This is a genomic window from Bifidobacterium sp. ESL0825 (assembly GCF_052606465.1).
In genome coordinates this window covers 1,093,260-1,554,632 of sequence record NZ_CP199589.1, presented here as the reverse complement: position 1 = coordinate 1,554,632, position 461,373 = coordinate 1,093,260, and the positions used below count along the sequence as shown (strand labels likewise).

Below are 461,373 nucleotides of genomic sequence, written 5' to 3'. Positions count from 1 at the left end.
TCCGTCGACAGGGGTCGGCATCAGCCATGGATGGAGATGAGCAGAAGTGAAACGATGTGGAAGAATGATCGCCTGGATGATGGCGATTCCGACCGCCTTGGCCGGGTTGGCTTTCATCCCTGCAGCAGCAAGCGCTGTTGAGAGCCTGCCCACCGACGATTTGCTGGCCGAGTACTCCTTCGCCAGCAAGCCATCGGACGGGCACACGGTCGCCAATACCGCCCCTGGCAGCGCCTTTGGCGAGGCCCAGGTGCAGAATCCGGAAGACGATCTGTGGAAGGATCAATCCCTGGTTCTTTCCGGTGGGGACTGGAGCGGAGGGGGCAGCTGGGTTCGGCTGCCTGCGGATCTGCTTTCAGACAAGTCCTCCGCTACCGTCCAGATGGAGGTCAAGGCGGATCCCGACATGCTCAAGAGCTTCCACTTCATGTGGAACATCGGCAACGCCTCCAACCAGGAATACCTGTTCAGTTCCCTCAACTGCGCCTTCGGACGCCAGCCCCTGGTGGGCATCAAGGCGAAGGGGATCGAGCATCTGGTCCAGTCGGGCTCCTGCGCGGTCCGGGCCGACCAGTGGATGTCGGTGACAGCCACCTTGGACGGGTCGGACGGCATGGCCAGACTCTACGTCGATGGCGAGGAGGTCGCCTCTGGCAAGGTTCCCGTCACCACTGCCGACATTGGCGACCAGAGCCTCAACACCATCGGTCATTCGCCTTGGAAGGATGTGAATTTCAAGGGCCAGGTGGCCAACTTCCGCGTCTACGGCAGGGCCTTGGACGCTGGACAGGTCAGGAGCATCAGCACTGTCGACGCCAACATCCACAGGAACGAACTGGTGGACGGACGCATCGATGCCCTGGGCTTCCATGACCAGAGTGTGGACGGCGACTACCTGGCTCTGCCCACAGCAGGCGGCACGGTAACCTGGTCCTCATCGGATCCTTCGGTCATCACCGATAAGGGTATGGTCAACCAGCCGCCCTCCGGCGCTCAGGATCAAACGGTGACCATGACGGCTACCACCACAGTGCGTGGATTGACTGGCAGCAAGAGCTACCGCATCACCGTAAAACCGAGCACGAAGACCAAGGCCCAAAGGTTGCAGGAGGCGGCTGACGGTTACGTCATCCCGCCCCTGATCGCCTCGGGGACCAAGCTTCCTGTGGCTCCGGATCATACGACCCTGCAGCTTCAGGCCGCTTCCGGCATCTCCATCCAAGATGGGGGACTGGTTTCCATAGCTGGTGATAAGCCTGTCTCTGGACGGATCACTGCCAGAATCGCCGCTGCAGGGGTTGCCGACCCCATTGTCAAAGACTTCGAGGTGAAAATCCTTCCCAAGTCGAAGGCCAGCACCCTCCTTGCCTACGACCGCAATGCGACCTCGGCGGATACAGCCAACAACGGCGATATCGCGCACAGCATGCATCTGGCCCTCAAGGACGAAGCCTCGGGGCGGTACCAGCCCTACAACGGCAACTATGGCATCTTCTTCCCGCTGGGTTACGCCTCGCAGCCCGTCAACCAGAACACCAGGGACTACGCGCGCAGCCTCAAGGATCCCTCGATTTTCATGATGGGGGACGGGTCCTACGGAATCCTCTCCGTGCGCACCAACCGGGGGACGGATGTGCCGGACAGTCCTGGCCGCCTGCTCTTTGCCCGGTCCGCTGACTTGCTTGCCTATGAGGAGAGCCCGAACTCCGCAGGCCTGATTGACCTGGGCGAAACCAACGGGGTCAACAGCCCCTATGGGGTCTACGATACGGCATCCAAGACCACCATGATCGGGTGGTATGACGACAACGGAGTGCCCAAGTACACCAGCTTTGCTGAGCTCAAGGACAAGGATTCCGTGCATGGGCCTGTCCATGTCGGGCGGTTCGCCACGGTCGGCGGCAGTCAACCGGCGTCAGAGGTTCAAGGTATTGATGACTATCGCCACGGTTCGTCCATCGTTATTGACCAGGACCGTGTCAAGGCCCTGCAAACCCGATTCGGCCGTCTGACCAACACCGGCGTGGATGGTTTCAAGGACATCACCGTGACCAAAGGGAGTTCGGCTGACGGATTGAAGCTGCCGAAAGCCGCTCGACTGACCTATTCCGACGGTTCCACGGGTTCGCTGCCCATCAGAGACTGGGATACCTCGCATCTTGACTTGGACAAAGTCGGGGAATATGAGGTCGCCGGCACCATCGGCCAGACCTCCTACAAGGTTCCTTTCGCCGAGGAGCGCGCTGATCCCTCCATCTACAAGTGGCAGTGGAAGCGGCAGGTGGACGGCCATGATCGGGTGGATACCAAGTACCTCATGATCGCCACCAATGACATTGAAGGAGACTGCACCTGGCAGCATGGCAGTCCCCATATGCCTCTGCGGATGGCCGATGCCATTGCCGATCTGGCTGACACCCCTGGCCAGGATTCCGGGTTGATTGATGCCAACGGGTACAACGCCAAGGAGCATATCATCCTTAAGGCGGGGGATCCCGATGCAGAGGGGCAGCCGATCATGCACAGCTTCTGGGCGCCTGAGATTCACGAGATCAATGGCAGGCTGACAGTCCTGTTCATGGCTGGATACGGAAACCAGTGGACCAATGGCAAGGCGGTTTATATGCAGCTCAAGCAGGATGCCGGAGGTCATGATCTCGACCCGACCGTCGCTTCCAACTGGGAGCGGCCGCGAGACGTGACTCGTTCCGACGGGCGCCCTCTGGCCCTTGCCGCTGATGGAAGTGTCGGCATGTCCTTGGATATGAGCTACTTCCAGGATCAGAAGGGACAATCCTATTACGTCTGGCAGCAGCTGGGGGCCACCTATTTGGCCAGGATGAATCCTGCCGACCCTGCTCATGTCACCACCGACCCGGTGAGGATTGTCGCTCCGGATTACGCTTGGAACGCCACAATCGCCGAGGGGCCCAATGTAACCCTGCACCAGGGCAAGCTCTATCTCATGTATTCCGGTTCTTCGGTCGGCAAGACCTACACCACCGGCATGGCTGTGGCCGACGGATCAGGCAATACCGACCTGACCGATCCAGCCAGTTGGAGCAATCTGAACTACCCCATCCAGAACTCGGGCATTTTCAACGGAAAGTGGCAGCTGGGCACGGGCCATGGCATGTGGAGCGAGGACGAGGACGGCAATCAGATCTACGTCTTCCACGCATACGCCAACAGGACGGATGGCTACCGCAACTATTCCGGGCGGGATACTTTCGTGCGCCGGGTCCATTGGGCAGCAGATGGTCTGCCCGTGCTGGACATGGATGCGAATGAAGAGCTCGCCCACCCTGATGTGAAAGTCCGGGTCAAGGTGGTTGATTCCTCGGTCAAAGTCGACAAATCTGGCCTTTCTGCTGCCTTGAAGAAGGCCGATGGTCTGGACCAGGGCAAATACGAGTCCGGTTCCTGGCTGGCTTTCACTGCGGCTCGAATGCAGGCACAGGCTGTCTATGACGATCCCAATGCCGACCAGGCGGCAGTTGATCAGGCGCTGAAAGGTCTTCAGGAGGCTATCAAGGCCCTGGTTCCCCTCAGCGGACCGGGCGGAAATGGAACGCAAGGCGGCAGTCTGGGACAAGGTACCAGTCTGATCTCTGCCGGTGTCAGCGGAAATGGTCGTCACGACCCTGGCCGTGATGCATCAGTCGGGGGCGGTGGTTTGTCCTCCACCGGAGCGGATGTCGCTGCAGTGAGCCTGGCGGCCTTGCTTATGGTCTCGCTGGCCTTGATGGTGGCCATTCCGGTCAGAAGGTCGAAGCCATCGTCGTTGGCCTAGGCTTGTGCTTGGCCTGATGGCGCCCCGCGGATGGAACAGATCATCTGCGGGGCGCCTTCTGCTTCAGCGGGCGGATTCGGCGCCGGACACGTCCATGTCCTTGAGACGCACGATCTTGGTGTGGTTGACGAACTTGAAGCCCAGGTAGAGGACCAGGACCAGGACCACGCTGAAGTAGGTCATGGCCATGTGCGACCAGTTCAGGCTGAGCAGGGAGGGGATGTCCTGTCCGGCGATGACGATGACGCAGAGCACCATGGCCAGGACCGGGCCCAGCGGATAGAGCTTGGAGTGGTACTTGAGCTCGCTCAGGTCGTGCCCCTGGAGCTTGAAGGCCCTCCGGAAGCGGAAGTGGCTCAGGGCGATGCCGATCCAGGCGATGAAGCCGGTCAGTCCAGTGGCGGTCACCAGCCACATGTAGAAGGACTGGCCGAAGATGCTGGAGGCGAAGGTGGCCAGGGACATGCAGACCGTGGCTACCAGAGCTGCCAGGGGGATGCCCCTCTTGGTGGTCCTGGCGAAGATGGCCGGGGCATAGTGGTCCTTGGCCAGTCCGTAGAGCATGCGGCTGGAGGCGTAGGCCCCGGTGTTGACGGCCGAGAGGATGGATGTCAGCACCACCGCGTTCATGACGCTGGCCGCCGAGGCCAGGCCGGCCCGCTGGAAGACCAGGGTGAATGGCGACATGGCGATGTTCCCGTCAGAGGCTCCCAGGAGGTTGGGGCTGGTGTAGGGGATCAGGGCAGCGATAACGAAGATGGACAGCACATAGAAGAGCAGGATCCGCCAGAAGACGTCGTTGATGGCCTTGGGGACCGCCTTGCCTGGATTTTCGGACTCGCCAGCGGTCACGCCTACCACCTCGGTGCCCTGGAAGGAATAGCCGGCGATCAGGAAGACGCTCATGATGGCCGGGAAGCCTCCCACGAAGGGGGCGTCCTTGTAGGTGAAGTTCTTGAGGCCGACCGCCGGCTGGAACATGATGCCGCAGATCATGGCCATGCCGATGACCAGGAAGACAATGATGGTGGCCACCTTGATCAGGGAGAGCCAGAATTCGGTCTCCCCGAAAGCGGAGACCGTCAGGGCGTTGATCAGGAAGACGATGACCAGGACCAGCAGGCTCCAGATCCATCCCGGGGTGTGGGGCAGCCAGTACTGGATCAGCAGGGCGGCGGTGGAGATGTCCACGGCACCCGAGATGGTCCAGTTCAGCCAGTAGTCCCAGCCCATGGCGAAGCCCAGGGCCGGATCCACGTAGCGGGCGCTGTAGGCGGCGAAGGATCCTGACACCGGCAGGTGGGTGGCCAGCTCGCCCAGGCTGGTCATCAGGAAGTAGACCATGACGCCCATGGCTATGTAGGCCAGAAGTCCGCCGCCGGGGCCGGCTGTGGAAATGGTGGAGCCGGAGGTCATGAACAGGCCGGTGCCGATGCAGCCGCCCAGGGCGATCATGGAGATGTGGCGGGTCTTGAGGTTGCGCTTGACGCTGCCGTAGCCATGATGCTCTTGCCCGGCCCGGTCGGATTGATTGGTGTTCGACGCTGCATTGCTGGTGTTCCGCGTCATGATCCTCCTCCTTTTGGCTGGGCGACGCACCGGGGAGTCCGGGGTCGTACTGAAATTGCGATTCCTGATATGCCGGCTGGATGCCGGAACAGATTCATATGGCCGGGTCCTTGAGCCGGTCCTCGAACGCTTAGGGAGTCTATGCCATTGGTGTGGCTTTCCAGCTCCCATGGTCATAATGTGTCATGCTAGTTGACAAATCTTTCATAGCGATTCCGGATCCCCGCTCAAATCCATCTCCTTCAGGGGAACGATGCGGGTATGGTATCGGATCTTGTAGCCCAGGTAGAGCGCAAGCACCAGGGGCACGCTGATGTAGGTGACGCCGATCTCCTGCCAGTTCCAGTTGACGAAGGCCTCGATGTTCTGCCCGCCGATGACGATGATGCACAGAATCAGGGCCAGGATGGGCCCCAGGGGGAAGAGCTTGGCATGGTAGCGCAGCTCCTCAACCCGGTGGCCCTGGACCACCCAGGCGCGGCGGAAGCGATAGTGGCTGAGTGCGATGCCGATCCAGACGATGAATCCGGTGAGCCCAGAGGCGGCCACCAGCCACATGTAGATCCGCTGGCCGAAGATGCTGGCGGCAAAGGTGGCCAGGGAGACCACGAGAGTGGCGACCAGCGAGGCCATGGGGATGCCATGACGGGTGGTGTGCCCGAAGAAGGCCGGGGCGTAATGGTCCTTGGCAAGGGCGTAGAGCATCCGGGTGGAGGCGTAGACCCCCGAGTTGGCGGACGAGAGGACCGAGGTCAGGATGATGGCGTTCATGACGCTGGCTGCCGAGGCCAGGCCGGCCCGCTGGAAGACCAGGGTGAAGGGCGACATGGCGATGTCCCCCTCGGCGGAGCTCAGCAGATTAGGGCTGGTGTAGGGGATCAGCGCAGCGATGACGAAGATGGACAAAATATAAAAGAGCAGGATCCTCCAGAAGACATCATTGATGGCCTTGGGAACCGCCTTGCCGGGGTTTTCGGACTCGCCAGCCGTGACGCCGATCAGCTCGGTGCCCTGGAAGGAGAAGCCTGCAATCAAAAAGACGCTGAGAATGGCGGGGAATCCGCCCACGAAGGGGGCGTCCTTGTAGGTGAAGTTGCCTAGGCCCACGGCCGGGCGAAACATGATGCCGCAGATCATGGCCAGACCGATGGCCAGGAAGACGATCACTGTCACTACCTTGATCAGGGAGAGCCAGAACTCGGTCTCGCCAAAGGTGGACACGGTCAGGGCGTTGATCAGGAAAATGACCACCAGGACCAGCAGGCTCCAGACCCATCCCGGGGTGTGGGGCAGCCAGTACTGGATCAGCAGGGCGGCGGTGGAGATGTCCACAGCCACGGTGATGGCCCAGTTCAGCCAGTAGTTCCAGCCCATGGCGAAGCCCAGTGCCGGATCCACATAGCGGGCATTATAGGCGGCGAAGGAGCCGGAAGTGGGCAGGTGGGTGGCCAGTTCGCCCAGGCTGGTCATCAGGAAGTAGACCATGAGGCCCATGGCCGCGTAGGCCACCAGCGCGCCTCCCGGTCCGGCCTTGGCAATAGTGGAGCCGGAAGTCATGAACAGGCCGGTGCCGATGCAGCCGCCCAGGGCGATCATGGTGACGTGTCGGGTCTTGAGGTTGCGTTGGACCCGGTCGTCGGATGTAGAGGGGCTGACCTTTCCGCCCTGCCTGGTCGCCATGGCTGCTCTTCTCCTCGAACTGACCTGAGAGCCCTATGACGACGGTTCCGGCCAGTTCCGCTCAGGCGGAATCCAGGCGGGTTGCCTGTCTGTGACACTGCACATAGCGCTCCGCAACATCGGGTTGCGACAGTCCCGGACCTGTTCGACCCGGGCCCAACGGGTCGGATGGGCGGATCCGAACCGTTTCGGCCGGACTTCCTTTCGCCGGGAATAGGCGACACCGCACTGTCTGATCCCGGTTACTGATAGGTTCGGCGACCTCTTCAGTGGCTTGCAATCATAGACTAGCCTAGAGTATTTCTCCGACAAGGACCGCCCGTGTTCCGCATTCAGGCCCGAAGCTTGTGGATGCCTCCGGTGGTGGTTGGATCGCAGGCGATAATAAACCGGCCATGGCGGAACATGTACGGTGATGGCCGGTCGGGTATCGGTTTTATCGGTGGGTGCCAAATCCGGCAATTGCGAATTTGGCACCCACCGATTTGCTTATTTTTCGGTTTTCTGGCCCCGTTCTATAGTCCTGGTGATGATGCGAACGAAGTCGTCCCAGAGCGCTTCCGGCAGTTCGTGAGCCATGCCCGGGTATATATGCAATTCGGAGTTCTTCAGGAGCCAGGCGATATGGATGCCGGCTTTCGGGCTGAAGAAGGGGTCTCGTCTCCCATGGAGGACGGCGACCGGCAGATCGAGCGCAGCCAGTTTGTCCTCATCGGCCATGAAGTCCGCGATGGCCGCCTGCTGTCTTCTCCAGCCGTCCGGACGGTAGCAGCGGTCATAGGTGAGGATCCCCTGTTCCCGCACTTTCTCTTCATTGAAGGGATAAGCCGAGGTCGTATGGCAGGCTCGCTCGCGGGTGACGAATAGATTGACGGCTTCTTCCCGTGATGAGGCCACATCCAATCCAACGTTGCCACCCTCGTCGGCCGCGGATTCCTTGGAAGTCAACCATTCGAGATGTTGGGAGGGGGCGGTGAACCCGATGATGGCCGAGGATATCCGTTGGGAATACTCGGCCAGAATCTGCTGGGTAATCATGCCTCCCATGGAAACACCCATGATGTTGAACCGTTCAAGGCCTTCGGCGTCGGCGATGGCCAGAACATCCTTGGCCATGTCGGTCACATCGTAGAGTTTGCCGGTCTGGTCCGGTGACCCGGTCTGGCTGGACAGTCCGACGTCGCGGTTGTCGAAGACTATGGTCCGGATTCCTTGCTGATTGAGAAGTCTGGTCAGGTCCTTATCCCAGCTGACTAGTTGGGAGGTATACCCGGCGACCAGGATAAGGGGTGCCCCGTCCTTGGGGCCTGCAGATTCGTAGTAAATGGTTATATTGCCGTTCTTTGCGTAGGGCATGACGGTATTTCCTTTCTCTGATTATGGTTAGTCGCGACTTGTGCGGTGGTTACCTGACCGAGCGAATCAGCATGGTGAATACGCCTCCCAGGAATGACGTGAGAATCCCGAAGACGAAGACTGCTGCGTAGGTGCCGGTGGCGCTGATCAGCATGGATCCGACCAGGGGTGAGAGGGCGGCCGGTACGGAAGTCGCAACGGCCAGAATGCCCAGGTCCCTGCCCTCGTCGGCCTTGGAGGGAAGGACGAGGGACATGACGGCTATATCGACGGAGAAGTAGACCCCGCCGGCTGCACCATTGATGATGGCGTAGATGACCATGCCGATCCAGTTCGGCATGACCAGGGGGACTATAAAGGAGACCATGTAGACGATTGACGACATGGCCACGACCAACTTACGGCGGTCCAGCATGTCAGCGAGTTTTCCGAAGATTATGATGGCGATGATCTGGGCCACGGTCTGTATGGATGAAATGGTTGCCACCGCGGTCGTCGGGTTTTGCCCCGGGATGTTCTTTGTGCCGATGTAGTCGGTCAGCACGTAGAAGGTGAAGCTTGAAATGGCAAAGGCGGCAAAGTAGAAGGTGAATCGGGAGATGAAGGCCATGGTGAAGTCCCAATGCAGGAAGGCTGAGAAGAAATGGCCTATTTCTTTGAAGTTGAAGGTCTTCCGCTTCTTCTCCTTCGGTTCCTGGGGCAGGTTCTCCAATGATGAAGGTTCGGGGGCAAATATGCAGAACACCACTGCTGCTACAAGGAGGAAGAGTCCGACCAGGAGGTATCCCCAGTGCTGACCTGTTCGGGAGGCGAGATTGACAAAGACGAGGATTCCCACGGGAACCCCCAGTCCGGTCACCGATGATGCCACCCCGCGCTTGTCTTCAGGGATCCTGTCCGGAATGACTGCATAGATAACACCTTGGAACCAGTTGGCGAACAACCAGACCAGGCCGGCCATGACGACCAGACCTGCGATGCCGGTCATGAAGCCCATGCCTATGCAGGCCAGGGCTGTTCCAAGTGCGGAGATAATGAGCCAGGGAGTCCTTCTGCCGAACCTGCTCCGTGTCCGGTCCGAAATAGCGGCACCCACAGGGAGGATGATGGTTCCGACCAGTGAATTCACAAAGGAGATCATGGCTGTATCATGCACCTTATTTGTGGGGTCAATGCTGACGATCTGGGCCGGCAGCAGTACTTGTCCTATGGCCTGATAGACTCCATATACACCGATGATGGTTGGGAAAAGCAGTATTAGTATTCGATTGACGCTGACCTTGTCTCTGGCCGGTTTCTGGGTAGTTTCATTCACGACGAGCTCCTTTGGCCGTACATGGTATGAAGTGTGGTAACGCGTGCTACTAACACGTGTTACCACGTAATAATATACTAATTGACAGATATGTCAAATAGACCTCCGGGAAGGAGCGAACCAGTGGCGAAGAAGAGGGTGGTTCGTAGCCAGGATGTGGCTGATCAAGCCGGTGTCTCGCGTACCACGGTCAGCCTCGTTCTCAATCATCGTGATGCATCGATCCCTGAGAAGACCAGGCAGAAAGTCATCAAGGCAGCTGATGACTTGGGGTTTGTTCCTTCCGCGGCCGGGAGGGTACTGCAACGTGGCAGGGGCACCGTTGTCTTATGCCTTACCGTGGATTCCGAGCCCTCGCTCAAGGCCGATGAAGCAACGAATGTACTGAGCCGGAGTCTCCATGACCGAGGGCTGACCTGCCTCTTTTCGAAGACCGCAGGATCGACCACTCCGTTGAAGCAGCTCCTGGAAGAAATCACACCCAGCGTTGTGGTTCCCTTCTTCCAGCTATCTAATGAAGACAAGGACCTTCTGAAGAGGCTTCATATTCCTCTGGTCGAGTTCTTCCGGCCTTCCAGGAAAAAGCACAACGGCCTGCCTCCCGTAGAGATGTTTGGTGATTTTCAGGAATCCGTTGGCGCTCAACAGGCCGGATACCTCATGGACAAGGGCTGCGAGCGCATCGCCTATGTCGGTACCACAACCTCGAGCAACAGCGCCATTTGTGGGTCGAGGCTGGCAGGTGTACGACGAGGACTCGCTGCAGGGGGGCGGAATCTGGTACTGAATGCCAATATCTCATGGCATGACCACGGCCAGTCGGCAGACGCTCTGGTGAATTGCTTGGTCGAGAACAAATGCGATGGGGTCTGCGTCTACAATGATCAGCTGGCCGCGCTTCTGATCTCCAGGGTCAAGGACAAGGGCATCGAAATTCCCCGAGGCCTGCGCATCATCGGAGTCGATAATGACCCCATTGCTGCCTATCTGCAGCCATCATTGACAAGTGTCGATTACGACAATGTTGTCTTTGCCTATATCGATGCCATTGTTGAAGCCAGCGAATGTGGGGACAATCTCGGCAAGACATTGAATCATACGCCACGCATATGGGTCGTTGAGAGACAGTCGGCCTGATTTGGGCCGGGCCCCTTAGTCGCGCCTGTGCCGATGGGTCAGCTGGTAGGCCACCAGGAGGATGGACAGCCAGATGGGCCCGGCGATGACCGCCACCCGGTAGCTGGGGGAGAAATACATGAGCACCACCACGAAGGCCAGGAAAGCCAGGACCGCCCAAGGGGTCACCCGGGCAAAGGGCAGCTTGAAGTGCAGGGCGTTCAAAGCGCTTTCACCGGTCTTGCTAGCCAGGTCGCCCGGCCCCTCGCCTCGTGCTACGGCACGCCGGAAGAGCATCTCGGTCACCATGATCATGGACCAGTTGATGATGGCCGAGATCGTAGCGATACTCATCAGGTAGTTGAAGGCGAATTGCGGCCAGAGGAAGACCACGACCACGGCCAGGGCGATGATGCAGGCTGAGGTCAGCACTCCTGCGTAGGGCACGCCTCCCTTGGACAGGCGGCTCAGGTACTTGGGGGCATTGCCCTGCCGGGCCAGGGAGAAGAGCATGCGGGAGTTGGAGTAGAGGGCCGAGTTGTAAACGCTCATGACTGCAGTCAGGCAGACGAAGTTGAGGATGCCTGCGGCCGCGTGGACTCCCACCGAGTCGAATATCTGGACGAAGGGGCTGACGACCATGCCCTGTGCGTTGGGCTTGCCGATGGCATTCCAGGGGACTACGGCCATGATCACCCCAAGCGTCAGGATGTAGAAGACCAGAATCCTCCAGATGATGGCGTTGGTGGCCTTGGGGATGGTCCGACGGGGATCGGAGGCCTCCCCGGCGGTGATGCCGATCAGCTCGGTGCCGCCGAAGCTGAACATGACCACCGCCAGCGACATGAGCAGACCGGTCCACTGGCCATTGGCCCCGTGACGCATGAGTCCGTTGGGCAGGAACCCGCCGCCCACGGTGAACCAATTGGCGAAGGAGGCCCGCAGTCCGTTGGCCGTGGGCAGGGCCATGACCACGACAGCCAGGCCGCCGATGATCATGGCGACGATGGCCGCGATCTTGATGATGGCGAACCAGAACTCGAACTCGCCGAACTTGCTGACTCCCATCAGATTGGCCGCCGTGATGACCACCAGGAAGAAGGCCGCAGAGACCCAGGCGGGGATTGCCGGGAACCAGAAGTTGACGAAGGTGCCCACCACGGAGAGTTCGACCATGGATACCAGGACGTAGTTCATCCAGTAGTTCCATCCCGACACGAAGCCCGCACGCTTGGACCAGTAGCGGGTGGCGTAGTAGCTGAAAGCGCCGGACTTGGGGTCTTCCACGCTCATTTCGCTCATGGCCCTGACGATCATGAAGATGGCCAGACCGCCTATCAGATAGGCGATGATGATGGCCGGCCCTGCCAATGAGATGGATTCCCCGGACCCGTAGAAGAGTCCCGTCCCTATGGCGCCGCCCAGCGAGATGAGCTGGATGTGCCTGTTCTTCAGGGTTTTGCGCAGGTTCTTGCCCTGCGACTCCTTGGGTTGATCCATGGGGATGTCATTCCTTAGATGGTAGTTGTCAGCTGAATGTGACCGGCTGACAGGGCCAACCCTATAGGAGCCGGTCCGAGCGGAATGAGCATGCCTTTGCATTGTGGAACAGAGACGTCCGCCATATGAGATGGTCAATTCACCGAATGGTGACCGTCAGGCCCTACCATGGGCGTCGGTGTCTGCCGTCTGCTCCCGGTTATCGACACCTCTGTGGTATTGCTGTCCTACCGGCCTTGATGGGATGTCCCTTCCTGGACGGCGATGATTAATGGGTTGTGAAGACAAGGAGGTGCAGTCGCATGAACCGTACGGGCAATGGCCCTTTGGCGCAGCAGAATCAAGGTGACAGCGCCTCGGCAGGCGACGGCATGGAACGCGGTCTGAGCAACCGTCATGTGCAGTTCATCGCCATCGGCGGCACCATCGGCACCGGGCTCTTCCTGGGGTCGGGCAAGTCCATAGCCCTGACCGGTCCCTCCATCATCCTGGTCTACATCGGCGTAGGGCTGATCATGTACCTGCTCATGCGGGCCATTGGCGAGCTCATGTATCGCAGCCCCGTCCAGCACACCTTCATCGCCTTCATCAGCCGCTACCTGGGCCAGGGGTGGGGGTCTTTCGCCGGCTGGTCCTACTGGATCGTGCTCATCCTGATCGGCATGTCCGAGCTGACTGCCGTGGGCACCTACTTCGTCACTTTCTTCGGCACTTTCGGCATTGATCTGAGCGCTTGGCGGGGCCTGATCGAGCTCTGCTTCCTGGCGGCCATGGTGTGCATCAACCTGATTGCCGTGCGGGTCTTCGGGGAGACCGAGTTCTGGTTCTCCATGATCAAGATCACCCTGATCCTGGCCATGATCGCCACGGCCGTGGTCATGGTCATCACGGGCTTCCACTATCCGGCGGTTCACATGCCGGGGCAGGATCGGATCAGCCCGGCCGGCCATGCGGGCCTGGACAACATCACCAATGGCCTGAGCATGGCGCCCAACGGGTGGATGGCCTTCTTCATGAGCTTCCAGATGGTCTTCTTCGCCTACGAAATGATCGAGTTCGTGGGGGTCACCGTCTCCGAGACCCAGAATCCCCGCAAGGTCCTGCCCAAGGCCATCAATCAGATCATCCTGAGGGTGCTGATCTTCTACGTGGGCGCCCTGGTCGCCATCATGCTGATCGTGCCCTGGCGCTCCTTCCGTCCCAACGCTGACGGCAGCTTCACCTCGCCATTCGTCATGGTCTTTCGCTACGCCGGGGTCGACTGGGCGGCCGCTCTGGTCTTCTTCGTGGTCATCACGGCAGCCAGTTCCTCGCTGAATTCCCTGCTCTATTCCGCCGGCCGCAATCTCTTCCAGCTGGCCGCCGCCGGCCGCTCCCCCCTGATGCGCAGCCTGCATACGATCTCGCGCCGCGGCAAGGTGCCCGCCCGGGCCATCGTCCTGTCCGGGGTGCTGATCCTCCTGTCTCCGGTGCTGCATCTGCTGCCCGGCTTCGAGGACACTTTCGTCCTGTTCACCTCCTGCTCGAGCGCGGTCATCATCTTCATCTACATCCTGACCCTGCTTGCTCACCGTCGCTACCGGACCAGCCCGGACTTCATGCCTGACGGGTTCATCATGCCGGCCTACCGGGTGACTGGAGCCGTTGCCATCGCCTTCTTCGTCCTGATCTATCTCTCGCTCTTCCTGGCTCCCGACACCCGGTATCCAGCCATACTGGGATTGGTCTGGCTGCTGGTCTTCGGCGGCGTCTGCCTGTGGAAGCACAGGGGCGAGCCGTTGTCGGTCGACTGACCGTCTGCGAGCGTGGGCGCATTATATGGCCTCAAAAGGCTATAAACAAGTCTGTTTTTCCACTTGTGCTTGAGCTAGATTGATTTCCGGTAGTTGTCAAATCGGCCTTCGTTTCTTGCAGGTTCGATTACGAGGGACTGACGAAGGAGATCATCGCCCATGGTTGCACAGGTCTGCAGGACGCGAGTGGCCAGGACCGTTGGCTCCCTGCTCTCATGCCTGCTGCTGGCCCTGATATTCCTGTTCCTGCAGACCCCGCAGTCGGCCATGGCGGCGAGCGGAGCCACGGATTATGACAACTGGGCCCAAGTAGCTGGCTCTGTATCTCGCCAGCTGGATAGAGGGTGTGAGGACTACGCCCGGGGGGATCATGCCGGGGCGGCCTCGCAGTTCATGGGGGCCTACAACGTGGGTTACGTGGGCTCCGGGTTTGTCTCTGTCGTGGAGTCGACCCTGGGGCAGGACAGACGCAACGCCCTGGACGGGCAGTTTCAGGCCCTGCAGAGCCAGGCCTACGCCCCTGATGCCGGGCAGGCCCTGACCCAGGGCAGTGAAAAGCTCAAAGCCGATCTGGCCGCAGCGGCCACCCAGCTGGATGCCACCCAGGGGCTGGCCAATCCCCGCGCCTATGCCAAGGCTCAGCAGGAGCAGATCAAGGCGGACCGTCGAAGGCTGGACGCAGCCAAGAAGCATCGGAACAACGGCAAGGGCGACCGGACCTGGACCCAGGTGGCCCACGAGATGACGCCCATTCTGGATCAGGCGCTCGCCCAGGCGTCCAAGGGGCAGGGCCAGGCGGGATCCGACCTGGTCAACAAGGCCTATTACCAGTATTACGAAAAGCTGGGCTTCGAGAAGAACGTCATGAACGCCATCAGCGGCAACAGGGTCTCCCAGGTCGAGTACCAGTTCAAGGAGACCCGGATGACCATGGTGGCGGGCAAGCCGGCCAAGACCCTGGTGAACGACCTGAAAAGCATGCTGATCGAGGATGCAGCCATTTTGGATGGAGGCGCCGCGGACCAGGTCAATGGGTGGACGTCCTTCCTGACTTCCGCCTTCGGCCAGGCTTTCGTAGTTCTGCTGAGGGAGGGTCTGGAGGCCATCCTGGTGGTAGCGGCCATCATCGCCTACCTGGTCAAGGCCGGCCATAAAGACAAGATTCGGCACATCTACTGGGGCATTGCGGCAGGTCTGGTGGCCAGCGGGCTGGTGGCCCTGCTTTTCACCCTGCTCTTCAACGGGAATGGCCCCCAGCAGGAGATCCTGGAGGGCGTGGTGGCCCTGGTGGCCATGCTCATGCTGCTCTACACCAGCAACTGGATGCTGTCCAAGTCCTCTGTGGAATCCTGGAACCACTACATTCAAAGCCGGACGGTGGCGGCCATCTCGAAGGGCAGTGTGATCTCCCTGGCCCTGCTTTCCTTCCTGGCGGTCTTCCGCGAGGGGGCTGAGACGGTCATGTTCTACCAGGCCATCTTCGCCATGGCCCCTGGCGGCTCACGGGAGATCTGGACCGGTTTTGCGGCCGCCGCCGTGGTCCTGGTCATCGTTTTCGTGCTCATCCGCTTCACCTCGGTCAAGATTCCCATCCGGCCCTTCTTCATCATCACCAGCCTGCTCATGGCGGTTATGGTGGTCATCTTTGCCGGGGGCGGCGTCCATGCCCTGATCGAGGGCGACCTGGTGCCGGCCACCTATCTGCCCGGGGTGCCCACCAGCGACTGGATCGGGCTGTATCCATACACGCAGACCATCGGCGCCCAGATCCTGGCGGCCCTGGTCGTGGTCGTGCTGGCAATTGTGTCGACCCACCGCCTGCACAGGCAGGAGCGTTCGCGGTCGAATCAGGACTCCGGCAGGTCAACGTCGGCAACCGCCCGCCAGACGGAAACCGAGCAGGCTGCCGAAGGGGCTGTGCCCTCTGAGGTCACGGCATCCATGCAAACACCAAAGAGCGAAGGACAATCATGAAGAAGAGACAATTGACCGCCCTGGTCGCGCTGGTGCTCTCAGGCACCCTGGCCCTGGCGGGGTGCGGCTCCGGCGGGTCAGGCACCCGTGAGGCCCCCGCGCCTGAGGCTTCCGGTGCCTCCCAGTCCTCGGCGGGCAAGGGGGCCGGATTCGAAGAGATCCCCATCCCGCCCGACGATCAGCAGAAGGGTCCCCTGAACATCGGCACGGTCTTCTTCCAGCCCATCGACATGGAGCCCGCCTCCATGGGGCTGAAGGCAGCGGATGCCAGCCTGCACCTGGAGGCTGACATCCATGCTCTGCCCAACAACAACCTGGGCTATGCCAAGGGCGAGTTCGTTCCGGATCTGACCGTCAACTACACCATTCAGAACAAGGATGACCCCAACGACAAGCAGTCCGGCACCTTCATGCAGATGAACGCCTCGGATGGCCCGCATTACGGGGCCAACATCAAGATGGAGAAGGCCGGATCCTACAAGCTGACCTATTCCATCGACTCTCCTGAGAAGAAGGGCTGGATGCTGCACGTCGACCCGGAGACCGGCGTGAAGGGACACTTCTGGACCGAGCCCATCGTGGTCAGCTGGGACTGGGACTACACGCCCCACCAGTGGTAAGCTGCTATGCACCATGCTTGAGCAATTTGTCACGGTCTTGCCGGGGACGCTGGCCCCGGCCCTCCTGGTCATGGTTTTCAGTGTGCTTTTGGGGGTTGGCGAGGGTCGCGATCGGCCCCGCTCCTCCTCCTGGCGACTGATTGGCCTGGGGGTCGGCGTGCTGGGGGCGTTGGTCTTCGCCCTCCTGCGCGCCACCGTGATCATCAACCGCCGGACCATGGTCAACTATCCGACCCTGGTGGCTTGCGTTCTGGCCGATCTGGCGGCCATCGCGGTAGTGCTGGTCGCTGACCGGCTGGTTTCAGACTGGCATCGCCGCCCCTGGGCCATGGATCTGGCCAACGGTTTCGCGGCACTGGCCATAGCACTGACCACCTTCCGTGCCCTGCCTGATGTCATCCTGCAGCTTACGGCCTTTGTTGAGCCGGGGGAGCCGGTGCTGACCTCGGCGATGCTCCTGCGGGCCCTGGGCTTCCTACTGGGTCTGGCTGCCGCTGTGACGGTGGCTGCCATTCTGAGGACCATGCATACCTCCTGCCCCCGGGTAGCCTTCCGTCTGGCCGCCCTGCTCATGGTGGTCCTGCTGCTGGTCCGGCACGGCGTAGCCCTGGTGGCCCTGATGCAGACCACCGGCCTGGTTCTTCTGCACGGCTGGGCCTTCCGGGTCATGGCCCTGGGTTACAACGCCGACCTCATCCTGGTGCTTGCCCAGGTTCTGGTCTTCATCATTCCAGTCCTGGCCTGCCTGGTCGCAGGCTGGCGCATGCCGGTGACCGGAGCCTCCACGGCCGACGACCGCAGCCATCGGGCCTTCCGCCGAAGGGCCCTGGCATCAGCGGTCTGGAGCCTGGTGGCCATGATCGGCGTCACCCTGGCCCTGACGGTGGGTACCGCCAAGGCCCACCAGGTGCCTGTGCTCTCGCCTCCGGAGAAGTATTCCTTGACCTCCGATACGGCTACCATCCGTTTCTCCCAGGTGGAGGATGGCCACCTGCATCGATTCAGCTACCGGGCCAAGGACGGCACCGAGATGCGCTTCATCATCATCCGCAAGAATGGCGCGGCCTACGGGGTAGGGCTGGATGCCTGCGATAACTGCGGGGATGCAGGCTACTACGAAAAAGACGGCAAGATCATCTGCAAGAAGTGCGACGTAGCCATCAACCTGGCCACCATCGGGTTCAAGGGCGGCTGTAATCCCGTCCCCCTGCCCTACAAAACCGGCCGGGGCGCCATACTGATCAGCACCGCCGACCTGGATGCCCTGTCCTCGCACTTCAAGAGCTGAAAAAAGGGAAGGAGCGGTTGGTATGTTCTTCATGCGAATGATGCTGCGGTCGTTCAGCCGCCAGTTCGGGCGAAGAATGCTCATCGCCGTCACGGTCTGCCTGTCTGCCTGCGTAGCTACGGCCATGCTGGGGGTGGTCTTCGACGTAGGTGACAAGCTCAACGCGGAACTGTCCACCTACGGATCCAACATCACGGTCCAGGCCAAGGCGGATGCCGTGGTCTCCGACCTCTACGGCGACCAGGAGGGCGGCCCCTCAGGCGATGAGTCAACGCCGACCGCCTTCCTCAAGGAGTCCCAGGTGCCCAGGATCAAGACCATCTTCTGGGCCTACAACATCACCGACTTTGCCCCCCGCCTGGACCTTCGCGGCACTGTGGACCAGGCCGCCGCCCCCCTGGTGGGCACCTGGTTCGGCCGGACCGTCAAGGTCGACAGCGGTGAAAGCAGCACCGCGGGCCTGAAAGGTCTTCGGCCCTGGTGGAAGGTTCAAGGCCGCTGGCCCAAGGATGAGGCCGTATCCGGCGGCAAGTCTGAGGCCATGATGGGCAAGGAGCTGGCTGCACGACTGGGTGGCCGTCAGGTTGGCGACCAGGTCAAGGTCGGCCTGGGTAATCAGCAGCGGACCGTCACCATTGTGGGCATCTTCGATTCCGGTGATGCTGATGCCTCCTCCCTCTACCTGCCCACCAGGGCGTTGCAGGAGATGTCCGGCCTGACCGATCAGATCGACCAGGTGGAGGTCAAGGCCCTGACCACGCCCGAGAACGACCTGGCCCGCAAGGCCGCACGAAATCCTGCTGCCCTCTCCCAGGACGAGTGGGAGACCTGGTACTGCACGGCTTACCCGTCCTCCATCGCCTACCAGATCGAGGAGGCCATCCCCGGGTCCATGGCCAAGCAGGTCAGACAGGTGGCAGCCCTGCAGGGCGATGTTCTGCAGAAGACCCAGGCGGTCATGATCCTGATGACTGTGCTCAGCCTGCTGGCGGCAGCCATCGCCGTGGCCAATCTGATGGCATCCTCCATATCCGAGAGGTCCTCGGAGTTTGCCCTGCTCAAGGCCTTGGGCGCCACTGACGGGGCCGTGTCCCGACTGGTGCTGGCCGAGACGGCGCTGATCGCCTTGGCTGGGGCTCTGGTCGGCGCCCTGCTGGGCTCCGGAGTGGCACAGATTGTGGGCAGAGTGGTCTTCGGCTCGGGCATCACCATGAGGCCCATGGTCTTCGTGCTGGTCTTCGTGCTGCTGGCCCTGACCGTGCTGCTGGCGTCCATTTCGTCCATCAGATCGATTCTGCGGCTTCGGCCGGCGGAGGTGCTTCATGGCCGCTGATCGCCATACAAGCCATATGACCAACACCCGTATGTTCCTGACCATGCTCTTCGGGGCCGTCTTCCGCCGTAGGGGCCGGGCCCTGATGGCCGTGGTGGCCTCCTTGGTGGGTGCGGCCACCCTTTTCTGCCTGGCGGCGGTCTGCATCGAAGCCCCCAGGCAGATCAACCAGGAGATGCGCTCCTACGGGGCCAACCTGGTTGTCTCGCCCATTCAGGGAGGCAATCGGTCCGGGTCTGGCATCGAGCAGGGCATGGTGGACCACACCACCCACATGGTGACTGCCAAGGCCCCGGCGCGGTACGCCACCTATCGATATGAGACGGTGCAGGTCAATGCCGGGGCTCGCGTGATGGCCGGCATCCAACCCGACCAGGTGCGTCAGCTCAACCGTCACTGGAGTGTGGAGGGATCCTGGCCGCAGGCTGGTTCAGTCATGGTAGGGCGGGATCTGGCAGATTCGCTGGGGCTGACCACTGGCAAGCAGATAACTATTGGCTATCCGGCCGGGCAATCCACCGTCACGGGCAAGACCGGAGGGCAGGGGCGAGACTTCCGTGTGGGGGGCATCGTCGATACCGGCGGTCCCGAGGATCGCATCATCTACGCCGACCTGACCGATCTGGAGCTCCTGACCGGGGCCAAGCGGGGTACCGATGTCATCGAATACTCGGTCAACACCATGACCTCGGGGCTGAAGACCATCGCTGCCAGCATCAACGACATGACCTCCATGGGGGTCAAGGCCCGGCCGGTCACCAGGATCACAGCGGGCGACAGCCACACCATCGCCATGCTCCAGTCGCTCTTCTGGCTGGTTTCGGTGGTGGTGCTGGTCCTGACCTTCGTGGGCGTGGGGACCACCATGGCCTCCATCGTCTCCCAGCGGCGCAGCGAGATCGGCCTGCGCAAGGCTCTGGGCGCCTCCTCGCGGGGGATAGCCATGGAGTTTCTGGCTGAGTCGGCCTGCTACGGATTGGCAGGAGGCCTGATCGGCACCGCTCTGGGCTATGGCTTCGCCCGGCTGCTCTGCCTGTCCGTCTTCCAGCGGCCGCTGGGCTTCAACTGGTGGCTGGCCCTGGGCACGGTCCTGCTGAGCGTGGCCATATCCATGATCGCATCCATCCGGCCGGTCCTCCGGGCTTCGCGTATCGACCCGGCCCTGGTTTTGAGGGAGGAATGACAATGACGCAGGCAAAGGCGAACGAGTCCCCGTCGGGCGGCGGCATGCTGCTGGATCTGGACCATGTATCCAAGATCTACGGCGATCTGCATGCCCTGGACGATTTGAATTTGAGCGTCCCGCAAGGTCAGTGGCTGGCCGTGGTGGGGTCATCCGGCTCAGGCAAGACAACCCTGATGAACATTCTGGGTTGCATGGACACGCCCAGCCGTGGTTCGGTCCGCCTGCAGGGGCGGCCGTTGGAGGATCTGAGCCAGTCCCAGCTGGCCGATGTGCGCAAGAACGTGATCGGCCTGGTCTTCCAGAAGTTCTACCTGGTCCCGCATCTGACCGCCCTGGAGAACGTCATGGTGGCCCAGTACTACCACTCAGTGGTGGACGAGGACCAGGCCATGAAGGCCTTGGACCGGGTGGGCCTGGCGGATCGGGCCCGACATCTGCCCAGCCAGCTTTCGGGCGGCGAGCAGCAGCGGGTCTGCGTGGCCCGGGCGCTGATCAACGAGCCCAAACTGATCCTGGCTGACGAGCCCACTGGCAACCTGGACGAGGCCAATGAGCGGATCGTGCTGGACCTCTTCCGGCAATTGCATGACCAGGGGACCTCCCTGATCGTGGTCACCCACGATGCCCTGGTGGCCTCCTGCGCCCAACGGGAGATCATGCTCAACCACGGTGTGCTGGCCGGCGAACAGTGGAATGATGAGGAGGCCAAGCGGGCCTACCTGGCAGCCGGAGGTCGGCCGGCCTTCAGTGGAGCTCCTGGCGATTCCGGGGACCAGGATATTCCGGTGGGCTTCCACGACCCCACCAAGACGGCCAAGACCGGCGGTACCCTGCCGGGATCGGCTGCTGATGCAGAAGGAGGGCGTTGAAATGGCCACAAGCAGGTCTCGGGGACTGGCCACGGCCTCGGCAACATTGGCGACCCTGGTGGCGGTGGGCTCTCTTTTGGGCGGCTGCGGAAGCCAGCAGGCCAAGCCCATGGATGACGAGTTCGCCGGGTCAGGCGCAGAGTCCAGCTCTGCTCCAGGGTCAGCGGAAGGATCCGGCGCGGCGGGCGAGGGCAAGCCTACGGCCGTCTCGCGTGATGGGTTGCCGGCCGCTCCGGCCGACACGGGCAACTATCACGACGGCACCTACGCTCTGACGGGCAAGTACGGACATGACGGGGCCGACACCATCGATGTGGATCTGGATCTGTCGGGAGGGCAGGTGAGCCGGGTCCAGGTCCAGGGGCATTCGGACTCGCCCATTTCACGCGGTCACATGGAACGCTTCGCCCGGGCTGTGCCCGGTGTGGTCCAAGGGCGTCCGCTCAAGGACCTCAAGGTGGAGAAGGTGGCCGGGGCCAGCTGGACCTCGGACGCCTTCAACAAGGCCCTGGACCTGGCCCGGCTGGAGGCTTCGGCGGACAGGTCTTCCTGAGAACCGGGCTGCACGGGTGGCAGAGACAAAAAGGGGCGAGGAATCGAATCCTCGCCCCTTTTCTTCAGATCAACTAGCGATCCCACCAAGGACGCAGCGGGTAGGTGTCCGTGCCGGTCTCGGGATCAGGCTTGATGCACTGGAACTGGTGTATTTGAATGTTGTCGAGCTCGAAGTTGAGCCGCGCGCCGGCCATGTACAGGCCCCAGAGACGCGCCTTGGGCTCGCCCACCATGGGCTTGGCCTGGCCCCAGTGCTCCTGGAGGTTCTCAGTCCAGTGCTTGAGGGTCAGCGCATAGTGCTGGCGCAGGTTCTCCTGGGTGATGACCTCGAAGCCGGTGTCCTGGATGGCCAGTTCGATCTCGGCCGGGCTGGCCAGCTCGCCGTCGGGGAAGATGTAGCGGTCGATGAAGCCGCCGGCCCGCTTGTGGTCATGGGAGTTGGTGCGGGTGATCTGGTGGTTGAGCAGGACGCCGCCCGGACGCAGCTTGTCCATCATCTCCTTGAAGTAGGAGGGATACTGCTTGTAGCCCACATGCTCCATCATGCCGATGGAGCAGATTCCATCGAATCCGGACTCGGGCACGTCGCGGTAGTCCATCAGCCTGACCTCGGCCAGATCCTGCAGGCCCTCCTGACGAATCCAGTTCTGAGCCCACTCGACCTGCTCCTCAGCCAGAGTCACGCCGATGACGTGAATGCCGCGGCGGGCGGCCGCGATCTCCATGGAGCCCCAGCCGCAGCCCACGTCCAGCAGACGGTCGCCCTTGTTCAGGTGCATCTTGTCCAGGACCATGTTGAGCTTGTGCCACTGAGCGTCCTCCAGGCTGTCGTCCTCCTTCTCGAAGACGGCGCAGGTGTAGGTCATGGAAGAGCCTAGGAAGAGCCGGTAGAAGTCGTTGGACTGGTCGTAGTGGTAGCTGACAGTGGCTGCGTCGCCCCGGCGGGTGTGGGGACGGATGCCCTCAGTCAGTCGCTTGGCCAGGGAGGGCCCTTCGATGGCCGGCGGCTCGGGTACGCGCACCCCGTGTGAGAAGACGGCCGCAGCTGCCCGGGCCAGCTCCATCTTGCTGGGATGCTTGACGAAGTGCTTGAGGCCCATCAGTTCCTTGAGAACCTGGTAGGGGTTGCCTGGCAGCAGCTCGGGAGAATCCAGATCGCCCTGCAGGTAGGCCCGGGCCAGACCCAGGTCGTTGGGATTTTCCGTGATGTAGTACATGGCACGGGAATTCTTGACTTCCAGATGCAGCGGCGCTTGGTCCTGCCCGAAGACCGACCCATCGAAGGCGGTCACCTGCACAGGCGCGTCAGGGGTGAGGAAGAGCCCGATCATCTCGGCTACAGTCATCTTGCTTTTGGCCATGAAGCCCCCTTGTGTGACCCGGACATGACCGAACATGGCGGGTCTGGTAGTTAGTGGATACAAGTACTGTCTTCACCCTACCCCTGACACTGGTCCCTATCAGTGTCATGTTCAGTGAATTATTCCGCATGGGAAACCTTGCCTGGGTACAGACTCTTTGGTAAGGCTGAACAGGGAGGCGAGCAGGAAATGACCAGCAGCGGATCAGCGTCGGCCGGGGCAGATGAGGCCTGGATTCAGCAAGTGCTTGCCAGATTGGGGCATTCGCGCTTTCGGTCCGGTTTCTCCCTTTCGGCCAAGGATCGCGCCTACGCCCGCGCCAAGGGCAGGGATACCATCGACCGCCACGCCCATGAAATGCTGTCCAAGCGTGTGGGGCCTGCCCACCCTTTGAAGGACGGCAAGCAGACCCCCTACCGCGGGCATCCGGTCTTCACGGCCCAGCATGCCACGGCCACCTGCTGCCGGGGGTGCATCGAGCGCTGGCACCACATCCCGCGCGGCCGGGCTCTGACCGATGCAGAGGTTGATGCTCTGGCCAGGCTGGTCATGGCCTGGATCGAGCGCGACTTGGTGAATCATCCGGTCCGTCAGGACAGGCGGACCGGATGATTCGTTCAGGAAGCTTGCTTTTGGACTTGTATGCTTGCCTGAGTCTCCAAATCAGCTCTTTCGCGCCAAGATTGAGCATAGTTGCCGTAGATGGTGCGGATTCGAGTGCCGACAGGCAGGGCTGGGGACTCGTTTTCTGTGTTGGTTCCCCAATTCACCCATCCGGATTGTGGCCGCTGTACGATCTGGAAACCGCCTGATGGTTGTGATGTCAGCCATATCATGCATCGCCCGTTACTGCTGTTGAATTCTGCAGTGCAATCAGCGGCCCCTGGGAAGATGGTTTGGTCTTTCAGGGATGAGACATCAATTGCCTGACTTGGCATATGCCATGGACGCTCATTCGCATCAGCGGTCACGTGTGCCTGGGCGGTCACCTGAGCCAAATGTTCTCGGATCTGCGCATCGGTGAGAGCGTGCTCCCAGTATGAGAACAGCCGCCAGTACAAGTCCCAGTGTGCATTGGTCAAATCTCTGTCCAGAAGATTGCGGAAGTATGCGAATCTTGCTGGTTCTTCCTGGGGGTTTTCCTGGTTCTTGGACTCGTTGATGATGGAAGCCACCTCTTGCTTCAACAGGGCTGCATAGGGATCGCCTTCTCTGTAAGGGGTGCGGTTATAGGAATCAAAGCGGTCAAAGACCAGTCCTCCTTCGCCGCTTTCAAATTCATCCCCAACTGTGATGCGATCTAGGGCACAGCGGCCGTTGACTTCAGTTTCGAAGTGATCCACATGGTATCGGCGGTCGAAAAAGTCGACATCACGGTAGAAAGTAAATTCGACCGAGAAGGTTTTGCCGCGCAGCTCTGGACGGAGACCATCGGGAATGCGTCCGCTCAGCAAATAGCGGTGCATGACCGGTCCGCATTCCTCAACCGTTACGTGTGCCACCACATGCTCGGGCGGGTTGATAAGCCCATTCTCAGGGGTGAAGAATGGACCATAGAAACCGCCCAGGGCGTTGTTGCCGCTCCTAAGCAAGTCGACCTGCTCCTGCTTGCTCATGAAGTGTCGGATTCCCCACTTGGATGCGCCTTCTCCCGATCCTGTGCCTCTGCATAGTTCAAGATCGAAGTATCCGGTATCCAGTCTGCATATGGCATCACGCTCGTGGAATGGTTGTATTGGCTTGATGCCTCCCGTAGCTTCAGACGGTTCAGATGTGGAACTAGCTGCACTTTCTGGTTCATATGATGAATCGTCAAAGACTACAATTTGGCCATCATGCGGTTCTACTATTCCCAGATAGACCGAGTTTTCGGGCGTGCTCTCCCCAGCCAGGCGTTGAAAGGGGACGGCACCTTCTTGCTCGACTTGGGCAGTCAGAATCGGCTGGTTGATTGAGCTAGGCAGACGTATGCGAATCGGTCTGGGGCCCGAGTGTGCTGGTCCGGAATAATGAATCCGATAGCGTGCGGATATATTCATGGCTGTTGCCTCCTTATGCGTCTATGCTGGCTGCTCTTCTCCTCAAGAAGGAGAATGAGAAGGAATTCTGCTTCATGCCATCAATCAGGACTGCAATGATGATGACTACGCCTTTGATCAGCTGCTGGGTGAAGAATGGCACATTCATCAGCACCAGACCGGTTGTTAAGACTCCGAAGATGACCGAACCGATGACAGTGCCTGATATGCGTCCTTTGCCTCCGGCAAGTGAGGTGCCGCCGAGTACCGTTGCAGCGATGGCATCCATTTCATAGCCATTGCCAGCCGTCGGCTGTGCCGATACGACCCTGGCGGCGAAAATGCAGCCTGCCAGACCGGCGCATAGCCCGGCGATCAGGTAGACGGACATAAGGACTGACTTGACATTGATGCCTGCCAGACGGGCGGCTTCTGGATTGCCTCCTACTGCGTAGACATGAGCTCCATACCGGGTTTTGTCCAGGACCACCCACATGACCAGATATACGACGACCATGATGATGAAGGGGATCGGTATGTGCCAGATGTACCCATTGCCGATCGCTCTAAAAGACAGATTATTGTCAACGATCGGCAGTCCGCCAGTGATCGTGTATGCCAGTCCTCTCAGGAATGTCATAGTCCCGAGAGTGACGATGAAAGCGGCCAGGTTGCAATAGGCAATAAGCAATCCATTGACGAGTCCAGCTATTGCCCCAACGATGATGCCAAGGGATACGGCAATCAAAGGATTCATGCCTGAGCGGGCTGCCAGTACAGCCACACATCCGCTGACAGCGATTGTCGAGCCCACAGACAGGTCGATGCCGGCCGTAATGATCACCAGCGTCATGCCTGCCGCCAGAATGGCGTTGATGGATATGGCCCTGGCTACGTTGAACAAATTGCTCAGCGTGCCAAAATTCGGTGCCTTTACCAGCATGAAGAGTATGAGCAGCAAGAGGACGAAGGGCATGCCAACCTTCTCCCAGATTGCCGCAATATTGACGTTTTTGCCTTTCATGATGCTTCTTTCATGTTTCAAATTACGGTTGCCGGCTTCCCAGATGATGCATACGGACGGTGGAGCGGAACCATGTGTTTGCTGTCTTATGAGTCAGTCGAGCAACTGCGGTTTGCTCACCCCGGTGGCATATGACATTACGTTTTCCTCAGTCGCTTCTGTGGCCGGAATGTTGGCTACCACCTCGTTCTGCCGGACTACTAGAATCCGATCACTGACTCCCAACACCTCAGGCAGATCAGAGGAAATCATCAGGATCGCCTTCCCTGCTTTTGCGAGGGAATTGATCAAGCCATATATCTCTTGTTTGGCGCCCACATCTACTCCACGGGTCGGTTCGTCAAGGATGAGCAAGTCCGATTGCTTGAGCAGCCATCGGGCTAGAACGGCCTTCTGCTGATTGCCTCCGGACAAATTGTTGATCTCGGTATGCTCCATGGTCTGGTCGATGTTGACCTCCTGCATGATGTTCCGAACGGATGCCCGCATCTTGCCCTTGCGTAGAAGATGCAAATATTGGAACTGATCCAGTGATGAGATGGCGATATTTTCTTCGACGCTCATGACGGGGAAGATGCTCTGGGTCTTTCGGCTTTCCGGCAGGTAGGCCACTCCATGATTGATTGCTGATTTTGGAGAGTGGAAAAGAACCTTGTTCCCCTGAAGCTGGACGCTGATGGAGGCGCAGCGGTCGGCTCCTATTATGGCACGCGCCATTTCTGTCCTTCCGGCGCCGACCAGCCCGGACATGCCCACAACTTCGCCGGCGTGGACGCTGAATGATACAGGCTGGTCGTCTTCCTTGATTCTGAGATTTTCGACCCTCAGAACCTCGGCGCCTTTCTGTCGGGCATCGTGCTCATAGAGTTTTTCAACCTTTCTGCCGACCATTTTGGATACGACCTGAGATTGGTCGACCTGGGAGAGCTTGTCGGTCAACACAGTCTGGCCATCGCGGAGCACGGTAATCCGATCAGCCAGACGCCAGACCTCCTCCATGCGGTGCGAGATGTAGATCAGTCCAGTGCCCTCGTCGCGAAGAGTGCTGATCAGGGTGAACAGCTGCTCCGATTCGGCTTTCGATAGGGAAGCGGTGGGCTCGTCCAGAATGAGTATTCGGGCCTTCTGGGCGAGGGCCTTGGCTATTTCGACCATTTGCTGTTCGCCGACGCCTAGTTTGCCCAACTCCGTATTTGGATCGATGTCCGCCTTGATGACCTCAAGCTTGCTTCTGGCTTCATCCTTGAGGCGCTTTTTGTCTATCAGACCGTACCGCGTCTTTGGCTCCTGACCCAAGGCCAGGTTTTCGGCGACAGTCATGGTTGGGACGACGTTGAGCTCCTGATGGATGATGGCAATGCCTTGATCCGTTGCCTGCTTGGGGGTTCGGATCTCAACAGGCTTGCTTTCGATGGCAATGGAGCCGGAATCGAGGCTGAGGTTGCCTGACAGGATGTTCATCAGCGTCGATTTTCCTGCCCCGTTTTCACCCATCAGAGCCAGAACCTCATGGTCATAAAGGTTTAGGCTAACGTTGTCGAGGACTGTTACACCTGAAAAGCTCTTGCAGATGTTCCGTAGCTCCAATAAGGCAGCTTTATTCTCTGACATGCTCACCACCCTTTGTACTTGTTGACGTTGTCGCGAGTGATCATTTCGCTGGGAATCAGGATGGTCGTTTTCTTGGGTGTCTTTCCTTTGACCTTGTCCTGGGCGAACTTCACGGCCTGATCAACCATGGCCCTTGGATTCTGGGTGGCTGCACCGATGAAAGGCGAACCTGCTCGCTTGAGCTCGTCCACTCCTTGTGGGCTGGCATCGATGCCTGTGACGATGATCTGGTCCTGCCGCCCGGCTTGTTCCACAGCCAGGGCTGCCCCAAGGGCAGAGGGGTCGTTCATGCCGAAGATGCCCTGCACGTCCTTGTTGGCGGTGAGCATATCGGTGGTCACTGTCAACCCTGTGGCTCTGTCGTTCTTTGAGGCCTGCTGGGCTACCACTTTGATTCCAGGGTATTTCTTGAGCGCTTGCTTGCAGCCTTTGATCCTATCGGTGATGGTTTGAATGGGTGTTCCATCAACGATTAGGATGTTACCTTTGCTTCCCAGCTTCTCTGAGAGGTAAGAGCAGGCAAGCTGCCCAGCCTGCACGCCATCGGTGGTTACGATAGCATCAGCTCCTTTGGCTGGGGTGTCTACAGCCACAACGATTATGCCTGCGTCTCTAGCCCTCTTGATTGCCGGTTGCAGGCCGCTTTCATCGACGGCGGATACGATGATCAGATCCACGTTCTGCTCGATGAAAGCAGAAATTTGGTTATCTTGGGTAGCCAAATCGAGTTGGGCGTCCTGAACGTTCAGACGTGCTCCGATTCGTTTCGCCTCCTTTTTTGCCTCCTTGTCCATGGAAGAGAAGAAGGGATTCGACATATCTTGAACCATCAGACCAATGCTTTTGATTTCAGTTCGCTTTGGTGCAGACTGCCTGTCTTCGTCGCCATTGCTGCAGCCGGTTAGAGCGAGCGATGCGGCCAGAATTGCCACCATCGCAGTGATGATTTTCTTGGATCTCATAATTTAATTTACCTTTCGCAAAACGGTCAGGCAGCCCCCGTTGGATACCTGCAACCGCACGATTCTCTGATCTTCAGTGATGCTTCAATCGTTTGATGGATGGGCCCCATCGTCATTTGCGGTTTCCCATCCGGTTTCGAATCGTCGTCACCTCCTTTTCTGTCTTGTTTCTGATCAATCAGTGCAAGAATGTGTTCAGCGGCCTTGGCGCCGATTCCATAGCTGTCTTCCGCAACCAAGGTGATGCGCGGTTTTAGCAGATCGGACCATATGAAGTCGTCGAACGCCACTAGCGCCAAATCGTCGGGAACTTTAATTGCCCTTGCCTGCAAGGCAGTCATGATCCCCAGCAGTATCGGGTTGTTGCCGGCGATAATGACATCGGGCTGGAATTTGTCATGATCCAAAAACCCGTCGAGTGCTTTCCGTGTGGAGAACTGATCGTTGCCGCATTCCAGAACACGGATGGCGGCTCCGCATCGCGCAGCTGCTTGGCGGAGCCCTGATTCTCTGATATATCGGCTGTTCCAGACTGATGGGTAGATGACCAACAACCATCGTTTGAAGTGATGCCCCGCCAAATGGTTCCCCAGTTTGTTCGAGGCATCCTTGTTATCTGTTGTGACATAGGAGAAGTCCTCGTGAGTTGATCCAGGAGTCGAATCGACGAAGACTACAGGCATCTTCCACTCCCGCAGCCGCTGCCGGGATGAGTCGCTCAGTCCCAGGGTTGATATTATCCCTCCGGGTCGCGTTTCCAAGACATGCTGGAGCAGCAGGCTCTCGGCGGACTCTGAGTAGTGGCCGTCAATGGCGATGTCTGATATGAGCAGGTTTTCGCCCCTTATTTGGAATATGCTTTCGATTCCGCTAATCAGATCCAGGTAGTAGGGATTTGACATTCCTGCTGTAAGGAGACTGACTGAGTGGTGAAGTCCCTTGCGCAGATCCCTCGCATTGACGTTGGGAATGTAGCCCTTTTCTTTAGCGACTTTCAATACGGCGGCACGTGTGGTTTTGGAGACCCCGCTTAGGTCGTTGATGGCCCTTGACACGGCATACACGGAAAGGTTCAGCTCGTCCGCAATGTCCTTCAAGGTAACGCCAGTGTGTTTCATCATCGAATCCTAAACGTTTATTATTAGCAATATAAGAATACTATCAGGTTAATTTTGTCGGGTCAAGTTATATCTGGAGGCGGTGGGCGATGATGGCATCTTTCTAATGGTGCCGGTCCCCGTAATCTTTTGCTGTTAACACAGTGCTTTACTGGCTCGGTGGTATCTCTCCAGAACCTCTGGCGATCAATTCAGTAGGAAGCAGGATGTGGCGAGGTTCGGCAGTTAAGCCATCGATGCGTTCGAACGCCATGTTTGCGGCTATTCGGCCGATGTTCTCTGGATTCTGCTTGATGACGGTGATTCCAGGATCAAGCATGTCAAACATATCGGCGTCATCAAAGCTGATGATTGCTATGCTCTTTTCCAATCCCCTTGTTCTCAGGGCGCGAATTACGCCTCGGGTGATGAGGTTCTGTCCCGCGAAGATCGCGGTCGGCCGTTTGGCTCGCGTTCTGTCTATCAGTTCGCATGTGACGGTGTAAGCTTTTCGCTCATCCATGTCGTCGACGAGATCAATATTGTCCATTGGCAGGGAGCTCTCCTTGATGGCGGTGAGGAAACCTTTTCTCCGCTGGCTTACGGTAAACACGTTTTTCTGGGCTCCCAGGTAGGCCATGTTTCTGTGCCCAATGGATAAAAGCGCTTGGGTTCCCTTGATTGCACCCGCATAGTTGTCAGACATGACGGTGTCTGCAGGCAATCCCATAGAAGTACTGTCGGCAAAGACGACGGCCAGTCCGCGACGTATTTCGGGAATAAGGTAGTCCTGTGAGCTGGCGGCTGTGACCAGGATCAGTCCATCTATCCGCCGGCTCAGCATTTCGTCTACGGTCTTGGAGTCCCTGTCTTGATTACCGGTAAGCGCCGAGGCCAGAACCAGACTGGAGTGCTGCACGGCGACGCTGTCGATGGACCAATGCACCGATGAGGAGAAGGGATTGGGTCTGGCTCCCAGCAGAACCCCGAGGGTTCTGCTGTTGCTTTTGCCGCGTCTCAGGTCGGCTGCATGCACGTCGGGCCGATAGTGCAGCTCCTTGATGGCCGAAAGGACGCGCTCCTTGGTCGTTGAAGAGACATAGGGCTCTTCATTGATCACACGGGATACCGTCTTTGGCGCGACTTGTGCAAGGGCCGCCACGTCCTTGATGGTGGGGTGGCTGTTCGCGTTGCCGCTGTTCTGTGTCATATCTAGCATTGTCCCCCGTGAATTGACAACGGTCTGTAATTAGTATAGCTTTACATATGTCAACGTTGTCAGACAACGTTGACATATAGTCACTATGAGGTGGCGTTGGTTACGTCCAACGAAGGAGAGACCATGAAACTATCATTCGCCAAGAGGGCATGCACCTGTGCGGTGGCTGCCCTATCCTTATTTGGTTTCGGGGGGTGCGGTTCTTCGCAGCAGTCGGGCACTATCACTTGGCTCAGTGCGAGGCCTGCCAGTGAAGGAAGCATAAAAGCAATCAAGCAGATCGCTAACGAGTACGCGAAGTCGCATCAGGGTTTCAAGCTGGAGTTCCAGAATATCTCTGATCGACCTTCATATAACCAAAAGTTGAAAGTGCTGGCATCCAGTAACCGTTTGCCTGAGTTATGGGATGCGGATCCTGACCCGTACTTCGCCAAGCTTGTCAAGGACGGCCGTGCTGAAGATATTGGAAAACTCTACAAGGACATTGGCGTAACCAACCGCTTTTATCACATATCCACCAAGTACCCGACAATGGCTGATGGCAGTCTGCACCTAATGACTTTCAATGCTAATGCGGAGTACTTTTGGTACAACAAAGACGCCTTCCGCAAAGCAGGCATTGCAGAGGAGCCTAAGACCTTCGACGAGTTGCTGACAGACCTTCAGAAGCTCAAGGACACGGGCGTTATACCGATCGCTCTTGATGGCAAGGACCAGTGGCCTTTTTATAGGTTCCTGGGGATGATTCCATACAGGGAAACCGGCAATGAGTTCCTTGCCAAGCTCAAGGTTGGAAAGGAATCTATGGCCAGTCCGACTGGTCAAGCCGGAATCGCTTTCCTCCAAAAGATGTCAGCTTATTTCCAGCCTGGCTTCACGAATTCGGATGCCACCGCCACTTTGAATCTGTTCAAGAGCAAGCGTGCTGCGATAACGTATGACGGTACTTGGAACCTCCCGTCCTACGTTGACGATTCTGGCAATCTGAAATCGGACATCGGTTATTTCCGCCTTCCCATGCTTGGTAAAGGAGACAAAACTGCGCCCACGGACTTCTTTGCCAATTCGGGTATCGGCACTGCCGTCAGCAAGGGCAAGCTAACTCCTCAGCTGAAGGATTTTCTCAAATATCTATTCGGCAAATACGGTGATGTGGCTTTGAACGATTATCGGGTCATTCCTTCAGTCAAGCCCAAAGGCAGCGTTAAGACCCCCCGCATATATCAGGATGTCCTGTCCGACATAGCCAAGGTCAACGATTATGCACAAGTCTGGGATGTACAACTTGATGCGAATACTGTCAGTGTGCTTGGGCGACAGTGCCAAAGCCTGCTGGTGGACAATACCTCTACCCATGAGTTTGCGGCCAATGTCGACAAAGCCATCGCTCAATACAACAAGGCCGAGTGAAGGCAGATATGGAAAAATCTAATCCAGCGGATTCCATTCCGCCACAGATGGTGCGTCGGAGGTGGTCCTGGCCAGGTCATTCGTCCAGGGGCAACAGGGCCATCAGTTCGGGAGCCGCGTGGCCCTATTACCTGCCTGCGGTCATCATCTTTACGCTCATAGTGGTTGTCCCTATCATTTGGTCATTCGGTGCGAGTCTGTTTGACTGGAATGGAATAGGAGCCATGCGATTTTCTGGCCTAGCGAATTTCAAACTGATGCTGACCGATAAGGTATTCCGCGCGGCTTTCCTCAACACCATTTTCTTCACCCTTCTGGGTACCTGCGTTCAGATGCTCATGGGTTTGGTGATGGCCCTGTTGGTCTTGTGCATCGACCGATTTAGGACCATCATCAGAACGGTTTATTTCATTCCGTGCGTCATTTCCTCGGTCGCTATCAGCCAGATCTTCGCCCAGATGCTGGCTGTCAATCCGCCGGGGGTTGTGCCGGCAGTAGGCAGTCTGTTCGGGCTAGCTCCTCACGCTTTGCTCTCTGATCCTCATTGGGCCTTGGTGCTGGTGACGCTCATCGATGCCTATAAGTTCGCCGGCATATACATGGTCATCTATTATGCGGCTCTGCAGTCAGTTGATGCCGAAGTGCTGGAAGCGGCATTGATCGACGGCTGCAATTGGTGGCAACAGCTCATCTATATAAGGGTGCCTCTGATCAGGGCTGTCTTGGAGGTGACGTTGGTGATGCTGGTTTCTGGATGCTTGAAGGGGTTCGATGTCTCCTACGTGCTTACTGGAGGCGGCCCTGGTTCGTCCAGCGAGCTGGTGTCCACGTATCTATACAAGACGATCTTTATATCAGGGAACTTTGGCTACGGCAGCGCCATCAGCATCTTCCTGGCAGTGGAGTGCCTGGTAACGCTGCTTATCCTGCGTCACCTGTTCGGGAGAGGGGATAAGGAATGACCACGAAGCCAAGTAGGAAAACCAGAGGATTGGTCTATGCGATCATCGCAGTTTTCGTTCTGGTGCAGATATACCCGATTCTTTGGGTCACACTCTCTTCATTGAAAAGCCCCGATGAGCTTGCCGACACCTTGGCTTATCAACTGCCTAAGGGTCTGTATTTGGGTAATTATGTGAGAGCCTTTGCCACATCAGGTCTGCTGCGATATTTGATCAACAGCACGATCGTTGCCGTGCTGACCATTCTGGTCACCGTCATGGTCGGAGCGCCTGCGGCGTTTGCCATTGAAAAGCTGCGGTTCCGGGGGTCGGATAAGGTGCTTTCCTATTTGCTGGTAGGACTTCTGGTGCCTTCATTCGCAGCTTTGCTTCCGCTGTTCGAAGTATTTAACAAAATCGGCATTACGGACACCTATCTGGCCCTCATCATTCCGCAATTGGCTTTCAACCTGCCGATGTGCGTTTACTTGTATGCTGGATTCATGAAGGAGATACCGGATTCGTTGCTGGAGGCCGCTCGTATCGATGGAGCCGGAACCTGGCAGATCTTTTCGAAGATCGTCATGCCTCTTTCCCGCAACACCACTGTGACTGTGGCGACCTACAACTTTGTCTTCATCTGGAATGAATTCGTGTTCGCCAACACTTTTATGGTTCGCAGCGATATGAAGACCCTCCCAATAGGTCTGAACGACTTTGTCGGCATGTATGGGCAGACCGACTTGGGAGCTACGTATTCGGCCATAGTCGTGTCCATGATCCCGACCCTCATACTCTACTTCTTCCTGAACAGACAGGTTATTTCCGGCATGGTGGCCGGGGCAGTCCGCGGGTAGAGGCGCCAGCAACAGAATTAAGGAAAATAATGAATAAGCAATTGGATATCAGTAGCGATTGGAGTGTCCTGCAAGATGTCAATGATGTTGGTGAAAGACTGAAGCTATATGAGGATCGCGACTGTACACAGGTCGGACCGCAGATATCAGAGTGGGAGCCGTTGCCGGCTCTGGAGCATCTCCAGTGTCTGTTAGATGAGCAGCCTTATTGGGGACGCCGGCTGCGGTATTTCAATCAGGCGCCTTGGTGGTATCGTCGGCTCATTGATCTTGATAATTCTGAGACGGACTGCAAGATTCTCCTGCGGTTCAGCAATGTCGATTACTTTTGCAAGGTGTGGATGAACGGGCAGCTCCTTGGCTCCCATGAAGGCTACAGTGAGTCGTTCGTCTTTGATGTCAGCAATGTCGTACACTCCGGCACGAATATCCTGATGGTCAAGGTTTGGTCACCTTGGGATAGGCAGATAAGGAATGATGACGTTGAGAACCGTACCTATATGGTTGAAAGGAGACTGGTCAAAGGAACCTACGAGCATGATGACGGCCTTATAGCCCGTGACGTGAATCCCGTGGGCATTTACGGCAAGGTTACCCTATCGATTCATGAGTCTGCTTGTCTGGCTGAAGATCCGCGCCTGAGCGTGTGGATGGATGATCAGGGTCGTGGAAGAATAATCGTTAGAGGGAAAGCACTCGGTTGCGGTAATGATCATCCATCTCTGCTGAGAACCTTGGTGCGGGATCCAGTTGATGGCCGTGTGCTGCTTGACGCGGATAAGCAGGTCCAGGGACCTTTCGAGTTCAAAGCTGCCGTTGATGGCGTGACGCCTTGGTTCACTTGGGATCTGGGAGAGCCGAAGCTCTATGACATGACATTGAGCTTGGACGGCGAACAGGTGGATAGCCGGAAGATCGGATTCCGGAATGTCAAACTTGATCGTGATGAATCGACAACCCGGTTCGTGCTTAATGGAAAGCCGCTGTATGTGCGTGGGACATCCTATTTCCCTGATGTCTATATATCTCGAATGCATAGAATGCGGTACCTGCGTGATTTGCAGGCTATCAAAATGGCTGGATTCAACTTGATCCGGGTGCATGTGCATGTCGAGAAGCCGGAATTGTACGATTTATGCGACCGCATGGGCATTGCCGTGATCCAGGATTCAGAATACAACTGGAACCAGCCCAGGACTTCTGAGTGGGCGGAAACGTTTGTACGGTTGTTTGTCAGTACTGTCAAAACCCTCGATAGACATGCCAGTGTTTTCAGCTGGATATGCCTTAATGAACCAGGCGTAGTGGATGTGCCGAAGGGCACACAGGGCACGGCTATGCAAGTGAGTCCAGGCCCTGCCATCTATCGGGAGGTCACTCGAACAGACCCGACTCGTCCCGTTATCAAAGGCTCGTATTGCGCTGATGATTTGACCAGCGGAGACAGCCACAACTATACGGGATCGTTGGATACTCCTCCCACGTCGTATACGTTGATTGACGGCACGAAAGAGAAGTTCAATACAGAATTTGGTTTCGACGCCCCCGGCTACTTTGGAAATTTGAGGAATCTCGGGACGTTGACAGAGCGTATAGCGGCCTTGGAGCCTTTGACCGGAACATTGCAACGTTATCAGACTGAGCTGCTCAAGTATTACATCGAGCACTATCGGTGTCAAAGAGCTGCACCCAATTGGGGATATGTACAGTTCATGTTCATAGACCTGTGCCCGCAAAGCTTCTATGGGCTGTTGGATTGGTGGGGGCAGCCGAAACCTGCATACGAGGTGGTTGCCAGGATCAATCAACCCATAGGTGTTTTCCTGAATAGGTGTAGCAAAAAGATCTCTGGATTGGTTGTTGCCAATGACTCCCCCAAGGATCTAGGTCAGGTTTCCGTTACCTGGCGATTCGTGAATTCGCAAGGGTACGAGGTGCTGAAAGGAAATGCATCTATTTCACTTGCGCCTTTTTCAAGCGTTCAGATACAGGAGGTCTCACTCGCTTCACAGCAAAATGACGGCGACGATTTATCGGCTTACCTGACCCTGTGTGACGGAGAAAAAAGAGTTCTGGCATCAAACAGCTATGACAGTGTCTTCAGCCATCCTGAGCATCCGTCGGGCCATCCTGTAAGGCTCAGCCATGAGTTTGGAGTCCGCCTATATTCTGCCTGAACGGCAGTAAGAAAGTGGTGATGGAATCGAGAATCGGCCGGTGGCTTGAAATGATTTTCTTTTCAAGCCACCGGCCAAATACTTTGCGTGTTGTATTTTCGACACATCGACAGTGAAGCAGCTAAACTGTCGCCTTATTCTCCAAGGAGAAAGAGATCTCCCGTATGCTGCTTAGACATAGTCGCCTAAGCAGAGCCTGGATGTTTACGCGCTTGACGGTGGTAGCTACTTCTTGTTTTTGGCTCCGGAGCGGGGAATGCCCAGAAGTTTGCGAGTCTCGGCAACCAGCTTTTTCGGCGTCTTGCGCACTCCGCTCTCTTCGGCATCCTTGATGATGGTCTTCACATCCAGGTCGGGGTTGTGGTCTTGTGTGGCCACCAGGTCGCGTGCTTCCTGCCGGTTGAGCACGGTGGGCAGGGTGCCAGGCATGGGGCGCCGCGCGGTCTCCGCCAGGAAGAGCACGGTGATCAGACCGCAGGTCGAAGTGAACATGATCCAGTAGGCGGGTGCCAGGGACTTGCCAGTCGCGGTCACCAGTCCTTCCATGATGACAGGTGCGGTTCCGCCAAAGACGGCTACGGCCAGGTTGTAAGACAGTCCCATGCCGCCGTAACGGGAGGCAGTGGGGAAGAGGGCCGGCAGGGTGGAGGCCAGGTTGGCCACGAAGAAGATGACCGGGATGGCCAGCAGGACCAATCCGCCGAAGACGGCACCTGTGGTCTCATGCTCCAACAGTCGGAAGGCCGGCAGGGCCAGGCACAGTCCGGTGAAGGCCCCCATGAACAGCACCTTCTTGCGGCCGAAGCGGTCGGAAAGGGCTCCGGTAATGGGGATGCAGCAGGCCACCATGAGCAGGACCGGCAGGGAGAGCAGGTTGGCCTGGGCCGTGTTGTAGTGCAGGGTGCCCGACAGGTAGGTGGGCATGTAGGCGGTCAGCGTGTAGCTCAGGGTGTTGGCCGCGGCCACCAGGATGAAGGCCATGAGCAGCTCCCGCCAATAGCCCCGGATCAGGTCCAACAGGCTCTTGTGTTGGCTCTTGGTCTTCTCGTCGCTAGCATCCTGGGCCTGACGGAAGGCAGGTGTGTCCTGGACCTTGGCCCGGAAGTAGACCGCGATGGCAGCCAGCGGCAGGGCGATGATGAAGGGGATGCGCCAGCCCCAGGCCAGCATGGCCTGCGGGGAGATGGAGAACTCCAGCAAGGACACCAAGGCTGCTCCGAAGGCGTAGCCGAAGTAGGATCCCACGTCCAACAGGGATGCGAAGAAGCCGCGATGCCGGTCCGGCGAGTACTCGGTGACCATGGTCGAGGCGCCTGCGTACTCGCCGCCCGTGGAGAAGCCCTGAATCAGCTTGAGCAGGATGAGCAGGATGGGCGCCAGGGGACCGACGGCCGCATAGCTGGGTAGAAGGCCGATCAGCAGGGTGGCTGCGGACATGCTCAGCAGGGTGAAGGCCAGAATGCGCTGTCGGCCGACCTTGTCGCCCAGCTGGCCCAGAACCACGCCGCCCAAAGGCCGTGCGATGAAGGTGACAGCGAAAACACCCAGGGAGAAGAGCCGCTGCACGGCATCGGACGCGTTGGACAGGAAGACGCGGCCGATGGTGACTGCCAGGTAGCCGTAGACCCCCACGTCGTACCATTCCATGAAGTTGCCGACCACGGTGCCGGCGATGGCCCGCTTGAGGGTGGACCTGTCCACCACGTTGATGTCGGTCAGATGCAGGCGCTCGCTCCAGCCCCGATGGGGTCTGGGATTCTGTTTGCGGGCCTTGCGCTTGGCTGTGGCCTGCTGCTTCTTGATCTGCTTGGCTGTCTGCCTGCCGCGTCGTTCCTGCTCATGTTGGCCGCTATCTGCAGCCACGATTTTATCGTCCTCTGCCATTGTTCCTTCTCCGGCCCCTAGGCCGTTGTTCGTCTTTTCCGCCTTTGTGATTTCCCTGTCTGCCTCTTCCTTTAGCGGTTTTCACAAAAATGCCATAAATATACAGCTTACCACGCAGTTTTCTTCACGGTGGAAGGATGCAACTGCGCTACCGAACCCGGTAGTTAGTATTGCTGATCAACTAAATGGGGACAGATATGAAGACGAGGCCATCGTATCTTGTTTCTGGTGGTCGCAATTCAGAACTTTTTTGGCTGTTGTCGTGTACGTAGTGGTATATTCAGCTTGTCAAGAACATCGCAGGGGAACGAAAGGGGTAATGATGTCTGCGTCTGCTTTCGCTAAAGGTTGGTTTAATGCCCTGCCCCGTATCGCGGGGGGGGGTAGGCCATAAGCTAATCCATAATTCATGCATTCTCCTCCCTGATGTTTACCCAAATCAAGGAGACTGAAGAATGGGTTACAAAGAAAATATTGCCGCTCTCGCTTTTGACCACAGTGATGATGTCAATGTTGCTTACGGCAATGCCAAAAATCAGCTCAATATGATTCGTACGGCTAATCTGGAAGGGCCGGACAGAATTTTACCTGATGACTTTTCGCAGCAACTGACTAAGCTCAATACCTCCTTCAACCAGCAACTTCCCGATAAGCGTTCTGCAATTGAAGCAGAAGAGAAGAAACTGAAAACACAACATCTTATCTTCCTGCTTGTCAAGATTGCATTGATTGTGCTGGGCCTTTTGTTCCTTGTGAATGACAAACTTCGTGTTCTTGGTCTCATAATGGTCATCGCCGGCATAATTTGCCACTTCGTTTTCAAATCAATTGATGCAAACAAATCTGCCGATCTCCTTGCTGAGTGGAATGGATTCTTCGACGGTTTTGTCGACTCCATTGGGCACGGTGAAACACTGCATTCGCCTTCTACCGGTCTTTTCAAGAAGATTGATGATCTGTTTCTCAAGAGCCTTGATGATAACGCCCGTGGCTTTGAACAGCAGCAGCGACAGATGCAGAAGAACATGGAGGCTCAGGCTGAACAGTCTCGGCGTGCTTTGGCCGCACAGGCCGAGCAGACGCAGGCTATTCAGAAAGGCATGGCTGACATGAGCAGATCGATGCGGCGTCGTTGATGCATCATGCCTTCTGTTGATTCGGATATCGTGTGCCCCGGCTGCGGGGCACCACTTTCGGCTTCGAGTAAGCAATGTCCTTATTGCGGAAGACCTGTTGTTCTAACCTCCTTGAACTTTAAACAGGTTCGTCGAGTCACTTACAAGGACTCGGCACGATTCCTCGATAAGTACCAGGAGGTGCTGAAGGATTCGCCCAACGATCCGAAGGTGCTGGCTTCATTGGGGTACGTCCTTTTTGATAGGGGCCAGTACCAAGAAGCTGCTGAGAACTTGGAAAAGGCTGTAGAAAATGGTTCTAACGATTCCGATGTTCTTTTCCATATTGCATTAAGCAGGTTCAAGTCTCAAAAACCGTTCAAGATAAAGCTCAAAGAGGCGGAGTCAATAATGGCGACTCTGGATTCTGCGATTGAGATGAATCCACATCCCCAGTATCTGTGTGCAAAAGCAATATTGATCAAACGACTTTTTGAGCAGCGCTACATCAGGTATTCACAATCATCCAAGGAGGTGATGGAAGCGGCCAAGCAAGGAGGACTGACTGATTCCGACAGCCAAGAGATGAATGAACTGTTGATGAAGTGACGATCGATGCTGAAGTTTGTGATTCGGGAAAGGTGTGAATAGGAGTGAGTTTCGAAGACTACAGCGTTGCCATAGATAGGCGTAAGGATACGGCTATGGAGATCTGCGGCATTTTCGACGAGGATGAAGTGGGCAGGGTGGAACCTGTTTCCTACATCCAGCAAATGAACGGTCATATGATGATCACGGTCTGGATGTTCGGAAATAAAAAAATATACTCCGCCATGTTCGAACTTCAGCCTGATAGGGCTGGAGACGCAACGCCTCCTGGTCGCACTTTCTTTGACGTGTATCGGTTCAAGAACATAGTCGATATTCGAGTGGATGACTTTGGGTGCGTCATCAGCATGCGAACCGGGAAAAAGCTGGAACTGAAGTCAAACAGTTATGAAGGCTCAGAGTCCTTCTTGAATTCTGCCCATGGTCTTGTGAGTCTATGGGACGAGTATGACGACTGATTGCTGCTTGACCAGGTAATGGATACGGGTCGAACAGTGCATAAGAAAAAGGGGTGTACAGATGGCTGTATTCAAGCGCAACTCCAATGAAGCCGCTTTTGCAGGCGGTGAGAAGCACTTTGTCGACGTCATCAAGAACCGTTCAGATAACGACACACTCATATTCAAAAACCCCGAAGAAGACTTCAACAACGGGACCACCTTGGTGGTAGGTCCTGGAGAAAAGGCCATCTTCGTCTATCAGGGTACGATCGAGCAAATTTTCGATCCAGGTAGTTATACCCTGACTAGTGCCAATTATCCTTTTATATCCCGTTTGAGGAACAGTCTGTCCGGCGGAGTCTCTTCGTTCCACTCGCTGGTCTATTTTGTTCGTACAGCGACCAGCAGGGAAATCAAGTGGGGCACACAGACACCTATCAAGGTCTACGACAAGGCTCTTGGCGATCAGTTCCAAGGAATCGGCGTTGAAACTGAGGTGAGGGCAAGAGGCGCTTATCGCATCAAAGTTGACGACTGTGGCATTTTTCTTACTCAATTGATCGGCAATAACTATGATCTGACCGATCAGGAGTCGATTACCGACTACTTCCGCAACCAGTTCCTTGGCCACATCGTTTCTATCTTGACCACTGAGCTGACCAAATGGGAGGGGCCCCTAATCTCGGTGCCTGCCAATGCTGTAACCTATGCCAAGACAATAGAGGATGAAATCGCGCCTATTGCTGCTGAATACGGCATGAAAGTACTGAACTTCAGCATTTCCGCAATTGACATTGTCGACAATGAAGCCAGACAGGAAGCCCAGGAGCTGGTATCCAAGAATCGCGAGCAGTTCTATGGGCGTATGGCCCAGGGGCAAGGCGAAGCGGCATATGCGCAGGGCCAGCAGTCTGCGTATGAGACTTATGGCACCAACTATCAGCAGGCTCAGGTTTTGAATGCCATGAATGGTGCCGCGTCCAATCCTGGCTCTGACGGTGGAGCTCTCCTAGGGGCGGGTATGGGATTGACCATGGGAGCCGGCATGGGTCAGGTCATTCCCAACATGGTCAATCAGGCGATGGGACAGGCACAAGCAGCTCCTCAACCGGCCTCCGTCGACCCTGTAGAGCGGTTGAGCAGACTGAAGGAAATGCTGTCGAAAGAGCTTATTTCCCAAGAGGAGTATGAGGCTAAAAAGGCCGACATACTCAAGGAAATGTAGGTGACTTGAATGAAGTATCTAGTTTCGATTTTTGCAACGGTCCTGACGCTCATAGGTTGTGCGGCTTTCATGGCCGAAATTGGTACCTATGGCTTTGCCCCTCCCGCTCAGTGGATAGTGATGCTCTTCCTATTGTTGTTCACTGTTTTGTGCTGGGTGGCTCAGTCGCGTAGCGATGACGATGCTGCATCAAGGAATGAAAATCTTTATTACCGTCTGATAGCTGAGAATGTGGTATTTCCGGCTGTTGGTTATCTGATTCAGGGTATTATTGCGATTTTCTACTTTTCAGCTTGGAATGCCCCCTGGTGGTCCGGGAATCTCACCTTGAGGCACATATTGCCTAGTGGATTTTTCATCCCCCTCCTGGTCGAAGTTTTGCTCACCATCGTGGTCATTTCCTTGTGGGTCGGCAACATTACAGCCAACGTGCATACGGTTCGCCAGCAGGTCGTGAGGGACGAAAAGGTCGCCAATCGTGCACAGCTGAAATCTCAGGTGCTCTTCCTTGATTCGTGTTTGGATCCGAATGACAAGGAGGTGACTGATATCAGCAGTCAAATTCAGCGTAAGGTCGAATCCCTGCCTCTGGTGCCCGACGCGGCGACTGGCCTCTTCTATTCCCGGGCCATCAATGAAATTCAAGAAGCTACAGCTAAGGGCAGTGTAGATCTTCCTACTCTTCAACATATTCGGGATACGCTCAACAGAGTGCGCTGATAACTCTCGTCACACGAAGCGTCTCATACAATTTTGTGAGGCCCCGAGATGCCTGTTAGCGGAATCGGGTCCGTATTATGCAGTGTGCATAATTGTGCATAGCGGGAACTGTTGTCATGGCTTAAAAAGCGAAGAGAACCCGGCCGTCTTACAGGTCCACCCATTATGGCGTGTCCCTGAAGACGGTCGGGTTCTTTGTTCTTAGGAAGAGCCTAGCTCCTGTCAGGCCTTCAGGAAGTTTGGATCAGCAAAGGCGGGGTTGGGATAGGTGTAGAAGCCTTGTCCGGAGTCCTTGCCGGTCTTGCCCTCGTCCATCATCTTCTGGATCTTATCCATGAAGGGCTTGAAGTCAGGGTTGTCGCCCTGCTGCTCCTTGGTGATGTTGAAGGCCGTCCGCAGCCCCACAACGTCAAAGATGGCAAAGGGCCCCATGGGGGCGCCCGTGCCGATCATCCAGGTCTTGTCCACGGTCTCCGGGTCTGCAATGTCGTGGCCCCAGAGGTGGGCGGCGGCGTTGAGCAGGGGGATGAGAAGGGTGTTCAGGACGTATCCGGGCTGCTCTTTCTTCAGGACGATGGGGACCATGCCGATTTCCTTGGCATAGTCCACGATCTCGTTGAAGACCTTGGGGTCGGTCTGCTCGGAGCCCATGATCTCTGCGGTGTTGTTCAGCCAGACCTGGTTGGCAAAGTGCATGTTCAGGAACTTGTCCGGCCTGCCCGTGTCGGGTGCGAAGGTGCTGGGCACGTAGGTGGAGGAGTTGCTGGTGAAGATGGTGTCCTTGGGCGCCAGTTTGGCCAGGCTCTGGTAGAAGTTGTGCTTGATGGAAGGCTTCTCGGGGACAGCCTCGATGACCAAGTCAGCGTTCTTGACAGCCTCGGCCATGTCGGCGGTAAAGGACATGTTGTTCAGTCCGGCATCGAACTGCTCATCAGTGGCGTTGATGTCGCGCTTGTAGGAATCGCGCAGGTTCTTGACACGCTCCTCTGCGGCTGCCACAGCCTGATCGTTGATGTCGTAGATCGTCACTTTCTTGCCCTTGAAGGCTGATTGATAGGCGATCTGGCTGCCAAGCACCCCACCGCCGGCAACCGTGACATTATGAATGTTCGTCATAGAAACCTCTTTCATTTGTGGTATCCATCCTTGGATACGTTCTTCCATAGTAGAGCCAGGTCTTGGACGGGACCTGGCTCACAGATTCGGCAGACAGGCGATCAGGCCTTGAGGAAGTCCTCATCCTTGTAACGCGGGTTCGGATAGTCATAGAATCCGTGGCCTGCGTCACTGCCGGTCTTCCCCTCGTCGAGCATCTTCCTGACCTTCTCCAGGAAGGGCCTGAAGTCGGGGTCGTCGCCTTTCTGTTCTTCGATGATGTTGTAAATGGTCCGCAGGCCGACCGCGTCATAGGCGCCGAAGGGGCCAACGGGCGAGCCAGTGCCGATCATCCAGGTCTTATCGATGGTTTCAGGGTCTGCTATGTCGTTGCCCCAGAGATAGCCGGCATCCTCCAGGAAGGGGACCAGCAGGCTGTTGAGGATGTACCCGGGCTGCTCCTTGTGGAGCGGGATGGGGACCATGCCGATTTCCTTGGCGTAGTCCACGATCTCGTTGAAGATGTCGGGGTCGGTCTGGTCGGAGCCCATAATCTCGGCGGTGTTCATGCGCCACACGTGATTGGCGAAGTGAAGGCAGAGGAACTTAGCTGGACGACCGGTGTCTGCGGCATAGGTGCTGGGCACGTAGGTGGAGGAGTTGCTGGCGAAGATGGTCTTCTCAGGGGCTACCTTGGCCAGGCTCTGATAGAAGTTGTGCTTGATGGAGGGTTTCTCGGGGACGGCTTCGATGACCAGGTCGGCGTTCTTGACGGCTTCAGCCAGGTCTGCGCTGTAGCTCAGGTTGTTCAAGCCTGCATCGAACTGCTCGTCGGTGGCGTTGATGTCCCGCTTGTAGAGGTCACGACGGTTCTTGATCCGCTGCTCCGCCGCTGCAATGGCCTCATCATTGATGTCGTAGACTGTGACTTTCTTGCCCTTGAAGGCTGATTGGAAGGCGATCTGGCTGCCCAGCACTCCACCGCCGGCCACCGTGACATTCTCAATGTTCGTCATGAGAAACTTCTTTCATTATCAGGCGCCCCGCATTGGACGCAATGCTCATTTTAGTGGAGGAATACGGGTCGCATTGAAAGGGGTTTTGTGTCGAAAGTGGCTGGTTTCTAGGGAAATTCAGGTGAATTCAGTTCCTTGCAAGCTGCAGATAAATGTGTCTCATTACTCACATGGGATTGCCCGTATGGAGCTCTACGCTCGCTGTATACAGGATTCGCACGTCAGGCTATGTCTTCTTGCAGCCTGATCGAATGGCGTTCAGAGAATCTGGCAGAACTCGATGGTCTCCCGGTTGGGGCCGATGACGTTGAAGTAGCGGATTCCGTGCTGCCAGAAGGTGGGAATGGACTGGATGGAGTCCTCTCTGATGGTCAATCCCATCTCCAGGGCATGCTTGTAGGCGGCATCGATGTCTGGCGTATCCAGCGCCCAATGGTTGATGGCTCCGGTGCGCATGGGCGCAGGCTCGCCCTCCCAGGTTTCGATGGTCAGATGGCCCAGTCGCAGAAAGGCGCAGCGGTTCTCTCCGTTGGGGTAGATGCCGACCAGCTCGAACCCGAGTTTGTTCGTGTAGAAGTCGATGGTCTCGTCCAGATCGCGGGCGATCATGCCCGAGTGCTGGAAGTCAGTGGTGAAAGCCGACATGTTTTGCATAGTGATGACTCCTCCTTGAGGGTTAAGGTACTTGATAGCATGTTAGGGCTGTTTCAGCAGTTCTTGTCAATTCGGGAATGTGACCAATGCCTTGGTCGTTTCACCAATCTTGCCTTCCATGAGTTCAGGAACTTGTTCCAGTTTCAGTTCGTGACTAATCAGGTCACTTATATTCAACCGCCCGGATTCTAGGAGACTGATGGCATCCATGCAGGAGAGGGGATTGATGAAGGATCCTTTGATGGTCAGTTCTTTCTGGTAAATATCATAGGTATTCATGGTGAAGTGGGCATCGGGGGCGCCCACCCCGAACATGAGGACCTGGGCACCACGTCTGCACGCTTGGATGGCCTGCGCCTGTGTGGCTGGAAGGCCAACGGCCTCCACGACCAGATCATAGGCCTCGACAGGCAGAGTCTCGCAGTCAGTCTTGTACGTGGCGTGGATGTTGCTCAAACGTCTGCCTAAGGCCAGTTTCTCAGCACTGATGCCGGCTAGATCCACCTGGACCAGACCATAGCATTGAAGAATCTGGGCGAAGAGCTGTCCCATGAAGCCGTCCCCGATGACCAGTGCCTTCTGATTGGGTCGCAATGCCATGAGATTTACGCCGTGGACCGCACAGGAGATTGGTTCCATCATGGATGCTTCTCGCAGCGCGACTCCATTGGGTACTTTGTAGACTACTTCAGCAGGGGCCGAGAAGTATTCCGCCATCCCCCCGTTCCGGGTTACACCGATAGCTGACAAGTGACTGCAAAGCCCGGGTTTCCCGCTTCGGCAGTAGTTGCACTGGTGGCAGTAGATGTTGGGATCCACGGCCACATTATCCCCAACCGCTAGACCGGTCACCTGGCTTCCGACGTATGCGATCCGGCCTGAATTCTCGTGGCCTAGTATGATGGGCGGATCAGCTTTAGCTGAACCAGGAAGACCCAGATACAGATCACGGTCGGTGCCGCAAATACCCGCATAAGCAGTGCGGATTAGGACTTCGCGGCTGCCAATGTGGGGCGTGGGCACATCCTCCAGGTCCAGTTCTTGTGGGTTTTTTAGAACAAGTGCCTTCATGACTCATCCCCAGGTTCCTGTGCTCCGGGTTGTGCGTTGTCGGCAGCTTCCTTGAAATCGGGTAGCTCTATCTGGATTTTGACATCCTCCTGGTGCCCCTGGGCTGCCCTGTCGAAGGCCTCCTGGGCCTGATCCATTCTGTAGGTTCGGGAGATGAAGGGCGTCAGGTTAATTTTTCCTGCTGAAACTAGATCAATGGACTTCTGATAAACATTGGCATACCTAAAGACGTTCTCTATACGGGTCTCCCTGGCCTGGACCTCGGTAATATCCATAGGGACGATTCCTTCGGCTGGGATGCCGACGATAACGGTAGTGTTGCCCGGCGCTCCCAGTTTCCAGAGCTCCTGATAGGCATTGAGGTTTCCAGATGCTTCGAAGACACGGTCTGCTCCCCATCCGTCTGTCTCATCCATGACTCGGTCCAGAAGGCTGTCTTGGTTGATGTCCACAGGAATGACTCCAGGGATTTGGGCAGCTAGGTTCAATTTAACGCGGGATGAGTCGGACACTAGGACGCGCGCGCATCCCCCGGCCATAGCCGAAGCCGCCGTCATCAGCCCAATGGTTCCTGCTCCACTCACTGCTCCGGTGTCGCCTGGTTTTATCCTGGCCTTGGTAGCAGACCACATTCCTACTGAAAGGGGCTCTAAGAGGGCTCCTTCTGCGTAGGACATATTCTCTGGCAACTTGTAGGTGAAGGCTGCGGGGTGAACAATTTTTTCGCAGAGGCAGCCATCAACGGGCGGAGTTGCAAAGAAACGGACAGAGGGGTCAATATTGTATAGTCCCAGCTTGGAGGCTTTGGAATTCATATCAGGGATTCCGGGTTCCATCGCCACCTTATCGCCGACCCTGAACCCTTTGACCCCGGGTCCGACTTCAAGAACAGTCCCTGAGGCCTCATGTCCGATGATCATCGGTTTTTGCACGACGTACTTGCCCACTCTACCGTGTAAGTAGTAGTGCAAGTCTGAGCCGCATATGCCAACGGTATGAGGAGCTATGAGCAATTCGCCAGATCCGGGTGCGGGTGGATCGGGGACATCCCGCACCTTGATGATGCCTTGTTTCTCTAAAACGACCGCTTTCATTTGCTGCTCCTTTAACCGGGCTAAAAAGGGGGTTGGATTTACATCGTCATTGACAACTTGCTTCCATACTATGCGTCACTGATGGGATGAATATATTGCCCTATAACCAATAGTGGTATTATTTTGACTTCTAATTTGATCTGCGGGGGAAGGACAGCACGAATAGGCTTTCGATAGCTTTGTTGCACTTGATAGTGTCAGATTGCAGCGGAGGTTTACATATACATGAGAGACAGCGCAGTTGATCGCGGGGCACTTGAGGTTGTGGTGCCACGAGGAGATGAATCAATCCGTTGGCTGGAGCACGGCTACCCGTCCGCTCTGGCCCGGTGGCATTATCACCCGGAGATAGAGATCCATTTGATCAGAGAAAGTAGAGGCTACATGATGGCCGGTGACGGCATGGTCTCTTTTTCTCCAGGACAGGTCTCGCTTTTGGGAAGCAATGTGCCACACAATTGGATTTCTGATCTGACTGCAGGCACAGTCATCTCGCACAGGGATGTGGCTTGTCAGGTTCATCCCAACCGTATCCAGGCCCTTGCGCGGATCTTTCCTGAGGCTGGCCAGATTTCGGCTCTCCTGCAGAGGGGACATCAGGCGATCGTACTTTCCGGTCAATCCGCCGTCCGGGTCGCCACGATACTGATGGATATGGGGAATCACCGTGAACTTGACCGGCTGATTGACCTCTTGGAGATATTCAGAGTCTTCGTGCAAGCTCCGAGCAATGAATGGTCCACCATGGTCACTCCGGGCTATGAGCCTGATGCTTCAGTAGATGCGGCTAACCGGATCAATCAGGTCCTGGCCTATGTCAATTCACATATTGCGGGCCAGATAAGCCTGAACGGGGCCGCAGAGGTTGTTTCGATGAGTCCATCGGCCTTCTCCAGGTTCTTTAAGAAGGCTGCAGGAATCAACTTTTCCGACATGGTCCGTAGGCTGCGCATCTCCCGAGCATCCCGCCTCCTGGTCACGACCGACTTGCCCATTGCCAGTATTCGAGCTCGAAGCGGATTTGGCAATGTTGCCAATTTCAACCGTCGATTTAAACAGGAGATGGGAACGACGCCAAGAGCCTACCGGCAATCCCATCGGTACTGAGCTAACCAACCAATGATACTTATTTGTCAAATATTAATGCTGTTTTGCCCTTTTAGGCGTTTGGAGGAACAGAGAATTGCAGGCAGCTGTGATTAGCGCTATCTTATTTTGTGCAACGGATTGATTAAATAAGATCCGTCCTGTATTCATCCTTAAACACTCGCGATGAAGCGTGTTTTGGTGTCGCAGAAAAGAGAAACAAATGGTAACAAAACAAACGAAGGCATTGGCAACACTGGTGTCACTGGTTCTAGCTTGCGGAGGCCTGTCCGCTTGTGGCGGGGGGGGGGGGGGGGGCTCCGATGCTCATGACAAGGAACTTGTGTTTCTAGATGGATATCCAGAACGGAAGGATGACTCCCCATGGGGCAAGGCCGTTCAGGGATGCGCACCCAAGGGATACACGATAAAGCGCCAGCTTCAGGACGAGACAATGAATCCTCTGACCATCGCAGTCAAAGAGAACAATGCGCCTGATATCGCTATGATCGACAATCCATCCATGCCAACCGCCGTTGATTCAGGAATGGTGGTCGACATGAAAGAAGCAGGCGTTGATACCAGCGGATTCGATAAGAACATAGCGGCACCAGGAATCATCGACGGCAAGACTTACGGAGTCAGTTACGGTGTCAATACCTTGGGCTTGTACTACAAACCAGATATTTTACAGAAGGCCGGGGTCGATCCGGCTGGCATCAAGGATTGGGATTCGCTTAATGCGGCCATCCAGAAGGTAGTCCAAGCAGGTTTTAAAGGTATTTCATTCTCAGGGATAGCCACTGAGGAAGGAGTTTTTCAGTACCTTCCTTGGTTCTGGGGCGCAGGCGGGGATCTGGAAAATCCTGACTCTCAAGCTGCCCAGGATGCTCGCGACCTCCTTTCAGGGTGGGTTAAGAACGGGTGGGCTCCAAAATCATCCACCACGAATAACCAGTCAGCTGCTTGGGATGTCTTCATGAGCGGTGAGTATGGTTTCGCTGAGAATGGCTCTTGGCAGGCGGAGAGTGCCTCCAAGAAAGGTTACGGAGTGCTTTCCATCCCTGCTAAGAATGGTGGGCCGGCTAAGGTGCCGGCGGGTGGCGAGTTCCTGGTCCTTCCCTTCCATAAGAAGGGTGATGAGACCAAGCAAAAGGCTGCTGCTCAATTCCTGAATTGCTTGACGGGTCGTGACCTTCTCAAGGCCAGTGAATCTACTGGGTATCTTGCTTCTAAAAAAGCAGTAAGAGAACAACAGTTAAAGGACCAGGCCTACTTGCAGAGCTGGGACCAACCTGCGGCTAACGCCCAAGGACGCACCACCCGACTGGGGCTTAAATACGAGAACGTTTCTTCCGACCTCTCCAAGAAACTTCAAGCCGCCCTCAACAAGTAAGTCCATGATTATTCGGTAGAGCGACTCTCAGCCAGTAAAGCAACTTGTGACTGGTGAATTCCGAATATGGTGGATAGCCCTCAAGCACTTGAGGCTATCCACTTGATGCCGGCAAGGGGTCGAAAGCCGATTCCTGTGTCGGATTGGAACAGTCGCCTACCGTATTTGTTCACTTCGTCCAGATTCAGATTCTGGGTCTGCTGATTGCCTCTTCTGCCCAGCAAGAGAGGCTTTGCTTCAACTGGTATATTCCTGATTTCCATTTTTGAAAGAAAAACATGATTTCCTTCCAATCCTCAACTACGAGGAGACCATGGCGGTTCACCCGCCTTGCGGCTTGGGGGTTCGCGCTCCCACTCTGCATTTATTTGATCCTCTTCTACGTCGCCCCCCTCCTGCAAAACATCTCCATGAGCCTGCATAGGTATACCCGCCGAACCTTTGTGACCGGAGGTGCCCCCTTTGCTGGGCTGGATATATATAAAGAGGTGCTCTCTTCAAACGAATTTTGGACCACTCTTCTGCACACTCTTATCTTTGTGGTCGCCTCCATTGCCGTTCAGTACACTCTCGGACTGGCCCTGGCTGTTTTTTTCAACCAATCGTTCCATCTATCCTCCTTCTTAAGAGGCATTTTCCTGGTCCCTTGGCTTCTGCCCCCAATGGTTTCAGGAACGGTCTGGCAGTGGATGATGGATGCTGACAACGGAATTGTTAACAAGTTCTTGGGTCTATTTGGAGTCGACCCGATTTGGTGGCTGCAGGCAGATCATTCACTGTGGTCTGTGATCATCGCCAACATCTGGCTTGGAATACCTTTCAACCTAGTAATCCTCTATGCGGGTCTGCAGAACATTAACGGAGACCTCTACGAGGCTGCCGCGATTGACGGAGCAAATGCCTGGCAACGCTTCTGGAAAATTACCTTCCCCCTCTTGCGGCCAGTGACTCTCATTACCCTTATGCTGGGCTTCGTCTATACCCTAAAGACCGTCGACATTATTTGGATCATGACCCAGGGTACTGGTACCTCCCAGACCCTTGCTACCTGGGCCTATGCATTGGCTTTCGCCAAAGGCAGCAACATGACAATCAAGTACTCGGAGGCATCCGTTATAGGGACGGTGTTGATCCTGGTGGCCCTCATCTTTGCATTCATCTACCTCTGGGCACAGAAAAAGGAGGATGAACTGTCATGAAACCACGTCCTACATGGTGGAAAACGTTGATTGCGATCCTGATAACAATGGTTATGCTCTTCCCGCTCTACTGGATGATCAACATATCCTTCACCCAGCGCAGATCGATTCGAGCGGCGGATCTGTACCCCAAGGATTTCACACTCTCCAACTATTCGGCCATGATTCATACCCAGTTGCCCTACCTAGGCACTTCGCTCTTGATAGCTTTCAGTGTGGTCATTGTGACGCTTATCATAGCTCTCCCGGCTTCCTATGCTCTGAGCTTCCTGAACTTCGCCGGCAGTCGCAGTATGAACTTCATCCTGATCCTGGCCCAGATGATACCGGCTGTGGTTATGTCATTGGGCTTCTATCAGATCTTCAATGACTTGGGGTTGCTTGACTCCATTCCAGGGCTAATTCTGGCTGACAGTACCTTATCAGTTCCCTTCGCGGTCATCCTGCAGACTGCTTTTATGCAAACTATGCCTAAGTCTTTGATCGAGGCGGCTAAAATCGATGGGGCTTCAAATTGGCGGATATTCATGGAGATCGTCATACCGTTGTCCCGGAACACTATAGTGACGACATCCCTTTTCGCCTTCCTTTGGTCTTGGTCGGACTTCATGTTCGCTTCGACGCTCAATGCAGGAGGCGGCAAAATGAGGCCCATAACCATGGGCATCTATGATTTCATTTCCGCCAATAACGAGGAGTGGGGCCCGTTGATGGCAACTGCCGTTATGGCTTCCGTTCCTACGGCTGTTCTTCTCTTGGTAGCACAGAAATATGTGGCAGCCGGCGTTACTGCCGGAGCCATTAAGGACTGATGAAATTTGAGCCGTACAATCCGACCGACTTGGCGTTCCGTAGAACTCGGATTCAATAAGCAAATTTCATTTAATATACAAAGTTTGGAGAGATCATGACGCAATTCAAGACAACAGAAGACGGTAAGGCCCTTCTCTGGACAGGGGATGGGGAATATCTGAGGATCGAACCATGGGGTCAGGGGCTGCGCGTCCGTGCTTCTATGATGAGCCCGATCTCGTTGGATCAGGATTGGGCCCTCCTACCCTGCAAGGGCCCAGCTAATTCCAGTATCGAGATCTTTCCAGATGAGGATCGGGCTACGGTGACCGTCGGTGATATCCGACTAATTGCGGAAGGAGGGTATGAGTGGAACGGCTCTCGTGGATATGGAGTTGCCACTTGTAGACTCCGGTTCTTCAACAAGGAGGGAAAATTCCTTTTTGAAGAGAGTGATAACGGGGGTTCGTTGAACCTGAAAGCCAGAGACTACCAGTCCATATCGGGTGGTGATTATCGGGCTACTGTTACTTTTCATGCTCCTGATGATGAGTGTTTGTATGGGATGGGCGAGTATCAGCAGGATCGGTTGGATTTGAAGGGGTGTTCGTTTGAGTTGGCGCATCGGAATTCGCAGGCGTCGGTGCCGTTTGTGGTGTCGAGTGCGGGGTATGGGTTTTTGTGGAATAATCCGGCGGTTGGCCGGGTGTCGTTTGCATCGAATGGGACCAGGTGGTGCGCGGCTTCGACGCGGCAGATTGATTATTGGGTGACGGCGGGTTCGTCGCCGCGGGCTGTGGTGCGTCGGTATGCGGATGTGACGGGGCATGCGCCGGTGATGCCTGAGTGGGGGTTGGGTTTTTGGCAGTGCAAGCTGCGCTATTGGAATCAGCGTCAGGTGGAGGATGTGGTGGAGGGGTTCCGTCGTCGTGGGATCCCGTTGGACGTTGTGGTGGTGGACTTCTTCCATTGGCCGCATATGGGCGATTACCGGTTTGAGGATGAGTTCTGGCCTGACCCTGAGGGCATGTGCGAGCGGCTGCATGCCCAGGGCGTCAAGGTCATGGTCTCCGTCTGGCCACAAGTAGCACTATCCAGCGAAAACTATGATCTAATGAGGCAGAACAACCTGCTGATCCATGCTGAAAAAGGCGAAGATATAGCTATGATGTGCTGGGAGCCCTGTACTTTCGTCGATGTGACTAATCCTGATGCTCGTAGGTTTGTTTGGGATCTTTGCAAGCGCAATTATGCGGACAAGGGGGTGGATGCGTTCTGGCTGGATGAGGCTGAGCCTGAGTACGGGACGTATGATTTCGACAATTACCGGTATTATGCCGGGCCCAATGTGGAGGTGGGGAACATTTATCCCCTGGAGTACAACAAGGGCTTTTATGAGGGTCAGCTGGAGGCGGGCCGGGAGGGCCGGATCGTGAATCTGACCCGGTGCGCCTGGGCTGGTTCGCAGCGGTACGGGGCGCTGGTCTGGTCGGGGGATGTGGGGTCCTCCTTCCAGGATCTGAAGGCGCAGATCACCTGTGCCATCCACATGGGCATGGCTGGCATCCCCTGGTTCACCACCGACATGGGCGGCTTCCACGACGGGGACATCGAAGACCCCCAATTCAAAGAACTATTCATCCGCTGGTCTCAATTTTCCTGCTTCCTCCCTGTTATGCGGAACCACGGCAACCGCAGTCTTTCCCACCCACATGCCGATGACCCATCACTTGCCGCCTTGGATGCTCCGCATGAACGGCTTTTGAAAGAGGAGGGGGAGTTCAAGGAGGTCGTCAGGGCCCAGGATGGTTCACCACGGTTCTATTCTGGCGCTGATAACGAGCCATGGTCCATGGGTAAGGAGGTTGAGGCCATTCTCGTAAAGTACATCACCATTCGAAATAAGATGCGCCCCTACCTCCGTGAGCTATTTGACCAGGCCCACAAAGATGGCGACCCTATCGTACGGGGTCTCTTCTACGAGTTCCCTCAAGATCACAGGGCTGCCAGGTTGAGCGATGAGTACATGTTCGGACCGGATATATTGGTGGCTCCTGTGGTTCAGGCGGGGGCGCGTTCGAGGGAAGTCTACCTGCCAGGCGGGGAAGAGACCATATGGGAGAATCTCTCTGACGGCCAGATTTACCATGGTGGTGCATGGCAGACGGTTGAAGCCCCCTTGGACGTCATACCCCTCTTCGCGCGTCAGGGCAAAGATCAGGGATTAAGAAAAGCTATACAGGAGGCTTCCGCCTGAGCCTTTCTTGCCTTATAAGGCACCGTCGGGCCTAAGAACTCGACGGTGCCTCCTCTGCTTGCATGGTGAAGATGTGTTCTGTGAATATGAGACAGAACTTTTCTTTATCGTTGTTTTATAAGAATGATCCCCAGCCTAAGTGAGCAGTTGATTGCGTCTTTCTTCAGGATGGACCTCAATAGGCCAACCGATATCAAGTTCTTCCGTTTGTTGTCATCATTCTGCATCAGGTCGGGGCACGTGCCTTGGCTTTCCAGATTTCATAACGCACCCATTCGTGGATTAATTTTCATAGTTGGGTGATGGCTATTTTCGTGAGTACCACGATTCTTCTGACGCACCTGAATCACAGCATTCAGAGCCCTAATAGAGGGTTGACCGAGGTATACGCAGATCCGAGGATGACAGCTATGGTTAATTGTCATGGCCGAAGTGCCATTCTGTCTGAGAACGTCAAGATGGAATGGCACTTCGACAGGTGCTTGGTTGAAAGGTGCAGTCTACAAATCTGCATGCAGCCAGACGCTCATCGCTCCTTCGGCGCGATTAGCCCAGGCATAATAGGGGATCAGTGTCATTGTCGATTTTTGGCTGACTATCGATTCTTGGGCTGAATCATACGATTCGTATAAATTCGACGAGGTATTCTCCTGTAGTTCACATGGCACTTTTAGGGTCATAACACCGCCTAGTAGATCTTTCTGATACTTGGTTTTCACTTCGTTGCCCGGCCAGCTCAGGGCTTCATGGGTGACGCGATACCTATGGAGCGGTTGGTCGTTGTCAACGCTTTCGGCGCAGAAAACCTGGGGGCCACGCATGAATGCCACCTTGTAGGAGTCCGCTCGAACGGTTGATGAGGCGACCATAGCCTTGGGTTCCATATCCAGTGTGAGTGACACTGATACATGATCATCATCAGGTCCGATTTCTATAAATACGAAGCCTTGATATGGCTTTGTTGTGATAGGCTGACTGTCCCTTACAACGGTATAGCGCTTCTGCGACCAGGACGGTATGCGTATGGCAAAGGAGAATTGGGCCTTCTCTGGGTTGTCAATTTCGAATCTGATCTCTCCTGTTCGAGGGAAGTCGCTTTGCTGTTTGATGACGATTCCGTGGTCAAACTTTGTCCGGTTGGCTATAAATTGATGGGAATAAATGATATCCATGCCATTATGACGATCGACAACATAGATGTATTTATCAATAGAGGCAACTAACCGGGCAATGTTCGATGGGCAGCAGGCACAGCCGAACCATTCAGCACGATGTGTGAGCACATGAGCATAGTCGGGGTTATATCTTGATGCTTCGGGATCTGCGTCAAGAGGGTTGACATAGAAGAAATGCGAGCCGTCCAGGGACATCCCACTGATAGCTCCGTTAAACAGCTCCTTTTCTAGGATATCGGCGTATTCACTGCGCTGATCAATCTGAAGCATCCTGCGGGCGAACATCGCCATAGCCACCGAGGCGCAAGATTCTCCATACATCGTCCCATTGGGCAGGTCGTAATCGTAAGTGAAGGCTTCCCCCTGGTGTGTGGAACCCACTTGGCCAGTGATATACATCCGGCGATGGACGATATCTGTCCAGAGTTTTTGAGCCTCTTGAATCAGTGATGTATCATTCGTCAGTCGGCCTATCATGGCTGCCCCGATGCATAGATAAATTAGCCTTACGGCATGACCGTTGGCGGATTCCTGCTGAGTGAAGGGCTTGTCTATCTGGTAATAGGTATGATCGAATCGGTTGTCATCAAGCACTGGGATTCCACTGGGGCCTTGACGGAATTGCTCGTCTAAGAAGTCCGGATTTTGCCCACGTTCATGAATGAAGAATGAGGCCAGTCGCAAGTACCGCCTCTCGCCGGTCACTTCATAAAGGCGAGGAAGGGCTATTTCAATCTCAGGATGCCCATCTACTCCATGTATCTTGCCATCTTCTGGGCCGAAATGTGCATCAATGCAATCTGCCATGCCACGTGCAATGAGCAAGGCTTTTTCGTTGCCCGTGCTTCTGTAATAGGCTGTAGCAGCTTCGATGTAGTGCCCCATTGTATAAAGCTCATGTGATTGGCGGAGTCTGTGGAATCGCTCCTTTGGCGCGTTAATTTGGAAAAGAGTGACTAGGTATCCATCTTTGTCCTGGGCCATGCCGATCAAATCAATGAGTCGGTCTGCCAGGGTGCGCAGCTCGTTATCGTGCCGGTATTGAAGAGTATAGGCTACAGCTTCCAGCCATTTGTAGAGATCCGAGTCCTGGAATTGGTATCCCGTGTGGTGTCCCGATTTGAGTCCTGCCGCAATTTCAAGGTTACGTAGTGTATGGCCTCTCGTGGGTTCTGACATTTGCCCCGACGAAGGGTCCTTGGGAGTGCTGTATTGCCTTTCGTCGGCCATGACCGACCACTGATAGGGCAGAACTTTCTCCGCGACCAGTTGTCGATAATTGTTCCAGAATTCCGAGGTGATTTCGACTGAAATATTGTTGGAGATTGACATGATTTTCCTTGTGTGTTGAGCGACGGATGCTTTGCTTCCTAAGGACTTTTATCCCTTGACAGCTCCGGACATGAACCCTCGCACATAGTATTTCTGAAGGGCGAGGAAGAGAAATGCGCAAGGAATCATCAGGACTACAACACCTGCCTCGGTTATGCCATAGTCTATGGCGCCCAAGGCTTGGGAACGCATGTTGACCATGGCAAGAGGCAACGGTGCGTTCTCTGAACCGACCAGGTAGAGGGGAATCATGAAGTTGTTCCAAGCTTCGAGGAAGGCTAGGAGCCCAACTGTGATCATGGACGGGAGGACGGACGGGACAAGTATGCGAACCAGGGCCGTGAAAGAATTGCAACCATCGCATAGGGCCGCTTCCTCCAGAGATTTCGGAACCGTATTGAAGGCGATGCGCATGATGAATGTACCCATGGGCAATTGGAAAAGCGTCAGAACAAGCCCTACTCCGACCAGGGAATCATTCAGGCCGATGTTCTTGAACCAAACCATCATGGGAATCAGCAAGGAAGCATAAGGCACCATCAGTATGCTGAGTGTCACCATGAACCCCAGATTTCTTCCAGGATAACGGAAGCGGCTGAACGAATACCCAGCCAAGGTACAAACGACAACGGAGAAAACTACGGCAATGACAGTAACGATCACCGAATTCAAAACATAGTGCAGTAGACCTTCCTGGTAATGGGCCAGTTTAAGGTAGTTGGCGAATCCCCATCCTGAGGATTGCGATGATCCGGGTTGTGGAGACACGGAACAGACCACCACCCATACAAGAGGCGCTAAGAAGATCAGAGCGAGTACGGCCTGAAGCATCCGTGCCGTGTATGTTTTCCAACGAGGTGTAGACATAACCTGCTTCTTTCAGTCGTTATCATCGCGCATGCCGCGCAACTGAATGGAATTCAATACAATCAGGGCCATCAACACACATAGCGACAGGGCAGCGGCCATGCCTAGGTCCTTCTTAGATTCAAAGGCGAAGCTGTAAATGAGCTGTACAACGGTCAAGGTGGAGTTGTTGGGTCCTCCGCGTGTGATGATGAAAAATTGGTCGAATGCAAGGATCGATCCTGTTACGCAGTAGACCAAACACATGATGATGGTCGGTCGCATCAAAGGCAGGGTTATCGACGTGAAGATACGCAGAGGGCTTGCCCCATCCATCCTGGCCGCTTCATACAAGTCACCGGGTATCGCCTGTAGACCGATCATCATGAGGAGCATGTAGTATCCGGAGAAACGCCACACGATTACGACAATTGTCGCCCACATTGCGCTGCGCCCTGTGGCAAGGACCGAGTCGCCCGGATTCATGAGTCCCAGGAAACTGAGGATGCCGCTTACTGGGCCGACCTGGGGAGAGTACATTGCGTAGAAAAGAAGTGACGCGGAGGCCAGACCTGTGGCGCTAGGCAAAAGGAAGCAGGTTCGGAGGATGCTGTTCCACCGGCTTGATTCCTGCACGATCAAAGCCAATCCCAATCCCAAGGCCAGGAGGATCACAGTCACGATGACCGTGTACTCGAGAGTGAAAACAATGGATTGGTCGAGTAATGGGTGCTGGAATACCTTTATGAAGTTGTCAGGGAAGTTGAATCCCCGGCTTCCGCTCATTAGGCCCCAGCGTGAACATGCCATGACGACCAGGAGAAGGCATGGGATAAAGAGCAGGGTGACTATGAACACCCAATCAGGGAGTGCGTAGAGCCATCCTCGTCTAGTCTCGGCCTTTTCGACATCAGTCAAGCCATGATTTTTGGATCTTTTGCCGCGTGCCGGATTCCGCGTATTTTGACCGGCCATTGTGTTTCCTTTCATGGATGCAGATAGAATGCGCATATACGAGTGGGGTATTGCAGACGCTTTTAGCTGTGGATTAAGCGATTTCAATGAGCTTCAAGGTATGAGCAATGGCAAGGTACCCTACTGTTTTCAACTTCGTAGGGCACCTTACCAAAGAGTCGACGGATGAGTATGCCAATCACTGACTGAGGACAGCCGTTATCGCCTTATTGTCGGCTTCGAGCTTTGAGGCATCTCCCCATATTTGATTCTGCAGAAGAATCTGCCATGGTGATCCGGAAGCGTTGAATGCTTCATTGAAATGTGGAGAGACTGGTGTGCGGCCATTTGCTAGAGTGCTGTTCTCGATCTGTATCCGCGGATCCGATTGGCTGTACCCATTTTTGAGCACTTTCAGATTTGCGGCCGTGTCACCTTTGTCAGCGAAGGCACCTTGCTGCGCCTTTTCTCCTGTCAGCCACTTGAGGAAGTTCCATGCCTGGTCGGTCTTCTTTGAATCCTTGCTGATGCCTATGGCATCTCCGCCTAAGAAAGTCGATCCTTTGCCTTCCTTGGTGCCTGGGATAGGAGCGACGCCAAAGTGGAATCCGCCATTCTGCTCGTTCTTTATCAGGGAAGCAATGGCAGTACCGGAGTATGGCATGACACCAATCTTGCCGTTGAGGAAGGGGGTCGTCCACGTTGAACAGTTCTCTTCCTTGGCGCCTGCGCCGATTCCATTTTTAGTCTCTGCCAGGTCTCTGTATGCTTCATACACCTTCTTAGCGGAGGGGCCATCTAGCAAGGATTTGGTACCTTCCTTATTCATGACTTGGTCTCCGCTGGCCCAAACCATGGGGAAGAGCATAAAGATATCGGCTCCTCCGCATTGGCCGCCGACATAGGTTCCGGCAACCCCCTCATGGTCAAGCGCGGCAACCGCCTTGGCTTGTTGCTGGAATTCCTGAATTGTTGCAGGTCCCTTCTCGGGATCCAAGCCTGCCTGTTTATAGAGATCTTTGTTCCAAACCATGACTGAAACATCGGTGAAGAAAGGCAATGTATAGTTTCGGTTTTCCACCGTACCTGCGTCGATATGCCCCTGTTGCAGGTCTTTAAGATTGCTTAGGCCCTTGATCTGCTTGGTTATGTCAGAGAAAATTCCCTCAGAAGCCCAGTATGGTATCCTCACCACGTCTCCTGACAGAAGATCTGGCAGAGAATCCGTCTGGGAAGAGCTACCTACTTTTCCCTCCATATCTTCACTGGGCACAAGCTTGAGTTTGACGGAGTTCTTATGGGACTTGTTGTACAGGTTGACCACGTTCTTAGCCTGTGATTCCTTATCAGAGCGAACCCAAAGGACCAGTTCGGTTCCATCGTCGGTTCCGTCGGCCGTGATGTTTTTTGTGTTGGCTTCGCTGCTGCTGCCGCAGGCGGCGAGTTGGCCGATGCAGAGCACAGAAGCCATCAGGCCAAGACATAAGCGTTTTGTGATTGATATTGGTGTACGAGGATTTACCATATTGGCCTCCAATGCCCGGAACTCTTCTTCGAGCGGTTTCCTGTATGTACATTCCGGTTTGAATAGACGCTTTTTTAGTAGACTAAAAGCTCAATCTGTTCAAACCTTTTCACAATATATAACATCAGTAAAAACATGTCAATTTGGAGTTTCTATTTCTCGTTGTGAAATAAATGAACTAACTGTTTTCACTAGTAGTAAACTTGTTTGAGATTAGCGGCTTCGGCATGTATCCAGGGGGCAATATGGAAAAGGGCTCAAGAAAAAAATCTGCAAGACTAGTGGATGTAGCGGAGCGGGCTGGGGTTTCTGTGGCCACCGCTTCAAAAGCCCTTCATGATAATCCACGTGTGAGTGCACGAACCAGGAATCATGTCCAGAGGATCGCCAGTGAGTTGGCCTATACCCCTAATAAACTTGCCCAGTCGCTGGTCAGCGGGCTTACGGGAACTGTCGGACTGGTTACCTCGGATATGCAAGGCCGGTTCTCGACTCAGATTCTGATCGGTGCCGAGAACACCCTTGAGGCCGAGTCCTTCTCGGTTCTCCTGACCAATGCTCGGGGCGATCCGTCCTTGGAGGCTTTGCATGTCAGGAAATTGCTTTCCTTGAAAGTCGACGGTTTCATTCTGATGGGAAGGGAGACCGACCCCCGTGCATCCTGGGGTTCTGATTTGAATGTACCCTTAGTGTACGCTTATGCTCCCTCTACAGATCCGAGCGATGCTTCAATCACGTGCGATAACGTTGATGCCGGGAAAATGGCCGTCAACCATCTCATTTCCTGCGGTCGTCACAAAATTGCCATAATTGGTGGGGATGGAACCTTCGCAGCATCACAGGACCGGACCAAGGGCTCCATGACTGCACTCAAAGAAGCTGGCCTGAGGCCAGCGGGTCCTGTTCGATTCGGTCAGTGGGACGGCTCTTGGGGAAGGGGGGCCACTCGGTTGTTGCTCGATCAGGATGTCGATTTTGATGCGGTTGTGTGTCAGAATGACCAGATAGCGCGGGGTTGCATTGACGTGTTGAAGGAGCGCGGGATTCGGGTTCCCGAAGATGTCGCGGTTATCGGACATGACAATTGGAGCGAGCTGGTTGACATTTCCCGTCCAGAACTTACCAGCATTGACAATAACGCCATTGAAATCGGCAGTCAGGCTGCACAGATGCTTCTGGATGCCATAGGGGGTAAGCCCCACCATGGCATCCGCTATCTGCCTTGTCGTCTTATACAGCGGGGATCGACGGTGCTGCTTGATTAGCATTTATGGTCAGCAATACCGGTGGGGATACCTGTGTCAGGCGTCTTCAATGGCGGCGTAGTAAGTCACATAGATAGTGCAATACACTTTCTTGCTTTTCAGGTGTTACTCCAGCAACCTTGTTTGGCAAGTGTCAATCTAGCCTTTCTTCCGACATTGTGATGCACAAGGCTGTTGCAATCGTTCTGTGTAATGTCTGAATATCTTGTGGATAGTCGAATTATGGGTTTAGGGATCAAATTTTATAAGGCATAAGAGGGTGGATTGTTGGATGTTCTAGCCGAATCCAGTAGGTAGGCACTGCGAATGAGCCATATTATGAAAGTCCTTTCAACGCCATATCGGAATCCGAGCCGCTCTGCTTACGCCAACGAAGTGCATCTGCCTTCATTCGCCATGTTGAGCATAGGGCATCAGCGATCAGGAAGGTTCATGTCATTACCGGATAAGCAGGCTTAATTGTTGAGTTTGCGGTAAGCGTCACGCATGCCACCGTCCATGGCATCGTCAAAGACGGCTGATTTCGTCGCTGACATCGGCATCTATTGAAATGAACAGATTGCGTCCGAATGATGGATATCGGTTGGGCGTTCGCATCCTGGTGCTCTAGCATCGTGGCCATGGAGAAAACGACATCACTGAAGCCTTGGTTGCCCAAGGGTGCCTTCTTCTATGTTGATGCCCGATGGCGTTGATGTTTTAGCCGGTTCTTCTTCTGATTCCTATATCTGCCTCAGTGTTTGAGGTTGCTCTTTTATTATCTGCGGACATGTTGCCATAGGAAATCCGTATCTATGGCGTACAGAATCGGCATCGGGCGGGGTTTCGATGCCGTTTTCAAGCCGCAGTATCTGACCTAGGACGTGCTCTAATGACTATCAACGTAACTATGGAATCCCGCCGGTTCTCCAACGACCTCAATGCTCTGGCCATCTACAGGCGGCTGCGCACCAGATATCGGGAGGATCAGCTCTTCCTTCTGGAGTCTTTGAGCGGCCCCGATAAGGACCGGAATCGCTCAGTTATTGGATTCGAGCCCATGCTGACCGTGAGCGTGACAGACCACGTCATGACCATCGACCCTTTGGGCAATCCTCAGCTGACAGGAATTCTGAGGCCCTTTGACCGGATTGAGCAGGGAGTGGTCCATCTTCCGGTCTCCGGCATCCAGGAAGTCTTTGCAGTGCTGAGGCGGCTGGAATCCTCCTTCGCCATCAGCGGCGACCACGAAGGCCCCTTCGGAATGGGCTGGTTCGGCTACTTCGGGTATGACACCATCTTCATGATCGAGGATCTGGAGGAGCGCATACCAAGGGACGCGGCCTTGCCGGTCATTTCCTTGACCCTGTATCGGGGAATCATCACTTTGGATCTGAAGGCCGGAGACCACTGCGCCACTTTGATTCATGCCGAAGAGGATACTGCCGAGTGCGGCATTCCAAAGGGCGGGGACAATTTGCGAGAGCGCGGATCTTCTGCACAATCTGATGGGCAGGTACAGACTGCAGCAATCGAGGGCGGCAAGACTGGGCATGGATCCACGTCCTTAGAAAATGTGCTGGGGTTACTCCAATCCGACGTATCGCCGGGGCAATCTCCTGAATCGGATGCTGCCAAGAACGGCATCCAGGACGGCATTGGGCCGGACTATCCATATGAGGCCCATGACACGATTGACCGGGACCTCTTCTATCGGTGGTTTGCCAAGGGCAAGGAGCACATAGCCCAGGGAGATGTGTACCAGCTCCAGCTCGGGCATGAGATTCAGGTGGACTCCAGGATTCCGCCCTTCCAGGTCTACCAACGGCTGCGTCGGCAGGACCCGTCCCCCTATATGTACTATTTTGTGACTCCCCAAGGGGTACATGTCATCGGCGCCAGCCCCGAGCTCTTCATCGGGCTGACCCCTGATGGTGACATAACCCTGAGGCCCATCGCCGGAACTGTCGGCAATCCCGGAGATGATGAGGCCCGCCAGGCGGCCATCAGGCAGCTGACCGGCGACCCCAAGGAACGGGCCGAGCACCTGATGCTGGTGGATTTGGGGCGCAACGACGTAGCCAGGTGCTGCACACCCGAATCCTTGGAGGTGGACCGGCTGATGACCACCGAGGTTTACTCCCACGTCATTCATATGGTCTCGGATGTGGTCGGTCGAATCCGGCCTGGCCTGGACAAGTACGACGTCTTCTCGGCCGCCTTCCCCGCCGGCACCATGACAGGAACCCCCAAGGTGCGCGCCGTGGAGATCATCGAGGAGACCGAGGTCAGTTCGCGCGGGGTATATGCCGGGGCGGTGGGCTTCCTCGGATTTGACGGCCAGGTCCTGACGGCGCTGTGCATAAGGACGGCCTCCTACCATTCCGGCAGGTATCACCTGCGCGCCTCGGCCGGGATCGTCGAGGATTCTCAGCCGGAAAGCGAGTGGCAGGAGACCATGAAGAAGATGAGCTCGGCCTATCTGGCCATCACCGGAAAGGAGCTGGCCCATGAGAGTCTTGCTGGTTGATGCCTTCGACAGTTTCGTCTATGTGGTCAAGAACTACGTGGACCTGTTGGGCGCCGATACGACCATTGTCCGGGTGAACCACCTTGCCGAGGTGGATCCACTCACCTTCGATGCGGTCATCCTGGGCCCTGGACCGGGCCATCCGGAGGACTGCGGATACCTGGAGCTCCTTGACCGGGTTGCGGGACGGAAGCCGGTATTCGGCATCTGCCTGGGCATGCAGGCCATCGCAGTACATGCCGGAGCCCAGGTGGTCAGGGCCTCCAGCCGCCAGCACGGTAAGGTGAGCCGGATAAGAAACGACGGGAGGGGCTGCTTCACAGGGTTACCCGACACCTTTGAGGTGACCAGGTACCATTCCCTGGTTGCCGATGAGGCCTCGGTCGGGCAGGTCGCCGATCTGGAGATCAGTGCGCGCTCGCTTCTGGACGGGTATGTGATGGGCCTGAGACGTGGTCGATCGCTCATGGAAGGGGTCCAATTCCACCCCGAAAGTATCGGCAGTCAGTATGGTCACCAATTGATCGCCAACTTCTTCCGGGAGTACTGTGGCTCATCTGACAGGGACTGACTCATCAGAACCGGATCGGGTTGTTTTACTTGCAATCCGCTATGCAGCAAGCAGGGCCTGTGATTTGCTCAGAAAAGCCCGCAAGATGCTGTGGCGGATTTTATTCGTAAGCCCATGACCTGACACTCACACGTTCAAAGTGGCTTGTGCGGTCGCTCTCTCTGGGCTCAAAGGCTAGCAAGGGCGAGGTTAGCCACATACATGAGGCCGGGAGGTCAGGACATCTCGCTGCGGCCCTGACGCCAGTATCCCATGAACGATACGCTGCGTCGGTCCATCCCCCGGTCTCTGACCAGCATCCGTCTCAGTTCGCGGACGGTGGCTGCCTCCCCGGCGATCCAGGCGTACAGGTCGTCGGCATGAATGGAGGCATCCGCCTGGGCGGCATCGGCAGTCTCCCAGAGCAGCTCCTTATCGATATCGACCTCTGTGAATTCCTTGGGGGCTTCAGCAGCTGCGGCCGTAGGTGAATGGATCGGCAGGTCCTCCATGAGGCTGCGCATGGCTTCGATAAGGGCATGTCCATGCCCGGATTCGTCGCAGGTCGTCCAAATGACGCGGATTCCTGCGTGCTCGGGCAGCGGAAGACGATCCTCTTCGGTCGGGACCTCGATCAATGCCACCCCGTCACCCTGCCAGTGGTCGCGGATCAGGCTGTCCATTATGGCGGCGATGGCTGGTACCGCCGTCTCGTCGCCTACTAGGAGAAGATGTCTGGATTGACCTGGGTGAAAGTCCATCCCCGCGACCGGTCCTTCGGCCTGTGCATTAGGGCCGATGATGATGGCCTGGTCGCCAGGTCTGGCAGCCTCTGCGAAGGCTCCGGCCGGGCCAGGATGATCGTGGATGACGAAGTCCACATCTATTTGCTCGCTTTCGGGCCTGACCTTGCGAACCGTATAGGTGCGCAGGGGGTTGCGGCTCTCTGCGGGCAGGGCTCTCCACTGTTGGTACCATGCGAGCGGATCTTCAGGGGATGCTTTGAAGAAGGAAGGAGCCGGAAGGGATCCGTCAGGGAGGGGCAGGAGGATTTTGATTCGTTCATCGTACCCGGCATCTGCAAAATCCCGCAGATCCGGCCCTTGGAAGACGATCCGCTTGAAGTGGGGCGAGAGCGTTTCCGCTCTGGATACGCAGACACGGAAAGGGATCAATGGTACAGGACGACTGGCTTGGTGTTCCATGGCTGGCTCTCTTTCGGTTGGGGCTTATGGATTGATCCGGAGGTCAAGTTGCCTGAGGATGGGGCTCCGCTCGGGTTGTCACGGTTCGTGGATCGGTGGTTTTAAGGCTTTGTGGTCTGGGACATTGGTGTGAGCGGTGCGGAGAACAGGACGAGGGGTTTACTTCAGAGGCTTTGCATCATTGGACCATCTGGTGTCGTCCTGTCGAGTCATTCCAGTGTACGTGTACATTACAAGCCCCGCCAGAGTGAGCTACAAGACTATGTAGGGGCGCCGGGGTCATCAACGGAGCGCCGGTGGACTTATCAGTCACCACGGTGGACGCGATATCGAACACCTCCGCGACCAGGTTCTCGGACATGACCTCGTCGGGAGCGCCCAAGGCGACTCTCCTGCCATCCTTGATCGCTAGGATCCAGTCCGAGTATCTGGCGGCCATGTTCAGGTCGTGGAGAACCATGACTACCGTGACGCCCTCCTGCCTGTTCAGGGTGCTCAGCAGGTCAAGCACCTCAAGCTGGTAGGCGATGTCCAGGTAAGTGGTCGGCTCGTCAAGAAGGAGTATGTCGGTCTGCTGGGCGAGGGTCAGGGCAATCCAGGCGCGCTGGCGCTGGCCTCCGGACAGGCGGTCGATTGGACACCCTGCCATATTGGTCAGTCCGGTCAGGGCAAGGGCCCGTTCCACCGCCTTTTCGTCCATGGCCGTCCACCGCTCGACGAAGTGGTGGTGGGGGTATCGGCCGCGAGCGACCAGGTCGGCGATGGTGATGCCGGCGGGTGCTAACGGGTTCTGTGGCAGCAGCCCCAGAATCGTTGCAACCTTGCGGGTGGGGATGCTGGTGATGGGCTCTCCATCCAGCATGACGGCCCCCGAGGCTGGGTTCAGTATCCTGGCCATGGCCTTGAGGAAGGTTGATTTCCCGCACCCGTTGGGTCCGATGATGGACCCCATCGTGTGTGGGGGTATATCCAGACTCAGGTCCTCGATGACCGTACGCCCGCCATAGGTGAGGCGAAGGTGCGAGGCGGTCAGCTTATGCGCGCTGCTCCAGGAGTCGTGTGCCGGGGGTGACGTCATGATGTTCAGAGCTCCTGTCTGCGGGTCATGAGGACCATGATCAGGATGAGGACGGGGCCGCCCACAATGCTGGTGATGATGCCGACCGGCACCTGGGTTGTGGGCAGATGCTGGGCGACGATGTCGGACCCCAGAACCAGGCAACCTCCCACCAGGCCCGACTGGATAAGGGCTGATGCTCCCCGACCGACCAGGACCGCGGCGATGGGGCCGGAGAGGAACGAAACAAAGGAGATGGGACCGGTGGTCGCCGTTGCGACGGCCAGGAGCAGCACACCCACGATGATCACCTCGAACTGGACACGGCTTACCCTGACTCCCAGTCCGGCGGCCATCTCCGGTCCCAGCTGCAGTGTGCTGACATTCCTGTCGAGTGCCAGCAGGAGCATGGCGCCGACGAGGGTTGTTGTTGCCAGTATGGGCAGATCGGACCACTGGGCATCGGCCAGGCTGCCCGTCAGCCACCGGGTTGCTGCCTGGATGTCCCATTGGCTGCTGCGAATCATCAGCCAGGAACCCAGAGCATTGAACCCTGCGGCCACTCCGATTCCGATCAGTATCAGCCGGGTCGGGTCGAACGAACCGCGCCAGGCCAGGGCCATGACCAGGAGGGCTGTCAGGAGACCGCCCATGACCGCCAGGCAGGCCAAGGGCATGCCCGACAGGCCCAATACGACAATGCCGAAGATGGCGGCCGTGTTGGCTCCTGCCGTGATGCCGATGATATCCGGGCTGGCCATCATGTTGCGCAGGAGGTGTTGGAAACCAATTCCGGCCATGCCGAATGCGATGCCGGCGGCGCAGCCGATCAGTGCCCTGGGCATGCGGAGTTGGAGCATCACGAATCTGGTCCCTTCGTCTCCCTGCCCCAGAAGCGCTCCAATCAGGTCGCTCATGGAGTATGTGCGGTGTCCCAGAACCAGGTCGGACAGCGCGAGAGCAACCAGGAGCACCACAAGCAGGATGGTGACTGCCAGTGAACGAACGGTATGGGTCCGTCGTATCCGTTGCAGGTCGGTCATCGCATCGGGTCTATGCGAATCATGAAGGAGGCAAGCATCCATGCCTATACCTCCGCGGTTCTTCTGCGCCCGGCCAGAATCACGAATACGGGAGCCCCAATCAGTGCCGTGACGATGCCGACCTCTACATCGGATGGACGGGTGATTATCCTGCCCACCACGTCGGCGCCAACCACCAGGAGGGGGCCGATGAGGATGCTCAGGGCCATGATTCGCCTGTAGTCGGGTCCTATAAGCAGTCGTGCCACATGGGGGACCACCAATCCGACGAAGCCAATCGGACCCGCCAGTGCCGTACAGGAGGCGCAGAGGAGTATCGCCGCAAGCCAGGCCAGGCTGCGGACACGTCCGACGTGCATGCCCAGTCCTTCAGCCATCTGGTCACCCAGGGTCAAGGCGTTGATTCCGGGTGTCAGACAGAAGGCGAGTATCAGGCCAAGAGCGAGAAGAGGTAGGACCGGCATCATGAGATCGAACCGGGCGCCGGAGATTCCGCCCACCTGCCAGAAGCGATATGAGCTGATGACATTGATGCGCGGCAGAAGGATGGCGGAGGTAAGAGATCCCAGTACCGAACTGATCACGACACCGGCTAGGGTCAGCCGTAGCGGAGATGGACCGGATGGCCCCAGGGAGCCTATGGCCCAGACGACCAGTGCGGTCGTCGCACTGCCCAGCAGACCCACCCAGACATACTGGGCCGGGGTCGATAGGGAGAAGAAGGCTATGGAGCAGACGATCGCCAGGGCCGCCCCCGTATTGAACCCCAGAATCGACGGATCCGCCAGTGGATTGCGTGATATGCCCTGCATCAGGGTCCCGGCCACCCCGAGCCCGGCACCGACCAGGAGGCCGAGGACGGTGCGGGGGATTCTCAGGCGGATGGCCGAGACCGCGATGTCATCCGAGGAGGCGGACAGGGCGTGGAGGATGTCGGAAGGGCTGACGGAACGGGATCCGAAAACCAGGGACAGGGCGCAGACCATGACCAGGCAGACCGCCAGAATCAGCCCGGACAGGACCATGGGTCCGTTTCCATTGCGATGCATGGTTGCTCGCCGACCGCATATATGCGCCACCTCTCCCTCTTTCATCCCCTCACCTGCGGCCTGATCAGACCTTGGCGGCAGCCTCGCCCAGAAGCCCTGCGTATGCGTCGGTCGTCTTCTGGATGGACAGGGCCGAGGGGTCAAGGGCATTGGCCATCTCGCTGTCATTGTCGATGACCACTACGGATCCGCGCTCAACTGCGGGAATCTTGGAGAGGAGGGGGTCCTTGCGCATCGCTTCAAGCAGGTCCGGGGTGCCGTAGGTAACGATGATGTCGACATCCTTGTATCTGTCGGCATGCTCGGAGGAGATCTCCTTGTAGAAGTTCTTGGTGCTCTTGGAGTCCTCCTTGATGGACTCCGGAGTCTCCATGCCGAGGTCGTTCAGGAACTGAGGCCGGGCGTCGGAGGTGGTGTAGACGCTGAACTTAGAGAGCTTGGAAGCATCGAAATACATAACTGCCGCGGTCTTGCCCTTGATGGCCGGTTGGGTCTCTCCGGCCTTTGAGATGCGCTCCTCCAGGTCGGATATCAGCTGCTTGCCCTTTTCGGGTTCTCCGATGGCTTTGGCTGTGGACGTGATGACCTTGCGCCAGGGGTCGCCCCAGGCAACCTCTTGATAGGCGATTGTCGGCGCAATCTTGCTCAAGGTGTCATACTGCTTCTTGGTCATGCCGGAGAGCAGGCCGATGATTAGATCGGGCTTGGACGCGGCGATGGCCTCGACATCGATGCCGTCCGATTCGTCATGCAGCTTGGGCATATCCGCCTTGGCCACATGCATTTCATCCAGGGCATCCTTGGTCCAGGGCAGATACCCTCCATCCACGGTCTTGCCGAAGGAGTTCTTCTGGATGCTGACCGGCACGACCCCCAAGGCGATGAGGTTGTCGGGAGTGGCCCATCCGACGGTGGCGATGCGCTTGGGCTTGGAAGGGATCGAGGTGGTGCCGTAAACATGATCGATCTTGACAGGGAAAGTGCCTTGCCCTTCCGAGGCCTTTGACTGGCCGGACTGGCCTGCCTGCGGGGCCGATCCGCAGGCGCCCAGGAAGAACAGGGCGCTTGCCAGCACCAGGATGGCTGCGATAGCGCGCTTGAGTCGGGTGAGGGAAAGGAGTGGTCGAATGTGCATGTGGTTCCTTTGATCGTGCTGTCGAATTGGCATGGTGCACCAGAGCCAGGTACCAGATGTAGCATCGGCGCGACGGGAAGAAAAGAGTTGATTTCCCTGGTTGCATGTGTTAAATGGCACACTGCGAAAACGATGAGAAAGCGAGGGTTGGGTCCAATCGGCCTCTCATGGCCTTCGGCGGAACCATCTAGCAAAGCCCTTGCTCTACGGATCCTATCGGATATTAAGGTTCGGCAGACGCAGAATTTTGACTGTTCCAGGTCTCTCAGGCCTTCGCCTTTCACGATGTCTTCCTTGGCAGCAGAAGGGCTCTGCTCGTTCCTTTATCTTTCTTTATTTTCCTTCTTTAGTCTGGCTCCTGCCACAAGGAAACGAATAGGAGCTGACCATGCGTTACATATTGAGGACCGAGGGGCTGACCAAGGTCTTCGGCCACAGACAGCGGGCCGTCGACCAGGTGTCCCTGCATGTTCCTGAGGGCGGAGTCTACGGGCTCCTGGGCCCAAACGGGGCCGGCAAGTCCACTACTTTGAAGATGGTCACAGGCATGTTGCACCCCACTGGCGGATCCATGATTCTGGATGGGCACCCCTGGTCGCGCCGGGACCTCTATGACATCGGCGCCCTGATCGAGCAGCCGCCCGTCTATCCCAACTTGACGGCCCGTCAGAACCTCAAGGTGCGCACAACCCTGTTTGGCCTGCCTGATGAGCGGATCGACCAGGCGCTCTCCATTGCCGGGCTGAGCGATACGGGCTCCAAGAAGGCTGGGCAGTTCTCCCTGGGTATGAAGCAGCGCCTGGGGATAGCCAACGCCATTCTGACCAAACCCCGTCTGCTGATTCTGGACGAGCCCACCAACGGGCTGGATCCGTTGGGCATCGAGGAGCTGAGGGGGATGATACGCAGCTTCCCGCAGCAGGGGATGAGCGTGATCGTCTCCAGCCATATCCTCTCCGAGGTGTCTATCCTGGCGGATCACATCGGCATCATCGCTGACGGTCGCCTGGCTTATGAGAATGAACTGCACGCCGGGGAGGACCTGGAGGGGCTGTTCATGGACGTGCTCAGGAGGTCACGATGAACGAGAGGAATGCCAGCGAACTCATCCAGCAGAATACGACTGCTTCAGACAACCGGGCCGAGGCAAGGCTCGGGACTAGGGGCAACGGCATCCCCTTCGGCAGAATCCTGGCAGCGGAGATCATGAAGGGCCGGTCGGCCGCACCCAGGAGGATGGCCTTGGCCTTCCCCCTGGTGCTCATTGTCATCGTGGCTTGCTTCGCATTCGGTTTGCATGTCTGGATGCCCTCCTGGATCAACTACTGGTATGTTCTGCTCCTCCCAGCCATGACTGCTCTGATAAGCGTCGCCGTGGCCAACATCGAAGGAAAGCAGCGTTGGAGAACAACCCTGTCCCTGCCCGCCGCGCCCGTTATGGTCTGGTGGGCCAAGATCGTCTACTGTCTGCTTCTGGTTGGCCTCGCCACCCTGCTGGCTCTGGGCCTTTCGGCACTCATAGTCGCCGTTTCCGGGGTTCAGGGCCCCTCCCTGGTCGATTTTGTAGTCAGCGCCCTGATGCTGGTCCTGGCCTGCTCCTGGATGATACCGACTGGACTGGCACTGACCGCCCGATTCGGCGTTCTGATCGGGTTCGGCCTGCCTTACATGGTGGACCTGCTGGTCTCAATCATCTTCTGGGGAAGCCAACGGCTATGGCCCTTCCTGCCGCCCGCCGCCATGATCAACCTGCCGGTGCCCTTCATGAAGGTCATGCCTGATGGTGTGCCCCTGGAGACTGAAGACAACAGTCCCATCAAGGCTGCGCTGTCTGTCTTCGGCGGGCAAAGCCTGACGGCCTTGGTGGCCGGTCTGGTCTGGTTCCTGCTTCTGTCCGTCCTGACGGGCATCTGGTTCTCGCGGAAGGAGACCAACTGACATGGCTGGGATGACAGTCGGCCGGGTCGTGGCCTCGGAAGTCGTGAGATTGCACGGATCTGTGCTTATCGCCATCCATGTCGTCTGCGGGTTGGCGGCCGGACTCGTCTGCGGTGCCTACTTCGCCGCAGCCCCCTATGATCCCGGGTTGGAGACCGATGCCTTCTTTCAGGTCCTAGGCGCTTTCATGCCCCTAATGGCTGCCATCGTAGTTGCCATAAACATCGAGACTGAGCGTGAGGCCGGCGACATGGCCAACCTTCTGGGGATTCCCAGCCGCCGTCTGGGTCTGGCAGCCAAGGTCCTGGTGCTCTGGCTTCTGGGTCTGCTGGCCCTGGCCTTGGCGGCTCTGGCATTCTGCCTGCCCATGGCTCTGGCTGGCGGACTGGGCGCACCAATCTCGGCCGTCGCGCTCGCCACCCTGGGCATGGCAGGCGGTTCCCTCTGCCTCTACCTTTTCTCCATCGCCCTGGCCCTGAGCTTCGGCCGGAATGCGACCATCGCCATTGGTGTCCTTGGCACCGGGGTATCCATCAGTTCCCTTGGTGGCCTCTTCAACGGCCTGTACAGCCGTACTTTATCCGGTGTCGCGAGCACGCCCGGGATCAGCCGGTGGATACCCTTTACCTGGCCTACCAGGTTCGGCTCCCTGGGGATCGAGCAGGCCCTGGCCTTGACCATGCCGGGAGGGGAGGGCCTGCGTGCCTCAATCGGCGTGACGGCTGTGGATAATCTGGTTCCCTGTCTGGTCCTCACCCTGACCTTGGGCCTGGCCCTCTTGCTCTGGATCGGCAGGTTCGAGGATCGGCGAAAGGCCAGCGATTAGACTGGATTGCAGGGCATCCGGTCCGTAAGGAATCTGTCCTGCAAGAAAATCGTCCTGCAAGAAATCAGGCTTACAAGAATCCTGGCCTGCAAAAGGTCCATTCTCAAACGTTGCTGGGCCGGGTCGCTAAGCGCAGAAAAGGAGCCAATCGTGGCTGACGTGCACGCCGGAGGTTCCCCCGGGGACGATCGGTATCGGGCCTCCATCCTGGTGGTGGATGACGATCCAAGGATCACCACCCTGCTGATGGCGGCCCTGTCCAAGGACGGCTATGCCGTGACCGTGGTCAACGAGTCGCGGAAAGTTGTAAGCATGGACCTGTCCTCGGTCGACCTGATTCTCTGCGATGTCATGATGCCTCACATGGACGGCTTTGCCCTCCTGGCTGCCATCAGGGAACGGGTGTCCTGCCCGATCATCTTTCTGACGGCCAAGACCGATGAGGACAGTGCGGTCCTGGCCTATGGTCTGGGTGCCGACGACTATATACGCAAGCCCTTCGGCATTGCCGAGCTCCGAGCCAAGGTCAGGGCGAGGCTTTCCCAGGGCAGTCGGCGCGGGCGCCCGCTCTTGCATTTCGGATCCTTGGACATGGACCTTCAGGCGCGGCAGATCAGGGTGGACGGGCACAACGCCAATCTGACGGATGCGGAATACCGCATATGCGCCCTGCTGGCAGAACATCCCGGTCGGGCCTACGCGCCCATGCAGATATGGGAGGCCTGCCTGGCCGCAGAGGATGATCCGGCCGCCGACGATGCGGACAGCGATGCCACGGCTTCGGTAAGAGTGCATCTGAGCAATGCCCGGCGCAAGCTCAAAGCCCTGGGGGTGGACCCCATCAGGACCATCTGGTCAGTGGGGTACCAATGGGTGGCCTGACTGACGGCGCGCCCGAGTCGCCGATGGAGCAGAGCCTCGACGGCAGGGGCCGGCCAAGCCGCAGGGGAATGCCCATCGTTCTGCTGATCATCAGATACTTTCTCTACGTGCTGCTGATTCTGGCTCTGCTGTTCGCCGGCATATATATGGTCTGGATAAACCTGGGGGCCAGGGGCGACTTCTTCTGGGCCAACTATGGCGAGCAGCATCTGGAGAAGGTGGGGCGCTCCATTGGCCGTACGACCACTGTTGACGAATCCCTGATTCCCGCCGCCTACTGGTACCGAACCTATGACAGTCAAGGGCATCCCGTGGGGGGCGATATGAAGGGCGGCATGGCCAGCGAGGCCGACCAGCTGGCAGCCGACCATCGGGAGCATAGGGCGTCTAAGTCATCGGAAGAGCGGGAAAAGAAGACGGGACGGCCCCTTGCAACTCGCGCAAAGCCGGATGCGACCTACGTCGTCTATGCCGCAGCCGATGGGCGGCCATGCGTCCTGGCCTATCGGATTCAGCCGCAGTGGGCGTCAAGGCAGACCCGGGATCGCTATCCCAATCCCCAGAACCTGCTGCTCGCGTCTTACGGGGTCGCCTTGCTGCTCACCCTCCTGTCGGTCGGGTTGCGGGCGGCCCATGTCATATCGTCCAAGCTCAAGGTCTTCAACCAGGTGGCTGACGATATAGGGCGGCAGGATCTGGATGCCTCCCTGCCCCGCAGCAACGTGCTGGAAATCAACCGGGTGCTGGAGTCCTTCGACAGGATGCGCGCCACGTTGAGGGAATCCCTGGAGAAGACCTGGACGGCCCAGGAGTCCCAGCGTCGGCAGGTGGCGGCCCTGGCTCACGACTTGAAGACGCCGCTGACCATCATGCGAGGCAACGCCGACCTGCTGGGGGAGACCGGGCTCAGCCAGGAGCAGCAGTCCTACCTGGACTCCATCGAGGACGCCATCCGCGAGATGGCCGACTATGCCCAGGCCATCAGCCAGGGTTCCGTGGGCACCGCTTCAGAGCGATCCGGGGTTACGACAGTTGCCTTGAGAGATATGGTCGACAACCAGGCCCAGGGGTACCTCAATGCTCGGGGTCTGCGACTCGAGAGGGATGACCGCCTGGGTTCCGATGTCGGACAGGTTTCCGGTAATGATGCTGACCTTGTCAGGGCGATCATGAATATCGTCGCCAACGCGGCTGACTATTCTCCGGACCAAGGCCTGGTGACGCTGACCTGGAGGCTGGAGGATGGCCAGGCGGGCGGGCGCGATTTGGTGGTGACCGTGTGTGACCAGGGTCCAGGATTCAGCAGCCAAGCTCTGGTACATGCCACGGAATGGCTCTATCAGGCCGATAGCAGTCGGCACGGCTCCGGCGGCCACCATGGCATCGGCCTGGCTGCAGCGCGGTCGACCGTCGAGAGCGCAGGAGGCCGCCTGACCCTGGGGAATGCAACCGATGGCGGTGGCGCAGTGGTCACTGTATCTTTGCCATTGCAGTGACTGGGGCAAGGTGAATATCGGTCACTACAAACTCGGTGTCCGGTCAGGAATTGCACAGTGATAAAGATCTGGAAATAGTGTTAATCATGGGTTGATAATTATAAAAACATCAATTTTTTTAGTAATCATTTTAGTAATTGATTACTAAAGTTTGCCATTCTTTAGTAAATCTGTATGATAAAGATAACAGAGATTATCAATTTGTAGGGGTCTGCATGCAAAAGTCAGATGACGCTGAACAGAGCGATCTGTCTCTGGAGGAGGTTGTGCGTTCGATTCAGCGCAAGGGTTGTGAAGGCCAATCGATAGAAGTCAAAGCCGCCAGCCAGGGGACTCCGAAGGTGTATGACTCGCTGTCGTCGTTTTCCAACCAAAACGAGGGCGGCATCATCGTATTCGGGCTGGATGAAAGCCTTGGATTCGAGGTTGTCGGCGTCCATGACGCGCAGGAGTTGGAAAAGGCGGTAACGGCACAGGGCAAAGAGATGTATCCCGAGGTCAGACCGGTCTATAGCGAAAGCCTGATTGACGGCAAGACTGTGGTGTCGGCTTACATCAACGGCAAACCCATGGGCGAGAGGCCTGTCTACCGTAAGACAGCAGGCATCAGCGCAGGCAGCTACACCCGGATCGGGGATGCCGATGCCCGCATGACGCCTACGCAGCTGTATGAGATCGAGACTTTCAAGGACGGTCGGCGCGACGATGTATCGGTAGACCCTCAGGCCGATTCCGATATGTTGAACCCAGGAAAACGTCATGATTTCATTAATCGCGCACAGCGGGAACACCCGCTCCTGGCCAGAAGGAATGAGGACGAGATCCTGGAGCTATCAGGTGTCTGCCGTCGTGGATCTCCCACTCTTGCAGGTCTGATGACCCTTGGCGAATACCCGCAGCAGGTGTATCCGAACCTCTGCATTACCGCTGTGGTTGTGCCGGGAGCCAAGGCCGGAACTGGTCTTGGGGGAGAGCGGTTCCTTGACAATCAGCGCTTTGAAGGGACCATCGATCGCATGCTTGAGGATGCCATGGCCTTCGTGCGGCGTAACAGCAGAACCAGAACGGTGATCAGGGATGGGGTGCGCACTGATATTCCCGAGTATCCCGAAACCGCAGTCAGGGAAATCCTGACCAACGCACTGATGCATCGTGACTATGGCCCATACTGCAACGGAACGCCGATCAGATTGACGCTCTTTGCCGATCGTCTTGAATGCTGGAATCCTGGTGGTGTATATGGCGGTCAGAGCATCAACGACTTAGGCTTTGCCAACAGTCAGACCAGGAACCCTACCCTGGTCAGTCTGCTGGAGATTGAGGGGATTGCGGAGAATCGGCACTCAGGGATTCCGGCTATCCGTGAGGAGGCCAAACAGTATGGATATAAGCCTGTAGAGTTTCAGGATCGGCAGGCTTCCTTCACTGTGCGCTTCTACTCTGTGCCGGAACGTGCTGGTGCGGCGGAAGCAACCGTTCATTGGACTGGGGCCGCAGTATCTGATTCGGCGAAACGCGTCCAGGTCCATGCACTTGGTGGTTCCGATGCCTCGGGAGCAGCAAAGACGGGCAAGGGAATACGCGACAGGATTCTCGGTTTTTGTAAGGAACCCCGTTCGCTCGAGGATATCGCGCATGCGCTTGGGCTGGGCAAGTACTATGTTCGCAGGCGGTACATCGAGCCACTGCTCGAAGAAGACGCGCTCTCCATGACGCTTCCCGATAAGCCCCGGAGCAAGTACCAGCGATATGTGGCCAGCGATGCCTCAGCCGAGATGTCTTTGTAAAAGAAGCCGTGAATGGCATTACCGTAAGAGCAGGTATTGCCGGTTGGTCATGATGAAGCATGGTTATAGCATGCTGATTGTTTTCTCAGTGCGAGTACGCTGACCTGCTTGAATCCCGCTCTACCAGGGTCGGCTCAATCAACACGGAGCCGTGCACATGCCGTGAGTTGCTGAACTCGCCCATCAAAAGAGTGGCAGCATCGCGCTCCATATCGACATCGGGCGCAGTGATGACTGATAAGGGGATCTGGGGATAGACGTCCGCGCGTGCGTCTTCGGTGCTGTCGGCTTTGATGTCGTCGGGTACGCGACTCCTGAATGGGATTGACAATTCCCGCACGGAGAGCGTCGTTGCTGGTGGAAGTTGGCTGATCTCACGCTGTCTGCAGAATACTATGCAGCGGTCACATATGGACTGGTTTCCGAAGGAGTGGGAGAGAAGCGAAGGCAGTGTGTTGGCAGCCGGCTCCCCGCAAATATCTGGTCGACATTTGCCCTACAACGAGGTGTCCTCCAGGACGCGGCAGTTTCGGTTGTGCTGCTGAGCTCGACATGATCCACCAGCACTATGGGTAACTTGACCGAGGCCGCACACTCCAGGTCGGAGGAGCAGTCTATTACGATATAGACACCAAGAGAGCGAAGGAACTTGAGCAGACTGGTCTGTCGCTCTGAATCAGAATAGGCATTGGTGCCGATCAGCTGGATATCTTTTGTGGATTTCCTGAGCCCCCTCGAATACGGATGTGCACAAGGAATGCTCAATATTGGTCATGATGATGGGGATGGCTGATTGTTTGGTAAGAGTTATGGCTCGACTCGCTGGGCAAGGATCGGCATTCGGGATGAATCCTGGGATCTGGTGAGAAGATGGACAGAAGAAGTGCGGCTGGAGGTGTCCCGCATGATTCTGTGCAGGCTAGTGGAATCGGTTTGTGGCAGGCGATGGCCTAGCTTAGAAGGATCATATATTAGATCTTTCCAATTTCAATATATTCATGATTCTAAAACTGCGTTAATGATCTGCTGAACTTTTCGGCTGTTCGAACTTGATTGATGACTTCAGGCTCTGGTTAGAACCTAATCAATTAATCCTGCTTCTTGTCTGTCTAGCCAGAGTCGTTAGCTCGATGCTCTGTCGTAGCCTTGTTAGATACTTGTAAAATCGATTTTACAATGATGATCAAGCGTGGTTGCTGACTGTACTCGGAGGAATAATGGAAAACACGGTTCAACTTATTGCCTATGCGGATCGCTTTGGCGATGGAACTTTGGCATCACTGACCGAAATGTTGCGGACTAGGTTTGCTGGAGTTTATTGTGGCGTTCATATTCTGCCATTTTTTACTCCTTATGACGGGGCAGATGCTGGCTTTGATCCGATTGACCATACAAAGGTAGACCCACGTCTTGGCTCTTGGGATGATGTCAGGGAGCTTAGCCGTACTCATGGAATCATGGTGGATACCATTGTCAACCACATGTCATGGAAATCAGAGCAATTCCAGGATGTTATGCGCCGCGGTGAAGACAGCCCTTTCCATGATATGTTCCTGACTATGTCATCAGTCTTCCCTGATGGTGCATCTGAAGAAGATCTATCAGGGATATATCGTCCTCGTCCTGGCCTGCCCTTTTCCCAATACTCTTGGGCAGAGAAGACGAGACTGGTTTGGACGACCTTTACACCTCAGCAGGTAGACATTGACACTGACAGCAAGCAGGGATGGAGCTACATCCTGTCGATTCTTGACAGACTTGCAGAAGGTCGAGTGCGATATATCCGACTGGATGCTGTTGGTTATGGCGCCAAACAAGCCGGAACTAGCTGTTTCATGATCCCCAAAACATTTCGTCTGATTGAATCTATCAAGCAAGAGGCAGAAAAGCGCGGTCTTGAAACTCTGATAGAGGTCCATTCCTATTACAAAAAACAGATAGAGATAGCTTCCAAAGTCGACCGAGTCTACGATTTTGCATTGCCTGCCCTTCTTCTCCATTCGCTCTATAGCGGAGATTTGCAGGCACTGGCGCATTGGATAAGTGTGCGGCCCAGCAACTCCATCAATGTTCTGGATACGCACGACGGCATTGGGGTTATAGATATCGGTTCCGATCAGACGGACAGAAATTTAAAGGGTCTAGTTAACGATGCGGCAGTGGATGCTTTAGTGCGCACTATTCATCAGAAAACTGCGGGTCAGTCTCAGGCGGCTACTGGCGCGGCTGCCAGCAATCTGGATCTTTATCAGATCAATTCAACTTACTACTCAGCTTTAGGTTGTGATGATCATCTTTATCTAGCGGCTCGGGCTGTCCAATTCTTCCTGCCAGGGGTTCCTCAGGTTTACTACGTCGGTGCTCTGGCAGGGGAGAATGATATGGAGCTTCTCAAGCGGACTGGCAATGGGAGAGATATTAATCGGCATGCATATTCAGTAGTTGAAATCGACCAGGCTCTTCGGCGCCCCGTGGTCAGGGCTCTCAATGCCCTGTGTAAGTTGCGCAATCGATTAGATGCCTTTGATGGAGAATTTTCCTACCAATTGATTGATAAAGGCCCTCTTTTTCTGAGGTGGAAAGGTGAAACGAGCAGAATTCAGCTCATTTTTAATCCTATAAAAGCAGCCATACCCGAAGATGCCAGTGGTGTCGCCGAGCTGGATTGGGAGAGCGGAACAGGGCATCATCACAGCTCTGACCTCCTAGAGGATCCGCCTACGATCATATGACGAGCCTGGAGGTCCTACCTGTTAATTAATGTGACGTGCTGGGCCGATGGTGTCTCGTAGAATGAGAGAAGCAGGCGCAACTATTCTTGGCTGGTCTAATGTCTCCCCGCGGGCCAGTCGTACTGCCATCAGTCCGGCCGTTTTGCCATATTCGTCGGGACGGTGCCTGATCGTCGAAATGCCGAGCGGAGCCGCCATTTCACGGTCGTCAAAGCCTACGACAGAAATATCATCCGGAACACGTACTCCGTAACGCCGTAATTCATGTACCAGGCTAATTGCTACTTCGTCGCTGATGCAGCATATGGCTGTTGGCTGAGGATCTAAGGCAAGTATGGCGCTGACTGCAATGCTGCCTGCTTCAGAACTATGGGGAACGGGAATCTCGTAATCTTTTCGATGGGTAATGCCAGCAGCTCGTATTCCCTGACGGTATCCTTCAATCCGCTGGTCGGCATCCCAAACGAAATCCTTGTTTATCGGAGTCGTCTGGATGAAAGCGATACGCGTGTGCCCCATGACGCAGAGGCGATGAATCAGGTTCTTCAATGCGGAGATTTCATCTACGCCTATGGATGCCATGCTATAACGGTCGTTGAGGTGCATAGTGTTGACGCCTACGATGGGTACTCCCACATCACGTAGAGACTGTCCTTCATTCTCAGTTAGAGCGAAGGAAGAAATGATGACAGCATCCGTATTGCGTTTGATCGGCATCGAAGAGAAGAAATCAGCGCGTTGCTTTCGGTCCGCAACTCGATAGAAGAGCAAATCATAGCCTTCGCTGCTCAGGGCTGAATAAACCCCTTCAGCTAATTCTGAGCTGTACCATCCTGACATTCGGTTGCCGACAATCAGGGCAATTCGCCCGGTTTTCCCGCTTCTCAGTCTCGAGGCTTCCTTGGATGCCGTGAAGCCAAGCTGCTCACTGGCTTGGAAAACCTTACTCCTTGTGTCGGCTGAAACTCTATCTTTACCGTGTAGTGCGCGAGAGACTGTTGACGGGGAGACGCCCGCCTTTTTTGCGACGTCGTAAATGGTCGGTTCTCGCATGTATATGCCTCTGTTGTGGTTACTTTAGAACACAACCGATTTTACAGCATGAATTAAGGCGTTGTCATTGCCGAACTTTGATTCGGCAAAGAAGGTGAAGAGGCTTGTTCGGCATAGGAAAAGGTGGGAACAATTTGACAGGAGCGGGATTACGTTTATATACTGTGTGCAACCGATATTACAAATGGAGAGTAATTTAGAAAAAATAATGTCATAAATATAGCAATATCAAATATAATATCGGTTGTGCAAGTTCATCGACGAAGTGAACATCTGTACGGCAGGAGGAAAGATGCAGTCGTTCTTTAAACATGGGGCAGCGATGCTGCTGTCCGTCGGATTAGCGGTTTCGCTCGTAGCCTGTGGACCTGGGGGTTCAGACAAGCAGGCGGGAAGCAACGAACCGGATTCTGTCAGCACCGATCTGGGTGATAAGAGCTACAGTCTGACACTCTGGGATGGTGCAGGTCTAAAGACTGTAGACGATGCGCTGATTAAAGGGTTTACAAAGAAATATCCGAAGATCAAAATTAAAGCGCATTACGATCCGGACAATGTAACATCCCAAAACGGTCCTCGTCTTATTGCGTCTAAGGATGCTCCAGATATTGCTCGTGTCACTGATGTCAACTCTGCTGTCAAGGGAAAGCACGTCATCTCTCTTGAACCTTACGTTCAGGCATACGGATGGAAGGTTCCGCAGTCGCAGACCCAGCTGTACCGCGCTGACGGAGCAGGCAAGGTAGGTAAGGGCAATCTCTATGCGCTTCCCAACTCCTATTCGGTCGCTGGCATGTATGTAAATACCAAGTTGTTGAAAAAAGCTGGTATCGAGAAGGTGCCAACGACTATGGATGATTTGGAATCAGACATGGCCAAAGTTAAAGATGCCGGTGAGATTCCCGTGATGATTAATGGAAAAGATGGGGGTCTTTCTTTCATCTTCCAGGCTATGATGGTCAACAATGACTCTTTGAAAACAGTAACCGACTGGATTTTGCAGCGGGACGGATCCACTTTCGATACCAAGGGAGCAAAAAAGGCTGCCGAGCGGATTCAGAGCTGGAGCAAGAACGGGTATCTGCCTTCTGATGTCAATGCCGTTGACGGTTCTTCAGCGCTGAATAGATTTGCCAATGGCCAGGGTGTGTTCTTCCCCAGCGGGAATTGGAACCTGGATCAGATGAACGACTCCTTGGGAGCTGATGTCCAATTCGTTCCATTCCCTTCCAATTCGGCGGATCAAAAGCCTAATATTGCAGCCAATGGAGGAAGTTTCTTTGGTATCCCGACAAACTCGGCCCAGAAAGATGCAGCGGCTTGCTTCCTTAATTACACACAGAGCGATGAGGCCCGTCAGATAATTGCTGATGTCAGCGGTTACTTCCCCAAGACGGTCAAGGGACAGACCGTGCCCAAGGCCAAAAATGATCTGCAGAAGAGCATGTTCGATTCTTACTTGAATGTGTTTGAATCTGGGAACTCTACTGATTTCATTAATAATGCCACTGCCGGCCTTCAGGCCAGTGCTCTGGTGCCTAATTTCCAGCTTCTGGTGGACGGCAGTATTTCACCCAGCCAGTTTACGCAAAACGTTCAAAATGAGTATAAGCAAGAGGTCATGCAGTGAGTACCTCTTTCAAAGCTGAGGCGGGTGCGGAGCGACATTGCTCGAATGCCGTTCGCACCGCCAAGCGAGATGGGCATAGGCGCCATAAAGCTGGTCTTACACTCATCGGTTGGCTTTTCCTGTTGCCTGGGCTCGCTTTCTATATAGTTTTCGTCTTTTGGCCCATCATTCAGACTGCTTGGTACTCCTTTTACAGTTGGAATGGGGTTGATGCCAGTACATGGGTTGGATTCGATAATTTCATCCGTGTTTTTACCGATCCGGTCCTGAGAGGCAGTATTGCTCATTCGTTTTACTTGATCATTCCCTTTGCGCTGATTCCGGTTGCCCTAGGTATCATTTTGGCATCGCTCATTCGAGATGTTCGCAGCAAAACCTTCAGCTCTGTGGCACAGGTCTGCATGTTCCTTCCCAGGGTAATACCTGGAGCCGCGGCAGGTGTGGCTTGGACTTGGATGCTGGCTCAGGATGGCATCGTTAATCAGATGCTTAAAGCGATGGGTCTTGGCTCTCATGCCACGGCATGGCTAGGAAATCAGCGTACAGCACTGAACGCCGTTGGAGTTATTGGGTTTTGGTTGCAGCTGGGATTCTGTATCGTTCTGCTCTCAGCGGGTATCGGCAGTATCAGCAAATCTCTTTATGAGGCAGCAAGCATTGACGGTGCCGGCTGGTGGAGTCAGTTATGGCATATTACCCTGCCTGGCCTGCGTGGTCAGATAGCTGTCTGCTTGACCATGACCATGGTCGCGGCGCTGGCAAGTTTCGATGTCGTCTTTATGGCTACTCAAGGCGGTCCGGGCTATTCGACGATGGTTCCCGGCGTTATGGTCTACCGACTGGCCTTTACACAGAACAAAGTCGGTTTGGCTTCCGCTCTGGCTGTGGTGCTCATGATTTTGGTCCTGCTTGTAGTTGGACCCTTGCAGCGGCTGGTTCAGGGCAAGTCGGAGGAGGCAGCATGAAGCAGTCCTTATCTGTCCGTGTTCTAGGAAATCTGACGCTGGCGCTCACTGTTATTTTTTGTGTCTTGCCTTTTATCAGCATGCTTTCAGCTGCACTACAGCCTCAAGGTTCCATGCCATATGGGATTCAATTCACCGCCCATCCGCATTGGGAGAATTTTGCTGCTGCTTGGAAAGTAGCCAACATCACTCCTCTGCTGATTTCCAGTGTGATCCTGGTCGTGGCTGTGGTTCCGGTAACTCTCATCTGCAGTGCTATGGGCGGGTATGCACTAGGTTCTTTGCATGTTGCAGGTGGTTGGATTGCATACGCCCTTCTCTTTGTAGGGCTGACGCTGCCGTTCGAGGTTCTGGTAACTCCTCTGTATTATGAAATCCAATCAATGGGATTGCTCAATACGCGGCTGGCTATGATCCTGCCGATGATCGGATTGAATATGCCGTTTGGAGTCATCTGGATGCGAACCTACTTCGCCCAGATGCCCCGTGATCTAATCGAAGCTGCCAGCCTAGACGGGGCCGGACAGTTACGTATATTCCGTAGCATCCAACTGCCGCTGGTGATTCCTGCCATATCTTCGCTGGGAATACTAACTTTTCTGTCAACATGGAATCAGTTCCTGCTGGCTGTAGTACTTATCGATGATCCGACCAAGCGGACAATGGCTGGGGCTCTGCAAAGTTTCGTTGGACAGTATTCGACAGATGTCGTTCTGCTCAACGCAGGCTCTCTGCTCATCATGGCGCCAACCATGATCCTCTTCATATTTCTACAAAAATATTTTATACGGGCGATGCTCGAAGGCTCAGTAAAGGAGTGATGGATGATCAACGATATGCTGGACCCAGACTGGTGGAAGAATGCTACTGTCTACCAGATTTACCCCCGGTCTTTCCGCGATGCTAGCGGAGATGGAATAGGGGATTTGCGAGGAGTGAGGTCCGGACTGCCCTATCTAACCAAGTTAGGTGTTGATGCTATATGGCTGACTCCTTTCTATCCTTCACCTCTAGTGGACGGAGGCTATGATGTGGCAGATTATCGTAACGTTGATCCGCGTCTAGGGACCATGGAGGATTTTGATGCTTTGGTGCACGATGCCCATGATTCGGGAATAAAGGTGATTGTGGATATCGTTCCCAACCATTGCTCCAATCAGCATCCCTGGTTTCAGCAAGCTTTGAAGGATGGACCTGATTCGCCTATGCGTCAGAGGTTTGTCTTTAGGAAGGGGAAAGGCCCCAATGGAAGTCAGCCCCCCTCTAACTGGCTTTCAGGAGTTGGCGGCAGTGCTTGGGAGCCGTGCGGCGATGGCTGGTACTATCTGCATCTTTTCACCAAAGAACAGCCTGATTTCAACTGGGACAACGAAGAAGTCAGGAAGGACTTTCTGAAGACGCTGGCTTTCTGGAGCGATCATGGGGTTGACGGATTCCGTATTGATGTGTCGCATGGCCTGGCCAAGGATTTAGCTGAACCCTTGCGTGATAGGCCTGATCCTGCTGATCAGGAGCCCTTGTCGGACAAGGGAGATGATCCTTTGTTTGATCGTGACGAGGTGCATGATATCTACCGAGAATGGCGTAAGGTCTTCAACGAATATAACCCACCCCGTATGGCTGTGGGGGAATCTTGGACTCCGATCACGGATCGGGTATATGACTATGCAAGATCTGACGAGCTCGGATCAGTGTTCGATTTCTCTCTTTCTAAGTGTGACTGGGATAGACAGGAGTACCAGGATGCTATTGAACGAACATGGAATGGTTTCCGTAGGGTCGGCGGCTCTCCAAGCTGGGTATTGGGCAATCACGATGTACCTCGCGTGGCATCGCGTCTCGCTTTGCCCAAGGGCGCCGATGTGGTCGAATGGGTAACTTCTGCCGGTACTCGACCGGTCATCAATCAATCAGTGGGTCAGGCTCGCGCCCGTGCAGCTGGAATGCTCATTCTTGCATTGCCGGGAACTGCTTACATCTATCAAGGTGACGAATTAGGCCTGCCAGAGGATTTGGACATCAAGGAAGAAGACATTCAGGATCCAAGCTGGGAGCGTTCAAATCATAAGGTCAGGGGCCGCGATGGGTGCAGGGTTCCACTCCCTTGGACAGTTTCGGAGACAAACGCTTACGGATTCAGCTCAGCCAAGTATGCCCGACCCTGGCTTCCCCAACCAAGTTGGTTCTCGACCTATGCGGTTCAGAGAGAAGATGGTAGGCAGGATTCAGCGCTGGAATTGTATCGAAAGGCTTTAGCTCTCCGACGTCAATGGGTGGTTGCAGAAGGTACTACCACTATGGAAATCCTCAAAGACGGTGATCCAAGAATCCTGCATATTAGACTTTCGACAGGGTTGCATTGTCTTCTGAACTTCGGCCCAGGCAAAGTTGGTCTCAATATAGATGGGACGATCGTTCTATGTAGTGACGATATCGATGAGAAGCTTCAAAAAGAGGAATTACGAGAAAATTCCTGCGTGTGGTTTGTGGAGTAAGCATAAATAAAAGAGCTGTAGGTGTGAGCGCTTATGGGCTCTTGGTCTTCTGAGTCGGGTGTTTCTAATCATCCGCGAGATATGGGCGGCTAACTAGAGCACCGATAAGGTTGAAAGGGCACGGGAAGAATATAAGCCGAGACTGTAGGCCAGTCTTGGCTTATATTCATCAGCAGCGTCAGAAGGTATGACATCATGGTGGCGCTGGACCGGGAATTTAGTGCGGGAGTTGGGAGCATGGACGCGAAGATCGAATTAGCCGCTTATTGAGGGGTATAACCAGCTCTTTTCCTGTTGCTGTATCTGTAAGATCGCGATTACTCCCGTCAATTGATAGTCAGAGGGAAACGAACTATGTTTACGCGAGTTGGCTACAGAGAGATCAAACCTTATTGTGTATTGGGTTCTTTGGCTGACTATGTGTTCTTATTCGGAAGAGATTAGGCTTTGTCATTCGACAAAATAGATACCGGGGAACGACATCGTTAATATTGCCAGCAACCGAGAGCCGCCCTTGTCCATCAGGATATGCTTGCTCTAGGTTTGGTCAAAGATCAGGACGAGGGACTGAATGCACGCAAACTGAAAGAGGAGTGGCTACGATCGAGGCCGGATCGTCTATCCGTTTACCGCCGGCAGGGCGGAGCCAAGAATTGAGCTAATAGTGACGGACTGTGCTGTTGTTTAGGATGAAGAACCTACTGGATTCTTTGTATGAAAAACTGACTTTACTGTTTTATTGCAGGTCAGTTATTTTGCGTAGTTAGCTAGTTTTCACGAAGCTGCCTTGGTTTTTCAATCTGCTGCACATGCAACTAATAGACTTGACAGTGAACGAGAACAGATGACGCGAATAAGGGATTGAGGTATTTAAAGCCGAGTTCAGTTCGGTTCATGTGTATCGGTAAAGGAATTGCTGTTGCTTTGTCTTTGAGCAAAGACCTTGACGACTTCGGTTGTATTTATGTATATTGTGAATTCAACTTGGTAAACATCCACGCAGCGTTTTGGCTTGGCCGACTCTGATTTCTTTCAACAGGCCCTCGAAGCGTTGACTACTCCGTCTCGTTTAGGCTATTAACCAGCGGTCTGATGCCCGGTCCGGCTCCTTAAGCCCGTAGGCGATCAACATCGTCGTGATCATATAGTCATCAAAAAACAGATAGCTGATTGACTGTGCGGAACAGCGAGGGTCATGTCTTGACAATGAGCAATTCCAAGATTTATTCCTGCGTGCCCTGTGTAAGGTTCACGTGCTGTACTCCCAGCTAAACTTTACTGCTAGATATCCCGTGGTCAGTCTAGTAATGACTGCATATCATGCTGGAAACCAAGCAGCCAATAAATGTCATTAAAGATATCTTTAGAGGGCAAGACGATAGTTTGAATCGTCTGTTCCTTTGTTGAGGTGAGAACCTTGCTGCCGGTGGATCGTATTTTCCGCGCATATTTATATATAGCCAAATTATTCACATTGGTATCAAGTTTATTAACAGCAATACATATAGGAGAGTAGAATTGGCAGACAATATTTGCCAAAGGAAACCATTGATAGTTCTATTGGCCAAAACCATGATTCTATTTGACGAAGCGATTGATTGTATTCTCTGTGCCGCCATGACTATTGTCTGCTCCGGGGAATTGGCATGAATGACTTGTGCGACGAGCTCCTCGTTTTTAGCGTCTAAATGGTATGTTGTTTCGTCAAGCAGCATGATCGGCCGCCTTATGGACAACAGCCTTGCCAGGGCCAAGCGATAGCGTTCACCGCTACTCAGCAATACACCGCGTTGCCTGCTGGGGTATCCAATCCATCGAAGGTGTCTCTCACTTTGGCGTGAGGTTCACCTTATTTAAGGCATTCCAGCAGCCTTCATCGGATACGCCGTTCTTGTTCATCGCCAGATTCGTTCTGGAAGAACCGGAATATATGGGGGCATCGTGTTCTATATAGCCGATCAGAGAACGTACATAAGAGGAGCTGAGAGTTGAAAGATCAATACCATTAAAGAGAACATGGCCATGATTTGGCTTATAGAATACCCTTATAAGGGCCAGCATGGTTGATTTGCCCGCTTCGGATGGTCCGACTATCGCGTAGACGACACCGCCTTTCATATGCACGCCCGCTTCATTCAATTGGAGCCCGCCACGATTGTTCCGTGCGTCATCATACGGAATATCAGCATGGTCAAGATCGATGTCAATCTGATCGGAGTTGGTGACCTTCCTTTGGACCCTACTGGATACTGCTCATGTTGATGTCGCATCTTCGGTCGGCATTCTCATTATCGCTTGAATGCTGGAGTTCGCGCCCAACGCTCTGAACAGTCTGCTATATGTCGAAGAAAGTGTCGCCATAGGCGTGGGCATCATTTCTAGGTACATAGAGAAGTTACCAGTTGCTGAACAGTCATCACTCCTTTGGCCACTTGGAAAGCGCCGATTCCCGATACAACCATCAGGCACAACTGCATTAAGGCCATTCCTGATGGCCATATCAGTGACTGCTTCTTTGAAATTAGACGACCGGATGTGCACGCTTGCCTGGCTTCTCGCCGATTTTATTGGTCTCACGCTCCGTGGCGTTGAAGGCCCTGATCCTTTTCAAACTCATCAAAGCATCAGTGGCTGCAGACGTCATATCTCCTATGGCCGTTTGAGCCCCTCTGGAGCAGTCTCGTAATTTTCCGGATAAGACTACCAGTAAACCGACAGTAACAAGACAGGTCGAAAGAGAGATAACGAACATGACGGGACTGATTATGACCATTCCCACACACGCGCCTATGAACACCAGTAAAGTGCCAAACACTTCTGGCAATTATCGGTCAGCAATCGCTTCAGTTCATTTGTATCAGATGAAATAATAGAAATTACGTTGCCTGTATGCGACTGGTCCAGATCTTTGAACGGCAAATGCAGAATATGCATTACTAGAGACCGTCTCATATCGTTCAACAGCAGGTAAGCGTCAAAAGAAGTGATTGCTGCGCCGGACAGAAACACTCCTGCCAACGCTATTAGAGGGGCACTGCGGATCGCATGTTATGCTGCACGCGTCCAAGAATGACATTGACAAGCTGTGGCTGAGCCAGATTTAAGAGGGCGCTCGCTATACTTAGCAGACTAACCGTGAATAAAACACCCTTATGGATTTCAAAAGGCGGGGCACGTCTATCAAAGATGCGGTTTTCTCATTACTATTCCGCTTGTGTGGCGACATTTTCGTCCTTTGTTGGGGGTGGTTACTCACCGACTGCACGTGATATGACCCTCACAGAATCCTCGGAACGCGCGCACAGCGCCTGCACGCCTGTGACGAGGGCGCCTACGACAATAGCGAGGAGTGCGATGACCGCCCAATATCCCCATTGAACGCTTATCTTTGCGCTTCCCAGATATCGTTGCAGCATGAAGGCGGTGCCGCAGGTGCTGAGCAGTGTGATGACGAAGGCGAGCAGCACCGAGGTGACCATCGAAATGAGACCATCGAGGGCTCCCAAAATGCGCAACTGTCCGGTACTGGCACCGGATACGTATGTCAGCGCCAGATCCAGGCGTCGCCCTCGTGCGGTGATCATCAGTCCGGAGATTGCGCCCACCAAAGCGATGATGAGCGCAGGGCCGAGCATGGCCATCAGGTTCGTCAGCATGTGTGGGTTCACGTTCATGGAATGGCCGTTACTGGCGAAATTCTTGAGGCTGTCGGTCAGCGTATGCAACACACCAGAGAAAGTCATGAGCAACGACAAGCCGGCCGTCATGGGAATGATGGTCGCGTTCTGTCGTTGGATCCTCCCAACGGCCTGCTGCCTAGCGAGTTTCCAGGTGCTGAATGGCAGGGGGAGAAGATGCGTCCATCCTTTGGTGAACCAGTGCATGACATAGGGAGCCAGAACAGCCAATGCGAAGATCAGGAGGAACATGCCTCCCATGGAGAACCCAATGAATCCTGTCACTCTGGACTCTATGGGATTCCTGCCGGAAATGTGCGTGGCGAGCTCGCCAGAGTCTATCTTGCGTGTAGCTGTCCCCGGGATGATGAGCGCGCATATCGCTCCCACGAGCAACGATGCGCCTAGCAGAACACGGAATGCGTTCACTTGTCTCGGCGGGTTTTGTGACTGCCGAAGCGCCTCTATCGGCCTGATCTTGGATAGTGTGCGCACGGTCAGCACTGTGCCTGCAAGGACGGCGACTCCGGCAATGGCCAACCCAGTGCCGATGGATGCCAGCAGCTGGGTTGCTTGATACGTCAGTTTCAGCTCGAATGCTCTGGCCAGGAGGTCGAACAGATATGGTGCTGCCAGCGGCGTCAGGAGGGATGACGCTACTGCTGCCAAGATGAATAGGACGATGATGATAGCCAGATTCCCGAAGAGCAGCTGCCAGGGCGTGGCGCCTTGAAGGACCAGCAATGCTAGTTGGTGCCTGCGCTGGTTCAGAGCGGCGGTCACGACCCACAGCATCACGAACACGGCTATGACCACGCTGAACAGCATTGCTGGGCCGGAAAGGTTGGCGCCTAACCCGGCATCCGGTCCGTGGTAAGCGGCATCAATAGCCCTGCGCGCGGCGACGATAGTGCACACAGCGGTCTGGGAAACGATTAGTGACAGCCATACGCCGGCCCATACGGCCGGGGCTGCTTTCAGATCAGAGAGTGCGCCCCTCATATGCGGGCCCCGCTCTCCGTATCAGCGTTCAGCACGTGGCCATCACGGACCTCAACGATCTGGTCGCACTGTCCGGCTACCTCTCCACTGTGGGTCACTATTACTACGGTCCTGCCCGCATCCATAGCCAGGCTTTTGAACACCTGCATGACCTTGGCGCCAGATTCCTGATCCAAGGCTCCAGTCGGCTCGTCGGCGAAAATGATATCTGCATCGGAGAGCAGCACTCGTGCAAGCGCGACACGTTGCTGCTCTCCGCCTGAGAGCATCGTCACGCTCCTTTTTTCTCGTTTGCCAATCCGAAGTACCGCAACATCTCATCCGCTTTTTGCTTGGGGAGTCGACGGCCGCGCAGGGTGAATGGCAGCGCGAGGTTCTCCTCCACCGTCATGCTCGTGATCAGGTTGTAGGATTGAAACACGAATCCCAGATGTCGACGCCGAAACCGAGTGAGCGCGGACGCTCGCATATGTGTGATGTCATGCCCTAGAAGGGAGATGCTTCCGGATGTCGCACGTTCCAACCCCGAAAGGCAGTACAGCAAGGTGGACTTTCCGCTGCCTGAGGGGCCGACAATCCCCGTGATTCTTCCGGGCTCAGCATGGAAGTCGACATGGTCGAGGATGGTGATCGAATCATCCTTCCTCGGAGTCACCGTCATTGTCAATCCATTTGAACTCACTGAAGCACCACTCATCACCGTTCTCCCATCATCGCCGTTCTCGCGACTTATAAATCTTCATCAGAATATTGCTATGGATGCCATACAAGGATGGCGCCCATAGACTTACATGACTGTTGTCCCTGCCGTCATCAGGGCAAAAATGACAGCCCATGCCATTTTGATGAATGCGTCATCGCAGTGGCATATTTTTGTGGATTAGCTGCAGGTCCATCAACTCCAGATATTATCATGCCCACCGCCGTGGCATGCAAATATGCTGACGCCGCTATGATGAGCGGCTTCATCATTCATGGCGATATTACTATTCTGCAGATCGATAATGTTGTGCATTTTGTCCGTCTCTCTCCTCTCTTTCTCGTGTTTAGTGCTATTTCCAATGGTGTCTCCACTGAAAGGATCGTTAGGGCAGACGGCTGGCAAGAACTACCATGGTTGGCCTATAAGACTATTTACTGCTCAGATAACGCCAGCTGAGCCTGTCGAATAATCACAAGAGGGTCTTAAATAGGATTCTCAGGGCAGATAAGGGTTTTTATGCCAGATGAGCCCAAATTGATTAAAGCTTTTCTAATGAAGATCTAGTATTTTTTTTGGGGGGGGGGATTCGGCAACTAGGGCGCTGCCAAGTTAAGTGCAGCAAAGATACCGTCTCTGTCATGAGACAGGCCTGAGAATGCATACTGAAGCAAAGGCCTTGACGACTTCGGCCGTGTTTATGTATATTATTGGTTCAACTTGGCAAGCATCCACGCAGCGTTTTGGTCTGGCCGCCTCTGATTTCTTCCAACGGGCCTCTGAAGCGTTGACTACTCCGTGGCATAAGCAGGAGAGTGGCATGACTGGGTTGACCAGCGATCCCAAGCATGAGAAATCGACAGATACCGGCGTGATCCCGACTGCAGGGCAGGGCCATGAGCAGAGGCGCAGAGTGAATGGCCCCGTCCTCAAGGACCCTTCTATAGTAGGTGTCGATCAGGTTGCCCTTGCTCTGAATGTGGACCCCGACCGGGGCCTGGATGAGGCCGAGGCGGCGCGTCGGCTGGACAGGTTCGGTCCTAATGAGCTGGCTGGAGCGCCTCCCGTTCCTGCATGGAGGGAATTCCTTCAACAGTTCAAGGACCCCTTGGTCTATCTGCTTCTGGCAGCCACGGCCATTTCGTTGGTGCCCTGGGTGGTGGAACGCTCACATCCGGCATCAGGAGGCGGGGAGCCCCTGCCCTTTGATGCCATCGTCATCATGATCATCCTCATCCTTAATGCCGCCCTGGGGTACGCTCAGGAGGCTAAGGCCGAGCGGGCTGTGGATGCTCTGGCGAGCATGACGGCCCCGCACGCCTCGGTGCTGCGATGCGGCCGGGTGGTCAGCCTGGAGACCAGCAGGATCGTGCCTGGTGATGTAGTAGTCCTGGCTGAAGGCGATTCGGTCGGCGCCGACGGAAGACTGTTCCAGGCCGCGGGTCTGCGCGTGGCCGAGGCATCGCTGACCGGCGAGTCGCTGCCGGTGGGCAAGCGGCCCGGTCGGCTTGACCAGCCCAAGGCTCTGGGTGACAGAACCAACATGGTCTTCAACGGCACCGCAGTGACCCAGGGGAACGGGCGCATGATCGTCACCTCTACTGGTATGGACACCCAGGTCGGGAAGATCGCCGACATGCTGGCTGATACCCAGGAGGAACCCACGCCCCTACAGAAGGAGATGGCCCGCGTCTCCAAGCTCCTCGGACTGGCCGTCTGCTTGATTGCCGCCCTGGTTTTGGCTGCTTTGGCCCTGATGGAAGGCTTTCAGACAACCCAGGATCTGATTGATTCCCTGCTCATGGCCGTATCTCTGGCCGTAGCTGCTGTGCCGGAGGGGCTGACGGCCATCCTGACTGTGGTTCTCGCCCTGGGCGTGCAGCGCATGGCCAAGCATCATGCCATCGTCAAGAAGCTCAGCTCGGTGGAGACCCTGGGATCGGCATCAGTCATCTGCTCCGACAAGACAGGAACTCTTACACGCAATGAAATGACCGTTGAACGGGTGGTCGTCCCCTCGGGGCAGGTCAGGCTCACTGGCACCGGGTACGCTCCGGAGGGAACCATGCAGCCGTTCGAGGCCAGTGGGTCAGATGATCAACAACTGACAGATACCATTGGTTCATCTCTGGCTGAGGCAGTGGAAGAGACCCTGATGGTCGGGGCCATCGCCAACGACGGAGACCTGCATTGGCAGCCGGTCGAGGCCGAACCTGATTCCCAGGCCCAGTCTGGATCCGGGCAGGGTCACTGGCAGAGCGTCGGCGATCCCACGGAGGTTTCGCTGATTGTTGCCGCCCGTAAAGTCGGCGCTGATGCCAAGGCTGATAGCTACCGTCGTCTGGCCGAGATTCCTTTCACGTCCGAGCGCAAGCTCATGTCGGTTCTGGCTGCCCCGAATGATGACAACGAAAGGGAATCACGTCTCTTCTGCAAGGGCGCTCCCGACGTGCTGCTTGGCCGATGCGACCGGATTCTCGATGGCGGCCAGGTCAGACCTATGACCAGTGCCGATCGGGAAAGGATACTTGCTCAGGTCAGCAGTCTCTCGGCGGATGCCTACAGGACCTTGGGACAGGCTTTCCGGCCTGTATCCGACCAGGAGCTGTCGGCGCTGGCCGAAGCTGACGCGGGGGAGTGGCCGTCAAGCACGGTCGGGACGGATCAGACGGACCGGTTGCCTGAAAAGTCTCAGCATGCTCCTGCAATTCGCTTGTCTGCCGACAAGGTGATCCAGGAAAGCACCCGACTGGAGAGCAATCTGATCTGGACGGGCATGGTCGGCATCATTGACCCGCCCCGCACTGAGGTCCGCCATGCGGTGGATCAGGCTCACAAGGCCGGCATCAGAACGATCATGATCACCGGCGACCATCCGCTTACTGCAGCCAGAATCGCAGGGGACCTGGGCATCATCAAGCCCGGACAGCCGGCCTGCACTGGCGAGCAGCTGGATGCCATGGACTCGGACCAGCTTCGGGAGACCACCTCCAAGGTCTCCGTCTACGCCCGCGTGGCCCCCGAGCACAAGCTGAAGATCGTCGAATCGCTCCAGGACCAGGGCAAGGTCGTGGCCATGACCGGCGACGGCGTCAATGATGCCCCTGCTGTCAAGACCGCAGACATCGGCGTGGCCATGGGCATCACCGGGACCGAGGTCACCAAGGAATCGGCCAAGATGATCCTGGCGGACGACAATTTCGCCACCATCGTCCAGGCCGTGCGAGAGGGCCGGGGCATCTTCGACAACATTCGCAAGTTCCTGCGCTACCTGCTCAGCTCCAACATGGGCGAGGTCTTCACGGTCTTCGGCGGCGTGGTCTTCGCTGGTCTTCTGGGCATATCGCAGCCCGGCATGGCGGGCGTGACCGTGCCGCTGCTGGCCACCCAGCTGCTCTGGATCAACCTCCTGACCGACGCGGCGCCCGCGCTGGCCATGGGCGTGGATCCGCAGACCGACGATCTGATGGACCGCCCGCCCCGATCCGTCAGCGACCGGGTCATCGACCGGGACATGTGGGTTGACATCATCTACATAGGCCTGGTCATGGCCCTGGTCACCCTGATCGGCATGGACATGCACCTGAGCGGCGGCCTCTTCACCGACAGGTCCGTCCAGGCGATCGGCCACGAGGCGCAGATCAGGGAGGCGCGGACCATGGGCTTCACCATCCTGGTCTTCGCCCAGCTCTTCAACGCGCTGGCCTCCCGCTCCTCCCGCAAGTCGGCCTTCCAGGGGCTCTTCAGCAATCCCTGGCTCTGGGGTGCAATTGGCGTCTCCATACTGCTCCAGCTTCTGGTGATCTATGTGCCCTTCCTGGGCGAGGCCTTCGGTACCGTCCCTCTCCAGCCTCAGGCCTGGTTGGAGTGCATTGCTCTGGCATCCCTGGTCTTAGTGGCCTCGGAGCTGCGCAAGCTGTTCAACTGGGCGGTCAGGCAACTGACGGTTTGACCTCTCCTAGCCCCACCACTCCCCCTCCCCTTAAGAAGGCAGATGATACGTTGGTATATCAAAAAACTGGAAAGTTGGTTGATTACCGTAAGTCATTTATTTCGTCACCCTATGAGCATGAATGATTCCGCGATCAGGCAGGCTGCTCCGGCAATGGCCTGCATGCATTGCTGGTTTTGTCCATCCTGATCTGGGAACTGGTTCCGGTATCGAGAATCATGTTATGAGAAGAAGGAGGATCAACCTGCACCGCGAGGAAATTGATCGATCTGGCAGCTTCTCCAGAAAGCATCGCTGTGACCTGCGTTGAGAAACAAGAATCACTGTTGTCTTTTTCTTCCTCTTCTAAGAAATCTTCTGTTTCTGTAGTCGCTACAATATGGTTACTGGCAATGTAATTGCCGGAACCATTGATGAGATGAATGATGACTGGCGTAGTACCAATGGGATTAATGCTGGTGCTATCCAAAATATCTGAAAAATGATTGGCAATCAGTGAATTGTTATTGCCATCAATACGCACGATGCCGTACAAATCGTTCAGTCCGTTGTCGTGGTCCTGCATTGGAGGCCACGGTTCATGTGCTCGATAGATATGATTTGCGGCTACCAGATTGTCTGAGGAATCGTCTTGCAGATCTATCATTCCGGGGTAGAAGGAATGCAATCTATTGCTGGTGATAGTTGAGCGTACAACGTTTTTGAAGTAGATGCTGCTGGCACCTCGTGGGAATATATTATTGCTGGAAATTAGCAGTCCACCGAAGTGCTCAGCGAAGATCGAATATCCTTTATAGCCTGCGCCGATAAGGTTGTCGGTTATTTTCGACGCTTGTCCCCAATCTCTTAGTTCAATGCAGTTTCCACATTCAGCGATGAAATTATCATGGATGCTTAAGGCATCGGCTTGCTTGATGATTATGCCATGTTCTAGGTAGACCAGCCCCATGCCATTTATCCGGAAAGAATCTTGAGCACATGCTACATAAATACCTGTTTTCCCATTGATATAGGTATTTTCAGGATTCTTCTCACTCGACCCGTCGTCTACAAAATGCAGACCATCGATGCAGAAATGGGAAAATTCGACCGAGCTAATTCGCGGACTTCCATCCCTTTTGATGAGAAAGGCTGCGGATGAGGTTTCATCATCCTTCCTTGGTTTGAGGTTCACCAGTATTCGGCTTCCTCCGGGCCATAGCTCATGTAATGACTGCTCGTTTGCCTGTGAAAGATTGAAACGAATACTCGACGATGTGAAACCGTGACCGGAGCCGACGATAGAGAGATAACTAATGTCAATAAGTACTTGTGTTTCCAGATGGTAATCCCCCGGGGGAATGAATATGGTGGCCCCAGGTTTCCCTCCTTCATCCAAGTCGATTTGGCTCTGATTCCGTTTGATGTCTTTGATCATGCTGTTGATCACTAGGCCTATATCCTTGTAGGGATCTCCGACTGGCCATTGCGTCACATCATAATAGGTATGACTGGTCATCTATGTCCTCCTTGAACGGTGGCTGTCTTGTAGCTACTGTGCTGCTGAACATTGCTGGGTACTGGGTCTATTCGCGGTGCGCTCTGGGATTCCATGCATCTGTGAATAGATACAACAGGATAATCATAAATGAATAATTGTCATATTTCAACCGATAAATATAGTATTTCATGGTTAAAAATGGCTTATTTACAGTAATTTGCAGAATGCTTGCTGTTTATATATTAATCGGTTGACATATACTCTAAAAAAACATATATTGTTCTTGTCGGTGATGGCGCAGTGGTATCGCAAAGATGTCAGAACCCTGCGTAAATTCCTGATGACAAACAAAGGAGGTTTGGTCTTAACGGTTTCATTGAGCATTGGATGTTTTGCGAATATTTGTCTGTAATCGTTCATGTTGTCAGTTCCTGACACAATGTGCGTTTGCGGAATTGCATAGGCGTGAGAGCAAAGTGATGTTGCCTTGTTTTCTCAGATTTTTCATACAGAACAATGCGAATAAACATGCGGTAATGCAGTGAAGTCAATATGCCGAGCATGCGAAGCTTCAAGGATAGCAAGCGTGGAGATGATGTTATCGGTGTATTTGAACTCTCATCGGCCATGGATCGCGATTGATTGCTTTCGCCTGCGTTTACAAGCGGTGAGGCGGAAGAAAGGTTAAACAATGAAAAAGGCTATAAAAGAGGTATTAGCGGCTGTAACTACAGGTGTCATGCTTATATCGGTGACTGCTTGCGGGGGGTCTGGGGGATCCACAGGTAGTTCTAATGACAAGACTTTGAATCTATTGGTTGAGGGCGGAGGCCCGGCGGAAAAGGTAGCTCGTAGCAGTGCGGCTGAATTTGCGAAACAGACGGGTTACAAACTTAAGATAGATACTTCGCCTTATTCGGGTCTATATGACAAATTGAAGGCTGAAACTGATTCTGGCAAGGCCACTCATGATTTAGCTGTCATTGATGTTCTATGGTTTTCCGCTTTATCCAAAGGGTTGTCCTCTCTTGATGGGGTGCTTTCTCCAGCTGAAAAGAACGATCTGATGCCTCAACTTGCGCAAGGCGGTACGTTAAACGGGAAACTGCTCGGTATTCCTACTTGGACCAACTCGAAGATTCTGTTATATAGAAAGGATCTGTTCGAGAATGAGAGCAACCGGCAAGCGTTCAAGGCTCAGTATGGCTATGAATTACAAGTTCCCACCTCTTGGAAAGAGTATCGGGATGCGGCAAAATTCTTTACTAAGGATGGAAACTACGGGACTGCTGTTGTGGGGCAGACTGGCGCTGATTCGGTAACTGGTTGGCTGGAATTCGCCACTCAGGCAGGTGCCAAAAATCTTGTGCTAGGCAAAAATAATAAGCCTGATCTACAAAGTAAACCTTACTCGGATGCCCTGCAATATATGCAGAATCTGGTAAAGGATGGCTCTGTTCCCTCCGATTATCTATCGCTGGGAACCAGCGAAATATCGAATATGTTCAATCAAGGCAAACTTGCGATGCAACTTACATGGGGTCATTTCTATCTAGCTTCGGCCAAGGAATTGGGTGACAAGGTCGGCGCTGCGCCAATGATAGGCGGTTCGGCAGGTATCGGAGCCATACCCGGGCCTTGGTATGAAGTGTTATTAAAAAATTCTAAGAAACAGGATATTGCCAAGAAATATTTGAAGTTCATGTATGGAAAGAATGAGGGTTACATGAAGGAATTGGGCGTAGCTGCCCGTAGGAGTGTTTTCAAAAAGTACGAGAATAATCCTCAATATGCTCATATCAAGGCGTTGGAGGCTACTCTAACGGCCAAGCAAACGCAGAATCGCCCCGCTACCAGACTTTGGGCACAAATAGAAAGCGAGACTTTGTCGCCAATGGTTCAGAAAGTGTTTAAAGGCGCTAATGCCAAGGAGGAGCTAAAGGCGGCGCAGCAATCGATTGAAAGCCTATTGATGGATTAGGTCGGCAGTAGTGCGGGTGGGAAATGCGGCAGCGTTCCAGGTTAGCAGCTGTAATGAGGAAAATTGAGTCTGCATTCCCACCCTGTTCTCTCTGAAAGTAGGAGAAAAAGATGAATCGTAAAACGGAGAGGTATCGCGAAAGTTCGGGGAAAATCTGGCTAAATCAGAGATTACAAGGGCATGAGGGTGAGAAAGATACGGTATCTGTAGGGATAATGAAAAGAGAGAATGCAATGCTTCTCAAAGGGCGGCGCTTTAGATTCGGCCCTCATAGCACCAGGAAGATGATCAGTTCAACATTTGATAATCGAACCCTGTTCAAGTTCTTTTTGCCTGCTGGGATTTTTATGTCGGTGTTCCTTCTTTTCCCTCTGCTCAAGCTACTATATGACAGTTTTTTTGACGTTGGTGACAACTATGAGGGTAGGGCATTCGTCGGTCTGAAGAATTATGCTAAGGCCTTGGCTTCTCGGCAGTTTCAAGCAGATTCTTTGCACACAGCAGTCTACGTAGTCGTTGCCGTTTCCTTCGAGACAATACTTGGCTTACTTTTGGCTGTAGTTTTGACAAATAAGTATAGGGGATTTAAAGCTATTCGTACTTTTATTCTGTCCCCGCTGATGATTGCACCTTTGGTAGCAGGCCTGGTATGGAAATTCATGCTGAGTGGGCAGTTCGGTATTGTCAATGTTCTGTTAGTTAAGGTAGGACTGTTGCATTCCACTGATGGCATACTCTGGCTCTCGGATTCACGGTTTGCTCTTATCTCTTGCATCATCGCAGATGTATGGCTCACGACCCCTTTCATGATGTTGATGTTTCTGGCCGGAATTCAATCAATACCGGATAGTCTTTATGAATCCGCCGAGGTCGAGGGCGCCAGTAAGTGGCAGATCATAACGAAAATCATCATTCCAAATATCCGAGGTGTGTTGTTCAGTGCCCTTGTGATTCGTGTGATTGATGCAGCGAGAACATTCGACATCATCTGGGCCATGACTCAGGGAGGCCCTCAGGGCTCATCCGAAGTTTTGAGCGTGCATATATATAAGATGCTTCAACGTTATGGGGATGTTGGGTATGCCAGTGCTATGGCGGTCATATTTATTCTCGTGCTGGTCGGTATTACCTTGGCCACGCAGTTCAAGCAGAAGAGGAGCTCATGATGTTCCATGAGAAATTCGGTCGCAATAAGGACGACAGCATCTGGATCATACTCATGTATGTCTTGGCGATTATATTTTTGCTGGCTTTTATATTTCCCTATCTCTACATGCTGTTCTCTTCTTTCAAGCCCTCCCATGATGTCATCTCTGTTAATCCGACCTTCCTCCCTAAGGCTTGGTCCTTGGAAAACTATCGTAAGGTATTCGAGACCTCCGATATGGGGCTATATTTCGGTAATAGCTTTATAGCGGCTGCAGTCAGCACGCTGATCTGCTTATTGTTGGGTTCTTTGGCATCCTATGCAATATCTCGAACAGCTATGTCGCGGTTTAGCGGGATTCTACTAATTGTGGTGCTTTGTCTCAAAATGATTCCCATGTCCAGCATCGTGGTTCCGATCTATAGTCTGGTTCAGCAATTTGGCATGTATGATTACCTGCCGGTTCTCTGCGTTGTCTACGCCGGGGTTAATATGCCGTTTGTTCTATGGATGATGATCAGTTTCTTCAAAGATGTGCCGGTGGATCTTGACGAGGCAGCAGCGGTGGATGGAGCAGGGCCTTTTACGGCTTTTGTTAAGGTAATCCTTCCTGTAGTGACGCCGAGCCTTATCTCTACTGGAATATTTACTTTCCTCTTGGCTTGGAATGATTTTCTGGTTGCGCTGCTGTTGACTAGCAGTCAGGCCAAGACTGTGCCGGTCGCCCTTTCAGAATTTTTGACTTCCTACAATCTGGACTTAGGGCCCATGACTGGCGCCGCTGTACTCTTTTCTCTGCCTGTTATTGTAATCTCATTTTTCCTGCAACGGTACCTGGTTTCCGGCATGTTGGCGGGTTCTGTCAAAGGATGATGAGCAATATATTCCCGACTGGTGCCGCTTCTTGGCATCAGTCGGGGTCTCTATTTCAGAGATTTGATAGTTTGCACATACACTAAAAGATGAGTGAGGGAGAGTAAGTCAACGAATGAGTATCTACTCCCTGAATATAGCAATTATGAAGGGGGATAGGTATGGTCACTATAACAGATGTTGCTCGGGTAGCGGGAGTTTCCAAGAATACGGTATCCCGGTATCTCAACAGCCGAGGCTATATATCTCAGGGAACTCGAAATAAGATTCAAGAAGCAATAGACATGCTTCATTACCAGCCGAACCAAATCGCACGTAGCCTGTACACGAACAGAACAAATATTGTTGGCTTGGTGATACCTGATGTAGTGCAGCCATTTTTCGCTACTATGACATCGAGGATTGAGGATGAGCTTAATCAGAGGGGCTACAAAATGATTCTGTGTAATACTATGCATTCTTCTGATAAAGAGAGAAAATATCTTGACATGCTCACGGCTAATAAGGTCGACGGCATTATCATTGGCAGTCATTCCATCGATATCAATTATGCCGATATCAAAGCTCCGATAGTGGCTTTGGACCGGTTTCTTGCTGATGCCATACCGGTGGTGAGCGCGGATCATGTTCAAGGCGGCATGTTGGCTGCTAAAGCTTTTATTGACCGTGGATGTAGAAATGTGGCTCAGTTCATTGGATCTTCTAAAGTCCGAACTCCCTCGATTGAGCGGCATAAGGTTTTCGCAGAGCGGATGCATCAGGAGGGCATTTCCTGCGCTACCTATGAACTAGATTTGAACCAATTTGAGTTCTCTACATATTTGACGACCGCAAACGATTTTCTGGTGGACAATCCTACTGTCGATGGAGTCTTCGCCTCTGATCTGGTGGCCCTTGCCGTTCAGCGCAAAGCCCTAGAATCAGGTCGGCGCATTCCCGAAGACCTATTTGTTTTCGGTTACGACGGTTCTTTCGTCTACCAGATTGCGTATCCAATACTTCCTACGGTCATTCAACCTTTTCGTCGGCTGGCTTCTACACTCGTAGATGTATTGCTCAAGGAAATCAACGGGGAAAAGTTAGACGAGCATCTTTATGTGCTTCCTGTGACCATCTCGGGGGCGAACGAAGAGAGCGCAGAGCCAAGCTCCGCTCACTCTTCCAAGGTGCGTCCTAGAATCTCCCTTCCTTTTTAGACCCGACGGCTTATCCTTTTTTCTTCTGGCGTGGTGAGTTCATGCAGGATTCGGAGTTGTTTGTATCCTCTCCTAACCAGTTTGTAGCTGTTCTCATATGACTTGAAATTTATGAAGTAAGTCCACTATGTCAGGAAGTGACCGATATCTTCCCTATTCTAAATGTTAAATGTGACCCTGCGGCTTTCCGGACTGTGTAGCTCTTCTTCAGCGATGACTAGTTTGTTTTTTGACATAGGTACTCCTAACAAGGTAAAAGTGACTTTGCCTTATGACCTGGCTGCTTATTTCTTCTTGTTTGAAGGCATCCAGGAAAGGACCGGAATGGTGATAGGCCCAGAAGACCTCTGGCGCGGTGTATCCATGATCAATCAGCTGTGTGGGGGCCAAGGCTGTTATTGCTAAGGGGCGAGTGCAGCCGTGTTCGGCGTTATTCTCGTTCGGGCGACTTTGGTTGTAGCGGAAGACCGCTGGGTATCGCCTCCGTAGAGGTCCACTTCATCGAAGATGGCTTGGAAGTATGAGTAATTGGAGTCGCCCAGCGCATCATGAAGCAATAGACATGTGTTATTGCTGTCAGCTATGCGCATTGATGCCTTACAATGCACTGCAATTTTGCATTAAAGTAAGAAATCAGCTGTAATTTTGCACTTTAATGCAAAATTACAGACAACAAGGAAGGCGGGCTCCGATGGAGAAGATGTCTCAGGTTACGGTGCGTATATCCGATACAGACAAGCAACAGGTGGATCGTATCGTGAAGGAGCTTGGTCTGGATATGACTACGGTCACTAGAGCCTTTTACAAGCAGATCATTCGGGAGCAGCGGATCCCCTTGGACTTCAGCTTGGATCTACCTGCCGAAACCGAGGAGGCCTTGGAGGAATCGCGCCGTCTGGCCATGAGGGGAAAGACTAAGGGGTACGCCACAGGAAAGGACTTGGTGGATGGCGTGCTAGCAGCTGCTGGCGTGGACCGATGAGGCTTGCGCTGGTTCCCACTGGTGCTTTTACAAGAGACCTGAAGCGCCTGGCCCGCAGGCATGTCCCATTAGAGTCGGTCGAGGAGGTGCTAGATCTGATAGCGGAGAATTCTGAAGCGTCGCTCCAGGTATTGGAGGCGCATCATCGGATGCATATGCTGCAAGGTTATCCAGCTGTGTATGAGTGCCATGTGGGCAATGCTGGAGATCTGCTGCTGGTGTGGCATAGGGAGGGCGACGCTGCCTATATTTTGCGACTAGGTTCCCACGATCAGGTGTTGGGTAGGCGCGGTAGATACTGAGATTCGGTAAATAGATCAAAGTTGTATCAGGGACCTGGTCCACTGTTGCGCAGGCAGATGATCTGTGCGGAGCATAGTGGTTGGTATTAAATAATTGGTAATCCAAAGTGCCCCCCGTGGGACTCGAACCCACAACCCACGACTTAAAAGGACGCTGCTCTAACCATTGAGCCAGAGGGGCAACAGCTCAACACTACATGTTTGTTCTCGATTTTTCCAGTTCGCGGCAAGCCGGTTCTCGGGCGAAGCAAGACCGAGAACCCGTACAGATCAACGAAGAATATCAACTTGAAACGCTACTTTTCCGCCCACTTAAGAAGGCTGTTGGGATGCGTGGGGGAGGGGTGGGGCAAACTCTGAACCTGCCGATGGGAGCCGTGCCGGACAGTAAACCAATCTGCCAGTCAAAAGCTTCTGCCAGAGCGTAGTGCGGCTTCCTATCAGTTACGCAGTGAGTGTGACTCTGTTTTGCCATCTGTAGATGGCGAAGTGGCGGCCGACGTTGATTCCCCGTACTCGGATTGAAAGAATCATCCCTGCGAGGCGGTCCGATTGACCTCGCAACTGCGCTAGGGGAGGGAGCTCCGATGAAACATCCGGCTCAATACGCATCGCCGCATGTACAGAGCGGCACAGGCTCATACTGGCTTTCACCCGTTTGCAGGCACTGGATACTGCCATGAAACATACTGTCAATCCTTCCGGCCAGGGCGAGCCCTTCGCCATACATACATCTGGTCTATGCAAGCATGTTTCGCCCAGGAAGGGGGAGACCATCACTCTCCTGGAGAATGTGGAATTCACCGCCTCCTGGAGAGCCATGACCGGGATTATAGGGCCATCGGGTAGCGGCAAGTCAACCCTGCTCTACTGCCTGGCTGGTCTCGAACCCGTCAGCTCGGGCCAGGTGGAAGTTCTGGGTCGGCGCATCTCTGCCATGGGGCCTACATCGTCAGCGCGATTCCGCCGTGCGCACCTGGGCTTCGTTTTCCAGTCCTATAATCTGGTGCCTTCGATGAGTGTGGAGGACAACCTCAAGCTGCCCCTCATTCTGCGCAAGACCCGCTGGCAGGAGGATCGGGCCGCTAAGCTGCTGGACAGACTGGGCATCAGGGGGCTGCTCAAGGCCAATGTGACCCTCCTGTCAGGGGGCGAGCAGCAGCGTGTGGCTCTGGCCCGCGCGCTGATTTCGGAACCCGACATTATCTTCGCCGATGAGCCTACCGGCGCCCTTGACCAGGAGACCGGCAACGCGGTCGTCAATGAACTCGCCGCCTTCGCCGGTCGACCGGGCCACGCAGTGATTATGGTCACCCATAGTCCGGAAGTCGCCTCACGCTGCAACACTCTGGTGCATCTGTGCGACGGTCGCATAGCCACAGCCGACAAGGTTCCTGTGCCGAAAGCGGGCATCTGATGCGACTTCTTCTGCGAGATTTCAAGGATGCCCCCTTGGCTTGGTCTGGCGTCACCCTCGTGCTGATCGCCTCGCAGACCATGGTCGGCCTGCTTGCCATGATGCTCTCTTCAGCCAAGGCCCTGGGCGATCTCACCGGCATGGCCGAGCAAGGCCGCACAGCCTACCAAAATTTGATGATTCCCTTCGTGGCTCTTCTCATTGCCGCAGTATTGATCGTTCTACAAGTCGTTTCGTCGGTGATCAACCAGCGCAGACGCAACCTTGCCCTCTTAGCCTTGCAAGGCGCATCTCCCTGGCAACTGACCTCTCTGACCTGTCTGCGCGTGCTCATTTTGGCGTTCGCGGCCAGCGTGGTCTCTCTGGCGGCTTCTTTTCTGCTGGTCCGCCCCCTCTATGCCTGGGAGACTTCCCAGTTCCTGATTGGCAGGCAGCCTTTTATCGCCAGCCGCCAGCTGACTTCCTGGACAGCAGGAACCTCATGCGGAGTAGTGGTGGCCTTGATCGGCACGCTGCTGACCATCCGAACCATCAGCCAGATCAGTCCGGTGGAATCCCTGCGGGCCGCAATCATCCCTCCAAAAGCAGCGGGCTTGGCCCGTCGTATCGCCGCTGCCTTGTGTTTGCTGGCAGCCTTGGCAATCATGCTGATGCCGATTATGCAAGCGCGGACCATTCCTGGTGAGCAACTGGTCCGTTTGCGCACCGCGGCACCCATCCTGCCTATCGCCATGGGAAGCACTTTCGGTTTCATGCTCCTGCTGGCAGCAATCTGCTTGGCGGGTCCCTCCCTGCTGGGCGCGGTCACCGGCGGCTGGACCAGGCTCGTCGCTCTTCGCCAGCCCTCATGGCTGGTCGCTTGCCGACAAGCCAGTGCCCGCATGCGCAGCCTCAGCTCCACAGTCATACCTCTGATTGTGGGGGTTTCATTGCTGATGATGACCGATTCCTTCTACCAGACCAGCACCGATTCCAGTCGCTTGCTGCCTCCCAACCTGGATGTCAGCAGCTCTGATTTCTCCATGCTCATTACGCTCCTGGGCCCCGCGCTGGTCGTCACGCTGGCTGGAGTATGCGCCGGATACCTGATCTCAGCACACGGTCGAAGCCTGGATCTGTCCCTCATCTCGATTGCTGGCGCAGACCCGAATCAACTTGAAATCATGTCTGCTCTCGAAGGGTTCATCATGGCAACTACCGCCGTATTGATATCCTTCATCTCCAGCATCCTGCCCGTCATGGCCTACGCTGCCGGATTCCGCAAGGTCTTTGGCGCTGCCAGCATCGGCATACCTTGGGCCCACTGGGCGCTGGTCTTCCTGCTTCTGACTTCGGCGGCATCACTGGCTTCTTGGGCCACGGTGCGCAAATCAGCAGGTCGTTCCCCTGCCGGTGTGATAGCACAGTACACTGGCGAATGAACCTGGGATCCTCGTCATGGCAGCGTGAGGGGGGGCGCGATGAAGGGCATGGCAACCAACCTATTTGAGCTGTTGAGCAATCAACGCTTGACCAGGTTCGTCATGCCTCTGCTGAGCCTGATTTATACGCTTCTCTATGTCAGCGCCCCCACGTTTCCTCCAGTCTGGGCTGGGAACATTCCTTTGCCCGTTTGGAAGACGGCCATAGGCCTGATTGGACTTCTGTCTTCCTGCCTGCTGTACTGGAGCAGACAGCTTTCCCTGCTCATCACGACCATGGAGACCCTGCTATACCTCGGCTTGTCATTTGCCGCCTCGGACGATAGCTTCCTGATACCCCTGGTAGGCGCTCTCTATTTCTGCGTCTGTTTATCGTCAGCACCCAGGATTGCGGCAGGCGTGGGTGAGGCAGTCGCGGCCGTCAGCCTGGTCACCGTCAGCATGCATGCCGGGCACATGCTCTTTCTGGAATGGTCGGCCAGGATGGCTGTCGTCATGGCGGTCGCGGCGGCTGCCATAGCTGTCAGGTCCTACCGAATCCGACGCGAGACGCAGCAGCGTGAAGAGCAGGAGCGCATCCGCTCTGAGATGCTTGTCAGGCAAAGGGATCAGGCTGTATCACGTGCCCAGGTAGCGGGGGAGTTGCACGACAGCGTGGGCCATGATCTCACCACGATCATTGCCCTGACCCAGGGATTCGCTGATTCGGCTGAGGTCGAAGAGCTGCAAGAAGTGCTTAAGGACATCAATCAGGTAGCCAGGGATGGATTGGCCGACACTCGACGAGCCGTCCGTACTCTTGTCCAAGAGCATGATGCGCTACCTGAAGAGTCCGATGATGATGGGCGCAGGTTTGGTTCCAGGCTGCACACGCTCGACGAACTCGACACCGTAATCGCGCATGCCCGCGCGGCTGGTCTGGCTGTCGTGTCTACCGAAACAGGGCATCGGCGGCAGGATCGCAGACAGGACAACCTCTGCTTCATCATCAGTAGGGAGGCAATCACCAACACGCTCCGGCACGCCTCAGACCCGAGCACCATCGTCATCTCCCGCGACTATGAGCAGGACGGCACCCTCCGTATCAGCATCCACGACGATGGGCATGGGCATGGGCCAGCCTTGGCCGATCGAAAACCGGTAATTCATGATCATCAAGGAGTGGGTCTCAAACAGATTGGCGAGCAATGCCGACTGATGGGAGGGAGTCTGAGTTGCGGACCAGGCAAGAACGGGGGATGGACAGTAGAAGCCGTTCTGCCTGGCACTAGTGAGAAAGAGGGCAACGCTCATGATTGACCTGATGCTGGTCGATGACCTTGCGCTCCTCCGCAAGGGGTTGGTACGCATGATTGAGGCCGACCACGATTTACAGGTTGTCAGACAAGCCTCTAACGGTCAGGAGGCGGTGACCATGCTTCGGGAGATGAAAGCAGCCGCCCAGCCGTTGCCTCGGGTGATCCTTATGGACGTTCGCATGCCGGTAATGGACGGCATCAGTGCCACTGCGGTCATTGCTAAGGAATTCCCCGACATTCGCACGCTGATCCTGACCACCTATGACGAAGACGATTACGCCTTCACCGGTCTGCACGCAGGCGCCTACGGCTTTCTGCTCAAGGACGTATCCACCAGAGACCTGCATCGAGCCATTCACGCAGTGGCCGATGGTGACGCAGTGCTCACCCCCCGCATTACAGCAGAGCTCATCAACCGCGACAGAGCCTATGCCCGGCATAAGGTCAGTGATCCGCAGGCCAGACAGCAGCTGGATAAGTTGACCCCCAGGGAGTACGAGATAGCCGGGCTCATCGCTCAAGGTCTCTCTAACCAGGAAATAGCCCAGCGCCTCACTCTCGAAACTACCTCCGTCCGGCGCTACGTAAGCCGCATACTCGACAAGACCGGTCTGCGAGATCGTACGCAAATTGTCATCACATGGTTTCAGGCCGGAATGTCTGACTGACGATCCATGACCAGCCATTCGGGGCATTGGGAGGAGAAAAGCAGAAAGAACGCCAGACGCCAGTTCTATGTTTTCGTTGACCAGATGAAGGCGAAGCCAGGTACTAAAACCCAGAACTTAAGTTTGGGAGAACTTTTGTTGAACTATTAGTGCACATTGTGATTCTTGCTGTATTGAGTTCCAACTATTGAGTTATGCACGCCATGTCCTGGCGGCACTTGTTTGTTTTGGAACCCCAGTTCCGTTGAAATGCTGCTCTTGTAAGCTGAAACACAAAGTGGTGGCCAAGCACTCGACAGAGGAGGTGGACCATGAGAATCCGTCTGGTGAGGTTGGACCGGCCGGGGGCGGTGGATGCCGAAATGATCTGGGAATACCTGCAGGCCTGCCGTTCTCAGCCTCAGGATGAAGCGGCTGGTCTCGGCCCCTTGGAGGACTGCCACAGCCTGGATGAAGTTCGTCGGTCGGGTCTGCCCGAGGTGGCTCGTCAGGCGCGTGGCGATGATCTGCCGCCGGGATTTGTGCCCGCCCTGCAGTTCGCCGCCCTGGACCCCAGCAGCAAACTGGTGGGGATGATTCAGCTGAGGTTGCAGCTTACACAGGCACTTCTGCGAGTGGGCGGCAACATCGGCTATTCAGTTCGTCCGGATTGTCGCCGGCAGGGCTATGCCGGGCTGATGCTGGATGAATGTCTTCGACAAGCTGCCACTCTGGGCATGAGTAGGGTCCTGATTACTTGTTCCCCGTCGAATCTGGCCAGCCGCCGGACCATCCTTTCGCGTGGCGGGCAACTGGAGAATGTGCTCCCCAGCAGATCTGGTCAGCCAGTAGAACGGTATTGGATTGATTTGTCTACGAAACGAACAGATCGGTAAACGCAATCTTGGATGCAAAAGCAGCTTTCATGTAATTGCTTCCTGGCTAGGCTCTCTGCAATGATTTTCTCCGGCTATGACGTATATGCGCATCCAGAACGCGAACTTATTTTAAGCTTATTTTGAGCGAATGCCGGTTAGTGTATATTTTGTTTTTATGCACATTCCGTGCATTATGTACGACGGCAAAGGAACCGCCATGAGACAAACAGCTTCGACACAGAAACCATCCGATAAGCCGCAAGTCGTTGCTGTCAGGTTTTTTGCCCTGGCATTAATTCTCGCCCATGTTATATCGTTTGCCACCGGTTCACAGTTCTGGGGTTTATGCACATACCCAGTAGCTTGGCTAATGATGATTGTCTTCATGATGGTAAGAGACTGGCGGCGAAACGGTGAAGGCCAGCATCATTCGAGATAGCCAATACGCGAAAAGTGCGAAATAGTGGGTTCCGTCGATAACTTGCAGAGTTTCGCATCATCGCCGTCGCTGTTCGTTCGCGCGGTCTACTGTTGTCGGCGGTCAACCTCCCCACTGGTGAGCATGAGCCGGGGGAACAAGCATCGCACTTTTCTCAATATCCGCTTTTGCTGATACTGGTATGGCTTCTCTTACCAAAGTGCCGATTGGGAACAAAGTAGATGTACCCGTCCGCCCCTTGGCGGCCCGCTTGATAAATGGGAATATGCTGTTCCAGCTGCAGGTAAACCAGTAGTGGAATCAGTGTTTGCCAGTACGTGCTCTTGGATGCCATAATTTGTGGGACGGTGGCGGTTTTATGTCTGATCCAGCTTGTATTTTATTAGAAAATGCCTGAAATTCTGGGCTCATGGGTGAGGAAAGAATATGGATTAATAAGCTATCGTAGTTGAAGCAGATGGTCTCATGGAAAAGACCATCGGAGCCAAAATCACCATACTATGCTGGGCCGGAATTTGGACTGATTCTTTCCTCCACCTGCGCAGACTCAGCAAATTGAAATAGTCATGAATAGACAAGCAGCAATAGACGACACAACCCGCGCTTTACCACATCAGTATTGACGCTGAAAGGCTCTGGAATGGGCAATATCGAAGTAAGCGTATCGAACCTTACTGTTCGAATAAAGAACAAAACGATTCTCTCTCATCTTTCATTGGAGGTTGAAGAAGGGGCCTTCCATGGGGTCATCGGGCCAAATGGCGCTGGAAAGACAACCTTGTTCACCGTCTTGGAAGGACTGCAAAAACCGGTTGAGGGAACGGTCTCTGTTCTGGGCAAGACGCCCTATCCACGCAACTTGGCCCTGCTCCGCCAAATAGGCATCCAGCCTCAAAAGTCGTCCTTCTTCCCCAAAACGACGCTCCTTGAGCACCTTACTGCAGTGGCCGATATCTACCAGGTGCCCCGGTCGCGTGTGGACGATCTTATTGATGCATTGAAACTGGATCATGTGGCATCCAACAAGGTTGAATTATTGTCCGGCGGCGAACAGCAGAGACTGGCCATCGCCACGGCTGTCGTCCACCATCCTCGGCTGCTCTTTTTGGACGAACCCACTGCTGCCCTCGATCCTGAGTCACGCCATGACCTTGTGAGCCTGCTCAAATCCAGTCAGCAATTGGCCGCCACGGTTCTTTATACAACGCACCATCTGGACGAGGCGGAGCGGTTGTGCAACGTGGTCTCGATCTTGGCGGATAAGCATATTCTCGTGACGGCCAGTCCTAGCAAGCTTATTGCGCAAGCAGAGATGGAATCGACCATTCTTCTTCCGAATGCCTTGGATCAGGCCGATCATGTAGCCCGTCTCATGGGAGCTGACTATGTAAAAACCACACCCGACGGTCTGACAGTACGCACCCGGGATACCGGAGTTACTTTCGCAAAATTGGTTGATTCAGGGATCAATACAAGCCAGGCGCAAGTCAAGGATGGGCGTCTGGAGGATGTCTACCTTCGCCTTCTCGAAAAGGAGAACGTCAAATGAGCAGCTTCAAAACTCTATTCAAATTGATGTTCCACTACGATATTCGTGACTGGTCCACCCTGGTTTTTACCTTTCTCTTTCCGATAGCTCTGTTATTGGCGCTGGTCCTGTCTTTTAAGAGCTACGTTCCTGGAGTTGATATTGCCAGTCAAATCAGCGCCAATGTCATTGCGTTTGGTGCGGCCTACGTGGGTATTTTTGCGGGTGCTTCGCACCTTGCCCTCTGGCGTGAGAATGGCATGCTGCAGACGGTTCGCAATTTTCCTCTATCCTGGAATGTGATTATCCTCTCCCAGGCTGTTGTGGGTATCGTCGTCCTTCTGGCGCAGGCTGTAGTGCTTGTCGTCTTGGGGATGGTCATGGGAATGAGGCTGAAACCGACGTTTTTGTCGGGATTGCTTCCCCTGGTCCTTGGCTATCTTTTGTTCTTTTTCCTGGGTGTCATTATCGCCATGATAATTTACTCCATCGCAGGGGTATCCATCCTCGCGAACATCATTATTCTGCCCCTGGGCTTCATTGGCGGAGCTATGATGCCTGTCAATATGCTGCCGTCCTGGGTGCAGACCATCGCCCCGTATACGCCCCTATATCACATGCGGGAGGCCTTATCGATGATGCTGATCGGATCGGGCACCTGGCCTCATGCCTGGCTCGGGATCCTCTACCTGGCCGTGGGCTGCATTGCCTCAGGGCTTGTTTCCATCTACGGATTTCGCTGGAAATGATACTTTTGATGGCTATGCATCTTTTGTCGCCATTGCAGGAGATTTCTCGAATGGTAGTTGCGGACCTTGCTGAGCGTAATTCCTGCGATAGTCTTCCTACTTGCCTGCGACTGCCTTGGGTGTAAGAGGGGTCCTGAGCATCTGCTGACCTGCCAGTGTGAAAGAGACCGATAGATTCCTCGTGTCTTAGCGCGTCTGAGGGGTTCTTCTGAGAGAATGGCAGGTATGGTCTGGCTGATTGTCCTGGTATGGGTGCTGGTGGTTGCGGCATTCATCGTATTTGTCATGCGCTTGGCGCTTGGTGAGTCCCAGGACCGTGCCTTCTCCCAGTCTCTGGATGAGCGTGTACGTCGGGCCGCCCGCCGTCAGCAGGAACGAGAGAATAAACTGCCGCGTGTAGCAGGGGGGCGTCTGTCTTTCGCCCCTGGATCGGGCGAGGATGCATCAACCGCTGAAGATTCCGAACATCCCTATCCGGTCTATGTCAATTCCTCCTCCGTGGTGGAAGTTCGAGGCATGCTGGCCTCCGATTCCACGGACGAAATAAATCTGCCCCCGCCACCGAGCAGCGATTCCGCATCGTCGGTCAGCCCGAGACAACAGAAGAATGCCGCGCAGTTGGCTTCTACGGCCTCTGGGCCTCCAGCTCCCAGGAACTCCACCCTGCGATCACCCAGCCCTGAGCCTTCGCGTTCGCAGCGACGGGAGCCTCAGTCCACCACCTCCGACGTCATGCCAGCAGTCAAGAGCGGTTCGCAGGCGGGAACGAGCTATCCAAGCGGAAAGTGATCGTTGGTGGTGACCGTCTGTGTCCCTTTTCGCCTTTAGGCTGGTACCTATGACAACACAGCAGCTCCTTATTCTTATCGCGGTGCTGATCGTCCTGGTGCTGGCCGTGGTCGGCATTCTGGTGGCGGTCCGTAAACGCCGGTCCCAGGGGGATTCCACTCGCTCCGGCAGGGCGGAAGAGTCTGATGCCTCCCCGGCAGCTTCGTCGGGTGACCAGGCAGCCCAATCTACCCCGTATGTATCTGATGCTTCCCCCAATCCGGACGCTTCTGCGGGTTCCGGCTCAGTCGATTCAAGGGAGTCCAGTCAGTCGTCCTCGGTCGAGCAAGCGGCATCGTCGGCACAGGAGGAGCTGGCTCACCCGGAGGCATCTGCATCCCGTATGACCAGGCTCAAGGCCAGGCTGGCCAAGAGCCCCAATCCCTTCGGCAAGGCCCTCTTTGCCATTCTGACCAAGGACCATCTGAGCGAATCCGACTGGGAGGATGTGGAAGACACCCTGCTCATGGCGGATGTGGGCGCCGAGGCCAGCGAACAGCTGGTGAAGCAGCTGCGCGATGATGCCCGGATCACAGGGCAGAAGGACCCCGCAGCCGTGCGTCGTGGCCTTCGTCAGCGCCTGATCGATCTGGTCGACCCCGATATGGATCGGACTCTGGCGGCCGCCCGTCCTCAGGCCAACAGGCCGTCGGTCATCATCATGGTGGGCGTCAACGGCACAGGCAAGACCACCACGGCGGGCAAGCTGGCCAGGCTCTTCGTGGCCGATGGCAAATCGGTGGTCATGGGTGCTGCCGACACCTTCCGTGCCGCCGCCGCTGACCAGCTGGAGACTTGGGGTGGCAAGGTGGGTGTGCCCGTGGTTCGCAGCGACCGCGACGGCGCCGACCCGGCCTCTGTGGCCTTCGAAGCGGCTGAACGGGCCAAAAATGATCAGGCAGATGTCCTCATTGTGGACACCGCCGGTCGCCTGCAGAACAAGGCCAATCTGATGGACCAACTGGGTAAGATCCGGCGGGTGATCGAGAAGAACCTGCCTGTGGACGAGGTTCTGCTGGTTCTGGATGCCACTACCGGGCAGAACGGGATGATCCAGGCCCAGGTCTTCGCCCAGGCCATCGGGGTCACAGGCATTGTCCTGACCAAGCTGGATGGCTCGGCCAAGGGCGGCATCGTCGTTTCTGTCCAGCGGGAGCTGGGCGTGCCCGTCAAGCTGGTTGGGCTGGGCGAGGGGCCCGACGATCTGGCCGTTTTCGATCCCGAGTCCTTTGTCGACGGCATCCTGGGAGACGAGTAGTCCAGCCGGCCGGTTGGTCATACGGTGGTCATCCAATAGTCACCCGCAGGTAATGCGGCGGTGACCTGACCGTCATCCTCTTCCTGTTTGATGAATCGGGAAGTGGAAGAGAATCTGACGTAGGCTGTCCGGAGGAAAGTCCTCTTTATTGGGGACTGCCCGCCCGGATGGGGAAAAGAGAGGTGTAGGCATGGATTCTGGAAATGCTGCCTGGATGCTGGTAGCGGCATCCATGGTTTTCCTGATGACTCCGGCGGTGGCTTTCTTCTATGGGGGTATGGTCCGAGCCAAGGCCGTGCTCAACATGATGATGATGTCCACGCTGGCCATTGCCGTGACCGGGGTTATCTGGGCCTTCTGGGGATGGTCGATTTCCTTTGCAGGCAAGGACATCGGAGGCGTCTTCGGCGACCCCATCACCGGCTTCCTGCTCAAGGACACGGTCACGGCCAAGGACGGGGTCTTCACCTCGCTTGATTCCGCGAACGCCGCTTACCCGCATACGGTGGACATCGCCTTCCAGGCCGCCTTCGCCATGATTTGCGTGGCCCTGATCTCGGGAGCCCTGGCAGAGCGAGTCAGAATCAGCACCTGGATGATTTTCGTGGCCCTCTGGGTCACCTTGGATTACGCGCCCATGGCCCATATGGTCTGGAATCACGGACTGCTGGCTGCCGATGGACCCATCTCCAACGCCATCGGAGCTCAGGCGCACGACTTCGCAGGCGGTACGGTCATCCACATCAACGCGGCAGTGGCAGCCCTGGTCATTGTGCTCATCATCGGCAGGCGCATCGGCTTCCCCAAGGAGTCCATACGCCCCCACAATGTGCCCATGGTCATGCTGGGCGCCTTCCTGCTCTGGTTCGGCTGGTTCGGCTTCAATGCCGGGTCTGCCTTCGCCGCCAACGGCACTGCCGGATATGCCTGGGTTTCCACGACCATGGCCGCCAGCGCCGCCACCCTGGGCTGGCTCTTTACTGAACGGATCCGCACCGGGCACTACACCGCCATGGGTGCTGCATCCGGCATGGTCGCCGGCCTGGTGGCCATCACGCCGGCGGCCGACGTGGTCTCCCCGCTCTGGGCCATGGTCATCGGCCTCTTGGCTGGTTTCGTCTGCTGCCTGGCCTGCGGGCTCAAGTTCCGTTTCGCCTATGACGACTCCTTGGATGTGGTGGGCATCCACGGTGTGGGTGGTTTATTGGGCACGCTGCTGATAGGCTTCTTTGGTACCGGCACGGGCTTCCTGGCCGGCGGCAATTTCCGGCAGCTGCTGGTTCAGTTCCTGGTGGCGCTGATTGCGATCATCTACGCAGCTGCAGTAACCGGTGTGATCGCCTTTGCGCTGGAAAAGACCATTGGTTGGCGAGTCAGCAAGGATCAGGAGGTCATCGGCGTCGATCAGAGCGATCAGGGTGAAAGCGCCTACGACCTCGGGTCCATTCTGAACTGATCAGAAAGGAAGGCAGCATGAAACTCATTACCGCCATCATTCAGCCCGGGCGGCTGGATCAGATTAAACAGGCCCTGACCGAGGTCGGCGTGCACGGCATGACCGTCTCGACAGCCCAGGGCTATGGTCGGCAAGGCGGCCATAAGGAGGTCTACCGGGGCAGCACTGTCAAGGTGGATCTGGTTCCCAAGGTGCGCCTGGAGGTGCTGACCGAGGATCGCCGGGTCGACGAGCTGGTCGACGCCATCGTCCAAGCTGCCGCCACCAACACCGTGGGCGACGGCAAGGTCTGGGTGCAGACCCTGGACTCGGTGGTCAGGGTCCGTACCGGGGAGACCGGCGTCGACGCCATCTGAGGCAGCCGCCTGCTGACCAGTTTCGGCAGGATCCCGTCGCTGTGGCCAATTTCATGGTCAAGCGGTCGGGGTCCTGCTTTTTCTATGGCTCTTCAGGCTTGGCTGGCCTGGCCAATGGTCCCCATCCAGACATCGGTGCGCGTTCTCAAGCCGTTGCAGATGGCCCTGACGCCAATGAAGAGGACATTGAGGACGGCCCAGAGCATGGCTATCCGCCAGGTGGGCGTCCAGTTCATGGCCAGAGCCGTCATGCCCAGCAGCCCGATCAGGTAGATCACAGCCGTCAGGGAGCAGGTGGCCGCCAGGTAGCGATAGTCCCCGGCACCTATCAGGATTCCGTCCAGGGCCCACATCCATCCGGCGACGGGCATGAAGACTCCCTGGACGATCATGCCCACGGTGATCAGCGCCCTGATGGCCGGCGTGGGGCTGAACAGGGGGGCGGCGAAGAGGCCCAAGGCGATCATGACCAGTCCGACCAGCACTCCCATGGCCATGCCTGCCCTGGCTGACAGGTCGGTCATGACCCGTGCCCGCGACCGCTGTCCGGCGCCCAGTTCGGTGGCTACCAGCGACTGACCGGCGATGCCCACGGCATCCAGCATGTTCAGTCCGAAGTTCCAGGCCGAGTTGACCCCCTGGTAGGCCGCCAGCACCTGCTCGCCGAGGTGGGCCGCAGCCACCACGGTCATAAAGAGGCAGACCCGCAGGGCCAGGGTCCGCAGGAAGAGCGGGAAGCCGTCGCCCATGCTGGCCGCCATGCCTGAGAGCCGGGGCCGCAGCTGGGCGCCTTCCCGACGGGCCCAGACCAGGGCGGGGATGGTCAGGAAGAGCCCCATGGCCCACTCGGCGATCAGGGTGGCCAAGCCCGAACCCAGAATGTCCATGTGCAGGCCGAAGACCAGAAGGACCTCCAGGGCGGTGTTGAGGATAGCGCCTGACACGGCGGCCACCAGGGTGATCTTTACCTTTTGCAATCCGCGGAAGATGCCGTTGGCCGCGTAGACCAGGAGCATGGCCGGAAGGCCGAAGACCAGGGCATTCAGATAGGTCTGCGCCGCCTGCAGGACCGGTCCGCGGGCTCCCATCAGGCTGCAGATGGGCCGGCTCAAAGCCAGGAGCAGGGCGCAGACGACCAGGCCGATGACGAAGGCCAGCCACATGCCGTCCACACCGGCCTGCATGCCCTCCCGTCGGCGGCCGGCGCCCATGAGCCGGGCCACCTGTGAGGTGGTTCCGTAGGCCAGAAAGATGCACAGGCCCACGGTGGTCAGCACCACCGTGGATCCGATGGAGAGCCCGGCCAGGGCCGAGTCGCTGATGTGGCCCACGATGGCGGTGTCGATCATGACGAAGAGCGGGGAGGCGATCAGCTGGCCGAAGGTGGGTATGGCCAGTCCGGCAATGGTCCGGTAGGTCGCCCGCCGTTCTTCCGGCGTGATTGATCCGGTCTTGGTTTCGGGGATGTTCCTGTGGCTGCGCATGGACGCCATGCTAATGCTCTGGACTGAAGACACAACCCCTGAAAGCCAGTCCGTGGACGCCCTGCCGGCAGATGACGTATCACCAAACAGCCCTGAGTGCAAGCTGGATTGATGATGTGGAAGACTGTCCCCAAGTTTTGCACAGAGTTATACCCATGAGGTGGATAAGTTGCGCACATGTCCTCTAGGACACGCCTTGAATGTGGATAACTTATTTTTCTGTACACATGCAGGAGCGACTCTATGCTGCATCCAGAGGGCTTGGCGCTTCCTGGTGAATGCCTTGGGTGAAATCCATCTCTCAGAGCTGTCAAGGACGGCCCTCTTCGTAGAATCGTGGCTATGGCTTCCGACGATTACACCGACTACACCCACCCCGAACAGCGCCCCACCGAACATGCCCAGACCGGCCGCGACATGCTCTTCGACCGGGTGCCCCCGCATGACGACGATGCGGAGATGGCAGTGCTTGGCGGCATGCTCATGAGCAAGGATGCCATCGGCGAGGTCAGCCAGATGATAGACATATCCGACTTCTATCAGCCCAAGCATCAGACCATCTACGAGGCCATCGTCACCCTCTTCTCGGCCTCCCAGCCGGTGGATGCGGTTCTGGTGGCCAATGAGCTGCTCAAGTCCGGGGACCTGGAGAAGGTGGGGGGCACCGACTATCTGCACTCCCTGGTGGCCTCGGTCCCTACAGCCGCCAACGCCACCTACTATGCGGAAATCGTCCACCAGCGGGCCATCCTGCGCAATGTGATCGCGGCCGGCACCAAGATCGCCCAGCTGGGCTACTCGGCCGAGGGCTCCCAGGCGGAGGACATCGTCAACCTGGCCCAGGCCGAGGTCTACGAGATGAGCGTGGGCAGGGTCCGCCAGGATTACGAGGCCATCGGGCCGGTCGTCCATGACACCCTGGACCAGCTGGACAAGCTGCAGAACGGCGACATGGAGCGGGGCGTGCCCACCGGTTTCAAGAGCATCGACGACGTGACCCAAGGCCTGCAGCCCGGGCAGATGATCGTGGTGGCCGGCCGCCCCGCCATGGGCAAGTCCACCCTGGGCATCGACTTCGCCCGTGCTGCGGCCCTCCACAACAACATGACCACAGTGGTCTTCTCCCTGGAGATGAGCAAGAACGAGCTGGCCCAGCGCATCATCTCGGCTGAGACCGACATCCCCCTGGTGGCCCTGCGCCGGGCGGACGACATCACCCCTGAGCGTTGGAACACCCTGAACACCTTCTGGAGCAGACTCCAGGACGCCCCGCTCTTCCTGGACGATTCGCCCAACATGAGCCTGATGGAGATCCGGGCCAAGTGCCGTCGCCTCAAGCAGACCAACGACCTGAAGCTGGTGGTCATCGACTACCTGCAGCTGATGACCTCGGGCAAGCGGGTCGAATCCCGCCAGCAGGAGGTCTCCGACTTCTCGCGCGCCCTGAAGCTGCTGGCCAAGGAGCTGGAGGTCCCGGTGGTGGCGCTGAGCCAGCTCAACCGTGGTCCCGAGATGCGCAACGACAAGAAGCCCATGCTCTCCGACCTGCGTGAATCGGGATCCATTGAGCAGGATGCCGACGTGGTCTTCCTGGTCCACCGGCCGGACTTCTACAACAAGGAGGACCGCCCGGGGGAGGCCGACATCATTCTGGCCAAGCACCGCAACGGCCCCACCGACACCTTCAAGCTGGCCTTCCTGGGCGAGAAGTCCAAGTTCAAGGACATGCCCCAGGACTACCAGCAGGGAGGGGTCTGATCATGCGGTCCAAGACTTCCAAGGCGCAGCCTGCCGATCAGCCCGGTCGTCCTCGTCGGCCTTGGCGCTCGCTCCTGGCCCTTCTGGTCGGCAAGGCGGTGCGCCACGTTTCGCGTCTGTCCCATCACGGCGGTTCGGCCCTGCCTGGCAAGGTGGTGGAGCGGATCGACCCGGGCTTCCTGGCCAGGACCCTGTCGGGGCTGCCTCGCGGGGTGGTTCTGGTCTCGGGGACCAACGGCAAGACCACCACTACCCGAATGGTCGCCTCCATGCTGGAATCCCTGGGCCTCAAGGTCTTCACCAATCCGACGGGGTCCAACTTCACCCGTGGCGTGGTCTCGGCCTTGGTTTCCACTCTGGGGCTCTCCGGCCGTCTGCACGCTGACATTGCCGTCCTGGAGCTGGACGAGGCCTATGCGGTCCACTTTGTGCGGCAGGTCAAGCCCCGCTACGCCCTCCTGCTCAATGTCATGCGTGACCAGCTGGACCGGTTCGGGGAAATCGATACTACTGCCCGGCTGCTGGGTCAGGTGGCCCAGGCCACCACGGGCACGGTGGTCCTCAACCGGGAGGATCCGCGCATCGTCAGCCTGGCTGCTCAGACGCCGGCCCAGACCGGTGTGGCCTACTTCGGCCTGTCGGACGATCTGCTGAGCTATTTCCCCACCGATGACGACATGCATGCCTCGGATCAGGATGCTGATGGTGCCGGTGCGGCCAGCGCTTCCCGCCCGGTCCGCCCCGGTCACCGGCTGCCAGCCGAGGTTACCCTGGAAAGGGTCATGGACCACAGGGCCGCCTTCCGCCTGGACGGTCGGCTCCTGGAGACCGATCTGCGTCTGGAGGGCGTCTACAACCTCTACAATGCGGCCGCTGCCCTGGCGCTGGTGAGGGTCGTTCTGGAGGACAGGGAGCCTGATGATGCGGCGCTCATGGACGCCCTGTCCAAGGTGACGCCCGCCTTCGGCCGCGGGGAGGTCATCACCTGCCAGGGCGCTCCGGTTGAGCTGGTCCTGGTCAAGAACCCTATGGGCTTCCGCCTGGCCCTGTCCTCCTTCAACCCTGCCGGCCAGGACACCATGATCGCCATCCGCGACGAGTACGCGGACGGGCGTGACATGAGCTGGCTCTGGGATGTGGACTTCACCTCGCTCAGGGATACCGGCGTGGCCATGGTCTCCGGCACCCGGGCCTATGACATGGCCCTGCGCCTGGCCTATGACCAGGTGCCCACGGAGGCGATCGAGACCGACCTGGATCGGGCGCTGACAGCATTCCTTGAGGTGCATCCCGGCCGACCCAAGCGAATCTACTGCACTTACACGTCTATGCTCCGGCTCCGGTCCGCCCTCGGCAGGATCACGAGCGTTGACGATGCCGGGGTGGGCGCATGAGCGAGCCAACCAAAAGGAGCGCAGGAATGCGGCAGACACAGGATAAGGCCAAGGCTGTGGGAGACCATCCGCCGCTGCAGATCCTTTCCCTCTACCACCGTGACATGAACATCTACGGGGATTCTGGGAACATACTCAGCGTGACCCGCAGGGCTGAGCTGTACGGGTTCCGCCCCATGGTCCGCTATTACGATCCCGGTGATGCCTGGCCCGAGCGGATCGATATGATTCTGGGCGGCGGCGGCCAGGACCATGGCCAGGAACGGATCATCGACGACCTGAGGAATCGGGGCGGGGATCTGCGTGATCTGGCTGACCAGGATGTGCCCATGCTGATGATCTGCGGGCTCTATCAGCTCTTCGGCCATTATTTCGAGACCTCCGACCATGAGCGCCTGGAGGGGGTCGGCATCCTTGACGTGCACACCATCGCCCAGCCCGAGCGGATGATCGGCAACCTGGTGGAGCAGGCAGAGGACTTCGGCAGAGTGGTTGGCTACGAGAACCACTCGGGCCTGACCTATCTGGGGGAGGGGGCCCATCCCCTGGGCAAGGTGACCGAGGATGGCCGCGGCAACAACGGCAAGGACCACACGGAGGGAGCCCGATGGAAGAAGGTCATCGGCACCTACATGCATGGGTCGCTGCTGCCGAAGAACCCGGCCATCACGGACTTCCTTATCAAGGGTGCGGCCGAAAGGCGGTACGGCCAGGGCACGTTCGCCCAGATGCAGGAAGCCATGGATCAGAAGAGCCGGAGTGAACTGGATCGTCTGGACTCCCTGGCCGATCAGGCCAGCCGAATTGCCGCATCAAGGCCCAGATGAAGAGGAGCCTGCGGTTCCTCTTGCCATGGTGTTGAATCGGATCGGTCAATGATAACCAGCTAGACTGTAAAGAGAGACGGCCGCTCGTCTCTTGGCGGTCAAAAGGGCCCGGTACTTCAAGGGCGTATGAATGCTGGGAGGCATATCATGTCGGATTTGCATATCGGTGACGGATTGCACAAGGTGCTTCTGGCTGGCATTGGAGCGCTGGCCACAGGCGTGGAGAAGGGCCAGGAGGTCATCGACAGCCTGGTGAAGAAGGGCGAGCTGACGGTCGAGCAGGGGAAGATTCTCAACACTGAGCTCAAACGGAACAGGAAGACCCCTCCCGCTCCTGCACCTGCTGAAAGCGCTCCTGCACAGGCTGCTGGCGCGCCCAGGCCAGCGACCCATGTTGCTCCTGACGCCCGTCGTCCCGACCATGATCCCTTGGCGCCAATGCCGAATCGTCGGTCCGGGTCCATCCCCATCACCTCCAATGATCCCATTGCAGGTCAGCAGGGCTGAAAGGCAGTCAATTACTGTCAGCGTCGGTCGTCTGCGCCGGAATGTCTGCCGCTGGTCGGCCATGCGGATAAAGGACGCAGGTGAGTGGTGAGTATGGATGCCATGAACGGACATGATGCCCCGGTGCAGACCATTGGCCTCTTCGGGGTCGGCACGGGAGAGCGGCAGGGGGCGGCAGGAAGGATCCGGCACAGGAGTGGCAGGGCCCGTCGATTGGCTGAGATGATCCGCATCGCCAACCGGTTCGACATCATCCACGGGCTGACTCCGGTCACCATGCGTCGACTGTTCGAAGCGCTTGGGCCCACTTTCGTCAAGGTGGGCCAGATTCTCTCCATGCGTTCGGAGATCCTGCCGGAGGCCTTTTGCCGTGAGCTCTCCAAGCTGCGCGCCGACGCGGATCCCATCCCGTATTCCGTGGTGACCAGCACCCTGGCCGCCGAGTATGGCCGTCCGCTCGACCGGATCTTCTCCTCCATAGACCCTGTTCCCTTGGGGTCGGCTTCCCTGGCGCAGGTGCACCGGGCCCGCCTGGTCAGCGGTGAGGACGTGGCCGTCAAGGTCCAGCGCCCAGGGATTCAAGAGACCATGGCCCAGGACATCGACATCCTGCGCAGCATGGTCAAGTGGGCCTCCCGGTTCGTCCGCAGCACCCAGGTGATCGACATCCGCGGGGTGGTCGAGGAGCTCTGGGAGACCTTCCAGTCCGAGGTCGACTTCCAGCAGGAGGCCGCCAATCTGGCGGAGTTCAAGGATTTTTGCGACTCATACGCCTACATCGACTGCCCGAAGCCCTATCCTGAGCTTTGCACCAGGCATGTGGTGGTGATGGAGTACATCGACGGGATATCGCTCTCACGGCCCGCCCAGCTGGTGGCCCAGGGCTATGACCTGAAGGAGATCGGCACCAAGCTGGTCGACAACTATGCTACCCAGATCATGGGCCGGGGCTTCTTCCACGCCGATCCGCACCCCGGCAACATCATCATCCGCGATGGTTCCATAGTGCTGATCGACCTGGGAATGGTCGGCCGCCTGGACGAGGTGACCAAATCGGCTTTGAAGGACATGATTTTTGCAGTAGGCCGCGAGGATTCACCAGCCCTGGCCCAGGGGCTGCTCCGTTTCGCCGGTACGGGAGAGGCCAGAGCCGAGGACTACCCTTATCTCCTTGCCGACCTGGATGCGGTCGTCCAGCGGTTCGGCAAGCTGGATCTGGCCGATCTGGACATCGCCGAATACGTCAATGCCGTGATGAAGCTGGCCGCCCGGCATGGCATCAAGGTGCCGGGGTCGGTCACCATGGTGGCGCGGTGCCTGGTCACCCTTGAAGGACTCTTGGACGAGTTCCTGCCTGAGGCCAACATCGTGCAGATCATCACTGATCATGTCGCCTATAGCCAGAGCACGGGGTCCATCCTCAAGGAGGAGGCCCGGAAGCTGGGCATCCAGGGCGACCTGGCCCTGCATGGCCTTTTGGGCGCCCTCGCTGAGTCCCAGACCGCGACCAAGATGCTGACCCGGGGCCAGCTGCGCGCCAATGTGCAGCTGGTAGGCTCCGAGGAACCTCTGCAGCAGCTGTCCGACATGGTCAACAGACTGACCATGGCCCTCATTGTCGTCGGACTCTATGTGGGCTCTTCAATCGTCTACTTCGCCCGCGTCAAGCCAGTGGTCTTCGGCATCCCGGTGGTCAGCATGCTGGGGTACGTGGTGGCCTTCATTCTTTCGGTCTGGATAGTCCTGGACATCCTGATCAAGCACCGGGCCCTCAAGCGTCGGCGACGCAACGGCGAAGCCTAGGCCGAGAGCCCGTCCATCCTGCACAGATGCTGTCAAATACTGTCAGATGCTGAATCAGTTGGCGAAATCCTCCACTGTCTCAGGATCCTCATGGTTCATGAAGGCGGATTTGCCGGTGTCCATGGCCCGCAGCCGGCCCATCTCCTGGTCGCTGAGCTGGAAGTCCCAGATGTCGAGGTTCTCGCGCATGCGCTCGCGGTGGGTGGTCTTGGGGATGACGATGACCCCGTCCTGGACCAGGAAGCGCAGGGCCACCTGGGCTGCGGTCCGGCCGTGCGCCTGCCCGATCTCGGTCAGGGTCGGGTTGGTGAACATCCCCTGGCGTCCCTCGGCGAAAGGTCCCCAGGATTCGATCCGGGTGCCGTACTTGTCCATGTAGGTGCGTTCCTGGGGGCGCTGGTGGAAGACGTGGGTCTCCAGCTGGTTGACGGCAGGGACGATTCTGTTGAACTTGACCAGGTCCACATAGCGGTCGGCATAGAAGTTCGAGACGCCGATGGCCCGCAGGACCCCCTGGTCATAGAGGTCCTCAAGGGCGTGCCAGGCTGCGTAGTAGTCGTTGAAGGGCTGGTGGAGGAGGACCAGGTCCATGTGGTCGGTGCCCAGCTTCTTCATGGACTCCTCGACCGAGGCCTTGGTCTTGTCGTATCCGTAGTTGGTAATCCAGACCTTGGTGGTCAGGAAGACCTGGTCGCGGTCGAGGCCGCTCTGGGCCAGGGCATCTCCGACGGCTTGCTCGTTTCCATAGGCCTGGGCCGTGTCGATGGCCCGGTACCCGGTCTCCAGGGCATCCAGGACTGAGCGGCGACACTCGTCCAGGTCGGCGATCTGGTAGACGCCGAAGCCTTCCATAGGCATGAGGACGCCGTTGTTGAGCTTAACGGACGGGACGGAGGCGGATAAATCATTCTGCATGGTATTGCGCTTCTTTCTTGGCAGATTGCTCGACGGAGTTGGCTAAAGGCGGGAGCGTGCCTCTCTGATCTGCTCGTTCAAGGATAGGGTCTTCAAGCAGCTTGAAGTCAAGCTCAGCAAAGCGCGTCCAGCCTCCTGCGATGCTAGCGTGGGTAGTGAAGTAGCTGATGGCTGGAGGCGATGATGGGGTCCAAAGCACGATTGGCCGGCAAGGTCGCACTGGGTCTGGGATTGGGGGTTTTGGGGGCCTGGAGTTGGGCTCTGGCCCCCGGCCTTTCGGTGGTTGCGGGCCGAAGAAAGCCTGTAGGCCTGTCCTTGCACCCCTATGCGCACAGGGGTCTGCACGACGCTGGCTCGGGGATGGAGACGACCAATCCCAACCCTGGTCAGACCGCCTACTTGCAGCGTATTCATGACCGTCTGAAGGTTGCATCCGGCAGACCCTCGGGCAAGCACGCTTCGGTTCCGGCCAAATCCCACCGGGTGGTGGCGCCCGAAAATTCGCTGGCTGCCTTCGAGGCGGCCTGCAGGGCCGGTTACGGGATCGAGCTGGATGTCCATCTCAGCCGGGACGGCCAGGTGGTGGTCATCCACGATGGAGACCTGCAGCGGGTGGCGGGCGTCAATCGAGCGGTGGCTGATTTGACCTACGATCAGCTGCAGAGGATCCCCCTGTGCCCAAGCCCTGCCCAGGCTTTTGAGTCGGGCAAAGAGATTCCGGACTCTGCCGACCACGACGGTGATCCCGAAACGGAGGGCGAGGACGGGGACGTTAACGATCCAGAAGTGCAGCATGTGCCTCTGTTGTCCGAGGTGCTCGCTCTGGTGGATGGCCGGGTGCCCTTGGTCGTCGAGATCAAGATGGACAGGGGCTTGGATCGGGAGCTCGTACGTCGGACCGATGCCCTCCTGTCCAGGTATCAGGGCCCCTATGTAATTGAGTCCTTCAACGTCCTGGCCCTTGCCTGGTATCGGGTTCACCACCCAGGCGTCACCAGGGGGCAACTGGTCGCCCCCTATCATGGCCGGGTGGATTCGCGCTCCTCAGCCCTGCGCTGGATGGCCGGGTCCCTCCTCTTCAACTGGCTGGGGCGGCCGGACTTCGTAGCCTGCGAGTGGCACAGCGGGCACTCACTGCCCATGCGTCTCTATCGGTTCCTAGGTGGAACGCCCATCGCCTGGACCGTCCGCTCCGAGCATGCGCAGGAGGAGGCCAGTCCGGACTTTGATGGGATTATCTTCGAGTCGTATCTGCCCGAGAGCTGAACCAGCTATGCAGCCCGGAGGCTGCAGCGGCCAGGCCTATCGCCCAGAGTGCCATGGTCAGGAAGTAGCCGTAGGGGAGAGGCACGACGCTCATGTCCACTTGGCCGGACAACTGATGGAAGATGACGGCCAGCACCCCCGCCATGGCCAGGGCTGAAAGCAGGGTGGCCGAAAGAGCATCGATTACTGACTCCCAAATCGAGGAGCAGACCAATGTTCCACGTGAAACACCGGCAGCCTGCATCCTTCGGTTCTCCTGGCGGCGCTCATTGACTGCGATGGCGCATGCCTGGATCAGGAAGATGGCCGTCAGGACGATGGCCCCGCTCGCTATCTGGGGCATGGCCCGCTGCACCTCCTGTGACCTTTGGATGTCGGAACGAATGTACTCTTTCTTGGTGCAGGCTTTGATGCCCTTCCTGTCCCATGAAGCGTTGAGTTGACTGATCAGATCGTCTGTCCGCACTCCTGGGGTGGTCCTGGCTAGGGTGGTCAACCCTCTGTTGTCGGGAGCCAGTTGTGACAGGCTGTCATCCATGATCAGGTATTCGCCTGTCTGCCCTGTCGGTGTCATGTCAACAATGGCGGTGATGGTCAGCGTGTGACGCTTTTCGTTTTTGTCGATTAAGGTCAGCGTGCGTCCGAGGGGATTCTTTTCCTGACTGTGGCCTTTCGATGTGACGGCGACCTTACCTGGTCCCAGGTCTGCAGCCGAGCCTGTGATGAAAGCAGGACTGATCGTGTCAAGCGCCTTGCCGCTTTTGTTGATGTGCATGGCGCTTATGAAAGGTGCATCGCTTTTGCTGTCTGTGTTACCTGCTCTTCTCCAAGATTCTTTGCTGTAGGTGACGGCGGATCCCACATCTGCGGACGAGCGAAGTTGCCGGTCCAAATCCCTGGTGTCTTTGGTATCTGTTGTGACCATGACTTCGGCAGCGACCGGCTTATACCGGCTTATGGCTTCTTGCGCCCAGCTGGACCGTCCTAGGGCTATTATTCCGGTCACGATGACCAGCATCAGTATGATCGGCACTGCGACGGCGGTGGAGCTCCGATTTTCTTTCCGCGCCCTTTGCCGCGCCAGGAGACCTGCACCTCGGAAAGCCAGTTGGAAGGGAATGCCGATCAGGTTGGCGCACGCCGGAACCAGGACAGGAGCCAGGGCACCGATGATGACCAGCAGACAGCCGGTCGTGGCCAGGATCTGGATTTCAATGTCCATGCCGTTGAAGCGGTGATAGACCATGGCCAGTCCTCCAGCCAGGCCGGCCAGGGCGATTATCAGGCGAAGAGGGCCGATTGACTTGGTCCCTGATCTGTTCTCGGAGTCCTGCAGGGCCTCGATGGGAGAGATGGCGGTAATCCTCCTGGCGGCGAACCAGGTTCCGAAGAGGCCTGCCAGGAGTATCCCCGCGAAAGCGAAGATAATTCCCATGGGGTGGGGATGCGCGGTCATTTCCAGTGCTTCAAGACCTGAGTTGATCAGGGACTTGGCGAATGCGGGCACCAGCAGGCATCCCGCCGAACTGCCCAGGAGGGCGGCCAAACCTACCGGAATCATGAATTCCAGCAGAGAGATGAATCTCACGGTCCTGGGAGAGGCGCCGGAAAGCCGCATCATGGCATACTCGCGACGACGGCGCTCGATCAGGAACCCCACGGAGGTGATGACCAGGAAGATGGAGACGAACCCGCATATGCAGGCGTACGTTATGGATATCAGTGCAGCGCCGTCTTGTAAGGACAGGGTCATAGCGCGGTCGTAGGAATTCATTGCGCGTGTATCCGGCATCCCGTCGCCCTTGCGAGCGGCAATGGCTACCTGGGCCCAGGCGCTGGTAAGGACTGAAGCGGCCATGACTGCCAGGACCATGACCGTGTAGGAGGACCGATGCTCATGCAGAAAGGATCGCACCAGGGAGGCCAGGCCAGGAGTGCGTGCCTTGGTTCGACCTGCGGTGTGCGAGCGACCCCCACCCATCGGTCCTGAGGCCCCGGTTCCTGCCAGTGATCCACCTAGGGAAAGGGACTTGCCCTCCATGGTATGCTCCTTTCTCGCCCTTGAATGCCGCTGTTCTTATTGCAACACCGGGCAAAGGCCCACTCAGGGTGTTTTCAGGGTCAGACCAGGGGAGAACCAGGGTGGCAATGAGTGATTGTGTGCTTGGCATAGGGTACGAGATGGCAGGAAGAGCACGGACAAAATGACCACTTTGCCGAGTGTCATCAGCAAAGTCTGCCACAGAAAGTGATTGAAAAAAGGATCCGAACTATGCAAAGTTCGGATCCTCGGAAGATTTAGGGTCTGTGCCCCTGTCAATTTATTGGCTCAGTCGATGACGCCGTAAAGGCGGTCGCCGGCATCGCCCAGGCCTGGCACGATGTAGGCGTGCTCGTTCAGTTTCTGATCGACTGCGCAGACCACCACCTTGAGGTTGATGGAGGGGTCCATCTCCTCCTTGAGGCGGTTCAGGCCCTCGGGAGCGGCCAGGATGTTGATGGAGGTCACGTCCTTGGCGCCGCGCTCGGCCAGGTATTTGGTGGCGGCGATCAGGGTGCCGCCGGTGGCCAGCATGGGATCCAGCAGGAAGCACTGACGGCCGGAGAGGTCCTCCGGCAGGCGGTTGGCGTAGGTGATGATGTCCAGGGTGTTCTCGTCACGCTTGAGGCCAAGGAATCCGACCTCGGCGGTGGGCAGCAGACGGGTCATGCCGTCAAGCATGCCCAGTCCGGCGCGCAGAATGGGAACCACCATGGGGCGCGGGGAGCAGAGCTTCTTGCCCACCATGGGAGCGACCGGGGTCTCGATGGGGTGATCCTCGATGTCCAGATTGCGGGTGGCCTCGTAAGCCTCAAGCATGACCAGTTCGCTGATCAGCTCGCGGAAGGTGTTGGAAGGGGTGTTTTTGTCCCGCAGTACGGTCAGCTTGTGCTCGATCAGCGGGTGTTCCAGTACGTGAAGTTCCATACCTCTCAGCGTAGCTCAGCGGGTCGGCTTCTGGTAGCGACCGGCAAGCCATGCTGTCTTTGATTTGGGAATGGAAATGAAAACGCCGAACCATGCAAGCGCCTGTCGGCGCAAACGCCGCTCGCAGCGGCAACAAACGGAGCCCGGGGCTTAGCCATGGTCCGGCGCAGTCCCCATTGTAGGGCATGCCGGGCCTGATCTGCGCTCACGGCGCGCTTACGCTTCCGGCTTGAAAGGACGGCGGGCTCTACTCCAGCCGTCCCCGCCGCCAGAGCGAGGCGCCCCGCATAAAGTCACGGGCCGTCTGATTGAGGGAGTTGACAGTGCGCTGTGCCGCGTCCACCTCCTTGGCCTTCTGACCGTCCAGCTGCCGGCTCTGGGCATCCCGGATGGTGGTCTTGATGCCGCGGGCGATCACGTCGCAGAAGGCTCCGGCCCGTTCCAGGGCTATGGCGAAGTCGCCGGTGAAGGCTCCGGAGAGGATGGAGTCGGCGGTTCGGATGATGTCGTCGGCCTCCGGGGCCTGGTCTACGCCGGCGATGGCTGATGCAGCGGTGTCGGTGGGTTCGCCCAGCCGCCACAGACGACTGATTCCGTCAGCGTCCTTACGCATCCAGCTGCGAAGCATGTAGAGCCGCCATAGGATGCCGGGCAGGGAGTCGGGGTCGCTGTCGCTCCAGAGCTCGGCCACGACATCCACGCCTTCGCGGTCCACCAGGGTCAGAACCCGTTTTACGATGACGGGGTCGGCGCTGTGGTGGACCCGGTCCAGCAGGGAGGCTGCAGACACGTGGCTCATCTCGCTGATCTGCTGCGGATCCATGCCTCCGGAGAGCTGGTCGGCGATGGCCGGGTCCAGCTGGCCTGGGCGTGAGGGCCTGGATGCTCCAGTGCCGGATGCCACGAATCCCGTGCGGGAGGAGCGGATTGAGGATGAGCCGATTCTGGAGTTGCTGTCAGTAGACAATGGGAGTCACCTTCTGTATGTCGATGATGGTCGGATGATTGGGGTCGCCGGCCAGACTGAGGACGACGGCGTTGCCGGTGGGCATGAAAGGGGAGTCGTCGGGCAGCCGTTTGGACAGTGATCTACTGGAGCACAGCCCGCGAAGCTTTTCGAATATGCCGCCCAGGACCGGGCGATGCATGCAGATCATAGTGGTTCTGTTGCCTGTCAGCAGGTCGGCCATCTGCCTGTCCAACCAGCTGTGGGCCTGTTCGGGGCGGCGGTGGTAGGAGGACTCCGTCAGGCAGGCCACCATCTCCATGGGCAGGCCTACCTCGTCGGCGTAGGGTCGCAATGTCTGCACACAACGGATCCAGGGTGAGGACAGGAGGCGGTCGGGCGCGAAGCAGGCCAGCTCCCTAGCCAGGGCGTAGGAGGTGCCGGCGCCTCTGGGGGTCAGAGGACGATTCGCATCCTTGCCTGTCCACTCCTTCCGTGCCACTGCCTTGCCGTGGCGGACGATGATCAACTGACGAGCCCGGATGCCACCCTGCTCCACCCGATCCACGAAGGCGTCCAATATGGTTCTGTCGCTGGGGTGGGTCAATAGTTTGCGGGCTTCGGAGGCTCCGACCCATCGTACCTGATCGACTTCCCTGGAATCCGGCCGGTGGATGGGCCCCAGCAGTGCGCTCTGACCGGCTGCGTGTTCCGAGTCGGTCGATGTGGCCATCCAGTAGCAGATATGTTTGAGTCTGCCGCCCTTGCCGCCCCGGCGTCGGCCCTCGTTGTTCAGGGGATATTCGGCATCCCCTAGGTATGGCCCCAGCCGGACAAGACAGCCTGTCTCCTCGCCGACCTCGCGCACGGCCGCCCGCATGTGGGTCTCACGATTCTCCAGCTTGCCCTTGGGCCAGCTCCAATCGTCGTACTTGGGACGATGAACCAGGCAGAGCTCCAGCTCATCAAGGTCGGAGCGTGGGCTGGCTCCTGGGGCTGCTCGGCCGTCGTCGCTGAATTTCATCCAGCCCTGGAAGCTTGTGCGCCACCGGTAGAGGATGGCTCCGGCTGCCTCGACCGTCCTGCTCATGGCCGGATGCCATCCCGATCGTCCACCTCGGCGGCGGACCTGCCGGCCTGGAGGCGCATCATCATCGCCTGGCCCTGGGGGTTCGGGCGTGACGGTCGATCAGGTACTCCTGCGAGTCGACCAAAGGCCGGCCCTGGTCATCCCGGCTGTGGCGCACGTAGGTGCCGTCGGGCTGCATGTGCCAGGAACTGGTGGTGTCAGCCATCTGCAGATCCACATAGTCGATCAGCCCCTGCACCTGCTCGGGGGCAGTGATCCGGACCAGCGCCTCCACACGGCGGTCCAGGTTGCGGTGCATCAGGTCGGCAGAACCTATCCAGACCTCAGGCCCGGCCAGGGGACCCTCGCCGATCTGAGGGCCTTGGGAGTTGGCGAAGGCGAAGATGCGGCTGTGCTCCAGGAAGCGTCCCAGGATGGAGTGGACTCGGATATTCTCGCTCAGCCCGGGCACGCCTGGCTTCAGGGCGCATATGCCGCGCTCCACGATGTCGATGCGGACCCCTGCCTGGCTGGCCCGGTAGAGGGCGTCGATGATCTTTTCGTCCACCAAGGAGTTGACCTTGATTCGTATCCATGCAGGCTTGCCGTTCAGGGCAGTCTCTTCCTCGCGGGCGATCCGCTGCAGCAGCCCGGAGCGAACCGTGCGCGGGGCTACCAATAAGCGGTGGAAGGATGACTTGGGCGCATAGCCTGACAGCTGGTTGAAAAGCCGTGTCAGGTCCTGTCCAACCACCGGATCGCAGGTCAGCAGACCCAGGTCGGTGTACTGGCGGGCGGTCTTGGGGTTGTAGTTGCCGGTGCCTACGTGGCAGTAACGACGCAGGCCGTCCTGCTCCTGACGGACCACCAGGGAAAGTTTGCAGTGGGTCTTGAGCCCCACGATTCCATAGACTACATGGACGCCGGCTCGTTCCAGCTGACGAGCCCAGGCGATGTTGGCCTCCTCATCAAACCGGGCCTTGATCTCTACCAGAGCCAGGACCTGCTTGCCGGCGTGAGCGGCATCCACCAGGGCGTTGATGATGGGCGAGTTGCCCGAGGTTCGGTAGAGGGTCTGCTTGATGGCCAGCACTCGCGGATCGGCCGCCGCCTGCTCCAGGAAGGCCTGGACCGAGGTGGAGAAGGAGTCATAGGGGTGGTGGAGGAGGATGTCATGCTCGCGGATGGCGGCGAAGATGTCCTGGGCCTGGCTGGATTCCACCTCGGCTATCTGCCGGTTGGTGGTGGGAATGAAGGGGCGAAACTTGAGGTCGGCCCGGTCGATGGACTGCAGCTCGAACAGGACCGTGCAGTCCAAGGGTGCGGGCAGTCGATAGACCTCCTCCTGGTTGACCCGGAGCTTGCTGGCCAGCAGCTGTGAGAGGAAGGGAGAAGCGGAGTCGGAAATCTCCAGGCGGATGGGCGGTCCGAACCGACGCTGCAGCAGCTCCTTCTCCATGGCGTTGAGCAGATTTTCGGCGTCGTCCTCTTCTACGTCAATGTCTTCGTTGCGGGTGACGCGGAAGGAGCGGGCCTCCTTGATGATCATGCCTGGGAAGAGGTATTCCAGGTGGGCGATGATCAGGTTCTCCATGGTGATGAACCCGTAGCGCTCCTCCCGGCCCTCCTCGTCGGTCAGATCGTCCACAGGAACCAGACGGGAGAGGTTGTCGGGAATCTTGACGCGGGCGAAGTGGGTCTTGCCTGAGGTCGGGTTCTCCACCAGGACCGCCAGATTCAAGGAGTTGCCTGAGATATAGGGGAAGGGGTGGGCCGGGTCGACGGCCAGCGGGGTCAGGACCGGAAAGACCTGGTTACGGAAGAAGTTGGTGAGCCGTTCCTGCTCCTGGCTGCTCAGCTGTGTCCAGCTCAGCAGGATGATGCTTTCGGCGGCCAGATCCGGCAGAATGTGGTTGATGACATAGTGGGCATGCTCGTCCTGCAGCTTGTGCGCCTGCTCGGAGATGGCCCTCAGTTGTTGACGGGGGCTCATTCCGCTGGCGGCCGTCACAGCGATGCCGGTGTCCACGCGACGCTTCAGACCCGCCACGCGGACCATGAAGAACTCATCGAGATTGCTGGCGAAGATGGCGGCGAAGTTGGCGCGCTCCAGCAGGGGCACGCTCTCGTCTTCGGCCAGTTCAAGCACGCGTTTGTTGAACTTGAGCCAGCTCAGCTCCCGGTCGAAATAGCGGTCCTCAGGCAAGGGCGAGACCGGGTGATCCGAGTGCCTGGATACATGCCGTGCCTGGCCGTCGGTCTCGGCAATATGCTCCGCGATCTGGCTGCGTAGCAAGGCCTTGGAGGGTGCGTCAAATTTCTGAACCATACCATAGCACTCTATTCGCAGGTGCCGTCCTCTGCAATCGTTGATAACGCTTGTGGATAAATAGGAACGGCCCCCCGCAGGAGGCCGTTCCCACAAGGTCGGTCCGGATGGAATCTCTGCACAACATCATCGTTGCAACGGTCAAGTCTTATACACCCGTTCAACGTATCGGTCCTAGTGGCCATACACTTTGTGGGCTTCCTCGTTCTCGAACCGTCCTTGTATATGCCATTATGCCAGTTTTCAGGCCGCTGGCAAGCCTGTCCATCGGCTGGGGCGGGGAAGGCTGCCGGCTTGGTCTTTTGTGCGATTGCGTGCATTGCGGCAGGCTGAATACGCCAAGTTTGGAGGAATCTGTTGCTTCTGTGTGATCATCTGTGGCCTTTCATGGGCATGGGCTCAAAAATGCTGTAGTTTCAGGCGTGTCGTGGTCTTGATGCGTTTTTACACAGAGAGGGCGAAGCGATGTGGAGGCATAGGGTCATTCGACCACATCCGTTCCGGGGACTGGTGCTGATGCCAGTGGGCGGGTGTACTGGTAGCCATGACTGGAATGAGCATATGTAGACCGCCGAGGATAAACGGCGGCATGGAAGGAAGGGAGCCCGGACGGACTCCGCACTCTTTTAATTCAGTCGGGTTGTCTCCGGAACGCCGACCAGGGAGAGTGGCGGGCGCGGTCCGACGGTTTGATTCTTCAGGATCCTCAGGATCAGGTCGTCTGCAAGACGAGGATGCCGTTGGGTTCGAGCAACCCATCCTGTCCGATCGGAGGATTGTGGGTGAAGATGCTGGATATGAGTCTGCCGTGACCGGTCTGGTCTTTCTCTCGGCCTCGGGAGGAATTGGGCTGACAACCATGACGGCTCTGATGGCCAAACAGCTTCGGGACATGGCCCTGTCATGCGCTCTCGTGGATCTGGACCTGGATGGCGGAGGGATGGATGTCCTGGTCGGCATCGAGGGGGCGCCTGGCATGCGGCTTGGGCGAATCCACGCGCCCCTGGGCCGGGTGGATCCTCAGGCGCTCCGTGAAGAACTGCCGATCTGGGATGGCGTCCCGCTGCTCAGCAACGATCCATGGAGTGCCCCGCCACAGGGCTGGTGGGACCTGGATGCAGCAGTCAGCGCAATGGCTGGATTTGCTGATCTCTTGCTGATTGATGCCGGTCGGGGCCAGGGTCTGGGTAATCTGCGCTCGCTTAAAGGGCTGCCTTCGCTGTTGATGGTGGACATGACCGTGCTGGGCCTTGCACGGGCGAAGGCACTTCTCCATGCCCTGAACGGCAGCAGAGGTGCTGGTGATCGAGCCCGAGACAGTCCATTGATTTCATGTAGGCCGCCCATGGCTCTGATTGGAATGATGCCTACACAGCACCGGGTCAGTCATGGCGTCGACCCAGAGCAGGCGGAAGAGTTTCTGGGCCGATCGCTGGACGTGGTTCTTAAGCCGCACCAGAAGCTGTCGGCATCCGTTCTGGATGGGCGTGGCCTGGAACGGGTGCCGCGTGCTTATGCCCGGGCCCTTCATCCCCTGGTTGAGCGGATCGCAGGAATGATCGTCGTCGGGGAAAGAAGAGAAGAACGGATCTCTTCTCGCGAATCGGCTCGGTCCGGGGCTGTCAAATGATCATAGGAAGCGGGGAAAGCAATGAAGGTCGATTCTCTGACGACGATTCCGATCAGCCGCCCACTTTCGGATACTTGGATGGGCTGACGAACGATCCTGCGGTGACTGACATCGCAGTGACCGGGCAGGGCCATGTCTGGATCGACCGAGGCGCGGGCATGGAGGAGGTCCTGCTTCGGCCTGGATTCGCAGGACCTCGAGCTGTGAGGGACTTTGCCGTGCAGTTATGCGCTCAGCTGGGACGTCGCCTGGACGATGCCCGGCCCATGGCTGACGCTTCCAGCAGGGAGGGGATCAGAGTCCACGCCGTGCTGGCCCCGCTTGTTCCCGAGGGTGCCGCCATTTCCATCAGACTGCCCAACAGACACCCGCCAAGCCTGGAGGAGCTGGCTGCTGCCGGGCTGTGTCCCGCCAGCTGGCTGTTCATCCTTCGGGCGCTGGTGGTCAATCGGGCCAGCATTCTCGTGACTGGTGGCACGGGTGCAGGTAAGACCACGCTCCTACGGGCTCTGCTGGGCATGTGTCCACGGGAGCAGCGGCTGGTCGTCGTGGAGGAGGTGCGTGAACTGGGTCGTATCGCCGGCCATGGGAATATGGTTTCCTTGGCTGTCAGAGAATCCAACGTTGAAGGGGCGGGGGGTGTTGGGCTGGTCGATCTGGTGAAAGCCACATTGCGCATGCGGCCCGATCGGATCATCCTGGGCGAGTGTCGTGGCGAGGAGATAGCTGATCTGCTGCGGGCTTTCAATTCCGGTCATCGGGGCGGCATGGCAACGCTGCATGCCGACAATGTGGAACGCGTTCCCGCCAGGCTGGCGACTCTGGGGTTGCTGGCGGGGTTGCAGCCGAGGGCCCTGGCTGCTCTGGCGCAGGGGGCGTTCGATGCTGTTATCCATCTGGAACGTTCCGGCGGCCATAGACATATCGCTCAAATTGGCCGACTGACAACTGCAGCTGATGGCCGGCTTCTTGGGGAGGCCGTCTGTACATGGACAGGCCGAGGGGCCGCTACGTATGGAACGGCCTGGTCAAAGTTCGCCAGGCGGTGGGGCATTGTGACCAGCGCCCCGGCGAGCGTTCCGTAGTTGAGGTGGATTATGCATGACGAGACTGCAGCCTGGCTGGCTGCAATGATGATTGCTATTGCCTGTCTGGTCTTGCTCGCGCCTAGCGGCAGCGCATCCGCGAGACTGAAGGCCATGTCAGTCAGGCCCTCTGCACAGTCGGATAGGCCCGGCCTGGCGGTGCTGGTCACTTCCCTGCTTGCCTATGTCGACAATGGAGGCGGTCTGGTAGAGGCTTTCGAGGAGGCATCCGGGCGGCGGTTCGCCACCCAGGAGGTCACGCGGGAACGTGTGATGGCCATGCTGGAGAACCGGTGCCTGCCTCAGGAACGGGGGCCGACTCTGACGATTATGGCCCAGGCTCTGATGGCCTGTTATGGTCTCAGCGCCATCCTGGGCTGCCGGGCTTCTGATGGGCTGCGGACTGTGGCAGCTATGCAGAGGCGGCGGGCGGCACTGGATGAGGCGCGAGAAAAAGCCTTTGCTGTACCTAGGGCCACGATCCGCCTCCTGTCAGCCTTGCCGGTGCTGACCATCATCATGGGAGAGTTCATGGGTGCGCGACCGTTGTCCTTCCTATGCCGCCCAGGCCTGGGAACCATATGTCTGATCCTTGGGGCGGCCTTCTATGTTTTTGGTCTGGTTTGGATACATCTGCTGATGAACGATCTGGGCAGGGAGGATCTATGGATCTGAAACCACTGATTGCCGCCCTGTCGAGCATACTGGCCTTTCTGCTTATGGAATCCGACGGCCCGGGTGGGCGATTAGCCGATGAGCAGGTCTCCACGCCATCCTTGAGCCTGGTATTGGCCTTGTTGGGAGTCGCTGTTCGTCAGGGGGCCTCCCTGCCCAGGGCCCTGGGTGTGGTTGGTGGGCTGCTGCCAGGCCCTTATGGGCTTCGGATGGTTCGCGTGGCTCACCTGCTCGGACGTGGCAACGGATGGGATCTGTCCTGGTCGGGAGCGATCGGGGATCCTGATTATGGGCAGTCCATGCAGGTCCTGGCTGACTGTCTGGAGCCTTCCTGGCGTTTGGGATCATCGCCTCTGACGCGTATCGAGACGACCCTGCGCCAGCTGGATCACCATGCCCGCAGCGTGCTGGCCCGGGCCGCAGCGGCGATCACCGTCAGGCTGCTGGTGCCGACCGGACTGTGTATTCTGCCGGCCTTCGTGCTGATCGGAGTCATCCCCTGCATTGCGGCCTTCGTAGGCGGGATTTCCTGAGGATAGAGCCCTTATGGGCAGTTGTCCACAGGCTGTCGACTCAGCTCCGCTCGTCCACATGCATCCGATAAGGCGACCGAGACGGACCGGAACGGGCACAGTGAAAGGTACCGGATGCCGATTCCCTGAGGAACGGCCATTCGCCGGGGCGGGGAAGACAAGGAAAGGCAAAGGTGAGAACGATGACATATTCACAGGAGGTTGCGACGGTCTTCCATCTGCAGGCCAGACATGCAGGAGGGCAATTGGTGCCAGCTGAGACATGGCCTGCTATAGGTGCCGGATCCCGGTGGCTGCAAAGAATGAGGCAGCGTTTCAACCGGTTCATAACGGCTTTGTACGTTCGCATCAGCCAAGCCATGGACTCTGCAGCGAGTGCCCTGCGTGCGCGGATGAGTGTGGTGCTGGCCAGGCCTGAATCGGGGGCCATCACTGCTGAATACGCTGTGATCATGGTGGCAGCTGCCACGCTGGCTGGTGTATTGCTGGCCATTGTCAAGTCCTCTTCCACGCGCACTTTGCTGATGGGTCTGGTCAAGAAGGCGCTTAGTGTCGTCGGCTGAGAGACGGTCCGTGTGGAGCCGACGGTGGCGATCCGATACCGGTACGGTAACGGCCGAGTTCGCCATCGTGCTTCCCGCCGTCATGGTTCTGGCTCTCTTACTGCTGACGCTGACCCAGACGATCAGGATCGGCATGGTCTGTCAGGATGCAGCCAACGCGGCTGCCAGGGATCTGATCGTCACCCGGGGCAAGGGTGATCCCCAAGGGCTGGTGCACCGGATGGCCGGTCCGCATGCTCAAGTGCAGTTGAGCCCATCGGCCGGGCAGACGGCAGTCAGGGTGTCATGCCCAGTGGTTTCCGGCCCGATGGGCGTGCTGCCTGCACAGGTCCATGGCGATGCCGTGGCCATATTGGAGGAATGAGTCATGCTTGGACATGTCAGGAGGAAGCGCGCGGAGCCTACCGGTTCATGGCTGGGGGGTTCGGATCCTGGCTCCGGCACGGTTCTGGGCATCATGCTGATGGCTCTGGTTGGCCTGGGTCTGGTTCTGGCGGCCTTGTTGGGCAATCTCATGATCTGCCGGACGCGTGCACGCACCGGTGCCGATGTCTCGGCTCTGGCTGCAGCTTCTGCCCTGGACGAAGGACAGGCGCAGCCCTGTACTCTGGCCTCCCGGGTCGCCCGTCTCAACCGCGGGGTTCTGACAGACTGCCAGGTGGATGGCAGCGACGTGAAAGTCTCGGTGGGGGTAGACACCGGAGTCTCGATGCTGCCGCGTCTGATCCAGTCGGCCCGGGCAGGGCCCGAGCCCTGTGAATGAGAAAAGGAAGCGTGGCCAGAAGCCTTAGGAAGGAAAGCGAACGTGTCTAAAGAAATGGATAGCCTTGAACCATGGCACTAGCACTCTATCGGCGGTATCGGCCTGACACTTTTGACGGCATCATCGGTCAGAAGCAGGTCACGGTGCCCCTTACCCGAGCTCTGGATGAGAACCGGCTGACCCATGCCTACCTGTTCTCCGGTCCCAGGGGATGTGGAAAGACCAGCAGTGCCCGGATTTTCGCCCGCTGTGTCAACTGCGCCAAGGGGCCGACCAGCCATCCCTGCGGCGAATGTGACAGCTGCAGGGATCTGGCCACGGGAGGCCCCGGTTCCATCGACGTGGTGGAGATTGACGCCGCCAGCCATAATGGCGTCGACGATGCAAGGGAGCTCAGGGAGCGGGCAGGCTTTGCCCCTGTGCGTGACCGCTACAAGATCTTCATTTTGGACGAAGCTCATATGGTCACCCAGCAAGGATTCAATGCCCTGCTAAAGATCGTCGAGGAGCCGCCGGAACACGTCATGTTCATCTTCGCCACCACAGAGCCGGAGAAGGTGATCGGCACTATCCGCTCCCGCACCCACCATTACCCCTTCCGTCTCGTGCCCCAGGAGGTCATGGGGCCTTATCTAGAGGGCATCTGCGAAAAGGAGGGCATCAAGGCCGAGCCCGGTGTCCTCAAACTGGCCATGCGGGCTGGAGGCGGATCGGTGCGTGACACCCTTTCTGTGTTGGATCAGCTCATGGTAGGCGCTGACGAGCACACCATCGCCTATGATGCGGCTGTAGCTCTGCTGGGGTTCACTCCTGCCGCACTGATCGGCGAAGCTGTGGATACGCTGATCGACCACGATGGTGCTGGCCTCTACGGGGTCATCCAAAAGGTGGTCGTCGGCGGGTTCGAGCCCCAGCGCTTCGTCGAGGATCTGCTGGCCCATGTCCGCGACCTGCTGGTTCTCAAGCTGGCGGGGGACCGGGCTGAAAGCGTGCTTAGCGAAGATGCCGACGACGACCAGGTGGCCGATCTGCGTCGGCAGGCGGATGCTTTGGATCTGCAGGTCCTGACCAGAATGGCCGACATCATCAACGATGCGCTGGCGAGAATGAACGGGGCCACTTCGCCCAGGATGCGCTTGGAGCTGCTGGCCGCCAGGCTGCTGGCAATTGGCTGCGAACCTATGGAGCAGGCATCGGCCGCAGGGGCAGCTTCCCCCTCCGGGTCGGCCACGGCGCCCGCCCGCGGCGGGTTCATTGGCGCTGACAGGTCGCAGCGGAGCGGTCGGCCGTCCACAGCATCGCAGTCTGGCAGTGCTGATGGCGCTGATCACCCCGAACAATCCGGCATGGCAGGCTCGCCATCTGTTGCAGCGCCCGCCTCCTCTGCCGGGCCACAGACCATGGCCGGCTCTCATTCCGATTCCTCCGCTTATGGACAGCGAGTGGGCGAAGAGCAGTCGCCCCATTCCGGCTCTGATCCTATCCAACCCGAGCGCAAGGAAGCTCCCTCCTGGCCGACTGGACAGGCGGAGGGACAAGCTAGGCCATCCAGTCCCTCCAGACCCGCCCGGTCTGCGGAAACACCTCGGCCTGCACAACAGGAGACTGCGCAAGGGCAGGCAAACGAGGTGCCGACTGGTACAGAGCTGGATAAGCGCTGGGATGCCCTGGTTGCTGCCCTGCCTGATGAGGTCCGCCAGTATGTCGTGCGAGACCGGGTGCCCACCGTAGCCATGACAGCAGGCCCCTCCGGCCGCAAGCGGCTGTCTATGACCTTCGACCGTCCACTCAGTCAGCATGCCTTCGCCATGGCCGTGGCTGCACAGTCGGTTGACGGGGAGACCAAGGTGCCGCGTATCGTCATGGTCCGCGCTCGCCAGGAGTTCGGACAGTCCACCATGATCGCCCCATCGGGGACGGCTGCCAACGGTGAGACTGTGGAGTCCGTCAACAGGATGTCTCCCCAGCGCCGGGCAGAGGTCAAGAAGGAGGTGGCTCTAGCGCGAGCCGGTTTAGCCACCATGAACCTTGGGGCGGCGGTCATGCCTCATGCGGCCACAGAGCAGGGGCATGCTCCTAGAGGGATGACGGCCTCGGCCGGTCATGATGGTGGGGCCGGAGCGTCGGCATCGGACGGGAAGTCCACTCCTGGAGAAGCTTCAGGCGACGGGAGCTCCGACGACGCTCACCACCCGGTCGGTGGCCCTGCCCAGTCGTCTTCGAAACCGCTTCCAGCGGCGGGTTTCGGCTCGACCGCTTCAACGGTGTTGCCGGACGATGATCCCTGGGCTCACCCCATGCCAGCGACTCATGCGCCGCAAAAGACCTGGCAGCCTGATCAAGGCGGCGATGGATCCACTGGCCAGAAAGACCATGAGTCCAAAAAGGTGGCCCTGCCGGACATGAGCGATGACACGGATCCTTGGGCCGTGCCCGATTCCGGGACCAGCACCGCAGCCTTTGCGGAGTCTTCCAACAGTCAAGGCCATGAAGCTTCGGATCAGGGGCTTGAAGCTTCGAAGTCGGTTGATTCGTCGGGTCAGGGAAGCGCCTCGGTTGCAACCTCGAATTCGACATTGCAGACCGGGTCGGCTCCCGGAGATGTGGCTGCGGCAACTGGCACCCCAACCTCCTCGGACAGACGGGGTGACGGTCATGGTTCCGGTACCGCCGGTGGCTCGGATGGCCCCCAGGCAATGACAAAGGCTTCTGGAGCTGAGGGCAGGGCGATGCCAGCAGGCTTCGCTAGTCCGGCCTCCGGTGGTTCCGATCAGGATGGGGCCTCGTCTGCTGCAGTCTCCTCCCAGGCTTCAGGGCCTTCAGTGGATCCCGAGGACGATGTCTATTCCATGGACGATGCCAGGCTCGGGGCGGACAATGCCATGAACCAGGATGAACTGACCAAATTATTCGACGTGACCAAGGTGGAGGACTTTGCTGCTGACGACCCCCAGAATCCGATCAACGTCCAAAGGCGCCGGCAGGAACAGGCACAACGACAGGGAGGTGAATGATGGCTGCTACCTATGATGGAGCCATTCAAGAGCTGATCGACGCCTTTGCCCAACTGCCGGGCATTGGTCCCAAGGGTGCGCAGCGCATTGCCTTCTACATTCTGGGAGCCGATCGGCGCAGTGCTCAGGATCTGGCCGATGCTATTGTTGCAGCCAAGGAGAAGGTCCGGTTTTGCGAGATCTGCGGCAATGTCTGCGAGACCAGTCCCTGTCCCATCTGCCAGGATCCGAGACGTGACCGCAGCATCATCTGCGTAGTCGAGGAGCCCAAGGATGTCATGAGCATCGAACGTACCGGAGAATACCGGGGTCTTTATCATGTGCTGGGCGGGGCCATCGACCCTATGTCCAACGTCGGGCCCGGCGATCTGCGCATTCCCGAGCTTTTGAAGCGGTTGGGCACGGATCAGGTCAAGGAGGTCATGCTGGCCCTGGATCCCAACATTGAAGGCGAAGCCACCACCACCTACCTGGGACGGCTGCTGGGCCCTCTGGATCTGCGGGTCACCAGGCTGGCCAGCGGCCTGCCCGTCGGCAGCGATCTGGAATATGCCGACGAGATCACCCTTGGCCGGGCAATATCCGGCCGTCGCGATCTGTAAGGCCTGCGGTCACTGATTCACAGCCTCCCTGGCTGCCGTCAATGTTTCGCATATTGGTGGAGGGGGTCTGATAGAACGGTGTCGTTCGTATAATCCATGTAATCAACATGTTGCAGATGATGGTCTAGTGGCTTAACCGTCGCGGGATGGAACAGCAGTGGCACTTATCGTTCAGAAGTATGGCGGGTCCTCGGTGGCGGACTCGGACTCCATCAAGCGTGTGGCCAAGCGCATTATTGACACCAAGCGCGCCGGCAATGACATTGCTGTGGTGGTTTCCGCTATGGGGGACACCACTGACGATCTGATTGACCAGGCCATGGATGTGGATTCCAATCCTCCTGCCCGAGAGATGGACATGCTCATGACGGCCGGGGAGCGCATCTCCATGAGCCTGCTGGCCATGAGCATCCATGCACAAGGCGAGCACGCCCATTCTTTCACCGGTTCGCAGGCGGGATTCATGACTGATGCACGCTACGGCGCAGCCCACATCCGCCATGTCCGACCCCAGCGAGTCATGAAGGCCCTGGACCGAGGCGAGGTGGGGATTGTGGCAGGCTTCCAGGGGGTCAACCCCGACGGCGATGCCACCACACTGGGTCGTGGCGGCTCGGATACCTCGGCTGTGGCCCTAGCCGTGGCACTCAAGGCGGATGTCTGCGAGATCTATACCGATGTGGACGGGGTTTTCACCGCCGACCCGCGCATTGTTCCCACCGCCCGTAGAATCGCCCGCATTTCATATGAGGAGATGCTGGAGATGGCGGCCGGCGGATCCAAGGTGCTGGCCCTGCGCTGCGTGGAGTATGCCCAGCGCTTCCGCATGCCCATCCATGTGCGCAGTTCCTTTTCCCATCGCCCAGGCACGCTGATCATGCCCGACGATGTCGATGCTGACAAGATTCCCAATTTGGAGACCGGCCAGCTGCCGGATCGCCCCGCCGCACGCGCTGACAAATGACGGGATATGACGGAAGGAAGGACATGACCAACGGCGAATCCATGGGTGACCTATTCCCGGACCTGAACGGCCCTGAGTCACCCATCATCTCAGGGGTTGCCCACGACCGCAGCGAGACTCAGGTCAGCCTGCGGGCCGTGCCCGACCGACCTGGCGTGGCCGCACAGCTTTTCACTATCCTTGCCGAGGGCGGCATCAACATCGATATGATCGTCCAGGCTGGGGCGGCTACCGGCACCGTGGACATCTCCTTTACGTTGCCGTCCGCTCAGGCTGATCAGGTGGTCCCCATGCTGGATGACTCCCGCGAGCAATTGGGGTTCCGATCAGTGGACATCAATCCCGAGGTGGGCAAGGTGACCCTGGTAGGCGTAGGGATGAAAACCCATTCGGGCATCACTGCCACCTTCTTCCGGGCCTTAAGTGAGCGACATATCAACGTGCTCATGATCTCGACCTCCGAAATCCGCATCTCCGCTCTGGTGCCCATCCAGGACCTGGACGAGGCGGTACGGGCCATCCATACGGCCTTCCACTTGGATGCTGATCAGGTCGAGGCGGTCGTTTACGGCGGCACGGGTCGCTGAGCAGAGAGGAGAGAGCAATGACGGATAAGGCTGGTTTGGCGAGCAACGGACGCCCTGGCATCAATGTAGCCGTTCTGGGCGCCACCGGCCAGGTAGGCATGGTCATGCGCCGGATGCTGGACGAACGGGACTTCCCTGTGGCCGACCTGCGATTCATGGCTTCGTCGCGGTCTGCCGGAGAGCAGCTGCGCTGGCGTGACAGGACCATCACGGTCGAGGATGTTGAGCAGGCCGACCTGAGCGGGATCGATTTGGCCATCTTCTCCGCCGGCGGTTCGACTTCAGGAACCTGGGCCCCGCGTTTCGCCGAGGCCGGAGCCTACGTGGTCGACAACTCCTCCCATTGGCGGATGGATCCCGAGGTCCCCCTGGTGGTGTCCGAGGTCAACCCCGAGGACCTGGATCTTATCCCCCGGCGGATCGTGGCCAATCCCAATTGCACCACCATGGCCTGCATGCCGGTGCTGAGCCCCTTGGCCAAGGCGTACGGTCTGCGCCGTCTGATCGTCTCCTCCTACCAGGCCGTGTCGGGGGCTGGTCGTGCCGGCGTCCTCCAGCTGCGCGACGAGGCCAAAACCGCCGTGGAGCAGGGTGCCGACCGACTGGTCTTCGACGGATCGGCCATCGAGTTCCCGCCGCCCACCAAGGTGGTGCGTACCATCGCCTTCAACGCCGTTCCTTTTATAGGCGACTTGGTCGATGACGGCAGCGGGGAGACCGACGAGGAGCAGAAGCTGCGCAATGAGAGCCGCAAGATCCTGCACCTGCCTGATCTGGCCGCCTCCTGCACCTGCGTGCGGGTAGGGGTCTTCACAGCCCATGGCATGAGCATCAACGCCGAGTTCGAGCACGACGTCACCCCAGATCAGGCCCGCGACCTGCTGTCCAAGGCTCCTGGAGTAAGTCTTGCGGATATACCCACTCCTCTGGACGCCGCCGGCAAGGACCCCAGTTTCGTGGGCCGCATCCGCCAGGACCAGGCTGTGGAGGGCAAGAGGGGATTGTCCATGTTCGTGGCCAATGACAACCTGCGCAAGGGAGCCGCCCTCAACGCCGTGCAGATCGCCGAGCTGATCGCTCGCAAGCACTTCGCCGACAGGCTCTGATTGCGCATCTGGGCTGATTGCGTGGCATACCCAAAGTGTCCTGTGCATCTTCTGAGCATGGGATGACCGGCTCTGCCAGGCCCCGTCTGCCTGATGGCTTTCATGTAGGGTCAGCCCTGCTTGGCCTTTGCTCGGCTCGAAACCTGTGAGGCTGGTCCGCCTGATCCCCTCTGCCGTCGATCCAGCTCAAGTATCCCCTGGGCCGTATCGCGGTCGGTGGCCAGTGCTGAGATAAGCCCGGCCCGCAGACAGGCAAGGATACTGGCGACTTTTTGCGGCCCCCAGGCCACGCCTATGACCAGGGGGATCCGCTTCAGGCGTTCGAATTCAATCGATATAGTGCGTTCGCACAGGCTGGTTCGGATGTGGCGGCCCTGGGCATCGATGTGGTGCCCGCAGATGTGTCCCACAGCCTTGAGCTCGGTCACCTCCTTGATGAAGGCCGCATTTTCGTAGTCCTTGAAAATGTGCCCTGATCTTCCAGCCTTGACCGATCCCACTCCCACCACCGCAACGTCGGCATGTCCGCCCAGGGTCAGGGTGTCGGCTATCTGGCGTTCTTTGCGCATGGCTGCAGCCACAGGGGTTGAAGACAGGATCATGGGCACTGGCAGCGTGGAATAGCTGCCACCCAGTCGTTGGGCCAGCATGCGGCATATCTCCGGTGAATCCGTCATGGGATTGGTCGGCGACAGGGAGCCGATCATCTGCACGACCTTGGACTTTGTCCAGTTTTGCAGAGGAACTTCGCGAACCGTGTAGGCGACCGCGTTGCCATTGGAGACGGTTATCAAAGAGTCGGGCCTGGTCTGCTCAACCAGGAGAGCCGCCGCGCTTCGGGGCACGACATCATACCCGGTGCATCCCTGCGGTGGCTCCGAGACCCGGGCGCAACGGAGATTGAATTGTCGGATCAGCCTGGACTCCAGGTCTTCAAGCCGTTCCAATGGATTCTCGATGGAGATCCTTACCAGTCCTCGCTCCTGGGCCTCTTTCAGCATTCGGGAGACGGAGGGGCGGGAATAGCCTGTTGCTTCGGCGATCTGGGACTGCAGCATGTGATCCTGGTAGTACATGCGGGCTATGCGAAGAAGCAGCTGAACCCGCTTGCGGGCATCCGAAGTGGTCATCATCTGTAAATCGCTGAACATATGTACATTTTATCAGACTCAGTAAAAACTGCTTATTTGCCTTTAAGTCTCAAAAATACTTGTTTTCAAGCGTAAAAATGTAATCTATCTGGGTTTTAACCCATGGTTCAAGTACATATGTTCATCAATATCCTTGTTGTTTATTTACTGCTCACATAGTCTGTCTCCTGTCAAAGGCACTGGGAGGAAGAGCCTGAAGACCGGTGCCGCGAAGTCGCAAAGTACAAATAACAAAGGAGTTCACATGGCATTCGCACGAACCATTCTGGGAGATGTCGACCCGAGCACGCTTGGCGTAGTCAACAGCCACGACCATCTGATCCGGGTGGGAGCCGGTGAGGTCTACCTGGACAAGGACCATCAACTGGATTCGGTCGAGAAGGCAGAGACCGAGGCCGGCTATTTTGCCAAGGCTTCGCTGAAGTGGAGCAAGCAGGGCGGCACCGTGGTGGATATGTGCCCCATCAACTGCGGCCGTGACATCGAGAAGCTGGCCGAGGTGGCCCGCTCGGTGGAGAACCTGCAGATCATCGGAGCCACCGGCTTCCATCGTGAGCATGTCTACCTGGAGACCCAGTCACACTGGATCAACCGCTACAGCGTGGATCAGATCGCCGATTTGGTCATCGCCGATATCCGCGAGGGTATCGACCGCAACGACTACACCGGTCCCTTGGTGGATCGCAGCCCCTATAAGGCAGGCGTCATCAAGATCGGCACTGCTTACGGCGAGATCACGCCCTTCGAGCACAAGTGCATGGAGGCGGTTGCCAAGGCGGCCATCGAGACCGGCGCGCCCATCAACACGCACACCACCTATGGAACCTGTGGTCTGGAACAGGCCCAGACCCTGATCGGACTGGGGGTTCCCGCCGACCAGATCGCCATCGGCCACATCCAGCGCAACGCTGATGTCTACTATCTGGAGGAGATCCTGGATCTGGGCGTCTATCTGGAGATCGACGGCACCAACAGGATCAAGTATCAGCCCGATTCCAACAGAATGATGGAGCTCAGGGCTTTCAAGAAAGACGGCTATGAGGACCGGATCCTCCTGGGCACGGACTCCGGCAAGCGCTCCTACCAGAAGGTCTACGGCTCTGTGAGCGGCGTGGACTACAACCCGGCAGTGGACGGCCCCCGCATGATCGCCGAAGGCTTCGATCCCGACTATGTGGACAAGCTGCTCATCCGCAACGCCCACAACTTCTTCTCCTTCCGTAAGGAGGCCTGAGCGCAATGGCAGCAGACAAGACCCTGGAACGCCCCCAGCTGCAGATCGCGCTGGACACCTTTGACATGCCTTCGGCCCTGAGGCCCCTGAACGCGGCCATCAGCCAGGTCGACGTCATCGAGTGCGGAACCGTCCTGATCATCGCCGAAGGGCTGAGGGCCGTGCGCGAGATTCGTGCCCTCTACCCCAATAAGACCATCCTGGCGGATGTCAGGATCGCCGAGGCCGGAGCGGTCATCTCCCGCGCCTGCTTCGAAGCGGGTGCCAGCTGGGTTTCGGTGGTCGCCGGCGCCAGCATGACCACGGTCGAGCAGGTGGTCAAGGTGGCCCAGGAGTTCGGCGGCGAGGTCCAGATTGAGCTGGGCGAGACCTACGATCCCGAGCAGGCGCGCGAATGGCGGCGACTTGGAGCCACCCAGGTCATCGTCCACCGTTCCCGCGACGCTGAAGCGGCCGGAAAGCTGACCTGGGGGGAGGACGACAAGGACCGCATCCGCCAGCTGCATCAGATGGGCTTCAAGGTCACTGTGACCGGCGGGGTCACGGCCAAGGATCTGCCCTTCTTCCAAGGAGTTCCCGTCGGAGTGGTGATCTCGGGTCGAGGCATCGTCAAGGCTGACGACCCACTGGCCGCTGCGACCGAGCTGCGGGAGACCATCGGCAGGGTGTGGCCGCAATGAGCGGCAGCATCACCCTGGGCATCTATGAGAAGGCCCTGAAGTCCCCCGCCGAGCCGGATGATTGGGATGCCTTCATGTCCCAGGTGGCGGCCGATGGGTTCACCTTCATGGATCTGTCCATTGACGAAAGCGACAAGCGGATGGCCCGCTTGGACTGGACGGCTGCCCAGGCTTCCGCCTTCCGTCAGGCCGCTGACCGCCAGGGCGTCCAGGTCGGAGGGATCTGCCTGAGCTGCCACCGCAAGGTGGGCCCCGGCTCGGCCGATCCAGCCATCCGCCGTCAGGCCTACGAGATCTTCCTCAAGGCAATCGATCTGGCTCACGAGGCGGGCATTCCCCTGATCCAGGTAGCCGGTTATTACGCCTACTACGAGAACCCTGATCCTGGCCAGCGCGCCAGGTATGTGGAGGTTCTGGCCAAGGCAGCTGAGTATGCGGCCCAGGCCGGAGTCATGCTGGGCATAGAGAATGTGGACGGCAATGACATCACCTCCATCACCAGGGGGCTGTCCATCTGCGACCAGGTCGGGTCCTCCTGGTTGAGCATGTACCCGGATATCGGCAACCTTTATGAGCAGGAGCTGGACGCCGTGGCTGAGCTCAGGGCTGGAGCCGGCAGAATGCTGGCCATCCATGTCAAGGATGTGCTCCCGGGGCAGCCGCGTCGGATCACCATGGGCGAAGGCTGCGCCGATTTTCCCACGGCTTTCGCCGAGCTGGCCCGGCAGTCCTGGTCGGGGCGGATCATGCTGGAGATGTGGAACGATGATTCGGATCAGGCCGATCAGATCGTCACGAATGCAAGGAAGAAAGTGGAAACCTGGTTGCGCGGGGCCGGCATGGAGGTGCTTGGCCCCAGAGGCTGAAGTAAAGGTCGCAGCCGTCACAGCTGTGATCTGGGGGTGGTTGTGCCGGTCCTCCACCCCCTTGCCATCGGCAGGGAGGCTATGGCGCCAGCGGTTGTCCCTGGAAGGGCCGGCCCGATCGGTGCGAGTTTGAATGCAAAAGGTCGTAATACGGACTGAAACGGACGTCGTGGTCCATGCTGGAAAACGACCGTGTAGACAAGGAGCGAATGATGGCAGAACATGCATATGACCTTTCGACCATAGGAGAGGGGCAGATCAGGCTCACGGTCAGGAGGGGAGAGCGGCTGATGAACGCCCGGTCGGTCCTGATGAATCCCGCCTGTTCCGAGGCCAACGTGGCTGGAGTCCTGGCTCAGCTTCAGCGCAGGACCCTGTGGACCTCCTCACTGCCGGAGGGGGACTTGGGCGAATACATCCTGAGCGAGTACAGGTCTGTGGGCGTCGATTTGAGCACCATGGTCCGCAAGCCGGCCAGCCGGATCGCCCTCTACTTCATGGAGCCGGGCGAGCCCCCCATGCCGGCCAACGTCATCTACGACCGCGAGTACACCCCCTTCAGGTCGACGGGGATCGAGGATTACGACTGGGACCGGATGCTGGACACCCGCCTGCTCTTCCTGACCGGGATCACGGCGGCCCTGACCGATACCACGGCTCAGGTGGTGACCTATGCGGCCGAGCAGGCGGAGAAGCGCGGCATCGACATCGCCCTTGACGTGAACTTCCGCAGCAAGCTCTGGACCGGCGACCAGGCCAGAAGGGTTCTGGAGCCCATCGCTCATAAGGCCCGCATTCTTTTCTGCTCCATCAAGGACGCCAAAAGCGTCTTCGGAATCGAGGGGACCGGCGAGGAGGTCTGCGAGCAGCTCTACCAGCGCTTCGGCAATGAGTACATCGTTTCCACCAATCACCTGGATGGTCCTTATCTGAGGACCTCCAAGGGAATCAAGAAGTACGTCACCACCCCGGTTCCGGTGGTGGATCGTCCCGGCGCCGGGGATTCCTTCGTGGCTGCCACCCTCCATGGCTTCCTCTCCGATGATGTGGAGTGCGGTGTCAGGTGGGGACAGCGGGCCGCCGAGTACGCCCTGACGCATATGGGCGATCTGACCCGTATCCGCGCCCAGGAACTGGATATTCCTCTGGGCGGGGATATCAACCGCTAACTGTTCCTTCATGATCCAGGTTTGCTGCAGCATTCTCCAAGGACGGAGAAGGCGACCTGGATCCTTCGGTCAGACCCATACCGTGGTCGAGCCGCCGTCATCATGATCATCCGAGAAAGAAAAGCAACCCATTATGAGTGATACACGTGTCACACAGGCCGGGGAAGTGCTGACTGCTTACGAGCAGATAGACGCTCGTCCCCTGACCGGACATCAGAAAAGCATCATCGGCCTGGCCATAGCCGGCAACATTTCCGAATTCTTCGATATGTTCCTGATCGGTTTCGTGGTCTCCCTCCTGACTTCGGCCTGGCACCTGACCGGGGTCTCCGCTGGAATCATCCTGGCCTGCTCCGGGCTGGGCACAGTCATCGGATCCATCCTCTGGGGGCGTTTGGCCGATCGCTTCGGCCGCAAGCACGCCTTCCAGTGGTGTGTTCTCTGCTTCGTGGTCTTCACGGCTCTGTCGGTCTTCCTGCCTGACGGTGCCTGGATCCTGCTGGCCATCCTGCGCATCGGTGTGGGCGTCGGCGTAGGCGGCCTTAACATCATCTCCATCCCCTATGTCCAGGAGTTCGTCCCGGCCAGACAGCGCGGCATGCTCTCCGGTCTGGCCTCGGTCTTCATTCCTCTGGGTCTGCTCCTGGGATCCGTCTCGCAGAGCCTGATCGGCGACAATTGGCGCGTGCTGGTGGCCCTGGGCGTTATCCCTGTCCTTCTGCTGTTCTGGTTGGCGACGGTGCCGGAGTCCCCCCGTTTCTATCAGAGCGTGGGCCGTGACAATGATGCCCGCAAGGCCTTGGCATGGGCTCTTGAGCTTCCCGTGGACCAGGTCGGCGCCCTGCCCAAGGTCGAGCAGGAGCAGAAGGCCAGTTATCGTCTGCTTCTGTCCAAGCATCTAAAGCCGCTGGTCATCATTTCGGTCGGCTCCTTCTGCTTCATTCTGGGTTCCTTCGCCATCCAATCCTGGGGTCAGACGCTGATGAAGGATGCCTTCGGCTTCTCGACACAGATGGTGGCCTACCTGTTCATGGGTGTCTCCGTGGCCGACTGCATAGGCAGATTCGGCTCTGCCTGGCTGGCTGACATCATCGGCCGGCGCTGGACCATGTTCTCCTTCGGCATCATCGGGGCCTTGGGATGCTTCTACGCAGCCTTCTTCCATAATTCCGGCTGGCAGTTCTACATCGCCGTCCTGGTCATCATGACCTTCGCTGACGGTGTTTTCGGCATTCTCAACGCCTTCGGCGGCGAGCAGTTCCCCAACGATGTCCGCTCCACCGGGCTGGGGCTGGGATACGGCATCGGCGCCACGGCCAAGATTGCAGGCCCTATATTCATGGGGCTCCTGGTGGGCGGCGACTATGTCTCCCAGCACATCAACATCGGCGTTGTCACCACGGCGTTCACCTTCTTCGGCGTCTGCCTGGTCATCGGCGCCGTCGTATACCTCTTTGCCCAGGAGACCAAGGGCAAGGATCTGGAAAGCCTGTGAGGATGCGCAGCAAGGTCTGCACGCGCAGGTAAGCAAACCGGGCCGGCTTTTCGCAGGAAGATCCGGCCCCATATTGGAAATGGTGGTGGTTCTTATGACGTCCTTGGCTGATTTTCCTGACGAGGTGCGTGTCGAGGTAGGTCTGGTCCGTGAGCATGTTGCTGCCCTGCATGCGCAGTTGATCAAGTGGGGGCTGGTGGTATGGACGGCGGGGAATGTCTCACAGCGTCTGCATTCAGCCGACTTGCTGGTGATCAAGCCGTCCGGGGTGCGCTATGAGCAGTTGACGCCGGAATCAATGGTGGTCACGGATCTGGAGGGGCATGTGGTGGACGGATCCGCCGCCCCATCCTCGGATGTGTTTTCGCACGCTTACATCTACCGGCACATGCCCGAAGTGTTCGGCGTGGTGCATACGCATTCGACCTTTGCTACGGCCTTTGCTGCAGTGGGCCGGTCGATTCCATGTGTATTGACGATGATGGGTGACGAGTTCGGCGGTCCGGTGCCGGTGGGTCCCTTCGCCTTGATCGGTTCGGACCAGATAGGCCGCGGGGTGGTCGAGACCCTGGCGGAACATCCGGGCTGTCCTGCGGTGCTCATGCGCAACCACGGCCCCTTTACGGTCGGAGCGGATGCTGAAGCTGCGGTAAAGGCAGCGGCGATGACGGAGGAGGTGGCGCGTACGGTGTGGGCTGCTGAGCAGATTGGTACGCCCGTGCCCCTGTCCGACGAGGATGTGGCCAGTCTGAACGACCGATACCAACACGTGTACGGCCAGCGCTGAATCTCGATACGATGTCCCGCCCCGGCAGGCGGGTGTGGACAGTGCAGGTGCTTGCCGCGGCAGATTCGAATTAGACTGGAGGCCATGACCAGATCTTCCCAAGAAGTGCAGCGGCAACTGGATCGGATCGTGGCCTTGGGCTATCCGGATGTGGCGGACATCAGCGCCGCTGCTTTCAGAGCCTTGGCACAGCCCCTGATCTCCGCACTGGAGTCCACTGAGCTGGGCGAGCAGATCCTGCTCATCCCCACCAGAGAGCTGGTCTCGCCCGAGTCGCTGATCGCCCGGACCAGCATCAACCGCATGGCCGGCTTCACCACCATGCCGCCGCGTGACATCGCCAGCTTCCTGCCGCAGAACGGGTTCGAGCCTCCCGAGGGTCCCTTTTACATCGTTCTGGAGCCCCATACCGGCACCTGCTACACCAACCGCGAGCCCGACGTGGCCCGCAAACTGATCGATTCCGACGACCGTCTACCTCTGACCTTGGAGGAGGGTCTGGCCATCGCCACCCAGCATCCCGACTGGCTGGCGGTCAAGAACGGCTTCAACCTGCTGGGTTCCCACAGCGCCGATGGGCGTGTGCCCAGCATCTGGATGAGCCAGAACGCCCCCCGCCTGGGTTCAGTCTGGCCCAACTCGCGTCACACCTGGCTGGGCAACGCCTACTGCGAGGGCCGTCGCGGCGTCTCCCTCTTCCAGTGAATCCTGTCCACTGAATCTTATGAAGTGAGCACTCTGTCAGCGCCTGCATCGTGTGGTATTTGCATCCTTGGCAACCTCGCGAATTATGCCAGGCTCCGCGCGCTCGCCTTCCGTTGCGTCGTAATGCGGACCCGGACCGCATGTCCCGGCCCTCCTCCGGTAAGATAATGGCACCCCCGGTGCGGCTTCGGCATACCGAACCCATGGCCGGGCGACATTGTGGTTTCCGACGAACGAAAGAAGGAGGAGAGATGGATCAGGATCGTGCATCCGTGTTTGATCTTGCGGCCCAGGCCGCGGCGTCCAATGGAGGGAACAACGACCTGCTGCTGCCTCCCCCCAGGTTTGTGGGTTCGCCGCAGAAGCCCAGCGCCATGCCCTACACCAAGTATGTGGCCTACAACAAGCAGGTCCCCTTTGACTATCCGCAGCGCACCTGGCCGGGCAAGACCCTGAAGCGGGCGCCTCGCTGGTGCTCGGTGGATCTTCGCGACGGCAACCAGGCCTTGGTCGATCCCATGGATTCCGAGCGCAAGCTGAGATTCTGGAATCTGCTGATCTCCATGGGCTTCAAGGAGATCGAGGTGGGCTTCCCCTCGGCCTCCGAAACCGATTACGACTTCATCCGCCTCCTGATAGAGCGCGAGCTGATCCCTGACGACGTGACCATCGTGGTCCTGACCCAGGCCCGCGAGCATCTGATCCGCCGTACCTACGAGGCCCTGCGTGGGGCCAAGCGGGCGGTGGTCCACTTCTATAACTCGGTCTCGGTCCTGCAGCGGGAGGTCGTCTTCCACAAGGACAAGGCCGGCATCAAGAAGCTGGCCACCGACGCAGCCGAGCTCTGCCGCTCCCTGGAGGCCGATGCCGGGGGCACCGATCTTTCTTACGAGTACTCGCCCGAATCCTTCTCTGGCGCAGAGCCTGAGTACTCCCTGGAGGTCTGCAACGCGGTCATCGACGTGATCCGGCCTACGCCGGAGCACCCCATGATCATCAACCTGCCCAACACCGTGGAGATGACCACCCCCAACGTCTTCGCTGACGAGGTGGAGTACATATCCACCAACCTCAAGGACCGGGATGCGGTGGTGCTCTCCCTGCATCCTCACAATGATGAGGGCATGGCCGTAGCCGCCACCGAGCTCAGCCTGCTGGCCGGGGCCGACCGGGTCGAGGGCTGCCTGCTGGGCAATGGCGAACGCACCGGCAACGTCGACATTTGCACGGTGGGGCTGAACATGCTGGTCCAGGGGATCGATCCCCAGCTGGACTTCTCCGACATGCCCGGCATCCGTCGGACGGTGGAGTACTGCAATCAGATCGCCGTCTCCGAGCGTCACCCCTATGTGGGCAACTTCGTCTTCACAGCCTTCTCCGGCTCCCACCAGGACGCCATCAAGAAGGGTCTGGATGCCAGGCAGCAGGCGGCTCTGCGTGCCAACGCCAACCCCGACGACTTCCTCTGGCTGGTGCCCTACCTGCCCATCGATCCCAAGGATGTGGGCGGCAACTACGAGGCCATCATCCGGGTCAACTCCCAATCGGGCAAGGGCGGCATGGCCTACCTGCTCAAGGCCAACCACCATCTGGATCTGCCCAAGCGCCTTCAGGTGGAGTTCGAACGACTGGTCCAGAGCTATGCCGACAGGACCAAGCGCGAGGTCAAGGATGCCGACATCTGGCGGCTCTTCAAGGACGAGTACCTGCCCGTGGAGGCCGGCGGAAGCGTGGTCGGCGGCGAGTCCATGGCCGATCAGCGCGACGAGACCCTGCAGCAGTGGGGACGCTTCAAGCTCCTGAATCTGGCAGTCACCTCCGGCGAGGACGGCTCCGACACTGTTCTCGATGCCACCCTGCTGGACCGGGGACTTGCCCCGGGCGATCCTGAGGAGCGCCGTCGTGTTCAGGGGCATGGGAACGGTCCTATTGCGGCCTTCCTGGATGCACTCAAGTCCCTGGATCAGACCGTTTCGGTTCTGGACTACGCCGAGCACGCTATGACCGCAGGCACGGATGCCCTGGCCGCCTCCTACGTGGAATGCCGGGTGGGCGAACCGGCCAGGTCCCGGGTGATCTGGGGCGTGGGCATCGATTCGTCCATCTCCACCAGCTCCCTCAAGGCCATCATCTCGGCCCTCAACCGCTTCCAGCGCGGCTAGCGGTCATAGGGGATAAAAAGCAACCTCAGACCAGCTAGACCAGCCTTACGGTCCGATCCGAGCGCAGCTGATTCGTCCGGATCGGACCGGCCTGTCCGGACAGCCTTACTGTTGGGATGACTCTGACCCGGAGTTGCCCTCGGTGGTTCCGCCGTTGCCGCCTTCGGCCCCGCCTCCATTGCCTGAGCCCGAGCCGCTGCCGGCTCCTGACTCCTCCTGCGGGACTGTCTGCTGCTGGTTGCGCTGCTGAGGCAAGTATTCATAGTTGTAGTTGCGCCTGGGCGTATAGGAGTAGCTCGGCTTATACCCGGTGCCCCAGCTGCCGTCCGGTCCGCCGATCTTGCCATGGTCCTCGGCCGCAGGGAAGCGCTCCACCGGGCTGTTGCCCAGGGCCGACTTCATGTACTGGGTGAACAGCTGGACCGGATAGAACTCGTTCTGATAGACATCAGGCACCTTGAGGGCACTGCCATCCTGACCTTGGTTCCAGACGGCGAAAGTGGTCAGAAGCGAGGGGGTGAATCCGATGAAGGAGATGGCTGTCTGATCGTTGGCTGTACCTGTCTTGCCGGCGATGGGCCGGCCCAGGGAACGTGCGTAGGAGGCGGTGCCGTACTGAACCGTGGTGGTCATGGCTTTCTGCAGCAGGGCCACCTGGTCGGCATTGAAGACCTGGTCCGACTGGATGGCCGCGGTGTAGAGCTCCTGATCCTTGGCGTCCTTGACCTGGGCCACCAGATGCAGCAGGGGTCGCTTGCCCCCGTTGGCCAGAGTGGCGTAGCCCTGGGTCACGTCATAGACCGAAAGAGCATCCAGACCCAGGGTGTCGAAGGTGGTCGTGTCGTCGATCTTGCCGGTGATGCCGGCCGTGTGGGCCAGCTGGGCCGTCTTCTGGGAGGTCACGTGCTCGCCCAGATCCATGAAGACCGTGTTGACCGAGTTGGCGAAGGCCGAGTAGAGGTTGATGTATCCGTAGCTGACCTGCCCGGCGTTGGCAACGGATTTGCCCACGCTGGAGAAGGTGCGTGGAGAGTTGCCGTTGAAGACCGTGTTGAGGCTGACCCCATCCTGGATGGCTCCCAACAGGGTGTAGGCCTTCATGGTCGAACCCACCTGGAAGGTGGCCTGGTCCACATTGTTGAGCTGGTGGGTCAGATAGTCGTCCCCCGCGTACAAGGAGATGATGGCGCCGGTCTTGGGGTCGACCGAGAGCCCTCCGGTCTGCAGGGTGGGCGGCTGGTGCTTGTTGCCGGTGGTTGGACTGGCCACCTGGAACATCAGATCCTGTTTGTCTTTCTGAATGGTGGTGATGATCCGGTAGCCGCCCGTGTCCAGGTCGTCTGCCGTGAAGGGGGCCTTTTTGCCGGAGGACAGCTCGTTGCGGACCATGCGCAGCAGGTAGCCGTTGGGCCCCTGGTAGACGTTCTCTGGCGAGTACTTGATGGTCTGCGGCATCTGGGCGCCGACCCGGTCCTTGTGGCTGATGTAGTGGTCCTCTTCCATGATGCCCAGCACCCGATGGAAGCGCGATTCGGCCTGCTTGGGGTTGATCGCCGGATCCCAGGAGGCCGGGGCGGGGATGATGCCGGCCAGCATGGCCGACTCTGGCATGGTCAGGTCCTTGGCGTCCTTGCCGAAGTAATTCTGGGCGGCGGCCTGGATCCCGTAGGCGCCGCGGCCGAAGTAGATGGTGTTCATATAGTTGCACAGAACCGTGTCCTTATTCTCAGTCCTGGAGATCTTCAGGGAGAGGATGGCCTCGCGCAGCTTGCCCTTGTAGGAGGTGGTCTCGCCCAGATAGTAGCGCTCGGCGTACTGCTGGGTGATGGTGGATCCGCCCTGTCGGGTGCCCTTGGTCACGTTGTTGAGCAGAGCCCGGCCGATGCCCTTGAGGTCGATGCCGTTGTCCTTATAGAAGGAACGGTTCTCCGAGGCGACCACCGCATTGCCCACATACTTGGGAAGGACCGTGCAGTCGATGATTTCCCGATTCTGGTCGGCGTAGGTTCCGATGGGGGTGGTGCCGTCCGCATAGTAGACCGTGGTCTTTTGCGCCAGGGCCTGCTTCTCCGGTGGGATGATCTCGGTGGTCAGATACAGGTAGGCGAAGGCCGCCGCCCCGGCGACCAGCACCAGTCCCAACAGGGCCAGGATCCACTTAAGCACACGATGTGACTTGCGACGTCGTCCCCGGTGGGGCCCGTTACCCCGGGGGTTCCGGTCGGCATGCCGCGAGGTGGGGATGTCGGTGCGATTGCCGCCCCCGCGCGACCCGGACTGGGCCCTGCGGGTGGGCGAGGTCGAACTGACTGAACGAGTCTGATTGGCCATGCCAACCACGCTATCCGGCAGGGCTGAAAACTGTTCGACCTAGGGCTGAACGTTCATCATTTTCGTACGTTTGTGCCCTCCCTGGAGGTATGTACTGCCGGCTGGCACGCATATGAGGCTCTATTCCACCATGCAATCCACCGGGAGAAGGTATGCTTAGGTTGGAAATAACTCAGTAAATCAGAGGAGTTTGTATGAGCATCCGTGTAGCTATAGCGGGCGTGGGCAACTGCGCTTCCTCGCTGGTACAGGGAGTCGAATATTACAAGGACGCCAAGGATGATGACAAGATCCCCGGCATCATGCACGCCAACTTCGGCGGCTACCGCATTCGTGACGTGGAGTTCGTGACCGCCTTCGACGTGGATTCCCTCAAGGTCGGCAAGGACCTGAGCGAGGCCATTTTCGCCTCGCAGAACAACACCTACAAGTTCTGCGACGTTCCCAACAAGGGCGTGGAGGTCCTGCGCGGGCCGACCGGCGATGGACTGGGCGAGTACTACAGCAAGATGATCACCGAGTCGGACGCCGAGCCCGTGGACGTGGCCCAGGTTCTGCGTGACAAGAAGGTCGACGTGCTGGTCTCCTACCTGCCCGTCGGCTCTGAGCAGGCCGACAAGGCCTACGCCACCGCCGCCATCGAGGCCGGGTGCGCCTTTGTCAACTGCCTGCCTGTCTTCATCGCCTCCGACCCCGAGTGGGCCCAGAAGTTCCGTGATGCCGGCCTGCCCATCGTGGGCGACGACATCAAGAGCCAGGTGGGCGCCACCATCACGCACCGCGTCATGGCCCGCCTCTTTGAGGACCGCGGCGTGCGTCTGGATCGCACCTACCAGCTGAACGTGGGCGGCAACATGGACTTCATGAACATGCTGCAGCGCTCCCGCCTGGAGTCCAAGAAGGTTTCCAAGACCCGTGCGGTCACCTCCATCGTTCCTCACGATATGGATCCCCACAACGTCCACATTGGTCCCTCCGACTATGTGGCCTGGCTGGATGACCGCAAGCTGGCCTTCGTGCGCCTGGAGGGCACCACCTTCGGTGATGTCCCGCTGAATCTGGAGTACAAGCTGGAGGTCTGGGATTCGCCCAACTCGGCCGGCATCGTCATCGATGCCCTGCGTGCCGCCAAGATCGCCCTGGACCGCCATCTGGCCGGCCCGGTGCTGGCACCCAGCTCCTACTTCATGAAGTCCCCCGCTGTCCAGCATGAGGACAACGAGGCCCGCCAGCTGGTCGAGGATTACATTGCCGGCAAGGTGGAGGGCGACGAGAGCGCCCTGGATGCCGATGTCAAGGCCGCCAAGGAGAACGGCAAGGACGTCTGGCACGCCTGAGCCTGCAAATTCTGACTGATTGATGTCTGGGGCGCCTCTTCCAAGGTCGCCCCGGAGGCATGAATAGTAGATGCTTGGTCTGGAAAGAGGCCGGTCGCTTTTCATAGGTGGCCGGCCTCTTTGTATTCTGAACGGAACAGCGGCTTCGGATTTGCTGGCTCAACCTGGCGCCGAGTTCTTCAGTCTCAGGCTCCTGTCAGGAATTGCCTTGAGAAGATCGTCAGGAGTGCAATCAGGGTTTCAGTCCTTGGTATGGCCTACCAGGGGAGCGATCCGCTTGTCCCAGGCATCCAGAGCTGAATTGATGACCTGGTGCATGTCGTAGTAGGCGTAGGTACCCAAGCGGCCGCCGAAGACCACCTTCGGCTGCTGGGCTGCCAGCTGCTTGTACTGGGTGTAGAGGGCGCGGTCGTCGCCCGTGTTGATGGGGTAGTAGGGCTCGTCGCCCTTGCCGGCGAATCGGCTGTATTCCTCCCAGACCACGGTGCGCTCATGGTTCTGCCGGTCGTAGCGCTCGGGGTTGAAGTTCTTGAACTCGATGGCGCGGGTGTAGGGCACGTCGGGATCCGAGAAGTTCATGACCGGGCAGCCGAAGTGGTCGTCCTCGTCGTAGCGACGCTCCTTGAAGTCCACGGTCCGCCATTTGAGCTCGCCCAGGCGGTAGTCGAAGTAGCGGTCGACCGGGCCGGTGTAGACCACGGGAACCTGTCCCACCAAAGCATCCCGATTCCAGGGCTGGGAGTTGTCGAAGAAATCGGTCTTCAGACTCACCTGGATGCGGGGATCGTCGATCATCCGCTCGAACCAGGCGGTATAGCCGTCCTTGGGCAGGCCCTCCCATGTGTCTTTGAAGTAGTGGTTGTCATAGTTGAATCGCACCGGCAGTCGCTTGATGATGGAGGCGGGCAGCTGTGAGGGGTCGGTCTGCCACTGCTTGGCCGTGTAGTTTTTGATGAAGGCCTCATAGAGGGGGCGGCCGATCAGGCTGATCCCCTGATCGTTCAGGTTGCCCGGGTCGGTCCCGGCCAATTCGCCGGCCTGTTGACGAATCAAATCCCTGGCCTGCTGGGGGGTGTAGTGGGCGTGGAAGAACTGGTTGATGGTGCCCAGGTTGATGGGCAGAGGATAGACCTCGCCCTTGTGGGTGGTGTAGACCCGGTGGGTGTAGTCGGTGAACTCGGTGAAGCGATTGACGTACTCCCAGACCTTGCGGTTGGAGGTGTGGAAGAGGTGCGCGCCGTACTTGTGGATTTCGGCCCCGGTCTCCTTATCCATGTAGGAGTATGCGTTGCCGCCGATGTGGTCGCGCACGTCGATGATCCGCACCCGGGCCCCGCTGTGCTCGACCGCCTGCTGGGCCACGGTCAGACCGAACAGTCCAGCGCCCACAATCACCAAATCAGCATCCATGTCAGCCATTCGTCTTCAGCCATCCATCCCTTGTCGCTGTGATGCCGGGGTACCTATTGTCTGTTGTCAGGGTCCGGCCGTGATCAACCGCTGGAGTACGGCGATCCTGTTGTTTACATGCTAGCGGACGGGCCTGGTTGGGGAAACGGCGGGCGGTGATGTCAACTGAATGTGCACCTGGCACGGAGGGTTCGGTGCCTTTTAGTGGACAAGTGGAATCTGTCTGCTATCATGGTGACTTGCTCTCACGTGGCGTTATGTCACCCAATCCCCCCAGGGCAGGAATGCAGCAAGGGTAAGTGGCCTCTGGCGGGTGCGTGGGAGTTTTTCATAGTTGTCCTGCCTGGGCTGGCTGAAGTCGTGAAGGGAACGCGTCCGTCGGACGGGGTGTCGGCTGTCGACCCAGGGGTTGGTTAGAGTCTTGAGGTATGACCAACAAGCACAAGCAGGGCGAGGCCCAGGAAACCTGGTACAGGGATCCGAATGAGCAGACCGAAGCGGACGGCAGCCATGTTGACCGGGATCCTTTGACGTCTCGCCCCCGGATTTCGGCCCTGGTTCTGTGCCTGGTCGCCGGCCTGGCCTGCCTGGGTCTGGCGGCTCTGGTCTGGTGGGCAGCTGTGTGGACTGTTCCCGGGCAGACCTATGACGACATGGCCCTGACCAACTTCCGCGGTTTCCTTGATCAGGCGCCCCTTGTCAAGGCTTATCTGGGACTGTTCGCCATGCCTTATGTGACTGTGGTGATCTGCGTGGTGCTGGGCCTTGTAGCCCTGGCGGTTGTTCTGGTCAGGCGCCGGTGGTGGCTGCTCGGCCAAATTGCCGTTTATGCTCTGGTGGTCTACGGGGCGGCGCGTATGCTCAAGCGCTTCCTGCCTCGCCCAGTGTTGATCCATTCTCAGGCTTCCACAGCCAATTCGGCCCCCTCAGGGCACACCATCCTGGCTTTGGCGGTGGTGCTGGCTCTGCTCTGTGTGGTGCCGCGTGTTTGGAGGGCTCCGGTCGCCTTGGTGGGGTTCGCCTTTGACTTGTCTGTGGGCTGCTCGTTGGTGCAGGGAGGCTGGCACCGCCCCTCAGACGTGGTCATGGGCGTGCTTATTCCGGTCGGTCTCTGCCTCATTGCTCTGGCCGTCACTCGTGGCACCGGGATGGACGTTCCTGGAACCAGGATGTCCTCGGCTTCGATCCAGATTGTCGCCACCTTGATGCTGGTGGCAGGGTTCCTGGGGATGCTCTATGCCTGCTATGTCATTTGGCAGGTCAGCCCTGGTCTGGAGATCGGCGCTCGGTGGGCGGCCTACGGGGTTCATTGCTCGGCCGTCATACTGATGGCCTCCCTTCTGTCGCTGACCCTGGGGCTGGTTCTGGCGCTGAGGCAGATCACGGCCTCGCCTCTGACCAGGATGGGCCTTGTCGGTCGGCCTCCGGCTCCTCCCCAAAATGACTGAAGTCAGTCTCTGAGCGTACCGAACGTCTTTGGTTCATCCACTGTCGACCCCAGGGATCCACACCCGTGCACATGACCTCTTGATTTGCATGGTGACGGAACCTCGTGAGTAAGATGGCGTGCGAAAGACCACAATATAAGGAGAGGCCATGGCATCCGGCAATAAGCTCGTCATTGTTGAGTCGCCAACCAAGGCAAAGAAGATCGGCGGGTACCTGGGCAAGGGCTACACGGTCATGGCCTCGGTGGGCCATATCCGCGACCTGGCCCAGCCATCGCAGATCCCGGCCTCCCAGAAGAAGGCCTATGGTAAGTTCGGCGTGGACGTGAACGATGGCTTCAAGCCCTACTACATCGTGGACGATAAGAAGAAGCACACGGTGTCCGAGCTCAAGAAGGCGCTGAAGAACGCCGACGAGCTCTATCTGGCCACTGATGAGGATCGGGAGGGGGAGGCCATCGCCTGGCACCTGGTCCAGACCCTTAAACCCAAGGTGCCGGTAAAGCGCATGGTCTTTCATGAGATCACGCCAGAGGCCATCAAGAATTCTCTCAAGCACACCAGGGACGTGGATGCCCACATGGTGGATGCCCAGGAGACCCGCAGGGTTCTGGATCGGCTCTATGGCTATGAACTTTCACCGGTGCTCTGGCGCAAGGTGGGTCCGGGGCTGAGCGCAGGGCGTGTCCAGTCTGTGGCGACTCGGCTGATTGTGGAGCGCGAGCGTGAGCGCATGGCCTTTGTCAAGGCCTCCTACTGGGATCTGCTAGCGCATCTGGTGCAGGAGGATGCTGGGGAATCGTCATCGTCGGGCGGTTTTCAGGCGCGGATGATCGGCCTGGGGGATCAGCGGCTGGCGGTCTCCAAGGACTTCACCTCCAAGGGCCAGCTGACGCAGGCTGCAGCCAAGGAGCAGGTCCTGCAGCTGGATGAGCAGCACGCCCGAAGCCTGGCTGAGACGCTGAAGAATCAGGACTTCACGGTGACGGGTATGGAGACCAAGCCCTACCGGCGGCGTCCCCAGCCCCCCTTCACCACGTCTACCCTGCAGCAGACGGCAGGCAACCGACTGGGCATGAGTTCCCGGGCCACCATGCGCGCTGCCCAGGGGCTCTATGAGAACGGGTTCATCACCTATATGCGTACCGATTCGGTCACCCTCTCCCAGGAGGCCATTGCTGCTGCTCGCAAGGGGGTCGAACGTGAGTACGGGGCCGAGTACCTGTCGGCTGAGTCCAAGCAGTATGTGACTAAGACCGCCGGCGCCCAGGAGGCCCACGAATGCATCCGGCCCGCCGGTTCCACCTTCCACAGGCCTCAGGAGCTGGCCGACCGTCTGGCCCCTGACCAGCTCAAGCTCTACACCCTGATCTGGCGGCGCACCCTGGCTTCGCAGATGGCTGACGCCACCGGATCCACAGCCACCATCCGCCTGTCGGCGCCGGCGGGCAAGGAGGACACAGCCCACTTCCAGGCTTCAGGCACCGTCATCAAGTTCCCTGGCTTCCTTAAGGCCATGGGTTCAGGCTCTGAACAAACCGATGGGGATTCAACCCTGCCTCCGGTCCAGAAGGGCGACGTGCTTCGTGCTGCTGCCCTTGAGCCTGAGGGTCATGAGACACAGCCGCCGGCCCGCTACACCGAGGCCTCCCTGGTCAAGACCCTGGAGGCCAAGGAGATCGGCAGGCCTTCCACCTATGCCAGCATCATCTCGACCATCATCGATCGCGGATACGTCTACGAGCGCGGTCGCGCGCTGATCCCCTCTTGGCTGGCCTTTTCAGTGGTCAGGCTGCTGGAGACCAATTTCCCTAAGTACGTGGACTACCAGTTCACGGCGCAGATGGAGAACGGCCTGGATATGATCGCCCATGGCAAGGAGCGGGGCAAGGACTGGCTGACCCGGTTCTACTTCGGCTCGGGCCCGGGCGCCGCTCAGAACGCTGATCAGGCTCATCAGGGTTTGCAGGAGCAGGTGGCCCAGTTGGGAGACATCGATGCCCGAAAGATCAACACCATCGAGATAGGCGATGGCCTGCAGGTGAGGGTCGGCCGCTATGGCCCCTATCTTGAGGATACGGCCGACTTGGATGCCGACGGCAACCCCAAGCGGGCTTCGTTGCCACCAACCATGGCCCCGGACGAGCTGACTGTGGCAGCGGGCCATGAACTGATCGCTGCCAATGCTGGCGGTCCCCGTCAGCTGGGCAAAGATCCGGAGACCGGCGGTCGGGTCGAGGTGCGCAAGGGCCGATTCGGGCCCTACGTGGCCCTGATCAGCCCCGAAGAGGATGCGGCTGAACAGAAGAAGCCTGCCACTAAGACTGCAAGGACTGCCAAGCGAACAGGTCCTAAGCCCAAGATGGCCTCGCTCTTCAAAACCATGGATCCGGACACGGTCACCTTGGAGGATGCCCTGAAGCTGCTCAGCCTGCCCAGGACGGTGGGCGGCATCGAGCTGACCGATGCCAAGACTGGAGCAACCAGCCAGGCCACAGTCACAGCCAGCAACGGCCGCTATGGTCCCTACCTGACGGCCACCAAAGCCGACGGCGGTACCGAGACGCGTTCGCTGACCGATGAGGACCAGATTTTCACCATTGACCAGTCCGGGGCCAAGGCCCTCTTCGACCAGCCCAAGTACGGACGGCGTTCCCGGAGCGCGGCCAAGCCTCCTCTTCGTGAGCTGGGTACGGACCCTGACAGCGGCAAACCCGTCACCATCAAGGACGGATTCTACGGTGTCTACATCACCGACGGGCAGACCAACAGGACCCTGCCCAAGCAGTACACGGCCCAGTCCATTGAACCGGAGGTGGCCTTCCGTCTGCTGGCAGAGAAGCGCGCGGCCGGACCCACAAAGCGGCGCGGCCGGACCACTCGCAAGTCGACCGCACGAAAGTCGACTGCTCGCAAATCGGCCGCTCGCACCCGCAAAACCACAAAGAAGGCCAAGGCCGCCAAGACTTCCAAGAGTACGGAGCATCAGGCATGAGCGATGGTTTGTTCATTTCCTTCGAGGGCGTGGATGGGGCAGGCAAGACCACCCAGGTCCAACGAGCACACGATTATCTGCAGGAGTGCGGCCTGCGGTCCCTGATCACCCGTGAACCAGGCGGCACCCCGGTCGGATTGACCATTCGGGAACTCGTTCTGCACGGCTTGGCCGCCTTTCCTTCCGTTGCCGTGACCGGGGGTACCGACGTGGTTGACGCCTCCGACGATCTGGCCCCTAGGACCGAGGCCCTGCTCTATGCGGCGGATCGTGCCGAGCATGTGGCCCAGGTGGTGCGCCCGGCTCTGGAGCGAGGAGACATTGTGCTCTGCGACCGGTACCTGGATTCCTCAGTGGCCTATCAGGCCGGAGGCCGTGATCTGTCGGCGGATGTGATCCGTCGGCTGAGCCTGTGGGCCAGTCAGGGTTTGCTGCCCAAGCGCACCTACCTGCTGGATGCGGATCCGTCTCAGTCCAAGTCGCGTCTGGATCATGAGCCTGACCGGCTGGAGTCGGCTGGCGACGACTTCCAGCAGCATGTGCGTCAGGCATTTCTGCAGCTGGCTCACAATGAGCCCGACCGGTTCCTGGTTATCGACGCTACCCAGCCCATCGACCAAGTCTGGCAGATCATCCAAGATGATTTGGACAAGTTGGTCGAAGGACGCGAGCCGGATCTGCCGCAGGTCGACGATGATGAATCGGCTGCAGGATACGAGGACGATGAGCAGGATGCCGAGTCGGACTGGACTGAGGCTGCGGATGCGTCCGATCAGACACCGGAGGCTGATCCAGGCCAGGACGACCAGTCCATGGATGCGGGCACAGTCGGCGGGGATGCTGACGACGATTCGATTCCTGCGGATTCCCCGGCCCGCTGGCTGCTCCGGTCCCGGCTCCTGCGGAAGACCCGATGAGCGTCTGGGATGCCATTGTGGGTCAGCAGCCCACGGTCGATCTGCTCAAGCGGACGGTGGCCGCTCAGGCGCAGGGCCATGACGAGGTGGCGCAGTCCTGGCTGATCTGCGGCCCTCCTGGATCAGGGCGCTCCAATCTGGCCCGGGCTTTCGCGGCGGCCCTGATCAGTCCGGATCAGGGGCTGAGCGACCAACCCACCCGTGTCACCCAGCAGGTCCTGGCAGGAACCCATCCGGATGTGACCATACTGTCCACCAACAAGGTCACCATCGGCATCAACGAGGTCAGGGAGCTGATCATGACCTCGGAGCAGATGCCTTCAACCTCGCGCTGGCGGGTCATCATCATCGAAGACGTGGACCGGATGCTGGAGCGGACCACCAACGTGCTGCTCAAGGAGATCGAGGAGCCGGCTGAGCACACCATCTGGCTCCTGTGTGCACCCAGCGCCCAAGATGTGCTGCCCACCATCCGCTCGCGGACCAGGGTGCTCAACCTGGCGGTGCCGTCCAACACTGCTGTGGCCGATTTCCTGACCGACCAGGTGGGTGTGGACCGGCCTCTGGCCGCCAAGGCCGCCCGTCTGGCTCAGGGGCATATCGGCATCGCCCGTCTCTATGCCACCAAGAGTCAGGTCCTGGCCGACCGCGATGAGCTGGTGGTAGGTCTGCTGGGTCTGCGGCGCGCCTCGGATGCTGTGATCCTGGCAGCTCGGGTGGTTGATGCGGCCCGCGATCAGGCCACCGCCACCGTGGACGATGAGGTGGCCAGGGACGAGCGGGAGTTTCGGCAGATCAACGGGCTCAGGGACAAGGAGCGTATTCCCCGGCAGCTGCGCGGGGCCTACCATGCCTTGGGGGGCAAGGATCAGGTCCGTCGGCGGGTCACCAGACTGACCCGGGATGTGCTGGACCGCAACCTGAGCACCCTGGCCAGCGTCTACCGGGATGTGGGCGTCCTGCAGAACGGTGCCGAGGAGAAGGCCGGCTTGGTCAATCTGGAGAATCGGGCGGCAATTGCCGATCTGTCAGTCAGACTCTCCAGGCAGGGGGCTATCGACCGCATTCAGCTGATCGCCCGGGCTCGCAGGAGGCTGGCTGCCAACGGTTCGCCGCTCCTGGACTTCGAGGCCCTTTTCTGCACCCTGTTGGTCTGAGTGCAAACCCAAGGGTTCATCAGGCGAAAGTGCCTGGCGAGGTCATGTCGCTGCTGCCGATCCTTGGCGACCAGGTCGATTCCCTGCACTCCAGTGCCGGCGGCAGAGCCACGTGGGATGGCAGAATGGACTGTCCCTTGGCGTCGATCAGCCGCAGGGCCTCCTGGACGATGCCTTCCAGGGGGGTCTTGACTGCGGTCAAGGTCGGACTGCTGACCAGGCAGGCCGGGCTGTCCACGAAGGCGGCCACCTTGACTTGGTCGGGAACCCGGAAGCCCAGTTGGTTGCAGGCCATCAGAGCGCCCAGAGCCAGCGAGTCATCCCCGCAGATGATGGCATCGGGACGGTCGTTTCCCCCGCTGAGCATGGTTATGACGGCATCGTGGCCGCGCTGCATGCTGCATGGGCCGAACTGGACCCAGTCCGGCTGAGGAGTCATCCCCAAGGTGTTGGTCAGGGTGGAGAAGGTCGTGAAGAGCTCGGTGGCAGCGCTGGTGCTCAGTTCGCGGCTCAGATAGGCCACAGCGTGCGCGTTCTGTTCGGCCAGGTGGGCGATGATCAGCCGCATGGAGGCGGCCTGGTCCGTGCCGACCCAGCTGGTGTGGTAGGAGACCGGTCTGCCGCCGACCTGAACGATGGGCAGCCCGGATGGCAGGTCGGCGGGCATGCCGACCGGATCGTCGTCCAGCGAAGGAACGACGATGATTCCTTCGACCTGTCGGGCCGCCATGGACCTGATGGCCGCCTCGCGCTCCTGGTCGCCCCTGACGGATATGACCAGCAGGTAGCGGCCCTGCTCGGTCAGCCTTCTGCTGAGCAGATCCAGGATGGACCCGTCTAGGCCGGTGGAGGCGCCGCACAGAACCAGCCCTATGGTTCTGCTGCGGTCCGAGCGGAGCGCGCTGGCAGCGAAGTTGGCCGAATAGTTGAGCTTCTCGGCCGCAGCCCTGACCCTGCGGCTGATGTCGTCATTCTTGCTTCTATGGCCGGAAAGGACGCGGGACACAGTCGCCGTCGAAACTCCGGCCAGAGCTGCGACGTTGGCAATGGAAGGCTTGTTGTCCGCCGTGTGTCCCATTGGTTCCCTCGAAGGTCCTCTCCACGGATGTCGGCTGCGGCTGGCGGCGGGGCTACTCGGCCTGGGTCAGCTTGGTGACCAAGGAATCGGCCACGGACTCGGCATCATCGCCGTCGACGGTCACGGTGACCTTGTCGCCCTTGGCGATGCCCAGGCTCATGACCATCAGAATGCTGCCGGCGTCCACGGGATTGCCTTCGCCCTTGGCTATGGTGACCTTGCATCCGCTGGATGCGGCGGCCTGTGAGAATTCCGAAGCGGGCCTGGCGTGAATGCCTACCGGGTCGGTGATGACGGTGGAACGTTGTGCTGTTGCCATGATGACCAGCTCTCCTGAAGATATGGCCGGTCTTGTCGAACCGGCATGTCGAGTGATGAATACGCTGGTTATCTTACCACCGTCAACAAGGAATTACAGAAAACGATTACCGTTGAAAAACAAATGGATTTGTGTATACTGAACATCGTTGCTTAAAGAACGTTTCCACCGCCGTTGTGGAGCTTGCCTCTAGGGCGGCCTGCACGCAGTGGCCAGGCACTAAGGAGTGCGACATGGAGATCCAAGGCGTGGGCATTGGCCGCGGCGTTGCCGTTGGCCCGGTTATCCATATGGCGGCCGGACTGGATGTGCCCGGTGATGAGGCGAGGCCTGAGAACCTGACGGCGGATGCTGAATTCAGCAGGGTCGAATCCGCCCTGGCATCGGTCAATAGGGATCTGCTTGCGCGCGCCAAGGCCGCCCAGGATGGGCAGGGCGCCAAGGATGCTGCTCCGATTCTGACCGCATTGGCCCAGATGGCCCAGGACCCGGCCCTGAAGACCTCGATCCGATCCCTGCTGGATGGTGGCAAGACCGCCGAGCGATCCGTCTATGAGGCCTTTGCCGACTTCGAGGGGAAGCTCCAGGCCATCGGCGGCTACATGGGGGAGCGTGCCAACGATCTGCATGATGTAGGCCAGCGTGTCATCGCCCATCTGCTCGGTGTCCCGGCTCCGGGCGTGCCGGAAAGCGACAAGCCATTCGTCCTGGTCGCCCCTGACCTGTCTCCGGCCGACACCTCCAGCTTGGACATGACCAAGGTGCTGGCCATTGTCACCATTGAGGGCGGTCCGACCAGCCATACCGCCATCCTGGCCCGGTCCAGGGGGATCGTCGCCGTCGTGGGCGCTCAGGACGCAGCCGGGCTGTCCGACGGACAGACGGTCATCGTCGATGCCGCAGCCGGTAAGGTGACGGCCAATCCCACCTCGGAACAGATCGAGAAGGCTGAGCAGGCCCGTCGTGAGGCTGATCAGGCCAAGGCTTTGCGGGGCCATCCCGGCCAGCTCAAGGATGGAGCCAAGATCCCTCTCCTGGCCAATGTCGGCAAGCCTGCGGATGCTGATCCGGCCCTGGAGTATGGAGCCGAGGGGGTTGGACTCTTCCGCTCGGAGTTCCTCTTCCTGGGCAATGAGCAGGCGCCCGGCGTCGAGGAGCAGGCCAAGGCCTACCGTGCTCTTCTTGAGCGCTTCCCGGGCCGCAAGGTGGTCATTCGCCTGCTGGATGCCGGCGCCGACAAGCCTCTTCCCTTCCTGACCCAGGCCGACGAGCCCAATCCTGCCCTGGGGCTGCGTGGTCTGCGCACGCTGAAGGTCCACAGCCAGGTCCTGGAGGATCAGCTGGAGGCCCTGGCCCGGGCCGATGCCGAGACCGATGCTGACCTGTGGGTCATGGCGCCCATGGTCGCTGACGAGCACGAGGCCGACTACTTCGTCCGTCTGGGCAAGAGCAAGGGGCTCAAGCGCGTAGGCGTCATGGCCGAGGTTCCTTCGATTGCACTGATGGCCGACAAGGTGGCCAAGGTGGCCGACTTCGTCAGCATCGGCACCAACGATCTGACCCAGTACACGCTGGCCGCCGACCGCACGCTGGGTTCGGTCGCCTCCTATCAGACCGCCTGGCATCCTGCCGTCCTCAGGGCCATCAAGCTCATCGCTGATGCTGGTCAGGCCAATAACATGCCTGTCGGAGTCTGCGGCGAGGCTGCTGCCGATCCGGACCTGGCCGTGGTTCTGGCGGGCATCGGCGTGACCAGTCTGTCCATGACTCCGGTCGCCCTGGATGATGTCCGCGCCGAACTGGCCAAGCACACCATGGACGAGGCCAAGGCGCTGGCCGCCAGGGCTCTGGACGGGGAGTTCTATCATCCCCAAGAGTGGTGAGCAGTCGGCCGGATCCACGCAAATCCACCGGATCCGGTGCAATCGAGCAAGTCAAACAGCACGAGCAAGGAGCAGACATGACGGATTTCCAAGCCTTCCTTCCCGACACATCCTTTGCCCTGGATGTGCCGGCGGCTGACTGGCGGGATGCCATCCGCAAGGCGGGCGACAGGCTGGTGGCCTCCGGGTTCACCACCGATGCCTATACGGATCAGATGATCGAGACTGTCGAGAAGATGGGTCCCTACATCGTCATCGCCCCAGGTCTGGCTCTGGCCCATTCCCGGCCCAGCGAGGCGGTTCTGGGAACCGGCCTGAGCTGGGTGAGGCTGTCCACGCCTGTCGAGTTCGGCAACAAGGCCAATGATCCGGTCTCCCTGGTGATCGGTCTGGCCGGACGGGATGAGCAGGAGCATCTGCAGGTGATGTCCGCCATCGCCGGTGCTCTGACCGACGCGAAGAAGACCGAGCAGCTGGCCAAGGCCGGCACCCCTGACGAGGTCCGCGCCATTCTTCAATCGTGAACAAGAAGCAGTAAAAGCAAACAAGGAACAAAGGAGCAACTCATGGATATTCTCTGCGTATGCGGCAACGGCATCGGCACCTCGGTCCTGCTCAAGGTCAACGTCGAGCAGGTGGCATCGGAGCTGGGCATGGATGTGACCGTGACCACCTCTGACGCGGGCAGCGCCAAGGGCACGGCCAACATGAACGACCTGGTGCTGACCTCGCCTCAGCTGGCGCCCGAGCTGGAGGGGACCACTACTCCGGTCGAGACCGTCCAGAACTTCATGGACAAGGACGAGATCAAGGGCATTCTGGAGCAGTACGCCGACTGATGCCCCCGGCGGGCATTCATCATCGCCAGGCCGATGGGACGCCCGCTCTTTCGAGTTGAGAACAAGAGAGAATAGTTAAGGACAAATAATGAATGTCTTCCTTGCGGTGCTGAACTTCATCAGCCAGGAGATTCTGAATGTGCCCGCCTACCTGATCGGCATTGTGGCGGCCATCGGCCTGATCGCCCTGAAACGGAGCGCAGGCCAGGTCATCTCGGGTGCTCTCAAGGCGGCCATGGGCTATCTGATTCTGGGTGCCGGCGCCACTGTGGTGACCAACGCCTTGGATCCCTTCGGCAAGCTGGTCTTCAAGGCCACTGGCGCCCACGGGGTCGTCCCCACCAACGAGGTGATCGTGGCCCAGGCCTCCAGCCAATTCGGCGCAGCCTCCGCCTACATCATCGTGCTCAGCTTCATCGTCATGATCCTGTTGGCACGGTTCACCCCGCTCAAGTATGTTTTCCTGACCGGCCACCATATGGTCTTCATGTCTACACTGCTGGCCCTGGTCCTTTCGATCGGGTTCGGCAAGGGCAACAACCTGCTCATCGTGCTGATCGGCTCCCTGCTCATGGGCGTGATCATGGTCGCCATGCCTGCCTTCGCCCAGCCGTACATGAACCGGGTGACCGGCAGCGACAAGCTGTCCATCGGCCACTTCAACACCTTGGGCTACGTGGTCTCGGGCGCGGTCGGCAGTGCTGTGGGCAAGAAGTCGCGTTCCACCGAGGACATCGACTTCCCCAAGGGGCTGAGCTTCCTGCGTGATTCCATGGTCTCCACCACCCTGCTCATGGTCGTCCTCTACCTGGTCTTCGCTGTCTGGACCGCCTTTGTGGTGCCGGCCAAGGCCGCCTTCGCCGTCTTCCCATCGCACCCGGCCAACTGGGGAGCCTTCTTCATGGCCGCCTTCGCCCAGGCCTTGCAGTTCGGCATCGGCGTGAGCATCATCCTCTACGGCGTCCGCATCATCCTGGGCGAGCTGGTGCCCGCCTTCCAGGGCATCGCCAACAAGGTGGTCCCCGGCGCCCGTCCTGCACTGGACATCCCCATTGTCTTCCCCTACGGTGCCAACGCATCCCTGATCGGCTTCCTGGCCTCCTTCGCCGGTGGTCTGGTGGCTCTGGTCATCATCGCCGTCTGGCTCGGGCCTGTCTGGGGTCTGGCCCTGATCCTGCCGGGCATGGTGCCCCACTTCTTCGATGGCGGCGGTGCCGGTGTCTTCGGCAATGCGACCGGCGGCCGCATCGGAGCCGTGGTCGGCGGCTTCATCAATGGTCTGCTGATCACCTTCCTGCCGGCCATCCTGATGACGGTTCTGGGCAGCTTCGGCCTGTCCAACGCCACCTTCGGCGATGCCGACTTCGCCTGGTACGGCACCGTGGTCGGCAAGCTGGCCCAGCTGGGTATCCCTGCCGGGGCCGTGGTCCTGGTGGTCCTGGCTGTGGTGATCTTCGCCCTGGCCTGGATCTGGCAGGTCAAGGTGGTCAACACCGGATGGATGCCTGCCGCCAAGCATGCTGAGTTCATCGCTGATGTCGAGGCTGAAGAGAAGGAGGCCAAGGCTCAGGCTCGTGCAGCCGCCAAGGCCGCCCGCGCCGAGGCCAAGGCCGCCAAGGCAGCAAAAGCCGAATAGGCATGTGCAAGAGCGCCCTGCAGGCGCCAGGAGAAAGGTCCTGCTGATTCCTTTCTCCGCCCCAACTCAGAGTCGCCCGTTTCCTTTCTACGTGGAGGGAAACGGGCGACTCTTGCATTTTGACCCAGCATGATGGGCTTTATTGCTCCAAGCGTCTTTAACGGATGAACTTGACCCCGTCACTGGAGCGGGCGAGAATCGAATCATGAGGATTATCACAGATTTCGGCACCATTCCCAATCGGTACGCCAAGCGTGCCCCGCAGTCCCTTACGCGCAAGGGACGTCCTGTAGTCTCCTTCCCCTTCCGGCTTGAGGATGTACCCCAGGAGGCTCGTTACCTGCATTGGATGCTGGTGGATCCTGATTCCGTGCCGGTCTGCGGCTTCCCTTGGATCCACTGGTCCCTGGCCAACCTGCCTGTTGGCGCTCTGGCTGCCCTGCAGCCTGATGAGGCTGACAGCTCTGTTCTGGCCATTCCCGAGGACTTCTCCAGAAACCTGCCCAATCTGATTCCCGGTGTGCCTCAGGGCCGGACTTCGGCCGCCTCGCCGCTGGTCATGGAGGAGGAGATCGCCGACGATCCCGCCGTGCTCATGCGCTACAACGGCCCCACCCCTCCGGATCAGGTTCATGACTATGTGCTGTCGGTCTGGGCCACGAAGGAAGCTCTGCCGAATCTGGAGGAGGGATTCTGGCTGAACGCCCTGGTCCATGCCGTTCATTCCGCCCAGCCTGTAGCCGCTGCAGCTCGGGTTTGGCTGCCAGCCGATGCATGAGAATTTGATTTAGCGCACATCCCCTGATATTGGGACCGATATTGGGGCGGTCTGGCACTAGAGTGAGGCCATGCCCCAAGTGCGCAGACGGCCGTCATCCCTGCCTGCCCACGCAGTCGGTTGGAACGGCATCCTCCGGCATCCGGACTGGTGATGACAGTTGACCGCAATCAGACAAAGGAAGACGCTTATATGCCCTGCACCACGCTTCTGATAGGCAAGCACGCCAGTTATGACGGATCCACCATCATTGCCCGAAATGAGGATTCAGCCAACGGGGAGTTCCGTCCCAAGCGCTTCGTCCTGGTCGCTCCCGACCAGCAGCCACGGCACTACCGCAGCGTGATCAGCCACTTGGAGATGGATCTGCCCGAGGACCCCATGCGTTACACCTCGGTGCCCAATGCTGTGCTCGATCAAGGGCTATGGGCCGAAGCAGGCGTCAACAGCGCCAACGTGGCCATGTCAGCCACTGAGACCATCACTACCAACGAGCGTGTGCTGGGCGCCGATCCGCTGGTGGAACTCACCCCCGCCCAGGGCCGTCCGGGCGATGAAGGCTACCTGGCCGAGGTACCCGGGGGCATCGGCGAGGAGGACCTGGTCACCATCGTCCTGCCCTATATCCGCTCGGCGCGGGAGGGTGTCCTGCGGCTGGGTTCCCTTCTTGAGCGCTACGGCACCTATGAGATGAATGGCATTGCCTTCAGCGACGTGGACGAGATCTGGTGGATGGAGACCATAGGCGGCCATCACTGGATCGCCAAGCGGGTGCCCGATGACTCTTATGTGACCATGCCCAACCAGCTGGGCATCGACGAGTTCGATCTGGACGACGCCTTCGGGGAGCAGACCGATCACCTTTGCTCGGCCGACCTGCGGGGGTTCATCGCCGACAACCACCTGAATCTTGCCGTGGAGTCGGCCTCGCCCTTCAATCCGCGTGACGCTTTCGGATCCCATAGCGATTCGGATCATGTCTACAACACGCCCCGGGCCTGGTATATGCAGCGCTTCCTCAACCCCTATGACGAGATCTGGGACGGACCGGATGCCGATCATGCCCCCACCAGTGACAACATCCCCTGGTGCCGCCAGCCCGAGCGTCTGATTACCGTGGAGGATGTCAAGTATCTGCTCAGCTCCCACTACCAGGGCACGCCCTACGATCCCTATGGGCGGACCGGCGACGAGCACACCAAAGGGCTCTACCGGCCCATCGGCATCAACCGCAACGACCAGCTGGCCCTGATCCAGCTGCGCCCCTACCGGCCTGAATCCTGCCGGGCCATCCAATGGATGTCCTACGGATCCAACGCCTTCAATGCCTTGGTTCCCTTCTATGCCAATGTGGATCGGACGCCCGACTATCTGGCCAACGCCACTGACCGGGTCTCCACTGACAGCCTCTACTGGTCCGACCGGCTGATCGCCGCCCTGTGCGATTCCGAATTCGCAGGCACCTCGGCGGCTGTCGAGCGTTACCAGCAGAGCGTGGGCGGCGAGGGCCACCGGCTGATTGCCGCTGCTGACGAGCAGGTGGCACGGCTGGAGGGCGCCGACCAGGGCACCGACAACGCCGAGGTGCGCCAGGTGTTGCAGGCCGCCAACCAGGACATGGCCGACCGTCTGCGCAAACAGACCGATGACCTGCTTGGCCAGGTGCTCTACACGGTCAGCATGGGCATGCGCAACGGCTACCACCTGTCCGACAACTGAGCCATCCGATTTGCAAAAACCATTAAGGAGGAGAGCCTCATGAGGGGTTTCGATGATTATGTCAGGCCATATGGCTTGTTTGACAAGATCGATGCCTTCGGCTATTTGAAGGATCTGAGGGAGCATCCGGATATGCCGCGCAAGCAGGGCCGAGTGCTGTTGGTGACCGCCGACACCCCGCTCAAGGCTTCGCGAGGGGAGGGCAAGACCACGACCACCATCGCCCTGATCGACGCTCTGCGCGCCCGGGGGGTGGATGCTGCGGCCGTCCTGCGTCAGCCCAGCATGGGCATCACCGCAGCTGGGTCCAAGGGTGGCGCCTCCGGTGGCGGCAAGTCTTCCCTGACGCATCCTGAGCTGGTGGACTGGGGTTTGTGCGGGGAGATGGCGGCCATCGAATCCGCTCAGAACCTCTTGGTCTCCTTTGCTGAGAAGGCTGTGGACGAGGGCCGGCTGGACACCGTCCTGGTGCCCCGGGTCAGTGAGGTGCCTTCACGGTCCTTGCGTCAGATCACCGTGGACCGAGGCAAGGGCGATCTGCCCGAGCGGACCGTGCTGACGCCAACCTGCGAGCTCATGCAGATCGTCGTGCTCTCCCGGAGCATGGAGGAGATCGAACGGCGTGTGGCAGCCATGGTCGCGGGGACCCTGGACGGTCGCCCGGTCACCTTTGGTGAGTTTGTGGACCTGTGGCGGATCACCGGCATTCTGACCGATGCGGTCAAGCCTGCCTTCACTCAGACCCTGGAGGGTTCACCGGTCTATGTGCATGGCGGGCCTTTCGCCAACGTCTCCATCGGCATCCCTAGCCTGGTGTCCGTGGAAATGGCCTGCGCCCGGCACGACGTGGTCGTCGTCGAGGCGGGCTATGGAGCTGATGCCGGTGCCCAGAAGTGGCTGGACATCGCCGCCCGTGAGTATGGGGCCCAGTGGCCTGCCGCCGCGGTGGTCGTCACCCGTGCCACTACCTGGCGGGACGATCCCAAGCTGAGCTGGCGCTATCCCTTCCACGTGCATCGTCTGGAGGGACTAGGCATCCCCACCTTCCCGCTGATCAACCTTTGGGAGGGCGAGGACGACCAGGTGGATTCCTTGCGGGAGACCGCCGACGGTCTGGGCTTCCGCAGGCCCATCGCGGGCAACCTCTTCCGTGACGGAGGCAAGGCCCTTGAGCCTCAGCTGGACGATCTGATCAAGGCCCTGCAGGAGCCCGCGAAGGCCCAGGCGGATACAGCCAGCCTGCATGATATGTCCGTGCCGGATCGGATTCGCTGGATCGCCCAGAGCGCCTACGGGGTGCCGGCTGATCGGGTTATTGAGCGTGAGGGCTTCCAGGACAGTCTCCAGGCGGCCTCCGACCTCTGCAACAAGGCAGGCATCTCTCTTGAAGATTTGGTGGTGGTGGCGGTCAAGTCGCCGGCTACCATGACCGACGATGACCGGGCTGACCAGGACAAGCGCACAGTCACCCTGAAGAAGGTTGAGGCCCATACGGGTGCCGGTCTACTGCAGGTGAACCTGACCACCTCCCTGACCACGCCCATGCCCAAGATCGTCTGAGCAGGCCATGCATGGATTCGGCAGACTCGTGACGCGCCGTGTTGCGGGTCCGCAGAAACCGTGTATAGTATCTACTTGGCTCTTGAAAGTACCCTGCCCCTATAGCTCAGTTGGCTAGAGCAGCTGACTCTTAATCAGCGTGTCCGGGGTTCGAGCCCCCGTGGGGGCACAGAGTCGAAGCCCAGCAATCGCAACGATTGCTGGGCTTTTGCATGTCCCGTGAATCCAAGCGAGAATCGAATTTGTTGGATATTTGTGTGACAAAAGTCCTAGCCAAAGAAAAGTGCCGCTGAGGCAGGTTGTAAAACCTGTTTGCTAATCATTGAGCGTGTTTCTCAAATCTCCTGCCCGCTGTTTTCCTCGGCCACTGATCTCAGCTCTGATGTGACATTCCCTGCCTGCTTGGTATGGAAGCCTGCACAGCAGTCGGTCATTCCTGACCTATAGAAGAGCATGCGAATCTTGTGCTTACGAATCAAGCAGGCAGATGTGCCGGCGTGCGGGAGCGGCTTCGAAAAACTGCCAAGAGTGTGAAATCTGCCTGGGACATGGAATCCATGCGTGGTTCTCAATGCGCCATGACCTGCGGTGGCTGGGATAAAATATGGGTGCCGGTTGAAGTGCAGTCGTGTTGATGGTGACACGCGGTTGGGGCTGGCGCTATATCGGATTTCAATGAATCACCTGAATCAATGGAGATCATGAGCGCTTCTCGGCCTAGTGCCATCACCTGTTTCTATTGAATGATGCCCATGTCTTGGCCCCTGTATGACCGGTTGGGGAAAGGGGTGCCACGGCGGCATTGAGAGAGGGGTGAAGGGTCGAATGGAATATTCGCTTATGACCAAGCTGGCCGCAGAATGTGTCGGCACCGCCATATTGATGATCTTCGGCAACGGCGCAGTTGCCGATGTGGATCTGGAGGGCACCAAGGGCCACCATTCAGGCTGGCTGACTATCGCCATGGGATATGGCTTCGGAGTCATGTTTCCCGTGCTCATGTTCGGCGGGGTGTCAGGAGCTCACATCAACCCGGCCATGACTCTGGGGCAAGCCGTCATCGGCATCTTCCCCTGGAGCCTGGTTCTTCCTTATATTCTGGCGCAGCTGGTCGGAGCGGCCCTGGGCCAGCTGGTCGTCTATGCCTGCTACTTCCCGCACTACCGCATGACCAAAGACCCTTTGCCGATTTTGGGTACCTTCTGCACCACTGATGCCTCGGGTTCGCTGGTCAACTACTTTATCAATGAGTTCTTTGGCACGCTGGTGCTGGTCTTGGGAGCCCTCTGCTGCCTGCAGGGCCCATGGGGGTCTAAGGGGTTGGCTGCTGCCTCCATCGTTGTTGGCTTGATCGTCTGGGGGCTGGTCACCTCTTTGGGCGGTCCCACCGGTCCTGGCTTGAACCCTGCGCGTGACCTGGTGCCGCGCTTCCTGCACTGGATTCTGCCCGTGCCCAACAAGGGGGACTCACGCTGGGGCGAGGCTTGGATTCCAGTGGCGGCACCCGTCATTGGTGCCATTGTCGGAGCCGTGATGTTCAAGGTCCTTTTCGCCGCCTGATCAACAGGTAGCTTCAGGGGCCCGGGCTTCTTCTTGGAGGCCCGGGATCCGGCAGTTGAACACGCAAGTATGGACATCATATTGTCATGTTGTTATAATGTTTGCGGAATTCGAGGTTGAAGATTCCGTGGGGAGGCATCCACCCTCCCGCGAACGTTCGCTACGAAGCGGATGGGCTTCATCGTATGCGAGGAGGCAAATTGCTGGACGAGTATTTCCCGGAAGGCACCGTCATGTACAGGGACGGCGTGGCCGGTTGGGAGGAAGCAGTGGATGTGGTCACCGCTCCGCTGGTTGACTTGGGAAGGATCAAGCCCTCCTATGTCGAGGCTATCAAGGCTTCGATACGCAAACCGGGCGGCACCTATATTGATCTGGGGCAAGGCATCGCCATGGCCCACGCCAGACCAGAGGCCGGTGTTGTGACCACATCCCTATCGGTGCTGAAGGTTGGCAGGCCATTTCTGCTGGCCGATTCACAGGACCACCCAATCAGCACGTTCTTCTGTCTGGCCGCGCAGGACTCGAACAGTCATTTGAACCTGATGCAATCGCTGGCGACCTTCCTGAGTGACGCGAAGAATCAGGAACGGCTGGGCAAGGCCGCGAACGTTGAGGAATTGAGGACGATCCTCAAGGAAGAAAGGTAATCAATATGAAGATTCTGACAGTTTGCAGCACTGGACTGGGTTCGAGCTTCATCACTCAGCTCAATATTGACAAGGCCCTGAAAGAACTTGGCGTGACCGGTGTCGAGACCGACCATAGCGATTTGGGCTCTGTCAACAAGGGCGATGCCGATGTTATTTTTGTCGGGCGTGACATCGCTGATGCTGCCAAGGATCTGGGCGACGTGGTTGTTCTGAACAGCCTGATTGATATGAATGAGATCAAAGAAAAGCTGGCCGAGGCTCTGAAGCGTCACGGTGTTGATGTCCATGAAGAGGGGCAGAAGGCATGAACGGTGCATTAAAAGTCCTTTTGGACATTTTCCGACAGCCTTCCGTCATCGTCGCGCTGATCTCCCTGATCGGCCTGGCCCTGCAGCGCAAGTCTGCCACGGACGTCATGAAAGGAACCATACGGACATTCGTAGGCTTCCTGGTCCTGGCCGCCGGCGCAGGCGTGGTAACCAACGCACTGACCCCCTTTGGGGATATGTTCCAGCACGCCTTCCACGTCCAGGGTGTCGTCCCTAACAACGAGGCTATTGTCGGCACGGTCCTGGTCAAGTACGGCTCTGTTGCCGCACTCATCTTCTTCTTTGGAATGATTGTCAATGTCCTGCTTTCGGCAACATCATATTTCAAATATGTTTACCTGTCAGGACATGTGGCCTTCTATATGGCCACGATGATAACTGTCATCTTCGTGGCGGCCGGATTCTCCACCTGGCAGACTCTGCTCTGGGGCTCAATCGCTCAGGGCCTGGTTGTGACCCTTTCGCCCGCAGTCGTACAGCCTTTCATGAAGAAGGTCACTGGTACCGATGATGTGGCCCTGGGCCACACGGGCGGCTCGGGCATCGCTCTGGGCGGTCTGGTGGCTATGCTCACCCGCAGCAAGAAGCATCCTTCCAAATCGACTGAGGATATCAACTTCCCCAAGAATCTGGGCTTCCTGCGCGATACAACAGTCATCGTGGCCCTGTCCATGGCTGTGATCTATGTCATCGTGGCACTCTTCGCTGGTCCCGGCTATATCGAGAGCAAGCTCAGCGATGGACAGAACTTCATCGTCTATGTGATCATTCAGGCAGCCACTTTCTCAGCCGGCGTCTATATCATCCTGGCGGGTGTTCGTGTGGTCTTGGGTGAGATCGTTCCTGCCTTCAAGGGCATCAGCGAGCACCTGGTCAAGAACGCCAAGCCCGCACTGGATGTCCCCGTCACCTTCACCTTCGCCCCCAACGCCGTTCTGATTGGGTTCCTGTCCAGCTTCGTCGGCGGCATCGTGGGCATGGCCATCATGGCCTTGGCTGGCACCACTGTCATCATCCCCGGTGTCGTGGCTCACTTCATGACCGGCGGCGCTACAGGCGTGATCGGCAATGGCGCGGGCGGTCGGCGCGGAGCCATTCTCGGTTCCTTTGTCAATGGCCTGGCCATAACCTTCCTGCCGCTCCTGCTTCTGCCAGTGCTGGGTTCTGTGGGCAAGGGCGCCGCCACATACTCGGATGCCGATTTCGGCGTGGCCGGCATCTTCCTAGGCTACCTCAACAAGGCTGGCGGCCAGATTGCGATCATCGCGGGAATCATTGTCGTGCTGATCCTGGTCTATGTGGTTTCCTACTTCATGAACAAGCGCAAGAAGGCTATTGCCGCTGCAGCTGACTCGGCTGACAAGGCTGAAGCCGTCGCCTGAATCTGAAGCCCCTGTCTCATCTGTGAAGATGACAGGGGCGACGATGGGAAGGGTCATGGGACTAGCGGACTTTTCAATATCAGTTCCATGACCCATCCGTTGCTGGGCAATATTTCAGTTTGGCCCCTGTGCAGGGCAGAGACAAGGGGCTTCTGCAATCATTGAACGAAGCAAATCTCGATTGGCACAGGCCGCGGGATTTCGATTCATGAAAGCAAGGAAATATCAGGTGGGTCGGTTTTGCAATGGTAGATGGAATTCCCAAGTATGTGTCCGTGCGAGACCATTTGCGCGGAAGCGTCAAACGGATGAAAGAAGGGGCGCAGCTGCCTACTGAGTCCCAACTTTGTGCACGGTACAAGGTCAGTCGGATCACGGTTCGCCATGCCATAGAAGATCTGATCCGTGAGGGGCTGATCGTTCGTAGCCAGGGCAAGGGGACCTTCAAGCTGAAGTCGCCCGCTTCCTCCCGCGAGGTGATCAACGGCCGCATCAGAGGCTTCTGGCGTCAGCAGCATGACCTGGGCAGAACGGTCAAGACCCGAGTGCTGGGCAACAGGATTGTCAAGAAAGCCGATATTGCATCAAAGCTGGGTCTGGAGGCTGAAGCGGACCTGATCGAGCTGGAGCGGTTGCGCTATGTCAATGGCAACCTACAGCAATATGTCTGCACCTACCTGCCGGATGCACAGTTTCCGGAGATACTCGAGCATGATTTCTCCGACGGATCCCTCTATGATTTCATCGAAGGACGATACGACGTCAGGCTCGCCAGGAATGAGGTCGTGGTCCGCATCGAGAATGTCGATTCGCGGATTGCCGGGTACTTTCATGTGGACAAGGGTCGGCCCGTGCTGGCTATGGACTCCACCGTCTTCGACGGATTCGGCTCAGTGGTGGCATTCGGCGTGGCTCTCCAACCGCCTGCATATTCCGAAATAGAGTTCGTCATCAACAGCGTGCCGGACTCCAGGTAATCTCCAGGTAATGTTGTCTGCTCCGGGAGGCCGGCAACGGCATCTGGCAATGACCATGAATGCTTGTCGGCCCTTGGATGACCTTTCATGTCGCTGCTCGAAAATTTCGGTCCGGTTCCTGTCTGTGTGTCGTGTTTGTCGTGCTTGAATGGTTCGTCCTGCCATGGATATGATTGACCATATATGCCCGATTCCTCGCAATGAGTGTATCGGAGATGGGAAGGCAGGTGCGACCATGGGGCGTCTTCAAGGCAGGAAAGAGCGCGAGCCGTTTGTGCTCGAGCATGCCAGTATCGCGACCGGAGATGAGCAAGGCACGGTCCAGAAGGATATGTCTGTTCTGGTGTCCGCGGACGGCCGGATAGAGCAGGTCTGCCCGACCCCGCTGGCCTACGTGCCTTCCGGATATCACCGGATCAACGCTACGGGCAAGTTTGTGGCGCCTGGACTCATCAATGCCCATACCCATCTTTTTGCCGACGGCAAGCCCCTGTCTGGCGGTACGGACCTGTCGCCGCGCGTGGTCGACGCTGCTTTGAAAGTGGTGCACAGCCCTGCCGGCAAAGTCCTTATGGATGCCAGGATCAAGGGCAATGTCTCCACGCTGTTGAACTCGGGCGTGACGACCATTCGTACCCTGGGTGATGTGGGCTATGAGGCGGTTCGTCTGCGTGACAAGATTGATGCGGACGAGCTGACCGGCCCGCGCATGTTGGCTGCTGGTCCGCTCCTGGCGATTCCAGGAGGGCACGGTGATCCCTTCATCGCCCTGTCCTGCTCCTCTCCCGAAGAAGCCAGGCGTCGGACCCGGGAGAACCTGGATCATGGCGTCAATGCCATCAAGGTGGCTGCGACCGGTGGCGTCACCGATGCCACCAAGCTTGGCGAGGCCGGCAGCCCGCAGATGACCGAAGAGGAAATGGCCGCCGTCTGCGATGAAGCCCATGAGTTTGGCGTGCTCGTCGCAGCACACGCCCAGAGCCCGGAAGGAGTCAAGGCCGCCCTCAAGGCAGGCGTGGATACCATCGAGCACGGCAGTGCTCTGGATGACGAGATGATCGGGCTCTTCCTTGACAATCCGCGCTCGCTTCGTGGTTTCTCGGCCCTGGACCCCACACTGTCCGCAGGACTGCCGCTGGTCAAGATCAGCCAGCAGGAGCTGGGAATCAGCGACATAGTACGCGGCAACTCCGAACTGGTCGTTGACGGCATGGTCAAGAGCGCCAAGCAGGCTCACGAGAACGGCATTGCCGTCGGCGTCGGGACCGACACCGGCATGACCTTCGTGCCCCAGTACAGCACTTGGCGGGAACTCGACTATCTGGTGCGGTACGCTGACTTCACTCCGGCGCAGGCCTTCCACGCCGCCACCCAGGTCAATGCCCGAAACCTGGGCTTCGACAATGTCACTGGTTCGGTCGATACGGGCAAGGATGCGGATCTGATCGTCCTTGACGAGGACCCTGCCAAGAATGTGCGGACACTGGCTGATCCCAAGCTGGTCATCGTTCGTGGCAAGCCGGTCTGGCGTCCTGGGGTCAAGCACTTCGAGGAAATCGATCGCCTGCTCGACAGCTTCTGAGCATTTGCCTTGTGCGACCATTCAGGAGCAAGTAGTAGTTTGGCTGCCTGATGATTCCCTGATGACCGGATGGTATGCAAGCATGTCGGTATGCACAAGGGAGAACCGAGAGTGGATCAGGGCGACCAAGCCAAGGTTGTAGGAAGGTTGGCACCTTCGCCGACTGGGCGAATGCATCTTGGCAATATCTATGCATGTCTGGCGGCCTGGCTGGGTGTCAGGTCGCAAGGATCTGGCGGGGTTCTGCGGCTTCGCATCGAAGACATAGATGCGCCGCGGGCGGTCAAGGACGCTGATCGTTGGATCATGGATGATCTGGCCTGGCTGGGATTGGATTGGGACGGCGAGGTGGTCTACCAGTCCCAGCGCGCCGATGCCTACAGTCAGGCATTGAAGTTGTTGGAATCGCAAGAATTGGTCGGTGGGCAGCCCTTGGTCTACCCCTGCTTCTGCTCCCGTGCCGACATCCGTGCGGCATCGGCGCCGAATGAGGGCGACGGGTTCATCGTCTATCCGGGCACCTGCCGAGGACTTTCCCATCCGACAGTCAGTGAAAGGCTGGCTCGGGGGCAGAGGCACAGCCTGCGAATCGCAGTCCCCGATCAACCCGACGAGTCGGATGCCGCCTGTCGCTTCAGGGATCTGATCTTTGGCCCGCAGTCCTTCAACTTGCCCAGGCAGGTCGGCGATGTGGTCGTCAGACGTTCGGACGGCTTGGTTTCCTATCAGTTGGCGGTGACGGTGGATGACCTGGCCATGGGCGTCAATCAGATCGTTCGAGGACGGGACCTTCTAAGGTCCACGGCCATTCAGATGTGGATCCGGAATCACCTTCAGCCGCAGGCTCCTCGTGTTCAGTATGCGCATCTGCCGCTGATCGATGGCGTGGACGGCAGAAGAATGTCCAAACGCTTCGGATCGCCGGACCTGGGGTTGCTTAGGAGAGACGGATGGACGGCCAAGCAGGTGCTGGGGATCTGCGGCTGGCTCCTGGGAATCTTGGACTGTCCCAGACCTGCAAGTGCGCGGGAGCTGCTGGATGGTTTCACGTGGAACACGCTGGCCGCTGACCGCAAGGACCGGCAGCTTGACCTGAGCAAGCTGAACGTTTCTGACGTAAGGCCGGATCTGTGAGCTCTTCGATTTTGAATTTCCTTGCTCGTTTCTGGCATCAGCTTTCTCCCGGGCTTGTGAGCTTGCCGGTATGAGCCACTGGCTACCATGGCCTCAGTCAAGGCTTCCGGATTTTAAGGAGGTAGCGGGTCATGGTCGCCTATATGGACCACAAGGATCTGGGCAATCGGCAGATCAGCCGGGAACGGGCGGTGCAGATCACGGATGGGGTCAAGCGTGTGGCTGACAGGATCGCCAAAGCGGAGGACTCCGCCGGCCGAAAAGAAGGCTCGGTGACTCTGCTGGCGGCCACCAAGACCCGCGATGTGGGCGAGATCATGGCAGCCATTGATGCCGGGGTGCGTCGGATCGGCGAGAACCGTCCTCAGGAGGTCACCGCCAAGGCCCAGGGTTTGCTGGAGCTCTGTCGGGACAGGGGACTGGTCCTTGGCACCGACGCTGCAGACAGTGATTCATCAAGCGCCAGCGTGGGCTTCCGCCTCATTGGGCAGCTCCAATCCAACAAGATCAATAAGATCCTGCCATATGTCGACACGGTCGAGTCGGTCGACGGGCCCTCGCTGGCTCGAAAGCTGGCCACGCGGGCACTGGCGTCGGGCAGAACTGTGGGCATCCTCCTGGAGGTCAACGAGTCCGGCGAGCAGGCCAAGTCGGGCTGCGCTCCCGACCAGGCCCTGGATCTGGCCTATGAGCTGGCCAGTATGGAGGGGATTAGGCTCAAGGGTCTGATGACCGTCGGCGCCCATGTGGATGATGAGGCCGTCATCAGGAGCGGATTCGCCCATCTCCGCGGCCTGCGAGACCGCATCAGGGATTCGGGGGAGCCGGGCACGGACACCTGCGCCATGCTGTCCATGGGCATGACCGGAGACATGGAGTATGCGGTGGCCGAGGGGTCGACCGAGGTCCGTGTAGGCACAGCCATATTCGGCCCTCGGGCTTTTATCTGATCGGCAGCTCTCTGTTTCAGGACCCGAACCTGTCAAGAGGCCCGGCCTGGGGCTAGACTGTGCCCTATGAGAATCGCGCGTTTTTCCTACAAGGACACCCCACGATACGCCTTCGTCCAAACTGACAAGCAGGACGGCAAGGACTACCTGGTCGAGCTGAGCGGCTACCCCCTGACCGGCCAGCAGGTCGAACCCACCGGCCAGCGTTACCCATTGGACGACGAGGATGTGCGGCTGCTGGCTCCGGTCATCCCTTCCAAGATTTACGGGGCAGCCAAGAACTACCGCGCCCACGCCGCCTACATGGCCGAGCATGGCCAATCCTCGAACCCGGAACCACCGGAGAAGCTCATGCTCTTCATGAAGCCCTCCACCTCGGTCATTGGCCCTGACGACCCCATCGTCAAGCCCTCCTACAGCAAGGACATGAATTACGAGCCCGAGGTGGCCGTCGTCATGGGCAGGATGGCACGGAAGGTGAGCGTCAATGAGGCCATGGACCATGTGCTGGGCTACACATGCGTCAACGATGTGACCCTGCGCGACCTGCAGAAGAATGATCCTATGTGGACCCGCTGCAAGGGCTTTGACACCGCCTGCCCCCTTGGGCCTTGGATCGAGACCGACCTGGACTATCGGGATGCGAAGATCTCCTTCAAGCTCAACGGAGAAGAGGTGCCCGGGGCCAGCGGCACCACCGCAAACCTGATCCACTCCATTCCTGAGCAGATCGCCTTCATCTCCAGCTTCGCCACCCTGCTGCCCGGCGATGTCATCATGACCGGTACCCCTAACGCCACAGGTTCGTTGAAAAACCGGGACGAGGCCACGGTCCAGGTGGAGGGGATCGGTTACCTGCGCAATGTGGTCATCGACGAGTAGCGAATAAGAGGAGCAACAAGCAAGGCAAAAACTTGAGTCGAATGGGCTCAAGTTTGGGAATAGGTGTCCTCCTTCTGCTGTTGTAGAAGACAGATGAACCCGTGACGGGGTCTGGTCGAATGTTTCGGCAGCCCCCGCCGAAGAATGTTGGAGGATGCTCTATGAACGAAAACTTCACCACCATGGCCCAGCAGGCCATAGGCGATGCTATCCAGTCGGCTTCGGCGGCTGGCAACCCCCAGGTGGATGTGCTCCATCTGTTGGACTCTCTGCTGCGTCAGCAGTCCGGAGTGGTGCCTGGACTGATCCAGGCCGCTGGTGGTGACAGCCAACGAGTCGGAGCAGAGGTCCGTCAGGCCCTGGTGGCTCTGCCGTCGGCCAGCGGGTCCACGGCCTCGCAGCCCGATGCCAGCCGTCAGCTCAGCATGGCCCTGGCCCAGGCGGAGAAGGAAATGCAGGCCATGGGGGACGAGTATGTCTCTACCGAGCATCTGCTCATTGCCATCGCTCAGGGTCCCTCGCAGGCCGCCGATATTCTGAACCGGAATGGTCTGCAGGCCGATACCCTGCGCAAGGCCGTGCCCCAGGTGCGCGGCGGCGCCAAGGTGACCAGCCCGGATGCCGAGGGCACCTACAAGGCACTGGAGAAGTACTCCACCGATCTGACTGCCCAGGCCAAGGAGGGCAAGCTGGACCCGGTCATCGGCAGGGACCAGGAGATTCGTCGTGTCATGCAGATCCTGTCCCGGCGGACCAAGAACAACCCGGTCCTTATCGGCGAGCCCGGTGTGGGCAAGACCGCTGTGGTCGAGGGTCTGGCCGAGCGCATCGTGGCCGGCGACGTACCTACCACCCTGCAGGGCAAGAGGCTGATCTCCCTGGATCTGAGCTCCATGGTGGCTGGCAGCAAGTACCGCGGCGAATTTGAGGAGCGCCTCAAGGCCGTCCTCAATGAGATCAAGAGCGCCAACGGTCAGGTCATCACCTTCATCGACGAGATCCACACCATCGTCGGAGCTGGTGCAGCCGAAGGATCCATGGACGCAGGCAACATGCTCAAGCCCATGCTGGCCAGGGGTGAACTGCGTCTGATCGGCGCCACCACCCTGGACGAGTACCGTGAGAACATCGAGAAGGACCCGGCTCTGGAGCGCCGCTTCCAGCAGGTCTTCGTGGGCGAGCCCTCCGTGGAGGACACCGTGGCCATCCTGCGTGGCCTCAAGCAGCGTTACGAGGCCCACCACAAGGTGACCATCGGGGATGATGCCCTGGTCGCGGCAGCTACGCTGTCCAACCGGTACATCTCTGGTCGTCAGCTGCCCGATAAGGCCATCGATCTGGTTGACGAGGCCGCTGCCCACCTGAGGATGGAGCTGGACTCCCAGCCTGAGGAGATTGACGAGCTTCAACGCCGCGTCACCCGTCTGGAGATGGAGGAGATGCAGCTGAAGAAGGCCGATGACCCTGCCTCCAAGGACCGCCTGAGCAAGCTGCAGGCCGAGCTGGCGGACTCCCGTGAGAAGCTGGGGGGTCTCAAGGCCCGTTGGGAGAATGAGAAGGCTGGCCATAACAAGGTCGGCGACCTGCGCGCCCAGCTGGATGCCAAGAGGGTCGAAGCTGACAAGGCCACCCGTGAGGGCGACCTGGAGAAGGCTTCCCGCATCCTCTATGGAGAGATCCCCGGCATTCGCAAGCAGCTGGCCCAGGCGGAGAACGCGGCCGAGCAGGCCAAGAACGCCGCCAATGATGCTGGTCCCGACGGAGCTGACATCGCCGGTGGGCCGGCCCAGGAGCCCATGGTTCCCGACCATGTTGATGCGGATTCCGTGGCTGAGATCGTCTCTGACTGGACTGGGATTCCCGTAGGACGGCTCATGGAGGGCGAGAACGAGAAACTCCTGCATATGGAGGACTACCTGGGCAAGCGGGTGGTCGGCCAGCAGGAGGCCATCCATGCGGTATCCGACGCGGTCCGGCGCTCGCGTGCCGGCATCGCCGACCCTGACAGGCCCACCGGATCCTTCATGTTCCTGGGCCCCACCGGCGTGGGCAAGACGGAGCTGGCCAAGGCTCTGGCCGACTTCCTCTTCGACGACGAGAAGGCCATGGTCCGCATCGACATGTCAGAGTACATGGAGAAGGCCTCGGTCTCTCGTCTGATCGGTGCTGCTCCCGGCTACGTGGGCTACGAGGAGGGTGGTCAGCTGACCGAGGCCGTGCGTAGGCGGCCCTACTCGGTGGTCCTCTTCGACGAGGTGGAGAAGGCCAACCCCGAGGTCTTCGACCTGCTCCTGCAGGTTCTGGACGACGGCAGGCTGACCGATGGCCAGGGTAGGACGGTGGATTTCAAGAACACCATCCTGATCATGACCTCAAACCTGGGCTCGCAGTTCCTGGTCAGGGACGACCTGGACGAGGAAGGCAAGCGCAAGGCCGTCATGGATGCCGTACACGCCAACTTCAAGCCCGAGTTCATCAACCGGCTGGACGACCTGGTCATCTTCCACCCGCTGACCCGCGACGAGCTGGGTTCCATCGTGGACATTCAGGTCAAGCAGGTGGCCCAGCGGCTGACTGATCGGCGCATCACCCTGGATGTCACCGACTCTGCCCGGGAGTGGCTGGCCAACATGGGCTATGACCCGGCCTTCGGCGCTCGTCCCCTGCGTAGGCTGGTGCAAACCGAGGTTGGTGATCAGCTGGCCAGGATGCTGCTGGCCGGCAAGGTCCACGACGGCGACACGGTTCTGGTGGACCAGACCGGTGGCGACCACCTGGAGCTGACTGCCTGGCCCACCGAGAATCTGGTCGATGACTCGGTCACGGTCGACGATGTGACAGCTGATGGCGATGCCGATGCTGATGCCGGCGATGGCGGACGTGATGGTGGCCGTGGCCGTCATGCCGCTCGTGGCGACGGTCAGGATCAGGCCCAGTCTCACTGAGATCAATTAGGGTCGGCACACGGGGATAATTCCGGGTGCCGACCCTTTCTGTATTACAGACTGTGCCCTATGGATTCAGTGCAGAGCGGCCGCCGGATCCTTGCCCTCTTGCATGGACTCCCACTGGCTGTCGACGATGACCTGGGGGCGTCGTGCCGCGACTGTCGGAAGTTGGTCCATGTCGATCAGGGCGAGGTGTAGCCAGCGACGGCGCAGGTGCCGCAGCCGGTGTAGACGACGAATGTTGAGCATGGCCAGAATTGTGGACAGGGCCCCTGCTGCTGCCGCGATCATGGGGTTGAGCATCCAGCCAAGGAAAGGCTGGCAAATTCCGGTGGCAACGACCAGGGCGATGATGTTGTAGACAGTGGACCAGATCAGGTTCTGCCTGATGACCTGGGTCGTGGCCCGGCTCAGTTCTATGGCCCTGCCGGTTCCGTCCAGGTCGTCCTGGTGCAGGATGAGATCCGGTTGCATCGGGTCTGTACCCTCCGCATCTGCTTGAAGTTGGGGACCCAGAGCGATGCTTACTCGGGCCTTGTCTGTCAGCTCATGATCAGCGGTTGTAGCAGCTGCCAAAGCCACTAGGCTTGTTCGGCCCCGTTCCCGGGTGGAGGTGGCATTTTGACCAGTCCGATCCGCCGGAACCCCCCTGCTGGTCCGGGTCAGGTCGTGGTTGAGCCTATCCATGCACTCGCGTTTGCGCTCGGGGGTCAGCTGGGTGATCAACATATCCACGCCCGCCTGACGGGCTGCATGCTCGATCCTGTCGTCCGGCTGGCGGCTCCCGTCCAGGATCAGGCTGCTTACCCGCAGGGCGCGTAGATGGGTGGCGGTTCGGGTCAGGGATTCCGTATGCACTCCTTGGCCCTCCGAGTCATCGGGATCCAGCAGAGAGGAGTCGTCCAGGATCAGGGTCCGCACCCGGCCCAGACGGTTCATGGCTCGTGGCGAGGTGAAGAGCAGTCCGTGGGACAGGCCCGTCTCCAGGCTGGTTCGGAAGGCCATGGGGATGGTCATGGCTGCTACGGCAGGGCAGGCGATGGTCAGTACGCAGACGGCATTGCCTACAGCGTGGGCCAGGTGGGGCTGGGGACCCAGCATGAGCCAGAGCATGAAGGCCCAGACAGCCAGGATCATGATCATGGCGATGGCTGTGTGGACGATCCGATCCATCCTGCGCATGTCGGGGGATCGCTCGACCAGGGCCTGGGGAATGATCTTTGCGAGCCTGGCTGCGTAGGTGTTGTCGCCGACGGCATCAACGCGGATGGACAGTCGGCCCTCCAGAATCTTGCTGGAGGCCAGGATCCGGTCGCCGGGTCCGCATGGCCGGGGTCTGTCGCCGCCTGTCAGCTCGCTGTCGTCCACCAGGGCCGACCCTGATTCCACAACTCCGTCAGCAGCTGGCCGCTCACCTGTGCGTACCAGGAGCAGATCGCCTGGGCGGATCCGGTCGCGTGCAAGGATCTGGGCGGGGACTGTCTGCGGATGCTCGGGATCGGCCACCAGGCCTGAGGCTGGCCGGATCTCCGTCAGGTGGTTCAAGGAGGCCACCAGCGAGGCTTCCATTCTGGTGCCGATGACCCGAGCCAGCAAGAGGAGGGTGATGACCACGCCGATCAGATCGAAATAGGGGGATCGGGAGCCCTCCGGCAGCTGGGATCCGGCCAAGCAGGTGACCAGGCTGTACAGGTAGGCCAGGCTTGTGGCCAGCATGGCCAGGAGGTCGGGGCTGCAGCGGTGCTCGGTCATGGCCTTCCAGCCGTCCGTGAGTATTCCACGGCCGCAGTAGAAAAAGACTGGGGTTATCAGAATAGCCTGCACCCAGGGGCTGGTCAGCCAAGAGGGTAGCAAATCGGGGCCGAAACGATCGAACAGATCCAGAACCAGGACGGGCGCGGTCAGCAGGGCGCTGACGATGGTCGGCCTGATCAGACGTTGACCGCGGGAGTTCAGATCGGCTCCCCACCTGCCCCAATCCTCGGGATCGCGCCAGGCACGGTTGGCTGGGGAACCCGTGCCCGCATCCTGGTCATGGACATGAGCCGACGGCATAAGGAAGTACCAGATGATCAGCCAGGTGACCGCACAGGCCACGACCAGATCGGCTATCGCCAGGAAGATATCGATACCCACGGATCTCCTTCGGTCTTGCTCCAACCCCTTGATATTCTCTATTCTGCCCGTCATCGGGGCCTGGCACTGGTTTCAAGGCCGATTCCTTGCGGAAAAAACGAATTTTCGAACTGCCGTCGGCAGCCTGCCGGGCCGGGGCCCCGGGGTCCAGCCTTGGGGGTTTACTAGAACATATGTTCGATTCTACGTCATCAGTGGTCATGGTGGTGCTTCTCCTGCTGATCGGTATGGTCCTGGGAGGGTTGGCCGGGTATGCGCTGGGTCGCACCCAGGGCCGTAGGGCCGTCGGCATGGGGTCTGATAGCCAGGTGGATGAGCTGCGCTCGCAGCTGGATCAGGCCCAGGACCGGCTCCATGGATCCGAGGCGGCTTTGGTGGAGGCGCGGACCAAGGTGGATGGCCTGAACCGAGAGCTTTCCTTCGTCAAATCCCAGCTGGCCCAGGCCCAGCAGGCCGAGCAGATCAGAATCGAGCAGGAGCGCCGCCGTGCCCAGGCGCAGGAGGAGGAGAAACGGCGCAGGCAGGCTCAGAATCTGGAGGAGCAGAGCAAGGTGCTCGCGGCCCTGGCTCCTGTACAGAAGAACCTGGACGCCCTCCAGCACAAGGTGGCCCAGATCGAGGAGGGCCGCAAGCAGGAGATGGGCTCCCTGGGACAGCAGCTGAAGAGTCTGGGCGAGCAGCAGGGGAGGCTGGACAAGGAGACCAGCTCCCTGGCTTCGGCCCTGCGCAACAACAAGGTGCGCGGCGCTTGGGGCGAGGCTCAGCTCAGGAATATCGTCGAGTCTGCAGGGCTCTTGGAGCATGTGGATTTCGACACCCAGGTGGTGGTCACCGCCTCGGATGGACGTGTTCTGCGTCCCGACATGGTGGTCCACCTGCCCGGCGGCAAGACCATTCCCATTGATGCCAAGGCCCCCTATTCCGACTACCAGCGGGCCTGCGAGATCCCCGACACCGCTTCGGATGACGAGCTGCGCCGCCGGGACGAACTGCTCAAGGCGCATGCCCGGGCCCTGCGAGAGCACGTCAAGACCCTGGCTGACAAGGAGTACTGGAACGCCTTCGAAACGGCCCCGGACTTCGTGGTGGCCTTCATCCCCAACGATTCCCTTCTGCAGGCCGCCCTGGAGGTGGATCCCACGCTGATGGACGACGCCTTTGCCCAAAAGGTGGCCCTGACCTCGCCGGTGACCCTCTGGGCTGTGCTCAAGTCGGTGGCCTATGCCTGGCAGCAGCAGAACCTGTCCGAGGACGCCCGCACCCTCTTCACGCTCACCCACGAGCTCTATGACCGCTTTGTGGTTCTGGGCGATCGTGCCAACAAATTGGGGCGCTCCATCACTGCCACGGTGACTGCCTACAACAAGTTCGCCTCCTCCTTGGAGTCGCGGGTTCTGGTCACTGCCCGCAAGCTGCAGCAGATGGATCCTGCCAAGGTCATCGATTCGGTCGACATGATCGATTCGGACAAGGGCAACATCAGGGAGCTGACTGCCCCGGAGGTTCTTTCCGACCAAGGGCAGTGAGTGCCGCTTAGGGGCCTCCGGCGCTAGTGTGATAAGCATGAACGAGGCAACGAAGAGACAAGAGGGCTCATCCTTCAGGCCCACCGGGTCGCCGGATCTGATTGGGCGCGAATCTGGAACGGACCTGCCTGAGCCGGTCGATCAGCTGCGCGAACTCCTGGCCCAGGAGATCGGCGGGCGTCCCTTCACCGAGCTCAGCGGGGTCACCTTCCACCACCGGGGGGCTGAACTGGCCGGGCATGTTCTTTTGGATACTTTGGAAGATGCGGGCTATTCAGTCGATGATTTCGATGCGGTCGGAGCCCTGACCGCCGCTGCCGTGCCGCTGGCCGATGCCATGCTCCATGCCGCAGCCTCACGCGGTCAGGATCTGGACGCTTTCGTCATGGACTTCGTCTACCCCTCCATCAAGGGCCCATCCATCGAGGGTAGGCGGGTCATCCTGCTGGATGCCTGGCTGGGCAGGAAATCCTACGTGCAGACTTCATCCCTGGTCACCCTGGACAAGAACAACGAGCTCAATCTTGACTGCGGGATCATCCAGCGTCAGGGTGCAAAGACATTGGCCATCGCATCTCTGGTGGGTGGCCGGACCGATGGCAGCATTCAGGTGGTCGATCCGGTGGACGGATCCCGGCAACGGCTGCCTTTCATTTGCGCCTATCAGGAGGATCAGTTCGTCGGCGCGGCCGACGATTCCCCGGAGCGATCATGAGGGAGCCTGATCCAGTGACCCGAGCGGCCATGGCCTCAGATGAGCCGGTCTTCCGCCAGGTGGGGGTTGGCCCCTGGCAGGAAGAGCATCCTGAGCAGCCCCTGCCGACGGACCCGCGCTATGACCGCACACTGCTGGATCAAGGGGATCGCCGCAATGTCCTGGACAGATACCGCTACTGGAAGGTAGAGGCCATCCGGGACGACTTGGATCGCCGGGGCCGTCATGATTTCGAAGTAGCTGTGGAGAACTGGACCCATGACTTCAATATCGGTTCCATGGTCCGAACCGCAAATGCCTTCGCCGCCCGCCGCGTCCATATAGTCGGTCCGCACAAATGGAACCGCAAGGGCTCGCTGATGACCGAGCTCTACCAGCACGTGGTCCACGACCCCGACGTAGCAACCATGGCGACCACCCTGCGAGAAGAGACAGCCGGGCAGGGGGAGCCCATGCCCCGTATGATTGCCATCGACAATGTCCCCGGGGCCGTCCCCATGGAAACATACCGCTTTCCTCGTCGTTGCCTGCTCATGTTCGGCGCCGAGGGGCCGGGGCTGTCCGAGAAGGCCTTGGAGCTGGCGGACGATGTGGTTTACATCTCCCAGTTCGGATCGGTGCGCTCCATCAACGCTGGGGCTGCGGCTGCCGTAGCCATGCACTCATGGATCTGCCAGCATGCCGGGGTGGCGGGTCAATCAGACCAGGGGCCTCTGCCATGATCGTCGTCGACTCGCTGACCAAGCGCTACGGTTCCCACAAGGCACTGAACCGTGTCTCTTTCACGGCCAGGGACGGTCGGGTGACTGGGCTTGTGGGGCCCAAAGGCGCTGGCAAGTCGACCGCTCTGCGCATTGCTCTGGGGCTGGTTCGCCCTGATGCAGGCAGGGCCCTGTTCGATGGCCAGCCCTTCGTCCGGCTCTCATCGCCTATGCGGACGGCGGGTGCGGTATTGAATCCAAGCAAGGTCCACTCTGCCTGCAAGGCCAAGGATCACCTGTTGGCCTTGGCCGCGGTCAATGGCATTGATCGCCGTCGGGTGGACCAGGTACTGGAGATGGTCGGCCTGCAATCGGTCGCCGGCAGGCCGATGGGCTCCCTTTCTCTGGGGATGAGTCAGCGGCTGGCCCTGGCTGCAGCCCTTCTGGGCGACCCGCACAATCTGGTTCTGGATTCGGAGGGAAGCGAGTGGGTGAGGGGCATCTGGCGCAGTCTTGCCTCACAGGGCAAGGCAGTCCTCCTAAGCTCCCGTAAGATTGACGAGGTGGCTCAAATCGCTGACGATCTGGTCATCATCGCTAAGGGACGGATCTTAGAGAGAACGACCGTGGCCCGGTTCATCGGCGAGCACTCCCGTGACTCCATTTATGCGGTGACGCCGCAGCCTGACCGATTAAAGGCCGCCCTGGCCACGGCTGCCGGAATCAGCATCACCCGTCTGCCCCCAGACAAGAACTGTCCTCCGGATGCCGCCCGCTTCCGCATCCAGGGTGCGCCTCTGGCTTCCACAGCCTCGATTCTGGCCCAGGAGGGTGTGGTGCTCTACGAGTTTCAGCAGGAGGAGGTTTCCCTGGAGCAGGCCTACGAGGGTGTCATCCACGGCAGAAAGGATGCGCGGCAGAGTGATCCGGAGGCACTGCCATGAGTGCCGACAACGGTCGCCGAGCCCGTCGGAGCCGGCGAGAGGTACCCGCAGGAACTGATTACGCAACTCCACGGCATGGTTCCGACTTCACTCGGCTGCGTCGAACCTCGGGGCTGCCCTTCCTGGATTCGCGTCGTCCATCCGGTCTGTTGACCCTTTCCGGGGCGGTCCGAGGGGAGCTGCGCAAGATGCTTTCCCTACGCTCGACCTGGACCCTGTTGCTGATCGTCATGCTGCTGCAGCCGTTGAGCACCGGCCTGATGACTCGTGCGACACGGATCTGGGCTGGCCTGGACCGGCAGATCGATGACCTCCCAGCCCATCTTTTGTCTGCTTCCAATGACGTTTTCTGGCTGGCCGTTGCTTCCGGCCTGTTTCCGGCCATGATCATGGCGGGCATTCTGGGGGTTCTGGTCCTTACGCGCGAGTTTTCTGGCGACACCATTGAGAGCACGCTGACGGCCAACCCTCGTCGAGGCATGGTCCTGATGGCCAAGGGTCTTGCCTTGGCATTGCTGACTTGGCTGGCGGCACAGGTGGGCCTGCTGTTTGGTTGGATCCTGGCTACTCTGCTTCTGCCAGGCAAATCCGGCGCCTTGCCGGTCTCCAAGCCCGGACTGGCGCTGATTGATCTGCTGGGCGGTCCACTCGTGCTGGTTCTCTTTGCCTTGATGGGCCTGGGTCTGGGAGCCTTGAGTCGATCCAAGGCCGGCGGGATCGGCTTGTTCTTGGGGCTGACTGTGGTCCTGCCGCTGATTCTGTGCCTTCTGAGGGGTTTAATCCCTCATGCCGGCTGGCTGCAGACCCTCTTCAGGCTGACCCCTGCCAGTCTGCTGGGCACCTTCCTCTCAGGTTTGGGCTGGGCGCCAGAAGCAGGCATCGGATGGTGGCCGACCTGGTGGCAGGCGGGCCTGATTCTGACGGTCTGGACAGCCCTGTGCTGTGCTCTGGGAACCCTGGTCTTCCGGCGCGCAGACATCGTTTGACCCTGTCTTCTGCGTGTCATAGAGCACCCATATGATAAGTGGTATGCCAACTTTTACACGTGAAGAGATCAAGCACTTGGGCGATCTGGCCCGAATCGCCTTGACCGATCAGGAGGCCGACCGCCTCAAGGGCGAGCTCAATGTGATCGCCGATTCCATCACCAAGGTCCAGGAGGTGGCCGGCGATGATGTGCCCCCCACTGCCAATCCCATTCCTCTGGAAGCCTACCTGCGCCCCGATGAGGCTGAAGAGCCGCTGACCCAGGAGGCTGCCCTTTCGGGTGCCCCGGTCACCGAGTCGGGCATGTTTGTGGCCCCGCGCATTCTGGGTGAGGAGTGAGACGATGAGCGCACAGGAAGAATTGGTCAAGCAATCCGCCTCCGACATGGCCGCGCAGCTGCGGTCTGGGCAGGTCTCCAGCCGTGAACTGGTTCAGGCTCATCTGGATGTGATCGAGGCTGCCGAGCCCAGCATTGATGCATTTCTGCAGGTCAGCGCCGATCGGGCCCTAGAGCAGGCCGATGCCTTCGACCAGCGTCTGGCTCGTGAAGGCACCGAGGGGTTGCCGGAGCTGGCTGGCGTTCCCATTGCCATCAAGGACATGATCGTCACCGAGGGCATCCCCACTACGGCCGCCTCCAGGATCCTTGAGGGGTGGGTGCCGCCTTACGATGCCACCGTCATCAAGAAGCTCAAGGCCGCGGGGATGCCTATTCTGGGCAAGACCAACCTGGATGAGTTCGCCCAGGGTTCCTCCACTGAGCACTCGGCCTTCAAGACCACACACAACCCCTGGGACACCGAGCGGGTCCCGGGTGGTTCAGGCGGCGGCTCGGCCTCGGCTGTCGGCTCCTTTGAGGCTCCGCTGGCCCTGGGCACCGACACCGGCGGGTCCATTCGCCAGCCCGGATCCCTGACCGGCACCGTGGGTGTCAAACCCACCTATGGCGGCGTCTCCCGGTTCGGGGCCATCGCCATGGCCTCCTCCCTGGATCAGATCGGTCCGGTTTCCCGGTCCGTGCTGGATGCGGCCCTGCTGCAGGAGGTCATCGGTGGCTATGACCGTCGAGACTCCACTTCCATTCCCAAGCCGGTTCCCCCTCTGGCACAGGCTGCTCGTCAGGGCCAGAAGCGTGATCTGAAGGGTCTCAAGGTGGGTCTGGTCAAGGAGCTGGGCGGCGAGGGTTATCAGCCCGGCGTCGAGGCTCGCTTCAACGAGGCCGTCTCGCTGCTGGAATCCATGGGCGCCGAGGTGGTCCAGGTCTCTTGCCCGCACTTCCCCTACGCGCTGGCCGCCTACTACATCATCATGCCTTCCGAGGTCTCCTCCAACCTGGCCCGTTACGACGGCATGCGCTACGGCCTGCGGGTCATGCCCCCCGAGGGCGTCCCCCAGACGGCTGCCAACATGATGGCCGCCACCCGTGAAGCCGGGTTCGGCGACGAGGTCAAGCGCAGGATCATCCTGGGCATCTATGCCCTGTCTGCTGGCTACTATGACGCTTGGTACGGCTCGGCCCAGAAGGTCCGCACCCTGGTCATCCGCGACTTTGAGAAGGCCTTCGAGCAGGCCGATGTCCTGGTCTCGCCCACGTCGCCGACCACGGCCTTCCGCTTTGGCGAGAAGATGGACGACCCGTTGGCCATGTACCTGAACGACGTGGCCACCATCCCGGCCAACCTGGCTGGCACTCCGGCCATGTCGATTCCTGCCGGGCTCAGCGACGACGGGCTGCCTGTCGGCTTCCAGTTCTTCGCCCCCCAGATGCGCGACGAGGTCATGTACCGGCCTGCCGCCGCTCTTGAGGCGGCCCTGGAGGAGCAGTGGGGCGGACCCATCTCCAAGAAGCTGTCCACCCCCTGGCTGGATGGCCTGGCTCAGGATTCGACCAAGTAGGCATCGGAAGGAAACTGAATCATAATGGCTGAAAAACTGATGAAGTACGCCGATGCCGTGGCCAAGTACGACCCGGTGTTCGGCCTGGAGGTCCATGTCGAGCTCTGCACCAACACCAAGCTCTTCTGCCCGGCTCATATCGAGTTCGGCGGCGAGCCCAACACCCAGCTGACCCCGGTCTCCCTAGGCCTGCCTGGCAGCCTGCCGGTGGTCAACAAGACCGCCATCGACTATGCGGTCAAGCTGGGCCTGGCTCTGCACTGCAAGGTCAACGAGTGGAGCCAGTTCGCCAGGAAGAACTACTTCTACCCGGACATGCCCCGCGACTATCAGATCTCCCAGTATGACAAGCCCCTGAATGGCGAGGGTTATCTGGACGTGGAGCTGGACGACGGCAGCATTTTCCGTGTGCCCATCGAGCGGGCCCATGTGGAGGACGACGCCGGCAAGAATACCCACGTAGGCGGGGCAGACGGCCGCATCGAAGGCGCCGACCACTCCCTGGTGGACTACAACCGTGCCGGTGTCCCCCTGGTCGAGATCGTGACCAAGCCCATCGAGGGCGCCGGCGCACGGACCCCCGAGGTGGCCGGGGCCTACGTGAGGGCCATCAGAGACATTGTCCGGGCCCTGGGCATCTCCCACGCCCGGATGGAGCAGGGCAACATGCGCGCTGATGTCAACGTCTCCCTGCACGCCGGGCCGGACGCCCCTCTGGGAACCCGGTCGGAGACCAAGAATGTCAACACCTTCAAGGGCATCGAGAAGACGCTGACCTATGAGATCCGCCGTCAGGCCGCCCTGCTGGAGTCCGGCGGGGAGGTGCTGCAGGAGACCCGCCACTGGGATGAGTCCACGCAGACCACTGCCGGCGGCCGGGTCAAGACCGATGCCAACGATTACCGGTACTTCCCCGACCCTGACCTGGTCATGGTCCATGTGACCAAGGACCATATTGAAGAGCTCAAGGCCCAGATGCCTGAGATGCCGCGCGAACGCCGCGCCCGTCTCAAGAAGGAGTGGGACTTCACCGACCGGCAAATGCAGGATGCGGTCAACGCCGATGCCGTGGATCTGATCGAGGATACGGTCAAGGCCGGCGCCACGGCTGCCGGAGCCCGCAAGTGGTGGCTGGGCGAGATTTCGCGCGAAGCCAACGCCCGTGGGGTCAGTCTGCAGGAGCTGCCCATCTCGGCTCAGGATGTCGCTGAAGTGGAGCAGCTGATTGCTGACGGCAAGCTCAATGACAAGCTGGCCAAGCAGACCGTCTCCGGCGTGTTGGCAGGCGAGGGCAAGCCGGCCGAGGTCGTCAAGAAGCACGGTTACCAGGTGGTTTCGGATGACGGGGCTTTGGACGCAGCCGTCGATCAGGCCCTCAAGGACAACCCGGACATCGTGGCCAAGCTCAAGGGCGGCAATATGAAGCCCATGGGCGCTATTATCGGAGCGGTCATGCGGGCTACCAAAGGTCAGGCCGATGCCAAGGCAGTCAGCAAGATCGTCATGGAGCGCATCGCTAAGTCCTGATCAGGCCCGGTCCGCCGGCCTGATTCCATCGGGCTCAGACCGGCGGACCTGCCCGGCTTCTCATGGTTTTCCCAGGGGCGAGGGATTACAATTGATTGCCATCGCAAGGTGGCGATCATGGAGGTGACGTGATGTCTATGAGCGGCAGGGGCAATGACCGACCGCAAACGCAAGCTGAGAGACCTGACGACGTGGCGAGCCGACAGCTGCCCGACCGAATCGAGATCCCCTATATCCGGGGCGAGATGTTGCACCTGCGTCCGGCGGTCATCGCCGATCTGACGGCAATGGATCAGCTGGAGGCCTTCTACAATTCCACCGGCATCACCGGTAAGGGACCTAACGCCGAACGAGCCGTCGTCAACGCCTGGGTGCGTAGGTCGGTGGCCTGGTCCAAGGGTCTGGCTGCCCGTGATTCTGGCGTGGGCGACCCCGAGTCCCGCCGCACCTTGGCCTGGGCCATGGTCACTGACGCGGACACCGACCAGGATGGCTCGCCCGATGCCGATGCCACCAAGGGAGTCATTGGCATGATCTTCCTGATCGACGTGGACGGCTGGTCGCGCTCAGCCAGGATCCAGGTGGTCCTGGGCAGGCACTTCCGCGGGCGCGGCTACTCCCGGGATGCCATGCCCAGAATCATGACCTACGGGTACGCTGCCGCTCCTACGGGTCTGGGCCTGCACCGGATCTGGGTGGCTGTGCCAGAGAAAAACACACGCTCCATCTCCGTCTACCAGTCCCTGGGATTCATGATCTCGGGCACCTCCCGTGATGCGCTCTGGGACGCTGAGAACGGCAAGTATCAGGATCAGATCGTCATGGACGCCTTGGTTGACGAATATGATCCCATTCGTTCTCTGAATGCTTTCGGCATGCATGTCATCCGTGAAAATCCTGGTGTGGCCGAAGCCCTTGTTGCACACGGATACGCAGCGGATGAGGATGGAGGCATAAGCGAAGCCAAGTTTAAAGAGTCCACCTCGGCATCTCAGGATTCGCGGACATCAAGCGAACAGATCAGTCTGGCCCCGAAGAGTGGTTTGCATTCAGGAAAATCTGCTGATGGCCATGCAGGACCCGATGGCAGGAATGATGAGAAGGCGGGCCCTGGTCAGACGGACGCTGAGGATGCGGGGGAGGAGTCCGGTTCCAAAGAGTCTGTTGCCGGGCAGTCCGACGAGGAGCATACGGCCTCGGATTGGGCCTATGGGTCGGCTGAGGCCAAACGATCCAAACGCGCCTGGTGGCGTACGCTTGGCCATGGCCGTGATCGCGCGAATGGAGGTAGCCGATGAGTGCTGAGGATCTCGACAACTACGAGACCAACGCAGAACTGGCCCTGTACCGCGAGTACCGGGACGTGATCAAGCTGTTCACCTACGTAGTCGAGACCGAGCGGCGATTCTACCTGGCCAACAAGGTGGACTTCAACGTCCGATCCGCGGGGCAGGACGTCTACTTCGATGTCCGGCTGACCGATGCCTGGGTCTGGGATGTCTACCGGTCCAGCCGGTTCGTCAAGAACGTCCGGATCGTCACTTTCAAGGATGTCAATGTGGAGGAAGTGCAGAAGACAGACATCGATATCCCTGATTCGTTGGGTTAAGCGTCGCGCAAGGGCGAGCATCATCACGTTTGTTCCACGCAATGGCGGGAATTCGTGAGGGAAGTCCTTCAGCAGCTTCTGACTGGGGACGATCCGGATACAGTGGTGATGATTTTATATGGTTTTCAGGAGGTTGGCATGGAGCGCAAGCAGTCCGTGATCGTCATCGGCGGAGGGCCCGCCGGCTTGACAGCGGCATGGGAACTGGTCAAGGACGGCGGTGACGAGCGCTATGACGTCACTGTGCTGGAGGCCACTAACGCCTTTGGCGGCATCTCACGCACGGTTCGGCACAACGGCAACCGCATGGATATCGGCGGCCACCGGTTCTTCTCCAAGGATGACCGGATCATGGACTGGTGGAAGGAGGTCCTGCCCCTGCAGGGCGCGCCCTCCTATGACGATAAAAAACTGGGCCGCCACCACGATCTGGAGCCCGGCGGCCCCGACCCGGAAAAGACGGACCGAGTCATGCTCAAGCGTCATCGCGTCTCCAGGATTTACTGGAACCACCACTTCTTCGACTATCCCATCTCCTTGACGCCCAACACACTCAAGGCCATGGGCTTCAAGCTGACCATGCAGGCCGGGTTCAGCTATCTGAAGTCCGTCGTCCACAAGCTGCCTGAGGACAACCTGGAGAACTTCTATATCAACCGCTTCGGTCGCAAGCTCTATTCCATGTTCTTCGAGGGCTACACCGAAAAGCTTTGGGGCCGCCACCCCCGTGAGATCAGCGCCGACTGGGGCGCCCAGCGGGTCAAGGGGCTCAGCATCATGGGCGTGCTCAAGAACGCCTTCCAAAAGCTGCTGCCCAAGAAGCGCGACGCCCATCAGGTCGAGACCAGCCTGATCGAGGAATTCTGGTACCCCAAGCTGGGTCCAGGCCAGCTTTGGGAGACCGTGGAGCGTCGCAATGTCGAGCACGGGGTCCACGTGATCACCGATGCGCGTGTGATCGGGCTGACCCAGAGCGAGGGCCACATGACCGGAGTGATCTATCGCAACGCTGATGGCAAGGAAGTGACTCTGCAAGCTGACCAGATCATCTCCTCCATGCCCATCAAGGACCTGGTCGAGGCCATCGCCCACGAGGAGCCCTCCACCGACAAGGAAATGGTCAGGGTGGCTCAGGGCCTGCCCTACCGCGACTTCGTGACCGTTGGCCTTTTGGTCCGCCACCTGCGCATCCGCAACACCACCTCCATCAAGACCTTGGGCGATCCGCCCATCGTCCCCGACTGCTGGATCTATGTGCAGGACCCTGGCTACAAGATGGGCCGCATCCAGATCTTCAACAACTGGAGCCCCTACATGGTCAAGAATGTGGATGGCACTGTCTGGATCGGTCTGGAGTACTTCTGCAAGGAGGGCGACGACTTCTGGAGCATGAGCGATCAGGAGACCACTGACTTCGCCATCAAGGAGCTGACCCGGATGGGCATCATCAACGGTCCTGCCGATGTGCTGGACTCGCACCGGGAGCGGGTGGTCAAAGCTTATCCGGCCTACTTCGACACCTACGCTCAGATGCCGGAGCTGGTCAAATGGCTGGACTCCTTCGGCAACCTCTACTGCGTGGGCCGCAACGGGCAGCACCACTACAACAACCAGGACCACTCCATGGCCACATCCATGCAGGCCGTGGCCAACATCAAATCGGGGCGTACCGACAAGACCAACGTCTGGAACGTCAACACCGAGAAGTCCTACCACGAGGAGAAGTAAGCAAACCTCAGTCTTCGTTTTCCTCCAAGCCTCCGACTGCAGGGTCGGGGGCTTGGTCGTTTTATGACAGGGCGATGGCTGGGGGCTTCAGGGGCAGGCCCAGCAGCTGCGAGAAGAAGGCTACGCTCTCGCGGACACGTTGGCGGACCACCTCTCTGATCTGCGGGTGTCCGGCGGGTCCTCTGCCGTTGCTGACGATGGACGAGAGTCCGTCGGCCATCAGCCAGGCCACAGTGCGGGTGCTGGCTATTTGGATCAGCTGGGTCTGCGGCAGGTCGCCCCGATCCAGCCAGCGGTCCAGGGCCTTGGTCAAAGGAGCGATGATCTGCCTGACGAAGCCCTCCATCACATTGCTGTTGGTGCTCAGGTAGTTGTACCAGTTGGCCTTGTCCGCGAAGATGACGTCCATCTTCCAAATGGCCCGTATCAGATGCGGGCAGATGTCGTCCAGCGCCTCTTGGACGCTCAGGTCAGCATCCTGCAGAATGTCAACCACATGGTCCACATAAGAGGCCAGATAGGTGCGCACGCAGGCATCTATCAGGTCGTCCTTGGATGTGAAATAGTAATAGAAAACGCTCATGCCCACGCCCTTGCCGTGGTTCATGGCGTGGATTACGTCGCGCAGGGAGGTGTTTGCAGCACCTTTCCGGTCGAAGACCCGCATGGCGGTGGTTACGAATTCGCTCCGCCGTTGTTCACGCAGAGATGATCGGTCATTCATATGCCCAGTCTAGAGGCTTATCCATGAATTGTTGGACACGCAGGCTGTTCCTTGCACCGGTCGGGCACTCGTTGTAGGCTTATGGAAGTTCGATAAGCCGAGTCGGCATCGAATTTTCATGAGCGGTACCCCCGCACTATTCTCAAGCTATTTGCCTAGCCTAATTAGGCATAGCGAAGGAAAGGCAATACAACAGTGGCAACAAGCCAAGATATTCATTCCATGAAGCTGCCCGAACTCAAGGAACTGGCCAGGCAGCTGGGGTTGCGCGGTATTTCCGGCATGCGCAAGCCTGTCCTGATCGAGACGATCGAGGCGGCACGCTCGGGCGGCAAGGCCCCTGAGGGAGTAACCGTTGGCAAGCCCAAGGCTGCGGCCGCCGTGGCCAAGGGAGGCCAGGCCGCCGATCAGCAGCAGCCGACGAACCAGGAGGCGAAGTCCTCCGCGGAAGGCGGACAGGAGTCCACGGAGACCAAGGAATCCAAGGATGATCATCCTGTCGGAGACCTCTTCGATGTTTTGGGCATTGACGATCATAAGAGCGGCCATAGCGAGCACCGGAACCGCTTCCCCCATACCGTGGCCGACGAGGAGAACGTGGTCATATCCCGGCGGCGTCACCGCAACACGGATTCATCCCGGGGCTCCCATACCAACCGTGGCCGGAACGAGCGTGAGCATGGCGAGGAGCGCGAAGGCTCCGGCTCCGGTTCAGTGCGAAATTTGGACGACATTCTGGCAGCATTGCCCTCACGGAATGACCGTCCTCGTCGGCGCAGCTACGAGGATCGCGGCGAGGAGGGGCGTGACTACCGGCACAACGGCTATGATCGTCGAAACCGGGGCGATCGCAATGACCGCAATGACCGCAATGACCGACGCAATCGCAACAACCACCGCAGCAGCGGCCGGGATCGTGACTATGAGCCCAGGGAGAACTTCAAGCCCGAGGATCTGGTCCCCGTAGCCGGCATTGTGGATGTGCTGGACTCCTACGCCTTCGTGCGCACCTCCGGCTACCTGCCTGGTCCCAACGACGTTTACATCTCCATGGGTCAGGTCAAGAAGTACGGCTTGCGCAAGGGCGATGCCGTGCATGGATCCATCCGTCCCCCTCGCGAGGGCGAGCATCGCAATCAGCGCCAGAAATTCGTCCCTCTGCAGGCCATCGACACCATCAACGGCATGAGCGTGGAGGATGCAGCAGGGCGCCCTCACTTTAACAAGCTGACCCCCCTCTACCCGCAGGAGCGCATGCGGATGGAGACCCAGCCCAAGAACATCACCGGTCGTCTGATCGACATCGTCGCCCCCATCGGCAAGGGCCAGCGCGGTCTGATCGTTTCGCCGCCCAAGGCCGGCAAGACCCTGACCCTGCAGTCCATCGCCAACTCCATCACTGCCAACAACCCTGAGGTGCATCTGATGGTGGTCCTGGTGGATGAGCGGCCCGAGGAGGTCACCGACATGGAGCGCACGGTCCAGGGCGAGGTCATCTCCTCCACCTTCGACCGCCCAGCCAGCGATCACACCACCGTGGCCGAGCTGGCCATCGAACGGGCCAAGCGCCTGGTGGAGCTTGGGCAGGATGTGGTGGTCCTGCTGGATTCCATGACCCGTCTGGCCCGCGCCTACAACATCTCGGCTCCCGCCTCCGGCCGCATCCTCTCCGGCGGCGTGGATGCTCAGGCCCTCTATCCGCCCAAGCGCTTCTTTGGCGCCGCCCGCAACATCGAGAACGGCGGCTCCCTGACCATCATCTCATCGGCCTTGGTGGAAACCGGGTCCAAGATGGACGAGGTCATCTTCGAGGAGTTCAAGGGCACCGGCAACATGGAGCTGAGGCTGACCAGGGACCTGGCCGACAAGCGCATGTTCCCCGCCATCGACATCAACGCCTCCGGCACCCGGCGCGAAGAGCTGATCACCGCGCCCGAGGAGCTGGCTGTGGTCTACCGGCTGCGTCGCCTTCTGGGCGGCATGGAGACCGAGCAGGCCTACCAGACCCTGGTGCCCAGGCTGAAGAAGACTGCCACCAACCGGGACTTCCTGGCGGCCATCAACCAGTCCATGCTGGCTCAGAAGTAGGACTGATCCGGTAAACGTGCCTGCAACCCGGTCCAGGGCTGCAGGCTGGAGTTCGCGTAAAGCCACAGGTCAATAAGGGGCAGGGTGCCGGCAATCCGACACCCCGCCCCTCTTCTGTGCTCCGGTGACGTATCAGATGTCAGCGGTGAAGATACAGGCGTTTTCTATCGACGACTTTTCTGACGGCTTCTACAATGTCTTTGGCGGTCATTCCGTACTGCTGAGCCAGATAGTCCTGGTCGCCGACCTGGCCGAATCGGTCATGCACTCCAATGAATTCGATAGGAACCGGACAGCTGCTTGCCACTGCTTCGCTGACGGCAGCACCCAGGCCTGTGTTGACATTGTGGTTCTCGGCGGTCACGATAGCCCCGGTCTGCCTGGCTGCATCGATCACGGCCTGATTGTCCAATGGCTTCCAGGTGAACATGTCGAGGATGCGGACCCCTATGCCTTCATCGCTAAGGGTGCGGGCGGCTTTGATGGATTCAGCCACGCAGACGCCGCTGGCGATGATGGTCGCCTGTGCATCGAACTGATTGATGAGCTGCACGGCTTTTCCTATTTGGAAGGAAGTTCCCTCCCGATAGACCTTGACGCACTGCTTGCGTACCAGCCGCATGTATTGCATGCCGTAGTTTTGAGCCATCCAACCCATTATCCACTTCAGCATGGTGATGTCGGTGGCTTCCAGAACGGTCATTGAGGGGATGCCCCTCATGATCCCCATATCCTCGAAGGACATGTGGGTGCCGCCGTTGGTCTTGGCCGTAATACCCGGGTCGGAGCCAATGAGTTTGACATTGGCCTTGCTGTAGGCGCCGGAAATGAAGATCTGGTCCATGGCTCTCCGGCTCATGAAGGAGGCGAAGGTGTGTGCGAAGGGTATTTTTCCGGTCAGGGAGAGCCCGACTGCCGTGCCGATCATGTTGGCTTCCTGGATGCCGCAGTCCACCGTCCTTTCGGGGTAGGCCTCTTGGAAGGGTTTGGTGCCCATAGCGCTCATTAAATCAGCATCCAGCAGGACCAAGCGCTCCTCGTTGGCCGCCAGATCGAGGAGGCATTGGCAGAAGGCCTGTCGCATTTCCTGTTTCTCATTTTTTAATGTACGCTCTATCATTCCTGTTCCCTCTTCATCTGTCCTTGTGCAATTGGGTTCGTGCTCATGGATCCCACGCTTAGGCTGCATCCATCATTGCTTGGATTTCAGCCAAGGCCTGGTCACGCTCCTGCTTGTTGATCGATGTTGAATGGCTCTTTGGAGTTCCGGCAATCTCGGACCATCCCAGGCCTTTGACCGTGTGAAGCACGATCATTGAAGGTTGGCCGTCGGCCTTTCCACCCTTGCTGCTGACTGCTTTCAAAGCTTGAAGGATGGATGAGACGTCATTGCCATCGGGAACGTCAACGACCTGCCATCCAAAAGCCTCGAACTTGGCTGCGGCATCTCCCAAGGAGCAGATGTCCTTGCAGTATCCGTCCAGCTGCAGGCCGTTATAGTCCATGAAAGCAATGAGATTGCCCAGGCGATGCTGGGCGGCGAAGAGGGCCATCTCCCAAATCTGCCCCTCCTGGCTCTCGCCGTCTCCTATGGCCAGATAGACCTTGTTGTCCCGGCCCTCCATTTTCAGTCCCAGAGCAACACCGGCGGCCACTGAGGCTCCCTGACCCAGGGACCCGGCGGTTACGTCCACCCCGGGAACCTTGAGTCTGTCGGCATGACTGGGAAGGTTGGTCCCGTTGCGGTTGAGAGTATTCAGCCAATCAATGGGGAAGTATCCGCGCAGGGCGAGGGTGGCGTACAGGGCCGGAGCACAGTGGCCCTTGGAGAGGACAAACCAGTCCCGGTCGGTCCAGTGCGGGTCCTCGGGCTTGATGTTCATCTCCTGTCCGTATAGGACGGCCAAGAGGTCGGCTATCGACAGGGATCCGCCTACGTGGCCGGTCCCGAAGGCCGAGATTTCCTTGACCGTCTCCTGTCTGATCCGACCAGCGAACTGCTTGAGTTCCCTGACCTTGTCCGCATCGGTGCTTTCATTCATGTTGCTTTCCTTACTGTTTATACAGATTGGTCGTTATTGCAGCGGTGTTCGGTTTTCCTGATCGCTGTCCTACCTGCGTTCGGGCGCATGCCTTCCCAGACTGGCTTGGGCTGCGGCCAGTCTTGCCACCGGTACCCGGTAGGTTGAGCAGGATACATAGTCCAGGCCAATGCGCTCGCAGAATTCGATGGAGGAGGGGTCCCCGCCGTGCTCGCCGCATATGCCGACCTTCAGGTTCGGACGGGTGCGTTTGCCATACTTCACCGCCATCTCAACCAGCCTGCCGACCCCCGCTTGATCCAGATGGGAGAAGGGGTCCTCCTGCAGAAGCCCCTTGTCGTAATAGTCCTGCAGGAAAGAGCCAGCATCGTCCCTGCTGAGCCCGAAGGTCATCTGGGTAAGGTCATTGGTGCCGAAAGAGAAGAATTCAGCGCCGGCTGCTATATCACCGGCCAGCAGTGCCGCCCTTGGGGTTTCGATCATGGTTCCGACCGAGCAGTACATGGGAAGCCCGGATTCCCTGATGACCTGGTTTGCCGTCTCCTCCACAATCTGCTTGACGTATTCGAATTCCGCCGGTTCGCTGACCAGAGGCACCATGATTTCTGGAGCAAGGGACCAGTCCGGGTGTTGGTGCTTGACCTGGATGGCGGCTTCCACTACGGCCCGGGTCTGCATGCGGGCGATGGCGGGGTAGGTGACTGCCAGGCGGGATCCCCGGTGTCCCAGCATGGGATTGACCTCGGTCAGTTCGTCAGCAGTGTCTTTGATCTCTTCGGCTGTATGCCCGGTCGCCTTTGCCAGGGCTTCAACTGCTTGAGCGGTTTTGGGCAGGAACTCGTGCAGTGGCGGATCAATCAGTCTGACAGTCATCGGCCTTCCGCCCAAGGCCTCATACATGGCGGTAAAGTCCTCGCGTTGCATGGGCAGGAGGGCATCGAGAGCTTCCTGACGTTCTTCTTCGTCTGCTGCCACTATCATCCGTCTGATGGCCTCGATGCGATCGGGCTGGAAGAACATATGCTCGGTGCGGCACAGGCCGATTCCCTCAGCACCCAGCTCCTGTGAACGCCGAGCATCTTCCGGCGTGTCCGCATTAGCCCTGACCTCCATGCGGCGGAAACGGTCAGCCCATGACATCACGCGTGCGAAGGGCCCGGTCTCGCAGGAGGGTAGTGTGGTCAATTTTCCCGCATAGACCTTTCCTGTTTCCCCATCCAAGGAGATCCAATCGCCTTCCTTTATGTCATGGTTTGCTAGGCGACAGCGGCCGTCATCCGTGAATTCCAGGCGGGACAGGCCCGATACGCAGCAGCGCCCGATCCCCCTGGCCACCACGGCGGCGTGACTGGTCATGCCCCCGCGGGAGGTCAGAATCCCCTCCGCACGGTGCATGCCCACGATATCCTCGGGCGTGGTGTCACGTCTGACCAGGATCACCTGTTCGCCGCGCCTGCTCCAGGCCTGTGCGGCCTCGGCCGAAAACACCACCCTTCCAGTGGCTGCTCCTGGTGAGGCGGGCAGGCCGGTTCCAAGTTCCTTGCCGGTCTGCAAGGCGGCGGGGTCGAAGCGTGGGTGCAGGAGCGCACTGACCTGCAGGGGGTCTATCGAACTTACCGCGTCCTCCTGGGTGAGCACGCCTTCATCGACCAGGTCACTCGCTATCTGGAAGGCAGCCTGAGGAGCGCGTTTGCCGTTTCGCGTCTGCAGCATGTAGAGACGGCCCTCTTCGATGGTGAACTCCATGTCCTGCATATCCCGGTAATGGAGCTCAAGCTTATGGGCGATGTTGACAAAGGTCTGGTAAATTTCGGGGCTTCGCTCGGAGAGCGTGCTGAGTGGCTCGGGGGTGCGGATCCCTGCCACGACATCCTCGCCCTGGGCATTCATCAGATACTCCCCGAACAAGCCTTTCTCTCCGGTGATCGGATTACGGGAGAAAGCCACCCCTGTTCCGGAGTCCTGCGACAGGTTGCCGAAGACCATGCGTTGCACTGTCACAGCGGTGCCCAGGTCGTCGGGGATGCCGTTGATCTGCCTGAAGTAGACCGCGCGGGGGTTGTTCCAGGATCTGAAGACTGCCTTGATGGATTCGAAGAGCTGGATGGTGGGATCGGTCGGGAACTTGTGGCCTTCCTGCTGCTTGTAGTCGTCCAGAAAACGACGGGCCAGCCATTCCATGTCCTCGGCATCCAGGTCGTTGTCGCTGCTGACCTGTCGCCCTGTCTTGCGCTCGGAGATGCGTTGTTCGAAGACTTCCTCGGGAAAGCCCATCACTACATTGCTGTACATCTGAATGAACCGGCGGTAGGAGTCCCAGGCCCAGCGGGGGTTGTCGGTCTTGCTGATCAGAGCCTGCACCACCTCTTCGTTCAGTCCCAGATTGAGGATGGTGTCCATCATGCCGGGCATGGAGACCTGAGCTCCTGATCTGACCGATACCAGCAGGGGATTGACGCCGTCCCCGAGTCGCTTGCCAGTGGCTTTCTCCAGATCGGACAGACTGCTCAGCACCTGCTCGTGGATTTCCTGGCTGATGTCATTGGATCCGGATAGATAGCTTCTGCAGGCCTGCGTGGTGATAGTGAAACCTTCGGGCACAGGCATGCCGAGTTTGGTCATCTCGGCCACACCGGCTCCCTTGCCTCCCAGCAGATCACGCATGGAGGCATCGCCTTCAGACAGCTTGTACACGAATTGTTCTGTAGTGTTGCGCATAGCATTTCCCTCATTGGATCGATGGCGTTGAATAGACAACACGCGCTGTGTTTGTTCTCGGCATTGGCAAAGGTAGTAAGCCTTCAGCCAGATTCAAGTCCGTCTTGGTCTTTTGCTGAGATTGGGAGCGTTCTGCCAATTTTTGTGCAGGAATCGGTACTGTTGCCATAATGGCGCCTTTCAGACCAGAAGGTTGATGACGGCGATGACTGCGAAGATATAGATTGCCGCAGTAAAGGCTTCCTGGTTGACGTGGCCGGCGATCAGCCTGCCGCAGAAGACGGCGAGCAATGTGAGCGGGAGAACGCATAGAAGGGCAAGCGCGGTTTCTCTGTTGGTTGTGTTCAGTCCGACTGCGAAAGGCAGCTTCACCATATTCACCACTAAGTAGAAAGCTGCCGTGGTGCCTAGGAATTGCTTGACCGGCAACCGCTCGCTGCTGAAATAGACGGCTGTGACCGGTCCTCCGGCATTGGCCACCATGGTGGTAAAACCCGCCAGAACGCCGCAGAGCATGTGGAATGCCACGCTTATCCACTGCTTCTGCCTGTTCTTGTTTCTGGTTTCGACTTGGGGGGCTTGACTCTTGCCCCTCTGCCGCGTTTTCAGCGCGGACCTTATGCGCGAGAGGAAGTAAGGCGCAATGAAGCAGGCAAGTATGACCCCTATAATCTTTTTGGTCGCGTCATTGTCAGCGTGATACAAGAACCAGACGCCGGCAAGGATGCCTATGGTCACAGTCGGCAGCAGTCTAAGCAGGGAAGCCAGCACAATGTCATGCCGGTAGGCCCAGATGGCGGTCCAGTCAGCGACGACAGCCATGATCAGCGTCAGCTCGGTGGCTTCTTTGGCGGGCATCAGTGACGCCAGAGCGGCCACAGCCAGGATGGCTGAGCCTGGTATCAACGACTTGTCCAGGCCGATCAGGACAGCAGCCGCCGCCAAACCGATGATCAGCCAGAGGCTCATGTTAGGTCACTTCCTTTGTTGGCGCGCGCTCTTTATAAGAAGATGCGTCGGCCGACACTGCGTCACATCAGTGTCGGCCGACATGGCAACTCCTGAGGAAACAGGCAGTTGCGTTCAGGCTTCCGCCACCAGGCGTTCTATGGTTTCACGCTGGTAGACGGACGTTTCATGGGCGGTCTCGTCCTCGGCGAATACGTTGGAGACAATGATGGAATCCTCCCGGTCCAGGAACCCGTTCTTCTTCAGGGCGGCGAACAGGGCCTTGAAGTCCACATCGCCGTCTCCCACTTTCAGGTGCTGGTGAACGCGGGCGTTGGTCCCTGGGGGATTGGCTATATAGCGAAGATCATGCGAACGATGATGGTCATAACTGTCCGAAATATAGACCGTCCTGAGTCGTTTGCCGGCCAGGGCGGTGATCCCGTCCACATTATTGCCGTAGTGGAAGGTGTGAGGAGCCACGTAGACCGCGCCGACCAGCGGACTGTTCAGGCCTCTGGTGATCCTCAGTGCATCGACGCCGTTCTCGACAAAATCGTAGGGGTGCGGGTCGAAGTTGATGCGGATGCCTTCCCGCTCAAGCAGAGGCAGTATCTCCTCCATGGTCGCGTAGAAGGCAGCCTCGGACTCCTCATAGCGCTCCGGTATGCCGCTGAATTCGCTGTTGATGACGTGCACGTCCAGCAGAGCTGCGATTTCGATGGCCCGTTTCCAATTGCGCACGGCTGTCTGCCGCTCTCGCTCGTCGGGCCAGGAGGTCCTGTAGACCGGCAGCAGCGAGCACAGCTCAACATGCGCTTTCTTCAGGGCGGCCGCGAATTCCTTGACTAGTTCGTCGTCCGCCTTGGGGTGCACATAGAACGGCAGGAAGGCATCGTGTGGAGCCAGCTGCATATACTCATAGCCTGCGTCCGCTACCGCCTCGGGCAGATCCAGGAATGGCAGATCCGGATGGAATGGTGTGGGATCCAATGCGATTTTCATATCGTCTAACCTCGTTGTCGGAACTTATGGATGCCCCTGGTTCGTCCTGTCCGTCGGCATCCTCGCTGCGGATAGGGTAGTTAGACGCCCGGAGTTCGGAGTTTCAATCCTCCGGAGCGCTTACAGGTGTGTTGCTGCTTATTTACAGTCTTGCGATGATGTCCTGGCCGATTTGATCAGTGCTGCGTTTGCGTGAGGAGTTCTCCTCCGCATCCGCTTCCACAGCGCGATCGATGCGGGCGGCTGCTTTGTCGTACCCGAAGTGCTGCAGGAGCATGGCGGCAGACAGGACTGTGGCCGAAGGGTTGGCTATGCCCTTGCCCGCAATGTCGGGGGCGGAGCCGTGGATGGGTTCGAACATGGAGGGATGTTCGTCGGTCACATTGATGTTGGCTGATGCCGAATAGCCGATTCCGCCCACAACTGCGCCGGCCTCGTCGGTGATGATGTCGCCGAAGAGGTTGTCGGTCACAATCACGTCGAACCGGGAGGGGTCAGTGACCAGGAATATGGTGCAGGCATCGGCATGCAGGTAGTCATAGGTCACGTCAGGGTACTCTTTGCCGACCTTGTCCATGACCCACAGCCAGAGTTGACCGGCATAGTAGAGCACGTTGGTCTTGTTGACCATGGTTACGTGCTTCTTGCCTCCGCGCTTGCGAGCCAGTTCGAAGGCAAACCTCACCGCCCTCTCGATGCCGAATTCGGTGTTCATCGAGGTCTCGGTGGCTATGGCGTGCTCAGTGCCCATGCGCAGCAGACCGCCCATGCCGGAATAGAGGCCTTCCGTACCTTCTCTGATGACGACGAAGTCGATGTCGCCGGGGTTGGCCAGGGGGGATTTGACGCCAGGGTAGAGTTTGGAAGGCCGCATGTTGATGGCCTGGTCGAATGCGAAGCGGAGTTTGAGCAGCAGGCCGCGCTCCAGAATCCCTGACTTGACTCGAGGATCGCCGACAGCCCCCAGGAGTATGGCGTCCTTTTGGTCCATGTCCTTGAGCTGGTCATCTGTGATGAGGGTGCCGTCACGCAGGTATCGATCCGCTCCCAAATCATAATCGGTATAGTTGAACGAGACGCTGTCGCCAACGGCTTCCTTGAGTACAGCTTGCGCGACCGGCACGATTTCACGGCCGATTCCGTCACCGGGAATGACCGCGACGTCCAATATCCTCGTTGATGTTTGAGTATTCATGCCCTTCATGTTAATGACTACCTGACGATATGGCAATCGAAAAACCCTTGAAAACACCGATATACGGGATTTTTATATCAAAATTTGCATATTTAGATTGAAAATTCGCCATATACTTGATTTACTTATCAAAGTAGGTAGAGGTCTGTCCAATAGCTGCATAACATGAAAATGCATCGGATCATTCGACAGGCGGTAGGCAGAATATCCGTACTTTCTGTTGTTTTTTGTGTATCGGTCCTTGGGTGTCGCCTGGGGAAGGGTACATGGAGCAGACAGCATTCCAACAATGCAATTGGATAGAATAAAGCAATAAAAGCACAATTCATGGACCTGAACTGGCAATGATGCGAGTAAAGGGGATCGTGGGATATGACACCTAAGGATTATAAAAAGTGGATACCGGCGGATGAATCCGGCATTCTTGGGAAGAAAGCCATACAGATAAATGACGCAGGAAGGCTGGCGCGCGCCGTCTTCCTCCATCCGCTGTGGGGCGGGACATACCGGGTCAATTCGGACTATGCCTGCAAGCGTGAGTATATGAACTCCTTCCTGCTGTTTTTCATTGAGTCAGGCAGTCTTGATTATGTCTATGAGGGTGCTTCATTTACAGCTCACGCAGGAGACGTTGTTTTGCTGGACTGCAAAAACCATAATGATTACAGGTCAAGCGGGCTGACGCGATTCTCATACCTGCATTTTCAGGGCAACGGCGTACAGGCATACGCTGACTATCTGCAGGATGTCAACGGTCCCCTGTTCACCGATTCTCAAGATGCCGGGGATGAACTGATCTCCATACTGGACCAGATGCGCTCCGGGGATGCGTCACTGCCGCGAAGACAGTTGGACGAGTTGCTCCACCGCCGTTTGGAGCATGTGCTGGTGCTGCTTACACACCGAGTCGATGAAAGTCTGGAGGTGCACTATGACGACAATGTACCCCCGGATCTGTCAGCGGCCATACGATACATCAATAGGCACTTCGACTCGGATGTATCCATCCATGCGCTCAGCAAGATTCTGAATACGAGCGAGTCACAGCTCTCCCATGCATTTAAACGGCATTTGGACATGGGTGTGCATCAATTCGTCCTGGAGTGCCGGATTTCGCATGCCAAATACCTGCTGACGACCAGCAAGATCCCCATCGCCCAGATCACCAAGGAGTGCGGATTTACGGTGAGCTCGCACTTCTCGTCCTCTTTCAAGAAGCTTGTGGGTGTCTCGCCTTCTGAGTTCCGGCGGAATTTTTCATAATCTGCAGATTTTCTGAAATGGCGATGCCCAATATTCTGATTTCTGCAGGGAAGATAAGAAAAGATGTTTTCCCGGTCGATTGGCAGCAGTCGGGGAGTGCATGGCACCCTACGATGCAATGAGAGGGACGCAGTGCAGCTCCCTCAATAGCACAGTAATTACAGCGATAGCAATTACATCGACAAGGGAAAGTGAACGAAGATGACACTACGTATTGGAATCATCGGTGTTGGAACCATGGGCTCCGACCATGCCAAGCGTCTTTCGACCAGAATCAACGGTGCCACTCTCGCCGGGGTCTGCGATCTGATTCCGGAACGAGCTCAGAAGATGGCCGATCTGTACGGGGCCAAGGTCTATGCAACAGGCAAGGACCTGATTGACTCCCCGGACATCGACGCTGTCGTGGTGGCGACCCTGCCTCATGAGACCCATGAGCAGTTTGTTCTTGAAGCCATCAAGCAGAAGAAGTATGTGCTCAGCGAGAAGCCTTTGACCACTTCCGCTGCCGGCTGCCGTCGCGTGGTCGATGCCGAGATCGCCGGAGGTAAGCGTCTGGTCCAGGTGGGCTTCATGCGCCGCTTCGATCAGGGCTACCAGGAGATCAAGCAGGCCATTCAGAACAAGACCTACGGTGAGCCCCTGCTGATTCATTGCGCCCACCGCAATGAGGACACCCCGCTCAACTACAACTCCGATATGGCCATTGTGGAGACTGCCATCCATGAGGTTGACGTGCTGCACTGGCTGCTGGGCGAGGACTACGACTCGGTCTTCTGCTTCCTGCCCAAGAAGCAGACCCGCCACACCCACAAGGGACTGCACGATCCGCAGATCATCGAGATGGATACCAAGTCCGGCGTCCACATCGACTTGGAGGTCTTCGTCTGCAACCACATGGGTTACGACATCAACTGCCGCGTGGTTTGCGAGGAGGGCGAGATCGCCTTGCATGCTCCGCAGAACACCATCGTCAAGGTGGCCGAGTCCGAACGCGAGTCCATCCCCAATGACTTCACCGTGCGTTTCAAGGAAGCTTATGACCGCGAGATGCAGGCCTTCGTCGACGGCATCAACGCCGACCAGCTGACCGGTCCCACATCATGGGATGGCCTCATCGCCTGCGTGACCTGCGATGCGCTCTTCGCGTCCCGTGACGAGGGCGGCGTCCGCAAGAAGATCGAGCTGCCCGAGACCCCGTCCTTCTTCCAAGAGCAGTAAGGCGCGATCATGTTGAACAACAAGGGCAAGGCTCGCAATCTGAAGGATCCCAAGTACTCCAAGCTGTCCATCGGCGTATGCCCGGACCAGTGGGGTGTCTGGTTCGACAATGACGACAAGCAGCTTCCTCCCCGTCAGACAATGAAGGAGATGGCTGAGGCAGGATTCGAGATTCTTGAAACAGGCCCCTGGGGTTATTTTCCCAAGGACCCCAAGGAGCTCAATGCCTGGACCGACGAATACGGAATGAAGGTAGTGGCGGGAACCAGCTGGGGAGTCCTGCACAAGCCGGATCAGTGGCCTGAGACCGAGCGGCACTTCCGCGAGATCGCCGAGACCCATGCCGCTGTCGGAGCAGAGTACATCGTGCACCTGCCGCCGCTTTACCGTGATGACAAGACCTGGGAGTGGACCGATGACCGCGTCCTGTCCCCCGAGGCTTGGAACACCTATATCACCAATGCCAACAAGCTGGGCAAGATCATGAAGGAGGACTATGGGCTGAAGATGGTCCTGCATCCTCACGGCGATTCCCATATCGAAACCCCTGAGGAGATCGCCCGGATCTTCGAGAACACGGATCCTGAATATGTGAATCTGTGCCTGGATACCGGCCATATCGTGTACGGCGGCGGCGACCCCATCGAGATGGTCAGGAAGTACCCTGAAAGGATCACCTACGTTCACATCAAGGCTTTCGACCCGGCTTTGGTCAAGGAAGCCCATGAGAAGGACTGGCCCTTCGGTGAAGCGGTGGCCCGCGGCGCATCGGTGACGCCACCAGCTGGCGAACCTGATATGCAGAAGCTGGTCGATGCCTTGGCAGCCTTGGACAAGGAGATGTATGTGATTTGCGAGCAGGACCTCTACCCTGCCGATCCCTCCTTCCCTCTGCCTAATGCGATCAAGACCCGCGAGTATCTCGCTTCCTGCGGTCTGGGTACTCTCTGATTCTCAACATGTGAACAGAACCGGTGTCTGGCGATGTGTATCCGAATACTGTCGGACGCCGGTTTTTCTTTTTCAATAGGCCCAGGGGCGAAGTGGGGCAGTAAGTCCGGCTTTTGCGTTCAGCCGTTCTGATCGAACCGATGCCCCCCCCCCCCGCTCCTGGCCGATTTGCCGGCGGTCGTCGTATGTCGTAAACCGCCAATAGTCGGCGTGCGGATGTGTTTGTCTGAAAGGGATACAAGTCATGGAAGTAATTTACGCCACGGTTCATGTCAAGGACGAGAACATGGACGAGTTCCTGAATGTGATGACCGAGCTCGCTCGTAAGTCAGCCGCTGAGCCGGAATGCGGCGGCTACCACTTTGTTCAGCGAGTGGATAATCACAACGAATTTGCCTTCATTGAGTTCTGGCCCACGCCCGGCAGCCATGAAGCCCACTGCCAGAGCCAACATTTCAAGACGCTTTTCCCTAAGATGTGCGACCTGACTGAGGAGGGCGTTCAGGACATCATCAGCAGGCAGCTGGTCTGATTCTCGCCTGCCGACATTGGCGTATCAACGGATGATCTCATAGAGAACAGCCCGGTCCGGTAAGATCTGCAATGCTGTAGACCTTGCCGGGGCCGGGCTGTTTAGCTGCAAGTTTCAGTAGAGAAGGCTGGCTATGGTCTGCCGGGTGATGGTGGCCATGGTCGCCATATCCTCTTCGCTGGCCCTGTCGGAGAAGATCTCGGGGCAATACCAGCCGTCGAAGCCAGTGGATTTCACGGCATCCAGCCATTCCTGCAGGGGGATGACGCCGCCTCCGATCATGGTGTTGCGGTAGATGTCCATGTTGGCCACATCCTTGCCGGGGGTCAGAGCCAGTCCGTCAGAGACATGGACGGCCTTGATCAGATCGCCTGGCAGGGCCCGCACGTCGTCAGGCGTATCCCCGGCCGAATAGAACTGCCAGGTATCCACTGCCAAGCCGACGTTGGGCCTGGAAGCCTGATCGATGACCTCCAGTATCTGCCTGCAGCGGTTCAGCGGAGCCCAGGCCAAGGGTTCCAGGTAGATGCCCAGGTTGAAGTCGGCTGCGATGTCTGCTGCCTCTTGGACGTTTTGAGCAGTAACGCGGATCATCTCTGCCTCATCTCGGCCAAGGAAGCCTCGGTATCGGGGGTCATCATCGGCGAGCCTGCCCGCAGCATAGTCCTCGACCACCTCCCACCGTCCCGGTCCTGTGCACAGTTGGATGTACTGGGCCCCCAGTTCAGAGGCCACCTGGCACATGCGTCGCACCTCGTCCATCAGATCCCTGGCAGCGGATCCCTCCCGCTCGATGTCCTGAATGGACCCGATGTCGCTGACCGCGAGCCCGTCAAGCAGGGGCAGCAGGCTCTTTGCAGTGAATCCCTTGTCCAGGTAACGGTAGAGTTTGGGTGTCTGCAGGTCAATGCCGTCGTAGCCGGCCTCCTTGGCCAGACGTATATCGGTTCGTACGTTGCCGTACATGGTCACGGTCTGATTCATGCTGATGAGAGCCATGTCGCTCCTCCTGATGTCTGTATGTATTTTTGTTTTGCATGGCATCACTTAACGCGTTGCCGGGCCTCCGCCTCTATCTGGGCCAAGGTTTTGCCGCGTGTCTCCGGAACCAGGGCCTTGGTGAAGATGAAGGCGCCCGCGTTGATCAGCGCGAAAACGAAGAAGGAGCCTGCGCCGCCCAGTTTTTCGAGCATGACCGGGAAAATCAATGTCAGTATGAAGCTGGAAGTGTTGACGGCGATATTGGCATATGCCATCCCTTGGCCTCTGACCGCAGTGGGGAAAATTTCGGCGATCATCAGCCAGGTGACCGGTGCCATGCTTCCTTGGGCGAAGAGCAGGTAAATCATCATGATGGCGATCAACGTCCAGGACATAGCCTTGCTGGTGTTGCCCCCCTGAATGAAGAGGTAGCAGATGCCGATAGCAGTGAGGAATACGGTCACGCCGGCCGTGCCTATCAGCAGGTCGGTTCTGCGATCGATGTTGTCGATCAGAATCAGGCCGAATACCACGGCGGCTATGGCCGAGACCAGCATGACAGGTACCATGGCGATGACCGAATCGGTGGAGCCGAATCCCAGCGTGGTCGAGAAGATGGTGGGGGCAAAGAAGTTGATGGCGTTGACTCCGGAGAACTGCTGCATGACGGCCAGGCCGATGCCGACAATGAGCACCCGCCGGAGCCAGGGTGTGGAGAAGCTCTCCTTCTTGGCGTGCTGGGAGCTGTCTTGGCTGGAGGAGGTGAGACTGGCCTGCATGGATTCATAGGTCTGCTGGGCTTCCTGTTCGTCGCGTGTAGAGAGCAGGACGCGCACGGCCTGATCGTCCATGCCATGGCGAATGAAGTAGTTGGGTGTGTCATGAATAAGAAAGGCGATGACGACCAGGCAAAGCGCGGGCACCACACTGGCCCAGAGCATGGCATGCCAGTCGGCGACCTTGGCCAAAATGGCGTTGACACAGGTAGCCAGGAGCTGAGCGATATTGATCATCACCGAGTTGACAGACACCAGTCGGCCACGTTTGTCTGCCGAAGCCAGTTCGCCGATGGCCATGGGAACCACGCAGGAGGTGAATCCAACACCCAGTCCGACTGAGATTCTGGCAATGAGGAAGAAGGAGAAGTCGCTCGCCAGTGCACAAGCCGCGCAGGCCAGCAGCGAGATGCAGGAACCGGTAATGATCATTTTCTTCCGGCCGTAACGGTCGGCCAACGAGCCTCCCAGGAAGGACCCTACGGCGGCGCCCAGGAGAAGCCCTGCTGTCAGGACTCCCTGTTGGAAGGCGTTGAGTCCCTGCCCGTGGAAGTTCATGGTGACCAGGGCCCCCGATAGGACCACGGTCGTGTATCCATACAGGCCGCCCCCGAAAATGCCCAGAGCGATCATGAGTCTGGAGTATCGCCGCCGGCTGGCGGCCAGCTTCTCTATGTCGAGGTTGCGGCTGATCTCCCTATAGGTGGTGGACATGGGTGTTCCTCCAAGTTGGCATGATGCCGTATCCAATGCTCCGACATCGTTATCGGCGGCGGATCTGACTGCTATAAGCCTAAGGAAGATTGAGCGTTCGAATGAGGAGGTGAGACGTTTTCTATAAATACTGATATCAGATGTGCGCGTTTGCGAAAGAACAGGAAGCGAGCGCCAGCCAAGACATTGATGGTTGGCGCTCGCTTCTGTGGAAGGAAGCTGGTCAGTCTTGCAGACGATCAGGGGATAAGAAGCGTGTACTTGGTGGTCAGGTACTCGTAGATGCCTTCGCTGCCGCCCTCACGGCCTATGCCGGACTGCTTGACGCCTCCGAAAGGCACTGAAGCGTCGGAGAGGACACCGGAGTTGATGGCGAGCACGCCGGCTTGAGCATGGCCTTGGACCCACTCGCTGCGCTTGATCGATCTGGTGTAGGCATAGGCGGCCAGACCATAAATGGTGGCATTGGCTGCCTTCATTCCCTCTTCGTCGCTGCTGAAGCGGGAGATAGGCAGTACGGGGCCGAAAATCTCCTCGCGGAAGACTTCACACTCCCGCGGCACGCGATCCAGGAGGGTGGGCTGGAAGAAGCACTCGCCGAGATCGGAGCGATGGCCGCCTGCCAGCAGGTCGGCCCCGGCATCTACGGCATCTTTGACGATGCGCTCCATGCGGTCCACTGCCTTCTTGTTGATAAGCGGCCCGATATCCGTGGAGGGGTCCATGCCGTCCCCGACTTTTAGAGCGCTGACCGCACGCTGAAGCTTGTCGACGAATTCATCGGCTATGCCGTCTTGTACGAGAATTCTGTTGGCGGAGGTGCAGGCCTGGCCGTTGTTGCGGAACTTGGCCATCATGACCCCTTGGACTGCCTGGTCGATGTCCGCATCGTCGAAGACCAGGAAGGGGGCGTTGCCGCCGAGCTCCATGGATGTGCGCAGAACCTGGTCGGCGGCCTGCTTCATCAGGGTCTTGCCAACCGTGGTGGAGCCTGTGAAACTGATCTTCCGTAGTCGGCCGTCGGCGAAGAGCGCATCGGATATTTCGGGGGAGTGCTCTGAAGTAATGACGTTGACTGCTCCGTCGGGTACGCCGGCCTGGCGGAGGACCTCGACCATGGCCAAAGTTGTCAGCGGCGTCAAACCGGCGGGCTTGACAATCATGGTGTCACCGGCTGCCAGCGCAGGTCCGATTTTCCGGGTAGCCATAGCCAGAGGGAAGTTCCAGGGCGTCACCAGATAGCAGGGGCCCACGGGATCGTGGGTCACCAGGCCCTTGCGGCCGTCGGGCAGGTGGAAGGTCCGTCCATATGAGCGCATGGCTTCTTCGGCGAACCACTTGAGGAAGCCGGCCCCATAATCGACTTCGCCAAGGGCTTCCTGGTATGTCTTGCCCATTTCCTTGGTCATGAGCTCGGCAAAGAGCTTCTTGTTGTCCATGACCGCCTCGTAGCTGCTGTCCAGCAGATTTCGTCGCTCGACGGGTGTGGAGGCTGCCCAGCCTTCGGCGCTGGAGCTTGCGGCATCCAGGGCATCAATGGCATCCTCAGCTCCGGCATCAGCCAGTTCGAACAGGCGATCGCCGGTTGATGGGTTGTCGACGGCGAATGTTCGTCCCGTGCGGGATTTCCTCCATTGCCCGTTGATAAACAGGGTGTTCGATGCCTCTGGCAGCACTGTGTCGATTCCCTTTGTCCACTTCACTGTGTGTCCTTTCTCGTCAAGGCGTAGGCGGTGCCAGTTCGATTCGGGTCTTGGCTCATGAGTCGAATTCGATGATTTGCCGCAGGGCCTGGCCCTTGTCAAGGTCGTCCATGGCTTCGTTGATGTCGTCCAGCCTGATGTGATTGCTGATGAGTTTTTCTACTGGCAGCTTGCCGTCCAGCCAGAGCCGGGCATATCTGGGTATGTCTTGAGTAGGAACAGCCGACCCCAGGTAGCTGCCGATGACGGTTCGGGCCTCACCGGTGATGACGCTGGATGGCAGCGACGCTCTGACGGAGGGGTCCGGGAATCCTGCAGTGATGGTTTTGCCGCCGATGCCTGTCAGTTCGAAGGCCTGGTCCAGAACACCTGGCGCACCGGCTGCCTCGATAACGATCGGCGCCTTGATGCCCTTGCTTAGGGCTTCGTCAACCGTGTAGACATCGGTGGCGCCCATGCCCAAGGCGGCCTTGAACTTATCCTTGTTGCGGTCCACCCCTATGACTCGGCCTCGGCCCAGTGCCGCTGCCGTCAGCAGGGCGCTCATGCCGACTCCGCCCAGTCCGACCACCATGACGTCCTGCCCGTCCTGGGGGTCGGCGGCGTTGAGCACGGCGCCTCCGCCAGTGAGGACGGCGCAGCCCAGGACCGCTGCTATGGCAGAAGGAAGTTCGTCTGGGACAGGCACTGCTGAGCGTCGATCGACGGCGGCATAGGTGGCGAAGCCGGAGACGCCTACGTGGTGGTATATCCGCTCCGGACCCTTATGGATGCGAATGCCGCCGTTCATCAGGGTGCCGGCCTGATTGGCCTTGGAGCCGGGGGTGCAGGGCAGCCGGCCTCCGGTCAGGCAGTTGGCGCACTTGCCGCAGCGGGGCAGAAAGGCCAGGGTGACGTGCTGTCCGACCTTCAAGTCCTCAACCCCAGGCCCTAAGGCTTGCACGATCCCTGTGGTCTCATGGCCCAGCAGCATCGGCATGGGTCTTGGTCTGCTGCCGTTGACGACAGACAGGTCCGAGTGGCAGATGCCGGAAGCGGTGACCTTGACCAATATCTCATCCTGCTGGGGCGGATCCAGCTCAAGGTGTTCGATAGACAGCGGTCTGGTCCGCGCATAAGGGCCTGGCGCACCCATCGTCCTCAGCACAGCGCCGGTGATGTCCATATGGTGTTCTCCTTGTTGGTGGTTGGAGTTATTGCAAGTAGAAATCTGCAATCCGGGTCTCTTTAGTCGGTCATGGGCAGCCGATCGTTGCGGGGCTGGTTCTGCAGGGCTTGATTGATCCAGGTCTGATCTTCGCGGATGGTCACCTTCCAGTCGCGCTGTCCTCCGCCGCCCATCACATTCAGATAGTAAAGGTCGTATCCGGGGGCGGCGATGGAGGGGCCATGCCAGCCGTAGGGGATGAGCACTGTATCGCCGGGATGCACTTCGGTCATAATATTCAGAGGCCGTTCGTCGGCTGTGCCGGCACCCTGGTAGGCCAGGGGCCTGGCCTGTTCGGAAGCGCCCGGCAGCGCCTTCATCTGGAAGTAGTAGATTTCCTCGAGAGCGGTCTCATGATCATTGTTCTGGTCATGTTTGTGGACGGGGTAGGAGGACCAGCTGCCGCTGGGAGTGATGACCTCGCATACCAGCAGCCGTTCAGCTTCGATGTTGTTCATCATGCCGAAGTTTCGGGCCTGCCTGGAGGTGGGCCCGTTGCCCCTGAGGACGGTTTCGTTGTCTTCCGCCTTGACCAGCTGGTCTGGGTGGCGGGTGCTGGCGGGCGCTGATGCGACGGCGACCCGTCCCCCGGATGGGGCATATATCTCCAAGGGCGTTCCCGTGCCTACATATACGACATCGGTTGGTGCAGTGAAGACGTTTTGGCGCCCACGCAGATGATAAAGGCCAGCCTGCGTCCTGACATCGAATCCTTGGCAGAGGGGGACGACCAGGCGTTCCTCGTCCGCCGCAGGCAGGGTAAGAACCTGGTTTTTCCGGGGCTTGGCGACCCTGATGCCGGTGTACTGCCAACCTGTGACGGGTTGCGAGTCCGAGGCCCCCAGGCTCACCTCCCAATCACCCTTGGCTGCGCTGCCGTTTGGATACACCCATTGAGTCATCATGTCTCCTTTATTCAATCCTTTGACTTCCGCTGTCCCAAGGCGCGCTCTTCGGCCTCGATCTCCTCCAGGCTCTTCCCTCTGGTCTCGGGAATCATGGTGACTGCAAACACCAGGCATCCGATGTTGATAAGGGCGAACAGCAGGTAGGTTCCCGAGCCTCCCAGGCCGTTGAGCAGGAGCGGGAAGATCAGGGACAAGAGGAAGTTGGCCAAATTGAGCGCTATGTTGGCGTATCCCATCCCCTTGCCGCGGACGCTGGTGGGGAAGACTTCGGCCATCAAAAGCCATGTGACCGGCGCTACCATGCCCTGCACAAACACCAGATAGATCATCATCATGGCGATCATGACCCAGGATGCAGTGCGGGAACTGCTTGAGGGATCGATGAAGCGGTAGCTGATGCCGATAGCGACCAGGAAAATAATCGTGCCGACCAGGCCGACAGTCAGAATGGTTCGTCGGTTGATGCTGTCGATGAATCCCAGGCCGCCTATTGTGGCAGCGATGGCGGAGACCAAAATGACAGGTACCGTGGCCAGTATGGACATGGATGGTGCGAAGCCCAAGGTCTTGGTGAAAATAGTGGGCGCGTAGTAATTGACCATATTCTGCCCGCTGAGCTGGTTGATCAGGGCCAGACCGATGCCTATAATCAGCACCCTCCGCAGCCATGGTGTCGCAAAACTGCTGTCGGAATTCTTCTGGGCGGCGGTTTGGCTGCTGTTCTCGTGGGCCTGGGAAAGTGATTTGAAGATCTGTTCGGCTTCAGGCAGGTCGCGGGTCTCCGCCAGGAGCTGGATGGCCTGATCCTGCAGACCGTGCCGAATCAGGTAATCCGGGCTGTCCTTGATGACGAAGGCTATCAGCAGGAGCAGGATGCCTGGAACGACGGCCGCCCATAGCATGGCCCTCCAGCCGATGCCTATCTGTGTCAGGATGGCATTGACTGATACGGCCAGGAGCTGTCCGACCACGATCATGACTGAATTGACCGAGACTATGCGCCCCCTGTTGGCGGCTCTGGTCATCTCCCCCAGATAAATGGGGACGATAGTCGATGTGAAGCCGATCGCCAGGCCGAGAATGACCCTGCCCAGGCAGAGGATGAAAATACTGGGTGTTATAGCGCAGATTGCAGCACCGGGAATTGCCAGTACCGCACCGGTCAGGATCATCTTTTTCGGACCTAGGCGGTTGTTTAGGTTTCCGCCGGCAAAGGCGCCCACTGCTGCGCTCAGCAGCATCGCCGAGGTGATGAGCCCTTGTTCGAAGTCGGTGGGACGACCCAGCTGGCCTGATCCTATGTTCATGGTTATCAGTGCGCCGGATAAGGCTGTCAGCGTGTACCCATACAGCCCCCCTGCGCACAGTCCCAGGCATACCATCAGCCGGGTGTAATGGGTGCGGCGTCTGGATAGCTCAGCGGGGCTCTCGGCTTTAGCCAGCGTTTCAAATGACGACATGGCCATTCCTTTCAGCTGATATTGTCTGGCACGACTCTGTCTCCAGACATTGGTTGTTCTCAGTTGTAAGTCACCGCTATGCAGTTTCCTGGAGTGATCCTGACAGGTCTGCAAGTATTTATAAGATTCCAAGTCATTTTCTAAGAACGCCTCATTCTGGTTCAACCTCCTCATTAGGTTGGCCATCATTTCACCGTCAGCGGCTGTCTGATGCAGGAAGAATGGCATGGCATTGCGGAGTGTGGGGACGATATACAAAAAATGCAGGATAGTTATGAAATCACTTGCTCTTATGCCGTGGCTGCCAAGAGCGCGGCCGTCGACGGCCATGATTGACCTATGGACCGTTAACCCTAGCGAACTAGGGCAAGCGGTGACGGTTCCCCGCAGGTCTAGTCCATGGCGGACAGTGCGGGGTTTGCATTACCCCAAGTTTGAGAGGGTCACGGCGGCTAATAGGAAAGGTGCGAGGAAATGATAGGGACGAGCAAGGCTGATAATACAGTCAGGCTGACTGTTGGACAGGCCGTCGTTCGCTTTCTGGAGGTTCAGAAGGTGGAAAGGGATGGGCAGGTGTCCACCTTCTTTGGCGGCGCTCTGGGCATTCTGGGCCATGGCAATGTAGCCGGGGTCGGGCAGGCGCTCTTGGAGGAGATCGACCGATTTCGTTTCATCCAGGGGAAGAACGAGCAGGGCATGGCGCATATAGCCGTCGGCTACGCCCGCCAGATGAACAGAATGGGAGCCATGGCCGTCACCACCTCGATAGGGCCTGGTGCGGCGAATATGATCACTGCGGCTGGTACTGCGACGGTCAATCGTCTGCCGGTCCTTTTGCTTCCCAGCGACTATTTCTCGACCCGACGTACAGGCTCTGTTCTGCAGCAGGTCGAGAATGAACAGTCCAACGATATTTCCGCCAATGACTCCTTCAAGGCTGTCAGCCGGTACTGGGACCGAATCGACCGGCCCGAGCAGCTGTCGGCCTCACTGATGAGAGCCATGGAGACCCTGACCAACCCGGCTGCCACTGGCGCTGTGACACTTTGCCTGCCCCAGGATGTGCAGGCCGAAGCCTATGATTTCGACCTTGATCTCTTCCGTGAGCGGATTTGGCGAATCCCCAGAACCAGGCCGGACAAGGCTTCCCTGGCCCAGGCTGCCGAGGTCATCAAGGGTTCGAAGCGTCCGCTGATCATCGCCGGCGGGGGTGTCGTGTATTCGTCGGCCAGCAAGGTCCTGGCAGAATTCGCAGAGAAGACCGGGATTCCGGTCGGAAGCACCCAGGCAGGCAAGGGCGCCATCCCCTATGACCATCCGATGAACTCGGGCCCCATGGGTGCTCTGGGACTGCGCTTTGCCAACCGTCTGGCCCACACTGCCGACCTGGTCATCGGTGTTGGCACACGCTATACGGATTTCACCTCGGCATCCAATACGATGTTCCAGAACCCGCAGGTGCGCTTCGTCAATATCAATGTCCTCTCATTCGACGCGCACAAGGAGGCGGCCATTCCGGTCATTGGCGATGCCCGGGAGACGCTGAGCGAGCTGCAGGAGGTCCTGGGCGATTGGCAGGTGGATGAGGATTATCGTCGTGAGGCCATGGCCCAGGCCGACGAGCAGAGGCAGGCAGTGGACCGCATGGTACAGCATATTCCGGGCACCGAGGGGCTGGGTCAGAAGGAAGTCATCGGCATTGTCAATGAATTCACCCGTCCCCAGGATGTGGTTGTGAATGCCGCTGGGTCCATGCCCAGCGATCTTCAGAAACTCTGGAAGGCAGGCAGTCCGCTTGGCTACTCGGTTGAATACGGCTATTCCTGCATGGGTTATGAGATTCCTGCAGCTCTGGGCATGCGGATAGCTGATCCCAGCAGGGAGATCTTCTCCTTCATTGGTGATGCCTCCTTCATCATGTACCACCAGGATGTATTGACGGCGATTCAGGAACGGGAGAAAATCATTCTGCTGCTTTTGGACAACGGTGGTTATGGATCGATTCATTCACTGTCCATGCAGGTGGGCTCTCAGGGTTTTGAGACCAAGTATTACTACCGGGGAGACAACGGTCGACAGAATCTTAAGGAACCGCTGCAGATCGATTTCCCCAAGATCCTGGAAGGGTATGGGGTCAAGACATATCCTGTCGAGGATGCAGACCAACTGCGGCAGGCTTTGCAAAAGGCGGCCGCCAGCGATCAAATCACCGCCATCTATGTAAGGGTGGCACCGGTGGAACGTGACGATGCAGCTGACGCCTACTGGGAAGTGGCAACTCCTGAAGTGGCTCATATCGAATCCTCTATAAAGGCCCATCAGGAATACGAGAGGATCCGCGATTTGCAGCGGACCTATTTGTGATCTGCTCGTTTCGGGCATAACCAAAACCAGGGCTGAAGAACTGCCGCCCAACTGACTGTCTGTACTGCCTGTCAGAATATTCAGCTGGACGGCAGCTGCTATCGGAAGCAGCGCAACCGCAGCAATTTGGTGATTGGCGCAAGCGGCTATCCCCGTCCCCTATGTCTTGCTTGGGGGCTTCTGTCAAGCTGTCATCTTGTTCTCCCGCCGATGGAATCTGGCAGCCATGGCGGCTCCCATGCCCAGCAGGCCAGCTATGATCAGCAGAATCACGCCAGTGCTGCCGGTCAGGGGCAGGACGGCCAACTGGTCGTAGGTGTAGGGCAGGGTCTGATCCTTTTGATCCACGCCGACCAGGCTCCATTGAATGACGGTATCCACCTGCCCGGGCCTGTAGCGTGGGGTGACTGCCAACCAGGTGCCGTTCTGGTACTGCGGGGTTCCCCCTGCGGACAGTCCGGCGAAGGTGACCGTCTTAACCTGGCTTCTAATCACAACAGCCTGTGGAGTCTTGCTGTTCAGGTCCGGTCCGGATTGGTCGTCGCCCAGCTGGCCGGAATCGTCGGCACCCCATCCGTAGGCCAGGCCGTCGGAGCCTAGGGCCAATGAGCTCGGGCCGCCCGTGCTGACGGCAGTGAAGCTGAAATCTGCAGGCGTGTTCTCGGGTTTGGCCAAGAATGCTGGGTCTGAGCCTTCTGCGGCATTGCTCCAGGTCAGGATCTGTCCATCGGAGCCCAGGGCGGAGGATGCTCTGGTGCCGGCGCTGATCTGCGTGATGGCAAACCCCGTCGGCAGTCCGTCGGGAAGGGTCAATAGGGCAGGGGTTTTCTTGTTCTCGCCCTTGACCTGTCCCCAGGTCCAGATGCGTCCTTGGGAATCCAGGGCCAGAGCCTGGTGGTCTCCGGCGCTGATGGCGCTCATCTCGCCCGTCAGTCCCTGAACGGCAGACGGCGTGGGGTTGGCGCCGTCAGCGCTCACTGGTAGGGAGGGATCGCCCAACTGGCCGGAATCATTGGTGCCCCAGGCGTAGACTTGTCCATCCACGGTCATGGCTAGTGAATACCGGCTTCCGGCGCTTATTGCCGTTGTGGCAGCCGGGATTCCGGTCACCATGGCAGGGCTGGTTCGCCCGTCTGGCGAGACGGTATCGCCTCCGGCATTATCCAGGCCCAGCTGCCCGTATTGGTTGGCGCCCCAGGACCAGACTCGTCCCTGGGAATCCAGAGCCAAGGCATGTCCACCACCGGCGCTGATGGACTGGATCTTGGCCGGCAGACCCGGTACCGGATGGGGCCGGCTTTGGGCATTCAGTGTGGAGTCGCCCAGCTGGCCGACATCGTTGTTGCCCCAGGCGTAGGCCTTTCCATCGGACCCTAGAGCAAGGCCATAGTCCCGGCCCGCGCTGACCTGGGTGAAGACGAAGTCGGTCTCCGCCTTCTCGGGCATGTCCACTCGGACCGGCATGGTGCTGGTGCCGCCCTTGGCGATGTTCGCGTTGCCCAGCTGGCCGCTGTTGTTCTTGCCCCAGGCGTAGGCCTTCCCATCGGACCCTAAGGCCAGGGACCAGTGGGAACCGGCGCTGACCTGGCTGAAGCGAATGCCCCGCAGGGCTGGCGGCGTCAGGGTGACCTTCGTTCCGCCCATCTCGGTTCCATGGCTCGGGGTCATGCTCCAGTTCTGATTCTCAGGGCTCCAGTGGGCCTTGAGCGTCATGGAACTGGTGACTGGCTTGGAGAAGTCGTAGGCGGTTTTGCCTAGGAACCAGCCGTCGAAGCGGTAGTCGGCCTTGGTTGGATCAGCGCTGGGGCGGACTGCCCGCTTTCCCGCTTCCAGACTCTGGCTGGGTGGTGCCGGTGAATCGCTCTCTGACTGGAAGGTTACGGTCACCCCGCGCGCCAGGTAGCGGAAGGGCAGGTGGACCTGGGTCTGTTCTTGATCGTTCAAGGTCCATGTCAGGGCCACATCCACCAGCCCTGGGGCGTGCGGCGGGGTGCTAGCCGTCCAGGTCCCGTTCTTTTGCGCCTGCATTCCGGTGGTGATATCCGTAGTGTCGAATTTGATTCCAGTCAGCTTCGCCGGCCAGGGGAAGGCGACCGCAGAGGGCCGGTTATGGGCGTCATCGCCGCTGGTGCCCTGACCCAGCTGACCCATGTTGTCGCGTCCCCAGCTGTAGGTCAGGCCGTCGTCGCAGATAGCCAGGTTATACTCCTCGCCAGCGTCGATGCTGATCCAGTGTCGGCCGGCAAGTTTCGGATCCTCCAAGCGTTCCGGAGTGGTCTGGGGGCTGTCTGCTGCAGAGGTCTTGCCGTCGCCCATTTGTCCGTAGCTGTTGTCGCCCCAGGCCCAGATATTGCCGTCGGAATCCAGAGCCATGGCGTGGCTAAGATAGAAATTGCCGCCGCTAGTGATGGCAGTGATTCTGGTCCCCTGCGGGAAGCTGACCTGGACCGGGTCTTTGAATATATCGGTCTTGCTGGGGCTTGATCCGTTGCCGATTTGGCCGGCTTTATTCATACCCCAGGTCCAAACCCTTCCCTGGTCATCCAGGGCCAGGGTGTTTGCGAAGCCGTTTGCAATGGCCACCACATGGACCTTGTCAAGGCCGCTGATCTTGATTGGCTTAGAGTTGCCAACGACCGCGCCGGCGGATGGGTCCAACTGGTGGTCAAGGTTGCTTCCCCATGACCATACCGTGCCAGCGTCATCCAGAGCCGTTGAGTAGTTCAGTCCGGTCTGCAGGGCGACGATTTTGTGGTTCTTGTCGAATCCTTGGATGAGGCTGGGCCTGTAGTCGCATATGCCGTCGCACTCATGGCTGCCGGTCTCCCCCTCGCTGCAGGTGCCCCAGCCATAGACGTTGCCATCCGATCCTAAGGCCAGGGTGTGGGTGTAATTGCCGTTGACGGCCTTGTAGGTGAATCCGGCCGGCGCCCCTTCAGGCAGCATCACCTTGACCAAATATTCTGAGTAGTTATGCATGCCGCTGTCAGCCACATTGGGGTTGCCCAAGGTCTTCAGATAGTTGTACCCCCAGGACCAGAGGGTGCCATGGTTGTCCAGGGCCATGCTGAAGAACTGACCAGCGTTGACGCTGACGAACCGAAAATCCTTGTCATTGCGGGCCTCTTCGGGCCTAGGCACCCTTATGGGTGTCGACCTGTTGACAATAGTGCCATCGCCCAGCTGACCAGCACGGTTAAAGCCCCAGGCGTAGACGTTGCCATCCGAGCCCAAAGCCAGTGAGAACCTGATGCCTGCACTGACCTGGCTGAAACGGACACCGGAAGGCGGGGGCGGGGTAAGTGTCACCCCGGTGCCCCCTGATTCGGGTCCCTCTTGCGGCTGCATGGTCCAAGTCTGGTCGGCCCGGGCCCACTTGGCTTTCAGGGTCAGGTCCGCGTGCACAGGAGCGGAGAAGTCATAGGCGACCTTGCCTGCGAACCATCCTTCGAGAACGAACCCTCGGCGGGTGGGTTCAGGACTGGGGCGCGCGACCTGGACGCCATCAGCCACAGTCGAAGTTGTCGGAGTTGCAGACTGCATGTTGTAGTCGAAAGTGACCGTGTGGCTGGTGGTGTTCGATGGGGAAGAGGCGGTTGATGTTGGCTCCGAGGAACCTGCTGTGCCGGGCGGAGGCGAGGACGGCGAGGTGGGCGATGTGCTGGCAGCAGGCGCTGATTGTCCTGTTGCCACCGCACCAGAGCCATTGGACAGGGTGGGCATGCCCGACGGCGATGATGAAGGACCGGGAGCGACCGAAGGAATCTGTCCGGGAGTATTGGTTGCAGTACCAATTGCTCCATTTCCCTGAGTCGCGACTGCGGTCTCATTGGATTCCGGCGCTGCTTGACCGATTTGCAGGCCGAGCATGCTACAGGCAACCAAGACGCAGCATAGGCTGACGAGCAGTGTGACGCGACGACTACGTACCATCTTCATGTGAAGGCATCCTCCCCCATGCGTCCGGCACTTGTATAGGCAGGTGTAGACGAACGAGACTCTCTCCCCAAGAGTCAATAATCCCATCCACTACAATAACACCAGTGTCACAGTGGCGGCAGGGCTTGTCGTAGTCGCCTATGGCGCTTGATTAGACTGGTATTTTATGAGCGATGCGAAGATGGAAACAGTGATCGATGACCAGGTGCAGAGCGGGGGTCCACAGGCCCAGGCTGCCCGCCAGGTGGAGGAACTGCGTGCCGATGTGGACACCATCGATGCCGCCATTGTCGCCATGCTGGCCGAACGGTTCAGGGTGACCCACCGCATCGGGCTGCTCAAGGCCCAGGCAGGATTCGCCTCGGCGGATATGCGCCGGGAGAGAACACAAATAGCTGCCTTGCGAGACAAGGCTGATGATTACGGGCTGGACCCGGATCTGGCTGAGGCCTATCTGCATCTGGTGGCCGATGCCGCCAAGCGCGACCACGAACGGCTGGCCGATCAGGCCAACTCACACTGAGGAAATCCATCGTATGGTCATGGCCGACAGCTCGGATCAATTCCTATGCCATCGGCCACAAGGTATCAGCGAGTGCTGGTTAGAGTCTGACGAGCCATTTCCAAGTAATGCTGTCTTGCTGCCAGGACAGTCACCGTTATGAAAAGTCCGACAAGCAGCATGATGAGCAGACCCTGGCTACCGGTCAGAGGCAGAATATCCTTGTAGGTAAAGGGCAGATTCTCGGTTTGAGGGTTGCCTTGGCCCACATTCCAGGTGACGTTGACTGTTGTCCGGCCCGCCTTGAAGGCTGGGGTATAGAAGGTCCAGGTATTCCATGATCCCCATGCGTCGGCTGTGCCGCTCCGGGTCAGTTCAAGAACTGTAGCAGTATCCGGATCCGTGCCTACTGTGACCGAGCTGATGGTCAATTGCGGCGGGCAGACCAAGGTGGCTGCCTTAACGGAAGTGCTGTCCAAATTGGTTCCTAGCTGTCTGCTGCTGTTGTCGCCCCAGCCATAGGCCATGTCGTTGGAGTCGATAACCAGGACTTGGCGCTCGCCTGCACTGATCTGTATGGTGCTGCCGTCTTTGCTCACCAGAACGGGGGATGCGCTGATGGATCCCGTGACGGAGACATTGCCCAGGGCGTTTTGACCGTTGTTTCCCCAGGTGTATATCTTCCCTTTGTCGTCGATTCCTGCGCAGAACCATCCTCCGGCGCTGATCTCGGTGGGTTTGAATCCATCGCTGCCTCCGTCGGGATCGGCCACCAGGGTTGGTATTGCGGCATCATTGGTGTCTCCGGTGCCCAGTCGTCCGTCGGTATTCGCACCCCAGGCGTAGGCTTTGCCGTCTCTGCCAATGGCCAGGGAGTGCGAGCCTCCTGCGCTGACCTGGGTGGCGAAGAATCCTATCGATCCGTCCTCGTATTTCACGGGTGACGACACCGACACAGGAGTGGCCTGTGAGGATTTGGCATTGTTGCCCAGTCTGCCGCTGGCGCCGTATCCCCAGGCGTAGGTTTGTCCGCTTATGCCGATGATCAGAGAGTGCTGGTATCCCGCACTGACCTGCCTGACTTGGAACCCAGGACTGGTGGCGCTTGCGTTGACGGCTACAGGAGCAGGGGCGTTCCCGGTCGTGTTACCGTCGCCCACCTGTCCGCCGTTGCTCCTGTCCCCCCAGGCATAGGCCTGATGATCCTTGCCGACGGCTAGGGAATGATAGCCTCCTGCGCTTACCTGGGTGTAGGCGAAGTCAGTACCTGCACCGGAGGGCTTTTTCACTTGGACGGGCGTCGTATTGGTGCCGCCTGCAGCGCCCTTGCCGAGCTGCCCCCTGCCGTTGTCTCCCCAGGCGTATGCATTGCCGTCACTGCCGAGGGCCAACGAGAATCCATATCCTGCGCTGACTTGGATGTAGGAGAAGTTGTCCTTGTCGCCAATTCCGTCGGGCTTCTTCACTTGGACGGGTGTCTTGCTACTGTCCTTGCTGCCGTTGCCGAGCTGTCCCGTGCTGTTGTTTCCCCAGGCGTAGGCGTTGCCGTCACTGCCGACAGCCAGGGTATGGTTTTTGCCTGTACTGACCTGGGCGAAGCGGATGCCGCGCTGCGAGGGCGGAGTGATGGTGACCTGGTATCCGCCAGTGGATGGACTGACGGTTGGGTCGACAGAAGTTGGAGCCGAAGGGGTCCAGTGCGCGACCAGGGTCAACGGGTCCGTGACTGGCTTGCCGAAGTCGTAGGCCACATTGGAACTGCCGTCATCCGCTTTGACGAACCACCCGTCAAAGAGGAAGCCCGTTTTGGCCAGGGTCTGTCGGGGTACCAATTCGCCTTCCTCGATGTCTTTGCTTGTCCATGCAGCTCCAGTACCTCCCTCGGGGTCAAGTGTTATGCGCTTCTTGGTCCGATCGAAGGTGTAGTCGAACTGCTGCCTCTGCCTTGAGTCTCCGGTATCGTCGGCAATAGTCCATGTGATAGTGAAACTGGTGGGGCCATACGGGTACGCGGGTGTGACGAAGGTCCAATCCCGGTTTGCATCCCAGGTGTCTTTACCTGTCTGGGTCAGGTTTGTGGCTGGCTTGGTGCTGCTGGCCATGGTGCCGAAGGCGACCTTGGTCAGGGTGATCTGCGGCGGCTGTGTGGTGCCGGGCACTGAGGATGCCCCGTTTCGTCCGAGCTGGCCGAAGTAGCCGTATCCCCAGGTATAGAGCAATCCGTCAGACCCGACGGCTGTCTGGTGATGGCCGGAGGTGGACACCGCGCGGGCCTTCACCGGCTGAGCCAGGGTGATGGCTTTCGGGCTGGTCTGCCAAGCGGTGCTATCGTTCGTCCCGTTGCCTAGCTGTCCGTAACCCTCATTGCCCCAGGTATAGATCCTTCCGCTGTCGTCTATGGCTTCGGATCCATCGTCGCCCGCGCTGATGGAGGTGATGTTGACAGGCTCGTCTCCAAAGCTAATCGCGGTGGATCCTCTCGTACTGACATTGGTATCTGTAGTGGAGCCGATGGCGGTGCCGGAACCCCATCCATAGAGGTCATGATCCGTATCCAGTGCCAACACGTGTTGATAGCCCGCGCTGATGGCGATATAGAACCGGGTATCAGGCCGTCCGGTGCCCAGGTCTTGGACACGTGTCGGTGTCGGATTGTCAGCAGGGGCGCCGTTGCCGAGCTGCCCCTTGTCGTTCTGGCCCCAAGTCCAGGCGTGGCCTTGACTGTCCAGGGCTGTGCCTGTGGTGAACCCTGCGCTGATGGCGGTGATGTCGGACAACGCCGTGACCTTGGCGGGGGAGGAATGGCTGCCCTTGTCTGAACTGCCGATGCCGAGCTGGCCTTGGACGTTGCTGCCCCAGGTGTAGACCGTGCCGTCCGAGGCCAAGGCCATGGCGTATGCCCGTCCTGCGCTGATGGCGGTGATTTTGGCATTGCCTGTCTGTGCCTTTACTGGTTCGCTGGAATAGCTTCCGGCAGTGCCGTTGCCGAGCTGGCCTTTGTCGTTGCTGCCCCAGGTGTAGACCGTCCCGTCGGAGGCCAGGGCCATAGAGTAAGTGTCGCCGGCGCTGACGGCTATGAAGATCTTTCCTTTTATGGCATCATTTTCGGCTATTCGCACCGGAGTTGTTGCCGTGCCTGAGTCTTTGCTGTTTCCCAATCCGCCGCTGGCCTGATTTCCCCAGGCGTAGACGTGTCCGTCAGAACCCACAGCCAGGGTGTGGTAGCGCCCGGCGCTGGCCTGGGCAAACCTCACTGCTCTGGGTTTGGGGGGAGTCAGGGTGATTTTGGAGCCCCCGGTGTCGTCGCCATGGAGGGCATCCGAGGTCTTCCATTTCATATCTGACGAAGACCAATGCGCTTTCAGATTCAGTGGCCCGGTGACCGGACTGCTGAAGTCGTAGGCCACATTGGAGCTGCCGTCCGCCTCCTTGATGAACCAGCCGTCGAAGAGGAAACCTGCCTTGGTGACGGTGGGAGGTGAAGCCTGCTTGCCTGCGGTGACGAACTGGTCCGAGGCTGATGAGCCTCCGTCCGAATCAAAGGTGATCTTCTGGGCAGTGGGTGTGAATGTATAGTTGCCGATGCTTTGCCCCTGCTGTGCGGCGCCGCCAATGGACCATTGACCGTCGTTGATTCTGATCTTGGTGGTTCCGTAAGTGTGGTGCGGGGTAGTGACCGTCCATGGGGTATTTGAACTCCAGGTGTCGTCGCCTGCTGAAGTTCGGCTGATCGGGCTGTTGGTGTCGGCCTTGGCTACATCCGTCCTGCCGAAGGTCACCTTGGCCAGATCTGTCTGGGGTGGGCTGACCGCTGCAGGCTTGGTCTGCGAACCGCTTTGAGGTCCCTTGCTGCCTTGTCCCAGCTTGCCGCTTTTCGCTTCCCCCCAGCTGTAGGGGAGCCCATCCGAGCCGATGGCCAGACTGTGCCGGCAGACATCGAATTCGCTGACCGTGACACCAGTCAGGCTCACCTTGGTCATAGTTGATTTGGGTCTTGTGGTTCCGTCGCCCAGCTGGCCGCTGGAATTGCTGCCGAACATGTACAGGCTGCCTGCAGAGTCGACCACCGCAGAGGAGTAGTCCCCGGCGCTCACTGAAACAGGCGTCGCCGTTCCCGGGAGCAGGCTTAACAGACTGGGATAGAAGGAGTGAACGCTGTCGGTATTGGCGTCATTGCCCTTGGTCAGGGGATAGCCCCAGTAGTACACCTTGCCTGTATTGCTCAGTGCCAGGACGTGCAGGTACCCTGCATCGATGTCGGTGTAGACAGTGCTGTCTGGGTTGCCGGTCGAGTCGCCGTAAATACGCGATGGAGTGTAGACGTTGGAACCACTGCTGGTGCCGTCCATGGTGCCGATGCTGAGCTGGCCGCCCTGGTTGCGTCCCCAGGCGTAGGCATGTCCTTGGCTGTCCAGCGCCGTTTGAAAATCGTATCCGGCGCTGATGGTGGTGAAAGTGACGCCGGATGAAGAGACCGCTGCTGGTGAAGCGTTGACGTTGACGCCCGTGTGCCCGTTGCCGAGCTGGCCGTATTCGTTGTCTCCCCATGTGTAGATCGTCCCGCTCGAGGACAGGGCCATGGCATGCCAGTATCCGGCGCTGATGGCGGTGATGGTGACGTTGAGATTCGCCTTTACCGGCACTGAAGAATTCGTGGTGGACCCGTTGCCGAGTTCGCCGCGACTGTTGTCGCCCCAGGTGTAGACGGTGCCGTCCGAGGCTAGGGCCATGGAGAATGTGGTTCCCGCGCTGACGGATATGAAGGTCTTTCCCTTGATGGCCTCGTTTTCAGCGATCCGCACTGGCGTGTTTTTGTTGGTTGTGGTGCTGTCGCCAAGCTCGCCCTTGCTGTTGTCGCCCCAGGCGTAGACGTGGCCGTCCGAACCTACGGCCAGGGTGTGGTCGTGGCCGGCGCTGACCTGTGCAAATCTCACCCCTCTGGGTTTGGGGGGAGTCAGGGTGATTGCAGAGCCCCCGGTGTCGTCACCGCTGACGTCGGCTGTCGTCCACTGGGCGTCGTTGACCGACGACCAATGGGCCGTCAGCGACTGCGCGCTGGTGACCGGCTTGCCGAAGTCATAGGCTACATCGGAGCCTTTGAGGAACCATCCGTCAAACAGGTAGCCTGATTTGGTGACGGTAGGAGGAGATGCCAGATGACCTGAGGTTACTGTCTGGCTCAAGGCCGGCGAGCCGGACGTCAGCGAGCCCCCGGCAGGCTCGAAAGTAAGGGTATATGAGGATGAATCCCTGGTCTGTGGCGACTTGGCTCTCGGTGAGCTGCTCCCCGAGGGTTTGTCCGTCTTTTCCTCGTTGAACGGTTGGATGGACTTGAACGGGGAGGGGCTGTCGCTGGCCAGCGGTGACGGTGATGCGGTCGGGGCAGCGGCTCCAGCCTGTGCCCCGCTGCCTGCCCGGAGCAATGGACTTGCGCTGCTGTTAGGATTGGGCGAGGGCGATTCTGTGGCAGATGCAGGTGTCATGTCGCCGGTGGTTGCGTATGCGCCTGTTGATGCTCCGATCAGCGCCAGCCCAATCATGGCTGTCAACGTCACCAGTCTGCGGATGCCATGAGCATTCCCCATTCGACTCTTCCTCCCCAAGCGTGCTGATTCCCCAGGTTGTGGCCCCAAAATCTGCGTCGACGCACACTAAAATAAAGTCCCTCTATAACTTTTACTGTAGCATTGCAATCTTTGGGCGGTTTAGAGTGTTGTGGTCAGGGTGTTGCAGGGCAAATTCACTGCAAGAGGCATGCTGTTGATTATGGAAGCTGTACTTTTTGCATGAACGACGATGGCTCGACTGGCATTGCAGATTGCCCTTGTCACCAGTGACACGGATAAGAAAACCGGGGCGGTGCCTATGGCCGAACCGCCTCGGTTGTATTGGGGAATTGTGGAGCCTACTTGCGAGGTTTCTTGGCGGGTGGCTCGCCCAGCTGGCTGGCGGTCACCCGGATGCCCGCCTCATCCTCGCCAGCTCCCGTCGCCTCGGACTGAGCGGTCTCTTCGACCAGGTCCAGATCTCCGGTGACCCTGCCCGCTTCGGCTATGTCGTCCAGGGCGACCTTCACGGCTTCGAGGCCCTCCGGCGCCACACTCAAGGAGGCGGAGAGGATGGGGGTCTTCATGGAGACCTTGGCCTCGGACTTGATCCGTCGCAGGGAGGCCAAGGCCTTGCCTGCCCAAGTCAAAAGAGCAGGATTCTGGCCTTGGGCGGCGGTCAGATAGTCTTCCGGACGTGGCCAGGAGGCCCGGTGAACCGATCCATCCCCCTGATGCATCCACTGCCAAGCCTCTTCGGTGGCGAAGGGCAGGAAGGGGGCCAGGAGACGATCCAGAGCGTCCAGGACCAGCCCCAGGGTTGTGCGGGCGCTGAGCACCTGGGCTTCTCCAGGGGTCCTGCCGGTGGCATCCGCAGTTCCGTAGGCCCGGTTTTTGGCCAGTTCGATGTAGTTGTCGCAGAAGTCCCAGAAGAAGGATTCAGCCACCTCCAGGGCCTTGGAGTGCTCGTAGGATTCCAGGGCCCTGGTGGCCTGGTCGATCACCTGGGCAAGGCCGGCCAGGACTGCCCGGTCCAGCGGGACTGTGACGTCAGCGGGGTCCCAGGTGGCCTCCGCTGCCTGGGTGACCTTATGGTTCTCATCCTCCCGCCCGATGGCCAGGGCGAACTTGGCGGCGTTGAGGAGCTTGACGGCCAGGCGGCGGCCGATTTTCATCTGCCCCTCATCGTAGGTGGCGTCCAGACCCAGCCGGGCGCAGGATGCCCAGTAGCGCACGGCATCAGCGCCATACTTCTTGATGGGTTCGTCCGGCACCACCACATTGCCCTTGGACTTGCTCATCTTCTTGTGGTCCGGGTCCAGGATCCACCCCGACAGGGTGGTGTCGCTCCAGGGCAGGCAACCGTTCTCCAGGTGGGCGCGGTCCATGGAGCTGAAGAGCCAGGTACGAATGATGTCCTGGCCCTGGGGACGCAGATCCATGGGGAAGGTGGCCTTGAAGAGGGCCTGATCCTGCTCGCCCGGCTCGGCCCAGTGGGTCACGATCTGAGGCGTCAGGGAGCTGGTGGCCCAGGTGTCCATGATGTCCTTCTCGGCCGTGAAGCCGCCGGGCTGGTCGCGTTGGGATTCCTCGAAGCCCTCGGGTACATCGCTGCTGGGATCGATGGGGAGTCTGTCCTCGGCCGGGGTGATGGGATGGGCGTAGTCGGTCTCGCCGTTCTCCTTGACCGGGTACCAAAGTGGGAAGGGGACTCCGAAGAAGCGCTGCCGGGAGATCAGCCAGTCGCCGTTCAGGCCCTCGACCCAGTTGTTGTAGCGCACCCGCATGAAGTCCGGGTGGAAGTGGAGCTCCTTGCCGCGCTCCAGCAGCTCCTGGTTCAGTTTCTGGTCGGTGCCGCCGTTGCGCAGGTACCACTGGCGGGAGGTGACGATCTCCAGGGGCTTGTCGCCCTTCTCATAGAAGTTGGTCATGCGCTTGGTGGGCTTGGGCTCGCCGTCCAGGTCGCCGGATTCGCGTAGGGCGTCCACGATGATCTTGCGGGCTGAGAAGGTGGTCTTGCCCTCGGTCTGCTCGAAGATGCGCCGTCCGCCCTCATCGGTGATCCAATCCGGCACGTCCATGACGATTCGTCCGTTGCGCTGGATGATGGACCTGGTGGGCAGGTTAAGATCCCGCCACCACTGCACGTCGGTCACGTCGCCGAAGGTGCAGCACATGGCGATGCCGGCGCCCTTGTCCATCTCGGCAGCGGGATGGGCCAGGATGGGCACCTCCACCTTGAACAGGGGGGAGTAGACCTTCTGACCGAAGTACTTCTGGTAGCGCTTGTCGTCTGGATGGGCGATCAGGGCGCCACAGGCTGCCAAGAGCTCGGGCCTGGTGGTCTCGATGTATATCGGCGTGCCGTCCGCGAACCGGAAGGCCACCCTGTGGTAGAAGCCGTCATACTCGCGCGACTCCAGCTCGGCTTGGGCCACGGCGGTCTGGAAGGTCACGTCCCAGAGACCCGGGGCCTCCTTCTGGTAGGCCTCGCCCCGGGCCAGATTCCGCAGGAAAGCCTTCTGTGCCACCCGGCGTGGATGCTCGCCGATGGTGTGGTAGGTCTGCGACCAGTCCACCGACAGCCCCAGCGACCGCCAGAGCTGCTCGAAGAGCTTCTCGTCCTCGGCGGTCAGTTCCTCGCACAGCTCGATGAAGTTCTGCCGGGAGACGGGCACCTGGTCCTTGGCGCTGATCTTCTTGCCCTTGGTCCCATGGAAGGGGGGCTTGAAGTCCGGATCGTACTTGAGCGAGGTATCCACGCGGACCCCGTAATAGTTCTGGACCCGCCGCTCGGTGGGCAGGCCGTTGTCGTCCCAGCCCATGGGGTAGAAGACGTCGTAGCCCTGCATCCGCTTGAACCGGGCGATCACATCGGTATGGGTGTATGAGAAGACGTGCCCCACATGCAAATGCCCCGAAACCGTGGGCGGCGGGGTGTCGATGGAGTAGACGCCGGAGCGCTCGCGGGTGTTGCGGAAGCGGTAGACGCCGGACTCATCCCAGTCGCGGCACCACTTTTCCTCCAGGCCATCCACACCCACCCTGTCGGGCAGGGGGGTCAGATGGGCATTGACGATTCCTTGGTGTTCAGCAGACATACCAGCATTTTATGGACGAACAGTGACAAGGGGCGCCGGCCTTTTCAGCCCTGGATGCGCAGGTTCCACAGGGGCAGGTAGCGATCCAACAGAGAGCTGGGCATGCCCTGGAGACGGGGAGTGTTGAGGACCAAGGGCGTGCGCTCATACAGCCAGTCGCTGGGGGAGAGGTCGCTGACCTGTCGGGCGAAAGCCCGCAGCCGCCCGGCATAGGTGTTCTGGTCGGTGCTGGCCTTGACCTGCTTCCAGGATTCCTGGACCTCGGTGTTGTCGAAGAGCATGGTGGAGTTGGGGTCGGCGAAGCGGTCGATGTCGTCATTGTCCATGACCAGCAGGGCCATGTCGTAGTCGTGACGGGTGAGCACCTGATCGCGGAATGCAGCCTGATCCACCATGGAGACCTGGGTGGGGATGCCCACCGCCTTCAGTTGCGTGCTGATCAGATCGCCCACCTGGCTGCCGAATTCCTGGGGATAGACCAGGCGCAGGCCGCCGTGATAGTAGGACTGGGCATAGTAGGAGGATCGACGAGCCGCTTGGACACGATCGAAGGGGAAGGCCTGCAGACCGGGATCATAGCCTGGGCTGAGCGGGTTGAGTGGTCCACCTAGCGCCTTGGCTGCGCCGCCTTCCAGATCGGCCAGCGCCTGACGGTCCAGTGCGTAGCGAACGGCCTCGCGCACATGTTGGTCGGACAGCAGGCTGGATGCCTCGTTGTTGAAAGCCAGGACCACATTGTTTGTGCTGGGTGTTGCTGTCGGAGCCTTGCCGGCCTGCTTGGCGGTAGCCGGATCCATGTCCACTACAGCGTCCAGACGTCCCTGGTTCAGATCTTTTACGGTCTGCTCGGGGCTGCCGGCATAGCTGAAGATGACCTTGTGGATGGAAGCCTTGTCCGGGCCCCGGTAGGACTTGTTGGTGGTCAGGGTCAGACTGGCTCCCGGCTGCCAGTCATCCACTTGATATGGGCCTGATCCGGCCGATTGGGTGGAGTAGTTGACGCGGGCCTGGCGATCGTAGACAATGCCGGCCCGACCGCTCAAAGCGGTCAGCAGATGGGCATCCGGGCTCTTCAGCCTGATCACCAGGGTGGCTTCATCCGGGTTGGTGACCCTGGCCAGGTCATCCAGGTCCTGGTGGCCCTGATACTGATGATTGAGGATCTGCCGCAGGGACCAGAGGGCATCCTCTGAGGTCAGCTGGCGTCCGTCGGCGAAGCGGGCATCATTGCGTAGATGAAAGGTGTAGAGCAGCCCATCGGCGGACACCTCCCAGTTCTGGGCCAGTCCAGGAGTCGGCCGACCTTGGGCGTCGGGCCTGGTCAGGGTCTGGTAGACGTTGCCCATCAGGGCCTGGTCGGTGGCCCGGCCGGGCTCGGTGCGGATGTCCAGGGAGACGGGGGCCTGGCGGGCCCGGATGCGCACTACCTGGCCCGAACCTCCAAGGTTCCAGGGCAGCCGCCAGCCCCCTCGGCCAGTCAACAACGGCCAGGCCATGTAAGTGCCCGCGGTCAGGACCGCCAGTACCAGGATGAAGATGATTCCGGAGCTGATTCCTCTGTGTCTGCCGCGTGCCATGGTCTTGATTCTACCGAGAGGCCGGTCCGGCCAGGAGTTCGGCGCTGGGACATGTCTCGGCCAGTGGGCAGTGCAGGCAGTCAGGTTTGCGGGCGTGGCAGGTGGCCCGGCCGTGGAGAATCAACCTGTGCGATAGATTGGTCCAGTCCTCGGGAGGGAAGCAGTCGCAGATCTCATGCTCGATCTTCACCGGATCGGGGTGGGTGCTGCGCCAGTCGGTCCGCCAGCGCAGGCGGCCGGTGACCCGGGTGACGTGGGTGTCCACAGGGAATCCTGGAATGTTGAAGGCGTTGCCCAGGACCACGTTGGCGGTCTTGCGCCCCACGCCAGGCAGACTGGTCAATTCCTCCATGGTCTGGGGGACTTGCCCGCCATAGTCCTCGGTCAGCATCAGTGAGAGCCCCAGCAGGTGGCGGGCCTTGGCGTGGTAGAAGCCCACCGGGTGGATGATGGCCTCCAGCTCGGCCGGCTGGGCCTGGGCCATGGCTGCAGGGTCGGGGTAGCGTTCGAAGAGTTCGGGGGTCACCGAGTTGACCCGCTTGTCGGTGGTCTGGGCGCTCAGGACCGTGGCCACCAGCAGTTCGAAGGGGTTGCGGAAGTGCAGGGCGCAGACCGCCTCGGGAAAGACTTGACAGAGGATGCGGTACTCCTCGTGCATGCGGGTCAGGCGCCGGGCCTTGCTCTCCCTGCCTTGGCGGTGCTTTCGATTGGATGATGCATCAGTCACTATGATCGGTTTTCTTCTTCTTGGCATCTTTGGATTGTTTGGACTGGCTGTCGTTTTGACCGGCGGCATCCGGTTCGCTTCCTGCCTCTGTCGTGGCCCTGGGAGCTTGGGCCGTTCGCGCCGATGAAGGCGGGTCGAACCGGTAGCCCACGTTGCGGACCGTGCCGATCAGGTGCTCGTACTCGCTGCCCAGCTTGGCCCTAAGCCGCCGCACGTGCACGTCCACCGTCCTGGTGCCGCCGTAGTAGTCATAGCCCCAGACCTCCTGGAGGAGCTGGGCCCTGGTGAAGACCCTGCCTGGATGCTGAACCAGGTATTTGAGCAGCTCGAACTCCTTGTAGGCCAGGTTGATGGGACGGCCGTGGATTCGGGCCGTGTAGCTTTCGGTATCCACAACCAGGTCACCCGAGCGGACCTGACCGGTGGGCACCTGGTCCTCCGCCTCTTCTGGCTGAGCATCAGGCTTGCGTGTCGGGGTCACGCGCTGGCAGACCAGACGCAGCCTGGCCTCGACCTCGGCGGGCGATGCGGACTGAATGATCACGTCGGCCACACCCCAGCTGGCGTTGACCACGGTGAAGCCGCCCTCGCTCAGAATCAGGATGATGGGCGTGGACAGGCCCGAGGCTCGGGTCAGGCTGCAGAGGGTCTTGGCCTCGGCCAGGTCGTCGCTGGCATCGATCAGCAGCACGGTGTCCTCGGGCATTCTTACCAGGGAGGCGGCATCCAGAGGAAGAACGCGCACTCGATGGGAGAGCAGGGCCAAGGCGGGCAGAACCGATGCCGGGTCCTCGGCGCAGGTCATCAGGGTCAGATCCGTCACGGGGGTACCTTCTTCCCTGTCCGTTCGTCCATAGCGGTGGATTCCTTGAACAGTCGTCATCATTGTACAATCGGCCCGTCACCGGGGCTCCGAGTTCACAGGATGGCCTTGCCCTAGGATGTGACGTATGGCTCCCCGACGGGGACAGGCAGGAGGACCCATGGCGCAGACCGTAAAAGAAAACTGGGGTGGGCGCGCGCCCGCCATGACCCAGCTGCTGGCCTTGGCGGCCCTGATCCTGCCGGGCGCAGCGCTGGGCCTGCTGGCAGAGCCCCGGGTCGCTCGATGGGTGCAGGCCGTTCTGGTTTTGGGGCTGGCATCGGCTCTCTTGGCCTATTGGCCCTTGGTGGGCAAAGGCATCCGACCTGGTCCTGACCGAGCCATGTCCGGTCTGCTGACCTTGGTCGCTCTGGCGCCGGCCCTGGTCGTGCAGGGGCCCGGTGCCTTCTGGGCATGGCTGTCGACTGCGGCATTCCTGCTGGCCCTCCTGGCCGTGTTCATGTTTGTTCGGCAGATGCTGCGTCGGGACAGGCGGATGGTCATTCGTGGCATTTCTGCAACCGCCATGGGCGGGGTGACCGCCGTCGCCGCCTCGGGGTGGGTCTTCCTGCCAGAGCTGATCAGAGGCCTGCGACCTGACCTGATGCCGATCCTGGTGGTGCTTGTGGCCTTGCTGCTGCTGGTCGGGCTCATGACCTCGGGCTATCGCTGGGCCCAGGAGGCAGCTGATCGGCGTGGGGCCCTTGGTCTGGGGCTGATGTCGGTCCTTCTGGCCGGATCCATCGTGGTTCTGGCCGTCATGGTCTTGCAGGCGACGTTCTGATCTAGGCATTCATCAGGTGGTCCAGAAGGATCTGGATGCCCATGACGATCAGAATGATCCCGCCGGCGATTCTGGCAGGCTTGCGCCAGCGGGACCCGACGGCGTATCCGATGCGCAGCCCCAGAATGGAGGCGGCGGCTGTCACCAGCCCGATGACCAGTGCGGACAGCCAGATGTTGATGCCCAGCAGGGCCAGGCCCGCGCCCACGCCGAATGAGTCGATGCTGGTGGCGATGGCTGCAGGAAGCATCTGTCGCCAGGAGAAATTCTCCTCGCCGTTCGCTCCCTCCTCTTCGCCGTAGACGCCCTCGCGGATCATGTTGACCCCGATGGCTGAAAGGATGCCGAAGATAATCCAGTGATCCACGGCGGCCAGGGAGTCCTGCAGCATGGAGGCGGCGAAGTATCCTAGCAGGGGCAGCAGAGTCTGGAATCCGCCGAACCAAAGTCCGACCAGCCAATGATGGCGCGCCCGCAGTCGATCCACGGACAGTCCCTTGCTGATGGAGACAGCGAAGGCATCAGAGGATACACCTAAAGCGATAAACAACAATCTCAAGAACACGGCATTCCTTGAAATGGTTCATCCCTGGTGGGATGGGCCTCGACCAGGTCTCCTCAAACCCGCCTACGCCTCGGGAGCGTCGAGCGCGGAACTGCCGATTGGAGTCGGCTTTGAATTCGTTGAATGCCGTTCACATGCTACGCCATAACAGTACGGACATAGATTCTACTTGTCAGCGCTGTGATAATCAAGCATGGCAGGCTATCCGATCGGCCCCTTAGTGAGCCATGGTCACAGTCAGACTGCCCCCTGCCGCATGGACGGCGCTGATGACCGTGCTCAGCGCCGGATCCCCCTGATTGCTCAGGGCCTTGTAGATGCCCGACCGGGATCGGTCAGCATCAGAGGCGATGGCGCTCATATGCCTCTGTGCTCGCGCCACCTCGCCGAGTGCATCTGCGATGATTGCAGCCCCCTGCCGAGAAGTTTCAGCCTTGTCGGCCTCCTCCATGGCAACCTGCAGGTAGCGGACGGCTGTTTGCTCGGTATGTATATGGTCGCCTGCATGGAATTCCCTGATCTTCAACGTCATCACGACTCTGTCCTTAATGTGGTCCGTTTGTTGCCCATCTGGATGCCGTCAGCTCTCCAGATATGACCTCCACAGATGTTTTGCCCGGTCTATGTCCCTCTTCTGGTGAGTCTTGCTGTCGCCGCAAAGCAGCAACATGACCTGTTTGTTCCTCAGCCCGAAGTAGGTGTGGTAATCCGAACCATTGTGAAAACGCATTTCAAATATGCCTTCTCCCACAGTCTTCCAGTCGCCTAAAAGGTGTCCGGATCGTTTTATTTGTTCCCATCGGTGTAGGATGCGGGCCGCCGACTGAGTGTCTTTCAATTCATCAATCCACCGGCTGAATTCCTCAGTCTCCAGTACTTCAATGATGGATAAGGGCATGGTGTCGCTTTCCCCTCTTATTTCGAGAAGATGCGTCCCATTCCCCACAAGAAAGTGTACACTACAGTGTACATTGCAAGAATTGCTTATGACACCTGAATGTCGAGTGATTCGCGAATTCTGTAGTCAGTTTTCGAGTACTACTGATCCTGGTAGGTGACGGCATAGAACTCACCGTTCTGGAAGCGCGCCATGTATACATCGCTGACCTTGTCTATGCCCTGCTTGGCCAGTTGCTCGTTGAGCCAGTCCTCGTCCCGTCCCATGGTATCCAGCACGTCGGGATTGACCCGTCCGTCCATGACCACCGGATAGCGCACGTCCTTGTCACCCTCGGAGATGATGGTCAGGCTGCCGTTCTGCTCGACAATACCCCTTTTGACATCGCGGATGTCGTTGATGCCCTTGGTGCGCAGCTTGAAGTCCACCTCCTTGGCCGTCAGGTTGACCTTGAGACAGTTCTGGACCAGCAGCTTGCCGTTCTTGATGATGGTGACCGGTTCGCCGTCGATGTACTTGCCCACCGCGTGGATGTGGGTCTTGGCATACCGGGTGATGAGGATCAGCGCCGCCCAGATCAGCAGGATGACAATGTACTGGGCCATGGAGATGCTGTCGCTGTAGATGACACCGCCGATGATGCCGCCCAGGACGTAGTTCTGCAGCTGGTCCATGGGCGAGGTGGGCGCCAGGTTCCCCTTGCCGGTCACGTTGATGAGCAGGGTGATGAAGAGCAGCCCGACAATCAGCTTCAGGGCCACGTTGACGTAGAAATTGATATCCATGGGTCACTCTCCGATCACGGTGATGTCTGGGTGGTACAGGTCGGCGCGCTGCAGCAGGAATTCGGAGCCGGAGCTGTTGAATACCAGGGTGTAGTAGCCCTTGGGGGTCTTGATGATCATGTCGTTGTTGCGCGAGGTGTCGTTGATGCTGATTTGCTCAGGCTTGACCTTGAGTTTGGCGGCGGACTTGTCGATGACCGTGGTCAGTTGTCCGCTCTGCAGGCTGGCCGTGCGCAGATTGGTGTAGTCGCTGTACTGGATGGCCGCAGCCAAGAGGAGCAGGGTGGCCAGGATGATGGACAGATCCTTGTACTTGTGGTTCCACCGATGGCGGGAGTACATGAACAGGAAGAAGAGGAAGGCCAGGGCCAGAACGACGACCACGATGATCCTGATCATGGTCCAGTTGGTCTGCCCGCCCTTGAGGTACTGGTATGTATAGAAAGTCATAGCCGCTCCTGCCCTTGCGCGCGCACCCGCAATTCGCAATCGTAGACGGCCAGGCGCTTTTTGGGAGGATTTGGGCATGCAAAACCCCGGTTCGGGCGCTCGATTGGGCCCTTGCCGGGGTGGCTGTGACCGCTGGGCGGTTCTGAGAAGTCAGTGCTGTTCGGCCAGGCGCTGGCGTGCAGCCTTGATCTGGGTCTCGGCGGCCTCGGCGTTGGTCCAGTAGTCGCCGGGCATGACCTCCTTGCCTGGCTCCAGGGCCTTGTACTGCTCGAAGAAGTGCTTGATCTCCTGCTTGTGGAAGTCGGAGACGTCGTCGATGTCCTTGATAGCGTCGAAGCGCACATCGGCGGGCACGCAGAGGACCTTGTCATCCCCGCCGGCCTCGTCGACCATGTGGTAGAGACCCACGGCGCGGCATTCGACGATGCAGCCCGGGAAGACGGAATCGGGAATCATGACCAGGGCGTCCAGGGGATCCCCGTCCTCGCCCAGGGTGCCGTCGATGTAGCCATAGTCATCGGGGTAGCCCATGGAGGTGAAGAGGGTGCGGTCCAGCCTGATGTGGCCGCTGTCGTGGTCCATCTCATACTTGTTGCGGGAGCCCCGGGGGATCTCGACCAACACGTCGAATGTCTCTGCCATTGTCCTGTCTCCTTTTCGGTCTGGACGGCATAGGAATGTCTCATACACAGCATAACTGTCCCGGGGCACATTCGACCACAGTGCTTCGCTGACGCTCACGCCTGCTCGGCGGCCGCTCATACTCGATTCATGGGGTGGGCGAAGAGTGAGGACAAGTATGAACAAGCGCAGATGGACTGGTCTGCTGGCGGCCTTGGCTGCAGTGGCGACCCTTGTCGGCCCAGCGGCCCCAGCCATGGCTGGCGGCGGATCGGGGCATTCCGGCGGTGGTGCTGAAGGCAATGGCCGGTTTTGGCAGGGCTGGACCTACAAGGATGACGACCAAGGCTCCTTCGGCGGTTATGAGATAGGCAGCATCGACAGGGCCTTCTCCAAAATGGGGATTGTAGATGGCGGCAATGCCACCACTGCTCGGGTCAAACGCCAGGCTCTGGATGAGGCCAACGGCAACTGCCAGGCACGCTTTAACGAGGCCCATGCCGACGAATCCGGACAAAGCCACTGCCGGGTGACCGGCGTGGGTGTGGTCACGGGCTATCGCGGCTCTCAGCGGGTCTTCGATGGGGTCAGTATGGCAATCCATAGCATATGGATGGACAACTGGCGAAGTCAGGTGGCCAACCGCACTTTCAGCAACCGCGGGGTGACCTATAGGACCGGCGAACCTTTTTGGGACCAGCCCGGAGACAGCCTGGATAAGTTCGCCGACATGTATGCCGGCAACGAGCACAGCATCTCCCTAGTGGTCTTCATGCTCAATGACTATGAGCCTAAACCGGCCGATCTGCCGCCGAATCCGCCCGACAAGAAAGTGGATCCTGGCACCAGCGCGGATGGTATGACCAACCGCACCCGCATCGAGACAGGAACCGGTCGGGGCGGCCGCGAGTTGACCTTCAGCGATGTTTTCGATCCCCAAGGCAAGCAGTACCGTGTCACCGGGCAGAAGGTCAAAGACCTGACCAGCGGTGAGGATCTGACCAGCAAATTCGCTTTCAACACCGCCGATGGGAGCCGACCGCCCGGCAATAGGGCCACAGCCACCTGGAAGGGCGGGGCTCTTCCCGAGGAGCATCAATGGGTATGGCAGCTGGATGTGGCCGTCAAGCAGCCGGACATTGGGGTCATTCTGGACTCTGGAAAAGTGGATTGGAAGGGCAGCGTCCGTCAGGTTGACCAGTCGACCCCTGAGCGCCGCACTCCCACATGGAAGCCCAGTCCCGACAAATCCTGGATTCTGCGCGATCCCGCCACCGGGCTCTGGAAAGCAGTCGTTGACTCTCAATGGACCAACAAAACTGGTGGCGACGGACGTGCCTTTCTTGACGGCGACAGAGTGGGGTCGGTGGTCAACGCCACTGTTGAAGCCCATCTGATTGAGGCTCCTAAGGTTTTTGCCCTGACTGACGACTGGAGCGCTGCCGACTATCTGGTTGATCCAGATGGCGCTCGGGCTATTCGCGTTTTCGAGGCCAAGGCCAAGGCGGATGCAGATGGGCACTACCGCCGAAGCAGCATCCAGGACATTGTGGACAAGGGCAGGGATGTGACCGACCGTTTCGAGATCAGCGTGACCGGCACTCGGGCGCGGGCACAGGCCAAAAGCGGATGGCTGAAGGGTCTCAAGGGGATGGAGGATCCTAGACAGGTCACCATGTTGGTTCCTTTTACGGTTCGCTTTGCCAACGGTGGTGGTGCAGCCAAGGTTCGCAAGGATCTGGGCGGAACACCTGACCAGGAACTGACTTTCTGCAAGGCCCCGAACGGCCATGGCAGCCAGGGCGGGGTGCTGACCAACTCGGGTTCCCAGACTGTCAACACGCAGAGCGTACAGACCAACAAGCCGGGCATCTGTGGATACCTGCCTCCGGTGCGCAAGGATGTCATCTCGGAGGCCGGTCAAGGCGGGGAGCAGGCCAGTGTTGACGGCAAGGTGGTCTTTCCTGGCCAGCGGTTGGAGTATCAGTTGGATACCCAGCCCAGCCTGCCTGACAATCTGGCTTATCCTGTCAAATCAGTCATTCTGACGGATGTCTACGACCGCTGGTTTTTGCCCGACAAGCAGACCCTTGAAGTCACTGACCTGCAGGGCGGCGATGTCATCGCCAAGACCGGATACGCCACAAAGTGGAAGGACAAGGATCACAGTCTGCAGGTGACTATCACCGACCCCGCCCGGATCAGCCAGTGGCGCGCCGGGGGCAACCCCAGAATCCGCCTGCGCTTCGAGGGCAGGGTTGATCCCAAGGCCCCAACGAATCATCGGGTGGGCAATCAGTGGGTGCTGACACTGAACAACTCGTTGACCCCCTCCAACCAGGTAAGCAATCCACCGGCTGACTTCCATCCCTCGAAGAACGATGTCAGCGCACATGATCCAGGAGTCAGCATCGACGGCAAGGTGCTTTTTGCGGGCGACCGAGGGACCTACCGGATCAGTCTGGACGCCCGTCGCAAAGACACCGCCTATCCTGTCTGGCGGCTGGGTATGACGGATGCCTATGATGCTCGTCACCTGGATATCGATCCCAAGAGCATCGAGGTTTTGGGTTCCGACGGCCGCGATTACACCAAGGCTTTCAATATCCAAGTGGAAAACGGTGTAGTTATGGTCTTCGCCAAAACCGTGGATACCTATGTTCCTGCCACTGGCGTCACCCTCAAAGGGGATCCCCAGCCTACCGATCTGGCTGTCTATGCTGCTGCCCGCGGTCATAATCCCCTCAGAGAGCCGGCTATTGACCAAGAACTGCTGGGGCGCACCTACGATGTGGTCCTGCCTTACACGGTCATCCGCGCAGAATCAGGTCATGTAGTACGTAACCAAGCGACTCAGATCGTCAACGACCTACATAAAGCGACCAACGTGGTTACCAATCCGGTCAAGTTGCTCAATCCCGCCAAGGATGTGGTGGTCGCCGTGGGCGGGAAAAGCGCACATGGCGGCAGCATATACCGCGATCGGCTCTTCCTCTATCGCCTGGACTCCAGTCTGTTGCCGGCCGGAAGGGCTTACCCGCAAGTGAAAACCTGGCGGATCGAGGATCGGCTGGATCCCACGGTGGATCAGTTCACTGGCCATTGGGCCGTCTACGCTACCCAGGATCTCTACGAGAACGGGCGCATCCTGATTCATCATGGACAGATTATGGCTGGTTCGGATATGTCTGCAGATATCCATGGCGGTCCCTTGTTTACTATGACCGCTGACCCTGCAGGTCTGGTCAAAGTGGAGGCTACACCGCGATATTTGGCATTGGTCAGTGCTTCAGGCGACCGCCCAGTCGGTTGGAGGGCTTACCTGCAATGCAGAAGGCTGAAGAAGGTGGAACGTCATGAGAACCGATTTACTGAGTTCTATCAGGACAAGACTCTGGTCTCCAACACGGTCTGGACCAGAACGCCCGATATGACCCCGGCACTGCATATCGAGAAGTTTGATCAGGCCGGCGGTATGTCTAAGGGTGATCGGGATCAGCCGGAACAGGCCCTTCGAACTCATGATGATGTCCCTATTGTCTTCCGGATCACCAACGATTCTCCTCGCGATCCCAGCGATGGGACCGGAGCAATTTTCCTCGCCCGGCAACTACATTTGGAAGATCAGACAGTCGTCGGCCAGGGGCGTGTGACTCGGATTCGCTATCCTGACAACTGGTCGACCCTAATGCTACGGCCTGGCCAGTCTGTGGACGTGCATGCCACAGTGACAGGCATATCAGGTCGGCACACCGACAGGGCCCGAGTAGTTGGCAGCCCGCTGGTGCCCTGTCCGGTGGAGGATCAGGCTTCCTTGCCGCAATTGGAGAACGCCCAAAAAGCCACTGGACGAGCGGACTCTCGCGGAGTGGTAGTCGATGGTCGCCTGCTCTGCGCTGATCAAGCTGTTGAATCCAACAGTGATGACTGGAATGCTCTGGAAGCCGCACTGCCTAAGACCGGATCTTCGGTGGTGCTTCCCTTGGCCGTCGCCGCAGTAGCGGTCATGACCGGGCTTATCATCTTCCGCTTAGTCAGACAGATGTCCGCCAGGAATCATAGGAGACAGTGACCCTGGAACAAGTACAGAGACCCGTATGTGCATCTTGGTCTGCCGATTGGCTTAATGAGGCTGGTCGGCAGACCAGGGTCGGTCTCGACCTGTCGCAGGGCAGATAGATCTGGGAGAGCGATACCGGCCTGCTCCGGATCCAAGGCAGGGTGTGTCGGCTATTCGTCAGGCGAACGTCAGTTATTTTGGCCATTCCCAGATATCTTCAGAGTCTTATGTCATTTCTGCCTCGAGAAATCAGTAATAGGCAAAATAAAAGTTTGGCTGAACAAATGATTGTGCTGTCTGTATTAAAACATCCAACGGCTGAGGCGGACGGCTGTTTGGTAAATTGTCAGCCTCACGCTTGAGTGCAGCGGTTATGGATGTGATCGTCTAGTTTCTTGGATACCATTGACCTCGTAAAATGTCGGCCAAGGATGGCGGTGGAGAAGGTTAGCGATGGCGAAGGAAAACACCGAAAGCTCTAAAGATGGCGGGAAACCCTTGATGGTGGTGTTGAATCAGGCTATGCGAATTCCGGGGATGAAAGTGAATCGTGAGCAGTTTCTGCGTGAGCAGTTCGCCAGCGCTCCACGGCAGGTCATTGACGACATAGTAAAGAAGGGACCGGTGGCCGCCGGCTGCGATCGGAAGGTTCTTTATAAGATGGCACGGCAAATCGTGCTGAAAAGAACAGGACAATCCACTGGCGCATCTTTCTTGGCTGGAGTGCCGGGAGGGATTACCATGGCTGCCACAATTCCAGCAGATGCGGCCCAGTTCTACGGTTTTGCTTTTATAACAGCCCAAGAGATCGCCTATCTGTATGGAGAGGAGGATTTCTGGGAGGGTGTCCTACCAGATGATGAGGTGATCGGGAATCAATTGCTTTTATACCTCGGTGTCATGCTTGGTGCTGCTGGTGCCAGTTCGGCGGTGCGTTTGATCTCCACGCAACTGGGAAAATCCGCTTTGAAGCGTCTGCCGCAGAAGGCCTTGACAAAGGGAGTGATCTATCCGATCGTCAAATCGGTAGCCAAGACTATGTCCGTAAAAATGACTAAAAGCGTCTTTGCCAAAGGGGTTTCTAAGGCTGTGCCGATAATTGGTGGAGTGGTGTCGGGAGGGATTACCTGGACGACCATGCGTCCTATGGGTATGCACCTAATTTCCGTTATGGATGAGGCTCACTTTGGCTATTCACAGTCCGATGCGGATCGCGACTATAAAAAGGTACTGGATTTAGACATGGTCAATTCGCAGACATCCGGGAATCCGCAGGCATCGGAAACGTTGAATACACCGGCAGATTCTGAAGATGTTGAGACCTCTGATGCCCTGACTGTTCTGGAAATTAGCGAGAATTCGGATGATTCAGCGGATCTGGAGGATGCGGACGGTTGCGACGAACTATAGACCGACCCGAGTATATCAGGACTTTTCCTTAAGCTGTTCCCCTGGTCTGACACAGCAATAAATGTATGATTTGGCAATAAATCACAAGTCATTAGATTCAACATGCCTATGCTCCAGGCCAGGGGGGATTGCGTTAATTCTCCTCCGCGTCCAGCAACACCACGCCTTCAGGAGGATTGCTGTCGATGGCTCCCACTGTCTCATGTGGCAGGTAGGGCTCCTCCATGGAGGCGATCTCCTCAGGCGTGAGTTCCAAATCCAGCGCAGCCACAGCATCGTCAAGATGATGGGCTTTGGTGGCGCCGATGATCGGTGAGGCAACGCCTTTGGCCCACTGCCAGGCGATGGCTACCCGGGCCATAGGAACGTTGTGCCGCTCTGCCGCCTTTTGCACACGGTCAATGATGGCAAGGTCGTTGTCTTCGGCCCGGTCGTATTTGCCGCGCGAGACCTTATCAGTGGCGCTGCGCAGTGTGTCGGCGGTCCAGGTGGGCCGTGTCAGATGGCCGGCGGCCAGAGGGCTGTAGGGCATGAGTGAGACGCCCGTCTTTCTCGTCCTCCCGGTAAAGCAGGTTGTAATGGTTCTCCATGGCGCTGAAAGGGGTCCAGCCGTTGTCTCGAGCGACTTTCTGCATATCCTGAAATTGGCTGGCGTACATGGCCGAGGCGCCCAGCGCTCGCACCTTGCCGGCTTGGACCAGATCGTTGAGCGCTTCCACGGTCTCCTCGATTGGCGTTTCATAGTCGAACCTGTGGATGATATACAGGTCCAGGTAGTCGGTGCCCAGTCGCCTGAGCGTTCCATCGATCTCGCGATGGATGGCCTTGGACGAAAGCCGTCCCTCATTGAAGTAGACCTTGAAAGCGATGACCACCCGGTCGCGGCTTGTATGCTTTCTAAGCGCCTTTCCCCGGATATTCCTCACTGGTCCCAGCCGAGTAGCCGTTGGCTGTATCAAAGAAGGTGATGCCCAGGTCCAGTGCGTGCGCAACGACCGCGTCGGTCCTTTCCTCATCCAGTGTCCAGTCATGCATGGTGCCTGGTTTGCCGAAGCTCATGCACCCCACGCAGATCTTCGATATGTTGATGCCCGTTTCGCCCAGTTTTGTGTATTGCATTTAAGCCCCCCGGGCCTTCCTTGGTGCAGATGCAATCATGCTAGCAAGTTCGAGTCGGTGGAAGTCTACTTCGCGAAGGAGCATCCAAGCTTTTTGTCGCTTACCTGCTAAGAACTTTGACTAGCCAGATAGAAGAAAAGAGCTGGAATATGAGTGAATTTAGTTTCAGTTTTATTAGTAGCAATGATTGGGATTCGGGCTCGATACTTACGTAGTTGGATTTGTGCAGTGAGCTTTTGAACGAGCTAAGTTGAGTAGGTACTGTCTTGTATTCCTCCGCCTTACTGTTTTCAGTTGGAACAAGCAGCATTGTTGACCGACAGCCATTGGGTTCAAAAAATCAAGTGTACTTGCTGCTTTATAGGCATCCATCTGCTTTGCAGATGGATGCCTATAATATAAATATAAAGACCGAATCCCAAAAGCTGCAGCGAAGAAAACTCGGCAGCTCTACCTCCGTAGATTGCTTAGTATGCCAGACTTACGACAGCACACGCCGTCATTTCCAAGATGAATTTGTAGGAGAGGTGCAGTGTGCGAGCTGAATTGGGGTTACCCACGGTTGACTCTAAACAGCTACAAGAGCCACGGCAAGCAAAACCCAGAGTATTTTCTCCCTCACCGGTGTTTGAGGGGAACACCGACGAAAATGACGACGACTCCAGCGCGCTCAACCAGAAATCGAATAGCAAGCACGAAAACCCATTTGTCAATCCTATGGATGTCGGCATCATTCTTCTTGGGAGAATTCCTGTAGTATGCACCTTATTAATTAAATTGTGAGATACGACAGCAACGTCGATGTTCACCTGGAGCACTTTTTATCTCACCTTGGTGACGTGACATTGCCTTTATATCTCGATTCCTCTAGGCGAGTTGTTTTCTCGCATTAGCAATAAGATGCAATGTGAACGATAGTTGTTTCTGGTCCAGCAGGAAAGTTCACCCGATTTGTGACATGCATAGTCATATCACACTTAAATGCGATGGGGATATCTTCACTCATAAAGTTATTGCATGGATTGGGTAGTATTTTCCATATGCCGGTTTTTCGCTGGCTTACTAGTAATGATGCGTCATCCGAGGTATTTCATGGACAGTACTTCAATAATGGTTTATCCAATAGGTTAAGTTCTATATATTCATTCTGAACAGTATAAAAGTGGAATGTCACATGATTCGTATGACATTAGTTTCTGCAACCGATGAGCATCAGCGTTGTTGGCTCATATGCTTTATCCAGGATTGCCATTTTTAGCTAGTTACACAGCCTCTGGTTTCCAGATTCACGAGATCGCGAGGGTTCTCTGGTTGATCACCCACCGTATGTGACCATCAGCGTTTTATGGATTCCTTGGACGTGTTTGTCGTTATCTTGTTGAGATTATTCTGAGTGGCCCGTAATTCCACAGGGGCTAGAATGTCTACGTCTGCATATGAATGTGGCGGCGCACCTCCTAGTCAGTGTGTACGTCGCCATGGCTTTCAGACATTTGGGGTTTCTGCCTTTATCAGAAACCCCAACCTTTATTTATTGATTTGATTCGCTTTAGCCTGGCGCACAAGATTATTGACTCTTGTCCGCTCGCTTTTTCCGTAGGTTTCCTTTGTGGAGAGAATTCCGATCAAGCCCACAAGAGCGGCGGCCATATAGAGCATGGAGGCGCCTGGCCACCCGAAGGCATTTACCATAGCCGTCGCCAGCATGGGGGCGAACCCTCCTAGCGCGGCAGCGACCTGGTAGCCAAGGGATGCACCTGAAGTGCGAGTGGAAGTTTTGAACTGTTCGGTCAAGAGTGACCCCTGTACGCCTGTGAATGAGGCATGGATAATCCCAATCCCTATGATAAAGACTATCGTAATCAATACAGGCTTGTGATCATTAGTTAGCAAATACATGGGGAAGGCAAAAGCTAAGGCGGCAATACAAGCTGCAATGTAGATGGGTCGTCTTCCGACATGATCAGTCAAACTGCCGGCAAAAAAGGTGGCAAAAATAGCTACGATGCTGGCTATGGTTATGGCATTCAGCGCAACCGGTCGCATATCGGGCTCTTGCTCCGAGATGTAGTTTAGAAGGTATGTGGCGGTCAGATAGTACGCAAATGATTCTACGATTCTCAAAGAGATCACCCGTAGAATACCTTTCCAATCCCGATGTACTGAGGTGGCCAGTGGGTTCTTTTCGGTCTTGCCGCTTGCTTGAGCCTCTTGGAATTCAGGGGATTCTGAGAGCTTGGACCGAACGATAAGGCCGACGACGACTAGTAGTGCGCTCAGTAAAAAGGGTATACGCCAACGCCAATCACCTGGCAGAAAGGCACAGAGAGCGAACATCCCGGAGGCGAGAGCGATGCCTAATGGATTTCCGGATTGGGGGATTGCGCTGTACATGCCTCGCCTGTTCCAAGGAGCATGCTCATAGGCCATAGTTATAGCGCCTCCCCATTCGGCACCGAAGGCAAGCCCCTGTATCATGCGGATCAGTGTCAAGATGATTGGAGCTGCCAGACCGATAGCCGCATAGGTTGGCATTAGACCAATCAGAAAGGTAGACCCTCCCATGACTAAGAGGGCACCCACCAGTACTGGTTTTCTGCCATGCTTATCGGCCAGATAACCGCCGACTGCTCCGCCGATGGGACGCATGACGAAGCCGACTGCCAAGGTTGCAAAGGCCAGCATAGTGCTGATGAAGCGGTTCCCTGCAGGAAAGAAATCAGTGCCAAAATATAGGGCTGCTGCTGTGCTGTAAGCTATGAAGTCATAGTTTTCCACACATGTTCCTATGCCTGCAGCGATGGATGTCTCTAGTCGGTCTTTTGACCCTAAGACTTTTTCTTCTTGTTCGGTTGGAGCCTGTTTCACTTTGATTTCTCCTCTTCTTCTCCGTGGCCTCCAGTAACCTCTATCCGATCCATGGCATTAAGTTTGGTTACACGTCTGCGGGTATCTTCGTCATTGTCGAAACGCGCGTTGAGAAATGCAGAGACGATATCTGGAACCAGGGCATGAGGGACAAGCCAGGCTCCCATAGCTATTGCATTTGCGTTGTCGTGCTCAACTGATTGATGAGCCGAGTAGGTCTCGTGAGCGAAACCACAGCGAATACCTGGAATCTTGTTGGCTGCCATGACACCGCCTTGCCCGGTGCCGCAGACTAGAATGGCTCGTTCTGCCTCCCCGGTCACGACCTTCTTGCAGGTCGCTTGCGTAATGTCCGGGAAATCAACAGGATCAGTGCTGTTGGTACCGCAGTCGATCACCTGATGGCCAGCTGCCTCAATGGCCTTTCTGACTTCATCTTTGAGAGGGAATCCAGCATGATCAGCCCCTAATGCTACCTTCATTATTTCTTTCCTTTCTTTGCTCTTGAGAGAAAGGTAGTCCCTTCCCTCACGACTTTTCGTCAGACTGTGCTTCAGCGAACAGTAGGGATATGCCACGTAAAAAAACACATCAAGTGGAGCGATTGATGAACTGGGTAGGGATCATCTTGGATTCCACTCTCTTCCCCTGAATGAGCTTGATCAATCCCTTGGCCCCTTCTCTGCCAATTGAAGTTGCGTCGTTGCGAACAGCACTGATGCGGGGACTGATAAAGTCAAACCACTCCATGTCGTCGAAGGAGACGATTTCTATCCGCCTCGCTTCTTTGGTACTTAAGCAATCATGTAATGCATGGAGTATGCCCACCGTCGTCTCGCCGTTAGCGCCTATTATGGCCGATGGTTTCAGGCCAGAACGGATGATGTCTTGAGCAGCACGATAACCACCTTCTGCTAAGAAATTGCCTATCTGAACCAGCCTAGGATCAGGATCGAATCCGAAACTATCTCTGCCTTCCATAAATGTTCTATACCGTTCCAAGCCCGTCGATATGGTAGTAGGACCTGAAACAAATGCCACCCTTTTATGTCTGCGTTCGTGTAGGTATTGCAGGATCTGATTCATGCCTTGGACGTTGTCTGTACCAAAATATGGCGCCTCTATACCTTCAAGGTGACGGTTGAGTAGAACCAACGGAGTTCCTGTTTTCAAGAATGATCGAATATGAGGAGTCATAATGCCTTGAGGAGAGAAAAGGACCCCATCAACTCGCTGCTGGGAGAAGACCTGGACGATTTCATCGGCAGTGTCTGCATCTTCGTTGGCATTACCGTAGACAACCATGTATCCAGATTTACGGGCTTCTTTTTCCGCAGAAAGAGCTAAACGAGCAAAAAATGGATTACGAATATCGGATATGAGCAAGCCCAGAATGTTAGTCCGTGCCCGCCTAAGGGATTGGGCCGGGCCATTGGCGACGTAACCCAATTGCTTGGCTGCCTGCATGACTTTTGCCCTAGAATCGGCCGATGTATGGGGGCTCTTGGAAAGCACTCTAGAAGCAGTTCCTAGAGATACCCCGGCCCTCGCGGCCACATCTTTGATTGTTGTCATCAGGTCACCTCATCGTGGAAACGTTTCCATGTCTTGTTAATTTCTATTAATACCACATCTGCTTGCCGGAGGCAATTTCTGAGGTTGGAGGCACAGAGCTGATATGCTCAACTCAGACCGTCTGATTCTTAGAAAGACGCATAGTTGCTGGCTGACTTGTAGACGTAGAAGTCGATAGCGCCAGACGATTTCGTGTTGTTCCTTGGCTCAGACAATTAAATTTAAAACAGTAAAATGGAAATAAATTTTCGATCGTTCGGCAAAATAGTATCCTATTGAGTAAATTAACTCTGTTGGCGAGAGTGTATATTTTAATCATTTTTGTCTAAACCTAGAAGAGGCAACTCGGTGCATCTTCACGCGTGCCATAGAATATGAGAGGTATGAAAGCTATTACTTGGAGCTCATTGCTAGATCATCGAATTTGATGACACGCTTACCGCTGGTTTGTAACTGTCGATTTATTCTCTTCGCCGTAAAAACGATTGGTTTATCAGTCTGTTCGGCAGACTAAGGAATCTCAAAGGAATTCGTGCTGCCTTATAGATTAAGTACACTTTATAGTCAATAATAATTAATTACAGTTCGGCTCTATAAGATGTTAGTAAAAACAAAGGCCCGAAATCCAGACGATCCCGAGCCTTATTTGGTAGCGGGGTCAGGATTTGAACCTGAGACCTCTGGGTTATGAGCCCAGCGAGCTACCGAACTGCTCCACCCCGCGTCGGCTGTTCAACACAGCAGTTATCTATACTACGGATTCCATCACAGTTGTCAAGTCCGTGTGTGGGAAGGCCTGTGCTGGGCCATAATGGAGCCATGCCTATCACCATCCCCACCGGATTGCCGGCCAGATCCATCCTGGATTCTGAGCGCATCTTCGCCCTGGAAAGCCACGAGGCGGAGCGCCAGGAGATGCGTCCGCTCAAGCTGGTCATCCTCAACCTGATGCCCACCAAGGTGGAGACCGAGACCCAGCTGCTGCGGCTGATCTCCAAGTCGCCGCTTCAGGTGGAGATCGACTTCATGAAGACTTCCACCCATCAGGCCGTGCACACCAGCATGGATCACTTGGTCAAGTTCTACGAAAATCTGGACTCGTTCCAGGACAACTGTTATGACGGTCTGGTCGTAACGGGCGCCCCAGTGGAGCAGATGGACTTCGAGCAAGTCGACTACTGGGAGGAACTGACCCGCATTCTGGACTGGGCGTCTACCCACGTCTTCTCCACTATGTATCTGTGCTGGGGGGCTATGGCCGGGCTCTACTACCGCCATGGCATCGCCAAGCGCAACCTGGATCGCAAGGTCTTCGGGGTCTTTCCCCAGTACCTGCAGGACGAGTACTGCTTCATCACCAATGGCTTCGACGAGATCGCCCTGCAGCCCCACTCCCGCTGGGCCGGGGTGGATGAGGACCAGGTGCGGGCCTGTCCTGATCTGCAGGTGCTGACCTGGGGCCCACAGTCCGGTCCCGGGCTTATCAGCACCCAGGATTTCTCAGAGATCTTCGTGCTGGGCCACTGGGAGTACGACCGTGACACCCTGGCCCACGAGTACCAGCGCGACATGGCCAAGGGCCTGGACCAGGTGCCTTTCCCGGTCAACTACTATCCTCACGACGATCCGACTTTGGAGCCGGTCTTCTCCTGGCGGGCCCATGCCAACCTGCTTTGGCGCAACTGGCTGAACTGGGTCTACGAGACCACCCCCTACGACCTGAATCAGGTGCCGACTCTGCGGGCGGCTGGCCGGCTGGGTACCGACCGATCCATCAGACACGCTCCCGGATGCCCGCGCGCTGACGGATATCGGCCTTTAGCCGGCGACGGGTACGGGCTTATTCCGGGCGCTGTCAAGCGTTGATGACGATTGCATTACATTCGTCATCAACCTGTCCACGCCGCGGTTCGGATTCGACTTGCGGCCCCTATCTGTGACACACTGGATGAATCTATGGTTACCGTGGCTCTTGGTGTGGGCTACACTACCCATACGGTGCAGCCATGAGTCGCATGCGCGCTATAGTGTTCACTGTGTCGTTCAGGAGGCGATAGATGCTAGAGGCAATGGGAAGTGAAGCTTTCAGTCTGGCCATGGCCAAGCCAAGCGAGCTACCCACCATCGAAGATTTCCTGCCTCCTGAGATTCTTTTCCAGGGAACGCCCTTCGCCATGAACCGGATCATCCTGATCAGGTTTGTAGCCATGGTCATCATCCTTCTGGTGCTGGGAATCACTGCCGCAAGGGCCAAGCTGATCCCATCCCGCTGGCAGGGGGCCATCGAGTGGGTCATCGAGTTCATCCGCGACTCGGTCGTCTACGACACCCTGGGCGAGATTCGGGGCAAGCGCTACGTGCCCATGATCACGACCATCTTCCTGACCATCCTGGTCTTCAACCTCTGCGGCATCGTGCCTGGCATGAACATCGCGGCAACAGCGACCATCACCATGCCTTTGGTCTTCGCCATCTGGACTTTCTGCCAGTACATGGTGACGGGATTCCGTGAGCAGGGCGTCTGGGGCTACTTCAAGTCTGAGCTCTTCCCGGCTGGAGTGCCTTGGCCTCTCTACATCATTCTGACGCCCATCCAGCTGCTGGAGATGGTCATCGTCAAGCCGGCCTCCCTGACCATTCGACTCTTTGCCAACATGATCGCCGGCCATCTGCTGGTTGCGGTCAGCCTGGCCTTCACCCAGTTCTACATCATCGAGGCCAGCAACAAGCTCTTAGCCTTCGCTGGTGTGGGCTGGTTCGTCCTGGGCTTCGCCCTGACGGCCTTTGAAATCTTCGTGGCGGCCCTTCAGGCCTACATCTTCGCCATCCTGACCACGGTCTACATCTCCATGAGTTACCCTGAAGAAGGTTGAGCGAAAAGAACAAGCCGCGGTCGGCGCTTCAGGCGGTCGCAGCCCAAATATTCGTCGGTTCCGACCGGTAGACGGGGATCGGGGCCGAACCACAATCCAAGAACCGGCAACGGTGGAGGAAAGGAAAATAAATGGACATCATCACACTTGCTGAGGTCTCCGGCAATCTGAGCATCCTGGGATACGGCATTGCAGCTCTCGGGCCCGCACTGGGTCTGGGCATCGCCGTCGGCAAGACCGTCGAGAGCATGGCTCGCCAGCCCGAGATCAGCGGACAGCTGCGCACCACCATGTTCATTGGCCTGGCTCTGATCGAGGTGCTGGCCCTGCTGGGCTTCGTGGCGCTCTTCATCGCCTGAGCCGTGCGATTCCTGCATGATCCGGCTTCGATAAGGGAAAGGAGGAGCCTATGTACGCTCTAGCGGCAGGCAAGGGGATCCAGCTATTCATCCCCCAGCTCTATGACATTGTGTGGTCGCTGGTCATCCTGGTCATTCTGGCCGTCTTCTTCTACAAGTTCTTCATGCCCAAGTTCCAGGCCATCTTCGATGAGCGCTCGGCCAAGATCGAGGGCAACATTCAGAAGGCCGCCAAGGCTAGAGAAGATGCGGATCAGGCCCGCAAGCAGTATCAGGATCAACTGGGCAAGGCCCGTGTTGAGGCATCGCAGATCCGTGATGACGCCCGCGCCGAGGCCTCCAGGATCGTGGCGGATGCCAGGACCCGGGCCGAGACCGAGGCCAATCAGATCACCGAGAACGCCCAGCGATCCCTCAAGTCCCAGCAGCAGCAGGCGCTGGTCTCGCTCAAGGGCGAGGTGGGCACGCTGGCCACGGCTCTTGCCGGCAAGATCCTGGGCTCGCAGCTTCAGGATGATGCCGTGCAGTCCTCCATGATCGACTCGATCATTGCGGACCAGGGTGGGCAATCTTCTGACAAGCGGCAGGCATGATGACTGATCGGCGGACGACGGGCGCGCCCGTCTCGCGAAAGGGGAGGTGACATGCGAGGAGAGACTTCGCTGAGCTCCGACAAGGAGACCAGGGCCAAGTATGCCCCTCTGCTGAAGAGCAAGGGGAAGGATGCCCTCCGCGTGGCCATGGAGCTCTATACCTTCGTGACCCTGCTCGATGCCAACAGGCCCCTGGAGCGCGCGCTGACCGACCCCTCCCGTCCAGCTGAGGACAAGTGGCAGGTGATCGACACCATCCTGGCTGATAAGGCCGATCCGCTGACCGTGGATATCCTCCATGATCTGACCGATCATCAGTGGAGCCGTGTGGTGCATATTGCCAACGCAGCCGAGGACATGTCAGTGGATGCCACCGCTTATTACGCCGATGCTCTGGGCATCACCAACCAGGTGGCAGGCGAGCTGGCTGAGATCCATTCGGCCCTGCTCGGGATGCCGCTGGTGCTCTTCCGTCTCTCGGACGAGTACAGTGATTCCACAGCGCGAGCCGATCTGCTCAGGGCGCTCCTGGTTGGGCAGCATATGCATCCGGTCACCGAGCAGATGGCCCTGAACGCCACCATCGACCTGCGCGGACGGCGCTTCCCTGACACCATCATTTGGTTGGTGGACCGCTTTTCTGAGCATATGGACCAGGTCATGGTCACCGTCACCACGGCAGTCTCCATGAATGACCAGCAGGTCAGCCGCCTGCAGGAGGTCTACGCGCGCAAGCTGGGCAAGCCGGTCCACATCAACTCGGTGGTCGATCCTACGGTCCTGGGCGGTATGAAAGTCCAGTACGGCTCGGTCTCCACCGACGGCACGGTGGCTACGCAACTGAAGCATCTGAAGCGGCGGATGGCCGTGGCAGGATGAGCGCAGTACCGACAGACTTGAACAAGAACAGAAATAAGGAGTGATCATGGCAGAAATGACCATTGATCCCGCCGTGGTGCGCAAGGCACTCGACCAGTTCGTCGAGTCCTACAAGCCGACGGACACCCCCACTCAGGAGGTGGGCTACGTCCGTACGGCCGGTGACGGCATTGCGCATGTGGAGGGACTGCCTGGTTGCATGGCCAACGAGCTGCTGACCTTCGAGGACGGCACGCTGGGACTGGCCTTCAACTTGGATGCCCGCGAGATCGGCGTGGTCATCCTGGGCGACTTCGCAGGTGTCGAAGAGGGCCAGGAAGTCCACAGGACCGGCGAGGTGCTTTCGGTGCCCGTCGGCGACGGCTATCTGGGGCGTACGGTCAACCCCCTGGGCGAGCCCATCGACGGCTTGGGTGAAATCGAGAGCGAGGGCCGCAGAATCCTGGAGGCTCAGGCTCCTGACGTCATGCACCGGCATCCCGTCGACGAGCCCCTGGCCACTGGCATCAAGGCCATCGACGCCATGACACCCATCGGCCGCGGTCAGCGTCAGCTGATCATCGGCGACCGGCAGACCGGCAAGACGGCCATCGCCATGGACACCATCATCAACCAGAAGCGCAACTGGGAGTCCGGAGACCCCAAGAAGCAGGTGCGGTGCATCTATGTGGCCATCGGCCAGAAGGGCACCACCATCGCCTCGGTCCGTTCCTCCCTGGAAGAGGCCGGCGCCATGGAGTACACCACCATCGTGGCCTCCCCGGCTTCCGACTCCGCAGGCTTCAAGTACATAGCCCCCTACACCGGTTCGGCCATCGGCCAGCACTGGATGTATGGCGGCAAGCACGTCCTGATCGTCTTCGACGACCTGAGCAAGCAGGCCGAGGCCTACCGGTCCATCTCCCTGCTGCTGCGTCGTCCGCCGGGGCGCGAGGCCTATCCTGGCGACGTCTTCTACCTGCATTCGCGTCTGCTGGAGCGCTGCGCGAAGCTCTCCGATGATCTGGGCGGCGGATCCATGACCGGTCTGCCCATCATCGAGACCAAGGCCAACGACGTTTCGGCCTACATTCCGACCAACGTGATCTCCATCACCGACGGCCAGATCTTCCTGCAGTCCGATCTGTTCAACGCCAACCAGCGTCCCGCCGTGGACGTGGGCATCTCCGTATCCCGAGTGGGCGGCGCCGCACAGACCAAGGCCCTGAAGAAGGTCTCTTCGACTTTGAAGATCTCCTTGGCCCAGTACCGCTCCCTGCAGTCCTTCGCCATGTTCGCCTCGGATCTGGATGCGGCCTCCAAGGCCCAGCTGACGCGTGGTGCCAGGCTGACCGAGCTGCTCAAGCAGCCCCAGTTCACGCCCTATTCCATGGAGAAGCAGGTTGTCTCGGTCTGGGTGGGCACCCACGGCAAGCTGGATGACTTGGACCTGGAGGACGTGCTGCCCTTCGAGTCCGGGCTCCTGGACTACCTGGACCACAACACCGACATCCTCAAGACCATCCGTGACACGGAGGACTTCACTGACGACACCGAAAAGGCCCTGGACAAGGCCGTGGACGAGTTCGCCAAGACCTTCGTGACCCACAAGGGCCAGACCCTGGACGGCCACAAGGCCGACCAGGAGCAGGAGCAGCCGGTGGCCGTCCAGCAGGAGAAGCTGGTGGCTGACGGCAAGAGCGGCAGCAAGGCCGGGAAGCGGTAGACCATGGCCTCACAACTCGCATTCAAGTCAAGGATCGCCTCCACTTCGGCATTGGAGAAGATCTTCAATGCCCAGGAGATGATAGCCTCCTCGCATATCGCCAAGGCCAGGACCGTGGCCCTGGAAGCGAAGCCTTACTCCGATGCGATCTTCGATGCAGTCCAGGCCCTGGTGGCCCACACGGACGACATCCGCCACCCCATTGTCAGGAAGGACGAGAAGAACCCGCGCGTGGCTGTGCTGGCGCTGACAGCCGACCGCGGCATGGCCGGGGCCTACACCTCCTCGGTCATCCGCGAGACGGAGTCCCTGCTGGCCCGACTGGACCAGCAGGGCCGACAGCCCCAGCTCTTCGTCTACGGTCGCCGCGGCGTCTCTTACTACCGCTACCGCAACCGCAGCATCGTCAAGACCTGGGAGGGCCACAGCGATCGGCCCGGCGTGGATGTGGCCAGGGAGATATCCCAGGCATTGCTGGATACGTATATGACTCCAGCGGCCAAGGGGGGCGTCTCCGAGCTCTACATCGTCTACACCGAATTCATCAACATGGTGGTGCAGAAGGTCCGGGTGTTGCGTATGCTGCCCCTGGAGCTGATCAGGCCTGACCAGGAGCAGCCTGAGGAGGCCGTTGATGCCCCCGTGCCGGACGACGAGCATGGCCGCCAGGGTGACCGATATGCGGCCCTCTACGACTTTGAGCCCAGCTCCCAGGAGGTCCTGGATGCCGTGCTGCCCAAGTACATTCAGTCGCGCATCCATGAATGCCTGCTCACCTCGGCCGCATCGGAGACCGCCAGCAGGCAGAACGCCATGCATACCGCCACTGACAACGCCAAGGGACTGATCGACGACCTGACCCGCAGGCTCAACGCCAGCCGTCAGGCGGCCATCACGCAGGAACTTACCGAGATCGTCGGCAGCGCCGATGCGCTCAACAAAGAGGAAGAGTAGGAACGCCAATGGTTGCACAGCAAGAACAGCCGACCACAGCGAGCCGCAAGCCGGATTCGGCCTCCAAGGGGCGCGTCACCCGAGTCCAGGGTTCGGTCATCGATGTGGAGTTCCCGGCAGGTCACCTGCCGGACATCTACAATGCCCTGACCGTGGACCTGAGCCAGTCCTCGAACACCGAGGGCGAGTCGCTGACCACCATCATGCTGGAGGTGGAGCAGCACCTGGGCGATTCCACGGTCCGCACCGTGGCCCTGAAGCCCACCGACGGCCTGGTCCGCGGCGCCACCGTCACCGATACGGGCGGGCCCATCATGGTGCCCGTGGGCGACGTGACCAAGGGACACGTCTTCGACGTGGCCGGCAACATCCTCAACAAGAAGGAGGGTGAGCAGATCAAGGTCACCGAGCGGTGGCCCATCCATCGCAACCCGCCCGCCTTCGATCAGCTGGAGTCCAAGACCCAGATGTTCGAAACCGGCATCAAGGTCATCGACCTGCTGACCCCATACGTGGAAGGCGGCAAGATCGGCCTGTTCGGCGGCGCAGGCGTGGGCAAGACCGTGCTCATCCAGGAGATGATCCAGCGCGTGGCTCAGAACCACGGCGGCGTCTCCGTCTTCGCGGGCGTAGGCGAGCGTACCCGTGAGGGCAACGACCTGATCGGCGAGATGGACGAGGCCGGGGTGCTGGAGAAGACCGCACTGGTCTTCGGACAGATGGACGAGCCCCCGGGGACCCGTCTGCGCGTGCCCCTGACCGCCCTGACCATGTCGGAGTACTTCCGCGACGTGGAGAACCAGGATGTGTTGCTCTTCATCGACAACATCTTCCGGTTCACGCAGGCCGGCTCCGAGGTCTCCACCCTGCTGGGCCGCATGCCTTCGGCCGTGGGCTACCAGCCCAACCTGGCCGACGAGATGGGCGCCCTGCAGGAGAGGATCACCTCCACCAGGGGTCACTCCATCACCTCCCTGCAGGCCATCTACGTGCCGGCCGACGACTACACCGACCCGGCGCCTGCGACCACCTTCGCCCACCTGGACGCAACCACCGAGCTCAGCCGTGACATCGCCTCCCAGGGCATCTACCCGGCTGTGGACCCGCTGGCATCCACCTCCAGGATTCTGGATCCGCGCTACGTGGGGCAGGCCCACTACGACTGCGCCAACCGGGTCAAGGCCATCCTGCAGAGGAACAAGGAGCTCCAGGACATCATTGCCCTGATCGGCATCGACGAGCTGGGCGAGGAGGACAAGACCACCGTCAACCGTGCCCGCAAGATCGAGCAGTTCCTGGGCCAGAACTTCTACGTGGCCGAGAAGTTCACCGGTCGCAAGGGTTCCTATGTGCCTGCGGACGAGACCATCGAGGCCTTCACCCGCATCTGCGACGGCGCCTATGACGACGTGCCCGAGCAGGCTTTCTCCGGCATCGGCGGCATCGACGACCTTGAGCACAAGTGGCACGATATGCAGAAGGAATACCGGTAGTCATGGCGAACACAGGCAAGGCCTCCATGCAGGTCAACATCGTCTCGGCGGACAGGCCCATCTGGTCGGGTCAGGCGCGGTCGGTCACCGTGCCCGGCACCCAGGGGTCCATGGGCATCATGCCTGACCACGAGCCGGTGCTGGCCCTGCTGCAGGAGGGCAACATCCGGGTTCAGGCCACCGATGGCGGTCGTCAGTCCTTCCGTGTGGACAGCGGATTCGCCTCCTTCGACAGCAACAAGCTGACTGTGGCTGTGGACCACTACCTGGAAGACGCTGATCAGGGAAAGCAGTCCTGACTTTTCTTCCTCTTCCGCCCGACCGGTGCTCTTGCATCGGCCGGGTTTTTCTTTTTCGCCCGGAACGGCGGCTGATATATTGGCATCTGTGCGAATCATTGTTGCCGACTGCTCCGCCGAATACTCCGGGCGTCTCAACGCCAGCCTGCCGCCGGCCAGGCGTGTCCTGCTGATCAAGGCCGACATGAGCTGCCTGATCTTTTCGGAGCTGGGCTCCTACAAGCCCCTGAATTGGATGTGCGCTCCCTGCACCATCAGGGAGATCGAACCCGAGGAAACGAGCAAAGACGGCGCAGGCGCCAAGGCTGATTCCGTGGCCGGGACCGGGCCGGATGAGGCAGCCGAAGCTGCTGCGCCCGATGCGCTGATCGCTCAGGAGCAGGATCAGGACCAGTGTCGGCCTGTACGCAAGGTTCTGCGTGTTTCGGCCGTCAAATCCAGCGATGTGCTCACCATCAGGCTCTACCAGGTCTATGCCGACGACAGCTACGACCTGGGGGCGGATCCGGGGTTGGTCAAGGACGGTGTGGAAGCACACCTGCAGCGTTATCTGGCCGAACAGATCGACCGCATCGGCCCGGGGGCCACCTTGGTGCGCCGGGAGTATCCCACGCCCATCGGCCCAGTGGACATCATGGCCGTCGACGGCCAGGGGCGGCATGTGGCCATCGAGATCAAGCGGCATGGCGGCATTGATGGGGTGGAACAGCTGACCCGCTACTGCCGCCTGCTCAACCGCGACCCCCTGCTGGCCCCTGTCCGCGGGATCTTCGCGGCCCAGACCATCACCCCCCAGGCCAGGGTCCTTGCCGAGGACAGGGGATTCGAGTGCCTGATTCTGGACTACGAGGCCATGAAGGGCGCCGACAGTGACGAACTGACCCTCTTCTAAGGCATTTTCAGTCCTGTGCATTCGGTATGTCAGGCAGCTCACATATATTTCCTCCAGAGCCTGCAAGACCTGAAAAGCTACTAGATATTGGGGTTTTTGGCCTGACACGCCACTACAGGTGGTATTGTGCTTGAGCCTTGGAGTGTGTAGAGTGCAATCATTAGGTTCCAAGCAGAGAGCTATAGAGCTTGGAGCATCACGGCAACATGTAAGGGAGAGGCGATCATGTCCATCACGGTCTACACCAAGGCGCACTGTCCCCAGTGTGATGCCACCAAGCGCCAGTTGACCAAGCAGGGGCTGGAATTCGAGCAGGTGGATTTGACCGAGGATCAGACCTTGATCGACCAGTTCATCGCTCAGGGATTCAAGCAGACCCCCATCGTAGTCACTGACCAGGAGACGTGGAGCGGGTATCGCCCCGATCTGATCAGGAAGGCAGCACAGAGCGCCAAGGTCTTCGCCTGATCAAAGCACTCGGAGCCCGGTTCACGAATATGTGGACCGGGCTTTTTTATTAGTTTGGTGAGCAGTAGGGTTGATCGAAAACACAGTGTGCGCTTACTTGGTTGGTAGATGCCAGGTAGGCAAGATCTGCAGGTGTCGGCCAGTCTTTGTCGGCTAGGGCCACCCCGCCCGCATTGTCCAGTTGTTGCATGGCTCCAGTCTCATGATGAATCGCCGTCCGGGTGGTTGTGAGAGCGGATGATAACGGGGTATCCGGTATTCGTATATCGAAAAGCAAAGAAAAGCGGCTCGCGTTCTCTAGGATTGTCGACTGAATGCCGCAGTCGGCGTGAAGCGGGCGAGAAGCAGTGAAGAGGAGACGATGAACAGGACGAGAGCAAGTGGGGAGGCGAGGGCATGAATTGGTCTTTCATGGCGCAGAATCTGCACTTTTTCGTCAATGCGGCCTATGTAACGGTCTTCATCTCCTTCTTTGGCGTGGTGTTCTCCATGCTGATCGGGCTGGTCTGCGCCGGGTTGGAGGTCTTCAGGATACCCCTGCTCTCGCAGGTGGCAAGAGTATACATCGAGTTGTCAAGAAACACCCCGCTCCTGGTTCAGCTCTACTTCCTCTATTTCGGGTTGCCCAAGCTTGGGGTCAACTGGAGCGCCCAGACCTGCGCCATCGTCGGGCTGGCCTTCCTGGGCGGCTCCTACATGGCCGAGGCCATGCGCGGCGGGCTGGAGGCGGTACCCCAGGTGCAGATCGAATCAGCCCGCGTCCTGGGATTCACGCGTGGGCAGACGCTGTCGAGGATCGTGCTGCCCCAAGCCCTGAGCAGCGCCATACCGGGCGTGGTAGCCAACATCATCTTCCTGATCAAGGAGTCCTCGGTGGTCTCGGCCATCGCTCTGGCCGATGTCATGTACGTCACCAAGGATCTGATGGGCACCTCCTACGACACCTACGAGTCGTTGACTCTGCTCATCGTCACCTATCTGGTCATTCTGCTGCCCATCTCCGTCATCGGAACCGTTCTTGAGCGGAGGTTCGACTATGCACGGCGTTGAGGTGCTCTTCCAGCCAGGGGTCATGCCCAGGCTCTTCCAGGGGCTCTGGGTGACCGTCTGGATAGCCGGCGTCTCGGTCCTGCTCTCCCTGCCCTTGGGGTTGTTGGTCGGATGGCTGATGACCCGGCGCAACCGCTTGATCCGCTTCCTGATGAGGATCTATCTGGACTTCATCCGCATCATGCCCCAGCTGGCCCTGCTCTTCATCGCCTTCTACGGGCTGTCCAGGGCATGGAACCTGAATCTGGATGCCACCGGCGCCTGCCTGCTGGTCTTTGTGCTCTGGGGCGGGGCCGAGCTGGGCGACCTGGTCCGCGGGGCCCTGGAGTCCATTCCCCGAACCCAGGTGGAGTCGGCCTACGTGCTGGGGCTGAGCTCCTGGCAGACCTTCTCCAGGATCATCCTTCCGCAGGCCCTGCGCCGACTGTTGCCGGCCAGCGTCAACCTGGCCACCAGGATCGTCAAGACCACATCCCTGGCCGCCCTGCTGGGCGTCATCGAGGTCATCAAGGTCGGCCAGCAGATCATCGACGCCAACCGCTTCGCCTATCCCCAGGCGACTCTGTGGATCTACGGGGTGATCTTCTTCATGTATTTCTTCATCTGCTGGCCCCTGTCCCTGGTGGCCCGGCATCTGGAAAAGAGGTGGGCCCATGACTGAGGGGCGAACGACGGCGAACCAGCCACAGGACGAGCAGGAGGAAGGGGCGGTGCTGACCGTCGAGCACCTGGTCAAGCAGTATCCGCAGGCGCAGAGTCCTGTGCTCAATGACATCTCCTTCCAGGTGCCCAAGGGCAAGGTCTTTGTGGTCCTGGGCCCCTCGGGCTCAGGCAAGTCCACCCTGCTGCGGACCATAGCCGGGCTGGAGCCCATACAGGGTGGCCGGATTCTTCTGGATGGTCAGGCGGTGGAGACCGGTCGTCCTCTGGGCAAGCACGGCGGAGGTCCCGGCGGCCTGATGTCAGGCAGCCGCAGCTCGGACCTGCGCACCAGGATCGGCATGGTCTTCCAGAGCTACGACCTCTTCCCCAACAGGACGGTTCTGGACAATGTGACCCTGGCGCCCGTCCTGGTCCAGAAGCGCAAGCGGGACCAGGCACGGCAGGAGGCTCTGGAGCTGCTGGACCGGGTGGGTCTGGCCGACCGCCGGGATGCCTGGCCCAGCCAGCTCTCGGGCGGCCAGCGGCAGAGGGTGGCCATCTGCCGGGCCCTCATCCTCCATCCCGAGATCATGCTCTTCGACGAGGTGACCGCGGCTCTGGATCCGGAGATGGTTCGCGAGGTCCTCCAGGTCATTCTGGAACTGGCCGACCAGGGGCTGACCATGATGATCGTCACCCACGAGATGGCCTTCGCCAGGGGCATCGCCGACCACATCGTCCTCTTGGATGGAGGCGTCCTGGTCGAGCAGTCCGACGACCCGGAGGCCTTCTTCACCCACCCGGCCACTGACCGGGCGCAACGCTTCCTGTCCACCTTCACCTATGAGCGCAGGCGGGATCAGGACCAGGATCAGGAGTCCTGACGGGGACTCTGCATATTCGTCCGGCGGCATTCGCCGGAACCGCCCACTGGGGCGGCCATAGGAAAGATAAGAGGAAAAGAGGGATCATGACCGCAAGGGTAGTGAACCGATTGATACGGGCGGCGCTGGCCACGGGGGCGACGATCGCAATGATGGCTTCCATGGCAGCCTGCGGTCCTTCGGCGGCCACCCCCAGTGATGCCGGAAACGGCTCGGGGGGCGGTTCCGGCTCCTCGGCAGCATCCGGGTCTGCACGAACCCCGGAGCAGATCACCAAGTCCGGCAAGCTCAGGGTGGCCGTCTTCACGGACAAGGCCCCCTTCGGCTACGTGGACAAGGATGGCAAGAACCAGGGCTATGACATCGTTTTTGCCGAGCGTCTGGCCAAGGATCTGGGCGTCAAGCCCGAATACACCTCGGTTGACCCGGCCGCTCGCGTGGATGTGCTGTCCAGCAACAAGGTAGACGTGGTTCTGGCCAACTTCACCGTTACCGATGATCGCGCCCGCAAGGTGGACTTCGCCAAGCCCTACATGAAGGTCTTCCTGGGCGTGGTTTCCCCGGATTCGGCGCTGATCAAAGATGTGAAGGATCTGGAGGGCAAGACTCTGATCATCGCCAAGGGGACAACGGCCGAGCCTTACTTCGAGCAGCACTACCCTAAGGTCAAGCTGCAGAAGTACGACCAGTACGCGGATGCCTACAACGCCCTGCTGGACCACCGCGGAGACGCCATGAGCACCGACAACACCGAGGTGCTGGCCTGGGCCAAGGCCAACAAGGGCTTCTCGGTGGGCATCACCAAACTGGGGGACGAGGCGGTCATCGCCCCGGCCGTGCGCAAGGGGAACAAGCCCCTGCTGGACTACATCAACAAGGAGCTGGACAAGCTGGGCCAGGAGCGGTTCTTCCATGAGGACTACCGCAAGACCCTGGAACCGGTCTACGGCAGTGCGGCCAACCCCGACGAGATCGTGGTCGAGGGCGGCAAGGCCTGAACTGGCCGTCTGGCTTGTGACAGGGGCCCGTACCCATCCGAATGCGACTGGATGGGTACGGGCCCCTGTCTGTTGGTGGATTGACGGGTCAGTAGGCGGCCAGGATGTCGACCACGAAAATCAGGGTCGAATTGGCTGGGATCTTCTGCTGTTGCTGGCTGCCATAGCCCAGGTCAGGCGGAACTACCAGAAGAACCTGGGAGCCCACCGTCTGGCCGGCCAGACCCTGCTGCCATCCCTTGACCACCTGGTCCAGGCTGAAGTCGCTGGCCTGACCCCGGTCCCAGGAGGAGTCGAACTGCTTGCCGTCGGAGGCCAGCCATCCGGTGTAGTTGGCGCTGACGCTCTGATGCTGGCCGACCTTGGCCCCCTTGCCCTTGATCAGGGGCTGGACGACCAGTCCTCCCTTGGGCTGGTAGCCGTTGAGGTCCAGGGAGGGCTTGCCCTTGTCGTCCAGACTGATTTTCGGCAGGTCGCTGGGCAGGTCAGTCACCTTCTGACCCTGGGCGCGGGTCAGGTTTTTGGACCGGGAGACGAAGGTCAGGGCCATAATATAGGACTCGGTCGCCTTGCTGCTGCCGGAGCCTGACTCATCGATGCCCACGGCCACGGTGGAGTTGACCTTGAGGCCCTTGAAGGTGTCATAGTATGCCGGAATGGATTTCTTGCTGATGACGATGGAGCACTCCGGGCTGCTCTTGTCCCAGGTGGAGTTGATCACCTTGCCGGTCTTGGCATCCAGGGCCAGGCTCCTTGTGCATACGCGATCCCCGTCGCGGATGACCTCGCCGTTGCCCTCCTGGATGACCTGATGGGTCTGGTTCTCGACCTTGAAGGGGGTCTTGAAACTGATGTCGGGCTTGCTGCCAAGTTTGCCGCTGGCTGATACGCCCTGCATGGTGTCTCCTGCATGGCCGCCCCCGTCGGATTTCCCGCCGCAGGCTGACAGTCCAAGACATAGGGCCAGAGCGGTCACGGCGCCCAGCAAACGCTTGCTGCCTGATTTCTTTGCGATGATGGTCATAGAAGACCAGTTTAGGGCTTATGGGTGATTTCCCGGTGCCGGAAACCAGATCATAGGGAGCCGACGGTAGAATGTCGATAATATGGAGCAAGTACCCGAAGAAACCGATGAGATGACGCGGCCTGACAAGCCCTCGCGTCACAGCATGATCATGCGCGGCATCGTCACCCCCATCTTCGGATTGCTGGCTGTGGCGGCCATTGTGCTGGGCATCATGAACGCCACGGTCTGGAGGCCTTCGGCTCACGTGGATGCACATGCGCGCACGAAGGCAGCCTATGTGGTGACCGATCCAGGTGTGCTTCCCCTGGTGGACAGCAGAGTGACCATGCGTGTGGATGCGGCCTCTGCCGGGGCCTCCGGGTCCACAGGGCACAAGTCGCAGAAGCCGACCATCTGCATGGCTCTGACCACGGCCAAAGATGCGGCTGGCTGGACGGCCGGGCATGATGTGGCCCGGGTGCGTGGCCTGGATGATTGGCAGACCCTGTCCGTCGGCAGGGACACCAGCCCAGGCAAGGCCGTCAAACGTGATCAGGGCGTGGCCTTTCAGGACTCGGATATGTGGAAACAGGTCACCTGTTCTGACAGCAGCGTGTCGATGTCCCTGAAGACCGACGACCCGCAGGCCGTCCTGCTGGTGGCGGTTCCCCAGGGCTCTCCTTCCCTGGGGCTGGAGATGCTCTGGCAGCGGGACAAGCTGCCTAACTTTGCCATGCCCTTCTACTTTGCCGGAGGGCTGCTGGCCCTGCTGGCCGTTCTTTCGGCTACGGTCTTCGCCATGGATCCGGCCAAGCGCCGCAAGCAGACCGAGCCCGAGCAGGAGTCTGAGGAAACCCCCGAGGTCAGCGTGGCCCAGGCCCTGGGAAGCGCCATTCTGCCTGGCCTGGGGCAACGGCGCAGCTCGACCTCGGGCCGGCGTCGGCGTCATGCCCGCGGCCAGGCGCGACAGGGGGATCCAGGGCCCCCGCCCAGGCCGCCCGTGGTGATTGATCCGCGCAATCGGAATCTGGTCGCCGACCAACAGGAAGACAGTGACGGCCGCACCGTCAGCGGCGATCGGGGAGCCGACGATGTGTCGTCCACCAGGGTCATCAGCAGTCAGGAGATGGCCTCCTACCTGGCCAGGCTTGCCCACGAAGGGGAGGAGGAGCGCTGATGAGTAAGAACAAGCCGATGAACAAGGTGGCGGCTGCAGCGGCTCTGGCCTTATCCCTGGCCCTCCTGCCGGGACTGTCTGCCTGCGAGGGGCAGGTCCCCCAAGCTCGCCGGACCGAGCCTCAGAGCACCGCAACCACCGCTCCTGCGCCCAATCTGACCCCTGCCCAGGAGGCTCGCATACGCAAGAGCATCGGGGCGGTTCTGGATCAGGCCAACGAGGCCAAGGATCCGGCCGGGCTGGGCCAGCGGGTCAGCGGCCCCCAGCTGGAGATCCGCACCAGCGAGTTGACCATTGCCCAGGCCACCGGGCAGCTGGATCCTAAGACAACCATTCCTGCCACCATCGCCCAGACGGTCATCCCCAGCGATCCGGGCTGGCCGCGCTCGGTCTTTTCGATTACCACCACCACGCAGGATCAGCAGTCCAAACGCCTCTTGGTTCTGGAACAGGAGTCCGCCCATGAGAACTACAAACTCTGGGGGGTGGCCCGGCTCTTCCAGGGGGCCCAGCTGCCCAAGTTCCCGGTGGCCACCATCGGCGCCAGAATGGGGGAGGGTGACGATCAGGGTCTCAAGGCTACGCCGGTGGAGGCCGTGCGCCGCTATGCCGACCTCCTGCAGAATCCCCAGGGCAGCAAGTTTGCCAAGGAGTTCGCCCAGGATGACTTCCGCGCCTCCCTGGGCACGCTGACCCAGGTGGTCCAGCAGGGGATCGAAGCCAACAAGGGCAGCCAGTCGCAGACCTTCACCCCGGCGCAGGGCCAGCTGCGGGTCATGCACTCCTCCGATGGAGGCGATCTGGTCGTGGCCCGGATTGATTCGGTCTGGACCAGGCAGGCGGGTGAGGGCCGCGAGTCCTCGCCGGCCTCGGATGCCGAGAAGGCCCTCTTCGGACAGGGCAAGCCCACCAGCACCATGAAGGTCACCTATGTCAACGTGATCGCCCTGTACATACCTTCGGCGGACTCGCATGAGCCCATCAGGGCCGTGGGGGCCGAGCGTGAACCCATCAAGGTGGAAGCGGTCTGAAGGGCGGGATTGCGCTGGGTGAACGCCCGGCCCTTGGACTAGATTGTCTTCCAGGAGTATGCAATCGAGGGCGGGCCGAAGCTGCAGTCGGCGGTCGCGAGGTTTAGGAGGACTGACATGGCGAACAAGAACGGACAGGGGCAGCCGGGCGTCTCGCTGGCAGGGGCGGTCGACCTGGGTGCGCTCAAGCATCAGGTCGATGCCGAGCCAGGCCAGAAAGGTGGTGCACCCGCTGCCGGCGGCTACGTGATCGATACCACGGAGGCCAGTTTCCAGGCCATGGTTCAGACCTCAGCCACCTTCCCCATTTTGATCCTGCTCTGGGTGCCCACCGACGACCGCCTCTTCCCTCTGGCGACCCGTCTGGCCCAGACCGTCAATGCCCAGGAGGGGCGCATTCAGCTCTCCCGCATCGACATCGCGTCCAATCCGCAGATCGCCCAGACCTTCCAGGTGCAGGGCGCACCGGCCCTCTTTGCCCTGCTGGCGGGCCGACCCATGCCCATCCTGCAGGGGCTGCCCACCGATGAGGAAATGAACCAGATCACCGATCAGCTCATCCCACAGGTGATTCAGATGGCGCAGAAGGCCGGCATCACCGGCAGCGCCCCCTACCAGGAGACCAACGACCAGGGGCAGGAGGAGCAGGCCGGCCAGGCAGCGGCTGATGCCATCCCCCCTGCCCATCAGGAGGCCCACCGTCTGGCCCAGGAGGGCGACTATGCAGCTGCGGCCGAAGCCTATGGCAAGCTGGCCCAGGCTGACGCGACCGATGATCTGGCCAAGCGTGAACAGGCCAAGTGCCTGCTGATGGCCCGTTCGGCCAAGGCCGATGTCCGCAGGGTCCGTCAGGCGGCTGCCGATGCCCCTGACGACCTGCAGGCCCAGTTGGATGTGGCCGATGTGGACATGATCGGCGGCCAGATCCAGGATGCCTTCGATCGTCTGCTGGACTTTCTGGCCGGGCACCGGGATCAGACCGATCCCATCCGCCGCCGTCTGCTGGAGTACTTCGTCATTCCTGAGCCGACCGATCCTCGGCTGGCCAAGGCCCGCCGCCGTCTGTCCACACTGATGTACTGATCAGTTGCCGACTTTGGGTCAGGAATCTCGGTTCTCGTCGAAGTTGGTGAGGAAGCGCGGTCCGCTGGCTTTCAGCTCCCGGTCAAAGTCGGCAGCCCAGTCGCCGAAGGGGTGGCCGGCCAGCCCATCGTTGGAGAACCGCGGGTCGTCGGTGATTTCCGTGGCGCAAAAATCAGGGATGGTCAGGTCGGTCACCGGCCCGGTCCGCTCCACCTCGGCCACCACCAGGGGGGCGTTGCCGTCCCCGAAGACATCCAGGTTCCACCAGTCCTCGTCCAGCCAGACTCCATACCGGTTCTTGACGATGGGAATGCCGCCGCGCAGGATCAGCTCCAGGGCGATGCCCGGGTCGATGGCCCGTTCGGCCTCGTAGCGGGTGCCGCCGACGGAGGGGCCCTTGGCCGTCATTGAGGCAGCCTCGAAGTGGTCGCCTTCCTCAAGCAGGGTGTGGAGGGCATCGGTCCGGGCCGTCATGGGCACCATCGGGTCCACCTGCCCCTGAAGGCGAACCCGCAGGGCGAAGTTGTCCTCATGCACGTAGTAGCTCTGCACAATCAGGGTCGGCCGACTCTCCCCGAGCAGCTCCCGGGGGAGGTTCCGGCAGAAGAATCTGCGCTCGAACTCGAAATCGTCCTCGTCCTCATTCATGGCCATGCATCCCATGGTACGGTAGGCCGGTTGCGGCCACCATTTCCTGTCCACAGCCCGCTTCGGAGTCCAGGTATGTGAAGGTCGCTTGTGATGGCCGGGTGAAGGAACTAGAGTGTAGATTATCCCGAGAGAAGATCATCCGGGAATGTTGGCGGCTTCGCGCCACCGCATGAGGATGCAATGGCGCAACCGGGGCGGTGGCACGAAGCCTTGCCATCACAATAACTACGAAACGCCTGAAATCTTGCGGCAACACGCCGAGAGTGGCTGGAGCCGGACCGACACGTCAGGACGCGCATGGGTGCGAAAATGCGCAAAGTGTCCTAGTATGGTCTCTGTTGTCCACTGGAAAGTGGCTGTCGGGTTCGTAGCTCAGCGGATAGAGCGTCTGTCTCCGGAACAGAAGGTCGAGGGTTCGAATCCCTTCGAGCCCACCAAGATGAAATCCCTGCAGCCAGGAAGAGCGCGGGGGTTTTCTTTATACGACTCCCGTCTGTCATTACGCCCGGGATTATGATCATGGCGCTTGCTGGATGAAATAAGCGCACGCGATGCGTCACGATATGTGTGGTGAATCACTAAGCTTTTGAGGAACATGGCCCTTGGCCCGCTCGTGTCCTCATTTTCAGGTGCCATAGTGAAAGAGTAAGACCGAACGTCGGGGAGGATCGACGCTTCCGCGTTGTGGCGGAGCCTCCTTTCCCCCGGTGAAGCAAAGGAGTTCACATGGCCAATCGAATCAATGCAGGGGATGCTGTCCTTCACGTCCTGGAGCAGTGGGGGGTGCCGCGCATCTATGGCCTGCCCGGCGGTTCCTTCGACTCTATGATGAACGCCATCCACAACGAGCGCGAGCGCATCGACTTTATCCAGGTCCGTCATGAGGAGGCCGGAGCTCTGGCTGCCGCCGGCGAGGCCAAGCTGACTGGCCGGATCGGCGTCTGCTTCGGTTCGTCTGGCCCTGGTGCGGTCCACCTGCTCAATGGCCTCTATGATGCCCGTGAGGACGGCGTGCCGGTGCTGGCCCTGGTGGGCGAGGTGCCCCAGGCCTTTATGAACATGGACTTCTTCCAGGCCATGGACGAGGTGCCTATCTTTACCGATGTGGCCGTATTCGCCCGGGCCGCCACCAACGCCCAGGGGCTGCCGGCCCTGGTGGACGAGGCCATCCGCCGCGCCTATGCCAGCCACGGGGTCTCCGTGGTCATCATCCCCAAGGACCTGGCCTGGGCCGAGATCGACGACCGCCCGGTGGCTTCTGCGCCCAACTTCCGCAAGCCGGAGCCTCTGAAGCCCGCGGCCGACCAGGTCAGCAAGGCGGTGGAGATCATCCAGTCCGCCAAGGCCCCGCTGCTCTACTTCGGCCAGGGCGCTGCCGGCGCTCGCGATGAGCTGGTCGCCATGTCCGAGCGTTTCAAGATGCCCATGGTCTCCACCTTCCCGGCCAAGGGGATTGTGGAGGACACCTATCCTGCCTACCTGCAGTCGGCCGGCCGCGTGGCCACCAAGACCGCCACGGAGGCCATCTACACCTCGGATCTGACGGTCTGGGTGGGTTCGGACAACCCCTTCGGATCCATGTTCGTCACCCCCAACACCAAGGTCATCCAGATCGATCTGAACCCGGTCAAGCTGGGCAAGCGCTTCCAGGCCAATGTGGTCCTGGCCATCCAGGCCGATGCCCGCGAGGCCCTCAAGGCCATAACCGCCGCCGGCCAGGATCAGGAGGAGTCCGTCTTCTACAGGGCCTGCCTGCGCAGCAAGGAGAACTGGGACCAGTGGGTGGCCTCCTTTAACGAAGACACCCGCACGCCCCTGCGGCCCGAGCCCGTCTACCACGTCATCGATCAGCAGCTTGAGGACAATGACATCGTCATCCCCGACGTGGGCAATGTGGATATTGACTTCCTGCGTCTGCTGCATCTGAAGCCCACCAACCGCTGGACCGTCTCCGGCAAGCATGCCACCATGGGCTACGCCGTGCCGGCCGCCTTGGCTGCCAAGCTGGAGCATCCGGAATCGACCGTCTACTCCCTGAGCGGCGACGGCGGGTTCGCCATGCTCGGCGAGGAGGTGCTGGCCCAGCTCAAGTACCATGCACCGGTCATCAACGTGGTCTTCTCGAACCGTTCCCTGGGCTACATCGAGGCCGAGCAGCGCGACGACAGCCATCAGCCTCTGAGCGGAGTGGATCTGCCCGACACCGACTGGGCCAAGGTCGGCGAGGGCATGGGCGCCCTGGGCTTCACCGTGCGTACGGTGGCCGATGCCCGCCACGCCTTCTCCGAGGCTCGCAAGGCCGACAGGTCTTCGGTCATCGACGTCAAGCTGACAGGAGCCAGCCCTCTGGACACCCGCTATATGCGGTTCCCGGAGACCTGCTCGGATCCGGACCAGGTCGAGAAATTCGTCAAGACCTACGAGGCCGGCGATCTGCGCTCCCTGGCCTACTGGATGGGCCAGGAGGCTCGCAAGGGCTGAGACTGATGCCGCTTGCGCCGGACGGGCACTCCTATAGTGGACGGTGTCCGCCCGGGCTTCGGCCCTGCATGGGTGCGGCGGATCTGAAGGAAAGGACGGACTCATGGAAGATGGACCGGAAGAGATCGGCACGCCATATGCGCCCCAGGCCTTGGGGGCTTACAGTCAGGCTGTGAAGGCCGGGGGCTTTGTCTTTGTCTCCGGACAGTTGGGCATCGACCCGGACACCGGCGAGCTGGTGGAGGGCACTGCGGCTGACCAGGCCACCCAGGCCCTGAAGAACGTCAAGAACATCCTGGATGCAGCCGGCAGCGGCATGGAGAAGGTGGTCAAGGCCACTATTCTTATGCGGCGGGTTGAGGATTTCACCCAGGTGGACCAGGCCTACTCCCAGGTTTTCATCGGCTCGGTGCGGCCGGCCCGCGTGGCTTTCGGTGGCGCGGACATCCCCAAGGGGGCCCTGGTCGAGATCGAGGTCGTGGCTCTGGCCTGAGACAGGCCGGCTGCTGGTCGCCGCCGTCGCTAGACTTGAGGGCATGAGTCCTGAAGCACTTGCCCGTATCATCTCTTCGACCGCCGTCAAGATGGCCCAGTCAGGCCGCCTGGGGAGTCTGGAGCCCGACATGGTTCCTGATGCCGACCATCTGGCGGTCATGCGTCCCAAGGACCGCTCCCACGGGGATTGGTCCACCAACATCGCCATGCAGCTGGCCAAGAAGGCCGGCATGAGGCCTGCGGAACTGGGGCAGGCCTTGGCTGAGGCTCTGCGGGAGGACGACGGGATCGCCCAGGTGGATGTGGCCGGTCCCGGCTTCATCAATATAACCTTGGATTCGGCCTCGGCGGCCGCTGTGGTCGATGCGGTCCTGGAGGCGGGCCCCGCCTATGGGAGCAACGATCACCTGAGCGGGCGCACGCTCAATCTGGAATTCGTCTCGGCCAATCCCACGGGTCCCATCCATATCGGCGGCACACGTTGGGCGGCTGTGGGCGACTCCATGGCCCGGGTTCTGGAAGCCAACGGTGCCAAGGTGGTCAGGGAGTATTACTTCAATGATCACGGCACGCAGATCGACCGCTTCTCCCGCTCACTGGTGGCGGCGGCCCACGGCGAGCCCGTGCCTGCTGACGGCTACAAGGGCTCATATATTGACGAGATCGCCTCCCGGGTGGTCAAGGAAGCCGCCGACGAAGGACAGGACATCCTGGCCATGCCCAGGGTGCGCGACGAGGACGGCGCCGAGGGTGACAGCCCCCAGCGCGAGGCCTTCCGCACTCGGGCCGTGCCCATGATGTTCGCCGAGATCCAGCAGTCCATGCGTGACTTCCGGGTCAACTTCGATGTCTGGTTCCATGAGAACAGCCTCTATGAGTCCGGTCAGGTGGACCGGGCCATTGACGAACTGCGGGCCAAGGGCGACATCTTCGAGAAGGACGGGGCTACCTGGTTCCGCTCCACCACCTACGGCGACGACAAGGACCGGGTGATCATCAAGTCCGACGGGCACGCAGCATACGTGGCGGCCGACATCGCCTATTATCTGAACAAGCGTCGCAGGTCCAAGGATCCCTGCGACGAGGCCATCTACATGCTGGGTGCCGACCATCATGGCTACATCGGCCGGATGATGGCCATCTGCGCGGCCTTTGGGGACACTCCCGGCGTGAACATGCAGATCCTGATCGGCCAGATGGTCAATGTCATCAAGGACGGCCAGGCCGTGCGCATGAGCAAGCGGGCAGGCAACGTGGTCACCATCGACGATCTGGTGGATGCCGTGGGGGTGGATGCCGCCCGGTATTCCCTGGCCCGCACCGACTACAACCAGAGTGTGGACATCGACCTGGACCTGCTGGCCTCGCACACCAACGACAATCCTGTTTACTATGTGCAGTATGCGCACGCCCGCTCTAAAAACGTGGATCGGAACGCGTCCCAGGCGGGCATCGACCGTTCCGGAGCCGATCTGTCCCTGCTGGACACTGCTGCTGACAACGATGTTCTGGGCGTCCTGGCCCTCTATCCCAATGTGATCCAGACTGCAGGCGACCAGAAGGCCCCCCACCGGGTGGCCCACTACCTGGAGCAGCTGGCTGGGGTCTATCACCGTTGGTACAACCTGGAGCGCGTGGTGCCCATGGAGCCGACCGGCCGGGCGGATCTGGACCAGGACGAGGACAGGAATCCACAGCCGGCCCGGGCAGCGGCGCGTCTGCGGCTCAATGACGCCGTGCAGCAGGTCATCGCCAACGGTCTGGGGCTGCTGGGCGTCCAGGCCCCGGACCGTATGTAAGCCTGAAGGTCACTGGGAGGTCGTTGATGGAAACAGGGATGTGCGGGCTGGGGCCCGACGGGTTCTGGCCCGGGGCTTTGCAGCGGGACCGTCAGGGCATGCTGACCATGCATGGGTGCCCCATGGAGGACCTGGCCAAGCGTTACGGCACCCCCATGTATCTGATGGACACCGCGATGATGGCGGAACGGGCCTCGGCCTTCCGCCAGGCGGCCCTGCGGGACCTGGGTGGTGCGACCACCAGGGTCAGCTACGCGGGCAAGGCCTTCCTCAGCAAGGAGACCGTGCGGATCATGCTGCGCCAGGGGCTGGATATCGACACCTGCTCCCTGGGCGAGATGCTGATCGCCCAGGCTGCTGGTGCCCCTGGCCGTCGTCTGGTCCTGCATGGCAACAACAAGTCCGACCAGGAGATTGATCTGGCTGTGAAGGAGGGCTACCGGGCCATCGTCATTGATGCGCCCGACGAGCCTGGACGAATCGCCGCTGCTGCAAGGGCCCAGGGGCGTCGCGCCAAGGTCATGCTCCGGGTGACCGTGGGTGTGCACGCCGGCGGCCACGAGTACATTTCCACTGCCCACGAGGATCAGAAGTTCGGCATCCCCCTGCTGCCCCAGGGCACCGACGTGGGCCTGCTGGACCTCGGGCCTGAGCCTGGATCCTCCGGACAGGCTGGGGCAGCGGCTTCGGCGGCCACAAAGAATGACGCCTCCTTGGCTCCTGGCGATTCCGTGGTCTCCCCGTCGTCTTCAGCCCTGTATTCGGCCGCCAACGGGCCCGCTGAACCTGCTGATCCCGCCCGGATCAAAGCCATGTCCGCCCTGGCTGACGGACCGGCTATCGCCCTGCTCAAGGAGATTCGCTCCCACGAGAAGGAACTGGAGCTGGTGGGCATCCATACCCATATCGGCTCCCAGATCCATGACTCTTCGGCCTTCATCGAGGCCGCCCGGCGCATGATGCTGCTGCGGCACACCTTCTGGGCCACCGACGGATACCTGATGCCCGAGGTGGACCTGGGCGGCGGCTTCTCCGTGCCCTACATCCCGGATGAGGATCGGATGGACCTGGACCAGACCCTGACCAGCCTGGGGGCTGACATGGTCGCCATCAACCGTCGCCTGGGCATGCCCATGCCGGTCATCGCCTTCGAGCCCGGCCGCTGGATCGTGGCACCCTGCGGCATGAGCCTGTATCGGGTGGGCACCGTCAAGCCCGTCCCCCTGTCTGACGGAAGCGTGCGCACCTACGTTTCGGTTGACGGCGGCATGAGCGACAACATTCGTCCGGCCCTCTACGAAGCTCAATACACGGCTGTCCTGGCCAACCGGGATGGCAGCGGGGACCGTATCCAGGCCCGTGTGGTCGGCAAGCACTGTGAATCGGGGGATATCCTGGTGCAGGATGTGGCCCTGCCAGCGGACATTCGCCGGGGTGATCTGCTTTTGGTGCCGGTGACCGGCGCCTACGGGCGGACCATGGCCAGCAATTACAACCAGGCTCTGATCCCCGCCGTGGTAGGTCTGGACCAGTCCGGTGCCCATCTGATGCTGCGGCGGCAGACCATGGATGACCTTCTGGCCTTGGATCAGGGATGATGCGCTCCGTCTTGGTGGATGCGGGTGTCGGATTGGCTTTCTAAGATGGAGCAACACCCTGCGACAGGCCCCGATGGGGCGGATGGAGGATCCATATGCCTGAACGCATGCAGCAGCAGGAGGCCGTCAGGCCCATCCGCATAGCACTTCTGGGGGCTGGGACCGTGGGTTCCCAGACCGCCCGCCTCCTGGTGGAGCAGAGCCAGGACCTGGCCAGTCGAGTGGGCCGTCCCCTGCAGCTGGTGGGCATCGCCGTCCTTCATCCTGACAAGGTCAAGGCTGATTGGATCGATCCGTCCCTGCTGACCACAGACTCAGCCGACCTGGTCACCCGGGCGGACATCGTCATCGAGCTGATCGGCGGCATCGAGCCGGCCCGCACCCTGCTGCTCAAGGCCATCGAGTCCGGCGCCAGCGTGGTCACCGCCAACAAGGCCCTCCTGGCCCAGTACGGCCCTGAGCTCTACCGGGCTGCCGAAGAGCGGGGCGTCGACATCTACTTCGAGGCGGCCGTGGGCGGGGCCATCCCCATCGTGCGGCCCCTGCGCGAGTCCCTGGTGGGCGACGGCATCACCAGCCTGGTGGGCATCGTCAATGGGACCACCAACTACATTCTGGACGAGATGACCACCAAGGGTCTGCAATTCGACCAGGCCCTGCGCGACGCCCAGGCCAAGGGCTTCGCTGAGGCGGACCCCACCGCCGATGTGGACGGGCTGGATGCAGCCGCCAAGGCCGCAATCATGGCCACGCTGGCCTTCCACACTGATGTGCGCATGGATGATGTACCCGTGGAGGGCATCCGCACCATCACCGCCGACGATATAGCGGCCGCACAGACCGAGCACCGGGTCATCAAGCTTCTGGCCGTGGCTGAGCGCGGCGAACAGGGCATCTCCGCCCGGGTCTACCCGGCGTTGATTCCCGACAGCCACCCCCTGGCCTCGGTCCATGGCAGCTTCAACGCCGTCTTCGTCACCGCCAAGGCCGCCGACGACCTCATGTTCTACGGCCGGGGTGCCGGCGGGGCGCCCACAGCATCAGCCGTTCTGGGGGACGTGGTCACCGAGGCCCGCCACATCGTCCAGCATGGCATGGGTCCGGGGATCCCCATGTACGCCAACATCCCCATGGCCCCTCTGGATTCATCCCGGGCCGCCTTTGCCGTCCGTTTCCTCATTCACGACAAGCCTGGCGTGCTGGCGGCCATCGCCCAGGTCTTTTCCGAGGCGGGCATCTCCATCAACGGAGTCAACCAGGACATCAAGCCCACCCTGCATGACCCGGGCTACAGCGGCGAGATCCAGCAGCTGCGCGTGGTCACCCACCTGTGCGACGAGGTGACCCTGCGGCAGGTCGTCGAGCGGATCTCCACCTTCGACTCGGTCACTGGGCAGGCCTCTATCCTTCGCGTCTTCGATCGGCAGGCCCAATGATGGCCGCTGCCACAGAGGGCCCGTCTACTGTGCGGGTGCGCGTGCCGGCCACCAGCGCCAACCTGGGTTCAGGTTTTGATGCGGTCGGCCTGGCGCTGGACTACCATGACGAGATCGTCTTCACCCGTTCCGTGGACCCAGGCGACACCACCGCCTATGTGGTCATCAAGGGCGAGGGGGAGCGGACCCTGCCCCGGGACGAGACCCACCTGGTCGTCTCCACCTTCAGGCGGGCCTGCCAGGTCTTCGGCCTGCCAAGGTTCGGCTTCATCATGCGCGCGGTCAACCGAATCCCCCAGGCCAGGGGATTGGGATCCAGCGCCGAGGCCATCGTGGCCGGAATCGCGGCGGCTGCGGCCTTCGCCCACACTGGCCCACTGCGCCGTGATGCCGTCTTCGCACTGGCCGCCCAGATCGAGGGGCATCCCGACAATGTGGCGCCTGCCGTCTACGGTGGGCTGACCGTCTCCTATGATCTGGCCACTGGCGAGGGCGTGGGTTCCCTGCCCATAGCCGGGGGCGCGCCCCTGGAGGGCGGCTACCACACCCTGCGCTACAAGGTGGACCCGGCCATCAAAGCCACGGTTTTCGTTCCCGGCGCCCATCTGTCCACACAGAAGGCCCGACAGGCCCTGCCCAACCGGGTGCCTTACGCGGATGCCGTTCACAACCTGTCAAGGGCGGCCCTGATTCCTGGCGCTCTGAACCCTGAGTCCCTGGATGACCTGGAGACAGAGGCAGCCGAGCAGTCTGCCAGAGCCAACGCCCTGCTCTTCGTCGCCACCCAGGACCGGCTCCATCAGCCATACCGGGCCGGGCTCATGCCCTCCTCAACCAAGCTCCTGCAGCTCCTGCGCAGTCGGGGCTACGCGGCGGCCGTCTCTGGAGCCGGGCCCTGCATCATCGTCCTGCATTACGGTGATGCCGAAAATGAGCTGCGGACCATTGCCAAGGACTATCTGGATTCCGGCCGCTGGCGGATTCTGCCCTTGGACGTGGACTGCCGGGGGGTCCAGGTGGAACGGGACCAGGAAGGCAATCGTGAACACTGAAGACAGGCATATCCCGTTCATTCTGGCATCATCCTCCCCCTCCCGGCGGCGGCTCCTGGTCCAGGCGGGCATTGACCCCATCATCCGACCCTCAAAGGTGGATGAGCCGGCCGTCCTGGATGAACAGGCCCGTAAACTGGGCCGCCGCCTGGAGGACCTGGATGCGCGCGAGCGGGTCGCTGTCTTGGCTGAGGCCAAGGCTTCGGCTGTCCAAGCGACCATGGATGCCGTCAAGGATGCCGAAAGGCGCTCGCGGGGCGACCTGGTCACGTTCAGGCCTCTGAGCCAGGGTGATCCGGATGCATCCTCCAGGGATTCCATGAGCCAGGTCATCGGAGCCTGGGGCGGGATGCTCGGAGCCGGGCGTGGGCCCCTCCTGCTGGGGTGCGACTCGCTGTTCAGCGTGGACGGCGCCGTCATGGGCAAGCCTCACCAGCCGGAGCGTGCTCTGGAGCGGTTGATGGCCATGCGCGGCCGAACAGGCACCCTGGTCACCGGTCACTGTCTGATCGATCTGGCCACCGGCCGACGGGTCCGAGCGGTCAGCAGCGCCCAGGTGACCTTCGGAGACTATGACCGGGCCTCCATGCAGGCCTATGTGGCCACCGGCGAACCCTTGGAGGTGGCCGGCTCCTTCACCTTGGAGGGATTGGGCAGCGCTTTCATTCAGGGCATCCAGGGCGATCCCAGCGGAGTGATGGGATTGAGCATGCCCACCCTGCGCGCCCTGGCCCAGGAGCTGGGCGTCTCCTGGCCTGACTTGTGGGCCCAACGGGTCCAGCCTGAGCGGCAGCAGGCAGACGGATCGACGCATGGTGCTGAGGGACTGGTCGCCCCTGTGGAGAACGTCCACCAGCCTGGCGACGGGTGGGTGAACTGTGCCTGCGGCAAGCGGCACTGGGGGCTCAACGGGGCTGCCGGCGTCTTGCTGGCCCGGCGCGATGCCCGCACGGGTGCGCCGATCAGCGTGCTTCTGCAACACCGGGCCCGCTGGAGCGCCGAGGGCGGCACCTGGGGTGTGCCGGGCGGCGCCATCTCGGACGGGGAGAACCCCCTGGAGGGCGGCCTGCGCGAAAGCTATGAGGAGGCCAACATCCGTCCGGAGGACATTCAGGTGGTGGGCTCCTACCTGGAGGACCACGGCCCCTGGGGCTATACGACCATCCTGGCCTTCGAGCGCCCCGGCCACCAGGTCGAGCCCCGCATGAATGACGATGAGAGCATTGCCCTGGAATGGGTGGATCTGGACAAGGTTGCGGACCTGCCCCTTCTGAAGGCCTTCGGACAGGACTGGCCGCACTTCCTGCAGCGCTTGAAGGCCCTGGCAGCCGAAGGCTGAGCAGAAGGCCCGGTCTGACGAGTCAGCTCAGGAGCAGGGCGACCAGGGCGATGACCACGGGCGAGCTGATCGTACTCAGCAGGATGCCGTCCCTGGCGAAGGTGGTTCCCACCTCGTAGCGGGCCGCGTAGTTGTAGACGTTCTGACCGGTAGGCAGGGCCGCCAGAACCACGCACCCGTACAGCTCCGCCCCGCTGAAGCCCATCATGAACCGGGCCAGCAGGTAGGCAATTATGGGCATGACCAGATTCTTCAGGATCACCGCGCACAGGGTGGCACGACGGTCGGTGCCCTGGCCCATGGGCCGCGAACCCCGCAGGGACATGCCGAAGGCCATGAGGATCATGGGCACGGCCGACTGCCCGATCATGTCGATGGGCTTGTAGACGAAGTCGGGGATGATGAAATGGCCGGCCTGGGCGCTGATGGCCGAAATCACTATGCCGCCTATGGAGCCGATCAGGATGGGCTGCTTCAGGGGCTGTTTGAGGATGGTCTTGATCGAGAGCTTGCCAGAGGTGGTCGCGTCCAGAACGGTCAATCCAATAGGGGTGAACAGGGCCTGTTGCATGACCAGGATGGGTGCCACCAGTGTGGGATTGCCCAGAATATAAGTGGCTACAGGCAGCCCGATGTTGTTGGAGTTCAAATACAGGGAGTCGAGAGCGCCGATGGTGGCTTCGGCAGCCGGCAGGTGAAAGCTGGTTGCGTTCAGGGCTACGAAGAGCAGGCCTACAGCCGCTGCCGACAGGAAGGCCACGATGATGCTGGGGTGGAAGATGACCGACAGCTTCTGCTTGGAGAGGATGGCGAACATCAGGCAGGGCGTTGAGACGAAGAAGGAGTACTTGTTGAGCACCAGCTGGGCCGTTGGACCGCCTATATGGAAGCGGGCGGCCACATACCCCACGGCGATGACCACGCCGATGATGAAGAACCCTTCCATGGCACTGAGCAGTCCAGGCACTCCGGCATCCTCCTCGTCTCGCATGGTGGACGGCGGCCTCCCAGGCGGAGTGCCACCGCTTCTGTCGTCCCCATTGTGCCACCCGGGCCTCATGCTTGCGGCTGCAAGTCCACCTGCGATTCCCGGCCCGCTAGCATGGCACTATGGCCAAGAACACACAGACCGATATTGATCTTCTCGCCGGCGCACGAGGGGCTGAACCCGCCCAGGCCCTGGCAAGGATACTGGAGTCCATGACCGCCCTGAACTCGGTCAGCGGCCAGGAGGGCGCCCTGGCTGATGCCGTCCAGAGGGCCCTGTCGTCAAGGGCTGACCTCTTGGTCCGACGGTTGGGCGACACGGTCGTGGCCTCCACCCAGCTGGGCCGTCCCCACCGCATCGTCCTTGCCGGTCATCTGGACACCGTGCCCGTGGATGGGAACCTGCCCCCGCGCTGGCTGGAGCCCGGCGACCCGGACATCCGCGCCGACCTGGCCGCCGCCCACCCCGGATCCCGGGTGCTGTACGGCCGGGGCGCCGCCGACATGAAGGCCTCTGATGCCGTTTTTCTCCACCTGGCGCTCACCCTGCAGGAGCCGGTCTATGACCTGACCTTCGTCTTCTACGACCATGAGGAGGTCCAGGCCGATCTGAACGGGCTGGGCCGGGTGGTGGCTGCCCATCCTGATTGGGTGCGAGGGGATTTCGCCATCATCGGCGAGCCCACCGACTGCGCCATCGAGGCCGGCTGCAACGGAACCATGCGCTTCGACCTGATCACCCACGGAACAGCGGCCCACTCCGCCCGGGCCTGGATGGGCAGCAACGCCATCCACGCTGCCGCGCCCATTCTGAACCGGCTGGAGCGGTATCGTCCGGCCACGGTGAAGGTGGATGGCCTGGACTATCGGGAGGGGCTCAACGCCACCATGATCGAGGGCGGTCTGGGCACCAACGTCATTCCTGACCGATGCCGGGTGCACGTCAATTACCGGTTCGCCCCCGACAAGAGCCTGTCCCAGGCCAAGGAGCTGATGATGGGTCAGGGGACGGGCGCCGAGCTGGGCAATGGCGAACATGTGGCCCTAGGAGGAGTCTTCAAGGGATTCTCGGTGCGCATGTGCGACGAATCGCCCGCGGCCCGTCCTGGTCTGGACTCGCCTTGGGCTCGTTCGCTGGCGGACCTGGTTGCCCAGACCACGGGTCAGCAGCCTCGCGCCAAGCTGGGATGGACTGATGTGGCGCGGTTTTCAGCCCTTGGCCTACCAGCCGTCAATTTGGGGGCGGGGGACCCCCTGCTGGCCCACAAGGCCGACGAACAGGTGCCCCTGGATGACCTGGTCCGGCTGGAAGCCATACTGGTCGAGTGGCTCAATGGACCTGATGGCCGCTGATCTGTGACATACTAGAGGACGGTGGTTCTGCCTGACCACTTGCAGCGTAGGCGTTGATCCCCCCGGACGGAGACCCAGTGATCCGTACGGGCGTCGGTGTCCGCCTGCGTCAGGAAGACTTTTTGCCAAGGCGTTTCGATCGGGCGCACGCAGGTGCGCGGCTGCAGTGAGAGTGCAGCGTGAGGACGGATCGGAACCGTGAGAGCGGCGCGAGGCGGCGTGCCGCAAGGAGCATTGTGCCCGAAAAAACGAATACTGAGGATACGCAGGATAATAGGTCCGCCATCAGGGATGGGCAGGAAGGGCAGGTCGACCAGACCGCCAGTTCCGGCACCCGTCGTCGCGCTGGACGGCGTGTGGTCAGAGTGGCCGGCGCCGCTGGTGCCGACGTGCCCGTGAAGGTCGAGGCCGAAAAACACAAGGCCTCCCGCAAGGCCAAGGAGGAGGACGACGAGTCCAAGCCCTCCGCCACCCGTCGCCGTCGCGCCCGCAAGCCCAAGGAGGATCAGGCGGACGATCAGGATGCCCAAGTGGATGAGGGCGAGTCGAAGCCGACCAGGACGACCACTCGTCGTCGCACCCGGACTGGCGCCCGCCGACGCACTGAGGAGCATGCCCAGGAGGGCGAACCTGATCAGGAGCGTCAGGAGCGTGCCATTGAGGCTGTGGAGGCACTGACCTCGGGCCGCAGCCAGAGGGCAGGCCGGAAGGCCGAAGAGCAGGATGAGCGCCCGCGCGCCTCCCGTCCCCGTCCGATGACATCCCTGCTCTTCCAGGAGCCGGTCATACCCGCTTCCCGACCTGAGCACGATGAGCGCGAAGAACGGGATGACGAGGACGAGGATGCCGAGCAAGCGCCCAAGACCTCTCGCCGCAGCAGGTCCAGGAACACTTCGGAGGGCGGTTCACGCCGTTCCCGCAGGCTCAACGCCGAGGAGCGCAGGGCCGCCGACGAGGTGGAGCGCATCGAGGAGGATCTGGACCATGAGGGCATCACCTTCGTGGTCGACGAGGACCAGGAGCAGGACGAGGAACAGCAGGTGTCCGGCACCCGCACCCGTCGCCGCCGCCGTGCCAAGGGCGCTGATGAAGACTCTGAAAAGTCCGTTTCCACCCGTCGTCGCCGTCGTGGGCACGAGCAGGAAAAGGACAAGGATGACGAGGACGAGGCGCCGCTGACCCGCCGTCGCCGCCGTCGCAGGGGTTCCAAGTCCGCTGAGGGCGAGCCGGAGGTGTCCGGCACCCGCCGTTCCCGCAAGCAGCAGTATATTGACGAGATCACCGACGTGGAGGGCTCCACCCGCCTGGAGGCCAAGAAGCAGCGTCGACGGGACAACCGTCGCGAACGCTCCCGTCAGTCCCAGCTGGTCGAGCAGGACTTCCTGGCCCGCCGTGAAAACGTCAACCGTCTGATGGTGGTGCGTGAGAAGGAGCACCACACCCAGATCTCGGTCATCGAGGACGACATCCTGGTCGAGCACTACGTCTCCGACATCCAGGAGGTCTCCACTGTCGGCAACATCTACCTGGGCCGGGTCCAGAACGTCCTGCCCAGCATGGAGGCCGCCTTCGTGGACATAGGCCAGGCCCGCAACGGCGTGCTCTACGCAGGCGAGGTCAACTGGGACTCCACCCGCCTGGAGGGCCAGCCCCGCCGGATCGAGCTGGCCTTCAAGTCCGGCGACCCCGTGCTGGTCCAGGTCACCAAGGATCCCATCGGCCACAAGGGCGCCCGGCTGACCTCGCAGGTCACGCTGGCCGGCCGCTTCCTGGTCCTGGTGCCCTCGGGCGGCATGACCGGCGTCAGCCGCAAGCTGCCCGACCGCGAGCGTTCCCGCCTCAAGAGCATCGTCTCCAGGGTGGCTCCCAAGGACATGGGCGTCATCATCCGCACCGCGGCCGAGGGGGCCAGCGAGGAGGCCCTGACCAAGGACCTGGAGAACCTGCAGCGTCAGTGGAGCAAGATCGAGGACAAGCGCAAGGAGTTCCTGCACGGCAAGCGCCCCAAGCTTCTGCAGGGCGAGCCGGACGTGGCCATCCGCGTGGTCCGCGACATCTTCAACGACGACTTCGCCAAGCTGGTGGTCCAGGGCGAGGGGGTCTACGAGAGGGTCCGCAACTACCTGGAGACCATGGCGCCCGACCTGGAGGAGAAGCTTGAGCACTGGGATCCCGCCGAGCACCAGGGCAAGGATGTCTTCGACCGCTGGAGCATCGACAGCCAGCTGCGCAAGGGCATGGAGCGTCAGGTCTACCTGCCCTCCGGCGGCTCCCTGGTCATCGACCGCACCGAGGCCATGACCACCATCGATGTGAACACGGGCCGCTTCATCGGCAAGGGCAAGTCCCTGGAGGAGACGGTGACCCGCTGCAACCTGGAGGCCTCCGAGGAGATCGCCCGGCAGCTGCGCCTGCGCGACATCGGCGGCATGATCATGATCGACTATGTGGATATGGTCATGCCGGCCAACCGCGACCTGGTCCTGCGCCGCCTGGTGGAGTGCCTGGCCCGGGACCGCACCAAGCATCAGGTGGCCGAGGTCACCTCCCTGGGGCTGGTCCAGATGACCCGCAAGCGGGTGGGGCAGGGCCTGGTCGAGGCCTTCTCCGAGGAGTGCCCCACCTGCCATGGGCGAGGCTTCATCCTCCACGACAAGCCGACCATCTCCGCCTCCTATGCCGACCCCTATGCGGTCAAGGGCGGCGACCCCTTCGTCAAGACCAACAAGCATGGGCATGGCTCTTCCTCCAAGGAGACCCTGTCCACAGGCTCGACTCCTGCAGTCAAGGCCAAGCTGGCCAGGATCGCTGCGGCGGCCCAGGCGGCGTCGGACGAGGACGATGCCCAGGCTGAGACGGCGGATGTCGCCAAGGAGTCATAAACTGAATTTCGTTTTGTCGGCGGGGCAGGCACATTTGACGATGCGGTGTGTTTGCTTCTATACTGGTTAGCTGGTGTCTGGACGGGTCCGTCAATCGCATGGCGGGACTCGGATGCCGGGCGCAAACAGCTTTGGACAACAGGCAAGGTAGGGCTATGTACGCGATTGTGAAGGCCGGAGGCCATCAGGAGAAGGTCGAGGTCGGTGACCAGATCACGGTCAACCGTCTGGCTGCCAGGAAGGGCGAGTCGGTCGAGTTTCCGGTCGCGCTGGTCGTCGATGGATCCAAGGTGACCATGGCCGCCAAGGATCTGGCCAAGATCTCCGTCAAGGGCGAGGTTGTGGACGACGAGGCCAAGGGCCCCAAGATCAACATCCAGAAGTTCAAGAACAAGACCGGCGTGGCGCGCCGCAAGGGCCACCGCCAGAAGCAGACCGTGGTCAAGATCACGGCCATCGCCTGAGGGCCTAGGTCGAGGTAGGAAAGGAACCAGACATGGCACATAAGAAGGGCGCGTCCAGCTCACGCAACGGGCGCGATTCGAATGCACAGTACCTGGGCGTCAAGAAGTTCGGCGGCGAGGCTGTGGTGGCCGGCAACATCATCGTTCGCCAGCGTGGCACCAAGTTCCATCCCGGCCAGAACGTCGGCCTGGGCAAGGACCACACCCTCTTCGCCCTGACGGACGGAACGGTTCGGTTCGCCAACCGGCGCGACCGCAAGGTCGTTGACGTGCTCACCGCCTGATTGCCTTATCGGCATCGGCCCAAGGTCATCCCTGTCATGGGGTGGCCTTTTTGCATATGTATGAAGATGCCGGGCATTCAGCTCTCAGGGGCCGCATGTCAGGCCGGATTGAGTACCATGGGCCCCTATGAGCGCATTTGTGGATCAGGTCACCGTCCATGTCAAGGGTGGCGACGGCGGCAATGGGGCGTCCTCCATCCGCCGCGAGAAGTACAAGCCCCTGGCCGGGCCCGATGGGGGCGACGGCGGTCAGGGCGGCTCGGTCATTCTTCAGGCCGACGCCAACGCCACCAGCCTGCTGGACTACCGCTTCCTGCCGCACCGCCAGGCCGAATCGGGCACCATGGGTCTGGGCGGTGACAAGGATGGCAGCCGCGGCCAGGATCTGATCCTGCCAGTGCCGGTGGGCACTGTGGTCTTCACTGCCAAGGGCGGCCAAGGCGAGCGCAAGCAGCCTGGCGAGCGCCTGGCTGACCTGGCCCATGCGGGGGATCGGTTCGTGGCGGCCCAGGGCGGCGTGGGCGGACTGGGCAACCGCTCCCTGGCCACCAAGGCCAGGCGGGCCCCCGGCTTCGCACTGCTGGGGGATCCCGGCCAGGAGCGCGACCTGGTGCTGGAGCTCAAATCCATCGCCGATGTGGCCCTGGTCGGTTTCCCCAGCGCAGGCAAGTCCAGCCTGGTGGCGGCCATGAGCGCGGCCCGGCCCAAGATCGCCGACTATCCGTTCACTACTTTGGTGCCCAACCTGGGCGTGGTCCAGGCAGGGGAGGGCCGCTTCACCATGGCCGACGTGCCAGGGCTGATTCCGGGCGCCTCCCAGGGCAAGGGCCTTGGGCTGGAGTTTCTGAGGCACATCGAGCGCACTGAGATCATCGCCCACGTCATCGATTGCGCCACCCTGGAGCCTGATCGGGACCCTGTGAGCGACTATCGGGCCCTGGAGGAGGAGCTTTCCCGCTATGCCGACCGCCTGGAGCTTCCGCTGGGGGTCATCCCCATGGCCGAGCGGCCCAGGGTGATCATCCTCAATAAGGCCGACCTGCCGGAGGCCCGCGAACTGGCCGAATTCGTCCGTCCCGACTTCGAAGCCCTGGGCCTCAAGGTCTTCATAGTCTCCACAGCCTCGCATCAGGGGCTCAAGGAACTGGGCTACTACCTGGCCGGTCTGGTGGATCGTCTGCGCAGGCAGCTGCGGGAGCAGCAGGAGGCCAGGCAGGAGGAGCGCGTGGTCATCCGCCCCCTGGAGCGGCGGCGCAGGAGCGGCGACCAGTCCGGGGACTTCACCCTTGAGCGGCATCAGACCCGGTCCGGGCAGACCTGGTTCAGGGTCTGCGGAGCCAAGCCCGAGCGCTGGGTTCGCCAGACCAACTTCGACAACGAGGAGGCCGTGGGCTATCTGGCCGACTGCCTGGCCCGGATGGGCGTAGAGGATGCCCTGCGCAAGGCCGGAGCCAGGCCAGGTGACGAGGTCCGCATCGGTCCTGGCGATGATGCGGTGGCCTTCGACTGGGATCCGAGCGTGGCGGCCGGCGCCGAAATGCTGGACGGCACCCCCCAGGTGGCCCGGGGCCGTGATCTGCGTCTGGAGGAGAGCCAGGGGCTCAACCGTCGTCGCACCAACAGCGAGCGCCGCCGCCAGTACCACCAGATGATGGATGCCCGGCAGGCGGTGCGTCAGGTCATGGAGCAGGAGCGCCGCCAGGGGCACTGGGCCGACCCCTCCGTGGATGACGATCCCCATGACAGGCAGGGCCTGCTGGGGCGCTCGGAGGAGGCTGGGCAATGACCGGCGGGAAGGGATCCGACGAGGCCGCGGTCCGTTCCCGGGTGGCCCAGGCCCGCACCATGGTGGTCAAGGTAGGATCCAGCTCCCTGACCGATCCCCATGGGCACCTGGACCTTGGCCGCCTGCGTTCGTTGGTGGGCGCCCTGGCCTCGGCTGCTGTGGATGGCGCCCGCCTGGTCCTGGTCACCTCCGGGGCCATCGCGGCCGGCTTCGGCACCCTGGGGTTTGACCAACGCCCCGGTGACGTGGCCACCCAGCAGGCTACGGCCTCAGTGGGCCAGGGTCTGCTCATGGCCCAGTACGAGACTGCCTTCGCCCGTTATGGCCTGCGTGTGGGCCAGATCCTGATCACCGCCCGTGACACCACCCATGCCGTCCAGTACCGCAACGCCCGGCGCACCCTCTGCCGTCTGCTGGATCTGGGGGTCATCCCCATCGTCAATGAGAACGATGCCCTGGCCAGCAACGAGATCCGTTTCGGCGACAACGACCACCTTTCGGCCCTGATCGCCAACATCGTCAGCGCCGATGCCCTGGTTCTGCTGACTGACGTGGACGCCCTCTACTCCGAACCCCCATCCCGGCCAGGGGCCCGCAGAATCGGCTTCGTGCCCGATGTGGCGGCCATCATGGACCAGGTGGATGCCCAGGGGTCCGTCTCCGGGCTGGGGACCGGGGGCATGTCCACCAAGCTGGAGGCGGCGCGGATTGCTGCGGCCTCCGGCATGCCTGTGGTGCTGACCCGCGCCGACCTTGCAGGTCCTGCCCTGGCCGGCGACAGGGTGGGCACCCTCTTCGCCCCCATCCGTCCGCGGGGCTCCTCGCATCGGCTCTGGATCAAGTTCGCCTCCCGTCCCCGGGGCGGCTATCTGGTGGATCAGGGGGCTGTCAAAGCCCTGCGCGGCGGTCGGGCCAGCCTGCTGGCGGCTGGTGCCAGATCTGTCCAGGGCGAGTTCTCTGCCGGGGATCCGGTCTGGATCCACGATGAGTCCGGTCATCAGGTGGCCAAGGGCCTGTCCGGCTACGATTCCGAGGAGGCCCAGGACATGCTGGGCCTCAACACCAAGGAGCTCCGCCGCCGACTGGGCGCCCACTACGCCCACCCGCTGGTGCATCGGGACTCTCTGGTCCTGGTCTGAGCACAGCCCTGGGGGTGCTGGGCGGTAGCATGGCAACATGACTATGGCGCAATGGCAGACCCTGAGCAGACGCATAGACGCAGTGGCCCCCAGTGCCACTCTGGCGGTGGATTCAAAAGCCAAGGCCATGAAGGCCCAGGGCATGAATGTGATCAGCTTCGGTGCCGGCGAACCCAACTTTCCCACGCCTGACCACATCGTGCAGGCGGCGGCCCGCGCCTGTCTGGATCCGCGCAACCACCGCTATACGCCCACGGCGGGTCTGCCCCAATTGAAGCAGGCCATCGCCGACAAGACCCTGCGTGATTCAGGCTATCAAATCGACCCGGATCAGGTGGTGGTCACCAACGGCGGCAAGCAGGCCGTCTACGAGACCTTCCAGATCCTCTTGAACCCTGGCGATGAGGTCATCATCCCCGCTCCCTACTGGACCAGCTATCCTCAGATGGTTCTGCTGGCTGGCGGTCGGCCGGTTCCGGTGCTCAGCGGAGCCGGCCAGGGCTATATCCCCAGCCTGGAGCAGCTGGAGGCGGCCCGAACCGAGCGCACCCGTGCCATCATCCTCAACCTGCCCGCCAACCCAACCGGGGCGATCTGGGACGCCGGCCTGGTGGCTGCCGTGGATCGCTGGGCCATCGAACACCAGATCTGGGTGATCAGCGACGAAATCTATGAGCACCTGACCTACCAGGGGGCGCATACCCCCTATCCGGGCGCTCTGGTGCCTCAGGTACGCGATCAGCTGATCGTGGTCAACGGCGTGGCCAAAACCTATGCCATGACAGGCTGGCGGGTGGGCTGGCTGGTCGCCCCCCTGCCGGTGGCCCAGGCGGCTGCCAAGCTTCAGGGGCACATGACCTCCAACGTGGCCAACGTCTCCCAGCAGGCTGCTCTGGCCGCCCTGACCGGCGGTCTGGAGGACGTGGAAGCCATGCGGTCGGCCTTTGCCCTGCGGCGACGGGCCATTGTGGATGCCCTGAACGCCATGGAGGGGGTGACCTGCCCTGAGCCTCTGGGCGCCTTCTACGCCTTTGCCGACGTGACCGGTCTGCTGAATCGGCCAGTGGGCCCGCAAGGCACGGTCTGCGCCACCTCGGGTGAGCTGGCCGAGGTCATCCTGGAGCAGATCCAGGTGGCGGCCGTGCCGGGTGAGGCCTTCGGCGCGCCCGGCTGCCTGCGTTTCTCCTACGCGCTGGCCGACGATGACCTGGCCGAGGGCATGAGGCGCCTTGGGGCCTGGGTCAGCGCCTGATCCTTCTCCTGGGCAAAATGCTGTGGAGGCAACACGGTTGGACGCAATCCGCCCTTTAGGCTAAACTTGCGATTTGGCGGTTTTTCCTCCCGGTCGAGTAGGCTGGTGGGAAGTTCCGATAGGGAAGTGGCGCAATTGGTAGCGCAACGGTCTCCAAAACCGTAGGTTGTGGGTTCGAGTCCCGCCTTCCCTGCCAAGGCTTGCAGCAGATGATGCAGAACAAACGAAGGACGGATGACCATGGCACAGAAGGATGGGGCTGAGGAAGCCAGGCCGAACTTCTTCATGCGTATCGGGCTCTTCATCAAGCAGGTCATCGATGAGATCCGCAAGGTGGTGACTCCCACGGGCAAGGAGCTGGTGGGCTGGTCCGTGGCGGTTTTCATCTTCGTGCTGCTGCTGATGATCTTCGTAACCGTAATGGACTTCGGACTGGGCAAACTGGCCTTCCTGATATTCGGCTGAGCTGTGACAAGGTAGAAGGTGGAGTGATCCATGAGTGATGATCTGACCAGAGAGGGACTGGACCCCGATCAGGCCGCCGAGTCGGCCCCGTCGGCATCCGAAGATGCCCCCACGCAGGAGGATGCCCAGGTCCAGGATCAGCAGCTCGGAACCTCTTCGGAGCAGGCCGAGCAGGACAGCGCACCCGCCGAATCCGCCCAGGCCAAGGACACCCAGGACGATTCTTCCGATTCCGACGACCAGACCGACCAGGAGGATCCCGGTCAGCGTGCCGTGGACGAGTTCTCCAAGAAGCTGCGCACCCTCGAGGGCAAGTGGTACGTTCTGCACACCTACTCCGGCTACGAGAAGCGCGTCAAGGCCAACGTGGAGTCCCGCGTGGCCTCCTTCGGCTTGGAGGACAAGGTCTTCCAGGTGGAGATTCCCATGGAAGAGGTAGAGAAGCACACCGACAAGGGCAAGAAGGTCGTCACCCGGGTTCGTGTGCCGGGCTACGTGCTGATTCGCATGTGGCCAGACGAGAACGCCCGCCGCATCATTCGCGACACCGAGGGCGTCACCGGATTCGTCGGCCCCAGCAAGGAGCCGGCCCCGCTGACCCGCAAGGAGGTCGTCCAGATGATGGCCCCCATGATCGCCTCCGAGGCCCTGAAGGCCGCTGGAGACAAGCCTGAGGCCGCCAAGAAGCGCACGGTGGAGGTCTCCTACGCCGTTGGCGATCAGGTCACCGTCACCGAAGGGCCTTTCGCCACCATGGCTGCCGTGGTCTCCGACGTGGAGCCCACCACCCAGAAGCTGACCGTTCTGGTCTCCATCTTCGGCAGGGACACCCCTGTGGAGCTGGGCTTCGACCAGGTCGAAAAGATCGCCTGAAAGCCTTCGGTCGGTCCTCGGTCGATGCGATAATCATCAAGCTTGTGCTCTCCTGTGGAGCGCATTTGGAAAGAACAGGTTGCGGGAGGGGATCCATGGTCTCCGACATCACCGCTTCGTAGAAAGAAGAACCAGCATATGGCTGCAAAGAAGAAAGTCACCGCGCTGATCAAGGTGCAGATAGAGGCCGGCAAGGCCAACCCCGCGCCCCCGCTGGGCCCCGCACTGGGCTCCCACGGCGTGAACATCATGGACTTCTGCAAGCAGTACAACGATGCCACCAAGGACAAGATGGGCCAGGTCATCCCCTGCATCATCACCGTCTACGAGGATCGTTCCTTCACCTTCATCACCAAGACTCCGCCGGCAGCCGATCTGCTGCGCAAGGCGGCCGGTGTCTCCAAGGGTGCCGGCAACCCGCTGACCACCAAGGTGGGTTCCGTCACCAAGGCCCAGGTCCGCGAGATCGCCCAGACTAAGATGGAGGATCTGTCGGCCCGTGACGTCGAGGCCGGGATGAAGATCATCGAAGGCACCGCCCGTTCCATGGGCATCACCGTCACCGACTGAAATTTTCGTTGTGAGCGGTAGGGCATACGCTTGCCCGCACCGCGACTGCTGATAGGAGAAGCAGATGACCAAGCGTTCCAAGAAGTATCGCGAGGCGGCCGAGAAGGTCGATCGCACCAACCTGTACACCCCGGAGGAGGGCATCGCCCTGCTCAAGAGCATGCCCAAGCGCGGGTTTGACGAGACCGTGGAGGCCGTCTACCGCCTGAACGTGGACCCCCGCAAGGCGGACCAGCTGGTCCGCGGCACCGTCAGCCTGCCCAACGGCACCGGCAAGACCGTGCGCGTCCTGGTCTTCGCCCGTGGTCCCCAGGCGACCGCAGCCGCCGAGGCCGGAGCCGACGAGGTGGGCGACGACGAGCTGGTGACCAGGGTCGCCGGCGGCTATCTGGACTTCGATGCTGTGGTGGCCACCCCCGACATGATGGGCAAGGTCGGCCGCCTGGGCCGCGTGCTGGGCCCCCGTGGCCTCATGCCCAACCCTAAGACCGGCACCGTGACCATGGACGTGGCCAAGGCGGTCACCGAGATCAAGGCTGGACGTATCGAGTTCCGTGTGGACAAGAACAGCAACCTGAGCTTCCCTGTGGGCAAGGTCTCCTTCGAGCAGCAGGCTCTGGAGGAGAACTTCCATGCGGTCGACGAGGAGATCAAGCGCCTGAAGCCGGCCACGGTCAAGGGCCGCTACATCACCAAGGCCACCGTCACCACCACCATGGGCCCGGGCGTTCCCCTGGACATCGCGGTGCTCTGAGCGGGTTCGGCTCCATATTTCAAGGGCGGGAGATCTTCGGGTCCCCGCTCTTTTCATATCCTGGCCAGGCAGCAGCTGGTATGGCGCCAGTCAGTCGGCGCCCGGATGCGACCTGCGGATTCTGCCGATGATCAGGGCTGCCTGGAGGACGAAGGACTCTCGCGGGTCCATGGCATCCCAGCCGGTCACCTCCACGCAGCGCCTGAGCCGGTAGCGCACGGTGTTGGGATGGATGCCCAGCTTCTTGGCGGTGACCTCAAGCGAGTTGCCCGAGCGCAGGAAGGTGAGCAGGGTGGTCGGCAGGGGCCCGTCCGGATCCTGGCCTGCCAGGCTCAGATAGACCTCCTGGTAGAGCTGGTCGGCAGCGTCCCCGTCCCCGTTCAGGGCTCGTTCGGGCAGCAGGTCGTCGGCGTGCAGTGGCCTGGGCAGGGCGGTGGTGATGGGGTCAGCCACTGCCGGGGCTGCCGCATGCGTGCTCAGGGCGGCTCGGATGGAGGCTCCCGCACCGGAGATTCCATGGTGGAAAGGTCCCAGGCAGACAGCTGACTCGTCGGCGAAGAAGCGCAGGATGGATGCGCAGAAGTCGGCCGGGGTGCCCGACCGGTTGGGATCGATCAGAACCACCATGAGCCCTTCGTTCTCGCCCACCAGCGCCCTGCCGCCTTGACGGGCCACCGTGGTGTGGATAGGCTGGCGGGCGTTCTCCATGCCCTGTCCCTCATCGTTGCCTTGGGCCTCGCCAACGACGGCGAAGCAGTCGAATTCGGTCGGCCAGCCCAGCCGGGCCAGATCGTCAACTGTCCGTGTATCCGCCGTTTGCTCAATCAAATGCCGGATGATCCTGGACTCCGTTGTGGCCTTGCGTCCGTTTCTCGCCTCGGCCAGGTCGGCATAGAGAGCGGCTGCTGCGGTGGCGGCATGACGGGTGTAGACCAGCGTGGACCGTTCCCCCTCGGCTCCCATGGTCCGGCCGGCCTCCTCAAGCATGTCCAGAATGACCTGGGTCAGCTCCATGGCCCGGTGGGGGCCCAGGCTCCGGGAGAGCTCTGCTGGCACGGGGGAGGGGACTTCGCTGTCTTCCGCGCCTTGGGAGTCAAGTCGGGAGCGCAGGTCGTCCAGGGCTGTTCGAACGGCCCCTTCCAAGGTTCTGCGTCCATCGGCGGGCAGGGACCTGGTCCAGGGCAGCGCCTCATCCAGATGATCCAGCGTCTTCAGGAGAATCTGCTCCATGGCGGCACCGGAGGCGGCAGGTACCTGGCGAGCCTGCTGCGCCTCGGCAGGGTCTTCGTCCGGCGGTCTGGACCGTTTCGACTTGCCGATCATGACGGCCGGTCCATCAGTTCACCGGCACGGGCGCGGCGGCTCTGCCGGACCATGTCCAGGATCAGGAAGGGCACCACCATGTCCACCGGCAGCATGTGCCGTTCGAAGTTGTTGGCCGGGGCGGTGATCATGACCCCCATGATCAGCAGGAGGGGGAACCAACAGAGGACCCCGCGCCAGTGACCGGCTGCCAGGCGGGCGACGATCAGCAGCAGGGCGGCCACCACCCAGAAGTTGGCCCGTGCCACCAGGCCCAGCAGGGGGGTGTCGGCCCAGGTCCTGACGAATCCGGTCACCCCGTTGCGCCAGTCGTGGCACCAGGCCGCCAGCCAGGAGCCCGAGTTCTGCACGTAGCCATTGTTGAGGTAGTAGGACATGGCCACGTAGGCAGGGTCGCCGGGGTCGAAGTAGCCGTAGGCCTCGGCCATGAAGGCATCCAGGTAGATCACCGGATTGCGCAGTCCCACCTGGAGCCAGGCCCGGTTGAGACGGGACATCTGCTCGGGCGTGACGGTCCTCCAGCGGTAGACGATCAGTTTGGGCTGGTTGCCCGAGGACTTGACCCGGTCGGCCTCCCAGGGGGTGTATTGGATGGCGGCATTGTCCAGGTCCATGATGGGCTCAAGATCAGCCCTTGCCTGGGCCGGAATCCCCTGGGGGTTGCGCTGGGCCACCCGGGCGATCTGCTGCAGCTGGATGCTGCGGCTCTCCACAGGGTCACCCTGAATGACCGTCCCCGTGGCTGTCAGGGCCCCGGTCACCCCTGTGAACAGGACCAGGGGCAGCAGGAGTCCTATCAGGATGGTGGCCCATTGGCGACGGCGGATGATCAGGGCCAGGACCAACTGGACCAGAACGATGTAGAGGGCGTACTTGGCGCTGATCAGCATGATCAGGGTGCTCAAGGCGAGGCCGGGCCGCAACTTTGCCGCCTGGCTGGCGTAGAGCGGCGAGTCCTTGTCCCCTGACTCCAGCTGGCGCCAGATGCCGAACCACCAGATGAAGGCGAAGGCGAAGAGGGGGGACTTGGTCAGGCTGAAGGTGCTGAAGACCACGAAGGGGGAGAAGAGGAAGAAGAGCATGACCAGGGTGCGGGCCAGGGCGCCGACGTGTTCGGTTCCGCTGCCGCGCAGGAAGCGGTCGGCGGTGACGGCGCAGCAGAAGGCCGCAAAGATCACCTGCAGCCCTGCCAGGAGCACGATGCCCGCGTCATAGGATCCGGTCAGATGGTTGGAGGCCATGATGGTCATCCCGTAGACCAGGGTCAACACCATGTTGTGCTGGTCGGTCAGGAAGACCGGGTGCCCTGGCAGCAGATAGTGGCCGATGGGGTAGACGTCCATCTGGGTGAAGGCATTGCCGCCGTAGGGGGGCTGATCGCCCTGCAGCTGGGCCAGGAAGTTGGCGCATTCCTGGGCCTGCGCGTACAGGTCGGCCCCATAGGCGGCCAGCAGGGTGAGAAAGGCCCAGGCCCAGCCCAGCAGAAGCAGGCGCATGATGGGCCGCCAGCCGCTGGTTTGCCGGGTGATGAAGGCAGCGTAGGCACGCATCCGTGGGCGCTGCGCCAGGGCGGTCAGCCGCTGTGGCATTCGGAGGGGTTCGCAGCCCAGCAGAATCCGGCGGCAGACCAGGACCAGGGCCAGGCAGATGGCCAGGGTTCCCAGCATGATCAGCACCTGGGCCAGGCCAACCTGTGTCAGCGAACCCTCTTGACGGTAGATGGGGCCCAAACCAGTGCAGAAAGCGATCCAGAGGCAGGCCAGCAGGGCCAGGACCAGGCCGACGGCCCGAGATGCGCGGGATCCAGGCCTTCCGGTCTGCAAGGCCGAAGTCTGCACAGGTTGTTCGCCCGCCTCTCTCGGTTGCGTCCTTCCGCTGTCTGCGCTCAAAAGAACCCCTTTCGCGGGTCGTGCCTGGTCTACGGCTTCCCCATTTTATCCAGTGCCCATCCGAGGATGCGCTCAAAGCTGTCCAAGGGTCTCCTGTGAAAAGATACAAAAACCGGCCGCCGCTTTTGTGGATGGTTCGCTACCGGGGCTGACCCCTTGTGCCGTATAGTGGAACGCGTGCCTCATCAGAATATCAAGTGGCAGCCATCGGCATCGCTGGACAGTGGCGTACTCTCCTCGATCGTGGTGCTCGACACCGTCGATTCGACCAATACGCTCGTGGCTCATGCTCTGGAAGCCTCGGCGTATTCGGATGCGCGCGACCGGGTCGAGCGGCTGTTTGGGGGCGGTGAATCGACAACGAGCACGGAGACCGTGAAGGGACTGGCCTCTGGCACAAGGGGAAAAGCCGAAGATACGCCTCGAAAAAACGCCCGTCAGGGTGTTTCTACGACTACACGGTACGAGGGAAGAGTCGCAAGTAAAGGTATTCGGCGATGGCCGGGCGCCGGGGGGAGCACCATGCCGCTGAGCGTAGCGGTTGCCGATGCGCAGTCCCGGTGCCGCGGTCGTCTTGCCCGAACGTGGGTCAATCAGCCCCGATGCTCCCTGCTGGCTACTTGGGCCCTGCCGCTGCCCACCAGCTTGCTGACTGGGCCCTTTGGCGGATGGATGCCCATGGTGGCGGGTCTGGCCGCTCTGGAAGGCCTGCAGGATGTGCTTGAGTGCCACGGCTGCCGGCTGGCCGATGGCGGTGCTCCTGAACGGGTTCTGACCCTCAAGTGGCCCAACGATCTGTTCTGCCGCGGGGCCAAGCTGGGCGGCATCCTCTGCGAGCTGGTCCGGGTGGATCAAGACTGGTCGGCCCTGGCTGTCGGCATCGGCATCAACCTCTTTCTGCCCCGGCAGGCGCTTCCTATTGCGGAGTCCACCTCCCTGCAGTTCCACTACCGGGACCTGCCTGACTACCAGACCTTGCGCGACGACCTGGTCGATGCCATCAGCTGGCACCTGAGCGGGGAGATGGCCCCCCTTGGCATCGACGGGTCGCTGGACAGGGCCTTGAACGGGCCGCAGGGGCTGCGCTCGCGGATTGCCGCACTCAGCTGGACGCTGGGCAGGCGGGTCAGGGTCGTCCCCGTGGCCGGTGAGCCTGTGGAGGGCCGTGCCCTGGAGATCAATCCGGATGCCTCGCTGCGTGTGCGGTTGCCCGACGGCAGCCAGGTTGACGTGTCCACGGCCGATGTGGGCGTCCTGCCCGAAGTGGCCGTTGTGGGAGCCTAATTCCTACCTTGTTCATGCTTTTCGTCAGTCCAATCGCCCTTGATCAACCAGTGAGGAGAGGGGAATGAAAAAACTGCTGATCGCCAACCGCGGCGAAATAGCCTTGCGGGTCGTGCGCACCGCCCAGGAGATGGGCATCGCCACCGTGGCCGTCTATGCCGACCAGGATCGGGACGCCCCCTATGCCCAGATGGCGGACGAGGCCTACCTCTTGCCTGGGGACACCAATATGGAGACCTATCTGAACGAGAACCTGATCGTCTCCATCGCCCGCCGGTCCGGCGCTGACGCCCTCCACCCCGGCTACGGCTTTCTGTCCGAGTTCTCCTCCTTCGCGCGCAAGGTGATTGAGGCTGGCATCACCTGGGTGGGTCCGGCCCCGGGGGTCCTGGACGAGCTGGGCGACAAGATCACCGCCTGCAAGGTGGCCGAGCGGGCCCGGGTGCCCGTGGTGCCAGGCCTGAGCGAGCCGGTCACCGACATGCGCCCCCTGCTCGACTTCGCCGACGAGCACGGCTATCCGGTCATGATGAAGAAGGCTGACGGCGGCGGCGGCCGGGGGATCACCTTGATCAACGACAGCGACGAGCTGCGCACCTTTTACATGAACCATGATGCCCTTCAGGGCGGCGACCTGGGCGACTACTTCATCGAGAAGTTCGTGGACCGCGCCCGGCACGTGGAGACCCAGTCCGGCAGGGACAGCCACGGCCAGTTCACCGTCTACTCCACCAGGGACTGCTCGGTCCAGCGCCGCAACCAGAAGCTGGTGGAGGAGGCCCCGGCCCCCTTCCTGTCCGACGATGTGATCGCTCAGCTGGAGGGGTTCTCCCGCCGACTGTTCGACACGGTGGGCTACGTGGGCCTGGGCACCTGCGAGTTCCTGGTCACCCCCAGGGACGACGTCTACTTCATGGAGGTCAATCCCCGGCTGCAGGTGGAGCATACGGTCAGCGAGCAGGTCTGCGGGCTGGATCTGGTTCGTGAGCAGCTGCGGATCGCCGACGGCGGCTCCCTGAACGTGGCGCCCCCGCCCCGCGGCCACAGCTTCGAGCTGCGCATCACCAGCGAGGACCCGGCCACCAACCTGACCCCCAGTTCAGGGACCATCGAGTCGATTCAGTGGCCCTCCGGCCCCGGCATTCGCGTGGATTCGGGCGTCGAGGTGGGCGACACGGTCTCGCCCAGGGATGACTCCATGATGGGCAAGCTGATCGTGACCGCCCAGGACCGTCCGGCGGCCGTGGCCAGGGTTCGTAGGGCCCTGCGGGAGATGAGCATCAGCGGGGTCCCCACCCCGGCCGGCCTCTTCCAGAAGATCTTCACCAACCCTGAGTTCACCGCCGAGGACGGGCACTCTTTCGACGTGTCCACCAAGTGGCTGGAACGGGTCTACCTGAACGTGGAGCCTGCCTCCAACGGCAGCGGCCAGCCCGCCTCGGTCTCCGGCGCCTCCGCCCAGGAACAGGACCGGGACAGCGATCCCATGGAGACCTACAACGTGGAGATCGATGACAAACGGGTCAGGCTGGCCCTGCCCCAGTCGCTGCTGGGAGGCATGGGCGGCGTCGGCGGTCACGGCGGCATTTCCCGGCCCCGGCAGCCCCTGCGCGGGCGTGGGCTGCGCGATCAGGAGCCTGGCGCACCCCGGCAGGATGCGGCCCGGTCCGGCGTCATCGTGGCCACCATGCAGGCGGTGGTCACCCGCATCAACGTGGCCCCCGACCAGGAGGTCGACAAGGGCGACCTGCTGGTGGTTCTGGAGTCCATGAAGATGGAGAACTACGTCTATGCCCCGGCCAAGGGCCGTGTGAAGACCATCGACGTGTCCGTGGCACAGGGGGTGGATCCGGGCCAGACCCTGGTCACCCTGGATCTGGGCGGGGAGGAGCAGGCATGAGCGTCACCGAATCCACCCTGGGCTCCCAGCCGGTGCGCCAGGGCATCCATCGGGCCGCCGCCCTGGCCAAGCAGGCCGAGGAGCACGCCCGCGACCGTCAGCACGTCAAGGGCAAGCAGACCGCCCGTGAGCGCCTGGACCTGCTCTTCGACAAGGACACCTTCGAGGAGGTGGGCCGCTTCGCCGGCGGCGACATCTCCGGGGACCGGGCGGGATCCGCGGTCATCACCGGCTTCGGCCTGGTCTACGGGCGCAAGGTCGGCGTCTACGCCCAGGACTTCTCCGTCAAAGGCGGCACCCTGGGCCGGGCCGAGGGCGAGAAGATCTGCCGGCTCATGGACATGGCCCTGCGGATCAAGGTTCCCATCGTAGCCATGATCGACTCGGGCGGCGCGCGCATCCAGGAGGGTGTGGCCGCTCTGACCCAGTACGGCCGCATCTTCCGCAAGACCTGCCAGGCCAGCGGCTTCGTCCCCCAGATCTCCCTGATCCTGGGACCCTGCGCAGGCGGCGCCGTCTACTGCCCGGCCCTGACCGACCTGATCATCATGACCAAGGAGAACTCGGACATGTTCGTCACCGGTCCCGACGTGGTCAAGGCGGCCACCGGCGAGACCATCAGCATGGACCAGCTGGGCGGCGGTTACGTGCACAACACCCGTTCCGGCGTGGCCCACTATCTGGGCGAGGACGAGGCCGACGCCATCGACTACGCCCGGACCGTCCTGGCCTACCTGCCTGCCAACAGCGGCCAGGAGCCTCCCCGGTACGCCTTCATCTCCGGCCATGCCGAGCGCCAGGCCGCCAAGCGACTGGCCACGGTCATCCCCGAGAACGACCGGCAGCCCTACGACGTGCTGGACGTCATACACGCCATCGTCGACTACGGCGAGCTGGTCCAGGTCCAGGAGCTCTACGCCCGGTCCATCGTGGTGGGCTTCGCCTGCCTGGAGGGCCGGCCGGTGGGGATCGTGGCCAACCAGCCCATGGTGGACGCGGGCAGCCTGGATGTGGAGTCCTCGGAGAAGCTGGCCCGCTTCGTCCGCCTCTGCGACGCCTTCAACCTGCCGGTCATCACCCTGGTGGACACCCCTGGCTACAAGCCGGGCTCGGACCAGGAGCACGCCGGCATCATCCGTCGTGGGGCCAAGGTCATCTATGCCTATGCCAACGCCCAGGTGCCCATGGTCACCATCGTGCTGCGCAAGGCCTTCGGCGGCTCCTACATCGTCATGGGCTCCAAGGCCATCGGCGCGGACCTCAACTACGCCTGGCCATCCTCGCAGATCGCCGTGCTGGGGGCCCAGGGCGCGGTCAACATCATCCACCGGCGCGACCTGCAGGAGGCCAAGGAGGCCGGCCGGGACGTGGATGAGCTGCGAAACAAGCTGGCCCAGGAGTATGAAACCAGCACCGTCAACGCCAATCTCTCCCTGGAGATGGGCGAGCTGGACGCCATGATCGACCCGGAGCAGACCAGACCGGTCCTGGTCCAGGCCATGGACCTGCTGGCAGACAAGCAACGCGTCAGGGTCAACGACAAGCATCACGGCAACCAGCCTCTATGAGCTTCCCCTCGTCATTATCAGCAATCCCAAACTCTCTATGAATAGGACATCATGACCAGTACATTCTTCATCAACCGTCTCGCCGAGCAACCGCACGCGCTCATGTTCGCCGGCCAGTCCAACCCCTGGACCGTGGCTCTGGCCGATCTGCAGGGCGATCCCGACATCGACAAGGCCCTGAGGGAGCGGATGGCTGCGGCCACCGACCTGCTCAGGGCGGTCAAGCCCGACCTGCTGGCCACCAACGGCCGTCAGCTGGACCTGTTCGGCTACAAGCCCGACCCGGTCAGGCTGGGGCCGGCCGCCGACGCGGCGGTCAGTGTGCCCGGCATCGCCCTGGTGCAGCTGGGCGCCCTTATGGACATGGACCAGCTGGGCTACGACGCAGCCCAGGCCCGCCCGGTGGCCCTGCTGGGGCACTCCCAGGGCATTATCGGCGTCCACATGGTCCAGGAGATCCAAGCTGCCGGATCCCTCAAGGCTGCCCAAGGCGCCATCGACCAGATCCTGGCCACCGCCATGCTGATCGGCGCGGCCGGCACCCGCCAGGCCCGTCGTCTGGGCATCCACCGCCAGGGTGAGGCCACCCCCATGCTTTCGGTGCGCGGCGCCACCCGCCATCAGGTGGAGGTCCTGGTCGACCGGGTGCCTGGCGCTCGCGGCCCCATCAGCGTGGCCGTGACCAACTCGGATCGCAACCTGGTTCTGTCCGGCTATCCGGAGGATCTGGCCGCCTTCGCCATCGAGGCGAGCAAGGAGAGCGAGCATCAGCGCCAATTGCGCGAGGACAAGGTCCGTGGCGGAACCGCCTTCTCGCCGGTTCTGGAGTACCTGGATGTGACCCTGCCCTTCCATTCCCCGCTCATGAAGGAGGCCGTGGACCTGAGCGTGGACTGGGCTTCCCGCTGTGGTCTGGACACCGAGCGTGCCCGAGTTCTGGCTGAAGAGGTTCTGCTCAACCATGCCGACTGGGCCGGCCGGATCGCCGAGGTCATGGACCAGCAGGATGCCGCCTCCCTCTGGCTGGTGGATCTGGGCCCGGGCGAGACCCTGGGCAAGCTGGTGGACAACCTGGTCCAAGGCACCGGAGTAGGCGTGGTAGAGGCCTCCAACCAGGCCCGGCGCGCGCAGCTGTCCACCATGGAGGAGGATCCGACCAGGACCCAGGACTGGTCCAAGCTGGCCCCCCGTCTGCTTGAGACCCCGGCTGGGCCCCGGGTGGAGACGGCCTTCAGCCGGTTGACCGGCAAGCCCCCGGTCATGCTGGCCGGCATGACCCCGACCACTGTGGAGCCCGAGATCGTCGCTGCAGCCGCCAATGCCGGCTACTGGGCCGAGCTGGCCGGCGGCGGCCAGGTGACCGCCGAGGTCTTCGACCGCCATGTGTCCCAGCTGGAGGACCAGCTGCAGGAGGGCCGCACGGTCGAGTTCAATGCCATGTTCATGGACCGCTACCTGTGGAACCTCCAGTTCGGCAGCCAGCATATCGTGCCCAAGAAGCGCGCCTCCGGCACCCCCATCGACGGGGTGGTCATCTCTGCCGGCATTCCCGAGCTGGACGAGGCCGTGACCCTGATCCGTCAGCTCAACGAGGAGGGCTTCCCCTACGTGGCCTTCAAGCCCGGCACGGTGGACCAGATCCGCCAGGTCGTGGCCATCGCCCGCAAAGTCTCCCCCACCCATATTCTCATGGAGGTCGAGGGAGGCGCCGCCGGAGGCCACCACTCCTGGGAGTCCCTGGACGACCTGCTCTCGACCACCTACGCCGAGGTTCGCGCCTGCCCCAACATCGTTCTGGTGGCCGGCGGCGGCATCGGCACCCCTGAGCGGGCGGCCGACTACATCAGCGGCCAGTGGTCCCGCGCCTACCACCTGCCGGACATGCCCGTGGACGGCGTCATGATCGGCACAGCGGCCATGACCGCCAAGGAGGCCCACACCAATCCCGAGATCAAGCGGGCTCTGGTGGCCACCCCCGGCATCGACAGCTCAACCCCCGATCCGGACCCCTTCGCCCCCATGGGCGAGAAGTGGGTGCCCAGCGGCAAGTCCGTGGGGGGCGTGGGCTCCGGCCTGAGCCACCTGCATGCCGACATCTACGAGATGGAGAACTCCTCCGCCGAGTGCGGCCGCCTGCTGGTCCGGGTCATGAAGCACCCGGAGGAGCTGGAGACCCGCCGCGGGGAGATCATCGAGGCCCTGAACAAGACCGCCAAGCCCTACTTCGGCGATCTGGAGACCATGACCTACCAGGACTGGGCCCAGCGTTTCGCCGACCTGGCCTACCCCTGGGCCGACGACACCTACATCGACCGCTTCCTGCACCTGCTGCGGCGCATCGAGGCCCGTGTCTGCGAGCGTCAGAGCGGCGAGTTCGACTCCATCTTCGCCTCCAGGCAGGATGTGGCCGAGCCCGAGCAGGCGCTTCGCCGACTGCATGAGGCCTACCCACAGGCAGCCGAGCTCAAGGTGGTGCCCACCGACGTGGCCTGGTTCCCCGTCCTGGTGCGCGAGTACCCCAAGCCCATGCCCTTCGTGCCGGTCATCGACAACGACCTGCTGCGCTGGTGGGGCCAGGATCAGCTCTGGCAGTCCGAAGATCCCCGCTACGGCGCCGACTCGGTCAGGGCCATCCCCGGACCCATCTCCGTGGCAGGCATCACCACGGTGGACGAGCCGGTGGCCTCCATTCTGGGACGGTTCGAGCAGGCGGCCATAGACCGGGTGCGCGACCTGGGCAGCGGTCCCGCCAAGGCCTACAGCCAGCTGGCAGGCGCTGCTGATGCGCAGGAGTTCATCCGCCGCAGCCCCAACATCTCCTGGGTGGGCCATCTGATGGCCAATCCGGCCTACGGGACGGCCATGGACGATCCCAACTACACCATCACCGCCACCGGCCAGGACGACCTGGGCGAGCACTACGACCTGGACATCCACCTGGATACCTACTGGGACGCCGACCCCGACGGCGGTCTGGACAGGCATGCGGTGCGCGACATCGTCGTGCCGCTGACCATCAAGAGCGACCAGGTCGGCCTCTTCCCGGTGGTCGACCGCACCCGCCTGCCCAAGGATGTCTACGCCCTGCTGGCCGATACAGCCGGCATCGGCAACACCACCATCACCGGCGACAAGCTGGAGGCCATGCCTGCCATCGAGAAGGACGATGACCCCGAGCATCCCTTCGGCCTGGCCCACAGCGGCTACACCCTGGCATCCAACCTGGGCTTCGACCATGAGGCGGCCACCGGAGGCGCCCTGCCCGATGCGCTGATCCCCTCCGGCTTCGCCCCCGATGCGCTGGTGGGTCCGGCCTGGCCGGCCATCTACGCAGCCCTGGGATCCGTCTATGTGAATGGCTTCCCCATCATCGAGGGACTGCTCAATGCGGTCCATCTGGACCATCTGATCGAGCTGGAGGTCAGCGAGAAGCGCCTGCTGGAGCATACCGGCCAGCGGATCGAGCTGACCAGCTGGGCCGAGCCCTACCAGGAATCCTCCTCCGGCCGGGTGGTGACCATCCATGTGGTCCACGCCGCCCAGGACGGGACTGTGCTGGCCCGCGAGGTGGAGCGCTTCGCCATCCGCGGCCGCGCCTACAGCGACCAGCTGCCCCAGGAGGCTCCCGAGTACGGCGGCATCCGCGCCGACACGGTGGACACGCCGCGCAGGCTGCTGCGTCGCGTCACCGTCACTGCCCCCAAGGACATGACCGCCTTCGCCCGCACCTCAGGGGACTTCAACCCCATACACACTTCCAAGCGAGGTGCCGCGGTCTCCGGCCTGTCTGCGCCGCTGGTGCACGGCATGTGGCTGTCGGCCACCGCCCAGTACGCGGCCCAGGCCACCGACGAGCAGGGCGTCCACTACGAGATCGCCGGATGGACCTACAACATGTACGGCATGGTCCAGCTGGGCGACAAGGTGGAGATCAGCCTGGAGCGTGTGGGCAAGGTCCGCCATGGCGGCCTGGTCCTGGAGGTCACCTGCAGGATCGACGGCCAGCTGGTCTCCCGCGGCACGGCGATCGCCCGCGCCCCAAGGACCGCTTACGTCTATCCCGGCCAGGGAATTCAGCAGCAGGGCATGGTCCTGGACGAGCGGGCCAAGTCCCCGGCCGCCCGTGAGACCTGGGAACGGGCCGATGCCCTGACCCGCAGCAAGCTGGGGTTCTCTATCCTGGCTGTGGTACGCGATAACCCGCACACCCTGACGGCCAAGGGGGTCACCTACCATCATCCGGAGGGTCTGCTCAACCTGACCCAGTTCACCCAGGTGGCCCTGGCCACCGTGGCCTTCGCCCAGACCGCCCGCCTGCGCGAGTCCGGCATGGACATCTGGCCCGCCTACTTCGCCGGCCACTCCCTGGGCGAGTACAACGCCCTGAGCTCCTTCGCCGGGGTCATGTCCCTGGAGACGGTTCTGGAGCTGGTCTTCCACCGCGGTTCCACCATGCATTCCCTGATCGAACGCGACGAGCAGGGGCGCAGCAACTACCGGATGGGCGCCCTGCGTCCCAACCAGTTCGGCGTGGGTGACTCCGGGGTCAAGCAGTATGTGGAGTCCGTATCCAAGGAGTGCGGCGAATTCCTGGAGATCGTCAACTACAACCTGGCCGGCCAGCAGTACGCCATAGCCGGAACCATCGCTGGTCTGGAGTACCTGCGCGCCGACGCCAACCGCCGGGCCAAGGAGGCGGGTGGCAAGCCGGCATTCATGTACGTGCCCGGCATCGACGTGCCCTTCCACTCCACCCTGCTGCGCAAGGGGGTGCCCGAGTTCCGCGACACCCTGGACGCCCTGCTGCCCGAGCACATCGACTACTCCCGCCTGGAGGGTCGCTACATACCCAACCTGGTTGCACGTCCCTTCCAGATGACCAAGGAGTTCGCGGCTTCCATCCTGGAGGTGGTCCCCTCCGAACGCATCAAGCAGGCGCTGGATGACCCCCAGGTCTGGGATCAGTATGCGGCCGACGACCAGAAACTGGGTCGTCTGCTGCTGACCGAGCTGCTCTCCTGGCAGTTCGCCTCTCCTGTGCGCTGGATCGAGACCCAGGCGATCATGTTTGATGCCCCCGAGCAGGGCGGCCTGGGCGTGGAGCAGCTGATCGAGGTAGGGCTGGGCCACTCGCCCACTCTGGCCAACCTGGGTGCCAAGACCCTGAAGCTGCCCGACTTCCGCGAGCGTCACGTGAGCGTCTACAACCTGGGCAGGGACGAGAGCCGGGTCTATCTGACCGACACTGATCCCATGGCCCCGGTTCAGGAAGAGTCCGCAGCTCCGGTCCAGGTCTCCAGCCCTGAACCTGCTCAGGCTGCTGTACCCGCACCTGCATCGGCTCCGGCCCCTGCAGCGTCCGAGGACTCGGCCCCCGCTCCGGCCCCGGCGACCGGCGGCCCATCGGGTGCCGATGTGGCCGACCTGCCCTTCAAGGCCTCGGATGCCATCGCCGTCCTGCTGGCCTACTCCACCAAGATCCGCCCCGAGCAGATCGGGCAGACCGACACCACCGACACCCTGACCAACGGCGTCTCCTCCAGGCGCAACCAGCTGCTGATGGACATCAGTTCCGAGCTGGGCGTGGCCAGTGTGGACGGCGCCGCCGAGGCCAGCATGACCGACCTGAGCGCCCTGGTGAACAAGGTGGCCCCCAACTATCGGCCCTTCGGCCCGGTGCTCTCCGACATCGTGCGTGAGCGCATCCGCGACCTCTTCGGCCCCTCCGGCCTCAAGCTGCAGCAGGTCGAGCAGCGGGTCTCCGACGTCTGGCAGCTGGGTGCCGGCTGGGTCTCGGCCACCGTGGCCAGCCTGGTCCTGGACACCCGTGAGGGCGCCTCCTCGCGTGGCGGCGACCTGGCGCTCCTGCCCACCGAGGCTGTCTCCACTGTGCCTGCGGCTAATGCGCTGATCGACCAGGCCGTTCAGCAGGTGGCCCAGCGTCACGGCGTCACGGTCTCCATGCCCTCTGCAGGCGGTGCCGCCGGCGGTGCCGTAGTCGACTCCGCCGCCCTGGATGCCTTCGCAGCCCAGGTGACCGGCTCTGAGGGTGTGCTGGCCTCCACGGCCCGCTTCCTCCTGGACAAGCTGGGGCTTGAACCCCCGGCCGTCCAGCCTGGCGAGAATGAGGATGCTGCCGTCGTGGCTGCCGTCGATGCCGAGCTGGGCAGCGACTGGCCCGAGCAGGTGGCGCCACGGTTCGAGGCCTTGCGCGCCGTCCTCTTCGACGACCGCTGGGCCAGCGCACGCGAGGATCTGGCTCACATCTACCACGAGCATGACGACGACCGCAGCCGCCTGAGCTTCGTAGGAGCCGGACGCGAGGTCCACGATCAGGCCGTCTGGTACGCCGAGCAGGCGCACAACCGCGGCGAGCAGGATCTGGCCCGGGTCTTCAGCGGCATCGCCGACCAGGCCATGACCCCTGCCGACTCGGACCAGACTGCCGCACGGTTCGCCAAGGACGTGGCCGTGGTCACCGGCGTGGCCCCCAAGTCCATCGCGGGATCGCTGACTGCCGGCCTCTTGGAGGGCGGGGCGACGGTCATCGCCGTCTGCCACTCCCTGAAGCCCCAGACCGTCATCTGGGCCCGCGACCTCTACCGTCGCCATGCCGTGGGCGGTGCCCGTCTCTGGATCGTGCCCGCCAACCTGTCCAGCTACCGGGATGTGGATGCCCTGGTCGACTGGGTCGGCAACGAGCAGCGCAAGACCACGGGGGCCACGACCACTGTGCTCAAACCTGCCTATGAGCCCACCCTGCTGTTGCCCTTCGCAGCCCCCGCCATGCACGGGACCATGGCCGACTCGGGCCGGCTCTTCGAGTCCCAGGCCCGGCTCATGCTCTGGAGCCTGGAACGCCAGATCGCCGGGTTCGCCGGCATCGGGGCGGACACCGATGTCGATCACCGTCTGCATGTGGTCCTGCCTGGCTCGCCCAACCGCGGCATGTTCGGCGGCGACGGAGCCTACGGGGAGGTCAAGGCCGCCCTGGACGCCATCGTCAACCGGTCCCGCCCCGAGCAGGACTGGTCGGGCCGGGTCACCTTCGCCCACCCGCTGATCGGCTGGGTCCGGGGCACCGGGCTCATGGGTGGCAACGATCCGCTGGTCCAGGTGGTGGAGCGCCACGGCATCCGCACCTACTCCACCGGGCAGATGGCTGATTCCCTGCTGGATCTCTGCACTGTAGAGGCTCGTCAGCAGGCTCTCCAGGCCCCGCTTAAGGCCGACCTGACCGGCGGCCTGGGCTCCAGCCCGCTGGACCTCAAGGCCCTGAAGGCCGAGGCTGCCCAGGACGACGATTCGTCGATGCCGGCCCCAGCCGGAAAGTCCGGTGATGCGCCCGCAGATGTCGACAAGGATCAGGACCGGGTCATCAAGGCCCTGCCTACACCCCGGGTGCCCGCCCAGGCCCCGGTGGATCTGCAGGATTGGCAGGGCGTGACTGCTCGGCCCGAGGATCAGATCGTCATTGTCTCCATCGGCGAGATGGGTCCCTGGGGTTCTGGCCGCACCCGCTTCGAGGCCGAGATGGGCATCCACTCGGATGGCCAGGTCGACCTGAGTGCCGCCGCCGTGCTCGAACTGGCCTGGAACATGGGTCTGGTCGAGTGGCAGGACAGCCCCAAGCCGGGCTGGTACGACACTGACGGCGAGCTGGTGCCCGAGCAGGACATCGCCGAGCGCTACCACGACCAGGTGGTGGCCCGCTCCGGCATCCGTCCCTTCGACGACGGCATGGGTTCCGACTACCGCCAGGGCACCAACGAGGAGGAGGTGGACGTCTTCCTGGATCACGACGTGGCCTTCTCGGTGCCCACCAAGGACATGGCTGAGGAGTACGTGGCCCAGGATCCTGACCACACCAGCATCGCCCGCGACGAGGAGTCCGGCGAGTGGACCGTCACCCGCCTGCCTGGCTCCCGCATTCGCGTGCCGCGCCGGGCCACCATGTCCAGGACCGTGGGCGGCCAGTTCCCCAAGGGCTTCGACCCGGTCAAGTGGGGCATTCCCGCCTCCATGGTCGGGGACGTGGATCAGATCGCCCTCTGGAACATCGTGACCACCGTGGACGCCTACCTGTCGGCCGGATTCACCCCGGTGGAGATCCTGCAGGCCGTGCACCCCTCCAAGGTGGCCTCCACCCAGGGGACCGGCTTCGGCGGCATGGCCTCCATGCGCAAGCTCTACCTGGACCGCTTCCTGGGCAAGGAGATCCCCACGGACATCCTTCAGGAGGCCCTGCCCAACGTGGTGGCCGCGCACGTCATGCAGTCCTACATCGGCGGATACGGCAACATGGTCCAGCCGGTCTCGGCCTGCGCCACGGCTGCGGTCTCCCTTGAGGAGGGCGCCGACAAGATCGCCCTGGGCAAGGCGGACTTCGTGGTCACGGGCGCCATCGACGACATCGGCGTGGAGTCGGTCATCGGCTTCGGCAACATGAACGCCACCGCCGATTCCGCCGAGATGTACGCCAAGGGCATCCAGCCCCGGTTCTTCTCCCGGGCCAACGACCGTCGGCGCGGGGGCTTCCTGGAGTCCCAGGGCGGCGGGACCATCCTGCTGACCCGCGGCGACATCGCTCTGCGCATGGGTCTGCCCGTGGCTGGTGTGGTCGGGTACATCCACTCCTTCGCGGACGGCGCCCACACCTCCATCCCCGCACCCGGGCTGGGGGCTCTGGCTGCCGGCATGGGCGGCAAGGACTCGGACCTGGTGCGCTCGCTGGCCAAGCTGGGCGTGAGCCCCGACGACATCGCCGTGGTCTCCAAGCATGACACCTCCACCAACGCCAACGACCCCAACGAGTCCGAGTTGCACAACACCCTGGCTCACGCCATCGGGCGGACGGACGGCAACCCGCTATACGTCATCTCCCAGAAGAGCCTGACCGGCCATGCCAAGGGCGGCGCCTGCATCTTCCAGATCAACGGGCTCACCCAGCTCTTCCGGTCTGGGGTCATCCCGGCCAATGCCTCCCTGGACTGCGTGGATCCGGTCCTGAGACGCGACGACCATCTGGTATGGCTGGAGCAGCCTCTGAAGGTGGGCAGGATCAAGGCCGGACTGGTTACCTCCCTGGGCTTTGGCCATGTCTCTGGCATCGGTGTCATCGTCAGCCCCGGAGCCTTCGAGGCAGCCGTGCTCAAGACCTCCGGCCAGGAGGCCCTGGACGAGTGGCGTCGCCGGGCCAACGACCGTCTGGCCGCTGGTCAGCGCCATCTGGAGGAGGGCCGCATGGGTCGGGCCCCGCTCTATGAGCCCATCGACAACCGCCGCTTCCATGAGGACGGCCACGGGTATGTGGGCCACGAGATTGAGAAGGCTATGCTGCTGGATCCCCAGGCCCGCTTGGGTGCCGACGGCTACTACGACCGGAGCTGAGAGCAGTGTGAACCAGCTGGATTTCCGCCTGAAGCAATAGGCGGGAGTCCGGTGAGGGAACAGTCATTGCGATGATCGGGGAGGTGGGCCAGACGGCTCGCCTCCCTTATTGTCTCGCCATTGGGTGCGGCTGTCCCTCGTCTTCATGCCGTATGTACAAGGGCTCCCTTGCAGGTATGTGAGCTATCTGGTCGTCAGGACTTATTGGGCATTGGAGCTGTTGTAATGGCTGCGCATAAGGGATTTTGTCCGAATATTGCCCGCATGTTGCTCAACCGGCGGTGTGCTATTGCCAGGCTGCGATTGGAGCCTTTTCACAAAAAGGTATAAAAAGTAGATGGGTGACCCAGATTTTACTTGGGATTATTGCTGGGCCACCCAAATGGCCGAACTCGTCTTGGGGGAGTGTCCGGCCTCTTACTCGTGCGAAGTTTTAGTGCTAGTGATCGCTGTAATGGAATTCCTACTGCTGAGGTTTGCTGCCATAATACTCATGGCAAGAAGCCCGACTATCATAGCCACGCCGATATTTTCCCCTTCAGCTGTGGGCAGGACACCTACAGTCAGGGGGAGTCGCTGGTTGTTGATGTCGCCGGATCGGTCGATCGAATTGAACGTTTAGCGGATGGCCACTGTCACCATAATTGGTTGTATGCGGGGGTTGGGGGTGACAGTCCAGGTGCCATCGCCGTTTTGTTTCAGTCAGGTTTTCTGTTTCCGCTCAAGGATCACCTCAGCGGGCACACCACTTGTAGGGAAAGGCATTTCGACGGTACGACGATTGACTGCATTGAGGGGATTGCCTGTTTTCAGCGGTCTATTCGGGTTGATTTCCTGGACATGAGTCCTTATGTCTGGAGCAATGCCCTGGGAATGGAAGGCACCTATGCTGCATGAAGTGATTTGTATGGAGTACCGTCTTATTATTCGGAACAAAGGCAGGCAAACCCCGCGTGTGCACGATGTTGTCGCCCAGCTCTCACTAATTATTGACGCCACACGGATAGGCGCCCCTCATAGGAAGCGGCAGCCAGTGAATAAGGGTAACTCGTACTGACCGAGCGTTTCCGCTTAGGAACCGCATTCATCGGTGCTCACTGCGCTCGCGTGCATAGTCATATTGCAGCAAGGTATCGTTCATGTCTAAGGAAATACAAGGAACATCGCGACACCGAAAGCGACACCGCACAATCCGAATATCGTAGCCCCAGCGAGTCGCTTCATGTAATCCGGCTTGCCCCAATTGTTTTTGAGGTCATCCGAACATGCTGACAGACAATGTTGAATCACCGACATCATTTCATTCCCTTTCTTAAGAAGGAGCTGCAAGATGCAAGGCTGTCAAAATAGGTAGGGTCAATCCCGTCGATGCTGAAGCAGAACAAGTTGTCGCATAGGCTATGGTGGTAGCTGTGCATCAGCAAGTAGCATCCGACCTTATCTGCAAACAAATTTCATCTCTTCGTTAGTCAAAGCAGAAGAACCTGGCTAACTTCTTGCCAATTATATTCGGCTATAGTTCCCCTCTCAACCGGGTCAACTACTTGTTTTCCGCCATTCTCGTTTTTGAGAACCTCGTAATAGATATCTACTGATGTTGCTGTAAATGCTATCAGAAGAATTGATGCTCATCCTGTTATCGCCAGCATGATTTCAACTTTTGTGATCGATGTTAGGGCATAGCGGAATTCCCATTCTCGAAAAATAAGGCTGCTGTGCGTGGCGAATTTGTCGATGCCAATGTCAATTACCTCTGATTTTCGTCCTCTAACATCGGATGGCAGCACGTTACCAGTCTGATTCCCCTTGCTCTGCAAGAATGAATAATCTTGCGGAAATCTGTCAGCCAAGTTCCGCGTAGAACATTTATTCTTTCCATCCATATCATCCGACAAGGAGTGGTCACCGCGTGAGCATGGATGATCCCGCAGTACTCCGGCAGTCACTGGAACGGACGAGGTGTTCCTTGGATCCACGGGATTGATCCATGGATACGCAGAGAAGCGATACTGGCGACGGCGTGATCTCTTATTCAGGGTGGATGAACCGCCTGAGACTAGTCCACAGCCGTCAGGGACCAGAATTTCTGTACGGATCTTCACGATTATCCGCAGAGGAGGGGTAATCAGCGCCGGTTTCCATGGCGCCGAGGGGTCCTCCCCAGTGATGTATACGTACGTTTATTGCCAAGTTCAACCGGGCGATGACCGATGTACTGCATGTTCCGGCCGGCCCATGTGCTATGCTCTGTACCGAGCCAACGGCTTTGCGGGCGTAGCTCAATGGTAGAGCCTCAGTCTTCCAAACTGATTACGCGGGTTCGATTCCCGTCGCCCGCTCCACGATAATCGCTGATATTCCGTCATTCTTGGCGGGTTTCCTAACCTCTTGAAGTGGGCAGGGTCGATCCTGACTGAGTGAGATTTTCCCCAGTAATCGGCAATTTACTGTCTAAATGGGTACACGATAGGGTACAGGTCGAAGACTGTTGGATAGTGGCGGATGCAAGGCGGGTCAACAGCGTCATGCCAGCGTTGCGACTCCTGCTACTGACGCAGCGAAATCTTCTTTATTCTTTGCTCTTCTTTGTCGCGCTCGTTCACGCAGGAACAGAACTATCAATGAGGAAATTGGGATGTTGTGGAGTCTTCGAGTCCTGACTGGGTGATTTGCTGCATTGGCCGATGAGGGGCATACTCGGGCCTATGGATGATGCCGGGTTTGGACAAGTGCTGGGGTTGGGACATGATCTGGTCGATCTGGAGAAGTTCGGCCGACAGCTGGCTATGCCAGGCACGCGCATGACAAGCTTATTCTCGCCAAGGGAGCGGCGGCAGGCCGAGCAGCGCGCCCTGCTCAAGCATGACGACACAGCGGCGCACTTGGCGGTGCGCTGGGCTGGCAAGGAGTCGGTGCTCAAGGCTTGGTCTCAGGCGCTGGGGCCTGAGCCATCGCCCTATGGTTTGGATGATTTTCCCTGGAGCGGTGTGGAGATTCTGGACGACGGTCGGGGACGGCCGAGTGTCAACCTAGAGTCCTCCGTAAAGGCCAAGCTTCACGAATCCTTGCTTCTAACCGGTAGTCAGGTCGACCAGGTCGAGTTGCGCTGGCATATCGCTCTCAGCCATGATGGGCCGGTAGCTTCGGCGGTTGTGCTTTTGTGCAGGTTCGTCTGAAATTAGGCTAGGACATGTGACTCATGTGCCGTGAATTCCTAGTTGTCGTGTCAGACAACCAAATAGAAGTCCTCGGCATGTGGAGCGATGCTCCGATTGTGTCGAAGTCGAATTCAAGGTTCAAGACTTCAGATGCAGTCAGCTCTATGTATTACGTGCGTCGCCATAAGGGCTGACTGTGGTTCCCAACTACATACAACCTCTTCTTGAGTTGCGTCCCTTACTTCCGTGGGATGATCTCGGCTCATCGTCCGGTTGTGTACCGATAAGAAATTCAGGGACGGCGCGGCCGGGTCCTGATTCTGGCCGAAAACGCTAAGGGCGCTCAGCATCTGCTGGTGATGTCAAGTTGCATTATGCACAGATAATGATGAGCTCCGTCGATCTGCTCCTGGGTGTAGTGATCAGGGGCGGGAGGGTAGCTGGAGCCGCTGCCTCCCGACGAAGGCGCTGGAGCGGTATAGCCGCCTGCTGGGCCTGCTGATCAGCGGCCTCCCGATCGGCATTGGTCTTGGCGGCCTTCGAGTCATTGACTGCCTGCATCTGGCTGGCGAGATCGAGATCCTGGATGGCCTTGCGCCGCACGTTGGTATCTGCCTTGGTGTCGGCCTGCACGACCTTGACCTGGTCGAGCACCGTTTTCAGGGCGTCGCACACAGCGTTGTCCGCTACCTGGCCGTTGCTGCGCGAGAGCAGCGAGTCCCCGTAAGCGATTGCCTTGTCCAGGTGCGCCTTGACCGTCCGGGCCTCGTCGTTGGCCGCCTTCTCCACGGTGGCCACGACCTTGGCGTCGGACACGTCGTCCTAGGGTATGGCCCGGACCCACCGCTGCGCCGCAGCCCGATCCGCTTCGTAGGCCTTCACGCTCCGAGCCGCGGAAGTCGCTTGAGACCAGCAGTCGGCCAGGGACTTCGCTTTGACGTGCGAAGACCAAGTCCACACCCCCAGCGATAGGCCCGCGGCAATCACCAGGACGGCCACGAGACCGAAGATGAAATGCCAATGGGCGCCCTTCGCCGATGCGCCCTTCGCATTCTCCTTCCCTGCATCTGCGGGCGTGATTCCATCAAAGGGGAACCTCGTTGTTATTGGCCCAATCCTCTTCGCTTACTCTGAGTTCAAAGACTTCAGAACGGATGGCTGACATGTTCGCCACGATAATTCAAAACCAACAACCAGAGTGATTCCGAATCGCTCTGTTGTCGCGTGTGAGTGCGGCAGGTATGTCTTTCGCCTCTTTGTCTTTGACTGCAGCGCTCGCATATTGGGGTCGGTGCTGGTGTCTCTGAGTTCATCGATGAGGGCGGGCATAGGGAATGCCGTGGTAAGTGCAGCCGACTTTACATCTTCATCCTTGTCTTTGAAGGAGGTAAACAGTTTCGGGCGATTGGTTTGACTAGCGTATAACCCTGCTAAACATTTTTGACTGGATCTCGCCCAATCTTGAGGTTGTGTGGTGTGGCCAGACAAGGACGAAGCAAGTGGAGCTTACGGGCAAGTACCAATGCATGGAATCGGCGAGGAGACTTATGCTAATAGTGTGTGTCAGTATGATCCAGAATGTCCTGTACATCGTCATCGTCCAGGGACGACGTGTCCGGTGGTTTACCGCAAGAGGATGGCTGCGGCGCGTGAGGCTGAACGCCGTCAGCGACAGCGTGACGAGCTAATAGGAGTCGTCGTCTTCATGGCGGTCGTTATAATTGGCTTTGCCATCCTGAATAGGGCAATCCCCGGATTTCTGAGCACTCTGCTGCAGGGCTTCGGCTTCACGAACAAGTAAATGCCAAGCATTCCTGACTCCTGCTTGCAGTCCCAATGCCAAGAAGGTCTTACTATCTGCTCGACGGCCAACGCACCGAGCGCGACGCCAATCCTAGTTTTCAAATCATGCATTTGAAATCAGGCGAGCTCAGACTGTGCATCAATGCTATGCAGGGCGTTGCTCATGGTGGCCAGTTTGTACTTTTGGATTGCTGCCAATACCATCGCTATCAGGCTGTTGCCGATGCGTAGCTTTTTTGTCGGCGGATCGGGGCGACGTTGACAGGAATGGCCATGACATGCAAATGGTGATGACATAAATCGCTAATCATCTGGATGAGTTTCTTGATTTTCATCAGCCTGCAATTATGACTGGCCTAGGGGGAGCGTAGCTTCATTAGGGTATTCAAAAAGGAAACTGGTTATACGCCTTATGTCTATGTTATGGACGCGCCATCAACTCATCTCGAAGAATGCTCAGCAATTCCTCCAAGTCTGTCGAATGTATAGCTCAGAATTGCGGATATTCCAAGCCGTCCGTCTTTTGTAGCGCTTTTAAATCAAAAGTATGTATGTCACCTATTGAGTATCGTCGCTGCACTTTGTAGACGATGGATGGATCGTTGAACTTGTCGATTATATGTGGTTGTCGATGAACGGTAGACTGATGTAATATCCTTAATGCGATGCAGATCATTTGTGACTGAGAGCGCTCCTGCGCATTTGTCTGAGGCGGATTTAATTTGTATAATCTATGTTGGAGTTCAAAGTTTTTATGTGTATCGCGTAAATGAATAAGTCGCCGCAGGGCGTGGGTTGAAATGTTTTCTATTATTCATTTGAATAATCTGCAAAAGGTTCATTGACTGTCGTCAGTGAACCTTTTGCATCTTCACAATGCGAGTTCGGTAGTTCTCACCAGTTGGCTTACGGCAAGCATATGAATAATAGAAAACGAATTGACATTCATGAATAATAGGTTTATCTTCATATTTAGAACACAAGTTAATCACCTATTCGAGGGAGATAGGGCGATGGTTGAGGATTCTGAGTTCACGCACAGGGGTGCTTATTCGAGTTCATCGGTTGTCGGCTTGAACCCGATCAATACAACGCAACCGCTCAACAGTGACCGAAGTCGGGAAGAGATGATCGCATGACGGCCGAAGGCGATGAGGTTAACGAGTATCTGGCCCGCACCTCGAAAGATCATGGTTTCGAAGTCTGCGTGCAGCATCTGGTCATGACTGGATGCCTTGATGCAGCCTTTGCCGGCAGGCTGGCCGGTTATCTGTATGACCAGGATCAGGCTGATATGGGTCTGGATACAGGCCTTCTTCACGACATAGGCAAGTATTCGGATGAATTCCAGAGGATGATCAGGGAGGCCTATGATGAGCAGTAGTGTCAATCACTCTTCATATGGGATGAAAGTAGCGTATAAGCTTCATCTTCAAGAAGCCACGTTTGCCATTGCAGGGCATCATGCTGGTTTGCTGGATTTTGGCAATCGTATTGATACCGAGAATGCAAGCACCTTGGTCGGCAGAATGAAGCGTCCCAACCCTGATGCATCGCATTGGAAGGATGAGATTACCCTTCCCGAAGTCAAACCGCTTGCTTCGTTGGGCTCACATTTCTCGGACATGATGCGTATCCGTATGCACGAATCGGCGCTAGTGGATGCGGACCGGCTGGATGCTGAGTTCTTTGTCAATGGCAAAGTAGAGCGCGACGAATCGCCATTCCTCGAGCAGCTGCTTCAGGATCTCGGTCCTGATCGTCTGTCCAGCTCTATAATGCCGCCTCCACAGGAATTACGTGAAATAAGCAAATCGCTGGCTGAGCAGCTGCGTGAGCATCAGTCAGTCAGAATTACGGCGCTTGCTGAAATCATGGAACGTAGGGCTGAATCCTTTCTGTCGGCGAAGGCGAGTACGTCGTTGAATGAAAAACGCAATGCCATATTGCGTGACTGCCTTACTCACGGAGCCGATCCTGAATGGAAACCAGGTCTATACACGCTGACCGCTCCTACAGGCGGTGGCAAGACAGACTCCTCACTTACTTTCGCGCTTGAACACGCCAAAACGCATCATATGGACAGGGTTATTTACGTCGTCCCGTACACGTCAATCATTGACCAGACGGTAAAGGAATTCGAAGCCCTCCTTGGGCCAGATGCGGTTCTGCCACACTATGCAGATGCGGCTTTCCAGTTAAAGGAGGAGAACGAGCTTACCGCAAACGATCTGCATCGCAGTTTTGCAGCCGAGAACTGGAACATGCCGGTTATCGTAACCACCGCTGTGCAGTTTTTCGAAAGCCTGTTCGCCAACAAGGCCTCTAAACTCCGGAAGATTCATAATATAGCCAACTCTGTTGTGATCTTCGATGAGGCCCAGACCTTGCCCTTGCCCCAACTGAAACCATGTGTACAGGCCATAGCTGAGCTGGTTACCAACTATCACGTCACTGCGGTACTGTGCACAGCCACACAGCCGGCCTTGCAGGATCTGTTTGCCCAGGCTCTTCGACGTCCAACTCTGGCAATTCCAGAAATTGCGCCATTGAACGAAAAGGAACGCCTGGAATTCCGACGCAACCGAATCGTCGATGATGGTCATAAGGACATGGATGAGATGGCTGCGGCAGTGGAAGGCCATAATCAGGTCCTATGCGTGGTCAACACACGTAAGGAAGCGCAGTACATCTCCGGAGCGGTGCGAAAGCATGGCTTTGAAGACGGCACTTTCTGCCTGACTACACTGCAATGTGCCTATGACAGGGAACGGTTGCTGAAGCAGATACGGGAACGTCTTGCCCAAGGAGAATCTTGCAGGGTCGTATCCACGTCTCTGATAGAGGCCGGAGTGGATGTCGATTTCCCTGAGGCATATAGGGAACAGACTGGTCTTGATTCGATTCTTCAGACAGCCGGCCGTTGCAATAGAGAAGGTCGACGTGACGCGGATGCTTCATTGGTTCATGTTTTTTCCACCGATGAGGGCCAAGTTTCATTCTTGAAACAGAATATGCTGGCTTTCGAATTGGTGCGGGAAGACAATGCTGACCTGGCATCATCAAAAGCGATTCATGAGTACTTCACCAGACTCTTTGGAATGCGTGGGGACGAGAGTCTTGATCAGCATCAGATTCTTAAGGCTCATGAACGTGGAATATCAGGATGCCGTATGCCGTTCGCTCAGATTGCTGAGCAGTTCAAGCTGATTGATACTCCAACTGTTCCTGTTTATATACCTGTCAACAAAGAAGCAAGCGACCTGTGTGCTCAACTGACTGATCCTCGTTGTTATACGCGAGGGTTGTTCCGCAGATTGGGTCGGTACGCGGTCAATGTTTGGCCTAGGCAGTTGGACAGGCTCAAAGAAGCCGGAAAGATATCCGCTCTGGCGGAGCATGGTACCAAGTCGGATGACGACGCATTTATTCTGCTGGACATGGGCATGTACGACAGCGCTACAGGTCTGCAAGTCGATGAAGATCAGCTGCCTCAAAACGGTCTGCTGTATTGATGAATGAATCGTAACTAGCAATACCGGCAACAGGAAAGGAGACCAATGACAGTACAACTTGAGGTCTGGGGTCCGTACGCCCTCTTCACCAGACCGGAAATGAAAGTAGAGAGGGTCTCGTACGACGTGATGACGCCGTCGGCGGCACGGGGAATTCTGGAGGCTGTGTTCTGGCATCCGGGCATGGTCTGGCGGATTGACAGGATCGTGGTTATGAATCCGATCAGGTTCACCAGTGTTCGTCGCAATGAGGTCAGCAGCGTGATTTCGGCCGATACTATCAGGTCGATGATCAATGATCCGTCCAAAGACAGCGCGATCTATACTTCCTCAGACATTCAGCAGCGTGCCTCCACCATTCTGCGGGATGTTCACTATGTGATTGAGGCGCACTTTGATATGAATAGTAAAGCTGCCGCTGGGGATACCCCGGCTAAGTTCATCAGCATGTTCAATAGACGGGCTCAGAACGGGCAATACTATCACCACCCTTATTTTGGAACCCGGGAGTTCTCTGTCGATTTTCGGCTTTGGGATGTCGATAAGGGTCAGCCCAAGGGCTTTGAAAATGGTCGTCGGGATCTGGGTTACATGTTATATGACATGGACTATCGAGATCCTGCGGACCCGCAACCTATGTTTTTCAGAGCTGAGCTGATTAATGGTGTGCTGGATGCAACTGATCCGAAGGTGAGCTCATGATTGGCGAACTAGTCAGACTTTACGAACGGCTGGTGGAGACTGGTCAGGCACCGCGGTATGGATACAGCGTTGAAAATGTTCCGTGGGGACTGGACATAGCAGATGACGGGGCCATAACCCATGTCATTCCGTTTGGGACATTGACAAAGAACAAGCAGTTCAGACGTATGATGTCTGTTCCAGCACATGCATTACGAACGGTGAAAATTCAGGCCAATTTCCTCTGCGACAACTCCTCTTACCTGCTAGGTGCAGATGCCAACGGTGCAACAGACAAGGCGGCCAAGCGCTTTGCAGCTGCTGCTAAATTGCATCGGCAGGTGCTTGCAAATGCCGATGAAGCTGAAGCCCGCGCAGTGCTCGCTTTCTTCTCCCGGACGCCTCAGGCGACAGTTGTCGAGGAGAAATTGGGCGAAGGGGACTGGAAGAAGGCCTTGACCGGTAATTTCGTCCTCTGCCGCAACGGCTTACCTTTATCTGAAAACCCAACCATGCAGCAATACTGGGATTCATGGTTCGCTTCGGGTGACGAGGATGGTGATCAGGCGGCCCCTAGTTCTGAAACCATGCAAAGTGTTGTTTCAGGTCAAGCTGTCGTCCCTGCTCTTACTCATCCAAATATCCGAGGCGTCCGCAACGCACAATCCAGTGGATCCGCACTGGTGTCTTTCAATGCCCCAGCATATCTTTCCTACAACAAAAAGCAGGATAAAAATGCTCCTATGAGCAAACGTGAAGCCTTTGCTTACACTACAGCCTTAAATACCGTGTTGAAGGACGATCAGTATACAAGAACCATCAATGATGGCTCCTTGACGATTGTCTCCTGGGCAGAATCGGGACAGGCTGAGTATTCAGCTGAGATGAATATGTGCATTGAAGGCGCTGCGGGGGTTAACCAACAGGACCTGATAGCCACTGTCACGGCCTTGTCTAAAGGAAACCCAGTTGATTTCAATGGTGTCAGGCTTAATCCGGATGAGCATTTCTACATCCTCGGACTTGCTCCCAATGCTGCTAGGCTATCGGTGTCCTTTTTCTTGAAGGACACTTATGGCAGTTACATGGAGCATGTACGTCGGCATTATGAAGATCTGGATATCGAACGCCCGAAATTTGATAAGCTTCGCTATCTACCTGTGTGGATGCTCCTTGCGCAAACTGTGCCATCTGCTGCTGGTGGGAAAAAGAGGATTCCGGCTTCCCCCCATACGGTTTCCGATCTGTTTAAGGCCATTCTTATAGGTGCGCCCTATCCTACGTCGCTTCTGACTGCTGTTGAAAAGCGAATTGGCGTTGAACATGACGTACCTCGCGCCAAGGCGGCAATCATCAAAGCGTATTTTCTTCGTCACCCAAACAACCAATGCCCTAAGGAGGTATTGCAAGTGTCCATCAACAAAGAAAGCACTAATGTGCCCTATGTCCTAGGACGACTGTTCGCCCTATATGAGGACATACAACATGCTGCAAATCCTGGTATCAATACCACGATTGGTGACCGGTTCTTTACTAACGCATCGACCATGCCAGCCGTGGTTTTCCCACACTTGGGCGATTTGGCGAAAAAGCACCTGCGAAAATTGCCGACGGGAACGCGCATTTACTATACCAAGCGTATCGCCGATCTGATGACCCGAATCGGCGAGAACTTCCCGACGAGGTTATCGTTGCCTGAACAGGGGGCTTTCCAGCTCGGATATTATTTCGAGACTCAGGAGCGCTACAAGGGCAAGAACAAAGACGACAATAAGGGAACCAGCAAGGAAGAAGGAGTTGTAAATGAGTGAGCAAACTGCGAAGGCAATCCAAAATAGATATGATTTTTCCATTCTCTATGATGTTGAGAACGGCAATCCCAACGGAGATCCAGAATCAGGCAATATGCCACGAACCGATAGTGAGACCGGGATTGGAATTGTCACTGATGTTTGCCTGAAGAGGAAGATACGTAACTATGTGCAACTGATTAATGGGGATAAGGCGCCATGGCGTATTTATATCAAGCAGCAGGTTCCGCTGAACCGCCTCGATGCTGAGGCGCTGAAAGCGGTTGGCGTCAATGGAGATCCCGACGTGGACAGTATCGGGAAGGCTTTAAAGAAGGCCAAGAAGGAAAACGGCGAGCTAGATAGATTAATCCTCGATTACATGTGCTCCAATTTCTTCGATATCAGGACCTTTGGTGCGGTGATGACCACCTTCGTCAAGGGCGGGTTGGCCTGTGGCCAGGTGCGTGGTCCTGTGCAACTTGGATTCTCGAGGTCCATCGATCCGATCTTCCCGCAGTCTGTCACCATCACCAGGGTGGCCATTACTACGGAAAAAGACCAAGAGAACAAGAACAACGAGATGGGCAACAAGTCAATCGTTCCTTATGGTTTATACCGTGCTGATGGCTATGTGAATGCCAAGCTTGCACAAAAGACCACCGGATTTAGCGAGGAAGACCTGGCCATGCTTTGGCAGGCCATTCTCAACATGTTTGAGTTCGATCATTCCGCGGCCAGGGGCAAGATGGCCGTTCGCAAGCTCTATGTCTTCAAGCACAGCAACGATCTTGGCGATGCTCCCTCCTATAAACTGTTCGATAGCATTCACGTGGCTCATAAGCCTGAGGTCGAGACCCCGCGCAGTTTCTCGGATTACGATGTGACGGTCGATACTTCGGCTATTCCGCAGTCGGTCAAACTGACTGAAATGGTGGATGGCTGAGTCTACTGCAATGATTGAGAATTCCATGGACTCGTCCATGGCCACAGGGCCGGCCGAATATCCTGAGGATGAATGGCTGGCCCTGTCTGGCATTCAACATTTCGAATTCTGCAAGCGCCAATGGGCGTTGATCCACATAGAGGAGCAATGGCGTGACAACACCAGAACGTATGCAGGAGACTTCGAACACCGACGTGCTCACGACTACCATGCTTCTGAAAAACGCGGCGACACCTTGATACTGCGCGATCTGCGTGTATTCTCTCGAAAGTTGGGAGTCGTCGGCGATTGTGACATCGTCGAATTTCACGCAGCTCAGGATGGAGTTTCGTTGATAGGCAGGAGAGGACGTTGGAAACCCTATCCTGTTGAGTACAAGCATGGTTCCAGCAAGGTCAATAATGCTGATCGTTTGCAATTGTGCGGCGAATCTATGTGTTTGGAAGAAATGCTCTCCTGCAGCATCAGCCAGGGGGCATTGTTCTATCAGCGGACCAAGCGCCGTGAAGTGGTTGAACTCAATGATGATCTTCGTGCTCAGGTAGTCGATGATCTGGCGCAGATGCGGGACCTTTATCGGCGAGGTCATACTCCAAAGGTGAAGCCGAAAACGGGTTGCCGGTCATGCTCATTGAAGGATATCTGCCTGCCCGAACTTGTGCATAAGTCTTCTGCTGCTGACTACATCCGAAAGACCTTGAAAGAGCTGCAGGGGTAACTTAGGCAATGAGACTTGATTGAGGAAAAGCACCAGAGGGGAGCGATGATCTATTGAGACAGATGTTGAACACCTTGTTTGTCACTACAGAGGATGCCTACCTTTCCCTAGAGCAGGAGAACGTTGTGGTGAATGAGGGCGATCGCGTCATGGGACGGATACCTCTGCGTGCCTTGGAGTCTATTCTTTGCTTCAGTTACAAGGGTGCTTCGCCAGCCTTACTGGGCAAGTGCAATGAATTTGGTGTCTCATTCGCCTTCTACTCCCCTCAGGGCAAATACTATGGGTCAGTGCTTGGAGAGGCTAACAGAAATGTGCTTTTGCGACGCCGTCAGTACCATATGGCCGATGACGATAATGAGGTCTGCTCGATTGCGGCTTCATTCGTCATGGGCAAGATATTCAATGCACGACAGGTGCTGGAGCGTGCTACCCGAGACCACGCTTTACGGATCAACGTGCCTCGCGTGAAAAAGCAGAGCGCTCGTCTATTGGCAGCTTTGCGGGAATTGGACGACTGCCAGACGGCGGATTCGGTTCGCGGTGTGGAGGGGGATGCCGCCAAGTGCTACTTTTATGCCTTTGATGATCTCATCCTCACGAACAAGGATGATTTCTACTTCGAGCAACGCAGCCGAAGGCCACCGATGGATAGAATGAATGCCCTGCTCTCATTTATCTATGTGCTGCTTTCCGGAGATTGTCGTTCTGCACTTCAAAGTGTCGGCCTTGACCCTTATGTCGGTTTCTTGCATACAGACAGGCCGGGTAGATCTTCCCTGGCCCTGGATCTTGTTGAAGAATTGCGTCCCGTCTTTGCGGATCGGCTGGCTTTGTCCCTGGTCAACACCCATGTGGTTAAGGCTGGAGATTTTGAGGTTCGAGAGAACGGAGGAACTTATCTTAACGACAAGGGGAGGAAGCAGGTGCTCTCTGCCTGGCAGAAGCGTAAAAATGAGCAAATCATGCACCCCTTTCTTAAGGAGAAAGTGCCTTGGGGCTTAGTGCCCTATGTGCAGGCACTATTGCTGGCTAGATACATACGTGGGGACATGGATGCCTATCCGCCAATGTTTTGGAAGTAGGGTGGAAGAATAATGATGGTGGTTGTTGCTTATGATGTCGACACCTGTGAGGCGGCTGGTCGGAGGCGGTTGCGGCAGGTCGGCCATGAGTGCATGAAGTTTGGGCAGCGTGTGCAAAATAGTGTGTTTGAATGCGTGGTTACTCCTGCAGACCGTGAACTCCTAAAACAGCGGCTAATGACGCTGATCGACCCTCAGGAAGACAGCTTGATCATGTACGACCTGGGTGCCAGATATTCCCGAAGAATCCATTATTACGGGGTGAGGCGGCATATTCCTGTTGACCAAGTGATGATGCTATAGAATCACTGGGTTATGGCTGCACTGTATTGTCTGTGCCACGATATTAGACGATGGCTGAGTAGTTGGTGTAATTCTGTAAACAGTGCAGTATGCTGACTGTTGTTGCGAATCCTCAGAGGCGCGAAACGCTAGCAATCATGTATTCGTCTGATCCTTCGCGCTACGAATCGTTGCTTTTATATGATGTTCAGTCTTAATTTCGCATGTTTTCGTGAGCTGAGTTCTTTTTTGAATTTCCAAGCAGAGGTCTGTAGATGCGAAGAAAGCTAGAATTTTAGTGAAACAGATGAACGGTTGTTTGATAACTAAATAGTGATGTTGTCGATTTGAGGCATCATCTCAATTGCTCGGCTAGAGACAGAATCTGTGTACGTATGTTCGGCTGTTGGAACTCTCTAGCTATTAAAAGCTGACCATATATTGGTCAAGAGATGTATCATTGAGCTGTCGCTCCCTTCGCGGGAGCGTGGATTGAAATTATCATCTATAGAAAGCTCAGGGGCGCATTCGGGGTCGCTCCCTTCGCGGGAGCGTGGATTGAAATTACATCACAAGGAAGCAATCTCGCTTTCGCCGTGTCGCTCCCTTCGCGGGAGCGTGGATTGAAATAGCAGACGACGCGTGTTAGAATGTACCAGCGGTTGTCGCTCCCTTCGCGGGAGCGTGGATTGAAATACTTTGCGACGCAGAGCGAAGGGGATCAAGCACAGGTCGCTCCCTTCGCGGGAGCGTGGATTGAAATGCAAAGCTGACGGCGGGTGCAGACGGGACCCACAGTCGCTCCCTTCGCGGGAGCGTGGATTGAAATGCCAGAATCACGGGGTGATCATGAGACGACGGTTGTCGCTCCCTTCGCGGGAGCGTGGATTGAAATTCCGTCGCCCCCGGCTCCCAGGACGAGACCGCCACGTCGCTCCCTTCGCGGGAGCGTGGATTGAAATACCACCACGTCACGCGAGCCGGGCGACCGGAGCGGTCGCTCCCTTCGCGGGAGCGTGGATTGAAATATTTCTTGCTCGCTCCGGACGGGAAAGTCGAAAGTCGCTCCCTTCGCGGGAGCGTGGATTGAAATACCTATGCCACCTACTTTGCCCTGCGCCGGTCTCGTCGCTCCCTTCGCGGGAGCGTGGATTGAAATTCCACCTCCATGCACCCGTCACGGCCCGAGCTCAGGTCGCTCCCTTCGCGGGAGCGTGGATTGAAATTTCCACTACGGGGTCAGCGCCAACGGCCTGTCCTGTCGCTCCCTTCGCGGGAGCGTGGATTGAAATGAGAAACGCTTCGGACGCTTGTACCGGGAGCCCAGGTCGCTCCCTTCGCGGGAGCGTGGATTGAAATCTGCGTCGAAGGCAGCCGCAGGACCGCGTGGCGCCAGTCGCTCCCTTCGCGGGAGCGTGGATTGAAATCCGACGCGCCAAACAGCGGCCGCGACTACAGGCAGGTCGCTCCCTTCGCGGGAGCGTGGATTGAAATTGCGCGCAAGAGACGAATAGCAGCGCGGGAGAGGGTCGCTCCCTTCGCGGGAGCGTGGATTGAAATATGACCTGGATCACCTGCGGGTCCGGGTCATAGGTCGCTCCCTTCGCGGGAGCGTGGATTGAAATAACGCGGATCACGGCGACTACGAGGGGTTTTTTCGTCGCTCCCTTCGCGGGAGCGTGGATTGAAATTTGGTTCAGGATGTGACCGGCGCGCCGGTCTGGTGTCGCTCCCTTCGCGGGAGCGTGGATTGAAATCTTTCGGGGCTGACTGGGAATGCTTGCTTCGGACGTCGCTCCCTTCGCGGGAGCGTGGATTGAAATATATCCGCAAACTGCATGGTCTGCTGGTTTGACAGGTCGCTCCCTTCGCGGGAGCGTGGATTGAAATAATCAAAGGTTTGGAATCTGCCGGATGGTGGGTGGTCGCTCCCTTCGCGGGAGCGTGGATTGAAATTCCTTACTGGTACGGGTCTGCCATCACGTCGAAAGGTCGCTCCCTTCGCGGGAGCGTGGATTGAAATTTCAGCGGCCAGATGTGCTGGGCGGCCTCATGACCGTCGCTCCCTTCGCGGGAGCGTGGATTGAAATCGTCGTATCCGCATCAATAACTAGCATTACACTGGTCGCTCCCTTCGCGGGAGCGTGGATTGAAATCACAAGCGGAAAAGCAAAGGAGCGGACATCATGACGTCGCTCCCTTCGCGGGAGCGTGGATTGAAATAACAATTTTGACATGGACGATCCAACAAGGTATAGTCGCTCCCTTCGCGGGAGCGTGGATTGAAATGGCTTCCCTCGCCCAGAGCAGGCGCTTGCCAACCGTCGCTCCCTTCGCGGGAGCGTGGATTGAAATGCCACCCTCAGCCGCGAGGCGGGCGTGCCCGACCGTCGCTCCCTTCGCGGGAGCGTGGATTGAAATAGGGTCATATATGAGGATGCCCTCAGCCTCGTGTCGCTCCCTTCGCGGGAGCGTGGATTGAAATCTGAAACAGTTCAAAATCCGGCCGGCATAGCGTGTCGCTCCCTTCGCGGGAGCGTGGATTGAAATACGGCCTGTCTGCAGGCCATGCCATCGGAGCTGGTCGCTCCCTTCGCGGGAGCGTGGATTGAAATCGCGCTTGCTGTAACCACCAGTCCTCGGCTCTCGGTCGCTCCCTTCGCGGGAGCGTGGATTGAAATTCCCGACCCGACAGCCAAGCTGCACATGATGGCGGGTCGCTCCCTTCGCGGGAGCGTGGATTGAAATGCAGGCCTTTGCACGCGCTGTCTGAATGCTTGTACGTCGCTCCCTTCGCGGGAGCGTGGATTGAAATAAGGCATCCATCCACACAGGGCTTGAATACGCCAAGTCGCTCCCTTCGGGGGAGCGTGGATTGAAATACGCCACATGGTGTTGCCCTTGATGGCGACGGTGTCGCTCCCTTCGCGGGAGCGTGGATTGAAATGCCAAGATCCGCGCTGACATGCGTCTCCAGTCGCGTCGCTCCCTTCGCGGGAGCGTGGATTGAAATCGGTGTTTGTGATCCTCGTGAATTGCGACTTCACGTCGCTCCCTTCGCGGGAGCGTGGATTGAAATGTGGAAAGAGAAAAGCGCCGAGCGTTGGCTGCGTGTCGCTCCCTTCGCGGGAGCGTGGATTGAAATAAACGCGTCCTGCGCAGGACGGGCACGGAGCGGGGTCGCTCCCTTCGCGGGAGCGTGGATTGAAATGACGGGTTCGTCAGCAAGGAGATGCCGCAGGATCGTCGCTCCCTTCGCGGGAGCGTGGATTGAAATCAGACGGCCCTGTCAGGGGATCGCATCCAGCTGAGTCGCTCCCTTCGCGGGAGCGTGGATTGAAATGCCAGCACGCCTCCGGTCTGCCTGGCCTACCATGTCGCTCCCTTCGCGGGAGCGTGGATTGAAATACTCGCATACGCAGCGGCAGATTGAACGGCGCAAGTCGCTCCCTTCGCGGGAGCGTGGATTGAAATATGGGCATTTGGGGGACAGCGGATCAAATGAGAGTCGCTCCCTTCGCGGGAGCGTGGATTGAAACATTGCTCAGGAACCTTAGATTATCCGGGAAAACTGTCGCTCCCTTCGCGGGAGCGTGGATTGAAATCCGGAGCGGCTGCCGGCCACCTGCATCAAGGCCGGTCGCTCCCTTCGCGGGAGCGTGGATTGAAATTGGGCCGCGGGCGCCTGCTTGCGGCTGTTGGCCTGGTCGCACCCTTCGCGGGAGCGTGGATTAAAATTTGCGCACGGTCTCTATACCAGCTTGTTGCAAAGTCGCTCCCTTCGCGGGAGCGTGGATTGAAATTGCGGAGCCTTGTCGGGGAGCACCTGCAGCACTTCGTCGCTTCCTTCGCGGGAGCGTGGATTGAAATGCCAAGCTCATGCTCAACAATCTCTATGGGAAGTGTCGCTCCCTTCGCGGGAGCGTGGATTGAAATTGCAGGTCGGGCCGCCCGTCGAAGCCGGCTATGGTCGCTCCCTTCACGGGAGCGTGGATTGAAATGCCCTCCCCTCCAGGAAGGCCTGGGATCTGCTGGGTCGCTCCCTTCGCGGGAGCGTGGATTGAAATGCCGGCGTAGATCAGGCTTGGGTTGCCGGACCGGGTCGCTCCCTTCACGGGAGCGTGGATTGAAATTGAACGTCTTGAGGATCATCTGAATGAGCCGTTTGTCGCTCCCTTCGCGGGAGCGTGGATTGAAATATGCTGGCCCCGTCCGTCGGAGGCAACGGGGCGGCGTCGCTCCCTTCGCGGGAGCGTGGATTGAAATTGCAAAGGCAGGCGGCTCTGGTCTCCAACACTCGGTCGCTCCCTTCGTGGGAGCGTGGATTAGGAATGCCACTACGTATGGTTTTCTGCCTGCGGTATGTACCCCCCCCCCCCCCCCCCCCGTAGAAGCTTGGATTGGAAAACCGATTATGTTACTCTGAATCAACCAGACAACACTGTCTTTTAGCGGGAACATGCATTAAAACTGTTCTTTCCTCAGAACTCTGTTAAGAATTGTATTCCTTCTAAACATGAGTATGAGTTGCTGCTCCGGTATAGTGTCAATCTTTTTATGCCATTCTCTTGTCCCTAGCTGCAAGAGTGCTGTGCTCCCGGCACTCGCGAGAATGATCCCAAGCAGTGACCGGGTCTTTTCGTAGTATAGAAATACTACTGGCCCTCCCTGCAGATGCGGAGGCAATCCTGCAGGGTATCGGATGGATGCACTCATGTTCGCAAAGATGAGAGGAGATGAATGGCTATGGACGAGGATTTCATGAGAAAAATGGCATCCAAGGATAAGGCCTGTACCACTTATGACCATATTCCCCAAAAGAGGATTGATGACTATACTTCGAAGTATCCCATTACTGATGACATGGATGATGCAGAGCGCAGAGTCTGGGATTCGCTGGATGATGAGGACAGGCGAATGATCCAGTCGGATCGTACATACTATGGGACAAACTATGGTGCTGGCTTCGGCGGCGACACCAAGGTGAGTTTCTACGATGTCCTCGGCATCAGGCAGTTCGACTGATTCATCCCCGGATTCCTGTCTGCTGTTGTAATCAGCAAGAGAATCGTCACTGGAGCGCTGGGGGAGAGACCATAACCACTTCATAGTTCTTACATGAGTGTTTGATTCTCTGGGAATGATCCAGCTGTCTGTTCGGCCAAAAATGAGAATGCCTTGTGTCCCCAGCAGGCGCGGGGATGATCCTGCGGGGCATGGGATGGATGCCCTGCAGGTTCACAAAGATGAGAGGAGACGAATGGCCATGGATGAGGATTTCATGAGAGAAATGGCAACCAAGGACAAGGCCTGCACCACTCATGACAACATCCCCCAGGATCTGATCGACAGTTATGCGTCGAGGCATTCCATCACTGAGAAAATGGATGAAGCCGAGCGCCGGGTCTGGGATTCGTTGGATGATGAGGACAGGAGAATGATCCAGTCGGATCGCGTGTACTACGGTACAAATTACGGTACAGGCTGCGGTCCCGGTGACGAGTATGTGAGTTTTCGTGATGTCATCGGCATCAGGCAGTTCGACTGATTCATCCACCAAGCTCCACAGGCTGCTGCAATCAGCAAAAGAGTCGCTATTGGAGTGCCGGGGAAAAACCATAACCGCTTCATGGTTCGAACATGAGTGTTTGACTCTCCTCCAGTTGTAGTAATCGCATCGGTACGCCCTGATTGAAGGTTCTGTCTGCCTTTCAAGGCATCCATTACCGCTTTGCAGATGACTAGCAGGGTGTTTGAACACGAATCGTCATGGTTTTCAGATGAGCATGATCGGCTGGTCAGAAGATGCGGCCCGGGTGCTCATCGGATGCGTGGGGGATGAGTCTGGGTCTGCAGCATTTTTGATCGCCGAAATCAGGTGTTCCCCGCTTCTGCGTGGGTGGGCTGTGTCGCTTTCAGGATGACTCCATTTATCTGCTATTGCCTGGATGCCGAGTGCCTGCGAATTGACCTTTTGCATTCTTGGGCGCGGGTGCGCCGCCCGGTATAAGCTTGTAGGCGATGTGTCCACGAGCAGCGGACTTGGAGGTGTGGTCGCCGATGGAGCAATTCGACGATGCGGATGGCGCGGAATCCGGCAGAAGCGATGCAACGGATTCCGCAGTCGTGCAACCGCACCCGGATGAGGCGACCGCAGTGAACAAGGTTTCGGCTCATCCTGAGGCGACCATTCCGGACTCTGAATACTCTCTGGCTGAGATCGAGCAGCGCCGTGCCCGCCCGGTCCGCTGGGTGGTCTTTGCGCTGGCGATCCTCCTGGCCATCGTCATTCCTTATGGATATGGGCGCTCGCTGGCCATCAACCATACGCAGGGCGTGCTCCACTATGCCTCGGTTCTGGATCCGCGCGGCATTGCCCTGATTGCCTGGACCGTGACTGTGCTGACCTTTATGGGCATCGGCATGTCCATCATCGAGTCGTCCTCCTGGTTCTGGCGGGTGGTCTTCGTGCTGGGCCTGGCTGCCGAACAGCTGATCGCCGGCCTCTGTCTGCTCAAGATGAACTTCTGGTACAGCACCTTTGTGGTCTACCAGCATCAGGCCATCCTGGCCAACGCGGCCAACTTGGGCATCATCGCGGCCGGGCTGGGCGTGGCGGCCTTTGCTGTTATTTTTGTGGCCATCCTGGTCTGCGTGCGCAAGGATTCCCCCTGGAACACGCTGACTCACAGCTGGTCGGCCCTGTCCATGTTCTTCATCATTGAACTGATTGCCATCGCCATCGTCCTCTTCGGAGGCCTCATCACCGCGGCTTGAATCATAGGATCGCGAATTTACTAGGGGATGGGGGCTGATGCATATGGGCTTTACTCGGCTAATTCCCAATCCAGGCGTTTGGCTATCCGCTCGGCGTAGGAGGTATCTATGATGATTAGGCTCCCGCAGGTCACAAACAGAGCGACCAAGGGCCAGCCCATGAGGGTATGGACCCATTCGGGAAGGGTGAAGAAATCAGTGAGGAACATGAGCGGCACCAGGATGTAAACGCTGTAGCCGAGGACATGCATGGTGTAGGGGATGGTAGTTCCTGTGATGTATCGCATGCCGATCCAGTAGTTGTCGAGGGCGATTTGGAGTTCGCGGCTGCTGGCCGGGGTCATTTGGTGTTGGGGGAATTGCCGGTGGGTGGCCCAAACCCATGCGCCGACGCCGATGGCGAGGCCTAGGACGCAGCTGACGATCGCTGTGGTCCGTGGGGGCATGCCCAGGAGGACATCGCCGCCCTGGAGTGGACGGTGCGGTCTGGAGCGGTGCCATGCGCGGGCTATTTTCAAGGCGGATATGAAGATGATGACGATCATCGCGGTGATGTATAAGGGGACGGAGTAGTGTCTTCTGTTGTATTCCCTGGCTTCCGGGGTCCGGTAGCGCATGGGGGCCTTAACGGGCTGGTTGCGGACGCGGTCCCAGTAGACGCGGGTGAACCGGTCGGGCAGGAAGCCGATGGCTTCGTAGCGCCACCATGCGGGGCGGCTGGCGTGCCAGCTCGGTGTCGGCCGTGCCCGGCGGCGAACCTGGTCCTCCCGCCGGTGGTCGCGGGCGAGGGCGCGGACCTGGCGGGCGCGCAGGAGCCTGGTGACGGGGTTGTCGGGTCCCTTCCAGGCCAGAAGGCTGACCTGGTCCTGGGTGAAGATGACCAGGTCGGGGTCGGGGGTGTGGCCGACGCCGACCTCGGGCAGGGGGGCGTCGCCCCCGGGAACTACGCCGGGTCCGCAGGCAAGGCCGCCCACGGAGCAGATCCTGCCCGCGTACCATGGACCGGATGACCCGGTGGTCTGTTCGGGTGGCTGCACATACTGGCCGACCAGGCGGACCACTAGCCCGTCCTCTCCCAGACCGTCGAACCATCCGGTGCCTCTGTAGGCCCCGGATACGGTGGCAGGCCCGTCGGCCAGGACAACCAGCGAGCCCAGGGGCAGGACCTGCCCGGGCCGGGGCCGGCCGATCCTGCCGCGCCGCCGCCACACATGCCCCTGGAAGGTCTGCAGGCACAGGCCCCGCGCCAGGAGGTAGGGCGCCAGGACGTGGTCCATCAGCCGCCTCGACCTCCACGCATTGAACGACATCAACACAAACAACCAGACCAGTATCGCCGGAGAGCCTAATAGGACATCTATCAATAGGTACAGCATCAGTATGCATCCCCTGATATCATTCCTGATTTCAATCCGAGCCGCGCACATGGCAATGCAGGAGACAGCGGGAAAGCTACCATAGATTGTCCTTAATGTGGCCCCACATGTCATCTCCGTTCCCGCGATTGACGGAATCGTCGTAAAAAGCGTTGCCGGCTACTGTACCGAGGTATCCTACGACTAAACCAATTCCAGCTCCTACAATCGTACCTGTTCCACGGGCGGCTCCTACTGCAGCACCGATAACACCACCAGAGGCAGTGATCAGGCCATGAGCCATAGCATCTTGGGTAGCTGCCTGTTGTCAGTATGTGCCGAAGGGATCAGCAATGCCGCTCAATGATTCAAAACCGCCAGAAAGAAAATCGCCGACCATGAAAGAGCGGTTCAACGTGCTCAGTTGCATAGCCTAGGCGGTTGCTTCATTAACGCATCCGTCAAGGTCGTTTTTGGTCTTCTCCCCTCTATCCCTTTTATCGAGTATGTCCTATGTGACCGGTAACTGAATCAGAGATGAAGGTGGGGGTAGGAGGTTGATTTGGTGACTTCATCAAACCTTCGTTCATAGGATCGTTCCTCGGCGTTGATATATCCCATGAACACTATTTCCGTCACGTCTTGGCGGTTGAAGAAAACGATCTTGGCCGGATCAGTCATGCCATACGGGAATTGTACGGCACCATAGTCAAAGTAACCCGTTGTTCCATGCATGACTGTCAACGGAGCGCGGGCGATGATAACCAGCAGGGTACCCGGGTCTCTTCTGGTTTTCACCACGGATCCCAAAGGAAGAATGGTATTTTCTGATTTGATGGAGTTCTGCTCGGATTGTTTCATTAGGTGCCCTCTTTGGTGGATGAATGAAGTTACATTCCTTCAACTTCTCTAACAACCTATGGTAGGGCTACACGGTAAATCACGGTCGGTTCATGCAGCACAGTGCGACATCTTCGCTACATCGGAGTGAAATGGCCGATTCCTCCTTGGCGCTAATCAAATTTTCGTTATGCTTTCCTTCATTTTGTTGATTCCGTCGCTGTTTGCTTGGTCCGCAAAATGTGTATAATGGATTTTTGGCGTGTTTCGCCCGCGGATCGAGAGCGCTTCAGCATAGGGCTGGTGCACCGCGTAACGGAAGAATGCAAGAGGAGGAGCCGTGGCTCTTACGAGTGAGCAGAAGCAGGCAATCGTCAAGGAATACGCGACCCACGAGGGTGACACCGGTTCCCCCGAGGTCCAGGTGGCTCTGCTGAGCAAGCGCATCTCCGACCTGACCGAGCACCTCAAGCAGCATCAGCACGACCATCATTCGCGCCGCGGCCTGCTGCTCATGGTCGGCCATCGTCGCCGGTTGCTGGATTACCTCAAGAAGGTGGACATCAACCGCTACCGTTCCCTGGTGGAGCGTCTTGGACTGCGCCACTGATACGCATGCTTTCGCCCGGGCCTAGCGCTCGGGCGCTTTTGCATGACTGAACCAGGCACCGTTGACTCCGGGATGGGGTTGTAGAAGATGGTGCCGAACTCAAATGCAAGGTTGGTCCGCAAGGAATGAAGATAGCCGGACATGGGGTTCGGCAGGACCAGACCGAAGTAGAAGGATCTCCGGCAGTCAATTGATGCCGAGCATCCTGACATCAGGTAGTAAACAAGCAGTAAACAAAAGGAGGAACCCTATGGAGGGTCCCGAAATCACGGCTGTAGAAGCCACGATCGATAACGGATCATATGGCAAGCGCACGGTGCGCTTCGAGACGGGTCGTCTCGCCCAGCAGGCGGATGGGGCAGTAGCCGCCTATCTTGATGACGATTCCATGGTGTTGTCCACCACCACCGCCGGATCCAGCCCCAAGGAGAACTACGACTTCTTCCCGCTGACCGTTGATGTGGAGGAGAAGATGTACGCTGCGGGCAAGATCCCTGGCTCCTTCTTCCGCCGCGAGGGTCGGCCCTCCAACGAGGCCATCCTGGCTTGCCGGTTGATTGATCGCCCTCTGCGCCCTCTCTTCCCGCATACCCTGCGCAACGAGGTCCAGGTTGTGGAGACCATCCTGGCTGTTAACCCTGAGGATGCCTACGACGTGCTGGCCCTGAACGCGGCTTCCGCCTCCACCCTCATCTCCGGTCTGCCCTTCGAGGGCCCGGTCTCGGGTCTGCGCCTGGCCCTGATCGATGGTCAGTGGGTGGCCTTCCCCCGCTGGAGCGAGCGCGAGCGCGCCGTCTTCGAGCTGGTCGTGGCCGGCCGTGTGGTCGAGGGCGGGGATGTCGCCATCGCCATGATTGAGGCAGGTGCTGGCAAGAACGCCTGGAGCCTCATCTACGACGAGGGCCAGATCAAGCCCGACGAAGAGGTGGTCGCCCAGGGTCTTGAGGCCGCCAAGCCCTTCATCAAGGTTCTGTGTGAGGCCCAGAGCGAGCTCAAGGCCAAGGCTGCCAAGCCCACCAAGGACTTCCAGCTCTTCCCCGAGTACACCGACGAACTCTACGAGCGCATCGACCAGGTGGCCCACGCCGACCTGGACCAGGCCCTCTCCATCGCGGAGAAGCTGCCCCGCCAGGAGCGCATCCATGAGATCAAGGAGAAGGTCCGCGAGGCTCTGGCCGACGAGTTCACCGACATGGACGAGGCCGAGAAGGACAAGGAGCTGGGCAACGCCTTCAAGGAGCTCCAGCGCCAGATTGTCCGCCGCCGCATCCTGACCCAGGACTACCGCATCGACGGCCGTGGCCTGCGCGACATCCGCACCCTGTCCGCCGAGGTGGACGTGGTGCCCCGCGTGCACGGCTCCGCCCTCTTCCAGCGCGGCGAGACCCAGGTGCTGGGTGTCACCACCCTGAACATGCTGAAGATGGAGCAGACCATCGACGCCCTGTCCGGCCCCACCACCAAGCGCTACATGCACAACTATGAGATGCCGCCCTATTCGACCGGCGAGACCGGCCGCGTGGGTTCGCCCAAGCGTCGCGAGGTGGGCCATGGCAACCTGGCCGAGCGCGCGCTGATCCCGGTGCTGCCCAGCTGCGAGGAGTTCCCCTACGCCATCCGTCAGGTCTCCGAGGCCATCGGCTCCAACGGGTCCACCTCCATGGGTTCCGTTTGCGCCTCCACCCTGTCCCTGCTGGCTGCCGGCGTGCCCCTGAAGGCCCCCGTGGCGGGCATCGCCATGGGCCTGGTCACAGGCGAGGTCGACGGTCGGCCCACCTACAAAACCCTGACCGACATTCTGGGCGCCGAGGATGCCTTCGGCGACATGGACTTCAAGGTGGCCGGCACCTCCGAGTTCATCACCTCCCTGCAGCTGGACACCAAGCTGGACGGCATTCCCGCCGACATCCTGGCCGCCGCCCTGCAGCAGGCCAAGGAAGCCCGGGCCACCATCCTCGACGTGATCAACGAGTGCATCGACGGGCCCGCCGAGATGAGCCCCTATGCGCCGCGCATCATCACCACCAAGGTCCCTGTCGACAAGATCGGCGAGGTCATCGGCCCCAAGGGCAAGATGATCAACCAGATCCAGGAGGACACCGGCGCCGATGTCTCCATCGAGGACGACGGCACGGTCTACATCGCCTCCGAGGGCGGCGAGGCAGCGGCCAAGGCCAAGGAGGTCATCGACCAGATCGCCAACCCGCACGTGCCCGAGGCGGGGGAGACCTTCAACGGCAAGGTGGTCAAGATCACCAGCTTCGGCGCCTTTGTCAATCTGACCCCCGGCACCGACGGGCTTCTGCACATCTCGCAGATCCGCAACCTGGCCAACGGCGAACGCATCGACTCCGTGGAGGACGTCCTCAAGGAGGGCGACACCGTCGAGGTCATCGTCCAGGGTGTGGACGACCGCGGCAAGATCTCTCTGGCCATCCCCGGCTTCGAGGACCAGGAGTCCGCAGGCGGCCGTGATCGCGGTGGTCGTGGCGACCGTCGTGACCGTGGTGGCGATCGTCGTGAGCGTGGCGGCCGTGGTGACCGTGATCGTCGTGATCGCCGCAGCCGTTCCTCCGACCGCGAGGATCGGTATGAGGCCCCGCGCCGTTCCCGTTCCGAGCGTGATGATCGCTACTACGACGACGAGGATCAGGAGGACCGTCCCCGGCACCGTCGTCAGAGCCGCGACCGTGACTATGAGGACGGCGGAGACTGGTTCGAGGACGAGGACCGTGGCTCACGTCGTGATCGTCGCCGGGTCTCCCGCGATGATGACGAGGATCGTGGCGGCCGGGGCCGTGGCGAGCGTCGTGGCCGCGGTGATCGTGGCGGTCGTCATGAGCGTCGCTCTTCCGGACGTGGCGGCTATCGTGGCCGCAGGGAGAATCCGCGCTACGCTGCCGACGAGCACTACGACGAGTACCGGGCCGACCGGGAGGAGCGCTCAGAGCGTCCCCGTCGCCGCGTACGCAGGGACTTCGATCCCTTCGACAGTGAGGACTGATTCCCACTGATGCCGGGACCCCGTTCCATTGGACGGGGTCCCGTTTTTGTCTCTTCTGAATTTAGTGAGAGAATGATGGCATGTCCGTATCAATGATCGTGCTCATCATCATCGTTTTGCTGGTCGTGTTGCTGGTCATCTGGGGAATCGGTATCTACAACGGTTTGGTCAACCTGCGCAACCGGGTCGCCAATGGCTGGGCCCAGATTGACGTCCAGCTCAAGCAGCGTGCCGACCTGGTGCCCAACCTGGTCCAGACGGTCAAGGGCTACGCCTCACACGAGTCCACTGTCTTGGAGGAGGTGACCAAAGCCCGCGCCGACGTGGCCCAGGCCCAGACCCAGGCGGCTGGCGGAGACCAGATGCAGGCCCGTGCCGATGCCGAGCAGCGGCTGGGTCAATCCCTGGTCACTCTGATGGCTCGGGCGGAGGCCTACCCTGAGCTCAAGGCCAACCAGAACTTCCTGGACTTGCAGCGTCAGCTCAAGGACCTGGAGGACAAGATCGCCTACGCCAGGCAGTTCTACAATGATGTGGTTCAGAAGTTCAACACCCGCATCGAGACGGTCCCCTCAAACATCATCGCATCCCTCTTCCACTTCCGTCAGGCCCAGTACTTCCAAGCCGACGAGGGTAGCCGCCAGGCGCCAGTTGTGGACTTCGGACAGTGAACGCCCCAGCAGCCTCCTCCGGGAAGGCGGCCTCGAATCATCCCTCCTCGGGCCATTCCTCGTGGAGCACCTCACGCTTTTGCGGAGCCTTGGCGCTGGCTCTGGTGGCAGCCTTGGTGACGTGCCTCGCTGTTCTGTATATCTCCAACAGGAATCGTCCCGACCTGGTATACGATTCGGTGGATTATGATGTCCAGGTCCTGGATAATGGGGATTTGCGTATCAGTCAGACCCTGACTGTCACCATGAATTCCCGCGAGGACGACCACGGCAAAAAACACCCTTGGCGGGAGCTCTACCAGCGCTATCAGATCAAGCCTGACCGGCTGACCGGCATCAGCGACGTAAGCGTGACTGACCTGACTAATGGCTCCACATACAGGCAGACCAACCCGCTAAAGTATCCTGATGATGTCAAGTACATTCACGACTGGGACAAGAACTGGGCTGGCACCTGGTATATGGGCATGGTCTCGGATTGGAAGCTGAAATCCTACAAGCCGGGCGATGCGGGCCAAGGGTCCGCCTGCGGCGATCTGGGGAATCAATGCCAGGTGGAGCTGGGCTGGAACATTCCACAGACTGCCAAGGATTCAGGTCGGCGCTTCCGCATCGACATGACCTTCCACGGGGTCACCACTGCCCATCCCGATGTGGCCGAATTCCAATGGGAGCCCGTGGGCGACACCAACCAGATTCCCGTTGAGCATGTGAACGCCAATGTCAAGCTGCCCAAGCAGACAGGAACGGAGAAGGGCAAGGACGCGAAGGCCTGGCTGCACTTCGCTGGCAGGGGTTCCTACCAGGTGGTGGATGACAGCCGTATCCGATTCTCCGCAGACCACATCAAGCCGGGCCAGCATCTGGATTTGGTGGTGCTCTTCGATGCGGGGAGGACTTCCTCGGTGGTCAGGACCGATTCTCAGCCGGCACGTGACCGTATTGTCGGGCAGGAGCGTCCGCAGTACGAGCGCTGGCATGCTGACCAGACCAGGCGGGCGCGGATCGCACTCTTGACGGGCGTCTTGGTACTCTTGGCTGCTATCGGGCTGATTGCAGTGATGCTTTGTCATGCCTTCCGCAATTATGGAGACTCCCAGTACCAAGGCGATATCATCTACTACCGTCAGCCTCCTGATCTGTCACCCGCCGTGGCTGCCGTTATCAACGATGTGATGCTGACCCGAGAATCCCCTATTGGCAGGCAATTGTCAGCAACCATTCTCTCCCTGGCCTCCAAGCGGGCCATCGCTCTTGTTCCCGTCAAGTATGAGGACCGGGCGAGTTTCGGCGAAGGACCCGTGACCCAGGTGATGCGCTTGCTGCTCAAAGGCAAACAGCAGTCCATGGAGGTGGTCATCAATCCGGTCTGCAGCAAGGATCGAGCATCCCTGGCCCTGTCCTCAAGCGAGGAAGCCTGCCTGAGCATGCTGGAAGGTGCCTCCACTCTGATTGGCTCCGAGAATAAACGCTTCGACCTGTATGAGATGATTGCGCTCTTCGCCAGGACTGAATCCGATAATGGCAGGGCCTACCTGGAAGCTTTCTACCAGGCTGTCGAGTATGAGACCAACAATGCCGACCTGCGCGCATATCGTCATAATGTAGGGGTCTTTGCCTTCCTGGCCGTGCTCTTGGCTGCTTTCATTCTGTTGGCCGGATTCCTGCCGGGCACCGTACTGGTACGTGCGCCCTTGGCCATGCTTCTGGTGGCTGTGGTGACATTCTCCTTGCGCTATAACTGTTGGCGGGTGCTGAGCAGGAATGGACAGCCCATGGCCGGGCAGGTGTCGGGACTTTGGCGCTATCTGCTTGACTTCAGCGATTTTAGCCACCGTGGTGTGGAGGATCTGGTGCTCTGGGACCGTTACCTGGTTTATGCTACGGCCTTCGGCATAAGCGACCGGGTCGTCGCTCAGCTGGCACAGGCCAGCCCTGAACTGACCGACTCCGACTGGCTGAATGACAATGCGCGCGGCAGCCTGCTCTACTGGACCTTCCTGCCTTACAGCCAGGATGTTGCGGCGGCTTCCTCCCTGAGTGACCCTGAAGCATTGGCTGTCAATTCAGCGCTCGGCCAAGGTGGCGTGATTGATTTGGGTACTCAATTGACCCAGGGACTCGACCAGATTGGCGGCCTGATTGGCATGGCCAGCGGCAACGGCTCTGGCAGCGTTATTGGTGGGTTTGGCGACGGTGGCGGCTCCTTCGACGGTGGCGGCGGTGGTTCCGGTGGCGGATCCTTCGGCGGCCGCTGAGACCGGGCCGCCAGTTAAGCTCGATGGAGGCCGGCGGTGTCGAAGCCGGCCTCAATCTACAAGACGGGAGTACATGCATGACATCGTCGATGCGGGCCTTGGGGCCCTTTACTACGACAGCGGTCGGACTGGGTTGCATGGGATTGTCCATCGAGGGCAAGCCGGACCAGGCAACGGCCATCGACGTCATCCACCAGGCCCTGGATGCCGGTTGCCGACATCTGGATACCGCCTGGTCATATTACGAATCGGGCGGCCCCGAACAGACCAACGAGCGGCTGGTTCGCCAGGCTTTGGACTCCTGGCAGGGGCCTCGTCAGGATGTGCTGGTGGCCACCAAGGTGGGACACTACCGCAACTTCACCGATGGTCGGCCCACCTGGGCTGTGGATGGTCGGCCGGAGAGCCTGATCCGGCACGCCAAGGAGTCTGCCCAGGCCCTGGGCGTGGACACCATCGACCTGCTCTACCTGCACCGACCCGATCCGCAGGTGCCCTACCAGGAGTCGCTGGAGGCCATGGCCGAGCTGGCCAAGCAGGGCGTGGCCCGGACCCTGGGCGTCTCCAACGTAGACATCGAGCGGATGGACCTGGCCCGTCAGATTCTGGGCGATGACCTCGTAGCCGTGCAGAACCAGTTCTCGCCCACCTTCACCAGCTCCCGCCAGGAGTTGGACCATGCGGCCGAACTGGGTCTGGCCTTCGTCTGCTGGAGCCCCCTGGGAGGCTTCCGAGCGCCCAAGGACGAAACCCGTTATGATGCCTTCCGGCAGGTGGCCCAGGAGCGCGGGGTCTCCCACCAGCGCGTGGTCCTGGCCTGGGAGCTGTCCCAGAACCGCAACGTCTTTGTGGTTCCCGGGGCTCACAGGGCGGCCACCATTCTGGACTCCCTGCAGGCGGCCGACATGGAGCTGAGCGACGAGGAGATGGACCGCCTGAACCGGGCGGCGACTGCATGAGTCCCAAGCCTGAATCAAGAGAGCAGGGCACCCAGAGCGCTCAGGGCCAAGCCTGGAATCGGGAAAGGACCCTACTGGACAGCAGCCCCCTGCCGTCACTGGACGATCAGGGCCGGCCGATCCCAGTCACCATCCCCATAGCCTTGGCGCCTGGGATCAAAGTGGTCTACACCACCAGGCTGGGCGGGGTCTCCTCGGGCGATTATGCCCAGCTGAATCTCGGCGGCAAGGGGGGCGACGACCCAGAGGCGGTGGCTGCCAACCGTCAGGCCCTGGGCCGCCAGCTGGACCGTCCCATGGTCCTGGTGGATCAGGTTCACTCAGCCAGGGTCTGGGACGCCGACCAAGGTCAACCCCAGGGGCGCTGCGAAGCCGATGCGCAGGTGACCACCCGTCGTGACCTGGCCCTGGGCATCTTCGCGGCCGATTGCCTTCCTGTGCTGCTGACCGACCCGCAGGCCGGCGTGATGGGGGCGGCGCATTGCGGTCGTCGTGGTCTGGTGGCTGGCGTCATTCCAGCCACAGTCAAGGCCATGACTGACAAGGGCGCCGACCCGTCCAGGATCGTGGCAACGCTGGGGCCTCGGATCTGCGCAGACTGCTATCAGGTGTGTTCGCACTTGGCTGATGACTTCGAGAAGCGCTTCCCCGGCGCATCCGGACCATGCCGATTCGGCGGAATCGCCATCGACATCGCCGCTGCAGCCAGGATGGAACTGAAGGCGGCAGGAGTGACCCGTATCGTAGATTCCGCCCCCCGGGTCGGTGCCGCCACCAGCTACCTCCGTCAGGATCCGGACCTGGAAGAGCTCTGCAGCCATGACAGTGAGGGTCCCTCCCTGTCGAAGCGTCTTGAGGATCTGCGCCGACCCTTGTGCACCCTGGAGAATCCGCTCTGGTACTCCCACCGCCGGGCCTCGCTGGCCAGCAAGGCGGGGGAGGGGCGCATGCTGGCCCTTATCCTGGCCGACGACTGATGCAGCATGTTGATTGATCCGGCTTCCGGCACCTGGAGCAGGCCTCGGGTGCAGATGTTCGGTGCAGATAGCGCCGGGCCTGCGCCCCTTCCTGTCCTGGCGTGAGTACCGTTGAGTCTATGAGTGAGAGCAGAGCATCAGCGGCCCCGTCCGAGGTCAGTCAGGATAATGCAGAGCCAGAGGAGCAGATTCAGCCAGTTGTGGCGGTGATTCTGGCAGCCGGGCTGGGCGTTCGGTTTGACGAGAGCAACCCCAAGCAGCTGGTGCAGGTGGGCGGCAAACCCATCATCGCCTGGTCAATTGACGCCTTCCAGTTCAATGCCCGGGTCACCGACATCCTGGTCGTGGTCAACGATCGGGTGCGGGAGGCTGTCGAGGCCATCGTGGGCGATGACACCTACGACAAGGTCCGCACGGTCATCCAGGGCGGCATCGAGCGCATGGACAGCACGGAGGCGGCCCTGCAGACCCTGGCCGAAGCGGAGATCCCCCAGGATGCCAAGCTGCTCATCCACGACGCGGTACGTCCCTTCGTCAGCCAGGAGTCCATCAATGGCTGCATCGATGCCCTGGATACCTTCAACGCCGCTACCGTGGCCGTGGCCTCGACCGACACCATGCTGATGGCCGGCGACCTGGGCGAGCGCAAGGTGGTGCGCCAGGTGCCCGACCGAGACAACATGTTCCGGGCCCAGACCCCGCAGGCCTTCCGTTTCAGCACCCTCCGCAAGGCCTACGACCTGGCCGCCGCAGACCCCGACTTCCATCCCACCGACGACACCCGGGTGGTGGTGGACCGCCTGCCCGAGGAGCCGGTGGCCATCGTGGCCGGCAGCGTGACCAACATGAAGATCACCCTGCCCTCGGACGTGCCCATGGCTGAATGGATAGCGCGCTCCCTGGCCGGGTGAAGTCCTGTGTACCATGGGGCACATGGAGCAGATCAAGGTCATCGTCGCCGGATACGATCATTACGAGGGTGTTGATGTCAACCCCTCCTATCAGGTCTCACAGGCTTTGGCCGAGCATGGCATGGAAGGCATGCGGCCAGTCGGCCCCACCGAGGAGGATCCCTTGGAGGGCGTGGACCTGGCTATTTCCTCCGTTACCATGCCTGTCAGCTTCGCCAAGGCCTGGCCCATCCTGCATGAGGCCATAGAGCGCGTGCGCCCTGATATCATCATCGCCACTGGGCTCAAGCGTCGGGCTCGCGGCATCGCCATGGAGCGCTGCGCCGTCAACCTCAAGGAGGACGACGCTGACGACCGTGAAAACCTGGGGGAGCAGGAGTCTCAAGATACCGTCCCTCGTGCCAGCCGCCAGCCCATCGACCCCCAGGGCCCGGCCGCCTACTGGACCCGACTGCCGCTGAGGGCCATCCTGCACGACTTCGGCACCTGCGGCATTCCTGCCACACTGAGCTCGGACGCGGGCACCTATGTCTGCAACGCGCTCTTCTACAACCTGCTGGCATGGGCTGCAGGACACAAGGATGTCCTGGCCGGGTTCGTCAGCCTTCCCCTGGTCAACGAAAGCGGCGGTCAGGAGTGCGGCCTGCCCCTGGATCAGCAGATACAGGCTGTGCGCGAGGTGGTCAATGAGACCATTCGCTACTATCGCAGGCCCTCCTCCAGTCCCATTCTCATTGCCTGAGACCCGTATGTAAGGCCAATGTGTCGGCGGCAGGTCAGACGGCGACTTTAGGCCGGTCATGGGGTAGAGTCGAGGTAAATCCACCGGACCGAAGACATTTCTGTCACGGGCCGGCATGTCCTGGTGGCGAAGAGGAGTGTTTCCATGGCCGAAGATCAGTTTCCCGTTGTCCTGCGAGGCTATGACAAGGAGCGGGTCGACCAGGCCTTGGCGGCCTCGCGGAGCAATCTAGCCCGGTTGCGTCAGCAGATCAAGGCCGATGACGATCGCATTCTGAAGCTGGAGGCGGAACTCCAGGAGGTCAAGTCCCGCAAGGCCGAACAGCCGCGCAACTCCTTTGCTTCACTTGGAGCCAACGCCCAGCAACTGCTGGCCTCGGCCGAGCAGACCAGCACCGAGCTGCTCAACCGCGCCAAGCAGGATGCGGCATCCACTAAGACCTCCGCCCAGGAGAAGGCGACGACCCTGGTCAACGAGGCTCAGCTTGAAGCCAAGCACATTGTGGACGAGGCCAACGCCAAGGCCAAGTCCATCGTCGAGGCCGCCAACGACGAAGCCAGGACAGTCACCACCACCGCCAAGCAGCAGAGCGAACAGAACAAGGCCGCAGCCGATAAGGTCGTGGCCGAACGCCGTCAGGCTCTGGATCTGGAGCTGCAGAACTCCCGCGAGGAGCATGAGAAGCGGCTGGCCACCAGCAAGGCCACCCAGGACAAGGAGCTGTCCGAACAGAAGGCCAAGGCCGCCAAGGAGATTGCCGACAAGCGGCGCAAGAGCGACGAGGAGATCGCCAAGCTCAAGAAAGAGGCCAACGATCAGATCCAGAAGGCCCTGGCCGAGGCCAACAAGAAGCTGGCCGACGTGCGCGAGCAGGTCTCCAAGAGCCTGAATGACGCCCGTAGGCAGGCTTCGGAGATCACCGACAAAGCCAAGTCCGAGGCCCAGCAGATCGTGGATGAGTCCAAGGTCACCAGCGCCGAGACCATGGCCAAGGTCAACGCCGAGGCCGAGCAGGTCCGCTCCGACATCGCCGCCCAGCAGGAGGATGCCACCAAGAAGGTGGGCGAGCTGCTCAAGAACCTGGAGGAGCGTCGGGTCAAGACCGAGAAGGAGACCCAGGAGCTGATTGAGCAGGCCAAGGCCACCCGCAAGGATGCCGATTCGTTCGCCTCCTTCAAGCGGGAGGAGTCCGAGCGCAAGGCCAACCAGTTGCTGGATGAGGCCAAGCAGCGCGCCCAGGCCGAAGTCGACGCCCATCGCAAGGCCGCCCAAGCCGAGCTTGACGGGCTCAAGGACCACATCACCAAGCTGCAGCACCGGGAGGCCACCATTACCGCTCGGGTCGACGAGTTGCGGAACATCTTCTCCAAGTCCTTCGGCAACTTCGACGGCTTCCACGATGAGGCTGTGGTCAATGACCAGGACGAGGGGCAGGCGCCCAGCGTGCCCGTGGTCAATGCTGTGCCTGCCGCGGATCCGCTGCCGGCCCCTGCCTCGTCGGCTTCGGCGACATCCTCGGAGGCTGAAGATGAGGATCAGGCCGTCGACCAGCCCCTTGCCGACGCCCAGGCAGAAGCCCCTCAGACACCGGTCGATCCGGTCCCAGTCAGCCAGTCAGCCGATGGTGCGGCAACTGATTCCGACAGTAATTCCGGGGATGATGCCAGCGCGGCTGAGGCTGCGGCTGTCAGGTCCTCAGCCAATATGCCTACTCAGGTTCTGCCCTCACCAGCGCCGAGCGCCCTTCCCGATGAACCCGCCCAGGCCGATGACGCGCCGGCCCAGGATGAGGCCGGACAGGTGGAGAAGGCAGTCACCGATCAGGAAACCACGGTTATCCCGCCCATCAACGACGACGCAACCCCGACCGATCAGGACTGATCAGCAAAGGACATTGTCCGTTGGGGCCGGATCGCAGGCATGGTCTGCGATCCGGCCCTGTCTTTCTGCCTTGCCTGGAAGTTGGTTGGCTGCGTGCCGAAACCGGCGTGGCTGTCAATCTCGGGCCGAACCCCTGCTGAGGCCTAGAGTCGATGGTGAAGAGGTGCAGGCCAAGGGTCACAGGGTTGGGAGAGCGTCATGCAGCAATCACAGCACGCATCATCACATGTGTCCGCCAAGGGGTCATCCGGGTCGGCTGTTTCGCGCCCATGGAGTGCCCAGGTGCGCCGTGGGGTGGACCTGCAATCCCTCTATGCTCTGGTGTATCTGGTGGTGGCCAACCTGATCGCGGGGGTTTTGAATCTGCCCTCGGTGGCCGCTGCCCTGGGCATTGCCCGTCAGCCGGGGCTGGGCGATCTGCTGGGCGATCTGGTCATGCTGGTCTTTCTCTTCGGCACCCGCAGCCAGGATCTGCTCGGGCGTGGCTCCAACCCTGTGCAGTACAAGGCGCAGACTAATCCAGGTCCGGCCGTGCTGATCGGGGCCATCCTGCTGATCATGCTGGCCAGCAGCATCGAGACCGGCTTCACCTGGGTGGTCAACCAGGGATCCCAGGCTCTTGGGCTGGTCTACCACTCCACCACCTCCCAGATCGCAGCAGGCCAGCACGGGTTCCTGTCGCCCCTGGACACGGCTATCCTGGTCCCTGTCGTCGAAGAATTCCTGCTGCGCGGCGTGGTCATGGGCCGACTCAGGCTCTACGGACGAACCTTCGCCATCGTCACCTCCTCCCTTATCTTCGCCTGCCTGCACGGAGACGTCACCCAGAGTCTGTTCACCTTCCTGTTGGGCCTGGTTCTGGGTGTCATCGCCATGGAGTACTCCATCCTCTGGTCTATGGCACTGCATATCTTCAACAACCTGGTCCTGGCTGACGCCATGATGTGGCTGACCCAGACAGTGCCGGCCCGCACCGGCTCGATGATCAACCAGGGCATGACCCTGCTGGGCTTGGTTGGGGGACTGGTAGTCCTCTGGCTGATTCGGGGCCGGCTGGCAGACCGTCTGCGCGCCAATCGTTCACGCTCCGGCACCTATCAGGGCTGGATCTCCCTTGGGTTGGCCGTCCTGGTGGCCCTGGCCGTGGTCAATGCGTCCCAGCGCTTCTCTCTGGCTTGACAAAGGCACAGTTGTCCACATCATCCGCCAGGCGAACCCATGAGGACCGATTCCCGCTATGCTGGATGCAGGGATGCAGATACATCCGTATGAAAGGAAACAAGGATAGACCGTATGACATCAGTACTGACACCACTGGATCAGACCCGTCTGGAGGGCCTGCGCACCGCCTTTGATGAGCGCGAGGCCAACCACGTCGCCATGAACGCCGTCACTCAGGTAGGCATTGACGAAGTGGCCCACAACTATAACCGCTCCCGCCTGCTCCAGCACCGATTTTCGGTCAGCATCGATAATGGCACGGTCACCTCGCAGGCGCATTCCGGACGCTGCTGGCTTTTCAGCTCGTTGAATGTAGCCCGATTTGTGGCCCGCAAGGCTCTGAACATCGATGGTAAAAGCACTGCCAACCCTATGGGCGATTTCGAGCTGTCCCAGAACTACGCCATGTACTATGACAAGCTTGAGCGCGTCAACTACTTCCTGCGCGACGTGGCGGCTCTGGTGCGTGCCGGCGAGCCCGTCGACTCCCAGCTCATGCGCTTCTTGATGGGCGATGTCATGGGCGATGGTGGCCAGTGGATCATGGCCATGAACATCTATAAGAAGTACGGTGCAGTGCCCAAGCAGTTCTATCCCGAGACCGCTTCCTCCCAGAACACCAGCCAGATGAACGACCAGCTCCGTCGCCTGCTTCATCAGGCCACGGCTCACATGGTGGCCAACCCGGACGGGATCGACGGGATCATTGATCGGACCCTGGAGGCCGGTCACCGTATCCTGACCATTCATCTGGGCACCCCGCCCACCAGCTTCGACTGGGAGTGGACCGACAAGGACGGCGTCTTCCACAGGGATGGGCGGATCACCCCGCAGGAGTTCTGGAAGCGCTACGTGAATGCCGGACTTGAAGACTATGTCTGCCTGGTCGACGATCCGCGTCCCGAGCACCCCAAGGGCCGCAAGATCGGCATCGAGCATCTGGGCAACGTGGCTGGCGGCGATCCCACCGAGTATCTGAACGTTCCGGTGGAGGTCATGAAGGACTGCGCCCGTCGTCTGATGAGCGAGCAGGGCCTGCCGGTCTGGTTCGGCGCCGACTGCCACCCCATGATGGACCGCAAGGCCGGCCAGTGGGCCACTGACCTGTTCGAGTACGGCCGGGTCTACGGTGTGGACTTCGACATGGACAAGGAGCAGCGGGTGCGCTTCGGCGACTCGGCCCAGAACCACGCCATGGCATTCGTGGGTGTGGATGTGGCCGATGACGGCCGGACCACCAACCGCTGGCGGGTGGAGAACTCCTGGGGCGGGGACATCGCCAACAAGGGCTACTTCACCATGAGCGACGACTGGTTCAGCCAGTATGTCTACGAGGTGGCCGTGCCCAAGTCTATGCTGTCCGAGGAGTATCGCCAGGCCTTCGATCAAGAGGCCATCATGCTGCCCGCCTGGGATCCCATGGGCGCCCTGGCCTGAGCAACGTCACCAATTTATCCATTCAGCTGTTCGTTCCCGTGGTCTGCATGGATCGCGGGAACGGACCGTCCGCATTGGTCCGGATGCGGGCGGTCATAAGGAATTCGGGCAGGATCGTCGGAGTACGACAGAGAGGAGAGCGACCGTGGCATTCGTCAAGGAACCGGATATCATCCCGGAAGAGGAACGGCAGTATTTTGCCGATACGGCCGTCTTTCCCGAAACAGTGGACGTCAACATCCGTCAGTTGGATCCCATCCCGGCCCCCAGGGTCTTTCTGCGCTCGCGGCCCTTGGATTCGGAGCGTATGGAGTTGGTGCGGGACTCCCGTCAGGCCATTCGGGATGTTCTGCATGGCCGGGACGATCGGCTGCTGGTCATCACCGGCCCCTGCTCAGTCCACGACCCGGAGGCTGCTCTGGAGTACGCCCGTCGTCTGTCGGCCGTCAATGAGCGGTTGAAGGACCGGCTGCTGATCGTCATGCGGGTCTACTTTGAAAAACCCCGGACCACAGTGGGCTGGAAGGGCCTGATCAACGACCCCGATCTGGATGGAACATTCAATATTCGCAAGGGGATTCGCCTGGCCCGTCAGGTGCTCTGGCAGGTTCTGGGACAAGGGATTCCGGCGGCCACGGAATGGTTGGATCCCATCACCCCGCAGTATCTCTCTGACGCGGTCAGCTGGGGGGCCATCGGGGCTCGGAACACGGAGAGCCAGGTCCACAGGGAACTGGCCAGCGGCATGTCCATGCCCATGGGTTTCAAGAATTCGACCGAGGGCAGCGTAAAGGCAGCGGTTGATTCCTGCCTGGCCGCAGCATCCGAGCATCACTTCCTGTCCATCAACCTGGACGGCCATGTCATCGCTGCCGAGACCAGGGGCAATCCAGATTGTCACTTGATTCTGCGCGGTTCCAGTCATGGCCCCAACTACGATTCGGAGTCCGTCCGGTCCGCCCTGGAGGCCATGCATCAGGCCCCGCTGGGCCCTGGTGCCTGCCGGGGGCTGATCGTCGACGCAGCCCATGGCAACTGTGGCAAGGATCCAGTGCGTGAGGCCCAGGTGGTCGAAGAGCTGGCAGAACGTATCGCCAAGGGTGAGCAGGGCCTGTCAGGCATCATGATGGAGAGCTTTCTTGAGGGCGGTCATCAGAAACCTGCCCCGCTGGATCAGCTGGTCTTCGGCCGATCCGTCACCGATGCCTGCATTTCCTGGGACAGGACCGAGGAACTGCTGCAGATCCTGGCCGATGCTGTGCAAGCCCGTCGGGAAAGGAGAAGGCATGAGCCGGATGAAGGATGAGCCACAGGAGCCTCTGCCCCGACCCAGCAAGGCCTACGAGGTTGAACTGGTGCACAAGGCGCTTGCGGCAGGCGTCAACCCCCTGCAGACCGGGAACGTGCCCAGGTGGGAGGACGAGGTAGGCATAGGCCGGATCGTCAACAGGAGGGTCTTTGAGCTTGACCGCCTGCCTTCGCCCGCGCAGATGCTGACTCGATATCCCTTGGACGGATCGGCCAAGGATCTGGTCATCCGCTCCCGGCAGGAAATCGTGGACTGCCTGCATGGGCGGGACGACCGGCTGCTGGTCATTGTGGGTCCATGCTCCATCCACGACCCGGATGCTGCGCTGGACTATGCGCGTCGTCTGTCGGCCGTCAATGAGCGCTTGAAGGACCGGCTGCTGATCGTCATGCGGGTCTACTTCGAGAAGCCTCGGACCACGGTCGGTTGGAAGGGCCTGATCAACGACCCCGACCTGGATGGCAGCTACAACATCCAGAAGGGCCTGGTCCTGGCACGGCGCATTTTGCTGGGTGTGCTGGAGACCGGGCTTCCGGCAGCCACGGAATTTCTTGAGCCCACATCGCCCCAGTACATTTCCGATGCGGTCAGTTGGGGGGCCATTGGTGCCCGGAACACGGAGAGCCAGGTCCATCGGCAGCTGGCCAGCGGCATGTCCATGCCCATCGGCTTCAAGAACGCCACGGATGGTAGCGTGGATGTGTCCATTGATTCCTGCTATGCGGCCTCTCAACGCCATACCTTCTTCGGAATAGACCATGAGGGTCAGGCTGCGGCTGTGGCGACCATGGGCAACCCCGACTGCCATCTGGTTCTTCGCGGCTCCAAGTCCGGCCCCAACTATGATCAGGATTCGGTGCGGGCAGCCCTTGCCGTGCTGCGCCAGCGCATGCCTGAGGACAGCGCCGCTGCCCACGGACTGCTCATCGATGCTTCCCATGGCAATTCCGGCAAGGACGAGCGGCGCCAGATCCAGGTTGTCCATGAGCTGGCCCGGCGGATAGGCGACGGTGAGGAAGGCGTCACTGGCCTGATGATGGAGAGTTTCATACGTGGAGGCAATCAGAAGCCGGCCCCATTGGACCAGCTGGTCTACGGGTGTTCGATCACCGACCGTTGCATCTCCTGGCCTGATACCCAGGACCTGCTGGAGGAGCTGGCAGGAGCAGTGGATCGTCGTCGAAGCGCAACTCGTTGACTTGCGCCTGCAGTAGTCTGGTCGGGCTGCAGTTGTAGGTGGAATCTTGGATAAGGAGTCAGGTATGAGCGAAGCGGATGCTTCCCCGAAGGGTGAGGATCGGCGGCCGGTTGCCGTCATCGGGGCCATGGATGAGGAGGTGGCCCTGATCGGCCGAGGTCTGCAGCAGGCGGATCAGGATCCCCGGGCCGGTGAAGCTGGCCTGAAGGTCATATGCGGCGCCCTGAATGGGGCGCACGGCCCGGTTCGTCTGGCTGCCACCGTGGGTGGCATGGGTACTGTCAACATCGCCGCCACCACACAGTATTTGATCGATGCCTTCCACCCCAGGGCCGTTATCTTCTCCGGCATTGCGGGCAACCTGAACAAGGATCTGCACATCAACGACGTGGTTCTTGGCGGCACCCTGCGTTATCTGGATACCGACATGCGATTGGTGGCCCAGTCGGCCCCCGGCACCGAGGAGTTCCACTCGGACCCTCGCCTGCTGGATCTGGCAAGCCGGACCCTGGACTCCATGGGGATCAAGCACATCGTCGGCACCATTGCAACAGGTGACTACTTCGTGGACAGCCCGGAGAAGATCGCCGAAGTCAAGGAGCAGACCGGGGCCGACGCGGTCGAGATGGAGGGAGCGGCTGTCTGCCATGTGGCGGCCCGCAACAAGGTGCCAGCCCTGGTCATCCGCGCTCTGAGCGACAACGCCGACACCGACTACGAGGTCTTCCGGGAGTTCGACATCTCCGAATATGCCGACACGGCCGCCAGGCTGGTGCTGGGCATCGTGCGCGAGCTCTGAGCGCAGGTCAGCAAGGAGCCCTCAGCCGTGCAGCTTGGCGCCTATGGGCCTGCGATCTGACGGGTTGCGCCCGTCAGGGCCTAGATGCCGTGAATCTGCTGCAGTTCTGCAGTCCCCGAAGCTGGCTGGCTTCGAACTTGCCGTGCCTGTGAACTTGACGGCTGCACCCGACCTGTGTAGTATTGCCCCTTGCATACCAAAGACCGTTGGTCGGGACCCTTGGGTCTCCTAAGTTCGGTTGATCGAGCCAGCACAGGTTGAGTTTCAAATCGGTCCTTGCGACCTGTTTTTTCGCTCTGCCTGTCGGCAGGGCTTTCTTTTGCCTGCCATGCTCGGTCGTCCGGCTCCCTCCAGAGGTCTGTCTAGGAAGGAACGCCATGAAAAGGCCCGAAAAGGAAGAGGCTGTCGCCAGGCTGACGGACAAGTTCCGTGACGCCGACGCCATCATCCTCACCGAGTACCGCGGGCTCAGTGTTCCGCAGGTCGCCGATCTGCGGAACAAGCTAGGCCGCGATACTTCCTACAACGTGGCGAAGAACACGCTAGCCCGGATTGCAGCCAAAGAGGCTGGAATCGAGGGTCTCGATGAGATGCTTGCCGGCCCCTGCGCCATCACCTTCGTCAAGGGTGATTACGTCAATGCCGCCAAGGCGCTGCGTGATTTCGCCAAGGACAACCAGGCACTGATCGTCAAGGGCGGCTTCATTGATGGAGCTGTTGTTGACGCGGATGCTATGAAGAAGATCGCGGATCTGGAATCCCGCGATGTTCTGCTCTCCCGGATGGCCGGCGCGCTCAAGGGCACCATGTCCAAGGCCGCCAACCTGTTCGTCGCTGTGCCTACCAAGGCCGTGCGCACGTTCGACGCCCTGCGCGAGAAGCAGGAAAAGGCCGCCTGAGTCCACGGCCACTGGCCCGGATCCATACGGCAAATACAAAAGAAGATGTTCGGTGATCGGCCTACCAGTCAATGCCGGTCGCCACAAATGAAAGGAAGCCATTATGGCCAAGCTCTCCGCTGACGAGCTCATCGACGCGTTCAAGGAAATGACTCTGGTCGAGCTGTCCGACTTCGTCAAGAAGTTCGAGGACGAGTTCGACGTCGAGGCCTCCGCCCCCGTGGCCGTGGCCGCTGCCGCCCCCGGTGCTGCTGCTCCGGCTGAGGAGGAGAAGACCGAGTTCGACGTCGTCCTCTCCGCCATCGGCGACAAGAAGATCCAGGTCATCAAGGCCGTCAAGGCCATCACCAACCTGGGCCTGGCCGATGCCAAGGCTCTGGTTGACGGCGCCCCCAAGGCCGTCCTGGAAGGTGCCAAGAAGGAGGACGCCGACAAGGCCAAGGCTCAGCTGGAAGAGGCCGGCGCCACCGTCGAGCTCAAGTAGTCATCGGCTCTTTCTGAGCCCTTGCATGCTGGAAAGCCCTGTGCCGTCACCGACGGCCCGGGGCTTTCCCATATCCGGCCATGCCATGGGGGATGGGTGTGCCTATTTGTTCGGAGACTATCTGTGCGAGGGTGGACCAAAGCGTTTGAATTGATTCATGGCAGGCAATGAACCACGTGCCGTTTTCGCAATCAGGTCTGCAGATGCTCCCGATCCTGACGGCTCCAAGTGCTGGGCTATGCCTGCGAACCTATCATGTGTCCTTTATCAGGTAATTCGGCACGCAATCAATCCTATCTCTGGGTTTCATGACAGAATAGGCGATAGTACCGAGTGAAGGCGGCTGCAGATTTGGGAGGTCGAAAACGTGAGTGACGATCGGCGACCGGGGCAGGTGTGGATAGTCAAGTTCAATGGGGCGGAAGAGACCCGGCTCAAGCCTGGCGAGACCGTCGAGATCGGCCGCAAGCCTCTGCGTCCGCTGGCCGATGACGGTCGGCGTCGTCTGGAGGTGCCCGATCAGACTAAATCCATGTCCAAGCGGCATGCCATTTTCGCCGTCGACCAGGACGGTCTGGCCACCCTGCGCGACATGGGTTCCACCAACGGCTCCTATCTGATCCAGTCCGACGGATCGCTGGTCAGGCTGCCCGTGGACGCCGCCTTCCCCCTGTCCAGCAGCTCGGCTCGCTTTCAGTTCGGTGATGTCCCTGTCGACTTCGTGCGCATCAACAATCCCGAAGAGGATAAGACCGATCCCTCGCCCCGGGTGCCCGACCTCTTCTCATACTCCACACAGCCCCGGGGCATGGTGGAGCCTGATGCGGCTGAAATGTCCGTCGACGACATTCTGGACATGCGTGCCGGCGAGCCCACTGGCATCTTCAAGGCCGACGGGGTCCGCAACCGGGTCACTGCCCTTCACGATATGGCCCTGGGCGCTGCCAAGACAGCCGATTCTTCCCAAGAGGCCAGCGGTGCTTCACAGGATCGTCCCAGGACTGCCCCAGCCGCGCAGGGTTCGGAGGGCAATCCGTCGCCGCCTTTCTCCGGAAGAGCAGAGCTCACAGATTCGCGAGGCCCGCAGGTTCGGTATTCTGACGATTCTGATTCAGCTGAGCATGGCCAGACCGGCAGGAGACCGGCCGATGCCGGCTCGGCTGATGGTCAGGGATCATACCCTCGCAGGGCCTATGCCGACCAGCCGGATGATAGAGCATTCGAAGACCGCGAAGGTTATCGGCGTGGTGGCGAAGCCCGCCAGCCTCTGCCATGGCAGGAGCACGAATCCGAGCAGAGTCTGCCGCTGGTCGGCACTCGGCAGGAGGACAGCCAGCCGGTCGACCGCGATCTTTTCGCTGATGCTCGTCGTTCCCGTTCCGCTGAATCCGCCCCTGATCAGGATCGCTACGACCAGGATGCTCGCGATGCCCGTGATGATCGTCGGCATCGCGATGATCGTGCAGCTTCCGGCCGCAGGGGCTATGCAGATGGTCAATCACGGCAAGGCCGGGGGAGGGAAGCGGACACCGCCCAGGGATTCACCCCGCTGGGAGCCGTAGAGCTGGCCCGCCTTTCCAAGAAGGAATCGGATCAGGCCCGACGTCCTCAGCCAGCGGATCAGCCGGATGATGACCAGCAGTATCAGCCGGCCTTCGAGCCCGGATCGGTCTTCGAGCGGGTCTCCAAGGGTGACTATGACCGTGGCCAGGAGGCCATCGTGGTGGACGGAATGAGCTCCGATGATGCCAAGCGTACTGGTGACTTCGCCCTGCAGTTCGCCATGGCCAAGCATCGCCAGCTGCTGCCCTTTCTGGCGATGAATCCGGCCCTCTATGATGATCTGTACGCCTGGTTGGAGGCTCAGGGCGACCAGGACATCGACGCGGCCCTGCGCAACAATGACGGGTATCACGAATATCTGAACGCCGTGCGGAAGTGAGTGGACGGATGAGCGAGACGGTAATGAGCACCGGGGGATCGGAAGAGGACAAACGGGCCGAAGATGCACAGGCATCAATGGCCGGGTCCTCCTCCGACCGTACGGCAGAAGAGGTCAAGGCCCCGTTGACTCCACTGGAGCGAATCCGGGGATGGCGCCAGGACTACCAGAACCAGGTGGGACTGACCCCGCTGGAGAATGTGTCGCAACTGGCGGCGCAGATGGATCTCACGCACGCGCATCCTTCAGGCATTGCCCAGCTCTTCGCCAGCGGCCAGGTTCATCTGGATGCGCTTTTCCGGGACCGCGGCATGCTGCGTGCGGCCCACCGTCGCATGGAGCGGGTCCTGGACGATCAGGCCGCCAAGGAGCGCGCCAGCGGTTTCGCCCAGCTCTCCATGGTGGTAGGGGTGGCTGCCTGGCAGGGGCGCGACATGCCCGTACTGCTCTATCCCGTGCGCATCGATGAGAGCGCACAGGGGGCCTCCAGGGCTTCCATCAGATTCACAGGCAAGGTGGATCTTAATCCTGCCTTGATCTCGGCCATGCGCGAGCGGGGCATCACCCTGGATCCGGAGCGTCTGTTTTCCGCCTCCCACTATCAGGGCGGCACCCCTGAAACCTCATCGCTTTTCAAGGACATGACGGCCCTGATCACGCCGCATATCAGCGACTTCACCATTGAGCGGAAAATCGTTCTGGGGTGCTTTATCGAGCCATCGGCCCAGCTGCTGGGCGAAAGCCTTCGGATTCTGGATCGGATGACCGCTGGGTCCACCGGCAACGATCTGCTGGATGCCCTGGCTGGCGACCAGGCAGCCTCCGAGCGGCTCAAGGGCGGACCAGTGCCTGACTACAGCCCCTTCGATGCTGACCCTCACAGCGAGTTTGAGGCTGGAGATGTGGACAACCGGGTCCGCTATGCCGCCCAGCTGGTGGCGACCGGGCACAGCGTGCTTGTGGATGAGCAGACCGGCCTCCACAGCGCCGACGATGCCCTGGCCATCGCCTCGCGCTGCGTCACCGCCGGCAGGACCGTGCTCTATGTGCCCTGCGTGGTGGAGGAGAAGCGGCGTTTCCAGCATCGTTTGGATGCTGCCGGGATGGCTGACATGGCACTTGATCTGACCGATGACCAGCTGGGCAGGGTCCTGGACCAACGGCTGATCGATGCAGTGGGGTTCAAACCCGGCAAGGCCAGCGAGCATTTTGATCAGGTGGCTGACGAGCTTGTGGGTGTCCGCTCCCGACTGACCCGCTACCTGGGCGATCTGCATGGGGTGGATTCCAGCTGGGGGGTTTCGGCCTACCAAACCATTCAGAATCTGGCCAACATCGCCAATATGCCTACGCACCCTGCCACCCGCGTCCGTCTGGGCGCGGCCACCGCCCACGATCTGCAGCCCGATTTGGATGCGTGGGCGGACAAGCTGGAGAGGGCTGCCGAGCTGGGCGAATTCGTCATCGGCCCCCAGGACACTCCCTGGTTCGGTGCCACCCTGGTCAACGAGAACGAGGCTGTGGACGCATACTCCCGTGTGGTTCGTCTCCTGCAACGGCTTCTGCCGGACACCCGTGAGCAGGTCAAGTCTACTGTAGAGACCTGCGGATTCCCCGTGCCCGCCACCGTCAAGGATTGGGGACGGCAGGTGGTGGTCCTCAAGAACCTGCGCCGGGTCCTGGATGTCTTCCAGCCTTCCATCTTCGAGCGCGATATTCCCGCCATGATCGAGGCCACCAAGTCCAAGGCCGATCGCAAGGCCAATGGCACCAATCTGGGATTCTGGGAGCGTCGGCGCCTGGTCAAGGAGGCCAAGAGCCTGCTCAGGCCCGGCGCCCAGGTCGAGGATCTGCATGAGTCGCTGGTGGTGGTCTCCAAGCAGGCCGAGCAGTGGCGGACCTTCGTCCCCCACGGCGGCTGGCCGGTCCTGCCGCCCAAACTGGACGTCATCATCGACACGCAGGAATCCCTGATCCGCGACATGACAGCTCTGGACACCGTCCTGGACTCGACTCCGGCTGGCGGCGATCTGGAGACCATGGACTTCAACAAGGTGGAGGAGCGACTCAAGGCGCTCTTTGACGACCATACAGCCTTGGATACCTTGCCTGAGCGCTGCGCTTTGGAGGGTGAATTCAGCAAGGCCGGGCTGGAGGAGCTGGTCCAGGATCTGCGCAACCGCCAGGTTGAAGGCAAGGCGGTAAGGGCCGAGCTGCAACTGGCCTGGTGGACCACGGTCTTCGACGACATCATGCGCTCCTCGCAGATCATCTCCAACCAGGATGGCTCCGCCCTGTCCAACGCAGCCGACCGCTTCAGTCAGGTGGATGCCCAGCATGTGGCCAGCGTAGGGCCCATGGTTGCCCAGGAGAGCGAAAAGCGTCTGTCCGAGCTGCTTTTCTCGCGCACCCAGGAGGCCAATCAGTTGCATACCATGCTGGCCGGCAACCCCGGTGCCTCCCTTGCGGTCTTCCAACAGGCCCACCCCGGCATCCTGTCGGCGGCCAAGCCCATCATCATCGCGACTCCGGCCACGCTGGCAACCAGGACCAATCCGACACAGCTGGCCGACACGGTCATCATCGATGCCGGGGCCCATATGCCTTCCATCCAGGTGCTGACTGTGCTGGCTCGGGCCCGGCAGGTGGCGGTCATCGCCCATCGGCCCACCATCACTTCGGATGGCCTTTTGCAACTGGTCGACCATCTGGTCCCGGTCACCGTCAAAGCCCGACCCTCGCGCCGTTCGATTCGGTTGGACGCCTTCCTGAAGGATCACGGCTATGGGGATCTGTCGGCACCTGTCCCCGATTGTCGGGAACCTGGCAGGGTGACCCTGACCAGGGTGGAGGGCGCTGGCGTCCCGGTCATGGCCACCGGTCTGGTCGAGTCCAGCCAACAGGAGGTCGCTGCCGTTGTCGACATGCTCAAGCGCAGGGCCGGATCCTTCTCCCTGGTGCCGAACAGTTATCTGCTGACTGTGGTCACCCTGTCGGCTACCCACCGCTCAAGGCTGGGCGCCGAACTCAAGTCGGCGGCAGCCAAGGACAGGGTCTTCGCCAAGTTCCTGCGGCATGTACGCATCGTCGGCATTGACGAGGTCTGCGGCGCTCGAGCCACGGACGTGATCCTGACTCTGGGCTTTGCCAAGACCACCCACGGCCGTCTCCTGCAGCAGTTCGGCGATCTGGAGGGCGAAGGAGGCAAGGGCATGCTGCTGGATGCCCTGGTCCTGCCGGATCGGAATCTGGATATCGTCGCGGCGTTCTCTGCTGATGATCTGGAGGATGATCGCCTTCACCAGCCTGGACCGCGTCTGCTCAAGGAGCTGTTGACCTGGGTTGAGCATCCCGACGCGGAACCGGCCCGGCCCGAGCAGGCCGAGCAGTCCACTAATGTGCTCTTCCGGGATCTGGCCCAGCGGCTGCGGACCCGGGGGCTGGACGTGGCCTTGGATTACGGGTACGACCAGGCGCCCCGGATTCCGCTGGTGGTCGGGCTCAAGAACAAGCCCTTTGCTTTGGCCGTGCTGACCGATGACGCCGAGTTCATGCATACCCAGTCCACACGGGAACGTCACCGGTTCACCACCGAGGACCTGCAGTATCTTGGCTGGTCGGTCATGACCGTTTGGAGCGTTTCGGCCTTCGTCAACCCCGACAAGGAAGCCGACAGGATCGTCGCCCGCCTTGCCGATATCTATCAGCAGGCGCGTTGATGGCGGATGATCAGCTGGACCACGGCGATCAGGCCGGTGAGCCTGCGGCTTCGCGCCCGCGTCGGCATCGCCGCGTGGTGCGCCCAGGCAGGGAACGGTTCGATGTCGACGGCATCGAGGAGGATCCCCAGGATCGGATCTGTGCGCAGGATCGTCTTGACGGGGATGACCGGCGGATCCTGGGCGAGCTGCCGCCCCACTGGGGACTCTTCCCCAATGAGCGCGGCGACTGACTGCCGGTCCTAGTCCTGGCCTTTGGGCAGTCCGGTTCCGGTCTGCTGACTGTCTGAACCTGTTGACTGGTGGATGTCTTCGGCGATCTGGCGCAGCAGCTGAAGGGTCTGGTCCTGAGGGCTGGGTGCGTTGGGCTGGTCCTTGATGCCCGAGGCTGCCCGGCTCAACTGCCGCAGTTTGTTGATGGGCATGATGATGCAGAAGTAGACGGCGATGGCGATCAAGAGGAAGTTGAGCAGGGCCGTCAGAATGGCGCCAAAGGAGATGGTGGCGTTCCGGTAGCTGATGGTCAGGAGTCCCGACAGATCCGGTTTGCCGAAGATCATGGCGATCAGGGGGCTGATCAGATTGTTGACGATGGCGTTGACCACGCTGGTCACCGCAGAACCCATGACCACGCCCACGGCCATATCCACCATGGATCCGCGTGAGATGAACTGTTTGAACTCGCCCAGCACCCCCTTGTTGCTGATCTGCGAGATTTTGTGGACTGCTTCGGCGGTATCCTTGGCCGCCACCTGATTGATCGAGGCCATCCTGCATCCTTCCGTAGCCGATGTGAGGCATGGAGAGCCCATGCCTGCTTCTTCCTCCATTATCGCGGGCCCAGAATGGTTTCGGTTTTCCGACATGATCGGAGGGTGTCGGTGCAGAAGTGCTGTCGGGGCGGATGGCGATGACGGGTGTGGATGGATCCAGCGATAGCAAGAGCAGAGCCTGACTGGCATTCAGGGCGAAGACGGCCTGGGACGCTTGTTGGACTTGGTCGCCCTCCCGCTCTTCCGGGTCGGATCGATCTTTGGCGATGGTCTGCGCCGGTTGCAGCGCCAGTGCCTGCTCGGCTATCATGCAGTGTCCGCCGCCTGAGGCCTGCCCGGGAGTCGGCGTCTGCATGTCGTTGACTTGCTGGCTATGGGCAAGCCCTGGCGCCCTATCAGAACCTGGTCGGTCTTGTGTGGAGGGTGGTGGCAGAGAACCGGGTTGGGCGGGATGCGTGCTGGCGGCGGCTGGGCAGTTCCCCGAGGCCAGCAAACTCGCCTGGTCGCCAGCCTGCAGGTTTCCCGGGTCGTCGGCAAGGCGAACAGTCACCGGGGTGGTTCCAAGTGGCTGTGCCGGTCTGCTGCTGATCATGGCCGTGGTCAGCGGTTGCCCTGTGTGGACGCTGATCATCAGCCGCTGCCCACGTACTTGCGCAAATGAGGGGATCAGGCCGGGCAGACCTTCCCTGCCATGCAGGATTCGCGTTTCAACCATGGCGGGCTCGATGGCTGATCCGCGTGCAATGGGCCGCGCGGCGACCAGTACAGATAGGCGGCCCTGAGCCTGAAGCAGGATCTGCAGGGTGCAGAAGACCGCAAGCCCTAATGCCAGGGCGGCCCCTACACGCCGCAACCGAAAAAGTCGCCGTCGGCGGGTCAGGGATCCGGCTGCGGATGAAGGCTTATCCCTATTGCTGAAGATGGAAAAATCGGCCATGCCCCCAGCCTGCCAGGATCTTGGCCGGCGTATGGGTCTGCATGGTCGATGTGGTCGAATGTGCTTCTCGGTCTACTTGCTGCTTGTGGAGCCCGAGGAGGAGGATGAGGCTCCGTCGGTCCGGTAGAAGCCATGGCCCTTGAACTCGATGGGCACTGCGGAGAAGATCTTGCGGACCTGCTGTTGCCCGCACTTGGGGCAGATGGTGATGGGTTCGTCGTTGAAGGACTGCTCCTTGGTGAAGTCGTATCCGCAGTTCTTGCAGCGATAATGATAGGTGGGCACCGTTCTTTCCCTCCGCTGATGGTCGGTTCGCTCGACGATTGGTTCAACACCCAATATCCTAGTGGTGGCTTCGACCAGAAGAATCGGCGCCGGGCCTCTCGTCAGCCTTGTTCATCACCATTATGGTCTGTGCCGGGCCTTCGTGACAGACCTGCGGCTGTGGGCGTGAAACCTTCAGGCGTCAGGACTGCATCCACAGGGAGATCATGGTCCAGATGGGGCAGAGGGGCTTCCACGAATTCGCCGGGCCAGCAGATGCCCACTACCGGGGTCCGGTCTGCACGCAGGGCCAGGGCACGGTCATACCAGCCGCCGCCTCGGCCCAGGCGAATGCCGGCATGGTCGATGGCCAGCGCTGGCACCAGAATCAGATCGGCCTTACCTAAGGCCTGCGCCGGCAGGGCAGGCATATCGGGTTCGTCAGGCCGCCAACCTGGAATCCGCTTCATGTCATCCAGATCCTGCCGTGATTGCAGTCGGCCCCAACCTACTTCGGTGCCTGTACCCAGCATGGGGATGAGCACCTGGTCGCCACGGCCCAGTAGGAGATCCAGGCTGGGGTCCATGGCTATCTCCCCACGAATGGAGGCAAAAGCAGCCACGGTCAGGCTTTGGCCGCCTGGGGAGCGTTCGATCCTGGCAAGCACCTGGCCTGCCAGCAGATCGGCAAGCTTGCGGCCTGCGTCCAGGCATCGGGCCGGGTCGATACGCCGTCGGGCTTCAAGCAACCGGCCGCGTCGATCCTGCTTGTCCGTATCGATGCGTTCCTGCTCGTTCATGTCCCCAGTTCTACCAGCAGGTGCTCTCCATGGTGGACGCATGCCTGCCTCAGCAGCCGTTCGGTGAGAACATGGAGCCATGTCGGTTCTGCATACCTTCCGCCAGGTCTGGCAGGGTTCCCGAGCCCGTTCGGACCATGCCCTGGATCTGCCTGATCGTCTGACTTCGCCCCCGGGCCATGGGGACTTCCTGCTGAGGCCCATCCGCGAGGGCGACCAAGCAGCCTGGAACGCGGTCCGATGGAGGAATCGCGATTGGCTGGCCCCATGGGAGTCGGGGGATCCCCGCCACGGGCCTGGCATGACCTATGCCCAGTGGATGCAAGAGCTGGCACGTGCCCGGCAGGAGGGCTCTTCAGCGGTCTTCCTGATGGAGTTTCATCAGAGCATCGTGGGGCAGATTTCCTTGGGCGCCATCCGCTACGGGTCCATGCGTGCAGCGACAGCGGGCTATTGGGTGGACCAGGATTGGATTGGTCACGGGTTCGCGCCCCTGGCTCTGGCCATGCTGGCTGACTGGGCCTTCAGGGACAGGAACGGACCCCATCTGCACCGGCTTGAGGTGGCGATCCTGCCTGAAAACGAACGGTCTCTGCGCGTAGTCCAGAAGCTGGGCATGGAGCCGGAGGGGCTGCGCCGCAGCTACATGTACGTCAACGGACAGTGGCGGGACCACCTGACCTTCGCCTGGATCAGTGACCAATTCGATCCGGATTTGCTGGCTCGTCTATGAGCTCCTGGGACGGACATGGTCGACACGCTGGGTTTGACTTGCCGCTTGGGGCATACCGTCAACTAACGTAGTACCTATGGTTTATGAATCACTCAGCAGCATCGTGGTTTTGGTGATTGCGGTGATTCTGGTGCTGGGTTGGTTGCCGTTTCGCACCGTCAAGGGCATGAAGCGGGCCTCGGAGCATCGCCAGGACAGGCTTTCCACCTCCCTGCACATGGTGGGTCGGGAAGACGGCATGAGGTTCTGCGACAGGCAGTCGAGGACGGTGAAAGGGTTGGTCATGCAGCAAGGGCAGCAGGATGGCAACCGGCGGAGTCAGGCCCAGCGCGTCAAGCAGATCAGACAGTTGCGCCGCGCGGCCATACGCCGTCGTCGTATCCTGGTCGTTACCCTCTTGGTTGTGACCCTGCTGGTGGCCGGCTGCTCCTTCCTTATGGACTACAGCCCATGGTTTGCTTTGATTCCCCTGGTGCTGGTGGTAGTGGTGTTGGCTGCAGGCGCGCATGCTTCGGCCCAGGCGCGGGCCTGGGAGCGCAATTTAGCCCAGCGGCGTGCCCGGCAGCGTCGTCAGCAGGCAGCCAGTCTGACTAAGAGCAAGACCTCCGGCAAGCCTGGACAGGCCAAGAATCAGGGACGCGCGGAAACTGCCACGGATGTGCTGGACCAGGGTGAGATCCGTCGAACGCTGGCCCAGGCCAGGGCTGATCAACAGGCAGCTCTCAAGGCCAGGCAGCGCAATTCCGCCAAGCCTGCAAATCCGACAGTCGGCAGCAGCAAGACTCAAGGTTCGGCTGGGTCCGTCAAGTCGACCGGGAAGGCTGCTGCGCAGACAGGACATACGACGAACAGGCCGTCCGCAGCCAAGAAGGCCTCTGAACGGACCCCAGCCAAACAAGCGGCTTCTCGTCCGAAGGCTTCCAAACCGGCAACTGCCAAATCTTCAACGGCCCAAAAGGCTGCATCCAAGCCCGCAGCGCCCAAGTCGTCAGTGGACAAGTCCGCTGCTTCCAAGCCTGCAGCTCGATCTGCCTCTCCGCAGTCGGCATCCGTGCAATCCGCCGCTGCCCAGTCAGGCAAGTCGGGATCGGTCTCTGCATCTGCTGGCAACGAGCACCCAGCTTCGTCGGCTCAGTCCTCCGCATCCGGGGGATCGTCGTCCTCGGCAAAGGCCCAGGACGACGCCACTAATGAGCTCAAGCGCATCAGTCCCTCTCCGGCCTTGGATGCCTTCGGTATGGCGGCGGGCCAGGATCTGATCTCCTTCTCCCTGGGATCAGCCCATGACGAGGGAACAGACGGGGACGGCAGGAATAGCGAGGACGAGGGTCCTCACAGCCTGGAGATCAAGTCCACCCGGCAGGTCTCCGTGGCCCGTCCCCCCGAAAAGAAGAAGGCCGATGGCCGGCCTGACGACTTTCACAAGCAGGAGTTGCAGGCTCAGGTCGAGGTGCCCGACCGCAGCGAGGACTCCCTGTCCATCGGCGTGGAGGCCATATTGGCCCGGCGTCGTCCGGCAGCCAAGTCCTGAAGGATCAATCGGCGATTGTTCTTTCACCACCAGCGTTAGCACTCAAGTTGGCAGAGTGCTAATTTCGCGCTACTATGGCTTGTAGCGCAAAGGAATGCGTGGTGAGTGTTCGTCAGCCTCTCATCGACGTTCCGGCGTGGGTTCATTGGCTGTTCTCACAAGATGTAGGAGGTCCACAGTGTCGATTTCACTCACACCGTTGGAAGACAAGATCGTCATCAAGCAGGCTGAGGCGGAGACCAAGACCGCTTCCGGGCTGGTCATTCCCGATACCGCCAAGGAGAAGCCCCAGCAGGGCGAGGTGCTGGCGGCAGGCCCCGGCCGTCGTGATGACAAGGGCGAGCGCATCCCCATGGATGTCAAGGTTGGCGACAAGGTTCTGTACTCCAAGTATGGCGGCACCGAGGTCAACTACGGCGGCGAGGACTATCTGATCGTGTCCGCGCGCGACGTTCTGGCCATCCTCAAGTAAAGCGGCGGTGATAGTGGCCCCTGGTCCTGTGCAAGGACCGGGGGCCATTCGCGTCTCGGGAGACCGTGCAGCGGAACAGACACCGCGGAGACATATGGCGGCCACTAGCATGGTGCCCATGTACTATCGTCATCGCGCCAGCATTGATTCCCTGCCCGGATACCGGCAGGGCAGCCCGGCACCAGCCGTTCCCGGGTTGACCAGCTACAAGATCTCCAGCAATGAGAACCCCTACCCGCCCCTGCCGGGTGTGCTCCAGACCGTCTTCGAGCAGGCCTTGGGCCATCTGAACCGCTATCCGGACATGCGTGGCACCCGTCTGGTGGAGCGGCTGGCTCAGCTGCACGGGGTGGATCCTGCATGCATTCAGCTGGGATGCGGGTCCACCGAGGTCATCACCCAGCTGGTTGACCTGGTGGCCGGTCATGGCGACCAGGTGGTCTACCCCTGGCGCAGCTTCGAGGCCTATCCCATCATCGTCACCTCGGCTGGAGCCACAGGGGTGCCCGTGCCCTTGGATAAAGAGGGGCGGCATGACATCGAGGCCATGATCGCCGCCGTCAACGAGCGCACCAGGCTGGTCATCGTCAACAACCCCAACAATCCGACTGCGACCAACGTCGACCGCGGCCAGGCCGAACGGCTGCTGCAGGCCCTGCCTGCGGATCTGCCGGTGCTCTTTGACGAGGCCTATATACAGTTCAACGACGATCCTGATCGCGCTGACGGGTTGTCGCTCATGCGCGAGCATCCCAATGTGATCGTGGCCCGGACCTTCTCCAAGGCCTACGGACTGGCCGGTCTGCGGATCGGGTACGCCGTGGCTGCCGAGCCGATCATCGCCGGCATGAACAAGGTGGCCCTGCCCTTCGGCGTCACCGATGTGGCCCAGACGGCGGCAATGGCCAGCCTGGATGCACAGGACCGCCTGGCCGAACGGGTCCAGGCACTCAAGCAGGAGCTGGCCAGAGTACTGGCTGGTTTGCAGGAGCAGGGGTGGAAGATCCCCCAACCTCGGGCCAACTACTACTGGCTGCCCCTGGGCCAGGCCTCCGCGCAGGCTGATCAGCGTTTCCGCGACGCAGGCTTGTCGGTCAGGACCTTCCCTGGCGAGGGCATCCGCATCACTGTGGGGGAGAGGGAGGCCAACGACCGGGTGCTGGAGGTCTGCGCCGACCTGCGTCGACAGGGTTTGCCGCAGGACCCGATCGCCGACTGAAGGTTGCGCTGGCGCAATCGTAAAAGCATTTGACTGCCGTCCCTGCTGTTGTATGGAATGTCACAGCGGGGGCGGTTTTGCTCCTGTGAGCTTGTGTCGTCTTGGATAAACCTATATATTGTGGTTGGCTGGCCAAGCATATCCAACATATAGTGTTTATCAAGGAGCAGCAGTCACTATGTCTTCAGCAGATGTGGATCGGCACGATCCTCTCGATGGCGCCTCCAGACTGGTGTATTTCTCCAGCGTCTCCAACAACACCCACCGCTTTGTGCAGCGGCTGGGCGTGGAGGAGCCCATCCGCATCCCCCTGTATGAACGGCGCCAGCCCATGCCTGTTATGGATGCGCCCTACCTTCTGCTGGTGCCCACCTATGGGGGCGGGTCAGCCAAGGGGGCCGTGCCCAAGCAGGTCATCCACTTCCTGAACAATCCGGTCAACCGCGGACTGATCCGCGGGGTCATCACCTCGGGCAACCGCAACTTTGGCAGCGCCTATTGTGCGGCCGGCCCGTTGATAGCCCGCCGGTGCGGCGTCCCTGAGCTCTATCGCTTCGAGCTGCTGGGCACCTCCGAGGATGTTCAAGCGGTCAGGGCCATTCTGGCCGGAATGGGAGTGCAGCTCCAGCAGCAGTCGACTGATTCACGAAAGGCGGTTTTGTCATGAGCCAGCAGGAAAGCACCGAAGAGAGCACCAAGTCAGAGGCCGGCGTCTATGCCGACGACGAGATGATGCGCCAATCCATCACCCCGCCCCAGTACCGTGTCACCCCTGAGGCCAGGATTCGCCCGGTCAATTGGAACAAGATCACCGACGAGAAGGATCTGGAGGTCTGGAACCGCCTGGTCTCCAACTTCTGGCTGCCCGAGAAGGTGCCCCTGTCCAACGACATCCCATCCTGGAACACGCTGACCGATCACGAGCGCCAGACCACGGTCCGCGTCTTCACCGGGCTGACCATGCTGGACACCACCCAGGCCACCATCGGTGAGCTGGTGCAGATCGATCACGCCCGCACCGAGCAGGAGCAGGCCATCTACACCAATATCGCCTTCATGCAGTCGGTCCATGCCCGCTCCTATTCCTCGGTCTTCTCCACCCTCTGCTCCAGCGAGGAAATCGACAAGGCCTACCGCTGGGCAGTGGCCAACGACGTCCTCCAGGAGCGCGTCCACACGGTCCTGCACGAGTATGTCAGCGAGGATCCCCTGAAGCGCAAGGTGGCCTCCACCATGCTCTCCTCGCTTATGCTCTATGCGGGCTTCTACCTGCCTCTCTACTTCTCCAGCCATGCCAAGCTGATGAACACGGCTGACATGATCCGGCTGATCCTGCGCGACAAGGCCATCCATGGCTATTACTCGGGCTACAAGTATCAGCGGGGTCTGGAGGAGAGGACCCAGGCCGACCAGGCCATGCTGGAGAAGTTCACCAACGATTTGCTGGACAAGCTCTATGATCTGGAGATGGTCTACTCCGGGCAGATCTATGAGGGCTTCCCCTTCGTCGAGGATGTCTTCGCCTTCGTCCGCTACAATGCCAACAAGGCGCTGATGAACCTGGGTTACCCGGCCCGGTTCGCAGCCGACCAGACCGATGTCAGCTCGGAGATCCTGGCGGCCCTGTCGCCATCGGCCAACGAGAACCATGATTTCTTCTCGGGTTCGGGCTCCTCCTACGTCATGGGGCATTCCGAGTCCACGGACGACGACGACTGGGACTTCTAGGCCAGTTACTTCTAGGCCAGTTGGAGACGGTGTGATATTGGGCACAGAAAACCCTATATATGCTCACCGTTTCCGATATCAACAGCACATATAGTAGTTCAGGCTCGCGCTGGGCGGGTTCTGATCGGTCCGTCCTCAGGGCGGGCATCACCGTCAAGACAGGCTCTGGATGGCCTGATCAGGAGGAAGCATGGAGCAACAGCAGACCGCCGGAACTGATTCGGAGCTCAGCGCTCCCGAGTTCGCCGCCCAGGGTCAGCGCCTGGGGGCTGTGGTCTACTTCTCATCGGCCTCGCGCAACACCGCCCGGTTCATCGCCAACTGCCATTTGGATGAGGAGGGGATTGACGTCTTCCGCATCCCTCTGAGGCCCAAGGACCCGCCGCTCAACATTCGACAGCCCTACATCCTGATCGTCCCCACCTATGGGGGCGGATCGGCCAAGAAGGCGGTCATGCCGCAGATCAAGCGCTTTCTGAACGACCCGGCCAACCGGGCCGGCATCCGCGGGGTCATCGCCTCGGGCAACACCAACTTCGGGGAGGCCTTCTGCATGGCGGGGGACATCATCTCCCGCAAGTGCAATGTGCCCTTCCTCTACTATTTCGAGCTCATGGGCACCAAGGAGGACCAGGAGAAGGTCCGCCGCGGGGTTGTGGATTTCTTCCGCAACCACCCCGAGTCCTGAGCCAATTTCATTACACGCATCATCACCGCAAAACTCATGAAAGGACACCCGATGGGAGCAAACGAGGACACGTCCCTGGCCCTGGACAGGACCGCATCCGAGGATGAGGAGACCTTCGATCCGGCTCACGACTACCATGCCCTGAACGCCATGCTGAACCTGTACGACAAGGACGGCAGGATCCAGTTCGACAAGGACCACGAGGCCGAGCGCCAGTACATGGACCGGCACGTGCGGCCCAACACCATGACCTTCCCCTCCACGGCCGAAAGGATCGCCTACCTCCTGGATCACGAGTACTACGACCGGAAGGTCTTCGATCGTTACACCCCTGAGTTCCTGGACAGGATCTACCGGCATGCGGCCGAGAGCGGCTTCGAATTCGAGACCTTCCTGGGCGCCTTCAAGTTCTACACCTCCTACGCGCTGAAGACCTTCGACGGCAAGCGCTACCTGGAGGACTTCCCCCAGCGCTGCGTGGCCGTGGCCCTGGAACTGGCCGACGGGGACGAGCAGGCCGCCATGAAGTACACGGACGAGATCATCTCCGGCCGCTTCCAGCCCGCTACACCCACCTTCCTGAACCTGGGCAAGGCCCAGCGCGGCGAGCCGGTCTCCTGCTTCCTGGTGCGCATCGAGGACAACATGGAGTCCATCTCCCGCGGCGTCAACGCCGCCCTGCAGCTGTCCAAGAGGGGCGGCGGCGTGGCCCTGCTGCTCAGCAACCTGCGCGAGATGGGCGCGCCCATCAAGCACATCGAGAACCAGTCCAGCGGCGTGGTCCCGGTCATGAAGCTCCTGGAGGATTCCTTCTCCTACGCCAACCAGCTGGGCGCCCGCCAGGGTGCCGGCGCCGTCTACCTGTCGGCCCACCACCCCGACATCATGCGCTTCCTGGACACTAAGCGGGAGAATGCGGATGAGAAGATCCGCATCAAGTCCCTGGCCCTGGGCGTGGTCATCCCCGACATCACCTTCGAGCTGGCCAAGCGCAAGGAGCCCATGGCCCTCTTCTCGCCCTACGACGTGGAGCGGGTCTACGGCAAGCCCTTCGCTGACATTCCCATCACCGAGCACTATGAGGAGATGGTCAAGGACAAGCGGATCCACAAGAAGTACATCGACGCCCGTGACTTCTTCATGACCCTGGCCGAGATCCAGTTCGAGTCCGGCTACCCCTATATCCTCTTCGAGGACACGGTCAACAAGGCCAACCCCATCGACGGCCGGATCACCATGTCCAACCTCTGCTCGGAGATTCTGCAGGTCCAGGAGCCCAGCACCTACTCCGAGAACCTGAACTACGAGCATATCGGCCGCGACATCTCATGCAACCTGGGGTCCCTGAACATCGCCAAGGCCATGGACGGCGGCCTGGCTGACACGGTCGAAACCTCGGTGCGGGCCCTGACCTCCGTCTCCGACCACACCAACATCGAAGCCGTCCCCTCCATCAAGAGGGGCAACGATGAAGGCCATGCCATCGGCCTGGGTCAGATGAACCTCCATGGCTTCCTGGCCCGCGAGGGCATCCACTACGGGTCCGAGGAGGGGCTGGACTTCACGGACATGTACTTCATGACCGTGGCCTACCACGCCTACAGGGCCTCCCATGCCCTAGCCGTGGAGCGGGGGAAGGCCTTCGCCTCCTTCGCCAAGTCCGACTACGCCAAGCCGGCAGGACAGGGGAACTACTTCGACAAGTACACCGAGGGCAGCCGTTCCCTGGAGCCCAGGACCCAGCGGATCAAGGACCTCTTCGACCAGTATCAGGTCCACATCCCCACGGTGGAGGACTGGAAGGAACTCCAGGCGTCCATCCTCAAGGACGGCATCTACAACCAGAACCTCCAGGCCGTCCCCCCGACCGGGTCCATCTCCTACATCAACCACTCCACCAGCTCCATCCACCCGATCGCCTCCAAGATCGAGATCCGCAAGGAGGGCAAGATCGGGCGCGTCTACTACCCGGCCCCCTACATGACCAACGAGAACCTGGACTACTTCGAGGATGCCTACGAGATCGGCTGGAAGAAGATCGTGGACACCTACGCCGAGGCCACCCAGCATGTGGACCAGGGGCTCTCGCTGACCCTCTTCTTCCCAGACACGGCCACCACACGCGACCTGAACAAGGCTCAGATCTACGCTTGGCGCAAGGGGATCAAGACCCTCTACTACATCAGGATCCGCCAGCAGGCGCTGGAGGGCACCGAGGTCGAGGGCTGCGTCAGCTGCATGCTCTAAGGCGCCTGTCCTCAGGAATGTGCAATCCCTGGTCGGTGCCGTCTTTGAGGGCGGCGCCGGCCCTTTGGCATCCGCATCCACAGGTCAGGTCCGTCCATGCGGTAGACTGACGGTCCAGTCTTGATCCGCTTCGCACTGTCGAACACCCATCCAACAAGGAGCAATCAACCATGGTCCCACCCATTTCCATTCCCCGGCAGCCGCTGAAGCTGATCGACCGGGTCTCCGCCATCAACTGGAATCGTCTGGAGGACGAGAAGGACCTGGAGGTCTGGGACCGTCTGACCGGCAACTTCTGGCTGCCTGAGAAGGTTCCCGTCAGCAATGATCTGCCCTCCTGGCAGTCTATGAGCGAGGAGGAGCACACCCTGACCATGCGGGTCTTCACCGGCCTGACCCTTCTGGACACCATTCAGGGGACGGTGGGCGCCGTCAGCCTGATCCCGGATGCGCTGACCCCCCATGAGGAGGCGGTCTACACCAACATCGCCTTCATGGAGTCGGTCCATGCCAAGTCCTACTCCTCCATTTTCTCCACCCTGGCCTCCACCCCTCAGATCGATGCCGCCTTCGAGTGGAGCGAGCACAACGAGTTCCTCCAGCGCAAGGCCCAGATCGTCCTGGACTACTACGAGGGCGACAACCCCCTGAAGCGCAAGGTGGCCTCCACCCTGCTGGAGTCCTTCCTCTTCTACTCGGGCTTCTACCTGCCCATGTACTTCTCCAGCCATGCCAAGCTGACCAACACGGCCGATCTGATCCGCCTGATCATCCGGGATGAGGCCGTGCATGGCTACTACATCGGCTACAAGTACCAGAAGGGGCTGGCCAAGGTCTCCGACTCTGAGCGTCAGGCCATGAGCGACTACACCTACGAGCTCCTGGGCGACCTGTACGACAACGAGGTAGAATACACCGAGAGCCTGTACTCCGGGGTGGGCCTGGTGGAGGATGTCACCAAGTTCCTGCGCTACAACGGCAACAAGGCCCTGATGAACCTGGGCTATCCCGCCCTCTTCCCCTCGGACACCACCGATGTGAATCCGGCCATCATCGCATCCCTGAGCCCCAATGCCGACGAGAACCACGACTTCTTCTCCGGCTCTGGCTCCTCCTACGTCATGGGCAAGGCCGTGGAGACGGATGACGAGGACTGGGATTTCTGACCGGTTTGTCCCGCCCTGACGCGGAAGACACGACGTTGGATCGGGACTTGCGGAAAACAGAAAAACATGTCATTATAGGCAAGTTGCCGTACGGAGCTCCGGTTCTAGTGCGGCATGGCGGATTTCCCAAGCGGTCAAAGGGAGCTGACTGTAAATCAGCCGCGTAATGCTTCAGAGGTTCGAATCCTCTATCCGCCACGCCTCGGTAGCTCAGTGGCAGAGCACTTCCTTGGTAAGGAAGAGGTCGTGAGTCCGATTCTCACCCGAGGCTCTCTGGCGGGGTAGCTCAGCTGGCTAGAGCGTACGACTCATAATCGTAAGGTCAAGAGTTCGAGTCTCTTCCTCGCTACTGTGGCCGACATACGTCGGTCGTGCAACGACTATAGAGGTGAACCATGGCAAAAGCCGCAGATATCCGTCCTGGCATTACGCTGGCGTGCACCGTGTGCAAGGAGCGTAATTACATTACGACCAAGAACCGTCGTAACACTCCTGACCGTCTGGAGCTCAAGAAGTTCTGCCCCCGTTGCGGCAAGCATACCCTGCACCGGGAGACCCGCTGAGTTCTTCCCGTCTTTTGGCTTCATCGGAACCCGACCATCTGGTCGGGTTCTTTTTTATACAAGCGTTCTTCCTTATGCAAATCCGCCTATGTTCCTGCCCCGCATTATCTGCGGATAGTGTTGGAAGCAGAACGGGTTTGGCGATGTAGGGGCTCAGCCTTCAGAGAGCGCCCTGGTAGGCGGACGCAAAGGCCTGATCCAGATCGGCGATCAGGTCGTCCGGGTTCTCCAGGCCTACGGAGATTCGAATCAGGTCGTCGCCCACACCGGCGCTGAGGCGGTAGGGTTCTGGAACCTCCCTGTGGGTGATCCTGGCCGGGTCCACAATCAGGGTGCGGCAGTCGCCGATGTTGGGCATGTAGCTCATGAGACGCACCGAGTCCACGATGCGCTTGACCTGCTCGTAGCCCCCTTGGACCTTGAAGGAGAGAATCGTGCCGACGCCCTTGGGCAGCAGGGTCGATGCCAGGTGGTTCTGCTGATCTGCATCGCCCTGGTGCCGCCCCTCGGGTATGCCCGAATAATTGACCTGCTCCACTTGGGGAATGGTCAGCAGGTGGCGGGCCAGGGTTGTTGCCGTTTTCACCTCGGTGGCGACCCGCTGGGCCAGAGTCTCAAGGCCCGTCAGCTGCAGATAGGCGGTGAAGGGACTCATGACCGCCCCAAAGGTGTGCAGGTACTTGGTATGGACCCTGTGCAGGAAGGCCATCTTGCCGAAGGCATCCAGAAAGCTGACCATGGACCCGTGCCGCTCGTCGCTGATGATCAGCTCGGGCTGGCTCATCTGCGGGAAGCGGCCATTGCCCCAGTCGAACCGTCCCGCATCCACGATGACCCCGCCCAGGGCATTGCCGTGGCCGCTGATCCCCTTGGTGGTCGAATGCACGACGATGTCGGCGCCGAAGTCGATCGGATTGAGCAGGTATGGCGTGGGCACCGTATTGTCGATGATCAGGGCCAGTCCATGCCGGTGGGCCAGTTCGGCCAGGCCAGGGATGTCGGCTATGGCTGTGGACGGATTGGCCACGGACTCAGCGAAGATGGCCCTGGTGTCGTCCTGGATCAGGGATTCCACTGCCTCAAGGTCGTTGATGTCGTCCACAAAATCTGTTTCGATGCCGAAGTTGGGAAAGAAGGTCTTCATGGTATCCACGGAGGTTCCATAAAGATCGACAGGGGAGATCAGCCTCCCGCCACCTTCGGCTGCGCACATGAGGGCGGACGACACGGCGGCCATCCCCGAGGCCATGGCTACAGCCCCCTTGCCCCCCTCCAGACTGGCCAGGCGGTCCTCCAGGACCTTGACCGTGGGGTTGGCCAGGCGGGAGTATGAGAATCCTTGAATTTCGCCGGCGGCCAGGGCGTCTGCCCGGTCGGCGGTGACCATGTCAAAGGCGGCCGACTGGTAGATGGGGACGCTGGCTGCGCCCCCGCCCTGGCTCTGACAGTCATAGCCGTCATGGACGGCTCTTGTTGCAAATCCTTTGCTCATACGAGTTGTGCCCCTATGCTTGTGTCCGGTCGGGAATCCCTTGCTAGCCCACCATCGAATCTTCTTTCAGAGCCTCAGGCAAGGTTGCTCCCATAGGTGTTCCTTATCGCCCGCTATCGGAGGTTGCCTTGCCCAGGTATGCCTGGCGGACACGTTCATCATTCAAGAGCTGTCGGGCAGGCCCCTCCAGACGGATCAAGCCGTTCTGCAGCACGTACCCGTAGTCGGCGATGGACAGGGCCAGCTCGGCCTGCTGCTCGACCAGAAGGATGGAGATGCCCAGCTGGTCCCGAAGGGAGGCGATCTGCTCAAGCACCTGGTCGACCAGCTTGGGCGAGAGGCCCATGGTCGGCTCGTCCATGCATATCAGCCGGGGATGGCTCATCAGGGCCCTGCCGAAGGCCAGCATCTGCTGCTCGCCTCCTGAAAGGGTGCCGGCCTGCTGCCCGCGGCGTTCGGCCAGGCGGGGGAAGCGCTCATATATGGTATCCAGATCCTGTTCGATCTGATTGCGCTCCCTTTGGGTGTAGGCGCCCATACGCAGGTTCTCCTCCACGCTCATGGCCGCGAAGACCCTTCTTGCCTCCGGAACTGAGGCGATTCCGGAACGGACCCGATCCTTGGTGGGGGAGTGGGTGATTTCCTGTCCATCCAAACGGATGGTCCCCTCCTTTGGAGCCAGCAGGCCCAGGATGGTCTTTATGGTTGTGGACTTGCCTGAAGCGTTTCCACCCAGAAGCGAGACGATGCCGCCTTGGGGAATGCGAAGACTGACATGGTCCAGGGCCTTGACCGGGCCATAGCTCACATCGACGCCATCCAGGGAGAGCAATGTTCGTTCCCCCTCGGCTGTCGGCTTCCCCTCATCATCAGAGGCCTCAGCCTTGGCTCTCAGCCTGGTTCCCGTGCTGTCGGGATCCTGGCCATCAATCGGTTCCGCAGCGGTGACCGGAGCCAGGGCGTTCTGTCGGGCCAGAACATCCGCCTGCCCGTTCATGGGGGCATCGTTGCGGGGTCTGCGGTCGCCCAGGTATGCGGTGATGACGCGGGGGTCGGCACTGACCTGCCTGGGAAGTCCGGAGGCGATGATCCGGCCGCCGTCCATGGCGATGACCTGGTCGCAAAGTGCTTCGATCAGATCGATCTTGTGCTCGACCAGAAGCATGGTCTGACCCTGGGCCTTGAGCTCCAGGAGCTGTTGCAACACCTCGGCCGTCTCCGACTGGTTCATTCCTGCGGTGGGTTCGTCCAAGACCAGGATGTCGGGGGAACTGACGTGGGCTCTGGCGATCTCGGTGCGGCGCCTGTTGGCGTAGGACAGGGTGTAGGCGGCCTGGGTGCGATGCTCCTCCAGGCGCTCGCTGAATCTGTCGATCTCGGACTGGACGGCCTTGCGTTCGGCGACCGCCTCCCTCCCGCAGGCGGGACCGGGCACCAGCGTCAGCCAGGTCTGCGTCAGCAGGGGGATCCATCGCAGGATGGGCCACCTCTCCAGACGGCGAAAGGGCCTGCGGGCTTCCAGGCGCCTATGGAATCCTACGGCCACGTTCTCCTCAACGCTCATGGTCGGGAAGACCCTGCCGTTCTGGAAGGTGCGGGACACCCCCTGCTCGGCCATGTCCGTAGCGGGCAGGCCGGTCACGGTGCGTCCCCTCAGGCTGATCTGGCCCGAGTCGGGCTTGAGAAAGCCGCAGATCAGGTTGATGGTCGTGGACTTTCCTGATCCGTTGGGGCCGATAATGCCTATCACCTGGCCGGATGCCAGATCCATGTTGACGTCGGCCACCGCCTGCAGTCCCTGGAAGCTCTTGCTCAGATCGCGCACGCTGAGCAGGGGTTGATCGGGATTGTCGCGTGCGGGTTCGGGACTATGCTGACTGCCTGTCATCATGCCCTCCTTTTGGTTGAGAACAGGCCTTGTGGTCTGCAGATGATGAAGATGATCAGGACGAGTCCGTAGGCCATGATTCTCACCTCGGGCAGGATGCGCAGCAGTTCAGGGGCGCCTACCAGGATCAGGGAGCCGATCACGGCTCCGGTCGGGGACTTCATCCCACCCAGGACGATGATGGTCAGAATCAGGGTCGACATGGTCGGATTGAAGAGGGTCGGGTCGATATAGGTGTACTGGTGTGCCAGCAGGGCTCCTGCGATACCTGCCGACCCGCATGCCAGGGCGTAGGCCAGCGCCTTGTAGGCCCCTGTCCTGATCCCCAGGGACCAGGCCGCTTGTCCGTCCTCGCCGATGGCCTCGAAGACGTGGCCCAGATGTGAGGACCGGATCCGGGAGGTCACTGCAAGGACCAGAAGAAGAATGACCAGATCCAGCAGGTATTGCATCTGCTGGGTGTAGAGCGGCTTGCCCAGGAATGTCGGCAGGGGAATGCCCTGCAGACCTAGCGAGCCCCTGGTCAGAGGTTCCCAGATGCGGATGATGGCGACCATGACTGCTCCAACGCCTATGGTGGCGATAGCCACATAGTGGCCACTGAGCTTCCATACCGGGAATGTCAGCAGGGATGCGGCCAGGGCGGCGATGACGGCCGCGCCCAGCAGGGAGAGGGTGAAGGGCCAATGCAGACGCATGGTCAGCAGGGCCGAGGCGTAGGCTCCCACGGCCACAGGTCCCGCCAACCCCAGGATGGTCTGACCGGCTGATCCTGAGATCAGCGTCAGGCCCACTGCGGCAATGGCGTATATGGCAACCTGGGTCCCGATGCCGGCCAGATGGTCGGAGAAAATGAAGGGGGTGGCCAGGGCGGCTGCTGCAAGGCCGAGGTTGGCCCAAAGCGGCAGACGGATGGGTCTGGCGGCTTCCGGGAGGGTTCCGGTCATGGGCTCCTTGCCCATGTCTGCCTTGCGGCCCAGGAATCCTGAAGGCTTGAGGATCAGAACCAGCAGGAGGGTGCCGAAGGTGATCAGGTCGTGCACGCCATCGCCGAAGAGTCCTACGCCGACGGCCTCGGCCAAACCCAGCACCAGGCCACCGATGATGGCTCCGGGGATGGAGCCCAGCCCGCCGATGGCGGCGGCCACGAAGGCCGTCATGCCGATGGTGTTGCCGTCCATGGGGTTGATGTTCGTCTTGAACAGGCCGATGAAAATTCCGGCGATACCAGCCAGGACCGAGCCGATAACGAAGGCTATGGTGCGAATGGAGGTGACAGGTACTCCCATCTGCAATGCGGCCTGGGAATCCTGGGAGGTGGCCCTGATGGCCTGTCCGATCCTGCCATAGGTCAAGAAGGCCCAGAGCGCAACCATGCTGGCCAGGGCAACCAGACCCATGACCAGGTCGGAGGTGCCGAAGCTGATGCCCAACGCATGCAGGTTGTGGGTGGGCAGCAACTGGGGGAAGGCCCTGGTCTGAGAGCCGAAGATCAGCTGCATTCCGTTATCCAGGACCTGTCCTAGGCCAACGGTGCCCAGGAGGGCTGCAATTGGCTGCCGGCCCTCCAGGGGAGTGATGACCAGGAGGTTGGTGACCAGACCGACCAGGCCTGTGACCAGGACGACGGCCAGGATGGTGGGAACGAGCCCCCAACCGAGGGTGGAGCCCACCCACCAGGCCGTCATCATCCCGACCGCTACCAGGGATCCTTGCGCGAAGTTGGCCACATTGGTCACTCCGAAGACCAGGGACATTCCCACGGCGGCCAGAGCGTAAACACCGCCGTGGATGAGTCCGGAAAAGAGCGTCTCGACCATGATCGCTGCTCACTCCTCGATCTGTTTGAATTTGCCCTGATCCACCTGGAGGAGGATGGGTTTGATCGTATCCGCCCGGCGGGTCTTGGTGTTGAATCGGAAAGTCCCTCCCTGGCCTTGGTAGAGCGGGAAGTCCTTGACCTTGCTTAGGGCCTCCTGAATGCCCTCCCTGGTGGGGCTGGTCTTCTCGCCTGCGTAGGCCAGATCCATAATGGCCTGGTAGGCAGTGATTTCGAAGTTGCCGGGGACGGTGTGATACCGGTCCTCAAAGCTCTTGACGAAAGCCTTGGCTTTCGCATCCTTGGTGCCTGTTGCCGAAAAGACGCCGGTAATAATGGCCCCTTGGGCGTTCGCTCCGGTCAGGGAGAGGAACTCCTTGGTCTCCTGACCGCCGAAGAAGGGTCCCTTATAGTCCAGTTTGTCCCGCAGGGTATTGGCGATCAGCGCCCCATCCGGTCCGTAACCGATGTCCACCACGGCCTCGGGGGCGGCATTCTTGGCCGGGATCAGTATTGGAGTCAGATCCGTGGAATCGGGCAGATAGGAGGACTGGTAGACGATCTGCACCCCGAGCCGTTCCGCAGCCTCCTTGAAGTACTGGAAGGATTCCTTCCCCCAGTCGTTTTCTATATAGACAACGGAGATCTTCTTGGCTCGCTTGGACACCGCCTCAGCGTTGGCTTCCTGGTAGGTCTTCTGCGATATTTGAGGTGTCCATACATGATCACCCGAATTCGTGAAGGTCGGCGAGGAGTTGTTGAAGCCGTAATGGACCAGCCCGGCCTGTTGGAAAATAGGCGATGCGGCTGAAGAGGCCGGCGAGGAGTAGTCGCCCACAACGGCGATGACTGATTTATCGGAGGCGATCTTGGGGGCGACGGCGGCATCCTGTTTGGCGTCTGATTGGGTGTCGTAGTAGTCGATGTCCAGGCGCTTGCCCTGTATTCCGCCCTTCTTGTTGGCCTGGTCCTTGGCCAGGTCGAAGCCCTGCTGGAACATCTTGCCGTACTCGGCGTAGAGACCGGTCTTGGGGTAGATGGCAGCGACGGTCACATGATCCGACGATCCTGCAGAGGAGCCCTGGTCGCCTCCCAATCCGCAGGCCGACAGCGCCCCGGCCATGGCCATGGTGATCATGAGGGCAACCATTGCCCTGATGGTGCCATGATGCGGCTGGTGCTGCTTTGATGTGATGACCATGATGTCTCCCTTGGAGTTTGACGGTTGATGTCGGTGGGTTGTTTGTGGTTTCAGACTTGCTTGGGGGCCCGGGTTTTGCTCAGAAGGCGCAGGGCCTCCTCGTCGGCGGGCGTCGGGATGGTGCATGAGGGTGCCAGGAGGAAGGGACGGCCTTGACGGGCCTGAATGGTCTGATTCAATTCCTGGCGGATCTGATCCACGTCGCTGCCCGGATTGAAGAGTTCGAAGTCGGCTCCTCCCACGGGTACCGCTGGAAAGTCGGTGCTGATTTCAGGATTGCCTGGGCGGAACTGGTCCCAGTGGAGAAAATCGGGATTCAGGTCGGTGAATTCTTCGGGATGGGCATCCTCCCGGCAGGTATGCACCAGGACCAGGGCTTCCGGATTGGCCTGTCTGACCGCTTGGATCACGATCCGGTCATAGGGCTTGGCCCATTCCTCCAGTTGCGCCTGGTTGAAGTAGCCATGGCTGGCCAGACCCGTCTCGGCGAAGAAGATGCCGTCCAGACCAGCCCCGCCTTGCTCCTTGGGGCTGACCAGCAGGGTAGCGTAGTCGGCAAGGGTCCGGGCGATGTTGTCCAGCGCTGACTTGGCCGCCTCGGGCTGGTCGAAGATCAGCGTCTGTCTGTTCAGGCCCCTGTCATTCTCCTGCACGGAGCCCTGCCCCTCGGGATAGAGGGGGAGATCGGCCAACTGAAGGAGGACTGAGAGCGGGGAGAAGACCGTGTCGATGACTGCTCGGTCCTCAAGGCCGTCTCGGATGCCTCTTGCAGCCTGGATCTGCTCTTGGAGCACCTTATTGGTTTCAGGATCGCGGTAGTCGATGCGGGCGATATCCCCTGCCTCCTGGATGGCCGTGCGGACGGTGCGCGGGATCAGCCAATCATAGTGATCCTTGTCGTAGACTGCGTCCCAGACCTCGGCATAGTAGATGGCCCTCGGGTTGATCTTGACCCAGTCCCAATCCCACTTGCGAACGAAGTCCAAGGTGGCTGCGGCAAAATTCTCGGCACCGTACTCGTGCCCGATGTGGTGCTGCCAGGCGGAGGTCAGCCAGGCTTGTTTCCCCTGGTCATGGGCTATCTGGTGGAACTGGGTTCTTCTGTCTTCTGTCATTGCATGCTCATTTCCTGGTATGTGTCCTATGAACGCCCGGTCAGGCGTCCAGGTGGTTCCGGTGCCCTTCGTCCGGAAACAGGGCTTTGGAGATTCCCCTTCCCAAAGCTCTTGTCACATAAAACCCCCAGGAAGCAGGCCCGTCAACGACCTGGCATATAGGTAATATCTATCGCCGCTAATCGTCCCCTGACCCTGCGCGGGTCTTGCGAAAGCTATAGGAAAAGCTGATAGGGGGGTCAGACAGGACTTTGCAGTCACCTTGATGCCCTTGCTTTGCTATCCGAGTATGGCCGATTGATGATCGCCAAGGGCGACAGGGGGCATTTCAGGTCTGGCATGGCTCCGGCTCGGGAGAGGCCCTCATAAGGGGACGATGATACAGTGAATTGCATGTCTGACGTATCCTCCAGAGACACCATTCCGACCTTTGCCGATATCACCACTGTGGGTGTGGGCGGGAGCATGGCTGCCTTCGTTCAGCCCCGAAGCCGTGTGGGCATGATCGAGGCTGTGGAGGACGCGGATTCCAAGGGGTTGCCCCTCTGCCTGATCGGCGGGGGATCCAACCTGCTGGCCTCCGACCAGGATTTTCCCGGCGTGGTTGTGCGTGACATCCGTCAGGACATCAGCGTGCCCGACGAGGTGGCTCCGCCTGAAGGTGGTGCTCCTGTTGTTCACATCAACGCAACGGCTGGGACCAATTGGGATGATCTGGTCTCCTACTGCGTGCGCATGCACCTGATCGGGGCAGAGGGACTGTCCGGCATCCCCGGGACTGTCGGGGCCTCGGTGGTCCAGAACATCGGCGCCTACGGCCAGGAGGTCGGCCGCCTGGTCGACTCAGTCGAGGTCTGGGACCGCCAGGACAAGGTCACTGCCTATCTGCGGGCCTCGGATCTGGATTTCGGATACAGGACCTCCCTGCTCAAGCAGACCATGTACCAGGCGCCGGCCGTGCCCGACGCACGGTTCTTCCCCACGCCGCGCTACGTGGTCCTTTCGGTCACCCTGGTCCTGCGACACGGGTCCGCCGCTCAGGTGGGTTCCGCCCAGCTGGCCAGGGCCCTGGGTGTGGAGGTCGGGGCAACCCTTCCCCTAGAGCGGATCCGTCAGGCGGTTCTGAGCGTCAGAGCAGGCAAGGGGATGCTGGAGGATCCCTACCGGTACCTGACCGATTGGATGGGATCCTGCCGTCGGACCTCCGACCTGGAAGAGGCTCTGGAGGCAGTCCAGGATGACCTTCACGGCCCCAGGGGCGAGCGGGTGCTGCTTGACCGTCATAGCTGCGGGAGTTTCTTCACCAATCCGATCATCAGTAGCAAGGCCGCGGATGCCCTGCCGGTGGATGCCCCGCGCTATCCTGTCGAAGACTCGGCATTGGTCAAGACCTCAGCAGCCTGGCTGATCGATCATGCAGGCTTCCACAGGGGATTCGCCTTGGAAGAGGGGTCGGCTGCCGCCCTGTCTGATGTGCACACACTGGCCTTGACCAACCGCGGAGGTGCTCGCTCAGACGACTTGGTGGCCTTGGCCCGTGCCATCCAGAAAGGTGTGGATTCCACCTTCGGCATCCATCTGATTCCCGAGCCTGTTACCCCAGGCATCGACCTGGCCTGGTAGCTCCTGCTTTCACGTATTGAGCGTATTTCGGTTTTGTATGGCACCATATCCTATGATTACTCGCCGGAGCGGGACTCATGAGTCGGGAGCAAGATGGAACTATTCAGGAAGAAATCGGTTGAACAGACCCTGGCAGAGACCGGGGAGGAAGGCAGGTCGCTCAAGCGGACGCTGACCACCTGGGATCTGGCCATCATGGCCGTCGCAGTGGCCGTGGGCGCGGGGATCTTCTCGGTGGGGGCCCAGGCAGCGGCCTTCCATGCGGGTCCGGCTGTCATCATTTCCTTCGTCATCGCAGGCATCGTCTGTGCGGCGGCCGTCATGTGCTACGCGGAGTTCGCCTCCATGATCCCGGTTTCAGGTTCGGCCTACACCTTCACTTACAACACCATGGGCGAACTGGTGGCTTGGATCATCGGCTGGGACCTGATTCTGGAGATGCTCATGGCCGCCTCGGTCATCTCCAAGTACTGGGGCGTCTACCTGAACGACTTCATCCATCTGATGGGCGGCACCTCCTTCAGCTCCAGCTTCCATCTGGGTGGCCTGGATGTGGACCTGGCCCCGCTGGTGGTCGTCACCCTCTTCACGGTCCTTCTGGTCCTGGGCACCAAGCTTTCAGCCCGGTTCGACGGCGCCTTGACCGTCCTCAAGATCGGCATCGTGGTCTTCGTCATCGTGGTGGGCTTCTTCTACGTAAAATTGGACAACTACCGGCCCTTCATCCCGCCTTCTGAGCCGGCTTCTGCCGTTCCGGGGGCCAGCGTGCCGGGAATCATGGGCCAGCCCCTCTGGCAGTGGGTCTCAGGCATGCAGCCCACCATCTACGGTATCCCCGGCATCCTCTCAGGCGCGGCCCTGGTCTTCTTCGCCTTCGTGGGATTCGATATTGTCGCCACCACCTCCGAGGAGGCCAAGGAGCCCCATAAGACCATCCCCCGCGGAATCGGCCTGGGCATGCTGATCGTCATCACCCTGTACATCCTGGTCGCCATCGTCACCACCGGCATGGTCTCCTACAAGGATCTGGCCAAGGCCAAGAATCCCTCCCTGGCCACAGGCTTCGAGATGGTCGGTGCTCCCTGGGCCGCCAAGATCATCTCCTTCGGCATCGTGGTGGGGCTGACCACCGTGGTCATGGTGCTCCTGCTGGGGCTGACCCGCATCGTCTTCGCCATGAGCCGGGACGGGCTTCTTCCGCGTGCCCTGTCCCGCACCGGCCGTCATGGCACGCCGGCCCGCATTCAGATCCTGGGCGGCATTGTGGTGGCTGTAGTGGCCTCCTGCTTCCCCATAGACGTCTTGTCCGACATGGTCAACATCGGCACGCTCTCGGCCTTCCTGCTGGTGGCCATCTCCCTGCCCATCATGCGCAAGCGCCGGCCTGACCTGCCCCGGTCCTTCAAGATGCCCGGCAACCCCTGGGTTCCCATTCTGATCGCCCTGGCCTGCCTCTGGCTCATGCTCAACCTGACCGTGCTGACCTGGATCCGGTTCGTGGTCTGGCTGGCTGCAGGACTGGCCATCTACTTCGGCTATTCCTACCGGCACTCCCTGCTCGGCCGTCATCAGCTCAGCGGGAAGATATCCGAGGCCACCCAGGCTGGTCTGGACTGACCTGGAGCGTCGGCGCTGCAGTGTAGAGTGAATACTCGCATACTCAGGAGGTAACCCATGACCTACGTCATCGCTCAGCCCTGCGTGGACGTCAAGGACAAGGCCTGCGTGGACGAATGCCCGGTGGACTGCATCTACGAGGGCGTCCGTTCGCTCTACATCAATCCCAACGAGTGCGTGGACTGCGGCGCCTGCGAGCCGGTCTGCCCGGTGGAGGCCATCTTCTACGAGGATGATCTGCCCGAGGAGTGGACCTGGTACAAGGACGCGGCGACTGATTTCTTCGCCCAGGTGGGGGATGCCGGCGGCGCTGCCGCGGTCGGCCCCTACGATCACGATCCGGAGGGTGTGGCAGCCCTGCCGCCCAACAAGTAGTCGATTCAAGCTGACGAGCCGCGGACGGGAGCCATCCCACCGCGGCTTATTTATAGGAGAAAGGCGGACCATGGGTTTCCACTCTTTCGAATCCCCCTACGACTGGTCAAGGATCGACCCCTATCGGCGGCGTGCCGAGCAATGCCCCGGCGGCCTGGTCGACCTGTCGGTAGGTTCACCGGTGGATCCTGTGCCCAGGTCGGTCAGGGAGGCCTTGGCTGCGGCTGCGGATGACGGCCAGGCACGAGGCTATCCAAAAACTGCCGGTGATGGCCCTCTGAGACAGGCCGTGGCCGACTGGTTCCGTCGTTGCCGCGGGGTCGATCTGGATGCCCTGGGAGCGGACCTGGTTCCCACCGTCGGATCCAAGGAGTCGGTGGCGCTCATGGCCTCCCTCCTGCATCTGGGGCCGGGGGACCGGGTGGTGCAGCCGAGGGTATCCTATCCCACCTATGCCATCGGAACCCAGCTGGCCGGGGCCCAGGTGACGACCGTGGATGATCCGGCTGATACGGATTCATGGGTGGACCTGCCCGGCGTGCGAGCCATATGGATCAATTCGCCGGGCAACCCCAGTGGACGGGTCATCGACCGAGCCGGGTTGGCGACGATTGTACGGGCAGCCCGTTCGATAGGGGCTACGGTCCTGAGTGACGAGTGCTATGCCCTGCTGGACTGGTCAGGATCCGCCCAGGCCTCACCCTGCATTTTGGAGTCTCAAGTCTGTGGCGGCGATGCCAGCGGGATACTGTGCCTGTACTCAATGAGCAAGCAGTCCAACATGGCCGGATACAGGGCTGCCCTGGTGGCCGGCGATGCTCAACTGGTGAAGGCCATGACCGCCTACCGCAAGCAGGTCGGACTGATTGTGCCAGGTCCAGTGCAAGGGGCCATGCGGGCCGCTCTGGAGGATGGCGAGGCCGTGACGGCCCAGCGCGATGTCTATGCTCGTCGCCTGCATGCGCTGACTGAAGCTCTCGGAGCTTACGGATACGATGCCGTCATGCCTCAAGGCGGCCTTTATATCTGGGCACAAGCCCGTTCGGGCGATTGCTGGGCAGACATGGCTGAACTGTCCCGTCTGGGGATCCTGGCCAGCCCGGGGGAGTTCTACGGGGATGGCCGCTATCTGCGGTTCTCGTCAACCATCACTGACGAGCAGCTGGATCTGGCCTTGGGGCGTCTGCGGAGCGCCGCTTAGAGGCCCATGCTGACTGAGCCCTTGCCGTAGCGGTTCCTGATGGAGTCCATGGTGGCCTCTGCCTGATCCAGGCGCTGGGCCTCGCTGCCGGTGCGGCGTTTGCTCTCGTGGATGATGTCGTCCAAGGACGGTTGGATGGGAGTGTCCTCCACCCGGCTCAGGCCGGATGCGCTGACGCCGGCCAGACGGATCAGCCTGGGCAGGGGTGTGTCCATGGGCACGCCATCGGGCAGCCCCAGCATGGCCTTGAGCAGGCCGACTGCTTGCGGATAGATGCGGTTGGCTGAGTTGACCGGGGTTTCCAGGGTGTGGGCCTTGGTCATATAGCGCAGATCATCGAAGCGCAGTTTGACGGTGATGGTTCGGGCGATCAGGTCGTGCGATCGCAGTCCGGTGGCCACTTCGTCGCTGCAGACGCGCAGGAGGTCGCAGACCTGCTTCATGCTGGTCGTGTCGTGCAGGAAGGTGCGTTCCGCGCCTAGGGATTTCTCCGGCGCTCGCGGCTGGACCGGATCGTCGTCCAGTCCGTGTGAGGCCTGTGCCAGCTTCCTGGCGGTAAGGTTCGAGCCCGTGGCCCGAGTCAGATCCCGCTCGCTCATGGTGGCCAGGTCGGCCACGTCCTTGATGGCCCAGGCATTGAGCCGCTTCTCCAGGGCCGGTCCGATGCCGGGGATGCCGCGCAGGGGCATCAGCTGGACGAACTCGGCCTGCCGGGCCTTGGGGATCAGCAGCATGCCGTCGGGCTTGGCATTGGTGGAGGCCATCTTGGCTACCAGCTTGTTGGTGGCGATGCCCACCGAGCAGGTCACGTGGAATTGTCGGGCCACGCTGGCTCGAATCCACCGGGCGATGGCTGTGGGCATGCCCCAGCGCATGAGCGCCCCGGACACGTCCATATAGCATTCATCTACTGAGACCTGCTCGATCTGATCAGTAATTCGTGAGAAAACCGTATCAAATATCCTTCGTGAGATATTCCGGTAATAGGTCATGTCGACCGGGAGAAACACCCCTTGAGGGCACAGACGCTCGGCACGTGCCAGGGGCATGGCCGAGTTGATGCCGAAAGCCCTGGCTTCATAGCTGGCCGCGGAGACCACCGACCGCCGTCCGGTGCCGATGATGACCGGCCGGCCCTGCAATTGAGGGTGTCGGGCGACTTCGCAGGAGGCGTAGAAGGCATCCATGTCAATGTGCAGCACCGTGCAGCCGGTCTCGTCATGTCCCCAGTCTTTCTTGGCGGCTGCAAGCCTTGGTGCGGTACTCATGGCTCCATGATATAAAGGGGCCCCAGAGGAACATGCGATAAATTATTCTCAAACGTAAATTCTTGGAAAAGATTCACAATTCTGGTTTTTATCCATGAAAATGAACGAATCTGTCCTGTGCTTTATTGCATCCTGTCGCGCCGGCGAGTCAGGTCGGTCAATCATGGTAATCTATTGTTTTGTTCCCAAAACTCTGGGGCTAAGGCCTTGGATCGGGAGCCTGCATGGAGACGTGCCTGAGTGGCCGAAAGGGGCACCCTGCTAAGGTGTTGACTGCGCAAGCGGTCCAGGAGTTCGAATCTCCTCGTCTCCGCCAGATGACCGGTGATCGCTGATTCTGCACGATCACCGGTCCTATTCATTACTGGGGATTCATTGTCAAAGACGTTTATTCCCATATCCGTGTTTATTCCCATAGACTTTGTGGAGGTGCCGCCTGGGGAGGTCCGAGTCTGTGAGGCGGCGGACCGAAGATGCTTGGCGTGAGCCTGTCCGGCAGGGCAGATCACAGTTGGGCAATGGCTGCATGGCCCGTCCCGCCGATCATGTGGTAGATGAAGCCTGGTCCCCAGACAGGGGAATAAGTCTTTGGCCTTCGCCCAGTGCGCTGGGTTCTGCCCGGCCTTGCAGAAGGTCGTCCAGCCGACCATGGAAGGCTGGCACCGCTGCGGGCTCCAGGTCGTAGGTCAGCCGGACCTGATCAGTGAAGTCCTCGGTCTCCACGTGCCCCCCGGAGGTGCGGATCAGACGGCGCAGAGGATCGTACTCTGGATAGTCCACGGTGATCGTGAATCGCTGGGTCGGGAGCACACGTGCCTGCTTTGCCGCCTTGAGCGCCAGGGAGGCTGCTGAGGAGTAGGCCCGGATCAGCCCTCCTGACCCGAGAAGGATCCCCCCGAAGTAACGGGTCACCGTCAGGACGCAGTCGGTCACTCCCCGCCGACGCATGACCTCAAGTATGGGCTTGCCGGCCGTCCCGGAGGGCTCCCCGTCATCGCTCATGCGTTCGCTGGTGCGGCCCTCCGGTCCCCAGATCGCGCAGTGGCAGACGTGCCGGGCCTTGGGGTGCTGTAAACGGACCTCTTGGACGAAGGCCATGGCCGCCTGCTGGTCCTCCACATGGCAGGCCTGGCCGATGAACTCGGACTTCCGCTCGGTAAGGGAACCCGTAGCCGGTTTCTGCGGCGTATCCAGTATGGTGAGCAAATCGGCTTGCCTCCTATGCCTGTCGTCTCCTCGGTTCTTGCACTATCTCCATGCTAAGGGGGATCCCGGGCCGGGTCTGATATCAAGGAGAGGACCTAAGCTGGCCGCATGACCAATCCCCAGGACCAGCCGGACACCGAATCCCCATCAGCCGGCAAGCCCCATGAGGCCCTGACCGTTTTCTATGAAAGGCTCAGGCATTCCACGGATACGGCCGAGCTGCACGAATTCGCCCGCAGCCCCCTGCCCGACAGGTCCGACCAGGCCGCCTTCTCGCGCTTCACGGCACTGCTGGAGGCAGTGGCTGGCAATGAGCATACGCCGGTGGAGGACAGGGTCTACCTGGCGCAGACCATGCCATTTCCCAACATTCTGGTCAAGCTCTCCCAGGATTCCAGCCCTGAGGTCCGACGGGCGGTGGCCGCCAACAAGGATGACAAGAACTGGCTGGTCGGTCTGCTCACCAAGGACGAGGACGCTGGTGTCAGGGCTGCTGCGCTGACCAACCCCATGACCTCCTGGAAGATGCGCCTGGAGGGCGCCCAGGACGATCGGACCGATGCCGATACCCTGGACTTTCTCGGGGCTCTGGGCACTCGCGACGAGCAGGACGCCCCCCATGTGCTGGCCGCCATGGTGCGCCGGGCCGTGGCCCTGAATCCCAACACCGGGCAGGCGACCCTTGAGGCCCTGCGCAAGGACCCGGACGGGCAGGTGGCACGGGCAGCTGCCTCGCGCTGAGACAGGTGCCGACGCGAATTTTGACGAACGGCCCACAGGCGTTACAATAATGGATTGTTGTGTTTCCCTAAGGGGTCCTCAAAGCGCTTTTCCCACTCGCCGTCTAGGACTTTCAGGGAGCCCACGGAATACATGGCTTTCGGCCAGCATGGCAGCATGCGGCGCGGAGAGCCCGAAACACAATGCAAGGAAAAGGTTGAATCGTGAAGACTTTCACCCCGAAACCAGCCGATCTGACACATGACTGGTATATCGTCGATGCCTCCGGTGTGGTGCTGGGGCGTCTGGCAGCCCAGGTGGCCGATCTGCTGCGCGGCAAGAACAAGCCCACCTATGCGCCATACGCCGACTCCGGCAACAACGTCATCGTCATCAACGCGTCCAAGATGGTGCTGACGGGCAACAAGAACGACAAGGTGCTCTACACCCACTCCGGCCGCCCCGGCGGTCTGCGTCGCGACTCCTACGGGCAGTTGATGGAGCACAACCCCGAGCGCATCATCACGACGGCGGTCAAGGGCATGCTGCCCAAGAACAAGCTGGCCAAGGTCCAGCTGACCAGGCTGCGGGTCTTCGCAGGCGAGGAGCATCCTCACACCTCGCAGCAGCCCATTGAGTACAAGATCCATCAGGTCGCCCAGCAGGCCAAGTAGGACCAGAGGAGATAATCACCATGGCTGACAACAACAACAGCTCCGCGGTTCTTGAGGCCGAGGAGACCAGCGCTTCCTACACTTCCGAGACCAACGCCGGCGCAGGCACCGGCACCTCCGCCATCGAGCCGGGCTACGGCACCGGCCGCCGCAAGGAGGCAGTCGCCCGCGTCCGTCTGATCCCGGGCTCTGGCAAGTGGAGCATCAACGGACACACCCTGGAGGAGTACTTCCCCAGCAAGCTGCACCAGCGCGAGGTCAACTCGCCTATCGTGCTGCTCAAGCTTGAGAACAAGTTCGACGTGGTTGTGCGCGTCGAGGGCGGCGGCGTGACCGGCCAGGCCGGCGCAGTCCGTCTGGGCGTAGCACGCGCCCTGAACGCCATCGACCGGGACGCCAACCGTCCTGCCCTGAAGAAGGCCGGATTCCTGACCCGTGACGCCCGCGTGGTGGAGCGCAAGAAGGCCGGTCTGCACAAGGCCCGTCGCGCCCCGCAGTTCTCCAAGCGCTGACGTCTGCAGTTTCTTCCATCCCCGAGGTTCCCCCGGACCTTGGGGATTTTTCATGCCTGGATTCATGCCTGTTCATACCTGGACGGCCCAGTCTGAAGCGAACGTCAAAGCGCACGTTCGGGTGCGGAAAATGACCAGAAAAACCACGAATTCCCACATGACACGCTTCAAGCGAACGTTCGCTCATCCGGGGGCTCAATAGTGCCCCCTCTGGTCTATATTGTGACTTTCGTCACGTTATGACGGATGCCTTTCGTGGACCGGCGCGGTCTGAGACCGCCTCAGACTTTCTGCTGGCCCTCATCGGTATTCGCGGAACATGAGGAGGGCCAATATCTTGGCTGGAACGCAGAAGCAGAAGCATGACCATCAAGTGAAGGAGCCGGTAGCCGACAGGGAAGGCGGCCAGCCCGACAGCAGTGAGCTGGCCCGCAGGGAGGTTGATGCCCTGGTCGTCCGCGCGCAGTCGGCTTTACGCGCCTTTGAAGAGCTCGACCAGGAGCATGTCGATCGGATCGTGGCCAAGGCCTCGATCGCGGCCCTGAACAAGCACCTTCCCCTGGCGCAGATGGCCGTGGAGGAGACCGGGCGCGGCCTGGTGGAGGACAAGGCCACCAAGAACATCTTCGCCTGCGAGCATGTGACCAATTATCTGGCCAAGCAGCGCACCGTGGGCATCATCAGCGAAAACGACGTGGACGGCATCATCGAGGTGGCCGAGCCGGCGGGAGTCGTGGCCGGCGTGACCCCGGTGACCAATCCCACCTCGACTGCCATCTTCAAGTCGCTGCTGGCTTTGAAGACCCGCTGTCCCATCGTCTTCGGATTCCACCCATACGCCCAGCGCTGCTCGGTGGAGGCGGCCCGGATCGTCCGCGACGCAGCCATCGAGGCGGGCGCTCCGCGCGATTGCATCCAGTGGATCGAGCACCCCTCAGTCGAGGCCACCGGCGCGCTCATGCAGCACCCCGGCGTGGCCACCATACTGGCCACCGGCGGTCCTGGCATGGTCAAGGCCGCCTACTCTTCGGGCAAGCCTGCCCTGGGTGTAGGAGCCGGCAATGCTCCGGCATATGTGGACCGCAGGGTCAACGTTCCCCGGGCCGTCAACGACCTGATCCTGTCCAAGCATTTCGACTACGGCATGATCTGCGCCACGGAGCAGGCCGTCATCGCCCATCAGGATGTGCATGACCGGGTGATCGAGGAGATGAAGCGGCGCAAGGCTTACTTCGTCAATCCCGAGGAGAAGGCCAAGCTGGAGGAGTACATGTTCGGCGTGCGTGCCCATGCTGGTGACGACGCTCCCGCTCCCAGGCTCAACTCCGAGGTTCCGGGCAAGTCTCCACAATTCATCGCCCGTCAAGCCGGGTTCGAGATCCCCGAGGACGCGACCATCCTGGCAGCCCAATGCGACCAGGTGGGCCCCGTGGAACCCCTGACCTTGGAGAAGCTGGCTCCGGTGCAGGCCGTGCTCAAGGCCCGCAACAAGGAAGAGGGCTTCGCCCTCTGCGAGCAGATGCTGCGCTACGGCGCCGGGCACACGGCAGCCATCCACACCGATGACGAGAGGCTGGTGCGCGAGTACGGGCAGCGCATGCACGCCTGCCGGATTGTCTGGAACCAGCCCAGCTCCCTGGGCGGCATCGGTGACATCTACAATGCCATCGCCCCCTCCCTGACCCTGGGCTGCGGCTCCTACGGCGGCAATTCCGTCTCGGGCAACGTCCAGGCGGTCAACCTGATCAACATCAAGCGGATCGCGCGGAGGAACAACAACATGCAGTGGTTCAAGGTGCCGGCCAAGACCTACTTCGAGCCCAACTCCGTCCGCTACCTGCGCGACATGTTCGGCATCCGCCGGGCCGTCATCGTATGCGACAAGGTCATGGAGCAGCTGGGGATCGTCGACAAGATCATCGATCAGCTGCGGGCCCGGCCCGAGCCGGTCACCTTCCGCATCATCGACTATGTGGAGCCGGAGCCCAGCGTCGAGACGGTGGAGCGCGGTGCGGCCATGATGCGCGAAGAGTTCGGCCCCGACACCATCATCGCCGTGGGCGGCGGCAGCCCCATGGACGCGGCCAAGATCATGTGGCTGCTCTATGAGCATCCGGAGATCTCCTTTGCCGATGTTCGCGAGAAGTTCTTCGACATCCGCAAGCGGGCCTTCAAGATTCCGCCCCTGGGCACCAAGGCCAGGCTGGTCTGCATTCCCACCTCCTCGGGCACGGGTTCGGAGGTCACCCCATTCGCGGTCATCACCGACCATAAGACCGGATACAAGTACCCCATCACCGACTACGCCCTGACCCCCAGCGTGGCCATCGCGGATCCGGTTCTGGCCCGCACCCAGCCCAAGCAGCTGGCCTGCGACTCGGGCTTCGATGCCCTGACCCACTGCATGGAGGCCTTCGTCTCGGTCTACGCCAATGACTACACCGACGCCATGGCCCTGCATGCGGCCAAGCTGATCTGGGACAACCTGGAGCCTGCCGTGGGCACCGCCGGCGGCGAGGCCAAGGTGCGGGCCCAGGAGAAGATGCACAATGCGGCAACCATGGCCGGCATGGCCTTCGGCTCGGCCTTCCTGGGCATGTGCCACGGCATGGCGCACACCATCGGAGCCCTCTGCCATGTGGCCCATGGGCGGGCCAACTCCATCCTCCTGCCCTATGTGATCCGCTACAACGGACGGGTCCCGGACGAGCCTACCAGCTGGCCCAAGTACAGCGAGTATGTGGCCCCGGAGCGCTACAGGCAGATGGCCCATGTGCTGGGCATCGAATCCGCTGCACCAGAGGAGGGCGTGGAGCTCTTGGCCCGTGCTGTGGAATCCTACAGGGACGAGCGCCTGGGCATGGATGCCTCCTTCCAGGCAGCCGGAGTGGACGAGGACCTCTACTGGCAGTCCCTGGATCAGATCGGCATGCGCGCCTATGAGGACCAGTGCACGCCGGCCAACCCCCGCATTCCGCTGATTGAGGACATGAAGGACATCGCCGTGGCAGCCTACTACGGGGTCAGCCAGGAGGAGGGCCGCCGGATGAGGGTTGCCCGCCAGGGTGAGGGTGTGGTCCAGGAGGCCTCCCAGCGGGCCTGACAGGGCCATAATCGAGTCGAGGGTTCCCCAGGAATCGGTGCGACACGCCCGGATTCTTCTAGGGGAACCCTCGTGCTTTAATAAGAAAGTTGCCTGTTTTGGGCTCGCATTTTGTCAATCACAATAGCGGGTGCAGCGAGGAGTCCCATCCCCACGGGATTCTCCACGGCTGCGCATGGATCCGGCTGAGGCCTGTCGGGAGGAATGTCTCCTTGCGGCCGTCGTTCCGTGCCCTCGAAACAGACTGGGTAATCAGTTCATAGATCGCTAGAAAGGGCGGACGGCAATGGCGGGACAGAAAATCCGCATCAGGCTAAAGTCCTATGACCATGAGGTCATCGACCAATCGGCGAAGAAGATCGTCGAGACGGTGACGAACGCGGGCGCAACTGTGGTTGGCCCCGTTCCGCTGCCGACTGAGAAGAACGTGTATGTCGTCATCCGTTCTCCTCATAAGTACAAGGACTCCCGCGAGCACTTCGAGATGCGCACCCACAAGCGCCTGATCGACATCGTGGATCCCACGCCCAAGGCTGTGGATTCGCTGATGCACATCGATCTGCCGGCGGACGTCAACATTGAGATCAAGCTGTAGGGGAGGAGGAAACCGCATGGCTGAAGAGCAGAGGAACCGCAAGGCTCTCCTGGGCCGCAAGCTGGGCATGTCCCAGGTCTGGGACGAGAACGGCTTCTTCGTCCCGGTGACCCTGGTGGACGTGTCCACCAACGTGGTGACCGCGGTCAAGAACCAGGAGAAGGACGGCTACCAGGCCATCCAGATCGGCTACGGGCAGATCGACCCCACCAAGGTGACCAAGCCGCTGGCTGGCCACTTCGCCAAGGCCGGAGTGACCCCGCGTCGTCACCTGGTCGAGGTCCGCACCGCCGATGCTGACAGCTACCAGCCCGGCCAGGAGCTGGGCCTGGACCTGCTGCCCGAGGGCAGCGAGGTCGATGTGACCGGCACCACCAAGGGCAAGGGCTTTGCAGGCACCATCAAGCGCTGGGGCTTCAAGTCCTACCGCCGCACCCACGGCTCGCACAAGAACGAGCGCCGCCCCGGTTCAGTGGGCGCCTGCGCAACGCCCAGCCGCATCCTCAAGGGCAAGCGGATGGCCGGCCGCATGGGTCATGACACCTCGACCGTCCAGAACCTGACCATCGTCTCCGCAGATGCCGAGAAGGGCGTCATCGCCATCAAGGGTGCCCTGCCCGGGCCCCGCGGCGCCATCGTCCTGGTTCGTTCGGCAGTGAAGGGAGCCTGAAACCATGGCTAAGTTGACTCTGAACATCACCGACGCCCAGGGCAAGAACACCGGGACCGTGGATGCGCCCGAGCAGATCTTCGGCATTGCCGAGGAGGATGTCCGCTCGCATGTGCCGCTGATCCATCAGGTGGTCGTCGCCCAGCTGGCTGCTGCCCGCCAGGGCACGCACTCGGTCAAGACCCGGTCCACCGTCTCCGGCGGCGGCCGCAAGCCTTGGAAGCAGAAGGGCACCGGTCGTGCTCGTCAGGGCTCCATCCGCGCTCCCCAGTGGACCGGTGGCGCCATTGTCCACGGCCCCCAGCCGCGCGACTACTCCCAGCGCACCCCCAAGAAGATGAAGGCCGCAGCCCTGCGCTACGTCCTGTCCGACCGGGTCAACGCCGGACGCGTGCACGTGGTCGATTTCGGCATTGGCGAGACCCCGTCCACCAAGGCCGCCAAGGCAGCCCTGCTGCCCCTGGTCGACAACAGATTCACCACCGTCGTGCTGTCCCGTGAGAACATCAACGAGTGGCTCTCCGTCAGGAACCTGCCCACCGTCCATGTCCTCTTCGCCGATCAGCTCAACACCTACGATGTGGTCACGGCCGAGGATGTCGTCTTCAGCAAGGATGGCTTCGACGCCTTCCTGGCTGTCAAGGGCGGCGCCAAGTCCGAGACCGTCAAGGAGGCCTGATTTTCATGGCAGCTATTCACAAGCCAGCGCACGACATCATTCTGCGTCCGGTCGTCTCCGAGAAGAGCTACGCCAACTCGGACCGCGGCCAGTACACATTCGTGGTGGACCCTGATGCCAACAAGGTCGCCATCAAGCAGGCCATCGAGCAGATCTTCAATGTGAAGGTCACATCGGTCAACACCCTCAATCGTCAGGGCAAGCGGACCCGGACCCGTACGGGCTGGGGTCGCCGCGCCGCCGAGAAGCGCGCCATCGTCAAGGTGGCCGAGGGCCAGTCGATCGATGTCTTCGGTACCAACAACTGAAGGCTAGCCGAGAAAAGTTAAGGAAGAACTAGATTATGGCTATCCGTACATACAAGCCGACGACCGCGGGCCGTCGCAACGCCTCGGTTTCGGACTTCGCCGAAATCACGCGCTCCAAGCCCGAGAAGTCGCTGGTTCGCAAGCTGAGCAAGACCGGCGGACGCAACTCCTATGGCCGCGTCACCAGCCGCCACCGCGGCGGCGGGCACAAGCGCCAGTACCGTCTCATCGACTTCCGCCGCTGGGACAAGGACGGCGTGCCAGCCAAGGTGGCTGAGATCGAATACGATCCCAACCGTTCGGCCCGCATTGCCCTTCTGCACTTCGCAGACGGCGAGAAGCGCTACATCATCGCCCCGCAGGGCATCAAGCAGGGTGACGTCATCGAGACCGGCCCCCAGGCCGATATCAAGCCCGGCAACAACCTGCCTCTGCGCAACATCCCGACCGGCACCATCGTCCACGCCATTGAGCTGCGGCCCCTGGGCGGTGCCAAGATCGCCCGCTCGGCCGGTGCTGCCGTCCAGCTGGTGGCCAAGGACGGGGCCTACGCCCAGCTGCGTATGCCCTCCGGCGAGATCCGCAATGTCGACTCCCGCTGCCGTGCAACCGTGGGCGAGGTCGGCAACAACGACCACGCCAACGTCCAGCTCGGCAAGGCAGGACGTGCCCGCTGGATGGGACGCAGGCCCATCACCCGCGGTGAATCCATGAACCCGGTCGACCACCCGCATGGCGGACGCACTCGTGGCGGCAAGCCGCCAGTGTCTCCCTGGGGCAAGGGCGAGGTTCGCACCCGCAGGCCCAAGAAGGCCTCCAACAAGATGATCGTGCGTCGTCGTCCAAATGGTAAGAACCGCAAGTAAGGGAGTGTCGGAAAGATGACTCGTAGCATCAAGAAGGGCCCATTCGTCGACGCCCACTTGCAGAAGAAAGTCGACGAGCAGAACGAGAAGGGCACCAAGAACGTCATCAAGACCTGGTCCCGTCGTTCCATGATCACCCCGGACTTCATCGGGCACACTTTCGCTGTGCACGATGGCCGCAAGCATGTCCCGGTCTTCGTCACCGAGGCCATGGTCGGCCACAAGCTCGGCGAATTCGCCCCCACCAGGACCTTCAGGGGTCACGTGAAGGACGACAAGAAAGCACGCCGCTGAGGCGAGGGAGAGTAGAGACACATGGAAGCTAAGGCAATTGCACGTCACGTTCGCGTGACGCCTCGCAAGGCTCGCCGCGTCGTCGACCTCATCCGAGGCAAGCAGGCGACCGAGGCCGTGACCATTCTGAAGTTCGCCCCCCAGGATGCGGCCGTTCCGGTCCGCAAGTGCCTGGAGAGCGCCATCGCCAACGCGCGTGTCAAGGCGGACAAGGCCAACCAGCCCTTCCGCGAGAACGAGCTGATGGTTCGTGAGACCTACGTGGACGAGGGCACCACCCTGAGGCGGTTCCGCGCCCGCGCCCAAGGTCGTGCGGCCCGCATCAACAAGCGGACCAGCCACATCACCGTCGTGGTGGCCGACAAGGAAGGAGCCCGATAATGGGGCAGAAGATCAACCCGTTTGGGTACCGACTCGGCATCACCGAGGAGCACCGCAGCAAGTGGTACTCCGACTCCAACAAGGCGGGGGAGCGTTACAGCGACTTCGTTCTTGAGGACGACAAGATCCGCAAGGAGATGAACAAGGATCTGGAACGCGCAGGCGTCTCCAAGATCGTCATCGAGCGGACCCGCGACCGTGTGCGCGTCGACATCCACACCGCCCGGCCGGGCATCGTCATCGGCCGTCGCGGCGCCGAGGCCGAGCGCGTGCGCGCCAAGCTGGAGAAGATCACCGGCAAGCAGGTCCAGCTGAACATCTTCGAGGTCAAGAACGCCTCCATCGATGCCCAGCTTGTTGCTCAGGGGATCGCCGAGCAGCTGACCAACCGCGTCACCTTCCGCCGGGCCATGCGCAAGGCTCAGCAGGATGCCATGCGGGCCGGTGCCAAGGGCATCAGGATCAAGCTGTCCGGCCGCCTGGGCGGAGCCGAGATGAGCCGTTCGGAGTTCTACCGTGAGGGTCGTGTGCCCCTGCAGACGCTCCGCGCCCTGATCGATTACGGCTTCTTCGAGGCCAGGACCACCTACGGCCGCATCGGCGTCAAGGTCTGGATCTACAAGGGCGACATGACCGAGCGTCAGTTCGAGGAGCAGCAGGCTCAGCAGAACAACCGCCCTGGTCGGCGTGGCGATCGTCGTCCCCGTCGTGGCGTCCGTCCCTCCGAGGGACGCACCCGCCGCGAGCAGGATGCAGCCAGGCAGAACAGCGGTGTGGCCGCGCCGCCGGCGGCGGCTCAGGAGCAGACCGCCTCGGCCCCCGTCGCAACCGAAGCAAAGGAGTGAGCCGTGCTTATCCCAAAGAGGACTAAATACCGCAAGCAGCATCGTCCGGGTCGTTCGGGCATGTCCAAGGGCGGCAACGAGATCGCTTTCGGCGATTACGGCATTCAGGCCCTGGCTCCGGCCTACCTGACCAACCGGCAGATCGAGGCGGCCCGTATCGCCATGACACGGTACATCAAGCGTGGTGGCCGCGTCTGGATCACGGTCTTCCCGGATCGCCCCCTGACCAAGCACGCTCTGGGATCCCGAATGGGCTCCGGCAAGGGTGCGCCCGAGTTCTGGGTGGCCAACGTCCGTCCCGGCCGGGTGCTCTTCGAGATCGGCGGCGTGAGCGAGGATGTGGCCCGCGAGGCCCTTCGCCGCGCTACTGACAAGCTTCCCATGAAGTGCCGGATTATTGCACGTGAAGGCGGTGACATCTGATGTCAGTCGGAACAGCCGAGTATTCCATCAAGAATCTGAATGAAAAGACCAATGCGGAGATCGAGGATTTCCTGAAGAAGTCCAAGGAAGAGCTGTTCAACCTGCGCTTCCAGTCGGCCACCGGTCAGCTGGAGAACACCTCCCGCCTCAAGGCCGTCAAGCACGACATCGCCAGGATGTACACCGTCCTGCGTGAGCGCGAGCTGGGCATCAGCCAGGAGCCCGCCGAAGCAAAGGCCGAGAGCAAAGCTGAGGAGAAGTAAGCATGGCTGACAAGCAGGAGCGCAACTTCCGCAAGGTTCGCAGCGGCTACGTCGTGTCCGACAAGATGGACAAGACCATCACCGTAGAGCTGGAGCAGCGTTCGACCCACCCCCTGTACGGCAAGGTCGTCCGCAGCAACCGCAAGGTCAAGGCCCATGATGAGAAGAACGAGGCCCATGTGGGCGACTTCGTGAGTATCATGGAGACCCGTCCTCTGAGCAAGACCAAGCGCTGGCGTCTCGACTCCATCGTCGAGCGCGCCAAGTAACAAGTTCGGCCAGGCTCCGCATTTCATCCCGCCCTGGTGCGGGGTGTCTGCGGAGAACCAGCGCGGCTAAGGAGAATCAATGATTCAGCAGGAATCGCGGCTTCAGGTCGCCGACAACACGGGTGCCAAGGAGATCCTGGCCATCCGCGTGCTCGGCGGGTCGAAGCGACGCTATGCCGGCATTGGCGATGTGATCGTCGCCACCGTCAAGGATGCCATTCCCGGCGGGTCGGTCAAGAAGGGCGAGGTCGTCAAGGCGGTCGTCGTCCGCACGGTCAAGGAGCATCGTCGTCATGACGGCTCCTACATCAAGTTCGACGAGAACGCGGCGGTCATCCTCGGCACCGGCCGTGAGCCCCGCGGCACTCGTATCTTCGGACCGGTCGGTCGTGAGCTGCGCGATAAGCGCTTCATGAAGATCGTGTCCCTGGCACCGGAGGTGATCTGAAGTGGTAGCCAAGATCAAGACAGGCGACCAGGTCAAGGTCATCCGCGGCAAGGATCGCGGCAAGGAGGGCAAGGTTCTGCGGATTCTGCCCAATGACCGTCTGATCGTCGAGGGTATTCAGATCGTCAAGAAGCATGTGCGCGCCACCCAGCAGGGTCAGGAGTCGGGCATCGTCCCGACCGAGGCGCCCATCCATCGCTCAAACGTGATGGTCATCGACCCGGAGACCAAGAAGCCGACTCGCATCGGCGTAAACATCAAGGAGGAGGCGCGTGACGGCAAGGTCAAGGTCGTGCGCACCCGCTTCGCCAAGAAGTCAGGCAAGGAGCTGTCATGAGCGATACCACCGTTGAAGCACCGGCAGTCCCTCGTTTGCTGCAGCAGTACCGCGAGAGCATCGTGCCCGAGCTGGAGAAGGAGTTCAAGTTCTCCAACCCCATGCAGGTGCCCAGGATCGAAAAGGTCGTGGTCTCCATGGGCGTGGGGGCCGCGGCACGCGACTCCAAGCTGATCGAGGGTGCGGTCAAGGACCTGACGGCCATCACCGGCCAGAAGCCCAAGATCACCAAGGCCAAGAAGTCCGTGGCGCAGTTCCACCTGCGCGAGGGACAGGCCATCGGCGCCTTCGCCACCCTGCGCGGCGTGCGCATGTGGGAGTTCCTGGATCGTCTGCTGACCCTGGCCCTGCCCCGCATCCGCGACTTCCGCGGCATCAGCGACCGTCAGTTCGACGGCCAGGGCAACTACAACTTCGGTCTCACGGAGCAGTCCATGTTCCACGAGATCGATCCTGATCAGATCGATCACCAGCGTGGTATGGATATCACCGTGGTGACCTCCACCAAGAACGATCAGGAGGCCCGGGCGCTGCTCAAGCAGCTGGGCTTCCCCTTCAAGGAGAACTGATATGGCAAAAACCGCTCTGAGAAACAAGGCGGCACGCAAGCCGAAGTTCAAGGTGCGTGGCTACACGCGCTGCCAGGTCTGCGGTCGTCCCCATTCCGTCTATCGCAAGTTCGGCCTGTGCCGCATCTGCCTTCGCGAGAAGGCCCATCGTGGCGAGCTGCCGGGTGTGACGAAGTCCAGTTGGTAAAGATCGACGCTGAAGGTCCGCGGTCGCGGCAGTTTGCTGCCCGGCGGCGGAAACCACGGCGAGGAAGGGCATAAGCCCACATGACAATGACAGATCCCATCGCAGACATGCTGACACGTCTGCGTAATGCGAGTGCGGCCAAGCATGAGACAGTCGACATGCCGTACTCCAAGTTCAAGGCGAACATCGCGCAGATCCTCAAGCGCGAAGGCTTCATCGCCGATTACCGAGCCAAGGAAGCACGCGTCGGGCAGGATCTGGAGATCACGCTCAAGTACGGTCCCGATGGACGTCAGTCCATTCAGGGCATCAAGCGCGTCTCCAAGCCCGGTCTGCGCCGCTACGCCAAGTCGGATTCCCTGCCCATGCCCCTGGGCGGTCTGGGAATCGCCATCATCTCGACCAGCTCGGGACTGATGACCCAGAAGGAATGCCTCGACAGGGGCATCGGCGGCGAAATCGTCGCCTACGTATGGTGAGAAAGGAGAGCTGAACATGGCATCGCATATTGGCAAGCTCCCCATCGCCGTTCCGGCAGGTGTGGAGGTGGCCTTCAATGGCCAGGAATTCACCGCCAAGGGTCCCAAGGGCTCCGACGGGTACACGCTGCCCGAGGGCATCACCGGCAAGGTCGAGGGCAATCAGATCATCATGACCCCCGCCGACGAGGACCGCACCACCAAGGCCAAGCACGGACTGAGCCGCTCCATTGTGGCATCCATGGTCGAGGGCGTCTCCAAGGGCTACAGCAAGCACCTGCAGATCGTCGGCACCGGCTACCGCGTGGTCGCCAAGGGCAAGTCCCTGGAGTTCTCGCTGGGCTACTCGCACACCATCACTGTCGACCCCCCGGAGGGCATCACCTTCGAGACGCCGAACGCCAACGAAGTGGTCGTCTCCGGCATCGACAAGCAGGCTGTCGGCCAGGCTGCGGCAAACATCCGCGCCCTGCGTGCACCCGAGCCTTACAAGGGCAAGGGCATCAAGTACGCCGACGAGCACATCCTGCGCAAGGCTGGAAAGGCTGGTAAGTGATATGACGGTCTCGATACTAGGCAAAGGCAAGAAGATCGCCCGTCTGCGCCGCCATGCCCGTCTGCGCAAGCACGTCTCCGGCACGGCAGAGCGTCCCCGTCTGGTGGTCACACGGACCAACCGCAACATGATCGCCCAGATCGTCGACGACACCAGGGGCGTCACCCTGGTCAGCGAGTCGACCATGGCTTCGGACTACGGCTCCTTCAAGGGCACCAAGACCGAGGCTGCCCGCAAGGTGGGCGAGCAGATCGCGGCCAAGGCCAAGAAGGCCGGCATCACCACCGTGGTCTTCGACCGTGGTGGCAACAAGTACCACGGAAGGGTCGCAGCGGTTGCGGAAGGCGCCCGTGAGGGAGGTTTGGCACTGTGAGCGACAACGAAACGACAAAGGAAACAACCCAGGTGACTGAAGATTCCACAAACGCTCAGTCCAGCCAGGGTGGCAGAAGAGACCGGAACGACCGGAACGATGATCGCCGCGGTGGTCGTCGTGGCGGTTCCCGTGACGGCCGCAGGGATGGTCGTCGTGGCCGTCGCGACCGCGACGACCGTGACGACATGCTCGACAGGGTCGTGACCATCAACCGTGTGTCCAAGGTCCACAAGGGCGGCCGAACCTTCAGCTTCGCGGCTCTGGTGGTCGTGGGCGACGGCAAGGGCACTGTGGGCGTTGGCTACGGCAAGTCCCGCGAGGTTCCGGCAGCCATCTCCAAGGGTCAGCTGGACGCTAAGAAGCACATGTTCACTGTTCCCCGCATCCGCGGCACCGTCACCCACCCGGTGATCGGCCACGATGCGGCCGGCACTGTCCTCCTGCGGCCTGCGGCCCCCGGAACCGGCGTTATCGCCGGCGGTCCGGTCCGCGCCGTCCTGGAGTGCGCCGGCATCACCGACATCCTGAGCAAGTCCATGGGATCGGCCACGGCCGTCAACATGGTGCGGGCCACTGTGGCAGCCCTGAAGCAGCTGGAGGAGCCCGAGGAGATCGCGGCACGCCGTGGTCTGCCTCTGGAGGAGGTCGCCCCCGACTCCCTCCTGCGCGCACGTGCCGCCGGCATCGCCGACGAGCGCAAGGAGCGCGAAGAGGCCAAGGCCAAGGCTGACGAGCAGTCGAAGGCAGGTGAGTGATGACCAAGCAGATCAAGATCACCCTGGTCAAGGGCGTGGCTCATGCCACCGACCGCCAGAAGGAGAACGTCAGGTCTCTGGGCCTTCACAAGATCGGCCAGACCGTCCTGCGTGAGGACACCCCCGTCTACCGGGGGATGGCCGACAAGGTCCGCCACCTGGTAAACGTAGAGGAGGCAGACTGATTATGGCCAGCGACAAGCAAGAGCCCACCATCCTGCAGATGCATGACCTGCGTCCGGCTCCGGGCGCCAAGCGCGACCGCATTCGTGTGGGTCGCGGCGAGGGGTCCAAGGGCAAGACCTCCGGTCGTGGCACCAAGGGCACCAAGGCCCGTTACCAGGTCCGCCCGGGCTTTGAAGGCGGCCAGCTGCCCCTGTACATGAGGCTGCCCAAGCTGCGCGGATTCAAGAGCCCCTTCAAGAAGGAGTACCAGGTGGTCAACCTGGGTGCCCTGGAAGGACTCTTCCCCAAGGGCGGCGAGGTCACCGTCGAGGATCTGGTCAACAAGGGAGCCGTTCGCAAGGGCCGCCCTGTCAAGGTCCTGGGTGACGGCGACGTCAAGGCCGCTTTCACCCTCAAGGGCGTCAAGGCCTCGGCCTCGGCCAGAAGCAAGATAGAAGCCGTAGGCGGGTCCGTCTCCGAGAACTGATACTCGCAGGGGACAGACCGCAAGGCAGATGATTCCGGCCCTCCCCGCTCCAAGCGGGCGGGGGCCGGAATTCGTTTCCGACCCGGTTGCCATCATGATTTGACGGAACCATCGGTTAAGCTGGTCGGAGCAAGAAGGTGCGATGCACCGAGACCAACGCGCGGTCGCGTAGGGAGGGAACTTAGGTGAGGACGTTAATCCAGGCCTTCAAGACCAAGGAGCTGAGGAAGAAAATCTTCTTCGTTCTTGGCATCATCATCATCTATCGCATTGGGTCGTTCATACCTACCCCAGGCGTGGATTATCCTTCCGTGCAGAAGTGCATCACCACGGCCGGCAATGAGGACTTCATCGGTCTGGTAAACCTGTTCTCCGGCGGAGCTCTGCTGCAGCTGTCCATCTTCGCACTGGGCATTATGCCCTACATCACCGCATCCATCGTGGTGCAGCTGCTGCGCGTGGTCATTCCCCGCTTCGAGGCTCTGCACAAGGAGGGTCAGTCGGGCGAGGCCAAGCTGACCGAATACACCAGGTATCTGACCATCGGTCTGGCCGTGCTGCAGTCCACGACCATTCTGGTCACAGCCCGCAACGGTGCGCTCTTCAACGGGGCCTGCCAACAACAGGTCATTCCCGACAGTTCCGTTTGGAATCTGGTCGTCATGGTTTTGATTATGACCGGCGGCACGGGTCTGATCATGTGGATGGCCGAGTTGATCACCGACAAGGGCATTGGCAACGGCATGTCCGTCCTGATCTTCATCTCCATCTGCTCCGGCTTCCTGCCCCAGCTCTGGAACATCGGCTGGGGAACCAACGGCAAGAACGGCGACTGGGTCAAATTCGGCATTGTGGTGACCGTCCTGGTGGTCATCCTGATTCTGGTCGACTACGTGGAGCTGGCACAGCGCCGCATTCCCGTCCAGTACACCCGTAGGATGATCGGCCGCAAGATGTACGGCGGATCCTCCACCTATCTGCCGCTCAAGATCAATATGTCAGGCGTGATTCCCCCCATCTTCGCCTCCTCCATTCTGGCTATTCCCACCCTTATCGCCCAGTTCGGCAAGTCCGATCAGAACTGGGTCAAGTGGATCAACGCCAACATGGCCAATACGACCTCGGTCTGGTACATCGTGCTCTACTCGGTCATGATCGTCTTCTTCTGCTTCTTCTACACTTCAATCACTTTCAACCCCGACGAGACTGCCGACAACATGAAGGAGTACGGCGGCTTCATCCCGGGCATCAGGGCCGGACGGGCCACCAGCCGGTACCTGTCATACGTAATGAACCGGCTGAACACGGTCGGAGCCATCTATCTGCTCTTTGTGGCCCTGATTCCCACGGTGCTGATCATGCTGCTGAAGATCAACTCCAAGTTGCCTTTCGGCGGTACAACCATACTGATCATCGCCGGCGTCGGCCTGGACACCCTGCGCCAGGCCAGGGCGCAGACCGAGCAGTTCCAGTACACCGGCTTCCTGCTGGAGGGCGACCACAAGGAGGGCTGACCCTTCGGTCAAACATCTGCTGGTGGTATCAATCCAAACAGATTAAGGTCCGGCCCTGTCACTTGTTGGCATGGAGCCGGACCATTTTTGTGTCAGACCTGTGCCAGGAAGGCTGTTCGTATGAGTTTTAATGAACGGAACCTGCTCTTGGACCGGGCAGCCGCTAGCATACATTAAAGAGGGTCCTGCGCGGTTTGGTCCGCCTGGGACTGCAGACCAAGAACATCAAGCAAAGGACAGGGAATGGCACAGCGACTGTTGATCATGGGACCTCAAGGTGTAGGCAAGGGCACGCAGGCGGCCTTGCTCAGCAAGCATTACGGGATTCCGGCCATATCCACTGGTGACATTTTCCGCTACAACCTGAAGAACGGAACCGAGCTGGGCAAACAGGCCAAGTCCTACACCGACAAGGGCGAGCTGGTTCCAGACGAGCTGACCAACAAGATTGTCAAGGACCGCTTGGGCATGGATGATGCGGCCCAGGGCTGGATTCTGGACGGCTACCCCCGTTCGGCATCCCAGGTCGAGGCGCTGGACAAGATGCTCAAGGAGTTGGGCACTCCGCTGACGGCTGTGGTGGCCCTGGACGCCGACCATGACGTGCTCATGCAGCGCATCGCCAAGCGGGCCAAGGAGGAGGGGCGAGCAGACGATACCCCCGAGGCCATAGCCAAGCGGCTGGATATCTATGCCAAGGAGACTGCCCCCCTGCTGAATACCTATAAGTCCCGTGGCCTTCTGGTCGCAGTGGACGGCCAGGGCGAGGTCGACCAGATATCCAAGGAGATTGTCGCTCAGCTGGACAAGCGCTGATTCATAGCTTGTCAATTTATAGCTTGTCAGTCGAGAGGCCGGTCGCCAGCAAGACTCGCAGACAAGACGACCTGGAGCATAGAAGCTGCATGACCCCAAGGGGCGTGACAGCTTCTTTTTGTGCAGGGCGGAAAACCCGCGAGTCCGCCCAACTCTGGCGAACAGGATGATAGCCTTGGTGCATTCAGGCCCTCTTGCGAGGGATATTGCATGTCGGTGATCGGCCGTAAAAGATAGAGCAATCAGTACAGAAACAGAAGAGGTCCACTTGAAGGGATCTACGGTATCCGTGGTCAGATCGGACAAGCAGGAACCAGCGCGTCCAAAGCACACCATCCGAACCATTCTGCGCTCCCTGCGCGAATACCGGAAGGCCAGTCTTCTGGCTCCGGCTTTCGTCTTTTTGGAGAGTGTCCTCGAGATTGTGATCCCGACCATCATGGCCTCCCTGATTGACCAAGGGGTCTCGGGGAGGTCCATGCCGGCCATCTTCAAATTCGGGCTGATCCTGCTGGCCTGCTCGGCCGTCTCCCTGTTCTCCGGATTCATGTCCGGGCGGTATGCGGCCATCGCCTCTTCCGGCCTGGCCAAGAATGTCCGCAGCGATCTGTTCGCCAAGGTGCAGTCCTTCAGCTTCACCAACATCGACCGCTTCTCAACCGGGTCCATCATCACCAGGCTGACCACCGATGTGACCAACCTGCAGAATGCCTATCAGATGGTTATCAGAGTGGGGGTCAGGGCGCCGATCATGGTCATTGTGGCCTGGCTCTTTTCCTATAGGATTTCCAGGCCCATATCCCTGGTCTTCCTGGTCGCCATCCCCATCCTGGGCTTCGGTCTGATTGGTCTGTCCCTGCTGGTTCATCCCATCTTCGAGCGGGTCTTCCACACCTACGACCACCTCAACAACGTGGTGGACGAGAACCTTCAGGGCATCAGGGTGGTCAAGTCCTACAACCGTGAAGACTACGAGGAGCGCAAATTCAACGGTATTTCCTCGGCCATCTACCGGGCCTTCTGCAAGGCCGAGCGGATCATGAGCCTGAACCCGGCATTGCTGAACTTCTGTATTTACGCCTCTCTGCTGGTCATATCCTGGATGGGCGCCTCCCAAATTGTGGCATCCGGGAACAATGCCGCCCTGGGGCTTACCACAGGAGATCTGACCGCCCTGGTCACCTATGCCATCCAGATCATGATGGCCATGAACATGGTCTCCATGATCGTGGTCATGGTCGTCATCTCCCAGGCCTCGGCCGAGCGCATCTGCCAGGTGCTCAACGAGGTCAGCACCGTGCATGATCCCGCCAAGCCGGTCACGAAGGTGGCCGACGGCTCCATCAGCTTCCAGGATGTGACCTTCCGCTACTCGGAGCGGTCCGAACGTCCCGTTCTGAGCCACATCAATCTGCAGGTTCCCTCGGGCTCCACCCTGGGCATCGTGGGCGGGACCGGCTCCTCCAAGTCCAGCCTGGTCCAGCTCATCCCCCGTCTCTACGACGTGACCGAGGGGTCCCTCCAGGTGGGCGGCGTGGACGTGCGCCAGTACGACCTGACGGTCCTGCGCGACCAGGTGGCCATGGTGCTCCAGAAGAATGTCCTGTTCACCGGGACCATCGCCGAGAACCTGCGCTGGGGCAACCCTCAAGCCACGGACGAAGATCTGGTGCGTGCCTGCACCCTGGCTCAGGCCGACGATTTCGTGCGGGAGTTTCCCGATGGCTATCAGACCTATCTGGACGAGGGCGGCACCAATCTTTCCGGCGGCCAGCGACAGCGTCTGTGCATAGCGCGGGCCCTGCTGAAGAAGCCTGACATCCTGATCCTGGATGACTCGACCAGCGCTGTGGACACCAAAACCGACCAGCTGATCCGCCGCGCCTTCAGCCAGGAAATCCCTGACACCACCAAGATCATCATCTCCCAGCGTCTGGCCTCTGTGGAGGACGCCGACATGATCGTGGTCCTGGAGGAGGGCAGGATTCTCGACAAGGGCACCCACCAGGAACTCCTGCGGACATGTCAGGAGTACCGATCCATCTATGAATCACAGACCAGGAACCAGAGCGAGGAGGACAAGGACCATGAGTGACGGATCATTCAAGGACCGCAAGCCCCGCCTGGACAAGGCCGCGCCGGGAACGACCCGTCGCATCCTGAGCTACCTGCTTGCCTACCGCTGGCAGCTGGCGGTGATCGTGGTCTGCATCATCATCAGCGCCGGGGCCCAGGCGGCATCGGCCTTCTTCCTCCAGCCGCTGATCGACCACTACATCCTGCCGCTGGTCGGGGCCACCGACCCTGACTGGGGACCGCTGATGAGGACCCTGATCCTGATGGGCTGCCTCTATGCAGTGGGGACCTTCTGCTCCTGGTTCTGGAACTGGCTGATCGTCAAGGTGGAGCAGGGTACCCTGAAGACCATCCGCGACCAGATGTTCGCCCACCAGCAGGAGCTGCCCATCGGCTTCTTCGACACCCATGAGCACGGCGACACCATGAGCCGCTACACCAACGACACGGATACCCTCCGTCAGGCCATCTCCCAGTCCTTCCCGCAGATGGTCTCCTCGGTCCTGTCCGCCCTGGCAGCCCTGATCTCCATGCTCTGGCTCTCCATCCCCTTCACCGTCCTGACCCTGGTCTTCGCGGCGGTCCTTATTGTGGTGGTCCGGGTTCTGGTCACCCGAAGTGGCCGGTACTTCGTTCACCAGCAGCGCTATCTGGGCCAGGTGAATGCCTTTGTGGAAGAGGCCGTCAACGGGCAGAAGGTCATCAAGGTCTTCAACCATGAGGATGCCACCGCCAAGGTCTTCGAGGAGAGGAACGAGGAGCTCTTCCAGGCCTCGGCCCAGGCCAATACCTACGGCAACGTCACCATGCCGGTCGTGGGCAACATGGGCTACCTGCTCTATGTCATCCTGGCCATCGTGGGCGGTCTGGCCGGCATCGCGGGCATGGGCAATGTAGGACTGACCGGGGCTGGGCCGCTGACCCTGGGAACCATCGTCTCCCTTCTGACCCTCTCCCGCTCCTTCATCAACCCCATCGGCCAGGTCTCCATGCAGTTCAACATGGTCATGATGGCCCTGGCAGGCGCCTCCCGGATCTTCGACCTGATGGACCAGCCCGTCGAGTCCGACCAAGGCACGGTCAGATTGGTCAGCGTCGAACTGGCCTCGGACGGCCGGACCATGACCCCAGTCGACCATGAGACAGGGCACTGGGCCTGGAAGCGCGAGGCGGATGACGACGGCAGGCGCTCGCTGGAGGCCGCCATGAAGCTTCCCGGCGATGCCCGTGATGTGGCCCTGAAGGCCAAGGATCAGGCCATCACCTCCCCGGATGGGCGATACACCCTCCTCCAGGGGGATGTGCGATTCACCGACGTCAGCTTCGGATACGACCCGGGCAAGCCTGTTCTGCACGACATCACCTGGTTCGCCAAGCCCGGACAGAAGGTGGCGCTGGTCGGTGCCACTGGTGCCGGCAAGACCACGATCACCAACCTGATCAACCGCTTCTATGACATCCAACAAGGCCAGATCCTCTATGACGGGATCGATGTGAGGAATATCCGCAAGCCTGACCTCCGCCGCTCCCTGGGCATCGTCCTTCAGGATGTCAACCTCTTCACAGGCACCGTCCTGGACAACATCCGCTACGGGCGCCTGGATGCCACGGACGAGGAGTGTATCGAGGCTGCCAGGATGACCAACGCCGACAGCTTCATCCGCATGCTTCCCCAGGGCTACCAGACCGTTCTTGAGGGGGATGGAAGCGGACTGTCCCAGGGTCAGCGACAGCTGATCTCGATTGCCAGGGCGGCGGTGGCCGATCCTCCGGCCATGATCCTGGACGAAGCCACTTCCTCAATCGACACCCGTACCGAGGAGGTGGTCCAGCAGGGCATGGACGCATTGATGCGCGGCCGGACGGTCTTCGTGATCGCCCATAGGCTCTCCACGGTTCGCAACTCCGATGTGATCATGGTCCTGGACCACGGGCGGATCATCGAGCGCGGCAATCACGATGAGCTGATGACCAAGCACGGCGAATACTACCAGCTCTACACCGGCGCCCTGGAACTGGAGTAGGGCTCTCCGGGATTGCCGAACGTTGGGAGAAGGCACCGATAGTTTGCGATTCGGCATTAAGCAAAACCAGTGGGGTGGGGGCGGCACATGACTGATGCTCCCGCTCCTACGCGTAGCTGATGGCTTGGCAAATTCAATCCCCATCTGAGCTACTGGTTCCCCATGAAAAGAAGGGCCTGACCTGCAAATTCAGCAGGTCGGGCCCTTTATGAATAGGAATCAGGTTCGATCTCAGAGGATGCCCTGGGCGACCATGGCATCGGCCACCTTGGTGAAGCCGGCCACGTTGGCGCCCAGCATCAGGTCGCCCTCATGCCCGTATTCCTTGGAGGCCTGGTAGGACTTCTGGAAGATCCCCGTCATAATGTCCTTGAGCCGCTGATCCACCTCGTCGAAGGTCCACTGCAGGCGCAGGGAGTTCTGGCTCATCTCCAGGCCGGAGACGGCCACGCCGCCGGCATTGGCGGCCTTGGCGGGTCCGTAGAGCACCTTGTTATCCTGGTAGACCTGGATGGCCTCGGGGGTGGAGGGCATGTTGGCGCCTTCGCATACCACGGTGCATCCGTTGGCGACCAGGGTCTTTGCTGATTCCTCGTCGATTTCGTTCTGCGTGGCGCAGGGAAGGGCGATGTCGCAGGGCACAGTCCAGACGCCCTTGCAGCCCTCGTGGTACTCAGCGGAGTCCACACGGTCCGCATACTCGCGAATTCGGCCGCGGTGACCCAGCTTGATGTCCTTGACGACATCCAGGTCAATCCCCTTGGGATCGTAGACGTATCCGTTGGAGTCGGATGCCGTTACCACCTTGGCGCCCAGCTGCTGGGCCTTTTCGGTGGCGAAGATGGCCACGTTGCCCGAACCGGAGATGACGACGGTCTTGCCCTGGAAGGAATCCTTGCGCAGCGTCTGCAGGGCCTCCTGGGTGTAGTAGCACAGGCCATATCCCGTGGCCTCGGTCCTGGCCAGGGAGCCGCCGAAGGTCAGGTCCTTGCCGGTCAGCACGCCCGAGTACTCGTCGCGCATTCTCTTGTACTGGCCGAACAGGTAGCCGATCTCACGGGATCCCACGTTGATGTCGCCGGCGGGCACGTCGGTGAACTGGCCGATGTGGCGCTGCAGCTCAGTCATGAAGGCCTGGCAGAAGCGCATGACCTCGGCATCCGAGCGGCCCTTGGGGTTGAAGTCGGATCCTCCCTTGGCGCCGCCCATCGGCAGCCCGGTCAGCGAATTCTTCAGAATCTGCTCGAAGCCCAGGAACTTGATGACCGACTCGGTCACGGTCGGGTGGAAGCGAAGGCCGCCCTTGTAGGGGCCGATGGCCGAATTGAATTGGATCCGGTAGCCGCGGTTGACCTGCACATGGCCTTGGTCATCGGTCCAGGCCACACGGAACTTGACTGCACGCTCGGGCTCGACCAGACGTTCCAGCACGCCGTTGGCCTCATACTCTGGATGCCGTTCCACCACGGGTTCCAGGCTGGAGAAAACCTCACGAACAGCCTGCAGGAATTCCGGCTGGTCGCCGTCGCGCTTCTCAACCTGCTGGTATACGCGCTTAATGTATTCGTTGGTGAGCATCTGAGCTCCTTTGACTAGGAATGGCCGGTCCGTCCGGTCCACATGCGATTGGGTCCGCCCTCAAGAGCCTGCGGGGGCTGGCGGAATCTTATCCTATGGTAAATGCCCCAAAGTTACGTCACAAGAATTCTGGCCCGTAATGTCTGACATGTGGTCATTCAAGGCCCGAAGAATGAGAGAACAAGGGAGGGTAGACAAGGCTGATGACGAAAGTTGAGTCTCCTAGACTCAACATTTATTCCTTGGGTGAACATCGGGTATGGAACCTGGCTCCCGCGGTTTGGACAAAGTGAAGGGCAGGGAGCCCGGGAGGACAGGTCAGGATGTCCACCCGGGGTTCCGGTCCGCAGAAACTATTGACTTTGAGAATCAGGAGATGCGATTATGGCTATGTTTCCCGCATTGATGAACAATTCGATCTTCGGCGACTTCTTCGACGATCCCTTCTTCAACAACTGGCGTGACGGGCGTCGGCAGGGCCAGGGCGCCAAGAACGCGCTGAACAGCCCCTTGATGAACACGGATGTGCGCGAGAAGGACGGGCAGTACCAGCTCTCCATCGACATGCCCGGCTTCGACAAGAAAGACATCGGCCTGCGTCTGGAGGACGGCTACCTGATCGTCTCCGCCCAGAAGAACGGTGACCAGGGCGACAAGGATGACCAGGGCCGGTGGATTCGGCGTGAGCGCTACACCGGGTCCTGCTCCCGCAGCTTCTATGTAGGCGACAAGGTCCGTCAGGAGGACATTCATGCCCACTATGCCAACGGCACCCTGGAGGTGACTCTGCCCAAGACCAGCATCGAACCGGCTGATAACACGCAGAACATCGCCATCGAGGACTGAGGGGTTCGGGTCCTTATCGGACCGTCTGAATGACTGCTATACTGATTGAGCGACAGCCGTTCAGACGGCCCTTTTGTCGTATCAACACGCTATTGCCCAATTTTGGGCCTATCAATGCTATACTTACCATTTGGCGTGTCTTTCGGCGCGCTGTGTAACCGGCCGAGGATCGGATAGAAGGCTTATGGCAAAAGATGGTGTGATCGAGGTGGAAGGGCGTGTGGTCGAGGCCCTCCCCAATGCGATGTTCCGCGTCGAGCTCGAGAACAAGCACCTGGTGCTGGCCACCATTTCCGGCAAAATGCGCAAGAACTACATCCGCATTCTGCCCCAGGACAGGGTGGTGCTCGAAATGAGTCCCTACGATCTGAACCGCGGACGGATTACGTACCGTTATAAGTAACAAGGTACACAAGCAAAGGAAAACCATGAAGGTCAGCCCTAGTGTGAAGAGAATCTGCGAGAACTGCCGCGTGATTCGTCGTCACGGCCGCGTCATGGTGATCTGCAAAAACCCACGCCACAAGCAGCGCCAGGGCTGAGCGGATTCCCAGCGGCAACGAATACCAAAGGCGCTGAGTCACAGCCGACAGGCTGAACCCCGGGTGCGCAGGCCCGGGCCGGGAGACCGGAAGACTCGGTGCACGACCTGCGTAGAACAAAAAGGAATCGCAATGGCACGTCTTGCCGGAGTCGACATCCCCAACGAGAAGCGCATAGAGATAGCCCTCACCTACATCTTCGGTGTGGGGCGTACTCGCGCCAAGGAAACACTTGCCGCGACCGGAGTGAATCCGGACACCCGCGTCAAGGATCTCACGGACGAGCAGCTCATTACGCTGCGTGATTACCTCGAGGGAAACTACAAGATCGAGGGTGATCTGCGTCGTGAGATCGACGCCGATATTCGCCGTAAGATCCAGATCAATTGCTATCAGGGCCAGCGCCACCGCAGGGGCCTGCCCGTGCGTGGCCAGCGGACCAAGACCAACGCCCGCACCCGCAAGGGGCCCAAGCGCACCGTCGCCGGAAAGAAGAAGGCGACCAAGTAAGGCCGAATGCGAAGCGGGGATGAGGGTCCCCGATGAATCGCACTAGCAATCAGTTATTCGTGACAAGGAAACGAGGATCAATGGCAGCAGCAAAGCAGGCCGCGCGCAAGCCTCGTCGTCGGGATCGCAAGTCGGTTCCGGTCGGGCAGGCGCATATCAAGTCAACATTCAACAACACCATCATCTCCATCACCGATCCTTCCGGTGCTGTAGTGGCCTGGGCTTCAGGCGGCGACGTAGGCTTCAAGGGCTCCCGCAAGTCCACCCCTTACGCAGCGGGAATGGCCGCCGAATCCGCAGCCCGCAAGGCCATGGAGCATGGGGTCAAGAAGGTGGATGTCTTCGTCAAGGGCCCAGGTTCGGGCCGCGAGACCGCCATCCGCTCCCTGCAGTCCGCAGGCCTGGAGGTCGGTTCCATCTCTGATGTGACCCCACAGGCACACAATGGCGTTCGTCCTCCCAAGCGCCGTCGCGTCTGAGCACTAAAAAACCCATGAATCCACCCGCGAAGACCGGTGAGTGCACCACCGGTCGGAGCTGAAAGGATAGCAACAGTGCTTATTGCACAGCGTCCGACTCTTACTGAAGAAGTCGTCAATGCCCAGCGCTCCCGTTTCACCATCGAGCCGCTGGAGCCCGGATTCGGGTACACCCTGGGCAACTCCCTGCGTCGTACCCTGCTGAGCTCCATACCGGGAGCGGCTGTGACCTCGGTCCGCATCTCGGGTGCTCTGCACGAGTTCACCACGCTGCCTGGTGTGGAGGAGGACGTCACTGAGATCCTGCTCAACATCAAGGGCATCGTGCTGACCAGCGAGTACGACGAGCCTGTGGTCATGTATTTGCGCAAGAGCGGCAAGGGCGAGGCCACCGCCGGGGACATCACCCCGCCGGCCGGCGTCACCGTGGCCAATCCTGATCTGCATATCGCGACCCTGGCCGAGGATGGCGAGCTGGAGATCGAGTTCACGGTGGAGCGTGGGCGTGGATACGTCCAGGCCCAGCTCAACAAGCAGGACAACGATGAGATCGGGCGCATCCCGGTCGATTCCATCTACTCTCCCGTGCTCAAGGTCAGCTACAAGGTCGAGGCCACCCGTGTCGAGCAGCGCACGGATTTCGACAAGCTGATCCTGGACGTGGAGACCAAGCCTGCCATCTCGCCGCGTGATGCGGTGGCCTCCGCGGGGTCGACCCTGGTCGAGCTCTTCGGCCTCTGCCGCGAGCTCAACACTCAGGCTGAGGGTGTGGAAGTCGGACCAGAGCCGGTGGTGGAAGAGGCGGATCCGCAGATGTCCGTGCCGATTGAGGATCTGAACCTGACGCAGCGTTCCTACAACTGCCTCAAGCGCGAAGGAATCCACACCATCGGCGAGCTGGTCTCGCATACCGAGCAGGATCTGCTTGACATCCGCAACTTCGGCATGAAGTCCATCGACGAGGTCAAGGAGAAGCTTGAGGGCATGGGGCTGTCGCTGAAGGCCTCCCCGCTGGGCTTCGACACCAATAATCTCGAGGGAGGCACCTTCTTCTCGCCTGACGACGAGTGAAGTGCAGCAGCCTTCGTATGAGCAGGCGAGGGGGAAGGGTTCCGTCGCCTGCTGACAGCAATTCCGGGAAGTCGGATGTTCGGGCGTATGCCCACCTGTCCTCCCGGGCCGTAAGGAGATAATCCAATGCCAAAACCTAGCAAGGGCCCACGTCTGGCCTCCAGCCCGGCGCACGAGCGGCTGATGCTGGCCAACATGGCCACCAGCCTCTTTGCCAACGGCCGTATCACGACCACTCTGCCCAAGGCCAAGCGCCTGCGTCCGCTGGCCGAGCGGCTGATCACCTTCGCCAAGCGTGGGGATCTGCCTGCCCGTCGCCGCGTCATGCGCGTCATCCGCGACAAGTCTGTGGTTCACATCCTGTTCACGCAGATCGCCGAGCAGATGCAGCAGCGTGAGGGCGGCTACACCCGCATCACCAAGATCGCGCCCCGCCGCGGAGACAACTCCCCCCAGGCCGTGATCGAGCTGGTCACCGAGCCCCTGTCGGCCAAGAAGGCCGTCGTCAAGGAGGCTGAGTCCGCAGCCAAGGTGGCCGCCAAGGACGACAATGCCGAGGTGGCTGCGGCCACTGACGCCGCCGTCGCCGAAGGCGCTGCCAAGGATGCCATCGACCAGGCCGTCGAGGCCAACGAGTCCGATCAGGACGTGTCCCAGGCCGACCAGGCCGCCGAGGATCTGGAACAGACCGCTGAGAAGGCGGATCAGGCCGAAGCCCAGGCTGAGGAAGATGCCGACGTGGCTGAGGATGCCGAGAAGACTGCCGAGTAATCGGTTATTGCATTCGATGACGGGGTCGGGGAGCATGGCTCTCCGGCCCCGTTTGTCATTGCTGCCAGGGAGGTCTTGATGGAAGGTCAGGAAGGGAAGATGTCCCTTGTCAGGCTGCGCATGGATCTGGCCTATGACGGTGGCGGCTTCCATGGCTGGGCCCGGCAGCCAGGGCTTCGCACGGTCCAAGGTTGCATTGAGCAGGCTCTGTCTCTGATCACTGGAGCCCGCAGCTCACAAGGCGGCGTTCCCCATAACCACGACGTCTGGGAACCAAGACTGGTCGTGGCCGGCAGGACCGACACCGGGGTCCACGCGTCTCATCAGGTGGCGCACCTGGACATTCCCGATGTTGTGCTCGAGTCCTGCAGGGGCCATATGGAGGTCAATGGTGTTGTGGCCTTGGAACGCCGTCTCCGGCACCTGCTGCCTGCCGACATCGTTCTGCTCGGTCTCGGATTGGCCCCAGCGGGATTCGACGCCCGCTTCTCTGCTATGGAACGCACCTACCTGTACCGGGTCAGCCAGGGGAGCCAGCCAGGGGATCCCCGCATGCGGGGCTATGTGCTGGATCTGGAGGGGAGCCTGGATCTGCAAGCTATGAACGAGGCTGCAAGAGCGTGTATCGGCTTGCATGACTTCGGATCCTTCGCCAGGCCAAACCCTGGCGGCACGACCATCCGCAAGGTCCTGTCCGCACACTGGGATCTGGTTCCGGCCGTGAATCTGTTCGGTGCGGCTCCGGACCAGAGTGTCGTCGGGTACCTTCCGACTTTCATGGAATCCGGGCTGACCGTCTTTCGGATCGTCGCTGACGCATTTGCCCATAATATGGTTCGCTCACTGGTAGCAGCATGCATCCAGGTGGGCCTGGGACGCCGGTCCGTGCCATGGTTTGCCGACAAGGTGGCCCACCCCCTGCGCGAAGGCTCCACCGGTCCCATAGATGCTCGGGGCCTGACCCTGGAGCATGTGGCCTACCCGCCTGATGACCAGCTGGCTGAACGGGCTCAGGCCATCCGAGCCCGCCGTACACTATGACCCTCTGCCTGTTCATGGCAACCGTTGCCTGCGCCACGCCGCTTGCCTGGTAGGGACTCTGTGGCATAATAGAAAAGTTGTTGTTCGGCAGTGTCGGGCAACGACCATGGTTGAGTGTCCGAGCGGTCTAAGGAGCACGCCTCGAAAGCGTGTGAGGGCAACTCCCTCCGCGAGTTCGAATCTCGCCTCAACCGCCCCCACTGGTCCCGGCCCCACGGTCGGGGCCTTTTTTCGTATACTGTCTGTTGATGGCATGTGCATGATTGCGATAAAGGGGCTCATGCCTTCCTGCTGAAGGAGGTCCTTTGGTCGGCATCAAAGACGTGGCCGCTCTGGCGGGAGTTTCCATAAGTACTGTTTCCTATGTATTCTCGGGCAAGCGACCGGTAAGCGACGCGACGAAGATCAGGGTTCTCAAGGCAGTCCAGCAATTGGATTACCACCCCGGATCAGGAGCCGCCATGCTCCGAAGGGACCGCAGAACCCATCTGATCGTGCTGAGCTCGCCAATGCATCCCTATACCGACTATTCGAACTACGCCACCTTTTTCTTCGCCGTAGTTGCCAGGGCCAGACATTACCACTACAACGTGGTCCTTTTGATGGATGAGGACGATACGGACGAACTCCTGAGAATGTCATACAGTGGCATGATCGATGGCGTCCTCCTCTTGGATGTGACCATGGAAGATCCGCGGGTAGCCCAGGCACATACCTCCTTGGTGCCCTATGTCTCCATTGGATATGCCAGCGATCCGTCCAAACTGCTTTCCGTTGACGTGGACTTTCATGCCATGGGCCGACGCGCTGTCGATGAGTTCTATCGGATGGGCCATCGGCATATGCTCATGATCGGATCCAACACTCAGTCCTATGAGGAAGGTTCCAACTTTCTGGTTCGGACCAAAAAAGCCGCCATAGACAGGGCCCAGGTGCTGGGGATACAGACGACATTCCTGTGTTCCACCGGCGACGATGCCAGGCATGTCAGTCAATTGATCGATCAGGCTTTCCGGTTGGACCCTGAGATCACAGCGATCATGGCCCAGACCAGCATCAGCCACATGAACAACACCATTGTTGCGTTGTCAAAACGAGGGCTTTCGATCCCGAAGAATATCTCCATGCTGGCTTTAAGCACTTTTGGCAATGCTTCCGTTCTCGAGCGTCCTCTTGATGAGATTCCCATGATGCCGCATGAAACTTGTTCCCGCGGGGTGGACATGCTGATGGAGTGTTTGGAAGGCATTGGGAAAAAGCCGGGAACAGTGGAGCTGATCCGTTCCGACTATAAACGCAGGGGATCTGTGGGCCCGGTTCGGCCACATAGCTGAGAACCGTAAGCGATCGCTGTGGCGCCCAGGCTGTCACATTGGCGGAAAACCGGAGTCTCGGTAGTGTCATAGGTTATCGAAAAACGTCGAAATACTATGTCAATTATAGTCAAATCATTAAATTATCAAATGGTTGTCCAATAAGGAGAATCATCAAGCGATGAAGCTAGGAAAAGAGGAGCGATGAAGTTTCCCCGGAGAATCATGGCAGCTGTTACGGCTGTGGCAAGTCTGGCGGGCATCATGGCCTTATCCGGATGCGGCGGCAGTGACAGCGCCCAAGAGGAGCATCCTGATTCCATCAAGATCTGGTATTACGAGGAGGATAACGGCGCCCAGGGCAAGGCCTGGAAGCAGGCCATTGCTGATTTCCAGAAGAAGACCGGCATCAAGGTCAACTTCGAGAAGAAGACCTTCGAGCAAATCAGGCAAAACGCCAGCCAGATCCTCAATTCTGATGACGCCCCAGATGTGATGGAGTACAACAAAGGCAACGCCACTGCGGGCCTGCTTTCCAGCCAGGGTCTGCTCTCCAACCTCAACGACTATGTCAAGCAATACCAATGGAACAAGAAGATCACGGGATCCTTGGCGGTCCCGGGCCGATATGACGAGAAGGGCGTTATGGGATCCGGCGACTGGTACGGCATCACCACCTATGGCGAGGAGGTGATCATGTACTACAACAAGGACATGTTCGACAAGTACGGCATCGCCATACCCAAGACCATGTCCGAATTGGAGCAGGCCATGCAAAAGTTCAAGGACAACGGCGTCACAGCCTTGTCTGAGGGTGTGGCTGAATACCCGCTCCAACATCTCTGGTGGCAGTTGGTCCTTCAAAAAGCCGACCAGCGCTTGATCAACGCCTACCAGCGCTACGACGGCAAGGTGGACTGGCAGGGCCCGGCCATGACCTATGCCACTGATACCATCAAGGACTGGGTCAACAAGGGGTACATCAGCAAAGACTCGACGGGTCTCAAAGCCGAGGATGCCGGACAGAACTTCATGAAGGGGACCTACCCCATGCTCTTCTCGGGCTCTTGGTGGTTCGGACGCTTCCAAAGCGACATCCCCAATGTCAATTGGGAGGTCAGCCTCTTCCCTGAAACCAAGAAGATTCCCGGCGGATCGGGCAACATCTGGGTGATTCCCGAGCGTTCCAAGAAAAAGGACGCTGCAGCGAAGTTCATCGACATGACGCTGAGCAAGGAGAATCAGAACCTGATGGGCAACTCCGGCGGATTGCCCATTGCAGCAGATCCTGCCCAGATAAGCGATCCCAAGAGCAAGGAGCTGATCGCCGGTTTCAACCAGGTCATCAAGGATGATCGTCTGGGCTACTATCCGGACTGGCCTACCTCAACCTTCTATGACGAGCTCAATGCGGGTCTGCAGGAGTTGGTCAACGGGACCAAGGACACCAAGGCCGTGCTGACGGAGCTCCAGGGCAAGTATGACAAAGGCGTCGAGACATCGGGGCTGAAAAAGTAGTCAAACCATAGGCCGGCGGGTGCGCTCTTGATCAGGCAGCCGCCGGCCTCCGCCCCGCTGCAATCTGCAGCGGGCCCTGATAGACACATTTTCAGGCTGAGGAGAAACGAACAATGGGATCTCGAAGTGCAAATCCTGCACCGGTCGCTGCCAAGACCGATGAGGAACGCGGGATGTCCAGGATACCGGGCAATCCCTCCAATCGATTCTGGTGGTATCTGATACCGGGGCTGCTGGTTCTTTTATGGATCATCATCGTGCCGGCAATCTGGAATATTTATTTAAGCTTTACCAACTACCGTGGGATACGGCCTCCGCGGTGGATCGGGATTGACAACTGGTCGCGGCTGATCAGGGATGCTACATTCTGGGCTTCTTTCCGCAACTCCATCTGGATGATCGTGGCCATGGTCGTCATTCCCATTCTTATCGGCCTGATTCTGGCCTCGCTGGTTTTCGATGTGGTCCAAAAACGGTTCGGAGCCAAGACCGCTTCAACCATGCGCGCTGTTTACTACTTCCCTCAGCTCCTGCCTATCTCGGTGGCGGCTCTGGTCATGGGCTGGATCTTCCGACCCGAGAACGGCGCTCTCAATGCCATACTCAAAGGCATGGGGCTGGGACGTTTTCAGCACAACTGGCTGGGATCGCCCGACACCGCCTTGATATTCCTGATGATCATCATGATTTGGATCCAGCTGGGTTATCCCCTGGTCATATTCATGTCCGGTCTGCAGCGTGTCGATCCTGAGCTCTACGAGGCAGCGAGTCTGGACGGGGCCAACTGGTGGCAGCGGTTCAAAGTCATTACCCTGCCGGCAATCAAGCCGGAAATCTTCGTGGTGGCCCTGACCTGCACCATCGCAGCCTTGAAGGTTTTCGCTCCGGTGTACATGCTGACCAAGGGAGGGCCGGGCGACAGCACCATTGTGCCCTCATACTATTCGTACACGCAGTTCTTCCAATCTCAACAGGTCGGCTATGGCGCCGCCATATCCACGGCTCTGACCATCGTCATCATCGTGATCTCTGTCGTTTTCACCAACGTCCAGCAGCGGGTCGAGCAAGAGGACGAGGAGTAGCATCATGACAGCTGTAAGCAAGATTCCCAAGGCACGGAAAAATCGGACGACAGGAGATTGGCTGATTCTGGCCTTGCTGATCGTCGGCGGACTGATCATGCTCTTTCCGTTTTTTGTTCTTCTGCTGAACGCCTTCAAAACCACGGCGGACTACAACGCCTCGGGTCCTCTTTCCTGGCCGCACGAATTCAGTGCCGCTGGACTGGTGAAATTCTGGACCAGAGTTCGATTCCCGCAGAAAGTCTGGAACAGCGTATGGATTTGTGCACTGGTGTCATTCCTGGCTGTCGGGCTGTCGGTGCTCAACTCCTTCGCTCTGGGCATCGGCCGCGTCAAGGGCAGGCGCTGGATCGTCCTGCTGATTATGCTGGCTAACATGATGCCGCAGGAAGCTCTGCTCTATCCGCTCTATATCATGTTCAAGGCCATGGGCCTATACAACTCACAATGGTCGATCGTCATCATATTCACGGTCATCCAGAGCGCATTCGGCACCTATCTTCTGTCCAGCGTCTACGGAACCTTCCCCAAGGCCATTTTGGAAGCTGCCACAATCGACGGGGCCAGCCGGTGGAGGATTCTCAAAGACATCGTCTTCCCCATCTCCAAGCCGACGCTGAGCGTCATGCTGGTCTTCTTCTTCATCTGGACCTGGAATGAGTACATGATTCCCATGGCCTTCCTGATTGACAATTCCAAGCAGACGGTCCCCATTGCCATAGCGTCGCTGACCGGGGACAGGCTGATGGATGTGACCACCACGGCTGCGGCCTCGCTGATCAGCATTGTGCCCACGCTGATCTTCTATCTGATCTTCCAAAGGACCCTTTCCAAGGGCATTACTACAGGAGCTGTGAAATAACATGAAGTTCACCAATGGATATTGGCTGACCCGGCCCGGCGTCGAGGCTCTCTACGCACGTTCACCCTATGAATTGTCGGTAGGGCCAGATGGGAGGAGCATCGATGTCCTGGCTACGACCAGGGTCGTGACCGGCCGGGCCGACACCCTGAATCTGCCGACCTTTCGGATCCATGCCACCTCGCCGGCTGAAGGGATCATCCGGGTGCAGGCAACCCATTGGAAGGGTGCCGGAACCTGTCCGGGCTTCCCTGTTCACGAGCAGGATCCGGATTCCGGATTCGTCAAGGCCAGCGCTCAAGGTGCTGGCGACGGCGAGGTCGGAGAAGACGGGGCTTCGGTGACTCTGACATCGGGCAACCTGAGCCTGACCATGACCAAGGGGCCCGTCTTCGACATGGCTTTTGCCTGCGAGGGCAAGGAGCTCACCCATGCCAGGGGCAAGTCTCTGGCAAGGTTCGCTTTGGCTCCCGACGCTGCCGTAAGTACGCAACCGGTGGGGGAGTTCGGCGTAGCGCCCACGGCCAGGGCCTATGATGAGTCTCCGGTCTTCACTGCCATTCAACTTGGCTTGTCAGTCGGGGAAAGGGTCTACGGCTTTGGCGAAAGGTTCGGCCCATACCTGAAGAACGGGCAGAGCATAGACATCTGGAACGAAGATGGCGGCACAGCCAGCGAGCAAGGCTATAAGGACATTCCCTTCTATATGACCAGCAAGGGCTACGGTGTTCTGGTCAACAACCGCGGGCATGTCTCCTTCGAGGTGGCTACGGAGAACACCGAGACCGTCCAGTTCAGCGTACCCGGCGAAGTTCTGGACTTCTATCTGATCGCCGGTCCGAACCCTGAACGAATCCTGGAGCGATACACGGCTCTGGTGGGTCGTCCGGCCAAGGTCCCTGCCTGGTCATACGGTCTCTGGCTGACCACATCCTTCACCACGAAATATGACGAGAAGACCGTGACATCCATGATCGATGGCATGGCTCGACGGCATATTCCCCTGAGCGTGTTTCACTACGACTGCTATTGGATGAGGGAATTCCACTGGACCGACTTCCAATGGGATCGACGCTTCTTCCCTGATATAGAGGGGACCCTGGGACGCCTCCACCGCGAGAAGGGGCTGCATGTCTGCGCCTGGATCAATCCGTATATCGGGCAGGAAAGCGCCCTCTTTGACCAGGCTGCAGACAAGGGCTACCTGGTTCGCAAGCCCAATGGAGACATATGGCAGACCGATCTTTGGCAGGCCGGCATGGGGTTGGTGGATTTCACTAATCCGGACGCTTGCAAGTGGTTCAAAGAGCACGTCAAGCATCTCCTCAAGCAAGGAGTGGACGCCATCAAGACCGATTTCGGTGAGCGCATCCCTGCCGATGTGGTCTGGTTCGACGGCTCGGATCCTGCGAGCATGCATAACTGGTATACGCAACTGTACAATCAGACCGTTTTCAAGGCCATCGAAGAGGTGTACGGAAAAGGGCAGGCTTGCCTGTATGCCCGATCTGCCACGGTGGGTGGCCAGCAGCAGCCTGTTCACTGGGGCGGCGACTGCGAATCCACCTTCAACGGCATGGCGCAGACCTTGCGGGCCGGCCTGTCGCTGGTAAGTTCCGGTTTCGGTTTCTGGAGCCACGATATCGGCGGTTTTGAAGGAGCAAGACCCGACCCTGCCGTTTACAAGCGCTGGATAGCGTTCGGCCTGCTCTCCTCTCACTCCAGGCTGCACGGCTCCACTGTCTACCGAGTCCCCTGGCTCTTCGATGAGGAGGATCAGCGCAGGGGAGTGGTCAATCCTCCTGAGCAGACCGCAGTGAGCGTGCTGCGAAAGTTCACCAGGTTGAAGATATCCATGATGCCCTACCTGTACCAGGTCGGACTTGGTGCACACGAGCGCGGCCTCCCGGTCATGCGTTCCATGTTCATGGAGTTCCCTGACGACAGGACGGCGCTGGATTGCGACCGCCAGTATATGCTGGGGCCGTCGCTGTTGGTGGCGCCAGTCTTCTCCTACACGGGTGATGTGGAATACTACCTGCCCAAGGGGGTATGGACGGATTGGTTCACCGGCCGCCAGGTGGACTGCCGACAGTCCGGCCAGTGGATGCATGAAAAGCATGGCTTCGATACGGTTCCGCTCTGGGTGCGCGACGGGACTGTTTTGGTCACCCGCCAGGGACAGGAATCAACCGAATATGCTTATGGAACCGATTCTACGGTCTCGGTCTTCCTGGCTCACGATGGAAGAGCCAGTGCGACGGTGACCGAGGAAGATGGAAGCAGCCTGGTTTTCCAGGCGGAACGCTCAGGAAGCACAGTAACCATCACTTCCTCGGACGGTCGGGAATTCACCGGTTGCCTGGGGATGGGTGAGGGGAAGCCTTCTCGGAACGGGCGTCTGGTTCTGTCAGCTGATTGAACAAGGGCGGCCGCATCCTTATAGATCACTGTCGGTTTGCCGACTGGGTCGGATGCTGGCGTAATGCCGCAGGCAGTCTGACACGGCTCTGAGCTTCGATGCTGAGCAAATAAAAGACCGTCCAATGCAGAAGGCGATGCGATGGCCAGCACCGGGTCGCCCCCTGCATTGCACGGGTTCATACCCCCCGCGTTCCTAGGGAATGCTCCTGTGGAACACGTTCTATAATATCACTGCCTGAACCTTTAACGCCACCCGCAAAGTTTCGTGAAATCTGCAGTAAGAGATGGTTAGTTTAGTGTGTTTGACGATCGATCTTCATCATGAATCAGGTTTTGCGCACGCATTGGCAGGGTTTGCTCGCATATACGGATGAGGAGACCTGAGAGTGTGATCAGAGCAGCCTGCTGCTGGAGGGTCCGTCCCAGACGTCAGTGCTTTGGTGCCTGCAACAGGGCTGACGAAGTGGCCGGGTAGCCGAGGTTCATGGCCATGGACAAGTGGGCTACGATCATGTCGACCAGGGCCGATGTGGCCTCTTGGCGGCTTTTCGCGTTCTGGCTGGCGTCAGTTCGTATGGTGCCTGAGGAGCCGTTCAGCTTCCTCCCCACAGCCAGAAGGACCCGGGCCGTATCCATCTCGATCAGGGCAGGGGTAGGGGCCTGTATGCCGTTGGCGGGATCGGTGCACTCGTCGGGGTGCGCCAGCAGATCAGTGGTGGGATAGACCCCCTGCCTGGGATCGTGCTTGGCCTGGCCGACCAGGATCTGCGCAGCTGCAGTGTGCGCATCGGCTAGGGTCAGCATCCATGCAGCATCCGTCTTGCGGGCCGCAAGGACCGAGAGTTCGAATCCGGAACGGTCTTCGCCGGTGATGGCCTGATCAGCTAATTCGGCGGGCAGCGCCTTGGCCAGCGGATCCAGCCGCTGTGCAGCCTGGACCAGCCTCAACGTAGCTGTTCGACGATCAGCCTGCCCGCTCCGGGAAGTCGCCAAAGCCTGGGCTGCGTGTACCGTAGCTTCGTCCAGGCGAGCAGGGCACTCGCGAGCCGCTTGAACCCAAGCTTGGGCTCGGCTGTCAGGCTGATCCTTTTGAAGCCGTTCCGATTGCTGGGCCCGCGTCCATGCCTGTTCGCAGGCGGTGGGGCGGAGGTTGTCGGGGTCGTGCTGGCTGATGTGCACCGCCGAGGGTGCGCATCCTGAGATGGTGACGGCCAGCAGAAGTGCTGCGATGCCGGTCCTCATCCGTCGTGCCAGGATCGCTGGCCGACGACTCGCCCACCCGTGGTATTCAGGAACCGGCTGTGTCTGCATGAAAGGCTAGAATAGTAGGCATTGCAGACTAAAAGAAGCACGGTCTGAATAACTTCATAGGAGGTCTTGACATGGAACTGGACCTGGCTGAAATTCATCAGCTGGCACACGAACAAGGGATTGATGCCGAGACCTTGGATCAAGCACTGAGCGAGGCTCTTCTTCTGGCCTACCAGAAGTCGCCTCACGCAGCCAAGCACGCACGGGTGGAGCTGGACGAACGTGCGGGGACTTTTACCATTTGGGCACGGGACGAGATCGCTCGCGAGCCCACGCCAGAAGAGCCTGAACCGGGATATGACCTGGGCGAGGAATACGACGACACACCGAAGGATTTCGATCGGCTGGCAGCCTCCACAGCCCGTCAGGTCATCCGCCAGCTCTTCCGTCAGGCTGATGACGAGCGTGTCTTCGGAGCTTTCTCGGGCCAGAAGGGCCATCTGATCACTGGGGTTGTACAGCAGGATGCCAGCGATCCCGGCAATGTGCATGTGGCCGTGGACAATGTCGAGGCCATTCTGCCCCGCCGCGAGCAGGTGCCTGGAGAGCATTACCGGCACGGCCAGCGGATCCGCGTCTACGTGGTCAATGTCTCCCGTGGGCTCAAGGGGCCGGAAATCATCGTGTCGCGTTCCCACCCGGAGCTGGTTCGCCGCCTCTTTGAGCGGGAGGTGCCCGAGCTGGTCTCCGGTGCAGTCTCCATCATGGCCATTGCCCGTGAGGCCGGGGCCAGAACCAAGATCGCGGTCCGCGCCAACACCAAGGGGGTCAATCCCAAGGGTGCGCTGATCGGTCCGGCTGGCGCTCGCGTGCGTGCCGTCATGGAGAATCTGGGACCTGAGAAGATCGACATTGTGGACTGGTCCAAGGATCCCGCCGAATTCGTGGCGGCGGCCCTGTCCCCGGCCGTGGTCCGCCAGGTGCAGATCGTCAGCGAGTCCAACCGCACCGCCATTGCCTTCATCAAGGACGCCCAGCTTTCCCTGGCCATTGGCAAAGAGGGCCAGAATGCCCGTCTGGCCGCCAAGCTGACCGGATGGAAGATCGGCATCGAATCCGAGGAGGCCCACCAGCAAAAATTGCGTGAGCTGCAGGCGCAATCGGCTTCGGCTGCTGGTGAAGACGCCTGAGAGCAAACATCCGACGACACGAGTATGCTGGATCCGGTATCCCGAGTCCGGTGGTTCATGCCGTCGGCCCCGGCACAGAGACGAGGTAACACGATCATGGTCGCACGATGAGACAGGATATGTTCGCCGTCATCAAAGAGTGATCGCGCCGGTCATATGCGCGGTCCGGTAAGGAGAAAGTAAGTGCCCAAAGCACGCGTGTATGAGCTGGCCAAGGAATTTGGCGTAGACAGCAAGACTGTTCTGGCGAAATTGAAGGACATGGGCGAGTTCGTCAAATCCGCATCCTCCACGGTCGAGGCCCCTGTGGTTCGTCGACTCAAGAACGCTTTCCCTCAGAAGGGACAGGGCGACGCTGGCCAGGCCGCTGCACGAAATGCCCGGCCAGGCAGCCCTAATCATGGAAGCGGCCAGGGTCAGCATGGCCGCCCGCAGTCCGGCGGCACCCACCAGTCCACGCCTGGGCCCAAGCCCGGACAGGGCCATCGGCCTTCGGCCGGTGGCGACGCGCCACGGGGTCAGCAGCGTCCCGGTGGCCACTTCCCCAAGCCCGGTGCCCCCCAGGGCAACCGCCATGAGCATGAGCAGCGCAACCAGTCCCGTGGGCCCAAGCCTTCAGCCATGGGCAGGCCCGGACCCCAGGGGTCGCGCAACAACGGTCGTCCCGGCGGATCCAACGCTGCAGCAGCGCGTCATGGTGCACGGCCGGGAGCATCCACGCCTCGTCCAGGCAACAATCCTTTCAGCCGCAAGCAGGGGATGAAGGCTCCCATGCCTTCGGACATCCCCAGGCCGCATCCTATGGCCAGGCCCACCGTCAACGACTCCCGCAGGGGCCGGGGCGGATTCCGCAACGGTCGTGGCGGTCGTTCCGGGCAGGGCGCCCGTCCAGGTCAGTGGGGCCATAACCGTCCAGGCCAACAGACGCATCAGGGCGGCAGCCGTTTCGGCGGCGCTTCGTCGGCACCCTCAGGCGGCTTCCGCGGCGGTTCAGGTCGCGGCGGTCGTGGTCGCGGCGGCGCTGCCGGAGCCTTTGGCCGCCAGGGAGGCAAGTCCTCCAAGGCCCGCAAGAACCGGATGGCCAAGAGGCATGAATTCCAGGAGATGAAGGCACCCGTCATCGGCGGCGTGCGCATCCCCGCTGGCAATGGACGTACCGTCAAGCTGCGCCAGGGCGCCACCCTGGCCGACCTGGCTGACAAGATCAACGTCAATCCCGCTGCCCTGGTCACGGTGCTCTTCCACCTGGGCGAGATGGCTACGGCCACCCAGTCCCTGGATGAGGCGACCTTCCAGATTCTGGGCGACGAGATCGGCTGGAAGATTCGCATCGTCTCCGCCGAGGAGGAGGACAAGGAGCTCCTTCAGCAGTTCGACATCAACCTGGACGAAGAACGCGAGGACCAGGATGACAAGAACCTGCAGCCCAGGCCTCCGGTGGTTACGGTCATGGGCCATGTCGACCACGGCAAGACCCGGTTGCTGGACACCATCCGCAAGACCAACACGACCACCCAGGAGGCTGGCGGCATCACCCAGCGCATCGGAGCCTACCAGGCCACGGTCACCCTGGACGGGGAGGATCGCAAGATCACCTTCCTGGACACCCCTGGTCACGAGGCCTTTACGGCCATGCGTGCCCGTGGTGCCGAGCTGACGGATGTGGCTGTCCTGGTGGTGGCCGCGGACGACGGCGTCATGCCGCAGACCGTGGAGGCCATCAACCACGCCCAGGCCGCCCATGTGCCCATCGTGGTGGCTGTCAACAAGATCGACGTCGAGGGAGCCAATCCCCAGAAGGTGCGCGGTCAGCTGACCGAGTTCGGCCTGGTATCCGAGGAGTATGGCGGCGACACCATGTTCGTCGACATCTCCGCCAAGCTGGGCACCAACGTGGACAAGCTCCTGGAGGCCGTCCTGCTGACTGCCGACGCCGATCTTGACCTTCGGGCCAACCCCGACATGGACGCTCGCGGCGCCACGGTCGAGGCCCGCTTGGACAAGGGTCGCGGAGCTGTGGCCACTGTGCTGGTCCAGCAGGGGACCCTGCATGTGGGCGATGCCATCGTGGCTGGATCGGCCTATGGCCGTGTGCGCGCCATGCTGGACGAGAACGGCCGGCAGATGGATGCCGCAGGCCCGTCCACGCCCGTGCAGGTGCTGGGGCTCACCTCGGTGCCCACCGCCGGCGACCTCTTCCTGGTCGCGCCCGACGATCGCACCGCCCGTCAGATCGCCGAGAAGCGCGAGGCCTCGGCCCGTGCCGCTCAGCTGGCCAAGCGCCGCAAGGTGGTCTCCCTGGAGAGCCTGAAGGAGCAGTTCGCCAAGTCCGAGGTGGACATGCTCAACATCGTCATCAAGGGCGATTCCTCCGGCTCGGTCGAGGCCCTGGAGGACTCCCTGATGAAGATCGAGGTATCCGACGAGGTCGGTATCCAGGTCATCCACCGGGGCGTTGGAGCCATCACCCAGAACGACGTCAACCTGGCCACGGTCGACAAGGCCGTCATCATCGGCTTCAATGTCCGGCCCAACCGGCAGGTCCAGGATCTGGCCGACCGCGAAGGTGTGGAGATCAAGTACTACTCGGTCATCTACAACGCCATCGAGGACATCGAGGCGGCGCTCAAGGGCATGCTCAAGCCGGAGTACGAGGAGGTCACCACCTCCCACTCCGAGATCCGCGAGATCTTCCGTTCCTCCAAGTTCGGCAACATCGCGGGCGTCATGGTCCAGGACGGCACCGTCAAGCGGGGCACCAAGGCTCGCATCGCCCGCAACGGGGTGGTCACCATCAACGACCTGGAGATCTCCTCCCTGCGCCGGTTCAAGGACGATGTCAACGAGGTGTCCGAAGGCTACGAGGCTGGCATCAACCTGGGCTCCTTCAACGACATCGAGGTCGGCGATATCATCGAGACCTACGAGATGCAGGAAGTGGAACGCAAGTAGAGCCTGTCGGCCATCCGACTGTGCGTCGGAGGGTTCGTGGCGATCCGCCCCGGTCCGGGTACTCCCTGGCCGGGGCGGATGTCCATGAATGCGACGATTAGTCGCAGGCGGTTCGAGAAAGGAATCATGATGGCTGGAAATCCCCGCGCTGTACGCATAGCGGCCCTGATACAACGGGTCGTGGCCTCTGCGCTGGAGTCCCAGATGCACGACAAGCGCCTGGCAGGGGTCACCGTCACTGAGGTTCGGGTCACCAACGACCTGCAGATAGCCAAGATCTACTGGACCCAGCTGGGTCGGTCCGGTCATGAGGCCGGGGAACGCAAGCGCGCCCAGCAGGCCCTGCGGCAGGCCTCCGGCAGGCTGCGCACCCTGGTCGGCGCCCGGGCCGGTCTGCGGCTGACGCCTACGCTGCGCTTCATCTACGACGAGGTGCCTGCCGAGGCGACCGAGATCGAGGATGTGCTGACTGCGGCCCGTCACCGGGACGAGGCCATGGCCAAGGCCCGGGTCAATGCCAGCTATGCCGGCGACCCCGACCCGTACCGGCATGACGACGAGGAAGAGTCCGATGGGTCGGGCTCCGCCCCTGACGAACCTGCGGCAGAGGATACGGATGAGGCCGACCGCTGAGCCGTCGGACGGCATAAAGTCCGGTGCCGGTGAACCGACCTCGGGCATCATCCTTGTTGACAAGCCGAGCGGTGTGACCAGCCATGACGTGGTGGCAGCCGTCCGGTCCAGCCTCGGCATGCGCCGCGTAGGCCACGCTGGCACCCTGGATCCCATGGCCACCGGCCTGCTGGTTATTGGATTCGGACAGGCTACGCGGCTGCTGACGGTCATCGTCGGCCATGACAAAACCTACCGCGCCACCATGCGCCTGGGACTGGGCACCACTACGGACGACGCAGACGGGAATCTGCTGCCGGTGCGTCCTGGAGCTGCGCAGAGGGTGGACGAGCTGACAGCCCGGGGTCTGCAGGATTTGATTGATCGCTGCTTCACCGGCTGGATCGACCAGGTGCCGGATGCCTTCTCCGCCATCAAGGTCAAGGGCAGGCGGGCCTATGACCTGGCTCGCGCAGGCCAGGAGGTCAAGCTGGAGCCCAGACGCATACGGATTGCATCCTTCCGTCTGCTCGACTTTCGCCGTGTGGATCTGCCCGGCCAGGGCGCCATAGTGGTTGATGTGGATGTGGAGGTGACCTGCTCCAGCGGCACCTACATCCGGGCCCTGGCTCGCGATCTGGGCGAGCAGCTGGATCTGGGCGGCCACCTGACTGCTTTGAGACGGATTCGCGTAGGTCCATTCGATCTGGAGAATCCCGAACTGGCGTCTACGGTTGCGGGCGGTCATGTGGTTCCTCACACCTACCGGAACCGACAAGGTCAGACGGTTGTCCGCAGTCGTATGGTCCTGGACCGCGACCGGCAGGCGATCCTGGATGGTTCGCTGAGTTTGGCACAGGCGGCACGTATGAGCATGCCCGTCCTGAGCCTGGATGCCGGCCAGGCTGCCAGAGTGGCCAACGGCGGATTCTTGGATCTGCCGGTTGCTGGGCCCACGGCCGCCCTGGCCGGGCCTGAGGGCAGGCAGCGTCTGGCTGCTATCCTAGTGCCCGGTACACGAGGCGGGGCCAAACCGGATGTGGTCTTCCACCCCGAGTCCTGAGTGTGCAGGCTCGAGTTGAGTACCAGGGTCTTGCCAGGGTGCGACGGTGGGCATACAGTGCTTAAGGAATTTTCGGCGCCCGGGTTCGGGGGCCGCCATGACTAAGTGATGGGAAGCGGATGAAGGTCAGCCAGGTCAGCCCGGATGAGTCGGGCATTGTCAGGTGGCCGGGAACCTTGGGGGCCCGGTCCAGTGTGGTCACCATCGGTGTCTTCGATGGCATGCATCGGGGTCATCAGGCCCTCCTGCGCCGGGTGGTCGAGCTCGCGGCCAAGGGCCAGGATCGGCCCATGGCCCTGGTCTTCGACCCCAGTCCCAAACTGGTCCACAGCTACGCCGACAGGCATGACATGGTTGAACCGCCCCCGGATCTGATTCGCCATGACCCTGATCAGATCATGCCGATGGAGGAGCGCTTGCGGCTCATGGCCCAGCTGGGGCTGGAACAGGTTGTGGTGGTGCGATACACACTGGCCTTTGCGGCCAAATCCTATCGGTTCTTCCTCAAGCAGCTTACCGAACGACTGGCCATGCGAACCCTGGTCTTGGGCCGCGATGCGCGAATGGGCGCAGGGCGAAGCGGCGACATCGGAGCCATCGGCGCCCTGGCAGACACCGGACTGTTCAACCTGGAAGTCGTGGACGACCAGGGCCCCGGCGATTGCACGCTGCCTGACGCTGACGGCCTGGAGCGACATCAGGTCAGGGCTTGGAGCAGTACCCACCTTCGGCAACTGATCCAGGAGGGTGACGTGGATACGGCCTTGGATATTCTGGGTCGGCCTCACATGGTTCAAGGCACAGTGGTCCATGGGGAGCAGCGGGGACGCCGCTTGGGATTTCCGACTGCCAATCTTGCACCCGACAGCCAGGGGATGATGCCCGCAGATGGGGTCTATGCGGGCTGGCTGGTTGACCTGGGTCTGCCTACGGATCCCATGGCCACGCCGGAGGGCCGGGAGGGTCGGCTGGCTCAGGGCTCGCCCTGGCGGATGCCTGCCGCTATCTCCATCGGCACCAAGGAGACCTTCCTGGCCCCGGGTGAGCATATGCCACAAGTCCTGGAAGCCAACGCCGTGCGGCCGGATTGGGTGGACCTGTACGGCCACCGGGTTCGCGTGGAGTTTCTCAGCCGTCTGCGCGGTCAGAAGCGGTATGCGGGCGAGGAGCCTCTCAAACGACAGCTGGCCTTGGACGCCGATCGCACCTTGGAGCTGACCAAGGCGGCAGAAAGAGCGTTTTCCGCCAACTGAAGACTGCAGGAATCTGGGAGCTCACAGCCCTCGGAAGTGGCTGAAGAACTCCCTGGTGCGAGGATTCTCAGACTCGTCCATGACCTCTTGCGGCGTTCCGTTCTCGGCGATGACACCGTCCAGCAGCAGAACCACCCGGTTGGCTGCATGATGGGCGAAACTCATTTCGTGGGTGGCCATGAGGATGGTGGTGCCTCCGGCAGTCAGCTCGGAGACCATGGCCAGGACCTCGCCCACCAGCATGGGGTCCAGGGCTGAGGTGATCTCATCCAGCAAGAGCAGTTCCGGGTCGGTCATCAGGGCTCGGGCGATGGCCACCCGCTGCTGCTGGCCGCCGGAGAGCTGGTCGGGGTATGCTCCGGCCTTCTTCCTCATGCCGATTCGGTCCAGCAGTTCCAGAGCTCGCTCCCTGGCCTGATCCTTGGGCATGCCGTGGACCTTGATGGCCCCCAGGGTCACGTTTTTCAGGACGTTCATGTGGGGGAAGAGGTTGAACTGCTGGAAGACCACGCCGATTCTGGCTCGGCAGGCATCCTGGTTGATCCGGGGGTCGGTAATATCGGTGCCGCCCAGCCAGATCCTTCCGTCGTTGACGGTCTCCAGCAGGTTGATGCACTTCATCAGGGTGGACTTGCCCGAGCCGGAGGGGCCCAGCAGGGCCACGGTCTCATGGGGCATGATGGTCATGGAGATGCCGCGCAGGACCTTGTTGCCGCCAGGGTAGGTCTTTCGAACATTCTCCAGACGGAGCACCGGCTGGTCCTGTTCGGCGCCTGCCTGTTCGCTCATACCATGCCTCCGCTCTGTTCGCGCTTGCGCAGCCGGTTGGAATACCAGTCGTTGAGAAGAATGAAGGGGACCGAGGTGGCGATGAAGAGCACCGAGGCCACCACGTATGGAGTGAAGTTGTAGGAGGTGGCCACGATGATCTGGGCCGCCCTGACCGCGTCCACAGCCCCTAGAACCGAGATCAGTCCCACGTCCTTCTGCATGGAGATGAAGTCGTTCATCAGTGCCGGAGCCACCTTGCGCAGGGCCTGGGGGATGACGACCAGACGCATGGTTTGCCCCGAGGTCAGGCCAAGCGAGCGTGCCGACGCCCTCTGGGAGGGGCCAACGTCCTGGAATCCTGCCCTCAGCACCTCGGCGATGTAGGCCGAATAGGAGAGGATGATCGCCACAGTGCCCAGCAGGGCTGCCGGAATCCGGTTGAAAATGGCCAGCCCGGGAATGCCGAAGCCGATCAGGTAGAGAACCACGATCATGGGGATGCCTCTCATGATCGTGGTGTAGACCTGGGCCAGCACCCGCAGGGGGAAGAGCAGCGGGTTCCGGCTGGTGCGGATCATGGCCAGCAGGGTGCCCAGCAGTGCCACGCCGATGACTGCGAAGAAGAGGACCTCCAGATTGAGCCAGAGCCCCTGGAGGACCTTGGGGAAGGCTTGGGCGAAGTAGGCACCGGAGAAAAACGACTGCTTGACCCGGGGCCAGCCAGGTGAGGCGTGCAGACCCAGGGCGATCAGCAGTGCCAACACCAGCGTGCTGGCGATGCTGATCGCCACAGAGCGCAGATTCTGTCGACGCCCGTAGCGTTCCCGTTCCCGTTGGATATCGCTGACCGCGTCCTGTGCCGAGGTGGCCATGAACGACAAGGTTTCCTTTCTTCTCTCAGCCCAGCATGGGCAGGGAGGTGTAGACGTGCAGCCACTGCTTCTGCAGCTTGTCCAAGGTTCCATCCTTCTTCAGGGCCGTGACAGCCTTGGAAGCGGCAGGGGTCAGCTTGGAGCCCTTGGGCAGGACTATGCCCATGCCCTCCGGGTCCTGAGAGCCCTTGATCTGCCCGAGGATTTTGGCGTTCTTGACCTGCCCGGAATCGACCATGGTCACGGCTGACGGGGTGTCCACGACCAGCGCGTCGATCTGATTGGCATCCAAGGCCTGGGACGAAGCCACGTCGTCGTTGAAGGTGTCGATGTCAGGCTTGACAAGTTTGTGAGCCATCTCGTAGGAGGTGGAGCCGACCATGGCTCCTATCTTGGCGTCCTTGATCTGGGCAAGGGAGGTTGCGGAAGCATATGGGGAGTTTTTTCTGACGACCAGCGACTGGGTGGAGTTGTAGTAGCTGGGAGTGAAGTCCACAGCCTGACGGCGCTCCGGGGTGATGGAGAACTGCTGGATGTTCAGATCGTAGTCCTTGCTGCCCGGGGCGATGGCGGCATCAAAGGTGGTCCGGGTCCAAGTGACGTGTGCCTTGTCAAATCCCATTTTCTCTGCCACTGCATAGGCCACGGCCGCCTCGTAGCCCTTGCCGGATTCGGGCTTGTTGTCCTGCACGTATGGGGCGTAGGCCGGATCTCCGGTGGCAATGGTCAGGGTGCCGGGTTTGATGGTCTGCTGGGTGATGTCCTGCTTGTCTGCTGACTGCCCGCTGTTGCCCGATGAGGAGCCACAGGCCGCGCCGGCCATGAGCGTGACTGTCGTGAGTGCGGCCGCCGTCAGCCTGCGTATGGTTTTCCTGGTGAAGATGGTCATGCTGATCTGCTCCTCGCGATGATGATGGGTGTCGGTCTTCCGGCGACTCCATCCTAGTCCGGCAGGTTAACGAGTCGGCGGGTGAGCGCCATAGGGTGCGATAGGGGACCAGCGGCCACCGGCTCAGACCAGTCCCAGGGTCTCCAGGGCCTCGGCCAGATAGGTGACCTCGACCACTTCCAGTCCCTGAATGGACTTGCGACCTCTTGAATGCCTGTCGGGCGGGACCAGCGCTCGTGTAAATCCCAGCCGAGCGGCCTCCTGTAGGCGGTGGTTGAGCTGAGGAACAGGCCTGACCTGCCCGGTCAGCGATATCTCGCCCATGGCACAGGTCGTGCGCAGGATGGGCCGGGACTTGGCTGCACTGGCCAGGGCGGCCACAATGGCCAGGTCGCATCCGGGCTCCTTGGCCAGCCCGCCGGCGATGGTGGACACATACAGGTCCCTTGTCAGCAGGTTGACCCGGCCGTGACGGTAGAGCACAGCAGCCAGCATGGCCAGGCGGTTGGCATCGATCCCGTTGGTGTTGCGTCTGGGCGTGGGCAGAACCGAGGAGGTGACCAGGGCCTGGATCTCGATGGGCAGGCTGCGGTGGCCGTCCAAGGTGAAGGTCACACAGGTGCCCTCCACCTCCTGCCCGGTCGTGGACAGGAAGAGCCCGGTGGGATCGCTGACCTCCTCGATGCCCTGTTCGCTCATGTCGAAGCAGCCCACCTCGTCGGTGGGGCCGAACCGGTTCTTGACGGCCCTCAGCAGGCGCAGGGCTGTCTGGGAGTCGCCTTCGAACTGGCAGACCACATCGACCAGATGCTCCAGGGTCCGCGGCCCGGCTATGGAGCCGTCCTTGGTCACGTGGCCGACCAAGAGGATGGGGATGTCGTGCGACTTGGCCATGTCGATCAGGCTGATGGCCACCTCACGCACCTGTGTGGAGCCTCCGGAAATGCCGTCAACCTGGTTGGAGACGATGGTCTGGGCGGAGTCCACAATGGCCAGCGCCGGCTTCTCACGCTCGATCAGCCCCAGCACCGTGGCCAGGTCGGTTGTGGAAGCCAGCAGCAGCGAGTCCTTGAGGGCCCCCACCCGGCTAGCCCGCATCCGTACCTGGGCCTGGGACTCCTCGCCCGACAGGTAGAGCACCTTGCCTCCCTGGCCGCCCCGGCCGGCTACGCGGCCGGCTGTCTCCAGCAGGAGGGTGGACTTGCCTATTCCCGGCTCGCCGGCAAGGAGGATGACCGACCCGGGTACGATGCCTCCGCCCAGCACTCGGTCGAACTCCTCGAATCCTGTGGGGATGCGCTTGACCTGGTCCGTGCCCACCCTGGTGATGGGCCGGGCCAGGCCGGTCTTTGGAGGCGCAGGCGCCGTATGGCTGCCTCCTGAGGAGGACAAGCCCCCTCCTGCACCCACGCGGGCTTCGTGGAACTCTTCGATGGTTCCCCACTGGCCGCATTCCGGGCAGCGTCCGAACCACTTGCCGCCGGTCCATCCGCACTCCGTGCACACGTATTGCGTCGTCGTCTTGGCCATACCTGCACGCTATCGGGATTCAGGGACGAGGGCCCGGGCTTTCACGCCATCTTCGCAGTGCCGACACCCCGCCCATGAGAGAATGGAGGCATGGCTGACAATCCTTCTGCACCCCTGTCCTCTTCGCCCGATTCCTCTGCGCATGCCCGGCAACGCCGTCGACGTATAGGCGTGGTCATCGCCTTGGCTGCGGTAGTGGTTCTGGTGCTCCTGTCGGCCTTCGTATGGCCGCACTGGGCGGTGCGCAGCCAACAACCAGACGCACAGGCTCAGACCTCCGCTTCTTCACGTCCCTCCCAGGCCAGTCCAAAGGCCACGGCGGCGCCCCTGCCGGACTCGGCCTCGGAGCTGCTCAAGGCCATGCCTGACACAGTGGGCGGCTTCGCCCGAGTCAAGGCTGATTCCGACAGCGAGTGGAGCACGCGTACGCCTATAGAGGAGTACAGCCTGGTCTACTCCACCGGCAGATCGGGCGGGGACGTGACCCTCCACCTGGCCCAGTGGTCCAGGAGCGAGGATGCCAAGGCCCTCTACGACAGCCAGTCCACAGGCATGTCCGGCAAGGAGCTGGCCTCGGGCAAGGTTCGCAGCGGCGGCACGGTCACCGGATCCTACCTGGAGAAGGCGGATGGTGACGACGAGCACAAGGCGCTGGTCATCTGGCAGAACGACACGGTGGTCTTCCGTGCCCAGGGTCAGCGGACAGCGCTGGAGGCTTTCTATAAGGCCTTCCCGCTCTGATCGTCCCCCAAACGGTGTACGATAAGCAAGTTGGACACTTCCAGGTAACTAAGGATCGGAGGCTCGGATGGGTTCTGTCATCAAGAAGCGCCGCAAGCGGATGAGCAAGAAGAAGCACCGCAAACTGCTGCGCAAGACTCGTCACCAGCGCAAGTAGCTCTTTATGGCTTATGGCCCGCTAGGGCCGACGAAGCCCCCCGCATCGATTGGACGCGGGGGGCTTCGTGTATATCCGTCTATTTTCACTTGTTGGCGTTGGTCATGACCCTGGGACCATTGGGGTCGCCCACGATAACTGTGTCAACCATGTTGAGGAAGAGACCGTGCTCCACGACGCCCACGGTAGTGATCAAATCCTGAGCCAGATCCTGAGGGTGCTCGATCCGATCCAGATGCAGGTCGATGATGTGGTTGTGCTCGTCGGTCAGGACCGGCTGTCCCTGGCCGTCCAGCCGCAGTACCGGGTTGTAGCCGCGCTCCTTGAAGCGATCCAGGACGTGGCGCTCGCCGAAGGGGATGACCTCCACCGGCAGGGGGAAGCGGCCGATGGTGTCGACCACCTTGGACTCGTCCACGATCCAGACGATCTTTCGAGAGTTGGTGGCTACGATCTTCTCCCAGAGCAGGGCTGCGCCGCCGCCCTTGATGCCGTTGAAGTTCTTGTCGACCTCGTCGGCACCGTCGATGGTGACGTCGATGTGGTCTACCTGGTCGATGTCGACGATGCGGATTCCGTAGCCTTCAGCCTGTTCCTTGGTACGCCGAGAGGTGGTCACGCCGGTGAACTCCAAGCCCTCTTCCTTGACGCGCCGTCCAAGCTCATCCACGAAGAACCGAACCGTGGATCCGGTGCCCAGCCCGGCGGTCATGCCGTTCTCGACCAGCTTGGCTGCCTCGATGCCGGCGGCTTTCTTCAGTCTGTCCTGCTCGGTCTTGTCCATAGACGCTCCTTCATGCCCGTCATGCCCTTAACGGCTGATATCCGCGGGTCTTGTTCGTTCAGGTTCACTCCAGTGTAGACGATGGCCCTTGACGGTCCATGAACAGCTCAATCCTTGACTTCGATGGCATGCAGACGGAATGGGGCCTCCTGGATGATCACGTAGCCGTCAGGGTCGATGGCGGCGTCCAGATCAATGCTGCCGACTATATGCAGGTCCTGTCCGGTGAACATGCTGCTGCCAGACGGAGGAGGCGTGATGCGGATCCGGCCGCTGGCTCTCAGCCCTCGAGCGCCGGAATTCTTGGTCTCTTGGTCAACCGTGTCGGTGTCCGAAGTATCGTTGAAAGCCGGCGAGGGGTTGTCTTTTTGATCATCGGCTATGTCAGAAGCGGGCGTGTCATTGATGGCTTTAGACGGCACGTCGTCCCGCTCATCTGCTGCTGCGGCCGGCGACCCTGAGAATGTTGCGGCTACGGACTCGGCTTGCTCGGCATCCACGGCCTCGGATTCGACGGCGGTTTCGGCCAGGTCCTTCTGCTCTTTCTGGTCCAGGCGAACCTTCTTGCGGCCAAGATCGTCCAGAACCTGGGGTCCTCCGTCCAGCTCCTCCTTGACTGTGGACGGCACCTGCGTGCCCTTGGCGTAGGGGGAGGCCAGCAGTGATCGCCAGCCCTCAACGGGCAGACAGCCTTCCCGGTCGCCCTTGCCTGCAGCTGTGGCGTAGCCGCGGGCCAGCGTGTCCACTTTCTCGTTGAAGGTGTTGCCGGCGTGGCCCTTGACCCAGACAAACCTGACCGATCCAGGCCGCGTCTGGATCTCCTGGTCGATGGCTTCAATAAGCGGGCGGTTCTTGACCGGCTTGCCCTGGGAGTTCTTCCAGCCCTTCTTCTTCCACCCGGGCACCCAGGTGGTGGAGCAGTTGATGGCGTATTGGGAGTCGGTTTCGATGATCAGCGGGCGCTCGCCTGGGTGGGCTCGGAGCGCCTGCAGGACGGCGCACAACTCGCCAATCTGATTGGTGCCGTTGCTTGCGCCGCCTGCATCCGCGTCGCCGCCCTCATGATCGGCCCAGGCCCAGCCCATGGGGCCGTTGGGATTGCTCAGTGCGCTGCCGTCGGTCGAGACGACCAGATTCTTGTCATTGGTCATGATTCCAGTCTAGACAGGGAAACAAAGAACCCTCGTGCCAGCGATGGTCTTGTCCGCAGTTCAGCCCAGGGCCTTGGCTACTACCTGGTCGGCATCGTCCAGAACCTGGTCCAGGGCCTCGGGGGAAATGAAGGATTCGGCGTAGACCTTGTAGATGTTCTCGGTGCCGGAGGGGCGGGCGGCGAACCAGTTGTTCCGGGTGGTCACCTTGATGCCGCCGATTTTGGCCCCGTTGCCCGGGGCTTCGGTCAGCTTGGCAGTGATGGGCTCGCCGGCCAGGGTGGAGGCCGTCACATCGTCCCCGTTCAGCCGGGCGAACTTCTGCTTCTGCTCCAATGTGGTCGGGGTGTCCACCCGCTTGTACCAGCTTTGGCCGAAGCGCTCCACCTGCTCCTGGTGGAGCTGGGCCGGGTTCTTTCCGGTCTTGGCTGTGATCTCGGCAGCCAGGAGGTCGGGGATCAGCCCGTCCTTGTCGGTCGTCCAGACGCGGCCGTCCCGACGCAGGAAGCTCATCCCGGAGCTCTCCTCGCCGCCGAAGGCCACCTCTCCCTTGAAGAGGGGGTCGACGAACCACTTGAAGCCCACAGGCACCTCGATCAGCCTGGCGCCTATGGAGGCAGCCACACGGTCGATCAGAGAGGAGGAGACCAGGGTCTTGCCGATGCCGGCGCCTTTAGGCCATCCGGGACGGTTGCCGGAGAAGAGGTATTCCACGCAGACGGCGATGTAGTGGTTGGGATTCATGACCCCAGTTCCTGGGCAGACAATGCCATGCCTGTCGGCGTCCGGATCGGTGCCGCCCACCAGGTCGTAGGAGCCCCAAGCCCCTGCATTCAGGCGATCCACCAGGCCCTTCATGGCATAGGGGGAGCTGGGATCCATGCGGATCTTCCCGTCGTGGTCGATGGTCATGAACCGCCAGGTCGGATCCACCTCGGGGTTGACGACGCCGATGTTCAGCCCGTACTTTTCGTTGATCAGCGGCCAGTAATTGACCGAGGCCCCGCCCAGCGGATCGATGCCCAGGCGGACCCCAGAGGATCTGATCAGGTCGAAGTCGATGACATTGCCCAGGTCGGCCACGTAATGTTCCCGGTAGTCGAAGCGCTCCACCAGGTCGGATTTGACGGCATCTTCGAAAGGTATCCGCTTGACCTGCCTGTAGTCGCCCAGGAGCTCGTTGGCCCGTTGCGCTATGGCGTTGGTGGTTTCGGCCGGGGCCGGGCCGCCTGTGGGCGGGTCATACTTGAACCCGCCGTCGGTGGGCGGGTTGTGGGAGGGAGTGACCACGATGCCGTCGGCCAGGTCCTCGCCGGAGAAGCGCTGGGTCCCGTCGGCCGCCCGGTTGTGTGTCAGGATGGCCTGAGAGACGGTGGGGGTGGGAGTGTAGTCATCATTGGCGTCAATGCGCACCCGTACGCCGTTGGCTGTCAGGACCTCGATAGCGGTCTTCCAGGCAGGCAGGGAGAGGGCGTGGGTGTCGCGGCCCAGATAGAGCGGTCCGGTGACTCCATCCTTGGCTCGCTGTTCGGCTATGGCCTGGCTGATGGCCACAATATGGGCCTCGTTGAAGGAGGTGGTCAGGGCGGAGCCACGATGCCCGGAGGTGCCGAAGGACACCCGCTGGGAGGGCGTGGAGGGGTCGGGGATGAGATCGTAGTACCTGCCGATCAGATCGTCGACGTTGATCAGATCTTCCGGGCTGGCAGGCTTGCCCGCGTTCTGTGCTGTCATGCCTCCCATCATGCCACCCCGGCATGAGAAAGCATGCAGATGGGGAACAGACTCCTTTGGTCTCAGTCGGACTGGGGCACCCGCACGTTCAGAGCCCGGTGCTCAACACTGAGTGCGAGGTGGCAGGTCTCGCCCAGAATGTCGCCGTCCACCTGAGCCAAGGCGGGCTTTTCCAGGCGGATTTCTGCCTTGGTTCCCTGCAGCTGGACGATGGTGGAGTTGGTCGACAGGGGGCTCTGGCTGGCTTTTCGGGTGATGGTCTGATGCATGACGTCTCCGAAGAGGTTGGCCCAGCCGATCAGGCCAGCGGAGGTGTCGATGATCTCGAAGTCCAGGATGCCGTCCTCGTAGGAGGCGTCGGGCATCAGGGAGAATCCTGGGATCTCCCCGCAGTTGCCGGCCATGAAAGTGCGGAAGGTCACCGAGGTGTTGGTCTGTGTGACCTGGTCGGGCCGGGTGATGGTGATGTCAGCTGTGTACTTGGGCGCGAACAGATGTTTGGCGCCGCTGATGAAGTAGGCCAGCCAGCTGACCGTCTTCTTCAGATTGGGGTCGGTGTCATCAATCATCAGGGCGTCGAAGCCGATGCCGGCGATGATCAGGAAGGCATGACCGCGGCCTTGTTCCTGATCGTCCTGGTCCAGCAGAGCCATGCGGCCCACGTCGACCTGGGTGGATCCGTACGAGGTGGCCACGGCCAGGGCGGCGTCCAGATCGCCAACGGGAATGCCCATGTTCCTCGCGAAGAGATTCCCGGTCCCTATAGGGATGATGCCCATGACATGGTCGCTGGATGCCATGGCGCTGGCTACGGTGCGTACGGTCCCGTCCCCGCCCACGGCAACGACTACGTTGGCTCCGCGCTCCAGTGCCATGCGGGCGCAGGCCTTTCCGTCCCGATCCAGCTGGGTTTCGATGAAACTGAATTCGCGGATGCCCTTGTCCCGGCAGTATTGCTGGATGCGCTCGCGGGCAGCGGCGGCCTGGGGCTTGGAGGGGTTGATGACGAAAGCGTAGCTGAGCTGGTCGTCATCCCGGGCCAGGATCTGCATGGCGAACCTATGCCGTCTTTGGGCGCGGATGATCAACACCACTGCTGTGACGACAATGGCCGCCACCGCCAGGATGCCGAGGATGACGACCGCTGGAATTGGCATGATTCTATTGTGCGCGCGGTGTCGACCCGAATCCCCCTGGGTGTGTCCGACGTGAACGAACCCTCTACAGCAATCACGCTGACAGTATGAGCTGATTGAGTTATGAAAAGCGGAAAGTTATGATGTCATTCGGTCCATGTGGTTCCTTCAGCCTGGAGCTGCAACGGCTTCGTGCGCTGGAAGTCCGGGAAAGCCCGGGGGTATGGGAAGAGGAGGCGGGCATGGATAAGTACAAGAGCGTGTTCGACATCATAGGACCCATCATGATTGGCCCCTCCAGCTCGCACACGGCTGGGGCCGTGGCCATCGGTCGGGTTGGCCACATCCTTGCCGGCGGTGTCCCCAGCCGTGCCGACATTCATTATTATGATTCCTTCGCTCGCACGCACAGCGGTCACGGTACCGACTATGCCATCATCAGCGGCCTGTTGGGTTTTGCGCCGGATGACTCCCGGGTGCCCGATGCCATCGGCATCGCCCGCAGGCAGGGCATGGATTTGACCTTCCACGAGGAGGATGAACCCAGTCCCATCGACCACCCGAACACCGCCGTCCTGGACTTGCGGGGCCCAGCCGGCCGGGTGATCTACGCGGCTTGCTCCATCGGGGGCGGAACCATTGAAGTGCGGCGTATCAACTTGGACGGCTGCCTGATCACTCCTCCAGGGCTTTTGCCCATCCTGCTGGTGGAACTGGATGAATCCGACAAGGGCTCCAGTCGTCGGTTGGAGCGCATACGCGATCTGCTCCGGGAAGAGGGCGTGACCAAGCAGACCAGGTATGAGCCCGCGGGTCCGGCCGGCACGGCGGTGTACGAGTTCGATTTGGACAATCCGCTGTCCACGCAGCGGCAGCAGCAGATTGCCGGTCACTCGTTCCGGATGATTTATATCGACTAGGAGGCATGGCGCATGTTCACTTCGATCGCTGAACTCGTGAGTATGGCTAAAGAGCGCAGCTCGTCGATATCCGAAGTGGCCATCGACGAGGAAGTGCGGCGTTCGCGCCAGACGCGTGAGCAAATATGGGCAAGAATGGCCAAGAACCTGCAGGTCATGCAGGCTGCCGTGGCCAGGGGGTCCCAGGGCGATGGCGTGTTTTCCAAGACTGGGCTGAGCGGTGGCCAGGCCGCTCTGCTGGATCATTACCGGAAGATGCGAACCAGTCTGAGCGGCGATGCCATGTTGCAGGCCGTTGAGGCCGCCATGGCCACCAATGAGGTCAATGCGGCCATGGGCATCATCTGCGCGACGCCCACGGCCGGTTCCTCGGGAACCCTGCCCGGAGTGCTCACCGTGCTCAAGAACCGACTGGGGCTGGATGACGATGGGCTGATCCGTTGCCTGTTCACGGCAGGCGCTTTCGGGCTGGTCACGGCCAACAAGGCGATGATCTCAGGAGCTACAGGCGGCTGCCAGGCCGAGGTGGGCAGCGCATCCGGCATGGCTGCAGCTGCTGCGGTTGAGGGTGCAGGAGGCGATCCTGATGCCAGCGCCCAGGCCTTCGCCATCGCCATGAGCAATCTGCTGGGACTGGTCTGTGATCCCGTGGCCGGACTGGTGGAGGTGCCTTGCGTCAATCGCAACGCCATCGGCACTGCCAACGCTTTGATCGCTGCTGACATCGCCTTGTCGGGTGGCGTCAGCAGGATCCCGCCGGACGAGGTCATCGCAGCCATGAAGTCCATCGGCGAAAGCATGCCCTCATCACTGAGAGAGACCGGCATAGGCGGACTGGCTGGCACTCCCACCGGCAAACGGTTCCGCAAGACTGTATTCGGCAAGTGATGCGTGGCAGACGCATATAAGGGACGGGTGGTTCGCGTCTGCCCTCCCGGCGTGGCTGCTTCCCCTGGCTGGTCGGCGGCGGCCGGGCCGGTTGCAGCAGAGGCCATGGGACTCGGAAAGAGGTGTGCGGGGCCGGTTTCCGTGTCCTTTGAAAGTCATACAATTCAGATATGTTAGATATCAGGTTCATTCAGGAACATCCGGATGTTGTCCGTGAATCACAGCGCAAACGCGGCGAATCGGTCGAACTCGTCGACGAGGTGCTGAAGGCGGACAGCGAGCGCAGGGCTGCACTCCAGGATTACGAGAGCTGCAGGGCCGAGCAGAAGTCGCTCGGCAAGCGCATGGGTTCGGCGTCTCCTGATGAGAAAGCCGACCTTCTGGCTCGGACCAAGAGCCTGTCCGAGAAGGTGAATGCCTGCAAGTCAGCTTCCGACCAGGCCAACGCCAGGTACACCGATCTCATGTGGAAGTTCAGCAACGTAGTGGAGCCCGAGGCGCCCGAGGGCGGCGAGGACGACTACGTGGTGGTCAAGAAGGTCGGCACCCCGCGCGACTTCACCAAAGAGGGCTTCGAGCCTAAGAACCACCTGGACCTGGGCGTGGGCGTGGCTGGCATCGACATGCGCAGGGGCGTCAAGATTTCCGGTTCCCGCTTCTACTTCCTGAGGGGGGACGTGGCCCGGCTGGAGATCGCCATGCTGACCATGGCCGTGGACCAGGCCATGGAGCATGGATTCATTCCCACCATTACACCCACCTTGGTCCGGCCTGAGGTCATGGCCGGCACCGGCTTCCTGAATGCCCACGCCGACGAGATCTACCGTCTGCGTGAGCCTGACGACCAGTATCTGGTGGGCACGTCGGAGGTCTCCCTGGCCGGCATGCACGAGGATGAGATTCTGGATCTGAGCCAAGGCCCGCTGCGCTACTGCGGCTGGTCCAGCTGCTACCGGCGGGAGGCTGGCTCCGCCGGCAAGGACACCATGGGCATCATCCGCGTCCACCAGTTCGACAAGGTGGAGATGTTCGTCTACTGCAAGCAGGAGGACTCCCGTGATCAGCACCAGCAGTTGCTGGCCATGGAGCAGGAGATGCTGGCCAAGGTGGACGTGCCCTACCGGATCATCGACACCGCCGCAGGAGACCTGGGATCCTCGGCAGCGCGCAAGTTCGACTGCGAGGCCTGGGTGCCCACCCAGGGTCGCTACCGCGAGCTGACGTCAACCTCCAACTGCACCGAGTACCAGGCCCGCCGCCTCAACGAACGCGAGCGGTTGGAGGACGGCTCCACGCGTCCTGTCAGCACCCTGAACGGGACCCTGGCCACCACCCGTTGGCTGGTCGCCATCCTGGAGAACCACCAGAACGCCGACGGTTCCATCGTCATCCCTGAGGCCATGCGCTCCTATGTGGGCGGCAAGGAGGTCATCGAGCCCAAGACCTGGGAGGCCTGAACCGCCTCTGCCGAGGTTGGTCGACATTCCGTTGGTGGTTGGACCAACCTTGATGTCGTATGATAAGTGGCGTGCCTGATTGGCACGTCTTTTGGACAGGTGTCTGAGCGGCCGAAAGAGACGGTCTTGAAAACCGTTGTGGCGCAAGCCACCGCGGGTTCGAATCCCGCCCTGTCCGCCTGATTGATGCCCCGGAGCTCATTCCGGGGCATTCTTGTATTCGCTTAAAATCCCGTGTTCGCAGAGCGGTTTGGGCTGGAACATGGTGCCTACAATGATGGATGGTAGCCATGCTTAATCACGCGGGTCGACCCTTGGGTGCCGGCTCTGCAAGGGAAAGGTCGGGTCGTGGATCAATTCATCGCCATTGTCTCTCTGATCGGAGATTGGTTGCTTTTCACATTCCCACTCTTCCAGGGGCTGATGGAGCTGCAGGAATATCAGGAGCTCCTGGACGACTTTGATCAGCTCAGCAAGAATTGGGATGAGGTCTCGCCCTGGTGGTGGCTGGTGCCCATCGTCAAGATTCAGTTGGAACGCAAACGCGGGCACGAAATTCTCCGTCAGGCTACCAGAACCCGGTCAGAGCGTCGACGGGCGCTGAGCTTCCTTGACCAGGCGACTGCCTGGTATTTCGTGTCGGTCGCAGGCTGGCTGAAGATGATCTCCTCCTCTTATGAATTGCTTGAGACATACGATGCCGAAGAGAACATATGGCTGTTGGTCCTTCTCGTCGTCCTGCTGACCTCCGGCGGTCTCTTCAACGCTTACTATCGCATAGACAGAAAGCGGATAGGCCAGAAGGAGAAGGAGCTGAAGCCCGACTCAGAGGTGGCCAACGACTGACAAGGTGCTCATGAGCCTAGACAATGACAACGCTGAACCTGCTGCAAGAGCAGATCTTGGCGCTTTGAGCAGTATGGGTAAGAGACCAGTGAACGCGGGGAACAGGATGGTTCCCTTGTCCGTGCGAGAGCATTTGGACGGCTTGGGGACGAATTGGCGCGTCGTACAGCATCCGCCCTTGGACACCATCGACCAGGGCATGGAGCTGGACATTGCTGACCTGCTGGGGCTCTCTGTGGAAAACCTGTCCAAGTTCCTGCTGCTGGAGGACGCTGGAGGTCTGCTGATACTTCTGGTGGCCCAGGGCATAAGGCGGCCTGATTTGCGCCAGGTGCGGGAAGTGGTCGGATGCCGAAGGCTGCACATGGCCCCGGCTGCCACCCTGCGCCAGCGTCTGGATACGATGCCGGGGCGGGTCTCGCTGCTGGATCTTGTGGACTATCGCGGCCAGGTGGATACCGTTGTCCTGGACGGTAATCTTGTGGCAACTGATCAACAGACAGCACTACCGCTGGGCTCCGATGAGGTGTCCGTCTGTCTGCCCGGCTCCTGCCTGCCGGATCTTGCAAGGAAGCTGGTATCCCAGGTGCTCATACTGCCGGAGAGTTGAAGCCGTCGACTCAGCCATTGCTCCTGGTCTCTGCCCTGAGAGAAGCTGGAAACCGTTGTGCGCGAAGGAGGGAAGGAGCAGACCGGTGAGGCTGAATCCGTCTAGAGGAAAGCCGTCGGCAGATGAGATGGATCAGACCCATCGTTCCGACCAGCTGCAGGCGACCAGATCGGGTCGAGCAAGCCGGTGGCTGGTGGCGTTCAGGGCCGCCTGTTGCGGACTGTTGGTGGGAGTGCTGGTGGTGCTCTACCGGCAGGGCATCGGCTACGGCACACAGTTCGCTCGATGGGCCTACGCACAGATGCGTGACCGGCCCCTGATGATTCTTCCCTGGCTGCTGGCTGCCATGCTGGTAGGCCTGGCCTTGGCCTGGATGATCCGCCGGGTTCCCATGGCCTCCGGCTCCGGCATCCCTCAGGTGGAGGGCGTGGTCATCCACGGCATGCGCATGCCTGCCCTCCCTGTGCTGGGTGTACGCTTCCTGGGCGGTCTGGCCTGCGGCATGTTCGGCCTGTCTCTGGGGCGTGAGGGGCCCTCGGTACAGATCGGCGCAGCCGGTTCCCAGATGGTTTCCCGAGGATTGCGCCGAGACCGTGTGGAGGAGACCTGCCTGGTGACCTCCGGCGCGGCTGCCGGTCTGTCTGCAGCCTTCAACGCGCCCTTGTCGGGGATGGTCTTCGCCCTGGAGGAGATCCACCGCTCCTTTTCGCCAATGATTCTTCTGTCAGCAGCCATGGCCTGCCTGAGTGCTGATTTCATCGCCAAAAACCGCTTCGGCCTGCGCCCGGTCCTGGACTTTACCGCTATGCCCCAGTTGACCATTGCCCAGTATCTGCTGATGATCCCCCTTGGGCTGGTGGCCGGCCTTGTGGGAGCTGCCATGAACCGTCTGCTGCTGGGAGCGCAGAGCCTTTACAGCCATCTGCCCTCGAAGCTGGGACCGGTGATCTCCCTCTTCCTGGCCCTACCGGTCGGATTGGTGCTGCCTGCTGTTCTGGGTGGCGGCGAGGATCTGATCGGCAAGGCGGAAGGCGTTCGTGAGCTGGCCTGGTCGGTGGCCGTCAACCTGCTGGTTCTGCTTCTGGTCAAGATGCTCTTTACGGCCAGTTCCTTCGGCAGCGGCGCCCCCGGTGGCATCTTCATGCCCATTTTGGCAGTTGGCACACTGGCTGGGTCCCTGTGCGGGATGGGTGCGGCCGCCCTGGGAATGCCCGTTCGGATCATTCCGGTCTGCGCGGTCTGTGCCATGGCAGGCACCCTGACGGCCTCGGTCAAGGCCCCCATAACCTCCATCTTTCTGACGGTGGAGATGTCCGGCTCTCTGGTTCACATGCTCCCCGTGGCTCTGTGCGCCTTCACAGCCCTGATGGTGTCTGATCTGCTGGGTGCCCAGCCTATTTACGAGGCTCTGCTGGAACGTTACCGTCGAGGGCATGCTCCCGATGCCCGGGTTTCTGACAGGGTCACTGTGGAGTTTCCGATAGAGCATGGCAGCCCGGCGGCTGGTCGTCTGCTGGGGCAGGTCCCCTGGCCGCACGGATGCGCCGTAGTCGGTCTTCGCCGGGGCGAGCATCGGCTGATTCCTGCTGGTGATCTACGGCTGCTTGCCGGAGACGGTGTCATCCTGCTCTGTCCCGGTGATCGTCTGGATCAGGCCCGACGGGTCATGGAAAGCCTCTGTCGCTGACCGGCCTTCTCTCACTGGTGTTTTCTAGAGGATGGTCAGGCACTGCCCCTGGACTGCCACGGCCTGGCTGTTGCTGATGGCCACCATGGGTCCATCGTCGCCGTAGCGGTCCAGAATTTTCCTGGTCACCTGGGCGAAAGGCTCGGAATCCAGGTGGGGGAGGAGGCGGAAGTCCACCAGACCAAGCCCGGTGGTGGAGTCCAGATCCGGGGCGGCTGAGCGCGGATCCATGGCATCCAGGAAGCCGATATCCGGACCGGTCACCACAGCGCCGGCCGATTCCCCGATATAGGGTTTGCCCTGATCCACCTGCTGCCTGATCAGATCAGCAGCGCCTGAGCGAAGCAGCTCCTGTAGCAGGAAGAAGGTGTTGCCGCCGGACAGGTAGATCAGGTCGTCCTCCTCCAGGCTGCGACGTATGGTCTCCGGACCGGCGGTCGAGACTTCCAGGTCGTCGATCCGGCAGCCCATGTCGGTGAAAGCCCGGCGAGCCTCCTGAACATAACCATCCGAACGCTGCGGAAGGTTGGCCGTGGGGATGAAAGCCACAGTACGATTCTTAGGAGAGCTTTCCAGAAAGGTGGGCAACCTTTCAGCAGTAGCGGAGAATGAGGATGTGAGTAGCAGCCGACGCATGACGGCTCCTTTCATGTCAGGCGGGACTTCCGCCCCGGGCAGATCGCAAAGCGTAAGACCCGATCATTGCTGGCTTCAATATATCCATGCAATGGTCTTCGCCTAGTGATTGACCACGTTGTAGGCTCAGATGCCTAGTCTGGGGGCATGGCAAGGCAGCATCAGGAGTTACGGCAGGGATCTGGTCAAGGCGTATCGCGCGACATGTCAGGCGAGGATAAATTCAGCGATGACCGCCCCGATCCAGTAGCTCCCGGCGGCAGCATTCTCTTCGCTCTGCCTGGGACCTTGGTGGATTGGGACCCGCACAGAGCCCTGGTCGGGCAGTACCCTGACGGGGTGGTCGATATGGTGCTGGATCCGAATGACCCTTGGGGCTTTGGCTGTGTCAGCAGACAGATCAATCTGGGCGTGGACCCGCAGCAGGCACTGGCCGACTATGAAACCACTCACGGACCTGCGGTCGCCTGGGTGGTCCGCGTCTGTTTGGAAAACTACACCCTGGCGGTGAAGGGCCTGCTTCCCGGAGCACCGGAGCTGCTGGAAGATCTGCAGCGGGCTGGCCTGACCCTTTGGGGCCTGGCGGCAACGACCCGTCAGCTGACCGAGGCGGCATCCAAGGCCCTTTCGCCGCTGTCTGTCCTGGAGGACGTCCTGATCTCGTCAGAGGAGCATCTGGACCTTTCCGATCCGCTCTTCTATCGTCTGGCCCTTCGTCGCTTCGCCATCAGCCCCGGGCATACGATCTTCGTTGATACGGATTCTGAGCATGTGGCAATTGCTGACCGACTAGGTATGGAGGGGATTGTTGCCCATGACATCAGCAGTCTGCGTCAGCTTCTTCGTCAGCGCGGCATCGCCTGTTGAGCGGACTATCAGACGATGCGGCGGTCTGCGGCCCAGCGGGTGAGTTCGGTTCGGTTGGATAGCTGGAGTTTGCGCAGAACGTTGGAGACGTGGGTCTCAACAGTCTTGATGGAGATGAACAGCTCAGAGGCTACCTCGCGGTAGGTGTAACCACGGGCGATCAGGCGCATGACCTCCTGCTCGCGCGCGGAGAGCCGGTCCAGTTCGTCGTCTTCTGCCTGGCCGGTGTCTGCGGCCTCGTCCTCCTGGAAGGCGGAGAGCACGAATCCAGCCAGCTTGGGGGAGAAGACCGCGTACCCCTCGTGAACCTGGCGGATTGAGGAGACCAGGTCCTTGGCGGAGATGGTCTTGGTCACGTAACCACGGGCTCCGGCGCGGATGACCGAGCCCACGTCCCTGGGCGAGTCGGATACGGAAAGAGCCAGAAAGACCGACCTGGGGGAGAGGGGATGGGAGCGGCTCAGAATTTCAGCACCACCGCCGCCTTGGCCACCGGGCACGTGCACATCCAGCAAAACCACATCGGGACGGGTCTGTCTGACCATGAGAATGGAGGACTCCACGTCTGCCGCCTGACCCACGACGTGGAAATGCGGCTGCAGGGTGGTGATGACGCCGGTACGAAACATCTCATGGTCGTCGACGACGGCCACGCGAATACTTGCGGCCCCATCCTCGGCTTGATGGGGCTCTGCTGCAGTCGTGGTCATGGGCGTGGTTCAGCCCGCCTTTCCCGACGCGGGTCCTCAAGTACAAGTGAGATCCGGACCGGCATGCGTCTGTGAATGAATGGTTCACCATGCATCCTATCATTGCTGGGCCTCAGTTCCCTTTTCAGTCTGACTAACCTTGCCCTCCTGGTGTTGGCTGGCCTCGGACAGAGGCATATGCATCCTGACCTCGGTGCCCCAGCCCGGGCGCGAGACGATCTCGACCCTGCCGCCACGCCGCCGAATCCGGCCGATGATGGACTCTCGGATTCCCAGACGGTCGGCTGGAATCGCATCCATATCGAAGCCAGAACCGTGGTCGCGCACGTAGACCTCAACCTGATTCCTGCGGGCCTCGCAATAGACGGAGATGGGTTCACCACCGTGGGTTACGGCATTGACCAGGGCCTGTCGGGCCGCGTTGAGCAAGGCATCGGTCTGGGCGCAGGGCATGGCATCGCCCACGGTGACTACCTCGATCGGCTTGCCTGAATCGTCCTCCACCTGTGCGGCTATCTGGCTCAGCCCCGTGCTGACGGACCGGTCTGAGGGAGTGCGTTCCTGGTAGAGCCAGTTGCGCAGATCGCGCTCCTGGGAGCGAGCCAGGGTGAAGACGGTATGCGGGTCGTCGGCATGCAGCTGGATCAGGGCCAGGGTCTGAAGAACGCCATCATGCAGATGGGCTGCCATATCGGCCCGCTCCTCCTCGCGTTCCTTCATGGCTCGTTCATCGCCCAGCTGGCTGAGGATCGAGCCTACCCAGGGTACGACCACTGCGGTTACGCCTATAAGAAGCAGGCCGGCCAGGACTATCAGGGTCAGAGCCCAATGCAATTCCTGGGTGGACAGCAGGAAGATCACCGCGGCAGACAGGATCAGGGCCAGGCTGCCGATGAGGGCAGGCAGGTGGTAGCCGGTTCCTTGGTTTTCCGGCCTCAGCCAGGCCAGAACCAGTCCTGCGCAGAAAAGCAGGCAGGGGACGACAAAGGCGGGGCGCATGCCGCTGTTGAGCAGAAAGACGGCAGTCAGCAGGAGGATGATGCCCAGTCCTGCCAGCAGTCTGGTTATCCGCCCGGGACTGATGCTGTGCTCCTCCTTCTGATCTGGCTGTTCAGTAAGGATGCTGGGCGCCAGCGGGGCTGACTTCGGGTCATTCGGTTGGACTGCCTGGGTGGGGTCGCCCTGGGGGAGCGTCAACCACAGAAAGCAGTAGATTACACAGGTGATCAATTTGGGGGCCATAAGCACCATGACCAGGCGGATCCAGAAGACGGGAATGCCCAGGTGTAGGCTGACGCCCTTGCAGACTCCGCACAGGATCCTGCCCTTGTGTGGCCTCATCAGGGGCATGCGCGCAGGGTGCAGAGGAGGTGGTTCCCTCAACGTTTGTTCTTCCTGCATGGCTGCGTTCATGTCTCCATTATCGGTTTCGGATCGTACCGATAGGGCAATAAGGGGAAGAAATCAGGGTCGAATCAGGGTGTTCCCCCATGAGATTTGCGCTCGCAGGGTGTTGTAATGAAGATATGAGTAGCGACATGAACGGCAATGGCCCCGATAACGGCTGGCAGTGGAAGTTCGACAGGTTCTTCCGCGCCTGCAGGGAGTCCTATCTGATCCGTGACCAAGGATGGGTAGGCGGTGTTTGCGTAGCCTTGGCCCGTCGTCTGGGCTGGAGCGTGACTCTGGTCAGAGCCTTGATGATTCTGGCGGTCTTTTTCTTCGGCGCCGGTGCCGCCTTCTACGGCTTTGCCTGGTTCGTCCTGCCGGACCGGCGTGGGGTCATTATCGCCCAGGAGTTGATCCACGGGATTTGGCATGCTTCCATGGTGGGCATCATCATTTACTGGCTGCTGGCCATCCTGATTCCTGGAGTCGGAATCTTTTCACTGGCCTTCGGTGCCCTGGTCCTGTATCTGTTCATCCGGTGGAGCCGCAACAAGGCCCTGGAGTACCAAAGAGGGTACTGGACTGGGCCGGATGCCGGCAGACCGGTTTCGGGCGATCCCTGGGTGATGGGACCGCAATATTCGGACCGGCCGAGTGGTGCAGGCTCGCAATGGTATCCGAATCAGCCTGACTACCCAAGCTTTTCGGGGTATGAGGGGTACCAGGATTACACAGGGACGCGAAGCAATACGCAGACAGACGGCAATGCAAGCACAGAAGGATACAGGAACCAGCCAGGGGATTCCGATTCGTATGGAACTCGGGAACAACAAGGGGATGCGACTGCTTCCGGACATATTTTTGAGACAGCGGATTCGGCAAACGCTGCCAGCGATTCGAATAATACGCAAGGCTGTGAGAATCCTGTCACCGGTGCAGCTCCCGGAGGTTGGACGGGGGCAGAAGGCCCTGCAGAACCTGTTGGGAACATGAACCAGTCATATGGATTCAGTGACTGGACGGACTATGGCACAGCCGGGTCATTCTCGACAGGGCCGGGAATAGCCCGTAAGACTCCGTCGGTTCCGCCCCGGCTACGGCGTCGTCCCGCCGGACCTGCGCTGGTCAGTCTTCTGTCAGGACTGATCTTGGTCTCCGGCGCAGGGGTCTGGTGGATGGCCACGAACCCCTATCGCGGATTGAATGTGGCCTTGACTTTCGCTCTGATCTGGGCTGGAGGCGTCACGCTGACACTTGGCGTGGTCATACTGATCCTGGGCTTGATGGGCCGCAGGTCTGGAGGACTGACCCCCATTGCCCTGATGGCCTGCTTGGTTGTCCTGATGCTGGCTTCTGGTTCGGCCATACCAGGCATTGAGCAAACCCAGAACCGCAGGATCCTGGCCGAATACGCCACAGTTCAAGTTAACGGCAACAACCATGGACGCTTGTTGGGGGCGGACAGTGCAGACATGAGGCGTTACCGCCGTGGCATCGCGCTGGTCGGAGACCCGCAGGATCAGGGAAGTGCCGTCATTGACCTGACTGGTTATGAGCAGAAACACGGCACTCATCGCGTTCAGATTATGGATGATGCGGAGAGTACAGTCTCAGGCTGCCCGACGGGCACCGTCCGCCTGGCTGTGGCCTATGCTGACGTTCGCCTGCTCATTCCTAAGGGATGCAGTCTGTCCTATAGGGAACACACCGATCTCTACAGGGTCTTGGGATCAGGCGCGGCTGACTGGATAACCGAGACGGAACAGGGAAACCGGATGTGGTGGGGCAATACGTCGCCATCAGCTGAACGACGCAATTGGGAGGAGGCCCTGCGAGCGTCCAAGGAGGATCAGTGGCATATGCCCGACGATCCCGAATTGATCGTCGAAGCCAACCTCATGGCCGGTGCGCGGGTCACCGTGCAAGCCCAAGGGAGTGCTACCCAGCCGAAGCGGGCGCAGCTCTACAGCGGATCGATCAATGAATATTGGGATTATAGCTACAATCCATGGCAGTTTGGGGAGGATCAGGAAGATGACTGATATGCAGCAACCAGAAGGAGGCCAGCCGCTGGATCGTCAGGAGCGCACCACCAAGGTCATGCCGGTTGAATCACAGGCACCCCCGATATACCAGGTTCGGATGCAGCCGCCGGAGCCGGTCCGTCCTAGCGGCCCCAGCATGCCTACCATCATTTTTGGCATCCTGGTTGGACTTTTGGCCCTGACCATGTTGGCTTTAGGATTGGTCTTTCTGCGTTACGGTACGGATCTGACCCTAGTCATACCCTGGCAGCGAATTATTCCATTGATTTTTGCCGGCCTGGGCGTAGTGCTGATTGTCGCTGCTATATCAACTTGGCTGGCATCAACAAAGCACGTTCGTCATGACTCAAAAGACCAAGATATTCCAGAAGATCAGGCTGCCAAGGATGGACAGTGACCCCAACAGGGTTAGGGTCAGGGTCAGCCAGTGGCCCGCCCCGGCAACAGCTGGCTTGCCGTCAGGCCGGCTGAAGATGGAGGTCAGGGTGCTCGCCAAAAGCAGAATGAGGATCAGGCAGAGACCTGACAGTAGGAACCAGGAGAATGTCATCATCGAGGACAGATGAACCAGGCCGAAGGCCTGGCGGACCACAGTGAAGGCATAGGCCAGCAGAGCGGTTATCAGTCCTGCGGCCAACAGTCCCAGTGCCCAAAGCCGTCCGGCAAGACCTTTGCTGAAGCCGGACCGTTGTCTGACATTGCCTCGAGCCCGCAGATGTGAGTTCAAGGCTCCTATCAGGGCAGTTATGAGGGCAGCAACCAGCAGAACGGGGCCACTGGCCATCAAGGTCAGCAGGGCGGTCAGCGAGGAAACCAATCCGGAATCAGTACGATCAGGTACTTGATTGAGCTGGTGGGGCTGGCTGCCGGCAATCATGGGAGTGGACCATTGATCGGCCTGGGTGCCCAAGGCTACAGCGTTGATCCAGTCTTCCAGATTATGGGTATACCGGGGTTCCAGGGGCAACCCGGCCTTGGCCAGCCGACTGCCGGTGCGGATCTGATGGTTGGTGGGGTAGTAGCGCAGGGTCACGTTGTCATTGCCGCTTGCATGGGTTCTGCGGATGATTTCGCGCGCACCCTGCTCGACTGGCATGGAGACATCCATAGTGCCGAAGTTGATCATGACCGGCATCCGCAGCTGATCCAGGTTGGGCAGGGAGGGAAAGTCGGCGTACTCCAGGCCCAGCAGGGACAGGTCCATGCCCATGAGCCGGGGTACCACATTGCGGATTCCCTTAGGTGCGCCAATCAGATCCAAGTAGCTGGTGGCCGCCATGGCCATCTGCCGCCGTCCCGGGTAGACGGGAGGCGAAGTCAAGATGGAGAAGGCGATGCTGGGATCCTTGGCGGTCATGATGGACGATATCCAGGTGCCTTCGGACTCAGCGTACAGGCCTACTTTGGTTGGATCCACACCCGGCCAGGATCGCAAGCGGTCAAGGGAACGCCCATAGTCGGTGGCCATGGCCTGATAATCACGGTGAAAGGTGGTGTAGGTGTCCAAACGCTTGTCAGGCACCAGGGTGGTGATGCCGGCCGAGGCCATGGCTGAGGCCAGATCGCCATACACTTCTGAGGATTTGCCGGTTCCGGCGCCATGGATGAACAAGCAGGCTGGCCCCGTGCCCTCTCGATCCCGCGGCTCTCTGACGATGGCCTGGATTCGGACTCCGCCATCCAGAGCAATGCTGATTTTCCGTTCTTTGACCTTATAAGTACCTTCAGGGGTGGTAGCTCCAAGGCGCGAGGCGATAGCTGTGGACCGGGTCGGGATCTTGATGTGGTCTCGATAGGGTTCCACCTGCCAGTCCGGTGTCATGGCTTGGCCCAAAAGGAGCATGACCAGCAGGATGACTACGAAGGAGGCGGCGGTAAAGCCCGCCCGTTTCAGCTTTTGCACCCGTCAACTCTACCCGACCGCTCGACTGGTTGGTCAGATGAACCTCCTGATTGTGGTTCAGGAGGTCAGTCCTGGGCCTGCTCGGCTTCGTCCAGGGTCTCAAAGCCATTCATCTGCACTGTGGCCAGGATGGTTTCCTCGGTCAGGTTGCCGCCACGGGCCTCGATCTGGTCCACCATGGACTGGTAAAGATCCAGGGTCCGGGCCGAATAGGTACCTAGTTCGCCACGCAGATAGGTCTCGAAAGAGGTGGCCTCCGGCGTGTCCTCGCAGGTGCGCAGGACCCGCATCTCCTGACCCAGGCGTGGGTAGCGCTCGCGGAAGTCCTTGGCCCAAGCCACCTGTCGGTCGATGATGCGCTCCTGCTGTTCCTGGCGTGCCAGACCCAGCTTGGGCAGGTAGGGGGCGATGCTGCTGTGGTACTGGTCCGGGGCAGTGGACTCCATCATCCGCCCGTACTTCTCGGTCAACAGGTTGCGCCCCGCTTTGTCGGCCTGATCCAGGTCGTCCG

378 protein-coding genes, 12 tRNA genes, 1 other RNA gene, 8 pseudogenes, 1 CRISPR repeat array and 1 riboswitch (2 of these 401 running past the window's edge) are annotated in these 461,373 nt (G+C 59.8%); of the genes and pseudogenes, 286 read left to right on the top strand and 113 right to left on the bottom strand.

The window, feature by feature from the left end; genetic code table 11:
* Window positions 1-50: the final stretch of an immunoglobulin-like domain-containing protein gene (locus ACUIAG_RS06700; RefSeq protein ID WP_445339440.1), read on the top strand. It extends 3,124 nt beyond the left edge of the window; only the last 50 of its 3,174 coding nucleotides appear in the window; the start codon falls outside the window, past its left edge; its stop codon occupies window positions 48-50.
* A gap of 29 nt (window positions 51-79) precedes the next feature.
* Window positions 80-3,793: a family 43 glycosylhydrolase gene (locus ACUIAG_RS06695; RefSeq protein ID WP_445339439.1), complete on the top strand. Its 3,714-nt coding sequence runs from the start codon at window positions 80-82 to the stop codon at window positions 3,791-3,793.
* Window positions 3,794-3,856: 63 nt separating this feature from the next.
* Here the strand turns inward: ACUIAG_RS06695 and ACUIAG_RS06690 are convergent, their stop codons facing one another.
* The 4 genes from ACUIAG_RS06690 to ACUIAG_RS06675 form a co-directional block, all read right to left on the bottom strand.
* Entirely contained in the window at window positions 3,857-5,362 is a 1,506-nt protein-coding gene (locus ACUIAG_RS06690; protein ID WP_445339438.1) for an amino acid permease, read from the bottom strand.
* Between the two features lie 204 nt (window positions 5,363-5,566).
* Complete coding sequence (locus tag ACUIAG_RS06685; protein WP_445339437.1) at window positions 5,567-7,042, bottom strand: amino acid permease; 1,476 nt, start codon at window positions 7,040-7,042, stop codon at window positions 5,567-5,569.
* A 96-nt stretch (window positions 7,043-7,138) separates the two neighbouring features.
* A riboswitch (Lysine riboswitch) is annotated at window positions 7,139-7,317 on the bottom strand.
* Between the two features lie 214 nt (window positions 7,318-7,531).
* Window positions 7,532-8,398, bottom strand: coding sequence for an alpha/beta fold hydrolase (locus ACUIAG_RS06680; protein ID WP_445339436.1), 867 nt, complete (start codon window positions 8,396-8,398; stop codon window positions 7,532-7,534).
* Window positions 8,399-8,447: 49 nt separating this feature from the next.
* Window positions 8,448-9,713: an MFS transporter gene (locus tag ACUIAG_RS06675; protein WP_445339435.1), complete on the bottom strand. Its 1,266-nt coding sequence runs from the start codon at window positions 9,711-9,713 to the stop codon at window positions 8,448-8,450.
* Between the two features lie 123 nt (window positions 9,714-9,836).
* Between ACUIAG_RS06675 and ACUIAG_RS06670 the strand changes: the two genes are divergently transcribed.
* Window positions 9,837-10,850 carry a LacI family DNA-binding transcriptional regulator gene (locus ACUIAG_RS06670; RefSeq protein ID WP_445339434.1) on the top strand — a complete coding sequence of 338 codons (1,014 nt, stop codon included), beginning with the start codon at window positions 9,837-9,839 and terminating at the stop codon, window positions 10,848-10,850.
* Window positions 10,851-10,865: 15 nt separating this feature from the next.
* Here the strand turns inward: ACUIAG_RS06670 and ACUIAG_RS06665 are convergent, their stop codons facing one another.
* Window positions 10,866-12,329 (bottom strand): amino acid permease, encoded by a 1,464-nt coding sequence (locus tag ACUIAG_RS06665; protein WP_445339433.1) that lies wholly within the window; start codon window positions 12,327-12,329, stop codon window positions 10,866-10,868.
* 302 nt (window positions 12,330-12,631) lie between these two features.
* Here ACUIAG_RS06665 and ACUIAG_RS06660 point away from each other — a divergent pair, with 302 nt between their 5' ends.
* From ACUIAG_RS06660 to ACUIAG_RS06625, 8 genes are all read left to right on the top strand, one after another.
* On the top strand, window positions 12,632-14,122 hold the full coding sequence (locus tag ACUIAG_RS06660) for an amino acid permease (RefSeq protein ID WP_445339432.1): 1,491 nt from the start codon (window positions 12,632-12,634) through the stop codon (window positions 14,120-14,122).
* A gap of 159 nt (window positions 14,123-14,281) precedes the next feature.
* Window positions 14,282-16,096 (top strand): FTR1 family iron permease, encoded by a 1,815-nt coding sequence (locus ACUIAG_RS06655; RefSeq protein ID WP_445339431.1) that lies wholly within the window; start codon window positions 14,282-14,284, stop codon window positions 16,094-16,096.
* Window positions 16,093-16,716, top strand: a complete 624-nt coding sequence (locus ACUIAG_RS06650; protein WP_045925021.1) for an iron transporter — start codon at window positions 16,093-16,095, stop codon at window positions 16,714-16,716. The genes ACUIAG_RS06655 and ACUIAG_RS06650 overlap by 4 nt, the downstream gene beginning before the upstream one ends.
* 13 nt (window positions 16,717-16,729) lie before the next feature.
* The gene (locus ACUIAG_RS06645) at window positions 16,730-18,004 is read left to right on the top strand and encodes a Fe-S-containing protein (protein WP_445339430.1); all 1,275 of its coding nucleotides are present in this window, start codon (window positions 16,730-16,732) and stop codon (window positions 18,002-18,004) included.
* A 22-nt stretch (window positions 18,005-18,026) separates the two neighbouring features.
* Entirely contained in the window at window positions 18,027-19,337 is a 1,311-nt protein-coding gene (locus ACUIAG_RS06640) for an ABC transporter permease (protein WP_445339429.1), read from the top strand.
* Window positions 19,338-19,353: 16 nt separating this feature from the next.
* Window positions 19,354-20,520: an ABC transporter permease gene (locus ACUIAG_RS06635; protein ID WP_313836377.1), complete on the top strand. Its 1,167-nt coding sequence runs from the start codon at window positions 19,354-19,356 to the stop codon at window positions 20,518-20,520.
* A gap of 44 nt (window positions 20,521-20,564) precedes the next feature.
* A complete protein-coding gene (locus ACUIAG_RS06630; protein ID WP_101433096.1) occupies window positions 20,565-21,392 on the top strand; it encodes an ABC transporter ATP-binding protein in 828 nt (275 codons plus the stop codon).
* A gap of 1 nt (window position 21,393) precedes the next feature.
* Entirely contained in the window at window positions 21,394-21,945 is a 552-nt protein-coding gene (locus tag ACUIAG_RS06625) for an FMN-binding protein (RefSeq protein ID WP_313838614.1), read from the top strand.
* 73 nt (window positions 21,946-22,018) lie between these two features.
* Here the strand turns inward: ACUIAG_RS06625 and ACUIAG_RS06620 are convergent, their stop codons facing one another.
* Window positions 22,019-23,308, bottom strand: a complete 1,290-nt coding sequence (locus ACUIAG_RS06620; protein WP_445339428.1) for a class I SAM-dependent methyltransferase — start codon at window positions 23,306-23,308, stop codon at window positions 22,019-22,021.
* 189 nt (window positions 23,309-23,497) lie between these two features.
* Between ACUIAG_RS06620 and ACUIAG_RS06615 the strand changes: the two genes are divergently transcribed.
* On the top strand, window positions 23,498-23,920 hold the full coding sequence (locus ACUIAG_RS06615) for a DUF4186 domain-containing protein (protein ID WP_445339427.1): 423 nt from the start codon (window positions 23,498-23,500) through the stop codon (window positions 23,918-23,920).
* Window positions 23,921-23,925: 5 nt separating this feature from the next.
* Here the strand turns inward: ACUIAG_RS06615 and ACUIAG_RS06610 are convergent, their stop codons facing one another.
* The 6 genes from ACUIAG_RS06610 to ACUIAG_RS06585 all read right to left on the bottom strand — a co-directional run bounded on the left by ACUIAG_RS06610 (window position 23,926) and on the right by ACUIAG_RS06585 (window position 31,230).
* Window positions 23,926-24,924 (bottom strand): hypothetical protein, encoded by a 999-nt coding sequence (locus tag ACUIAG_RS06610; protein WP_445339426.1) that lies wholly within the window; start codon window positions 24,922-24,924, stop codon window positions 23,926-23,928.
* A gap of 436 nt (window positions 24,925-25,360) precedes the next feature.
* The gene (locus ACUIAG_RS06605; protein ID WP_029676084.1) at window positions 25,361-26,350 is read right to left on the bottom strand and encodes an ABC transporter permease; all 990 of its coding nucleotides are present in this window, start codon (window positions 26,348-26,350) and stop codon (window positions 25,361-25,363) included.
* Window positions 26,351-26,443: 93 nt separating this feature from the next.
* The gene (locus tag ACUIAG_RS06600) at window positions 26,444-27,961 is read right to left on the bottom strand and encodes a sugar ABC transporter ATP-binding protein (protein ID WP_445339425.1); all 1,518 of its coding nucleotides are present in this window, start codon (window positions 27,959-27,961) and stop codon (window positions 26,444-26,446) included.
* Window positions 27,962-27,963: 2 nt separating this feature from the next.
* The gene (locus tag ACUIAG_RS06595) at window positions 27,964-28,923 is read right to left on the bottom strand and encodes an ABC transporter substrate-binding protein (protein WP_101433044.1); all 960 of its coding nucleotides are present in this window, start codon (window positions 28,921-28,923) and stop codon (window positions 27,964-27,966) included.
* A gap of 26 nt (window positions 28,924-28,949) precedes the next feature.
* Complete coding sequence (locus ACUIAG_RS06590) at window positions 28,950-30,041, bottom strand: LacI family DNA-binding transcriptional regulator (protein WP_445339424.1); 1,092 nt, start codon at window positions 30,039-30,041, stop codon at window positions 28,950-28,952.
* A gap of 148 nt (window positions 30,042-30,189) precedes the next feature.
* Complete coding sequence (locus ACUIAG_RS06585; protein ID WP_445339423.1) at window positions 30,190-31,230, bottom strand: LacI family DNA-binding transcriptional regulator; 1,041 nt, start codon at window positions 31,228-31,230, stop codon at window positions 30,190-30,192.
* Window positions 31,231-31,362: 132 nt separating this feature from the next.
* Here ACUIAG_RS06585 and ACUIAG_RS06580 point away from each other — a divergent pair, with 132 nt between their 5' ends.
* The 4 genes from ACUIAG_RS06580 (at window position 31,363) to ACUIAG_RS06565 (ending at window position 36,624) form a co-directional block, all read left to right on the top strand.
* On the top strand, window positions 31,363-32,649 hold the full coding sequence (locus tag ACUIAG_RS06580; protein ID WP_445339422.1) for an ABC transporter substrate-binding protein: 1,287 nt from the start codon (window positions 31,363-31,365) through the stop codon (window positions 32,647-32,649).
* Window positions 32,650-32,873: 224 nt separating this feature from the next.
* Window positions 32,874-33,611, top strand: a complete 738-nt coding sequence (locus tag ACUIAG_RS06575; protein WP_445339421.1) for a carbohydrate ABC transporter permease — start codon at window positions 32,874-32,876, stop codon at window positions 33,609-33,611.
* Window positions 33,608-34,447 (top strand): carbohydrate ABC transporter permease, encoded by an 840-nt coding sequence (locus ACUIAG_RS06570; protein WP_445339420.1) that lies wholly within the window; start codon window positions 33,608-33,610, stop codon window positions 34,445-34,447. Before ACUIAG_RS06575 ends, ACUIAG_RS06570 begins: the two co-directional genes overlap by 4 nt.
* 29 nt (window positions 34,448-34,476) lie before the next feature.
* Entirely contained in the window at window positions 34,477-36,624 is a 2,148-nt protein-coding gene (locus tag ACUIAG_RS06565) for a glycosyl hydrolase 2 galactose-binding domain-containing protein (RefSeq protein WP_445339419.1), read from the top strand.
* 225 nt (window positions 36,625-36,849) lie between these two features.
* Here the strand turns inward: ACUIAG_RS06565 and ACUIAG_RS06560 are convergent, their stop codons facing one another.
* Entirely contained in the window at window positions 36,850-38,508 is a 1,659-nt protein-coding gene (locus ACUIAG_RS06560) for an MFS transporter (protein WP_445339418.1), read from the bottom strand.
* Between the two features lie 455 nt (window positions 38,509-38,963).
* Between ACUIAG_RS06560 and ACUIAG_RS06555 the strand changes: the two genes are divergently transcribed.
* From ACUIAG_RS06555 to ACUIAG_RS06535, 5 genes are all read left to right on the top strand, one after another.
* Window positions 38,964-39,644, top strand: a complete 681-nt coding sequence (locus ACUIAG_RS06555) for a hypothetical protein (protein ID WP_045925009.1) — start codon at window positions 38,964-38,966, stop codon at window positions 39,642-39,644.
* Between the two features lie 6 nt (window positions 39,645-39,650).
* Window positions 39,651-40,232, top strand: a complete 582-nt coding sequence (locus ACUIAG_RS06550; protein ID WP_445339417.1) for a zinc-ribbon domain-containing protein — start codon at window positions 39,651-39,653, stop codon at window positions 40,230-40,232.
* A 44-nt stretch (window positions 40,233-40,276) separates the two neighbouring features.
* Window positions 40,277-40,690: a hypothetical protein gene (locus ACUIAG_RS06545; protein WP_024627044.1), complete on the top strand. Its 414-nt coding sequence runs from the start codon at window positions 40,277-40,279 to the stop codon at window positions 40,688-40,690.
* 61 nt (window positions 40,691-40,751) lie between these two features.
* Window positions 40,752-41,897 (top strand): SPFH domain-containing protein, encoded by a 1,146-nt coding sequence (locus tag ACUIAG_RS06540; protein WP_445339416.1) that lies wholly within the window; start codon window positions 40,752-40,754, stop codon window positions 41,895-41,897.
* 9 nt (window positions 41,898-41,906) lie between these two features.
* A complete protein-coding gene (locus ACUIAG_RS06535; RefSeq protein WP_445339415.1) occupies window positions 41,907-42,617 on the top strand; it encodes a hypothetical protein in 711 nt (236 codons plus the stop codon).
* A gap of 222 nt (window positions 42,618-42,839) precedes the next feature.
* On the opposite strand, the gene ACUIAG_RS06530 is transcribed toward ACUIAG_RS06535, so the two are convergent.
* The 5 genes from ACUIAG_RS06530 to ACUIAG_RS06510 all read right to left on the bottom strand — a co-directional run bounded on the left by ACUIAG_RS06530 (window position 42,840) and on the right by ACUIAG_RS06510 (window position 47,547).
* Window positions 42,840-43,733, bottom strand: coding sequence for a 3-hydroxyacyl-CoA dehydrogenase (locus tag ACUIAG_RS06530; protein WP_445339414.1), 894 nt, complete (start codon window positions 43,731-43,733; stop codon window positions 42,840-42,842).
* 101 nt (window positions 43,734-43,834) lie between these two features.
* A complete protein-coding gene (locus ACUIAG_RS06525; RefSeq protein WP_445339413.1) occupies window positions 43,835-44,728 on the bottom strand; it encodes a 3-hydroxyacyl-CoA dehydrogenase in 894 nt (297 codons plus the stop codon).
* A gap of 258 nt (window positions 44,729-44,986) precedes the next feature.
* Window positions 44,987-45,373, bottom strand: coding sequence for a VOC family protein (locus tag ACUIAG_RS06520; protein ID WP_396166022.1), 387 nt, complete (start codon window positions 45,371-45,373; stop codon window positions 44,987-44,989).
* Between the two features lie 75 nt (window positions 45,374-45,448).
* Window positions 45,449-46,453 (bottom strand): zinc-dependent alcohol dehydrogenase family protein, encoded by a 1,005-nt coding sequence (locus tag ACUIAG_RS06515; RefSeq protein ID WP_445339412.1) that lies wholly within the window; start codon window positions 46,451-46,453, stop codon window positions 45,449-45,451.
* Window positions 46,450-47,547 (bottom strand): NAD(P)-dependent alcohol dehydrogenase, encoded by a 1,098-nt coding sequence (locus ACUIAG_RS06510; RefSeq protein ID WP_445339411.1) that lies wholly within the window; start codon window positions 47,545-47,547, stop codon window positions 46,450-46,452. The genes ACUIAG_RS06515 and ACUIAG_RS06510 overlap by 4 nt, the downstream gene beginning before the upstream one ends.
* A 225-nt stretch (window positions 47,548-47,772) precedes the next feature.
* On the opposite strand from ACUIAG_RS06510, the gene ACUIAG_RS06505 reads away from it, so the two are divergent.
* The 5 genes from ACUIAG_RS06505 (at window position 47,773) to ACUIAG_RS06485 (ending at window position 54,277) form a co-directional block, all read left to right on the top strand.
* On the top strand, window positions 47,773-48,654 hold the full coding sequence (locus tag ACUIAG_RS06505; protein WP_445339410.1) for a helix-turn-helix domain-containing protein: 882 nt from the start codon (window positions 47,773-47,775) through the stop codon (window positions 48,652-48,654).
* A 202-nt stretch (window positions 48,655-48,856) separates the two neighbouring features.
* Window positions 48,857-50,029, top strand: coding sequence for an extracellular solute-binding protein (locus tag ACUIAG_RS06500; RefSeq protein ID WP_445339409.1), 1,173 nt, complete (start codon window positions 48,857-48,859; stop codon window positions 50,027-50,029).
* A gap of 410 nt (window positions 50,030-50,439) precedes the next feature.
* On the top strand, window positions 50,440-51,228 hold the full coding sequence (locus ACUIAG_RS06495; protein ID WP_313841302.1) for a carbohydrate ABC transporter permease: 789 nt from the start codon (window positions 50,440-50,442) through the stop codon (window positions 51,226-51,228).
* Window positions 51,225-52,040 carry a carbohydrate ABC transporter permease gene (locus tag ACUIAG_RS06490; protein ID WP_313838589.1) on the top strand — a complete coding sequence of 272 codons (816 nt, stop codon included), beginning with the start codon at window positions 51,225-51,227 and terminating at the stop codon, window positions 52,038-52,040. Before ACUIAG_RS06495 ends, ACUIAG_RS06490 begins: the two co-directional genes overlap by 4 nt.
* A 95-nt stretch (window positions 52,041-52,135) precedes the next feature.
* On the top strand, window positions 52,136-54,277 hold the full coding sequence (locus tag ACUIAG_RS06485) for a glycoside hydrolase family 31 protein (protein WP_445339408.1): 2,142 nt from the start codon (window positions 52,136-52,138) through the stop codon (window positions 54,275-54,277).
* Window positions 54,278-54,777: 500 nt separating this feature from the next.
* Here the strand turns inward: ACUIAG_RS06485 and ACUIAG_RS06480 are convergent, their stop codons facing one another.
* The 4 genes from ACUIAG_RS06480 to ACUIAG_RS06465 form a co-directional block, all read right to left on the bottom strand.
* Window positions 54,778-56,784 (bottom strand): glycoside hydrolase family 127 protein, encoded by a 2,007-nt coding sequence (locus ACUIAG_RS06480; RefSeq protein WP_445339407.1) that lies wholly within the window; start codon window positions 56,782-56,784, stop codon window positions 54,778-54,780.
* A 48-nt stretch (window positions 56,785-56,832) separates the two neighbouring features.
* Window positions 56,833-57,651: a carbohydrate ABC transporter permease gene (locus ACUIAG_RS06475; RefSeq protein ID WP_313838585.1), complete on the bottom strand. Its 819-nt coding sequence runs from the start codon at window positions 57,649-57,651 to the stop codon at window positions 56,833-56,835.
* 12 nt (window positions 57,652-57,663) lie between these two features.
* Window positions 57,664-58,605, bottom strand: a complete 942-nt coding sequence (locus ACUIAG_RS06470) for a carbohydrate ABC transporter permease (protein WP_445339406.1) — start codon at window positions 58,603-58,605, stop codon at window positions 57,664-57,666.
* A gap of 178 nt (window positions 58,606-58,783) precedes the next feature.
* Window positions 58,784-60,109, bottom strand: coding sequence for an ABC transporter substrate-binding protein (locus ACUIAG_RS06465; protein WP_445339405.1), 1,326 nt, complete (start codon window positions 60,107-60,109; stop codon window positions 58,784-58,786).
* A gap of 245 nt (window positions 60,110-60,354) precedes the next feature.
* Here ACUIAG_RS06465 and ACUIAG_RS06460 point away from each other — a divergent pair, with 245 nt between their 5' ends.
* The 3 genes from ACUIAG_RS06460 to ACUIAG_RS06450 all read left to right on the top strand — a co-directional run bounded on the left by ACUIAG_RS06460 (window position 60,355) and on the right by ACUIAG_RS06450 (window position 64,454).
* Window positions 60,355-61,374, top strand: coding sequence for a LacI family DNA-binding transcriptional regulator (locus ACUIAG_RS06460; RefSeq protein WP_445339404.1), 1,020 nt, complete (start codon window positions 60,355-60,357; stop codon window positions 61,372-61,374).
* An 871-nt stretch (window positions 61,375-62,245) separates the two neighbouring features.
* A complete protein-coding gene (locus tag ACUIAG_RS06455) occupies window positions 62,246-63,883 on the top strand; it encodes an anthranilate synthase component I family protein (protein ID WP_445339403.1) in 1,638 nt (545 codons plus the stop codon).
* Entirely contained in the window at window positions 63,864-64,454 is a 591-nt protein-coding gene (locus ACUIAG_RS06450) for an anthranilate synthase component II (protein WP_445339402.1), read from the top strand. The genes ACUIAG_RS06455 and ACUIAG_RS06450 overlap by 20 nt, the downstream gene beginning before the upstream one ends.
* A gap of 215 nt (window positions 64,455-64,669) precedes the next feature.
* Here ACUIAG_RS06450 and ACUIAG_RS06445 read toward each other — a convergent pair whose 3' ends face one another.
* From ACUIAG_RS06445 to ACUIAG_RS06425, 5 genes are all read right to left on the bottom strand, one after another.
* Window positions 64,670-65,638, bottom strand: a complete 969-nt coding sequence (locus ACUIAG_RS06445) for a siderophore-interacting protein (RefSeq protein WP_445339401.1) — start codon at window positions 65,636-65,638, stop codon at window positions 64,670-64,672.
* Between the two features lie 178 nt (window positions 65,639-65,816).
* Window positions 65,817-66,716, bottom strand: a complete 900-nt coding sequence (locus tag ACUIAG_RS06440) for an ABC transporter ATP-binding protein (protein WP_445339400.1) — start codon at window positions 66,714-66,716, stop codon at window positions 65,817-65,819.
* Window positions 66,717-66,721: 5 nt separating this feature from the next.
* Window positions 66,722-67,738 carry a FecCD family ABC transporter permease gene (locus tag ACUIAG_RS06435; RefSeq protein WP_445339399.1) on the bottom strand — a complete coding sequence of 339 codons (1,017 nt, stop codon included), beginning with the start codon at window positions 67,736-67,738 and terminating at the stop codon, window positions 66,722-66,724.
* A 44-nt stretch (window positions 67,739-67,782) separates the two neighbouring features.
* The gene (locus ACUIAG_RS06430; protein WP_445339398.1) at window positions 67,783-68,832 is read right to left on the bottom strand and encodes a FecCD family ABC transporter permease; all 1,050 of its coding nucleotides are present in this window, start codon (window positions 68,830-68,832) and stop codon (window positions 67,783-67,785) included.
* Window positions 68,833-68,851: 19 nt separating this feature from the next.
* Entirely contained in the window at window positions 68,852-69,922 is a 1,071-nt protein-coding gene (locus tag ACUIAG_RS06425; RefSeq protein WP_445339397.1) for an iron-siderophore ABC transporter substrate-binding protein, read from the bottom strand.
* 388 nt (window positions 69,923-70,310) lie between these two features.
* Here ACUIAG_RS06425 and ACUIAG_RS06420 point away from each other — a divergent pair, with 388 nt between their 5' ends.
* The 7 genes from ACUIAG_RS06420 to gtfA all read left to right on the top strand — a co-directional run bounded on the left by ACUIAG_RS06420 (window position 70,311) and on the right by gtfA (window position 79,583).
* Entirely contained in the window at window positions 70,311-71,006 is a 696-nt protein-coding gene (locus ACUIAG_RS06420; protein ID WP_313838570.1) for a lantibiotic protection ABC transporter ATP-binding protein, read from the top strand.
* Window positions 71,003-71,860, top strand: coding sequence for a hypothetical protein (locus tag ACUIAG_RS06415; RefSeq protein WP_313838568.1), 858 nt, complete (start codon window positions 71,003-71,005; stop codon window positions 71,858-71,860). The genes ACUIAG_RS06420 and ACUIAG_RS06415 overlap by 4 nt, the downstream gene beginning before the upstream one ends.
* A 1-nt stretch (window position 71,861) precedes the next feature.
* Window positions 71,862-72,686, top strand: coding sequence for an ABC transporter permease (locus tag ACUIAG_RS06410; RefSeq protein ID WP_110413571.1), 825 nt, complete (start codon window positions 71,862-71,864; stop codon window positions 72,684-72,686).
* Window positions 72,687-72,836: 150 nt separating this feature from the next.
* Window positions 72,837-73,568, top strand: coding sequence for a response regulator transcription factor (locus tag ACUIAG_RS06405; protein ID WP_110413570.1), 732 nt, complete (start codon window positions 72,837-72,839; stop codon window positions 73,566-73,568).
* Window positions 73,556-75,064, top strand: coding sequence for a HAMP domain-containing sensor histidine kinase (locus ACUIAG_RS06400; protein WP_445339396.1), 1,509 nt, complete (start codon window positions 73,556-73,558; stop codon window positions 75,062-75,064). The genes ACUIAG_RS06405 and ACUIAG_RS06400 overlap by 13 nt, the downstream gene beginning before the upstream one ends.
* A gap of 137 nt (window positions 75,065-75,201) precedes the next feature.
* On the top strand, window positions 75,202-76,851 hold the full coding sequence (locus tag ACUIAG_RS06395) for an ATP-binding protein (RefSeq protein ID WP_445339395.1): 1,650 nt from the start codon (window positions 75,202-75,204) through the stop codon (window positions 76,849-76,851).
* 1,217 nt (window positions 76,852-78,068) lie between these two features.
* Window positions 78,069-79,583, top strand: a complete 1,515-nt coding sequence (gtfA, locus tag ACUIAG_RS06390) for a sucrose phosphorylase (RefSeq protein WP_445339394.1) — start codon at window positions 78,069-78,071, stop codon at window positions 79,581-79,583.
* A 21-nt stretch (window positions 79,584-79,604) separates the two neighbouring features.
* Here gtfA and ACUIAG_RS06385 read toward each other — a convergent pair whose 3' ends face one another.
* Entirely contained in the window at window positions 79,605-80,636 is a 1,032-nt protein-coding gene (locus tag ACUIAG_RS06385; protein ID WP_445339393.1) for a LacI family DNA-binding transcriptional regulator, read from the bottom strand.
* 292 nt (window positions 80,637-80,928) lie between these two features.
* Between ACUIAG_RS06385 and ACUIAG_RS06380 the strand changes: the two genes are divergently transcribed.
* The 4 genes from ACUIAG_RS06380 to ACUIAG_RS06365 all read left to right on the top strand — a co-directional run bounded on the left by ACUIAG_RS06380 (window position 80,929) and on the right by ACUIAG_RS06365 (window position 85,726).
* Complete coding sequence (locus ACUIAG_RS06380; RefSeq protein ID WP_101433003.1) at window positions 80,929-82,266, top strand: ABC transporter substrate-binding protein; 1,338 nt, start codon at window positions 80,929-80,931, stop codon at window positions 82,264-82,266.
* Window positions 82,267-82,370: 104 nt separating this feature from the next.
* Complete coding sequence (locus tag ACUIAG_RS06375) at window positions 82,371-83,231, top strand: carbohydrate ABC transporter permease (RefSeq protein WP_029678293.1); 861 nt, start codon at window positions 82,371-82,373, stop codon at window positions 83,229-83,231.
* Window positions 83,228-84,052 carry a carbohydrate ABC transporter permease gene (locus ACUIAG_RS06370; protein ID WP_029678292.1) on the top strand — a complete coding sequence of 275 codons (825 nt, stop codon included), beginning with the start codon at window positions 83,228-83,230 and terminating at the stop codon, window positions 84,050-84,052. Before ACUIAG_RS06375 ends, ACUIAG_RS06370 begins: the two co-directional genes overlap by 4 nt.
* Before the next feature lie 3 nt (window positions 84,053-84,055).
* Complete coding sequence (locus ACUIAG_RS06365; protein ID WP_445339392.1) at window positions 84,056-85,726, top strand: glycoside hydrolase family 13 protein; 1,671 nt, start codon at window positions 84,056-84,058, stop codon at window positions 85,724-85,726.
* Between the two features lie 1,827 nt (window positions 85,727-87,553).
* Here ACUIAG_RS06365 and ACUIAG_RS06360 read toward each other — a convergent pair.
* The 4 genes and pseudogenes from ACUIAG_RS06360 to ACUIAG_RS06345 all read right to left on the bottom strand — a co-directional run bounded on the left by ACUIAG_RS06360 (window position 87,554) and on the right by ACUIAG_RS06345 (window position 91,066).
* Complete coding sequence (locus ACUIAG_RS06360; protein WP_146210563.1) at window positions 87,554-87,850, bottom strand: ATP-binding cassette domain-containing protein; 297 nt, start codon at window positions 87,848-87,850, stop codon at window positions 87,554-87,556.
* A gap of 397 nt (window positions 87,851-88,247) precedes the next feature.
* Window positions 88,248-88,541 carry an ABC transporter transmembrane domain-containing protein gene (locus tag ACUIAG_RS06355; protein WP_045924970.1) on the bottom strand — a complete coding sequence of 98 codons (294 nt, stop codon included), beginning with the start codon at window positions 88,539-88,541 and terminating at the stop codon, window positions 88,248-88,250.
* A 433-nt stretch (window positions 88,542-88,974) separates the two neighbouring features.
* A complete protein-coding gene (locus ACUIAG_RS06350) occupies window positions 88,975-90,405 on the bottom strand; it encodes an ABC transporter permease (RefSeq protein WP_024627010.1) in 1,431 nt (476 codons plus the stop codon).
* A pseudogene (locus ACUIAG_RS06345) lies at window positions 90,402-91,066 on the bottom strand (ABC transporter ATP-binding protein). The gene ACUIAG_RS06350 and the pseudogene ACUIAG_RS06345 overlap by 4 nt, the downstream one beginning before the upstream one ends.
* Window positions 91,067-91,177: 111 nt before the next feature.
* Between ACUIAG_RS06345 and ACUIAG_RS06340 the strand changes: the two are divergent.
* Both ACUIAG_RS06340 and ACUIAG_RS06335 read left to right on the top strand, forming a co-directional pair.
* A complete protein-coding gene (locus ACUIAG_RS06340; RefSeq protein WP_146210942.1) occupies window positions 91,178-91,564 on the top strand; it encodes a hypothetical protein in 387 nt (128 codons plus the stop codon).
* Window positions 91,565-92,018: 454 nt separating this feature from the next.
* On the top strand, window positions 92,019-95,057 hold the full coding sequence (locus ACUIAG_RS06335; RefSeq protein WP_445340381.1) for a cation-translocating P-type ATPase: 3,039 nt from the start codon (window positions 92,019-92,021) through the stop codon (window positions 95,055-95,057).
* Window positions 95,058-95,190: 133 nt separating this feature from the next.
* Here ACUIAG_RS06335 and ACUIAG_RS06330 read toward each other — a convergent pair whose 3' ends face one another.
* Window positions 95,191-96,555, bottom strand: a complete 1,365-nt coding sequence (locus ACUIAG_RS06330) for a NosD domain-containing protein (RefSeq protein ID WP_445339391.1) — start codon at window positions 96,553-96,555, stop codon at window positions 95,191-95,193.
* A 673-nt stretch (window positions 96,556-97,228) separates the two neighbouring features.
* Between ACUIAG_RS06330 and ACUIAG_RS06325 the strand changes: the two genes are divergently transcribed.
* The 6 genes from ACUIAG_RS06325 (at window position 97,229) to ACUIAG_RS06300 (ending at window position 103,018) form a co-directional block, all read left to right on the top strand.
* On the top strand, window positions 97,229-98,518 hold the full coding sequence (locus ACUIAG_RS06325) for an ABC transporter substrate-binding protein (RefSeq protein WP_445339390.1): 1,290 nt from the start codon (window positions 97,229-97,231) through the stop codon (window positions 98,516-98,518).
* 110 nt (window positions 98,519-98,628) lie between these two features.
* Window positions 98,629-99,684 carry a carbohydrate ABC transporter permease gene (locus tag ACUIAG_RS06320; RefSeq protein ID WP_445339389.1) on the top strand — a complete coding sequence of 352 codons (1,056 nt, stop codon included), beginning with the start codon at window positions 98,629-98,631 and terminating at the stop codon, window positions 99,682-99,684.
* Window positions 99,681-100,538, top strand: a complete 858-nt coding sequence (locus ACUIAG_RS06315) for a carbohydrate ABC transporter permease (protein WP_258334498.1) — start codon at window positions 99,681-99,683, stop codon at window positions 100,536-100,538. Before ACUIAG_RS06320 ends, ACUIAG_RS06315 begins: the two co-directional genes overlap by 4 nt.
* A gap of 161 nt (window positions 100,539-100,699) precedes the next feature.
* A complete protein-coding gene (locus ACUIAG_RS06310) occupies window positions 100,700-101,734 on the top strand; it encodes a LacI family DNA-binding transcriptional regulator (RefSeq protein WP_445339388.1) in 1,035 nt (344 codons plus the stop codon).
* Window positions 101,735-102,434: 700 nt separating this feature from the next.
* Window positions 102,435-102,716: a type II toxin-antitoxin system RelB/DinJ family antitoxin gene (locus ACUIAG_RS06305; RefSeq protein ID WP_445339387.1), complete on the top strand. Its 282-nt coding sequence runs from the start codon at window positions 102,435-102,437 to the stop codon at window positions 102,714-102,716.
* Window positions 102,713-103,018 carry a type II toxin-antitoxin system RelE/ParE family toxin gene (locus ACUIAG_RS06300; RefSeq protein ID WP_445339386.1) on the top strand — a complete coding sequence of 102 codons (306 nt, stop codon included), beginning with the start codon at window positions 102,713-102,715 and terminating at the stop codon, window positions 103,016-103,018. Before ACUIAG_RS06305 ends, ACUIAG_RS06300 begins: the two co-directional genes overlap by 4 nt.
* A gap of 108 nt (window positions 103,019-103,126) precedes the next feature.
* Here the strand turns inward: ACUIAG_RS06300 and ACUIAG_RS06295 are convergent.
* A tRNA-Lys gene (locus ACUIAG_RS06295) sits at window positions 103,127-103,199 on the bottom strand.
* 498 nt (window positions 103,200-103,697) lie between these two features.
* On the opposite strand from ACUIAG_RS06295, the gene ACUIAG_RS06290 reads away from it, so the two are divergent.
* The 11 genes from ACUIAG_RS06290 to ACUIAG_RS06240 all read left to right on the top strand — a co-directional run bounded on the left by ACUIAG_RS06290 (window position 103,698) and on the right by ACUIAG_RS06240 (window position 115,293).
* Window positions 103,698-104,435 carry an ABC transporter ATP-binding protein gene (locus tag ACUIAG_RS06290; RefSeq protein WP_445339385.1) on the top strand — a complete coding sequence of 246 codons (738 nt, stop codon included), beginning with the start codon at window positions 103,698-103,700 and terminating at the stop codon, window positions 104,433-104,435.
* Window positions 104,435-105,856: an FtsX-like permease family protein gene (locus ACUIAG_RS06285; protein ID WP_445339384.1), complete on the top strand. Its 1,422-nt coding sequence runs from the start codon at window positions 104,435-104,437 to the stop codon at window positions 105,854-105,856. Before ACUIAG_RS06290 ends, ACUIAG_RS06285 begins: the two co-directional genes overlap by 1 nt.
* A gap of 39 nt (window positions 105,857-105,895) precedes the next feature.
* Window positions 105,896-107,155, top strand: a complete 1,260-nt coding sequence (locus ACUIAG_RS06280) for a sensor histidine kinase (protein ID WP_445339383.1) — start codon at window positions 105,896-105,898, stop codon at window positions 107,153-107,155.
* On the top strand, window positions 107,148-107,822 hold the full coding sequence (locus ACUIAG_RS06275) for a response regulator (protein WP_445339382.1): 675 nt from the start codon (window positions 107,148-107,150) through the stop codon (window positions 107,820-107,822). Before ACUIAG_RS06280 ends, ACUIAG_RS06275 begins: the two co-directional genes overlap by 8 nt.
* 311 nt (window positions 107,823-108,133) lie before the next feature.
* Window positions 108,134-108,697 carry a GNAT family N-acetyltransferase gene (locus ACUIAG_RS06270; RefSeq protein WP_445339381.1) on the top strand — a complete coding sequence of 188 codons (564 nt, stop codon included), beginning with the start codon at window positions 108,134-108,136 and terminating at the stop codon, window positions 108,695-108,697.
* A gap of 1,061 nt (window positions 108,698-109,758) precedes the next feature.
* Window positions 109,759-110,667: an ABC transporter ATP-binding protein gene (locus ACUIAG_RS06265; RefSeq protein ID WP_445339380.1), complete on the top strand. Its 909-nt coding sequence runs from the start codon at window positions 109,759-109,761 to the stop codon at window positions 110,665-110,667.
* Complete coding sequence (locus ACUIAG_RS06260; RefSeq protein ID WP_445339379.1) at window positions 110,664-111,395, top strand: ABC transporter permease; 732 nt, start codon at window positions 110,664-110,666, stop codon at window positions 111,393-111,395. Before ACUIAG_RS06265 ends, ACUIAG_RS06260 begins: the two co-directional genes overlap by 4 nt.
* Window positions 111,396-111,620: 225 nt before the next feature.
* Window positions 111,621-112,184 (top strand): hypothetical protein, encoded by a 564-nt coding sequence (locus tag ACUIAG_RS06255; RefSeq protein ID WP_445339378.1) that lies wholly within the window; start codon window positions 111,621-111,623, stop codon window positions 112,182-112,184.
* Window positions 112,185-112,233: 49 nt separating this feature from the next.
* A complete protein-coding gene (gene ftsY / locus ACUIAG_RS06250; RefSeq protein ID WP_445339377.1) occupies window positions 112,234-113,481 on the top strand; it encodes a signal recognition particle-docking protein FtsY in 1,248 nt (415 codons plus the stop codon).
* A 190-nt stretch (window positions 113,482-113,671) separates the two neighbouring features.
* The gene (locus ACUIAG_RS06245) at window positions 113,672-114,937 is read left to right on the top strand and encodes an ammonium transporter (RefSeq protein WP_445339376.1); all 1,266 of its coding nucleotides are present in this window, start codon (window positions 113,672-113,674) and stop codon (window positions 114,935-114,937) included.
* A 17-nt stretch (window positions 114,938-114,954) separates the two neighbouring features.
* A complete protein-coding gene (locus ACUIAG_RS06240; RefSeq protein ID WP_445339375.1) occupies window positions 114,955-115,293 on the top strand; it encodes a P-II family nitrogen regulator in 339 nt (112 codons plus the stop codon).
* 92 nt (window positions 115,294-115,385) lie between these two features.
* On the opposite strand, the gene ACUIAG_RS06235 is transcribed toward ACUIAG_RS06240, so the two are convergent.
* Complete coding sequence (locus tag ACUIAG_RS06235; RefSeq protein ID WP_445339374.1) at window positions 115,386-116,777, bottom strand: MATE family efflux transporter; 1,392 nt, start codon at window positions 116,775-116,777, stop codon at window positions 115,386-115,388.
* Window positions 116,778-117,194: 417 nt separating this feature from the next.
* Here ACUIAG_RS06235 and dnaB point away from each other — a divergent pair, with 417 nt between their 5' ends.
* The 5 genes and pseudogenes from dnaB to ACUIAG_RS06210 all read left to right on the top strand — a co-directional run bounded on the left by dnaB (window position 117,195) and on the right by ACUIAG_RS06210 (window position 123,066).
* Entirely contained in the window at window positions 117,195-118,535 is a 1,341-nt protein-coding gene (gene dnaB, locus ACUIAG_RS06230) for a replicative DNA helicase (protein ID WP_045925168.1), read from the top strand.
* A 2-nt stretch (window positions 118,536-118,537) separates the two neighbouring features.
* Window positions 118,538-119,929 carry a MurT ligase domain-containing protein gene (locus ACUIAG_RS06225; protein WP_445339373.1) on the top strand — a complete coding sequence of 464 codons (1,392 nt, stop codon included), beginning with the start codon at window positions 118,538-118,540 and terminating at the stop codon, window positions 119,927-119,929.
* Between the two features lie 26 nt (window positions 119,930-119,955).
* The gene (locus ACUIAG_RS06220; protein ID WP_445339372.1) at window positions 119,956-120,756 is read left to right on the top strand and encodes a type 1 glutamine amidotransferase; all 801 of its coding nucleotides are present in this window, start codon (window positions 119,956-119,958) and stop codon (window positions 120,754-120,756) included.
* A 147-nt stretch (window positions 120,757-120,903) separates the two neighbouring features.
* Window positions 120,904-121,068, top strand: a pseudogene (locus ACUIAG_RS06215) (phasin family protein); the annotation flags it as partial.
* Between the two features lie 288 nt (window positions 121,069-121,356).
* Window positions 121,357-123,066 carry an ABC1 kinase family protein gene (locus tag ACUIAG_RS06210; RefSeq protein WP_445340380.1) on the top strand — a complete coding sequence of 570 codons (1,710 nt, stop codon included), beginning with the start codon at window positions 121,357-121,359 and terminating at the stop codon, window positions 123,064-123,066.
* A 54-nt stretch (window positions 123,067-123,120) separates the two neighbouring features.
* Here the strand turns inward: ACUIAG_RS06210 and ACUIAG_RS06205 are convergent, their stop codons facing one another.
* Window positions 123,121-123,981: an aldo/keto reductase gene (locus ACUIAG_RS06205; protein ID WP_445339371.1), complete on the bottom strand. Its 861-nt coding sequence runs from the start codon at window positions 123,979-123,981 to the stop codon at window positions 123,121-123,123.
* 183 nt (window positions 123,982-124,164) lie between these two features.
* Between ACUIAG_RS06205 and ACUIAG_RS06200 the strand changes: the two genes are divergently transcribed.
* On the top strand, window positions 124,165-125,247 hold the full coding sequence (locus tag ACUIAG_RS06200) for a glycerophosphodiester phosphodiesterase family protein (protein ID WP_445339370.1): 1,083 nt from the start codon (window positions 124,165-124,167) through the stop codon (window positions 125,245-125,247).
* On the opposite strand, the gene ACUIAG_RS06195 is transcribed toward ACUIAG_RS06200, so the two are convergent.
* The 5 genes from ACUIAG_RS06195 to ACUIAG_RS06175 all read right to left on the bottom strand — a co-directional run bounded on the left by ACUIAG_RS06195 (window position 125,216) and on the right by ACUIAG_RS06175 (window position 132,559).
* Complete coding sequence (locus ACUIAG_RS06195) at window positions 125,216-127,288, bottom strand: FtsX-like permease family protein (protein WP_445339369.1); 2,073 nt, start codon at window positions 127,286-127,288, stop codon at window positions 125,216-125,218. The two genes, ACUIAG_RS06200 and ACUIAG_RS06195, sit on opposite strands and share 32 nt — an antisense overlap.
* Before the next feature lie 288 nt (window positions 127,289-127,576).
* On the bottom strand, window positions 127,577-128,215 hold the full coding sequence (gene upp / locus ACUIAG_RS06190) for a uracil phosphoribosyltransferase (protein WP_015022561.1): 639 nt from the start codon (window positions 128,213-128,215) through the stop codon (window positions 127,577-127,579).
* Window positions 128,216-128,462: 247 nt separating this feature from the next.
* Window positions 128,463-129,158 (bottom strand): thymidine phosphorylase, encoded by a 696-nt coding sequence (locus ACUIAG_RS06185; RefSeq protein WP_445340379.1) that lies wholly within the window; start codon window positions 129,156-129,158, stop codon window positions 128,463-128,465.
* Between the two features lie 13 nt (window positions 129,159-129,171).
* Window positions 129,172-130,251, bottom strand: coding sequence for an NUDIX hydrolase (locus ACUIAG_RS06180; protein ID WP_445339368.1), 1,080 nt, complete (start codon window positions 130,249-130,251; stop codon window positions 129,172-129,174).
* A 61-nt stretch (window positions 130,252-130,312) separates the two neighbouring features.
* Window positions 130,313-132,559, bottom strand: a complete 2,247-nt coding sequence (locus ACUIAG_RS06175; RefSeq protein ID WP_144084917.1) for an RNA degradosome polyphosphate kinase — start codon at window positions 132,557-132,559, stop codon at window positions 130,313-130,315.
* A gap of 667 nt (window positions 132,560-133,226) precedes the next feature.
* Between ACUIAG_RS06175 and ACUIAG_RS06170 the strand changes: the two genes are divergently transcribed.
* The 12 genes from ACUIAG_RS06170 to ACUIAG_RS06115 all read left to right on the top strand — a co-directional run bounded on the left by ACUIAG_RS06170 (window position 133,227) and on the right by ACUIAG_RS06115 (window position 144,081).
* A complete protein-coding gene (locus tag ACUIAG_RS06170) occupies window positions 133,227-134,189 on the top strand; it encodes an ATPase (protein WP_445339367.1) in 963 nt (320 codons plus the stop codon).
* Window positions 134,186-135,274, top strand: a complete 1,089-nt coding sequence (locus ACUIAG_RS06165; protein ID WP_198199521.1) for a CpaF family protein — start codon at window positions 134,186-134,188, stop codon at window positions 135,272-135,274. The genes ACUIAG_RS06170 and ACUIAG_RS06165 overlap by 4 nt, the downstream gene beginning before the upstream one ends.
* A 12-nt stretch (window positions 135,275-135,286) precedes the next feature.
* Complete coding sequence (locus tag ACUIAG_RS06160; protein WP_445339366.1) at window positions 135,287-135,949, top strand: type II secretion system F family protein; 663 nt, start codon at window positions 135,287-135,289, stop codon at window positions 135,947-135,949.
* Window positions 135,940-136,482 carry a hypothetical protein gene (locus tag ACUIAG_RS06155; RefSeq protein WP_045924948.1) on the top strand — a complete coding sequence of 181 codons (543 nt, stop codon included), beginning with the start codon at window positions 135,940-135,942 and terminating at the stop codon, window positions 136,480-136,482. Before ACUIAG_RS06160 ends, ACUIAG_RS06155 begins: the two co-directional genes overlap by 10 nt.
* 182 nt (window positions 136,483-136,664) lie before the next feature.
* Window positions 136,665-137,045 (top strand): DUF4244 domain-containing protein, encoded by a 381-nt coding sequence (locus ACUIAG_RS06150; protein WP_306221433.1) that lies wholly within the window; start codon window positions 136,665-136,667, stop codon window positions 137,043-137,045.
* A complete protein-coding gene (locus tag ACUIAG_RS06145) occupies window positions 137,032-137,409 on the top strand; it encodes a TadE family type IV pilus minor pilin (RefSeq protein ID WP_143243379.1) in 378 nt (125 codons plus the stop codon). The genes ACUIAG_RS06150 and ACUIAG_RS06145 overlap by 14 nt, the downstream gene beginning before the upstream one ends.
* Before the next feature lie 3 nt (window positions 137,410-137,412).
* Window positions 137,413-137,808 carry an Rv3654c family TadE-like protein gene (locus tag ACUIAG_RS06140; RefSeq protein WP_445339365.1) on the top strand — a complete coding sequence of 132 codons (396 nt, stop codon included), beginning with the start codon at window positions 137,413-137,415 and terminating at the stop codon, window positions 137,806-137,808.
* Between the two features lie 71 nt (window positions 137,809-137,879).
* On the top strand, window positions 137,880-140,822 hold the full coding sequence (locus ACUIAG_RS06135; RefSeq protein ID WP_445339364.1) for a DNA polymerase III subunit gamma and tau: 2,943 nt from the start codon (window positions 137,880-137,882) through the stop codon (window positions 140,820-140,822).
* Window positions 140,822-141,424, top strand: coding sequence for a recombination mediator RecR (gene recR / locus ACUIAG_RS06130; RefSeq protein WP_015022549.1), 603 nt, complete (start codon window positions 140,822-140,824; stop codon window positions 141,422-141,424). The genes ACUIAG_RS06135 and recR overlap by 1 nt, the downstream gene beginning before the upstream one ends.
* 157 nt (window positions 141,425-141,581) lie before the next feature.
* The gene (locus ACUIAG_RS06125; RefSeq protein WP_445339363.1) at window positions 141,582-142,388 is read left to right on the top strand and encodes an aspartate kinase; all 807 of its coding nucleotides are present in this window, start codon (window positions 141,582-141,584) and stop codon (window positions 142,386-142,388) included.
* Window positions 142,389-142,411: 23 nt separating this feature from the next.
* Window positions 142,412-142,975, top strand: coding sequence for an ACT domain-containing protein (locus ACUIAG_RS06120; RefSeq protein WP_045924944.1), 564 nt, complete (start codon window positions 142,412-142,414; stop codon window positions 142,973-142,975).
* 17 nt (window positions 142,976-142,992) lie between these two features.
* Window positions 142,993-144,081, top strand: coding sequence for an aspartate-semialdehyde dehydrogenase (locus tag ACUIAG_RS06115; protein WP_445339362.1), 1,089 nt, complete (start codon window positions 142,993-142,995; stop codon window positions 144,079-144,081).
* 110 nt (window positions 144,082-144,191) lie between these two features.
* Here the strand turns inward: ACUIAG_RS06115 and ACUIAG_RS06110 are convergent, their stop codons facing one another.
* Window positions 144,192-145,232, bottom strand: a complete 1,041-nt coding sequence (locus ACUIAG_RS06110; RefSeq protein WP_445339361.1) for a sugar-binding transcriptional regulator — start codon at window positions 145,230-145,232, stop codon at window positions 144,192-144,194.
* Between the two features lie 244 nt (window positions 145,233-145,476).
* Between ACUIAG_RS06110 and ACUIAG_RS06105 the strand changes: the two genes are divergently transcribed.
* The 8 genes from ACUIAG_RS06105 to leuA all read left to right on the top strand — a co-directional run bounded on the left by ACUIAG_RS06105 (window position 145,477) and on the right by leuA (window position 154,330).
* Complete coding sequence (locus tag ACUIAG_RS06105; protein ID WP_445339360.1) at window positions 145,477-146,466, top strand: phosphotriesterase family protein; 990 nt, start codon at window positions 145,477-145,479, stop codon at window positions 146,464-146,466.
* A gap of 5 nt (window positions 146,467-146,471) precedes the next feature.
* Window positions 146,472-147,146, top strand: a complete 675-nt coding sequence (locus tag ACUIAG_RS06100) for a 3-keto-L-gulonate-6-phosphate decarboxylase UlaD (protein ID WP_445339359.1) — start codon at window positions 146,472-146,474, stop codon at window positions 147,144-147,146.
* On the top strand, window positions 147,143-148,012 hold the full coding sequence (locus tag ACUIAG_RS06095; RefSeq protein WP_445339358.1) for an L-ribulose-5-phosphate 3-epimerase: 870 nt from the start codon (window positions 147,143-147,145) through the stop codon (window positions 148,010-148,012). The genes ACUIAG_RS06100 and ACUIAG_RS06095 overlap by 4 nt, the downstream gene beginning before the upstream one ends.
* A gap of 212 nt (window positions 148,013-148,224) precedes the next feature.
* Window positions 148,225-149,181: a sugar kinase gene (locus ACUIAG_RS06090; protein ID WP_445339357.1), complete on the top strand. Its 957-nt coding sequence runs from the start codon at window positions 148,225-148,227 to the stop codon at window positions 149,179-149,181.
* 133 nt (window positions 149,182-149,314) lie between these two features.
* Window positions 149,315-150,676, top strand: coding sequence for an MFS transporter (locus tag ACUIAG_RS06085; RefSeq protein ID WP_445339356.1), 1,362 nt, complete (start codon window positions 149,315-149,317; stop codon window positions 150,674-150,676).
* Window positions 150,677-150,770: 94 nt separating this feature from the next.
* A complete protein-coding gene (locus ACUIAG_RS06080; RefSeq protein WP_313838513.1) occupies window positions 150,771-151,463 on the top strand; it encodes an L-ribulose-5-phosphate 4-epimerase in 693 nt (230 codons plus the stop codon).
* A gap of 84 nt (window positions 151,464-151,547) precedes the next feature.
* Window positions 151,548-152,168 (top strand): DUF5701 family protein, encoded by a 621-nt coding sequence (locus tag ACUIAG_RS06075; protein ID WP_024626962.1) that lies wholly within the window; start codon window positions 151,548-151,550, stop codon window positions 152,166-152,168.
* 251 nt (window positions 152,169-152,419) lie between these two features.
* Window positions 152,420-154,330 (top strand): 2-isopropylmalate synthase, encoded by a 1,911-nt coding sequence (gene leuA / locus ACUIAG_RS06070; RefSeq protein ID WP_445339355.1) that lies wholly within the window; start codon window positions 152,420-152,422, stop codon window positions 154,328-154,330.
* Between the two features lie 105 nt (window positions 154,331-154,435).
* Here leuA and ACUIAG_RS06065 read toward each other — a convergent pair whose 3' ends face one another.
* Window positions 154,436-156,661: a transglycosylase domain-containing protein gene (locus tag ACUIAG_RS06065; protein WP_445339354.1), complete on the bottom strand. Its 2,226-nt coding sequence runs from the start codon at window positions 156,659-156,661 to the stop codon at window positions 154,436-154,438.
* A gap of 194 nt (window positions 156,662-156,855) precedes the next feature.
* On the opposite strand from ACUIAG_RS06065, the gene ACUIAG_RS06060 reads away from it, so the two are divergent.
* Complete coding sequence (locus tag ACUIAG_RS06060; RefSeq protein WP_024626959.1) at window positions 156,856-157,998, top strand: inositol-3-phosphate synthase; 1,143 nt, start codon at window positions 156,856-156,858, stop codon at window positions 157,996-157,998.
* Between the two features lie 240 nt (window positions 157,999-158,238).
* Here the strand turns inward: ACUIAG_RS06060 and glf are convergent, their stop codons facing one another.
* Entirely contained in the window at window positions 158,239-159,417 is a 1,179-nt protein-coding gene (gene glf, locus ACUIAG_RS06055) for a UDP-galactopyranose mutase (RefSeq protein ID WP_045924936.1), read from the bottom strand.
* A gap of 230 nt (window positions 159,418-159,647) precedes the next feature.
* On the opposite strand from glf, the gene ffs reads away from it, so the two are divergent.
* The 5 genes and pseudogenes from ffs to ACUIAG_RS06030 all read left to right on the top strand — a co-directional run bounded on the left by ffs (window position 159,648) and on the right by ACUIAG_RS06030 (window position 165,925).
* An RNA gene (gene ffs / locus ACUIAG_RS06050) (signal recognition particle sRNA small type) lies at window positions 159,648-159,738 on the top strand.
* Window positions 159,739-159,836: 98 nt separating this feature from the next.
* On the top strand, window positions 159,837-160,856 hold the full coding sequence (locus tag ACUIAG_RS06045; RefSeq protein ID WP_445339353.1) for a phosphatase PAP2 family protein: 1,020 nt from the start codon (window positions 159,837-159,839) through the stop codon (window positions 160,854-160,856).
* A gap of 148 nt (window positions 160,857-161,004) precedes the next feature.
* Window positions 161,005-163,851, top strand: a complete 2,847-nt coding sequence (topA, locus tag ACUIAG_RS06040; RefSeq protein ID WP_445339352.1) for a type I DNA topoisomerase — start codon at window positions 161,005-161,007, stop codon at window positions 163,849-163,851.
* Window positions 163,848-164,507 (top strand): annotated as a pseudogene (gene tmk / locus ACUIAG_RS06035) (dTMP kinase); the annotation flags it as partial. The gene topA and the pseudogene tmk, both read left to right, overlap by 4 nt.
* Before the next feature lie 257 nt (window positions 164,508-164,764).
* Entirely contained in the window at window positions 164,765-165,925 is a 1,161-nt protein-coding gene (locus ACUIAG_RS06030) for a DNA polymerase III subunit delta' (protein WP_306221413.1), read from the top strand.
* 19 nt (window positions 165,926-165,944) lie between these two features.
* On the opposite strand, the gene ACUIAG_RS06025 is transcribed toward ACUIAG_RS06030, so the two are convergent.
* Window positions 165,945-167,003 (bottom strand): LacI family DNA-binding transcriptional regulator, encoded by a 1,059-nt coding sequence (locus tag ACUIAG_RS06025; RefSeq protein ID WP_445339351.1) that lies wholly within the window; start codon window positions 167,001-167,003, stop codon window positions 165,945-165,947.
* A gap of 52 nt (window positions 167,004-167,055) precedes the next feature.
* On the bottom strand, window positions 167,056-167,322 hold the full coding sequence (locus tag ACUIAG_RS06020; protein WP_024626952.1) for an HPr family phosphocarrier protein: 267 nt from the start codon (window positions 167,320-167,322) through the stop codon (window positions 167,056-167,058).
* A 233-nt stretch (window positions 167,323-167,555) separates the two neighbouring features.
* Between ACUIAG_RS06020 and ptsP the strand changes: the two genes are divergently transcribed.
* The 18 genes from ptsP (at window position 167,556) to clpB (ending at window position 188,131) form a co-directional block, all read left to right on the top strand.
* Window positions 167,556-169,205 (top strand): phosphoenolpyruvate--protein phosphotransferase, encoded by a 1,650-nt coding sequence (ptsP, locus tag ACUIAG_RS06015; protein ID WP_445339350.1) that lies wholly within the window; start codon window positions 167,556-167,558, stop codon window positions 169,203-169,205.
* Window positions 169,206-169,282: 77 nt separating this feature from the next.
* Complete coding sequence (locus tag ACUIAG_RS06010) at window positions 169,283-169,729, top strand: PTS sugar transporter subunit IIA (RefSeq protein WP_144084939.1); 447 nt, start codon at window positions 169,283-169,285, stop codon at window positions 169,727-169,729.
* Window positions 169,730-169,771: 42 nt separating this feature from the next.
* The gene (locus ACUIAG_RS06005) at window positions 169,772-170,044 is read left to right on the top strand and encodes a PTS sugar transporter subunit IIB (protein ID WP_024626949.1); all 273 of its coding nucleotides are present in this window, start codon (window positions 169,772-169,774) and stop codon (window positions 170,042-170,044) included.
* An 88-nt stretch (window positions 170,045-170,132) separates the two neighbouring features.
* Complete coding sequence (locus ACUIAG_RS06000; protein WP_045924929.1) at window positions 170,133-171,680, top strand: PTS ascorbate transporter subunit IIC; 1,548 nt, start codon at window positions 170,133-170,135, stop codon at window positions 171,678-171,680.
* Between the two features lie 205 nt (window positions 171,681-171,885).
* Window positions 171,886-172,458 carry a YbhB/YbcL family Raf kinase inhibitor-like protein gene (locus ACUIAG_RS05995; RefSeq protein ID WP_445339349.1) on the top strand — a complete coding sequence of 191 codons (573 nt, stop codon included), beginning with the start codon at window positions 171,886-171,888 and terminating at the stop codon, window positions 172,456-172,458.
* 192 nt (window positions 172,459-172,650) lie between these two features.
* Complete coding sequence (locus ACUIAG_RS05990) at window positions 172,651-174,177, top strand: C69 family dipeptidase (protein ID WP_445339348.1); 1,527 nt, start codon at window positions 172,651-172,653, stop codon at window positions 174,175-174,177.
* 39 nt (window positions 174,178-174,216) lie between these two features.
* Window positions 174,217-175,737, top strand: a complete 1,521-nt coding sequence (locus tag ACUIAG_RS05985; protein ID WP_045924926.1) for a formate--tetrahydrofolate ligase — start codon at window positions 174,217-174,219, stop codon at window positions 175,735-175,737.
* Window positions 175,738-175,832: 95 nt separating this feature from the next.
* Window positions 175,833-175,906 (top strand) — tRNA-Lys (locus ACUIAG_RS05980).
* Between the two features lie 656 nt (window positions 175,907-176,562).
* Window positions 176,563-177,297: an MIP/aquaporin family protein gene (locus tag ACUIAG_RS05975; protein ID WP_445339347.1), complete on the top strand. Its 735-nt coding sequence runs from the start codon at window positions 176,563-176,565 to the stop codon at window positions 177,295-177,297.
* A gap of 200 nt (window positions 177,298-177,497) precedes the next feature.
* Window positions 177,498-177,947 (top strand): PTS sugar transporter subunit IIA, encoded by a 450-nt coding sequence (locus ACUIAG_RS05970; RefSeq protein ID WP_445339346.1) that lies wholly within the window; start codon window positions 177,498-177,500, stop codon window positions 177,945-177,947.
* A gap of 5 nt (window positions 177,948-177,952) precedes the next feature.
* Window positions 177,953-178,258 carry a PTS sugar transporter subunit IIB gene (locus ACUIAG_RS05965; protein ID WP_313841355.1) on the top strand — a complete coding sequence of 102 codons (306 nt, stop codon included), beginning with the start codon at window positions 177,953-177,955 and terminating at the stop codon, window positions 178,256-178,258.
* Window positions 178,255-179,661 carry a PTS ascorbate transporter subunit IIC gene (locus tag ACUIAG_RS05960; protein WP_445339345.1) on the top strand — a complete coding sequence of 469 codons (1,407 nt, stop codon included), beginning with the start codon at window positions 178,255-178,257 and terminating at the stop codon, window positions 179,659-179,661. Before ACUIAG_RS05965 ends, ACUIAG_RS05960 begins: the two co-directional genes overlap by 4 nt.
* 245 nt (window positions 179,662-179,906) lie before the next feature.
* Window positions 179,907-180,638: a GntR family transcriptional regulator gene (locus ACUIAG_RS05955; protein WP_445339344.1), complete on the top strand. Its 732-nt coding sequence runs from the start codon at window positions 179,907-179,909 to the stop codon at window positions 180,636-180,638.
* A 235-nt stretch (window positions 180,639-180,873) separates the two neighbouring features.
* The gene (locus tag ACUIAG_RS05950; protein ID WP_445339343.1) at window positions 180,874-182,220 is read left to right on the top strand and encodes an amidohydrolase family protein; all 1,347 of its coding nucleotides are present in this window, start codon (window positions 180,874-180,876) and stop codon (window positions 182,218-182,220) included.
* A gap of 90 nt (window positions 182,221-182,310) precedes the next feature.
* On the top strand, window positions 182,311-183,354 hold the full coding sequence (gluQRS, locus tag ACUIAG_RS05945; protein ID WP_445339342.1) for a tRNA glutamyl-Q(34) synthetase GluQRS: 1,044 nt from the start codon (window positions 182,311-182,313) through the stop codon (window positions 183,352-183,354).
* 131 nt (window positions 183,355-183,485) lie between these two features.
* Window positions 183,486-184,304 carry a YggS family pyridoxal phosphate-dependent enzyme gene (locus tag ACUIAG_RS05940; protein ID WP_445339341.1) on the top strand — a complete coding sequence of 273 codons (819 nt, stop codon included), beginning with the start codon at window positions 183,486-183,488 and terminating at the stop codon, window positions 184,302-184,304.
* A 66-nt stretch (window positions 184,305-184,370) separates the two neighbouring features.
* Window positions 184,371-185,186: a fumarylacetoacetate hydrolase family protein gene (locus ACUIAG_RS05935; RefSeq protein WP_445339340.1), complete on the top strand. Its 816-nt coding sequence runs from the start codon at window positions 184,371-184,373 to the stop codon at window positions 185,184-185,186.
* A gap of 161 nt (window positions 185,187-185,347) precedes the next feature.
* A complete protein-coding gene (gene clpB, locus ACUIAG_RS05930; RefSeq protein ID WP_445339339.1) occupies window positions 185,348-188,131 on the top strand; it encodes an ATP-dependent chaperone ClpB in 2,784 nt (927 codons plus the stop codon).
* A 75-nt stretch (window positions 188,132-188,206) separates the two neighbouring features.
* On the opposite strand, the gene ACUIAG_RS05925 is transcribed toward clpB, so the two are convergent.
* Window positions 188,207-190,270, bottom strand: a complete 2,064-nt coding sequence (locus tag ACUIAG_RS05925; RefSeq protein WP_445339338.1) for a P-type ATPase — start codon at window positions 190,268-190,270, stop codon at window positions 188,207-188,209.
* A 173-nt stretch (window positions 190,271-190,443) separates the two neighbouring features.
* On the opposite strand from ACUIAG_RS05925, the gene rmuC reads away from it, so the two are divergent.
* From rmuC to ACUIAG_RS05870, 11 genes are all read left to right on the top strand, one after another.
* Complete coding sequence (rmuC, locus tag ACUIAG_RS05920) at window positions 190,444-191,796, top strand: DNA recombination protein RmuC (protein ID WP_445339337.1); 1,353 nt, start codon at window positions 190,444-190,446, stop codon at window positions 191,794-191,796.
* Window positions 191,797-191,833: 37 nt separating this feature from the next.
* A complete protein-coding gene (locus ACUIAG_RS05915) occupies window positions 191,834-192,511 on the top strand; it encodes an orotate phosphoribosyltransferase (RefSeq protein WP_045924914.1) in 678 nt (225 codons plus the stop codon).
* A complete protein-coding gene (locus ACUIAG_RS05910; protein WP_445339336.1) occupies window positions 192,508-193,233 on the top strand; it encodes a TrmH family RNA methyltransferase in 726 nt (241 codons plus the stop codon). Before ACUIAG_RS05915 ends, ACUIAG_RS05910 begins: the two co-directional genes overlap by 4 nt.
* Window positions 193,176-194,156, top strand: a complete 981-nt coding sequence (locus ACUIAG_RS05905; protein WP_445339335.1) for an ATP-binding cassette domain-containing protein — start codon at window positions 193,176-193,178, stop codon at window positions 194,154-194,156. The genes ACUIAG_RS05910 and ACUIAG_RS05905 overlap by 58 nt, the downstream gene beginning before the upstream one ends.
* Window positions 194,153-195,142 (top strand): ABC transporter permease subunit, encoded by a 990-nt coding sequence (locus ACUIAG_RS05900; protein ID WP_445339334.1) that lies wholly within the window; start codon window positions 194,153-194,155, stop codon window positions 195,140-195,142. The genes ACUIAG_RS05905 and ACUIAG_RS05900 overlap by 4 nt, the downstream gene beginning before the upstream one ends.
* Before the next feature lie 43 nt (window positions 195,143-195,185).
* Window positions 195,186-195,482 (top strand): Asp-tRNA(Asn)/Glu-tRNA(Gln) amidotransferase subunit GatC, encoded by a 297-nt coding sequence (gene gatC / locus ACUIAG_RS05895; protein WP_015022515.1) that lies wholly within the window; start codon window positions 195,186-195,188, stop codon window positions 195,480-195,482.
* A 4-nt stretch (window positions 195,483-195,486) separates the two neighbouring features.
* A complete protein-coding gene (gene gatA, locus ACUIAG_RS05890; protein ID WP_445339333.1) occupies window positions 195,487-197,040 on the top strand; it encodes an Asp-tRNA(Asn)/Glu-tRNA(Gln) amidotransferase subunit GatA in 1,554 nt (517 codons plus the stop codon).
* A 24-nt stretch (window positions 197,041-197,064) separates the two neighbouring features.
* A complete protein-coding gene (gene gatB / locus ACUIAG_RS05885) occupies window positions 197,065-198,567 on the top strand; it encodes an Asp-tRNA(Asn)/Glu-tRNA(Gln) amidotransferase subunit GatB (RefSeq protein ID WP_024626926.1) in 1,503 nt (500 codons plus the stop codon).
* 245 nt (window positions 198,568-198,812) lie between these two features.
* On the top strand, window positions 198,813-199,865 hold the full coding sequence (locus tag ACUIAG_RS05880; protein ID WP_313836367.1) for a GNAT family N-acetyltransferase: 1,053 nt from the start codon (window positions 198,813-198,815) through the stop codon (window positions 199,863-199,865).
* On the top strand, window positions 199,862-200,176 hold the full coding sequence (locus ACUIAG_RS05875; RefSeq protein WP_015022511.1) for a DUF2469 domain-containing protein: 315 nt from the start codon (window positions 199,862-199,864) through the stop codon (window positions 200,174-200,176). The genes ACUIAG_RS05880 and ACUIAG_RS05875 overlap by 4 nt, the downstream gene beginning before the upstream one ends.
* A 138-nt stretch (window positions 200,177-200,314) precedes the next feature.
* Entirely contained in the window at window positions 200,315-201,904 is a 1,590-nt protein-coding gene (locus ACUIAG_RS05870; protein ID WP_445339332.1) for an NAD(P)/FAD-dependent oxidoreductase, read from the top strand.
* A gap of 61 nt (window positions 201,905-201,965) precedes the next feature.
* Here the strand turns inward: ACUIAG_RS05870 and ACUIAG_RS05865 are convergent, their stop codons facing one another.
* On the bottom strand, window positions 201,966-202,628 hold the full coding sequence (locus ACUIAG_RS05865; protein WP_445339331.1) for a TetR/AcrR family transcriptional regulator: 663 nt from the start codon (window positions 202,626-202,628) through the stop codon (window positions 201,966-201,968).
* Between the two features lie 195 nt (window positions 202,629-202,823).
* On the opposite strand from ACUIAG_RS05865, the gene rho reads away from it, so the two are divergent.
* Window positions 202,824-204,716, top strand: a complete 1,893-nt coding sequence (gene rho, locus ACUIAG_RS05860) for a transcription termination factor Rho (RefSeq protein WP_445339330.1) — start codon at window positions 202,824-202,826, stop codon at window positions 204,714-204,716.
* 139 nt (window positions 204,717-204,855) lie between these two features.
* Here rho and ACUIAG_RS05855 read toward each other — a convergent pair whose 3' ends face one another.
* From ACUIAG_RS05855 to ACUIAG_RS05830, 6 genes are all read right to left on the bottom strand, one after another.
* Window positions 204,856-205,800, bottom strand: a complete 945-nt coding sequence (locus tag ACUIAG_RS05855; RefSeq protein WP_445339329.1) for a transketolase family protein — start codon at window positions 205,798-205,800, stop codon at window positions 204,856-204,858.
* 94 nt (window positions 205,801-205,894) lie between these two features.
* On the bottom strand, window positions 205,895-206,758 hold the full coding sequence (locus tag ACUIAG_RS05850) for a transketolase (protein ID WP_445339328.1): 864 nt from the start codon (window positions 206,756-206,758) through the stop codon (window positions 205,895-205,897).
* Window positions 206,759-206,827: 69 nt separating this feature from the next.
* Complete coding sequence (ppdK, locus tag ACUIAG_RS05845; RefSeq protein WP_445339327.1) at window positions 206,828-209,476, bottom strand: pyruvate, phosphate dikinase; 2,649 nt, start codon at window positions 209,474-209,476, stop codon at window positions 206,828-206,830.
* Window positions 209,477-209,656: 180 nt separating this feature from the next.
* On the bottom strand, window positions 209,657-210,445 hold the full coding sequence (locus tag ACUIAG_RS05840) for a sulfite exporter TauE/SafE family protein (RefSeq protein ID WP_445339326.1): 789 nt from the start codon (window positions 210,443-210,445) through the stop codon (window positions 209,657-209,659).
* A gap of 114 nt (window positions 210,446-210,559) precedes the next feature.
* On the bottom strand, window positions 210,560-211,429 hold the full coding sequence (locus ACUIAG_RS05835; RefSeq protein ID WP_445339325.1) for a sugar phosphate isomerase/epimerase family protein: 870 nt from the start codon (window positions 211,427-211,429) through the stop codon (window positions 210,560-210,562).
* Window positions 211,430-211,571: 142 nt separating this feature from the next.
* On the bottom strand, window positions 211,572-212,624 hold the full coding sequence (locus ACUIAG_RS05830; RefSeq protein WP_445339324.1) for a 3-isopropylmalate dehydrogenase: 1,053 nt from the start codon (window positions 212,622-212,624) through the stop codon (window positions 211,572-211,574).
* A 372-nt stretch (window positions 212,625-212,996) separates the two neighbouring features.
* Here ACUIAG_RS05830 and ACUIAG_RS05825 point away from each other — a divergent pair, with 372 nt between their 5' ends.
* The 4 genes from ACUIAG_RS05825 (at window position 212,997) to ACUIAG_RS05810 (ending at window position 216,591) form a co-directional block, all read left to right on the top strand.
* Window positions 212,997-213,887, top strand: a complete 891-nt coding sequence (locus ACUIAG_RS05825) for a helix-turn-helix domain-containing protein (protein ID WP_445339323.1) — start codon at window positions 212,997-212,999, stop codon at window positions 213,885-213,887.
* A gap of 201 nt (window positions 213,888-214,088) precedes the next feature.
* A complete protein-coding gene (locus ACUIAG_RS05820) occupies window positions 214,089-215,108 on the top strand; it encodes a Gfo/Idh/MocA family protein (protein WP_261253554.1) in 1,020 nt (339 codons plus the stop codon).
* A 9-nt stretch (window positions 215,109-215,117) separates the two neighbouring features.
* The gene (locus ACUIAG_RS05815) at window positions 215,118-216,059 is read left to right on the top strand and encodes a TIM barrel protein (protein WP_445339322.1); all 942 of its coding nucleotides are present in this window, start codon (window positions 215,118-215,120) and stop codon (window positions 216,057-216,059) included.
* 244 nt (window positions 216,060-216,303) lie between these two features.
* The gene (locus ACUIAG_RS05810) at window positions 216,304-216,591 is read left to right on the top strand and encodes a putative quinol monooxygenase (RefSeq protein WP_445339321.1); all 288 of its coding nucleotides are present in this window, start codon (window positions 216,304-216,306) and stop codon (window positions 216,589-216,591) included.
* Between the two features lie 114 nt (window positions 216,592-216,705).
* Here the strand turns inward: ACUIAG_RS05810 and ACUIAG_RS05805 are convergent, their stop codons facing one another.
* The 6 genes from ACUIAG_RS05805 to ACUIAG_RS05780 form a co-directional block, all read right to left on the bottom strand.
* A complete protein-coding gene (locus ACUIAG_RS05805; protein ID WP_445339320.1) occupies window positions 216,706-217,590 on the bottom strand; it encodes a sugar phosphate isomerase/epimerase family protein in 885 nt (294 codons plus the stop codon).
* A gap of 44 nt (window positions 217,591-217,634) precedes the next feature.
* Window positions 217,635-219,062 (bottom strand): sugar porter family MFS transporter, encoded by a 1,428-nt coding sequence (locus ACUIAG_RS05800; RefSeq protein ID WP_445339319.1) that lies wholly within the window; start codon window positions 219,060-219,062, stop codon window positions 217,635-217,637.
* Window positions 219,063-219,301: 239 nt separating this feature from the next.
* Window positions 219,302-220,765 (bottom strand): NAD-dependent succinate-semialdehyde dehydrogenase, encoded by a 1,464-nt coding sequence (locus ACUIAG_RS05795; protein ID WP_445339318.1) that lies wholly within the window; start codon window positions 220,763-220,765, stop codon window positions 219,302-219,304.
* 55 nt (window positions 220,766-220,820) lie between these two features.
* Window positions 220,821-221,930: an alcohol dehydrogenase catalytic domain-containing protein gene (locus ACUIAG_RS05790; protein WP_445339317.1), complete on the bottom strand. Its 1,110-nt coding sequence runs from the start codon at window positions 221,928-221,930 to the stop codon at window positions 220,821-220,823.
* Window positions 221,931-221,992: 62 nt separating this feature from the next.
* On the bottom strand, window positions 221,993-222,874 hold the full coding sequence (iolB, locus tag ACUIAG_RS05785; RefSeq protein ID WP_445339316.1) for a 5-deoxy-glucuronate isomerase: 882 nt from the start codon (window positions 222,872-222,874) through the stop codon (window positions 221,993-221,995).
* 14 nt (window positions 222,875-222,888) lie between these two features.
* Window positions 222,889-224,340: a sugar porter family MFS transporter gene (locus ACUIAG_RS05780; protein WP_445339315.1), complete on the bottom strand. Its 1,452-nt coding sequence runs from the start codon at window positions 224,338-224,340 to the stop codon at window positions 222,889-222,891.
* A gap of 474 nt (window positions 224,341-224,814) precedes the next feature.
* Here ACUIAG_RS05780 and iolD point away from each other — a divergent pair, with 474 nt between their 5' ends.
* Entirely contained in the window at window positions 224,815-226,704 is a 1,890-nt protein-coding gene (gene iolD / locus ACUIAG_RS05775) for a 3D-(3,5/4)-trihydroxycyclohexane-1,2-dione acylhydrolase (decyclizing) (protein ID WP_445339314.1), read from the top strand.
* A 183-nt stretch (window positions 226,705-226,887) separates the two neighbouring features.
* Here the strand turns inward: iolD and ACUIAG_RS05770 are convergent, their stop codons facing one another.
* Window positions 226,888-230,427 (bottom strand): RCC1 domain-containing protein, encoded by a 3,540-nt coding sequence (locus ACUIAG_RS05770; RefSeq protein ID WP_445339313.1) that lies wholly within the window; start codon window positions 230,425-230,427, stop codon window positions 226,888-226,890.
* A gap of 382 nt (window positions 230,428-230,809) precedes the next feature.
* On the opposite strand from ACUIAG_RS05770, the gene ACUIAG_RS05765 reads away from it, so the two are divergent.
* Window positions 230,810-231,166, top strand: coding sequence for a chorismate mutase (locus ACUIAG_RS05765; protein ID WP_445339312.1), 357 nt, complete (start codon window positions 230,810-230,812; stop codon window positions 231,164-231,166).
* Window positions 231,167-231,231: 65 nt separating this feature from the next.
* Here ACUIAG_RS05765 and ACUIAG_RS05760 read toward each other — a convergent pair whose 3' ends face one another.
* From ACUIAG_RS05760 to ACUIAG_RS05740, 5 genes are all read right to left on the bottom strand, one after another.
* Window positions 231,232-236,730 carry an RCC1 domain-containing protein gene (locus tag ACUIAG_RS05760; RefSeq protein WP_445339311.1) on the bottom strand — a complete coding sequence of 1,833 codons (5,499 nt, stop codon included), beginning with the start codon at window positions 236,728-236,730 and terminating at the stop codon, window positions 231,232-231,234.
* A 320-nt stretch (window positions 236,731-237,050) separates the two neighbouring features.
* On the bottom strand, window positions 237,051-239,792 hold the full coding sequence (gene valS, locus ACUIAG_RS05755) for a valine--tRNA ligase (protein WP_445339310.1): 2,742 nt from the start codon (window positions 239,790-239,792) through the stop codon (window positions 237,051-237,053).
* Window positions 239,793-239,836: 44 nt separating this feature from the next.
* A complete protein-coding gene (locus ACUIAG_RS05750) occupies window positions 239,837-241,369 on the bottom strand; it encodes an ABC transporter substrate-binding protein (protein WP_445339309.1) in 1,533 nt (510 codons plus the stop codon).
* A gap of 10 nt (window positions 241,370-241,379) precedes the next feature.
* Window positions 241,380-242,027 (bottom strand): endonuclease III, encoded by a 648-nt coding sequence (nth, locus tag ACUIAG_RS05745; protein ID WP_045925156.1) that lies wholly within the window; start codon window positions 242,025-242,027, stop codon window positions 241,380-241,382.
* 61 nt (window positions 242,028-242,088) lie between these two features.
* Complete coding sequence (locus ACUIAG_RS05740; RefSeq protein WP_445339308.1) at window positions 242,089-242,919, bottom strand: winged helix-turn-helix transcriptional regulator; 831 nt, start codon at window positions 242,917-242,919, stop codon at window positions 242,089-242,091.
* Between the two features lie 160 nt (window positions 242,920-243,079).
* Between ACUIAG_RS05740 and ACUIAG_RS05735 the strand changes: the two genes are divergently transcribed.
* Window positions 243,080-243,742: a hypothetical protein gene (locus tag ACUIAG_RS05735; RefSeq protein ID WP_445339307.1), complete on the top strand. Its 663-nt coding sequence runs from the start codon at window positions 243,080-243,082 to the stop codon at window positions 243,740-243,742.
* A 1-nt stretch (window position 243,743) separates the two neighbouring features.
* Here ACUIAG_RS05735 and ACUIAG_RS05730 read toward each other — a convergent pair whose 3' ends face one another.
* The 6 genes from ACUIAG_RS05730 to ACUIAG_RS05705 form a co-directional block, all read right to left on the bottom strand.
* Window positions 243,744-244,307, bottom strand: coding sequence for a manganese efflux pump MntP (locus ACUIAG_RS05730; RefSeq protein ID WP_313838439.1), 564 nt, complete (start codon window positions 244,305-244,307; stop codon window positions 243,744-243,746).
* Window positions 244,308-244,524: 217 nt separating this feature from the next.
* Entirely contained in the window at window positions 244,525-244,839 is a 315-nt protein-coding gene (locus ACUIAG_RS05725; RefSeq protein ID WP_024626894.1) for an addiction module antidote protein, read from the bottom strand.
* 48 nt (window positions 244,840-244,887) lie between these two features.
* Entirely contained in the window at window positions 244,888-245,205 is a 318-nt protein-coding gene (locus tag ACUIAG_RS05720) for a type II toxin-antitoxin system RelE/ParE family toxin (RefSeq protein WP_445339306.1), read from the bottom strand.
* Window positions 245,206-245,345: 140 nt separating this feature from the next.
* On the bottom strand, window positions 245,346-245,990 hold the full coding sequence (locus tag ACUIAG_RS05715; protein ID WP_024626892.1) for a DUF421 domain-containing protein: 645 nt from the start codon (window positions 245,988-245,990) through the stop codon (window positions 245,346-245,348).
* Window positions 245,991-245,993: 3 nt separating this feature from the next.
* On the bottom strand, window positions 245,994-246,440 hold the full coding sequence (locus ACUIAG_RS05710; RefSeq protein WP_121915011.1) for a DUF3290 family protein: 447 nt from the start codon (window positions 246,438-246,440) through the stop codon (window positions 245,994-245,996).
* Window positions 246,441-246,590: 150 nt separating this feature from the next.
* Entirely contained in the window at window positions 246,591-247,082 is a 492-nt protein-coding gene (locus ACUIAG_RS05705; protein WP_101432914.1) for an inorganic diphosphatase, read from the bottom strand.
* 157 nt (window positions 247,083-247,239) lie between these two features.
* Between ACUIAG_RS05705 and ACUIAG_RS05700 the strand changes: the two genes are divergently transcribed.
* Window positions 247,240-251,133: an LPXTG cell wall anchor domain-containing protein gene (locus ACUIAG_RS05700; RefSeq protein WP_445339305.1), complete on the top strand. Its 3,894-nt coding sequence runs from the start codon at window positions 247,240-247,242 to the stop codon at window positions 251,131-251,133.
* Between the two features lie 441 nt (window positions 251,134-251,574).
* On the top strand, window positions 251,575-252,531 hold the full coding sequence (locus ACUIAG_RS05695) for a hypothetical protein (protein WP_445339304.1): 957 nt from the start codon (window positions 251,575-251,577) through the stop codon (window positions 252,529-252,531).
* A gap of 133 nt (window positions 252,532-252,664) precedes the next feature.
* Here the strand turns inward: ACUIAG_RS05695 and ACUIAG_RS05690 are convergent.
* Together ACUIAG_RS05690 and ACUIAG_RS05685 are read right to left on the bottom strand one after the other, a co-directional pair.
* A pseudogene (locus ACUIAG_RS05690) lies at window positions 252,665-253,406 on the bottom strand (aldo/keto reductase).
* 22 nt (window positions 253,407-253,428) lie between these two features.
* Complete coding sequence (locus ACUIAG_RS05685) at window positions 253,429-253,650, bottom strand: aldo/keto reductase (RefSeq protein WP_445339303.1); 222 nt, start codon at window positions 253,648-253,650, stop codon at window positions 253,429-253,431.
* 534 nt (window positions 253,651-254,184) lie between these two features.
* On the opposite strand from ACUIAG_RS05685, the gene ACUIAG_RS05680 reads away from it, so the two are divergent.
* Window positions 254,185-254,433: a hypothetical protein gene (locus ACUIAG_RS05680; protein ID WP_445339302.1), complete on the top strand. Its 249-nt coding sequence runs from the start codon at window positions 254,185-254,187 to the stop codon at window positions 254,431-254,433.
* Window positions 254,434-255,177: 744 nt separating this feature from the next.
* On the opposite strand, the gene ACUIAG_RS05675 is transcribed toward ACUIAG_RS05680, so the two are convergent.
* The 4 genes from ACUIAG_RS05675 to ACUIAG_RS05660 all read right to left on the bottom strand — a co-directional run bounded on the left by ACUIAG_RS05675 (window position 255,178) and on the right by ACUIAG_RS05660 (window position 258,817).
* Window positions 255,178-256,518 carry an MFS transporter gene (locus ACUIAG_RS05675; protein ID WP_110413474.1) on the bottom strand — a complete coding sequence of 447 codons (1,341 nt, stop codon included), beginning with the start codon at window positions 256,516-256,518 and terminating at the stop codon, window positions 255,178-255,180.
* Complete coding sequence (locus ACUIAG_RS05670; RefSeq protein WP_445339301.1) at window positions 256,515-257,000, bottom strand: RpiB/LacA/LacB family sugar-phosphate isomerase; 486 nt, start codon at window positions 256,998-257,000, stop codon at window positions 256,515-256,517. The genes ACUIAG_RS05675 and ACUIAG_RS05670 overlap by 4 nt, the downstream gene beginning before the upstream one ends.
* Before the next feature lie 109 nt (window positions 257,001-257,109).
* A complete protein-coding gene (locus tag ACUIAG_RS05665; protein WP_445339300.1) occupies window positions 257,110-258,093 on the bottom strand; it encodes a LacI family DNA-binding transcriptional regulator in 984 nt (327 codons plus the stop codon).
* A gap of 647 nt (window positions 258,094-258,740) precedes the next feature.
* A tRNA-Met gene (locus ACUIAG_RS05660) sits at window positions 258,741-258,817 on the bottom strand.
* 95 nt (window positions 258,818-258,912) lie between these two features.
* Between ACUIAG_RS05660 and ACUIAG_RS05655 the strand changes: the two genes are divergently transcribed.
* The 15 genes from ACUIAG_RS05655 (at window position 258,913) to ACUIAG_RS05585 (ending at window position 272,182) form a co-directional block, all read left to right on the top strand.
* Window positions 258,913-259,959 (top strand): homoserine O-succinyltransferase, encoded by a 1,047-nt coding sequence (locus ACUIAG_RS05655; RefSeq protein ID WP_198189377.1) that lies wholly within the window; start codon window positions 258,913-258,915, stop codon window positions 259,957-259,959.
* A gap of 191 nt (window positions 259,960-260,150) precedes the next feature.
* A complete protein-coding gene (gene atpB / locus ACUIAG_RS05650; protein WP_045924886.1) occupies window positions 260,151-260,966 on the top strand; it encodes a F0F1 ATP synthase subunit A in 816 nt (271 codons plus the stop codon).
* 131 nt (window positions 260,967-261,097) lie between these two features.
* Window positions 261,098-261,325 (top strand): ATP synthase F0 subunit C, encoded by a 228-nt coding sequence (gene atpE, locus ACUIAG_RS05645; RefSeq protein ID WP_015022486.1) that lies wholly within the window; start codon window positions 261,098-261,100, stop codon window positions 261,323-261,325.
* 50 nt (window positions 261,326-261,375) lie between these two features.
* Window positions 261,376-261,918, top strand: coding sequence for a F0F1 ATP synthase subunit B (locus ACUIAG_RS05640; protein ID WP_306221360.1), 543 nt, complete (start codon window positions 261,376-261,378; stop codon window positions 261,916-261,918).
* 51 nt (window positions 261,919-261,969) lie between these two features.
* Window positions 261,970-262,797 (top strand): F0F1 ATP synthase subunit delta, encoded by an 828-nt coding sequence (locus tag ACUIAG_RS05635; protein WP_445339299.1) that lies wholly within the window; start codon window positions 261,970-261,972, stop codon window positions 262,795-262,797.
* A 46-nt stretch (window positions 262,798-262,843) separates the two neighbouring features.
* Window positions 262,844-264,502: a F0F1 ATP synthase subunit alpha gene (gene atpA / locus ACUIAG_RS05630; RefSeq protein WP_445339298.1), complete on the top strand. Its 1,659-nt coding sequence runs from the start codon at window positions 262,844-262,846 to the stop codon at window positions 264,500-264,502.
* Window positions 264,503-264,505: 3 nt separating this feature from the next.
* Window positions 264,506-265,456, top strand: a complete 951-nt coding sequence (locus tag ACUIAG_RS05625; RefSeq protein WP_445339297.1) for a F0F1 ATP synthase subunit gamma — start codon at window positions 264,506-264,508, stop codon at window positions 265,454-265,456.
* Window positions 265,457-265,464: 8 nt separating this feature from the next.
* Window positions 265,465-266,949, top strand: coding sequence for a F0F1 ATP synthase subunit beta (gene atpD, locus ACUIAG_RS05620; protein ID WP_045924881.1), 1,485 nt, complete (start codon window positions 265,465-265,467; stop codon window positions 266,947-266,949).
* Between the two features lie 2 nt (window positions 266,950-266,951).
* Window positions 266,952-267,248, top strand: a complete 297-nt coding sequence (locus ACUIAG_RS05615; protein ID WP_445339296.1) for a F0F1 ATP synthase subunit epsilon — start codon at window positions 266,952-266,954, stop codon at window positions 267,246-267,248.
* Between the two features lie 88 nt (window positions 267,249-267,336).
* Window positions 267,337-268,140 carry an endonuclease NucS gene (gene nucS / locus ACUIAG_RS05610; RefSeq protein WP_445339295.1) on the top strand — a complete coding sequence of 268 codons (804 nt, stop codon included), beginning with the start codon at window positions 267,337-267,339 and terminating at the stop codon, window positions 268,138-268,140.
* A 225-nt stretch (window positions 268,141-268,365) separates the two neighbouring features.
* Window positions 268,366-268,608, top strand: a complete 243-nt coding sequence (gene nrdH / locus ACUIAG_RS05605) for a glutaredoxin-like protein NrdH (protein ID WP_024626874.1) — start codon at window positions 268,366-268,368, stop codon at window positions 268,606-268,608.
* Window positions 268,609-269,004: 396 nt separating this feature from the next.
* Entirely contained in the window at window positions 269,005-269,658 is a 654-nt protein-coding gene (locus tag ACUIAG_RS05600) for an amino acid ABC transporter permease (protein ID WP_045924878.1), read from the top strand.
* On the top strand, window positions 269,645-270,319 hold the full coding sequence (locus ACUIAG_RS05595) for an amino acid ABC transporter permease (protein WP_306221354.1): 675 nt from the start codon (window positions 269,645-269,647) through the stop codon (window positions 270,317-270,319). The genes ACUIAG_RS05600 and ACUIAG_RS05595 overlap by 14 nt, the downstream gene beginning before the upstream one ends.
* Window positions 270,312-271,184, top strand: coding sequence for an amino acid ABC transporter ATP-binding protein (locus ACUIAG_RS05590; protein ID WP_445339294.1), 873 nt, complete (start codon window positions 270,312-270,314; stop codon window positions 271,182-271,184). Before ACUIAG_RS05595 ends, ACUIAG_RS05590 begins: the two co-directional genes overlap by 8 nt.
* 86 nt (window positions 271,185-271,270) lie before the next feature.
* The gene (locus tag ACUIAG_RS05585) at window positions 271,271-272,182 is read left to right on the top strand and encodes a cysteine ABC transporter substrate-binding protein (protein ID WP_306221353.1); all 912 of its coding nucleotides are present in this window, start codon (window positions 271,271-271,273) and stop codon (window positions 272,180-272,182) included.
* Window positions 272,183-272,270: 88 nt separating this feature from the next.
* On the opposite strand, the gene ACUIAG_RS05580 is transcribed toward ACUIAG_RS05585, so the two are convergent.
* On the bottom strand, window positions 272,271-273,206 hold the full coding sequence (locus tag ACUIAG_RS05580; protein ID WP_197071182.1) for an FKBP-type peptidyl-prolyl cis-trans isomerase: 936 nt from the start codon (window positions 273,204-273,206) through the stop codon (window positions 272,271-272,273).
* A gap of 82 nt (window positions 273,207-273,288) precedes the next feature.
* Here ACUIAG_RS05580 and ACUIAG_RS05575 point away from each other — a divergent pair, with 82 nt between their 5' ends.
* From ACUIAG_RS05575 to ACUIAG_RS05565, 3 genes are all read left to right on the top strand, one after another.
* Window positions 273,289-274,365, top strand: a complete 1,077-nt coding sequence (locus ACUIAG_RS05575; RefSeq protein WP_445339293.1) for a hypothetical protein — start codon at window positions 273,289-273,291, stop codon at window positions 274,363-274,365.
* The gene (locus ACUIAG_RS05570) at window positions 274,365-275,396 is read left to right on the top strand and encodes a hypothetical protein (RefSeq protein WP_445339292.1); all 1,032 of its coding nucleotides are present in this window, start codon (window positions 274,365-274,367) and stop codon (window positions 275,394-275,396) included. The genes ACUIAG_RS05575 and ACUIAG_RS05570 overlap by 1 nt, the downstream gene beginning before the upstream one ends.
* Before the next feature lie 117 nt (window positions 275,397-275,513).
* Window positions 275,514-276,479 carry a co-chaperone YbbN gene (locus ACUIAG_RS05565; RefSeq protein ID WP_445339291.1) on the top strand — a complete coding sequence of 322 codons (966 nt, stop codon included), beginning with the start codon at window positions 275,514-275,516 and terminating at the stop codon, window positions 276,477-276,479.
* 18 nt (window positions 276,480-276,497) lie between these two features.
* Here ACUIAG_RS05565 and ACUIAG_RS05560 read toward each other — a convergent pair whose 3' ends face one another.
* Entirely contained in the window at window positions 276,498-277,127 is a 630-nt protein-coding gene (locus tag ACUIAG_RS05560; protein ID WP_445340378.1) for a hypothetical protein, read from the bottom strand.
* A gap of 364 nt (window positions 277,128-277,491) precedes the next feature.
* On the opposite strand from ACUIAG_RS05560, the gene ACUIAG_RS05555 reads away from it, so the two are divergent.
* The 8 genes from ACUIAG_RS05555 to ACUIAG_RS05520 all read left to right on the top strand — a co-directional run bounded on the left by ACUIAG_RS05555 (window position 277,492) and on the right by ACUIAG_RS05520 (window position 287,330).
* Window positions 277,492-277,567, top strand: a tRNA-Arg gene (locus ACUIAG_RS05555).
* 289 nt (window positions 277,568-277,856) lie between these two features.
* Window positions 277,857-279,611: a pyruvate oxidase gene (gene spxB / locus ACUIAG_RS05550; RefSeq protein WP_045924872.1), complete on the top strand. Its 1,755-nt coding sequence runs from the start codon at window positions 277,857-277,859 to the stop codon at window positions 279,609-279,611.
* Window positions 279,612-279,714: 103 nt separating this feature from the next.
* On the top strand, window positions 279,715-280,104 hold the full coding sequence (locus ACUIAG_RS05545) for a Rid family detoxifying hydrolase (protein ID WP_015022467.1): 390 nt from the start codon (window positions 279,715-279,717) through the stop codon (window positions 280,102-280,104).
* Window positions 280,105-280,147: 43 nt separating this feature from the next.
* A complete protein-coding gene (argS, locus tag ACUIAG_RS05540; protein ID WP_445339290.1) occupies window positions 280,148-281,905 on the top strand; it encodes an arginine--tRNA ligase in 1,758 nt (585 codons plus the stop codon).
* Between the two features lie 26 nt (window positions 281,906-281,931).
* Complete coding sequence (locus ACUIAG_RS05535) at window positions 281,932-283,503, top strand: diaminopimelate decarboxylase family protein (protein WP_445339289.1); 1,572 nt, start codon at window positions 281,932-281,934, stop codon at window positions 283,501-283,503.
* Window positions 283,504-283,598: 95 nt separating this feature from the next.
* Window positions 283,599-284,939, top strand: coding sequence for a homoserine dehydrogenase (locus tag ACUIAG_RS05530; protein ID WP_445339288.1), 1,341 nt, complete (start codon window positions 283,599-283,601; stop codon window positions 284,937-284,939).
* Complete coding sequence (thrB, locus tag ACUIAG_RS05525; RefSeq protein ID WP_445339287.1) at window positions 284,939-285,991, top strand: homoserine kinase; 1,053 nt, start codon at window positions 284,939-284,941, stop codon at window positions 285,989-285,991. Before ACUIAG_RS05530 ends, thrB begins: the two co-directional genes overlap by 1 nt.
* Window positions 285,981-287,330, top strand: coding sequence for a Maf family nucleotide pyrophosphatase (locus ACUIAG_RS05520; RefSeq protein WP_445339286.1), 1,350 nt, complete (start codon window positions 285,981-285,983; stop codon window positions 287,328-287,330). Before thrB ends, ACUIAG_RS05520 begins: the two co-directional genes overlap by 11 nt.
* 22 nt (window positions 287,331-287,352) lie before the next feature.
* Here ACUIAG_RS05520 and ACUIAG_RS05515 read toward each other — a convergent pair whose 3' ends face one another.
* Window positions 287,353-288,297: an AEC family transporter gene (locus tag ACUIAG_RS05515; protein WP_445340377.1), complete on the bottom strand. Its 945-nt coding sequence runs from the start codon at window positions 288,295-288,297 to the stop codon at window positions 287,353-287,355.
* A 143-nt stretch (window positions 288,298-288,440) separates the two neighbouring features.
* On the opposite strand from ACUIAG_RS05515, the gene dapE reads away from it, so the two are divergent.
* The 12 genes and pseudogenes from dapE to rplA all read left to right on the top strand — a co-directional run bounded on the left by dapE (window position 288,441) and on the right by rplA (window position 300,139).
* Window positions 288,441-289,670 carry a succinyl-diaminopimelate desuccinylase gene (gene dapE, locus ACUIAG_RS05510; protein WP_445339285.1) on the top strand — a complete coding sequence of 410 codons (1,230 nt, stop codon included), beginning with the start codon at window positions 288,441-288,443 and terminating at the stop codon, window positions 289,668-289,670.
* Window positions 289,671-289,906: 236 nt separating this feature from the next.
* Window positions 289,907-292,552, top strand: a complete 2,646-nt coding sequence (locus tag ACUIAG_RS05505) for an Rne/Rng family ribonuclease (protein WP_445339284.1) — start codon at window positions 289,907-289,909, stop codon at window positions 292,550-292,552.
* A 155-nt stretch (window positions 292,553-292,707) separates the two neighbouring features.
* The gene (gene rplU / locus ACUIAG_RS05500; protein WP_024626855.1) at window positions 292,708-293,016 is read left to right on the top strand and encodes a 50S ribosomal protein L21; all 309 of its coding nucleotides are present in this window, start codon (window positions 292,708-292,710) and stop codon (window positions 293,014-293,016) included.
* Between the two features lie 32 nt (window positions 293,017-293,048).
* Complete coding sequence (gene rpmA, locus ACUIAG_RS05495) at window positions 293,049-293,300, top strand: 50S ribosomal protein L27 (protein WP_015022457.1); 252 nt, start codon at window positions 293,049-293,051, stop codon at window positions 293,298-293,300.
* A 127-nt stretch (window positions 293,301-293,427) separates the two neighbouring features.
* The gene (gene obgE, locus ACUIAG_RS05490; protein WP_445339283.1) at window positions 293,428-295,086 is read left to right on the top strand and encodes a GTPase ObgE; all 1,659 of its coding nucleotides are present in this window, start codon (window positions 293,428-293,430) and stop codon (window positions 295,084-295,086) included.
* On the top strand, window positions 295,083-296,225 hold the full coding sequence (proB, locus tag ACUIAG_RS05485; RefSeq protein WP_445339282.1) for a glutamate 5-kinase: 1,143 nt from the start codon (window positions 295,083-295,085) through the stop codon (window positions 296,223-296,225). Before obgE ends, proB begins: the two co-directional genes overlap by 4 nt.
* 43 nt (window positions 296,226-296,268) lie before the next feature.
* Complete coding sequence (locus ACUIAG_RS05480) at window positions 296,269-297,477, top strand: pyridoxal phosphate-dependent aminotransferase (protein WP_313836351.1); 1,209 nt, start codon at window positions 296,269-296,271, stop codon at window positions 297,475-297,477.
* Between the two features lie 120 nt (window positions 297,478-297,597).
* Window positions 297,598-297,673 (top strand) — tRNA-Trp (locus ACUIAG_RS05475).
* Between the two features lie 44 nt (window positions 297,674-297,717).
* Window positions 297,718-297,942, top strand: coding sequence for a preprotein translocase subunit SecE (secE, locus tag ACUIAG_RS05470; RefSeq protein ID WP_024626851.1), 225 nt, complete (start codon window positions 297,718-297,720; stop codon window positions 297,940-297,942).
* A 255-nt stretch (window positions 297,943-298,197) separates the two neighbouring features.
* Window positions 298,198-298,815: pseudogene (gene nusG, locus ACUIAG_RS05465) on the top strand (transcription termination/antitermination protein NusG); the annotation flags it as partial.
* A 138-nt stretch (window positions 298,816-298,953) separates the two neighbouring features.
* Entirely contained in the window at window positions 298,954-299,385 is a 432-nt protein-coding gene (gene rplK / locus ACUIAG_RS05460; protein ID WP_015022451.1) for a 50S ribosomal protein L11, read from the top strand.
* Between the two features lie 64 nt (window positions 299,386-299,449).
* Window positions 299,450-300,139, top strand: a complete 690-nt coding sequence (rplA, locus tag ACUIAG_RS05455) for a 50S ribosomal protein L1 (RefSeq protein WP_445339281.1) — start codon at window positions 299,450-299,452, stop codon at window positions 300,137-300,139.
* A gap of 90 nt (window positions 300,140-300,229) precedes the next feature.
* Here the strand turns inward: rplA and ACUIAG_RS05450 are convergent, their stop codons facing one another.
* Window positions 300,230-301,462 carry a PucR family transcriptional regulator gene (locus tag ACUIAG_RS05450; protein ID WP_445339280.1) on the bottom strand — a complete coding sequence of 411 codons (1,233 nt, stop codon included), beginning with the start codon at window positions 301,460-301,462 and terminating at the stop codon, window positions 300,230-300,232.
* Window positions 301,459-303,351, bottom strand: a complete 1,893-nt coding sequence (locus tag ACUIAG_RS05445) for a DUF6020 family protein (protein ID WP_445339279.1) — start codon at window positions 303,349-303,351, stop codon at window positions 301,459-301,461. The genes ACUIAG_RS05450 and ACUIAG_RS05445 overlap by 4 nt, the downstream gene beginning before the upstream one ends.
* Before the next feature lie 177 nt (window positions 303,352-303,528).
* Here ACUIAG_RS05445 and ACUIAG_RS05440 point away from each other — a divergent pair, with 177 nt between their 5' ends.
* From ACUIAG_RS05440 to ACUIAG_RS05405, 8 genes and pseudogenes are all read left to right on the top strand, one after another.
* Window positions 303,529-304,635, top strand: coding sequence for a biotin--[acetyl-CoA-carboxylase] ligase (locus ACUIAG_RS05440; protein ID WP_445339278.1), 1,107 nt, complete (start codon window positions 303,529-303,531; stop codon window positions 304,633-304,635).
* Window positions 304,636-304,699: 64 nt separating this feature from the next.
* The gene (locus ACUIAG_RS05435) at window positions 304,700-306,535 is read left to right on the top strand and encodes an acetyl/propionyl/methylcrotonyl-CoA carboxylase subunit alpha (protein ID WP_045924863.1); all 1,836 of its coding nucleotides are present in this window, start codon (window positions 304,700-304,702) and stop codon (window positions 306,533-306,535) included.
* A complete protein-coding gene (locus ACUIAG_RS05430; RefSeq protein WP_445339277.1) occupies window positions 306,532-308,103 on the top strand; it encodes an acyl-CoA carboxylase subunit beta in 1,572 nt (523 codons plus the stop codon). The genes ACUIAG_RS05435 and ACUIAG_RS05430 overlap by 4 nt, the downstream gene beginning before the upstream one ends.
* Before the next feature lie 51 nt (window positions 308,104-308,154).
* A pseudogene (locus ACUIAG_RS05425) lies at window positions 308,155-314,374 on the top strand (fatty acid synthase subunit beta domain-containing protein); the annotation flags it as partial.
* Window positions 314,375-314,550: 176 nt separating this feature from the next.
* Window positions 314,551-317,493, top strand: a pseudogene (locus ACUIAG_RS05420) (beta-ketoacyl synthase N-terminal-like domain-containing protein); the annotation flags it as partial.
* Window positions 317,494-317,850: 357 nt separating this feature from the next.
* The gene (locus tag ACUIAG_RS05415) at window positions 317,851-318,390 is read left to right on the top strand and encodes a hypothetical protein (RefSeq protein WP_445339276.1); all 540 of its coding nucleotides are present in this window, start codon (window positions 317,851-317,853) and stop codon (window positions 318,388-318,390) included.
* 1,371 nt (window positions 318,391-319,761) lie between these two features.
* Window positions 319,762-319,835 (top strand) — tRNA-Gly (locus ACUIAG_RS05410).
* A 342-nt stretch (window positions 319,836-320,177) separates the two neighbouring features.
* Window positions 320,178-320,669, top strand: a complete 492-nt coding sequence (locus ACUIAG_RS05405; RefSeq protein WP_445339275.1) for a holo-ACP synthase — start codon at window positions 320,178-320,180, stop codon at window positions 320,667-320,669.
* Window positions 320,670-321,023: 354 nt separating this feature from the next.
* Here ACUIAG_RS05405 and ACUIAG_RS05400 read toward each other — a convergent pair whose 3' ends face one another.
* Both ACUIAG_RS05400 and ACUIAG_RS05395 read right to left on the bottom strand, forming a co-directional pair.
* The gene (locus tag ACUIAG_RS05400) at window positions 321,024-321,467 is read right to left on the bottom strand and encodes a hypothetical protein (protein WP_445339274.1); all 444 of its coding nucleotides are present in this window, start codon (window positions 321,465-321,467) and stop codon (window positions 321,024-321,026) included.
* A gap of 1,196 nt (window positions 321,468-322,663) precedes the next feature.
* Window positions 322,664-322,789, bottom strand: coding sequence for a hypothetical protein (locus tag ACUIAG_RS05395; protein ID WP_445339273.1), 126 nt, complete (start codon window positions 322,787-322,789; stop codon window positions 322,664-322,666).
* A 48-nt stretch (window positions 322,790-322,837) separates the two neighbouring features.
* Between ACUIAG_RS05395 and ACUIAG_RS05390 the strand changes: the two genes are divergently transcribed.
* From ACUIAG_RS05390 to ACUIAG_RS05335, 12 genes are all read left to right on the top strand, one after another.
* Window positions 322,838-323,041, top strand: a complete 204-nt coding sequence (locus tag ACUIAG_RS05390; RefSeq protein ID WP_390459426.1) for a helix-turn-helix domain-containing protein — start codon at window positions 322,838-322,840, stop codon at window positions 323,039-323,041.
* 548 nt (window positions 323,042-323,589) lie between these two features.
* The gene (locus tag ACUIAG_RS05385; protein WP_445339272.1) at window positions 323,590-323,838 is read left to right on the top strand and encodes a hypothetical protein; all 249 of its coding nucleotides are present in this window, start codon (window positions 323,590-323,592) and stop codon (window positions 323,836-323,838) included.
* Window positions 323,828-325,969 (top strand): CRISPR-associated helicase Cas3', encoded by a 2,142-nt coding sequence (gene cas3, locus ACUIAG_RS05380; protein ID WP_445339271.1) that lies wholly within the window; start codon window positions 323,828-323,830, stop codon window positions 325,967-325,969. Before ACUIAG_RS05385 ends, cas3 begins: the two co-directional genes overlap by 11 nt.
* 45 nt (window positions 325,970-326,014) lie before the next feature.
* The gene (gene cas5c / locus ACUIAG_RS05375) at window positions 326,015-326,671 is read left to right on the top strand and encodes a type I-C CRISPR-associated protein Cas5c (RefSeq protein WP_445339270.1); all 657 of its coding nucleotides are present in this window, start codon (window positions 326,015-326,017) and stop codon (window positions 326,669-326,671) included.
* On the top strand, window positions 326,668-328,461 hold the full coding sequence (gene cas8c, locus ACUIAG_RS05370) for a type I-C CRISPR-associated protein Cas8c/Csd1 (RefSeq protein ID WP_445339269.1): 1,794 nt from the start codon (window positions 326,668-326,670) through the stop codon (window positions 328,459-328,461). Before cas5c ends, cas8c begins: the two co-directional genes overlap by 4 nt.
* Window positions 328,454-329,386: a type I-C CRISPR-associated protein Cas7/Csd2 gene (gene cas7c / locus ACUIAG_RS05365; RefSeq protein WP_445339268.1), complete on the top strand. Its 933-nt coding sequence runs from the start codon at window positions 328,454-328,456 to the stop codon at window positions 329,384-329,386. Before cas8c ends, cas7c begins: the two co-directional genes overlap by 8 nt.
* Window positions 329,379-330,104 carry a CRISPR-associated protein Cas4 gene (cas4, locus tag ACUIAG_RS05360; protein WP_445339267.1) on the top strand — a complete coding sequence of 242 codons (726 nt, stop codon included), beginning with the start codon at window positions 329,379-329,381 and terminating at the stop codon, window positions 330,102-330,104. The genes cas7c and cas4 overlap by 8 nt, the downstream gene beginning before the upstream one ends.
* A gap of 62 nt (window positions 330,105-330,166) precedes the next feature.
* Complete coding sequence (gene cas1c / locus ACUIAG_RS05355) at window positions 330,167-331,189, top strand: type I-C CRISPR-associated endonuclease Cas1c (protein WP_445339266.1); 1,023 nt, start codon at window positions 330,167-330,169, stop codon at window positions 331,187-331,189.
* Window positions 331,190-331,201: 12 nt separating this feature from the next.
* On the top strand, window positions 331,202-331,492 hold the full coding sequence (cas2, locus tag ACUIAG_RS05350) for a CRISPR-associated endonuclease Cas2 (RefSeq protein ID WP_180335456.1): 291 nt from the start codon (window positions 331,202-331,204) through the stop codon (window positions 331,490-331,492).
* Window positions 331,493-331,938: 446 nt separating this feature from the next.
* Window positions 331,939-335,803: a CRISPR direct-repeat array (repeat unit 32 nt; unit sequence GTCGCTCCCTTCGCGGGAGCGTGGATTGAAAT).
* Between the two features lie 408 nt (window positions 335,804-336,211).
* Window positions 336,212-336,496 carry a hypothetical protein gene (locus ACUIAG_RS05345; RefSeq protein ID WP_445339265.1) on the top strand — a complete coding sequence of 95 codons (285 nt, stop codon included), beginning with the start codon at window positions 336,212-336,214 and terminating at the stop codon, window positions 336,494-336,496.
* A 256-nt stretch (window positions 336,497-336,752) separates the two neighbouring features.
* Entirely contained in the window at window positions 336,753-337,019 is a 267-nt protein-coding gene (locus ACUIAG_RS05340) for a hypothetical protein (protein ID WP_445339264.1), read from the top strand.
* Between the two features lie 512 nt (window positions 337,020-337,531).
* A complete protein-coding gene (locus tag ACUIAG_RS05335; protein WP_445339263.1) occupies window positions 337,532-338,248 on the top strand; it encodes a hypothetical protein in 717 nt (238 codons plus the stop codon).
* A 50-nt stretch (window positions 338,249-338,298) separates the two neighbouring features.
* Here the strand turns inward: ACUIAG_RS05335 and ACUIAG_RS05330 are convergent, their stop codons facing one another.
* Window positions 338,299-339,525, bottom strand: a complete 1,227-nt coding sequence (locus ACUIAG_RS05330) for a hypothetical protein (RefSeq protein WP_445339262.1) — start codon at window positions 339,523-339,525, stop codon at window positions 338,299-338,301.
* A gap of 609 nt (window positions 339,526-340,134) precedes the next feature.
* Window positions 340,135-340,464: a DUF4176 domain-containing protein gene (locus tag ACUIAG_RS05325; RefSeq protein ID WP_229131897.1), complete on the bottom strand. Its 330-nt coding sequence runs from the start codon at window positions 340,462-340,464 to the stop codon at window positions 340,135-340,137.
* A 319-nt stretch (window positions 340,465-340,783) separates the two neighbouring features.
* On the opposite strand from ACUIAG_RS05325, the gene rpsO reads away from it, so the two are divergent.
* From rpsO to ACUIAG_RS05230, 19 genes are all read left to right on the top strand, one after another.
* Window positions 340,784-341,053, top strand: a complete 270-nt coding sequence (gene rpsO, locus ACUIAG_RS05320; RefSeq protein WP_024626835.1) for a 30S ribosomal protein S15 — start codon at window positions 340,784-340,786, stop codon at window positions 341,051-341,053.
* A gap of 250 nt (window positions 341,054-341,303) precedes the next feature.
* Window positions 341,304-344,057, top strand: a complete 2,754-nt coding sequence (locus ACUIAG_RS05315) for a polyribonucleotide nucleotidyltransferase (RefSeq protein ID WP_445339261.1) — start codon at window positions 341,304-341,306, stop codon at window positions 344,055-344,057.
* An 80-nt stretch (window positions 344,058-344,137) separates the two neighbouring features.
* A complete protein-coding gene (locus tag ACUIAG_RS05310; protein WP_445339260.1) occupies window positions 344,138-344,728 on the top strand; it encodes a LemA family protein in 591 nt (196 codons plus the stop codon).
* A complete protein-coding gene (locus ACUIAG_RS05305; protein WP_445339259.1) occupies window positions 344,725-346,986 on the top strand; it encodes a DUF2207 family protein in 2,262 nt (753 codons plus the stop codon). Before ACUIAG_RS05310 ends, ACUIAG_RS05305 begins: the two co-directional genes overlap by 4 nt.
* Window positions 346,987-347,063: 77 nt before the next feature.
* Window positions 347,064-347,945, top strand: a complete 882-nt coding sequence (locus ACUIAG_RS05300) for an aldo/keto reductase (protein WP_045924845.1) — start codon at window positions 347,064-347,066, stop codon at window positions 347,943-347,945.
* Entirely contained in the window at window positions 347,942-348,922 is a 981-nt protein-coding gene (locus ACUIAG_RS05295) for a polyphenol oxidase family protein (protein WP_156147968.1), read from the top strand. Before ACUIAG_RS05300 ends, ACUIAG_RS05295 begins: the two co-directional genes overlap by 4 nt.
* 119 nt (window positions 348,923-349,041) lie before the next feature.
* On the top strand, window positions 349,042-349,833 hold the full coding sequence (locus ACUIAG_RS05290; RefSeq protein ID WP_045924844.1) for an IspD/TarI family cytidylyltransferase: 792 nt from the start codon (window positions 349,042-349,044) through the stop codon (window positions 349,831-349,833).
* Window positions 349,834-349,855: 22 nt separating this feature from the next.
* Entirely contained in the window at window positions 349,856-350,575 is a 720-nt protein-coding gene (locus ACUIAG_RS05285) for a pyroglutamyl-peptidase I family protein (RefSeq protein ID WP_445339258.1), read from the top strand.
* Between the two features lie 144 nt (window positions 350,576-350,719).
* A complete protein-coding gene (locus ACUIAG_RS05280; RefSeq protein ID WP_045924843.1) occupies window positions 350,720-352,456 on the top strand; it encodes a cell division protein in 1,737 nt (578 codons plus the stop codon).
* A gap of 198 nt (window positions 352,457-352,654) precedes the next feature.
* Window positions 352,655-353,635 carry a CPBP family intramembrane glutamic endopeptidase gene (locus ACUIAG_RS05275; RefSeq protein WP_082067727.1) on the top strand — a complete coding sequence of 327 codons (981 nt, stop codon included), beginning with the start codon at window positions 352,655-352,657 and terminating at the stop codon, window positions 353,633-353,635.
* Window positions 353,636-353,749: 114 nt separating this feature from the next.
* The gene (locus ACUIAG_RS05270; protein WP_445339257.1) at window positions 353,750-355,114 is read left to right on the top strand and encodes a C1 family peptidase; all 1,365 of its coding nucleotides are present in this window, start codon (window positions 353,750-353,752) and stop codon (window positions 355,112-355,114) included.
* A gap of 145 nt (window positions 355,115-355,259) precedes the next feature.
* On the top strand, window positions 355,260-356,420 hold the full coding sequence (locus ACUIAG_RS05265) for a 3-deoxy-7-phosphoheptulonate synthase (protein WP_445339256.1): 1,161 nt from the start codon (window positions 355,260-355,262) through the stop codon (window positions 356,418-356,420).
* On the top strand, window positions 356,401-357,621 hold the full coding sequence (locus ACUIAG_RS05260) for a 3-deoxy-7-phosphoheptulonate synthase (protein ID WP_445339255.1): 1,221 nt from the start codon (window positions 356,401-356,403) through the stop codon (window positions 357,619-357,621). The genes ACUIAG_RS05265 and ACUIAG_RS05260 overlap by 20 nt, the downstream gene beginning before the upstream one ends.
* Before the next feature lie 64 nt (window positions 357,622-357,685).
* On the top strand, window positions 357,686-358,420 hold the full coding sequence (gene mtnN, locus ACUIAG_RS05255) for a 5'-methylthioadenosine/S-adenosylhomocysteine nucleosidase (RefSeq protein WP_313835912.1): 735 nt from the start codon (window positions 357,686-357,688) through the stop codon (window positions 358,418-358,420).
* A gap of 377 nt (window positions 358,421-358,797) precedes the next feature.
* Window positions 358,798-359,319, top strand: a complete 522-nt coding sequence (rplJ, locus tag ACUIAG_RS05250) for a 50S ribosomal protein L10 (RefSeq protein WP_045924838.1) — start codon at window positions 358,798-358,800, stop codon at window positions 359,317-359,319.
* Between the two features lie 103 nt (window positions 359,320-359,422).
* Entirely contained in the window at window positions 359,423-359,803 is a 381-nt protein-coding gene (gene rplL, locus ACUIAG_RS05245) for a 50S ribosomal protein L7/L12 (RefSeq protein WP_045924837.1), read from the top strand.
* Between the two features lie 367 nt (window positions 359,804-360,170).
* The gene (locus ACUIAG_RS05240; protein WP_445339254.1) at window positions 360,171-361,745 is read left to right on the top strand and encodes a variant leucine-rich repeat-containing protein; all 1,575 of its coding nucleotides are present in this window, start codon (window positions 360,171-360,173) and stop codon (window positions 361,743-361,745) included.
* Between the two features lie 8 nt (window positions 361,746-361,753).
* On the top strand, window positions 361,754-365,464 hold the full coding sequence (locus ACUIAG_RS05235; RefSeq protein WP_445339253.1) for a helicase: 3,711 nt from the start codon (window positions 361,754-361,756) through the stop codon (window positions 365,462-365,464).
* Complete coding sequence (locus ACUIAG_RS05230; RefSeq protein ID WP_306221311.1) at window positions 365,464-365,697, top strand: hypothetical protein; 234 nt, start codon at window positions 365,464-365,466, stop codon at window positions 365,695-365,697. The genes ACUIAG_RS05235 and ACUIAG_RS05230 overlap by 1 nt, the downstream gene beginning before the upstream one ends.
* A 9-nt stretch (window positions 365,698-365,706) precedes the next feature.
* Here the strand turns inward: ACUIAG_RS05230 and mscL are convergent, their stop codons facing one another.
* From mscL to ACUIAG_RS05210, 4 genes and pseudogenes are all read right to left on the bottom strand, one after another.
* A complete protein-coding gene (mscL, locus tag ACUIAG_RS05225) occupies window positions 365,707-366,234 on the bottom strand; it encodes a large conductance mechanosensitive channel protein MscL (protein WP_445339252.1) in 528 nt (175 codons plus the stop codon).
* A 601-nt stretch (window positions 366,235-366,835) separates the two neighbouring features.
* A pseudogene (locus ACUIAG_RS05220) lies at window positions 366,836-367,174 on the bottom strand (SAF domain-containing protein); the annotation flags it as partial.
* Between the two features lie 72 nt (window positions 367,175-367,246).
* Entirely contained in the window at window positions 367,247-367,459 is a 213-nt protein-coding gene (locus ACUIAG_RS05215; RefSeq protein WP_045924833.1) for an FmdB family zinc ribbon protein, read from the bottom strand.
* A 101-nt stretch (window positions 367,460-367,560) separates the two neighbouring features.
* Window positions 367,561-368,238: a 5-formyltetrahydrofolate cyclo-ligase gene (locus tag ACUIAG_RS05210; protein ID WP_445339251.1), complete on the bottom strand. Its 678-nt coding sequence runs from the start codon at window positions 368,236-368,238 to the stop codon at window positions 367,561-367,563.
* A 79-nt stretch (window positions 368,239-368,317) separates the two neighbouring features.
* Here ACUIAG_RS05210 and ACUIAG_RS05205 point away from each other — a divergent pair, with 79 nt between their 5' ends.
* The 13 genes from ACUIAG_RS05205 to rpmG all read left to right on the top strand — a co-directional run bounded on the left by ACUIAG_RS05205 (window position 368,318) and on the right by rpmG (window position 378,585).
* Window positions 368,318-368,971, top strand: a complete 654-nt coding sequence (locus ACUIAG_RS05205) for a GNAT family N-acetyltransferase (protein WP_306221308.1) — start codon at window positions 368,318-368,320, stop codon at window positions 368,969-368,971.
* A 76-nt stretch (window positions 368,972-369,047) separates the two neighbouring features.
* The gene (locus ACUIAG_RS05200) at window positions 369,048-370,502 is read left to right on the top strand and encodes a hypothetical protein (protein ID WP_445339250.1); all 1,455 of its coding nucleotides are present in this window, start codon (window positions 369,048-369,050) and stop codon (window positions 370,500-370,502) included.
* A 178-nt stretch (window positions 370,503-370,680) separates the two neighbouring features.
* Window positions 370,681-370,974 carry a co-chaperone GroES gene (gene groES / locus ACUIAG_RS05195; protein WP_015022393.1) on the top strand — a complete coding sequence of 98 codons (294 nt, stop codon included), beginning with the start codon at window positions 370,681-370,683 and terminating at the stop codon, window positions 370,972-370,974.
* A gap of 118 nt (window positions 370,975-371,092) precedes the next feature.
* Complete coding sequence (locus ACUIAG_RS05190) at window positions 371,093-372,193, top strand: histidinol-phosphate transaminase (RefSeq protein ID WP_445340376.1); 1,101 nt, start codon at window positions 371,093-371,095, stop codon at window positions 372,191-372,193.
* A 178-nt stretch (window positions 372,194-372,371) separates the two neighbouring features.
* On the top strand, window positions 372,372-372,860 hold the full coding sequence (gene nrdI, locus ACUIAG_RS05185) for a class Ib ribonucleoside-diphosphate reductase assembly flavoprotein NrdI (protein WP_445339249.1): 489 nt from the start codon (window positions 372,372-372,374) through the stop codon (window positions 372,858-372,860).
* 65 nt (window positions 372,861-372,925) lie between these two features.
* Entirely contained in the window at window positions 372,926-373,921 is a 996-nt protein-coding gene (gene nrdF / locus ACUIAG_RS05180; protein WP_045925134.1) for a class 1b ribonucleoside-diphosphate reductase subunit beta, read from the top strand.
* Window positions 373,922-374,111: 190 nt separating this feature from the next.
* A complete protein-coding gene (gene nrdI / locus ACUIAG_RS05175) occupies window positions 374,112-374,609 on the top strand; it encodes a class Ib ribonucleoside-diphosphate reductase assembly flavoprotein NrdI (RefSeq protein WP_101432834.1) in 498 nt (165 codons plus the stop codon).
* A 51-nt stretch (window positions 374,610-374,660) separates the two neighbouring features.
* Window positions 374,661-376,856 carry a class 1b ribonucleoside-diphosphate reductase subunit alpha gene (gene nrdE / locus ACUIAG_RS05170; RefSeq protein ID WP_445339248.1) on the top strand — a complete coding sequence of 732 codons (2,196 nt, stop codon included), beginning with the start codon at window positions 374,661-374,663 and terminating at the stop codon, window positions 376,854-376,856.
* 170 nt (window positions 376,857-377,026) lie between these two features.
* Window positions 377,027-378,022, top strand: coding sequence for a class 1b ribonucleoside-diphosphate reductase subunit beta (nrdF, locus tag ACUIAG_RS05165; protein WP_045924827.1), 996 nt, complete (start codon window positions 377,027-377,029; stop codon window positions 378,020-378,022).
* Window positions 378,023-378,138: 116 nt separating this feature from the next.
* A tRNA-Tyr gene (locus ACUIAG_RS05160) sits at window positions 378,139-378,220 on the top strand.
* Between the two features lies 1 nt (window position 378,221).
* Window positions 378,222-378,293: transfer RNA gene (locus tag ACUIAG_RS05155), tRNA-Thr, on the top strand.
* A 4-nt stretch (window positions 378,294-378,297) separates the two neighbouring features.
* Window positions 378,298-378,371, top strand: a tRNA-Met gene (locus ACUIAG_RS05150).
* Window positions 378,372-378,417: 46 nt separating this feature from the next.
* Window positions 378,418-378,585 (top strand): 50S ribosomal protein L33, encoded by a 168-nt coding sequence (gene rpmG / locus ACUIAG_RS05145; protein WP_015022386.1) that lies wholly within the window; start codon window positions 378,418-378,420, stop codon window positions 378,583-378,585.
* Window positions 378,586-378,745: 160 nt separating this feature from the next.
* Here the strand turns inward: rpmG and ACUIAG_RS05140 are convergent, their stop codons facing one another.
* From ACUIAG_RS05140 to ACUIAG_RS05120, 5 genes are all read right to left on the bottom strand, one after another.
* Window positions 378,746-380,077, bottom strand: a complete 1,332-nt coding sequence (locus tag ACUIAG_RS05140; protein WP_445339247.1) for an O-acetylhomoserine aminocarboxypropyltransferase/cysteine synthase family protein — start codon at window positions 380,075-380,077, stop codon at window positions 378,746-378,748.
* A gap of 103 nt (window positions 380,078-380,180) precedes the next feature.
* Window positions 380,181-381,965: an ATP-binding cassette domain-containing protein gene (locus ACUIAG_RS05135; RefSeq protein WP_445339246.1), complete on the bottom strand. Its 1,785-nt coding sequence runs from the start codon at window positions 381,963-381,965 to the stop codon at window positions 380,181-380,183.
* A complete protein-coding gene (locus ACUIAG_RS05130) occupies window positions 381,965-383,785 on the bottom strand; it encodes an ABC transporter permease (RefSeq protein ID WP_445339245.1) in 1,821 nt (606 codons plus the stop codon). The genes ACUIAG_RS05135 and ACUIAG_RS05130 overlap by 1 nt, the downstream gene beginning before the upstream one ends.
* A gap of 9 nt (window positions 383,786-383,794) precedes the next feature.
* Window positions 383,795-384,985, bottom strand: a complete 1,191-nt coding sequence (locus ACUIAG_RS05125; protein ID WP_445339244.1) for an ABC transporter substrate-binding protein — start codon at window positions 384,983-384,985, stop codon at window positions 383,795-383,797.
* A 50-nt stretch (window positions 384,986-385,035) separates the two neighbouring features.
* On the bottom strand, window positions 385,036-386,100 hold the full coding sequence (locus tag ACUIAG_RS05120; RefSeq protein ID WP_445339243.1) for a uroporphyrinogen decarboxylase family protein: 1,065 nt from the start codon (window positions 386,098-386,100) through the stop codon (window positions 385,036-385,038).
* A gap of 393 nt (window positions 386,101-386,493) precedes the next feature.
* Between ACUIAG_RS05120 and ACUIAG_RS05115 the strand changes: the two genes are divergently transcribed.
* The 4 genes from ACUIAG_RS05115 (at window position 386,494) to dapC (ending at window position 390,916) form a co-directional block, all read left to right on the top strand.
* Window positions 386,494-387,723 (top strand): FAD-binding protein, encoded by a 1,230-nt coding sequence (locus tag ACUIAG_RS05115; RefSeq protein WP_445339242.1) that lies wholly within the window; start codon window positions 386,494-386,496, stop codon window positions 387,721-387,723.
* A gap of 93 nt (window positions 387,724-387,816) precedes the next feature.
* Window positions 387,817-389,340 carry an amino acid permease gene (locus ACUIAG_RS05110; RefSeq protein WP_445339241.1) on the top strand — a complete coding sequence of 508 codons (1,524 nt, stop codon included), beginning with the start codon at window positions 387,817-387,819 and terminating at the stop codon, window positions 389,338-389,340.
* Between the two features lie 57 nt (window positions 389,341-389,397).
* On the top strand, window positions 389,398-389,715 hold the full coding sequence (gene fdxA / locus ACUIAG_RS05105) for a ferredoxin (protein ID WP_015022367.1): 318 nt from the start codon (window positions 389,398-389,400) through the stop codon (window positions 389,713-389,715).
* A 70-nt stretch (window positions 389,716-389,785) separates the two neighbouring features.
* Window positions 389,786-390,916 carry a succinyldiaminopimelate transaminase gene (dapC, locus tag ACUIAG_RS05100; RefSeq protein ID WP_445339240.1) on the top strand — a complete coding sequence of 377 codons (1,131 nt, stop codon included), beginning with the start codon at window positions 389,786-389,788 and terminating at the stop codon, window positions 390,914-390,916.
* Here dapC and dinB read toward each other — a convergent pair.
* Window positions 390,913-392,184, bottom strand: coding sequence for a DNA polymerase IV (dinB, locus tag ACUIAG_RS05095; RefSeq protein ID WP_445339239.1), 1,272 nt, complete (start codon window positions 392,182-392,184; stop codon window positions 390,913-390,915). The genes dapC and dinB overlap by 4 nt on opposite strands.
* A 226-nt stretch (window positions 392,185-392,410) precedes the next feature.
* Between dinB and ACUIAG_RS05090 the strand changes: the two genes are divergently transcribed.
* Window positions 392,411-392,500 (top strand) — tRNA-Ser (locus tag ACUIAG_RS05090).
* Between the two features lie 227 nt (window positions 392,501-392,727).
* Here ACUIAG_RS05090 and ACUIAG_RS05085 read toward each other — a convergent pair.
* Complete coding sequence (locus ACUIAG_RS05085; RefSeq protein WP_445339238.1) at window positions 392,728-393,390, bottom strand: IMPACT family protein; 663 nt, start codon at window positions 393,388-393,390, stop codon at window positions 392,728-392,730.
* 108 nt (window positions 393,391-393,498) lie between these two features.
* Between ACUIAG_RS05085 and ACUIAG_RS05080 the strand changes: the two genes are divergently transcribed.
* The 29 genes from ACUIAG_RS05080 (at window position 393,499) to ACUIAG_RS04940 (ending at window position 414,781) form a co-directional block, all read left to right on the top strand.
* Window positions 393,499-394,131, top strand: a complete 633-nt coding sequence (locus tag ACUIAG_RS05080; RefSeq protein WP_045924818.1) for an AbrB family transcriptional regulator — start codon at window positions 393,499-393,501, stop codon at window positions 394,129-394,131.
* A gap of 203 nt (window positions 394,132-394,334) precedes the next feature.
* On the top strand, window positions 394,335-394,784 hold the full coding sequence (rplM, locus tag ACUIAG_RS05075) for a 50S ribosomal protein L13 (RefSeq protein WP_024626794.1): 450 nt from the start codon (window positions 394,335-394,337) through the stop codon (window positions 394,782-394,784).
* Between the two features lie 20 nt (window positions 394,785-394,804).
* Window positions 394,805-395,296 carry a 30S ribosomal protein S9 gene (gene rpsI, locus ACUIAG_RS05070; protein ID WP_015022361.1) on the top strand — a complete coding sequence of 164 codons (492 nt, stop codon included), beginning with the start codon at window positions 394,805-394,807 and terminating at the stop codon, window positions 395,294-395,296.
* Window positions 395,297-395,669: 373 nt separating this feature from the next.
* Entirely contained in the window at window positions 395,670-398,399 is a 2,730-nt protein-coding gene (gene adhE / locus ACUIAG_RS05065) for a bifunctional acetaldehyde-CoA/alcohol dehydrogenase (protein ID WP_445340375.1), read from the top strand.
* Window positions 398,400-398,685: 286 nt separating this feature from the next.
* Window positions 398,686-398,994, top strand: coding sequence for a 30S ribosomal protein S10 (rpsJ, locus tag ACUIAG_RS05060; protein WP_006295278.1), 309 nt, complete (start codon window positions 398,686-398,688; stop codon window positions 398,992-398,994).
* Window positions 398,995-399,010: 16 nt separating this feature from the next.
* The gene (gene rplC, locus ACUIAG_RS05055; protein WP_015022359.1) at window positions 399,011-399,664 is read left to right on the top strand and encodes a 50S ribosomal protein L3; all 654 of its coding nucleotides are present in this window, start codon (window positions 399,011-399,013) and stop codon (window positions 399,662-399,664) included.
* A 4-nt stretch (window positions 399,665-399,668) separates the two neighbouring features.
* Window positions 399,669-400,343: a 50S ribosomal protein L4 gene (rplD, locus tag ACUIAG_RS05050; RefSeq protein ID WP_015022358.1), complete on the top strand. Its 675-nt coding sequence runs from the start codon at window positions 399,669-399,671 to the stop codon at window positions 400,341-400,343.
* A 5-nt stretch (window positions 400,344-400,348) separates the two neighbouring features.
* A complete protein-coding gene (rplW, locus tag ACUIAG_RS05045; RefSeq protein WP_015022357.1) occupies window positions 400,349-400,651 on the top strand; it encodes a 50S ribosomal protein L23 in 303 nt (100 codons plus the stop codon).
* Between the two features lie 35 nt (window positions 400,652-400,686).
* Window positions 400,687-401,517 carry a 50S ribosomal protein L2 gene (gene rplB / locus ACUIAG_RS05040; protein ID WP_015022356.1) on the top strand — a complete coding sequence of 277 codons (831 nt, stop codon included), beginning with the start codon at window positions 400,687-400,689 and terminating at the stop codon, window positions 401,515-401,517.
* A 15-nt stretch (window positions 401,518-401,532) separates the two neighbouring features.
* Entirely contained in the window at window positions 401,533-401,811 is a 279-nt protein-coding gene (gene rpsS, locus ACUIAG_RS05035; protein WP_015022355.1) for a 30S ribosomal protein S19, read from the top strand.
* Window positions 401,812-401,832: 21 nt separating this feature from the next.
* On the top strand, window positions 401,833-402,192 hold the full coding sequence (gene rplV / locus ACUIAG_RS05030) for a 50S ribosomal protein L22 (RefSeq protein ID WP_045924817.1): 360 nt from the start codon (window positions 401,833-401,835) through the stop codon (window positions 402,190-402,192).
* Complete coding sequence (gene rpsC, locus ACUIAG_RS05025; protein WP_445339237.1) at window positions 402,192-403,037, top strand: 30S ribosomal protein S3; 846 nt, start codon at window positions 402,192-402,194, stop codon at window positions 403,035-403,037. Before rplV ends, rpsC begins: the two co-directional genes overlap by 1 nt.
* A 3-nt stretch (window positions 403,038-403,040) precedes the next feature.
* Entirely contained in the window at window positions 403,041-403,460 is a 420-nt protein-coding gene (gene rplP, locus ACUIAG_RS05020; protein ID WP_015022352.1) for a 50S ribosomal protein L16, read from the top strand.
* Window positions 403,460-403,723 (top strand): 50S ribosomal protein L29, encoded by a 264-nt coding sequence (gene rpmC, locus ACUIAG_RS05015; RefSeq protein WP_015022351.1) that lies wholly within the window; start codon window positions 403,460-403,462, stop codon window positions 403,721-403,723. The genes rplP and rpmC overlap by 1 nt, the downstream gene beginning before the upstream one ends.
* A gap of 2 nt (window positions 403,724-403,725) precedes the next feature.
* Window positions 403,726-403,992, top strand: coding sequence for a 30S ribosomal protein S17 (gene rpsQ / locus ACUIAG_RS05010; protein WP_015022350.1), 267 nt, complete (start codon window positions 403,726-403,728; stop codon window positions 403,990-403,992).
* A gap of 79 nt (window positions 403,993-404,071) precedes the next feature.
* On the top strand, window positions 404,072-404,440 hold the full coding sequence (gene rplN, locus ACUIAG_RS05005; protein WP_015022349.1) for a 50S ribosomal protein L14: 369 nt from the start codon (window positions 404,072-404,074) through the stop codon (window positions 404,438-404,440).
* A 1-nt stretch (window position 404,441) separates the two neighbouring features.
* The gene (gene rplX / locus ACUIAG_RS05000; protein WP_015022348.1) at window positions 404,442-404,777 is read left to right on the top strand and encodes a 50S ribosomal protein L24; all 336 of its coding nucleotides are present in this window, start codon (window positions 404,442-404,444) and stop codon (window positions 404,775-404,777) included.
* Entirely contained in the window at window positions 404,774-405,346 is a 573-nt protein-coding gene (gene rplE, locus ACUIAG_RS04995) for a 50S ribosomal protein L5 (protein WP_024626788.1), read from the top strand. The genes rplX and rplE overlap by 4 nt, the downstream gene beginning before the upstream one ends.
* Before the next feature lies 1 nt (window position 405,347).
* On the top strand, window positions 405,348-405,533 hold the full coding sequence (locus ACUIAG_RS04990; RefSeq protein WP_015022346.1) for a type Z 30S ribosomal protein S14: 186 nt from the start codon (window positions 405,348-405,350) through the stop codon (window positions 405,531-405,533).
* 80 nt (window positions 405,534-405,613) lie between these two features.
* Window positions 405,614-406,012, top strand: a complete 399-nt coding sequence (gene rpsH / locus ACUIAG_RS04985; RefSeq protein WP_024626787.1) for a 30S ribosomal protein S8 — start codon at window positions 405,614-405,616, stop codon at window positions 406,010-406,012.
* Window positions 406,013-406,028: 16 nt separating this feature from the next.
* Window positions 406,029-406,568, top strand: coding sequence for a 50S ribosomal protein L6 (rplF, locus tag ACUIAG_RS04980; protein WP_045924816.1), 540 nt, complete (start codon window positions 406,029-406,031; stop codon window positions 406,566-406,568).
* A 1-nt stretch (window position 406,569) separates the two neighbouring features.
* Window positions 406,570-406,941, top strand: coding sequence for a 50S ribosomal protein L18 (rplR, locus tag ACUIAG_RS04975; RefSeq protein ID WP_015022343.1), 372 nt, complete (start codon window positions 406,570-406,572; stop codon window positions 406,939-406,941).
* Entirely contained in the window at window positions 406,938-407,699 is a 762-nt protein-coding gene (gene rpsE, locus ACUIAG_RS04970; protein ID WP_045924815.1) for a 30S ribosomal protein S5, read from the top strand. Before rplR ends, rpsE begins: the two co-directional genes overlap by 4 nt.
* Window positions 407,699-407,884, top strand: a complete 186-nt coding sequence (rpmD, locus tag ACUIAG_RS04965) for a 50S ribosomal protein L30 (protein ID WP_045924814.1) — start codon at window positions 407,699-407,701, stop codon at window positions 407,882-407,884. Before rpsE ends, rpmD begins: the two co-directional genes overlap by 1 nt.
* A gap of 2 nt (window positions 407,885-407,886) precedes the next feature.
* Window positions 407,887-408,351, top strand: coding sequence for a 50S ribosomal protein L15 (rplO, locus tag ACUIAG_RS04960; RefSeq protein ID WP_445339236.1), 465 nt, complete (start codon window positions 407,887-407,889; stop codon window positions 408,349-408,351).
* Window positions 408,352-408,536: 185 nt separating this feature from the next.
* Window positions 408,537-409,865, top strand: coding sequence for a preprotein translocase subunit SecY (secY, locus tag ACUIAG_RS04955; protein WP_024626782.1), 1,329 nt, complete (start codon window positions 408,537-408,539; stop codon window positions 409,863-409,865).
* 243 nt (window positions 409,866-410,108) lie between these two features.
* On the top strand, window positions 410,109-410,681 hold the full coding sequence (locus ACUIAG_RS04950; RefSeq protein ID WP_306221292.1) for an adenylate kinase: 573 nt from the start codon (window positions 410,109-410,111) through the stop codon (window positions 410,679-410,681).
* A 268-nt stretch (window positions 410,682-410,949) separates the two neighbouring features.
* Complete coding sequence (locus ACUIAG_RS04945) at window positions 410,950-412,776, top strand: ABC transporter ATP-binding protein (protein ID WP_445339235.1); 1,827 nt, start codon at window positions 410,950-410,952, stop codon at window positions 412,774-412,776.
* Window positions 412,769-414,781 (top strand): ABC transporter ATP-binding protein, encoded by a 2,013-nt coding sequence (locus ACUIAG_RS04940; protein ID WP_445339234.1) that lies wholly within the window; start codon window positions 412,769-412,771, stop codon window positions 414,779-414,781. Before ACUIAG_RS04945 ends, ACUIAG_RS04940 begins: the two co-directional genes overlap by 8 nt.
* 231 nt (window positions 414,782-415,012) lie before the next feature.
* On the opposite strand, the gene gdhA is transcribed toward ACUIAG_RS04940, so the two are convergent.
* Window positions 415,013-416,359 carry an NADP-specific glutamate dehydrogenase gene (gene gdhA, locus ACUIAG_RS04935; protein WP_445339233.1) on the bottom strand — a complete coding sequence of 449 codons (1,347 nt, stop codon included), beginning with the start codon at window positions 416,357-416,359 and terminating at the stop codon, window positions 415,013-415,015.
* Between the two features lie 384 nt (window positions 416,360-416,743).
* On the opposite strand from gdhA, the gene ACUIAG_RS04930 reads away from it, so the two are divergent.
* The 14 genes from ACUIAG_RS04930 to yicI all read left to right on the top strand — a co-directional run bounded on the left by ACUIAG_RS04930 (window position 416,744) and on the right by yicI (window position 428,816).
* Window positions 416,744-417,205, top strand: coding sequence for an Hsp20/alpha crystallin family protein (locus ACUIAG_RS04930; protein ID WP_029678055.1), 462 nt, complete (start codon window positions 416,744-416,746; stop codon window positions 417,203-417,205).
* A 184-nt stretch (window positions 417,206-417,389) separates the two neighbouring features.
* Window positions 417,390-417,608 (top strand): translation initiation factor IF-1, encoded by a 219-nt coding sequence (gene infA / locus ACUIAG_RS04925; protein ID WP_015022331.1) that lies wholly within the window; start codon window positions 417,390-417,392, stop codon window positions 417,606-417,608.
* Window positions 417,609-417,633: 25 nt separating this feature from the next.
* Window positions 417,634-417,747 carry a 50S ribosomal protein L36 gene (rpmJ, locus tag ACUIAG_RS04920; RefSeq protein WP_015022330.1) on the top strand — a complete coding sequence of 38 codons (114 nt, stop codon included), beginning with the start codon at window positions 417,634-417,636 and terminating at the stop codon, window positions 417,745-417,747.
* 132 nt (window positions 417,748-417,879) lie between these two features.
* Window positions 417,880-418,257 (top strand): 30S ribosomal protein S13, encoded by a 378-nt coding sequence (gene rpsM / locus ACUIAG_RS04915; RefSeq protein WP_015022329.1) that lies wholly within the window; start codon window positions 417,880-417,882, stop codon window positions 418,255-418,257.
* Window positions 418,258-418,337: 80 nt separating this feature from the next.
* On the top strand, window positions 418,338-418,736 hold the full coding sequence (gene rpsK, locus ACUIAG_RS04910; RefSeq protein ID WP_015022328.1) for a 30S ribosomal protein S11: 399 nt from the start codon (window positions 418,338-418,340) through the stop codon (window positions 418,734-418,736).
* Window positions 418,737-418,811: 75 nt separating this feature from the next.
* Window positions 418,812-419,807, top strand: coding sequence for a DNA-directed RNA polymerase subunit alpha (locus tag ACUIAG_RS04905; protein ID WP_015022327.1), 996 nt, complete (start codon window positions 418,812-418,814; stop codon window positions 419,805-419,807).
* Window positions 419,808-419,933: 126 nt separating this feature from the next.
* Complete coding sequence (rplQ, locus tag ACUIAG_RS04900; RefSeq protein ID WP_445339232.1) at window positions 419,934-420,578, top strand: 50S ribosomal protein L17; 645 nt, start codon at window positions 419,934-419,936, stop codon at window positions 420,576-420,578.
* A 78-nt stretch (window positions 420,579-420,656) separates the two neighbouring features.
* Window positions 420,657-421,619 (top strand): tRNA pseudouridine synthase A, encoded by a 963-nt coding sequence (locus ACUIAG_RS04895; protein WP_445339231.1) that lies wholly within the window; start codon window positions 420,657-420,659, stop codon window positions 421,617-421,619.
* Window positions 421,620-421,727: 108 nt separating this feature from the next.
* Window positions 421,728-421,813 (top strand) — tRNA-Ser (locus tag ACUIAG_RS04890).
* Window positions 421,814-421,924: 111 nt separating this feature from the next.
* On the top strand, window positions 421,925-422,953 hold the full coding sequence (locus tag ACUIAG_RS04885; protein ID WP_445339230.1) for a LacI family DNA-binding transcriptional regulator: 1,029 nt from the start codon (window positions 421,925-421,927) through the stop codon (window positions 422,951-422,953).
* A gap of 204 nt (window positions 422,954-423,157) precedes the next feature.
* Window positions 423,158-424,450, top strand: coding sequence for an ABC transporter substrate-binding protein (locus ACUIAG_RS04880; RefSeq protein ID WP_445339229.1), 1,293 nt, complete (start codon window positions 423,158-423,160; stop codon window positions 424,448-424,450).
* A gap of 113 nt (window positions 424,451-424,563) precedes the next feature.
* A complete protein-coding gene (locus ACUIAG_RS04875) occupies window positions 424,564-425,532 on the top strand; it encodes a carbohydrate ABC transporter permease (RefSeq protein ID WP_121914085.1) in 969 nt (322 codons plus the stop codon).
* A 4-nt stretch (window positions 425,533-425,536) separates the two neighbouring features.
* A complete protein-coding gene (locus ACUIAG_RS04870) occupies window positions 425,537-426,394 on the top strand; it encodes a carbohydrate ABC transporter permease (protein ID WP_045924802.1) in 858 nt (285 codons plus the stop codon).
* Window position 426,395: 1 nt separating this feature from the next.
* Complete coding sequence (gene yicI / locus ACUIAG_RS04865; protein ID WP_445339228.1) at window positions 426,396-428,816, top strand: alpha-xylosidase; 2,421 nt, start codon at window positions 426,396-426,398, stop codon at window positions 428,814-428,816.
* A gap of 431 nt (window positions 428,817-429,247) precedes the next feature.
* Here yicI and ACUIAG_RS04860 read toward each other — a convergent pair whose 3' ends face one another.
* Window positions 429,248-430,129 carry a hypothetical protein gene (locus ACUIAG_RS04860; protein WP_445339227.1) on the bottom strand — a complete coding sequence of 294 codons (882 nt, stop codon included), beginning with the start codon at window positions 430,127-430,129 and terminating at the stop codon, window positions 429,248-429,250.
* Window positions 430,130-430,200: 71 nt separating this feature from the next.
* Here ACUIAG_RS04860 and nusA point away from each other — a divergent pair, with 71 nt between their 5' ends.
* From nusA to ribF, 5 genes are all read left to right on the top strand, one after another.
* Window positions 430,201-431,259, top strand: a complete 1,059-nt coding sequence (nusA, locus tag ACUIAG_RS04855; protein WP_045924800.1) for a transcription termination factor NusA — start codon at window positions 430,201-430,203, stop codon at window positions 431,257-431,259.
* 183 nt (window positions 431,260-431,442) lie between these two features.
* Window positions 431,443-434,211 (top strand): translation initiation factor IF-2, encoded by a 2,769-nt coding sequence (infB, locus tag ACUIAG_RS04850; protein ID WP_144085060.1) that lies wholly within the window; start codon window positions 431,443-431,445, stop codon window positions 434,209-434,211.
* Window positions 434,212-434,340: 129 nt separating this feature from the next.
* The gene (gene rbfA, locus ACUIAG_RS04845) at window positions 434,341-434,844 is read left to right on the top strand and encodes a 30S ribosome-binding factor RbfA (RefSeq protein WP_045925129.1); all 504 of its coding nucleotides are present in this window, start codon (window positions 434,341-434,343) and stop codon (window positions 434,842-434,844) included.
* Entirely contained in the window at window positions 434,828-435,886 is a 1,059-nt protein-coding gene (gene truB / locus ACUIAG_RS04840; protein WP_445339226.1) for a tRNA pseudouridine(55) synthase TruB, read from the top strand. Before rbfA ends, truB begins: the two co-directional genes overlap by 17 nt.
* Before the next feature lie 119 nt (window positions 435,887-436,005).
* Window positions 436,006-437,139, top strand: a complete 1,134-nt coding sequence (ribF, locus tag ACUIAG_RS04835) for a bifunctional riboflavin kinase/FMN adenylyltransferase (RefSeq protein ID WP_445339225.1) — start codon at window positions 436,006-436,008, stop codon at window positions 437,137-437,139.
* Window positions 437,140-437,160: 21 nt separating this feature from the next.
* Here ribF and ACUIAG_RS04830 read toward each other — a convergent pair whose 3' ends face one another.
* From ACUIAG_RS04830 to radA, 4 genes are all read right to left on the bottom strand, one after another.
* Entirely contained in the window at window positions 437,161-437,928 is a 768-nt protein-coding gene (locus tag ACUIAG_RS04830) for an amino acid ABC transporter ATP-binding protein (protein ID WP_101432763.1), read from the bottom strand.
* Entirely contained in the window at window positions 437,925-438,782 is an 858-nt protein-coding gene (locus ACUIAG_RS04825) for an amino acid ABC transporter permease (protein ID WP_045924795.1), read from the bottom strand. The genes ACUIAG_RS04830 and ACUIAG_RS04825 overlap by 4 nt, the downstream gene beginning before the upstream one ends.
* Window positions 438,783-438,807: 25 nt before the next feature.
* Entirely contained in the window at window positions 438,808-439,671 is an 864-nt protein-coding gene (locus ACUIAG_RS04820) for an ABC transporter substrate-binding protein (RefSeq protein ID WP_445339224.1), read from the bottom strand.
* A gap of 123 nt (window positions 439,672-439,794) precedes the next feature.
* Window positions 439,795-441,201 (bottom strand): DNA repair protein RadA, encoded by a 1,407-nt coding sequence (gene radA, locus ACUIAG_RS04815; RefSeq protein ID WP_445339223.1) that lies wholly within the window; start codon window positions 441,199-441,201, stop codon window positions 439,795-439,797.
* 90 nt (window positions 441,202-441,291) lie between these two features.
* On the opposite strand from radA, the gene ACUIAG_RS04810 reads away from it, so the two are divergent.
* Window positions 441,292-441,942, top strand: a complete 651-nt coding sequence (locus ACUIAG_RS04810; RefSeq protein WP_306221274.1) for a hypothetical protein — start codon at window positions 441,292-441,294, stop codon at window positions 441,940-441,942.
* A gap of 67 nt (window positions 441,943-442,009) precedes the next feature.
* Entirely contained in the window at window positions 442,010-442,099 is a 90-nt protein-coding gene (locus ACUIAG_RS04805; protein WP_004268639.1) for a 30S ribosomal protein bS22, read from the top strand.
* 85 nt (window positions 442,100-442,184) lie between these two features.
* On the opposite strand, the gene rpiA is transcribed toward ACUIAG_RS04805, so the two are convergent.
* The 4 genes from rpiA to ACUIAG_RS04785 all read right to left on the bottom strand — a co-directional run bounded on the left by rpiA (window position 442,185) and on the right by ACUIAG_RS04785 (window position 446,925).
* Window positions 442,185-442,883: a ribose-5-phosphate isomerase RpiA gene (rpiA, locus tag ACUIAG_RS04800; protein WP_445339222.1), complete on the bottom strand. Its 699-nt coding sequence runs from the start codon at window positions 442,881-442,883 to the stop codon at window positions 442,185-442,187.
* Between the two features lie 107 nt (window positions 442,884-442,990).
* Complete coding sequence (locus ACUIAG_RS04795; RefSeq protein WP_445339221.1) at window positions 442,991-444,034, bottom strand: ribonuclease H family protein; 1,044 nt, start codon at window positions 444,032-444,034, stop codon at window positions 442,991-442,993.
* A 60-nt stretch (window positions 444,035-444,094) separates the two neighbouring features.
* Window positions 444,095-445,768: a phosphoglucomutase (alpha-D-glucose-1,6-bisphosphate-dependent) gene (gene pgm / locus ACUIAG_RS04790; RefSeq protein WP_445339220.1), complete on the bottom strand. Its 1,674-nt coding sequence runs from the start codon at window positions 445,766-445,768 to the stop codon at window positions 444,095-444,097.
* 62 nt (window positions 445,769-445,830) lie between these two features.
* Complete coding sequence (locus ACUIAG_RS04785; protein WP_101432755.1) at window positions 445,831-446,925, bottom strand: diacylglycerol/lipid kinase family protein; 1,095 nt, start codon at window positions 446,923-446,925, stop codon at window positions 445,831-445,833.
* 221 nt (window positions 446,926-447,146) lie between these two features.
* Between ACUIAG_RS04785 and ACUIAG_RS04780 the strand changes: the two genes are divergently transcribed.
* The 7 genes from ACUIAG_RS04780 to ACUIAG_RS04750 all read left to right on the top strand — a co-directional run bounded on the left by ACUIAG_RS04780 (window position 447,147) and on the right by ACUIAG_RS04750 (window position 453,312).
* The gene (locus tag ACUIAG_RS04780) at window positions 447,147-447,824 is read left to right on the top strand and encodes a serine dehydratase beta chain (RefSeq protein ID WP_445339219.1); all 678 of its coding nucleotides are present in this window, start codon (window positions 447,147-447,149) and stop codon (window positions 447,822-447,824) included.
* 12 nt (window positions 447,825-447,836) lie between these two features.
* Window positions 447,837-448,712 (top strand): L-serine ammonia-lyase, iron-sulfur-dependent, subunit alpha, encoded by an 876-nt coding sequence (gene sdaAA, locus ACUIAG_RS04775; protein ID WP_445339218.1) that lies wholly within the window; start codon window positions 447,837-447,839, stop codon window positions 448,710-448,712.
* Window positions 448,713-448,882: 170 nt separating this feature from the next.
* Window positions 448,883-450,169: a serine--tRNA ligase gene (gene serS / locus ACUIAG_RS04770; protein ID WP_045924786.1), complete on the top strand. Its 1,287-nt coding sequence runs from the start codon at window positions 448,883-448,885 to the stop codon at window positions 450,167-450,169.
* 93 nt (window positions 450,170-450,262) lie between these two features.
* Window positions 450,263-450,347: transfer RNA gene (locus ACUIAG_RS04765), tRNA-Ser, on the top strand.
* A gap of 170 nt (window positions 450,348-450,517) precedes the next feature.
* On the top strand, window positions 450,518-451,015 hold the full coding sequence (locus ACUIAG_RS04760; protein ID WP_101432751.1) for a hypothetical protein: 498 nt from the start codon (window positions 450,518-450,520) through the stop codon (window positions 451,013-451,015).
* Window positions 451,016-451,193: 178 nt separating this feature from the next.
* Window positions 451,194-451,625, top strand: a complete 432-nt coding sequence (locus tag ACUIAG_RS04755; RefSeq protein ID WP_445339217.1) for a YbaK/EbsC family protein — start codon at window positions 451,194-451,196, stop codon at window positions 451,623-451,625.
* 127 nt (window positions 451,626-451,752) lie between these two features.
* Complete coding sequence (locus ACUIAG_RS04750) at window positions 451,753-453,312, top strand: ClC family H(+)/Cl(-) exchange transporter (protein ID WP_445340374.1); 1,560 nt, start codon at window positions 451,753-451,755, stop codon at window positions 453,310-453,312.
* A 24-nt stretch (window positions 453,313-453,336) separates the two neighbouring features.
* Here the strand turns inward: ACUIAG_RS04750 and ACUIAG_RS04745 are convergent, their stop codons facing one another.
* Window positions 453,337-453,948, bottom strand: a complete 612-nt coding sequence (locus ACUIAG_RS04745) for a Type 1 glutamine amidotransferase-like domain-containing protein (RefSeq protein ID WP_445339216.1) — start codon at window positions 453,946-453,948, stop codon at window positions 453,337-453,339.
* Between the two features lie 204 nt (window positions 453,949-454,152).
* On the opposite strand from ACUIAG_RS04745, the gene ACUIAG_RS04740 reads away from it, so the two are divergent.
* Window positions 454,153-454,815, top strand: coding sequence for a hypothetical protein (locus ACUIAG_RS04740; protein WP_445339215.1), 663 nt, complete (start codon window positions 454,153-454,155; stop codon window positions 454,813-454,815).
* 8 nt (window positions 454,816-454,823) lie between these two features.
* Here ACUIAG_RS04740 and ACUIAG_RS04735 read toward each other — a convergent pair whose 3' ends face one another.
* On the bottom strand, window positions 454,824-455,525 hold the full coding sequence (locus ACUIAG_RS04735; RefSeq protein WP_445339214.1) for a LuxR C-terminal-related transcriptional regulator: 702 nt from the start codon (window positions 455,523-455,525) through the stop codon (window positions 454,824-454,826).
* A 99-nt stretch (window positions 455,526-455,624) separates the two neighbouring features.
* Window positions 455,625-456,875, bottom strand: a complete 1,251-nt coding sequence (locus ACUIAG_RS04730; RefSeq protein WP_445339213.1) for a PspC domain-containing protein — start codon at window positions 456,873-456,875, stop codon at window positions 455,625-455,627.
* 176 nt (window positions 456,876-457,051) lie between these two features.
* Between ACUIAG_RS04730 and ACUIAG_RS04725 the strand changes: the two genes are divergently transcribed.
* Window positions 457,052-458,956 (top strand): PspC domain-containing protein, encoded by a 1,905-nt coding sequence (locus tag ACUIAG_RS04725; RefSeq protein ID WP_445339212.1) that lies wholly within the window; start codon window positions 457,052-457,054, stop codon window positions 458,954-458,956.
* Entirely contained in the window at window positions 458,949-459,356 is a 408-nt protein-coding gene (locus ACUIAG_RS04720; protein ID WP_313835807.1) for an ABC transporter permease, read from the top strand. The genes ACUIAG_RS04725 and ACUIAG_RS04720 overlap by 8 nt, the downstream gene beginning before the upstream one ends.
* Here ACUIAG_RS04720 and ACUIAG_RS04715 read toward each other — a convergent pair.
* Entirely contained in the window at window positions 459,306-460,862 is a 1,557-nt protein-coding gene (locus ACUIAG_RS04715; RefSeq protein WP_445339211.1) for an alpha/beta hydrolase family protein, read from the bottom strand. The genes ACUIAG_RS04720 and ACUIAG_RS04715 overlap by 51 nt on opposite strands.
* A gap of 65 nt (window positions 460,863-460,927) precedes the next feature.
* Window positions 460,928-461,373, bottom strand: the 3' portion of a protein-coding gene (locus ACUIAG_RS04710; RefSeq protein WP_445339210.1) for a DUF4125 family protein. It continues 190 nt past the right edge of the window; only the last 446 of its 636 coding nucleotides appear in the window; its start codon lies off the right edge, out of view — the gene reads right to left on this strand; it ends in the stop codon at window positions 460,928-460,930.

Coding starts and splice junctions, on each gene's coding strand:
- ACUIAG_RS06155 (WP_045924948.1), top strand. CDS start 135,940: ATGGATCTGAAACCACTGATTGCCGCCCTGTCGAGCATACTGGCCTTT.
- ACUIAG_RS05910 (WP_445339336.1), top strand. CDS start 192,508: ATGAGGGAGCCTGATCCAGTGACCCGAGCGGCCATGGCCTCAGATGAG.
- ACUIAG_RS06120 (WP_045924944.1), top strand. CDS start 142,412: ATGACCAACGGCGAATCCATGGGTGACCTATTCCCGGACCTGAACGGC.
- rpsH (WP_024626787.1), top strand. CDS start 405,614: ATGACAATGACAGATCCCATCGCAGACATGCTGACACGTCTGCGTAAT.
- ACUIAG_RS06440 (WP_445339400.1), bottom strand. CDS start 66,716: ATGACGTCACCCCCGGCACACGACTCCTGGAGCAGCGCGCATAAGCTG.
- ACUIAG_RS05720 (WP_445339306.1), bottom strand. CDS start 245,205: ATGCCCTTATCCATCATTGAAGTACTGGAGACTGAGGAATTCAGCCGG.
- ACUIAG_RS04875 (WP_121914085.1), top strand. CDS start 424,564: ATGGGATCTCGAAGTGCAAATCCTGCACCGGTCGCTGCCAAGACCGAT.
- gatB (WP_024626926.1), top strand. CDS start 197,065: ATGGCTGAAAAACTGATGAAGTACGCCGATGCCGTGGCCAAGTACGAC.
- ACUIAG_RS06655 (WP_445339431.1), top strand. CDS start 14,282: ATGGTTGCACAGGTCTGCAGGACGCGAGTGGCCAGGACCGTTGGCTCC.
- ACUIAG_RS06100 (WP_445339359.1), top strand. CDS start 146,472: ATGGCAGCAGACAAGACCCTGGAACGCCCCCAGCTGCAGATCGCGCTG.
- ACUIAG_RS05700 (WP_445339305.1), top strand. CDS start 247,240: ATGAACAAGCGCAGATGGACTGGTCTGCTGGCGGCCTTGGCTGCAGTG.
- ACUIAG_RS06590 (WP_445339424.1), bottom strand. CDS start 30,041: ATGAAACACACTGGCGTTACCTTGAAGGACATTGCGGACGAGCTGAAC.
- ACUIAG_RS06220 (WP_445339372.1), top strand. CDS start 119,956: ATGCGGCAGACACAGGATAAGGCCAAGGCTGTGGGAGACCATCCGCCG.
- ACUIAG_RS06635 (WP_313836377.1), top strand. CDS start 19,354: ATGACCAACACCCGTATGTTCCTGACCATGCTCTTCGGGGCCGTCTTC.
- recR (WP_015022549.1), top strand. CDS start 140,822: ATGGCTGCTACCTATGATGGAGCCATTCAAGAGCTGATCGACGCCTTT.
- ACUIAG_RS06520 (WP_396166022.1), bottom strand. CDS start 45,373: ATGTCGGCTTTCACCACTGACTTCCAGCACTCGGGCATGATCGCCCGC.
- ACUIAG_RS06600 (WP_445339425.1), bottom strand. CDS start 27,961: ATGTCAGAGAATAAAGCTGCCTTATTGGAGCTACGGAACATCTGCAAG.
- ACUIAG_RS04805 (WP_004268639.1), top strand. CDS start 442,010: ATGGGTTCTGTCATCAAGAAGCGCCGCAAGCGGATGAGCAAGAAGAAG.
- ACUIAG_RS05830 (WP_445339324.1), bottom strand. CDS start 212,624: ATGAATACTCAAACATCAACGAGGATATTGGACGTCGCGGTCATTCCC.
- rpsK (WP_015022328.1), top strand. CDS start 418,338: ATGGCAGCAGCAAAGCAGGCCGCGCGCAAGCCTCGTCGTCGGGATCGC.
- ACUIAG_RS05230 (WP_306221311.1), top strand. CDS start 365,464: ATGGCGGATGATCAGCTGGACCACGGCGATCAGGCCGGTGAGCCTGCG.
- ACUIAG_RS06020 (WP_024626952.1), bottom strand. CDS start 167,322: ATGGCAACAGCACAACGTTCCACCGTCATCACCGACCCGGTAGGCATT.
- atpA (WP_445339298.1), top strand. CDS start 262,844: ATGGCAGAAATGACCATTGATCCCGCCGTGGTGCGCAAGGCACTCGAC.
- atpE (WP_015022486.1), top strand. CDS start 261,098: ATGGACATCATCACACTTGCTGAGGTCTCCGGCAATCTGAGCATCCTG.
- ACUIAG_RS05780 (WP_445339315.1), bottom strand. CDS start 224,340: ATGTCGTCATTTGAAACGCTGGCTAAAGCCGAGAGCCCCGCTGAGCTA.
- ACUIAG_RS06005 (WP_024626949.1), top strand. CDS start 169,772: ATGGATATTCTCTGCGTATGCGGCAACGGCATCGGCACCTCGGTCCTG.
- ACUIAG_RS06415 (WP_313838568.1), top strand. CDS start 71,003: ATGAACGAGAGGAATGCCAGCGAACTCATCCAGCAGAATACGACTGCT.
- ACUIAG_RS06640 (WP_445339429.1), top strand. CDS start 18,027: ATGTTCTTCATGCGAATGATGCTGCGGTCGTTCAGCCGCCAGTTCGGG.
- ACUIAG_RS05345 (WP_445339265.1), top strand. CDS start 336,212: ATGGCTATGGACGAGGATTTCATGAGAAAAATGGCATCCAAGGATAAG.
- ACUIAG_RS05315 (WP_445339261.1), top strand. CDS start 341,304: ATGGAGGGTCCCGAAATCACGGCTGTAGAAGCCACGATCGATAACGGA.
- ACUIAG_RS06500 (WP_445339409.1), top strand. CDS start 48,857: ATGGTAACAAAACAAACGAAGGCATTGGCAACACTGGTGTCACTGGTT.
- ACUIAG_RS06490 (WP_313838589.1), top strand. CDS start 51,225: ATGAAACCACGTCCTACATGGTGGAAAACGTTGATTGCGATCCTGATA.
- ACUIAG_RS06485 (WP_445339408.1), top strand. CDS start 52,136: ATGACGCAATTCAAGACAACAGAAGACGGTAAGGCCCTTCTCTGGACA.
- ACUIAG_RS06030 (WP_306221413.1), top strand. CDS start 164,765: ATGAGCGTCTGGGATGCCATTGTGGGTCAGCAGCCCACGGTCGATCTG.
- ACUIAG_RS05825 (WP_445339323.1), top strand. CDS start 212,997: ATGACACCTAAGGATTATAAAAAGTGGATACCGGCGGATGAATCCGGC.
- rplD (WP_015022358.1), top strand. CDS start 399,669: ATGGCTAAGTTGACTCTGAACATCACCGACGCCCAGGGCAAGAACACC.
- rpmA (WP_015022457.1), top strand. CDS start 293,049: ATGGCACATAAGAAGGGCGCGTCCAGCTCACGCAACGGGCGCGATTCG.
- ACUIAG_RS06685 (WP_445339437.1), bottom strand. CDS start 7,042: ATGGCGACCAGGCAGGGCGGAAAGGTCAGCCCCTCTACATCCGACGAC.
- ACUIAG_RS05135 (WP_445339246.1), bottom strand. CDS start 381,965: ATGACAGGCAGTCAGCATAGTCCCGAACCCGCACGCGACAATCCCGAT.
- ACUIAG_RS05875 (WP_015022511.1), top strand. CDS start 199,862: ATGAGTGCTGAGGATCTCGACAACTACGAGACCAACGCAGAACTGGCC.
- ACUIAG_RS05750 (WP_445339309.1), bottom strand. CDS start 241,369: ATGGCACGCGGCAGACACAGAGGAATCAGCTCCGGAATCATCTTCATC.
- rpmC (WP_015022351.1), top strand. CDS start 403,460: ATGTCAGTCGGAACAGCCGAGTATTCCATCAAGAATCTGAATGAAAAG.
- ACUIAG_RS05770 (WP_445339313.1), bottom strand. CDS start 230,427: ATGCCCACCCTGTCCAATGGCTCTGGTGCGGTGGCAACAGGACAATCA.
- rplA (WP_445339281.1), top strand. CDS start 299,450: ATGACCAAGCGTTCCAAGAAGTATCGCGAGGCGGCCGAGAAGGTCGAT.
- dinB (WP_445339239.1), bottom strand. CDS start 392,184: ATGAGTACCGCACCAAGGCTTGCAGCCGCCAAGAAAGACTGGGGACAT.
- rplF (WP_045924816.1), top strand. CDS start 406,029: ATGGCATCGCATATTGGCAAGCTCCCCATCGCCGTTCCGGCAGGTGTG.
- dnaB (WP_045925168.1), top strand. CDS start 117,195: ATGCTCTTCGACCGGGTGCCCCCGCATGACGACGATGCGGAGATGGCA.
- ACUIAG_RS05450 (WP_445339280.1), bottom strand. CDS start 301,462: ATGATCGGCAAGTCGAAACGGTCCAGACCGCCGGACGAAGACCCTGCC.
- ACUIAG_RS06385 (WP_445339393.1), bottom strand. CDS start 80,636: ATGCGAGAACCGACCATTTACGACGTCGCAAAAAAGGCGGGCGTCTCC.
- rplV (WP_045924817.1), top strand. CDS start 401,833: ATGGAAGCTAAGGCAATTGCACGTCACGTTCGCGTGACGCCTCGCAAG.
- ACUIAG_RS04820 (WP_445339224.1), bottom strand. CDS start 439,671: ATGACCATCTTCACCAGGAAAACCATACGCAGGCTGACGGCGGCCGCA.
- ACUIAG_RS04750 (WP_445340374.1), top strand. CDS start 451,753: ATGGATCAGACCCATCGTTCCGACCAGCTGCAGGCGACCAGATCGGGT.
- ACUIAG_RS06510 (WP_445339411.1), bottom strand. CDS start 47,547: ATGAAAGCGGTCGTTTTAGAGAAACAAGGCATCATCAAGGTGCGGGAT.
- ACUIAG_RS05080 (WP_045924818.1), top strand. CDS start 393,499: ATGACCAATCCCCAGGACCAGCCGGACACCGAATCCCCATCAGCCGGC.
- ACUIAG_RS06115 (WP_445339362.1), top strand. CDS start 142,993: ATGACGGATAAGGCTGGTTTGGCGAGCAACGGACGCCCTGGCATCAAT.
- ACUIAG_RS05855 (WP_445339329.1), bottom strand. CDS start 205,800: ATGCGACAGGCCTTCTGCCAATGCCTCCTCGATCTGGCGGCCAACGAG.
- ACUIAG_RS06160 (WP_445339366.1), top strand. CDS start 135,287: ATGCATGACGAGACTGCAGCCTGGCTGGCTGCAATGATGATTGCTATT.
- ACUIAG_RS05280 (WP_045924843.1), top strand. CDS start 350,720: ATGGCCGAAGATCAGTTTCCCGTTGTCCTGCGAGGCTATGACAAGGAG.
- ACUIAG_RS06630 (WP_101433096.1), top strand. CDS start 20,565: ATGCTGCTGGATCTGGACCATGTATCCAAGATCTACGGCGATCTGCAT.
- ACUIAG_RS06285 (WP_445339384.1), top strand. CDS start 104,435: ATGCGACTTCTTCTGCGAGATTTCAAGGATGCCCCCTTGGCTTGGTCT.
- ACUIAG_RS06535 (WP_445339415.1), top strand. CDS start 41,907: ATGAAGTATCTAGTTTCGATTTTTGCAACGGTCCTGACGCTCATAGGT.
- ACUIAG_RS06695 (WP_445339439.1), top strand. CDS start 80: ATGGCGATTCCGACCGCCTTGGCCGGGTTGGCTTTCATCCCTGCAGCA.
- ACUIAG_RS05735 (WP_445339307.1), top strand. CDS start 243,080: ATGGCGCAGACCGTAAAAGAAAACTGGGGTGGGCGCGCGCCCGCCATG.
- ACUIAG_RS05480 (WP_313836351.1), top strand. CDS start 296,269: ATGGCGCAATGGCAGACCCTGAGCAGACGCATAGACGCAGTGGCCCCC.
- ACUIAG_RS06555 (WP_045925009.1), top strand. CDS start 38,964: ATGGGTTACAAAGAAAATATTGCCGCTCTCGCTTTTGACCACAGTGAT.
- rplN (WP_015022349.1), top strand. CDS start 404,072: ATGATTCAGCAGGAATCGCGGCTTCAGGTCGCCGACAACACGGGTGCC.
- ACUIAG_RS05850 (WP_445339328.1), bottom strand. CDS start 206,758: ATGAATGAAAGCACCGATGCGGACAAGGTCAGGGAACTCAAGCAGTTC.
- ACUIAG_RS05960 (WP_445339345.1), top strand. CDS start 178,255: ATGAACGGTGCATTAAAAGTCCTTTTGGACATTTTCCGACAGCCTTCC.
- fdxA (WP_015022367.1), top strand. CDS start 389,398: ATGACCTACGTCATCGCTCAGCCCTGCGTGGACGTCAAGGACAAGGCC.
- rpsS (WP_015022355.1), top strand. CDS start 401,533: ATGACTCGTAGCATCAAGAAGGGCCCATTCGTCGACGCCCACTTGCAG.
- ACUIAG_RS05880 (WP_313836367.1), top strand. CDS start 198,813: ATGTTGCACCTGCGTCCGGCGGTCATCGCCGATCTGACGGCAATGGAT.
- ACUIAG_RS05915 (WP_045924914.1), top strand. CDS start 191,834: ATGAACGAGGCAACGAAGAGACAAGAGGGCTCATCCTTCAGGCCCACC.
- ACUIAG_RS06025 (WP_445339351.1), bottom strand. CDS start 167,003: ATGGGACACACGGCGGACAACAAGCCTTCCATTGCCAACGTCGCAGCT.
- ACUIAG_RS06315 (WP_258334498.1), top strand. CDS start 99,681: ATGATGTTCCATGAGAAATTCGGTCGCAATAAGGACGACAGCATCTGG.
- ACUIAG_RS04730 (WP_445339213.1), bottom strand. CDS start 456,875: ATGCCCCTGATGAGGCCACACAAGGGCAGGATCCTGTGCGGAGTCTGC.
- rpiA (WP_445339222.1), bottom strand. CDS start 442,883: ATGGACAAGACCGAGCAGGACAGACTGAAGAAAGCCGCCGGCATCGAG.
- ACUIAG_RS06465 (WP_445339405.1), bottom strand. CDS start 60,109: ATGGTAAATCCTCGTACACCAATATCAATCACAAAACGCTTATGTCTT.
- rplW (WP_015022357.1), top strand. CDS start 400,349: ATGGCAGCTATTCACAAGCCAGCGCACGACATCATTCTGCGTCCGGTC.
- ACUIAG_RS06610 (WP_445339426.1), bottom strand. CDS start 24,924: ATGAGCAAGCAGGAGCAGGTCGACTTGCTTAGGAGCGGCAACAACGCC.
- ACUIAG_RS06000 (WP_045924929.1), top strand. CDS start 170,133: ATGAATGTCTTCCTTGCGGTGCTGAACTTCATCAGCCAGGAGATTCTG.
- ACUIAG_RS06540 (WP_445339416.1), top strand. CDS start 40,752: ATGGCTGTATTCAAGCGCAACTCCAATGAAGCCGCTTTTGCAGGCGGT.
- thrB (WP_445339287.1), top strand. CDS start 284,939: ATGGCCGCTGCCACAGAGGGCCCGTCTACTGTGCGGGTGCGCGTGCCG.
- ACUIAG_RS06585 (WP_445339423.1), bottom strand. CDS start 31,230: ATGACACAGAACAGCGGCAACGCGAACAGCCACCCCACCATCAAGGAC.
- ACUIAG_RS06570 (WP_445339420.1), top strand. CDS start 33,608: ATGACCACGAAGCCAAGTAGGAAAACCAGAGGATTGGTCTATGCGATC.
- ACUIAG_RS06515 (WP_445339412.1), bottom strand. CDS start 46,453: ATGAAGGCACTTGTTCTAAAAAACCCACAAGAACTGGACCTGGAGGAT.
- ACUIAG_RS04740 (WP_445339215.1), top strand. CDS start 454,153: ATGTCAGGCGAGGATAAATTCAGCGATGACCGCCCCGATCCAGTAGCT.
- rplQ (WP_445339232.1), top strand. CDS start 419,934: ATGCCAAAACCTAGCAAGGGCCCACGTCTGGCCTCCAGCCCGGCGCAC.
- ACUIAG_RS05665 (WP_445339300.1), bottom strand. CDS start 258,093: ATGACAACAATCAAAGATGTGGCCGCGAGGGCCGGGGTATCTCTAGGA.
- ACUIAG_RS06265 (WP_445339380.1), top strand. CDS start 109,759: ATGGGCAATATCGAAGTAAGCGTATCGAACCTTACTGTTCGAATAAAG.
- ACUIAG_RS05820 (WP_261253554.1), top strand. CDS start 214,089: ATGACACTACGTATTGGAATCATCGGTGTTGGAACCATGGGCTCCGAC.
- ACUIAG_RS05395 (WP_445339273.1), bottom strand. CDS start 322,789: ATGAAAATCAAGAAACTCATCCAGATGATTAGCGATTTATGTCATCAC.
- ACUIAG_RS06180 (WP_445339368.1), bottom strand. CDS start 130,251: ATGAGCAGGACGGTCGAGGCAGCCGGAGCCATCCTCTACCGGTGGCGC.
- ACUIAG_RS05715 (WP_024626892.1), bottom strand. CDS start 245,990: ATGGATATCAATTTCTACGTCAACGTGGCCCTGAAGCTGATTGTCGGG.
- ACUIAG_RS05965 (WP_313841355.1), top strand. CDS start 177,953: ATGAAGATTCTGACAGTTTGCAGCACTGGACTGGGTTCGAGCTTCATC.
- ACUIAG_RS06210 (WP_445340380.1), top strand. CDS start 121,357: ATGGATGCCATGAACGGACATGATGCCCCGGTGCAGACCATTGGCCTC.
- rpsQ (WP_015022350.1), top strand. CDS start 403,726: ATGGCTGACAAGCAGGAGCGCAACTTCCGCAAGGTTCGCAGCGGCTAC.
- ACUIAG_RS05140 (WP_445339247.1), bottom strand. CDS start 380,077: ATGAGCAAAGGATTTGCAACAAGAGCCGTCCATGACGGCTATGACTGT.
- ACUIAG_RS06305 (WP_445339387.1), top strand. CDS start 102,435: ATGTCTCAGGTTACGGTGCGTATATCCGATACAGACAAGCAACAGGTG.
- rpmG (WP_015022386.1), top strand. CDS start 378,418: ATGGCAAAAGCCGCAGATATCCGTCCTGGCATTACGCTGGCGTGCACC.
- nrdE (WP_445339248.1), top strand. CDS start 374,661: ATGGGAGCAAACGAGGACACGTCCCTGGCCCTGGACAGGACCGCATCC.
- ACUIAG_RS05430 (WP_445339277.1), top strand. CDS start 306,532: ATGAGCGTCACCGAATCCACCCTGGGCTCCCAGCCGGTGCGCCAGGGC.
- ACUIAG_RS04720 (WP_313835807.1), top strand. CDS start 458,949: ATGACTGATATGCAGCAACCAGAAGGAGGCCAGCCGCTGGATCGTCAG.
- nrdI (WP_101432834.1), top strand. CDS start 374,112: ATGGAGCAACAGCAGACCGCCGGAACTGATTCGGAGCTCAGCGCTCCC.
- ACUIAG_RS06575 (WP_445339421.1), top strand. CDS start 32,874: ATGCGATTTTCTGGCCTAGCGAATTTCAAACTGATGCTGACCGATAAG.
- ACUIAG_RS06340 (WP_146210942.1), top strand. CDS start 91,178: ATGGCGCCCATAGACTTACATGACTGTTGTCCCTGCCGTCATCAGGGC.
- ACUIAG_RS06135 (WP_445339364.1), top strand. CDS start 137,880: ATGGCACTAGCACTCTATCGGCGGTATCGGCCTGACACTTTTGACGGC.
- ACUIAG_RS04870 (WP_045924802.1), top strand. CDS start 425,537: ATGACAGCTGTAAGCAAGATTCCCAAGGCACGGAAAAATCGGACGACA.
- ACUIAG_RS06505 (WP_445339410.1), top strand. CDS start 47,773: ATGAGAGACAGCGCAGTTGATCGCGGGGCACTTGAGGTTGTGGTGCCA.
- ACUIAG_RS05130 (WP_445339245.1), bottom strand. CDS start 383,785: ATGGTCGAGACGCTCTTTTCCGGACTCATCCACGGCGGTGTTTACGCT.
- ACUIAG_RS06650 (WP_045925021.1), top strand. CDS start 16,093: ATGAAGAAGAGACAATTGACCGCCCTGGTCGCGCTGGTGCTCTCAGGC.
- ACUIAG_RS05190 (WP_445340376.1), top strand. CDS start 371,093: ATGTACTATCGTCATCGCGCCAGCATTGATTCCCTGCCCGGATACCGG.
- gatA (WP_445339333.1), top strand. CDS start 195,487: ATGAGCGCACAGGAAGAATTGGTCAAGCAATCCGCCTCCGACATGGCC.
- ACUIAG_RS05625 (WP_445339297.1), top strand. CDS start 264,506: ATGGCCTCACAACTCGCATTCAAGTCAAGGATCGCCTCCACTTCGGCA.
- ACUIAG_RS06620 (WP_445339428.1), bottom strand. CDS start 23,308: ATGGCCAAAAGCAAGATGACTGTAGCCGAGATGATCGGGCTCTTCCTC.
- ACUIAG_RS05565 (WP_445339291.1), top strand. CDS start 275,514: ATGGCGAACAAGAACGGACAGGGGCAGCCGGGCGTCTCGCTGGCAGGG.
- ACUIAG_RS04895 (WP_445339231.1), top strand. CDS start 420,657: ATGGAAGGTCAGGAAGGGAAGATGTCCCTTGTCAGGCTGCGCATGGAT.
- ACUIAG_RS04990 (WP_015022346.1), top strand. CDS start 405,348: ATGGCAAAAACCGCTCTGAGAAACAAGGCGGCACGCAAGCCGAAGTTC.
- ACUIAG_RS05870 (WP_445339332.1), top strand. CDS start 200,315: ATGGAGCGCAAGCAGTCCGTGATCGTCATCGGCGGAGGGCCCGCCGGC.
- ACUIAG_RS04735 (WP_445339214.1), bottom strand. CDS start 455,525: ATGACCACGACTGCAGCAGAGCCCCATCAAGCCGAGGATGGGGCCGCA.
- rplK (WP_015022451.1), top strand. CDS start 298,954: ATGGCTGCAAAGAAGAAAGTCACCGCGCTGATCAAGGTGCAGATAGAG.
- ACUIAG_RS04810 (WP_306221274.1), top strand. CDS start 441,292: ATGGCTGACAATCCTTCTGCACCCCTGTCCTCTTCGCCCGATTCCTCT.
- ACUIAG_RS05685 (WP_445339303.1), bottom strand. CDS start 253,650: ATGCAATACACAAAACTGGGCGAAACGGGCATCAACATATCGAAGATC.
- ACUIAG_RS05570 (WP_445339292.1), top strand. CDS start 274,365: ATGAGTAAGAACAAGCCGATGAACAAGGTGGCGGCTGCAGCGGCTCTG.
- ACUIAG_RS06320 (WP_445339389.1), top strand. CDS start 98,629: ATGAATCGTAAAACGGAGAGGTATCGCGAAAGTTCGGGGAAAATCTGG.
- ACUIAG_RS06460 (WP_445339404.1), top strand. CDS start 60,355: ATGGAAAAGGGCTCAAGAAAAAAATCTGCAAGACTAGTGGATGTAGCG.
- ACUIAG_RS05835 (WP_445339325.1), bottom strand. CDS start 211,429: ATGAAAATCGCATTGGATCCCACACCATTCCATCCGGATCTGCCATTC.
- ACUIAG_RS06095 (WP_445339358.1), top strand. CDS start 147,143: ATGAGCGGCAGCATCACCCTGGGCATCTATGAGAAGGCCCTGAAGTCC.
- ptsP (WP_445339350.1), top strand. CDS start 167,556: ATGGAGATCCAAGGCGTGGGCATTGGCCGCGGCGTTGCCGTTGGCCCG.
- ACUIAG_RS04725 (WP_445339212.1), top strand. CDS start 457,052: ATGAGTAGCGACATGAACGGCAATGGCCCCGATAACGGCTGGCAGTGG.
- ACUIAG_RS04825 (WP_045924795.1), bottom strand. CDS start 438,782: ATGGCCACCTCGGCACAGGACGCGGTCAGCGATATCCAACGGGAACGG.
- ACUIAG_RS05385 (WP_445339272.1), top strand. CDS start 323,590: ATGACGGCCGAAGGCGATGAGGTTAACGAGTATCTGGCCCGCACCTCG.
- rbfA (WP_045925129.1), top strand. CDS start 434,341: ATGGCTGGAAATCCCCGCGCTGTACGCATAGCGGCCCTGATACAACGG.
- ACUIAG_RS05590 (WP_445339294.1), top strand. CDS start 270,312: ATGACTGAGGGGCGAACGACGGCGAACCAGCCACAGGACGAGCAGGAG.
- mscL (WP_445339252.1), bottom strand. CDS start 366,234: ATGGCCTCGATCAATCAGGTGGCGGCCAAGGATACCGCCGAAGCAGTC.
- secE (WP_024626851.1), top strand. CDS start 297,718: ATGGCACAGAAGGATGGGGCTGAGGAAGCCAGGCCGAACTTCTTCATG.
- gluQRS (WP_445339342.1), top strand. CDS start 182,311: ATGCACAAGGGAGAACCGAGAGTGGATCAGGGCGACCAAGCCAAGGTT.
- ACUIAG_RS04860 (WP_445339227.1), bottom strand. CDS start 430,129: ATGCAGACACAGCCGGTTCCTGAATACCACGGGTGGGCGAGTCGTCGG.
- ACUIAG_RS06690 (WP_445339438.1), bottom strand. CDS start 5,362: ATGACGCGGAACACCAGCAATGCAGCGTCGAACACCAATCAATCCGAC.
- ACUIAG_RS05695 (WP_445339304.1), top strand. CDS start 251,575: ATGGCGAAGGAAAACACCGAAAGCTCTAAAGATGGCGGGAAACCCTTG.
- ACUIAG_RS04745 (WP_445339216.1), bottom strand. CDS start 453,948: ATGCGTCGGCTGCTACTCACATCCTCATTCTCCGCTACTGCTGAAAGG.
- atpB (WP_045924886.1), top strand. CDS start 260,151: ATGCTAGAGGCAATGGGAAGTGAAGCTTTCAGTCTGGCCATGGCCAAG.
- ACUIAG_RS06325 (WP_445339390.1), top strand. CDS start 97,229: ATGAAAAAGGCTATAAAAGAGGTATTAGCGGCTGTAACTACAGGTGTC.
- valS (WP_445339310.1), bottom strand. CDS start 239,792: ATGTCTGCTGAACACCAAGGAATCGTCAATGCCCATCTGACCCCCCTG.
- ACUIAG_RS05995 (WP_445339349.1), top strand. CDS start 171,886: ATGAGGATTATCACAGATTTCGGCACCATTCCCAATCGGTACGCCAAG.
- cas7c (WP_445339268.1), top strand. CDS start 328,454: ATGAGTGAGCAAACTGCGAAGGCAATCCAAAATAGATATGATTTTTCC.
- ACUIAG_RS06300 (WP_445339386.1), top strand. CDS start 102,713: ATGAGGCTTGCGCTGGTTCCCACTGGTGCTTTTACAAGAGACCTGAAG.
- infA (WP_015022331.1), top strand. CDS start 417,390: ATGGCAAAAGATGGTGTGATCGAGGTGGAAGGGCGTGTGGTCGAGGCC.
- nusA (WP_045924800.1), top strand. CDS start 430,201: ATGGAACTGGACCTGGCTGAAATTCATCAGCTGGCACACGAACAAGGG.
- rplC (WP_015022359.1), top strand. CDS start 399,011: ATGGCTGAAGAGCAGAGGAACCGCAAGGCTCTCCTGGGCCGCAAGCTG.
- radA (WP_445339223.1), bottom strand. CDS start 441,201: ATGGCCAAGACGACGACGCAATACGTGTGCACGGAGTGCGGATGGACC.
- ACUIAG_RS06680 (WP_445339436.1), bottom strand. CDS start 8,398: ATGCCCTACGCAAAGAACGGCAATATAACCATTTACTACGAATCTGCA.
- ACUIAG_RS06425 (WP_445339397.1), bottom strand. CDS start 69,922: ATGCACATTCGACCACTCCTTTCCCTCACCCGACTCAAGCGCGCTATC.
- atpD (WP_045924881.1), top strand. CDS start 265,465: ATGGTTGCACAGCAAGAACAGCCGACCACAGCGAGCCGCAAGCCGGAT.
- serS (WP_045924786.1), top strand. CDS start 448,883: ATGTTAGATATCAGGTTCATTCAGGAACATCCGGATGTTGTCCGTGAA.
- ACUIAG_RS06280 (WP_445339383.1), top strand. CDS start 105,896: ATGAAGGGCATGGCAACCAACCTATTTGAGCTGTTGAGCAATCAACGC.
- ACUIAG_RS05990 (WP_445339348.1), top strand. CDS start 172,651: ATGCCCTGCACCACGCTTCTGATAGGCAAGCACGCCAGTTATGACGGA.
- ACUIAG_RS06450 (WP_445339402.1), top strand. CDS start 63,864: ATGAGAGTCTTGCTGGTTGATGCCTTCGACAGTTTCGTCTATGTGGTC.
- ACUIAG_RS05405 (WP_445339275.1), top strand. CDS start 320,178: ATGAGGGGCATACTCGGGCCTATGGATGATGCCGGGTTTGGACAAGTG.
- ACUIAG_RS06475 (WP_313838585.1), bottom strand. CDS start 57,651: ATGTCTACACCTCGTTGGAAAACATACACGGCACGGATGCTTCAGGCC.
- ACUIAG_RS05805 (WP_445339320.1), bottom strand. CDS start 217,590: ATGGCTCTCATCAGCATGAATCAGACCGTGACCATGTACGGCAACGTA.
- ACUIAG_RS06085 (WP_445339356.1), top strand. CDS start 149,315: ATGAGTGATACACGTGTCACACAGGCCGGGGAAGTGCTGACTGCTTAC.
- rmuC (WP_445339337.1), top strand. CDS start 190,444: ATGTTCGATTCTACGTCATCAGTGGTCATGGTGGTGCTTCTCCTGCTG.
- ACUIAG_RS05810 (WP_445339321.1), top strand. CDS start 216,304: ATGGAAGTAATTTACGCCACGGTTCATGTCAAGGACGAGAACATGGAC.
- ribF (WP_445339225.1), top strand. CDS start 436,006: ATGAAGGTCAGCCAGGTCAGCCCGGATGAGTCGGGCATTGTCAGGTGG.
- rplJ (WP_045924838.1), top strand. CDS start 358,798: ATGAAAAGGCCCGAAAAGGAAGAGGCTGTCGCCAGGCTGACGGACAAG.
- cas2 (WP_180335456.1), top strand. CDS start 331,202: ATGATGGTGGTTGTTGCTTATGATGTCGACACCTGTGAGGCGGCTGGT.
- gtfA (WP_445339394.1), top strand. CDS start 78,069: ATGGAAAACACGGTTCAACTTATTGCCTATGCGGATCGCTTTGGCGAT.
- cas8c (WP_445339269.1), top strand. CDS start 326,668: ATGATTGGCGAACTAGTCAGACTTTACGAACGGCTGGTGGAGACTGGT.
- ACUIAG_RS04950 (WP_306221292.1), top strand. CDS start 410,109: ATGGCACAGCGACTGTTGATCATGGGACCTCAAGGTGTAGGCAAGGGC.
- topA (WP_445339352.1), top strand. CDS start 161,005: ATGGCATCCGGCAATAAGCTCGTCATTGTTGAGTCGCCAACCAAGGCA.
- sdaAA (WP_445339218.1), top strand. CDS start 447,837: ATGTTCACTTCGATCGCTGAACTCGTGAGTATGGCTAAAGAGCGCAGC.
- ACUIAG_RS06605 (WP_029676084.1), bottom strand. CDS start 26,350: ATGAAAGGCAAAAACGTCAATATTGCGGCAATCTGGGAGAAGGTTGGC.
- ACUIAG_RS05210 (WP_445339251.1), bottom strand. CDS start 368,238: ATGAACGAGCAGGAACGCATCGATACGGACAAGCAGGATCGACGCGGC.
- ACUIAG_RS06645 (WP_445339430.1), top strand. CDS start 16,730: ATGCTTGAGCAATTTGTCACGGTCTTGCCGGGGACGCTGGCCCCGGCC.
- ACUIAG_RS05635 (WP_445339299.1), top strand. CDS start 261,970: ATGCGAGGAGAGACTTCGCTGAGCTCCGACAAGGAGACCAGGGCCAAG.
- ACUIAG_RS06200 (WP_445339370.1), top strand. CDS start 124,165: ATGGGGTCCAAAGCACGATTGGCCGGCAAGGTCGCACTGGGTCTGGGA.
- ACUIAG_RS06045 (WP_445339353.1), top strand. CDS start 159,837: ATGACCAACAAGCACAAGCAGGGCGAGGCCCAGGAAACCTGGTACAGG.
- ACUIAG_RS05725 (WP_024626894.1), bottom strand. CDS start 244,839: ATGACGTTGAAGATCAGGGAATTCCATGCAGGCGACCATATACATACC.
- ACUIAG_RS06430 (WP_445339398.1), bottom strand. CDS start 68,832: ATGAAAGAGGGAGAGGTGGCGCATATATGCGGTCGGCGAGCAACCATG.
- ACUIAG_RS05595 (WP_306221354.1), top strand. CDS start 269,645: ATGCACGGCGTTGAGGTGCTCTTCCAGCCAGGGGTCATGCCCAGGCTC.
- ACUIAG_RS06370 (WP_029678292.1), top strand. CDS start 83,228: ATGAAGCAGTCCTTATCTGTCCGTGTTCTAGGAAATCTGACGCTGGCG.
- ACUIAG_RS06150 (WP_306221433.1), top strand. CDS start 136,665: ATGACATATTCACAGGAGGTTGCGACGGTCTTCCATCTGCAGGCCAGA.
- ACUIAG_RS05790 (WP_445339317.1), bottom strand. CDS start 221,930: ATGGACATCACCGGCGCTGTGCTGAGGACGATGGGTGCGCCAGGCCCT.
- ACUIAG_RS06195 (WP_445339369.1), bottom strand. CDS start 127,288: ATGGAGGGCAAGTCCCTTTCCCTAGGTGGATCACTGGCAGGAACCGGG.
- ACUIAG_RS05310 (WP_445339260.1), top strand. CDS start 344,138: ATGTCCGTATCAATGATCGTGCTCATCATCATCGTTTTGCTGGTCGTG.
- rpmJ (WP_015022330.1), top strand. CDS start 417,634: ATGAAGGTCAGCCCTAGTGTGAAGAGAATCTGCGAGAACTGCCGCGTG.
- ACUIAG_RS06625 (WP_313838614.1), top strand. CDS start 21,394: ATGGCCACAAGCAGGTCTCGGGGACTGGCCACGGCCTCGGCAACATTG.
- ACUIAG_RS06245 (WP_445339376.1), top strand. CDS start 113,672: ATGGATTCTGGAAATGCTGCCTGGATGCTGGTAGCGGCATCCATGGTT.
- ACUIAG_RS05260 (WP_445339255.1), top strand. CDS start 356,401: ATGAGCCGGATGAAGGATGAGCCACAGGAGCCTCTGCCCCGACCCAGC.
- ACUIAG_RS06470 (WP_445339406.1), bottom strand. CDS start 58,605: ATGGCCGGTCAAAATACGCGGAATCCGGCACGCGGCAAAAGATCCAAA.
- ACUIAG_RS05840 (WP_445339326.1), bottom strand. CDS start 210,445: ATGAGCCTCTGGCTGATCATCGGTTTGGCGGCGGCTGCTGTCCTGATC.
- rplL (WP_045924837.1), top strand. CDS start 359,423: ATGGCCAAGCTCTCCGCTGACGAGCTCATCGACGCGTTCAAGGAAATG.
- rpsC (WP_445339237.1), top strand. CDS start 402,192: ATGGGGCAGAAGATCAACCCGTTTGGGTACCGACTCGGCATCACCGAG.
- ACUIAG_RS05110 (WP_445339241.1), top strand. CDS start 387,817: ATGGAACTATTCAGGAAGAAATCGGTTGAACAGACCCTGGCAGAGACC.
- ACUIAG_RS05705 (WP_101432914.1), bottom strand. CDS start 247,082: ATGGCAGAGACATTCGACGTGTTGGTCGAGATCCCCCGGGGCTCCCGC.
- obgE (WP_445339283.1), top strand. CDS start 293,428: ATGAGCGCATTTGTGGATCAGGTCACCGTCCATGTCAAGGGTGGCGAC.
- rplU (WP_024626855.1), top strand. CDS start 292,708: ATGTACGCGATTGTGAAGGCCGGAGGCCATCAGGAGAAGGTCGAGGTC.
- ACUIAG_RS06310 (WP_445339388.1), top strand. CDS start 100,700: ATGGTCACTATAACAGATGTTGCTCGGGTAGCGGGAGTTTCCAAGAAT.
- ACUIAG_RS06275 (WP_445339382.1), top strand. CDS start 107,148: ATGATTGACCTGATGCTGGTCGATGACCTTGCGCTCCTCCGCAAGGGG.
- ACUIAG_RS04940 (WP_445339234.1), top strand. CDS start 412,769: ATGAGTGACGGATCATTCAAGGACCGCAAGCCCCGCCTGGACAAGGCC.
- ACUIAG_RS05275 (WP_082067727.1), top strand. CDS start 352,655: ATGCAGCAATCACAGCACGCATCATCACATGTGTCCGCCAAGGGGTCA.
- ACUIAG_RS06525 (WP_445339413.1), bottom strand. CDS start 44,728: ATGACGAACATTGAGAATGTCACGGTGGCCGGCGGTGGAGTGCTGGGC.
- ACUIAG_RS05330 (WP_445339262.1), bottom strand. CDS start 339,525: ATGGACCACGTCCTGGCGCCCTACCTCCTGGCGCGGGGCCTGTGCCTG.
- ACUIAG_RS06140 (WP_445339365.1), top strand. CDS start 137,413: ATGCTTGGACATGTCAGGAGGAAGCGCGCGGAGCCTACCGGTTCATGG.
- proB (WP_445339282.1), top strand. CDS start 295,083: ATGACCGGCGGGAAGGGATCCGACGAGGCCGCGGTCCGTTCCCGGGTG.
- ppdK (WP_445339327.1), bottom strand. CDS start 209,476: ATGCGCAACACTACAGAACAATTCGTGTACAAGCTGTCTGAAGGCGAT.
- ACUIAG_RS06270 (WP_445339381.1), top strand. CDS start 108,134: ATGAGAATCCGTCTGGTGAGGTTGGACCGGCCGGGGGCGGTGGATGCC.
- ACUIAG_RS05985 (WP_045924926.1), top strand. CDS start 174,217: ATGAGGGGTTTCGATGATTATGTCAGGCCATATGGCTTGTTTGACAAG.
- clpB (WP_445339339.1), top strand. CDS start 185,348: ATGAACGAAAACTTCACCACCATGGCCCAGCAGGCCATAGGCGATGCT.
- ACUIAG_RS05340 (WP_445339264.1), top strand. CDS start 336,753: ATGAGAGAAATGGCAACCAAGGACAAGGCCTGCACCACTCATGACAAC.
- ACUIAG_RS05865 (WP_445339331.1), bottom strand. CDS start 202,628: ATGAATGACCGATCATCTCTGCGTGAACAACGGCGGAGCGAATTCGTA.
- ACUIAG_RS05115 (WP_445339242.1), top strand. CDS start 386,494: ATGTCTGACGTATCCTCCAGAGACACCATTCCGACCTTTGCCGATATC.
- ACUIAG_RS05200 (WP_445339250.1), top strand. CDS start 369,048: ATGGTTTATGAATCACTCAGCAGCATCGTGGTTTTGGTGATTGCGGTG.
- ACUIAG_RS06420 (WP_313838570.1), top strand. CDS start 70,311: ATGCGTTACATATTGAGGACCGAGGGGCTGACCAAGGTCTTCGGCCAC.
- ACUIAG_RS06595 (WP_101433044.1), bottom strand. CDS start 28,923: ATGAGATCCAAGAAAATCATCACTGCGATGGTGGCAATTCTGGCCGCA.
- ftsY (WP_445339377.1), top strand. CDS start 112,234: ATGACAACACAGCAGCTCCTTATTCTTATCGCGGTGCTGATCGTCCTG.
- ACUIAG_RS05655 (WP_198189377.1), top strand. CDS start 258,913: ATGCCTATCACCATCCCCACCGGATTGCCGGCCAGATCCATCCTGGAT.
- nth (WP_045925156.1), bottom strand. CDS start 242,027: ATGCACGAGGAGTACCGCATCCTCTGTCAAGTCTTTCCCGAGGCGGTC.
- nrdI (WP_445339249.1), top strand. CDS start 372,372: ATGTCTTCAGCAGATGTGGATCGGCACGATCCTCTCGATGGCGCCTCC.
- ACUIAG_RS05235 (WP_445339253.1), top strand. CDS start 361,754: ATGAGCGAGACGGTAATGAGCACCGGGGGATCGGAAGAGGACAAACGG.
- iolD (WP_445339314.1), top strand. CDS start 224,815: ATGATAGGGACGAGCAAGGCTGATAATACAGTCAGGCTGACTGTTGGA.
- ACUIAG_RS05800 (WP_445339319.1), bottom strand. CDS start 219,062: ATGTCCACCACCTATAGGGAGATCAGCCGCAACCTCGACATAGAGAAG.
- rpsM (WP_015022329.1), top strand. CDS start 417,880: ATGGCACGTCTTGCCGGAGTCGACATCCCCAACGAGAAGCGCATAGAG.
- ACUIAG_RS06110 (WP_445339361.1), bottom strand. CDS start 145,232: ATGTTCAGCGATTTACAGATGATGACCACTTCGGATGCCCGCAAGCGG.
- ACUIAG_RS06205 (WP_445339371.1), bottom strand. CDS start 123,981: ATGCAGAATGATTTATCCGCCTCCGTCCCGTCCGTTAAGCTCAACAAC.
- ACUIAG_RS06225 (WP_445339373.1), top strand. CDS start 118,538: ATGCGGTCCAAGACTTCCAAGGCGCAGCCTGCCGATCAGCCCGGTCGT.
- ACUIAG_RS05585 (WP_306221353.1), top strand. CDS start 271,271: ATGACCGCAAGGGTAGTGAACCGATTGATACGGGCGGCGCTGGCCACG.
- ACUIAG_RS05325 (WP_229131897.1), bottom strand. CDS start 340,464: ATGAAACAATCCGAGCAGAACTCCATCAAATCAGAAAATACCATTCTT.
- yicI (WP_445339228.1), top strand. CDS start 426,396: ATGAAGTTCACCAATGGATATTGGCTGACCCGGCCCGGCGTCGAGGCT.
- ACUIAG_RS06480 (WP_445339407.1), bottom strand. CDS start 56,784: ATGTCAATCTCCAACAATATTTCAGTCGAAATCACCTCGGAATTCTGG.
- ACUIAG_RS05290 (WP_045924844.1), top strand. CDS start 349,042: ATGAGTGAGAGCAGAGCATCAGCGGCCCCGTCCGAGGTCAGTCAGGAT.
- cas3 (WP_445339271.1), top strand. CDS start 323,828: ATGAGCAGTAGTGTCAATCACTCTTCATATGGGATGAAAGTAGCGTAT.
- rpsI (WP_015022361.1), top strand. CDS start 394,805: ATGGCTGACAACAACAACAGCTCCGCGGTTCTTGAGGCCGAGGAGACC.
- ACUIAG_RS05615 (WP_445339296.1), top strand. CDS start 266,952: ATGGCGAACACAGGCAAGGCCTCCATGCAGGTCAACATCGTCTCGGCG.
- ACUIAG_RS05905 (WP_445339335.1), top strand. CDS start 193,176: ATGGATCTGCCAGCATGCCGGGGTGGCGGGTCAATCAGACCAGGGGCC.
- upp (WP_015022561.1), bottom strand. CDS start 128,215: ATGGAACTTCACGTACTGGAACACCCGCTGATCGAGCACAAGCTGACC.
- ACUIAG_RS05950 (WP_445339343.1), top strand. CDS start 180,874: ATGGGGCGTCTTCAAGGCAGGAAAGAGCGCGAGCCGTTTGTGCTCGAG.
- ACUIAG_RS05670 (WP_445339301.1), bottom strand. CDS start 257,000: ATGAAGGTAGCATTAGGGGCTGATCATGCTGGATTCCCTCTCAAAGAT.
- ACUIAG_RS05815 (WP_445339322.1), top strand. CDS start 215,118: ATGTTGAACAACAAGGGCAAGGCTCGCAATCTGAAGGATCCCAAGTAC.
- pgm (WP_445339220.1), bottom strand. CDS start 445,768: ATGACAGCACAGAACGCGGGCAAGCCTGCCAGCCCGGAAGATCTGATC.
- argS (WP_445339290.1), top strand. CDS start 280,148: ATGAGTCCTGAAGCACTTGCCCGTATCATCTCTTCGACCGCCGTCAAG.
- ACUIAG_RS04785 (WP_101432755.1), bottom strand. CDS start 446,925: ATGCCAATTCCAGCGGTCGTCATCCTCGGCATCCTGGCGGTGGCGGCC.
- ACUIAG_RS05975 (WP_445339347.1), top strand. CDS start 176,563: ATGGAATATTCGCTTATGACCAAGCTGGCCGCAGAATGTGTCGGCACC.
- ACUIAG_RS06080 (WP_313838513.1), top strand. CDS start 150,771: ATGACGTCCTTGGCTGATTTTCCTGACGAGGTGCGTGTCGAGGTAGGT.
- cas4 (WP_445339267.1), top strand. CDS start 329,379: ATGGCTGAGTCTACTGCAATGATTGAGAATTCCATGGACTCGTCCATG.
- ACUIAG_RS05765 (WP_445339312.1), top strand. CDS start 230,810: ATGAGCGATGCGAAGATGGAAACAGTGATCGATGACCAGGTGCAGAGC.
- ACUIAG_RS05535 (WP_445339289.1), top strand. CDS start 281,932: ATGGAAACAGGGATGTGCGGGCTGGGGCCCGACGGGTTCTGGCCCGGG.
- ACUIAG_RS06550 (WP_445339417.1), top strand. CDS start 39,651: ATGCCTTCTGTTGATTCGGATATCGTGTGCCCCGGCTGCGGGGCACCA.
- ACUIAG_RS06060 (WP_024626959.1), top strand. CDS start 156,856: ATGAGCATCCGTGTAGCTATAGCGGGCGTGGGCAACTGCGCTTCCTCG.
- ACUIAG_RS06290 (WP_445339385.1), top strand. CDS start 103,698: ATGAAACATACTGTCAATCCTTCCGGCCAGGGCGAGCCCTTCGCCATA.
- ACUIAG_RS06105 (WP_445339360.1), top strand. CDS start 145,477: ATGGCATTCGCACGAACCATTCTGGGAGATGTCGACCCGAGCACGCTT.
- ACUIAG_RS05205 (WP_306221308.1), top strand. CDS start 368,318: ATGTCGGTTCTGCATACCTTCCGCCAGGTCTGGCAGGGTTCCCGAGCC.
- ACUIAG_RS04780 (WP_445339219.1), top strand. CDS start 447,147: ATGGATAAGTACAAGAGCGTGTTCGACATCATAGGACCCATCATGATT.
- gatC (WP_015022515.1), top strand. CDS start 195,186: ATGCCAACTTTTACACGTGAAGAGATCAAGCACTTGGGCGATCTGGCC.
- ACUIAG_RS05125 (WP_445339244.1), bottom strand. CDS start 384,985: ATGGTCATCACATCAAAGCAGCACCAGCCGCATCATGGCACCATCAGG.
- ACUIAG_RS06400 (WP_445339396.1), top strand. CDS start 73,556: ATGGGTGGCCTGACTGACGGCGCGCCCGAGTCGCCGATGGAGCAGAGC.
- rpsJ (WP_006295278.1), top strand. CDS start 398,686: ATGGCGGGACAGAAAATCCGCATCAGGCTAAAGTCCTATGACCATGAG.
- ACUIAG_RS06445 (WP_445339401.1), bottom strand. CDS start 65,638: ATGGAACACCAAGCCAGTCGTCCTGTACCATTGATCCCTTTCCGTGTC.
- rplE (WP_024626788.1), top strand. CDS start 404,774: ATGAGCGATACCACCGTTGAAGCACCGGCAGTCCCTCGTTTGCTGCAG.
- rplR (WP_015022343.1), top strand. CDS start 406,570: ATGACGGTCTCGATACTAGGCAAAGGCAAGAAGATCGCCCGTCTGCGC.
- ACUIAG_RS05955 (WP_445339344.1), top strand. CDS start 179,907: ATGGTAGATGGAATTCCCAAGTATGTGTCCGTGCGAGACCATTTGCGC.
- spxB (WP_045924872.1), top strand. CDS start 277,857: ATGGCCAATCGAATCAATGCAGGGGATGCTGTCCTTCACGTCCTGGAG.
- ACUIAG_RS06365 (WP_445339392.1), top strand. CDS start 84,056: ATGATCAACGATATGCTGGACCCAGACTGGTGGAAGAATGCTACTGTC.
- ACUIAG_RS05545 (WP_015022467.1), top strand. CDS start 279,715: ATGGAAGATGGACCGGAAGAGATCGGCACGCCATATGCGCCCCAGGCC.
- leuA (WP_445339355.1), top strand. CDS start 152,420: ATGGATCAGGATCGTGCATCCGTGTTTGATCTTGCGGCCCAGGCCGCG.
- ACUIAG_RS05575 (WP_445339293.1), top strand. CDS start 273,289: ATGGAGCAAGTACCCGAAGAAACCGATGAGATGACGCGGCCTGACAAG.
- ACUIAG_RS04930 (WP_029678055.1), top strand. CDS start 416,744: ATGGCTATGTTTCCCGCATTGATGAACAATTCGATCTTCGGCGACTTC.
- rplB (WP_015022356.1), top strand. CDS start 400,687: ATGGCTATCCGTACATACAAGCCGACGACCGCGGGCCGTCGCAACGCC.
- ACUIAG_RS05530 (WP_445339288.1), top strand. CDS start 283,599: ATGCCTGAACGCATGCAGCAGCAGGAGGCCGTCAGGCCCATCCGCATA.
- ACUIAG_RS05270 (WP_445339257.1), top strand. CDS start 353,750: ATGACATCAGTACTGACACCACTGGATCAGACCCGTCTGGAGGGCCTG.
- ACUIAG_RS05285 (WP_445339258.1), top strand. CDS start 349,856: ATGGAGCAGATCAAGGTCATCGTCGCCGGATACGATCATTACGAGGGT.
- ACUIAG_RS06455 (WP_445339403.1), top strand. CDS start 62,246: ATGACTATCAACGTAACTATGGAATCCCGCCGGTTCTCCAACGACCTC.
- ACUIAG_RS06495 (WP_313841302.1), top strand. CDS start 50,440: ATGAGCCTGCATAGGTATACCCGCCGAACCTTTGTGACCGGAGGTGCC.
- ACUIAG_RS06090 (WP_445339357.1), top strand. CDS start 148,225: ATGGCAGAACATGCATATGACCTTTCGACCATAGGAGAGGGGCAGATC.
- ACUIAG_RS06065 (WP_445339354.1), bottom strand. CDS start 156,661: ATGGCCAATCAGACTCGTTCAGTCAGTTCGACCTCGCCCACCCGCAGG.
- ACUIAG_RS04795 (WP_445339221.1), bottom strand. CDS start 444,034: ATGACCAATGACAAGAATCTGGTCGTCTCGACCGACGGCAGCGCACTG.
- ACUIAG_RS06410 (WP_110413571.1), top strand. CDS start 71,862: ATGGCTGGGATGACAGTCGGCCGGGTCGTGGCCTCGGAAGTCGTGAGA.
- ACUIAG_RS06330 (WP_445339391.1), bottom strand. CDS start 96,555: ATGACCAGTCATACCTATTATGATGTGACGCAATGGCCAGTCGGAGAT.
- ACUIAG_RS05600 (WP_045924878.1), top strand. CDS start 269,005: ATGAATTGGTCTTTCATGGCGCAGAATCTGCACTTTTTCGTCAATGCG.
- glf (WP_045924936.1), bottom strand. CDS start 159,417: ATGGCTGACATGGATGCTGATTTGGTGATTGTGGGCGCTGGACTGTTC.
- ACUIAG_RS06075 (WP_024626962.1), top strand. CDS start 151,548: ATGACCAGATCTTCCCAAGAAGTGCAGCGGCAACTGGATCGGATCGTG.
- ACUIAG_RS05335 (WP_445339263.1), top strand. CDS start 337,532: ATGGAGCAATTCGACGATGCGGATGGCGCGGAATCCGGCAGAAGCGAT.
- ACUIAG_RS06660 (WP_445339432.1), top strand. CDS start 12,632: ATGAACCGTACGGGCAATGGCCCTTTGGCGCAGCAGAATCAAGGTGAC.
- ACUIAG_RS05940 (WP_445339341.1), top strand. CDS start 183,486: ATGGTCGCCTATATGGACCACAAGGATCTGGGCAATCGGCAGATCAGC.
- ACUIAG_RS06615 (WP_445339427.1), top strand. CDS start 23,498: ATGACCAGCAGCGGATCAGCGTCGGCCGGGGCAGATGAGGCCTGGATT.
- ACUIAG_RS06255 (WP_445339378.1), top strand. CDS start 111,621: ATGGTCTGGCTGATTGTCCTGGTATGGGTGCTGGTGGTTGCGGCATTC.
- ACUIAG_RS06165 (WP_198199521.1), top strand. CDS start 134,186: ATGATCATAGGAAGCGGGGAAAGCAATGAAGGTCGATTCTCTGACGAC.
- ACUIAG_RS06580 (WP_445339422.1), top strand. CDS start 31,363: ATGAAACTATCATTCGCCAAGAGGGCATGCACCTGTGCGGTGGCTGCC.
- ACUIAG_RS06240 (WP_445339375.1), top strand. CDS start 114,955: ATGAAACTCATTACCGCCATCATTCAGCCCGGGCGGCTGGATCAGATT.
- ACUIAG_RS05935 (WP_445339340.1), top strand. CDS start 184,371: ATGAGAATCGCGCGTTTTTCCTACAAGGACACCCCACGATACGCCTTC.
- ACUIAG_RS04830 (WP_101432763.1), bottom strand. CDS start 437,928: ATGAGCGAACAGGCAGGCGCCGAACAGGACCAGCCGGTGCTCCGTCTG.
- ACUIAG_RS06665 (WP_445339433.1), bottom strand. CDS start 12,329: ATGGATCAACCCAAGGAGTCGCAGGGCAAGAACCTGCGCAAAACCCTG.
- ACUIAG_RS06350 (WP_024627010.1), bottom strand. CDS start 90,405: ATGAGGGGCGCACTCTCTGATCTGAAAGCAGCCCCGGCCGTATGGGCC.
- gdhA (WP_445339233.1), bottom strand. CDS start 416,359: ATGCTCACCAACGAATACATTAAGCGCGTATACCAGCAGGTTGAGAAG.
- ACUIAG_RS06235 (WP_445339374.1), bottom strand. CDS start 116,777: ATGCGCAGCCACAGGAACATCCCCGAAACCAAGACCGGATCAATCACG.
- ACUIAG_RS06565 (WP_445339419.1), top strand. CDS start 34,477: ATGAATAAGCAATTGGATATCAGTAGCGATTGGAGTGTCCTGCAAGAT.
- nrdF (WP_045924827.1), top strand. CDS start 377,027: ATGGTCCCACCCATTTCCATTCCCCGGCAGCCGCTGAAGCTGATCGAC.
- nrdH (WP_024626874.1), top strand. CDS start 268,366: ATGTCCATCACGGTCTACACCAAGGCGCACTGTCCCCAGTGTGATGCC.
- ACUIAG_RS06560 (WP_445339418.1), bottom strand. CDS start 38,508: ATGGCAGAGGACGATAAAATCGTGGCTGCAGATAGCGGCCAACATGAG.
- mtnN (WP_313835912.1), top strand. CDS start 357,686: ATGAGCGAAGCGGATGCTTCCCCGAAGGGTGAGGATCGGCGGCCGGTT.
- ACUIAG_RS06435 (WP_445339399.1), bottom strand. CDS start 67,738: ATGACCGACCTGCAACGGATACGACGGACCCATACCGTTCGTTCACTG.
- ACUIAG_RS06380 (WP_101433003.1), top strand. CDS start 80,929: ATGCAGTCGTTCTTTAAACATGGGGCAGCGATGCTGCTGTCCGTCGGA.
- ACUIAG_RS05560 (WP_445340378.1), bottom strand. CDS start 277,127: ATGAATGAGGACGAGGACGATTTCGAGTTCGAGCGCAGATTCTTCTGC.
- truB (WP_445339226.1), top strand. CDS start 434,828: ATGAGGCCGACCGCTGAGCCGTCGGACGGCATAAAGTCCGGTGCCGGT.
- ACUIAG_RS06175 (WP_144084917.1), bottom strand. CDS start 132,559: ATGGTTCAGAAATTTGACGCACCCTCCAAGGCCTTGCTACGCAGCCAG.
- nrdF (WP_045925134.1), top strand. CDS start 372,926: ATGCGCCAATCCATCACCCCGCCCCAGTACCGTGTCACCCCTGAGGCC.
- dapE (WP_445339285.1), top strand. CDS start 288,441: ATGGCCAAGAACACACAGACCGATATTGATCTTCTCGCCGGCGCACGA.
- ACUIAG_RS05640 (WP_306221360.1), top strand. CDS start 261,376: ATGTACGCTCTAGCGGCAGGCAAGGGGATCCAGCTATTCATCCCCCAG.
- cas5c (WP_445339270.1), top strand. CDS start 326,015: ATGACAGTACAACTTGAGGTCTGGGGTCCGTACGCCCTCTTCACCAGA.
- ACUIAG_RS06260 (WP_445339379.1), top strand. CDS start 110,664: ATGAGCAGCTTCAAAACTCTATTCAAATTGATGTTCCACTACGATATT.
- ACUIAG_RS05120 (WP_445339243.1), bottom strand. CDS start 386,100: ATGACAGAAGACAGAAGAACCCAGTTCCACCAGATAGCCCATGACCAG.
- rpmD (WP_045924814.1), top strand. CDS start 407,699: ATGACCAAGCAGATCAAGATCACCCTGGTCAAGGGCGTGGCTCATGCC.
- dapC (WP_445339240.1), top strand. CDS start 389,786: ATGGGTTTCCACTCTTTCGAATCCCCCTACGACTGGTCAAGGATCGAC.
- ACUIAG_RS06530 (WP_445339414.1), bottom strand. CDS start 43,733: ATGACGAACATTCATAATGTCACGGTTGCCGGCGGTGGGGTGCTTGGC.
- ACUIAG_RS05580 (WP_197071182.1), bottom strand. CDS start 273,206: ATGACCATCATCGCAAAGAAATCAGGCAGCAAGCGTTTGCTGGGCGCC.
- ACUIAG_RS05300 (WP_045924845.1), top strand. CDS start 347,064: ATGACATCGTCGATGCGGGCCTTGGGGCCCTTTACTACGACAGCGGTC.
- ACUIAG_RS05295 (WP_156147968.1), top strand. CDS start 347,942: ATGAGTCCCAAGCCTGAATCAAGAGAGCAGGGCACCCAGAGCGCTCAG.
- ACUIAG_RS05710 (WP_121915011.1), bottom strand. CDS start 246,440: ATGACTTTCTATACATACCAGTACCTCAAGGGCGGGCAGACCAACTGG.
- cas1c (WP_445339266.1), top strand. CDS start 330,167: ATGTTGAACACCTTGTTTGTCACTACAGAGGATGCCTACCTTTCCCTA.
- rplO (WP_445339236.1), top strand. CDS start 407,887: ATGGCCAGCGACAAGCAAGAGCCCACCATCCTGCAGATGCATGACCTG.
- iolB (WP_445339316.1), bottom strand. CDS start 222,874: ATGACTCAATGGGTGTATCCAAACGGCAGCGCAGCCAAGGGTGATTGG.
- ACUIAG_RS06010 (WP_144084939.1), top strand. CDS start 169,283: ATGACGGATTTCCAAGCCTTCCTTCCCGACACATCCTTTGCCCTGGAT.
- ACUIAG_RS05760 (WP_445339311.1), bottom strand. CDS start 236,730: ATGGGGAATGCTCATGGCATCCGCAGACTGGTGACGTTGACAGCCATG.
- ACUIAG_RS05900 (WP_445339334.1), top strand. CDS start 194,153: ATGAGTGCCGACAACGGTCGCCGAGCCCGTCGGAGCCGGCGAGAGGTA.
- ACUIAG_RS04880 (WP_445339229.1), top strand. CDS start 423,158: ATGGCAGCTGTTACGGCTGTGGCAAGTCTGGCGGGCATCATGGCCTTA.
- ACUIAG_RS05435 (WP_045924863.1), top strand. CDS start 304,700: ATGAAAAAACTGCTGATCGCCAACCGCGGCGAAATAGCCTTGCGGGTC.